We start from the raw sequence: 454,397 nt of genomic DNA on the forward strand, positions 1-454,397 counted from the left end.
GCTGCCGTACAACGTCGAAGAATTGGTGGGCAACCTGGATTTCGCCGTGCGAGCCAGCCTGATTGCCGAAAACCATGGTCGCCCACTGGTGGTCCACCTGGGCCTGAACTCCAGCGGCATGAGCCGCAACGGCGTGGAAATGACCACCGCCCAAGGCCGCCGTGATGCCGTCGCCATCACCAAAGTACCGAACCTCGAAGTGAAGGCAATCATGACCCACTTCGCTGTCGAAGACGCCGCCGATGTACGCACCGGCCTCAAGGCCTTCAACGAACAAGCCAACTGGCTGATCAACGTCGCCCAACTGGACCGCAGCAAAATCACCCTGCACGCCGCCAACTCCTTCGCCACCCTGGAAGTCCCCGAATCGCGCCTGGACATGGTTCGCCCCGGTGGCCTGCTGTTTGGCGACACTGTGCCCTCGTTTACCGAGTACCAGCGGGTGATGCAGTTCAAATCCCACGTGGCATCGGTTAATAGCTATCCGAAGGGCAATACCGTCGGTTACGACCGTACCTACACCCTGGGGCGTGATTCAAAGTTGGCGAACATCACCGTGGGTTATTCAGACGGCTATCGTCGGGCGTTTACCAACAAGGGCATCGTGCTGATCAATGGACATCGGGTGCCGGTGGTAGGCAAGGTGTCGATGAATACCTTGATGGTCGATGTCACAGACGTACCGACTGTGAAGAGCGGGGACGAAGTGGTGTTGTTTGGCCGCCAGGGCAATGCGCAGATTGCCCAGGCGGAAGTCGAGGATATCAACGGGGCGCTGTTGGCAGACCTGTATACGGTGTGGGGAAACTCAAATCCGAAAGTGCTGGTGGACAAATAGCGGGCCACTGAATTACAGCCACAAAAAAACCCGCATCACTGCGGGTTTTTTATAAACGCTTGAGGCTTAGTTAACCTTGGCGTTCAACTCACCTTTCAAATAACGCTGGTACATCGCTTCCAGGGAGATCGGCTTGATCTTCGAAGCGTTGCCCGCAGTACCGAAAGCTTCGTAGCGCGCAATGCACACGTCGCGCATGGCAGTCACGGTAGCGCCGAAGAATTTACGTGGGTCAAATTCGCTCGGGTTGGTGGCCATCAGGCGACGCATCGCACCGGTGGACGCCAGGCGCAGGTCGGTGTCGATGTTGACCTTACGTACGCCGTACTTGATGCCTTCGACGATTTCTTCAACCGGCACACCGTAGGTTTCTTTGATGTCGCCGCCGTACTGGTTGATGATCGCCAGCCACTCTTGCGGGACCGAGGAAGAACCGTGCATCACCAAGTGGGTGTTAGGGATGCGTTTGTGGATTTCCTTGATGCGGTCGATGGCCAGCACGTCACCGGTAGGTGGCTTGGTGAACTTGTAGGCGCCGTGGCTGGTGCCGATGGCAATGGCCAGGGCATCCACCTGAGTGCGCTTGACGAAGTCAGCCGCTTCTTCCGGATCGGTCAGCATCTGGCTGTGATCCAGCACGCCTTCAGCGCCGATACCGTCTTCTTCACCGGCCATGCCGGTTTCCAGGGAACCCAGGCAGCCCAGCTCGCCCTCTACCGATACGCCGCAGGCGTGAGCCATGGCCACGGTTTGTTGGGTAACACGCACGTTGTAGTCATAGTCCGTCGGGGTCTTGCCGTCTTCGCCCAGGGAACCGTCCATCATTACCGAGCTGAAGCCCAATTGGATGGAGCGCTGGCAGACGTCAGGGCTGGTGCCGTGGTCCTGGTGCATGCACACCGGGATGTGCGGAAATTCTTCGATTGCTGCAAGGATCAGGTGGCGCAGGAACGGGGCACCGGCGTATTTGCGGGCACCGGCCGAAGCCTGGACGATCACTGGAGAGTCAGTCTTGTCAGCGGCTTCCATGATGGCGCGCATCTGCTCAAGGTTGTTGACGTTAAAGGCTGGAACGCCGTAGCCGAACTCGGCTGCGTGGTCCAGCATTTGACGCATGCTGATAAGTGCCATTGTGTCTCTCTCCCGGTCGAGGGTCGTTAATCGTGCAAGCCTGCCGTAGCGGCGGCTGCTATTCAAGTTATTGCCGATCGGGTGTTGAAGTCCGATCAGCTGAATCGTTATTGCATTGAGACCTAAGGCGCTTTACAGCCCCGGCCAATCAAATCATCGGTGGCAACCCAGTAAATCAGGCCTTCCTCACCCTTTGTGTGAAACGCCAACTGGGCATTGCTGTACAGCACACCCGAAGCCGCTGGCTCCTGCTTGAGGCGATAGACCTGATCCGAGCCGCCAAGGCGTACATCCACCTGGCTGCGGCTGGTGTCGGCAAACCGCCAGACCACTTGAGCCTGGCTGTCACAGGTCCAGGTGGTCCATTTGTCCTGTGGTTCTGCCTTGCTGTCGAACATGTTCAAGTTGCTGCAACCGGCCAGTAGAGCCAGGGCTGCCAGGGCGATAACGCCTTTCATTGCCAATCCTCGAACGGCGACATGACGCCGCCATTGCTGTCGGTTAATGAGTCAGACCCGTCAAGGGCAACCCTGTTCCTTACCTTTGGGCGGGGAGTCGTACTTCTCCAACCCATCCGGCCCGATGCGCTTGCTGATCACCGGCATGGTTTCGGCTTGCCAGTCGGCCTGGTAGCAGCCCTTGTCCGGCGCAGCCTGTTCAGCCTCGGGCGTTGCCTTGGGCGCACTGCCGCAACCGGCCAACAGGCCCGCCGCGATTACCAGCACTAACGACTTGACCATGGGAATGCTCCTTTTCCTGCTCGTGAGCCTTAACCTTTGGCCCGGCTTTCCAATACTTCGACCGCTGGCAGCACTTTGCCCTCGACGAACTCGAGGAACGCGCCACCACCGGTAGAAATGTAGGAGATCTGGTCAGCCACGCCATATTTATCGATGGCCGCCAGGGTGTCGCCGCCGCCAGCGATGGAGAATGCCGAGCTTTCAGCGATGGCATGCGCCAGCACTTTGGTGCCGTTGCCGAACTGATCGAACTCGAACACGCCCACTGGACCGTTCCACAGGATGGTCTGGGACGACTTCAACAGTTCAGCGAAGTTAGCCGCGGTTTGTGGACCGATATCCAGGATCATGTCATCAGCAGCAACGTCAGCGATCAGTTTGACCGTAGCGGTGGCGCTTTCAGCGAATTCCTTGGCGACGACCACGTCCACCGGCAGCGGTACGCTGACTTTGGCGGCGATGGCGCGCGCGGTATCGAGCAGGTCTGGTTCGTACAGGGATTTTCCCACTGGGTGGCCGGCAGCTGCCAGGAAGGTGTTGGCAATACCGCCCCCGACGATCAACTGGTTGCAGATCTGGCTCAGGCTGTTGAGCACATCCAGCTTGGTCGACACCTTGGAGCCGGCAACAATGGCTGCCATCGGTTGGGCCGGAGCGCCCAGGGCCTTGCCCAGTGCGTCGAGTTCAGCCGCCAGCAATGGGCCCGCTGCGGCAACCTTGGCGAACTTGGCCACGCCATGGGTCGAACCCTCGGCGCGGTGAGCAGTACCGAAGGCGTCCATCACAAACACGTCGCACAGGGCCGCGTATTGTTGGGCCAGTTCGTCGCTGTTCTTTTTCTCGCCCTTGTTGAAGCGCACGTTTTCGAACAGCACGATGTCGCCAGCCTTCACGTCAACGCCACCCAGGTAATCAGCTACCAACGGCACTTCGCGGCCCAGGGCCTTGCTCAGGTAATCGGCGACAGGCTTGAGGCTGTTTTCCGCCGAAAACTCACCTTCGGTCGGACGACCCAGGTGGGAGCAGACCATCACGGCCGCGCCTTTTTCCAGGGCCAGCTTGATGGTCGGCAGCGAGGCCAGGATTCGCGCATCGCTGGTGACAACACCGTCCTTGACTGGGACGTTGAGGTCTTCGCGGATCAGTACGCGCTTACCTTGCAGATCGAGGTCGGTCATCTTCAACACGGTCATGGGTCGCAGTTCCTGTGTTACTGAATTAGAGAGCAGGTTTTGGTAGTGGATAAGCGGTTTGCAGATAGTGTTCCGCAACGTCCAGCATCCGGTTGGCAAAACCCCATTCGTTGTCGAACCAGGCCAGGATGTTCACCAGCCTCGGGCCAGAAACGCGGGTTTGGCTGGCATCGACGATGGCCGAATGTGGGTCATGGTTGAAATCACAACTGGCGTGGGGCAACTCGGTGTAGGCCAAAAGACCTTTGAGCGGGCCACTGGTGGCGGCGTCGCGCAGAATCCGGTTGACCTCGCCGGCGTCGGTGTCACTGACGGTCTGCATGGTGATATCCAGACAGGACACGTTCACCGTCGGCACCCGTACGGCTTTGGCCTGGATTCGCCCGGCAAGTTCCGGCAGCAATCGTTCGATACCCCGAGCCAGTCCGGTGGACACCGGAATCACTGACTGAAACGCCGAGCGCGTACGGCGCAGGTCTTCATGATGGTAGGCGTCAATCACTGGCTGATCGTTCATCGCCGAGTGAATGGTGGTAATCGACACGTATTCCAGACCAACGGCCTGGTCCAGCAGGCGCAACAACGGCACGCCGCAATTGGTGGTGCAAGAGGCGTTGGACACCAGCAGCTCGGCGCCGGTCAGGCAATCCTGATTGACGCCGTAGACGATGGTGGCGTCGACATCCGCCTCGCTGGCCATCGGTTGGGAAAACAGTACACGCGGTGCGCCGGCATCGAGGAAACGCTGGCCGTCGGCACGAGTGTGATAAGCACCGGAGCATTCCAACACCAGGTCGACGCCCAGCGCCGCCCAGTCGATGCCCTCGGGGGTGGCACTGCGCAAGACCTTCACGCAGTCGCCATTAATATGCAGACAATCGTCCTCGACCCGCACTTCGCCGGGAAACCGGCCATGGGTGGAGTCAAAGCGTGTCAGGTATTCGATGCTGGCCATGTCAGCCAGATCGTTGATCGCAACAATTTCAAACCCGGCAGCCGCCCCTCGCTCAAACAGAGCACGCAAGACGCAACGACCAATCCGGCCGTAGCCGTTGAGTGCAACTTTGTAGGGACGCGGTTGAGGCATGGGGTTCTCGATTACCTTGGGTAATGGGGTGGCAGTACTGGCCTCTTCGCGAGCAAGCCCGCTCCCACATTTAGACCGCGATCTAATGTGGGAGCGGGCTTGCTCGCGAAGAGGCCAGTACCGGCGCCCCAATCTACAGCCTTAGTCTTCCAGCAGCTCTTCAGCCTGACCCAGGATGTTTTCCAGGGTGAAGCCGAACTCTTCGAACAACGCTGGCGCCGGCGCCGACTCACCGTAGGTGGTCATGCCAATCACGCGGCCTTCCAGGCCCACGTACTTGTACCAGTAGTCAGCGTGAGCTGCTTCGATCGCGATACGCGCGCTGACCTGCAACGGCAGAACCGCTTGCTTGTAGTCGGCATCCTGGGCTTCGAAAATGCTGGTGCACGGCATGGAAACCACACGCACGTTGCGACCCTGCGCCGTCAGCTTGTCGTACGCCTGAACCGCCAGGCCCACTTCGGAACCGGTGGAGATCAGGATCAGCTCCGGCTCGCCGATGCAGTCCTTGAGCACGTAGCCACCGCGGCTGATGTTTTGGATCTGAGCGGCGTCGCGGGTTTGATGCTGCAGGTTCTGACGAGAGAAGATCAGCGCCGAAGGACCGTCCTTACGCTCGATGGCGTGCTTCCAGGCCACGGCCGATTCGACCGCGTCCGAGGGACGCCAGGTGTCCAGGTTCGGCGTGGTACGCAGGCTGGTCAGTTGCTCGATTGGCTGGTGAGTCGGGCCGTCTTCGCCCAGACCGATGGAGTCGTGGGTGTAGACGAAGATCACACGCTTCTTCATCAACGACGCCATGCGCACTGCGTTGCGGGCGTATTCCATGAACATCAGGAAAGTCGCGCCGTAAGGCACCAAGCCGCCGTGCAAGGCAACGCCGTTCATGATGGCGCTCATGCCGAATTCGCGAACGCCGTAGTACATGTAGTTGCCGCTGGCGTCTTCAGCCGAGACACCTTTGCAACCTTTCCACAGGGTCAGGTTGGAACCGGCCAGGTCAGCCGAACCGCCAAGGAACTCAGGCAGCAACGGGCCGAAAGCGTTCAGGGTGTTCTGGCTGGCTTTACGGCTGGCGATGGTTTCGCCTTTGGCGGCCACTTCGGCGATGTAAGCCGAGGACTTCTCGGCGAAGTCGGCAGGCAGGTCACCGGCCAGTCGACGTACCAGCTCATTGGCCAACTCAGGGAACTCGGCGGAGTAGGCAGCAAAACGCTGGTCCCACTCGGCTTCGGCAGCCTTGCCGGCTTCCTTGGCGTCCCACTCGGCGTAGATATCAGCCGGGATTTCGAACGGGCCGTGGTTCCACTTCAACGCTTCGCGCGTCAGGGCAATTTCCGCGTCACCCAGTGGGGCGCCGTGGCAATCTTCCTTGCCTTGCTTGTTGGGCGAGCCGAAACCGATGGTGGTCTTGCAGCAGATCAGGGTCGGCTGCTCGCTCTTGCGAGCGGTGTCGATGGCGGTCTTGATCTCTTCCGGATCGTGGCCGTCGACGTTGCGGATCACCTGCCAGTTGTAGGCTTCGAAACGCTTTGGCGTATCGTCGGTGAACCAGCCTTCGACTTCGCCGTCGATGGAGATGCCGTTGTCATCGTAGAAGGCGATCAGCTTGCCCAGGCCCAAGGTACCGGCCAGGGAACTGACTTCGTGGGAAATGCCTTCCATCATGCAGCCATCACCCAGGAACACGTAGGTGTGGTGGTCGACAACGTTGTGGCCAGGGCGGTTGAACTGCGCCGCCAGGACTTTTTCAGCCAGGGCGAAGCCCACGGCGTTGGCCAGGCCTTGGCCCAGGGGACCGGTGGTGGTCTCGACGCCAGCGGTGTAGCCGAACTCCGGGTGGCCCGGCGTGCGGCTGTGCAGTTGGCGGAAATTCTTCAGGTCGTCGATCGACAGGTCGTAGCCGGTCAGGTGCAGCAACGAGTAGATCAACATCGAGCCGTGGCCGTTGGACAGCACGAAGCGGTCACGGTCGGCGAACGATGGGTTGCTCGGGTTGTGTTTCAGGTAGTCACGCCAAAGTACCTCGGCGATATCCGCCATGCCCATCGGGGCACCGGGATGGCCGCTGTTGGCTTTTTGCACGGCATCCATGCTGAGGGCACGAATGGCGTTGGCACGCTCACGACGGCTGGGCATCGCTGATCTCCTGGAGGTTGAATAAAAGAAACGGAAAAAAGGACCGGCATTTTCCCTCAGCCACGACCCGTGGGCAATGACAGATAGTCACTTGAGGGTGTTTTTCCTGCGGATTGGCCTGCAATCACCTGGAGAAACCTTTCATCCCTTCGTCTAAAGGTTATAGCCGTTGCTTATAACTGCCGATTATCGACCAATATCAAAACTTTTTGATATTGGTCTTGCGAGGAACTGCCCCCGTCACTAGACTGCTGGCCTTATGAACTTACGCGCGCCTTCCCTTCGTCCTGACGACTGCGATGAGCTGGCAGCCTTATGCAAGGCTGGCGGCGATCCGTTACGGCTGAACGTCTTGCGTGCGCTGACCAATGACTCATTCGGCGTGCTGGAGCTGGCGCAGATCTTCGCCATCGGCCAGTCCGGCATGAGCCACCATCTGAAAGTGTTGGCCCAGGCCGACCTGGTAGCCACGCGCCGTGAAGGCAATGCAATTTTTTACCGTCGTGCCCTGCCCCACACCGAGCACTTGGGCGGCCAGTTGCACGCCGCCCTGCTTGATGAAGTAGACAACCTGACCCTGCCGGTCGACGTGCAGTCACGGATCAGTCAGGTCCACGGGCAGCGCGCAGCCGCCAGCCAGGACTTCTTCTCCCGGGTGGCGGAGAAGTTTCGCGCCCAGCAGGATTTGATCGCCGGATTGCCGCAATACCGCGAAAGCGTGCTGGCACTTTTGGACAAGCTGAGCTTCAGTGATGGGGCGACAGCACTGGAAGTTGGCCCTGGTGACGGTGGTTTCCTGCCGGAGCTGGCACGCCGCTTTCATCAGGTCACTGCGCTGGACAACAGCCCGGCGATGCTGGAGCTGGCGCGTCAGGTGTGCGAGCGCGAGGCGTTAGGCAATGTCAGCTTGCAACTGGCCGATGCCTTGAATGAGGCAAGCCTGCGGGCCGATTGCGTGGTGCTGAACATGGTTTTGCATCATTTCGCTGCACCGGCCGACGCCCTCAAGCAGATGGCCAGCTTGCTGCAACCAGGCGGAAGCCTGTTAGTCACAGATTTGTGTAGCCACAACCAGAGTTGGGCCAGGGAGGCCTGCGGTGATCTCTGGCTAGGTTTTGAACAGGACGATCTGGCCCGTTGGGCCACCGCTGCGGGACTCGTTCCCGGGGAAAGCCTCTATGTAGGTTTACGTAACGGTTTCCAGATTCAGGTCCGCCATTTTCAGCGACCGACTGGCGACACTCACCATCGGTAAATATCAGGAAAACATCGAGATGAGCGAATACTCCCTTTTCACCTCCGAGTCCGTGTCTGAAGGGCATCCGGACAAAATCGCCGACCAGATTTCTGATGCGGTGCTGGACGCCATCATTACCGAAGACAAGTTCGCCCGCGTGGCGTGCGAGACTCTGGTGAAAACCGGTGTAGCCATCATCGCCGGCGAAGTCACCACCTCGGCCTGGGTCGATCTGGAAGACATCGTTCGCAAGGTGATCCTGGATATCGGCTATAACAGCTCAGCCGTCGGCTTTGACGGCGCGACCTGCGCGGTGATGAACATCATCGGCAAACAGTCGGTGGACATCGCCCAAGGCGTTGACCGCAGCAAGCCTGAAGACCAAGGCGCCGGCGACCAGGGCCTGATGTTCGGCTACGCCAGCAACGAGACCGACGTGCTGATGCCAGCACCGATCACCTTCTCCCACCAGTTGGTCAAGCGTCAGGCCGAAGCCCGCAAGTCCGGACAGTTGCCGTGGCTGCGCCCGGATGCCAAATCCCAGGTCACTTGCCGTTATGAAAACGGCAAAGTAGTGGGCATCGACGCCATCGTGCTGTCGACCCAACACAATCCGGAAGTGTCCTACAACGACCTGCGCGAAGGCGTGATGGAACTGATCGTCAAGCACGTGCTGCCTGCCGAGTTGCTGACCAAAGACACCCAGTTCCACATCAACCCTACCGGCAACTTCATCATCGGTGGCCCGGTGGGCGACTGCGGCCTGACCGGTCGCAAGATCATCGTCGATAGCTACGGCGGCATGGCCCGTCACGGCGGCGGTGCGTTCTCCGGCAAGGACCCATCCAAGGTTGACCGTTCCGCCGCATACGCCGGTCGTTACGTAGCCAAGAACATCGTCGCCGCCGGCCTGGCAGAGCGTTGTGAGATTCAGGTGTCCTACGCCATTGGTGTAGCGCAGCCGACGTCGATCTCGCTGAATACCTTCGGCACCGGCAAGATCAGCGATGACAAGATCATCAAGCTGGTGCGTGAAATCTTCGACCTGCGTCCGTACGCGATCACCACCATGCTCGACCTGCTGCACCCGATGTACCAGGAAACCGCGGCCTACGGCCACTTCGGTCGTACCCCTGAACAGAAGACGGTCGGCGACGACACCTTCACCACGTTCACCTGGGAGAAAACCGACCGCGCCAACGACCTGCGCACTGCTGCCGGCCTGTAATCGCTGTTTATGGTACCCAAAGCCCCGTCGGTTCGCCCGGCGGGGCTTTTTGCTGCCTGGCGATTAGCGGGATGCTATTCACATTTGTTTAACACCAGCCTTGCAGGCCAAATGATGGCCCACTAGAATCCGCGCCCTCTCGAGCCCCACACCTTCTTTTGGATATTGCACTGCGCCTGCTCGGGATGCCTAAGTGCGCAGGCAATCGAACATTGAGGTTTTTTCATGCGCATCTCCACGCTCGCTCCTGCCGCACTTCTGCTCAGCCTGTTCGCCCTGCCGGTGCAAGCCGCCGACCTGAGCGCACTGGGTGGCGCCCTGACCTCGCAACTGGGTGGCGGCAACTCCGGCGACTGCCAGCAACAAGCCAAAGACTTGCAAACCAAGATCGACGCCGCCAATGCCAAGGGCGACACGCTGAAAGTAACGGCGTTTCAGGCCGCTCTGGAGCAAGTAAACAAAGGCTGTAACAAAATCGCCGAGTCCCAGGCCAAACTGGATGCCAAGCAGCAAAAGCAGCAGGCCAAGACCGAGAACAACGATACCGTGAAAGCCCTGGGTGGCCTGTTCAAGTAAACAGAAACACCCAGTAAAAAGCCCCGCGAATGCGGGGCTTTTTACTGGGTGGGCGGATGCCTTAGGCTGGGCGCCCTTTCAGAGCAAGGATGCTCATGATGAAGCCTCGTATGCGCTTACTCGCCTGCCTGCTGTTCACGTTGCTACCCTTTGCTGCCTGGGCCGGAGACTGTCCCGACTGGACAACCGCTCACGCCAGGACAGAGATCGCCACACTCCAACAGCAAATCAGCCTCTGGGATGACAGCTACCATCGCCTCGGCCAGTCGCTGATCAGCGATGAACTCTACGACCAGGCCCGACAGCAGCTTTCCCAATGGCGCCAATGCTTTGCCCTGCCCGCGCCGACTGCAGACAATCCGCTGGCCAGTTCACGGGGTACGCTGACCCACCCGATCCCTCACACCGGGCTGGAAAAACTGCTGAATGAACGTGCAGTCGACACCTGGATGAGCACTCGCCAAGATCTCTGGATTCAACCCAAGGTCGACGGCGTGGCCGTGACCCTGATCTATCGCCAAGGCCGCCTTACCCAAGTCATCAGTCGTGGGGATGGCAGCCTGGGCCAGGACTGGTCGGCATCTGGCCGCAAGATCCCCGGTATCGTCCAGCAACTGCCACAACCTATTGATCTGCAGCTGCAGGGCGAACTCTATTGGCGCCTGACCGATCACGTGCAAGCGGTGCAGGGCAGCATCAACGCCCGCAGTAAAATTGCCGGGTTGATGAACCGCCAGCAACTGAGCGATATCGATGCAGCCGGTATCGGCCTGTTTGTCTGGGCTTGGCCCCAAGGCCCCACAGACCTGAACGAGCAACTCAATACGCTCGCACAATGGGGCTTCACCGACAGCCAGCGCTACAGCCAGTCGATCAAGAACATCACTGAAGCAGAACACTGGCGCACCTACTGGTACAACCATCCACTGCCTTTCGCCAGCGACGGCGTGGTGCTGCACCAAAGCCAGCGTGCACCGGCTAATCGCTGGCAGGTCAGCACGCCTTACTGGGCAGTGGCCTGGAAATACCCGGTGATCAAGGCCTTGGCCCAAGTGCGCAAAGTACACTTCAAAGTTGGCCGAACCGGGCGTATCACACCGATTCTGGAACTGGAACCCGTGCTGCTGGATGACCGCCAGATCAGGCGTGTCAGCGCAGGCTCCCTGAAACGCTGGCAGGAACTGGATATCCGCCCCGGCGACCAAGTCTCCATCAGCCTCGCCGGCCAGGTCATCCCGCGGCTTGACCAGGTGATCCTGCGCAGCCAGCCACGGGCTCACGTCCAGGCACCACTGGCCAAGGACTTCCACCACCTGAGTTGCTGGCACTTGATCCCGGGCTGCGAGGAACAACTGCTCGCCCGACTGACATGGCTGAGTGGTAACCAAGGGCTGGCCCTGCCCCATATCGGCCGAGAAACCTGGAATACCCTGATTCAGGCGGGTCTAATCAGTAGCCTGCTCGATTGGTTAACCCTCGACGAGGCAGAGCTTGCTAACATTGACGGCTTCGGCGAGCGCAGCAGTGCACGCCTGTTCGACAGCTTGCGCAGTGCCCGACAACGGCCGTTCGCACAATGGCTGAGGGCCTTGGGCGTACCGCCCACGGCTCGCAACAACTTGCAAGGCGGCTGGCAAACCCTGGCCGCCAGAGACACCCAAGCCTGGCAAGCCGAAGCGGGAATCGGCCCAGGGCGCGCGGCGCAACTGAGCGCTTTTTTTCGCGACCCGCACGTCCAGGCCATGCGTGAAACACTACAGGCTGCCGGGATAGACGGTTTTTAATCCGTCCTGACAGCATTAACCGGTGCCGGCAGAATTCATCCTGCCCACCTGATTGCGACCTTATTCACTATGGAGCTTTTTATGAAATTTCTTGCACCTTTTGCCTTGCTGACCGTCGCAAGCTTCATGGCCACGCCATTGTTGGCGGCCGAAGAAATCCCGCAACTCACCGGCTGCGCTGCCAAACGCCAGGCCATCAGCACCCAGATCGAACAAGCCAAGGCCCACGGCAACAGCGACCAGCAAGCAGGCCTGGAAAAAGCCCTGAGTGAAGTCACCACTCATTGCACCGACGCCTCCCTGAAGAAGGAGCGGGAAAACAAGGTGCTCGACGCCAAGCACGAAGTCAGCCGGCGTCAGGCTGACCTCGACAAGGCGATGAAAAAAGGTGATTCCGATAAGATCAACAAACGCAAAGACAAGCTTGCCCAGTCACGTAAAGAGCTGCAGGAAGCCCTGGACGAACTGGACAAGTAAGACGGGGCCACGCGGTCAATGATCCCGAAACTGTTTGTGGCAGGCCGTGCAGGCGTCTTCGACTTTCTGCACCGCAGGCCCCAGGTTGCTGGCCTTGTACGGCTGGACCTGGCTGACAATCGCCAGTTCACCGGTAGCAGCCTCAAGGGTTCGGGCCATTTCCTGGAAACGGGCCTGTTTCTGCCAGACATCGTCCTTGGCACTGGTGTGGTCTTCTTCACGTACGCTCGGGAAATGCTTCCACGGCTCGTGGGACAAGGCGTCAAGTTTGACCGCGCCTTCGGCGAACTTTGCACCGTCGAACGGGATGCGCCCACGCAGCATGCCGCCCAGGTCCTCGCCGGTCTTGAGCATCTGCTTGAAAATGGCCTTGCGCTGGCCCAACGGCGAGTTTGGATCAACACCACCGCAGGCGGACAGTGTCAGGCAGGCCAGCAATACAACAGTCAGTTTTTTAAGAGTCATGGTGGCTTCGAGTCACGGGAAGAAACGGCGGCCAGTATCCTCGCCACGCCCGTAAAGACCAATAGCCCTATTAATAATACGGTTTGTTTGAGCCCTACCCGGTTCGGGCGATCGCCTCAGGAATGGTTTGCATGAATCTCCCGTTAAAACCCTGGAGCCGCCGCCTGGCGTGGGCTCTACCAATGATTGCGCTGCTGGCCGGTTGCGACACCGGCAAGCACGAGAAAGACAAACCGCACGCCATCGCCACTTATGTCAGCGCGACCTGGGAAGCCTTGCCAGCCGTCTCGGACAGTGATCTTCAAGCCGGTTTCGAATCCTGGCGCAGCGCCTGCCAACGCCTCAAGAGCGATGCGGTATGGGGCGCAACCTGTGCGGCATCGGCCAATGTGCCCGCAACGGCTGGCGACATTCGTGGCTTCCTAAAGGAACACATGGATGTCTACGGCCTACGCTCGGCAGACAATAGCCCCAATGGCCTGATCACCGGCTACTACGAGCCGGTCTACCCGGGCAGCCTCACCGAAACCACCACCGCCCACGTGCCGGTATTCGGCGTGCCGGATGACCTGATCATCGTCAACCTGGAGAGCATCTACCCGGAACTCAAGGGCAAGCGCCTGCGCGGACGCCTCGAAGGCCGCGTGCTCAAGCCCTATGACGATGCCAGCACCATCAATCAGCAAGGCTCCACCGCCCAGCCCATCGCCTGGCTGACCGACCCGATGGACCTGCAGTTCCTGCAAATCCAGGGTTCGGGCCGCATTCAATTGGCGGATGGTCGTCAATTGCGCATCGGTTATGGCGACCAGAACGGTTTCCCATACCGTCCCATCGGCCGCTGGCTGGTGGAGCAAGGCGAACTGAAGAAAGAAGACGTGACCATGGGCGCCATCAGCGCCTGGGCCAAGGCACACCCTCAGCGGATTCCTGAACTGCTGGCGAGTAACCCCAGTTATGTATTTTTCAGTGCCCGCCCCGACAGCAACGAAGGCCCTCGCGGCTCGCTGAACGTACCGCTGACCGCTGGCTACAGCGTTGCCGTGGACCGCAAGGTGATTCCACTGGGCAGTCTGCTTTGGCTGTCGACCACTCGACCCGATGGTGCACCGATCGCTCGTCCCGTAGCCGCGCAGGATACGGGTGGCGCGATTACTGGCGAAGTACGGGCCGACCTGTTCTGGGGGACCGGCGATGCTGCGGGTGAGCTGGCTGGCAATATGAAACAGCAAGGCCAGATCTGGATGCTGTGGCCTAAAGGTGCAGCGCTGCCGAAAGTACCGGATGCGCCAGTCGGCAGCTGACCACCCTGTAGCCGCTGCCGAGGCACGAGGCTGTGATGCGAGGGCCGCCGCCGGGGCCGTTGCGCACCCCATCACAGCCTCGTGCCTCGGCAGCGGCTACACTGGGATCGGCTACTTATATCGACACAAAAAAGAAGCTCGCAATCAACGCCAGCCCCACAAACCACACCAGTGACCGCAGTACTGCCCAGTCCGCCAGGTAGCAAATGATGTAGAGCAAACGGCTAGTGATAAACAGCACCGCCAGCACATTGATGGTCACCAGCGACGCATTGCCGGCCACATGGGCAATGATCACCGCCGCCGCGAAGGCCGGCGTCACTTCAAAGCTATTGAGCTGCGCACTGTGGGCCCGCTTGGCGAACCCTTCGAGGGTGGCCAGGAATGTCCGGGGATCGTGGTTATCCCGAAGCCCGAACTTGCCACCGCTGAACTTGGCCACACCGATGCACAGGTACGGCAGAAGAATAGCGATCAACACACACCAGAAAGCGACTGTCATAACCCATTCCTTTTTTAGTTTTATCCGACGGTTAGAGTTTCATCACGAACATGCCGATCAGCACCAACCCACAGGCTATGAGACGTGGCCGGCCGAAAGGTTCTTTCAGGTACCGCATGCCGAACAGCACCACTAGGATCACGCTGACTTCCCGCAACGCAGCGGCTTCGGCAATCGAGCCCAACTGCATGGCCCAGAGCACCAGAGCGTAGCTCAACAACACACACAACCCGACACTCAACCCCAGCCGCCACTGCGTGCGCCAGAACAGACTAAACGCCGCTCGCTTGCGCACCACCGCCAGTAACGGAAACGGCCAAGCGCTGATCAGCGTCAGCCACACCAGGTAGTCCAGCGGGTGCGACCAGCGCCGCAAGGCCTGGCCGTCGAGAAAGGTATAGCAACCGATGCACAGGCCTATCAGCGCCACGACCGGCAACATCGACCAGGGCAACCGATCCCCGCCACCGCCCTGCCACAACAGGCATAGCATGCCGAACGGGATCAGCAGGATGCCGAGAATCTGCTGGGTACTCAGCACTTCCCCGGCAAACACCAAGGTCAGCACCAGCACCACCAGCGGCGACAATCCGCGCATCAGCGGATACACCAACCCCAGATCTCCCACCCGATAGGCTTGGATCAGCAGGTAGCGGTACAACAATTCAAACAATGCCGAAGCGACAATCCATGGCCAGATTTCCAGCGGCGGCAACGACACGAACCCAACCGCCAGCAACACAAACAGCAGCGCAACACTGTCCATGCAGGCGATCACTAGTAGCCGCTCGCCACTGAATTTGATCAGGGTGTTCCACGTCGCATGCAACAGCGCCGCAACCAGTACCAGAGCCGTCGCAACCACTGGCCACTCCTTGTGAGAGTAAACGGAATTGATTCGCTATATATCACACGGGACAGGATATCAGAGGGATGGTTTGATCGGCCCGCACCGAAACAGCACGCTCTCGCTGGCGCGCAGGCGCTCCTCACAGTTGAACGCCTGCAAGGGCTCGATTCCGTACTCCAGATCACGCTCTCGGCGGGAAACATAGAACACCGTGTCGCCGGGAAGTCGGGTGAAGTCCTTCAGTTGTCGGGCTTGGCCTGCGGTGTAGAACTCCCCCGAATAGGACCTGCGCCCCCAATAATAAAGGGCTCCCGGCTCATACTTTTGCAGCTGCTGCCAGGCCTGGGCCAGCGCACGTTGATTGTTTGGACGCTCAAAGACACGGCCATCCACCGCAGCCACCCACAGTACAACCGGCAGGAACAGACCGAGCGCAAGGCCCACGGCAGCTCTCGCCTGGCCGACCGCGACAGGACGATTGAGCGCACCGGCCAGCAACAAGCTCCACGCAGGCAGGGCGGGCAAGACATAGGTCCACAGAATGTTGCCGGAGAGGGTAAAGAACGCCGGAGTCACCAAGGCCCACAAGACAACATAGCTGTAGTAGGGCCATGACTGAAGCAACCTGCGGTAGCCGAAGTACAGCGCGGGTAACAACAGCGTCCAGGGAAACAATGCCATCAGCAGATCCAGCCAGATCGCACCGGCCGGCCGGGCATGAGCGCTGCCGTACAAGTCACCGGCCCAGTCGCTGACCACATAGCGCTTCCAGTGCTCGCCAATCAGGAAGTAGTCCAGAAAGCCTGGCGTGCGCAGTTCAGCGATCACATACCAGGGCACGGCAATCAACAGCATCAGAAAAATGCCTGCGACCCAAGGCAGTCGCAGCAAGGCCCGCCACTGTTTGTGGTAGAGCACCCAGATCAGCGCCGCCCCACCCACCAACACGCACACCAGCGGCCCTTTGGACAAAAGGCCAAGTCCCAGGCCGGCAAACCCGGCCAGCGCCCAACGTCGGTCGTAGCGTGCCGCACCGCGCCAAAAACCGTAGCTGGCCAGCACGACTGAAAAACTCAGCGCCGGGTCGGTCAACACCACGCCTGCCGACAGCAGGCCAAGGGTGGAGCTGGAGAAAATAATCGCCGCCAGCAATCCGGTGCGTTCATCGGCCTCTTCGCGGGCAAAACGGATGATGATCAGGCAACTGGCAGCATGAAACAGCCACGCCGGAAAACGAATGGCGAACTCGTTGATACCCAGCAGTTTCATGCTCAGCGCCTGGGTCCAGAAGGACAACGGCGGCTTGCCCCAGAAAGGTACGCCAACGTCAAACAGCGGCGTTACCCAATCGCCCAGGACCAGCATCTTGCGCGCCATTTCGCCGTAGCGGGCCTCCGACGTATCCATTAACGGGTAAAGGCCCATGCTGGCCAGACGAATGCCGAGAATGGCGAGCAACACGATCCAGAGTGTGCGGCGAGTCATGATCATCAGGTGGTTTCTTGTTCGCGGGTGGGAGTTGTGCCGGGCTTCCCGGACTGTCGGGGCGTTTCGCCAAACTGGCTGTTGAGCAAATAGATGGGCCGTTGCCTGACCTCGCTCAACGTCGCGCCCAGGTATTCACCAATCATCGCCGTGCCCAAGGCGATAAACGCCGCGACTCCCAGGATAAAGTGGTGGGTACTGAGGGTTTCGACGCTGAACTGCTGGATGATGAAGGCCAAGGTGCTGATGAAAATCAACAAGCTGAGCAGGCTGAACCAGCGCAGGGGCTTGCGCGACAAGGCCAGCACCCCCTCAATGCCAAGATCAACCAGCGCCAAGGGACCCCATTTGGTCTGGCCGGCGTTTCGAGGTTCGCGGTCGTAGGGCACCTCGACGGTGTTGAACCCCAGCCAACTGATCAGGCCCTTCATAAACCGTGTCCGTTCTGGCATGGCGCGCAAGGCGGCCAAAGGCGCCGGACCGATCAAACGGAAATCGCTGACGTCTGGCGGGACATCGAACTTGTCGGCGAGAAAACTCATAAGCTTGTAATACAGATGGGCGCTGATGCGCTTACCGGACGTGTCCGACACTCGACTACGTCGCTGCATATTGACGATGTCACGGCCACCCAGCCAATGGTGAACCATTAACGGAATAAGTTCAGGTGGATCTTGCAAGTCAGCATCAATAAATAAAACCGCATCACCCCGTGCATAATCTATCCCGGCAACCATGGCGGCTTCTTTGCCAAAGTTACGACTTAAGTTCAGGCAACGAACACCGGGCACCAGACAAAAGCGACTCAGCAAGACCTGGCTTTCATCACGACTACCATCATTCACATACAGTAATTCATAACGAATACTTAATGTATTCAGCACGGCCATCAATCGCCGGTGAAAGACAGGCAACACCTTGGCCTCGTTATAACAACAGACAATCACGCTGAGCAGCGGGCGGGGGGCCCGCTCAGGTCTTGATAGATTCATGACGGAAGGTCCAATGCTGGTTGATTCGGAAGGTGATCAGCGTCAGGGCCACAGTGGTGATCATTTGCATCAGCCAGGGGGGCAGCGGCAAAAAGCCCAGCAGCAGCACCATCAGGGACAGATTGCCGAGGTTGTAAACCATGGCGATAATGCCGAAACGCAGCCATTGATGAGCGTCGGAGCGGCCCTTGCTTCTCACAAACGTCCACCGTTTGTTGCCTTGATAGCTCACCAGCGTTCCCACTAAAGCACCGATCAAAGTGGACATTAATATCGGTAGCACAAAGGATAATAACAAGAGTGTTATATAGTGAGCACCCGTAGCCAATAACCCGACCATTAAATAATAAGGCAGGCGCGACGAACGATCATCGGGAGGTAATTGCGTCATAATTGTTAGCACACTAGTTATCGGGCGAATACGACTGATCGGCATTGGCAGCGATTCTATCGAGCTAATAATTAAAGTGTGTGAAAAATTCGCCTAATAACCCGGGCATTACCAAAGTGTAATAACGCTGCCAGCTACTTGTTAATGACACCCATGAGTGGGGGCCATTAACCGACAAACAACTACCTGTTACAGAGCTTGCACAATGATCTGGTTTTTCAAGTCATTGCCCATGGCCTCGATCACCGGCTTCATCGCCTTGAACGTTTCAGGGCTGCAGATGGGCAAACTTCACGACGCGCTAAATCACCACCGTGTTGCCTTCCTAGGCATAACTGGCCCTGTAGTCAAAGTCGGTACCTTCCAGGGAGACTGCCTTGGGCACCCGCGACTTTGCCACCCATCTATGACGAATCGACTCAATGGTCCTTATTGACCGGCTGCGAATGTCTAGGGGCCGTGGACTTATCCGGTAGGCGCCAGGCCTTGGCCATTTCGATTGTCGTGGAGTTCAATGCCGTCACCCAGGGTTTATTACGTGCCGCGTAGTTTTCGATAATATTATCAAGCACTTGGTTGAACTCCGCAGGCGTAGTTGCCTTTGTCATGTCCTGCTCCGCTCGCCGCAACAAAGCGACGTTGACGTCTGGCTGCCCCACACGAAACAGCGACGGATAGATCACCTCGCGCGTGAAATTTTCGGCTATCACCGCAACGTCGTGCCTTTTCATTTCAGCAATGCCGCTGAGCAAGACTTTTGTCGGTTGTTGATGCGGTGTTTGCAACAACTGCTGAAAAGCAGGCTTGCCCGCATCATTGAGCCGAGCCCCCAGCCACTCGACATATTCGGGACGACTGGCCACTGCATCGAGGTTACGCAACGCGCTGGACAACTGAGGAGTCATTTCCAACCTGTCACCCGTATTGGCCGAGATGATGGCTTTATCGAGCGCCTCCAGCCCTTGCCGCGCCTCCATTCGGAAACGCAGCACATTAGCTGCGCTACCCTCCTTCACCAGCTCCCCTCTCACACTGGCCAGCATTTGCTCATCCATTGCTAGCACCGCACTGTCTATGGAGTCGAACTGATGGTGCTCACGCACCTCGGCGCGACGCTCCAGGTGGTTATCTACCTTTACGCGGGAAAGCTCCTGCAGATTGTCTTTAACCTCGTTCGGCATAGTGAAGTTAATCGTACCGGTGAGCATACCGCTGAAGTCTCCCGTCTTCGTCTTCAACGGAACGATCACAGTCTGATCCTTGAGTGCCTTGAGCTTCGACGACATCAACTCATTATTGGCAGTATTCGAGACACCCAGAAACTTATCCGCCAAGGCTCCACCAATACCACCGCGCACCGCTGCTGGCTGGTCCTCATCAAACTTCAAGATCAGTTGCTCGGTCGAGCTCAGCGCACAGGCGGGAAACCTGCGCTGATAAAAATCAGCCACCGGCGTATTGAGCATCAACCCACCGTCCTGGAACGATGTGCACTCACCGTGCTCCTGAAAACCATGCCCTTGCTCCTTCGGTGCCTTGAACACAACAGGCAGCGAACCTGAAATATGTGCGGCGCGGGCGATGTCCATGTCCGGGGTCAGACTGGCATTGAAAACCACTAACTGCGGCCTGCCATCGAACATCGCGGTACCGGTGATGTTGAGCTGCTTGATTACCGGGATGTGCCGACTCAACACATTCAGATCGGCAAACGTCGTCGCGCCCCCGGCACTGAGTTTGTCAGCAATAGCCATCACCTCGGCCGGCAGGGCATCTCTGGGCGTATCGGCAATGTGGGCCAGAATCGCCTTGCGCGACTCGTCACGCACCAACTGCTCAAGAGGCTCTGCTTTGGATTGGAGTCGCGGCAGCAGGGTGAACAGCAGTTGCGACAAGCTGCCCACCTGGCCAGGCAAGTGCCCGGCGACCTTACCCAGCGTCGAACTGGCATTCTGCAGCCACCCAAGCACGGCATTTCTGCTGTTCAAGAGATCAGGCAGATCAAGGTTATCCAAAAGGTAGTCGAATGCTTTGGCACTCATACCGCTGGCAAGCACTGCGGCAGAGATACCACCAGCGGAGGAGCCGGAAATGACCCGAACATCCTTCAACGCGTTTTTATCTTCAAGCGCCTGGAGCACGCCCGAATACGCAACACCTTTGGCCCCGCCGCCACTGAGAACCAGTTGGGTAATCGGTGGCGGTGATAACGCTACGTCCACAGCCCCGTTGCTATAGCGGCTAAGGGTCAGCTTGCGTTCGCCTGCACGCTCCACCAGAGGTATCGCCGCACCTTGCGGTAGGGCCGCGGAGCGCCCGATACCTTGGCAAACCGGCGCCAAGCCAACGCCCAGTGCCGTTGCCAGGCCGCTGCCGATGATGTCATTGGCATCACCTTGTGCCCCTTGTGCCCCTTGGGGCAACGAAGGTGGAATGAGTGGTGCAGGGTTAAGCAGTTTCATCCGTGGACTCTCTCTACAGGCTGTAGTCCTGAGTGACGAGAGAGCGTGGAAAAGATCCAGCCGGAATGATTTGGTTAACAATCACACCGGCACTGGCTTATTCGCTGATGCCGTCTTCCTGGAACTGATCCTTCACGTACTTGATCTCGGTCCGGCCATGCGGTGCCGGCAGGCCGTCTTCACCGAGGTTGACGAAAACCATTTTTTCCACGGTCAGGATGCTTTTGCGCGTGATTTTGTTGCGCACTTCGCAGGTCAGGGTAATAGAGGTGCGACCGAACTCGGTGGCGGTGATGCCCAGTTCGATGATGTCGCCCTGGCGTGAAGCACTGACGAAGTTGATTTCAGAGATGTACTTGGTCACCACCCGCTGGTTGCCCAGTTGAACGATGGCGTAAATCGCGGCTTCTTCGTCGATCCAGCGCAGCAGGCTGCCACCGAACAGGGTGCCGTTGGGGTTGAGGTCTTCGGGTTTTACCCATTTGCGGGTGTGGAAGTTCATGGTCACTCCAAAGCGTCTTGCCGAATGATGGGCAACATCATGGCAGAGGCCGGCCCCAAGCTCTATGAGCCATTGCCTATCGACCCCATGAGCGATCTTCATGCCGCCGACAGAAAGGCTTGGGAAGTCTGGCACACACAGCTATAATCCCCACCGCTTCAAGACGGTCATCTTCAGTTGATACCGTTCTCCCGCCACCTGTCCGAGGGGCGCTGCAGCAGGTTCGACCTGTCAGGCTCGGATGGGGCGTTGTTGGGCCTGGTTGTCCTGGCCTGATACTAAACGCACAACGGCGCCCATTCGCACACTACGAATGGAGGCTCTTCATGAGCGCTGTAATCACGCCTGCAGATTTTAACGACTACAAAGTCGCCGACATGTCCCTCGCTGCCTGGGGCCGTCGCGAAACCTTCATCGCCGAATCCGAAATGCCAGCCCTGATGGGTCTGCGCCGTAAGTACGCCGGCGAGCAACCGCTCAAAGGCGCCAAGATTCTCGGCTGCATCCACATGACCATCCAGACTGCCGTGCTGATCGAAACCCTGGTTGCCCTGGGTGCCGAAGTGCGTTGGTCGTCCTGCAACATTTTCTCGACTCAAGACCAGGCCGCTGCCGCTATCGCCGCCGCTGGTATCCCGGTATTCGCCTGGAAAGGCGAGACCGAAGAAGAGTACGAGTGGTGCCTGGAGCAAACCATCCTGAAAGATGGCGCGCCATGGGATGCCAACATGATCCTCGACGACGGCGGCGACCTGACCGAGCTGCTGCACAAGAAGTACCCGCAGATTCTGGACCGCGTCCACGGCGTGACCGAAGAAACCACCACTGGCGTCCACCGTCTGCTGGACATGCTGGCCAAGGGCGAGCTGAAAATCCCGGCCATCAACGTCAATGATTCGGTGACCAAGAGCAAGAACGACAACAAGTACGGCTGCCGTCATAGCCTGAACGATGCGATCAAGCGCGGTACCGACCACCTGCTGTCCGGCAAGCAAGCGCTGGTCATCGGCTACGGTGACGTGGGCAAAGGTTCGTCCCAGTCCCTGCGTCAGGAAGGCATGATCGTCAAGGTGTCCGAAGTCGACCCGATCTGCGCCATGCAAGCCTGCATGGACGGTTTCGAAGTGGTTTCGCCGTTCATCAACGGCCAGAACGACGGCACAGCTGCCAGCATCGACAAGGCCCTGCTGGGCAAGATCGACCTGATCGTGACCACCACCGGTAACGTCAACGTCTGCGACGCCAACATGCTCAAGGCTCTGAAAAAGCGCGCCGTGGTATGCAACATCGGTCACTTCGACAACGAAATCGACACCGCTTTCATGCGCAAGAACTGGGCATGGGAAGAAGTGAAGCCACAGGTGCACAAGGTTCACCGCACCGGTGCTGGTGATTTCGACCCACAGAACGACGACTACCTGATCCTGCTGGCCGAAGGCCGCCTGGTGAATCTGGGCAATGCCACGGGTCACCCGAGCCGCATCATGGACGGTTCGTTCGCCAACCAGGTACTGGCGCAGATCTTCCTGTTCGGCCAGAAGTACGCCGACCTGTCGCCTGCCCAGAAAGCCGAGCGCCTGACCGTGGAAGTACTGCCGAAGAAACTCGACGAAGAAGTGGCCCTGGAAATGGTCCGCGGCTTCGGCGGCGTCGTGACTCAACTGACCAAGACTCAGGCCGACTACATCGGTGTGACTGTCGAAGGTCCGTTCAAGCCGCACGCTTACCGCTACTGATCGACCTTGCAGGCGCCGGCTTCATGTGGGAGCTGGCTTGCCTGCGATAGCATCACCTCGGTATACCTGACACACCGAGGTGGCTGCATCGCGGGCAAGCCCGGCTCCACACAAGCCCGGTGCTCACAACGATTGTGTATGCCTTTCAGGCTTTCGAGTTTCCCAGGGTATGACCATGTCCCAAGACCGTCGCTACAGCTTCGAGTTCTTCCCGACCAAGACCGATGCTGGGCATGAAAAACTGCTCGCCACTGCCCGTCAGTTGGCCAGCTACAACCCCGATTTCTTCTCCTGCACCTACGGTGCCGGTGGTTCGACCCGTGACCGCACGATCAACACCGTGCTGCAGCTGGAAAGCGAAGTCAAAGTCCCGGCCGCTCCGCATTTGTCCTGCGTGGGCGACAGCAAGGCTGACCTGCGCAGCCTGCTGACCCAGTACAAAAGTGCTGGCATCCAGCGCATCGTCGCCCTGCGCGGCGACCTGCCATCCGGCATGGGCATGGCCAGCGGTGAGCTGCGCTACGCCAACGATCTGGTGAACTTCATTCGTGAAGAGACCGGCGATCACTTCCATATCGAAGTGGCCGCTTACCCGGAGATGCACCCCCAGGCGCGCAACTTCGAGGACGATCTGCAGAACTTCGTGCGCAAGGCCAACGCCGGTGCCAACAGTGCGATCACCCAGTACTTCTTCAACGCCGACAGCTACTTCTACTTCGTCGAGCGTGTACGGGCCATGGGTGTGAACATTCCGATCGTGCCGGGCATCATGCCTATCACCAACTACAGCAAGCTGGCACGATTCTCTGACGCCTGCGGCGCGGAAATTCCACGCTGGGTTCGCAAACAACTGGAAGCCTACGGCGACGACGTCAAGAGCATCCAGGCGTTCGGCGAACAGGTCATCACCGAAATGTGCGAACGCCTGCTGCAAGGTGGCGCTCCAGGGTTGCACTTCTACACCCTGAACCAGGCCGAACCGAGCCTGGCGGTGTGGAATAACCTCAAGCTGCCCCGCTGATACTTGCCTCCCTGCTCCACCAGCCCTGATTCACCCAAGGGCTGGCGGCGCAATAAAAGTTCAGTATTGATGCCCGAAGATCCCCGTTCCAGAGCTTCTCTTTAGCCTGAGACAGTCGTAACCTCAGGGTATGCCCGTCATTCTCCGGTTGTTGACAGCTGTTCTTTTCGCTTGCCTGAGCCTGACCGCCCAAGGCGAGAAACTGCGCATTGTCACCGAGCCCTGGGCACCTTACGTATATGAAGAACACGGCATCATGCGCGGGCTGGATTACGAAACCACCGTGATCGTCTTCCAGCGCCTGGGAATCGATGTGCAATGGCAGTTCCTGCCCTGGAAGCGTTGCCTGGCCATGCTCGAGCAAGGCCAGGCCGACGGAGCGCTGGATATTTTCCATAGCCATGCGCGAGATGCCATGCTGCTCTACCCCAGCGAACCGCTGTCCCAAGTCGAATTCGTGCTGTTCTATGCCAATGAACGCCCTCACACCTTCCAGACGCTTGATGACCTGCATGGCCTGACCATCGGCACCTCGCCAGGTTATCTCTATAGCCCGGAGTTCAGCGACTCCACCCTGTTCAACCACGAGCCGGCCCCCAGCCATGAGGCCAACTTCGGCAAATTGCTGCGCGGGCGCATCGATTTGCTGATTACTGATCGACGGGTTGGTCAGCATCTGGTCAAGCAGCTTGGGCTGGAACACAAGGTCAGCCAGGCCCCGACGGTGATCAGCCGCCAGCAGCAATTCCTCGCCGTGCGCCGTGGTGCGGGCATGGACCTTCTGGTGCAGCGCTTTGGCGCCGAACTCAAACGTTTCAAGCAAGAGCCCGCCTACGCGGCCTTGAGCGCTAAATATGCCGCTGTAAACGGTGAAACGACCTCATTGCCCGGGCTTGCGCAAACCGTTGAGCAGCAGGAAAGCAGCGCGCAGTGATTGCTCTGTTATACTCCGGCCTTTCCGCCAGGCTTACGCCCGGACGCTTGGGTCTGCAAAAGACACCCGAACCCGCTACTGCGCAGCTTTTCAGCCCCGCGCGAGCCATCGAGGTGCCTGCCAGCCCCAGCAGGACCGGACGGGATTGCGTTCATCTAAACGCCATTCGCGCCAGGCAAGACTATCCCTCTGGGCCAAGCCCTAACTAAAACAGGATTACTCATGTCCTTTGCTTCCCTCGGTCTCTCCGAGGCTTTAGTCCGCGCCATCGAGGCAGCGGGCTATACCGAGCCTACTCCGGTGCAACAGCGGGCTATCCCCGCCGTGTTGCAAGGTCGCGACCTGATGGTTGCGGCACAGACAGGTACTGGTAAAACCGGCGGCTTCGCCCTTCCGATCCTGGAGCGGTTATTCCCCAACGGTCACCCGGACAAATCCCAGCGTCACGGCCCGCGCCAACCGCGCGTACTGGTCCTGACCCCTACCCGCGAACTCGCCGCCCAGGTACATGACAGCTTCAAGCTGTATGCCCGCGACTTGAAGTTCGTCAGCGCCTGCATCTTCGGCGGCGTCGGCATGAACCCACAGGTTCAGGCCATGTCCCGTGGTGTCGACGTACTGGTGGCCTGCCCTGGCCGCTTGCTCGACCTGTGCGGCCAAGGCAGCGTCGACCTGTCCCACGTGGAAATCCTCGTGCTGGACGAAGCCGACCGCATGCTCGACATGGGCTTTGTCCATGACGTGAAGAAAGTGCTCGCCCGACTGCCGGCCAAGCGCCAGAACCTGCTGTTCTCGGCAACGTTCTCCAACGACATCACCGCTTTGGCGGGCAAGTTGTTGCACAACCCCGAGCGCATTGAAGTCACGCCACCGAACACCACGGTCGAGCGCATCGAGCAGCGCGTATTCCGCCTGCCGGCGAGCCACAAGCGTTCGCTGTTGGCCCACCTGATTACCGCCGGCGCCTGGGAACAGGTCCTGGTTTTCACCCGCACCAAGCATGGCGCCAACCGCCTGGCCGAGTACCTGGACAAGCACGGCCTCACCGCCGTCGCCATCCACGGCAACAAGAGCCAGAACGCGCGGACCAAAGCCCTCGCCGACTTCAAGGCCGGTAGCGTACGCATCCTGGTTGCCACCGATATCGCCGCTCGCGGCCTGGATATCGACCAACTGCCGCACGTGGTCAACTTCGAGCTGCCAAACGTCGACGAAGACTACGTGCACCGTATCGGCCGTACTGGCCGTGCCGGTCGTTCGGGCGAGGCCATTTCCCTGGTCGCTCCGGACGAAGAGAAGCTGCTGAAAAGCATCGAACGCATGACCAAGCAGAAAATCTCCGACGGCGACCTGATGGGCTTCGATTCCAGCGCCGTGGAAGCCGAGAAGCCGGAAGTGCGCGAGCGTCCGGACGTGCGTAACCCGCGCAACAATCCACGCGGTCCGAAGGGCGATGGCCCGAACGGCGGCGGTGGTGGTGGCGGTCGCAAAGACAAAGGCAAGGACAAAGGTGGCAAGGACAAACCTGCCGCTGCCCGTGGCGAACGCCCGGCCCGTGAGCAAAAGCCACGTGAAGGCACCCCGGCCCGCGAACAGCGCCAGCCGAGCCAACCTCCACGCGCTGCCGCTGACCGTGCACCGGACGAGTTCCTCGACGACGATGTGGATAACTTCGGTAACCGCGTTGACTACGTGCCCCAGGCCAAACCGGCCCAAGGCCGCGGCCGTCGTCCAGGTGCTCCGGCAACGGGCGCAGGCGCAGGTGCTCCACGCACCAGCCAGCCACAAGGTCGCCAGAACGGTCCGCGCAGCAGCAACGGCGCCACCACCGGCACTCCGCCGGCCAAGCGCAGCGGCCCACGCAACGGCGCACCTCGTGACGGTCAAGCCCGTCGCGAAGAGTCGCGCAACCGTCGCCCAGCCCGTGATGATCAACCACGCTTGTCAGAGCCCGCCGTGCAAAACCCGCGCGGTGGCCCTGCGCCGAAGATCATTCACAAAGAGTCGAAAAGCGACCGCACCCTGACACCTGAGCAGTTGGATCAACTGCCAGGCCGTCCGCGCGGTGAAAAACCAGCGCTGCTGACCCGCAACCGCTAAGTTTCAACGCTGCATAAAAATGCCCCGGATCGTGAGATCCGGGGCATTTTTGTGTGGCGGGCGAAAATTACTTCGCTTTCACACCTTCAAACGTCACGTACAGCTCAACAGTGTTGGACGCTGGGCCCAGGTCCATCTGCTTGCCGAAGTCCTGGCGATTGAAGGTGGTAGTACCTTCGAAGCCGGCACGGTAGCCACCCCATGGATCCTTGCCTTCACCCAGGAACGTGGCCTTGACTACGATTGGCTTGGTTACACCGTGAAAGGTCAGGTCGCCGGTCACGTCAGCAGTGACTTGGCCAGCCGCATTTTTGCCGGTGGTCTTGACGCTGGTGGAGACGAACTTGGCATCGGCAAACTTGCCAACGTCCAGGAAGTCTTTGCTGGAGATGTGCTTGTCACGTTCAGCGTGGTTGGTGAACACGCTGGCGGTGCGCACATTGAACTCGATTTTGCTGTCTTCAGGCTTGGCAGCATCAAAGCTGAACTTGCCGTCCAGGTCCTTGAAGGTACCGGTGATGAAGCTGTAGCCCAAGTGGCTGATCTTGAAATCAACGAAGGCGTGCTGGCCTTCCTTGTCGATCACATAATCAGCTGCCATCGCCTGACCGGCAGTCAGCAGAGCAGAACCGATGGCCAGAGCGGCGAGAGTCTTTTTCAACATGCTTTCTATTCCTTGTGAGTCGAGGTTGAACATCAGGCTTTGCGCCCCAGCATACGAACCAGGGTCGCATCACGATCAATAAAGTGGTGTTTCAACGCAGCCACGCCATGGAGACCGGCAAACACCACCAGCACCCAGGCCAGGTACAAATGCACCACGCCGGCTACGTCTGCCTGGTCCGGTAGACCGGAAACCAGCGCAGGAATTTCAAACAGGCCAAACACCGGGATCCCGACACCGTCTGCGGTGGAAATCAGATAACCGGCAATCATCACGGCGAACAGCCCGAGATAAAGGAATGCGTGGCCAAATGCAGCACCTATACGCGTCATGCGGCTGTAGCTGGCAAGCGGTGGTGGTGGCGGGCTGATCAAACGCCAGACGATCCGCACCAGCATGATGGCGAACAGCGTGATGCCAATGCTTTTGTGCAAGTCGGGAGCGTCTTTACGCCAAGCGCTGTAGTAGTCCAGACCGACCATCCACAAGCCCAAGGCGAACAAGCCGAACACCACCAGGGCGATGCCCCAATGCAAAACAATGCTGACCCAACCGTAGCGGGCCGATGAATTACGTAGTTGCATGTACCCAATCCCGTAAGAGCTGCGCCCAAGACTAGCGGTTTAACTATCGAATTAAAGCCGAAAATTTCGCTTTGAAATATCGAGAAATACGATCAAGAGCGTATGCACAGTAAGTTAACAAGAGATTAAGGACTATCCCCAAGAAACGTGACAGACCGTCCTGCATTTACAACGACTCGTCCTACAAAACATGCAATTGGGTTGTGACACAGCCCAGCATTGCATAGGCTTGCGCGATTGTTTCGCCCGCACAGGTTGCGAGCCGCTTCGAGGAGAATGACCATGGGTTTGAATAATCAGTGGATGCAGCGTGACCTTGCGGTGCTGTGGCATCCCTGCACCCAGATGAAAGACCACCAGCAACTGCCACTGATTCCCATCAAGCGCGGTGAAGGCGTGTGGCTGGAAGACTTCGAAGGCAAACGCTACCTCGATGCCGTCAGCTCCTGGTGGGTCAACGTGTTTGGCCACGCCAACCCGCGCATCAACCAGCGCATCAAGGACCAGGTAGACCAACTGGAACACGTGATCCTCGCCGGGTTCAGCCACCAGCCGGTGATCGAACTGTCCGAGCGCCTGGTGAAGATGACGCCTGAAGGCCTGACCCGCTGTTTCTACGCCGACAACGGTTCATCGTGCATCGAAGTCGCGCTGAAGATGAGCTTTCACTATTGGCTCAACCGTGGTCTGTCGAACAAGAAGCGCTTTGTCACCCTGACCAACAGCTACCACGGCGAAACCATCGCCGCGATGTCGGTAGGTGATGTCCCGCTGTTCACTGAAACCTACAAGGCCCTGTTGCTCGACACCATCAAGGTGCCGAGCCCCGACTGCTACCTGCGCCCCGAAGGCATGAGCTGGGAAGAGCATTCGCGCAACATGTTCCTGGCCATGGAGCAGACCCTGGCCGAAAACCATGACACCGTCGCCGCCGTGATCGTCGAGCCACTGATCCAGGGCGCCGGCGGCATGCGCATGTATCACCCGGTGTACCTCAAGCTGCTGCGCGAAGCCTGCGATCGGTATGGCGTGCACTTGATCCACGACGAAATCGCCGTGGGCTTCGGCCGCACCGGGACCATGTTCGCCTGTGAACAAGCCGGTATTCGCCCCGACTTCCTCTGCCTGTCCAAGGCGCTGACCGGCGGCTATTTGCCCCTGGCGGCCGTGGTTACTACCGAAGATGTCTACAGCGCCTTCTACGACGACTATCCGACCCTACGCGCGTTCCTGCACTCCCACAGCTACACCGGCAACCCGCTGGCGTGTGCGGCGGCCCTCGCGACTCTGGATATCTTCGAAGAAGACAACGTCATCGAAAACAACAAGGCCCTGGCTCAGCGCATGGCTACAGCTACTGCACACCTGGTGGATCATCCCCACGTGTCGGAAGTACGCCAGACCGGCATGGTGCTGGCCATCGAGATGGTCCAGGACAAGGCCACCAAGGCCGCCTACCCGTGGCAAGAACGCCGTGGCCTCAAGGTATTCGAGCACGCTCTGGAACGCGGCGCGCTGCTGCGACCGCTGGGCAGCGTGGTGTACTTCCTGCCGCCTTACGTGATCACGCCGGAACAGATCGACTTTCTGGCCGAAGTGGCCAGTGAAGGGATTGATATCGCGACCAACAGTAAAGTCAGCGTGGCGGTGCCCAAGGACTTCCATCCAGGGTTTCGTGACCCGGGCTGATTACCGACGCTCCTACATCATTTTTCCAGAGAACAGAAATGAGACTGTCCCGTTTTTTTGTCGACGCCCCACTGAGCATTGGCGACCACGAGTTGCCCGAAGCCCAGGCCCATTACATCAGCCGCGTATTGCGCATGGGCGAAGGCGATGCTGTGCAACTGTTCGACGGTTCCGGCCAAGAGTTTCGCGGCAGCCTGCTGGAAGTCGGTAAAAAGCGCGTGGTGGTGCAATTGACCGAAGCGTTCGATGGGCAAATCGAGTCCCCACTGCACATCCACCTCGGCCAAGGCTTATCCCGCGGCGAACGGATGGACTGGGCGATCCAGAAAGCCACCGAGCTTGGGGTCAACGAGATCACTCCGATCTTCACCGACCGCTGCGAGGTACGCCTCAAGGACGAACGCGCCGACAAACGCCTGCTGCACTGGCGTCAGGTGGCAATCAGCGCCTGTGAGCAATGCGGCCGCTCCAAGGTGCCGGTGATTCATCCACCGCTATTGCTCGCGGACTGGCTGAAGCAGACCGAGGCCCAGTTGAAGTTGGTGTTGCACCCGGTGGCTGAGCCGTTGGTGAACCATGCCAAGCCTGCCAGCCTGGCGTTCTTGATCGGGCCTGAAGGTGGGTTGACGGATGGAGAGGTTGAGACGGCCCAAGCAGCTGGCTTCCATTCCGCCCGGCTGGGCCCGCGCGTACTGCGGACCGAAACCGCGCCGGTTGTGGCGTTGGCAGTCGCCCAACAGCTGTGGGGCGACTTCTGATCCAGCCTTGTAAACCCACTCAAATGTGGGAGCGGGCTGGCTCTCGATCACTGTGCCTCGGCAGCGGCTACAGCGATTGTGAGCCCACCTCCTCCCACGTTTTGACCGGGTTATTACTCCACCGGATCACTCACCGGTTTGGCAATAATCGCCTTCAACTCACTGGTCATCGGAAACTCCAGGTTCAAGCCCTTCGGCGGAATCGGCTGTTCGAACCAGCGCTGGTACATCCCGTTGATCTCCCCCGAGCTGTACAACCCCGCCAGGGTCTCATTGACGACCGCGAGCAATTGCGGATCATCCTTGCGCACCATGCAGCTGTAGATTTCCCGCGACTGCTCCTCTCCCACCACGACCCAATTGTGGGGATCCTTGGCCTTTGCGCGCTCGCCGTAGAGCAAGGCGTCATCCATGTAGAACGCGACCGCTCGGCCCGACTCCAGCATCTTGAACGCTTCGCCGTGGTCCTTGGCGCTGATCACTGACATATTCAGCTTGTGATCGACGTTGTAGCTCTTGAGGAACCGCTCGTTGGTGGTACCGGCGGTGGTGACAACATTCTTGCCCTTCAAGTCGGCAAAGCTCTGGATGCCGCTGTTCTTGGCCGTCAGCAGTTGGCCTTTCACGTAGATGAAACCGTAGGAAAACGCGACCTGCTTCTGGCGTTCAGCGGTCACGCCGGTAGAGCCGCACTCCAAATCCACGGTACCGTTCTGCACCAGCGCAATACGGGTCTGGGACGTCACCAGGTTGTATTTCACGTTGAGTTTAGGCACGCCGGTTCTTTCCTGGATGCGCTCGACAATCTTGTTCGCCAGGTCCACCGAGTAACCCATGGGTTTACCCGTGTTATCTCCAACGTAGGAGAACGGCACCGACGCATCGCGGTAGCCCAACGTGATGCTCTTGGCGTTGGCGATCTTGGCCAACGTGCCGTCCAGTGGTGCTTCGGCAGCGTGAGCTTGGGCACTCAGCAACAGGCCAAAAGCGCAGAAAATCACCGGGCTGCTCCGCAGCCCAACGGGGGACAAGCCCCCTCGCCACAACTTTTTCATTGTTATTCTCCGTTGGTTTTATTGTTATTCAGACGCGGCGGGCAGCAATAACACTGATTTCCACCAGCACGTTCGGGCGTGCCAGCTCCGCTTGCAGGGTGGTACGGGTCGGTGCCTGGCCGGGCGAAAGCCAGGCTGACCAGACGTCATTCATCGGCGCAAAACCGTCCTGGATATTTTTCAGGTAGATGGTCGCGTTGAGCAGATGATCCTTGTCGCTGCCGGCCTCGGCCAGCAGTGCATCGATCTTGGCCAGGACTTCCTCTGTCTGGGTCGTCACATCCCGGCCCTCGCCCGGCACCTGGCCAGACAGAAACACCAGGCTCTGAAAGGTCACGGCACCGCAGAGCCGGCTATTGCTGTTGATTCGAGTGATGGTCATCGGTGCATCCTCAGGCGGCGCGGGGAGCGAGGCCCTGCATATCAATGGAAGTCGTGTTCTGGCCGATCAGCTCGGCCAGCAGTTGGCCGCTGCCACAGGCCAGGGTAAACCCAAGGGCGCCATGACCCAGGTTCAACCACAGGTTGCTATAGGCACTGGCACCAATCAGCGGCACGCCCGTCGGTGTAGCCGGGCGCATACCGGCCCACTCAATCGCCCGATCGTAGTCGCCGGCCAGAGGAAAAGTCTCACAGGCCTGGCGTTTCATCAGGGCCAGACGTTTGGGCTCCAGGCGAGCGTCAAAACCGACGATGTCCACCATCGCCGCCACCCGCAGTTGTTCACCAATGCGCGCATAGACAATCTTGCGATCGTAGTCGGTGATGCTGATATTCGGCGCCCGATGCTGCTCGCCAATCGGCACGCTCAAGCTGTAGCCCTTGAGGGGATACAGCGGCAGCGACACACCGGGCAGCGCCAACTCGGCGCTGCGGTGACCGGCCGCCAACACCAGATGCTCCACGGGCAGCACCTCGGTGCCCAACTCAATGGCCTGCACCGTGCCGCCGGCATGACGAATGGCAGTCACCTTGCGCCCCAGCAGGAACGTGCAGCGGCCCGAGGCTTGCAGCCTGAGAGCCAGTTGCTGGCAGAAGCTGTGACAGTCCGCCACTTCTTCGTTGGGTGTGTAGATGCCGCCGACAAACCCGCTGTCGCCCAAGGTCGGTTCCAACCGGGCACAGTCCGCCGCCGAGAGCACTTGCTGTTGCAGGCGGTCCGTCACCTTGTTGCGAGCGTGCTCAAAGGTGCCGTGGCTGCGAAAGGTCACCAGCTTGCCATTGCGTCGCCAATCAAAACCTTCCAGGACGTCCTCTTGGCGCCAGCGCTGCAGGATGTCCTGGCTCAAGCTGGCCAGCCGCAGCAGGTGCCCGGCGTTGCGCTGGTTGACCGACGCGCGGCAGGCTCCCAAGAAGGAGGCCATCCAGCGCCACTGTGCCGGGTCCATACGCGGGCGCAGCTTCAATGGCGAGTCGCCCCGCAGCATCCAACCGATGGCCTGCAGTGGTACGCCTTTATCGGCCAGGGGCGCGACGTAGCGATAGGACAGTTGGCCGCCGTTGGCGAAACTGGTTTCGCTGCCCAGGGTTTCCCGTGCTTCGACCACCGTCACCTCACAGCCTGCGCGCACCAGAGCGTAAGCGCTTGCCAAGCCGATAACCCCGCCCCCGATGATACAAACCCGCTGAGCCATATCTGTCCTTACGCCGTTTTTGATCAGGCTTGAACAGTAGGGCCAGGTGACAGGCGCCGGACAATGAATAAAGATGGGTCACCCATAAACAAAGGTTATGGACTCATCATGCGCTTGCGCCATATCGAAATCTTCCAGGCCATCCGCCAGACCGGCTCCGTCAGCGCTGCCGCACAATTGCTGCACGTCTCGCAACCAGCGGTGACCAAGGTATTGCAACATGCCGAGCTCCAGTTGGGCTTCCCGCTGTTTCTGCGGGTGCGCGGCAAGCTGCAGCCCACCCCGGAAGCCCTGGCCCTGGAGCGCGAAGTCGACAAGGTCACCGAGAGCCTGCAAGGGGTGCGGCGTCTGGCGCAAAACCTGCGTCGCGCCCCCGGCCAAAGCCTGCGCATCGGTGCCACACCAGCCCTGGCCTTGTCGCTGCTGCCACCGGCCATTCGTGAGTGGACCCAACGCTACCCGGACATCGCCTGTGAGCTGTCCAGCGCCCACAGCCGTGAGCTGGTGCAGAACCTGTTGATGCGTGAGATGGACGTGGCGTTGACCTTGCAGCCGCCCGATCACCCAGGCTTGAACGCCCAGGCCTTGGCCCACGGTGTGCTGGTGGCATTGGCGCCTCGGGATTATTGGCCTGAAGCCGAACAGGGCAAACCACTGCCATTGATGGCGCTGGCGGACGCGCCGCTGATTGGCCTGTCCAGCGCCGATCCGCTGGCGGCAAAACTCGACAGCTACCTGGAAGCTGTCGATCCACCGCCACGGATCAGCATTTCAGTGCAGACCTATTCGCTGGCCCGGGCGATGGTCGAGTCGGGTGCGGGATTGGCGGTGATCGATCCGTTCACCGCGCTGGGCGCATCCACGGCGATCACCTGTATTCGTCCACTGGCACCGCCATTGCCCATCACCTTGTATGCGCTGACCCGCGCCGATGAGCCACCGCCGCATATGCTGGCGAGTTTGCTGGAGATCTTCGGCAGTCGCGCCCAGGAGCAGCTCGATCGGCTATAGCACGTACACCATGATCGCCACAAAATGCAGCAGGCTCCCGCCGATCACAAACAGGTGCCAGATCCCGTGGGAGTGCCGCAGCCGGTCCTCCAGGGCAAAGAAGATAATGCCCACGGTGTACAAAATGCCGCCCGACGCCAGCCAGATAAAGCCTACCGTGCCCAGCGCGGCAATCAACGGCTTGACCGCCACCAGCACGATCCAACCCATCACCGCATAGATCACGATCGACAGGATGCGCGCCTCGGAGCGCGGCTTGATCTCCTGCAGGATGCCGATCACCGCCAACCCCCAGACAATCCCGAACAGCGTCCAGCCCCACGGCCCGCGCAACGTCACCAGGCAAAACGGTGTGTAGCTGCCGGCGATCAGCAAGTAGATCGAAAAGTGATCGACCTTCTGCATGATCTCTTTCTTGCGCCCGCGCACGCTGTGATAGACCGTCGATGCGCTGTACAGCACCAACAGCGTGAAACCATAAATCGCCACGCTGACAATCTTCCACGGGCTGCCATCGAGACTGGCAACCACCAACATCCACACCGCGCCGACAAAGGCTGCGACCGCCCCGAGCAAGTGGCTCCAAGCGTTGAATCGTTCCCCGTGATACATGTGTCACTCACCTCGAATAACCGCTACCACCTGGTTGTGCATCTGCACGCGAGACTATTCTGACGTCCGCTTCCCGATATCGGGTAACAACCTTTTCTTCATTTGCTCAAAGGGCACGCGCCGATAGATGATTTGCGCCCTCCCTCCGTTTGCGGAACGCCCCATGCCCGACCTTGAACCTGGCCAGCCTCACCCCAGTCTGTGGCAGTTGTTTTACAACTTCGCCATGGTCGGCTTGCTGGGCTTTGGCGGCGTCATGCCCTGGGCTCGGCAGATGATGGTCGACCGCCGGCAGTGGGTTAGTGAGCAGGCCTTCAATGAGCTGCTGACCACCGGGCAGTTTTTCCCCGGCCCCAATATCGCCAACGTCGGCATCATCTACGGCCGCCGCCTGCATGGTTTGCCCGGTGCAATTGTGACCGTCTGCGGGTTGTACCTGTTCCCCTCGCTGATCACCGTACTCGCCGGGTTTGCCTATGCCAAATGGTGGAGCCACGAAGTGGTGCAGCAGGTCTTCGGCGCGGTGATGCCGATTGCCACCGGCTTGATGCTCGGCACCACCTTGCGCCTGCTCAAGGCCATGCCCCGGACCCTGGCCAACTACAGCGCCTTTGTCCTGACCTTTGTGTTGATGGCGGTGCTGGTGTTGCCATTGTGGATGGTGCTGCTGATCTGTATCCCAAGCTCCCTGGCCTTGAGTTTCATTGGCGCACAGAAGGCGGCCCACTGATGCAGACCGCCCTCTTCCACCTGATGATCCAATGCGCGCTGTGGTCGTTGATGTCGATTGGCGGAAACATGGTGGCTGTGAGTGATATCCACCGCTACTCCGTGACAGACATGAACTGGCTCACCGACGCCCAGTTTGTCGCCTTCTTCGCCCTGTCCCAGGCGCTGCCCGGTCCCAACGGCATGCTGCTGGTGTTTATCGGTCAACAAGCCGCCGGCCTGCCCGGCGCAGCAGTCGCGCTACTGGCCAAGTTGGTGCCCTGCTCGGTGCTGACCTACCTGGGCGCCGGCTGGCTGGAGAAGCACACCAAAACGCCCTGGGTGCAGCGGGTCAAACGCAGCCTGTTGCCGATCTCCATCGGGCTGATCCTCTCCGCCAGCTACATCCTGATGAACAGCCTGGAAAACAACGCCACAAGCCTGGTGCTGACCCTGGCCAGCGCCGCCGTGGTGTATTACACCCGGCTCAATGCAATCTGGCTGATCATCCTCGGCGTGGTGTTGGGCCTGCTCAGTTCATGGCTGGGAGCGAACTGGTTTTAGGGGCACAATCGATGGCATTCGAACAAGAGTCACGCCCATGCTGATCGACGAAGAGTTCACCCTCAAGAAGCTGGAAATCTTCCTGGCGTTCATGCGCACCGGCAACCTGGCCCGTGCCGCCGCCGAGTTGCAGACCAGCAACGTCAGTGTGCACCGGGCCATCCACTCTCTGGAAAACGCCCTGCGCTGCCCGCTGTTCAAGCACGAAGGCCGCAACCTCACACCGCTGGAAAGCGCTTATGTGTTGGAAGAGCGCGCCCAGAAGCTGATCCAGGACGTAGTCGACAGCGTACGCCTGACCCGCGAAGCCGCCGGGTTCTCCGCTGAGCGCTTCAAGCTGGGCTCGCTGTATTCGCTGACGGTGAAGACCGTACCGCAACTGATCATGGGCCTGAAAATCCGCCGCAGCGAGCTGAACATCGACCTGATCCTCGGCTCCAATTTCGACCTGCTGTACAAGCTCAAGAACATGGAAGTCGACGCGATCCTGATCTCCCTGGACGAGCACGCCAACGACCCGGACTGTGCGCAGATTGCGCTGTTCTCCGACGATATTTTTCTCGCCACGCCAGCCGATTCACCCTTCGACCGTGAACAGGAAATCGACCTGGCAGACGTGCGCGACGCCACCTTCATCACCCTGACCCAAGGCTTCGCCACCCACCAGGATGGCAACCGCGTGTTCAAGCAGGCGGGTTTTGCGCCCAAGGTGGCGATGCAGGTCAACGACATCTTCACCCTGCTGAGCATGGTCAGCTCTGGAGTGGGTTATGCGCTGCTGCCGGGGCGGATCGCGGCGGTGTATGAGAACCGGGTGAAGCTGATTCCCCTACAGCCGCGCTATCGGTTGCAGCAGCACATTGGCGTGGTGTTCTTAAAGGCCAAGGAGCGCGATCCGAACTTGCTCGCGCTGTTGGCGGAGTGCCGGATGTATGCCAACCGGCAGGCCTGACACTCCCCATTCTTGTGGCAAATCAAGACCTGTGGCGAGGGGGCTTGCCCCCGTTGGGCTGCGCAGCAGCCCTTGAGGGCGGTCCTGCGGCCCGCATCGCAGCCTCGTGCCTCGGCAGCGGCTACAGGATAGAACCTAGCCCACCAACCCGCGCACGATGAAGTAGAGCAACGAAGGCCCCAACAAACACCCCAACCCGGTATGGAACGTCGCCGTCAACGCGCCATAGGGCACCAACCGCCGATCCGTCGCGGCCAAGCCCGCCGTCACACCGCTGACGGTGCCCGCCAAGCCGCCAAACACCATCGCCGAGCGAGGGTTGTCCAGGCCCATCCAGCGCGCCGCCATGGGGGTGCCGACCATCACCAGGATTGCCTTGATCAAGCCGGTCGCGATGGACAGCGCCACCACATCGGAACTCGCACCCAACGCAGCCCCCGTCACCGGACCGACGATGTAGGTTACCGCCCCCGCACCAATGGTGGTCATGCTCACTGCATCGCGATAACCAAAGGCCCAGGCAATACTCGCCCCGACAATAAACGGCAGCACCGTGCCCAGTAGCAACGCAATCGCGCCAATCAACCCAGCCTTGCGCGCCTCGGTGGCTTGCACTTCAAACGCGGTGGCCACAATCGCAAAGTCCCGCAGCATCGCCCCGCCCATCAACCCAATCCCGGAGAACAGCGCCACGTCCGCCAAGCCCTTCTGCCCACCTGTGATCGTACCGCCGACCCAAGCCAGCACCAGCCCGATCACAATGGCGATGGCCGAGCCGTGAATCCGGCCGAAGGTCAGGCGTTTGGACAGCACCACGGAAATCCACATCACCACACCGACGAAGGCAAAGGCGGTGACCAGGCCGTTATGTTCCAACCCTTTTTCGATGAGGTCCCACATATCAGCGACCTCCCGCGACAGGTGAAGCCGGTATCAGCGGATCTTCATCGGGCAGCGGCTCACCCTTGTGGGTGCGGCTGATCAGGGCAATGGTGCAACCGCAAATCACCACCGAACCGATGGCCGCCAGCACTGCTACCGGGCCGCCGTGCAACGCGGTAACCACGTTCTGTTGCGCCGCCATCGCCACCACCACCGGGATATACATCGCACCCCAGAAGCCGACGCCCATCTCGCAATCCTTGGTCATGCCGCCGTGCTTTTGCATCCACAGTCGCGCACAAATCAGCAGGATCATCGCGATCCCCACGCCGCCTACATTGGACTTCACTCCCAGTAGAACGCCGAGCAGGTCGCCCAAAATCACGCCAGCCAGCGTACAGATCGCCAGCAACGCCACACCGTAAATAATCATGATGGTTGTCCTCAAAGTGCTTCATCGAAATTGTTGTTTTTGTGCTTCGAAAGCCTTGGGTGGAGCGTTATCGGTGACGGTGTCCCTCCTCTCGCAGCAGCGCCTGCAAGGTGTCCAGGCGCGCGCCTTCGAAGGCGATCACCGTGCCTTGTTCAAACACCCGTCGCGCCAGGCCGCTGAGCACGGCGCCGGGGGGGAGTTCGATCTGCAGGCGTACGCCGCGCTCGTAGGCGCTTTGCACCGTGCCGCGCCAATCGACAATGCGGCACATGTTGAAGGCCAGGTCATCACGCAGTTGTTCAACCTCGCGAATGGGACGAGCGCGGGTGCTGCTCAGGTAAGTAATGGCCGGGATTTTCAGCGGGACCTGGGCGAATGCCTCGGCCAGTGCTTCGGCAGGTTTTTCCAAGAGCGCGCAGTGGGACGGTACGCTGACCGCCAGGCGCCTGGCGACACCGGCCCCTCGGACAAGAGTCGCCACCGCCTTCATCGCTTCGTTACTGCCGGCAATCACGGTCTGGTTATCGGCGTTGATATTGGCCAGGTAAACGGGAGTTTGCGGGGTGTGGACTTGAGCGATCAGGCCTTCGACAGCGCTCAATTCCAGGCCGATGATCGCGGTCATGCCATAGCCCTGGGGATAAGCTTTTTGCATCAACTCACCGCGCAAGCTGACCAGCTTGAGCGCATCGGCGAAGTCCAGAGAACCTGCGATCACCGCCGCCGGATAGGCACCGATGGAGAGGCCCGCGACGTAGTCCGGCGTGTGTTCCAGCAAACGCGCACTGGCGACGCCAGCGATCAACAGGCATAGCTGCACGGCGCGAGTTGAAGCCAGTGCTTCGGTTGAATCAAGCGCCAGCACGTCTTCACTGAGGGCTGCGCTTGCCTCGTCCAGGATCAGCCGAGGCAGCTGCTGGAGCATGCCTGCACGCTGAGCCCCCTGCCCCGGAAACACCAACAGACTGCTCATACCATGGCCTGCCAGGGATCGAGCACCAACTGCGCGCCGCTGGCGTTTTTCAGCAGAACCCGGCGTGATGGTCCGGCCCACTCACGCAAAGCGACGGCGCCAAACGGGGTTTGCAATTGCAGGTCCACGGCGCACACCGCCGTGTCCAGTATCGCCAGCAGATCCTCTGCGTCGCCTCGATCAAGCCGTGTGGGCGTGCGCAGAATCAAATCCAGATCACTCGTGGCATGCAGCGCTTCAATGCCGCTGGCCAACTCAAAACCGGCACTCCCGGTGACGCCCCAACGCTCCCGCGCCAGCACCGGCCGCAGTTGATTGAGCGCCTGCAACGCCGGCAAATCCCGTGGCGATATCACACCGCACAGCGCCTCCGGCACCACACGTCGCTGCACCGCTGCAATGGGCATCACAGCGGCGAAACGCTGCTCGCGCAAACGCCCACGCACGCCCACCGCCACATGGCCGACCTGCGCAATCGCCCGCCGCACCACCACCGGATGCCCGGCACTCAGCACCTCCAGCACCCAAGCGGGTGCATCAGCGGGCGCATGCGCCGGGGTCATGCCCCAGAGCAAATCGTGGGCGTTCACCATTGCTCCCGCAACAACTGACGCACGTGAGCGGACGCGGCACGGTTGGCGGCGCCCAGGCGACCGCTCAAATCAACACCGCCTGCTTGTACGTCCTTGATGGCCTGCACCAGGCAGTCGCTTACACGCGCCAGATCTTCCCTCGTCGGTTGTTCAATCTGGCTGACAGTCAACGTTTCCCAGAGCAAGCCCAGGCTGGCAAAACTGTCGATGTCATACGCCATGGGCGGCACGCTGGCAGCCAGGGCTTCGAGCTCTTCGACGCTACGCAAGGTCACCCGCGCCGCCGAAGCCTTGCCCATCGCATGGACCATCACCCCAGGATCGCGCAGGGCGATCAGGCGATTGGCCTGATAACCATGAGCCAGAAATGCACCGGACATGGCCTTGCCCACCAGTAACGCAATCACCGGATGACCGGCCAACCTTGCGCGGGCATAACTGTCAGCGGCAGCGGCCAAGGCCTGATGAATGCCCAAGGCTTCCTCACGACGACCATAGGCTTGGCTTGGGACATCGACGATGGCAATCAGCGGGCGCTTGTCACCGGCCTCGATCACTTCATCCACCGCCTTGGCCAATCCCCAACCTTCGAGCAAACCGACTTCGCCATTGCGCGCACGAGGGAAGCGATTGTGCGGATCGGTGACCACGGCGATGAAGCGCACGGGTTGCTCACCGAGCACGCCATCGGCAACCTTCAAGGAGTTCGGCAAATCACTCACAGGCGTTGCACCCGCACTCAATGCGTTGAACCACTGCAACCCTCTCATGATCCTTCTCCCTGATACAGATCGCGGACCGTCGCAGGTTCGATTTGTGGTTCGGCGTCGAGTGCAGCCAGTCGCTCGAGGTAGTGATCGACCTGACGGCTGCGTTGTTTCTCCGGCAAGCCTTGTTGCAGCAGTTCTGTGACTTGCTGCTGAATCTGCGCCACATCATCCGCCACATAACGATCGGCCAAACTGCTGGCAAAGCGCTGTTCGCCACCGGTCAGGCTCCAGATAAACGGCCGGTCGCGGGAGTCGTATTCTTCAAGGCCGGCTTCCTGTTCGATCACTTGCGGGCCATTCAGGCCAAGGCGAGCTTCGCGTGTCACCAAAAGGTAACTGCACAGGCCTGCTGCAATCGACATGCCCCCGAAACAGCCAACACTGCCCGCCACCACACCGATCACCGGCTGGTATTGGCGCAGGTCAACAATCGCTGCGTGGATATCGGCAATCGCGGCTAAACCAAGATTGGCTTCCTGCAGGCGCACACCGCCAGTTTCCAACAACAGTACAGCGCGGGTGGGAATGCCTTTTCGGTTGTCCACGGCGGCCAGCTCCAGGGCGCCGGCGATTTTCGCCCCGCCCACTTCACCGAGACTGCCGCCCTGGAAATTGCCTTCGATGGCCGCGATGACGACGGGCATGCCGGCAATGGCACCCTTGGCGATTACGACACCGTCATCCGCTTGAGGCACCACGCCCTGGCGACTCAGCCACGGCGACATCACGCGTTGAAACGGATCGATCAACTCGCGAAAGCTGCCTTTGTCGAGCAGGGCCTTGGCACGCTGCCGGGCACCGAGCTCGACGAAGCTGTGTTTATTGAGCAAGTCAGTCATGGCCGATCTCCTCGAAGCCTTGCTCCAGCCGCAAACGCACAACACCCGGCGTGGCACCGAAGTCGTGGATATCGATGTTCAACGCAGGCGGCGTCTGCTCCTGGAAGATCCGCTCAAACAGGTGCTGCCAACGTTGCTGTGCGCCATTGACCGAGGTCTGTACCTGGATGATCAGCGTCCCGGCTGTGCCCGGTTCCAGCAGCACTTCCAGGTCACCCGAGCCGACGCAACCCACCAACGCCCGGCCCTTCGCCGGCTGCCCGGCGGGGAATTCAAAGGATAAGGTTTCCATCAAGACGCTCCGTCGATGCGGTCGAGAAACAGGCAGGCGGCCAACAGATCGGCGGCACCACCGGGGGAGGCATTCAGGGCGAGCAGTTGCTGGTCCAGCTCATGCAGTTGGCGACGCCCGGCGAGGCTCGCGCTGCCGCCAGCGTCCAGCACCGCTTGGGCGCCCTGCTGCATAGCCTGCAACCCTTCCAAACCTGCGCGGTAGAGCACGCAGGTGTCGGCCAGGTCGGTCATGATCGCCAGCAAGGCGTCGAGGCGAGCGTTCTGTTCGCCGTGGTGTTGCAGGCGGCTTTTTTTCAGTTGTGGCAGGCCGCGTTGCAGCACTGAGGGGAAGCCCAGTTGCGCTTCTTCACGGGCACCGCGTGCGCCATAACGTTGGGCGACTTGGGCGCCGTGGCTGAGGGGTTGAGGGGCATGGCAATCGTTGAGCAAGGCCAACCGTGCGGCACGTAACGCTACCGCGCCAGCGCCAGTGGATTCAGGTTCCAACGCAGCAGCAGCCACCAATAATCCAAGCGCCCAGATCGCACCTCGATGAGTATTCACCCCACCTGTAGTGGTGAGCATTGCCTGCTCACCCTCACGGCCGATTCGCCCAAGCACCTCGCGCAGCGGCAAACCGATTTCACCCAGTTCGATGGCCGCTTCAGCCATCGCCTTGAACGCCGGCCACAACGACAGCGCCGAAGCGTGCATCAGGCCCAGGTGCAAATCACTGTGAGCACCGTTGCCACGGCGGTCCACCAGGGCGGGCTTGGGTGACAGGTCGGCCTCATCGATCAGCGCGTCTACCGCCAGGTCGGCCAGGTGCTCGGCCAATGTCAATTTGTGCAATTTGAGTGCGTGCATTACCAGCTCCTGAACTTGGCGGGCGGGTTGTACAAGCCACCGGACCACTCCACCAGATCGGCCACGCTCTTGGCCGCCAGCAACTCGCGGGTGGCGTCGGTGCGGCGGATGCCGAGGTCTTCGGGCAAGGCGATCAACCCTTCGCGGCGCATGCGCGCGGTGTCCTTGGGGTTGTGGCGCATACCGATGACTGTCACCCCGGCCACGGCGGCGATCATCGCCTGGCGTTCTTCCAGGGAGCGGGCCTTGTACAGGTAGGCGATGCCTTCTTCGGTGAGCAGGTGGGTGACGTCGTCGCCGTAGATCATGATCGGCGCCAGCGGCATGCCGCTTTTGCGCGCCACTTCCACCGCGTCGAGGGTTTCGACGAAGGTGGGTTTACCGCCCTCCTGGAAGGTCTCGACCATTTGCACCACCAGCTTCTTGCCGCGTTCGAGCAAGGCTTCGGGGGCGTCGTCGTGGCGCATGTCGAGCCAGGCCGGCGTGCCATGGCGGCGACCGCGCGGGTCGTGGCCCATGTTCGGCGCACCACCAAAACCGGCAAGGCGGCCACGGGTTACGGTGGAGGAATGGCCATCCCCGTCGACCTGCAGGGTAGCGCCGATAAACAGGTCCACCGCGTATTGGCCGGCCAATTGGCAGAACATCCGGTTGGAACGCAGGGACCCGTCGCGCCCTGTGAAGAACACATCAGGCCGTGCGGCGATGTAGTTTTCCATGCCCAGTTCAGTGCCGAAGCAATGCACGCTTTCGACCCAGCCGCTTTCAATAGCGGGGATCAGCGTGGGATGGGGATTGAGGGTCCAGTTGCGGCAGATCTTGCCCTTCAGGCCAAGGGATTCACCGTAGGTCGGCAGGATCAACTCGATGGCGGCGGTGTTGAAACCGATACCGTGGTTCAGGGACTGGACGTTGTGCTTTTCGTAAATCCCGCGGATCGCCATCATCGCCATCAACACATGCACCGGTTTGATGTGCCGTGGATCGCGGGTGAACAACGGTTCGATGTAGAAAGGCTTGTCGGCGACCACCACGAAGTCGACCCAGGAGGCCGGGATATCCACGCGAGGCAGATCGCTGACGTCATCCACCAACTGGTTAACCTGGACGATCACGATCCCATCACTGAAAGCCGCCGGCTCGATCAACGCGGGCGTGTCTTCGGTGCTCGGCCCGGTGTAGATATTGCCGGCACGGTCAGCCATGAAACCGGCGGACAGCACCACGTTGGGAATCAGGTCCACCACCAGCCGCGCATAGAGCTCGATGTAGGTGTGAATCGCACCGATTTCCAGCAGGCCATCTTCCAGCAACTGGCTGATGCGCAGGGATTGCGTACCGGCGAAGGAAAAATCCAGCTTGCGGGCGATGCCCTTTTCAAACAGGTCCAAGTGCTCGGAGCGGCCGACACTGGGCATGATCATGTGCAGGTCGTGGAGCTTGGCGGGGTCGGCCTTGGCCAGGGAGCGCGAGAGGAAATCGGCCTGCTTCTGGTTGTTGCCCTCCAGTACCACGCGGTCGCCCGGGAGGATCAAGGCTTCCAGGGCTTCGACGATTCGGTCGCTGGGGAGCACGGCGCCATCGGCGAAGGATCGCACCAACGCTAATCGGCGCTGCTTCTCGTCGCGCCGCCGCGTCCAGCGCGAGTCGGGGGAAGTTGTTGTCATGGTCGCTCCACGGGTTTGCTGTCGTGGGCTGTACCTTAGGAGGGTATTGGGGGGGCATCAATCAAGCTGGGCGGTGAACCGTTACGGCTGTAGTAATGGTTCATCAACAAATGCTGAGGCTCGGATTCAACGCACTTTAAGTGTCAGCCCTTTCAAGGTCTTTGAAAAAACAGTTTTTCGGCTAATACCGGTCAATTAGGAGCGAACACTGACCTTGTGGCGAGGGGGCTTGCCGGATCGCCACAAGGTCAGTGTTCGCTCTCCAAATACGGCTGACTTTTCAAAGACCTTAAAAGGGCTGACTTTAAGTGTGGGAGCGGCGGTGTTCGTGCAAACGTGCGCAGCAGTCCAACAATGGGAACGATCAGTCCCTATGTGGGACCGATCCATTTTTATGGAACAGACGATGGAGCCACCTGTTCCAGTGCCTGATCCACCAACAACTGCCCCAACTCACTCATCTGTTGAATTGCCAGCACTACTCCTCGCTGGGAGCCTTCCAATTCAAAGGCCAGATTGGAAGTCAGCGCGTTGAGTGAGGCAAAGGTTTCAGAGGCGTTGGCCAGCAGGGCTTCGGTGGATTGAGCAGGAGCAACTGTAAAGACGGATGCAGAAGACGGAAAATAGTGGCCTATGGCACGCTCGGCGGCGGCCTTGAGCTTGCGTCGCTCGAACGAGGTGTTTTGCGGAGGGTTGGGGGTAGGTTTGAACATGATGTGCAGCTCCGATATGTAGTAAGGGAAGCTGTCACCGTTCGCTTGCACGCGAAGAGGGTGGCAACTGTACGCAGGTGTGCAAGACCGGGCATATCGGACCCCGGCAGACCCCAAGGGATCTCCCACGCACAGCCGCCATAAGAAATACAGCAGGCATAAAGAACTCCCATTGAATAGCTATGGGCGTTGGTGCGCCGACATGTAACCGGACTTGCACGTCCGTGTCACCGTTTTTTGCGATGACGGGGGAAGACTAGGCGGGATAACCGCAAGCGACAAGTTCACGCATTGCGCGAAAACGTGCAGGAAAAATCCGAAGGCATCACCATCACCGAAACGGCTCGACGCCTTGACTGCGCCCGGAAAACTTTCTCAAGGACCCTTCATGGTCATGTCTGCCCTGAGCGGTGAGGCTAGAGCGCGCAGGCAGGCATCAGCAAAGCGCGACTATGGTTGTCGATGCAAAGCGCTTACGACCTGTGGCAGGCGGAGCATCGCGAGCAGCCGCAAATCAAGCGATTTGCCCGGATTGATTGAATGGACAACATGGATGAGATCAGCCAGACACACGAGATCAAATGGGCGGGTTCGACATCCCGACGAAGCGGCCCGCATCGCAGCCTCGTGCCTCGGCAGCGGCTACAGAAAGTCGGCCCCTGCACAATTGTGTAGATACCTCTGCTGCGATAGCGACAAGCCAGCTCCCACAGTTGATCACCATCACCTAAGCCAACCCCGCCTCCACCAACAATGCCTCCACCCCCATCAAATCCGGCACCTTCGCCACATGCTCTCCCACCTGCACCGCCGCCAGTTCCAACCGGCACAGTGGCACATCCACATAGCTCAACTGGCTATCGAGTTTGTAGGAGCGCGGGATCCCCTGAATCACCAACGCAATAAACTTCAACGTTGGCCGCCCGCCCAAAGTATTGAGCACCACGATCCGCGCCCGCTCTCCCACCACACTCGCCCCACCACACGCGGCCTCGAAGCTGATCAACGGCAATTGCTGATCGCGCCAGGTCACTTGCCGCAGATACCACGGCGGCGCATCGCTGGCCGGTTCGCCGCGCTGGAAGTCGATCAGCTCAGCGACGGCAACGTTGGGCAGCAGCAAGTGACGGTCGGCCAAGGGCAGTAATAACCCGGTGAGTTGGCTCGCGCGGTGGTCAAGCATGGGACTTGCTCCAGTAGGCGATGCTTTCCAGCAACACCGACTCTTGGTAGGGCTTGCCAAGGTAGTCGTTAACCCCGATGGCCATGGCACGGTCGCGGTGTTTCTGGCCGGTGCGGGAGGTGATCATGATGATCGGCAGGCCTTTGAGCCGTGGGTCGTTGCGTACCTGGATCGCGACTTCGAAGCCGTCCATACGCGGCATTTCGATGTCCAGCAGCATCAGGTCCGGGGTGTGCTCTTCCAGCACCGCGATGGCGTCGATGCCATCCTTGGCCGTCAGGACGTTCATGCCGTTACGTTCCAGCAGGCGGCTGGTGACCTTGCGTACAGTGACCGAGTCGTCCACCACCAGCACCAGCAGCGGGCGCTTTTGCAGCGGTTCGTTGACGGTGACCTGCGAGTTCGCCACGTTCTTCGGCACGGCCGGCTGCAGCGCCCGCAGGTGGGCCAATAAGTCGATGATCAGTACCACGCGGCCATCCCCGAGAATGGTCGCGCCGGACAACCCTTGAACCCCGGCGAACTGCGGACCTAGCCCCTTGACCACAATCTCGCGAGTGCCGGCCATGGCATCCACCTGCACGGCAATGCGCCGCTCATTGCAATGCACCAGCAACACCGGCAGTGGCAGGCTCTGGCCCAAAAGTCTCGGGCGGGAAACGGTGTGTAGCAGCTCGCCCAGGTAATACAGCTCGTAGCGCTGCCCTGCGTATTCATAGCAGGGCGGGTCCTGCCGATAGTGCCCTTCCAGCTCACCGGGCAGCACGCGCACCAGACCTTCGATGGTGTTCAGTGGAATCGCGTACTGATCGTCCGCGCACTGCACCATCAACGCCCGGTTGACCGAGACGGTGAACGGCAGGCGAATCCGAAAATGCACGCCCACACCGGCCTTGGAGTCGATGACCATCGAACCACCGAGCTGACGCACTTCTTCGTGCACCACGTCCATGCCCACACCACGGCCGGAAATCTGGGTGATTTTTTCGGCGGTGGAAAACCCCGGCTGCAGGATAAACTGCAGCACGTCGCGGTCGCTGATCTCGAGATTGGGATCAAGTAAGCCGCGCTTGATCGCCTTGCGCCGCACCGCATCCAGCGGCACGCCAGCACCGTCGTCGCGCATGTCGAAGACGATGTCGCCGCCTTCGTGGGTCAGCTCCAGGCTGATCCGCCCCCGGGCAGGTTTGCCCGCTGCCAGCCGCACTTCGCGAGATTCCAGGCCGTGGTCGACGGCGTTGCGCAGCATGTGTTCCAGAGGCGCAACCATCCGCTCCAGCACGTTGCGGTCCATCTCACCTTCGGCATTGCCGACCACAAACTCAACGTCCTTGCCCAGCTCCTCGGCCACTTGCCGCACGATGCGTTTGAGGCGCGGCAGCATGCGTTCGAACGGCACCATGCGCGTGCGCATCAGGCCTTCCTGCAATTCGGTGTTGATGCGCGCCTGCTGCTGCAACAGGGTGTGGGCATCCTGGTTGCGACGTTCGAGGGTTTCCTTGAGGTCCAGCAAGTCAGAGGCCGACTCGAACAGAGCCCGGGACAGTTGCTGCAACTGGGAATGGCGATCCATTTCCAGCGGGTCGAATTCTTCATAGCCCAAGCGCTCTGCCTCGGCTTGCTGGCGGCTGAGGATGCGGCCCTGGGTTTCGGTGTCGAGGCGGCGCAACTGGTCGCGCATCCGCTCGATGGTAGTTTCCACCTCGTTGAGCGCGATACGGGCATCGTTGACCTGCTGCTCGATACGCCCGCGAAAGATCGAGGTTTCACCGGCCAGGTTGACCAGATCATCCAGCAGGTCGGCGGAGATTTTCACCATATCAGCGGCAGGTTCGTTGGCCGAAACAGACTCGACTTTGACCCCTGGGAGCGCCACCGGAGCGACCTGATCTTCAATGGGGTGAACCAGACTCTTGATGCGTTCGATCAAACGCTCGACAGACCCCACCGGTAGACCTGCCGCCACCGCATCGACCATCTGCGCCAGGCGATCGTGGCACCCTTGCAGCAACGCAAACAATTCGGTGGACGGCGCCAGCAAACCCGCCGACAAGCCTTCGTAGAGAAATTCCAGCTCATGGGCCAAATCGCCAATGGGCCCGATCTCGACCATCCGCGCACCGCCCTTGAGGGTGTGCAGATCCCGCAGCAGAGTTTCCACTTCCTGACGGTTCCCCGGTTCCGCCTGCCAGCGCAGTAGCGCAGCACCGGAGCTGTCGAGGATGTCGGCAGCTTCTTCGAGGAAGATCTCCAACAACTCCGGATCAGTCCCCGTGACCTCGGGCGCCGCGGGCGGTGTTGCTTGCCCGGTACTCTGGCGCAGCTCACGCAGATGGCTGATCAGTGTGCTGGATTCACTCAGTGGCTGTTGGTGTTGCAGTTGCTCCAGCTGCAGCGCCAGTTGCTCGTGACTGGCCATCAAGACCTGCGCCAGCTCGTTGGAGTAACTGTAGCGCCGGTCCACCAGCCCTTCGTAAAGGCTTTCCAGCTCCAGGGCCAAGTCGCCTACGGGGCCGACTTCGGCCATGCGCGCGCCGCCCTTTAGGGTGTGCAGGTCCCGTTGCAGAGACGACAGCGGCGCTACGCTGTCGGGGTCCAGCAGCCAACGCTTGAGGGACTGCCCGGCGCTGTCGAGGATATCCACTGCTTCCTCAAGGAAGATCTCGACGATTTCGTCATCCACCGTCGCCTCTTGCCCCAACTGCGCGGTGGCCGCGCCCAGCTCGGAGATGCTCAATGTGCGGCTGCCGTCGCTCTTGATCAGCCCAGTGGCGGATGGATCCAAGCCTTCGTCCAGCAGCTCGCGCAGCGCCCTCACCCGCGTGGAGGCAGGGCTGATTTCCTGGCCAGCGGCCAGTTGGTCGAGCATGCTGATCAACGCTTCGTGAGCCTGTTCGGCCTCATGGAAAAACCGCTCGCTGACTGCCAGGCTGCTCTCTTCTACCGCGCCATAGAGGTCGAGCAAGGCTTCGCAGAGTTCGTCCATCGGGTGCAGATCGGCCAGGTGCGCGCCCTCACCCAAGGTAGTCAGTTCGTCCAGCAACGCACTGAGTTCCTGACGTTCGCCGGGGTGCTGCTGCCAAACGCGCAACAGGCTTTCCGCGTCCAGCAGGATGTCCATGCCCTGGGCCAGGAAGTTGGCGATCAGCTGGGGATCACGCTTGATCCGCAGCCCCGTATTGGGTGCGTTGAGCAGCGCTTCAAGTTGGCTGTTCAAACGCTGTTGCGTGCGTTCGATCAAGGCCGCTGCACCACTGATCGGCGCGTTGGGATCATTGTCCAACTGGCGTAAGCCACGTTGGAACAGCGCTTCGGCTTCCAGCAACAGCTCGACCTCATCCAGGTCCAGCGGCAGGCGGTGGGCCTTGTACTCGCGGGTCAAGTGGTCCAGCGGCCGCGCCAGCTCGGCAATAGGCAACACGCCGGCCATGTAGGCGCTGCCTTTGAGGGTATGCAGGGCCCGCTGCAGTTCGTCACTGACCTGCAAGGGTACGTACTCGGTGGCCTGGCGCAGAAAATGATTAAGGCTGTCGAGATGGCTCTGGGCTTCGTTGCGAAAGATCTCCAGCAGCAGCGGGTCCAGGGCCGACGGATCGTCGTCAGCCGTGGTCGGCAGTTCGACACCGCTGGCCAGGGCGTGGGCCCGAGCCGCCAAGTCGTCGACATCGTCTCGCTGGCGTTGGGTATCGGTGGCGAAATCGGCGATCAATGTCGGCAGCAGCGCCACCGCGTCATCCAGTACAGCCTGCACATCGGCCCCAGCGGCGACACTGCGCTCCAGTACACGATTGAGCAGGTTTTCCACGGCCCACGCCAACTCTGCCAGCACCAGAGCGCGGACCATGCGCCCACTGCCCTTGAGCGTGTGAAAGGCGCGGCGAATTTCGCTCAGGATGGCTTTGTCTTCCAGGCTGGCGATGCCGCCCGGCAGGTCACGATGCAGCGTCTCAAGGACTTCCCCGGTCTCCTCGAGGAAGACCTCCCGCAGTTCATCGTCCACCGGCTCTTCTCCCGCCGGCGGTGGCAGCAGGCTGCCAGGGCGTTGCAACGCCGGAGGATTGAGGCGCGAGGTGGGACTGGCCAACACCTGCGCCAGAGATTGAGTGGTCGAGGCCTGCGCCGGCACGTCATCCATCGATGCGGGCAATTCCTGGCGCCAGGGCTTTTCAGCCGGCAAATAACCCAGCGCCGTCAAACCTTCAGCGGCCACGTCCAGCACTCGCTCGCCGGGGGCGTCATGATCCTGAAGCATGCGTTCCAGGTAGTACTCGAGGCTGGTAATCACATCGGCAAAATGCGCGAGCTGCGTGTCGGTAGGCACCGTCGCACTGACCATCAGTTGCTCGTCGACGTACTGATTGCAGCCGCGCATCAAGCTCGCCGCACGGGGCAACGGGATCATCGCCAAGGCACCGCGAACCTGGGTCAGTAACTCGGGCAGAGACTCCAGGCGCTGTCGATCCCACTGGGCTTCAATGCAGTCGATGATCAGTTCTTTGGCCTGCTTGAGGCACTGACACGACTCCTTGAGAACCAACTGATGGATCTGGGTCAGGTCAGTGGTGGGCAGGCGACTTTCTTCGCGGCGTTCCGGCTCGACGGTGCCGACCATTCCGGCCAGTGTCGCTTCGACGTAAAGCAAGGCACCGGCGACGTCCATCAACACAGCGTCATTCGGTTCCCGCTGCCCTTGGGCCAGGCCCAGCACTACCGCCAGTTGGTCGATGATCACTTTGCGCGGCTGGCCAAACCCCAGCACCGCCAGGGTATCGGCAATTTGCCGCAGCGGCGCCAGCAGGCTCTCCAGGTCGCTGGTGTGTTGGCGGTCGCTGCGCACGAACAGGTCCAGGCGCTCCTTGACCCGCACCAACTCTTCACAGAGGGCACCGAGGACCGAGCCCATGGCACCACGATCAGGCCCGGCCATGCGCGCGCGTTCGGCATCCACCACGGCGCTGTCGGGCAGGGCTTCGTCGAGGCCATAACGTTCTTTCAGGCTTTGCATGCGCGGTGTCGGCCGGGTGACTTTGGCGATGTAAAACAGCAGGCTCTTGAGCAACTCATCGGGAGCCGGCTGGTTGATTCCGGCGATGCCTTGGGCCAACAGACGCTTGATTTCCTTGTCGCAGGCCTTGAGCAGACTGCGCAGCGCCGGGCTGTTGGCGATCACGCCGGTGAGCATGCCTTCCACCAGTGCCGAGGTGACTTGCCACAACGGCAGCAAGGGTGCGCCTTGGCACAGGGCTTCGAGCCGGGCAAAGACCCGCGCCATATCGTCCAGGTTGCTGGGGCCGTGGTCCTCGCGCAGCAACCCGGCCAGGGCCTGTTGCAGCATCTGCCGCCATTGGCGCAGCAACTCGGGGAAATCGTCCGGTGTTCGTTGGGCCAGGATGTCGTCGGGCAGCGCAGGGATCACCAGCAACTGCGGACTGAACAGGCTGGTTTCCGAGAGCAGGCTTTCACCCCGCACGCTGCGCAGGTCGTTAAGCAACGGCAAGACCACCAACGGCAGATCGCGGCGGGCGCTGTGCACCCGCTCCAGATACAACGGCAATTGCCCGAGGGCCTGTTGCAGCAGACGGATGCCTTCGTCGCGCTGACTGACACGCCCGGCCTGCAGGGCCAAGGCCAGGTGTTCGATTTCCTCGGCGAGCAGGGCCGCGCCGTAGAACTCGACCATCAGCAGGCTGCCATGGACCTGGTGAATGCACTCAAGGCACAGGGCGATCGCGCCACTGCTTGCGTCGTCGATGAAAGCGTCCAGCGCCGAACGGGCCTGCTTCAGGGTTTCGGCAATTTCATCCTTGACCCATTCGAGGGCCACATAATCGTGCCGATCAACCATAACTGCTCCCGCTTGAATTCATTAATTTCCTGGCTTGCACCCTGTAGCCGCTGGCGAAGCCTGCGAACGGCCCGAAGGGACGCTGGATCTCTAGACCGCTGAAGGCCTTTGGCCTTATCGCAGGCTTCGCCAGCGGCTACAGAATGGCAGGTCATTGCATCAGGGGTCATCCACCTTGCGCGCCGCCGGCAACGTGAACCCCGACACTGACCGGCGCAACTGACTGGCCATTTTCGCCAGATTACCAATGCTTTCAGCGGTAGCCGTAGAGCCCGACGACGTCTGGCTGGTGATCTGCTGGATCACGTTCATGGTCAACGAAATCTGCCCCGCCGACGAGGTCTGTTGCTGCGCCGCATTGGAGATGCTCTGGATCAGCGCCGCCAGGGTTTTCGACACGCCTTCGATCTCTTCCAGCGCTACGCCGGCATCCTGGGCCAGCCGCGCTCCACGCACCACTTCGGTGGTGGTCTGCTCCATGGAGATCACGGCTTCGTTGGTGTCAGTCTGAATAGCCCGCACCAGGGTTTCGATTTGCCGGGTGGCCGCCGAAGAGCGCTCAGCCAACCGCTGCACTTCATCGGCCACCACTGCAAACCCGCGCCCGGCATCGCCGGCCATGCTGGCCTGGATCGCGGCGTTGAGGGCGAGGATGTTGGTCTGGTCCGCGATGTCGTCGATCAGGCTGACGATGTCGCCAATTTCCTGGGATGACTCCCCCAAGCGCTTGATGCGCTTGGCGGTGTCTTGGATCTGTTCGCGAATGTTGTCCATGCCGTGGATGGTGTTGTGCACCACCTCGTTGCCCTTGTTGGCAATCTCCACCGAGCGCTCGGCCACCGCTGAGGATTCGGCGGCGTTGGCCGAAACCTGATCGATGGACTGGGCCATCTGGTTGATCGCAGTGGAGGCTTCGGCGATCTGTTGGGCCTGATGCTCCGAGGCCTGGGCCAGGTGCATCGCGGTGGCCTGGGTGTCCTGCACGGCACCGGCTACCTGGCCGGCGGTGAGGTTGATGGTGGCGACCAGGTCCCGCAGTTGGTCCACGGAATAGTTGATGGAGTCGGCGATGGTGCCGGTGAAGTCTTCGGTCACCGAGGCGGTGACGGTCAGGTCGCCGTCGGCCAAGTCTTCGATTTCATCCAGCAGGCGCATGATCGCGTTCTGATTACGCTCGTTCTTTTCAGCGGTTTCACGTAGCTGCCGGTTGGTCTCGCGGACCATCACCAGGCCGATCAGGATGATCGACGCCAGCGCCAGCAAACCCAGAACGTAGCCACCGATGGTGTCAAACGTGCGCCCACTCGCGAGGTTTTCAAAACCCGTGGCCAGGTGCGAGGCTTCATCGAGCAGGGTTTGCGACAGGCTGAAAATATTGCTCGCCGAGGCGCGCACCTGGAACAGTTGTGGCGAGGTTTCGAGGATTTCATCCACGGAGCCGGAGACGAATTCAAACAGCTCGGAGATGTCTGCCAAGCGGGCACGAGCGTCGTGATCCTCAACCTGGGTGATGCGCAGCCCCGCATTGCCCTGGAGCATGCCGTTGAGTACCTGGCCGAAGCGATTGGCGTCGCGACCAAAGGCATCAGCAGCCTGCACAGCCGTTTCATCACCGGCCAGTACCGTATTCACCGCACCAAGGATCCGTTCGGCCAGCAACGATTGGCGCTGGGCCAACGCCACCTGGCTGGCCGGTGCGCCCCGTTGCAGCAGGATATCGACGACCTTTTCCGACTCAACCTGCAGTTGCGGGACGGTTTCCGCCAATGTTGCAGCCACTTGATGCAGGGACAGTACCGTTTGCTCGCTGGCCAGAATCGCATCGGTGTTTTTCAGCAGCGCTTCCCAGTCGGTCTGTACGGCACGCATTTCCGCGCGTACCTCGCGGGGCGCCGCCGGCAGGCCGGTGGCCGGGTCACCTTTTTTCAGGTAACTCCAGCGCTGGGCAAAATCGTTTCGCGACTCACCCAGCAGCTTGAACGCGGCGGATTTGCCCGCTGCCGCTTCCGTGGCGTTCTTGGCAATACGCTGGGACAACACCCGCAACTCACCGGCATGGCCGATGTACTGCTTGTCATAGGTCGATTGGGTGTTGAGGTACGCGAAGTTGGCGAACAGCAACATGATGAACACGATCAGCGCGATAAACAGCACGATGATCTGCGACCGACTGCGGGAGGCTTCCTGTGGTTTGGGGGGCGTGACGGTGCTCATACGGCGACATCCATGAAGCGCGGGGCTTGGGCCAGGGCGAAGGGGCTGAAGACCTGCCACACCTGATCACCCTTGAACTGGCCTTGGATAAAGGGGGCACTGGAGGCTTCGTCAACAGTCAACGCAGCGCGTGCCAATAACTCTTGCGCAAAATGCTGCATCCCCACCACCTCATCCACCAACAGGCCGACAAACACGTCCTGATACTCCACGACCAATACGCGCCGTTGTTTGCGCAGGGTCGACAGTTCGTGGCCGAAAAACCCGCACAGATCGATGACCGGCAACAATCGCCCGCGCAGGTTGGCCACGCCCTTGACCCACGGTTTGACCCCGGGCATCAAGGTGCAGCGCGGCTCGTGCAGGACTTCGGCGACTTCGCCCATGGGTGCCACGTACCAGTGATCACCCAGCCGGAAGCCGATCCCGCTCCAGCTTTGCACCTGGGTTTCCTGGGAAGGCAAGTCGGCGGCCAACAGGCGGCAGCGACGGTCGATGTCCAGCAGCAGCTCGAAGGCGGTTTGCGACTCGGTCATGGGAACGTGCCGTCAGCCCGCCAACACCTTGTTCAGGGTGGCGATCAGGGTGTCTTCGTCCACCGGCTTGGTCAGGTAGTCTTTCGCGCCCTGACGCTCGCCCCAGATCTTGTCGGTTTCCTGATCCTTGGTGGTGATGATGATCACCGGGATGTGGCTGGTTTCGGAGTCCTTGGTCAACTGGCGCGTGGCCTGGAAACCGTTGAGGCCCGGCATGACGATGTCCATCAGCACCGCATCAGGCTTTTTATCACGGGCCAGAGCCACGCCGTCGGCACCGTTTTCGGCCTTGAGGACCTCGTGGCCATGCTTTTCCAGCATGCCGGTCAGTTTGTACATTTCAGTCGGCGAATCGTCGACGATCAGAACACGTGCCATGGTTTTCCCCACTACATTGGTAGACGCAAGCGCTCAAGGCTTGCCGTCAATGTGCTTGTTCTACTGCGGCGAAGCCCGGCACATACGCCTTGATCGCACTCAGCAGTTCTTCCTTGCTAAAAGGTTTGGTCAAAAACTGATCAGAGCCGACGATGCGCCCCTTGGCCTTGTCGAACAGGCCGTCCTTGGAGGACAGCATGATCACCGGTATCGACTTGAACGCCGGGTTGTTCTTGACCAAGGCGCAGGTCTGATAACCATCCAGGCGCGGCATCATGATGTCGACAAAGATAATGTGCGGGTGATGGTCAACGATCTTGGCCAGGGCATCGAAACCGTCGATGGCCGTGATGACTTCGCACCCTACGTTCTTCAACAGTGTCTCGGCGGTGCGGCGAATCGTTTTCGAATCGTCGATCACCATCACTTTCAAGGCGTTGGAATGCTGTTCCATATCTGCTCTACCATCGCCACAGCGAATCGGTTTTCGGTGTGTACAGCCGGATGTTGCACAGGACGGGCGCCAAACCCTTGCGATTCAAGGGCTGATACGCCATGGCAGCCTTTTTAGCACAGACTGGGAAGGCAATCTATCGGCCGACCGGCAAGGTGGTTTTTCCTTGACCCACAACAGCCGCAGCGCCACTCTGACGCCACTTTTATGCGCCCTTATTTGCTAGAGGAAATCCCCCATGAGCGTTCGCGTCGGCATTGTCATGGACCCTATCGCCAGCATTTCCTATAAAAAGGATAGCTCGCTGGCCATGTTGCTGGCCGCCCAGGCCCGCGGCTGGACACTGTTCTATATGGAGCAGCGCGATCTTTACCAGGGCGACGGCGAGGCGCGGGCCCGGATGCGTCCCTTGCAGGTGTTTGCCAACCCTGAGAAGTGGTTCGAACTGCAAGACGAGGTCGACAGCCCGTTGAGCGACCTGGACGTGATCCTGATGCGCAAGGATCCGCCATTCGACATGGAGTTTGTCTACTCCACCTACCTGTTAGAGCAGGCCGAGCGCGCTGGCGTACTGATCGTCAACAAGCCCCAAAGCCTGCGTGACTGCAATGAAAAGCTGTTCGCCACCCTGTTCCCGCAATGCACGCCGCCGACCTTGGTCAGCCGCCGCAGCGACGTGCTGCGCGAGTTCGCCGCCAAGCACGGTGACGTGATCCTCAAGCCGCTGGACGGCATGGGCGGCACCTCGATCTTCCGTCACCGGGTCGGCGACCCGAACCTGTCGGTGATCCTGGAAACCCTGACCGCCCTCGGTACCCAGCAGATCATGGGCCAGGCCTACCTGCCGGCAATCAAGGACGGCGACAAGCGCATCCTGATGATCGACGGCGAACCCGTGCCTTACTGCCTGGCGCGCATCCCCGCTGCCGGCGAAACCCGTGGCAACCTGGCGGCCGGTGGGCGTGGCGAAGCACGTCCATTGACCGACAAGGACCGCTGGATCGCCGCACAGGTCGGCCCGACGCTGCGGGAAAAAGGTCTGCTGTTTGTAGGCCTAGACGTAATTGGTGAGCATCTCACGGAAATCAACGTCACCAGCCCCACCTGCATTCGCGAAATAGACAACGCGTTCGGCACCAATATCGGCGAAATGCTGATGGCGGCGATTGCCGCGAAGCTACAAGCCAAGTGACATAGAACAGCCAGACACAAACCAACATTGCGTTATCATGCCGCACCTGTGAAACGCGCGATGTTGGTTTTCTTGTCATGACGCTCCCGTCCGATCTGCCCCCAGAACTCTCCCATAGCGGCGTGCGCCCGGCTGATCGGCTCGGATTTACCCTGTTTCTGGCAGCGTTGATTCACCTGGCTTTGATCCTCGGCCTGGGCTTCACCTTTGCCGAACCCAAGCAGATCAGCAAAACCCTGGAAATCACCCTCGCCACCTTCAAGAGCGAAAAGAAGCCGGAAAAGGCTGACTTTCTCGCCCAGGACAATCAGCAAGGCAGCGGCACCCTGGACAAGAAAGCGGTACCCAAGACCACCGAAGTGGCCCCATTCCAGGACAACAAGGTCAACAAGGTCAAGCCGCCTCCGACGCCCAAGCCCGAGGTCAAGCAGGCGGCACCCAAGGCTGCCGTCGCCACTATCGCACCCAAGCCGCAAAAAGCCGTGACCCAGCGCGAAAAGGTCAAGACCGAACCCGCACCCAAAACGTCCGCCCCCGCGTTTGACAGCGAGCAGCTCTCCAGCGAAATCTCCAGCCTGGAAGCGGAACTTGCCAACGAACAACAGCTTTATGCCAAGCGTCCACGGATTTATCGCCTGAACGCAGCCTCCACCATGCGTGACAAGGGTGCCTGGTATAAGGACGAATGGCGCAAGAAGGTCGAGCGCATCGGCAACCTCAACTACCCGGACGAAGCCCGCCGCCAGCAGATCTACGGCAACTTGCGGCTGCTGGTATCGATCAACCGCGACGGTTCGTTGTATGAAGTGTTGGTGCTGGAATCTTCCGGGCAGCCATTGCTGGACCAGGCTGCACAGCGGATTGTGCGTCTGGCGGCACCGTTTGCGCCGTTTACCGGAGACCTGGCGGACATCGACCGCCTGGAAATCATCCGCACCTGGAAGTTCGCCAAGGGTGATCGGCTGTCCAGCAATTGATCGCAGTGGCGATTTCCTGCGCATCCCCAGCTTGTCAGTTCGCCCCTCCAACGCCACACTAGCGGACATGAAAAATGTCAGCCCGACCTACCTCAAGCACCAATTCCTGATCGCCATGCCCCATATGGCCGACCCGAACTTTGCGCAGACCTTGACCTACATCGTCGAGCACACGGCCAATGGTGCCATGGGCCTGGTGGTCAACCGTCCGCAGGACCTGAACCTGGCCGATATCCTTGAACAATTGCGCCCGGACATCGATCCGCCGGCCGACTGCCAGGACGTACCGATCTACATCGGCGGGCCGGTGCAGACTGACCGGGGTTTTGTCTTGCACCCTACAGGCCCCACGTTCCAGGCTACGGTGGACCTCGACGGGCTGTCCCTGTCCACCTCCCAGGACATCTTGTTTGCGATTGCCGATGGCATCGGGCCGCAGCAGAGCCTGATCACCCTCGGTTACGCGGGCTGGGAAGCCGGGCAACTGGAGGCCGAACTGGCCAGTAATGCCTGGCTGACCTGCCCGTTTGATGCTGACATCCTGTTCAACACCCCCAGTGAACTGCGCCTGGAAGCGGCTGCGGCCAAGCTGCGGGTCAATCTCAGCCTGTTGACCAGCCAGGCGGGGCACGCCTGATGGCCTTGCGTCTGATCCTCGGCTTTGACTACGGCACCAAACAGATTGGCGTCGCCGTCGGGCAGGTCATCACTGGCCAGGCCCGCGAGCTGTGTACCCTGAAAGCCCAGAACGGCGTGCCGGACTGGAACCAAGTGGAAGCCCTGATCAAGGAGTGGAAGCCCGACGCCGTCGTCGTCGGCCTGCCCCTGAACATGGACGGCACCCCAAGCGACATGTGCCTGCGGGCCGAAAAATTCGCCCGTCGCCTCAATGGCCGCTACAACCTGCCCTTCTATACCCACGACGAACGCCTGACCACCTTTGAGGCCAAGGGTGAGCGCCGCGACCGGGGCGGGCAGAAAGGCAGCTACCGCGACAACCCGGTGGACGCGATTGCCGCCGCCTTGCTGTTGCAGGGTTGGCTGGACGAAAACACCGCTTTATTTGAATCCTGACTGACGCGGCTTGCCGCGTCTTCTTACGTTTGAGCCCGGACCTTGCCGTCGCCCCCGCCGCGCAAGGCCTTGAAGGAGCCACCATGAGCCTGCCCAATCCCGCCGAACTGATCAGCCAGATGGCGTTACGCCTCAAGGCCCACCTGGAACACCGCGCCATCAGCGAACCACGCTTTATTGGCATTCGCACCGGCGGCGTCTGGGTGGCCCAGGCGTTGCTGGAAGAACTGGGCAGCCATTCGCCCCTGGGCACCCTCGACGTATCCTTCTACCGCGATGACTTCAGCCAGAACGGGCTGCACCCACAAGTCCGTCCGTCGGCCCTGCCTTTCGAGATCGAAGGCCAGCACCTGGTGCTGATCGATGACGTCCTGATGAGCGGTCGCACCATCCGCGCCGCCATGAATGAATTGTTCGATTACGGACGCCCGGCCAGCATCACGCTGGTCTGCCTGCTCGACCTGGACGCTGGCGAACTGCCCATCAGCCCGGACGTGGTTGGCGCCACACTGTCGCTTGCGGCCAGCCAACGGGTAAAATTGTCCGGTCCCACGCCGCTCGAACTCGAACTGCAAGACCTTGCCCTTTAAACCGCCTTGTAAAGAGTCCCCGCGATGACGCCTCTAGATGCCAAGCGCCCGCTGCAGCTCAATGCTCAGGGCCAGCTGCGCCACTTCTTGTCCCTCGACGGTTTGCCCCGCGAACTGCTCACCGAAATCCTCGACACCGCTGACTCGTTCCTTGAAGTCGGCGGCCGGGCGGTGAAAAAAGTCCCGCTGCTGCGCGGCAAAACCATCTGCAACGTGTTCTTCGAGAACTCCACCCGTACCCGCACCACCTTTGAACTGGCAGCCCAGCGGCTGTCGGCGGATGTGATCACCCTGAACGTCTCGACGTCGTCGGCGAGCAAGGGCGAAACCCTGCTCGACACCCTGCGCAATCTGGAAGCCATGGCCGCCGATATGTTCGTGGTGCGTCACGGCGACTCCGGTGCCGCGCACTTCATCGCCGAACACGTGTGCCCGCAGGTGGCGATCATCAACGGCGGCGACGGGCGTCACGCCCACCCGACCCAAGGCATGCTCGACATGCTGACCATCCGTCGGCACAAGGGCGGCTTTGAAAACCTCTCGGTGGCCATCGTCGGCGACATCCTGCACTCGCGGGTGGCACGCTCGAACATGCTGGCCCTGAAAACCCTCGGCTGCCCGGACATCCGGGTGATCGCGCCGAAAACCCTGCTGCCCATCGGCATCGAGCAATACGGGGTGAAGGTCTACACCGACATGGCCGAAGGCCTGAAAGACGTCGACGTGGTGATCATGCTGCGCCTGCAACGCGAGCGTATGTCCGGCGGTCTGCTGCCGAGCGAAGGCGAGTTCTACCGCCTGTTCGGCCTGACTACCGCGCGACTGGCCGGCGCCAAGCCGGATGCCATCGTGATGCACCCAGGCCCAATCAACCGGGGCGTGGAGATTGAGTCGGCGGTGGCCGACGGACCGCAATCGGTGATTCTCAACCAAGTCACCTACGGCATCGCCGTGCGCATGGCCGTGTTGTCCATGGCCATGAGCGGGCAAACCGCACAACGTCAATTCGAGCAGGAGAACGCCCAGTGAAGCTCAGCATTCTCGGCGCCCGAGTCATTGATCCCGCCAGTGGCCTGGATCAAGTCACCGACCTTCATCTGGAAGCCGGCAAGATCATTGCCATCGGCGCCGCCCCAAGTGGTTTCAGCGCCAGCGAAACCATCGACGCCAAAGGCCTGGTAGCCGCGCCGGGGCTGGTGGACCTGAATGTCGCCCTGCGCGAACCGGGTTACAGCCGCAAAGGCACGATCGCCAGCGAAACCCGTGCGGCGGCGGCCGGTGGCGTCACCAGCCTGTGCTGCCCACCGCAGACCAAACCGGTGCTGGACACTTCGGCCGTGACCGAGCTGATCCTCGACCGCGCCCGCGAAGCCGGCAATTGCAAAGTGTTCCCCATCGGCGCCCTGAGCAAAGGTCTGGACGGCGAACAGCTGGCCGAACTGATCGCCCTGCGCGATGCTGGCTGCGTGGCCTTTGGCAATGGTCTGGAGAGTTTTCGCAGCACACGCACCCTGTGTCGTGCCCTGGAATATGCAGCCACCTTCGACCTGACGGTGATTTTCCACTCCCAAGACCGCGACCTCGCCGAAGGCGGCCTGGCCCACGAAGGCGCCACCGCCAGCTTCCTCGGCCTGCCGGGCATCCCGGAAACCGCCGAGACCGTAGCCCTGGCCCGGGACCTGCTGCTGGTAGAACAAAGCGGCGTACGGGCGCATTTCAGCCAGTTGACCAGTGCCCGGGGCGTGGCCTTGATCGCCCAGGCTCAGGCACGCCGCTTGCCGGTCACGGCAGATGTGGCGCTGTATCAACTGATTCTGACGGATGAGGCGCTGATCGACTTCTCCAGCCTGTACCACGTGCAACCGCCGCTTCGCACCCGCGCAGACCGCGATGGCTTGCGCGCGGCCGTGAAGTCCGGAGTGGTTTCGGCGATTTCCAGCCACCACCAGCCTCACGAACGCGATGCCAAGCTGGCACCGTTTGGTGCGACAGAGCCTGGGATCAGCAGTGTCGAACTGTTGCTGCCACTGGCAATGACGTTGGTGGAAGATGGTTTGCTGGACCTGCCGACACTACTGGCGCGTCTGAGTGCTGGCCCAGCAGAGGCGCTGCGCCTGCCGGCGGGTAAGCTGGCGGTGGGTTCGGCGGCGGATATCGTGGTGTTTGATCCGGCCAGTTCCACCGTTGCCGGTGAGCATTGGCTGTCCAAAGGTGAGAATTGCCCGTTCATCGGCCACAGTTTGCCGGCGAATGTGCGGTATACCTTGGTGGATGGGCGGATCAGCTACCAGGCCTGATCACTCACACATCCAATGAGGGCACGGTCCAATGTGGGAGCTGGCTTGCCTGCGATGCGGGCGCCTCGGTACATCTGATGTACCGAGGTGATGCAATCGCGGGCAAGCCCGGCTCCCACATTAACCGCGCCCACATGGGGTCCGTGTGAGGCTTAACGCCCGTTATTACGCTCGGCATTGCCAATCGAAATCTGCGTATTCAGCGTCCAGAAGTCGTACAGCACCCCAATCAGGAACAAACCACCGGTCAGCAAATAGATGATCCCGGTGATCCATTTGCCCTGATACATACGGTGCAAACCGAACACACCCAGGAACGCCAACAGGATCCAGGCCACGTTGTACTCAATCGGCCCAGCGGTAAAACGCAGGTCCGCCTCCCGGTCCATGGCGGGGATCAGGAACAGGTCGATCAGCCAGCCAATCCCCAACAATCCGAAGGTGAAAAACCAGATCGTCCCGGTCACCGGTTTGCCGTAATAAAAACGATGAGCACCGGTAAAACCGAAAATCCAGAGCAGGTAACCGATCACCTTGCTGTGGGTGTCTTGCTGCGAAACATCCTGTCGATAGGTGTTCATGGAGTACCTCTTTTGCCTCGATAGATAAATATTTCTGGTTTCTTTGTGACTTTTTTACGGGCGCCCGACATGCGGTAAATGGTATGGTCGCTTCCCTCAAAGCCTTGTACCACCTGACTTGTGTAGGACAATTGCGGCATTTAGTCGCGCTTTTCCTGAATTTGACCGCAGGGTTCAGTCGACAAACGGCCTGAGAAAGACACAAAAAGCTGTTATAAAGTTGCGCGCAAACCTATAAGAGCCTTGCCTAATGCGACCATTTTTCAAGACATGGCTAACCATTTGCCTATTAATGCCACTGGCCGCCCACGCCACCAACCGTGAGCAACGACTTCCGAACGTTAATGGTTTCACCCCTAAAGTTCATGCAACCACCAGCTCCGCCAAATCGGTAAAACTCACCGTCAAGCGCCCGACTCAATTGAGCAAGGCACACGGTAAAGCAAATCCCGCCCTGATGGCGGTCAACACCAAACAAAGCAGCAACGTCCTCAGCCGCGCCGTTAACGTGCTCGGCACTCCTTATCGTTGGGGCGGCAGCAGCCCAAGTAAAGGGTTCGACTGCAGTGGCTTGGTGAAATATGCGTTTAACGACGTTAAAGCCGTGGATTTGCCGCGCACTTCCAATGCCATGGCCGCTGGCCATGGGCAGAAAGTTGAGCGCAAGGACCTGAAGCCGGGCGATCTGCTGTTCTTCAAATTGAAGAGCCGTCAGGTCAACCACGTTGCCATCTACCTGGGTAACGACCGCTTTATCCACGCACCGCGTCGTGGCAAGTCGGTCAGCATCGACACGCTGAAAAAGCCGTTCTGGGACAAGAACTACGTGATTGCCAAGCGTGTTCTGCCTAAAGAGCAAAGCAATCTGCGGGTTGTGCAGCGCTGATTCAACGCTGCAATGCAATCCAATGTGGTAGCGGGCTTGTGTGGGAGCCAGGCTTGCCCGCGATAGCATCACCTCGGTGCAACTGACAGACCGAGGCGCCTGCATCGGGGGCAAGCCCGACTCCCACACAAGCAAGTTCCAACATTAGGTTTTCATTGCCTGTTCCACCTTAAAACTCCCCAGGCATCCTCGCCTTCTCCCGCGCATCCTCCCGGCTGATCAGCCCCTGGCTGACCAACGCCTTTAAACTCATATCCAACGTCTTCATCCCCAGCGCCCCTCCGGTCTGAATCGCCGAGTACATCTGTGCCACCTTGTCCTCGCGGATCAAGTTACGGATCGCCGGCGTGCCGAGCATGATTTCATGAGCGGCCACCCGCCCACCGCCCACTTTCTTCACCAGCACCTGGGACACCACCGCCTGCAACGACTCTGAAAGCATCGAGCGGACCATGGCCTTCTCCCCCGCCGGAAATACATCCACTACGCGATCCACGGTTTTCGCCGCCGACGTGGTGTGCAGGGTGCCAAACACCAAGTGCCCGGTTTCCGCAGCCGTCAGCGCCAGGCGGATGGTTTCCAGGTCGCGCATCTCGCCCACCAGGATCACATCCGGGTCTTCCCGCAGCGCAGAGCGCAAGGCCGCCGAGAAACTGTGGGTGTCACGATGTACCTGCCGCTGGTTGATCAGCGCGTTTTTTGGCTCATGAACAAACTCGATCGGGTCTTCAAGGGTCAGGATGTGCTGGTGGTGATGACCGTTGAGGTAATCAATCATCGCCGCCAGGGTCGTGGACTTGCCGGACCCTGTGGGCCCGGTGATCAGCACCAGCCCCCGAGGCAAGTCCGCGATCCGGCGAAATACTTCCCCGAGCCCCAAGCTTTCCAGGCTCTGAACCCGCGACGGGATCGTCCGAAACACTGCGCCGATTCCCCGATGCTGCTGAAACACATTCACCCGAAATCGCGCCACACCTGGCAGCTCGAAGGCAAAATCCGTTTCAAGAGATATTTCGAAATCCTTTTGCTGCTGTTCGGTGAGTATCGACTCAAGCAACTGCGCAACTTGCGTAGGACCCAGCGTCGGTTGATCAAGCGCACGAACCTCACCATCAATGCGCACCATCGGCGCCAATCCTGCCGACACATGCAGGTCGGACGCGCCCAGGCTGACGCTTGCGGCCAGCAATTCAGTGATATCCATAGGGCTTTCCATTTCCAGTAGAATGCCGCGGACTCCATTCCCGCGGGCGCACTTCGAATGTCGACGATAGCAGACAACATCGGCCTGGTTAGTGACCGGATCCGTGCGGCGGCCCAGGCCGTGCAGCGCGACGAAAACAGCATCCACTTGCTGGCCGTCAGCAAGACCAAACCCGCGCAAGCCGTGCGCGAAGCCTATGCCGCCGGGATGCGCGACTTTGGCGAGAACTACCTGCAGGAAGCCTTGGGCAAACAGCTGGAATTAACCGACCTGCCCTTGAGTTGGCACTTCATCGGCCCCATTCAATCGAACAAGACTCGCGCTATCGCTGAAAATTTCGCTTGGGTGCATTCCGTGGACCGCCTGAAAATCGCACAACGCCTGTCCGAACAACGCCCGGCTGACCTGCCACCACTGAACATCTGCATTCAGGTCAATGTCAGTGGCGAAGCCAGCAAGTCCGGCTGTACGCCCGCCGATTTGCCAGCCTTGGCCGAAGCCATCAGTGCCCTGCCTCGCGTGAAGCTGCGCGGCTTGATGGCAATTCCCGAGCCGACTGACGATCGTGCGGCTCAAGACGCTGCGTTCGCGACCGTACGCGACCTGCAATCGAGCCTGAACCTTGCGCTCGACACACTTTCCATGGGCATGAGCCACGACCTTGAGTCAGCCATCGCCCAAGGGGCCACCTGGGTGCGGATCGGTACCGCCCTGTTTGGTGCCCGCGACTACGGTCAGCCGTGAAATGGCTGACTTCCATCTGAGTAAGGACCTGTCATGAGCAACACGCGTATAGCCTTTATCGGCGCCGGCAACATGGCGGCCAGCCTGATCGGCGGCCTGCGGGCCAAAGGCCTGGAAGCGGACCGGATCCGCGCCAGCGACCCGGGTGAAGACTCCCGCACCCGCGTCAGCCGTGAACACGGCATCGAAGTCTTCGCCGACAACGCCGAGGCCATTCAAGGCGCTGACGTGATTGTACTGGCGGTCAAACCACAGACCATGAAAGCCGTGTGCGAAGCCCTTCGGCCAAGCCTCAAGCCTCATCAACTGGTGGTGTCCATCGCCGCCGGCATCACCTGCGCCAGCATGAAAAACTGGCTCGGTGCCCAGCCGATTGTGCGCTGCATGCCTAATACCCCGGCGCTGCTGCGCCAGGGCGTGAGCGGCTTGTACGCCACTGCCGAAGTCACCGCTGAGCAGCGGGATCAGGCGCAGGAACTGTTGTCGGCAGTCGGCATTGCCCTTTGGCTGGAAGAAGAGCAACAACTGGATGCGGTCACCGCCGTCTCCGGCAGCGGCCCGGCGTATTTCTTCCTGCTGATCGAGGCCATGACCGCTGCGGGCGTGAAACTGGGCCTGCCACGGGAAACCGCTGAGCAACTGACCGTGCAAACCGCCCTCGGCGCCGCGCACATGGCAGCAGGCAGTGATGTTGACGCCGCCGAGTTGCGCCGTCGCGTCACCTCGCCAGGCGGCACCACACAAGCCGCTATTGAATCGTTCCAGGCCGGGGGCTTTGAAGCCCTGGTGGAAAAAGCATTGGGCGCCGCCGCGCACCGCTCGGCCGAAATGGCCGAACAACTGGGTCAATAAGGAGCCAACATGATTGGTTTGAACACCGCAGCCGTCTACGTGCTGCAAACCCTCGGCAGTCTGTACCTGCTGATCGTGCTGTTGCGTTTTGTCCTGCAATTGGTACGTGCAAACTTTTACAACCCGCTCTGCCAGTTCGCCGTAAAGGCCACTCAGCCGCTGCTCAGGCCGTTGCGCCGGGTAATCCCGAGCCTGTTCGGCCTGGACATGTCGTCGCTGGTCCTGGCGATCCTGGTGCAGTTGGCGTTGATGGCCCTGACCCTACTGCTGACCTACGGCACCATCGGCAATTTCCTGCAATTGCTGATCTGGGCCATCATCGGCGTGACCGCGCTGTTCCTGAAGATCTTCTTCTTTGCCCTGATCATCAGCGTGATCCTGTCCTGGGTCGCCCCGGGCAGCCATAACCCGGGCGCTGAACTGGTCAACCAGATCTGCGAACCGGCCCTGGCGCCGTTCCGCAAGATCCTGCCGAACCTGGGCGGCCTGGATATTTCGCCGATCCTCGCGTTCATGGTGCTCAAGCTCCTGGATATGCTGGTGATCAACAACCTGGCCGCCATGACGATGATGCCGGACATCCTGCGCCTGCTGATCTGATGAGCTACTTCCGCTGGGACGGTGACGATCTGATTCTGGATTGTCACCTGCAACCCAAGGCCAGCAGCGATGAGTTCGCTGGCCTGCACGGCGACCGCCTGAAGATCCGCCTCACCGCTCCACCCGTGGAGGGGAAGGCCAATGCGCATTTGATGGCGTTTTTGGGTAAGGCGTTTGGCATTCCCAAAAGCCGGGTCAGCCTGATCAGTGGCGAGTTGAATCGGCAGAAACGGGTGCGGTTGATAGCGCCTGAAAAGCTTCCGGATTTACCGGGTTTGGTGCGGCCAGCCTGACCGCTTGCCGCTAGGGTCCCCGCTCTTTAGACTTACGCCTCATTTAAACGAGAGCAGGGTCGATGCCAACTGCCTTTCCCCCCGATTCTGTTGGACTGGTCGTGCCCCAAGTGGCGCACTTCAGCGAACCCCTGGCCCTGGCCTGCGGCCGTTCGCTGCCAGCCTACGACCTGATCTACGAAACCTATGGCCAACTGAACGCCACGGGCAGCAATGCCGTGCTGATCTGCCATGCCCTGTCCGGCCATCATCACGCCGCTGGCTTCCACAACGTCGACGAGCGCAAGCCCGGCTGGTGGGACAGTTGCATCGGTCCTGGCAAGCCCATCGATACCCACAAGTTCTTCGTGGTCAGCCTGAACAACCTCGGCGGCTGCAACGGTTCAACTGGGCCGAGCAGTATCAACCCGGAAACCGGCAAGCCATTTGGCGCCGACTTCCCGGTATTGACGGTCGAAGACTGGGTTCACAGCCAGGCGCGTCTCGCCGATGTGCTGGGCATCGCTCAGTGGGCGGCGGTGATTGGCGGCAGTCTCGGCGGCATGCAGGCCCTGCAATGGACCATCACCTACCCGGACCGCGTACGTCATTGCCTGGCCATCGCCTCGGCCCCCAAGTTGTCGGCGCAGAACATCGCCTTCAACGAAGTGGCGCGCCAGGCGATCCTGACCGACCCGGAGTTCCACGGCGGCTCCTTCCAGGAAGCGGGTGTGATCCCCAAGCGCGGGCTGATGCTGGCGCGGATGGTCGGGCACATTACCTACCTGTCGGATGACTCCATGGGCGAGAAATTCGGCCGTGGCCTGAAGAGCGAGAAGCTCAACTACGACTTCCACAGCGTCGAATTCCAAGTTGAGAGTTACCTGCGTTATCAGGGTGAAGAGTTTTCCGGGCGTTTCGACGCCAACACCTACCTGCTGATGACCAAGGCCCTGGACTATTTCGACCCGGCCGCCAACTTCGACGACGACCTGGCGAAAACCTTCGCCAATGCCACGGCCAGGTTCTGCGTGATGTCGTTCACCACCGACTGGCGCTTCTCCCCGGCCCGTTCGCGAGAGCTGGTAGACGCGCTGATGGCCGCCAGGAAAGATGTCTGCTACCTGGAAATCGACGCACCGCAAGGCCACGACGCCTTCCTGATCCCGATCCCGCGCTACCTGCAAGCGTTCACCCACTACATGAACCGCATAGAACTGTGAGAACGCCATGAGAGCCGACCTGGAAATCATCCAAGACTGGATCCCCGCCGGCAGCCGCGTGCTCGACCTCGGTTGCGGCGATGGCGAACTGCTGAGCTGGCTGCGGGACAACAAGCAAGTCACCGGCTATGGCCTGGAAAACGACCCGGACAACATCGCCCAGTGCGTGGCCAAGGGCATCAACGTGATCGAACAGGACCTGGACAAAGGCCTGGGTAACTTCGCCAGCAACAGTTTCGACATCGTGGTCATGACGCAGGCGCTGCAAGCCGTGCATTACCCCGACCGGATCCTCGACGAAATGTTGCGGGTGGGCCGTCAGTGCATCATCACCTTCCCCAACTTCGGTCACTGGCGCTGCCGCTGGTACCTGGCCACCAAAGGCCGTATGCCTGTGTCGGACTTCTTGCCGTACACCTGGTACAACACGCCGAACATCCACTTCTGCACCTTCGAGGACTTCGAAGCGCTGTGCGGTGAACGCGAAGCCAAGGTGATCAACCGCCTTGCGGTCGATCAACAGCACCGCCATGGGTGGGCGAGTAAGCTATGGCCTAATCTGTTAGGTGAGATCGGGATTTATCGGGTCAGCAGCCCGGGCCTGACCGACCATCAGATAGCCGTCTAACCACTTTCAAGGAGGACGATCATGAGTCGCCTGGCTGTTTTTCTACTCACCGCGTGCCTGGGCGTCAGCGCCATGGCCGCCGACGTTATCGACCCCAATCGCCAGAAAGATTTTGGCGACATCACCGTGCACTACAACACCTTCACCTCCAGCTTCCTGCAACCCGATATTGCCCAAGCCGTTGAGGTGGTGCGCAGCAAGAACAAGGGCATGATCAATATTTCCGTGATCAAGGGCACCGAGCCGGTAATGGCGCAGGTCACCGGCACCATCAAAGACCTGAGCGGCAAGACCGAGATGCTGACGTTCAAGCAGATCACCGAAAAAGGCGCGATTTATTACCTCGCCCAGTACTCGGTGCCACAACAGGAAGTCAGAATTTTCACGATCAACGTTGAAACCGGCGGCAAAGCCCACGGTTTCAGTTTCAACCAAGAACTGTTTCCGGCCGAATGATGAACCTCACACAACTCGTACTGGCCAGCCATAACGCCGGCAAACTCAAAGAACTCCAAGCCATGCTCGGCAACTCGGTGCAACTGCGCTCGATTGGCGAGTTCAGCAGCGTGGAGCCTGAAGAAACCGGCCTGTCGTTCGTCGAAAACGCCATCCTCAAGGCCCGCAACGCTTCGCGCATTTCTGGCCTGCCGGCATTGGCTGATGACTCGGGCCTGGCGGTGGACTTCCTCGGCGGCGCGCCAGGTATCTACTCGGCGCGCTATGCCGACGGCCAGGGCGATGCGGCGAACAACGCCAAACTGCTGGACGCACTCAAGGGGGTACCGGACGCCGAACGTGGTGCGCAGTTCGTTTGCGTGCTGGCCCTGGTGCGCCATGCCGATGACCCATTGCCTATCCTATGCGAAGGCCTGTGGCACGGGCGCATCCTGCATGCGGCCAGCGGCGAGCACGGTTTTGGTTATGACCCGCTGTTTTGGGTGCCGGAGCGCAGTGTCTCCAGCGCAGAGCTGAGCCCGACCGACAAGAACCAGATCAGCCACCGCGCCCGCGCAATGGTCTTATTGCGCCAGCGTCTGGGACTGAAATGACACAGAACACCTCTGCGCAGCCACTGATCCTCGGTGGCGCGCAAACACCTCGGGCGGCCCTGCCTCACTTGCCGCCCCTGGCGTTGTACATCCACATCCCGTGGTGCGTGCGCAAATGCCCTTATTGCGACTTCAACTCCCACACCGCCAGCAAAGTGCTGCCAGAAGAAGAGTATGTCGACGCGTTGCTGGCCGATCTCGATCAGGACCTGCAGGCAGTTTATGGCCGTGAACTGAGTTCGATCTTCTTCGGTGGCGGCACGCCGAGCCTGTTCAGTGCTGCTGCGTTGGGACGCCTACTCAAGGGTGTGGAACAACGCATACCGTTTGCCGGCGACATCGAGATCACCCTGGAAGCCAACCCAGGGACGTTCGAACAAGAGAAGTTTGTGGCCTACCGCAAGCTGGGGATCAATCGGCTGTCCATTGGCATCCAGAGCTTCCAGCAGGAAAAACTCGAGGCTTTGGGTCGGATCCACAATGGCGACGAGGCCGTACGTGCCGCTGGCATGGCGCGCCAGGCCGGGTTCGACAACTTCAACCTGGACCTGATGCACGGTTTGCCCGATCAATCCCTGGACGACGCTCTGGCTGATCTTCGCCAGGCTATTGCCCTCAAGCCAACGCACCTGTCCTGGTATCAGCTGACCCTGGAACCCAACACGGTGTTCTGGAACCAGCCGCCGATCCTGCCGGAAGACGATACCCTGTGGGATATCCAGGAAGCCGGCCAAGCGCTGCTCGCCGAACACGGTTACGCCCAGTACGAAGTCTCGGCCTACGCCCAACCGGGCCGGCCGGCGCGGCATAACCTCAACTACTGGAGCTTCGGTGACTTTATCGGCATTGGCGCCGGAGCCCACGGCAAGCTCAGCCACCCGGACGGGCGCATCGTGCGCACTTGGAAGACTCGGGCGCCAAAGGACTACCTCAACCCGGCAAAAAGCTTCCAGGCCGGAACGAAAGAACTCACCAATGAAGAGCTGCCCTTCGAGTTCCTGATGAACGCCCTGCGCCTCACCGACGGCGTCGAAGCCAGGCTGTACGCCGAACGCACCGGCCTCGACCTGGCCAGCCTCGACGAAGCCCGCACGGATGCAGAACAAAGTGGCTTAATGCAGGTCGAACCGTCACGCCTCGCGGCCACTGACCGCGGGCAACTCTTTCTCAATGACCTGCTGCAAAAGTTTTTGAGCTGATTGCTCTTAAGGAAATCGAATGGATCTGATACTCGACCTGCTCGCGACGGTATCCCGCTGGAGCCGCAGCAACCTGTCGGAAATCTCCCTGGCCCTTGTCGGCTGCCTGCTGGTGCTGTTCGGCGCCGATATCAAAGGTTGGGTCGAAGCGCGCCTGGGCAGCATCGCCGGCGCCTTGCGCGTGCCGTTGATGGCGCTGCTGTGCATGATCGGCAGCGGCGCCGCGCTGATCTACGCCACACCGTGGATTGTTCGAGGGTTGGGCCAGTTCAACAACTACAGCCTGGCGCCGGTGTTGTTGGTGGTGCTGGTGTTGATTGGCGTAGTGGCAGACCGCCGCTGACCTGAAACGCAACACAAAACAAAGGTGGGAGCGGGCTTGCCTGCGATGCAGACACCTCGGTGTATCAGTGATACTGAGGCGATGCTATCGCAGGCAAGCCAGCTCCCACATTTTTTACTGCATTCCAAGCTGAGGACTTATCAGTCCAGCTTCTCGAACTTCAAATCCCAAACCCCATGCCCCAGTCGCTCGCCGCGACGTTCGAACTTGGTGATCGGCCGCTCGGCCGGGCGCGGGACGCATTTGCCGTCTTCTGCCAGGTTGCGGTAGCCAGGGGCAACATCCATCACTTCCAGCATGTATTCAGCGTACGGTTCCCAGTCGGTGGCCATGTGCAGAATGCCGCCGACCTTGAGCTTGCTACGCACCAGTTCCGCGAAGGAAGCCTGGACGATGCGGCGCTTGTGGTGACGGCTCTTGTGCCATGGATCCGGGAAAAACAGCATCAGGCGGTCGAGGCTGTTGTCGGCGATGCAGCGGTTGAGTACTTCAATCGCGTCGCAATCATAGACCCGCAGGTTAGTCAGGCCCTGAGTGAGCACGCCATTGAGCAGCGCGCCGACACCCGGACGGTGCACTTCAACACCTATAAAGTCCTGCTCCGGCGAGGCCGCAGCCATTTCCAGCAGGGAGTGGCCCATGCCGAAACCGATTTCCAGGGAGCGTGGGGCCGAACGGCCGAACACCTGGTCATAATCCACTGGCGCGTCCGCCAATGGCAGGACGAACAACGGCGTGCCCTGCTCCAGGCCCTTTTGCTGGCCTTCGGTCATGCGACCGGCGCGCATCACAAAACTCTTGATGCGGCGGTGCTTGGACTCGTCGCCTTCTTCCACAGTGTTCGGCGTTTCGTTTGATTCAGTCATCAATGGCTCTTACTTGATCAGACCATCCAGCGGCGAGGAGGCGCTGGCGTAAAGTTTTTTCGGCATACGCCCAGCGAGGTACGCCAGGCGGCCCGCGACGATCGCGTGTTTCATGGCTTCAGCCATCATGATCGGTTGCTGCGCATGGGCGATGGCCGAGTTCATCAGCACCGCATCACAACCCAGCTCCATGGCAATGGTGGCATCGGACGCAGTGCCGACACCCGCATCCACCAGTACCGGGATCTTGGCTTCTTCGAGGATGATCTGCAGGTTGTACGGGTTGCAGATGCCCAGGCCGGAACCGATCAGACCGGCCAGCGGCATCACGGCGATACAGCCGATTTCAGCCAGTTGGCGCGCGATGATCGGGTCATCACTGGTGTAGACCATCACGTCGAAGCCTTCCTTGACCAGGGTTTCGGCGGCCTTGAGGGTTTCGATCACGTTGGGGAACAGGGTTTTCTGGTCGGCCAGCACTTCCAGCTTCACCAGGTTGTGGCCCTCGAGCAGCTCACGGGCCAGGCGGCAAGTGCGCACGGCTTCGATGGCGTCGTAGCAACCGGCCGTGTTCGGCAAGAAGGTGTAGCGCTCCGGAGACAGCACTTCGAGCAGGTTCGGCTCGCCTTCGATCTGGCCGAGGTTGGTGCGGCGCACGGCGAAGGTGACGATCTCGGCACCTGAGGCTTCGATGGCCTGACGGGTTTCTTCCATGTCACGGTACTTGCCGGTACCCACCAGCAAACGCGACTGGTAAGTACGACCGGCCAGAACGAAGGGCTTGTCGCTACGAACGATGCTCATGGGAAATCCTCGAAATGGGGTGAGGTTCTGCAGAATGCGGGTGGGCGCGCTTGAGCGCCGGACGGCTAGCCGCCGCCGATGGCGTGGACCACTTCGACCTGATCACCCTCGGTAAGCGCGGTCTCGGCGTGCTGGCTACGCGGGACGATATCCTGGTTGAGCTCCACTGCGACGCGACGTCCGGTCAAGTCCAGACGGGTCAGCAGGGCCGCAACGGTTTCACCGTCGGGCAGTTCAAAGGATTCGCCGTTCAACTGAATGCGCATGCCACGGGCCGCCATCGTTTTTAGGGGCCAGCATTCTAGCCCGATCGACGTTGTTGACCCAAGCCCCTTGGTCAGGCGACCTGCAAGCGCCAGGCGGTGAGGCCAAGGCAGAACCAGCCGACCAGAAACGCCAGGCCGCCAAACGGGGTAATGATGCCCAGCTTGCCGATACCGGTGGTGGTCAGCAGGTACAGACTGCCGGAGAACAGCAAGATGCCCACGGCAAACGATACACCTGCCCAGGTAACCAACCGGCCGGGAATGTGCGCTGCCAGCAACGCCACGCCAAACAGGGCTAGGGCGTGTACCAGTTGGTAAGTCACACCGGTGTGGAAAATCGCCAGGTAGTCGGCGCTCAAGCGACTTTTCAAGCCGTGGGCAGCAAACGCACCGAGCGCGACACCCGTAAAACCGAAAAAGGCAGCCAGCATCAGAAAGCCACGCAGCATGAGGAACTCCAGTCAGACTCATTAGACAGTGTCTGTATAATGGCCCGCTCAAACGCTCCGGCCAAGCCATCTCTATGCTGCGTCTCCTCTTCAGTCGTTTTCTCAAAGCCGTGAAATGGTTCGCCATCGCCAGCGTTTTGCTGGTGCTGCTGTTTCGTGTGGTGCCACCGCCGGGGACAGCGCTGATGGTCGAGCGCAAGGTTGAATCCTGGATCGACGGCGAGCCCATTGACCTGCAGCACACCTGGAAACCGTGGGATGAAATCTCCGACGACCTGAAAGTGGCGGTCATGGCCGGTGAAGACCAACGCTTTCCCGAGCATTGGGGCTTTGATTTCGGCGCGATCCAGGCGGCGTTGCTGCATAACGAACGCGGCGGATCGATTCGCGGTGCCAGCACCCTGAGCCAGCAGGTGTCGAAGAACCTGTTTCTGTGGGCTGGTCGCAGTTGGTTGCGCAAGGGACTGGAGGCCTGGTTTACCGGGCTGATCGAGGTGCTTTGGCCCAAGCAACGGATTCTCGAGGTGTATCTCAACAGCGTGGAGTGGGATGAAGGCGTGTTTGGTGCAGAAGCGGCGGCGCGGCATCACTTTGGAGTGAGCGCGAAGGCCCTGACCCGTCAGCAGGCCAGCTATCTGGCGGCGGTATTGCCTAACCCACGGGTGTGGAGTGCCAGCCATCCGACGTCTTATGTGTCGCAGCGCGCTGGTTGGATTCGGCGACAGATGAGCCAGTTGGGCGGAGATAGCTACCTGATCGGGCTCAATGATTCGCGCAAGGCGCCTTGGGCGGATTGACCTGTACTGGATATCCAACTGCAGAACCCGAATTAATTGTGGGAGCGGGCTTGCCTGCGATGGGGGCCTGCCAATCAACATATTTGCTGAATGACACACCGCTATCGCAGGCAAGCCAGCTCCCACGTTGGGCTGTGCTGGATTTGAAGCTTTCGAACACAAACAAAAATGCCCCGACCTTTCGATCGGGGCATTTTTTTGTACGTTCGCCGCGTTTTAGGCGGCGATCGATAGCTTCAGCTTGTTCATCGCACTTTTCTCGAGCTGACGAATCCGCTCGGCCGATACGTTGTACTTCTGCGCCAGGTCGTGCAGCGTGGCTTTTTCTTCTGCCAGCCAGCGCTGGTAGAGGATGTCACGGCTACGGTCGTCCAGCACTTCAAGTGCTTCGTGCAGGTTGTGGTTGGAGTTGTCACTCCAGTCGGCGTCTTCCAGTTGACGTGCCGGGTCGTACCGGTGGTCTTCCAGGTAGTTGGCCGGTGATTGGAAGGCACTGTCGTCGTCCGCTTCTGCGGCCGGGTCGAAGGCCATGTCATGGCCGGTCAGGCGACTTTCCATCTCGCGCACTTCACGAGGCTCTACACCGAGGCTTTCCGCCACGCGATGCACTTCTTCGTTGTTCAGCCACGCCAGACGCTTCTTCTGGCTGCGCAGGTTAAAGAACAGTTTGCGCTGGGCCTTGGTGGTCGCGACTTTCACAATGCGCCAGTTGCGCAGGATGAACTCGTGAATTTCCGCCTTGATCCAGTGCACAGCAAACGATACGAGGCGCACACCCATTTCCGGATTGAAGCGCTTCACGGCTTTCATCAGGCCAACGTTACCTTCCTGAATCAGGTCAGCCTGGGCCAGGCCGTAGCCGGAATAGCTACGGGCAATATGTACAACAAAACGCAGGTGGGCGAGCACCATCTGCCGAGCCGCCCCCAAATCCTGCTCATAGTAGAGACTCTCGGCCAGTTCACGCTCCTGCTCGGGCGTCAGCAAAGGAATGCTGTTGACCGTGTGCACATAGGCCTCCAGGTTTGCGCCTGGGACCAGTGCATATGCAGGTTGCAAAGAAGTGGTCATACGAAAAAACCTCCGACTCACATAACTCGTGCTTTTCAGCACTGCGAAAAATTGACCGAGAACCGTAGGACAAGTTCCCTAAACCACTAACACGGCCAATAGAAACGAAACCACATTAATCTGACATTAACTACTTCGGTGCCAGCTCACGTAAATGCCGTGCGACCGCAATCCAAGCACCGATATACCCCAACAACACCGCGCCAAGCAAGAGCGACAGACCGTCGGCAAACGGCACACCGGCCAAGGCAAAATCACTGCCATACAAACCAGCCAGCCCGACCACTGCGTCGTTCAGCCAATCCAGGCCGAATGCCAACACACCCCAGGACAAGATCCCGGCACCAAAGCCATACAACGCGCCCATATACAGAAACGGACGACGTACATAGCTGTCCGTACCGCCAACCAGTTTAATCACTTCTATCTCGGTGCGACGGTTTTCAATATGAAGACGAATGGTATTGCCTATCACCAAAAGTAATGCAGAAACCAGCAGCACCGTCAGACCGAAGACAAACCGGTCGCCCAGCTTGAGAATGGCCGCCAGACGCTCAACCCAGACTAGATCAAGTTGCGCCTGTTGTACCTTGGGCATCTCTGCGAGTTTTTGTCGCAGGGCTTCAAGGGTCGACTTGTCGACTTCATTGGGCGTCACCAGCACTACGCCGGGCAGCGGGTTTTGTGGCAACTCCTTGAGCGCCTCACCCAGGCCGGACTGCTGCTGGAACTCTTCCAACGCCTGATCACGACTGATGTATTCAGCAGCGGCTACACCAGGAAGGCCCTTGATCTCTTCAACCAGAGCCTCGCCTTCCTTGGAACTGGCATCCAGGTTCAAGTACAGGGAAATCTGCGCCGCCCGCTGCCAGGAACCGCCAAGGCGCTCCACATTATTAAGCAACAGCGACAAGCCCATCGGCAGGCTCAAGGCTACGGCCATCACCAGACAGGTGAAAAAGCTGCCTATCGGCTGCTTGCCCAGGCGACGCAGGCTGTCCAGCAAGCTGGCGCGGTGACTTTCGATCCAGGCTCGCACCAAGGTGCCGAAGTCCGGGCCGTCGTCTTCGTCGCGCTTTTTCTTTTGCGGTTGCGGGTCGGCCGGTTTAGGCGCAACGCGTTCTGAAACTTTTGGGCTGCGTGTCGCACTCATACCCCAGCCTCCCCGTCACCGATCAGACGACCGCGTTGCAGTGTCAGCATGCGATGACGCATACGGGCGATCAACGCCAGATCGTGACTGGCGATCAGCACACTGGTACCCAGGCGGTTGATGTCTTCGAACACACCCATGATTTCTGCCGCCAGGCGTGGATCAAGGTTACCGGTGGGCTCATCCGCCAGCAGCAGGGCCGGACGATGGACGATGGCGCGGGCGATGCCGACGCGCTGTTGCTGGCCGGTGGACAGATCGCCAGGGTACAGGTCGGTTTTGTCCGACAGCGCCACGCGCTCCAGGGCCGAATCCACGCGCTTGATGATTTCTGCCTTGGACAGCCCGAGAATCTGCAAAGGCAAGGCGATGTTATTGAACACCGTGCGATCAAACAGCAACTGGTGGTTCTGGAATACCACGCCAATCTGACGGCGCAAAAACGGGATTTGCGCATTACTGATGGTGGACAGATCTTGCCCAGCCAGCAGCAATTTGCCAGTGGAGGGTCGCTCCATGGCCAGCAGCAGGCGCAACAACGTACTTTTACCGGCACCCGAATGGCCGGTAACAAACAAGAATTCGCCACGACGCACCCGGAAACTCAGCTCATGCAAGCCGACATGCCCGTTGGCGTAGCGTTTACCGACCTGTTCGAAACGAATCATGAACGCTCCCGCTCGGCAAAGAGTGCCTGTACAAAGGGTTCTGCTTCAAAAGTGCGCAGATCATCGATGCCTTCACCGACGCCGATGTAACGAATCGGCAACCCGAACTGCTTGGCCAGGGCGAAGATCACACCGCCTTTGGCCGTGCCGTCGAGCTTAGTCAATGCCAGGCCGGTCAGTTGGACCGTCTGGTGGAATTGTTTGGCCTGGCTGATGGCGTTCTGGCCCGTACCGGCGTCCAACACCAGCAGAACCTCGTGCGGTGCGTCGGCGTCCAGCTTGCCGATGACCCGGCGCACCTTCTTCAACTCTTCCATCAAGTTGTCTTTGGTGTGCAGGCGACCGGCGGTATCGGCGATCAGTACGTCAATGTTACGAGCCTTGGCAGCCTGCACCGCATCAAAGATCACCGACGCGGAATCGGCGCCAGTGTGCTGGGCGATCACCGGGATCTTGTTGCGCTCGCCCCAGACCTGGAGCTGCTCTACGGCTGCAGCGCGGAAGGTGTCACCGGCGGCAAGCATGACTTTCTTGCCTTCCAGTTGCAGCTTCTTGGCCAGCTTGCCGATGGTGGTGGTCTTGCCGGCACCGTTGACGCCAACTACCAGGATCACAAAAGGCTTGTTCTGCGAAGCAATGACCAGCGGCGCTTCCACCGGCTTGAGCATGGCGGCCAGCTCGGCCTGCAGGGACTTGTAGAGCGCATCGGCGTCGGTCAGTTGCTTGCGCGCGACCTTCTGGGTCAGGCTCTGGATGATCACGGCGGTGGCCTCGACACCCACGTCTGCGGTCAGCAAGCGGGTTTCGATGTCTTCCAGCAGTTCGTCATCGATAATTTTTTTGCCCAGGAACAGGCTGGCCATGCCTTCGCCAATGCTGGCGCTGGTCTTGCTCAGGCCTTGCTTGAGGCGGGCGAAGAAACCGGTTTTGCTGATTTCGGTGGGAGCCATTGGCTCCTCAACGACAGCGGGGGCAGCGACAACAATTGGCGCGACGACAGGCTCGGCCACCACCGGAACAGGCGCTTCAATGACTGGCGGCTCTTCAACCACAACCTGGACTGGCTCCACGACGGCCGGAATCGGCGGCGTCACATGCTCGGCCTGCTCATCTTCGACCAGTGCCACCGGTTCTTCCGCCACCGGCAAGACCAGCCACGGCTTATGCTCAGGCTCAGGCGCGACTTCCGGCTCCGGCTCAATCACCGGCTGCAACACCGGCTCAGCCATCGGCAACACCACCGGGGCCGGCACTTCGGCAACCGGCTCGGCCTCTACTACCGGCTCAGGAATCGGTTCAGGTTGAACCTGTGGCTGTTCAACGACGGTTTCCTGCGGCTTTTTGCGCAGCCATCCGAACAGGCCTTTCTTCTCGCCAGCCGCAGCTGGGGTCTTCTTGTCGTCGTTGGAACCAAACATGGAGGACGGCTATCTCAAGGTAGCGATGCGCCAAGGGGGCGCCTCGGTAAATAAAATTCGATGCAGAACAGACTGTTTTTTAGCCAGCTTGTTCATGCGCAACATTGTGTGAGGCGAAAAATAAGGCCTCAACAAATCGATTCAATATAGGACTGAAGCGATAAAATCGGCGAAAAGTGGAAGATTGTCGGGGAAACCCACCGCTAACTCCATCATTCCTACGACTGGATCCGAAGCGATAAGGCAGCCCCAGGTCTCATAGCCGTGGCCGCCAGTAAATCGGATCAGTATCCTAGCACCTCCTCGCCCGCCGACGCTAAGACCAAGCGGGCAGCTCAACAGGTTTAAAAACGAATGAATGCTCTAGCCCGCCGCGCCGCAGGCCTGCTGCTCAGCACAGTTTGTCTGCCCCTTTCAGCCTTGGCTGCCGACCCACAACCCACCCACGAATTCACCCTGGACAACGGCCTCAAGGTCGTCGTGCGCGAAGACCATCGCGCCCCAGTAGTGGTTTCCCAGGTCTGGTACAAGGTCGGCTCCAGCTATGAAACCCCGGGCCAGACCGGTTTGTCCCACGCTCTTGAGCACATGATGTTCAAAGGCAGCGCAAAGGTCGGCCCTGGCCAGGCCTCGCTGATCCTGCGGGACCTGGGTGCCGAAGAAAACGCATTCACCAGCGACGACTACACCGCCTACTATCAGGTGCTGGCCCGTGATCGTCTGGGTGTCGCCTTTGAGCTGGAAGCCGACCGCATGGCCAGTCTGCGCCTGCCGGCCGACGAGTTCAGCCGCGAGATCGAGGTCATCAAGGAAGAGCGCCGCCTGCGCACCGACGACAACCCGATGTCCAAGGCCTACGAGCGCTTCAAGGCCATGGCTTACCCGGCCAGCGGCTACCACACGCCGACCATCGGCTGGATGGCCGACCTGGACCGCATGAAGGTCGAAGAGCTGCGCCACTGGTACCAATCCTGGTACGTGCCGAATAACGCCACGCTGGTGGTGGTCGGTGACGTGACCCCGGATGAAGTCAAAACCCTGGCCCAGCGCTACTTCGGCCCGATCCCCAAGCGTGACGTGCCTCCAGCCAAGATCCCCCTGGAACTGGCCGAGCCCGGCGAACGCCTGTTGACCATGCACGTGCAGACTCAACTGCCGAGCGTGATTCTCGGCTTTAACGTACCGAGCCTGGCTACCACCGAAGACAAACGCTCGGTCAACGCCCTGCGCTTGATTTCAGCACTGCTGGACGGCGGTTACAGCGCGCGAATCCCGACTCAACTGGAACGCGGTGAAGAATTGGTCTCCGGCGCTTCGTCCAGCTACGACGCCTACACCCGGGGTGATAGCCTGTTCACCCTGTCCGCCACACCGAACCAGCAGAAGAAGAAAACCGTTGCACAGGCCGAAGCTGGTCTGTGGCGCCTGCTGGATGAGTTGAAAGCCAAGCCACCGACCGCCGATGAGCTGGAGCGCATCCGTGCCCAAGTCATCGCCGGCGTGGTCTACGAGCGCGACTCTATTACCAGCCAAGCCACCGCCATCGGTTCTCTGGAGACGGTCGGCCTGTCCTGGAAGCTCATGGACACGGAACTGGCCGAGCTGCAAAGCGTGACCGCCGAAGATATCCAGAAAGCTGCACGCACCTATTTCACCCGCGAACGTCTCAGCGTCGCCCATGTTCTGCCTGAGGAGACCGCTCATGAGTGAACGTAAAAACAGCCGCCTGGTGCTGCCAGGCCTGATCGTTGTCACCCTGGCTGCCGCTTGCGCCGTGTACTTCCTGCGCCCGAGCGACTCCGTTGCCAGCCAGGCGCTGGACCAGGCCAAGTCAGCCAACACCCTGCAATCCCTGGCCGAGCTAGATGGCAAGGCCCCAACCAACCGCAAGCTCGACGTGCAGACTTGGAACACCGCTGAAGGCGCCAAGGTACTGTTCGTCGAAGCCCACGAACTGCCGATGTTCGACATGCGCATCCTGTTCGCCGCCGGCAGCAGCCAGGACGGCAACACTCCAGGCGTGGCACTGCTGACCAACGCGATGCTCAATGAAGGCGTGCCGGGCAAAGACGTCGGCCAGATTGCTGCCGGTTTCGAAGGCCTCGGTGCCGATTTTGGCAATGGTGCTTACCGCGACATGGCGCTGGTGTCCCTGCGCAGCCTGAGTGCCAGCGACAAGCGCGACGCAGCCCTGACGCTGTTTGACGAAGTCATCGGCAAGCCGACCTTCCCCGCCGACTCGCTGGCCCGGATCAAGAACCAACTGCTGGCGGGCTTCGAATACCAGAAACAAAACCCCGGAAAACTGGCGAGCATCGAGCTCTTCAAGCGCCTGTATGGCGATCACCCTTACGCTCATCCGAGTGAAGGCGCCGCCCAAAGCGTTCCCGGCATTACCCTCGCGCAATTGCGGGAGTTCCACGCCAAGGCCTACGCCGCGGGTAACGCGGTGATTGCGGTGGTGGGCGACTTGTCCCGCGCCGAAGCCGAAGCCATGGTGGCCAAGGTTTCCGCTTCATTGCCCAAAGGCCCGGCACTGGCGAAGATCGCTCAGCCAGTCGAGCCCCAGGCGGGTGTCAGCCATATCGAATTCCCATCCAAGCAAACACACTTGCTGCTGGCGCAATTGGGCATCGACCGTGCCGATCCGGACTACGCCGCGCTTTCCCTGGGCAACCAGATCCTCGGTGGCGGTGGTTTCGGCACACGCCTGATGAGCGAGGTCCGTGAAAAACGCGGCCTGACCTACGGCGTCTACTCCGGTTTCTCGCCAATGCAGGTGCGTGGCCCGTTCATGATCAACCTGCAAACCCGCGCCGAAATGAGCGGCGGCACGCTACGCTTGGTGGAGCAGGTGCTGGCCGATTACCTCAAGACCGGCCCGACGCAAAAGGAACTCGACGACGCCAAGCGTGAGCTGGCCGGCAGCTTTCCACTGTCTACCGCGAGCAACGCCGATATCGTCGGACAGTTGGGCGCCATGGGTTTCTATAACCTGCCGCTGAGCTATCTGGAAGATTTCATGAAACAATCCCAGGCCCTGACCGTTGATCAGGTCAAAGCTGCTTTGAACAAACATTTGAGTGCCGACAAAATGGTCATCGTGACCGCCGGCCCGACGATTGCGCAAAAGCCACTACCGCCCCCCACTGATAAACCCGCCGAGCAGCCGCTCGGGGTTCCGGAGCATTAATGGCCAGTCCATCCCGTCCCAAGAAACCCGTCCACAACGTCCATAACGGTGTGGGCCAACTGCGCATCATCGGTGGTGAATGGGGCAGCCGTAAGCTGAGCTTCCCCGATGTCGTGGGCCTGCGCCCAACGCCGGACCGGGTGCGTGAAACCCTGTTCAACTGGCTCGCGCCTTACATCGTCGGAGCCAAGGTGCTCGACCCGTTTGCCGGCAGCGGCGCACTGTTCCTCGAAGCCTTGTCCCGTGGCGCAGCCCTGGGCCAGGCGCTGGATGCCAGCAACGTCGCCGTCGCCAGCCTCAAGGAACACCTGGGCACCCTGCGGTGCACCAACGGCCAGGTACAAACCGCCGATGCCCTGCGCTACCTGGAAACCCAGGAAGCCCGTGAATTCGACGTGGTGTTCCTCGACCCGCCGTTCAACCAGAACTTGCTGCCGACCGTCTGCGCACTGCTGGAAGAGCGCCAGTGGCTGGCCGAAAACGCGTGGGTCTACACCGAAAGCGAAAGCGCGCCGTCGACATTGGGCCTGCCCGGCACCTGGCGCCTGCACCGGGAGCAAAAATCCGGGCGGGTGTATTACGCGTTGTGGCAACGTACAGCACAGAGCGCCGAGTAATCGACTGACCGCTATTCCTGTGGCGAGGGGGCTTGCCCCCGTTGGGTTGCGCAGCGGCCCCAAAACCAGTACTGGAGCTCTGACTGAAGAAATGCGGTGTTCTTGATGGGGCTGCTGCGCAGCCCAACGCGGGCAAGCCCGCTCGCCACAACACAACAAGCCCGCTCGCCACAGAGAATTTCATGAGTCCTTCTCCCGACCACTTCACGCCCGCCTTCGGCCTCGGCAACCCGCACCTGCAAACGCTGTGGGGACCGCTGTGGCGCAAAACCACGCACATCGAACGTCAGCGCGAACGGCTGTGGCTGGAAGATGGCGATTTCCTCGACCTCGATTGGCATGGCCCACATGACGCACAAACGCCACTGGTTCTGGTGCTGCATGGCCTGACCGGCTCGTCCAACTCGCCCTATGTTGCCGGCCTGCAAAAAGCCCTGGCAGCTCAAGGCTGGGCCAGCGCCGCGCTCAACTGGCGCGGCTGCTCCGGCGAACCTAACTTGCTGGCACGCAGTTACCATTCCGGCGCCAGTGAAGATTTGGCCGCCGCCATTGCTCACCTGCGCGCCAAACGTCCGTTAGCGCCACTGTACGCCGTGGGCTACTCACTGGGCGGCAATGTGCTGCTCAAGCATCTGGGTGAAACCGGCGAAGCGTCCGGACTGCAGGGCGCGGCAGCGGTGTCGGTGCCGTTCCGCCTGGATCAGTGCGCGGACCGTATCGGCTTGGGGATTTCGCGGATTTATCAGAAGCATTTCATGCGCGAGATGCTCGCTTACATTCGGGTGAAACAGCGCCAGTTTCTAAAAGATGGCCGTGAAGAGGGGCTCAAAACCCTGGAGGACCTGGGCTCGCTGGAGAAGATGCGTACCTTTTGGGACTTTGATGGCCGAGTCACCGCGCCGCTGCACGGCTACCTGAGTGCCGAAGACTATTACCGTCGGGCGTCGAGCCGTTATTTCCTAGGTGGTATTCGCACACCGACCCTGATTATTCAGGCCGCCGACGATCCATTCGTGTTTGCCCACAGCCTGCCGGACGCCAGCGAGTTATCGGCGTGCACCGAGTTCGAGCTGACGACCAAAGGCGGGCATGTAGGGTTTGTCGATGGCACGCTGAAACAGCCCAGCTACTACCTGGAGCGGCGGATTCCCCAGTGGTTGTTGGCACAGAGATCTAATGTGGGAGCTGTGGAGCTTTAGCGACGCTGCGATGCAGGCACCGCGCAGCACCAGACACACCGCAGCGATGCCATCGCAGCCTCGCCGGGGCTCGACAACTCCCACATGTTGATAGGGTTCACACAGAAACTGGCTCAGTCGCCTGTCGCAATCGCCCGCTGCGGATCGGTAATCCACTCACTCCACGACCCGGCATACAGCTTGCCCAACGGATAACCCGCCAGGCACAGGGCGAACAGGTTATGGCACGCCGTCACTCCGGAGCCGCAGTAGGCCACCAGCTCATCCGCCGAACGGTCTTGCAGCTTGGCAGCAAAACGTTGCTTAAGCTGCTCGGCAGGTAGGAAACGGCCGTCGCTGCCCAGATTTTCGTTGAACGCCGCGCATTGCGCACCGGGGATATGCCCGGCAATCGGGTCGATGGGCTCCACTTCACCGCGAAAGCGCGGCAAACCGCGGGCATCAATCAGGGTCAAGCCTGGCTGGCCGAGGCGTTTTTGCAGATGCTCGGCATCCAGTAGCAAACGGTTATCCGGCGTGCCTGTAAAAGTACCCGGCTCCATCACCGGCGCGTCCAGGCTCAGGGGAAAGCCTGCTGCGTGCCAGGCCTTCAGGCCACCATCGAGAATAAAGACCCCATCACGCTTGCCCAGCCAGGCCAGCAGCCACCACGCCCGCGCGGCATAAGCACCGGGGCCATCGTCATACAAAACGATCTCGCTGTCGGGAGTAATGCCCCAGGCACGCAATTGCCGGATCAACGTCTCCGGCACCGGCAGCGGGTGACGGCCGGTCACGCCCTTGGTGACTGGCCCACTGAGGTGACGCTCCAGGTCGGCATACTGCGCACCCTCGATATGCCCTTCGGCATAGCTGCAAAGGCCGTAATCCGGGTCTTCCAGGGCAAAGCGGCAATCAAGGATCACCAACCCGCCGCGCTTCTGGCGTTCGGCCAGTTGCTGGGGACTGATCAGTTGGGCAAGCGGCATAACGGACTCCTATGAAGGTATCAGGGGAAAATCCTACTTCACTTCTTCCAGCGCCTGATTCAACGGCACGTAAAACTCTTTGAACAGCGCATCCACGGCCTCTTTTGCCTGCGGGGTGATAAACCCGGCTTCCAGCACCAGCACCTGATACACCCCGCGCTTGATCGCTTCGGCGCTCAAATGAGTGGATTTTTCGTTGGTGGTGCACAAAAAGCGCACCCAGGACGTGAGGATGATCCAGGCATTGAGGGTCAAGGCTTCGGTTTGCACCGGGTCCATGTTCAGGATGCCGGCGTCGACAAATCCCTGGTAGATAGCGCCACCCTGGATCAGGCAACGCTGGGAGAAACGCCGATAGCCGGTGGCCAACTCCGGATCACTCTCCAGCAGGTGCTCAAGGTCGCGGTGCAAAAAGCGGTAGCGCCACATGCCGGCCAGGACCGCCTGCAGGTAAAAACGTTTGTCTTCCACAGTCACTGCACGGCCCTGGGGCGGACGCAGAAAGCTGTCCACCAAGGCTTCGTACTCACGAAACAGCACCGCGATAATCGCCTGCTTGTTGGGGAAGTGGTAGTACAGGTTGCCCGGGGAAATTTCCATATGGGCAGCGATATGGTTGGTGCTGACACTGCGCTCACCCTGCTGGTTAAACAGCTCCAGGCTGGTTTGCACAATGCGCTCGCTGGTCTTTACTCGTGGTGCCATGGGGGATCAGCTTCGATTACCAGTGGTGCAGGCATCTTACGGCCTATCCTTGCCTGGATAAATCCAAGTGTTGCTGCAATGTTATTTGACAATTTAGAGCAATGACTCTAAATACTGAGGCATTCCAATAACAATCGGGACCTGCGCCATGTCTGCCAATGTAGCCTACCTGCAAGATTCCCAGGCGCTGGACCAGCTCCAGGACCTGTTCGATGCTCAACGTCGCGCCTACGCGGCCAACCCAATGCCACAGGCTGCGCAGCGCCAGCAGTGGCTCAAGGCCCTGCGAGACTTGCTCAGCGATGAGCGCCAGGCGTTGATCGACGCCATCAGCAACGATTTCAGCCACCGCAGCGCTGACGAAACCCTATTCGCCGAGCTGATGCCCAGCCTGCACGGCATTCACTACGCCAGCAAACACCTCAAGGGCTGGATGAAACCTTCCCGCCGCGCCGTGGGCATCGCCTTCCAGCCTGCATCGGCCAAGGTCATCTACCAACCCCTGGGCGTTGTCGGGGTCATCGTGCCCTGGAACTACCCGCTGTATTTGGCCATTGGTCCGCTGGTAGGCGCTTTGGCGGCGGGTAATAGGGTGATGCTCAAGCTCAGCGAATCCACCCCGGCCACCGGGCAGTTGCTCAAGGCCCTGCTGGCGAAGATCTTCCCCGAGGACCTAGTGTGTGTGGTGCTCGGCGAGGCGGAAGTGGGCATGGCGTTTTCCAAATTGCGCTTCGATCACCTGCTGTTCACTGGCGCTACTAGTGTCGGCAAACATGTGATGCGCGCCGCAGCCGAAAACCTGACCCCTGTAACCCTGGAGCTGGGCGGCAAGTCGCCAGCCATTGTTTCCGCCGATGTACCGCTCAAAGATGCTGCCGAACGTATCGCCTTCGGCAAGGCACTGAACGCCGGGCAAACCTGTGTCGCCCCGGACTACGTGCTGGTGCCGGAAGACCGTGTCGATGATTTCGTCGAGGCCTACAGCAAAGCGGTTCGCGGCTTCTATCCGACCTTGACCGACAACCCAGACTACACCGCCATCATCAACGAACGGCAATTGACCCGGCTCAACGGCTACATCAAGGACGCCACCGACAAAGGCGCCACCCTGGTCCCGCTGTATGACCAAGGCCAGGCACGACGCATGGCCCACAGCCTGCTGTTGAATGTCAGCGACGAGATGACCGTGATGCAGGACGAGATCTTCGGCCCGGTATTGCCCATCGTGCCGTATCGCGGCCTCGACCAGGCCTTTGCCTACATCAACCAGCGCCCTCGCCCACTGGCCCTGTATTACTTCGGCTACAACAAGGCCGAACAGAACCGCGTGCTCCACGAAACCCACTCCGGCGGCGTGTGCCTGAACGACACCTTGCTACACGTAGCCCAGGACGACATGCCCTTCGGCGGCATCGGCCCGTCGGGCATGGGCCATTACCACGGTCACGAAGGCTTCCTGACGTTCAGCAAGGCCAAGGGTGTACTGGTCAAACAGCGCTTGAACGCGGCAAAGCTGATTTACCCGCCCTACGGTAAATCGATCCAGAAGTTGATCCAGAAGCTTTTTGTCCGCTAACAACCCACTGCGGGATAACAATAAGAATGAACCCTAGCCTGACTGAAACACCGGGACTGTCGCGGCGCGGCGTCCTGAAAATCGGCCTGTGTGCCAGTGCCTTCCTGGCCACTGCGAGCCTGGGCGCCAGCCTCAGCGGTTGCTCCAGCAGCACGCCGGCCAGTGGCTTTGCCATGTTGCGCAGCAGTGACCTGCCCTTCCTTCGAGCGGTGATCCCAGTACTGCTGGAAGGCGCCGCCACGGCCGAAGTGGTTGCAGCCAGTATTGATGACACCCTGAAAAAGCTCGACTACAGCCTGCAACATCTGTCGCCGGAGATGTTCAAGCTGACGCAGCAGTTGTTCGACGCGCTGGGCATGGCGGTCACCCGCGGGCCGTTGACGGGCGTGTGGGGCAGTTGGGAAAACGCCAGCAGCGAGCAGATCCGCAACTTCCTGCACCGCTGGGAGAACAGCTATCTGAACCTGCTGCGCATGGGCCAGGGGTCGTTGCTCAAGCTGGTGATCATGGCCTGGTACTTCCGACCCGAGTCGTGGGCCCATTGCGGCTATCCCGGCCCACCGAAAATCTGATCTGCACCTTCATAAAAACAAGAGACGATCCTGATGCCCGTACCCGATCTGTTCCGCGACGGCCTGGCCCGCGGCTGGAAAACCCACAATGGCGCCGCGCTTGACCAGGACCTGACCCTGGAAGCCGATGTCGCGATCATCGGCAGCGGCGCGGGCGGCGGCACCACCGCCGAAATCCTCAGCGCCGCCGGCTACAAGGTGTTGTTGATCGAAGAAGGCCCGCTCAAGACCAGCAGCGACTTCAAGCTGCTGGAGGACGAGGCCTACGCCAGCCTGTACCAGGAAGGCATCGGCCGCATGAGCAAGGACGGCGCCATCACCATCCTTCAGGGCCGCGCCGTGGGCGGCACCACGTTGATCAACTGGACCTCCAGCTTCCGCACACCAGACCCAACCCTCGCCCACTGGGCCAGCGAATACGCGGTCAAGGGCCACAGCAGTGCCGAGATGGCGCCCTGGTTCGAAAAAATGGAGCAGCGCCTGGGCATCGCACCCTGGGCAATGCCGCCCAATGCCAACAATGATGTGATCCGCAAAGGCTGCGAAAAGCTTTGCTACAGCTGGCACGTGATCCCGCGCAATGTGCGTGGCTGTTTCAACCTGGGGTATTGCGGCATGGGTTGCCCGGTCAACGCGAAGCAATCAATGCTGGTGACCACTATTCCATCGACCTTGGAAAAAGGCGGCGAGCTGCTCTACCTGGCCCGCGCCGAACACTTGAAATTCAGCGGCGACACCATCACCAGCCTGGAATGCGTGGCCATGGACCCGCGCTGCGTCTCGCCTACCGGCCGTAAGATTACGGTCAAAGCCAAGCATTACGTACTGGCGGGCGGCGGTATCAACAGCCCGGCGCTGCTGATGCGCTCGGACGCGCCCGATCCTCACTCACGGCTGGGTAAACGAACCTTCCTGCACTTAGTGAATTTCTCGGCGGCGTTGTTCGATGAGGTGATCAACCCGTTCTACGGTGCACCGCAGTCGATCTATTCCGACCACTTCCAATGGCAGGACGGCACCACCGGCAAAATGTCCTACAAGCTTGAGGTCCCGCCGCTGCACCCTGGGCTGGCCAGTACGCTGCTGGGTGGCTACGGCACGCAAAACGCCCTGGACATGGGCCAACTGCCCAAGACTCACGCCATGCTCGCGCTGCTGCGGGACGGTTTTCACCCGGACAGCCCAGGCGGCAGCGTCGAGTTGCGCGGCGACGGTACACCGGTGCTCGACTATCAGGTCTCACCCTACGCCTGGGACGGCCTGCGCCGCGCGTTCCACAGCATGGCCGAGATTCAGTTTGCCGGTGGCGCCAAGTCCGTCATGCCGCTGCACGGCGATGCGCGCTACGTGAACACCTTGGCCGAGGCGCGCAGCATGATTGACGGTTTGAACTTGGAGTTGCACCGCACACGCCTGGGCAGCGCCCATGTGATGGGCGGTTGTGCAATGGGTGAGGACCCGAAAAACGCCGTGGCGGACAGCCTTGGCCGCCATCACCAACTGCGCAATCTGTCGATCCACGACGGCTCGTTGTTCCCCACCAGCATTGGCGCCAACCCACAGCTTTCGGTGTACGGACTGACGGCGCAACTGGCGACGGCGCTGGCTGAACGTCTGAAAACAGCGTGAAAAAATAGGGAATTTGCCATGTCTATAGTGCTTTCTTCTGCATAAGTTGACTTGGCCGACCGGGAAGGCTGCGATACCATCCGGTTCCCCAACGGACTCCGCCAGGACGACGCGATGAACCGAGTGTTGTACCCAGGTACCTTCGACCCGATTACCAAGGGCCATGGCGATCTGGTCGAACGCGCCTCGCGCTTGTTCGACCACGTCATCATTGCGGTCGCAGCCAGCCCCAAGAAAAACCCGCTGTTTCCCCTGGAACAGCGCGTGGAGCTGGCCCGTGAGGTCACCAAGCATTTGCCCAACGTCGAAGTCGTTGGCTTCGCCACGCTGCTGGCGCATTTCGCCAAGGAACAGAACGCCAATGTGTTCCTGCGCGGCCTGCGAGCGGTGTCGGACTTCGAATACGAATTCCAGCTGGCCAACATGAACCGCCAACTGGCGCCGGACGTGGAAAGCCTGTTCCTCACGCCGTCGGAACGTTATTCGTTCATTTCCTCGACGCTGGTCCGGGAAATCGCCGCGCTGGGGGGTGATATCACCAAGTTCGTGCACCCGGCCGTGGCCGATGCGCTGACCCTTCGCTTCAAGAAGTAATTGTGCAGAGGGGGCTTGTTGTGGCGAGAGGGCTTGCCCGCGTTGGGCTTGCGAAGCAGCCCCAAAACCAGGCAACCGACTTCCAGCGCAAATAACACGACGCTTTCATTAGGGCTGCTACGCAGCCCAGCGCGGGCAAGCCCGCTCGCCACAGGTCATGTCCGCTCGCACTGCGGGCGCCAATGCGGCACAATTGTGCGCATTAGTTTTTCAGATGCCTTGGCTAAGTGCCCTGGCAGGAGTTTCCATGTCCCTGATCATCACCGACGATTGCATCAACTGCGACGTCTGCGAACCCGAGTGCCCGAACGCCGCCATTTCCCAGGGCGAAGAGATCTACGTGATCGACCCCAACCTGTGCACCCAGTGTGTCGGCCACTACGACGAACCCCAGTGCCAGCAGGTTTGCCCGGTGGATTGCATTCCGCTGGATGAGGCCCATCCGGAGACGGAAGAGCAGTTGATGGAGAAGTACCGGTTGATTACCGGGAAGGCTTGAGCCCTAAGTTTTGCTGAGCCTCAAAGGGCCTCATCGCAGGCAAGCCAGCTCCCACATTTGATCGGTGCTTATCCACACAACTCGGTCAATGTGGGAGCCGGGCTTGCCTGCGATGAGGCCAACAGCAACACCCCACACCTTCAGCTCTGACACCGCGGGCAAAACACACTCGCCCGCTGCCCTAGCGTCACGCTCCGCAACTCGGTCCCACAGACCTTGCACGCCTCGCTGCCTCGACCATAGACGAACAACTCCTGCTGGAAATACCCCGGCTGCCCGTCGCCGCCGATAAAGTCGCGCAACGTGGTGCCGCCGCGCTCAATGGCAGCCGCCAAGATACGTTTGATCTCGATGGCCAGCTTCAAATAGCGCCCACGGGAAATGCCCTTGGCTTCCCGGCGCGGATCAATACCCGCAGCAAACAAAGCCTCGGTCGCGTAGATATTGCCCACCCCCACCACCACCGCGTTGTCCATGATGAACGGCTTGACCGCCATCGAACGCCCACGGGACAGTTGGAACAACCGCTCACCATCGAACAGGTCGGTCAACGGCTCCGGCCCCAGGCGAATCAGCAGTTCATGGTTGTGCGGGTCGAGGCTCCAGAGCATCGCGCCAAAACGCCGAGGGTCGGTGTAACGCAGGGCCAGGCCCGACTCCAGCTCGATGTCCACATGCTCATGCTTGGCCGCCGGCATGCCGACTTCCACCAGCCGCAGGTTGCCGGACATCCCCAAATGGCTGATCAAGGTGCCCACTTCAGCATTGATCAGCAGGTACTTGGCCCGCCGCTCCACCAGCACGATGCGCTGCCCGGACAGGCGCACATCGAGGTCTTCCGGGATCGGCCAGCGCAGGCGCCGCTCACGCACCACCACACGGCTGACCCGCTGGCCTTCCAGATGCGGCGCAATACCGCGCCGGGTGGTTTCGACTTCGGGTAATTCAGGCATGTTGGCCTCGCTCGTGAAGGTTTAGTGCGCACCCAGCTCGCGAATCGACAACTTCAGATTCTCGAAGTCGTAATCCGACAGGCCGACGTGATCCAGCACCAGATGGCCGATGCTGTTCCATTCGTGATCATCCACCTGATTGCCCAACACCCGATACGACGCGCAAATGTGCTCGGCCATTTTCAGGATCGCCAGCAGGTTTTTCAGTTGCGGGTTGCGCGTCGATTCATCACTGAAAATCGCCAGGGCGTTGTGGTGGTTGGCGATGGCGTCGGTCACGTGCTCCGGCAAGCGCCAGGACTTGGCCGTGTAGTAGCCCACCACCGCGTGATTGGTGTTGAACACCCGGTTCTCGGTGTCGACCACCCGACATTCGGGGCCGGCACAAGCGTACGCCTCTTCCAGCACTGCCATGTAATCGGGGAAACGCTTGAGCATCAGCGGCACGCCGCAATCGTGAAACAACCCCAAAGCATAAGCTTCGTCCACGGCCTGAGAGCCGGTGCGCTTGGCCAGGGTCAGGCAGGTCATCGCTACATCCTGGGCGGTGTCCCAGAAACGGTTGAGGGTGACGATGGTGTCGTCGCTCATCTCGCCCTTGATCGACTGCGCGTTGATCAGGTTGATGATGGAACGGCTGCCCAACAGGTTAACCGCGCGCTGGATGGAGGCAATCTTGTTGCTCAAGCCGTAATACGGTGAGTTGACGATTTTCAGCAGCGAGCCGGACAGGCCCGGGTCCTGAGAGATCAACCGGGCGATCACTTCCAGGTCAGGGTCGGGCATGTACTGCTCCATCTGCAAATCCACCATGATTTGCGGTTGAGGCGGCACGCTGATTCCTTGCAAGGCCTGTTGGATCTGTTCGGGAGAAAGCTCTGGGGACATAAGGACACACTCTGGACTAGGCGGCGATTCTAACTCCTATCGCCGATTGGCCGACACCTCAAAACCCCGAACTGAAACCCGATCAAATGTGGGCTTGCTCACGAAAGCATTCGTTGTAGCCGCTGCCGAGGCACGAGGCTGCGATGCGTGTCCGCAGGACCGCCCAGAGGGCCGCTGCGTCGGAATGCCGCACCAAACCCATCGCAGCCTCGTGCCTCGGCAGCGGCTACAACAAGCGCGCCCACATGTCCGGCGGCGCCGCCAATTCCCACACAACACGGTATACTCCCGCTCTTTTTTCCGGAGCGACGTCATGTCCCTGCCAAGCCTGCGTCTCAAAGCCAACGCCGATCGTCGTTTGCGCAACGGCCACCTGTGGGTCTACAGCAACGAAATCGACGTGGCCGCCACCCCACTTCACGGCTTCCAGGCAGGCGACCAGGCTATCCTGGAAGCGGCCGGCGGCAAGACCCTGGGCATCGTGGCCATGAGCCCGAACAACCTGATCTGCGCACGCCTGCTGTCGCGCGACATCAAGTTGCCGCTGGACAAGTCGCTGCTGGTGCACCGCATCAATGTGGCCCTGTCTCTGCGTGATCGCCTGTTCGACAAGCCGTTCTACCGTCTGGTCTACGGCGATTCCGACCTGTTGCCAGGCCTGGTAGTCGACCGTTTCGGCGACATTCTGGTGGTGCAAATCGCCTCGGCGACCATGGAAGCCCATAAGGAAGACGTGATCGCCGCACTGACCCAAGTGCTCAAGCCAAGCGGCATCCTGTTCAAGAACGACTCCGCCGCCCGTGACGCCGAAGGCCTCAACCGCTACGTCGAAACCGTGTTCGGCCTGGTGCCGGAGTGGGTTGCCCTGGAAGAAAACGGCGTGAAGTTCGAAGCACCGGTCATCCAAGGCCAGAAAACCGGCTGGTTCTACGACCACCGCATGAACCGCGCGCGCCTGGCGCCTTACGCCAAAGGCAAGCGCGTCCTCGACCTGTACAGCTACATCGGCGGCTGGGGCGTGCAAGCGGCGGCCTTCGGCGCCAGTGAAGTGTTCTGCGTCGACGCCTCCACCTTCGCCCTCGACGGCGTCGAGCGCAACGCGGCGCTGAACGGCGTGGCCGAAAAAATGACCTGCATCGAAGGCGACGTGTTCGAAGCCCTCAAAGAGCTGAAAGCCAGCGAAGAGCGCTTTGACGTGATCGTGGCCGACCCGCCTGCCTTCATCAAGCGCAAGAAAGACATGAAGAACGGCGAAGGCGCCTACCGCCGCCTGAACGAGCAAGCCATGCGCCTGCTCAGCAAGGACGGCATCCTGGTCAGCGCGTCGTGCTCGATGCACTTGCCGGAAGATGACCTGCAAAACATCCTGCTGACCAGCGCCCGTCACCTGGACCGCAATATCCAGATGCTGGAACGCGGCGGCCAGGGCCCGGATCATCCGGTGCACCCGGCGATTGCCGAGACCCGGTATATCAAGAGCATTACTTGCCGGTTGTTGCCGAATAGCTAAGCCAGATTAACTGTAGGAGCGGGCTTGCTCGCTCCTACAGCGGCAACACACATCATCATGGGAAGCATCCCACAACACTTTGATTGAATTCCCCGTTTCGCAGACTAGTATCGGTTTCTGGTTTTACTCCGGAAAATAACAACAATGTCTGAGTTCTCTTATTCGCCGCCCAATGGTGACGTAAAACGCCAACAGCTCTCGCGCTTCATCCTCATCACCTGCATCTCCCTGATCAGCTTTTTCCCGCTCAATATCCTCCTGCCATCCTTCCCGGCCCTCGCCGCGAATTTCAACACCTCAACCGCCGAGGTTACGTTATCTATCAGCCTGTTCACCCTGGTATTTGCGATTTCTCAACTCATCTCCGGCCCGCTTTCAGACAAGTTTGGGCGCAAGGAAGTGCTTCTGGGATGCATCGTTGTTTCCACCCTCGGCTCGATCGGCTGCGCACTCGCAGCGAACTACCCAAGCTTCCTGCTGTTTCGCGCCGTGCAGGCCATCGGCTGTGGCTTTTTTGTGCTCGGCCATGCGCTGGTTGAAGACTTGTTCGAAGAACAGGATCGCGCCCGCATCCGCATCTATTACATGACCTTGAGCGGATCGTTTGTTGCGCTCTCTCCACTGCTGGGCTCCTGGCTGCAAACCACGTTTGATTGGCAGGGCAGTTTCTACGGGTTTGCGGTGATGGCGCTGGGCATGTTTATCCACGCCTACCGGATACTGCCGTCCAAGGCTGCCAGCCCTGAACGAGCGCCCGTCTCGATCATTGCCACGCTGAAATCCATCGCAGGGAACCGGGACTTCATCCGCTATTGGTGGATCGCCGCGTTGGTATTCGCCTGTTACTTCGCCTTGATCAGCGTGACGCCGCTGATTTTCATGGATGAGTTGAAGCTGTCCGAATACCAGTACGCGATGGTGCTGATGGTGTATGGCATCGCCTATCTGCTGGGTGGCGTCGCAGCGACCGCCCTGCAAAAACATATCTCCCTCACGCGGCAAATCAATATCGGGCTGATCCTGCTGGGCATCGCCGGCGTGCTGCTGGCGCTGATCATCCGCTATGAGGCTATGACTACCATCAGCCTGCTGATCCCGATGCTGATCAGCGCCCTGGCCGTCACCCTGGTTCGGCCGGCCGCGATTTCTGCGGCCATGCTGTTGTTCTCAAGCAGCGCCGGTACAGCCGCATCAGCGGGCAACAGCATCATGTTCTTCACCGCCGCCATCAGCAGCGCGGCGCTCGCGCAAGCCGGCAGTCATTTGCTGATGACTATTGCCATCAGCTTCATCCTCTTCAGCATTTGGGGCATGGTGACGAATGCCAGGGTCGGACGCTAATCACTGTAGGAGCGGGCTTGCTCGCGAAAGCGGTGTATCAACCACAGCAGATGTCGACTGACGTACCGTCTTCGCGAGCAAGCCCGCTCCCACACAAGCTCACTCCTTGGTAGACGGCCATTCCCTCCGGCCGCCAGCGGTGTAGAATCGGACCTATTCATCGCCAGTCATCCCCCGGCGGGTTTATGAGCTCGAGGCCCGAGCGTGCGGCGATCCCGCGACGCGAGTGGCAACTTCCGGACACACGGCCATTTCTGAGTGTTCCAGACGTCAATAGAAGCTCACTCCCCTTTGATACCTGATTAGCCGCCCGGAGTGCTCCATGCCAGATTACCGCTCGAAAACATCCACCCACGGCCGCAACATGGCCGGCGCCCGCGCACTGTGGCGCGCCACGGGGATGAAAGATGACGACTTCAAAAAGCCGATCATCGCGATTGCCAACTCGTTCACCCAGTTCGTACCCGGCCACGTCCACCTCAAGGACCTGGGCCAACTGGTCGCCCGCGAGATCGAACGCGCCGGCGGTGTAGCGAAAGAATTCAACACCATTGCCGTGGATGACGGCATCGCCATGGGCCATGACGGCATGCTGTATTCCCTGCCGAGCCGCGAGATCATCGCCGACTCCGTGGAATACATGGTCAACGCCCACTGCGCCGACGCCATCGTGTGCATCTCCAACTGCGACAAGATCACCCCGGGCATGCTGATGGCCTCCCTGCGCCTGAACATTCCAGTGATCTTCGTCTCCGGCGGCCCGATGGAAGCCGGCAAGACCAAGCTCGCCAGCCACGGCCTGGACCTGGTGGACGCCATGGTCATCGCCGCCGATTCCAGCGCTTCTGACGAGAAGGTCGCGGAATACGAGCGCAGCGCCTGCCCTACCTGCGGTTCGTGCTCCGGCATGTTCACCGCCAACTCGATGAACTGCCTGGTGGAAGCCCTGGGCCTGGCCTTGCCGGGTAATGGCTCGACACTGGCCACCCACAGCGACCGCGAGCAGCTGTTCCTGCAGGCCGGCCGCACCATCGTCGAACTGTGCAAGCGTTACTACCATGACAACGATGAGTCGGTGTTGCCGCGCAATATCGCCAACTTCAAGGCGTTCGAAAACGCCATGACCCTGGACATCGCCATGGGCGGTTCCACCAATACCATCCTGCACTTGCTGGCCGCTGCCCAGGAAGCCGAGATCGATTTCGACCTGCGCGACATCGACCGTCTGTCCCGTCACGTGCCACAACTATGCAAGGTTGCGCCGAACATCCAGAAGTACCACATGGAAGACGTGCACCGTGCCGGCGGGATCTTCTCGATCCTCGGCTCCCTGGCCCGTGGCGGCCTGCTGCACACCGACCTGCCGACTGTGCACAGCAAATCCCTGGCCGAAGGCATCGCCAAATGGGACATCACCCAGACTGACGACGAAGCCGTGCACACCTTCTTCAAGGCAGGCCCGGCCGGCATCCCGACGCAGACGGCGTTCAGCCAGTCGACCCGTTGGGAAACCCTGGACGACGACCGTGAAAACGGCTGCATCCGCAGTGTCGAGCACGCCTACTCCCAAGAAGGCGGCCTGGCCGTGCTGTACGGCAACATTGCCCTCGACGGCTGCGTAGTGAAAACCGCGGGCGTGGACGAGTCGATCCACGTCTTCGAAGGTCGCGCCAAGATCTACGAAAGCCAGGACAGCTCGGTGCGCGGCATCCTCGCCGATGAAGTCAAAGAAGGCGACATCGTGATCATCCGCTACGAAGGCCCGAAAGGCGGCCCGGGCATGCAGGAAATGCTCTACCCGACGTCGTACCTGAAATCCAAGGGCCTGGGCAAAGCCTGCGCCCTGCTGACCGATGGTCGCTTCTCCGGTGGCACTTCCGGCCTGTCCATCGGCCACGCTTCGCCAGAAGCCGCTGCCGGTGGCGCCATTGGCCTGGTGCAGGATGGCGACAAAGTGCTGATCGACATCCCGAACCGCTCGATCAACCTGTTGGTCAGCGATGAAGAATTGGCCGCACGCCGGGTCGAGCAAGACAAGAAAGGTTGGAAGCCGGTGGAGAAACGTCCGCGCAAAGTCACCACCGCGCTGAAGGCGTACGCGCTGTTGGCCACCAGTGCCGACAAAGGTGCGGTACGTAACAAGGCGATGCTGGACGGGCTGTAAGCCGTAGCGGCTCCCATAAAAATGCCCCGCCAAGTGCGGGGCATTTTTTGCCTGGATAAACCCCCCAGAACACCGAAGATCAAAACTGTGGGAGCGGGTTTACTCGCGAAGCAGGCGACTCGGTCTTACTGGATCTCATCCGGCTTGACGATCACCCAGTTTTTATCCGCCGTCACCGGCAACCCTTCCTTCGCCTGAGCCGCAGCGTGCTTGGCCATCATGCCATTTAGCTGGGTCATGTACTTGTCCTTGCGGTTGACCCACAAGTGAATACCGCCCTTGGCCACGTCGACATCGTGGAACAGCATGTAGCCGTCACTGGTCGGTGTGTCGCCACCAACGATTACCGGCTTTTTCCATTCGTCGATGTAGGTGAGGATTGCCGCGTGCTTGCCGGCCATCCAGGTCGCCGGGGTCCACAGGTAAGGAGTCAGCTCCAGGCCGAGGTTGGCTTTCTCGTCATACTTGCCGGCGGTAATTTGCTTGCGGGCAGTGGTCAGTTCGCCGGTCTTGCGGTCCTTGAGCAAGGTGCTCACGCCGATGACGTTCTCGGGTTTGACGTTGTAGCCGTACTTCGGATCGGCAGCGACCATACGCACCAGCTCCTCGGAGGCGGCGGTCATCACATAGACCTCGATGCCGTTCTCCATCAGCTTGTTGAATAGCTCAGCCTGGCCGGTGAAGACTTTCGGCGGCTGGACCTCCATGTTCTTCACCACGTCGCCTTCGTAGTAGGTGACAGGCACCGGCTTGCCAGATGCCATCAGCTCATCGACGTAGCCCTTGAGTTCCTTGAGGGTGAAGCCGGAAAAAATCTGCGCGACCCATGGGTAGCAGACCATGTCGTCGACTTCGCAGAGGCGGTAGTAGTAGCTGAACAGGCTTTCCTTGTGGTCGGCGGTGTCTTTGAACGGTATCAGCTTCAGGGAAGGGTCCATCGTGTCGCGGGTGATCAGGCCCTTGTTTTCCAGGTAAGGCAGCAAGGACTCTTCAAGGTCGTAGCGGTAACTGGTGTTGTCCATGTCGAACACCGCGAAGTTACCCTTGTTGGCGTTGGCGGCGATCATCGCATCCAGTTGCTTGGCGGCGGGCGCCGGCCAGTGTTTCAACTCGGTGGCGGCCAGGACCTGACCGGCAAGGCCCAGGCACAGCGCGGCGGCAAACAATCTCGGTGCGAGCTTCATGTGCGTTTTCTCCCTGAGTGAAAGATATCGACGCTAACAAATCTCTGTGACAGTTATCGTCCGAGCACGACCGCTTTCGTTCTGATTCCGCCAGTGCCGTATGCCTGCGCGCCATTCTCTTATTCCAAAAACGACAGTCGCCATTCCATAACGGTATTAAATCAATATATTTCAAGCTGTTAGGCTTTCCGGTTCACAATCGCAGGTTAAAGCGATTGGCAGCCATCCTTGGAGTTTCAATGAATCTGCCCCTGATTCTCAATTTGCTGGTGTTCGTGGCCCTATTGCTGGGCCTGGCACAGACCCGCCGTACTAACTGGAGCCTGGCCAAGAAGGTCTTGTTTGCTCTGGTACTCGGCGTGATTTTTGGTGTGGTCCTGCACGCCATCTACGGTGCCGGAAACCCGGTGCTCAAGGCCTCCATTGGTTGGTTCGACCTGGTGGGCAATGGTTATGTGCAGTTGCTGCAGATGATCGTGATCCCGCTGGTGTTCGCTTCGATCCTCAGCGCCGTGGCCCGCCTGCATAACGCCTCGTCCCTGGGCAAGATCAGCTTCCTGACCATCGGCACGCTGCTGTTCACCACGGCAATTGCGGCGCTGATCGGTATCGGCCTGACCAACCTGTTCGGCCTCACCGCCGAAGGTTTGGTGGCTGGCACCCAGGAAATGGCCCGCCTGCAAGTGATCCAGAATGATTACGCCGGCAAGGTCGCCGACCTGAATGTGCCGCAGTTGCTGCTGTCGTTCATCCCGCAAAACCCGTTCGCCGACCTGGCCCGCGCCAAACCGACATCGATCATCAGTGTGGTGATATTCGCCGCCTTCCTCGGGGTTGCCGCGCTGCAACTGCTCAAGGATGACGTGGAAAAAGGCCAGAAAGTGCTCAACGCCATCGACACCCTGCAAGCCTGGGTGATGCGCCTGGTGCGCCTGGTGATGAAGCTGACCCCGTACGGCGTGCTGGCATTGATGACCAAAGTGGTCGCCAGCTCCAACTTGCAAGACATCATCAAGCTCGGCAGTTTTGTGGTGGTGTCCTACCTGGCCCTGGGGCTGATGTTTGTAGTCCACGGCCTGTTGCTGTCCCTGGCCGGGATCAACCCGCTGCGGTTTTTCCGCAAAGTGTGGCCAGTGCTGACGTTTGCCTTCACCAGCCGCTCCAGCGCGGCAAGCATCCCGCTGAGCATTGAAGCGCAGACCCGTCGCCTGGGCATTCCGCAGTCCATCGCCGGCTTTGCCGCCTCGTTTGGCGCAACGATTGGCCAGAACGGTTGCGCAGGCCTGTACCCGGCGATGTTGGCGGTGATGGTCGCGCCGACCGTGGGCATCAACCCGCTGGATCCGCTGTGGATCGCGACACTGGTGGCGATTGTGACCCTGAGTTCGGCCGGTGTGGCCGGCGTAGGCGGCGGTGCGACGTTTGCCGCGCTGATCGTGCTGCCGGCCATGGGCTTGCCCGTGTCACTGGTGGCGCTGCTGATTTCGGTAGAGCCGCTGATCGACATGGGCCGCACAGCGTTGAACGTGAATGGTTCGATGACCGCCGGGGCGATTACCAGCCAGATCATGCAGCAGACGGACAAAGAGTTGCTGAATGCGGATGAGCATGCAGAGTTGGCGCAGGTTTAACTAAGCCTGCCCTGTGGCAGGGAGCTTGCTCCCTGCTAACTCAAGCGATCAGTAGCTTTACGATACACCTCGTCACGTTCACGCTTATTGACAGCCACAACAAACACCGTGACCTCCTGATCAATCACTTGATAGACCAACCGATAGCCACTGCTGTGAAGCTTGATTTTATAGCAATCAGGTAAGCCATGGAGACGGTTCGCCTCAATGCGTGGCTGGATCAGGATCTCAACCAGCTTCTTCTTGAACTGTTGACGAACAGTATCCCCAAGTTTGTGCCACTCCTTTAAGGACCGTGCATCAAACTCAAGGTTATAGGTCATCCAGTGAGACCTTCACCCGCTGAGGAGCCGCCAGCCGCTCCCGAACCGTGGCCAACAAAGCTTCGTCTTCCTCAGTCATCAGAACAGGTTTAAAAGGCAATTGGCCGCGTTCAGCCACGTACTGCAAGGCTTGGCGCATCAATTCAGAAGGGGTTACGCCTAGCTTTTCCAGCTCATGATAAGCGCGGGCTTTAAGATCGTCGTCGATACGAACATTGATAGAGGCCATTGGGTAGCCCTCACTGTAATGACATTAGTCATTACAGTGGCGCAGGAGGCCCTCTTTTGCAAGCCGGATTTGTCGGCGATGCTTCAGGCTTTTTCCCAAACCTCAAAGCTGTACGCCGGCTTATCCCCTTCCGCCGGGTTCTCGACGTTCGACACTAGCTTCCACTGGTTCAAATCAAACTCGGGAAACCACGCATCCCCCTCCGGGCTCAACGCTACCCGCGTCAAATACAGGCGATCCGCCTGCTCCAAGCCTTGCGCATACAACTGCGCGCCGCCGATCAGCATCAGCTCATCAGCGCCCTGGGCCTTTGCCCATTCCTCCGCACGCTCCACCGCCGTATCAAGGGACGGAAAAACTTCCGCACCTTCGAGCGTCAGATCGGTCTGACGGCTGACCACAATATTCAAGCGACCCGGCAACGGTCGACCGAGAGAATCCCAGGTCTTGCGCCCCATGATGATCGGCTTGCCCAGTGTGGTGGCCTTGAAATACTTGAAATCCCCCGGCAAGTGCCAGGGCATGCTGTTGTCGACGCCGATCACGCGGTTTTCACCGAGGGCTGCGATCAGGCTTAAAGGGAGAGTTTTTTTCATGGCGACGAGAATACCAGAGGCGCGGGCGGCATACCCCAACCGGCGCTCCAGCGGTTATGCTCCAACCTCACTTGCTCAACAGGACGGCGCGTGACTGCACTGAACCCCCTGCAAAAACTCTGGCTGACAGAAACCGTGCGCCTGCGCGAGGAACACGCAGGCCCGCTCGAAGACCAGGAAGCCAATCGCCAGGCCCGCAGCACTGGCGGCGACCTGCCAACGCGCATTCAAAACCGCGCCCTGTGGCTGGCCGAGCGTGATGGCCTGAGCGCCGCCCTCGGCCGCTGGCTGCAAGGCGCGCGGTTGGCGTTGATCCTGCTGGCGGTGGTCGCCATCGTCAGTGGTGCCGGCCTGGCTTTTGCGGCGTTGGGCAACGGCCTGACGCCGGTGAATGTGTTCTGGGCCCTGGGCAGTCTGCTGGGCTTGAACCTGATCCTGTTGTTGAGCTGGGCCTTGGGCCTGGTGTTTGCCGGCGAGCACAGCGCCAGCCTTGGCCGCCTGTGGTTGTGGCTCAGTGAAAAACTCGCCCGTGACGCCAAGGCTGCGCAACTGGCCCCGGCGCTGCTGCTATTGCTGCAACGTCAGAAACTCAATCGCTGGGCCGTCGGCATCCTGGTCAACAGCCTGTGGCTGCTGGCCTTGCTCAGCGCGATGGTGATCCTGCTGACACTGCTGGCCACCCGGCGCTACGGCTTTGTCTGGGAAACCACCATCCTGGGGGCCGACACCTTTGTCAGTGTGACCCAAACCCTCGGCACCCTGCCCGCGCTGTTGGGCTTTAACGTGCCCACCGTCGAAATGATCCGCGCCAGCGGCGACTCGGCCCTGAATATCGAAAGTGCCCGCCAGGCCTGGGCTGCCTGGCTCGTCGGTGTGCTGCTGGTCTACGGCATCCTGCCTCGGTTGATCCTCGCCCTGCTGTGCCTATGGCGCTGGAAACGCGGGCGCGCAGGTTTACACCTGGACCTTAACCTGCCCGGCTACAGCGCACTGCGTGAACGGTTGATGCCCAGCAGTGAACGGCTTGGCGTCAACGACGCTGCACCTGAGCAACTGCATCACGTCGAAGGTGGCGTCAGCGAGCTGGAAAGCGACGGTGCCTTACTGGTAGCCATCGAACTGGACGACCAACGTCCCTGGCCACCAAAGCTGCCGGCCTCCATCAAAGACGCCGGCATCCTCGATAGCCGCGAATCGCGCAACAAACTGCTGGAACAACTGACCCGCTTTCCACCCGCGCGGCTGGCCATTGCCTGCGACCCGCGTCGCTCGCCGGATCGCGGTAGCCTGGCGCTGATTGCCGAACTGGCCCGTAGCGCCACAGCCACGCGCGTCTGGTTGCTGCAAGCGCCCGCCGGCCAGGCCCTGGACGCTGAACGCCTCGGCGACTGGCACACCGCGTTGCAACAGCTTGAACTGCCGTTCGCCGATTGTGCGCCGCTGAACTGGTTGGAGACGGGCCATGACTAAACCGCTGAAACTCGCCGTAGTCGGCCACACCAACGTCGGCAAGACCTCGCTGCTACGCACCCTGACCCGGGACGTGGGCTTTGGCGAAGTCTCCCATCGTCCCAGCACCACCCGGCATGTCGAAGGTGCGCGCCTGTCGGTGGACGGCGAAGCCCTGTTGGAACTGTACGACACACCCGGCCTGGAAGACGCCATCGCCCTGCTCGACTACCTCGAGCGCCTGGATCGCCCCGGCGAGCGCCTCGATGGCCCGGCACGGCTGGCGCGGTTTCTGGAAGGCAGCGAAGCCCGGCAGCGTTTCGAGCAGGAAGCCAAAGTCCTGCGCCAACTGCTGGCTTGCGACGCTGGCCTCTATGTCATCGACGCCCGCGAACCGGTGCTGGCCAAGTACCGCGACGAGTTACAAGTGCTCGCCAGTTGCGGCAAGCCACTGCTGCCGGTGCTCAACTTTGTCAGCAGCAGCGACCACCGTGAACCGGACTGGCGCGAAGCCCTGGCCCGCCTTGGCCTGCATGCTTTGGTGCGTTTCGACAGCGTGGCACCGCCGGAAGACGGCGAGCGCCGACTCTATGAAAGCCTCGCGCTGCTGCTGGAAAACTCCCGTGGGCAACTGGAACGGTTGATCCTCGACCAGGAAGCCCAACGCCAGGCCCGCCAGCAAAGCGCCGCACGCCTGATTGCTGAGCTGCTGGTGGACTGCGCCGCCTGCCGACGCAGTGTGGTCAGCGAGGCAGAGGCCGAACAGCAAGCCATCAGTGAACTGCGCAAAGCCGTGCGTCAGCGGGAACAACGTTGTGTCGAAGCCTTGCTCAAGCTATTCGGCTTTCGCCCGCAAGACGCTGCCGCCAGCGATTTGCCGCTGCTGGACGGGCGCTGGGGCGATGACTTGTTCAACCCGGAAACCCTCAAGCAATTGGGCGTGCGGGTGGGTAGCGGGATTGCGGCGGGCGCAGCGGCGGGTGCCGGTGTCGACTTACTGGTGGGCGGCCTGACCTTGGGCGCGGCGGCCCTGGCCGGCGCGATCGCCGGTGGCGCCCTGCAAACCGCCCGTAGCTACGGCAGCCGTTTGCTGGGCAAGATCAAAGGCCAGCGCGAGCTGACCGTCGACGACAGCGTGCTACGCCTGTTGGCCTTGCGCCAACGGCAACTGCTCAAAGCCCTGAACCTGCGCGGCCACGCGGCCATGCACAGCATCAAGGTCGACACACCTCAGGACAAGACTTGGCGCGAGGGCAAGTTGCCGGAAGCGCTGAACAAGGCGCGGGCCCATCCGCAATGGTCGTCCCTTAATCCGCACCCGAAACTGAGCCAGGCCGAACGCCAGGAACAGATCGAAGCCCTGGCCCTGCGCCTGGACGAAACCTAAGCCGCCAATAACTGCCGGGCCTTGGCCTTCAAAACATCGAGGTCGAGCACCGGCACGTGCATTTCCTTGGCCTGCTCATCCCAATGGCGCATGCGCAAACTGACGGTGCACAGCGGATCCTGCTCGAACGCCCGCGCCTCGTCCGCGCTCATCACCCCGCCCTGATAACCCAGGGTGCGACGACTGGCCTCACTCAATCGGGCGTAGTAATCCGGCTGGCTGAAAGTCAGGTAGCGCTTGGCCTGGACGTGGTATTCCACCAGCTTTGCCATCCGCTCGCTGAAACCGGCCCGACGTAGATAGTCAGCCCCTAGCCGTTCATGGCTGACCACACCGTAGCCCCCCATGTTCTCGCCACCCTGGCCGCAGATATGCCCGATGTCGTGGAAGAACGCCGCCAGCACCACTTCATCATCGAAACCTTCCGCCATGGCCAACTGCGCAGCCTGGGACATGTGCTCGATCTGCGACACCGGTTCGCCAATGTAATCGGCGGCGCCATGTTGCTCGTACAAGCCAAACACCTCAGCGATCACCTGTTCAGTGCTCATTACTTCTCCCCCAACAGTTGCGCGATATTGTTCTCGGCCATCGCCGGCCCGACGCTCATGCCCACGCCCGTGTGCATCAGCGCGACACTCACACCCGGCGCCGCCCGCAGGAAGGAAAACGGCCCCGGCCCACGGGAACCATAGACGCCCTGCCAACGCTGCGTGACTTGTATCTTGCAACCCAACGTCTGCTCGGCCAACTCAATCATCCAGTCGTCCACTTGCTCTGCGTTGAACGGTGAGGGATCGCTGCCGTAATGGTGGGAATCGCCAATGATCAACTCGCCATACGGCGTGGGGCTGATCAGCAGGTGGATGCCATTTTCGTGCAGGTGCGGTGCGTCCCGCAGGATTTGCGCCTGCACCGGCGCCGCTTCCGGCAAGTCGGCAAAGGCGCCGTAATGCACGCAACTGAGGCCGGTCAACAGCGCGTGTTGCAGATTCAAATTTACCTGCGGCCTGGCGCGCAGCATTTGCAGCCGGCAGATCTGCGGACTGAGTTCGGCGATCTGCTCGGCCAGCAGCGTCTGGTAGTCGTGCCCGGAGCAGACAATGATCTGCTCGCCGCGAAAGCTGCCGGCGGTGCTGTGCAACTGGCCGGGTTCGATGTCACGCACCAGGGTGGAGAAGTGAAACTCCACTTTGAGCTCGCGACACAGGTAGTTGATCAGTGCGGGGATGGCCTCGCGGGAATACACCTGTTGATCGTCCAGGCCGTGGAGTGCGGCGCGGTGGTGGCAGAATTGGCCGCCGTACAGGTCGTTCATTGCCGTGCCCTGGAGCAGCTCGACGCGATAGTCGTGCTCCTGCGCACGTCCGGCACAAAAGGCTTCCAACAGGTGTTCTTCCGCTTCGTTGCGGGCGAACAGGTAGGACCCATTGCACTTGAGTTGCAGGCCCGAAAGCTGCGCCCACTGAGCCCAGATGTCGCGGCTTTCACGGGCCAGATTGAGCATGGTTCCAGGCGGCTGGCCGGTGACCAGCGCCTGGCCGAAGTTGCGCACCGAGGCGCCCAACGGCGTAGCGCTGCGTTCGAATACCTTGACCTTGAGGCCACGCTTGGCGGCGGCGTAGGCGTGGGACAGGCCGAGGATGCCGGCGCCGATGATCAGTAGGTCGCTGTGGTGTGTCATGGAGATGTTTCCTGAATTCGAGACCGCTATCGCGAGCAAGCCCGCTCCCACACTTGACCTCATTTCAAAGGTAGAACTCGGTCGAATGTGGGAGCCGGGCTTGCCCGCGATGAGGCCATCAGCCCAAACGAAAATCTTACTGACCGGCCACCTTCTCCGACTTGCCGTCATAGCGCTTGCGCCATTCCGTCAGGATGCTGTCGCGGTTTTTCGAGGCCCAGGCGAAGTCGTTCTTGATCAGCCGTTGCTCATAGTCCGCCGGCAATTCGGTCTGCGGCTTGGCAATGCCCGGCTGTGCCAGGACCGCAAAGTTTTCCTTGTAGAGCTCCATCGCGGCCGGGCTCGCGGAGAAGTCAGCCAGTTTTTTCGCCGCCTCCTCGTGGGCGGTGCCCTTGATGACAGCGGTGGCTTCGATTTCCCAGCCCAGGCCTTCTTTCGGCAACACGATGTCCAGCGGCGCGCCCTGGCGCTTCAGTTGTACCGCCGGGTACTCAAAGGAAATACCGATCGGGAATTCACCGGATGCCGCCAACTTGCACGGCTTGGAACCGGAGTGAACGTACTGGCCGATGTTCTGGTGCAGTGCGTCCATGTACTCCCAGCCCTGCTTCTCACCGAAGGTCTGCAACCAGGCGCTGACATCGAGGAAGCCGGTGCCGGACGACGCCGGGTTCGGCATGACGATCTTGCCTTTGTATTCAGGCTTGGTCAGGTCTTGCCAGCTCCCCGGTTTGGTCAGGCCCTGTTTTTCGGCCTCGATGGTGTTGAAGCAGATAGTCGCAGCCCACACGTCCATGCCGACCCAAGCTGGCGGATTGGCGACGTCACGGTAATTCGCGCCGATCTTGTCCAGGTCTTTCGGCGCATAGCTTTGCAGCATGCCTTGCTGGTCGAGGATCGCCAGGCTGGAAGCAGCCAGGCCCCAGACAGCATCCGCTTGCGGGCGGGCTTTCTCGGCCAGCAGCTTGGCGGTGATGATCCCGGTGGAATCGCGCACCCATTTGATTTCCACGTCCGGGTTAGCCTTTTCGAAGGCTTGCTTGTAAGTCTTCAACTGCTCGGCTTCGAGGGCCGTGTACACGGTCAACTCGGTTTTTGCGGCATAGGCATTCAGGCTGAACGCAGTGAGCACAGCAGCGGCTAACGCCAGGGGCTTGAACATGGTGCAGTTCCTTTATGGTTGTGGGGCAGATTTATTGGCCGGGGGCGGTGGTGCGCCAGGCTTGGGAGCGACGCAACAAACCGCGTGATGCCCAGGCCAGCACTAGGGACACACCCGCCGAGGTAAACAGAATCAGGGTCGACATGGCTGCCGCTCCGCCAACATTGCCGGCATCGTCCATGTTCAGCACGGCAACAGCAGCGAGGATGGTGTCGGGGCTGTAGAGGAAGATCGCCGCCGAAACGGTGGTCATCGCCGAGACGAACAGGTAGCGCACGATGTCCAGCAACGCTGGCAGGCAGATCGGCACGGTGACCCGCAGATAGTGGCGGTACAGCGGCGCCTTGAGGGACAGTGCGGCAGCTTCGAACTCAGCGTCCAGCTGGCGCAGGGCCGTGGTGGCGGTCATCTGTGCGGTGGTCAAATAGTGCGCAATGGTGCACACCACCAACAGCGTCATGGTCCCGTACAACACATGCAGCGGGTTGCCGTTGAGGTTGAAAAAGAACACGTAGCCCAGGCCCAGCACCAACCCCGGCACAGCCATCGGTACGAAGCTGAGCATGCGCAGCGCCAGGTTCAGGCCACGCTGGCCCTTGGTTTTTTCCATCAGGTAGGCGCCAGTGAAGATCAGCACACTGCCGATCAACGCCGTGCACAACGCCATGGTCAGGCTGTTGCGATAGGCCAGCCAGCCGCCGCCTGCCGTGTCGTTGAACTGATAGTGGTTCAGCGACAGCGACAGGTTGTAAGGCCAGAACTTCACCACCGACGAATAAACGGCCATGCCGAACACCAGCAACAGTACCGCGCAGATCAGCAGCACGATGGCCAGGTAGCACCCATCCCGCAGTCGCGATGGTGCGGGTTGGAAGACTTGGGCGCGGCCGCTCATGGAGTCGCCGTGACGACGGCGCAGCCAGGCATCCACAGCAAAGCTGAACAACGCCGGCAACAACAGGACCATGCCAATCAAGGCGCCTCGACCGAATTGTTGTTGGCCGACCACCGCTTTGTAGGCTTCCAGCGCCAACACTTGGTAATCGCCACCCACCACCACGGGCACACCGAAGTCGGTGATGGTCAGGGTGAACACCAAGCAAAACGCGGCGAATACTGCCTGGCGCGTCGCCGGCCAGGTGATGCTGCGAAACGCCCGGGCCGGGCTTGCGCCCATGCTCGACGCGGCATCAAACAGCCGTGCATCTGCCAGGGACAACGCCGACAGCAGGATCATCAGCGCATGGGGAAAGGTGTAGATCACTTCACCGAGGACGATGCCCCAGAAACCGTAGATGTTGTCTGACAGCAAGCCGCGCAGCATGCCCTGGTTGCCGAACAGATAGACCAGTGCGATCCCCGGCAGCATCGAAGGCGCCATCAACGGCAGCAACGACATGCCACGCCAGATGGCTTTTCCAGGAATCAGTGTGCGTTGCAGGGCGTAGGCAAACAGGTAGGCCAGCGGTACGACGATAGCGGCAACGCTGAGGGAAACCTTCAGGCTGTTGCCCAGCAACCAGTGGAAGTTGTCGCTGGTCACCAGTTCTTTTGCAGCGACCAGGCCACCGCCCTGCCCGTCTTCGCTGCTGAAGCCGCGCCAGAAGATCGCCAGCAGCGGCAGCAACACGGCGATGCCCAGCAGAAGCAACCACACCAGCTTGCCGCCCACTACGAAAATACGGTCGCCGAGTTCGGCACGGGAAACCTGGCGAGCCACGTTATCGGGTATCGGCAGCGTCATGTCGGCAGGCATCTCAGGCAAACACCTGCAAGCTGCGGGGCGGCAGCGCGACCCAGATGTCTTGGGCGCCCAGGCGTGGCATGGCTTCCGGTGCCAGCTCCGCCAACAGCGGATGGCCGGGCAATTGGTCCAACTCAAAACTCATGCGGCAGCGATTGCCGAGAAAGGTGATCTCACGGACCTTGGCTGGGAACAGGTTTTCTTCATGCACCGGCGGATTGACGCTGATGGCTTCCGGGCGGCAGAACAAGCGGCCTGAGGCAGCCTTGTTGGCGTTATCGGCCAAGCGCATGTTCATCCCGCCGACCTGGGCGTGGCTGTCACTGTTGCGGCTGAACGGCAGCCAGTTGCCCTGGCCCACAAACTCGGCCACGAACGGCGTGGCCGGGCGATCGTAGATTTCCTGGGGCGTAGCGTACTGCTCGACCTTGCCGTTGTTCATCACGGCAATGCGGTCGGCCATCAGCATAGCCTCGTCCTGGTTGTGGGTGACCATCAACGTGGTGATGCCCAGGCGGCGCTGCAGTTGACGCAGCTCGGTGCACAGGTGCTCGCGGACGCGGGCGTCGAGGGCAGACATCGGCTCGTCCAGCAGCAACAACGACGGTGCCGGTGCCAGCGCACGGGCCAGCGCGACTCGCTGCTGCTGACCGCCGGACAGTTGGCCGGGGTATTTCTTTTCGCTGCCGAGCAGGCCGACCAGCTCCAGCATTTGCCCGACGCGCTTGCGCACTTCATCGCGGCCGCTGCCGGTCAAACCGTAGCCGATGTTGGCTTCTACAGTGAGGTTGGGAAACAGGGCGTAGGACTGGAACAGAATGCCGTAGTCCCGAGCCTGAGGTGCCAGTAGGGAAACGTCGCGATCACCCAGGTATAACTCGCCGCTGTCCTGACGTTCCAGGCCGGCGATGCAACGCAGCAAGGTGGTCTTGCCGCAGCCGGACGGGCCCAGCAGGCACACCAGTTCGCCCGCAGCGACATCGAGGGATACGTTGTCCAGTGCGGTAAACGCGCCGAAGCGTTTCTGCACGCCGCGCACCTTCATCGGAGCGCCGGGATTGGTCAGGGCTGTGTTCATGGAGGCACCTCATCGAACTGATGAAGGCCATCCTAGGGAGTGAATGCGTCCCTTGTGTGGCAGGGAGGCAAAACTGGGCGATAGTGGTATTGGTGGATTTGGGTAGGACTGTAGGGGGATGGTGATAGGCCTACCGCTTTCGCGAGCAAGTCGAATCGTCGCACCGCCGCTCCCACATTTGACCGCATTCCAAAGGTCGAACTCGGTCAAGTGTGGGAGCGGCGGTGCGACGATTCGACTTGCTCGAGAATGGCCTTCAGAGCGGCGACATTTCCTGCGCCAACCCCAGAAACGCCGCCGGTAATCGCGCGCCTTTGCGCTCTTTGAGGCAGTACAAATACTCGGGAATCTGCGGTGCATTTTCGATGCTCAGCACCCGCAACTGCGGGTCATGGGGCACTTCCTGGCGGGCAATGATGCTGATGCCGATGTTGCGCAACACCGCCTCCCGGATCGACTCCCGACTGCCAATCTCCAGCAGCGGCCCGTAGCTCACGCCTGCGCCCTGCAACATTTCTTCGGTCAGCCGGCGTGTGGTGGAGCCCGGCTCGCGCATCAGCAAGGTGTGCCCGGCGAGGGCGTTCAACGACACATGGTCGAGCGACGCCAGCGGATGATTGCGATGCACCGCCAGTACCAGTGGGTCCATGCCCAACACACGACGAATCAGGCGTGGATCCTCCAGCAGTTGCGACGAAGCGGCGACATCGACCCGGTATTCGTCCAATGCTTCCAGCACCTGCTGGGAATTGCCGATTTCCACCGACACTTCGACATGGGGCAGCCGTTCGCGGAAGGTCTTGACCAAGTCGAGGATGTAATACGGCGCTGTCGCCGCAATTCTTAACGCGCCCTGGACCTGGCCACTGTTGCGCAGGAAAAACTCAATATCGCTTTCCTGCTGCAACAGCGCCTTGACCATCGGCAGCAACCGCGCGCCTTCGTCGCTGACGGTGAGGCGGCGGCCGCCTCGGTAGAACAGCTCAACCGAGTATTGGCTTTCCAAGTGACGAATCTGGGTGGTCACCGTGGGTTGGCTCAGGCCGAGCTTTTTCGCCGCCTGGGTAATGCTGCCCAGGCGGGCGACCATGTAAAACGCCTTCAGCTCGGCACTCAGCACACCACCCTCTCATCGACTATTTGCGCAATAGGCGCAGACCATTGAATACCACCAGCAGGCTCACGCCCATGTCGGCGAACACCGCCATCCACATGGTGGCCATGCCCAGGAAGGTGACGGCAAGGAAGATCGCCTTGATCACCAGCGCCAAGGCGATGTTCTGCTTGAGGATACTCGACGTTTGCCGCGACAACCGAATGAATGCCGGAATCTTGCGCAGGTCATCGTCCATCAACGCCACATCGGCGGTCTCGATGGCGGTGTCGGTACCGGCTGCCGCCATGGCAAAACCGATCTCGGCACGGGCCAGGGCTGGGGCGTCGTTGATGCCGTCGCCGACCATGCCGACACGGTAGCCCTTGCCGTAGAGGGTTTCGATGGCTTGCAGCTTGTCGGTAGGCAACAGGTCGCCCTGGGCCTGATCGATGCCGACCTGGGCCGCAATCGCCTGAGCGGTGTGGGTATTGTCACCCGTGAGCATCAGGGTCTTGATGCCCAGGTCATGCAACTGCTGGATGGCTTCGCGGCTGCTGTCTTTGACGGTGTCCGCTACGGCGAACAGTGCCATCGGGCCGGACTTGTCCAGCAGCAGGACCACGGACTTGCCTTGTTTTTCCAGGGCGAAGAGTTTTTCTTCCAGGGCTTGCGAGCACAGGTTCAGGTCTTCCACCAGACGGTGGTTGCCCAAATAGTAGGTTTCGCCGTTGATGTCGCCACGCACACCGCGACCGGTCAGGGCCTCGAAGTTATCCACAGCGTGCACCGGCAGCTTCTTATCCACAGCCGCATTAGCGATAGCCAGGGACACCGGGTGATCGGAACGCGCCGCCAGGCTCGCAGCCAGGGCCGGCGCCATGTCTGCAACGTTGGGGAACAGCGCCAGGTAATCGGTTTGCACCGGTTTGCCGTGGGTGATGGTGCCGGTCTTGTCCAAGGCCAGGTAGTCGAGCTTGTAACCGCCCTCCAGGTACACACCGCCTTTGATCAGGATGCCCTTGCGAGCGGCAGCAGCCAGGCCGCTGACGATGGTCACCGGAGTGGAAATCACCAGCGCACACGGGCAAGCAACCACCAGCAGCACCAGTGCACGGTAGATCCAGTCGAACCAGGCGCCCGCCATGAACAGCGGTGGGATCAGCGCCACGCCCAAGGCGAAGAGAAATACTGCCGGGGTGTAGATTTTGGAGAAGCTGTCGACAAACCGCTGGGTCGGTGCTCGCGAACCCTGAGCCTGCTCCACGGCGTGGATGATCCGCGCCAGGGTGGAGTTGTTGGCCGCCGCCGTGACTTTGTACTCCAGGGACCCGGCCTGGTTGATGGTGCCGGCGAAGACTTTATCGCCCACGGTCTTTTCGATCGGCAGGCTTTCACCGGTAATCGGCGCCTGGTCGATGGTGGACTGGCCGGAGGTGACTTCACCGTCCAGGCCAATGCGCTCGCCGGGACGAACCCGCACGATGGCACCCAGTTCGATGGTTTTGGCGTCCTGTTCAGCCCAGCTTCCATCGGCCTGGCGAACCGTGGCCTGTTCCGGCGTCATCTGCATCAGGCCACTGATGGCGTTGCGTGCACGGTCGAGGGACTTGGCCTCGATCAGCTCAGCCACAGTAAACAGGAACATCACCATCGCCGCTTCGGGCCACTGGCCGATAAGGATCGCGCCGGTCACGGCGATGCTCATCAGGGCATTGATGTTCAGGTTAAGGTTTTTCAGGGCAATCCAGCCCTTCTTGTACGTGGTGAGGCCGCCGCTGAAGATCGACACCAGCGCCACCAGGGCAATCACCCACGTAGGGGCGGCGTTGGTGAAGTGCAGCACTTCGGCACCCAGGGCGCCGATGCCGGACAGGGCGAGCGGCCACCAGTGCTTCTTCGCAGGCGGCGCGGCCGGTGCCACGCCCTCTTCGATTGGGTCGGCCTGCATGCCGATGGATTTGATGGCCTCGATGATCGGCGCAGTGCTCGGCAGATCATGGGTCACGCCGAGGATACGGTTGATCAGGTTGAATTCCAGTTGCTGCACACCGGCGAGCTTGCCCAGTTTGTTCTGGATCAGCGTTTGCTCGGTGGGGCAGTCCATGGCTTCGATACGGAAGGTGCTCAGCCGCGAGCCCGCAGTGGGGGCTTCGGTCAGCTTTACCAGCGCAGGCGCAGCATCGCTGGAGCAGCAGGAACCGCCATGGCTGGCATGGTCGTGCTTTTCCTTTTGCACAGGCTTGAGCTTTGCGCCGTGATCATGGCTATGACCATGGTCGTGACTATGGGCATGGCTGTGATCGTGATCGTGATCGTGATCGTGATCGTGATCGTGATCGTGATCGTGATCGTGGCCAGCATGGGCCTTGTTTGGGGTGTGAATGGAATCGCTCATTGGTCGCGTCCGTAAAGGTGCCTGTTGCCAAGTAAAGACCCTGTAGCCACTATAGGGTCAAGCACCCTTTTGGAGATTGCTGCGATGAAGATCGGCGAATTGGCAAAACTGACGGATTGCCAGGTAGAAACCATCCGTTATTACGAGAAAGAAGGCCTGCTGCCGCCGCCTGCGCGCAGTGACGGCAACTATCGCCTGTACACCCAGGCCCACACCGAGCGGCTGACCTTCATCCGCAACTGCCGCAGCCTGGACATGACCCTGGAAGAAATCCGCAGCCTGCTGGGTTTGCGCGACAGTCCTCAGGACCAGTGCGAAAGCGTCAATGCGTTGATCGACGAACACATCCACCACGTCAAGGCGCGGATTGATGGACTGATGGCGCTGCAGGAACAACTGCTCGTCCTGCGCCAACGCTGTGGCGCAGGGCCGGAGGCCGATCAATGCGGGATTTTGCAGCGGCTGGAAGTCAGCGGAGGGGTGACGGCGAGTGAAGCGGAGCATTCCCATGTGGGCAGAAGCCACGGGCATTAAAAACGCCTCTGTGGCGAGCGGGCTTGCCCGCGTTGGGCTGCGCAGCAGCCCATAAAGGCCACTGCGGATTTACTGACTGATCGCGGCGGCTGACTTAGGGCCGCTTCGCGCCCCAACGCGGGCAAGCCCGCTCGCCACAGAGATCGACTTGTTTGTTACACCGCCATTGGCGCCGTCATCGGCGCATGGTGCTCGTAACCTTCCAGCGAGAAATCGCTCGGTTCGATCAACTCCAGCCACTCAGGCTGGTACACACCGGTCTTGGCAAACTCCGGCACGCGATCACTGATCACCAGCTTCGGTGCGGCGAACGGCTCGCGCTTGAGCTGCTCATTGAGCATGTCCAGGTGGTTCTCGTAGACGTGGGCATCACCGATGAAATAGGTGAACCAGCGCGGCGTGTAGCCGGTCAGGCGCCCGATCAGGCTCAGCAACGCAGCGCCTTCGGTCAGGTTGAACGGCGTGCCCAGGCCCAGGTCGTTGGAGCGGATGTAGAGGGTCAGGGAGATTTCCCGGGTCTCGACATTCGGGTGGAACTGGTACAGCAGGTGGCACGGCGGCAGCGCCATCTCATCAAGCTGGGCGCAGTTCCAGCCGTGGAACAGAATACGGCGGCTGCCCGGGTCCTTGATGATGGTGTCGACGCACTGGCGAATCTGGTCGATGGCCTTGTACAGCACCACGTAGGCCTGACCGTTTTCTTCGCCTTCAGCGATTTGACGGTAACCCTGAGCCAGTGTTTGCTCGATCGCTGCCTGATTGCTCAGCGGGATCTGCTTGTACGCTGGCCATTTGCGCCATTGCACGCCGTAGATCTCGCCAAGGTCGTCGTCGCCCTGGCGGAACGGGTTGGCCAGCCACTGGGCGTTTTCGTTGGCGTTCTGGTCCCAGACCTTGCAGCCCAGGGCGCGGAATTCGGCGGCGTTGTTCACCCCACGCAGGAAGCCGCACATCTCGCCGATAGCCGACTTGAAGGCCATCTTGCGGGTGGTGATCGCCGGGAAACCTTCCTGCAGGTCAAAGCGCAACATCGCCCCGGGAAAGCTGATGGTGTTCACGCCAGTACGGTTGGCCTGTTTGGTGCCGTTCTTGATGACGTGGGAAACCAGGTCGAGATATTGCTTCATGACAGTACCTGTATCGTTGAAGCCGAGGCCCTTGAGCCTCGGCGTTCGAATTTAAAGCGCGGTGTTCTTGATCGGTTGTGGGCGATTGTAAGCCCACCACAGCATGCCCAGGCCGGCGAGGATCATCGGCAGGCTGAGAATCTGACCCATGGTCACCCAACCCCACGCCAGGTAGCCCAACTGCGCATCCGGCACCCGCACTAACTCGACGACAAAGCGGAAGATCCCGTAGAACAACGCGAACATGCCCGATACCGCCATGGTAGGGCGTGGTTTACGCGAAAAGATGTAGAGGATCAGGAACAGCGCCACACCTTCCAGCGCGAACTGGTACAGCTGCGACGGGTGGCGCGGCAGTTGTGCCGGGTCGCTGAACGGCGGGAACACCATGGCCCACGGCACGTCGGTCGGCTTGCCCCACAACTCGGCGTTGATGAAGTTACCAATGCGCCCGGCGCCCAGGCCGATCGGCACGAACGGTGCGACAAAGTCCATCAGTTGGAAGAACGACTTGCCATTGCGCCGGCCAAACCACCAAGCCGCGATCATCACGCCGATAAACCCACCGTGGAACGCCATGCCGCCCTTCCACACCTCGAAGATCAGGGTCGGGTTGGCGATGTAGGCACTCAGGTCGTAGAACAGCACATACCCCAGTCGTCCGCCGACGATGACCCCCATCGACATCCAGAACACCATATCGGAGAGCTTCTCCTTGGTCCAGGTCGGGTCGAAACGGTTCAGGCGCCGGGAAGCCAGCAGCCAGGCACCGCCGATACCGATCAGGTACATCAACCCGTACCAGTGGATTTTCAGCGGACCGATGGCCAGGGCCACCGGGTCGATCTGCGGGTAAGGCAGCATTGCGACTCCTCGTTAAAACATTTAGTCATGACGCGCCGGACCATGCCGGTGCGCGATTAAGCCTTCGTTACAGCCACTTTTTTTACAACAAGAAGTTCAAACCCACGCAAAACAGCAAGCCGGCGAACAATCGCTTGAGCAGACGCGGTGACAACCGATGCGCCAGCCGCGCGCCAAAGCGAGCTGCCACCATGCTGGTCAGGGCAATGCCCAGCAGCGCCGGCAGATACACAAAGCCGAGACTATGAGCGGGCAGCAACGGATCATGCCAGCCCAAAATCATGAAACTTAATGCACTGGCCAGGGCGATCGGCAAGCCGCAGGCCGACGAGGTGGCCACCGCCTGCTGCATCGGCACGCTACGCCAGGTCAAAAATGGCACGGTCAGCGAACCGCCGCCCGTGCCGAAAATCGCCGAAGACCAGCCGATCACACCGCCCGCCAGGGTCAGACCGAACTTGCCCGGCACCGTTCGACTGGCCTTGGGTTTAAGCTCCAAGGTCATTTGCAGAGCAATCACGAGGGCAAACACACCAATGATCTTCTGCAAGTGCGGCCCGGAAATCGCCTCCGCTGTCAGCGCCCCAAGGCCCGCTCCCAGCAGAATCCCCACCGCCATCCACACAAAAATCGGCCAACGCACCGCACCGCGTCGGTGATGCTCGCGTACCGCATTAATCGACGTGAAGATGATTGACGCCAGGGACGTGCCGACCGCCAGGTGAGTCAGCACCGAGGGATCGAACCCCTGCAAGGTGAAACTGAATACCAGCACCGGCACAATAATGATCCCGCCGCCCACGCCGAATAACCCGGCGAGCGTGCCGGCACAGGCGCCCAGCAGCAAATACAGCAGAAATTCCATGGATGCTCCCAAAATCAGACCGGCATGTTAACGGAAGGAAGGCATGCGGCCCAACTGGATACGATGGATAGCCGACGGTTCTGTGGGTAGAGTGGTGAAAAACACAAAGGGATCACCTTATGTGCCTGATTGTTTTTGCCTGGCGGCCTGGCCATGCCCAGCCGCTGATCGTCGCGGCCAACCGTGATGAATTCTATGCCCGGCCCAGCCTGCCGCTGGCCCAATGGCCGGATACACCGCACGTCTATGCCGGACGGGATCAGGAGGCGGGTGGCACCTGGCTGGGGGTTGGCGCGGACGGACGCTTTGCGGCGCTGACCAATATTCGTGACCCGCACCAGCCGCCAGCACGTAAATCCCGGGGCGAGCTGGTGGCTCGCTTTCTCAGTGGCTCGCTACCGATTGACGACTATTTGGCCGACGTTAACGGCAGATCGATTGAATATGCCGGGTTTAACCTGTTGGTCGGCACGCAGGATGAGTTGTGGCATTACAACGCCAATGACACTGACCCCACTCGGTTGAAGGCTGGAGTTTATGGATTATCCAATGCCGGGCTGGATACGCCGTGGCCGAAGCTGCTGAAAGCCAAGGCGGCGCTGGCTGAAGTGCTGGAAGATCCGCGACCTGAAGCGTTGCTGGGGATTCTGAGCGACCCGCAGACCGCGCCTTTTGCCGACCTGCCAGATACCGGCGTGGGCTTGGCGACTGAGAGTTTGCTGTCGAGTGTGTTTATTGCCAGCCCCAGTTACGGGACGCGGGCGAGTACGGCGTTGATTGTGAATGCCGATGGGACGCGGCATATCGTTGAGCGCAGCTTTGGACCGTATGGCGGGCAGCTGGGTGAGGTTGAACTCCGCGTTTAACTGGACGGCTTTTGTGGCGAGGGGGCTTGTCCCCTCGCCACAAAAGCCCCTCGCCATAGGGTTTAGAGGGTCTTCGCCGAAGCCGGATTGATCATCCGCGCCAACCCAAGGTTTTTCAGCGCCAATTGCAGCGAGCTGTGGATAACTTGCGGGTTGTCGATGGTCATCAACTCCGCCAGCAGCTCCTTGGCCCGGCTCAGGTTGATCTGGCGCAGCATCCATTTCACTTTCGGCAAGTTGGTGGCGTTCATTGACAGGCTGTCAAAGCCCATCGCCATCAACAGCACCGCCGCCGCCGGGTCACCGGCCATTTCACCGCAGATACTCACCGGCTTGCCTTCGGCATGGGCGTCACGCACCACGTTCTGCAAGGCTTGCAGCACCGCCGGGTGCAGGTAGTCGTAAAGGTCGGCCACCCGTGGGTTGTTACGGTCCACGGCCAGCAGGTACTGGGTCAGGTCGTTGGAGCCGACGGAAAGGAAGTCCACCTGCCGCGCCAGTTCCTTGGCCTGGTACACCGCCGCCGGGATTTCGATCATCACACCAATCGGCGGCATCGGCACGTCGGCGCCTTCGTCGCGCACTTCGCCCCAGGCCCGGTGGATCAGGTGCAGGGCTTCTTCCAGCTCGTGAGTGCCGGAGATCATGGGAAGCAGGATGCGCAGGTTGTTCAGGCCTTCGCTGGCCTTGAGCATGGCGCGGGTCTGGACGAGGAAAATTTCAGGGTGATCGAGGGTGACACGAATACCGCGCCAGCCAAGGAAGGGGTTGTCTTCCTTGATGGGGAAATATGACAGTGACTTGTCGCCGCCAATGTCCAGGCTGCGCATGGTCACCGGTAACGGATGGAAGGCGGACAGTTGCTCGCGATAAATCGCCAGCTGCTCCTTCTCACTCGGAAAACGCTGGTTGATCATGAACGGCACTTCAGTGCGGTACAGCCCCACCCCTTCCGCGCCGCGCTGTTGCGCTCGAGCCACATCCGCCAGCAGGCCGGTGTTGACCAGCAGCGGTACACGGTGACCATCAAGGGTCACGCACGGCAACTCGCGCAGGGCGTCGAGGCCCTGGGACAGCTGGCGTTCTTCTTCCACCACTTCGGCGTACTGCTTGCGCAGCACTTCGCTGGGGTTGGTGTAGACCTCACCGTGGTAGCCGTCGACGATCATTTCGATGCCGTCGACCTTGGAATACGGCAGGTCCACCAGGCCCATCACCGTCGGAATGCCCATGGCCCGGGCCAGGATCGCGACGTGGGAGTTGCCGGAGCCCAATACCGAGACCAGGCCCACCAGTTTGCCTTCCGGCACTTCGCCGAGCATGGTGGCGGTCAGTTCTTCACTGATCAGAATGGTGTTGTCGGGGTAGACCAGCGTGGTGGAGCGCTCTTCCTGCAGGTAGGCCAGCAGACGGCGACCGAGGTCCTTCACGTCCGAGGCGCGCTCGCGCAGGTAGGCGTCGTCCATCAATTCGAAACGGTTGACGTGATCGGTGACCACCTGGCGCAAGGCGCCCTGGGCCCACTGGCCGGTCTTGATCACGTCCTTGACTTCGCTGCCCAGAGACGCGTCGTCGAGCATCATCAGGTAGACGTCGAACAGCGCACGCTCTTCGGGCCGCAGCTGGGTGGCGAGCTTGGTCGACAACGTACGCATATCATTGCGCACGCCTTCGAGGGCGGTCTTGAACAGTTTGATTTCGGCGTCGATGTCGGTGATGGTCTTGTCCGGCACCACATCGAGATCGGCAGCCGGCAGCATGACCACCGCCGTACCGACAGCAGCCCCGGGTGAACCGGGTACGCCGACAAATTTGGCTTCCTGAATGCCCTTGCCCTGGCGACCCAGGCCGCGAATCGAGCCCGTTGCCTCGGCGTGGGCGATAACCCCGGCTAATTGCGCGCTCATCGTCACGAGGAAGGCTTCTTCACCTTCGTCGAACTGGCGGCGCTCTTTCTGCTGGATGACCAACACGCCGACAACGCGGCGGTGGTGAATGATCGGCGCACCGAGGAACGAGGCGTAACGCTCTTCGCCGGTTTCGGCAAAGTAGCGATAACGCGGGTGATCGGCGGCATTTTCGAGGTTCAGGGGTTCTTCACGCGTCCCCACCAGGCCCACCAGACCTTCATTGGGCGCCATGCTGACCTTGCCGATGGAGCGCTTGTTCAAGCCCTCCGTCGCCATCAGCACAAAACGGTTGGTCTCGGGGTCCAGCAGGTAAACCGAGCAGACCTGGCTGCCCATGGCTTCCTTGACGCGCAACACAATAATCCCCAACGCCGCCTTGAGATCCTTGGCGGAGTTAACTTCCTGGACGATCTTGCGCAGCGTATTGAGCATGGCTCGGGGTCGAACTCCGTCGTCAGTCGCGCGATAAAAGGCGCGGGGCAAGCTCTTTAAGAGCGCGACGATAAACTTCGCGCTTGAATGTCACCACCTGGCCCAACGGATACCAATAACTGACCCAACGCCAGCCATCGAATTCCGGTTTACCGGTCAAATCCATCCGCACCCGCTGCTCATTGGAGATCAGGCGCAGGAGAAACCATTTCTGTTTCTGGCCGATACACAGCGGTTGGCTGTGGGTACGCACCAGACGTTGCGGCAAACGATAGCGCAACCAGCCTCGGGTGCAGGCGAGAATTTGCACATCTTCGCGTTCAAGGCCTACTTCTTCGTTCAACTCGCGGTACAAGGCATCTTCAGGGGTTTCGTCGGGGTTGATTCCACCTTGAGGAAACTGCCAGGCATCTTGGTTGATACGGCGAGCCCATAGCACCTGTCCGGCATCATTCGTAAGAATAATCCCGACATTAGGACGGAAACCATCGGGGTCGATCACGGCAACAACCTCGCAAACGCATGTCGCCGCATTGTTCCACAAAGGTTGTTCCAGCGGCAACGAGGCTGCTTACCTTATGTGCACTCTTGTGAAAAGACCGTATTCTGGACGCCTTTTTACAGACTTTTCAGCGAGTAACTGCAATGCGCCTGGCTTTATTCGACTTGGACAACACACTCTTGGGCGGCGACAGCGACCACGCCTGGGGCGATTACCTGTGTGAACGCGGGATTCTCGACGCGGTGGCCTACAAGGCCCGTAACGACGAGTTCTACCAGGATTACCTGGCGGGCAAGCTGGATAACGCCGAGTACCTGAACTTTTGCCTGGAAATCCTCGGCCGTACCGAGATGGCTCAGTTGGGCGAGTGGCACCGTGACTACATGCGCGACTGCATCGAGCCGATCATGTTGCCTCAGGCCGTTGAGTTATTGGCCAAACACCGGGCTGCCGGTGACAAGCTGGTCATCATCACCGCCACCAATCGTTTCGTCACCGCGCCGATTGCCGAGCGTTTGGGGGTTGAAACCCTGATCGCTACGGAATGCGAAATGGCCGATGGCCGTTACACCGGACGCAGCACTGACATTCCGTGCTTTCGCGAGGGCAAGGTGACGCGGTTGAATCGGTGGTTGGAAGAGACCGGGTATAACCTGGAAGACAGCTATTTCTATAGCGACTCAATGAATGACCTGCCGTTGCTGGAGCAGGTGACGCATGCGGTGGCGGTAGATCCGGATCCGAATTTGCGGGCTGAGGCCCAGAAGCGTGGCTGGCCGGTGATTAGCCTGCGCGGCTGATAACCCTGTGGCGAGCGGGCTTGCCCGCGTTGGGCTGCGTAGCAGCCCCAATCAAGGACACTGAGCTCTCTCAGACAGAATGAGGCGGCTGGTTTTAGGGCTGCTTCGCAGCCCAACCCGGGCAAGCCCGCTCGCCACAAGATCTAAAACCTTAGACCGGCTTAGCGCCCATCAATCCGGCAATCGCGACAAACCCCACCAGGCTGACTACCGCCAGTGCCAAGGTGAAGTTCAGACTCCCCGAACCGCCCAACCGCAGGCGATTCAACCGCGCCACCAACCAGAACCAGCTCAGCGCTGCCACGGTGTAGATCACGCTGGAGCCCAGGATCCAGGTCTGCCCCAGCGGCCAGCCGATCAAATGCACCAGCCACCAGCCGGTGAACGGCATGCTCACCACGCAGATCCCCATCAACAGCCAGACAAACGCCCACGGGCGTTGCACGGTGTAGGCCGGGCCTGCGCTGCGTTTACGCCAGGCCAGCACGGCGAGCGCCAGGCCGCTGAGCAGCAGCAATACCGTGGCCGCAATGTGGATCACTTTGAGGGTTGTCAGCGTTTCCATGTTCTCGATTCCTTAAAGGCCGCCCAGTCAGCGTAGTCGCTCAACCGAGGAACAGTTGATAGGCCGGGTTATCACTTTCATCCCAATACGGGTAGCCGATTTCTGCCAGCGCCGCGGGTACCAGATGACGCTCGTCGGCCGGCACCTGCAGCCCGGCCACCACACGACCGTCGGCTGCGCCGTGGTTGCGGTAGTGAAACATCGAGATGTTCCAGCGTCCGCCCAACTTATTGAGAAAGTTGAACAACGCGCCGGGACGCTCCGGAAACTCGAAGCGAAACACTACTTCATCACTGACCCGCGCCGCATGGCCGCCGACCATATGACGGATGTGCAGCTTGGCCAGTTCATTTTCCGTCAAATCCAGCACCGGGAAACCTTGGCTGGTGAGGCTGGCGATCAATGCGCTGCGCGGATCGTTTTCCGGATGGGTCTGCACGCCGACGAAAATGTGCGCTTCGCTCCCCGAGTGATAGCGGTAGTTGAATTCGGTGATCTGGCGCTTGCCCACCGCCTCACAGAAGGCCTTGAAGCTGCCCGGCTGCTCAGGGATGGTCACGGCGATGATGGCTTCGCGGCCTTCACCCAGTTCGGCGCGCTCGGCCACATGGCGCAGGCGGTCGAAGTTGACGTTGGCACCGGAGTCGATGGCCACCAGGGTTTGCCCGGTGACGCCACGGGTTTCCACGTACTTCTTGATCCCGGCCACGCCGAGGGCACCGGCCGGCTCGGTGATAGAGCGTGTGTCGTCGTAGATGTCCTTGATCGCCGCGCAGATTTCATCGGTGCTGACGGTGATCACTTCATCCACATAGTCCTTGCAGATGTCGAAGGTGTGCTGGCCGATCTGCGCCACCGCCACACCGTCGGCGAAGATGCCCACGGTCGGCAATACCACGCGCTCACCGGCGGCCATGGCGGCTTGCAGGCAATTGGAGTCGTCCGGCTCGACGCCGATGATCTTGATCTCCGGGCGCAGGTACTTCACGTAGGCTGCAATGCCAGCGATCAAACCGCCGCCGCCCACCGGGACAAAAATCGCGTCCAGTGGACCCGGATGCTGGCGCAGAATCTCCATCGCCACGGTGCCCTGCCCGGCAATGGTGTGCGGATCATCGTAAGGGTGAATGTAGACGTAGCCTTTTTCATCGACCAGCTTCAGCGAATACGCCAAGGCTTCGGGGAAAGAGTCCCCGTGCAGCACCACTTTGCCGCCACGGGAACGCACGCCTTCAACCTTGATCTCCGGGGTGGTCTTGGGCATCACGATGGTGGCCTTGACCCCCAGCACCTTGGCCGCCAGGGCCAGGCCCTGGGCATGGTTGCCCGCCGAGGCGGTGACCACGCCACGCGCGCGTTCTTCGGCCGTCAGTTGGGTCAGCTTGTTATAAGCGCCACGGATCTTGAAGGAGAACACCGGCTGCAAGTCTTCGCGCTTGAGCCAGACCTTGTTGCCCAGACGCTCGGAGAGCTGGCGAGCGGTCTGCAATGGGGTTTCTACGGCAACGTCATAAACGCGCGAGGTGAGGATCTTTTTGACGTACTGTTCGAGCATCGGAAAGCATCACTGGGCGGGTTGGGCAGGGCCAAGGAGTCTAACCCAGCGTTTGGCCGGGCGACCACACGAAAACAGAGGTTTTGTTGGGTTATACTCGCGCCCCTCTTTACTCCCCGCCCGTTCCGGAGCCCGCATGACCCAGGATCAACTCAAACAGGCAGTGGCCCAGGCCGCCGTCGATTTAATCCTTCCTAAACTCGACGATAAAAGCATCGTCGGTGTCGGCACCGGCTCCACCGCCAACTGCTTTATCGATGCGCTGGCCCTGCACAAGGGCGCGTTCGACGGCGCGGTTGCCAGTTCCGAAGCCACTGCCGCACGGCTCAAGGGTCATGGCATTCCGGTGTATGAGCTCAACACCGTGAGCGACCTGGAGTTCTACATCGACGGCGCCGATGAAAGCGACGAGCACCTGAACCTGATCAAGGGCGGCGGTGCAGCCCTGACCCGCGAAAAGATCGTCGCGGCTGTGGCCAAGACCTTTATCTGCATTGCCGACGCCAGCAAGCTGGTGCCAGTGCTCGGCGCGTTCCCGCTGCCGGTGGAAGTGATCCCGATGGCCCGCAGCCACGTGGCCCGCGAGTTGGTGAAACTGGGCGGCGACCCGGTGTACCGCGAGGGCGTGCTGACCGATAACGGCAACATCATTATTGATGTGTTCAACATGCAGATCACCAACCCGGTGGAGTTGGAGCGTCAGATCAATGCCATAGTGGGCGTGGTCACCAATGGTTTGTTTGCGGCGCGTCCTGCGGATGTGTTGCTGCTGGGTACCGCTGACGGTGTGAAAACCCTCAAGGCTTAAATTGCACCCTGCTTTATGTAGGAGCCGGGCTTGCCCGCGAATGCAGCAGCTACAACCGCATTCGCAGGCAAGCCAGCTCCCACATTTGACCGAGTTCTACTCGATGCATATGTAACAAAAACGCTACTTTTCGCAGCACTCAGGCCCACGCTCGCCCGAAACTGCGCATTCCATCACGGCATCCCTCGCCGCCTTTAGTATCAAATTCGTTACAAATTACAGCCAAGCGACCCCAGCGTTTAACAATGCGCCAATTCGCGCTCGCCCAAGGAATGAGGCGCGCATTGTGCAGACGGTCTCGGCTTTCCAATCCCAATCACCTCAAGGACGACCTTGTGATCAAGCCTCTAGCGCTCGCTATCAGCGTGGCCAGTGCCCTGCTGTCGACTCAGATTTTGGCCTACGATTACGGCCAACACGCCAACACCACCCTGGAAAAGCTGATCAATGACTACCCCGGCCGTTATCGCGGCACGGCTAATTTCGCTGGCGCCGCCGATTGGATGCAGAGCCAGATGGGCAACGCCTACAGCATCAGCCGCCAGGATTTTTCCTGGACAGCCGGCGGCACCAATCGCGCCTCGCAAAACGTAGTCGCCTACGCCGCCGGCACCAAGGCGCAGTACGTGGTGATCGGCGCGCACTTTGATACCTTCTTTGGTCGCCCGACCCTGCAAGGCCTGGATGACAACGGCTCCGGCGCCAGCGTACTGACAGAAGTGGCAAAGAACCTGGGTGGACTGCAACTGGAAAACGGCCTGCAAATCGTCGGTTTTGGCGCCGAAGAAGAAGGCCTGCGCGGCTCCAAGGCCTTCGTCAATTCACTGAGTGCCAGCCAGCGGGCCAACATGCTGGCGATGATCAACCTCGACAGCCTGATCACCGGCGACATGATGTACGCCCACGCCGGCCAAAACAGCACCGCCAACCCGGCCCTGGCCTCATTGCGCGAGCACACGTTCCAGATTGCCAAGGAATTGAACATCAACCTGTTCACCAACCCCGGCCTCGACCCGAAGTACCCCAAGGGCACTGGCTGCTGCAGCGACGGCGAGCCCTTCGAGCCGCTCAACATCCCGATCCTCTATGTCGAAGCCACCAACTGGGAGCTGGGGGATCTGGACGGTTACACCCAGACCGACAACCCGAAAATCCCCGGTGGCTCGACCTGGCACGACCCCAAGGAAGACAACAAGGCCGTACTGACCGATGCCTTCGGCCAAGAACGCATCGACCAGCGCCTGCGGGACTATTCGCGCCTGCTCAGCCGCTTGGTACTGGAACTGACCAACGCCGACTTGATGGCGTCCACCGCATCGGGCGGTGCGGTTGCACGCAATATGCAGGACAACCTGCAGCGTCAGCATCAGTCCATGGTGCGCCTGCACGACCGGCGCTGGCTGACCCTGCAAGCGGCCAGCCGCGAGGTGGGCAGCTTTGATGGCGAGATTGGCGTGGACGGCGAATACAATCCGGACAGCGGCTTCGACACCGCCCTCAATCCCGAAGCCCGGCGCTTGGGCCTACATGCCTTGGGTGACTACCAGCTCAACCCAAGCCTGAATATCGGCGCCAGCCTCAGCTACCTCAACGGTCGCGACAAGTTGGAACACCGCGGCAAACTAGACAGCGACACTTGGCAGGCTGCGGTGTACGCCCTGTTGAACGATGGCGGCCCAAGCTGGCTGGCCGGTGACCTGAGCATCGGCCACAGCAGCTTCGACTCCAAGCGCAATCTGGTGATCCAGGCCAACGGCGGTCCAGTGTTGCTCAACCAGCGCCTGACCGGAGAAACCGACGCACTGTCCCTTGGCGCACGAGTGCTGGGCGGCTATGACTTCGACTTCGGCGCCATCAAGAGCGGACCGTTTGCCGGGCTGGATTACAGCCACTACCGCATCGATAAATTCCACGAGAAGCAAAACCTGCGCACCGCCCTGGAGTACGAAGAACAATCCTTCGACTCCCTGGAAGCCAGCCTCGGATGGCGTGTGCGCGGCGCCGTCGCCCTGCCTTATGGCCTGAGCCTGATGCCCTACGGCGACATTGCCTGGGTCAAGGAACTGGCGGATGGCCGCTTGGACGATCTCGACCTGACCGCCCGTGCCGATGGCCAGGCGCGTACTGCCAAACTGGGTTCAGTGGACAAGAGCTTTGGCCGCGCGCAAATCGGCAGCCAATTGGCGATCACCCCGCAATTGGGGCTGTATGCCGAAGTGAACAGCCGACTGGGGCATGCCGAGGGCAGCCAGACCGGCTATTCCTTGGGCGTGCAGTGGATGTTCTGATCGAACCTCTTTGTGGCGAGGAGGCATGCCCCCGTTGGGCTGCGCAGCAGCCCTAAAACCTGGCGCTGAACTCTCTGAAAGAATGCGGCGATCTTGATGGGGCTGCTACGCAGCCCAACGCGGGCAAGCCCGCTCGCCACAACAAGCCCGCTTGCCACAGGTTTCGGTGTTCGTCTTTAGATTGCGGGCTTTTTGAAGACATAGAACAGGTTCGGCTCACTGACCAGATACAGCGTGCCATCGTTGTCCATCGCAATCCCTTCGGCCTGAGGCACACGCTTGCTCAGGCCGTGGCGCCCCTTGAGCAGGGACAAACTGCTCAAGGGACGACCGTCGATATCCAGCTCCAACACCAGGAACGACTCATCGGACAACGCCAGTAAATGGCCGCTGCGCTCATCGTATTGCAGGCTGGACAGGTCACGGACAAACAACCCGGCATCACGCTTGGGGTTATTGACGACGTGCACCGAGTAAGTCTTTTCCGGTTTGAAATGCGGAAAGCCGTGCACTTCGTAGATCAACATTGGGTCCCGTTCCTTGGCGACAAACAGGCGCTTGCCCACCGAGTCATAGGCCAGGCCTTCAAAACCTTTGTTGCCGCTCAGGTGCACGCCGAGGGTCATTTGTTCGGCATCGGCGATATCGAGGAACTGCGTGTCCTTCTCCAGATGGATCTTGATCAGCCGCTGCTCACGCTCATCACTGATGACATAGGTGTCCTCGCTGATGAACTCCACCGCTTCGGCATCGCCAAACCCGATCAGCGGGATACGCCGCAGAAGCTTTCCATCCAGGGACAGCTCGATCAGCTCGGCATTCTTGTTCGTCACGGTAAACAGGCTGTTGCGTACCGGGTCATAGGTCAGGGCCGAGACATCATCGTTGAGGCCATCGATGACCTGCGCTTCCAGCACAACGCGATAATCCGCCAGGCCAATGGAGCGTTCATCGGCTGGGTGGCGCCAGACTTGCCAATTGAACCAGGCACGTTCGAACAGACGAAATTGCTGCGCAACCACCCCGGCGGTAACCAGGGCGATCAACAGAAGAATAAAAAAGGCAGGTTTGGGACGGGCAAGTCGACGCATCAAGGGAGGCTCAAGGTAAAAACTGGCGAATGAATATCACACCCGTCTGAATTTAAACTTAAACGCTCCTAGTGTCTGGTCGATGCCGCAGACAGAGAACAATCTGACGTAATCGGTCTACTGCTTCTGCTTCTCGAAGCGATAGAACAGGTTCGGCTCACTGACCATGTACAACGTACCGCTCTCGTCCATGGTCACGCCTTCCGCGCGTGGGATGGTGTTTTTCAGGCCGTTGAAGCCGCCCAGCAGAACCATGAAGCTGACCTGCTGGCCTTTTTCATCCAGCTCCAGCAGCAGATGGGAATCGGCCGACAACGCCAGCATATGGCCGGTGCGCGGGTCGATACTCAGTGCGGAGAGATTGCGCATGTCCAGTTCGTCACTGGGCTGCTTTTGCTTGTCGCCGGTCAGTGTCTGGCTGCCGTCGCTTTTCCAGGTGAACAAGGCCGGTGGACGCTCTTCGCCCAACACCAACTGCTGGTTGCGCTTGTCCCAGGTAACAGCTTCAAAGGCTTTGTTCTGGTTCTTCGAAGGGCCAAGGTCGTAGGTGGGGAAATCGGCGAAGGTCAGTTGCTGGGTACTGGCGTCGACCTTGATCAGAGTCAGGGTATGCATGCGCTCATCGACAATGGCCATGACGCCATTCTCCATCACTGTCACGCCTTCCGGGTTGTTCCAGCCCACCAGCGGCATCTTGCGCAGCACGTCGCCTTGCAGGGTCAATTCCACCAGGAATGGATTCTTGCCCATGACCGAGAACAGGGTCTTGGTCTGGGGGTTGTAGGTCAGGTCCGAGGCTTCGTCCTTCTCCATGCCGGGCAGCAACTTGGCATCAATCACGGCACGGTAATCCGGAAGCCAGACACTCTCTTGGCGCTCTGCCGGTGTTTCGAAATGCTCCTCCACCCACAACACGCCACGATCGTCCCAATGCATCAACCAGGAAACACCATAGGTAATCACCCCGACGAGCAACAACCAGGAGTACCAACGCATGAAGAAACGTGAACGGCGAGCGGGCTTTGAGGTGGGAACGGGCACGGCCATTGGGAGAGCTTTCCAGAAAGTCAGCTATAGGGGATAGCACAGGATCAACAAGCCCGCGCGCAGGAGGCCGATGATTATCCGGGTGGCGTGTGAAAAAAATGCAAAAAGACCTCTACGGGTACACGCAAAACAATGTGCGGGCTTGCTCGCGAAAGCGGGGTGCCAGTCAAACATGCATCAACTGATCCACCGCTTTCGCGAGCAAGCCCGCTCCCACAGTTTGACCTCATTCGGCCTTTAGCGAACGCTGCTTTCGAAGCGGCTCACGCCCGGCAATTCCAACACCAGCTCATCACCCACATTCAGCGGCCCCACACCCACGGGCGTGCCGGTGAGGATCACATCACCGGCCTGCAGCGAAAAGCAGCCGGCCATGTGCTGGATCATCGGGATGATCGGGTTGAGCATGATCGCGCTGTTACCGTCCTGGCGCACTTCACCATTGATGGTGAGGCGAATGCCGATGTCGGTCAGGTCCGGGAAGGTGCTGCCCACCACGAAGGGGGCAATCACTGCCGCACCGTCGAAGGACTTGGCGATCTCCCACGGCAGGCCCTTGGCCTTGAGCTCGGCCTGCTTGTCACGCAGGGTCAAATCCAGGGCCGGGGCGAAACCGGAGATAGCATCCAGCACTTCTTCGCGGCTTGGCTTGGTGGACAGCGGCTTGCCGATCAACACGGCGATTTCTGCTTCGTAATGCACCGAACCGCGTTCGACCGGAATGGTGAAGCCACCTTCCAGCGCCACCACACAGCTGCCCGGCTTGATGAACAGCAGGGGTTCGGTGGGCACCGGATTGTCCAGTTCCTTGGCGTGTTCGGCGTAGTTGCGCCCAATACACACCACTTTTCCCAGGGGAAAGTGGATGTTGGTCCCGTCGACATACTTGTGCTGATAGCTCATTGACCGGCTCCTCTGGCGTGACCGTTAAACAGCGAAGATCTTGCCCGGGTTCATGATCCCGTTCGGGTCAAACACCGCCTTCACTGCCTTCATGTATTCAATTTCAACCGGGGAACGGCTGTAAGTCAGGTAATCGCGTTTGGTCATGCCCACGCCGTGCTCGGCGGAGATCGAGCCGTTGTACTTCTCGACGGTTTCGAATACCCACTTGTTGACGGTGGCGCATTTGGCGAAGAACTCGTCCTTGGACAGGCTATCCGGTTTGAGGATGTTCAAGTGCAGGTTGCCGTCACCGATGTGGCCGAACCAGACGATTTCGAAGTCCGGGTAGTATTCGCCGACGATCGCATCGATTTCCTTCAGGAAAGCCGGCACTTTCGACACGGTGACCGAAATGTCGTTCTTGTACGGGGTCCAGTGGGAAATGGTCTCGGAGATGTACTCACGCAGCTTCCACAGATTATGCAGCTGGGTTTCGCTCTGACTCATTACACCGTCCAGCACCCAGCCTTGCTCGACGCAGTGCTCAAAGGTTTCAAGGGCGTGGTTGGCCACTTCTTCGGTGGTCGCTTCAAATTCCAGCAGCGCGTAGAACGGGCATTCGGATTCAAACGGCGCCGGGACGTCGCCACGGGCGAGGACCTTGGCCAGGGCCTTGTCGGAGAAGAACTCGAAGGCGGTCAGATCCAGCTTGCTCTGGAAGGCGTGCAGCACCGGCATGATCGAGTCAAAGTCGGCGGTACCGAGGACCATCGCGGTGAGGTTTTTCGGCGCACGGTCCAGGCGCATGGTCGCTTCGACCACAAAGCCCAAGGTGCCTTCGGCGCCGATAAACAGTTGGCGCAGGTCGTAGCCGGTGGCGTTCTTGATCAGGTCTTTGTTCAGTTCAAGCAAGTCGCCCTTGCCAGTGACCACTTTCATGCCAGCCACCCAGTTGCGGGTCATGCCGTAGCGAATCACCTTGATCCCGCCCGCATTGGTGCCGATGTTGCCGCCAATCTGGCTGGAGCCGGACGAGGCGAAGTCCACCGGGTAGTACAGGCCTTTTTCTTCGGCCACGTTCTGCAATTGCTTGGTGACCACGCCCGGCTGGCACACGGCGGTGCGGTCGGTGAGGTTCACATCGAGAATCTGGTTCATGTAGTCGAACGACACCACCACTTCGCCATTGGCAGCAACGGCAGCGGCTGACAGACCGGTACGACCACCGGACGGCACCAGCGCCACCTTGTGTTCATTGGCCCAACGGACGATGGCCTGCACCTGTTCGATGGTCTTGGGGAAGACGATGGCGACGGGGGCCGGGGCGAAATGCTTGGTCCAATCCTTGCCGTAAGCATTCAGGGAGTCGGCATCGGTCAGGACCTTGCCTGGCTCAACCAGGGTCTTTAGCTCATCAATCAGGGCAGGATGGGTCATCGACAGAACTCTCGAACAATTCATGGTCATCCTGAGAACGCTTCACGTCGCAGGAATGGGTGTTTAGCGGGGCACGTATGCTAGCATACCGCCCCCGCAGGACAGAGCCCAAGGGCGTTCTGCGATGACGGCTTTCCTGCCGTCCGGGTCAGCTCTTGTGCACTGATTCAGGGCACTAACTGCTCGATTCCCTGCCATTTTTCTCCGGGATACAGGTTTACGCAGATGAGCAAGACTTCTCTCGATAAGAGCAAGATCAAGTTCCTTCTTCTGGAAGGCGTCCACCCATCGGCCGTCGACGTCCTGAAGGCCGCCGGGTACACCAGCATTGAGTACATCACCAGTTCTCTGCCGGAAGCCCAGCTCAAGGAAAAGATCGCCGACGCGCACTTTATCGGCATTCGCTCCCGCACTCAGCTGACCGAAGAAATCTTCGATCACGCCAAGAAGCTTGTTGCTGTAGGTTGTTTCTGCATCGGCACCAACCAGGTCGACCTCAATGCAGCGCGCGAGCGCGGCATCGCGGTGTTCAACGCACCGTACTCCAACACCCGTTCCGTCGCGGAGCTGGTGCTGGCGGAAGCGATCCTGCTGCTGCGCGGCATCCCTGAGAAGAACGCTTCCTGCCACCGTGGCGGCTGGATCAAGAGCGCGGCCAATTCCTTCGAAATCCGCGGCAAGAAGCTGGGTATCGTCGGTTACGGCTCGATCGGCACGCAATTGTCGGTATTGGCCGAAGGCCTGGGCATGCAGGTGTTCTTCTATGACACCCTGACCAAGCTGCCATTGGGTAACGCCACTCAAGTGGCCAGCCTGACCGAACTGCTGGGCATGTCGGATATCGTCACCCTGCACGTTCCTGAAACCGCTGAAACCCAGTGGATGATCGGCGAGAAGGAAATCCGCGCTATCAAGAAAGGCGGGATCCTGATCAACGCCGCTCGCGGTACCGTGGTCGAACTGGATGCCCTGGCCAACGCGATCAAGGACAAGCACCTGATCGGCGCCGCCATCGACGTGTTCCCAGTAGAGCCTCGCTCCAATGACGACATCTTCGAAAGCCCGCTGCGTGGCCTGGACAACGTGATCCTGACCCCGCACATCGGCGGTTCTACCGCTGAAGCCCAAGCCAACATCGGCCTGGAAGTGTCTGAAAAGCTGGTCAAGTACAGCGACAACGGTACGTCGGTGTCCTCGGTCAACTTCCCGGAAGTGGCGCTGCCGGCTCACCCTGGCAAGCACCGTCTGCTGCACATCCACCAGAACATTCCGGGTGTGATGATGGAGATCAACAAGGTCTTCGCGGAAAATGGCATCAACATTTCCGGTCAGTTCCTGCAGACCAACGAGAAAGTCGGCTACGTGGTGATCGACGTAGACGCCGAGTACTCGGACCTGGCGCAAGAGAAGTTGCAGCACATCAACGGCACTATCCGTAGCCGCGTGTTGTTCTAAGGTTTCAAGCGTCCATGAAAAAGGGAGCCCCTCGGGGCTCCCTTTTTTACGTCTGAACAAATCTTACTTGACGTTAACCGTGATGACTTTCGACGCTACAGTCGGGTTGAACTGCATGTGCAGCTTGTCCCCGGCCACCAATTGCAAGGTGTGCTTGCCTGGGGTGAGGGTCAATTCGGTTTCGGTCTGGGCCTTGCCGTAATGAATCACGGTGTCGGTGGCCGGGATTGGCACGCTGGCGTCCGGCAGCGCTTTCTGGTCTACCAGTAGGTGGTGGTGACCGGTGCCAGGAGTCTGGTCGGTGGCTGGCGCCAGCTTCAGGCCTTCCATGCCGAACTTCACGGTGAAGGTTTTATCGACCGTCGCGCCGTCTTTCGGCGAGACGATAAATACTTTGGCACCTTCCGGCGGAGCGCTGCGGGGGATACCGTCAGCGGCGGTTGCCAGCATCGAAGCACCCAGCAGCAGGCTGGCCAGGGTGACATGAGACAAAAAGGCTTTCATTCGCTTCTCCAGTTTTTCGGTGAAATCTGTAGGGTTATGACAACTTCACGACAAATTGCTGTCCAACGGCACACAACACCATAGCAAAGCGAGCCTGAACGGCACCTCGCTCATTAGAATTCTTTAGGAGTGACCATGCGGTTTCTGCCTGGCCTGTTACTTTTGCTTCCCCTTATGAGCCCCTTGGCTCACGCCGAATTGATCGACGATGTGTTTGATCGCGGTGAGTTGCGTATCGCCCTGGAAGCCAACACGCCGCCGTTCAACTTCAAGGAGGGCGACAAACTCACAGGCTTTGAAGTGGAACTGGGTGAGTTGCTGGCCAACGAGATGGACGTCCGCGCCTCCTTCGTCACCATCGATGGCGCCGACTTGCTGCCCGGGGTGGAAAGCGGCAGGTACGACGTGGCGATCAACCATATCGCTATGACTCCTGAACTGCAGGATCGGTTCGATTTCAGTGAGCCCTACAGCTACTCCAACGCGCAGTTGATTGTGCGCAAGCAAGAGAAACGCCCGCTGAGCAGCTTCGAAGCGCTCAAGGGCAAGGCATTGGGCGTGGCGCAAGGCAGCCAGTTTGTCGAGCAGGCACGCACCGCTGAGGGCGTGGACCTGCGCAGTTACCCCGATGCCAAACAGCCAATCAAGGACGTCGCCGACCAGCAGATTGATGCGGCCATCAGTGATCGCTTGCTGATTCCCTATGCGATTCGTGACAGCCAGCTACCGGTGAAAGAAGGGGCAGCGGTCGGTCCGACGTTGAGCCTGGCGATTCCGTTCCAGAAGGGTAATCCAGCGTTCAAGGCCAGCCTGGACAAGGCATTGCAGCGAGTGAAGGCCGATGGTCGGCTGACAGCGTTGTCGGAAAAGTGGTTGGGGATGGATGCGAGCAAGCCGGTGGCGAAGGCCCAGTAAGCGATTCGGTCAATGTGGGAGCTGGCTTGCCGGCGATGCAGACACCTCGGTGCGTCAGTCACACCGCAGTGATGCTATCGCAGGCAAGCCAGCTCCCACATTTGATCTAGGTCGGGTTTGAGAGCTGTGCCAAGGCAGTTGCCGCCTCGGGCAACTCCAGCTCACTGAACACCAACACCCCGTGGCGCTTGAGCAGCGCCGCCGTCACCCCTTCTCCGCTCACCTTCACCCCAGTGAACGTGCCGTCATAGGTCAACAGGTTGCCACACGACGGACTATTGGCCTTGAGCACGGCAATGCGGATGTTATGGCGCCGCACCAATGCCAACGCCTGACGGGCGCCATCGAGGAAGGCTTCGCTGAAATCTTCACCTTCAGCCGTCAGCACCTGTGCGCGGCCTTCCCAGACATCGATCCCCTGCCCGCCCGGAATCTCGGCAGGCGGTCGTGGCGTCGGCAAGCCACCGGCCACTTCCGGGCACACCGCGACTACTCGACCTTCGGCCAGCCACGCCGCCAGTTGGTCGAACGGCCCGCTGGCCCCGCCGTCGTAGCGCACCCGGTGCCCGAGCAGGCAACGACTGATCAGGATTTTTTCCATGATTAAAACGGCTCGTTACCCCGCCGGCGAAACCAACCCGTCAAGGACAGGCGTTCGCGGGTAGCGGGCAGGACTTCGTGGGGCACTTCCCCCGACAGGAACACCATCAGGCAACCGCCAGTGGGTACCACATCGTATTCAACGTTGTCTTTGAGGTACATACGCAACTGACCGCCGTGCTCAGGCAACCAGGCATCGTTCAGATAGACCACCGCCGAGACCATGCGCCGGTCGTCATCGCGAAAGCGGTCAACGTGCTTGAGGTAAAACGCCCCCTGCGGGTACATCGCGAAGTGGCTTTCGAAATCCTCCAGGCCCAGGAACAAGCCACGGTTCATCGCCAGCCGCAGGCTGTCCATCAGGTTGAGATAAGTGTCACAAATCGCCGCCTGGCCGGGCTCCAGCCACTGAATATGATCGCCCCGAATCCCCTCGCGAATCTCCTGGAACGGCCCGCGTCCGACAGCCGCCGGTGCCAATTCCCCTTCGGCGGCGCGTTTATGGCACTCAGCAGCCAGTTCGAGGGTCAGAGCCTCGGGCAGGAAGATGTTCTGCTGCGACCAGCCTTTCACGGCCAGGTCGTCGACGATGCTTAGCAGCAGCGGGTGATCGTAGGGTATTTGCATGGCGCGCATAGTATCCATACGCCTTTGAATCCGACAGAGCCGCCGAGCGTCTGAATACACTTTAGTCAGGTGACTGATAGGACTTCTCGACAAATCCTACGCCCGACACGGACAATAGTGGCCGACTGACAGGAGTCCATATGCGTCGTTTGTTTTTTTCCTTGCTGATGTTCTGCGTTTTGCCCGCCTGGGCAGACAGCCATGACCAGTTGTACACGGTCGCCGGCTGGCCAGAACAACGCGCGCATTTCAATGACGCCTTGAGTGCTGCCCAGCAACGCTATCGCAACAGTTTGCCGCCCGCCGTGTACCAAGCGTTGGTGGATAACAGCAGTAAACGCTTCGCGCCCAAGGCCATGGATCAGCGGGCCGAAGCCCAGTTGCGCAAGAACCTGGCGGACCCTGCGCCCGCCCTGGCGTTTTTCCAGACGCCTCTGGGTCGCAAGATTGTCGCCGCCGAACTGCTGGCGACCCGTCGTGATCAGTTGGCGAAAAATGCCCAAGGCCTGCCGCAGATGAAAGCGGACGCTACCCGCAGCCTGATCATCGGCCACCTGGCCCAGGCCCTGCCCGCCCGTGAAGCCGGTGCGGAAGTCAGCCTGGCGATTGCCGGTGTGGCGGCCGACAGCTTGAGCCAGATGATCCCGGGCCTGCTCGGGGGTGGGCAGGCACAAGGCATGTTGAATGGTCAGCGCGAGCGGCTGATGCAGCAGATCGGCAATGACTTGAACAACACGCTGCTGTACGTCTACCGAGATTTGTCCGACCCGGAGTTGGAAGAGTTCGCGACATTCGCCGAGTCGCCTGAGGGCAAGGCGTATTACCAGGCGGCGCTGGCGGCGATCCGTGCTGGCCTGGCCGTCGGGCAAAGCACTTCAAGCCTGGCGCCTTGATCACCTGATCACCTGATCACCTGATCACCTGTAGCCGCGGCCGAGGAATGAGGCTGCGATGCGTGTCCGCAGGACCGCCCTCGGGGGTCGCTTCGCAACCCATCGCAGCCTCGTGCCTCGACAGCGGCTACAGGGGTCGATTAGTTCAAGTGCTCGGTGAGGTACTTGAAGTACTCCTGCCGAATCTCCGGAAGCTCATTGGCCAGATGATGCCTGCCCCGAGGCAGCATCAGGATCTCCGGCTGATCGAACTTCCCTCGCAGCACCTGCAAGTTGTGCTGCCAATCCACCGTCATGTCTTCCTCACCCTGCACAATCACCGGCCTGCGCGTGCTGCGGGGTGCGGCTTCGATGCGCTTGATCCAGCGGGCCAGCGCCCCTACCCAGGCGGTGGGCAGTTGGCGTGGCTGCAAGGGGTCGGCCTCCAGGAACGGCTTGAACTGCGGGTCGTTGGTGTTATCGCTGAAGCGTCGGGCGATGCCTTTGACGAAGGGCCTGAGCAGGTAATAGCTCAACTGTGACCAACCCCAGGCACGCGGGCGAACCAGAGGTGACAATAGGAACGTCTTGCCCTGTGCCGGACTGGCCGCGCCGTCACTGAGCAAGTGATCCACCACAATCGCCCCACCCGTGCTTTGTCCGAACAGGTGCCAGGGTTGCGGCAGTTGCAACGCCTTGGCTTGGTCAAACAGCGCCTGCACCACATGCTGATACACCGCGAAATCATCGATGCTGGCCCGTTCGCCACTGGACAAGCCATGGCCCGGCAGATCGCAGGCGATCACCACGAAGCCCTGGTCCAGCGCCCACTCCACCACATGCCGGTACAGCCCCATGTGATCGTAGAAGCCGTGGTACATAAACATCGTGGCTACCGGCGGTTGCTGCGGCCACCAGACCTGGGCGACCACCTCGAACCCATCCACGTCGAAACGCCCCAGGCGGCTGACCACCGGTACTTTGCGCCCCGGCAGGTCCAGGCCATAGAAGCGCTGGTAGACCCGGGCTTCGACCGAAAGCGGCTGCGCATCCACCAGGGGCCGCAAGCTTTCGCGTAGATGATCAGGGTCAAAAGTAACGGGCATAAGAGGTTCCAGACTGAGGCTCATTGCACTGAACAGGTTTTATCGACCTGCGATATTCATCTGTCAGGGCAAGCATGGCAAGCTACGCGTCCTGCGAGGATTGATCCGAATGCGACAGCCCTACCGTACAAGCTTGTTCGCCAGCCTGATCGCACTTGTCTGCGCCGGCGTGCTGTGGGCAGCGTATGACTGGTTCCAGGGGCGTTATCTGCGAGCCTTCAGCGAACACACGGCGGTGTTCTCCGGAGACCTGCTGAAGCTGCCCGCCGACCTCGCCGGTCCCGGCCCCATTCGCCTGGTGCACTTCTGGGACCCGGCTTGCCCGTGCAATGTCGGTAATCAACAGCATCTGAGCGAACTGATCGAACAGTACGCGCCCCAAGGTGTGGAGTTTTACTCCCTGCAAAAAAGCGGCACTCACGGCCAGTTGCCCGCCACCCTCGGCACAATGAAAGTCATCAACGCCCTGCCCGGCGCCGAACACGTCCCCGCCAGCCCTGCCGTGGGCATTTGGGATCACAGCGGCAAGCTGGCGTACTTCGGGCCCTACAGCGAAGGGCTGACCTGTAACTCCAGTAACAGCTTTATTGAACCGATCCTGCAAGCCCTGGAGAGCGGGCGCGAGGTCAATGCGACCCACACTCTGGCGGTGGGCTGCTATTGTTCGTGGCCGGAAGGTTTGTAGATCGCCGCCCCATTTTTAGTAAGGAATCTTGATGAAGCGCGTCTTGCAGGTACTCGCGGTTCTGGTAGTGCTGATCGCCCTCGGCGCCGGCTGGTATGTGTACAGCAAGCAACCGACCCGCCAGGGCACGGTGGAACTTGCCCACCTGCAAGGCTCCGTCACCGTGCGCTACGACGACCGTGGCGTACCGCATATTCGCGCCGAGAATGAGACTGACCTGTACCGCGCCCTGGGCTATGTACATGCCCAGGACCGCCTGTTCCAGATGGAAATCATGCGCCGCCTTTCCCGCGGCGAATTGGCCGAAGTGCTGGGGCCGAAGCTGCTGGAAACCGACAAGATGTTTCGCAGCCTGCGCATTCGTGAGCGTGCCTTGAGTTACGTGGAGCATATGGATCACGAGTCTGCGGCCTGGAAAGCCCTGCAAGCCTATCTGGACGGGATCAACCAATATCAGGACAGCCACGCCAAACCCATGGAGTTCGACGTACTGGGCATCCCCAAGCGCCCGTTTACCGCCGAGGACACCATCAGCGTCGCCGGCTATCTCGCCTACAGCTTTGCCGCCGCATTTCGTACCGAGCCGCTGCTGACCTACGTACGGGATCAGTTGGGCAGCGATTACCTGAAAATCTTCGACCTCGACTGGCAACCCAAGGGCGCGTTGAACCTGGCCGCCGGCGATTGGAAAGACTTGGGCGCCCTCGCCCAATTGAGCGAACAGGCCCTGGCCGACAACGGCCTGCCGCAATATGAAGGCAGCAACGCCTGGGCCATCAGCGGCTCGCGGACCAAAAGTGGCAAGCCGTTGCTGGCGGGTGATCCGCATATCCGTTTCTCTGTACCGTCGGTGTGGTACGAAGCACAGCTGTCAGCGCCGGGCTTTGAGCTCTACGGCTATCACAACGCCTTGGTGCCCGTGGCGTTCCTGGGGCACAACAAGGATTTCGGCTGGAGCCTGACCATGTTCCAGAACGATGACGTGGACCTGATCGCCGAGAAGGTCAACCCGGACAACCCCAATCAGGTCTGGTACCACGGCCAATGGGTCGACATGACCAGCAGCGAGCAACAGATTGCCGTCAAGGGCCAGGCCCCGGTGATTATCACCCTGCGCCGATCGCCCCACGGCCCGATCATCAATGACGTGCTCGGCGAGAATGCCGGCAAGACGCCGATCGCCATGTGGTGGGCCTTCCTGGAGACCGACGACCCAATCCTCGAAGGTTTCTACCAGCTCAATCGTGCCGACACCCTCGCCAAGGCCCGTAGCGCTGCGTCCAAGGTCCAGGCGCCAGGATTGAATATAGTCTGGGCCAATGCCAAGGGCGATATTGGCTGGTGGGCCGCCGCGCAATTGCCGATCCGCCCGGCCGGGGTCAATCCCGGGTTTATCCTCGATGGCAGCACGGCCCAGGCCGACAAGCTGGGCTTCTACCCGTTCAGCGCCAACCCCCAGGAAGAAAACCCGGCGCGGGGTTATATCATCTCGGCCAATGCCCAACCCGTATCGCCCACCGGCATGGAGATCCCCGGCTACTACAACCTGGCGGATCGTGGCCAGCAGTTGAACACGCAGTTAAGCGACAACAGCGTGAAATGGGACCTGGACAACAGCCAGGCCTTGCAACTGGGCACCACCAACGCCTACGGGCCACGGTTTATGGCGTCGCTGCTGCCGGTGTTGCGCGACGTGGTCAAGGATCCGGCCGAGTTGAAGCTGGTGGAGCAACTGGCGACGTGGAAAGGTGATTATCCGCTGGACTCCACCAGTGCCACGTTGTTCAACCAGTTCCTCTACGACCTGGCGTATGCGGCGATGCATGACAAGCTGGGCGACAACCTGTTTGAAACCCTGATCACCACCCGCGTCGTCGATGCCGCCCTGCCACGCCTGGCGGCGTCGCCGGATTCACCGTGGTGGAAGACAAGCCGCGCCGACACCGTCAAGCTCGCCTGGGACAACAGCCTCAAGCACCTCAAGGTCACCTTGGGCGATGACCCGACACAGTGGCAATGGGGCAAAGCGCACACCCTGACCCATGCTCACCCATTGGGCTCCCAGAAACCACTGGACCGGGTCTTTAACGTCGGCCCGTTCGCCGCCCCCGGCACCCACGAAGTACCCAACAACCTGTCCGCCAAGATCGGCCCGGCGCCGTGGCCGGTCAACTACGGCCCCTCCACCCGACGCCTGATCGACTTCGCCGACGCCGCCCACGCGCTGACTATCAACCCGGTGGGACAAAGCGGCGTGCCGTTCGACAAGCACTACTCCGACCAGGCAGAAACCTATATCGAGGGCGGGTATGAACAGGCGCATTTCAATGATGAGGAAGTGACCGCGAATACGCGCGGCACACTCAAGCTTTTGCCGGCCCGAACGCCGCAATAACTGAAGAAACAGGTCCAAATGTGGGAGCGGGCTTGCTCGCGAAAGCGGAGTGTCAGTCACCGGAGATATCGACTGTTACACCGCTTTCGCGAGCAAGCCCGCTCCCACATTTGGACCAGCGTTGGCTTCAGATCGGCGCCGCGAAATTCAGCCTGAATTGTTGCGGCGTCACCCCAAGCCGGCGGTTGAATACACTGCGCATGTGCTGGGCATCGCGGAATCCGCATTGATAGGCCACCGTTTTCAGCGGTGCGCTGCCGCTTTCCAGCATCACCCGCGCCGCATCCACCCGCGCCCGCTCGACAAACTCCGCCGGGGTGATCTGCGCTTCTCGGGCAAACACCCGGGAGAAATTGCGCGCGCTCATGTTCGCCGCCTTGGCCAGGTCGGCGATGGTCAAATCCCCCGTCAGGTTCGCCAACACATACAACTGCACCAGGGCCACCGCCGAGGTCGATTCAGCATGCGGTGTCAGGAAGGGGCTGAACTGCGACTGCCCACCCGAGCGCTGGGTGAATACCACCAGACGTTTGGCCACACTGAGCGCCACTTCCGGTCCGTGGTCCTGGGCCAGTAAATACAGCGACAGGTCGATGCCCGCCGTCACCCCGGCGGAGGTGTAGAGGTTGCCGTCTTGCACGTAGAGCCGGTCAGCTTCTACTTGGGTCAACGGGCACAAACTCGTCAGCGCGGCGGCATCACCCCAGTGGGTGGTGACAGTGCGGCCGTCCAGCAAACCGGCACGAGCGAGCATGAAGGCACCGTTGCATATCGAACCGAAACGCTTGGCCCTGGCGCTGGCTTCGCGCAACCAGTCATCGAACGTCCGACCAAAATCCAGGAATGGCAGTTGCGGACCGCCGGCCATCAACAGCAAGTCATACGGCTGCAGCGCTTCGCTGAAATGCCGATGGGCCTGCAAGGACAACCCGTTGGAACAGGCCATGCTGCCGTGATCCAGGCCAAGCACCTCCAGTTGGTAGTGATCCTCTGGCGGCAGAAAACGGTTGGCCTCGCAAAACACATCCATGGGACCGGTCACGTCCAGCGACTGGACGCCGGGGAAGATCAGGATGGCGACGGTTTTGCCCATGGGGAGAGACACCTTTTTCTAACTGAATAAATGCAAACCCCCTGTGGGAGCGGCGGTGCGACTTGCTCGCGAAGGCGGCTGTTCAGTCGACACATTCATTAACTGATATACCGCTTTCGCGAGCAAGTCGAATCGTCGCACCGCCGCTCCCACATTTGATCCTGGCAGGCTTCAAGAGACTATTCCGGCTGGCGCGATATCGCGGCACATTGGCCGGGATCGCATCCTCGCCGCGATGGCCTCCTCGCGGGTACGCGAGCAGACTGGACTCATCAGCGCCAACCCGGCGCTTTCTTGAGGATAACGACCATGAGCACCACCATTGCCGGCATCAAGATCCCGGATAGCGCCTTGGCCAAAGCCACCACCGAATACATCCGCGATATCGAATCCGACCTGTTGTACCACCACTCCCGCCGGGTATTTCTGTTCGGCGCCTTGAGCGGTGAGCGCCAACAGCTGGCCTACAACCCAGAACTTTTGTACGTCGGCGCGATGTTCCATGACCTCGGTCTGGTGGAAGGTCACCGCAGTGATGACGAACGCTTTGAAGTGGATGGCGCCAACGCCGCCGCCGACTTCCTCAAGCCTTACGGGCTGAGCGATGACGATATCGAGCAGGTCTGGTTGTCCATCGCCCTGCACACCACGCCGGGGGTGCCCAAACATCTACGCCCGACCGTGGCCTTGCTGACGGCTGGCGTGGAAATGGACGTGCTGGGCATGGAATACGCGGCTTTTACTCAGGTGCAGCGCGAAGCCGTGGTGCATGCGCATCCACGCGGTGAAGGGTTCAAGGAGTGCATCATCTGCGCCTTTGCCGACGGCTTGCGCCATCGCCCGCAAACCACGTTTGGCAACGTGAAGACTGATGTGTTGGTGGATCAGGTGCCGGGGTTCAAGCCGATGAACTTTGTCGAGGTGATTCGTAAGTCGCCTTGGGTAGGCTGACCTAATTGGAATGCAATCAAATGTGGGAGCGGGCTTGTGTGGGAGCGGGCTTGCTCGCGAAAGCGGTGGGTCAGTTGATGCATATTTGACTGACACTCCACATTCGCGAGCAAGCCCGCTCCCACATTTTGATCCGGTTTCTTCAGGTAGACCTGTTTAGACCGGGGCTTGCGCCCGACGCGCATCCGGCTGTTTCCAGCCATCAGCCGCCGCTTCTTCGATGGCCTGTTGGATCGCTTTCTTGCGCAGCTCTTCGGCACGACGGCTGAAGAACCATACGCAGAAGGTCACCAACGACACCGCCAGCAGAATCAGGCTGGCCACGGCGTTGATCTCCGGTTTAACCCCCAGGCGCACCGCCGAGAACACTTCCATCGGCAGAGTCGTGGAGCCCGGACCGGACACAAAGCTGGCCAATACCAGGTCATCCAGGGACAGCGCGAAGGACATCATCCCGCCCGCCGCCAACGACGGCGCGATCATCGGGATGGTGATCAGGAAGAACACCTTCCACGGCCGCGCGCCCAAATCCATCGCCGCTTCTTCAATCGACAGGTCCAGCTCACGCAAGCGCGCCGACACCACCACCGCCACATACGCCGCACAGAACGTCGTGTGGGCAATCCAGATGGTGACGATGCCACGCTCCTGGGGCCAACCGATCATCTGCGCCATGGCCACGAACAGCAGCAACAGCGACAGACCGGTGATCACTTCAGGCATTACCAGCGGCGCAGTCACCAGGCCGCCAAACAGCGTGCGGCCCTTGAAGTGGCTGATGCGCGTCAGCACGAAGGCCGCCAACGTACCCAACGCCACCGCCGCCACCGCCGTGTAGCAGGCGATTTCCAGGGAGCGGGCCACCGAGCCCATCAGTTGGGTGTTATCCAGCAGGCCCACATACCATTTGATCGACCAGCCGCCCCACACCGTTACCAGTTTGGATTCGTTGAACGAGTAGATCACCAGGATCAGCATCGGCAGGTAGATGAACAACAACCCCGCCACCAGCATGAAGCTTGAGAAACTGACGCGCTTCATATCTTGCCCTCCATCTCTTTGGCTTGGCTGCGGTTGAACAGGATGATCGGCACGATCAGGATCGCCAGCATCACCACCGCCAGGGCAGACGCCACCGGCCAGTCACGGTTGTTGAAGAATTCTTGCCACAACACTTTACCGATCATCAGGGTTTCCGGACCGCCCAGCAGTTCCGGGATCACGAACTCGCCCACCACCGGGATAAACACCAGCATGCAGCCGGCAATGATGCCGTTCTTGGACAGCGGCACGGTGATTTTCCAGAAGCTGTTGAAGGTGCTTGAACCCAGGTCCGATGCGGCTTCCAGCAAGCTCTGGTCGTGTTTGACCAGGTTGGCGTACAGCGGCAGGATCATGAACGGCAGGTAGGAATACACCACGCCGATATACACCGCGATATTGGTGTTGAGGATCTGCAACGGTTCGTTGATCAGCCCCATGGACATCAGGAAGCCGTTGAGCAAGCCGTTGTTGCTGAGGATGCCCATCCACGCATAGACGCGGATCAGGATCGCCGTCCAGGTCGGCATCATGATCAGCAGCACCAGCACGGTCTGCATTTCCTTGCGGGCACTGGCGATGGCATAGGCCATCGGGTAGCCGATCAGCAGGCACAACACCGTGCTGAAAAACGCCATCTTCAGCGAGCCCAGGTACGCGGCGATGTACAACTCGTCGTCGCCCAGCATCGCGTAGTTGGCCAGGTTCAGCACCAACTGCAGTTTCTGCTCAACGAAGGTGTAGATCTCGGTGTAAGGCGGGATCGCTACGTCGGCTTCGGCAAAGCTGATCTTCAAGACGATGAAGAACGGCAGCATGAAGAACAGGAACAACCAGAGGAAAGGAATCCCGATGACCACATGCCGGCCACCGGGGGTTATTCGTTGCAACTGGCGCTTGAGCTTCTTCATGTTCATGAGCGAAGTACCACGCCGCTGTCGTCTTCCCACCACACGTAGACCTGGTCACCCCAGGTCGGCCGCGCGCCACGACGTTCGGCGTTGGCGACAAAGGATTGCACCAGCTTGCCGCTCGGCAGTTCAACGTAGAACACCGAATGCCCGCCGAGGTAGGCGATATCGTGGACCTTGCCGCTGGACCAGTTGTGTTCGCAGGTCGGCATGTCGGCGGTCACCAGCAGTTTTTCCGGACGGATCGCGTAAGTCACCGATTTGTCCTGCACCGAGGTGCTGATGCCGTGGCCCACGTAGATGTTGCGATCCAGGTCCTTGCAGGTGATGGTCGCGTGGCCTTCGGCATCGTCGATCACTTCACCTTCGAAGATGTTGACGTTGCCGATGAACTCGCACACCAGGCGACTGGTAGGCGTTTCATAGATATCGATCGGGCTACCGATCTGGGCAATCCAGCCCAGGTGCATGATCGCAATGCGCTCGGCCATGGTCATGGCCTCTTCCTGATCGTGGGTCACCATCACGCAGGTCACGCCGACGCGCTCGATGATTTCGACCAGTTCAAGCTGCATCTGCGAACGCAGCTTCTTGTCCAGTGCGCCCATCGGCTCATCCAGCAGCAACAGCTTCGGACGCTTGGCCAGGGAACGCGCCAGTGCCACCCGCTGGCGTTGACCGCCAGACAGTTGATGCGGCTTGCGCTTGGCGTACTCGCTCATCCGCACCAGCTTGAGCATTTCGGCCACACGAGCGTCGACCTCGGCCTTGGGAATCTTGTCCTGTTGCAAGCCAAACGCGATGTTCTGGGCCACGGTCATGTGGGGAAACAAGGCGTAGGACTGGAACATCATGTTGATTGGCCGCTCGTAGGGCGGCATGTCGGTGATGTCCACACCGTCGAGGTAAATGCGTCCTTCCGTTGGGCGCTCGAAGCCTGCGAGCATGCGCAGCAAGGTGGATTTGCCCGAACCTGATCCGCCGAGCAAGGCGAATATCTCGCCTTTCTTGATTTCCAGGGACACATCGTCCACGGCGATCGTCTCGTCGAATTTTTTCGTGACCCGGTCGATTTTGACCAACACCTTTTTAGGTGTCTGGTCGCCCTCGAGGGCTTTCTTATAGGCGCCGGAGGCAACTGCCATTTACGAAACTCCCAGAAAAAAAAGAGTGCAGCTCACCCAATACGGGCGAGCCCAGGATAGTTTGAGCTTTAAGCCTTACTTGCCCGTCTTGACCTTGGTCCAGCTACGGGTCATCAAACGTTGCACTTTCGGGGGTAGCTCGAAGTTGACAAAAGTCCGGTCGAGAACCGCCTGCGGTGGGTAAACCGCTTCGTCAGTGCGTATCGATTGCTCCATCAGTTTGTCCGCCCCTGGGTTAGGGTTGGCGTAACCGACGTAATCACTGACCTGAGCGATCACTTCAGGTTGCAGTAAATAGTTGATGAAGGCGTGGGCCTCTTTGACGTTGCTGGCGTCCGCTGGGATGGCCAGCACGTCGAACCAAAGGTTGCCGCCTTCTTTCGGAATCGCGTAGGCGATGTTCACGCCTTTACCGGCCTCGGCTGCACGGGCCTTGGCCTGGAACACATCCCCGGAGAAACCGGCGGCCACGCAGATATTGCCGTTGGCCAGGTCGGAGATGTATTTGGAAGAATGGAAGTAGGTCACGTAAGGACGCACTTTCAGCAGTTTCTCTTCAGCCTTTTTGTAGTCGGCCGGGTTTTCGCTGTTGGGGTTCAGGCCCATGTAGTTGAGGACCGCCGGCAGCATTTCATCCGCCGAGTCCATGAAGGACACGCCACAGCTGGCCAACTTCTTCATGTTTTCCGGCTCGAACAGCACGGCCCAGGAGTCGATCTTGTCGACGCCCAGCACTTCTTTGACCTTATCGACGTTGTAACCAATGCCGTTGGTGCCCCACAGATAGGGAACGGCGTACTGATTGCCCGGGTCGTTCTTTTCCAGGCGCTTGAGCAACGCCGGATCAAGGTTGGAATAGTGAGTCAGCAACGACTTGTCGATCTTCTGAAACGCCCCGGCCTTGATCTGCTTGCCAAGGAAATGGTTGGACGGCACGACCACGTCATAACCGGTACGGCCGGCCAGAAGTTTGCCTTCCAGGGTTTCGTTGGAGTCGAACACGTCATAAACCGGCTTGATGCCGGTGACCTTTTCAAAGTTGGCCAAGGTGTCGGGGCCGATATAGTCCGACCAGTTATAAATATGCACGGTCGGCGCGGCCTGCACGCTGACAGCCAGCGTGATACCTGCACCCACCAGCAAGGCTTTGCGAAATAAAGAAATTGGCAAGTGGAGGTCCTCTTGAATAGTTGGGCCCAAGTTGCCCGGGTCGCACGGTAGTAAAGCCGCTCGACTTTTAAACCGGCGCGCAACTTACCCTCGATAAACCAATCCGGCAAAACTTTTATGTGATTCAAATTCCCTGTAGCCGCTGCCGAAGGCTGCGATCGGCGGCGAAGCCGACGTGCTCTTGCCATCGTGGGGACCTTCGGCCCCATCGCAGCCTGGCGGCAGCGGCTACAGGTGGGTGTTACTTACCGGACTTGATCTTGGTCCAGCTACGCGTCATTTCACGCTGAGTTGCAGCGGGCAAGTCAGCAATGGCGTACAGCTTGGCTTGCACATCAGCTGGCGGGTAGATGCCCGGGTCGCTGGTAATGCTCTTGTCCACCAGCGGGGTTGCCTTCTCGTTACCGTTCGGAAAACGCACGCTGTCGGTGATGGTGGCCATGACTTGCGGCTTGAGCAGGTAGTTCATGAATGCATAGGCGGCGTCGACGTTTTCGGCATCTTTAGGGATGGCGACCATGTCGTAGAAGCTGCCAGCACCTTCTTTCGGAATGTCGTAGGCAACCTTGACCTTGCCACCCGCTTCAGCAGCACGGGACTTGGCCTGCTGGATGTCACCCGAGTAACCGACGGCTACGCAGATGTTGCCATTGGCCAGGTCGGAGATGTATTTGGACGAGTGGAAGTATCCGATCGAAGGACGCAGTTTGAGGAACAGTGCCTCGGCTTGCTTGAGGTCTTCTTTCTTCTGGGTGTCGGTCGGCAGGCCCAGGTAATGCAGCGCCACCGGCAGCATTTCGGTTGGCGAATCGAGGAAGCTCACACCGCAGCTCTTAAGCTTGGCGATATTCTCTGGCTTGAGCAGCACATCCCAGGAGTCGATCTTGTCGACGCCCAGCGCAGCCTTGACCTTCTCCGGGTTGTAGCCGATGCCGATGGAACCCCACATGTAAGGGAAGGCGTGCTTGTTGTCCGGGTCGCTGATGGACACGGCTTTAAGCAGCGATTTGTTCAGGTTGTCGTAGTTAGGCAACTTGGACTTGTCCAGCTCCTGGTAAACGCCAGCCTTGATCTGCTTGGCCAGGAAGTTGTTCGACGGTACAACGATGTCATAACCGGATTTGCCGGCCAGCAACTTGGCTTCCAGGGTTTCGTTGCTGTCAAACACGTCGTAGACCACCTTGATCCCGGACTCTTTTTCAAAGTTCGCGATGGTGTCCGGAGCAATGTAGTCGGACCAGTTATAGATATGCAGCACTTTGTTGTCGGCCTGTGCCGCGCCCGCCATCGCCCCCATCAGGGACAAGGCCAGCAGGGTCTTGCCAGCGTTCTTCAAACCTAATGCCTTCATTCGGTCATGCTCCAATTTTTCTTTTTTGGGCCACGTTCTTTATCTATACAGCTGCTGTGTTCAGTGGCCCGTCGAAGGGCAACAAAACAGGGCGACAGTCTGGCAAGTTCCTGGGCTGGCTTTCAACCGAAGCACTCTCTTTATCAACGCGTTTCTTCATCAATGCGTTTTTATCAATGCCCAGACGGAGCGCCCAAAGGCGGCTCCGGTCTGAGCCTAGCACTTAGCCCTGCAATGCCGCCAAAGTCAGATCAAGGCAGTGGCGCGCCTTGGTCACCAACTCGTCAATCTCGGCCTTGGTGATCACCAGCGGTGGCGAAATGATCATGGTGTCGCCAACGGCGCGCATGATCAGGCCGTTGTCGAAGCAGAACGTACGGCAAATCATGCCAACGCCACGGCCTTCATAACGCTTGCGCGTGGCCTTGTCCTGCACCAGCTCAATCGCCCCCAGCATGCCAACACCACGCACTTCACCCACCAGCGGGTGATCGGCAAGCTCGCGTAGACGCTTCTGCAAATAGGGTGCCGTTTCGTCATGAACGCGGCTGACAATTTTTTCATCGCGCATGATGCGGATGTTTTCCAGGGCGACCGCAGCCGCCACCGGGTGGCCGGAATAGGTGAAGCCGTGGTTGAAATCACCGCCTTCATTCAGTACCGCAACCACTTCGTCACGCACGATCAGGCCACCCATCGGGATGTAGCCCGAGGTCAGGCCTTTGGCGATGGTCATCATGTCAGGCTTGAGGTCGTAGAAATCGCTACCGAACCACTCACCGGTACGGCCAAAGCCACAGATCACTTCATCGGCGACGAACAGGATGTCGTACTTCGCGAGGATTTCCTTGATGCGCGGCCAGTAGCTGTCTGGCGGCACGATCACGCCGCCGGCACCCTGGATCGGCTCGGCAATAAAGGCACCGACGTTATCCACACCCAGTTCCAGAATCTTCTCTTCCAGTTGGTTGGCCGCCCAGATCCCGAACTCTTCCGGGCTCATGTCGCCGCCTTCGCCGAACCAGTACGGCTGGGCAATGTGGACGATGCCCGGAATCGGCAAGTCGCCTTGTTCATGCATATAGGTCATGCCGCCCAGGCTGGCGCCGGCCACGGTGGACCCGTGGTAGCCGTTCTTGCGGCTGATGATGGTTTTCTTGTTCGGCTGGCCTTTGATCGCCCAATAGTGGCGGACCATACGCAGCATGGTGTCGTTGCCTTCGGAACCGGAACCGGTGAAAAACACGTGGTCCATGCCTGCCGGGGCGATGTCGGAAATGGCTTTGGCCAGTTCCAATACCGGCGGGTGGGCGGTCTGGAAGAACAGGTTGTAGTAAGGCAGTTCTTTCATCTGCTTGGCGGCGGCGTCAGCCAGTTCATCGCGACCGTAACCGATCGCCACGCACCACAGGCCGGCCATGCCGTCGAGGATCTTGTTGCCTTCGCTGTCCCACAGATAAACACCGTGGGCTTTGGTAATGATGCGCGGGCCTTTCTCTTTCAATTGCTTGAAGTCGCTGAACGGCGCCAGGTGGTGATCATTGCTCAAGGCTTGCCATTCACGGGTTTGCGGGTTGTTGCTAGTCATACCAATCTCCAAAAGTAGCAGGTGAAGGTGCGGCGTCTGACGGCCGCACCCGGCGCATCAGACGGCAAAGAGCAGGAATTCCCGCTCCCACGAACTGATCACGCGCTTGAAGTTTTCATGCTCGGCCCGCTTGACCGCGACGTAGCCTGTGATGAATTTTTGACCCAGGTATTTCTCGATGGTCTTGCTGTTTTCCATGCGTTCCAGGGCGTCTTCGATGGTCAACGGCAGGCGCAGGTTGCGTCGTTCGTAACCACGGCCGACTACCGGCGCACTTGGGTTAATGCATTCGACCATACCGATGTAACCGCACAACAGGCTGGCGGCAATCGCCAGGTACGGGTTGGCGTCAGCACCCGGCAGGCGGTTTTCCACCCGACGGTTCTGCGGGCCGGCATCCGGTACCCGCAGGCCGACGGTACGGTTTTCTTCGCCCCACTCCACGTTCACCGGTGCCGAAGTGTCCGGCAGGAAGCGGCGGAACGAGTTGACGTTGGGTGCGAACAGCGGCAACAGCTCGGGAATAAACTTCTGCAGGCCGCCGATGTGGTGCAGGAACAGTTCGCTCTTGGAACCGTCTTCATTAGAGAAGACGTTCTTGCCAGTGGCGATATCGATGATGCTCTGGTGCAAGTGCATCGCGCTGCCGGGCTCGCCGGTCATGGGCTTGGCCATGAAGGTAGCCGCCACGTCGTGCTTGAGCGCCGCTTCGCGCATGGTGCGCTTGAACACCAGGATCTGGTCGGCCAGGGACAGGGCATCGCCGTGACGGAAGTTGATTTCCATCTGCGCCGTGCCGTCCTCGTGGATCAGCGTGTCGAGATCCAGCTCCTGCAGTTCGCACCAGTCGTAGACGTCTTCGAACAATGGGTCGAATTCGTTGGCTGCTTCTATAGAGAAGGACTGGCGACCGGTTTCCGGGCGCCCGGAACGGCCAATCGGCGGTTGCAACGGGAAGTCCGGGTCTTCGCAACGCTTGGTCAGGTAGAACTCCATCTCCGGCGCCACGATGGGCTGCCAGCCTTTGTCGGCGTAGAGCTTGAGAACTTTTTTGAGCACGTTGCGCGGCGACAGCTCGATCGGGTTGCCTTGCTTGTCGTAGGTGTCGTGGATCACCTGGGCCGTAGGCTCGATGGCCCAGGGCACCAGGAATACCGCGTTCTCGTCCGGGCGGCAGATCATGTCGATGTCAGCCGGGTCGAGCAGTTCGTAATAGATGTCGTCTTCGACATAGTCGCCGGTCACGGTCTGCAACAGAACGCTCTCGGGCAGGCGCATGCCCTTTTCGGCGATGAACTTGTTGGTCGGCGAGATCTTGCCCCGGGTAATACCGGTGAGGTCGCCAATCATGCATTCGACTTCTGTGATCTTGTGGTCTTTCAACCAATCGGTGAGCTGGTCGAGGTTGTTACTCATAAATGCCTCTGGGCTGTGTTTCCTGACGTCCATTAAAGGTCAGGCGTTAGTTGACGCAGTATCCGCGTCGCGTTGCATCGCCCGCTTTCGACAGGCATTGCCAAATGCCTGGAAGATCGCGAGGTAGTGCGGGTTAGAGCTTACCTGCCATTCGGGGTGCCATTGCACTCCTAAAGCAAAAGCCTTGCCTTGAGTGACGGAAAACGCCTCGATCAACCCGTCAGGCGCCGTGGCTTCTACTTGCAAGCCTGGCGCCAGGCGATCAATGCCCTGCCCGTGAATCGAATTGACCTGGATCGTGTCCGGCAAACCGAGGCTTGCCAATACCCCATTCGGGGAGATTGTCACCGGGTGCGCCGGGCCGTACTGGATTTCCACCGGTTGGGTGTCGTCTTCACGGTGATCCATCATGCCCGGCACTTCGTGAACCTTCTGGTGCAGGCTGCCGCCGAAGGCCACGTTCATTTCCTGGAAACCACGGCAAATCCCCAACACCGGAACGCCTGCCAACAGGGCGGCGCGGATCAACGGCAAGGTGGTTTGGTCCCGTGCAGGATCATGAGCAGTCCCGGGCACACTGGCTGGACCGTCGTAGTGAAAGGGCTCGATATTGGAAGGTGAACCGGTAAAAAGAATGCCATCCAGGCCGTCAAGAATATTGGCCGGCGCGAACAAATCCGCCAAAGACGGAATAATCAATGGCAAGCCCTTGGCAGCGGTGGCCACTGCACGGACGTATTTGTCGCCACTGATGTGATAAGCATGCAGACCGACCTGTTTGGAGCAGGCGGTGACGCCGATTAACGGCAGGCGAGACATGAAGCACCCCGGTATTATTGCTGTTATGGGTTTGAATCGAGCTTAGCCTTGTTCATTTTTTTACACAACACCCCCGTAAAAAATACAACACGGCCCGCTCAAGCGTGCTGGGTCCAAGGCCCCCAAACACAAAAAATCGCCCCAAAAAGCCACAAAAATGCCCTCAAGGCGCTTTTTTAGGGCAAAAAAGGCCTCGCTTGACTTCGGCATGCCGTTCGGGTTGACTGAAACCCGAAGAGATCAATGATTGATATTTTTAACAACAAAGGTGTTGCATCATGTCGGTACCCCCGCGTGCCGTTCAGCTTAACGAAGCGAACGCGTTCCTTAAGGATCATCCTGAGGTTCTGTACGTAGACCTTCTAATTGCGGATATGAATGGTGTGGTGCGCGGTAAGCGCATCGAACGCACCAGCCTCCACAAGGTTTACGAGAAAGGCATCAACCTGCCTGCCTCTCTATTTGCCCTGGATATCAATGGCTCAACGGTGGAAAGCACCGGTCTGGGTCTGGATATCGGTGATGCTGACCGAATCTGCTATCCAATCCCTGACACCCTGTGCAATGAACCTTGGCAAAAGCGCCCAACCGCGCAATTGCTGATGACCATGCACGAACTCGAAGGTGAACCTTTCTTCGCCGATCCTCGCGAAGTGCTCCGCCAAGTTGTAAGCAAATTTGACGACCTCGGTCTGACCATCTGCGCCGCATTCGAGCTGGAGTTCTACCTGATTGACCAGGAGAACGTGAATGGCCGGCCACAACCGCCCCGCTCGCCGATCTCCGGCAAACGCCCGCACTCGACACAGGTCTACCTGATCGACGACCTCGACGAATACGTCGACTGCCTCCAGGACATTCTGGAAGGTGCAAAAGAGCAAGGCATCCCTGCCGACGCCATCGTCAAGGAAAGTGCCCCCGCGCAGTTCGAAGTGAACCTGCACCACGTTGCCGACCCTATAAAGGCCTGCGACTACGCGGTACTGCTCAAGCGTCTGATCAAGAACATCGCCTACGACCATGAGATGGACACCACCTTCATGGCCAAGCCTTACCCAGGCCAGGCAGGCAACGGTTTGCACGTACACATTTCGATCCTGGACAAGGACGGCAAGAACATCTTTGCCAGCGAGGATCCCGAGCAGAACGCCGCATTGCGTCACGCGATCGGCGGTGTGCTGGAGACCCTACCCGCCCAAATGGCGTTCCTGTGCCCTAACGTCAACTCCTACCGTCGTTTCGGCGCACAGTTCTACGTGCCGAACTCGCCGTGCTGGGGGCTGGATAACCGCACCGTGGCGATTCGCGTACCGACCGGCTCGTCCGACGCCGTACGTATCGAACACCGTGTGGCCGGCGCCGATGCCAACCCTTACCTGCTGATGGCTTCGGTCCTGGCAGGCGTGCACCACGGTCTGACCAACAAGATCGAACCGGGTGCTCCGGTGGAAGGCAACAGCTACGAGCAGAACGAGCAAAGCCTGCCGAACAACCTGCGTGATGCCCTGCGCGAGTTGGACGACAGTGAGGTGATGGCCAAGTACATCGATCCTAAATACATCGATATCTTCGTCGCCTGTAAGGAAAGTGAGCTGGAAGAGTTTGAACACTCCATCTCCGACCTTGAGTACAACTGGTACCTGCATACCGTGTAAGCGGTTGCGACAAAAAAAGAGCGCCGCGGATCTTAGGGTCCGCGGCGTTTTTTTATGGGTTTACTCCGGGAAACCGAGTTGGCCTCTTCGCGAGCAAGCCCGCTCCCACACTTGACCGCATTCTCCTGTTGGAACTCGGTCAAGTGTGGGAGCGGGCTTGCTCGCAAAGGCGGCTTTGAAGACAACACACCGCCCTGCTCATACAATGCCCTCTGCCTTGTAGGAGACATCCATGACAACCCGCTCCGCCACCCCTCGCAAACCCCGCGCCCGCAGCCAGGCCCGGATCGACGCGATCCTCGACGCCGCCCGCACCTTGCTGGCCGCCGAAGGCGTGGCCAGTCTGTCGATCTACAGCGTGGCCGAACGGGCGCAGATTCCACCGTCGTCGGTCTACCACTTCTTCGCCAGCGTGCCGGCGTTGCTGGAAGCGCTGACCGCTGACGTCCACGCCGCGTTCCGCGCCGCTCTGCAAGCGCCTATCGATCACGCAACACTCGACCACTGGCGCGATCTGTCCCGCGTTGTAGAGCAGCGCATGCTCGGTATCTACAGCAAGGATGCCGCCGCTCGCCAGTTAATCCTCGCCCAGCACGGTTTGACCGAAGTCACGCAGGCTGACCGCCAGCATGATCTGGAGTTGGGTGACTTGATGTTCGAAGTGTTCAACCACCACTTCGAAGTGCCGGCCTTGCCCACTGACGTCGCCGTCTTCGCCCTGGCCCTGGAGCTGAGCGACCGCGTGTATGCGCGCTCGGTGCAACAGCACGGGCAGATTACGCCGCGTATGGAGGAGGAAGGGATGCGGGTGTTTGATGCGTATGTGGGGCTTTATTTGCCGGCGTTTTTACCTAAGCGGGTGGCTGCGCTCTGAGTGATGTGCTGCCTGTTCCGGCCTCTTCGCGAGCAAGCCCGCTCCCACATTTGAATGTATTCGCAAATCAAAATGTGGGAGCGGGCTTGCTCGCGAAAGCGATCTCGAGAACAACAAAAGCCCCGACAGGCTTTCACCTTCGGGGCTTTGTGCAACACATCGATCACAACTTGGCGATCGACACCTCGGTGGATTTCACGAACGCAATCACTTCACTGCCGATCACCAGCTCCAACTCTTTCACCGAGCGCGTGGTGATAACCGACGTCACGATGCCAGACGCGGTCTGCACATCGATCTCCGACAGTACGTCGCCTTCGACGATTTCCTTGATGGTGCCTTTGAACTGGTTACGCACGTTGATGGCTTTAATAGTCATGGTCTTCTTCCTTCAGGGGACAAGTGAGTTATTGAGCCCAACGCAATTGCGTAGGCAGCGGTGAAACAGGTTCGGGTTCCGGCGGAGTGCCGGGCAACGACAACACACGGTTAAGCACTTCGGTTTCCAGGGCTGCCAGGCGGTGGGAGCCACGGACCCGCGGACGTGGCAGTTCCACGTGCAGGTCGAGGCCGACTTCACCGTCTTCGATCAGGATCACCCGGTCGGCAATGGCCACGGCTTCGCTGACGTCGTGGGTCACCAGCAATACGGTGAAGCCGTGCTTGCGCCAGAGGTTCTCGATCAGTTGCTGCATCTCGATCCGGGTCAGGGCGTCCAGCGCTCCCAGCGGCTCGTCCAACAGCAGCAAGCGCGGCTGGTGAATCAAGGCACGAGCCAGAGCAACGCGCTGTTTCTGGCCACCGGACAACGCCGCCGGCCACTCATTAGCGCGTTCGGCCAGGCCGACCGCTTCCAGCGCTTCCAATGCCTTCGCACGCCAGTTGCCCTTGAGCCCAAGACCTACGTTGTCGATGATCTTTTTCCACGGCAGCAGGCGCGCTTCCTGGAACATCAGCCGCGTGTCTTCAATGGCCTCGCTCAGCGGCGCAGAGCCGGCGAGCAACTCACCGCCACTGGCTTTATCCAGGCCGGCCAGCAGCCGCAGCAACGTGCTTTTGCCGCAACCGCTACGGCCGACGACCGCAACAAATTGGCCTGCTGGAATATGCAGATCAATGTCCTTCAACACTTCACGAGAGCCAAAAGACTTGCGCAACTTGCGCACCGCCAGCGGAATACCCTGCAGCAGGCGTGGAGGTTGTTGAGCGGTCATGCCGCACCTCCTTTATGCACTTGATAGGCCGGATGCCAACGCAGCCAGACCCGTTCCAGGCCGCGAGCCGCGAGGTCTGCCAGCTTGCCGAGTACGGCGTACAGCACAATCGCCAGCACTACGACGTCAGTTTGCAGGAACTCACGGGCATTCATCGCCAGGTAACCGATGCCAGAACTGGCCGAGATGGTTTCCGCAACGATCAACGTCAGCCACATGAAGCCCAAGGCAAAGCGCACACCCACCAGAATCGAAGGCAAGGCGCCCGGCAGGATCACTTGGCGGAACAGGCTGAAACCGGACAGGCCATAACTGCGGGCCATTTCCACCAGCGCCGGGTCGACGTTGCGGATGCCGTGATAGGTGTTGAGGTAAATCGGGAACAACGTGCCCAGGGCAACCAGGAAAATCTTCGCCGTTTCGTCGATGCCGAACCACAGGATCACCAACGGAATCAGCGCCAGGTGCGGCACGTTACGGATCATCTGCACCGAGCTGTCCAGCAGGCGCTCGCCCCAGGTCGACAGGCCGGTGATAAAACCCAGGGCCAGGCCGATACCGCCGCCGATCACAAAACCCAGGCCGGCACGCCAACCGCTGATCGCCAGATGGGTCCAGATCTCACCGCTGCGGACCAGGTTCACGCCCGCTTCGATTACCGCACTGGGAGCCGGCAGAATTCGCGTCGACAACCAGCCGGCCGACACCGACAACTGCCACACTGCCAGCAACAGGATCGGCAGCGCCCAAGGCGCCAGTCGATGGCTTAGCTTTTCAAGGTTCATGGCGGCGCCTCAGCTCTGGGACGCAGCTTTGGGAAGGATATCGTTGGCCACCATCTCGCCGAACGGGCTCACATAGCCGGCGCTTTTCGGCAATTCCGGGCGTTCGATGTCCAGGTGCGGAAACAGCAACTCGGCCACCCGATACGACTCTTCCAGGTGTGGATAACCGGAGAAGATAAAGGTGTCGATGCCCAGGTCCGCGTATTCCTTGACCCGTGCGGCCACGGTCGGGCCATCGCCCACCAGCGCCGTGCCGGCACCGCCACGTACCAGACCAACGCCTGCCCACAGGTTAGGACTGACTTCCAGGTTATCGCGGCTGCCGCCATGCAAGGCGGCCATGCGTTGCTGGCCTACAGAATCAAAACGCGCCAGGGAGGCCTGGGCGCGAGCGATGGTTTCATCGTCCACATGAGAGATCAGTTTGTCTGCGGCTTGCCAGGCTTCGGCGTTGGTCTCACGCACGATCACATGCAGGCGTATGCCGAAACGCACAGTGCGCCCGAGCTTGGCCGCCTTAGCCCGCACCTGTTCAATTTTTTCCGCCACGGCGGCAGGAGGCTCACCCCAAGTCAGGACCATTTCCACCTGTTCGGCTGCCAGGTCCTGGGCCGCTTCGGAAGACCCACCGAAATACAGCGGTGGGCGTGGTTGCTGGATCGGTGGGTAGAGCAATTTCGCGCCTTTGACGCTGATGTGCTGCCCGTCGTAGTCGACGGTTTCGCCCTCAAGCACCCGGCGCCAGATGCGGGTGAACTCCACCGACGCCTGATAACGCTCTTCATGGCTCAGGAACAGACCGTCGCCAGCCAATTCTTCCGGATCACCACCGGTCACCAGGTTGAAGAGTGCGCGGCCGCCCGACAGGCGATCCAACGTTGCCGCCTGACGCGCCGCCACCGTTGGGGAAATGATCCCGGGGCGCAGCGCGACAAGGAATTTCAGCCGCTGGGTCACTGGAATCAGTGAGGCTGCCACCAGCCACGAGTCTTCGCAAGAACGCCCGGTAGGGATCAGCACCCCACCGAAACCCAGGCGGTCTGCCGCCTGTGCGACTTGCTGCAAGTAACCATGGTCGACGGCGCGAGCGCCTTCGGCGGTGCCAAGGTAATGGCCGTCACCGTGAGTAGGCAGAAACCAGAAAATATTGAGGCTCATGGAGTTGTCTCCTGAAGAAGTCGGATTACGGCGCGTTGGCAACGGCGGCGGGCGGGGTCCAGATCACGTCCTTGATGCTCAAGGGTTTCGGGATCAATTTGAGTTGGTAGAAGCTGTCGGCGATTTTCTGTTGCGCGGCCACCACTTCCGGCGTCAGGAACAACGCGCCGTAGCCCTGGCGTTTCACCGACGTCAGGGTGATGTCAGTCGGCAGGCCGAGCAGCGGTGCGACTTGGGCGGTGACTTCTTCCGGGTTGGCCTTGGACCATTCGCCGACGGCGCGCACTTCTTCCACCAGGGCCTTGATCACTTGCGGGTGTTTTTCGGCGTAAGGCTTGGTGGCCAGGTAAAACTGATGGTTGTCGGCGATGCCGGTGCCGTCACGCAGGGTGCGGGCTTGCAGTTGTTTCTCGGCAGCAGCCTGGTACGGGTCCCAGATCACCCAGGCGTCGACACTGCCACGCTCGAACGCGGCGCGGGCATCGGCGGGCGGCAGGAATACGGTCTGCACGTCGGTGTATTTCAGGCCCGCGTCTTCCAGGGCGCGCACCAGCAAGTAGTGAACGTTGGAGCCTTTGTTGAGGACGATTTTCTTGCCCTTGAGGTCCTGCACCGTTTTGATCGGCGAATCCTTGGGCACCAGGATCGCTTCACTGGTAGGCGCGGGCGGTTCGTAGGCAACGTAGAGCAGGTCAGCACCAGCCGCCTGGGCGAAGACCGGCGGGGTTTCGCCGGTCACGCCGAAGTCGATGGAACCGACGTTCAGCCCTTCCAGCAACTGCGGGCCACCGGGAAATTCGGTCCACTGCACCTGTACGCCCTGCTCGGCCAGGCGCTTTTCCAGCGAGCCCTTGGCCTTGAGCAGCACCAGAGTGCCGTATTTCTGATAGCCGATCCGCAGGGTCTCGGCCGCTTGAGCTTGAACAATGGCGCCGAAGGACACAGCCGCAGCAAACAGTGCGACCAGACCACGACGCAAGATGACAGTGCGCATGGCGCTCTCCAAATATGCGATTAGGGCATTGGCTGCACCTGCTTGGCCGTTGGCGGCTGAGTAAGGTGAGTGTTTCTAAATCAGGGCGAAGCTCAGATGCTCCAGCGAGCACTCAACAAACGTTCATTCAGCACATGGGGATCAAGGGGTTTCGGCCGGCGGGCCATGGCGCTATAGAACTGCTCCAGGGCCTCACTCAGGCGTTGCTCGAGGATCGGCACCAGTTGCGCCTGGGCGCTGCCTTCGCCGTAAGCGATCTGGCTGTCTTCGGCGAAAATCCCGTGCAGCAATTCCTGGGCTTTCAGCGCCGAGAGCACCGGCTTCAAGGCGTAATCCACCGCAAGCATATGGGCGATGCTGCCGCCGGTGGCCATGGGCAATACCACTTTGTGGGCCAGGGCACGCTCGGGCAGCAAATCGAGCAGGGTTTTCAGGGCGCCGGAAAACGAAGCCTTGTACACCGGCGTGGCGATCACCAGGCCGTCGGCGTTGGCCACTTGTTGCAGCAGGTCGATGACTTTCGGGCTGTCGAAACGTGCATGTAGCAAGTCTTCGGCCGGGAAGTCCCGTATCTGATAACTCACCACCTCCACGCCCTGCTGCTGCAACCAGCGCCGGGAATGCTCCAGCAAGACCCCGGAGCGGGAGCGTTGGCTGGGACTGCCACCAAGTGTTACGACCAGCATGTAGGAAATTCCTTGAGCAAGTGTCGGCGGTTCGCTATGTGGCGATGGCGCCAAGATGGAACAGACCATATCAGCCAATTTATATATCTATAAATCTTATTTATTCATTTGTTTATTCTTTAAATGAATATACAAGAGCGTGATCGCCGGGCGAAAAAAAAGGCCGTCGAAACGGCCTGAAAACCCCTGCTTTGTGATTGGTTTGCAACCTAAGTCCGCTATCGCGGGCAAGCCCGGCTCCCACAGGGGAATGCGGTCAACTGTGGGAGCCGGGCTTGCCCGCGATGGCGATGGCGAAACTAACGATTAGGTTGAGGCGTCAGCCGCAGATACGGCTTCACCGCCCGATAGCCTTTCGGAAAGCGCTTCTTGATCTCTTCTTCATCCTTGAGCGACGGCACGATCACTACTTCATCACCGTCCTGCCAATTGGCCGGGGTGGCGACTTTGTAGTTGTCGGTCAGTTGCAACGAGTCGATGACCCGCAGGATTTCGTGGAAGTTGCGGCCAGTGCTGGCCGGATAGGTGATGGTCAGGCGCACCTTCTTGTTCGGGTCGATCACGAACAGGGAGCGCACGGTGAGGGTGTCGTTAGCATTCGGGTGGATCAGGTCGTACAGGTCGGAAACTTTGCGATCGGCATCGGCCAGGATCGGGAAGTTGACCACGGTATTCTGGGTTTCGTTGATGTCTTCGATCCATTTGTGGTGCGAATCCACCGGGTCTACCGACAGGGCGATGGCCTTGACGCCGCGCTTGGCGAATTCGTCCTTGAGCTTGGCGGTGAAGCCAAGCTCAGTGGTGCACACCGGGGTAAAGTCCGCCGGGTGGGAAAACAGCACACCCCAGCTATCGCCCAGCCATTCGTGGAAACGAATCTTGCCGGCGCTGGAATCCTGTTCAAAGTCGGGGGCGATGTCGCCCAGTCTTAGGCTCATGGGTGTGGCTCCTGATGAGTGCTTATGGAGCCCACTGTGCCTGCATCTTGAATTATTTAAAAAGAATAAATATCGATTTATTTAGACGATAAAGGAATATTAAAAATGTGTTCACTGGACCTGGGAACAGGCGAGGATCAACATTCGTTTCAAGGTTCGAGAAGGCCTTGAGACGCTGTAAAAAGAGGGGTTCAGGAAGGGCTCGCGGGGGTTGAGCCTGACTTGAAAGCAAGACACCTTGCCCGGCGTTGCGCCGGGCAAGGTTATACAGCAGGTCTTACAACAGCGGGATCGAGTAGCTGACGATCAGGCGGTTTTCGTCCTGGGAACGGGTGTTCGCCAGGTCGGTACGCCACATCGCGTTTTTCCAGGCTACGCCCAGGTTTTTCAACGGGCCTTCTGGAACAACGTAAGCCAGGGTCAAGTCACGTTCCCACTCGCTTTTGCTGCCGACGGAAGTGTCGATGTTGTTGCCTTTGAGGTAGATCACACCAGCGGTCAGGCCAGGCACGCCAATCTTGGCGAAGTCATAAGCGTAGCGAGCTTGCCAGGTACGTTCGCCAGCGCGGGCAAACTTCTGGATCTGCATGTCGGTGGTGGTGCTGTTGGACGAACCGTCACCCTGGTTCAGCCAAGGGAAATCGCTGTCGCCCTTGGTGTACTGATAGCCAGCGCCGAAGGTGTGGCCTTCAACCGAGTACAGAGCCAAGTAGCTGTACAGGTCGTTGTCGACCTTGCCCTTGGTGACTTTGTTACCGTAGTAACCGGTGGTGTAGTAACCAGCAGTGTCACCGTTGGCACCGTTGTCACGGCTGCGGTAGTAGCGCAGGTCACTTTTCAGGACGCCAGGACCGATAGCCCAGTTGTGGACCAGGCCCAGGAAGTTCTGCGAGTAGAAGTCCTTCAGCTCACCGAAGTAGTACGACGCGGTCAGGTCCTTGGTGACTTTGTAGTCAGCACCCGCGTAGTAGAACTTGTTGACGAAGTTACCAGCGTCGTAGTTGGAGCCGCCGTTGGCGCCCGCAATCGACAGGCCTTCGTTGTTGCTGGAGTTACGGCCTTTGGCGTGCTCGATCTGACCAACAACCAGAGACAGGTCCTTGATCTCGTTCGAGGTGATCTGGCCGCCCTGGAAGGTTTGTGGCAACAGACGACCGTCGTTGGTCTTGATGACCGGGTTGTTCGGTTGCAGGGTGCCGATTTTCAGCTCGGTCTGGGAAATCTTGACCTTACCGGTCAGGCCCAGGCTGGCGTAGTCTGGGACTGCGCCTTTATTGCCGTCGCTTGGGAAAATCGTGCCGCCGGATGCAGCACCGCTTGCGTTGCCGCTCTTGGCAGGGCTGGAATCCAGACGCACACCGTACAGGCCGATAGCATCAACGCCGAACTGAACAGTACCTTGGGTGTAACCCGAGATGAAACGCAGATCGAAGCCTTGGCCCCACTCTTCGTTCTTATTCGCACCAGTACCGTCACGGTTGTCAGTGTTGATGTAGAAGTTACGCATGCCCAGAGTGGCCTTGCTGTCTTCGATAAAACCAGCGGCGCCTGCCTGCTGGGCGATTGCCCCTACAGCCACAGCCAACGCCAATGTGGACTTCTTCATGTACCGCTCCTCTCATTTCTAATTTTTGTATTTCTTGGTCTCGGGTCTGACGCCCTTGATCCACAGATGCGCGATTAGCGCCAGATAGTGACTGACAAGTCAATCGTAACCTTGTGTGTCTACTACCTTCGTCTAATCGCAGTTATTTGGTCCCTGCAGGGTAATGAGTTTTTCATACACCCAAAAAGAATTATTTCATCCTTTTTCATACGATCCAGGAATATCACTTTCCATGGGGCGGGCGGTCCGAAAAGGAGGCGCCGCTCCATAAGCTAATTCCTAAAAGGTATTTATTGGCCTGTTTTTAGATCGTTTAGTGTTGACGTAACCGTTCATACGTCACTCACGATCAAAAAGGCGACGCCATCATGGCTAAACGCATATCCTCACGTCAATTTGTTACAGTTTTTGTATCGCTCGCGCTTTCTTTCAGCGTCCAGGCGGCCAACCTCACGATTGGCTATCAAACCGGCATCGACCCCAGCAAAGTGCCCCAGGCAGACGGCCTGTACGAAAAAACCATAGGCCAAAAGATCGACTGGCGCCGTTTCAACAGCGGCCCCGAAGTCGTGACCGCGATTGCCTCCGGCGACGTACAAATCGGCAACCTGGGCTCCAGCCCTCTCGCAGCGGCGGCCTCACGTCACTTACCGATCGTGGCGTTTATCGTATCGGCACAGATCAATGCTTCTGAAGCGTTGGTGGTGCGCAATGGCAGCGGCATCGACAAACCCGAAGACCTGATCGGCAAAACCATTGCCACGCCGTTTGTCTCGACCTCCCATTACAGCCTGCTCGGCGCCTTGAAGCATTGGGGCCTGGACACCTCGAAAGTCAAAGTGGTGAACCTGCAACCGGCAGAAATTGCAGCCGCCTGGAAACGTGGGGATATCGACGGCGCCTTTGTGTGGTCGCCCGCCTTGGGAGAGATCCGCAAGACCGGCAAGACCCTGACAGATGCAGCCCAAGTGGGTCAGTGGGGCGCGCCGACCTTTGAGGTGTGGGTCGCACGCAAGGACTTCGCCGAAAAACATCCTGACGTAGTGGCCAAGTTTGCCAAGGTCACCCTGGATTCCTTTGCCGACTATGCGGCCCATAAATCCGGCTGGACGGCAGATTCAGTCCCTGTGCAAAAAATCGCCAAACTGACAGGCGCTAATGCAGCTGACATTCCTGAGCTGCTGGCTGGCTCAAACTTTCCGGATGCCCAGGCGCAACAAACCGATGCCTTGCTCAACGGCGGCACGGCGAAGGCGATCGGAGAAACGGCGCAGTTCTTGAAGGAACAAGGGAAAGTGGAGACAGTGCTGCCGGACTATTCGGCGTATGTGACGGGGAAATTTGTCAGCGAGTAAACCTGGCGTACCGCGAACAAAACGGTGGGAGCGGCGGTGCGACGATTCGACTTGCTCGCGATAGAGGTGGATCAGCCACCCAATAAAGTGACTGACGCACCGCTATCGCTGGCAAGCCAGCTCCCACATTAGATCTACGGCGTATCGAAGATCAGGCTTACAACGCCTTCTCGAAGATCTTCGAATTACGCTGAAAGTTGTACAGCGAGGCCCGAGCTGACGGTAGCCGGTCTACGCTGCTGGGCACAAAGCCCCGCTCGCGGAACCAGTGGGCGGTACGGGTGGTGAGGACGAATAACGTCTTCAGGCCCTGCGCCCGGGCGCGGGTTTCGATGCGTTCCAGCAACTCATCACCCCGCCCCCCATGACGGTACTCCGGGTTGACCGCCAGGCAGGCCAGCTCACCGGCATCCGAATCGGCAATCTGATACAGCGCCGCGCAGGCGATGATCATCCCTTCACGCTCAACCACGCTGAACTGCTCGATTTCCCGCTCCAGCACTTCCCGGGAACGGCGCACCAGAATGCCCTGCTCTTCCAGCGGGCTGATCAAGTCCAGCAAACCCCCGACGTCTTCAATCGCCGCTTCACGCACCAGTTCAAACTGCTCTTGGGCCACCAGCGTACCGCCACCGTCACGGGTAAACAGCTCGGTGAGCAGTGCACCATCTTCGACATAGCTGACGATATGACTGCGCCCTACTCCGCCACGGCAAGCCTCAGCCGCTGCGTCGAGCAGTTCCGCCTGATAGTTGTTGCCCAAGCGCTGCAGGTGCGCCGGCACTTGTTGCGGACGCAGTTCACGTACCAGACGGCCGTTCTCGTCGATCAGGCCAAGATCCGCGCCAAACAAAAGCAGCTTGTCCGCGCCCAGGTCGATGGCGGCACGGGTGGCAACGTCTTCGCAGGCCAGGTTGAAGATTTCACCGGTGGGCGAGTAGCCCAGCGGCGACAACAGCACGATGGAGCGTTCGTCCAACAGGCGATTGATGCCCTTGCGGTCAACCCGACGCACTTCGCCGGTGTGGTGATAGTCGACGCCTTCCAGCACACCGATGGGACGCGCGGTCACCAGATTGCCGCTGGCCACCCGCAGGCGCGAGCCCTGCATCGGCGACGAGGCCATGTCCATGGACAGCCGCGCTTCGATAGCAATACGCAGATGGCCGACCGCGTCGATCACACACTCCAGGGTCGCGGCATCAGTGATGCGCAGGCCTTCGTGGTAATGCGGCGTCAGGCCGCGTGCGGCGAGGCGGGTTTCGATTTGCGGGCGTGAACCATGGACCAGCACCAGCCGCACGCCAAGGCTGTGGAGCAGCACCAGGTCATGGACGATGTTGCCGAAGTTCGGATGATCCACACCGTCGCCCGGCAGCATGACCACAAAGGTGCAGTCGCGGTGGGCATTGATGTAGGGCGAAGCGTGACGAAGCCAATTGACGTATTCGGGCATAAAACCTGGGCCTGTAATAAAAAGCAGCCGATAGAGGATGAATCGTGAAAACGCACAGCGGGCTGATGGTTATCGTCGGAACAGGCTTGGCGACACGCTCGCTCTCCTTTATGTACGGATGGGCCGTGGTTAATTTATGCAGGTTTCAGGCAGTAATGCTCAATCAGTTCCCGCAATAGACGCACTGTAGGCGTCAAGCGTGACATTTCGAGGTACTCGCCGGGCTGGTGGGCGCAGGCGATATCGCCAGGGCCGAGCACCAGGGTTTCGCAACCAAGGCGCTGAAGATAAGGCGCTTCGGTGCCAAACGCTACTGCTTCGGCACGATGGCCGGTGAGTCGTTCCGCAACCCGCACCAGTTCTGCATCTTCGGCCTGCTCAAAGGGCGGCACTTCCGGGAACAGCGGCGCGTAGTCGATCTTCACCTGATGGCGCTCGGCCAAGGGCTCAAGCTTCTGCCGGATGGCCGCGCGCAGCACCTGGGGATCCATACCGGGCAAGGGCCGCAGGTCGAATTCCAGGGAGCACTGGCCGCAGATGCGGTTGGGGTTATCGCCACCGTGGATACAACCGAAGTTCATGGTCGGCTGGGGGACGCTGAATTGCGGGTTGCGGTATTCCCGCTGCCAGGCCAGCCGCAGGCCTCGCAGTTCGCCGATGGCATCGTGCATGGCTTCCAGGGCGCTGTGGCCCAGGCTCGGGTCTGACGAATGGCCGCTGCGCCCGAGGATGTCGATGCGTTCCATCATCACGCCCTTGTGCAGGCGGATCGGCTTGAGGCCCGTGGGTTCGCCGATTACCGCCGCGCGGCCCAATGGACGACCAGCTTCAGCCAGCGCACGGGCACCGGCCATGGAGCTTTCTTCGTCGCAGGTGGCGAGAATCAACAAGGGTTGCTTGAACGGTTGGTCCAGCAGCGGCTGTACGGCTTCGATCACCAAGGCGAAAAAGCCCTTCATGTCACAGCTGCCCAAACCTACCCAGCGGCCGTCCACTTCCGTCAGTTTGAGCGGATCGGTCTGCCACAGCGCGCCGTCGTAAGGCACGGTGTCGCTATGCCCGGCGAGCACCAGGCCACCAGGGCCGGTGCCGAAGCTGGCGAGCAGGTTGAATTTGCCGGGGCTGACCTGCTGGATATCGCAGGCAAAGCCCAGATCCCCCAGCCATGTGGCGAGCAAATCAATCACCGGGCGGTTGGATTGATCGAGAGACGCTTGGGTGCAACTGACCGAAGGTGCGGCAATCAGCGCGGCAAACTGCTCTTTCATGGACGGTAATGGCATGCGCGGTCTCTCAACTTCCACAGATGAAACCCATCATAGAGCTATCTGCGCCGCACAATAAACCGTTGCGGCACGTTGCCCGGCTCAGTCCTGTACACTGCACGACCTTGGCAGCCACACATTTCCCCGGCTGCGCTCCCGATCCTGGATTTTCCGGCCATGCAGAAAGAAACCGAAATCAAGCTCCGCGTCAGCCGCGAAACCCTCGCCGCGCTCCGTGAGCACCCGTTACTGAAAAAACGCAACAAAAGTGGCTGGGAACGCCGTGAGTTGATGAACCAGTACTTCGACACCCCTGAACGCGACTTGGCCCAGGCCAAAGTGGCCCTGCGCCTGCGCAAAGACGGCGACGAAGTGATCCAGACCCTCAAGACCCGTGGCCACAGCGTCGCCGGCTTGTCGGAACGTAATGAATACGACTGGAAACTGCCCAAAGCCAAGCTCGACGTGAAGAAACTCGACGGCGAATGCTGGCCCGAGCAACTGGCCGAACTGGACAAGAAGACCCTCAAGCCGATCTTCACCACCGATTTCGTTCGCGAGCGCGCCGAAATTGCCTGGGGCCGCGGCAAGGCCAAAGTGGTGATCGAAGCCGCTCTGGACCTGGGCCACGTGATCGCCGGCAAGCAGAAAGAAGAAATCTGCGAGCTGGAACTGGAACTGCGCGAAGGCGACCCCGCCGCACTGCTGGAACTGGCCGCTGAACTGGCGGCAACCCTGGCGCTGATGCCCTGCGATATCAGCAAGGCTGAGCGCGGCTACCGCCTGTTCGACGCCAACAGCTATTCCCTGGGCCTGCCTGCTCCGGTGCTGCATGCCGAAATGCCGCTGGACGACGTCTTCGCCGCGCTGACCTGGCACTTGCTGGGCAGCAGCCAGCGCCTGGCCGAACAGTACCGTTTCAATGGCCACTGGCGCCTGTTGCAGGACTGGGTGGAAAACCTCGGTGAACTGCGCGCCTTGATCGGCAGCCTCGGCCAGGCCGCCCCGCGTCAATCCACCAGTGAACTGCGCGCCGCGCTGGATGCCCTGCTGGAAGACTGGCGCCCGCTGGTCCAGGCTGGTGACGAAGACGAAGACATACGCAAAGCCGCGCCGGAACAGTTCGTCGAAGAACTGGAAGACGTGCGCTGGGGCCTGTTCTCCCTGAACCTCTCGCGCTGGCTGCTGGCCCGCACCTGGACCGCCAACCGCAACGTGCGCGGCAACCGTCAGGGCGCGGCCCAAATCACCAACTGGTTGCCACGACTGCTGGCCGACGATGCTGTCGCGCTGCAACTGTCGCGTTACCAGCAACAGCCGGAAGACTTGGCTGAGCAACTGCCGCGCATTGAACGCATCCAGGCTTGGCTGCACCATGCGCGCCAGGTGGTGGACATTCCGGAACTGGATCGCCTGTATGGCGAGCTGAACAAATTGGCGCTATTGGCCAATCAGCCGATTACCGATGAATCGTTGGATGCACGTATGCATCAGGCGATTGCGGTGTATCAGAACCGGGCGTGGAAAACGTTGCTGCGTCTGTAATCAAAACTCTGTAGCCGCTGTCGAAGGCAGCGATAAGGCCGAAGGCCTTCAGCGATCTAAAGATCCTGCGACTCTGCGAGTCGATCGCAGCCTTCGGCAGCGGCTACAGGTCATTCAGCGGCTACATCGGCAAACTGGTCGTCGACTTGATCTCCGACAGCGCCACGATGGAGTTGACCTCCTGAATCCCCGGTACCATCGATAGCTTCTCGAAGAAAAACCGCTCGTACGCCTCAATGTCCGACGTGACAATCCGCAACAAGAAATCCACCGCGCCCATTAGCACATAACACTCCAGTACTTCCGGAAAGCCCCGAATCGCCTCGGTGAACTCGGTGAAGTTGGAGCGCCCGTGGGCATTGAGTTTGACCTCGGCAAAAATCTGCGTGTTCAGGCCAATCTTCTTGCGATCCAGCAACGTCACCTGGCCGCGAATCACCCCCTCTTCCTTGAGCCGCTGAATCCGTCGCCAGCACGGTGACTGCGACAGGCCAACCTGTTCAGCGATCTGCGCGCTGGAAAGGGAAGCGTCTTCCTGCAGCAACGCCAGGATGCGCCGGTCGTACACATCCAGCTCACTGTGCATAAAAACACCCTTAACTATAATATCTACGAATTGGTTAATTCGTTTATAGACTGTTTTCACCAATTTTAGATAAGAAATCTCCCTGCACGAATGTAAAAATTCCTCCAGTCGAATCCGGAGAATCTTCATGCACGCCGTCGAAGTCAGCAACCCCGCCCCTCGCGTCGACGCCTGGGCCGTCAATAGCGCTCATTGCCAGGCCCACTATCAGATCCTCGCAGAGGCAGAACCTGACGTGCTGTGCCGGGTGCTCAACTATTTCGCCCTGCAATTCCTCGTGCCTCGGGAGGTGAGCGTGCTGCGCGAGGATGACCTGCTGGCGATCGATATCGTGATAGACGGGTTGAGTTGGCACCGAGCCCAAGTGATTGGTGAAAAACTTCGTAACCTGATCAGCGTCTGCTCGCTGGAACTGCGACCGGCTGATTCGGCGCGGCCTCAGGCGATGCAAGCTGCTGGTCAGTAAAAGCCTGCAATAAACCCTTGGGGGACGAGGCTCAAGGCGTGACTAGGCTGGGGCTACGCCTAAACGTTGCCCGGGAAAACCTCCATGTCCGTTGCGCCAAACACTCATGATCACCCGCTGGAACTCGATCAGTTGTTACCGGCCCTGATCGATCAGGGCCTGGTACCTGCCGATGTGGCAAAACGCTTATCGAGCACGGCAGCGGACAGCGCGCTGCATCCCCTGGAACGTATCGCCTGCCACGGGCTATCCCTGGAAACCCTGACCGAATGGCTCGCCCGCCACGTTGGCCAGCCCTACCTGCGTATCGACCCATTGAAGATCGACGTGGCGGCGGTGGTACCGTTGATGTCTTATGCCTTTGCCCAGCGCCACGGGATTCTCGCTGTAGCGGTGGATGCCGATACCGTCACCGTCGCCAGCGCCCAGCCTCATGTGAATAGCTGGGAAGCGGGGTTGGCCCATGTATTGAGGCGCTCGGTCAGGCGAGTGGTGGCCAACCCCCAAGCCATTGCGCGCTGCACCGTGGAGTTTTACCGGCTGGCAAAGTCGGTAAGCGGCGCCTCCGGCGCGGACCAGCCAAATCCGTCTTCCACTATCGAACAGTTGCTCAACCTCGGCGCCAGCGACCAGGAGCCCGACGCCAACGACGCGCACATCGTCAATATCGTCGACTGGCTGCTGCAATATGCGTTCGACCAGCGCGCCAGTGATATTCATATCGAGCCGTGTCGCGATCAGGGCCGCGTGCGTTTTCGCATCGATGGCCTGCTCCACGACGTCTATCAATTCCCAGCCCAAGTGACGATGGCAGTGGTCAGTCGCCTGAAAAGTCTGGGGCGAATGAACGTGGCCGAAAAACGCAAACCCCAGGACGGCCGGGTGAAGACCAAAAACCCTGCGGGTGGTGAAGTAGAGCTGCGGCTCTCGACCCTGCCCACCGCGTTTGGCGAAAAACTGGTGATGCGGATTTTCGACCCTCAGGTGCTACACAAGGATTTTCAGCAACTGGGATTTTCCAGCAACGACGTGGAGCGCTGGCAAGCCATGACCCGCCAGGCCAACGGCATCATTCTGGTAACCGGTCCCACTGGCTCGGGCAAGACCAGCACCCTGTACACCACCTTGAAACAGCTGGCGACCCGAGAGATCAACCTGTGCACGGTAGAGGACCCGATCGAGATGGTAGAGCCGGCTTTCAACCAGATGCAGGTCCAGCACAACATTGACCTGACCTTCGCCAGTGGCATCCGCGCGCTGATGCGCCAGGACCCGGACATCATCATGATCGGCGAGATCCGTGATCAGGAGACAGCCGAGATGGCGATCCAGGCTGCGCTCACCGGGCATCTGGTGCTCTCGACCCTGCACACCAACGACGCGCCAAGCGCCATCAGCCGACTGCTGGAGCTGGGTGTTGCGCACTACTTGATCAAGGCTACGTTGTTAGGCGTCATGGCCCAGCGGCTGGTGCGCTTGCTGTGCCCTCATTGCAAAAACCACGTAGCGCTGGCGGATGAGGATTGGCAAGCCTTAACCCCGTCCTGGCCCCACTCACGACCTGAACAGACCTATCAGGCCAACGGCTGTCCGGAATGCCGGGAAAGCGGTTATCACGGACGCGCCGGGGTCTACGAAATCATGTTGATGGACGATGACACCAAGGCATTGATCAGCGCCGACGCCGATGTGCAGGCACTACGACGTGCAGCGCTGAAAGGAGGTATGTGCAGCCTGAGACTGTCGGGTGCACACAAGGTAGCGGCAGGACTGACGACGCTGGAAGAAGTACTGCGGGTGACGCCATCGAGTGATGCGCGATGACGAGGATTGTTCAAGGGCTCAGTACCGACCACTCAAGCACTCCGACCTCACTGTTGGCCTTGATCGCCAAAAACGTCCCGTCGCTTCGTTGCTGCTGGATCGAGCGCCCACTGGTAACCGTCTCGCCCGTGCGCTCGTTGCGTGCAACACCTGCGCCCGAAGGTGAAAAGAGCAATACACCCGACACGCTGCCACGCAGTTGGGTCCCTTCGGGGTAATGCCACTCACCGAAACTCACCGGTGCAGCCAGCAAACCGTCCCAACGCTTGGGGCTTCGTCGATCATCAAGGTCCAGGCTGAGATAAGACAGCCGGAACCCGTCCACCGCGAGCATCTCGTCATCCTCTGCATGCAAGGCCCAGCCTCTGCTGCTGCGCATGACGCGCGTACCGGCCGGCCAGTCGATACCCAATATCCGCACTGCTGTTGCCAGGTCACATTGGGCAAAGCGCCAGCGATCAGGCTGCAACATCGTCTCCTGTTCACGGTTGAACGACACCCACTGGCCTGCAGCACAGCGCCAACCGTCGAGCGTCTGCTCCTGGCTGAGCCGCAAACGCGAAGAGTAGTAACCCGGCATCAGGTCAATGGCCGTCACTTGCAGGCCACGGACTTCGATTGGCTGCGCAAACTCGGCCAGCTTCAGGCTTTGCAAGCCATGAGGCTGGGGTTGGCCCTGCCAGTCGAGCGGCTCCAGGGTTTGCAGTTGCACTTGGCTGCCTGCCGGAAAGTGCAAATCCCCCAATTGTAGGTCCTGCTCCAATCGCGGATTCAGGGCCTGGCGATCCTGCTCCATTTGCGCGCTGATACGCTGATCCTCCAGCAGCATCAACCCGCCAAAACCCACAAATACCAACGCCAGCAGCGTCAATATCCCATAGCGCCACGGATGCCCCAGAACATGCCTGCGCGAACGTGGGATAAGCACCGCTGCCAACAACGCTAACAAACCGACCAGCGCAAGCGCTGCCAGCAACATCAGCACACCTATTAGCAGGATGACCGAAGGATCAGGACCAAAGATCATGAACGCACGCCGTAGAGGGGGTAAGGATTGTTCTGAAGGCTTGCCAAACTACCACGAGTCACGCAATCCCTTATCTGTTCGCCGAGTAAACCATTCTTATCTCAGGCAAGCCCGTTACAATCGTCCTAACCTCGCTTTATCGCCATCATCAGATAGGGAATCGTTATGCAGATCGGAACCGTACTGCTTCTTTTCGTAGGTTTGGCCGCCGCCATCCTCTTCATGGGCTTCAAGGTCGTCCCACAGGGCTACCAGTGGACGGTGGAGCGCTTCGGTCGCTACACCAACACTCTCAAGCCGGGTTTGAACATCATTATTCCGGTCATGGACCGTATCGGTCGCAAGATCAACGTGATGGAAAGCGTGCTGGATATTCCACCCCAGGAAGTCATTACCGCCGACAACGCCACGGTGCAGATCGATGCCGTGTGCTTCTTCCAGGTGGTTAACACCGCCCAGGCCGCCTACGAGGTGAACAATCTCGAGCACGCCATCCGCAACCTGCTGCAAACCAACATCCGTACCGTGCTCGGTTCCATGGAGCTGGATGCGATGCTCAGCCAGCGCGATGGCATCAACGAAAAACTGTTGCGCACCGTCGATGAAGCAACCGCGCCGTGGGGCATCAAGATCACCCGGATCGAGATCAAGGACATCAGCCCTCCTGCCGACCTGATGGCCGCCATGTCCGGCCAGATGAAGGCCGAGCGGATCAAGCGCGCGCAGATCCTGGAAGCTGAAGGCCTGCGGGCATCGGCCATCCTGACCGCTGAAGGCAAGAAGCAGGCGCAGATTCTTGAAGCTGAGGGTGGTCGTCAGGCCGCTTTCCTGGAATCCGAAGCCCGTGAGCGTCAGGCTGAAGCAGAAGCGCGTGCCACCCAAGTGGTGTCGCAGGCTATTGCCACCGGTAACGTGCAGGCCATCAACTACTTCGTCGCACAGAAATACATCGACGCACTCGGCAAGCTGGCCTCGGCCAACAACAGCAAAGTTATCCTGATGCCGCTGGAAGCCAGCCAAGTGATCGGAGCTGTCGGCGGTATTGGTGAGATCGTCAAGGCAACCTTCGACAACAAGAAAGCCTGAGGCACGCGCCATGTGGGAATTCCTGCAGCACCTGTCGTTCTGGGACTGGCTGGCATTGGGCACGGTGCTGCTCATCCTTGAAATATTCGGCGCCGGTGGCTACCTGTTGTGGATGGGCATCGCGGCGGCGGCCGTGGGTGTGCTCAAGTTCCTGATTCCGGGGCTTGGGCTGGAGTGGCAATTGTTGCTGTTCGCCGTGCTGTCGATCCTGACCGCGGTGTACTGGTGGAAGCGCCAACGCAGCAGCGCCAAAGTCAGCGACCAGCCAGGATTGAACATGCGCGGTTCGGAGCTGATCGGCCGCACCTTTATGGTGCATCAGGCGATCATCGAAGGCCGAGGAAAGATCAAAGTCGGCGATGGCGTGTGGATAGTCACAGGTCCTGATGCACCTATAGGGGCACAAGTGCGGGTCACTGGTCAGAATGGCGTGATATTGCAAGTCGAAACTGTTTAGTCAGGCATGGAACTAGGCTGGGCTATCTATAATCAAACCGTTCAGATAACCCAGTCGGAGTCACCCATCATGCGTCTCAAATATGCTGTCGCCACGCTCGCCGTGCTATCCCTTCCTGTCGGTTCAGCCATGGCCGACAGCTTCTGGCGGAATGTCATCTCGTCGGGCGCCACCACCGGCTCGACCTACCTGACCTTCAAGGACCATAAATTGGTGGTCGCCGCCCAAGACGACGCCGGCAGCTTCGTTGCCAGCGACGGGGGCATTCGTGGCCCGTACCTGGAAGCCGCGATGCAGAAGGTTCGCGCCGATAACCCTGGCCTGAAAGCCACGGACATGGAGTTGGCCAACGCCATCCTGGCGAAAAACGCCATTGCTTCCGAGTAACACCGTCCGATGAAAAATGCCGCTTCCAGAAGCGGCATTTTTTTGCCCGCAAGGTGACGATTCGTTCACAGGCGACAGGCTATATTCAGTCGATTCGTGCAATTATGCCCAGCATTGATATGCTTTTTTACTCATCGTCTATCTGAAACGGATGCCCACATCGTCATGAGCCAACTGCCTTTTCTGCCGTTTTCCAAACCTACCATTGATGAAGCCACCATCTCGGCAGTCGGTGACGTGCTGCGCTCCGGCTGGATCACCAGCGGGCCGAAAGTGCAGGCGTTCGAAGCGCAGTTGTCGGAGTATTTTGGCGGCCGTCCGGTACGCACCTTCAACTCCGGCACCTGCACCATGGAGATTGCCTTGCGCATCGCCGGTGTAGGGCCGGGTGATGAAGTCATCACCACACCGATTTCCTGGGTTGCCACGGCTAATGTGATTCTCGAAGTAGGCGCCACGCCGGTGTTTGCCGATATCGATCCGGTGACCCGCAACATCGACCTGGCTCAGGTGGAAGCGGCCATCACTCCGCGTACCAAGGCGATCATTCCAGTGTTCCTGGCAGGCCTGCCCCTGGACATGCCGATGCTCTACGCATTGGCCAACAAACATGGCCTGCGTATCGTCGAAGATGCCGCTCAGGCGCTGGGCTCTACCTGGGATGGCGAGCGCATTGGTGCGACCGGCGATTTCGTGTCGTTCAGCTTCCAGGCCAACAAGAACGTCACATCCTCCGAAGGCGGCTGCCTGGTGTTGAACAACGCTGAAGAGGCGCGCCTGGCGGAAAAGTATCGCCTGCAAGGCGTCACCCGCACCGGCTTCGACGGCTTGGACGTGGACGTCTTGGGCGGCAAGTTCAACATGACGGACATTGCGGCCGCCATTGGGCTGGGCCAGTTTGCCCACATCAAGGAAATCACTGCCCACCGTCAGGAACTGGCCCAGCATTATTTCGAGTGCTTCGGCAGCGACTTTGAAGAGAAGTACGGCGCGCAACTGCCACCGGCTGACTTCGAAAACAGCAACTGGCACCTGTTCCAACTGGTGCTGCCTGAGCGCCAGGACGGCCTACCGGCCCGCGCTACCTTCATGGAGCAGATGCAGGCTCACGGTGTAGGCATTGGCTATCACTACCCACCGATCCATCTGCTGAGCCTTTATCGGGCACAGGGATTCAAGGAAGGCATGTTCCCGGTAGCGGAGAAAGTCGGACGTTTGATCGTGTCGTTGCCGATGTTTACGGCGATGACAAAAGCGGATGTAGAGCGTTCGGTAGCGGCGGTAAAAGCGGTATTGAAGCGCTGATCAAACTTTTGCGGGAGCCGGTTGCCGGCTCCCGCAGCAGGATCACTCGCCGATGGCAGCCTTGTAACCGGCAGCGTCCAGCAGTTTTTCCAGGTCAGCCGGGTTGCTTGGCTTGAGCTTGAAGATCCAGGCACCGTAAGGGTCGGAATTCAACAGCTCTGGCTCGCCGCCCAAGGCGTCGTTCACCGCGATCACTTCGCCAGCAATTGGCGAGTAGATATCCGAAGCGGCTTTCACTGACTCAACCACACCCGCCTGCTGAGTCGCCTCAAACACGTTGCCCACTTCAGCCAACTCAACAAACACCACATCACCCAAAGCCTCCTGAGCGTGGTCGGAGATCCCGACAGTCACGCTGCCATCGGCTTCCAAACGTGCCCATTCGTGGCTTTCGGCAAAACGCAGGTCGGCAGGGATATCGCTCATAATCTGTGTCCTCAAGAAGAAATGTCAGCGGCCATTGGCCCGCCGAAAAAGTTAGATCAAGGTTTTGCCATTGCGCACGAAGGTCGGCTTGACCACTCGAACCGGGTACCACTTGCCGCGGATTTCCACTTCGGCCCGATCGGCAGTCGCCATCGGTACACGCGCCAGGGCAATGGATTTGCTTAGCGTAGGAGAGAAACTACCACTGGTGATCTCTCCTTCGCCAACATTGGCGATACGAACCACCTGATGAGCGCGCAAAACCCCGCGCTCTTCCAGCACCAGCCCTACCAGCTTGAGCTTCACACCCCCAGCCCGCTCGGCTTCCAGGGCAGCACGGCCAATGAAGGTGCGGCTGACTGGCGCCCACGCAATGCTCCAGGCCATGTTGGCTGCCAGGGGCGATACATCCTGGTGAATATCCTGGCCATAGAGGTTCATGCCAGCCTCGAGGCGCAAGGTATCCCGAGCACCAAGGCCGATGGGTGATATTCCCGCCCCGACCAGGTCGTTGAAGAACGCCGGGGCTTGATCCGCAGGCAAAACTATTTCCAGGCCATCCTCGCCGGTGTAACCGGTACGGGCAATAAACCAGTCGCCGTCGGCCTGGCCTTCAAAGGGCTTGAGTTGGTGGATCAAGATGCCGCGGGACTGGGTCACCAGTTCGGCGATCTTTTGCCGGGCGTGAGGGCCTTGAATAGCGAGCATGGCCAATTCAGGCCGTTCATGGAGCTGCGCTTGATAACTGCCGAGTTGGGCCTGCATCCAGGCCATGTCCTGGTCGCGGGTAGCGGCGTTGACCACCAACCGATAACCGTCCTCGGTGCGATAGACAATCATGTCGTCCACCACGCCGCCCTGCTCGTTGAGCATGGCGCTGTACAACGCACGGCCACAGCCGTGCAGACGGTCAACATCATTGGCCAGCAAATGCTGGAGCCATTCCTTGGCCTGGGGGCCTGTGACATCGATCACGGTCATATGAGATACATCGAACACGCCGCAGTCACGTCGCACCTGATGGTGCTCTTCAACTTGCGAGCCGTAGTGCAGAGGCATATCCCAACCGCCAAAATCGACCATTTTCGCGCCAAGGGCGAGATGCAGGTCATACAGAGGCGTACGCTGTCCCATGGGTTTCTCCTTCCGGGCGTGGCGAAGGTGCGGACGGTTGCCGTTCGGACCGCACACCTTGAAATACAAGGCTTGTGGCCACGCCCAGTCACCGGATCTGAAAGATCGACCGCACCGAATGCCGCGCATTGTAGCCGCAAGCCGTAGGACTGGCACCTAACCGATGCGTCGAGCCGAGCGTCGGATCAACCCGATGACGGGTAACAACCCCACCAACACCAAGGTCAACGCCGGCAAGGAGGCCCGTGCCCACTCCCCTTCGCTGGTCATTTCAAAAATCCGAACCGCCAGCGTGTCCCAGCCGAACGGGCGCATTAGCAGGGTGGCAGGCATTTCCTTGAGCACATCGACAAATACCAGCAGCGCTGCACTCAAGGTCCCGGGCAGCAACAGCGGCAGATACACTTTGAAAAACAGTCGTGGACCACTCACCCCCAGACTACGGGCCGCTTCTGGCAAGGAGGGCCGGATGCGCGCCAGGCTGTTTTCCAGCGGACCATAGGCCACCGCCATAAACCGCACCAGATAAGCCAGCAACAGCGCCGACAGACTGCCCAGCAGCAACGGCTTACCCGCACCACCCAACCAGCCCGACAGCGGAATCACCAGCTCACGATCCAGGAAACTGAACGCCAGCATGATCGATACTGCCAACACTGAACCCGGCAAGGCATAGCCGACGTTGGCCAGACTGATCCCGGAACGAATCGCCCGGGTAGGCGACAGCCGATGGGCAAATGCCAGCAGCATGGCCACGCTGACGGTGATCAAGGCCGCCATGGCGCCCAGGTACAGGGTGTGAACGATCAAGCCAGCGTAACGCTCATCAAGGTCGAAACGCCCTCGCTGCCAGAACCAGGCAATCAATTGCAGCATCGGAATCACAAAGGCACAGGCAAAGACCAATCCGCACCAGCCACTGGCTGCGGCTGCCTTGAACCCGCGCAGGTGATACAACGCCTTACCACGCGGCCGCTCATTACCGGGCAGGCTCGCGCCCCGGGCACGACGCTCCCCGTAGAGCACCAGCATCACCACCAGCAGCAACAGGCTCGCCAGTTGCGCTGCGCTGGAGAGGCTGAAAAAGCCGTACCAGGTCTTGTAGATGGCCGTGGTGAAGGTGTCGAAATTGAACACTGAGACGGCACCAAAGTCCGCCAAAGTTTCCATCAGCGCCAGCGCCACACCGGCACCGATGGCCGGACGCGCCATGGGCAAGGCCACCCGCCAGAACGCTTGCCACGGCGATTGCCCCAACACCCGCGCCGCTTCCATCAAGCCCTTGCCCTGGGCCAGGAACGCCGTGCGCGCCAGCAGGTAGACGTAGGGATAGAACACCAGCACCAAAACGATGATCACGCCGCTGGTGGACCGCACACGGGGTAGACGCAACCCGCTGCCGAACCATTCGCGCATCAGGGTTTGCACCGGCCCGGAGAAGTCCAACAAGCCGACGAAGACGAACGCCAGAACATAGGCCGGAATGGCGAAGGGCAGCATCAATGCCCAGTCCAACCAGCGCCGGCCGGGGAACTCGCACAGGCTAGTCAGCCAGGCCAGGCTGACGCCCAGCAAGGTGACACCTACGCCCACGCCCAGCACCAGGGTCAGGGTGTTGCCCAGCAGGCGCGGCATCTGGGTGTCCCACAGATGGGACCAGATCTGCTGGTCGATGGTTTGCCAGGACAACAATAGGACGCTCAGCGGCAGCAGCACCAGGGCGGCGGCGGTGAAGACCGGCAGGTACCAGCGGCGTTGAGCGGGATGGGCCAAAGGCTAGTTCTCAGTGGATGAATATCTTGATGTCGCCGCTAACCAATGTGGGAGCGGGCTTGCTCGCGAAGGCGGTGGGTCAGTTGTACATATTTGACTGACACTCCGCATTCGCGAGCAAGCCCGCTCCCACATTTAGATCAGCAGCGTATTTAGTTCCAGCCAGCCCGATCCATCAGGCGAATAGCCTCGGCCTGACGCTTGCCCGCCACTTCCACCGGCAGGGTGTCCGCAACAAACTTGCCCCAGGTGGCCACTTCAGCCGACGGCGGTACAGCCGGGTTGGCCGGGAACTCCTGGTTCACGTCAGCAAAGATCTTCTGCGCCTCAGGTGTGGTCATCCACTCCACCAAAGCCTTGGCAGCTTCCGGATGCGGTGCATGTTTGGTCAGGCCGATACCCGACAGGTTGACGTGCACGCCACGATCGCCCTGGTTCGGCCAGAACAGTTTCACCGCCAGATCCGGCTTCTGCTTGTGCAGGCGGCCGTAGTAGTAGGTGTTGACGATGCCGACATCGCACTGCCCGGCATTGATTGCTTCCAGCACCGCGATGTCATCGGAGAACACGTCGGTGGACAGGTTGTTGACCCAACCCTTGACGATTTCTTCGGTTTTGGCCGCGCCGTGGGTTTCGATCAGGGTGGCGGTCAGCGACTGGTTGTAGACCTTCTTCGCCGTACGCAGGCACAGACGGCCTTCCCATTGCTTGCCAGCCAGGGCTTCGTAGGTGGTCAGGTCGCCCGGTTTTACACGGTCGGTGGAATAGGCGATGGTCCGCGCGCGCAGGCTCAAACCGGTCCAGGCATGGGCCGATGAGCGGTATTGCAGAGGAATGTTGGCGTCGATCACCTTGGAGGTGAACGGTTGCAGGATGCCCATTTGCTCGGCTTGCCAAAGGTTGCCGGCGTCGACGGTGAGCAGCAGGTCGGCGGTGGCGTTTTCACCTTCAGCCTTGATGCGCTGCATCAGCGGCGCTTCCTTGTCGGTGATGAACTTCACCTGCACGCCAGTCTTCTTGGTGTAAGCGTCGAACACCGGCTTGATCAGTTCGTCGATGCGCGAGGAGTAGACCACGACTTCGTCGGCCGCCTGTACGGTGGTGGTGCCGATGAGGGTGAGTGCCAGGGCAGTCAGGAGGCGCTTGGGTGCCAACATGGGTGCGGTCTCTCGTAGCGAAGTGAGCGCAAATGATAAGGACTCACATTTACCTTCTCAACCGAACACTTGGCGCAGAAGTTACGAGATGTTGCACCGCCGGCTCAGGCCTTGGCCAGCTCCGGCAAATCCCCGGTCAAGCCCAATGCCTGGCGTACAAACAGCGCCTTGGCTTCGGGCATTTGTTCCACCATCTTCAACCCGGCATTGCGCAACCAGCGCAAAGGCAGTTGATCCGCCTGGAACAACCGCTCGAACCCTTCCATCGCCGCCATCAACCCCAGGTTGTGAGGCATGCGCCGACGCTCATAGCGACTGAGCACCTTCACATCTGCCAGACGCTCACCCCGCTCTGAGGCCTGCAACAGCACCTCGGCCAATACCGCCGCATCGAGGAAGCCCAGGTTCACACCTTGCCCTGCCAGCGGGTGGATGACGTGGGCAGCGTCGCCGATCAACGCCAGGCCTTCGGCCACATAACGTTTGGCGTGACGTTGGCGCAAGGGCACGCACAGCCGTGGGTCGGCGCTTAGCACGCTGCCCAGGCGGCCTTCAAAGGCACGCTCCAGTTCACGGCAGAAGCCTTCATCGTCCAGCGCCATCAGGCGTTCGGACTCACTGGGCGTGGTCGACCAGACAATCGAACACCAGTCCTGCTGCCCGTCTCGTTCCAGTGGCAGGAATGCCAATGGCCCATGGTCGGTAAAGCGCTGCCAGGCGGTCTTTTGATGCGGCTGGCTGCAGTGCACACTGGTGACGATGGCGTTATGCAGATAATCCCACTCGCGGGTCACCGTGCCGGTCAGGCGGCGCACCGCCGAATTGGCGCCGTCGGCGGCGATCACCAATGGCGCGCGCAAGGTGCGGCCATCGGCCAGGGTCAGCAGCCAGTCATCGCCGGAGCGGCGCATCTGCTCCAGGCGCGCATTGGCCAACAACCCCAGGTCGCAGTCATGCAAGCGATCGAGCAAGGCGTCCTGAACCACGCGGTTCTCGACGATATGCCCCAATACCTCGGCATGCACGCTGGCTGCCGAGAAGTGAATCTGCCCGGTGCCGCTACCATCCCACACCTGCATTTCGCCATAAGGGCTGGCACGGCGACCGATGATGCCGTCCCACACGCCGAGGCGTTCGAGGATGCGCTGGCTGGCCGCCGACAAGGCGCTCACCCGCGGTTCGAACGGCGCGTCAGCGTCGAACGGCTTGACGCTCAACGGGCTGCCGTCGAGCAGCAACACCTGCAGGCCACTGCCCTGCAAGGCCAGCGCCAGTGCGCTTCCGACCATTCCGGCCCCGACAATCAGCAGATCTGCGCGCATGTCCATGCTTTAAGCCTTGTCTCGCGTGCGGCGTGTGCCGCAGGTAAAGGAATGAGTAAGTGTCACGGGCCGCTCAAACATCGGGACGCGTGCCCAAGCCCATGGCTTGACGGGCGAACCAACGCTTGGCCGGAGGCAGCAGGTCCAGGCCCAGCAAACCCATGTTGCGGCCCATGGCGACCAACGGCTGGCCGCTGCCAAACAGGCGCGTCACCTGATCGGAGAAGCCTACGGTCAGTTTCTGATCCAGACGCTGGCGCTCACGGTAGGCCTGCAAGGTCGCCAGGTCACCTGGCACCGCTGGCCCGGCCAAAAGAGATTCGGCCAAGGCATAGGCATCCCGCAGGGACAAGTTGAAACCCTGACCGGCAATCGGGTGCAGGCTGTGGGCCGCATTGCCCAATACCACCAGATGGGAACGTACCTGCTCCTCGGCTTCCACCAGGGTCAACGGATACAAGTGACGAGCGCCCACTTGCTTCAGGGTGCCGAGGCGATAGCCGAATACACCCTGCAACTCACTGAGAAAACTGCGTTCGTCCAGGCTCGCCAGACGCTGAGCATCCATGCCAACGCGAGTCCACACCAGCGCGCAACGGTTATCCGGCAGCGGCAACAGCGCCATCGGGCCTTCATCGGTGAAGCGCTCGAAGGCCTCACCGTTATGGGATTCGCTGGGGGTGATGTTGGCGATCAGCGCGCTCTGGTTATAGGGCCGCTGTTTGACACCGATACCCAACTGCTCGCGCAAACCGGAGCGGCCGCCATCGGCCAGTACCGCAAGATCACATTCGAGGACGGTTTCGTCATTGAGGGTCAGGCGATAGCCGTCTGCCAGCGGCTCCATGCGTGTCACTTCGGCCGGGCAGCGCCAACTGATCACGTCCTTGTCCAGACCTTGCCACAAGCATTGACCCAGCCAGGCGTTTTCCACCACATAGCCGAGGGCTGGAACACCTTCTTCCAAGGCCGACAGCCGCGCGGTGGAAAAGCGCCCACGGTCCGACACATGAATCTGCTTGATCGGCTCGGCACGACGGGAGATGTCCTGCCACACGCCCAGACGCTGATAAATCTGCCGGGCACCGAATGACAGCGCCGACGAGCGGGCATCGTAGCTCGGCTGATAAGTATCGCCAGGAGCAAAGGGCTCGATCAGCACGATCTTCCAGCCGCGAGCCTTGGCCCCAGCCTGCAATGCCAACGCCAAGCTGGCGCCCACCAGGCCACCACCGATAATCGCCAGATTGACCCGGCTCATCGGGCGCCCGCCATCAGGGCTTCGATCTCGGCAACGGTCTTGGGCACGCCACCGGTCAGAATTTCACAGCCTTGCTTGGTCACTACCACGTCGTCCTCGATGCGTACGCCAATGCCACGCCATTTCTTCGCCACGTTCTGGTTGTCCGGGGCGATGTAGATACCCGGCTCCACGGTCAGGGCCATGCCGACTTCCAGCACACGCCACTCGCCGCCCACCTTGTACTCGCCCACATCATGCACATCCATTCCCAGCCAGTGGCCGGCGCGGTGCATGTAGAAGGCTTTATAGGCTTCGCTGGCAATCAGTTCGTCCACGTCGCCCTTCAACAGCCCCAGCTTTACCAGCCCGGTGGTGATGACGCGCACCGTCGCTTCGTGGGCCTGATTCCAGTGTTTGTTCGGCGCGATCTCGGCAAAGGCGGCTTCCTGTGAAGCCAGCACTACCTCGTAGATCGCTTTCTGTTCAGGTGAAAACTTGCCATTGACCGGCCAGGTGCGGGTGATGTCACTGGCGTAGCAGTCGATCTCACAACCGGCGTCGATCAGCACCAGGTCGCCGTCCTTGAGCACCGCGTCATTCTGCTGGTAATGCAGGATGCAGCTGTTGCGCCCCGAAGCGACGATGGAGCCGTAGGCCGGCATTTTCGCCCCGCCCTTGCGAAACTCGTAATCAAGCTCCGCTTCCAGGCTGAACTCATGCAGCCCGGCACGACTGGTTTGCATCGCCCGCACATGGGCCGCGCAAGAAATCCGTGCCGCTTCGCGCATCACCTTCACTTCTGCTGCCGATTTATACAGGCGCATGTCGTGCAGCAGATGATCCAGGGCAACAAACTCGTTCGGTGGCTGGGCACCCAGGTGTGCTTTAGAGCGGATCACGTTGATCCACTCCATCACATGCCGATCGAATTCGGCATTGCTGCCCATGGCCGAATACACCCGGTCGCGACCTTCGATCAGGCCGGGAAGGATGTCGTCGATGTCGGTGATGGGGAATGCATCGTCGGCGCCGAAGTCACGAATGGCGCCTTCGGTGCCGGCGCGCAAACCGTCCCACAGTTCGCGTTCGGCATTACGTTCGCGGCAAAACAGCACGTATTCGCCATGCTGGCGACCAGGCATCAGCACGATCACCGCTTCGGGCTCCGGGAAACCACTCAGGTACTGAAAGTCGCTGTCCTGACGGTAAACGTGCTCGACATCACGGTTGCGGATCGCCACCGCGGCGGCCGGCAGGATGGCGATGCTGTTGGGTTCCATCTGCGCCATGAGCGCCTTGCGGCGACGGGTGTATTCCGCTTTCGGGATATGGATCATGGGCAGATGGGGGTCCTTTCTCAGTGCAGCGAAGGCTTGGGTGCAGCCGGCTCAGCGGACTTCTTGGTCTCGGTGAACAGCAACAGCGGCGCGACGCGCAGGTATTCCATGACTTCCATGTAGTCGCTTTCGCCATCTTCGGATTCTTCCAGGGCATCTTGCACTTGGGAGATGGCCGCGAGGTCTTGCAGCACTTCCTGAGCTTCAACGCTCAGTTCCAGGCCGCCGGAATTTACGCCAAAACCGTGGAGGAAGCCTTGGCACCATTGGCCCAGTGCCTCGGCACGCTCGGCGAGCGGTGCGTCATCGGTAGGCAGCAGCAGCACGACGGTTACGTCATCACCGGTCAGCTCGCCCTTGACCATCTCTTGCAGGCCGATCAACGCGTTGCGCACGTTCTCGGTGGGTTCGGTTTCCAGCAGCTCGGCCACGTCGGCCAGCCAGTTGTCGGCATCAAAGCCGACACCGGTGCAACTGCGGCCCAATAACACGCCGTGAAGCTCGGCAGGCGAGCAAGGATGACCGCTGGTGCTCAGCAGTTTGGAGAAAGCGTCGTACGGGGAATTCTGAATGGGCATGGTGAGCTAGGCGCCAGACGGCGCAATGTCTAGAATGGAGCGCTGTATCCTAGCACCGGCAGACGCACCAAGACTATCGAGGGCGTCAGATCGTTTATCCTGCAGTTGCCATTCATCAGACAAATCCAGTGGAACCCAATGGAAGACACCGACCTGCAAGCGCTGATGGCCAGACTCGAATTGCTAATTAACCGGGTCGAGCAACTTAAGAGCCAAAATGGACTCCTATTAGCTCAGGAAAAGACCTGGCGCGAGGAACGCGCGCACCTCATTGAAAAAAACGAAATCGCCCGGCGTAAGGTCGAATCGATGATTTCGCGCCTGAAGGCCCTGGAGCAAGACTCATGAGTTCAAGCAATAGCGTCACCGTGCAGATTCTCGACAAAGAATATTCGATCATCTGCCCCCAGGAAGAACGCAGCAATCTGGTGAGCGCCGCGCGCTACCTGGATGGCAAAATGCGCGAGATCCGTAGCAGCGGCAAAGTGATCGGTGCCGATCGCATCGCCGTGATGGCCGCCCTGAATATCACCCATGATTTATTGCATAAGCAGGAACGCCCTGACGTGCAGGCCAGCGGCTCGACACGTGAGCAGGTGCGTGACCTGCTGGAGCGGGTTGATCTGGTACTTTCTACCGATCCAGAGCCACCCAAGGGCTGATTGCGGCGTCGGTTTCGGGTATACTCGCCCCACTCCCTGGCGTGCTTGCCAGTCGGCGATGTCCCTGAGCCGATTCGCACTACCCTGGAAGTTGCACGTTGGGCTGGTGTGCATGTCCGCTAGACGGAAAGCCTTAAAGCCTACTGCTTCTTCCACCTTGAACTTTCGGGTTCAAGGGCTAAGTCGACAGCGGTTCTGTCGGGGAGCCTGATTCCCAAACTCAATGCCAGTCTTATGACTGGCATTGTTTTATGAGCCGAAACCATGACCGAACCTGCGCCGCTTTCTCGTCCGCAACTTCGACGCATGTTGCGCAAGGCCCGCTGCGCCCTGACGCCGAGCGAGCAGCGCCAGGCCGCCCAAGGCCTGTATCGGCAACTGGCACAGCACCCGCTGTTTCGCCGGGCCAAACATATCTCTTTGTATCTACCAACAGACGGTGAAATCGATCCGCGCCTGCTGCTGCGTGCCGCCCAGCGTCGGGGCAAGGCCACCTACCTGCCGGTGCTCAGCGCCTGGCCGCAAACCAAGATGGTGTTCCAACGGGTGCGCCCAGGCGAAAAGCTGTCGCCCAACCGTTTTCGTATTCTTGAGCCACAGGTCAACGTCAGCCGACAACGCAAAGTCTGGACACTGGATCTGGTGCTGTTACCGCTGGTGGGGTTCGATGATGTGGGCGGACGGTTGGGGATGGGCGGTGGTTTTTATGACCGCAGCCTGGCGTATCTGGCCCGTAGAAAGACCTGGCGCAAGCCGACGCTGCTGGGCCTGGCCCATGAGTGTCAGAAAGTTGAACGACTGGCGCAGGCAAGCTGGGATGTACCGCTTGAAGGCACGGTCACCGATAGGCATTGGTATGTTGCAGAGGGGACGCCGTCAGAATAGACGGCGCCGAAGTCGCTTCAACGCTTGAAGAGTTGTGGCTGTTGCTGTGCAAGTTCAACGGGAGCATCTGTCTTGTTCGACCACAAGCTTTGCGCATAGCCGGTAGTCACGACGCCCAGACCAAACAAAATAACCAATATCCATAGTAAATCCGGTTTGCGTTGCATCGATTGCCCCCCTTCAGGCATCTCACACACGATGACAGCAACGTTCCATAAGTAGCCCGTTGTAGCTGCGTCAAGCTTAAAATCCCGGCATTCTGCGGTAACGTGGACCAACACGCAAACCTTGACGTCAACCGACTGTCGGTTTGTCATGTAATTGCCGAACAACTTGCCCAATCCGCTTTCAGGAGCCCAAACATGGCCTATTGGCTGATGAAATCCGAGCCCGATGAATTGTCCATCACGGACCTGAAAAAGCTCGGCGAGGCGCGCTGGGATGGCGTGCGCAATTATCAGGCACGCAATTTCCTGAGGGCGATGGCGGTGGGTGACGAATTCTTCTTTTATCACTCCAGCTGTCCGGAGCCGGGGATTGCCGGGATCGGTAAAATTGTCGAGGCGGCCTATCCGGACCCGACGGCACTCGAGCCTGACAGCCATTATTTCGATGCCAAGGCCAACCCCGAGAAAAATCCCTGGACCGCAATCAATGTGGCCCACGTCGAGACCTTCCCCAAAGTGCTGGGGCTGGGCTATCTGAAACAACAGAGCGCTCTCGACGAAATGCCACTGGTGCAAAAAGGCAGCCGACTCTCGGTGATGCCCGTTACCGCTGAACAGTGGGCTGTCGTGAAGGCCTTGCGCTGATTCGGCAACGACTACGGGAACTTGTAGTGCCGGTTTACTGGATGATCAGGTTGTTGAACAACAAATCCTCAACCACCGGCTTGCCGGTCTCGTCGTTCATCACTTGCTGGGTCTGCTTCAAGGCTTCCTGACGCAGCTTTTCCTTGCCATCGACGCTGCTCATGGCCTCGGCGGTCTGCTGGGTAAACAGCGCCACCAGTTGATTGCGAATCAACGGCTCGTTGTCCTTGACCGCCTTGGCGGCTTCCGGCCCGGTCACCCGCAAAGCAACATCGGCCTTGTACACCCGTAGTTTCGCGCCGCCATCCAGACCGTAGTTACCAACAAACGGTGGGGTCAGGCTGAGATAGCTGACCTTCGGCGCTTCGCCTTCCTTGGCTTCTTCAGCCTGGGCGGCCATCGGCAATGTCAGGGCCAGCATCAACAGGATCCACGCTTTCACAATTCATTCCTCAATTCGGTTGCCAGGTAGCATAACGCTAGCAGGCCTGAGCACAAGCTTATGGCGACTTATCAGGCCGGGCCATGCTCGTTGACCCGCCGCCTCACCCACCTACACTTATCGGCCACTACGCCAAAAGGAATAGTCCGATGAAAGCTGTGCTGTGCAAAGCCTTCGGCCCCGCCGAAACCCTGGTGCTGGAAGACGTCGAAAGCCCGGCGATCAAGAAGAACGAAATCCTGCTGGACGTGCACGCCGCTGGGGTCAACTTCCCGGACACGCTGATCATCGAGGGCAAATATCAGTTCAAGCCACCCTTCCCGTTCTCGCCAGGCGGTGAAGCGGCCGGCGTGGTCAGCGAAGTCGGGGAAAAGGTCAGCCATCTCAAAGTCGGTGACCGGGTCATGGCGCTGACCGGCTGGGGCAGCTTTGCCGAGCAAGTGGCGGTGCCGGGCTATAACGTGCTGCCCATCCCGCCGAGCATGGATTTCAACACCGCCGCCGCGTTCAGCATGACCTATGGCACCTCGATGCACGCCCTGAAACAACGGGCCAACCTGCAGCCGGGCGAAACCCTGCTGGTACTGGGTGCCTCCGGTGGTGTGGGACTGGCCGCCGTGGAAATCGGCAAGGCCATGGGCGCCCGCGTCATTGCCGCCGCCAGCAGTGCCGAGAAACTCGCAGTGGCCAAAGCTGCCGGTGCCGATGAGCTGATCAACTACAGCGAGGCCAGTCTCAAGGACGAAATCAAACGCCTGACCGATGGCAATGGCGCCGACGTGATCTACGACCCGGTGGGCGGCGACCTGTTTGACCAGGCCATCCGCGCCATCGCCTGGAATGGCCGGTTGCTGGTGGTGGGCTTTGCCAGCGGGCGGATCCCGGAGCTGCCGGTAAACCTGGCGCTACTCAAGGGTGCGGCAGTGGTTGGGGTGTTCTGGGGCTCGTTTGCCCAGCGCCAGCCTCAGGACAATGCTGCGAACTTCCAACAACTGTTCGGCTGGTATGCCGAAGGCAAGTTGAAGCCGCTGGTATCGCAGGTGTACCCGCTCGACAACGCCGCTCAGGCGATCAATGACCTTGGTCAGCGCAAGGCCGTGGGCAAGGTGGTCGTTCAAGTCCGCAAATAACACGGACCTGAAATGCGGTCAGTGTGGGAGCGAGCTTGCTCGCGAAAGCTGTGCGTCAGTCGCCAAATGTATTTACTGAGGCTCCGCTTTCGCGAGCAAGCCCGCTCCCACATTTGATCTCTGGTGTTCTCAATGCCCAATCACGCCCCTAACTTGCCTATTAGCGACATGTTCGTAAAAGAACATGCAATTGCTCCTGTTTCCTGTACTTGCGGATAAGAGGCGGTGCTATTTTCGGTAACGAAACTGTAACATTCGCATCCGCAGTCAAAACAAGAAATTTGGAGCTCTTGAATGTTTGCTTTCTTCCGTCCTGCCGCACACCAGGCGCCCCTGCCTGAGGAAAAAATAGACAGTACCTATCGACGGCTGCGCTGGCAGATCTTCGCCGGTATTTTCTTCGGTTACGCCGGGTACTACCTGCTGCGTAAAAACTTCTCCCTGGCCATGCCGTACCTGATCGACGAGGGTTACACCCGTGGTCAGTTGGGCCTGGCCATGTCGGCGATTGCGATTGCCTACGGCTTGTCCAAGTTCCTCATGGGCCTGGTGTCCGACCGTTCCAACCCGCGCTATTTCTTGCCCTTCGGACTGCTGGTGTCGGCCGGGGTGATGTTCATTTTCGGTTTCGCACCTTGGGCAACTTCCAGCGTGACCATGATGTTCATTTTGCTGTTCATCAACGGCTGGGCCCAGGGCATGGGCTGGCCGCCGAGCGGACGGACCATGGTGCACTGGTGGTCGCAGAAAGAACGCGGCGGCGTGGTATCGGTATGGAACGTGGCGCACAACGTCGGCGGCGGCTTGATCGGTCCGTTGTTCCTGCTCGGCATGGCGTGGTTCAACGACTGGCATGCGGCGTTCTACGTTCCGGCTACCGTGGCCCTGATGGTCGCGGCATTCGCCTTCATCACCATGCGCGACACCCCGCAATCGGTGGGCCTGCCACCGATCGAGGAGTACAAGAACGACTATCCGGAAGGCTACGACTCGAGTCACGAAGACGAATTCAGCGCCAAAGAAATCTTCGTCAAGTACGTGCTGCGCAACAAAATGCTCTGGTACATCGCCTTCGCCAACGTCTTCGTTTACCTGCTGCGCTACGGCGTACTGGACTGGGCGCCGACCTACCTCAAGGAAGCCAAGCACTTCGACGTGGATAAAACGTCCTGGGCGTACTTCTTCTATGAGTGGGCAGGGATCCCAGGCACGCTGCTGTGCGGCTGGATGTCAGACAAGATCTTCCGTGGCAACCGTGGCCTGACGGGCATTGTGTTCATGGCCTTGGTAACGGTCGCGACCCTGGTTTACTGGCTCAACCCACCGGGCAACCCAACCATCGATATGATCGCGCTGTTCTCCATCGGCTTCCTGATCTATGGCCCAGTCATGCTGATCGGCCTGCAAGCCCTGGAGCTGGCACCGAAGAAAGCTGCAGGTACCGCTGCCGGCTTTACCGGTCTGTTCGGTTACCTGGGTGGTTCGGTGGCAGCCAGTGCGGCCATGGGCTACACCGTGGACCATTTCGGCTGGGACGGTGGTTTTGTCTTGCTGATCGGTGCGTGTGTGTTGGCAATTGCCTTCCTGATCCCCACCTTGTGGCACACCAATAGCGTCAGCGCCGCGCGTTAATCGCAGGCGCCTCCTTTGGAACACCGCTTGAGCCGCGCCTCCAGGTTTTTATCTGGCATGGCGTGGCTACGCAGGGCGTTGACGGTCTGCTCGACATAATCGCGAGTGGTGCCGTAACGCCCGCAAGCGCTTTCAAACACCTGATTCAGCACGCTGTCAGGCAAGTTGCCGGCGTAGCTGGGCAAGTGCCGCTCCAAGACAAATCCCAACGCCTGCACCTGACTGCCATCTTCCAGACGGCAGCTGAGCCAGTGCGGCCGATAAGACGGGTAAGGCATTTCGCGACGCCACAGGGCGTAAAGCGAGGCATCCAGTTGGTCTTCCGGCAAGCGGTAAGCAAACCCACTGCAAGAGCCACCGCGATCCAGGCCAAACACCAGGCCCGGTAATTCCGGCGTGCCGCGGTGCTCGTGGGACCACAGGTACAGGCCGCGATGATAGCCATGAACCCGCGCCCGCACCCGCTCCGCCGCCGAACACTCGGGGCGCCAGATCAGCGAACCGTAAGCGAATAGCCAGACCGGCCCACCCTTATGCCGGCCCATGGTGGACTGCATTGAGCTCATCAACTGTTCGTGAGTGAGTTGCGGCCCAAGATCGAGCCGCGGAGGGTAAGCCAATTGCAGAAGATCAGATTCAATGGCGGTCATGGCAAATAACGTTCGGCACCTGTGTTGTTACCAGTTGTAAGCGACTTTACCGTAATAGAACGCGCCGCTGTAACCGTACGGCGAAAAAGTGCTATAGGCCAAGTTACCACCGCTGCTGGCGTAGGCATTGAGTTTTTCCGGGTACTTGTCAGTGACGTTGTCGCCACCCACGGTGAAGGTCCAGTTTTTCAGCTTGTAGTCGGCGGACAAGTCCAGCAGCCATGCAGCCTTGAAGGTCTGGTCGTTGATCTTGTCAGCCTGGTAGCTGGTGAATTCGCCGTAGCGCACCAGGTTGCTGTGCAGCGCCCAGTTGCCGAAGCTCAAATCGTTGCCCAGGCTCAGTTTGTGCTGTGGCGTGGTATCGCCCAGCAGGCCGATGCGTTCACGCCGGTCGACGCGCACCAGATTGACGCCCAGCCCATCCAGTACCGCCGGGTTGGCTTTTACGTCGGTAACCTTGGTGTGGTTGTAGTTGTAGCCAACCGTGCTGTTCCAACGGATGCCGTTGTCGAACTGGTAGCGATAGTTGGCCACCAGGTCGACGCCGTCGGTGCTGGTGTCGGTGGCATTGGTGAAGTAGCGGGCGCTGGTGTAGTTGATGTTGCCCACGCCGTTGGCTTGCAGGTAGTTGATCGCGTTCTGGTTGAGCACCAAGTTGGACGACAGGCTGATGCGGTCACGGATGTCGATGCGGTAGACATCGGCCGTCACCGTCAAGTTATCCACAGGCTCAAGCACCAGGCCGAGGCTGTAGTTGCGCGACTTCTCGGCCTTGAGGTCGTCGGCGCCAAGCAAGCGCGCCACTTTGCTGTTGGCCGGGAAAGTGCCGGCTTCCTGGATCGTATTGCCGATCAATTGCGACGAGGTGTAGGCAAAGTTCTGCTGGGCCAGGGACGGTGCGCGGAAACCATTGGAGATGCTGCCACGCAAGGCCACTTGCGGGGTGAAGTCGTAGCGGGCCGAGAACGAGCCGCTGACGTTGGAGCCAAAATCGCTGTAGTCCTCATGACGCACGGCGGCTGAGGCGCTGAGCTTTTCGGTGAAGTTGGTTTCCAGGTCCAGGTACTGAGCCCAGTTGTGGCGCGAGGCACTGCCGGCGTCGGCGTCGCGGAAACCGCCGAGGCCGGAACTACCGGTCTGGTAGTAAGAGGCCGGATCGCCGGACTCGATTTCGTAACCTTGGTGCAGGTATTCACCGCCAAAGGCGACGGACACCGGATACGGCAGCCAGCCCACATCGAATTCACGGGACAAGTCCAGGCTCACTTGTTTCTGGTCGTTGCTCAGGGTGCCGTTGTCGAACTTGCGCGGCGTGGCGAGGCCCAGGGAGGTATTGATGGTTTCTGTACTCAGGTCGTACTGGTTCTTGCCGTAGTTGGCCGACAGATCGTAATGCCAGTCATACGCCAACAGCCCGCGCAAACCCACCACCAGGGACGTGTCTTCCAGACTGCCACGGATCAGCGGCAAATAGCCGTTGGGATAGATTGCCGGGATATTGTTGGAGGCATTGCTGGCCCGGTAGAACGCCGCTGTCTCACCGCGTCGCTTGCTGTAGCCGCCAAAGGTGTAGAACTCGGCTGCGTCGTTGAAGGCGTATTCGGAGTTGAATTGAAACTTGCCTTCGTTGGTCGACGGCTCACCCTGGCGGAATACCCGCTGACCGTAAGTGGTCGAGCCAACACTGCCCGGACGCAGGTCGTCACCAGCACGGTTGGTGTAATCGTTGTCGGCGCCCTCGGCCGATAGATTGATAAAGCCGTTATCCCCCAACGCCAGGCCGGTGTTGCCGCTGACGTTACGCTGGATACCATCGCCCTTCTTGTACTCACCGAACTTGGTGGAGATCGAGCCACCATGGTCAGCGTGCTTGAGGATCACGTTGATCACCCCGGCAATCGCATCGGAGCCGTAGCGGGCGGACGCGCCGTCACGCAGCACTTCGACATGGTCCACCGCTGACAACGGGATCGCATTCAAATCCGCCGGTGCCGAGCCTCGACCCACCGCACCGCCGAGGTTGACGAAGGCGCTGGTGTGGCGACGCTTACCGTTGACCAGCACCAGTACTTGATCCGGCGACAGGCCGCGCAGTTGCGCCGGGCGCACCAGTTCGGCGCCGTCTACCAGGCTGGGGCGCGGGAAGTTGATGGAAGGAATCAGACGCGCCAGCACCGCGCCAAGTTCGTCGGAGCCGGTGCTGCGCAGGGTGTCGCCGGAAATCACATCGATGGGTGACAGCGAAGCACTGGCGGTGCGTTCCTGGGCCCGGGTGCCGGTGACGATCACCGTGTCGAGTTTCGGTGCATCGGCACTGGCCGTTTCGGCGGCTGCGACTGAGCTGAAGCCCACAGCGGTCAGCAAATTGGCTGACAAAATCGCTGTGTATAACCGGTGTTGTGTGGTGCTCCCCATACCGCTCCCCTTGGAATCAAAAGTCAGAACATCAATGCTCTGAGTTCATACGATCGATCCGTGTGGCGAACGGTGGCGGTCATTTATTGGCTATTGGCACAAAATCGGTAGTCCGTTGTCATATAGCCTAATGATATTTATCAGACAAATTAAATACCATAAAAGAATAAGCAAAAGCATAAGCGCCGACGACACACTCATCAGGATTGCCCCCATTCAATCCCGGTACCTTCAGCGCCCGTTCAGCCTTTGTGGGGGTTGAGCCTTCAAAATAGGCACTTGTCACGACCCACTTAGCCGACAACTACCGACTATCGAGGTCGCATTATGAAATACCGACTTTTAGGCCTGCTGCTTCTGGCGCAGGCCACCACCGCCCTGGCCGTCGAAACATCGACCCAGGATGAAAAAGGCTTCTGGTACGTCCAGACCAGCGTCTACACCCGGCACTTCTCACCGGACCCGGATCACAACAACAACCAGGACCTGATCGGTCTGGAGCGTAATGAGGCTTCAGGGCTGGTATATGGCGGGGCGACATTTCGCAACTCGTTCAGCCAGCGCTCGTACTACGCCTATGCCGGCAAGCGCTATGACATGACGGATTACCCGGTGTACCTGAAACTGACCGGGGGGCTGATCCAGGGCTATACCGGCAAATACAAGGACAAGATCCCCCTCAATGGCCTGGGGGTGGCGCCCGTGATCATCCCGTCAGTGGGTGCTCATTACGGACCGGTGGCGGCCGAGTTGGTGCTGCTCGGCTTCAATGCGGCGATGGTCACCGCCGGTGTGCGGTTCTGACACTGTAGATACCGTCTTGCGCGTCACCAGGCAAGAGCCCTGCCAGGTCATACATTTGGCCCGTTGTAGCCGCTGCTGCAGGACCTTCAACGGTTTCAAGATCCTGACGACTGCTGCGCAGCCGATCGCAGCCGATCGCAGGCTGCGCCAGCGGCTACAGGTGATCGACACATTCCCTGTAGCCGCCCGAGGTACGAGGCTGCGATGCAGGCCGCAGGACCGCCCTTGGGGTCGCTACGCTACGGTCTTGGCGCGTAGGCGAATACGTCAGCGCGCATCTGATGCGCATCCATGCCGGCGTTGACCAGCGCATCCAGCGTTCCATAGATCATTGCCGGTGAACCGCTGGCGTAGACGTGCACACCCTTGAGGTCGCTGATGTCTTCGCACACGGCTTCATGCAACAGCCCACAACGCCCTTCCCAACCGCACAGGTCGCTGACCACTTTGTGCAGGAACAGATTGGGCAATTGCTGCCACTGGTCCCAATGCTCGATCTGGTAGAAATCCTCCGGACGGCGCACGCCCCAATACAGGTGTACCGGGTATTTGAAGCCGGAGGCCCGGCAATGCTCGATCAGGCTGTGCATCTGGGCCATGCCGGTCCCGGCAGCAATCAGCACCAGCGGCCCGTCCGGCAGTTCCGCCAGGTGGGTATCGCCAAATGGCAGTTCAACGCGAGCCATCTGGTTACGCTGCAACTGCTCGATCAGGCTCCGGGCGCTGTCTTCGCGCACCAGCACATGCAGTTCCAACTCGCGCCCGCCGTGGGGGGCAGAGGCCAGGGAGAACGCTGACTTTTCGCCGTTTTCCCGCTCAATCATCAAATACTGGCCGGCGTGGTAGCGCACCGCCTTGCCGGCCGGAGCCCGCAGGCGTACACGCCAGACATCACCACCGATGTCCACACACTCCGTCAGTTGGCAGGACAGTTTGCGCACTGGCAACTCCCCCGGCGCCAGCACGCCGTCCCACAAGACAATGCAGTCCTCCAGTGGCTCGGCAATGCAGGTATAGAACTCGCCATGGTCACGCACCTCACCCGCTTGCTGCACCCGGCCCTCCACCAGCAACGCCGCGCACACATGGCACACGCCGTTGCGGCAAGCCTGAGGGCATTCATAGCCCAGGCGCCGCGCACCTTCGAGTATCCGCTCGCCGGGCACAATCTCAAGCACCGCTCCGGAGGGCTGCAGGGTTACACGCATCAATCTATTCCTAATTCTTTCCAGAGCGCATCGACACGGGCAGTCACCGCGTCATCCTTGACGATCACCCGACCCCACTCGCGGGTGGTTTCACCCGGCCATTTGTGGGTGGCATCCAAGCCCATCTTCGAACCCAGGCCCGAAACAGGCGAGGCGAAGTCGAGGTAGTCGATCGGCGTGTTATCGATCATCACCGTATCGCGCTTGGGGTCCATGCGCGTGGTGATGGCCCAGATCACATCGTTCCAGTCCCGGGCGTTGATGTCGTCGTCAGTGACGATAACGAACTTGGTGTACATGAACTGTCGCAAAAACGACCAGACACCCAGCATTACCCGCTTGGCGTGGCCCGGATACGACTTCTTCATGGTCACAATGGCCATGCGGTACGAGCAGCCTTCGGGCGGTAGGTAGAAGTCCGTGATTTCCGGGAACTGCTTCTGCAGGATCGGCACGAACACTTCGTTCAACGCCACACCTAGGATCGCAGGCTCATCCGGCGGACGACCGGTGTAGGTGCTGTGGTAGATCGGCTTGATCCGGTGGGTGATGCGCTCGACGGTGAACACCGGGAAGCTGTCGACTTCGTTGTAATAGCCCGTGTGGTCGCCGTAGGGGCCTTCATCAGCCATCTCTCCCGGATGAATCACCCCTTCGAGGATGATTTCAGCGGTGGCAGGCACTTGCAGATCGTTGCCACGGCATTTCACCAATTCGGTACGGTTGCCACGCAACAGGCCAGCGAAGGCGTATTCGGAGAGGCTGTCGGGCACCGGGGTCACGGCGCCGAGGATGGTCGCCGGGTCCGCGCCGAGGGCCACGGATACGGGGAACGGTTTGCCGGGGTGTTTTTCGCACCACTCGCGGAAATCCAGCGCGCCACCACGGTGGCTCAACCAGCGCATGATCACTTTGTTGCGGCCGATCACTTGTTGGCGATAAATGCCGAGGTTCTGGCGGTCCTTGTTCGGACCTTTGGTGACGGTCAGGCCCCAGGTGATCAGCGGGCCGACGTCGCCGGGCCAGCAGGTCTGCACGGGCAGCATGCCGAGGTCGACGTCATCGCCTTCGATGATCACTTCCTGGCACACCGCGTCCTTGACCACTTTGGGGGCCATGGCAATGATCTTGCGAAAGATCGGCAGCTTCGACCAGGCATCCTTCAGGCCCTTTGGCGGCTCGGGCTCCTTGAGGAAAGCCAGCAGCTTGCCAATCTCGCGCAACTCGCTGACCGCCTCGGCACCCATGCCAAACGCCACGCGCTCGGGGGTACCGAACAGGTTGCCGAGCACCGGGATATCAAAGCCCACCGGGTTTTCGAACAGCAGCGCCGGGCCCTTGTTACGCAAGGTACGGTCGCAAATCTCAGTCATTTCCAAGACCGGGGAAATCGGCACCTGGATACGTTTCAACTCTCCGCGCTGCTCAAGTTGCTGCACGAAATCCCGAAGATCCTTGAATTTCATTAACCATGCCACCCGTAAAATAGGCGTACATCCTACCTGCTCTTACGGCCGCTGGCAGCTTATTGAGCAGCATTGCAGGCGACACATGACTAAAGAGACGACTCCTCGGTTTCAGGGCGCAGGCTAAGGAACAAAGGTTCAAGGAACGCCTCGACATACCGCGAGCCTACGTCCGAGAGATGATTGTCGTCGGTGTACAGGGTTCGCCCGCCAAACTCCACGCGGCACCAACCGGTTGCATTACACAGTCGCGGCGCAGGATCCAGCAGCCTCACCCCGGGGTCAGTTGCGGCGATTTGCTCGAACACGCTGCTGATATAGGCCTGACGCTTGAGATGATCCTCCAGCGGTAGGCCCTCTCGGTCGGTAGGTCGCCCCAGCATCGCCAAGCGACTGAGTCGATAGGGCACGCTGAAGTCTTGCAGCGGCACTTCCTTGACCAACCACACCCGACGACCGCTGGCACGCACTTGCTGCACCAAAGTGCGCAAGGCCTCGCTAAAACGCTGCTCGGCGATGGCACGATCATATTTCCCGGTCGTCGGGTCCAGCAGCGAGGCGCCGGTATCGCCAGAGCGCTCCCCATAGACATACAAGCTCCAACGCGCCACCAGCACCACATCGCTGAACGCTTCCTGACTCAACACTTGGGTGACTCGTTGGTTGAAATTCACGCATCCAGGCGTACTTTCTTGCCTGCTGAAAGGCACACAGCCGGAATAACCGGCCTCGGTGACGCTGACGCCATACTTGCTCACGCCATCTTCCAGAGCCGGGATCAAGGCTGAGGCATGACTGTCGCCCCAGACCAAAGCACGTGTCGCTCCCAACTGAGGACCAAAACGGCAAAGCTCACGGTGGTTGTTTTTCTTGTCGTCCGACAAGCAGGCCATCAACTCAGGGCTCCACGTACGCGCCTGGGCGAATTGCAATGCCTCGGGCGACAATCGCCAAGGCACCCCATCCGCCCACCCCAGGTTTTTTCCGACTAGCCCCAACGCAAGGATCGCGATGCCTGCCGCTGCCAGGATCTGCCGCCGTCCTGCCAACAACCGCCGTTCGCGAAACGGCGCCTCGATAAAACGCCAGGACCCGTACCCCAACAACAGGCTCAACAGAAACAGGCCGCCGAGTTGCCAAGGGCCCAGACCATCAACACTGGCATAGTTGCCGAATACGAATACCGGCCAATGCCACAGGTACCACGAGTAGGAAATCAGCCCCACACCCACCATCAAACGGCTGCCCAACAGCTTACCCGTCAGGGTCAATTGCTGGCCGTTGGCCCAGATCAAGCAGACCACGCCCACGACCGGCAATAAGGCGGCGGCTCCAGGAAAAGGAGTACTCGGGTCATAAGCAAATATCGCCAGCAGAATCAGGCCGAGGCCGGCCAGACTGACCGTCTGCGCCAACGCCGGGCTCGCGCGCCACTCCCGCGTGGGCACTACCGCCAGCATCGAACCGGCCAACAGCTCCCAGGCACGCATTGGCAACAGGTAAAAGGCCTTCTCGGGATAGTGAGCCACCGCCCACACACTCAGGACGAAAGACCCCAGCAACACCACGAACAGGGCCATGCGCCAGTGTTTCAAGCGGCTCGACAACAACGCCAGCAGCAGCGGAAAAATGATGTAGAACTGCTCTTCGACCGACAATGACCAAGTGTGCAGCAGGGGTTTAAGGTCGGAGGCCGCATCAAAATAGCCGTCCTGGCGCATAAACAGCAGGTTTGAGGTGAACACCACTTGATAGTGCACCGAGCGCCCCAGCTCGTCGTAGTCCTTGGGCGCAAGCAGAAACCATCCCGCCACCAGAGCGCCGAGCATCATCACGAACAATGCTGGCAGGATCCGCCGTGCGCGCCGGGCCCAGAAACCCACAAAACTGAAACGCTGAGCCTGGCGCTCCCGCCAGATGATCGACGTAATCAGGTAACCGGAAATCACAAAAAAAATGTCGACGCCAACAAAGCCGCCTGTGAAGCCTGGAACACCAAAGTGAAACAGCACAACAGCGATGACGGCGATTGCGCGTAGGCCGTCAATATCTCTTCGATAAGCAAGCGTGGTCATAAATCTTATTGTCTGCCAGTTACGGATGGAAGCGAGTGTAGTCGTGCTCGCCTTTTTTGTTTCATAACTGACACGCGCAGCGCTCAATCCTCCCTTTTTCAACACAAAAAAAATGGCGCCCCAAAGGGCGCCATTCTTTTTGACCTGAGAAGTCGCGTTATTTGCGCTTCATCGACAAGAAGAACTCGTCGTTGGTCTTGGTGGTTTTCAGCTTGTCGATCAGGAACTCGATGGCCGCTACTTCGTCCATCGGGTGCAGCAGCTTGCGTAGGATCCACATGCGCTGCAGTTCGTCGTCGGCCGTCAGCAACTCTTCGCGGCGGGTACCGGAACGGTTGATGTTGATGGCTGGGAACACACGTTTTTCCGCGATACGACGATCCAAAGGCAATTCCATGTTGCCGGTACCTTTGAATTCTTCGTAGATCACTTCGTCCATCTTCGAACCGGTTTCAACCAGCGCGGTAGCGATGATGGTCAGCGAACCGCCTTCTTCAATGTTCCGCGCGGCGCCGAAGAAACGTTTCGGTTTCTCCAGGGCGTGGGCATCGACACCACCGGTGAGGACCTTGCCGGAGCTCGGGATCACAGTGTTGTAGGCGCGAGCCAGACGGGTGATGGAGTCGAGCAGGATCACCACGTCTTTTTTGTGCTCGACCAGGCGCTTGGCCTTCTCGATCACCATCTCAGCAACCTGCACGTGGCGGGTTGGTGGCTCATCGAACGTCGAGGCAACGACTTCGCCGCGCACGGTGCGCTGCATTTCGGTTACTTCTTCCGGACGTTCGTCGATCAACAATACGATCAGATGAACTTCAGGATTGTTACGCGCGATGTTCGCTGCGATGTTCTGCAGCATGATGGTCTTACCGGCTTTCGGCGGTGCAACGATCAGGCCGCGCTGGCCTTTGCCGATCGGGGCGCACAGGTCGATGACACGACCGGTCAAGTCTTCGGTGGAACCATTACCGGCTTCCATCTTCATGCGCACGGTCGGGAACAGCGGCGTCAGGTTCTCGAAGAGAATCTTGTTTTTCGCGTTCTCGGGACGATCGAAGTTGATCGTGTCGACCTTGAGCAGGGCGAAATAACGCTCGCCTTCCTTCGGAGGACGGATCTTGCCAACGATGGTGTCACCGGTACGCAAGTTGAAGCGACGGATCTGGCTCGGCGAGACGTAGATATCGTCTGGGCCGGCAAGATAGGAGGCGTCTGCAGAGCGGAGAAAGCCGAAGCCGTCCTGGAGAATCTCCAGCACGCCATCACCGGAGATTTCCTCGCCGCTTTTCGCGTGCTTTTTCAGCAGGGAGAAAATCACGTCCTGCTTGCGCGAACGGGCCATATTTTCTATGCCCATCTGTTCGGCCAATTCGAGCAGTTCGGTAATCGGCTTTTGCTTGAGTTCAGTCAGATTCATATAGGAATGACGTAATCATTTATGGAGGGGGGGAAATTAAGCTTTTGGCTTAATGAGGCCGCGCCGCAGAGAAGGCGACAGGATCGCGTACTAATCGAAAAGGAATGCGTCGGCGACGGCTTGCAGGGGGCAGTGGAGAAACCAGTGCGGGGCCGAATGTACCACCTGAGTTTCAGAGCGTCTAGCCCTGTTTCACGAAAAAGCCCCGCGATTTGCGGGGCTTTTTTGACGACGCTTAGATGTTGGCGTCGAGGAAAGCTTGCAACTGGGACTTCGACAGTGCGCCGACCTTGGTGGCTTCGACGTTGCCGTTCTTGAACAGCATCAGCGTCGGGATACCACGCACGCCGTGCTTGGCCGGGGTTTCCTGGTTGTCGTCGATGTTCAGCTTGGCAATGGTCAACTTGCCTTCGTAGGCGGTAGCAATGTCGTCCAGAACCGGAGCGATCATTTTGCAAGGACCACACCACTCAGCCCAGTAGTCAACCAGCACCGGGCCTTGGGCCTTGAGTACTTCTGCCTCAAAGGTCGCGTCGGTGACGTGCTTGATAAGATCGTTGCTCATGGATGTCTCCGGGTTGTAAGCAAAAAAAACGTTGCCCATCATAGCCGCCCTTCCCGCGTTCAGGAAGCCGCAGCTGATTGACTCTTCCTATGATGGCGCATGAGTTTGGGTATAGCCCAACTCATGGGGTTACGGGAGTGATGAAGGCAATGCCGGTACGAAGCGCCGCATTGCGTACGTGCTCCTGCATGGTTTTCTGCGCTGCGGCACTGGCGCGCCGAGCCAGGGCACGGAGGATCTTGCGGTGTTCCTGCCAGGTCTCCATGGCTCGCTCCGGCCGGATGAACGGTAGCTTTTGACTCTCCAGAAACACCTCGGCGCTGGCACTGAGAATGCTGACCATCGCCTGATTGCCGCTGGCCAGCAGAATGCGCTGGTGGAATTCGAAGTCCAACCGCGCCGCCTCCTCAAAATCGCCGGCCTTGAGCTCCTTGCGCATGGCCTCGACATTATCGTCCAGAAGATCCAACTGATCGGTGGTCAACGTCACCGCTGCCAGCCCTGCTGCAAACCCTTCCAGGGCATAGCGCAGTTGAAAGATATCCAACGGCGTTGCCTGCGCAGCAAAAGGCCAGGCAAGACCCGGCAGTTCCTCAATCGCTTGCACGAACACACCTTTACCCGGCTGCACGCTGACCACGCCCAGCGCACTGAGAGAAGACAACGCTTCGCGTAACGAAGCGCGACTCACGCCCAATTGCAGCGCCAGGTCGCGTTGGGATGGCAACGCATCGCCCGGCCCAAAGCCCTCATCAGCGATCAGTTTGCGGATAGCTTGCAACGCTACTTCCGGTACGGCCTGCGCGATGAAATTCATAAAAAACTCAAGGTTCCAGTCAACTAAGCGGCTAGTTGTAAAGCTATTCGCGCAAGCCGGCAAGCCACGCCCCAAAGGGGCTCGCAGGGTTTTAGCGGCGCTCGAAAAGGGTGCAAAAACCAACGCAACTGTTCAGACCAGTAAGACCGCCGAAGCTCAATAGATTCGACCCTCTCAAGCGTTTCACAGAGTGATGGCATGGGCTGTGCACTGGCAGAAACCAGAAAGTTCCTTCGCCCGTTTCGGAGAGTTGCCATGACCAAGCGTTGCAGCGCCCTGCTCACCGCCCTGTTTGCCAGCCTGATGCTGAGCCAGGCGCCCGCCCAAGCCAACGGCCTGGACGATATCGTCGCCCGTGGCACCCTCAAGGTGGCCGTGCCCCAGGATTTCCCGCCGTTCGGTTCGGTCGGTCCGGATATGAAGCCCCGTGGCCTGGACATCGACACCGCAAAACTGCTGGCCGACCAACTCAAGGTCAAGCTTGAACTGACGCCGGTCAACAGCACCAATCGCATCCCATTCCTCACCACCGGCAAAGTCGACCTGGTGATTTCCAGCCTGGGCAAGAATGCCGAGCGGGAGAAAGTCATCGATTTCTCCAAGGCCTATGCGCCCTTCTACCTCGCCGTATTTGGCCCGCCGGATGCGCCTATCAGCACCGTCGATGACCTCAAGGGCAAAACCATCAGCGTGACCCGTGGCGCCATCGAAGACATCGAGCTGACCGCCGTCGCGCCCAAAGAGGCCACGATCAAGCGCTTCGAAGACAACAACTCGACCATCGCCGCCTACCTAGCCGGCCAGGTTGACCTGATCGCCAGCGGCAACGTGGTGATGGTCGCCATCAGCGAGCGCAGTCCCAAGCGTGTGCCGGCGCTGAAAGTGAAGCTCAAGGACTCACCCGTCTATGTAGGTGTGAACAAAAACGAGCCGGCGCTGCTGGACAAGATCAACCAGATCCTCGTCGCCGCCAAGGCCGACGGCAGCTTGGAAAAGAACGCGAAACTGTGGCTCAAAGAGCCGCTGCCGGCAGATCTCTGATCGGCGCAACGAGGGTTAGATATGGCCTATCAATTCGATTTTGTGCCGGTCCTGGCCAATACCGATCTGTTGCTGCGCGGTGCGCTGTTCACGCTTGAGCTGACCGCCATCGGTGCGGTGCTTGGAGTGGCCCTGGGGATCGTCGGCGCGGTGGCACGGGCGTGGAAAATCCAGCCGTTGTGCTGGATCTTCGGGGTGTATGTCGAGTTGATCCGCAACACGCCGTTTTTGGTGCAGTTGTTTTTCATCTTCTTCGGCCTGCCCTCCCTCGGCGTACAGATTTCCGAATGGCAGGCAGCGGTACTGGCGATGGTGATCAACCTGGGCGCCTACTCCACCGAGATTATTCGCGCCGGGATCCAGGCCATTCCGCGCGGGCAGCTGGAAGCTGCGGCGGCGCTGGCGATGACCCGGTTCGAAGCATTCCGCCATGTGGTGCTGCTGCCGGCGCTGGGCAAGGTCTGGCCGGCTTTGAGCAGTCAGATCATCATCGTGATGCTCGGCTCGGCGGTCTGTTCGCAGATTGCCACCGAGGAGCTGAGCTTTGCCGCCAACTTCATCCAGTCCCGCAACTTCCGAGCCTTCGAAACCTATGCCCTGACCACCCTGATTTACCTGTGCATGGCCTTGATGATCCGCCAGTTATTGAACTGGATCGGCCGACGGTACATTCAGAGGAGCAACCGATGAGTGACTTCTCCTTCTGGGACATCGTGAGCAACCTGCTGATTGGCCTGCAATGGACCTTGTTGCTCTCACTGGTGGCGTTTATCGGTGGAGGTCTGGTGGGATTACTGGTGATGACCCTGCGTATCAGCACCAAGGCCTTCCCACGCAATCTCGCCCGTACCTGGATCGAACTGTTCCAGGGCACGCCGCTGTTGATGCAGTTGTTCCTAGTGTTCTTCGGCGTGGCGTTGCTGGGGGTGGATATTTCGCCCTGGCTGGCGGCAGCGATCGCCTTGACCCTGTTTACCAGCGCCTACCTGGCGGAGATTTGGCGCGGCTGCGTCGAGTCCATCGCCCACGGGCAATGGGAAGCATCAGCGAGCCTGGCCCTCAGCCCTTATGAACAATTGCGCTATGTGATCCTGCCCCAAGCCCTGCGTATTGCCGTAGCGCCCACCGTGGGCTTCTCGGTGCAGGTGGTCAAAGGCACCGCCGTGACCTCGATCATCGGCTTCACCGAACTGACCAAGACTGGCGGGATGCTCGCCAACGCGACCTTCGAACCCTTCATGGTCTATGGCTTGGTGGCGCTCGGTTATTTCCTGCTCTGCTACCCCTTGTCCCTCAGCGCGCGCTACCTGGAAAGGAGACTGCATGCCTCTGCTTAGAATTTCCGCCCTGCACAAATATTACGGTGATCACCATGTACTCAAGGGCATTGACCTGAGTGTCGAAGAAGGCCAGGTGGTGGCGATCATCGGCCGCAGCGGTTCGGGCAAATCCACCTTGCTGCGCACGCTCAACGGCCTGGAGTCGATCAATGACGGGGTGATCGAAGTCGACGGTGAATACCTCGATGCCGCCCGCGCCGACCTGCGCAGCCTGCGGCAAAAAGTCGGCATGGTGTTCCAGCAGTTCAACCTGTTCCCGCACCTGACGGTAGGTGAGAACGTCATGCTGGCGCCCCAGGTGGTGCAAAAAGTGCCCAAGGCCAAGGCCGCGCAACTGGCACGGCAGATGCTGGAGCGGGTCGGGCTGGGAGAAAAGTTCGACGCGTTTCCTGATCGTTTGTCCGGCGGCCAGCAACAGCGGGTGGCCATCGCCCGGGCGCTCGCCATGTCGCCCAAGGTGCTGCTATGCGATGAAATCACCTCGGCCCTCGACCCGGAATTGGTCAATGAAGTGCTCGGCGTGGTCCGGCAACTGGCCAAGGATGGCATGACCCTGATCATGGTCACCCACGAGATGCGCTTTGCTCGGGAAGTGGGTGACAAACTGGTGTTCATGCACCAGGGCAAAGTCCACGAAGTGGGCGATCCGAAAACCCTGTTCGCCCAACCGCAGACAGCCGAACTGGCCAACTTCATCGGCTCGGTGGAACAGCCAGGCTGACCAGCTCAAACCCTCCCAGCCCCTCGAGCAATGTTTCGTTGCGCACGGCAAGCGCCGCAGACGGCAGGTCGACATCAATATCGACCTGTGCCGTCAACCGGCGGCCAGCCACCCTTGTTCCGGCGGCTCGTGCAACCAGCGTCTGGCCGGGCAAGAGACGTCCGCTTGCAGGCTCGCCCGGCAATTGCGCAACGACCCACTCGACATCGCGCCCATCGACCTGCGCCTGCTTGAGACTCAAGATGAAACGCCCCTGGCGCCCGAACTGGAACCCGTGCCCATCCGCCGGCATACCGTTAAAACGCAACGCCATTACCGAAGGATCAGTACAAACAACATTCAAGTGCAGGGTCCGCTTGCCTAAAGACTGCCGACCAGACGCCCCCTCCATCCGCTCAGTACGATGGATAACGCCATAATCAACTCGAGGCTGGCTCAAGGACAACCGACAGGTATCGGCCTGCGCTTCACTCGCCATCAAGACGGCAACGCATAGCAGCACTGGCCCCCACCGCTGACTTCCGGCTTCAAGGCTATTTACAGGCTCACGGCGCATGGCAGATCGCCGGAGCGGTTTCGTAGAGTTTGTCATGGTTGGGCTCTTGCTCAAGGTTCAGTTGCAGCAGGCAGGTGGTTGAGTCCGGTAGTGAAACCTTTAGGGTTTTCAGCTCACTCACATTACTGAGGAAGACCATCCCCTCGCCTGCGACGCTGGTCAGGAAGGTGTTGTCCTTGTCGAACACCGAGGCTCCCTGAGGCAGTGGCAGGCCTTGTTCGTCACGCACCTCAAGCAACAGGCGGCGAACTTTCACCACCTCAAAATCCACGTTATTGAAAGAGCCCCGCCCGGCGGCGAGCACTTTGGCGCCGTTCTTCAGGTCGATGCGCTTGGGTAGGGATTGGGTCTGCACTTCCACACGGCTACTGCTATAAGCCGGTAGCCCGGCAATCACCGCTTGGCCACTGTAATCCGTCCATACTGGGCCCAGCGGGGTCGCGACCTTGGCGGACCCGATATCGCCCACCGAGACGATGCCAAACGTGTCCTGAACAGCATAAGGTGAAAATGTCAGCCCACGCGCATGGGCCACAACGCCACCTTGAAGCTGACCTGTGTAACTGGTGCTCAATGGGTCACGGCTCACACCCAACCCGACACGCGTATAACGCGGCATCACGTCCACATGGCCCCGCATGGCTTGCTCACGATCGTTCAGGTCGCGCTCGATGCCCACCTCGTAGTTCACATATTCATTGACCCGTTCACTGAGCGATGTACCGGCGTCGAGCCTGTCGCCCCGACGACTGGCATAGGAAACAAGACGACGGTCTTCGCCCAAGGGAATGCTGACCTGCAGTCGAATGGAAACGCCCTCGTCCAACAGCTCATCGCGCGCCCTGCCAGCAGGTTTGTCGTGACTGCGGCGCCGTGAACCGCCCACTTGCGAATCTGCGATCAATGCCACGTCAGCGTGTCTGAATCCCTTGTTCCAGGAAGCAAATACGTGTTCTACGGAGCGTCCGTCAAATTGCGAACTGCGTGTGTAATTGAGAGAGAAGCCCCCCAGGAGGGGGTCGGCCCAGCTCAAGCCCGTCGTGTATTGATTCCTGAAACGTCCATCAAAAGCGTCCCCCCTCGACGACTGACCGGCTTCAAGTACCTCGCGATAACCACGGGTCTGGGAGGTTGCACTCAGGCTCATGTCAATATCGGCAAACAGCGGGCTGCTCAGGGAAAGCGTACTGCGTGCCCCGGACACCGAATCCCGACCATCGCGGGACAGGTTATGACGCACCCCGACGGCCACTCGCTGGAAAAAAATGCTGTTCAGGGTACCGCCCGCCGCCTGATACTCATCGGTACTCAACAGGCCGAACCCCAGGGACGACGCCTGCCCCAGCCCCCAAGTCCCACTGGCCATGGCCACCACCGGTTGCTCGTGTCCGTCGACCGATGACTCGCGCACCTTGCCCAGCGACATGTAATAACCAGGCGTTACCGGAGCCGCCCCGCGAAAGGAGGCGGCTGGCACAACAAAACTGCGCCTTGCACCACGAACGTCAATAACGCTCACTTCAAGGTCGCTCGTGCCATTGAGCAACGGCAACCCTGTCAGCTTGAACGGACCTTCCGGCACCAAGGTGCTGTAGATCAATGCCCCAGCCTGACGCACCTCAATACGTGATTGGCTTTGGGCCAGCCCCTCGACTACCACATCGTTGCTGCCCGCAGGCGTGCGTAACTGGCCGTCGGGGGAAAACTGGAATCCGGATAACTGCAACCCGCCGAACACCGGGTTATTGCTCGATATCTGGCCTACCTGAAAAGTCGACTGCAACGCGGCGATATCACGCTGGGCAAAGGCATGCACATGCTCGGTACTGGTCTTGCCATTGTCGGAAACATAGAATTGGCGACTGCGAACAATCCAGCTGCCAAGGTTGAAGCCCGCTTCGGTGTAAGCCGACATAAAGCGGCTGGAATCACCCCGTGACCGAGTATCAAAACCCAGCACGTCGTAATTGAACAGAGCCGCCGCCCCGTCCCGGGAAAAACTGCCGGCCTCCCATTCGGGCTCACGTAACGATTGGGTGGGCACCACCAGCGTGACCTCATCGCTGCTCGGACGCAGCCTCACCATCGTCGCAGGGAACTCACCGAGGAAGTCATGACAGGCCTGGTCAGGTGTAATGCCCTCACGAATGATTCCAGACGGCTTCAACAGGCCGGCTTTGTCCAGCAATCCAGGGGTGAAACACAGCTGTCCCTGATAGTCGAAGCGGGCATCTACCAACCCCAGAGGATTCCCGTTGACCCGCAGCCCCACCACATGGACACCCTCGCGAAAACGCGCCGCACTGCGAAAGTATTCGGAAACCTGCGGGTCAATCCCATGAGAGGTTAAGGCAGCAAGGTCAAAGCCCTCTCCCAGCTCAATGGCAGAGACATAGCCCGGTAACCCCCACAGTGTCGCAAGCCCCATGAAAATCTTTGAGCAGCAAGGCCTGAAGACTGAAGTGCCAGCGTTCGGTACATAGTAGGTACGGTTCGCCTTCTTTGGTTTTTTCATAATCCGATCAACGCGCATCGGCAATGACGGGCGCGCGGTAGCTGTCTACCGAAAACCCATAGACCGTGGCCGGTTGAATCTCCACCGAGGCCAGATCTTTCAATGGCCCATCCACGGCTGCCGTCAGGACTTCGCCAGGCAAAATGTAAGTACGCGGCAATGTGGCCAGGTGTTTTTGCGGAAGCAGTTGCACCTCCAGCGCCAGACGCACGACGTAGGCGCTATCGTTGTGAACGGTCAAGCGCTCACCGTCCCGTTTCCACGTCAACAACTCCCAAGGCGTCTGGTGCCTCGGTAAACCTTGGGGATGCAGGATCAACGGCAAGTTCTGCCGAAGGGTAATGCCGATGGTCGCCCCGCCCGGAACACGCGCCTGGGGAATGCCTTCGAACGAAACGCGCTTCAACCGTTGGGTCTTGAGTGGCACCTTCGAGGTGCTGATGAAACGGACAAGCTGTGTATCGCCACCCTCTACCCGAGTAATGGGTGGCGTAACGATCAATAAAGGCTCCAGATCCTCGGGTACATTCTCGACCACCGAGTGAAGCAATGCCGGGCCTGCGTCTGTATTCTTGATCGTGATTGTCGCCTCTGCGTCCTCTTCATAAAGAACAACAACGGTTGTTTCAGGCTGCATACCATCTGCCATGGCCATAGCGGACAAATAAAAATACAAACCTGCACACCCCAACAGCGTCATACTTATTCTTGAACGACTACTCACCAGGCTTTCCCCGCAACATTCAGAGTAAACAATTAGAAAAACAAATACGCGCACGAGGCCAGCCGATAAGAAACAGAAGTTTCCTGACGACTCCCGTATCAATATCGGCTGCTTTTTAGGTAGTTAGATGTAACTTAATACTAAAGTGGCGCGCCCATCCAAAGTAACATCCCGGGTGAGATCCAAATCTTGCGCCCTGTTGATCACGGCTTTTACAGCAATAACACCCGTCAGTTGAGCGATCGAAGCGGGAGTAACGGTCACTCCGTTGCGCCATGAATACTGGCTAGGTGTTTGGGCGACTTTGCCATCACTGTTCTGCCAGGCACCGTTGCTGACGCGCATGATCGGGTTCAGCACGACACCCGACGACCTCAGGTCCCTGAGGGTGACCGAGTAGCCGCCAGTACGGCGGGTACCCACAGCGCCCAGTCCGTAGTTCTGGGCCTCGGTAAAGCCGGTACCCAATATTCCGGGTACCTTGCTGCCAGCCTGCAGATCAGTCAGGGCCAGGCCGAACTTTGCGGGTGTCGCCCCACAGTTGACAACCAGCGAGGTCGTCCTCTCTTCACGGGGGTTGAAGGCCGTTTGGGACAGCTCCCCGGAACGGATCACGCCGTAGTCGATGATCCCGCCACCCGCCAGGCTCAGGTTACATGCCGCCGGCGTGATCGTACCCCTGACCACCAACTGCGCAACGGTCGTTGCTTGAGCACTGAGACTTGCTGCCAGGCAAATAACACCCATAGTCAAACCAAATATTTTTTTCATGTTCACCTGTCATTAGAAGACTTCAGGCGTTTTTTATTATGAGCCTGGCCATTCCTCGCCCGACAGCTGATCATCCTTGAAATACAAAACCATAAATAAATAACACCACGGCATGATTGCCGGATGACAGTCTCGCCCTTCAGCACACTTAAAAAGAATAAGACAACACTTCGGTCACTGTGGGACCTGTAAACAACAACTGCCCATTTAACCAAAACAAGTAGTAGTACCCGACAATAAATCGGCTAAAACAATTGAACATTCAATGTAGGCAAAATCGTGAAGGATGATGAGCGCTAACGATTTTTGAATTCACTCGACGCTCTAAGACCTAATCGCCAGGCGCTTGAGGAGTTCCCCTACATTTCCCGCAGAACTTGTTCACAGACAACGCTAGAAAAATTCCCCAAGCACTACGCGTTGGCGTCAGCGGTTGATCGTGGCACGATGGCAAGGTTATCGACCGAGATCCCTTACCCATGCCGCAATCCCAAGCCAAGAATCTGTCCCTGATCGCCGCCATCGACCTGGGCTCCAACAGTTTTCACATGGTCGTGGCCAAGGCCCAGAACGGCGAGATCCGCATCCTTGAGCGGCTCGGCGAGAAAGTACAATTGGCTGCCGGGATCGACGACGAGCGTCAGCTCAATGAAGAGTCCATGCAGCGCGGGCTCGATTGTCTCAAGCGCTTCGCCCAACTGATCAACGGCATGCCCCTGGGCGCTGTACGCATTGTCGGCACTAACGCCCTGCGTGAAGCCCGCAACCGTGGCGAGTTCATCCGCCGCGCCGAGGAAATCCTCGGGCACCCGGTGGAAGTCATCTCCGGCCGTGAAGAAGCGCGCCTGATCTACCTCGGCGTGTCCCACACCCTGGCCGACACCCCAGGCAAGCGCCTGGTGGCAGACATCGGCGGCGGCAGTACCGAGTTCATCATCGGCCAGCGTTTCGAGCCACTGCTGCGCGAAAGCCTGCAGATGGGTTGCGTCAGCTATACCCAGCGCTATTTCAAGGACGGCAAGATCACTCCGGCCCGTTACGCCCAGGCTTATACAGCTGCTCGGCTGGAGATCATGAGCATCGAGCACGCCCTGCACCGCCTGACCTGGGATGAAGCCATTGGCTCGTCCGGCACCATCCGCGCCATCGGCCTGGCCCTCAAGGCCGGCGGCCACGGTACCGGCGAGGTCAACGCCGAAGGGCTAGCCTGGCTCAAGCGCAAGCTGTTCAAGTTAGGGGACGCCGAGAAAATCGACTTCGACGGCATCAAGCCGGATCGCCGGGCAATCTTCCCCGCTGGCCTGGCGATTCTCGAAGCGATCTTCGACGCCCTCGAACTGCAACGCATGGACCACTGCGACGGCGCCCTGCGCGAAGGCGTGCTCTATGACCTGCTGGGCCGCCATCATCATGAAGACGTCCGTGAGCGCACTCTCAGTTCGTTGATGGAGCGCTACCATGTCGACCTGGAGCAGGCGGCACGAGTTGAGCGCAAGGCGCTGCATGCCTTTGATCAAGTGGCTGAAGACTGGGACTTGGAAGACGGCGTCTGGCGCGAACTGCTGGGTTGGGCGGCCAAGGTCCATGAAGTGGGTCTGGACATCGCCCACTACCATTACCACAAGCATGGCGCCTACCTGATCGAACACTCGGACCTGGCCGGGTTTTCCCGGGAAGACCAGCAAATGCTCGCGCTACTGGTGCGCGGTCATCGGCGCAATATCCCCAAGGATAAATTCGCCGAGTTCGGCGACGATGGCATCAAGCTGATCCGCCTGTGTGCGCTGCTGCGCTTCGCGATCCTGTTCCACCACATTCGCGGCACCCAGGAAATGCCCCAGGTGACCCTTCGCGCCCATGGTCACAGCCTGGACGTGGTGTTCCCGAAGAACTGGCTGGATGAAAACCAACTGACCCAGGCGGACTTCGCCCAGGAAGCCGAGTGGCTGACGCGGGTTGGGTTCAGCCTGAACGTGCGCTGATAGCCCTAAAGGCCACCGACAAACAGATGTGGGAGCCGGGCTTGCCCGCGATAGCGGTGGATCAGCCAATTAATGTGTTGGCTGACACTCCGTAATCGCGGGCAAGCCCGGCTCCCACATTTTTAGGATCGTGCCAGTGCTTAGTTCACCGTCAGAATCGGGCTACCCAACCGCTCCAGCAACGTCGCCTGGGCGCTGCGCGGGTTCTGGTTGCCGGTCGGCGTGTTGCGCACGTAGCGGCCGTCCGACTGCAGGCTCCAGCTGTGGGTGTTATCCGTGAGATAACTCTCCAATTCCTTCTTGACCCGCATGATCAGCTTCTTGCCCTCCACCGGGAAGCAAGTCTCCACACGCTTGTCGAGGTTGCGCTCCATCCAGTCAGCACTGGAGAGGAACATCTGCTCTTCACCGCCATTGAGGAAGTAGAACACCCGTGTGTGTTCCAGGAAGCGGCCGATGATCGAACGCACATGGATGTTGTGCGAGACGCCGGCAATCCCCGGACGCAAGCAGCACATGCCACGCACCACCAGGTCGATACGCACCCCAGACTGGCTGGCCTTGTACAGCGCGCGGATGATCTTCGGGTCGGTCAGCGAGTTGAACTTGGCGATGATGTGCGCTGGCTTGCCTTCGAGGGCGAACTGGGTTTCCCGGGCAATCATGTCGAGCATGCCCTTCTTCAGGGTGAACGGCGCATGCAGCAGCTTCTTCATGCGCAAGGTCTTGCCCATGCCGATCAACTGGCTGAACAGTTTGCCAACGTCTTCGCACAAAGCGTCGTCGGAGGTCAGCAAGCTGTAGTCGGTGTAAAGCTTGGCGTTGCCGGCGTGGTAGTTGCCGGTGCCCAAGTGGGCGTAACGCACGATCTCACCGGCTTCACGGCGCAGGATCAGCATCATCTTGGCGTGGGTCTTGAATCCAACCACACCGTAGATCACCACCGCACCAGCCGCTTGCAGGCGGCTGGCCAGTTGCAGGTTGGACTCTTCGTCGAAGCGCGCACGCAATTCGATGACGGCGGTCACTTCCTTGCCGTTACGCGCCGCGTCCACCAGTGCATCGACGATTTCCGAGTTGGCACCGCTGCGGTACAGGGTCTGGCGCACGGCCAGGACATGCGGGTCCTTGGCGGCCTGGCGCAGCAGGTCGACCACCGGGGTAAACGACTCAAACGGGTGCAGCAGCAAAATATCCTGCTTGCTGACCACGCTGAAGATGTTCTCGCTGTTTTGCAGCAGTTTCGGGATCTGCGGGGTGAAAGGCGTGTATTGCAGCTCCGGATGACTGTCCAGGCCGGTGATGCTGAACAGACGCGTCAGGTTCACCGGACCGTTGACCTGATACAGCTCGGTCTCGCCCAGGTTGAACTGCTTGAGCAGGTAGTCCGACAGGTGTTTAGGGCAGGTATCTGCCACTTCCAGGCGCACTGCATCACCGTAACGCCGGGAGAACAGCTCGCCGCGCAGGGCACGGGCCAAGTCTTCGACGTCTTCGGAGTCCAGTGCCAGGTCGGCGTTACGGGTCAGACGGAACTGGTAGCAGCCCTTGACCTTCATGCCCTGGAACAGGTCATCGGCGTGGGCGTGGATCATCGACGAGAGGAATACATAGTTATCGCCAGCGCCCCCCACTTCTTCCGGTACCTTGATGATCCGTGGCAGCAGACGCGGTGCCGGAATGATCGCCAAGCCCGAATCGCGACCGAAGGCGTCGATACCTTCCAGCTCGACGATGAAGTTCAAACTCTTGTTCACCAGCAACGGGAACGGGTGCGTCGGGTCCAGACCGATGGGGGTGATGATCGGAGCGATCTCATCGCGGAAAAAGCGGCGCACCCACGTCTTGATCTTGGTGGTCCAGTGTCGGCGACGGATGAAACGAACCTGATGTTTTTCCAACTCCGGCAACAGAATGTCGTTGAGGATCGCGTATTGGCGATCGACATGCCCGTGCACCAGCTCGCTGATGCGCGCCAGGGCTTGATGCGGTTGCAAGCCATCGGCACCCGCCTGTTCACGGGCGAAGGTGATCTGTTTCTTGAGGCCGGCGACACGAATCTCGAAGAACTCGTCCAGGTTGCTGGAGAAGATCAGCAGGAACTTCAGCCGCTCCAGCAGCGGGTAGGACTCATCCAGCGCCTGTTCCAGCACGCGGATGTTGAATTGCAGTTGTGACAGCTCACGATGGATGTACAGACTGCTGTCATCCAGGTTCGGAATCGCGATCGCCGGTGTCACGGCGTGCACCTCCGCCACTACGGCAGGCGGTGCGGGCTCCAGCTCCGGTGGCGTCTCGGTGACTTGTTCGACCACCGGGTGAGCGTCTTTTACTGCAACTTCTGAGAGTCCTTCGGTATTCATCGAGTGTTCCTGTGAGGGCTATTGTTGCTCTCTAAGCAATTGGGCGGCGCGGGCGGCAAAGTAAGTCAGGATGCCATCAGCCCCCGCACGTTTAAAGGCAGTCAGGGATTCGAGGATCACCCCTTCACTCAACCAACCATTCTGGATCGCGGCCATGTGCATGGCGTATTCACCGCTGACCTGATAGACAAAGGTCGGCACCTTGAATTCCTCTTTGACCCGATAAAGGATGTCCAGGTACGGCATCCCAGGCTTGACCATCACCATGTCGGCGCCTTCGGCCAGGTCGGCCGCCACTTCGTGCAGGGCTTCATGGCTGTTGGCAGGGTCCATCTGGTACGAGGCTTTATTAGCCTTGCCCAGGTTCAGCGCCGAACCTACCGCATCGCGGAACGGCCCGTAATAGGCACTGGCGTACTTGGCCGAATAGGCCATGATTCGCACATTGACGTGGTCAGCCAGCTCCAGGGCCTCGCGGATCGCCTGGATGCGACCGTCCATCATGTCCGACGGCGCAACCACCTGGGCGCCTGCGGCGGCGTGGGACAAGGCCTGCTTGACCAGCGCATCCACAGTGATGTCGTTCTGAACATAGCCTTCTTCGTCGAGAATGCCATCCTGCCCGTGGGTGGTGAACGGGTCCAGCGCCACATCGGTGATCACCCCCAGTTCCGGAAAGCGCTCACGCAGGGCACGGGTGGCGCGCTGGGCGATACCTTCCGGGTTCCAGGCTTCGGCGGCATCCAGGGATTTAAGCTCAGAAGGCGTGACCGGAAACAACGCCAAGGCTGGAATCCCCAACTCAACCCAGTTCGCCGCCTCGATCAGCAGCAGATCAATGGTCAAGCGCTCCACACCCGGCATCGAGGCCACCGCTTCCCGACGATTTTCACCGTCCAGCACAAAAACCGGCAGGATCAGATCATCTACCGTCAGAACGTTTTCACGAACCAGGCGGCGAGAGAAATCATCACGACGATTGCGGCGCAGGCGGGTGGCGGGAAACAGACGATTGGAAGGGGTAAAGCTCACGGCAGACTCCTGAGCCCGGCTTGACGGGCGAGCGTGACAGTTATAAGCGGCCATTATGACGAAGGAATTACAGTTGTGCTTACCCATGCGACCTGTAGTCGCATTCCTAGTTTTTGTAGGAATTGTTCACTTCGTGACACATCTCGATACTTTCATGAATGTTCACGAAGGCGTAGGCTGCGCGTTCATTTCGCCAGCACCCAGACAATGCTCCAACAATTTCTGCATGACTTTGGCTACTTTGCCCTCTTCCTAGGCACGTTCTTCGAAGGCGAAACCATTTTGGTCCTCGCAGGCTTCTTGGCGTTCCGCGGATACATGGATATCAACCTGGTGGTGGTCGTTGCCTTTTTCGGCAGCTACGCCGGCGACCAGTTGTGGTACTTCCTGGGGCGCAAGCATGGCCGCAAGCTGCTGGCCCGCAAACCGCGCTGGCAATTGATGGGCGATCGCGCCCTGGAACATATCCGCAAGCACCCGGATATCTGGGTGCTGAGCTTCCGTTTTGTCTACGGTTTGCGCACGGTGATGCCCGTAGCCATTGGTCTGTCAGGCTATCCGCCGGGACGCTATCTACTGCTCAATGGTATCGGTGCAGCTGTGTGGGCCGCAGCGTTGGGAGCGGCGGCCTACCATTTCGGCGCCGTACTCGAAGGCATGCTGGGTAGCGTCAAGAAGTACGAGCTATGGGTGCTCGGCGCCCTGCTGGTACTGGGCTTGGGCTTGTGGCTGCGGCGCCGCATCAAGAATGCCCGCTTGACGCGCCAGGCCTGTGCCGATGCAAAGGCTCGGCTGGCTGAACAACAGCTGGCCGAGCAAAAGAAAGAGCCTACGACGCCAGTCGAGTAAGCCGGTCTCTGCAGCAGTAGAGGCCGATGATGCTAAGCAGACTGTAGCTGAGCAGGCCCAGCCAGCCCAACGGGCTGGCCGGCCACAAACCGACCAGCGGCGCCAGCCACACCAGCGGCACATTCAGCGCCAGGCGCAATAATTCGGCCTTCAACGCCCACGGGCGATTCTCCAGCGCCACTCCCAGGGTAAACAACCCCAGCACCATCGCACTCCAGCCCAGCACCAGGGCGGCGGTTGGCAGCCCTTCGCCAAAATTCATCAAATAGCTGCCCAAGCCCACGTAAGCGGCGAATTGCAGGGCGATGTAAATCTGCTGGCGAGCGTCCAGCGGCACCTCGAATTTGCGGAACTGACTCAGGTCCGGCTTGGCCAGCGGGTACTTCGCCGCCACGTCCGCCGGCCGCCAGCCAGTGCGCATGAACCAGATACGCAACTTGTCCCACCTACTCTCGGTGCGCCGCGCGTCATTCCACAGCTGTGCATAAAACTGCAGGTTGGCCCACAACGGGTTCCAACTGGCCAGCGGCGTGGTCACGCCAAAGATTACCGGCTCGTTTTCGTCTTCTTCCTGGAAGGAGCCAAACAGCCGGTCCCAAATAATGAACACCCCGCCGTAGTTGCGATCCATGTAGAGAGCGTTCTGTGCGTGGTGAGCCCGATGATTGGAGGGTGTGACGAAAAACCACTCAAACCAGCCCAGCTTGGGCACATGGCGGGTATGGACCCAAAATTGATACAACAGGTTGAGGGACGCAACACTGATAAATACCAACAACGGCACGCCGAGCACTGCCAACGGCAGGTAGAAGATCCAGCTCAGAAGAAACCCGGTGCTGGTCTGGCGCAACGCGGTGGTGAGGTTGTAGTCCTCGCTCTGGTGATGCACCGAATGAGCGGCCCAGAGGATGTTGCGTTCGTGGCCACAGCGATGCAGCCAGTAGTAGCAGAAGTCGTAGAAAACAAAGGCGAACACCCAAGTCCAGACGTTCTGGGCCGATAATTCGATGATCGCCAGGTGCTTGAGGGCGAAGGCATAGGTCAGCAGCCCGACGCCTTTGGTCAGCAGCCCTGTGGTGGTGGACAGCACGCCAGTGCTGAGGCTATTGATGGCATCCGCCACCCGGTAATTGCGCTCACCGCGCCAACGGTCGGCCAGCAGCTCAACCACGATCAAGGCAATGAAAAACGGTACCGCATAAGGGACGAAGTCCATGGGCAAGTCCGGTCAATTATTGTTACATCAAGATTAGGTGTAGTGGCTGGATATCCCATTGGCAATGAGTGACAAATAAGTAGACATTTAACGCCATGAATCAGGAGAAATGCCCATGAGCAAAAAGATTGCAGTGATCCTTTCCGGCTGTGGCGTGTATGACGGCGCAGAAATCCATGAAAGTGTGATCACTCTGCTGCGCCTGGACCAACGTGGCGCTCAGGTTCAGTGTTTTGCACCCAATATTGCGCAGTTGCATGTAATCAATCACCTGACCGGTGAAGAAATGCCCGAATCGCGCAACGTGCTGGTGGAGTCGGCGCGCATCGCCCGGGGTGAGGTGAAGGACCTTCGTGAGGCCAATGCCGAGGATTTCGACGCGCTGATCGTACCTGGAGGTTTTGGAGCAGCGAAGAACCTGTCGAACTTCGCCGTCGAAGGCGCCGGGTGCAGCGTCAACCCGCAGGTGCTGGAACTGGCGGAAGCCTTTGCCGAAGCGGGCAAACCCGTAGGACTGATCTGCATCTCCCCGGCGCTGGCGGCAAAGATCTACGGCCCAGGCGTGACCTGCACCATTGGTAACGACGCCGACACGGCAGCGGCCATGGACAAGATGGGCGCGACCCACCGGGAATGCACAGTGGACGAGATTGTCGAGGACAAGGCTCGCAAGCTCGTGAGCACTCCGGCCTACATGCTGGGCAAAAACATCAGCGAAGTCGCGTCAGGGATCAACAAGCTGGTGGATCGGGTACTGGAGTTGACCCACGAGAACGACTGACTGTGGCAAGGGAGCTTGCTCCCGTTGGGCTGCGCAGCAGCCCCAAACCTGCAATCACGTTTTGACTGAATTAGGGCGGCTTCGCCACCCAACGGGAGCAAGCTCCCTCGCCACCAGCTGTCAGGCCTGACGCATCAACCGGGTGAGGATACGGTCGAGTGAGTTGGCAAACGCCTGTTTTTCCTTCTCGCCATGGGGCGGCGGCCCCCCGCCCATCTGGCCCTGTTCCCGCAGATCAGTGAACAGGTTACGCACCGCCAACCGCTCACTCATGTTTTGCGGGCTGAACTCCTTGCCGCGTGGATCGAGGGCTGTCACGCCGTTCTTCACCAGGCGATCGGCCAGCGGCACGTCGCTGCAAATCACCAACTCGCCAGGCACGGCGTGCTCAACGAGGTAGTCATCAGCGGCGTCCGGGCCACTGGGCACCACAATCAGCTTCACACACGAGAAGCTCGGTTTGATCTGGCTCTGCCCCGCCACCAGCACCACTTCGAATTGGCGCTTGAGGGCAAACTTCACCACCTGATCCTTGGCCGCCCGTGGGCAGGCATCGGCATCGATCCAGACGCGCATGGTTATGCCGTCACTCGGCGTTTTTCAGCCAGCCGACTGCGGCCATACAGCACCACGATTGCCAGAATCGCCACCGCCTGGGCACTCAGCGAATAGGCGTCAGCGTGGATGCCCAACCAATCGAAGTCGAAGAACGCTACCGGCCGGGTGCCGAAGATGCCGGCTTCCTGCAACGCCTTGACGCCATGCCCGGCGAACACCACCGACAGCGCGCACAGCAGCGCCGCGTTGATGCCAAAGAACAGTGCCAGCGGCAACTTCGCCGAACCCCGCAGAATCACCCAAGCCAGGCCCACCAGCAGCACCAGCGCCGTGGCGCCGCCTGCCAGGACCGCGTTGTGCCCGGCAGGACCTGCCTGCAGCCACAGGGTTTCGTAGAACAGGATCACTTCAAACAGCTCGCGGTAGACCGAGAAGAACGCCAATACTGCAAAGCCGAAACGTCCACCGCCGCCCACCAGGCTGCTCTTGATGTAGTCCTGCCAGGCCGCCGCATGGCGTCGGTCATGCATCCACACGCCGAGCCACAGCACCATGACGCTGGCAAACAGCGCCGTGCAGCCTTCCAGCAATTCACGCTGGGCGCCGCTGACGTCAATCACGTAGGCCGCCAAGGCCCAAGTCCCAAGACCGGCCAACAGCGCCAGGCCCCAACCGACGTTTACGCTGCGCACCGCCGATTGCTGGCCGGTGTTACGCAGGAAGGCGAGGATTGCCGCCAGTACCAGAATCGCTTCCAGGCCTTCTCGCAACAAGATCAGCAAGCCGGAGATATAACTCAAGGACCAACTCAAGCCATCGCTGCCCAGCAAGCCAGCGGACTGCTTGAGCTTGCCCTTGGCCACATCCAGGCGCTGCTCCACCTGCTCAATCGGCAAACCATCCTGCAGCGACTGCCGGTAAGCCATCAGGGCCTTCTCGGTGTCTTTGCGCACGTTGGCGTCGACGTTGTCCAGAGAGCTTTCAACCAGCTCGAAGCCTTCCAGATAAGCCGCTACCGACAGGTCGTACGCCTGTTCATGATCACCGTTGCGAAACGCGGCGAGACTTTTGTCCAGGGTGGTCGCGGTGTAGTCGAGCAACTGCGCCGGGCCACGCTTGACCTGCGGCGGCTGTGCGCGTTGTGCGCGGAAGGTGGCGGTGGCATCTGGGCCTTCAGCGGCCAGCACTTCGTTGGGGGTCTGACGTGCCAGATCAGCGAGGTTAAAGGACTTTTCGCTTTTTGCCGCAGCCGGGTTGGCAGTGAAGCCTGCGATATAGGTGGCGAGGTCCCAACGCTGACGATCGTCCAGTTGATCCGCGAAGGACGGCATGTCCGTGCCCTCGACGCCCAGCCCAAGGGTGTTGTAGATCGCGTAGAGGCTCAAGCGGTCAAGGCGCGCAGCATCCCGCAGGTTGGCCGGCGGCGGCGTCAGACCAACGCCTGCCGGGCCATCGCCGGCGCCTGCGTCACCGTGACAAACCGAACAGTGCTGGGCATACAACGGCGCACCACGCGCTGGGTCCGGGGTAATCGCCGGGGCCTGACTGACTTCATAGGCCACTGCCAACTTGGCACCTAGTTGCCGGGCCTGGTGAGCCACAGCTGCACCGTCCTCGTGGGCCTTGACGGCAACCAGCAGCTCATCGACACCTGTGACCAATTCCGCGCGCTCGGGTTTCTCTGGAAGCTCGGCCACCAGCCCCTGCAGAACACCGAGAAACTCGACCTGCTCACGGTATTCAGAATCATCAATGACCTTGCCCGCTTCCACCGTCGGCGGGTAGTCGGCGCCGATGTAATCCAGCAAATGCAGCGCCTGAGGTGCGCCTTCTGCGGTGGCTGCCAGCAGGTTGACGCTGCACGACATCAACGTCGGCAACAGCAGCCAAGCGAGGAAACGGGAGGGGCCAGTCATGAATGAATCTCAAATGGAAATACGAAGTAACACATTGTCAAACGTTAAGGAGTTTGACTCAAGGCGTGATCGCCAAAAGTACAGGCAACACAAACAAATGTGGGAGCGGGCTTGCTCGCGAAAGCGGAGTGTCAGTCAACAGATTCATCGACTGATCCACCACTTTCGCGAGCAAGCCCGCTCCCACATTTTGATCCGGTTTCTTCAGTTAGGCCAAAATCAGGCCGTTGCGCGGTGCAAACTGGCCAGGAAGCCTGCCGCGCCTACGAACAACCCGGCAAACGTGCGATTCATGCGCTTCTGCTGCTTGGGTGTGCGCAACAGCCGCAACACTTTCGACGCCAGGCCTGTGTAGCCGGCCATGACGATCATGTCCACACAGATCATCGTCGCGCCAAGGATCACGTACTGGATCAATAGCGGCGCCTGGGGATTCACAAACTGTGGCAGCACCGCCAGCATGAACACCAATGCCTTGGGGTTGCTGGCATTGACGAGGAAGCCGCGAAAGACCATCGCCAAAGGTTTGCCGATAGGCCGGACCGCCGCGTTATCGGTCAGATCAGCGGGCAGTGCACGCCATTGCTTGATGGCCAGGTAAACCAGGTACGCCACACCGAACCATTTGATCGCATAGAAGGCTGTGGAAGATGCCGCGAGAATCGCGCCCAGGCCACCCGCAACCACAACAATTTGCAGCGCCAGGCCCAATTGCAGACCCAGAGCATTCCAGTAACCGCGCAGGAAACCGTATTGCAAACCACTGGACATCGAGGCGATGGCGCCAGCGCCAGGAGAGAGACTGATGATCCAACTGGCCAGGAAAAAGGCCAGCCATGTATCGAGTGCCATTGCACACCTCGCAGAAGAATTCGCTGTTGTGCCTTAAGCTAACTCCGCCGAGCGAGGCATGGCTATAGATTTTTACAGGATGTGACGGCTACTTCTCGCCCGATCCGACAGGCAACACATCACTGCCCCGCCAACGTCGCACCGAGCGCTGGAAGAACAAGCTGTTGGGCACTTGCACCATCACGCTGCCAGTCCCCGCCTCTTCCACTTCAATCAACGTGGTGTACAGCAGGTTGATCGCCACTACACGACCTTTGACGCCAGGCTTGTCGACGGTGTCCACCAACTCGACCACATCACCCAGACGAAACGGCCCGACCGTGAAGATCAGAATCGCGCAGAGCAGGTTCGACAGCACCGACCACATGGCAAAGAACGCCACCGCCGCCACCGCGACAAACCCCGACAGCGCCGTCCACAACACCGTGGCGGAAACGCCCAGGCGCTCCAGCACAACGATCAGCGCACTGCCCATGATCAGCCAGCGCAGGCCACCACGCAGCGGCATCAGCAACTGCGGCGGAAACGGGTAACGTTCCCCCAGGCGCTTCAGGCATTTGGCAACGAAACGCTGGGCGAAGTAACCAGCCAGCAGGATCAGCAGGATTTGTACGCCGACCCATAGGGGCTCGATCCATTGGGCCGGCAGCGGCAGTTGCAGCGCTTCCATCAGGACAACGCCTCCAGCTCCGCTTGCAAGGACTCCAGCAACTCCAGGGCTTCCATCCAGGTTTCCTCCAGCTGTGCCTCGCGGACCTTGAGCTTAGCCTGCTCGGCCAACAAGTCCCGCAGTTCGTCCTTGCGCGCCGGTTCGTACACCGCGCTGTCACCCAGGCTGGTTTCGATCTTCGCCAGCTTTTCGTGAACCTTGCCCAGTTCAGCTTCCAGCTTGTCGGCTTCACGCTTGTGGGGAGCCAGTTGCTGGCGCAATGCGGCGGCGGCCTGGCGCTGGGCTTTCTTGTCGGTCTTGTCCGGATTGACCGGAGTGTTGCTGACCGGTGCGTTGCGCAGACGATAGTCCGACAGCCAGCGAGCGTAGTCTTCCAGGTCGCCGTCGAATTCCTCGACCTTGCCGTCAGCTACCAGCAGGAAGTTATCGGTGGTGCTCTTGAGCAAGTGTCGATCGTGGGACACCACCAACACCGCACCGCTGAATTCCTGCAGGGCCATGGTCAGCGCCAGGCGCATTTCCAGGTCCAGGTGGTTGGTCGGTTCGTCGAGCAGCAACAGGTTCGGCCGGTCCCAGGCGATCAACGCCAGGGCCAGGCGGGCCTTTTCACCACCGGAGAAATTCAGCACCGGCTCGTCGATGCGCGCGCCACGGAAGTCGAAACCGCCAAGGAAGTCGCGCAAGGTCTGTTCGCGCTCGGTAGGCGCCAGGCGTTGCAAGTGCAGCAGCGGGCTGGCCTTGGCGTCGAGGGAGTCCAACTGATGCTGGGCGAAGTAGCCCACTACCAGGTTCTCACCGCGTACCAGACGACCGGCCAAGGGTTGCAACTCGCCCGAGAGGTTTTTGATCAGGGTCGATTTGCCGGCGCCGTTGGGGCCGAGCAAACCGATCCGCGCGCCCGGCGTGAGCTGCAACTTGACCTTCTCGAGGATGGTCTTGTCGCCATAGCCCAGACGAGCGTCGGACAGATCGAGCAACGGGCTTGAGATCTTCACCGACTCGCGGAACACAAAGTCGAACGGCGAATCGACGTGGGCCGCCGACAGCTCTTCCATGCGCTCCAGGGCCTTGATCCGGCTCTGGGCCTGACGAGCCTTGGTGGCCTGGGCCTTGAACCGGGCGATGTAGCTCTCCATATGCGCCCGTTGCACCTGCTGCTTCTCGTAGGCCTGCTGCTGCTGGGCCAGACGTTCGGCGCGAGCGCGCTCGAAGGCGCTGTAGCCACCACGATAGAGAGTGATTTTTTTCTGTTCGACGTGGGCGATGTTATCGACCACGGCGTCGAGGAAGTCCCGGTCGTGGGAAATCAGCAGCAAAGTGCCCGGGTAGCTTTTCAGGAAATCTTCCAGCCACAGGATCGCATCGAGGTCCAAGTGGTTGGTCGGTTCATCGAGCAGCAACAGGTCCGAAGGGCACATCAGCGCCTGGGCCAGGTTCAGGCGCATGCGCCAGCCACCGGAAAAGTCGGCGACCGGACGGTCCATCTGCTCGTTGGTGAACCCCAGGCCCGCCAGCATTTTGCGAGCGCGGGCATCGGCGGTGTAGCCGTCGGCGCTGTCGAGTTCCGAGTGCAGGCGGGCTTGAGCGGCGCCGTCCTGAGTCTTCTCGGCCTCGGCCAGGTCGTGTTGCACCTGACGCAGGCGCAGGTCGCCATCGAGCACGTAGTCGATCGCAATGCGGTCCAGGGTGTCGATCTCCTGGCGCATGTGAGCGATTCGCCAGTCGGCCGGCATCAAGCAATCCCCGGAGTCGGGGGTCAGCTCACCCAGCAGCAAGGCGAACAACGTGGATTTGCCGGCGCCATTGGCACCGATCAGGCCGGCTTTGTGACCGGCGTGCAGGGTCAGCTCGGCGTCTTCAAGAAGACGCTGCGGGCCACGCTGTAATGTTAGGCTTTGAAGTCGGATCATAATGGCGGCGGAGTCTACCAGCTTCGTTGACCGCTGGCTTGGGTAGGAATATGTGCGCTGACCTGTGGAGCTTTGCCCTCTCGACTTATGCCCGTCCGGGTGTAGAGAACGCTTGCCTGCGCTTGCAGGAGCAGGGGGTCGATGTGTGCCTGTTGCTCTGCGGTTTATGGCTGGAGCAGCGAGGCGTGACGCTTGAGCCGACTCGTTTGCTGGCACTGCGGCAGATTGCAGAACCCTGGCAGGCCGAGGTGGTCGAGCCGCTACGACAAGTGCGTAAGCAATGGCGGGCCATGGCGCAGCAGGACACCGAGTTGGGGGCATTACGGGAGCGGATCAAAGCCCTGGAGCTGGAAGCCGAACAGCAGCTGTTATCACGCCTGGAAACCCGAGCACTGGAATGGCCGACGGGTGAAGCAACGTATCAGCGTACATGGCTTGAAGGACTGGCGGCCGAGGCCGCCAACCTTGACCACGACGCGCTGCATCAGCTGCGCGTCGCGGCCACCGGCACTTAGGAAGCGCTGGTTGGGGTGGTGCTTGCAGCCGGTGCAGGGGTGCTGCTGACCGTCGCGGTTGGCGCTGCAGCGCTGGCCGCAGGTGCTGCCGGGGCAGCCGGCTTGGCAGCAGGTGCCGCAGGTTTTGCAGCTGGCGCTTTAGCAACAACAGGCTTGGCCGCTGGTTTTGCGGCAGCTGGCTTAGCGGCTGGTTTTACAGCAGCAGGTTTAGCGGCCGGCTTCGCAGCAGGTTTTGCAGCAGCTGGCTTGGCGGCTGGTTTTGCAGCAGCAGTTTTAGCCGCTGGCTTTGCGGCAGGCTTCGCAGCAGGTTTCGCCGCAGCTGGCTTGGCGGCTGGTTTTGCAGCAGCAGTTTTAGCCGCTGGCTTTGCGGCAGGCTTCGCCGCAGTTGGCTTGACGGCTGGTTTTGCAGCAGCGGTTTTAGCCGCTGGCTTTGCGGCTGGCTTCGCAGCAGGTTTCGCCGCAGTTGGCTTGGCGGCTGGTTTTGCAGCAGCGGTTTTAGCCGCTGGCTTTGCGGCCGGCTTCGCAGCAGGTTTCGCCGCAGTTGGCTTGGCGGCTGGTTTTGCAGCAGCGGTTTTAGCCGCTGGCTTTGCGGCCGGCTTCGCAGCAGGTTTCGCCGCAGTTGGCTTGGCGGCTGGTTTCGCAGCAGCGGTTTTAGCCGCTGGCTTTGCGGCCGGCTTCGCAGCAGGTTTTGCCGTAGCTGGCTTGGCGGCTGGTTTCGCAGCAGCGGTTTTTGCAGCTGGTTTGGCGGCCGGCTTCACAGCAGGTTTAGCTGCTGGTTTGGCGGCGCTGGCAGCGGCTTTTTTCACTGCAGGCTTCGCAGCGGGTTTCGCCGGTGCTTTGGTCGCAGGCTTGGCTGCAGCTTTCGCAGGCGCTTTTGCTGCCACGGCTTTGCTGGCTGGTTTTTTCGCCGCGCTCGCAGCAGCGGCTTTAACCGGTGCACGAGTGCTCAGTACCTTGCCAACGGCTTCTTTCACACGACCAACGCCCTGAGCCAGTTTCAGACTCTCTTGAGCATCGCGCTTGAGTTGCAGAATGTAGGTGCGGGTTTCGGATTGACGATCCTTGAGGGCGTCGAGCAAGTCCTCAAGTTCTTTGACTGCACCCTTGGTCTTGGCTTGTGCCTTGGCTTTGCCGGCGCTTGCTGCGTCTTGCAGTTTGGAGCGGGATTTGTGCAGTTTTTCTTGAGCCTTGCCGCGTTGTTTTTCCAGCTTGGCGAGCAGCTTTTCAGCATCAGCCAAGGCTTGGGAACAAGCGCTTTCCAAATGTTCGAGCAGGCTGCTCGATAGCTGTTGGAGCAAGTGCAATGGGGTATTTACAGGCTTCTGTTTGGCCGACATGGTTTACCTCCTGGCTGACGTGGGTGCGGCTCATACTAGCCCTCTGCTCTTACCGCCGCTAGGGCATGTTGACAGTATCGAATGCGTTGCGTTGCACTGCATGGAAATTCTTATCGATATAACGAAAAGCCACTCCAGTTTTTGTGCATTCACACTGGCATAATCCACCGCACTTTCGGCTGGAGAACACCCATGTCGCGTTACCTTTTTTTAGCCTTGGGTTTGTCACTTTCCGTGGCCAACGCGGGCGAGCAATCCCCTGTCAAAGACCGCCACGACCTGGCCTACAGCCTGGGCGCGAGCCTGGGTGAACGCCTGCGCCAGGAAGTCCCCGACCTGCAAATCCAGGCACTGATCGACGGCCTCAAGCAAGCCTACCAAGGCAGGCCACTGGCGCTGGACGATGCGCGCATCGAACAGATCCTGGCCCAACACGAAGCACAGGCTGCAACCGTCGACCAAGTTCCACAAAGTGAAAAGGTCCTCGCCGCCGAGCAACAATTTTTATCCAGGGAGAAAGCCAAGAGCGGCGTACGCGAATTGGCAGACGGGATCTTGCTGATCGAGCTGGCTCCCGGTAATGGAAAAAAACCGACGGCCAATGATCGGGTTCAGGTGACGTATGTTGGACGGCTGCCCGATGGAACGATCTTTGACCAGAGCAAACAACCGCAATGGTTTCGCCTGGACAGTGTGATCAGTGGCTGGCGCAGCGCGTTGCAGCAGATGCCGGTCGGCGCGAAATGGCGCCTGGTGATTCCATCGGCCCAGGCTTATGGCGCAGACGGTGCAGGCGAGTTGATCCCGCCCTACACGCCTCTGGTATTCGAGATCGAACTGCTCGGCGCGAGCAGCTAGCCAAACGAAAAACGGTGCGCAATGCGCACCGTTTTTTTATCTTGCCGACAATCAAGCTTTCAGGCTTTGGCCGCCAACTCTTCCTTGTGGGCGTTGTGCAGCACTTCGATCAGACAGTCTTCCAACTCGAAACGCTCGTGGAGCAGACCGCCCAGCTCCTTGAATTTTTCTGCTACGCATTGGCCGGCATCACACAGATCATTGAAGGCCAGCAGCTTTTCGGTGATGACGTCGATACGCGGGTAGAGCGTCTCTGCCAGGTCCAGGCCCCGCTGATCATCGAAAGCCTCGGCTTCCTTGGTCAACTGCTCGTAGACACCGAAGTGCCCCGCAGACACATAATCCACCAGCGCACCACAGAACTCTTGCAGTGGCTTGCGGTTCTCACCCAACGCCTCAGGCTTGGCGCCGAGAGCATCAAAGGCCCGAACCAGTTCGTGACGTGCCTTCAACCAACCATCGATCAGTTTGTGCACACCACCCCAGCGCTCCTGAGCATTCTGACAAGTTTCCAGCATGATGATCTCTCTTCCCTATAGGGGCGGTGCCGCCCTCTGCCCGCGCAACACTTCAAGGATTAAAGCGGCCACCGGACAAAGCCGCATCGAACAAGCGGTTTCAATAACACGTGCGGGCCAGATTATGCCCGCATGACTATGGCTTCAAGGTACGCAGGAGAGAAAGTTCATACAAGTGTTTAATCCCGTCCTACATCCTGCGACCTTGAGTCAGTGCTTCGCCAGACGTAAACGCTGACTGAACAACAAGCGGGAAAACTGTGTAGCGCCCAGGATCAACATCGCGACAAAGAACAGCAGACTCCATTCGGGAAGGCTCAGATCAAACAACGTCCAGTTGATTTCGACGCAGTCGACATTTCCCTGAAATGCCCGCTTCAAGGCCTCCCAGAACGACAGGCTTTCGATCATGTGTTGCAGGCTGGGCCAGCAGCCGGGCAGCTGATCCAACGGGATGTTCTGCAACAACACCTGGCGCACTGCGGTGATGGCTCCGAGCAGTGCACACCCCATGCTCATCACCCCATACAAATAGACGCCATGGCGCTTAGGGCCATGAACCGCTGCCACCAGGTTGATCAACGTGAAGGCAGTCAACAGAATCCGCTGCACCATGCACAGGAAGCAAGGACGCAACAGGGCTCCGTATTCGAGGTACAAGGATGCGCCCAAAGTCAGCGCACCAGCCATAAACGCCAGGAGGAACAGGGAGCGTGAGTGGGCCAAAGACATTGTTTATCCGCAACGCAAGAGATAGGTGGTTACGGTAGAGGAAAGGCCTTACCCCTTTCAATACGCGCCGGCGCAGACGATTCTGCGAGAGCGTAGGGATATCCCGTCAGAACCGAGAGGATTGAATGCAAACCTGCGTAGGAGTTTACCGATCGGTCGTTTTAGTCGCCCCTATCAGGCGATGTTGAGGGGTTGGACCAGACAATTCTGAACCAACCTCTTCATGGTTTCCTACTTCAAACCCGCGTCGGTACGGGGAGCGGCGAAGCCAGTAAGCGCTTGTCCAAAAGCCCCAGGCCTTCCTGGAACAATTGGTTACTGCGCTCGGTATCTCCCAACTGCGCCAGCAAGCGTGCCAGTTCGGCACAGGCCTCGGGATTACGTTGAACCTGCAAACTGCTTTCCAGATAATCCCGCGCCTTGCCCCACAAACTATTTTGCAGGCAGAGACGACCCAACGTCAGCAACAGGCTGGCATCCCCCGGATGGTCCTTGAGCCAGCCTTCGGCAAACTTCAATTGCCGCGCTGGATCACTGCCCCGCAGCAAGCCGTACAGCCTGATCAAATGGCTGTCATACCCGCGCTTGATCGCACCACGCAATACTTCTTCGGCCGTGGTGTCCGCACCCAACTGGCGCAATTGCTCGGCGTAGGCCAATACCAGTGCAGGTTCCTGACGCTGAGCAGACGTCAATTGTTGCCACGCCCGCTCAAGGGATTGCTGGCCGGCCTCGCCTTGCTCTTCACGCTGAGCGGCCAGGGTCAAGTTCTCACCCCAGGCCCGACGCTCCAGATCCGCCAGTTCGGTAACGGGCAACACCTTGTCCTTGCGCAGCTCCGGCAACAACCGAATCACCGAGGACCAGTCTCCACGCTGTTGATGCAGCCGTTGCAACTGACGCAACACCTGAACGTTGTGTGGATGGCGCTCATGCATGGCTTGCAACGTGACCAGGGCCGCTTCGGTGTCGCCACGGTCCATCTGTAACTGGGCGTGGCTCAGAGCCACTGCCAGCTCGGCTTGAGGCTGGCGCTCGAGCGCACGCTCCAGCAAGCCGTCGGCCTCTTCATAACGCCCCTGCTCGTTGGCCGCTCGGGCCGCACCGAGGTAGTACAACAGCGGTTGACGCTCTGCTTCGGCGGCGCGCTGCAGATGGCGCTCGGCACTGGCCCAGCGGCCTTCGGCAAGGTCCATCTGGCCCTGTTCAATGGCAATCTGCACCCGACGACTACGGTTGCGCCGCGACCATGGATTGACCACGCCACCGGATGTCGTCACCAGACTCAGCAGCACTCTGATCAGATAGATCACCAGACCCACTACAAACAGCGCCACCAGGGTCGACCACAGCCCGGACTCGTAATGCAGCACATGGGGATAAGTAATCAGCACGTAGCCGGTGTGTTTTGAAATGCCCACGCCCAATGCCAAGGCAATCGCAATCGCCACCACCAGGATCACGTAGAAACGCTTCATCGGCTTTACTCCTGGGTCGCCGGCGCGCCAGCAGAAGCCTTGGCTTCATCGGCAGACAGATGACGACGTTCAAGGTAAGCCTGCACAGCAGCCAGGCTTGCAGCCAGGTCCGGGGTCACCACCGAGACGGCCTTGGGTTCCAGCTCGGCTATCCGGGCCAACATGGCCTGGCTTTGCGGGTTGTTCTGGTTGAAGTTGCCCTGCAAGACACTGCGGGCCTCGCCCAACGAACGGGTATACACCGCCGGCTCACCATTAAGGGCAGCCCATTGTGCCTGCTCCAACGCCAGGCTCAGGGCCAGGCGTACCTGGTTCAGGCCCTGGCCGGCCAGCAGCGGACGGATGTTGTCGTCCGGATTGAAGTCGATGCGGAAATAGCGGGAAATCTGCTCCCACCATTGGCTCCAGCGGTTTTCAGTATCGGTGGTTGGACGACCTGACTGCGGGGCATCCTGAAGCTGATACTCAGGCGAGATAGCTGCCAGTTGCACCACCTGATCGCGCAGGGCCGCCAGTTGCAGATACAACCCGGTACGATCCGGTTGCTCGACACTGCGCAACGCGGCGAGACTCTTGGCCAACTGCTCACGGGCAGCATAGGAACCCGGATCGCTCTGCTCACGAAGTATCTCGTCGGCACCCTGGACCAGCGCCTGAGCACTGTTGATGTCCTGCAAGGCAGACAAACGCAAACTGGCCAGGCGCAACAAATGTTCGGCTTCGGCCAGGCGCCAGTCCTTACGACTGGCACCCAGCACGGTTTCCAGACGCTGGTTCAAGCGCTGCTGATCACCCTGTAATTGCGCCACCAGACGGCGACGTTCTTCCAGCTCATCAGCGCCCGGCAACTGTGCCAGGCGTGCAGCCAACTGCTGCTGGCTCTGCTTGAGGCTCTGGGATTGATCGTCCAGGGTTTGCACCTGTCCCGACTGCTGCTGAGTGCTCGCTTGCAGGGCGCGGACCTGCCAGATCCCCCAGCCACCAGCCGCAACGCCCGCAGCACCGAGCAACAAGGCCACGATTGCCAGGCCATTGCCACGGCGTGGAGCAGTGACCGGTGTCTCAACAGGCGCATCAAGCGCGGGCTGGGCTTCATCTTTGGGCAAGGCTGTTTCGCTCACGTATCCATCCTTTGCGTATCAGAGAGTGGGCTCGGCAAAGCTGCGTAGCGCCACTAACAAAGCCGCAGCACTCGCGCCACGACAATCCACAACTTTACTTGCACCAGCAGCACGCGCCATCTTGGCGACTCGCGGGCTGGGCACGAACAGCGGTAACTGTGTTACCTGGGGCCAATCGGGGCCAGCCAAGGCTTGCAGATGTAAAAAACCCTGCCCACTGCTGACCACCAGGCCGTTCAAGCGTTCCACCTGAATGCGCTGCATCAACGTACCGGCGGTGTAGGCCGGCAGGAAACGGCGATACAACTCCAGATAGTCGACACTAGCACCTAGATCACGCAAGCGCTCAGCCAGCAACTCTCGCCCGCCTTCGCCGCGTAGGATCAATACCCGTGCATTGGGTCGTGCGATAGCGTCGCGCAACTGGGGTAAATCAAGCAAGGCCTCGCTGTCGTCGCCGTCCGGCGGGTAGCTGACATCAAGGCCGTGCTCGGCCAGCACCTGCGCCGTCGCCGCCCCAACGCTGAACCATGGTTGAGATGGCGCTTGATCAAGCCGCTGCAGAGCAAACCGCGCGGCCGGCTTGCTCACCGCGATCACAGCGCAGTATCGATCCAGATGACGGAAAACCGCTTGCTGCTCAGCGGTGGCAAGCAGCTCTTCGATTTCCAGTAACGGCAGGCTGCTGCTGAATATTGCGCTTTCGGACAGTGTCGCCGCCAAGGCTGCGGACTCTTCCGTCGGCCGGGTCAACAACACACGCCAGCCTGTCACTGCGGACCGGCCTCGCCGTAGACCGCTTGCAGGATGGCGCCGGCACCTTTCTCCAACAACTCCTCGGCCACCTTGATACCAAGGCTCGTGGCCTCACTTTGCGGGCCGCGTATCTCTGCCGTCAGCAGAAGCCCGCCGCTCGGATCCCCCACCAGGCCACGCAGCCAAAGGTTCTCGCCTTCAAGCACGGCGTAGCAGGCGATTGGCACCTGGCAACCACCGTTAAGGTGTTTGTTCAGCGCACGTTCGGCGGTGACGCGAATTTCAGTGTCGGCATGATCAAGGGGTTTGAGCAATGCATGGATTTCGCTGTCTGCCGTGCGGCACTCAATCCCGACGGCGCCCTGCCCGCCGGCGGGCAAGCTGTCTTCGACGCTGATGGCGGAAGTGATGCGGTCTTCGAAACCCAAACGGATCAAACCGGCTGCCGCCAGGATGATCGCGTCATATTCCCCGGCATCCAGCTTGGCCAGACGAGTATTGACGTTACCTCGCAGGAAGCGGATTTGCAGGTCTGGGCGGCGGGTCAGCAACTGGGCCTGACGACGCAAACTGGAGGTCCCAACGATGCTGCCCAAAGGCAATTCATCCAGGGAGGCATAGGTATTGGAAACGAACGCATCGCGCGGGTCTTCGCGCTCGCAGATGCAAAACAGGCCCAGGCCTTCGGGGAAGTCCATCGGCACGTCTTTCATCGAGTGCACGGCGATGTCGGCCTCGTTCTCCAACAGCGCGGTCTCCAGTTCCTTGACGAACAGGCCCTTGCCACCGATTTTCGACAGCGGCGAGTCCAGCAGCTTGTCGCCACGACTGACCATGGGCACCAGGGACACCTTGAGGCCTGGATGGGCCTGTTCAAGGCGTGCTTTGACGTATTCGGCCTGCCATAAGGCCAAGGCGCTTTTACGGGTGGCGATGCGGATTTCGCGAGAGGACATGGATCAATCCGTACTGAATAGATACGGCAGATAATAACAGCTCAGGCAAATACGCTTTGATTTGAATCAGCAAGTGCGGGGCCTCCCTGGCCGCATCGCACCGGGATATGGGATGCTGGAACCGGCGCAGCCCTTGGGTTAAAGCTGCTGCATCATCTTGCGTACACCGGCGACATGGCGCCGGCTGACGATCAAGGCGTCGCCATTGAGCCCTTTCAAAAACAACTGAAAGTGCCCAAGCGGCGTGCGCTGCAGGCGCTCGATACGCTCTCGGGCTACCAGCGCATTGCGATGGATGCGCACGAAGCGGTCGCCAAACTCGTCTTCCAGGGCCTTGAGCGGCTCATCGAGCAACACTTCACCGGCCTCGTGACGCAACGTCACGTACTTGTGATCGGCAATGAAGTAGACCACCTGGCTCAGGGGAATCAGCTCGATACCCTTGCGAGTCCGGGCACTGATATGGCTGCGCGGCCCGTTACCGCTTTGCGCCGCGGGCTGGGTCAGGGCGGCGAGTTGTATACGGTTGGGTCGCTCGGCCTTTTTCAGCGCCTTGAGCAGGGCGTCGGCACTGACTGGTTTGGCCAGGAAGCTGACACCGCTGGCCTGCAGGGCATCCGAGGAAAACTCATCCTCGGCGGCGCACAGCACCAATGCCGGCGGCGACTCGCGCTCACTCAAGCGCGCGGCAACCTGCAAGCCGTCAAGGCCTGGCATGCGGATATCGAGCAGCACGACATCCGGCTTCAGGCTGTCAATCAAGGCCAATGCCTCGTCGCCACTGGTGGCGCTCGGCTCCAGGACACTGTATCCCTCGAGTTCGCTGACCATACGGCTCAGTCGCTCGCGGGCTTGGGGTTCGTCATCAACGATCAGGACATTCATATTGCGCTGGATTCCTGCGTGAGTCTCGCACAAGGATAGCGTAGACAGGTGCGGTGACTTCCGTCACGGCGATCCACGCTAAGACTAGCGTGAGCGGCAAAAAGTGCCCCGAGAGTGGCACCAATATTTACCCGGACCTGTTCAATGCCGCCTGGAGCCCGATGCCGTAGGGCACCGTCGTAGGGTTTGCTGATACACAATACGAACACCCCCTCTCTTTATGGTTAGCCTGGAGTTCGACCTCACCGCCTGACATTGGTGCGCTGCACCACGGCCTTCACCTTCTGTCAGTACAACTACCTATCAGTGCAACTGTAGACGTTCGCGAAGACGATATTGCTCAATCGTCAAATATCGTTTCAATAAACACCTCTTGTTTACCCCAAGGACCGACCGCGTTAAACCCCCCGTTCAATCCTGGCTCCAGTCTCTTCCCGGACGAGGCCGACGGCAAGGCACTTAGCCACCCTTCAAACAAATAAAAATGCCGACACGCCGCAGCATCGCCTCCAAGGGCAACCCTGTTATTATCGGCGGCACACTTTCATGCCCTCTTTCAGCAGATCACGAGCGAATCCATGAGCACCGACAAGACCAACCAGTCCTGGGGCGGCCGCTTCAGTGAGCCCGTCGACGCCTTCGTCGCGCGTTTCACCGCCTCCGTCACCTTCGACCAGCGCCTCTATCGCCACGACATCATGGGCTCCATCGCCCACGCCACGATGCTGGCCAAGGTCGGCGTGCTGACCGAGGCCGAGCGCGACAGCATCGTCGACGGCCTGACCAACATCCGTGGTGAGATCGAAGCCGGTACCTTCGATTGGCGCGTCGACCTGGAAGACGTGCACATGAACATTGAGGCCCGCCTCACCGACCGCATCGGCGTGACCGGCAAAAAACTGCACACCGGTCGCAGCCGTAATGACCAGGTGGCCACCGATATTCGCCTGTGGCTGCGGGACGAGATCGACCTGATCCTCGCTGAAATCACCCGCCTGCAGAAAGGCCTGCTGGAGCAGGCCGAACGCGAGTCGGGCACCATCATGCCCGGCTTCACTCACTTGCAGACCGCACAGCCAGTGACCTTCGGCCACCATTTGCTGGCCTGGTTCGAAATGCTCAGCCGCGACTACGAGCGTCTGGTGGACTGCCGCAAGCGTGCCAACCGCATGCCTTTGGGCAGCGCCGCGCTGGCGGGCACCACCTACCCGATCGACCGCGAATACACCGCACAACTGCTGGGTTTCGACGCCGTTGGCGGCAACTCGCTGGATGGCGTGTCAGACCGTGACTTCGCCATCGAATTCTGCGCCGCAGCCAGCATTGCGATGATGCACTTGTCGCGGTTCTCCGAAGAACTGGTGTTGTGGACCAGCGCGCAATTCCAGTTCATCGACCTGCCGGACCGCTTCTGCACCGGCAGCTCGATCATGCCGCAAAAGAAAAACCCCGACGTGCCAGAGCTGGTACGCGGCAAAAGCGGCCGGGTGTTCGGCGCGCTGATGGGCCTGCTGACCCTGATGAAAGGCCAACCCCTGGCCTACAACAAGGACAACCAGGAAGACAAAGAACCGCTGTTCGACGCCGCCGATACCCTACGCGACTCGCTGCGGGCCTTTGCCGACATGATCCCCGCGATCAAACCCAAGCACGCCATCATGCGTGAAGCAGCCCTGCGCGGTTTCTCCACTGCCACCGACCTGGCCGATTACCTGGTACGCCGTGGCCTGCCGTTCCGTGACTGCCACGAAATCGTCGGCCACGCCGTGAAATACGGTGTGGACACTGGCAAGGACCTGGCGGAAATGAGCCTGGAAGAACTGCGTCGGTTCAGTGACCAGATCGAACAGGACGTGTTTGCGGTGCTGACCCTGGAAGGTTCGGTGAATGCCCGTAACCATATCGGCGGGACTGCGCCGGCGCAGGTGAAAGCCGCGGTTGTGCGCGGTCAGGAACTGCTCGCAAGCCGCTAAAAGCTTCGCGAGCAAGTCTAATCGTCGCACCGCCGCGCCCACATTTGGAATGCATTCCAAATGTGGGCGCTGGCTTGCTCACGAAGGCGCCATCACAGACACCCAAGCTCTACTTCTTAGCCGCAATCATCGCCATAAAAGCCGGCATCGCCGCTTCCCTGTCCGCTGCCACTCGCTGAGCATTGGGCAGTGCATGCAGACGCTCCAACAGTGCCTTGAGCGCTGGCAACTCAGCCAGGAAATCCAGACCAAACAGCTTCTCACCCACAGCGCGGGCCAGATTCACGCTGTACATGAAGTACAGGTCCGCAATTGTGAAGCTGTCTCCCGCCACATAAGGCGCGAACTTGCCATGGCGCCCCAACGAAGCAATCCCCAGCAGCAACTCAGCCTTGGACTTTTCCTTGATCGCCTCCGGTACCGGCATGCCGAAGAACGCTTCGGCGAAGCAAGCCCGGGCGGGCAGCTCGATATACAACTCGATCTCCCGGCACAACGCCAACACCTGCGCCCGCTGGAAGGGGTCGCCGGGTAATAGCGCAGGCCCCGACTGAGTCTGCTCGATGTACTCGAGGATCACGCTGGTTTCATTGATGAAGCCTTGCGCAACACCCAACACCGGCACCTTGCCACGGGGGCTTACGGCCAGGGCTTCAGGGGTTTGGCCTGCGTAGAAAGGCACCTCTTCAAAGGGTAGCCCTTTCTCCAGCAGCGCCAGCTTGACCATGTTGTAGTAGTTGCTGACCGAAAATCCATAAAGCTTGAGCATCACAAAGCCTCCAGGCCGTGTACGGGGTTGGCAGCGCTTGTTATAGAACGTCCGACCGTGCCTGACCAGCAGCATCACCCGACTGAATGGGGGTAGACTGGCGCCCTTTCCTTCAGGAGCCTGCCATGAGCGAGCCAACCGATATCGACAACGACGAAGAAGAGTTCGCCGAAACCACCTTGATTGAAGCGATCGAAAACCAGATCGAAAGCGACAACCCGCCTGCCGCCAAGGCGACGTTCAACAAACTGACCCTGGTGGGTTATGAGCGCGAAGACATCCTGCAGATGATGGCCCACGTGCTTGCCGTCGAGATTGATGCCCTGCTTGAAGAAGACCGCGCCTTCAATACCGAATGGTACGAAACCGCCTTGCGCGCACTGCCAGAATTGCCGCCAGAAAACTCGTAACACTCATAATTGCGGTCGAACATCGATCCATGTGGGAGCTGGCTTGCCTGCGATGTCGTCGGCACGGCCAATATTACAGTCGCCTGACACACTGCTATCGCAGGCAAGCCAGCTCCCACCCTGGATCCTCGTGACCGCACCATTTGCGTTCATCCTGCGTCATGTCAACACTCCACGACTTCCTGCTGGACAGCTCGCCCAAGTGCGTTCACCTTATGGCTGCTAACGCCTAAAAATTCCTAGAAAGTCTGGAGTCCTTATGTCGTATACCCCTGAGTTGGTTGCCGAACTGGAAATCCTTGCACTCTTCAACCTGGGCAGCTCCCAGGAAGGTCTGAAAGTTCATCAGACCGCCGCTCCGACTGCCATTGCCGCTGCCAAGAGCCTGTTTGATAAAAAATTGATCGACCAGCCAGACGGGGGCTACCTGACCAGCCTTGGCCGGGACGCTGCCGAGCACGCCCAAGTCCTGCTGACCATTCTTACCACCAGCAATACCAAAGAAGCCGCCTGACACCACGCATCGCCCACGGGATCCTCTTTTCACGGATTCCGCGGGCATTCCTGCGCCCGCGATAAAATCCTGACGTCAAAAACAAATTCCGCTTAAACGTCCTACGCTACTGACTGTAAACTCCCACACGGCTGCCCACGTCGGGCCCTGCGAGCCACCGAGTTCCACATGACCCGCACCCACGAGATCCGCCCCGACCTGGACGAAGGCATCGACCGCAAGGTGCTGGCCCAACTGCGCGCGCGGTTTCTAGCCCTGAATGAAGGGCGTATCGCCCGGGCCATCGAGGGGCTGACCCCACGTCAACAGAGCGTGCTGACCCTGCTGCCGTTGTTTTTCCACGTCAACCACCCGTTGTTGCCTGGCTATGTTTCAGGCAGCACACCGGCAGGGTTGTCGAACTTCGAACCCGACGCTTCGGTGCTAGCCGAAGCCCAGCGCCTGACTCGTTCGTTCTCCTACAAAGCCCGCCATGGCAACCCGCCACGACCGATTCATGGCCTGTTTCTGATGGGCAGCCTGGGCACCCTCGCCCAAGCGGATCAAAGTGATATGGACGTGTGGGTCTGTCATGCCCCCGACCTGAGCGAGAGCGAACTGGCCGAACTGCGCAAAAAATGCCAACTGCTAGAGGCCTGGGCCCTGACCATGGGTGCCGAGGCGCATTTTTTCCTGATCGAGCCGACCCGGTTTGTCCTGGGCGAGCGCGATACCCAACTCAGCTCCGACGACTGCGGTACCACCCAGCACTACCTGCTGCTGGACGAGTTCTATCGCACCGCCATCTGGCTGGCCGGGCGCACGCCGATCTGGTGGCTGGTGCCGGTCTATGAAGAAACCCGTTACGCCGAATTCACTCACGCGCTGATTTCCAAACGTTTTATCCCTGCCGATGAAACCCTCGATCTGGGCCACCTGGCTCATATCCCGCCCGGGGAATTTATCGGGGCCGGCCTGTGGCAGTTGTTCAAGGGTATCGAGTCCCCGTACAAGTCAGTGCTCAAACTGCTGCTGACCGAGGTCTACGCCAGCGAACACCCGAACGTGCAATGCCTGAGCCTGCGCTTCAAACGTGCGGTGTTCGCCAACCAAGTGGACCTGGATGAGCTGGACCCGTACATCGTGGTTTACCGACGTATCGAGGAGTACCTCAAGGCCCGCAATGAACCCGAGCGCCTGGAACTGGTACGGCGCAGCCTGTACCTGAAGGTGAACCGCAAACTCAGCGCTGGCCAACGCTCGTCAGGCTGGCAACGCCAACTGCTTGAACGCCTGGCCAACGAGTGGGGATGGGATCAACGACAACTGGCCCTGCTCGACAGCCGCAGCCAGTGGAAAGTCCGCCAGGTTGCTTCCGAACGCCGCGCCCTGGTCAACGAGCTCAACTACAGCTACCGCTTCCTGACCCAGTTTGCCCGTACCGAACAGACCGTCAGCCTGATCAACAAGCGCGACCTCAATGTGCTCGGTCGGCGCTTGTATGCCGCTTTCGAACGCAAGGCCGGCAAGGTCGAGTTCATCAACCCCGGGATTGCCCCGGACCTGGCCGAAGACACCCTGACGCTGGTCCACTCGCCCAATCGCAAAGAGCCGGGCCAACATCATTGGGGCCTGTACAACGGCAACCTGAACGCCCTGGAATGGGAGCACTTCGCGCCGATCAAACGCAGCCGGGACCTGCTGGAAATGCTCACCTGGTGCCATCGCAACGGTGTGATCGACAGCAGCACCCGCCTGGCCTTGCACCCAGGCGCCAGCGACATGACCGAATTTGAGCTGTTCAACCTGCTGGGCAGCCTGCAACAGACCATCTCCCTGCCCCTGGCGAGCGTCGACGAAGAGCACCTGCTGCGTACGGCGGTGCCCAACGAAGTGCTGTTGCTGATCAACGTCGGTGTCGACCCGCTCAAACATCACCGTGACCTGAATATCCTGATGACCACCGAGCGTACCGACTCCTTGAGTTACGCAGGCGTGCGGGAAAACCTGGTATTGACCCTGGACCAGGTCACGGTCAACAGCTGGAACGAGGTGATGGTCAGCCGCTATGACGGCCCCCATGCACTGCTCGATTGCCTGCGGGACTACTTGAACCAACTGCCGCCCAATCAATTGCCGAGACTCCGGGTGCGCTGCTTCTGTCATAACCGCGCGCAATTCATTGCCCTGCGAGTGGAAGAAGTTTTCGACACCGCGCAAAACCTGCTGCTCGGCCAGCTCAATCATCGCTACCTGCTTCAGGTGCAGCAGCACTATCACGTGATGGAGTTGGCGGCGGGGCACGTCAATCATGTGTCCTTGGCCAGCCAGCAGGCATTGATCGGCTACCTCAGTGAGGAGTTGGCCAGCTACAGCCCGCTGCACCTGGACGCCATGGCCCTGGAAGACCATGACTTGGCGTTGCTGCTGCCCATGGGCCGGCCCGACTGTGTGCAGGTGTTCTACCGGATCAACGAAGCCTTCGCCGAGCTGTACGTGCTCGACGAGTTCAATGCCCTCTGGCAACAGCGCCTGCCGTTTCACGACGAGCAAAGCCTGCTGGTACCGTTGCAGCGCTTCCTGCAGTCGATCATCTACCGCCGCGATGCGCTGTCCACTCTGGACCCGCAACAACCGCTGGGTGCGGTGCAAACGTTGTACTACCAGCTGTTGCCATCAGGTAGCGGCCGTGCGCGCCGGGCCGAACCGCGCTCCGCACCGCAGATCCCGGCCAATAAACCGTTTTATGACGTGCAGGCGATCATCGGCAAAGGCGCACCGGGTCAGGTGGGCATCACCTTGTACTGCAATCAGCGGGAGTTTTGCGAGTTGGAATTTGGCGACCAGCTATTTGCAGTGGTCGCTCAAGAGATCGTCGGGCAACGCCGGGAGACCGAACGTTACCGTTGCTACATCACCGACCTGGACCTGTCTGGCCTGCTCGGTGATGTTCAAAGCCCGAGCAATCTGTACCTGCGCTACAAGGCCGAGCTGGAGCAGGCGCTCAATCAGGCGCTGAACCAGATTTAGAGGCTGAAGGGGCCGCCGTCTTTGGGCTGGGCTTCGACACTGAGCAGTTCCAGCTTGAGGGTCTTGCCACCGGGCGCCGGCCAGTCGATGTGCTGGCCAACTTGCAGGCCCAGCAATGCGCTGCCGACCGGGGCCAGGATCGAGACCTTGCCTTGATCGGCATTCGCGTCCTTGGGGTAAACCAGGGTCAGGTGATAGTCCTTGCCACTGCCTTGCTCACGGCAATGCACACTGGAGTTCATGGTCACGACTGTTGCTGGCACCTCATCGTGGCCAACCACTGCTTCGGCACGGTCAAGTTCGTGTTGCAGGGCTTCAACGCCCGGCGAGTCCTCGCCTACACGGTCAATCAGTTGCTCAAGACGCTGCACGTCAAGACGGGTGAGGATGATGGAAGGTGCGGTCATGATTCAGGCAGACTCCTTTTTTCTGCACAAAAAAGCAAAACCCCGCCAGGAAAAGGCGGGGTTCTCACGGACCTCGATGAGTTGAGGTGTACCCGGACACTACCACAGCGCAATAAATAAACAAGCCAGGGTCAGGAGCACGCCTTGCGCTGCTCAGCTTGGGCGACGATCACCCGCCGCCGCTGATCATCGGCAGAACGCCATTCACGGATGTCTTCCACATGACGAAAGCAGCCGAGGCAGACTTTCTGCTCATCCAGCCGACATAAACTGATACAAGGTGACGGCACCGCCGGGCTGACATTACTGAACAGCGGCTTGGGCGGGCGTACAGAGACGGGCTGTATCACTATCAGATCTCGTCGAAGTCCAGCTCGACGCTGGCTTGCTCCAGCGTGAGGCGCGCGAGCATTTCGCTCAGCAGCTCATCACTCGTGTCGTGGGCCCAGCGATTTTCCTCTTCATCGTAGTCGAAGTGAAAACCACCGGAACGCGCCGCCAGCCATAGCTGACGCAGAGGCTCCTGGCGACTGAAAATCAGTTGGGTGCCATTTTCGAATTTGACGGTCAGCACGCCGGCCGAGTTCTCCAGATCCACATCCAGACCGCTCTCGTCGAAAATATCCTCCAGCGCTTGCTGGGTCGCATCCACCAGGTCGTGAAAGCGGGCTTCGGTCAAACTCATTGTGGGAACCTCGAAAAGTGTCTGGTCTCGCTCAAGCGCCGCACAATACGGACGCACCATCATGATTGCAAAGGATACCGATTTCATTACCCGCAGCCGTGTGAAATATCCTCAATTGAGGTAAGCACAATCTCGGCAATCTCGGCAAAGCCCCGCCGGACGGGTATCCCGGCGCATAGGCAAGCTGGCGGGTGGTCGGTATACTCGGGCGCAATTAATGCATATTCAAGGATTTCGCCATGAAGCGCCTGATCTCTTCCCTTGCTGCGCTCGTCGCGGTCGCTTGCCTCGTTAGTGCCTGTGGTCAAAAGGGCCCGTTGTACCTGCCAGATGACAGCAAAGATCCGAACGAGCAGGCGCAATCGTCGCAATCCAAAGCGCACAAGAACGACACCTTCTAAGGGAACACCATGGACGCTTTTAACTACCGGGACGGCGAGCTGTTCGCGGAAGGTGTCGCGCTGTCCGCCATTGCCGAGCGCTTTGGCACCCCGACCTACGTGTATTCCCGTGCCCACATCGAAGCGCAATACCGCTCCTTTGCCGATGCGCTGGAAGGCACGCCACACCTGGTGTGCTACGCAGTAAAAGCCAACTCCAACCTGGGCGTGCTCAATGTCCTGGCGCGTTTGGGCGCCGGTTTCGACATTGTCTCCCGAGGCGAGCTGGAACGTGTGCTGGCGGCTGGCGGTAAAGCGGACAAGATCGTGTTCTCCGGCGTCGGCAAGAGCCGTGAAGACATGCGCCGCGCGCTGGAAGTCGGCGTGCATTGCTTCAACGTCGAGTCCACCGACGAGCTGGAACGCCTGCAAGTGGTCGCCGCCGAGCTGGGTGTTCGCGCGCCGATCTCCCTGCGGGTCAACCCGGACGTCGATGCGGGCACTCACCCGTACATCTCCACCGGCCTCAAAGAAAACAAGTTCGGCATCGCCATTGCCGACGCCGAAGACGTCTACATCCGCGCCGCCCAGTTGCCGAACCTGGAAGTGCTGGGTGTCGACTGCCATATCGGCTCGCAACTGACCAGCCTGCCACCATTCCTCGATGCCCTCGACCGTCTGCTCGCACTGATCGACCGTCTTGGCGAGTGCGGCATCTACCTGCACCACATCGACCTCGGTGGTGGCGTGGGCGTGCGTTATCGCGATGAAGAGCCGCCACTGGTGGCCGACTACATCAAGGCCGTGCGCGAGCGTACCGAAGGCCGCGAACTGACGCTGATGTTCGAGCCGGGCCGCTATATCGTTGCCAATGCCGGCGTATTGCTGACCCAGGTCGAGTACCTCAAGCACACCGAGCACAAGGATTTCGCCATCGTCGACGCGGCGATGAACGACCTGATCCGCCCCGCGCTGTACCAGGCCTGGATGAACGTCACCGCCGTCAAACCGCGCGCAGGCGAAGGCCGCGACTACGACATCGTCGGGCCGATCTGCGAAACCGGCGACTTCCTGGCCAAGGAACGTCAGTTGGCCCTGGAAGAAGGCGATCTGCTGGCCGTGCATTCGGCCGGTGCCTACGGGTTTGTCATGAGTTCCAACTACAATACCCGCGGCCGTACCGCCGAGGTGCTGGTGGACGGTGATCAAGCGTTTGAAGTGCGTCGCCGCGAGACGGTAGCCGAGTTGTATGCTGGCGAAAGCCTGCTGCTGGAGTAAGACCATGCTGCTGCGTTTTACCAAGATGCACGGCCTGGGCAACGATTTCATGGTCCTCGACCTGGTCAGCCAGCACGCGCATATCCTGCCCAAGCACGCCAAGCTGTGGGGCGATCGACACACCGGTGTTGGCTTCGACCAATTGCTGCTGGTCGAAGCCCCAAGCAACCCGGAAGTGGATTTCCGTTACCGGATCTTCAACTCCGACGGTTCCGAAGTGGAACAGTGCGGCAACGGTGCCCGCTGTTTCGCCCGTTTTGTCCTGGACAAGCGCCTGACCGCCAAGCGGCAGATTCGCGTCGAGACCAAGAGCGGCATCATCGAGCTGGATATCCGCAGCGACGGCCAGATCAGCGTCAATATGGGCGCGCCTCGGCTGGTCCCGGCAGATATTCCGTTCCAGGCTGACGCACAAGCGCTGAGCTACCCGGTGGAGGTGGACGGCAAGACGGTCGAGCTGGCCGCCGTGTCCATGGGCAACCCCCATGCCGTGCTGCGGGTCAACGACATCAACAACGCGCCGGTCCATGAATTGGGGCCGAAGATCGAACACCACCCGCGCTTTCCGGCACGGGTCAACGTCGGGTTCCTACAGGTCATCGACCGTTCTCGTGCGCAACTGCGCGTCTGGGAGCGCGGTGCCGGGGAAACCCAAGCGTGCGGCACTGGTGCTTGCGCCGCTGCCGTGGCGGCGATCAGCCAGGGGTGGATGGATTCGCCGCTATTGATCGACCTGCCCGGCGGACGCCTGTCCATCGAGTGGGCAGGCCCTGGCCAACCGGTGATGATGACCGGCCCGGCCATGCGCGTATACGAAGGACAGGTCCGCCTATGAGAGAGCCAATCCAATGACCGATAAGCCTCAGGTACCCGCTCCAACGCCCGAAGAGTCCCCTTGCGAAAGCCTGGAGGCAGCGGCTGTCGCCGCTTACCTAGAGGCTAATCCGGATTTCTTCGTCGAGCATGAAGAACTGCTGCCGGCCATGCGCATCCCCCATCAGCGCGGTGACACCGTGTCGCTGGTGGAGCGGCAAATGAAGATCCTGCGCGAGCGCAATATCGAAATGCGCCATCGCCTCTCGCAGTTGATGGACGTGGCTCGCGACAACGATCGCCTGTTCGACAAGACCCGTCGCCTGGTCCTCAGCCTGATGGATGCCGTCACCCTGGAAGATGCGGTGATTGCCGTCGAAGATAGCCTGCGCCAGGACTTCCAGGTGCCCTTTGTCAGCCTGATCCTGTTCAGCGACAAGCCGATGCCGGTGGGTCGTTGGGTCAGCGGCAGCGACGCACAAACCGCCATTGGCGGCCTGTTGTCCGAAGGCAAGACCATCAGCGGGACCTTGCGTGAGCATGAGCTGGACTTCCTGTTTGGCGAAGAACAACGCAAACAGATCGGCTCCACGGCCGTGGTCGCCCTCAGCCATCAAGGCCTGCACGGTGTCCTGGCCATCGCCAGCCGTGACCCGCAGCACTACAAGAGTTCGGTGGGTACGCTGTTTTTGAGCTACATCGCCGAAGTCCTCGGCCGAGTCTTGCCACGCTTCACCACCGCCCTGCGCGCGGTGCGCTAGCCATGGAACGACAACTGGACGCCTACTGCGCTCACCTGCGCAGCGAGCGCCAGGTGTCTCCTCATACGCTGGACGCCTATCGACGGGACCTGAACAAGGTCCTGGCGTTTTGCGAAAAGCAACAGATCGGCAGCTGGAAAGCCCTGGATATTCAGGGCCTGCGTAGCCTGATCGCCCGCCTGCACCAGCAAGGCCAATCCTCCCGCAGCCTGGCACGCCTGCTGTCGGCGGTGCGCGGCCTCTATCACTACCTGAACCGCGAAGGCCTGTGCGACCACGACCCGGCCAACGGCCTGGCCCCGCCCAAGGGCGAACGACGCCTGCCCAAGACCCTCGACACCGATCGCGCCCTGCAACTGCTGGAAGGTGCGGTAGAGGACGATTTCCTGGCCCACCGCGACCAGGCGATCCTTGAACTGTTCTACTCCTCGGGGCTGCGCCTGTCGGAGCTGACCAGTCTCAATCTTGATCAGCTGGATCTGGCGGACGGCCTGGTACAAGTACTCGGTAAAGGCAGCAAAACCCGCGTATTGCCGGTCGGCAGAAAAGCCCGGGAGGCCCTGGAGGTGTGGTTACCGCTGCGGGCCCTGAGCAATCCGGCGGATGACGCAGTGTTTGTCAGCCAGCAAGGCCGGCGCCTGGGGCCGCGGGCCATCCAGCTACGGGTCAAGGCCGCCGGAGCGCGTGAGCTGGGGCAAAACCTGCATCCGCACATGCTCAGGCACTCCTTTGCCAGCCACTTGCTGGAATCCTCCCAGGACTTGCGAGCGGTGCAGGAATTGCTTGGCCACTCCGACATCAAGACCACCCAGATCTACACCCACCTGGATTTCCAGCATCTGGCGACGGTGTATGACAGCGCCCACCCACGGGCCAAACGCATCAAAGGCAGCGACTCATGAGTATCAAGCTGATCACCTTCGACCTGGACGATACGCTCTGGGATAACGTGCCTGTCATCATCAATGCCGAAGCGTCGATGCGTGAATGGCTGGCCACCCACGCCACCAAGGTGGGCGACCTGCCCCTGGAGCAGTTCGCCAGCCTTCGCCAGCAAGTGCTGCAACGCCATCCTGAACTCAAATACCGCATCAGCGTGTTGCGCCATCGGGTGCTGATGCACGCCTTTGAAGAGGCAGGCTACCCACAGCCAGAAGCCATGGAAATGGCCGATGTGTGCTTCGAAGCCTTTATCCACGCCCGGCACCAGCTCACGGTCTTTCCCGAAGCCGAACCCATGCTACAAGCGCTGCGCCACCACTACCTGCTGGGCGTCATCACCAACGGCAATGCCGACGTGCAGCGCGTAGGCCTGGCGGACTATTTCCACTTTGCCCTGCGCGCCGAAGACATCGGCATCGCCAAGCCGGATGCGCGGTTGTTTCAGGAAGCGCTGCAGCGCGGTGGAGTAGATGCCAGCGCGGCCGTGCACATTGGCGATCATCCAGGCGATGACATCGCCGGGGCCCAGCAGGCGGGGCTTCGGGCGGTGTGGTTCAACCCGACGGGCAAGGACTGGGAGGCTGAGCAGTTGCCGGATGCGCAGATTCGTAGCCTGACTGAACTGCCCGACTTGCTCGCCCGCTGGAACACATAACCTCTGTGACGAGGGGGCTTGTCCCCCGTTGGGCTGCGAAGCGGCCCTAATTAAGAATGACTACGTTTTTTCAGGCGGGACCGTGGCGTCTGGTTTTGGGGCCGCTTCGCAGCCCAACGGGGGACAAGCCCCCTCGCCACAGAGGCTCCCTATCCACACAGTTCAGGGGCGACCTCGTGGGCTTTTGTTTCAGGCATGAAAAAGCCCGCAGCGACGGCGGGCTTTTTCAGCAAGCAAGTAACCGACCTTAGATAGGACGGCTGCCGTACTTGTTATCCGGCTTCTTCGGTGGATCTGCCACCACGTTGGCCTCGACTTCCTGCACTTTGCCGCCTTTAGCGAGGAATTCTTCCATCGCGCGGGCCAGCGCATCGCGCTCTTTGTTCTTGGCTTCTACGCTCGGCAGTTCATCAACCGAAACAGCGGCCTTGGCCTTGCCCTTGGCAGCCGGGGCCGGTGCATCATCGCCACCGTCGTCGTCAGCCACGTCTTCGGCAGCCGCCTCAAGACCTTCTTCAGCTTCGTCTTCGTCGCCTACTTCGAGGTCGTCGTTTTCCAGATCATCGTCGCTCATGTTCTACCTCATGACTTGCGAAAAGCAGATTAGTTATAGCCCAGCTTCGCCGTCTGTCGAAGGCCGCTGAGAAAAAATCAACATCCACCGGATAACCAGTGGCTTATGCCTCATCACCGTGCAAGGTGGCGAGGACTTTACGAGCACCGCCATGATCACGGTGCTCGCCCAGATAAACACCTTGCCAGGTCCCCATCGCCAAGCGGCCGGCCTTGACCGGCAAACTCAGCTGGCAGCCCAGGAGACTGGCCTTGAAGTGCGCCGGCAGATCATCGGGACCTTCGTCGTTATGTTCATATCCCGCCGTGCCTTGCGGCACCAGCGCATTGAAAAAACGTTCGAAGTCACGGCGAACCGCCGGATCGGCATTCTCGTTGATGGTCAACGAGGCCGAGGTGTGCTGCAGCCACAAATGCAACAGGCCCACCCGACAAGCCTTCAACTCAGGCAAACCGGCGAGCAACTCGTCCGTCACCAGATGAAAGCCCCGGGGCTTGGCCCGCAGGGTAATCAGGGTCTGTTGCCACATACAGTTCTCCGCACATCGGCGCGCATTCTAGCGCGCTCAGGGAAAAAACAAAGTGCCGAATACGCCTACATGGCTGTAAGACATTCGCACACTGAAAAGTGCCTTGTGGATCCCATCACAAAGTCAGGAGAAAAACCCATACACCTTTAACCGCAGACAAACGCCAGACAAAAAAATGCCCGGCAAGCCGGGCATCTTTTTTTCGCGTACTTACAAGTTGTAGCCGCGCTCGTTGTGTTGTGCCAGGTCGAGGCCGACAGCCTCTTCCTCTTCGGTCACACGCAGGCCCATGACCATGTCCAGCACCTTGAGAATGACGAAGGTCACAATCGCGGTGTAGATCACTGTAAAGCCAACGCCTTTGGCCTGGATCCAGACCTGCGCCGCAACGTCAGTCACGGTGCCGAAGCCGCCCAGGGCCGGTGCTGCGAACACACCGGTGAGGATCGCGCCGACGATGCCACCGATACCGTGCACGCCGAAGGCGTCCAGGGAGTCGTCGTAGCCCAGCTTGCGCTTGAGGCTGGTGGCGCAGAAGAAGCAGAGCACACCGGCAACCAAGCCGATCACCAAAGCACCCATCGGGCCGACGGTGCCAGCGGCTGGCGTGATGGCCACGAGGCCGGCGACCACACCCGAGGCGATCCCCAAGGCACTAGGCTTACCGTGGGTGATCCACTCGGCGAACATCCAGCCCAACGCCGCAGCAGCAGTGGCAATCTGGGTGACCAGCATCGCCATGCCGGCGGTGCCGTTGGCGGCAGCAGCGGAGCCGGCGTTGAAGCCGAACCAGCCGACCCACAACATGGCCGCACCCACCAGGGTGTAGCCCAGGTTATGCGGGGCCATTGGCGTGGTCGGGAAGCCTTTACGCTTGCCGAGCACGATGCACGCTACCAAACCGGCAACACCGGCGTTGATGTGCACCACGGTGCCGCCTGCGAAGTCCAGCACGCCCCAGTCGCCCAGCAACGAACCCGGACCGCCCCACACCATGTGGGCAATCGGCGCGTAGACCAAGGTGAACCACACAGCCATGAAAATCAGCATCGCGGAGAACTTCATCCGCTCGGCGAAGGCACCGACGATCAGCGCCGGAGTGATGATGGCGAAGGTCATCTGGAAGGTGACGAACACCGCTTCAGGGAACAGCGCCGCCGGGCCGGTGATGCTGGCCGGGGTCACACCCGAGAGGAACAGCTTGGACAAGCCGCCGACAAAGGAGTTGAAGTTGACGACGCCTGCTTCCATACCAGTGGTATCGAACGCCATGCTGTAGCCGTAGACGAACCACAAGATGGTGATCAGGCCGGTGATGGCGAAGCACTGCATCATCACGGAAAGAATATTTTTCGAACGAACCATGCCGCCGTAGAACAGCGCCAGGCCCGGAATGGTCATGAACAGCACCAGTGCGGTGGATGTCAGCATCCACGCCGTGTCGCCGGAATTGAGGACTGGAGCCGCCACTTCGTCTGCCGCCATAGCCAGGCTGGGCATTACGATGGACAACAGGGCTCCTAGCCCTGCGAATTTACGCAGAGTCATATTGTTTTCTCCTGGGGCGTTGGGGGTTTGGCGGCTTAGATTGCGTCGGTATCGGTTTCGCCGGTACGGATGCGAATAGCCTGTTCCAGATTGACCACGAAGATCTTGCCGTCACCGATCTTGCCGGTGTTGGCGGCCTTGGTTATCGCTTCGATAACCCGGTCAAGATCCTTGTCGTCAATGGCGACATCAATCTTCACCTTTGGCAGGAAATCGACCACGTATTCCGCGCCGCGATACAGCTCGGTATGACCCTTCTGCCGACCGAAGCCTTTGACCTCAGTAACGGTAATGCCCTGCACGCCGATCTCGGACAGTGACTCGCGTACATCGTCCAACTTGAACGGCTTGATGATGGCAGTGACTAGCTTCATGAAAACTCTCTCCCGAATTGGTGGACTTGCCCCAGGAAAACAAACCCGTCTCAAGTCTAAGCGCAGTGCCTGGCTTTGTAACGCTTCGTCGCCCTGACAAATGCCATTGCGACGCGAGCTAACCACTGGTGACGCAAGCTGTACTCCGGACCAAAGGCGCACTGCATTCGTCACAGCGACTGCATCAGTGCATGGGTCATGATCGTCTAAGCAGAAACCTTGCCAGCTCCGTAAAAATCACTGAAATCAGTCCTTTGCCCATTCACGCCCACCTACGGGGCTCAACGGCTGCGGCGATACGCACGAAAACAGTGCGCAGGCGCCCGGCCTCATGCGCGAAAAGCGTGCGTCGCCCGCCCTGGAAAAGACTATAGACGCTGCGTGATACACTGCCGGCCAACCGTTATTCCGGACTATTTCCCATGCTCGCGCCCAAAGACCTCCTCGACGCCCTGAGTGGCCACGCTTCCCGCCTGTTCAGCGGCGACACCCCGCTACCCCGCAATGAAATCGAAAGCCAGTTCAAGGCGCTGCTGCAAAGTGGTTTCAGCAAACTGGACCTGGTGAGCCGGGAAGAATTTGATAGCCAGATGGTGGTGTTGGCGCGCACTCGTGCGCGGTTGGAGAGCCTTGAAGCCAAGGTGGCGGAGCTGGAAGCGCGGTTGACGCCCACAGGAGAATAACGGGCACATCTCGACCCGTGTTGGGTTTTCCCGCCATCGACCGGCGCCTGCTGAGAGTCCAATTCAGCTTTTTGCTGGTAGTACTCGGTGGCCGTTGCAACCAACTCGCGGTGGCCTGGTGGGCCTTGCAGGAAACCGGCTCTGCCCTCTACTTCGCCAACATGATTGCCTGCTCCATTGCGGCAGAAGTGTTGGCCAGACCTCTGTTGGGATGGCTTGGGGACAAGTACAACAAGATCCTTCTCCTCAAACTGACCTCACTGGGTGGCCTGCTGACGGCGCTGTTGATGGTGCTGCTGGCCGCCTCGCAATCGTTCAACCCTTGGGCTGTTGGTGCACTGATGATGGTCAGCAGCGCCATCGCAGGCGTACGTGACCCTCTTCAGTCGTCGATCATTCCTTTGTTCGCAGGTGACGATAAGGTCTCCCTGGCCTTTCGTACCAAAAGCATGATGTCGTCAGTTTCCAATCTGCTGGGGCCGGTGTTGGCCAGCGCGTTGATCTACGGGTTCGGAACCACACTCGCCTTTATCGCTGACCTTTTTGCGTTGCTGGCCGCAGGTCTGTTGATCACGACTATTCCGAGCCGCCTCGGCACCGCTACGACGAACGAAAACGTCCCGGCAACCAACGGCTTCAGGATGATCTACTCGGGGTTCAAGGCTGTTTACGGCGTGAAAGTCGAGTTTTACCTGGCCATCATTGCAATGCTGGTCAACTTTGCCCTGTTCCCGTTCTTCACCATTCTGCTGCCCCTGTACGTGAAGAATGTCCTCCAGTACCCGGTCACTTACCTCGGCCTTCTGGATTCAAGCTTCGGGTTGGGCATCCTGGCAGGCAGCTACACGATCATCGGCTGGTTAGCCGACAGAGTCCCCCGTGACCTCTGTGTGTCCGCAGGTTTTGCACTGCTGGGAGGCAACCTGCTGGTGGCCGGCACATTTTCATCAATGATCATCGTGCCCCTGGCCTTTTTTTGCGGTGGCATCGGCCTGATGCTGATCAACATTCCGACCTCCGCCGTGAGGTTGCTGGCGACACCCAAAAGCCACCGCAATCGGATCTTTGCCACGGTTTCCTTCCTGTCTGCGGCGGCCAGCCCGCTGGGCAGTTTCGCCATGAGCAGTCTGATCGCAGGCCTGGGGGTTGCACTGACCATTACTGGGCTGGGGGCCATGGTGTTGATGTTGTCGCTGCTGGTTTTCCTGATCCCCGATTTCCGAACGTTCATGCGGTCCAAGGATACGCAGCTCAACGACGCCTACCTGGATAAGTACCCCGGCGCATTTGCGCGGTGATACGTCCTGTAAAAGTCTGATAACTCGCACTCTCGATCACTCGACTACCTTTGAACAACCGCAGGAAGCGGCCCTTCACTCAAGGAACGAGCATGTCCCTCGCCATCGTCCACAGCCGCGCCCAGATTGGCGTTGAAGCGCCCGCCGTCACTGTCGAGGTGCATATGGCCAACGGCTTGCCGTCCCTGACGCTGGTGGGTTTGCCGGAAACAGCGGTCAAGGAAAGCAAAGACCGCGTGCGTAGCGCCATTCTCAACTGCGCGCTGCAATACCCCGCCCGCCGCATCACCCTCAACCTCGCGCCCGCCGACCTGCCCAAGGACGGCGGGCGTTTTGATTTGGCGATTGCCTTGGGGATTCTCGCGGCCAGTGTGCAGGTGCCGGCGCTGATGCTCGATGATGTGGAGTGCCTTGGCGAACTGGCGCTGTCTGGCGAAGTACGCGCAGTGAAAGGCGTGCTGCCCGCAGCGTTGGCCGCGCGCAAGGCCGGGCGCACCTTGATAGTGCCGAGAGCGAATGCCGAGGAAGCGTGCCTCGCGTCAGGCCTGAAGGTGATCGCGGTGGACCATCTGCTGCAAGTGGTTGCGCACCTGAACGGGCAGGTGCCGATTGAGCCGTTTGTTTCCAGTGGGTTGATGTACCTCAACAAACCCTACCCCGACTTGAGTGAAGTGCAGGGACAACAGGCGGCCAAGCGAGCGCTGCTGATTGCCGCTGCAGGCGCCCACAACCTGCTGCTCAGCGGGCCTCCAGGCACCGGTAAAACCTTGCTGGCCAGCCGTCTGCCGGGATTGCTGCCACCCTTGAGTGAACAGGAAGCGCTGGAGGTGGCAGCGATTCAGTCGGTGGTCAGCCTGGCGCCGCTGAGCCATTGGCCGCACCGGCCGTTTCGCCAGCCGCACCATTCGGCCTCAGGACCGGCGTTGGTGGGCGGCGGCTCAAAACCACAGCCGGGAGAGATCACCCTCGCCCATCACGGCGTATTGTTTCTCGACGAACTGCCCGAGTTTGATCGCAAGGTGCTGGAAGTGCTGCGTGAGCCGCTGGAGTCAGGCCATATCGTGATCGCCCGCGCCCGCGATCGGGTGAGTTTCCCGGCGCGCTTTCAACTGGTGGCGGCAATGAATCCTTGCCCTTGCGGCTACATGGGCGAGCCGAGCGGGCGCTGTCGTTGCACGTCGGAACAGATCCAGCGCTATCGCAACAAACTCTCGGGCCCCTTGCTGGACCGGATTGACCTGCACGTCACCGTTGCGCGGGAAAGCACCGCTCTGAACCCCGGCCCACAAACCGGCGACGACACTGCCAGCGCTTCCGCCCTCGTCGCCCAGGCCAGAGATCGCCAGCAACAGCGCCAGGGTTGCGCCAACGCCTTTCTCGACCTGCCGGGGCTACGCAAGCACTGCTCGCTGTCGAAGGTCGATGAAGGCTGGCTGGAAACCGCCTGCGAGCGGTTGACCTTGTCGCTGCGGGCGGCGCATCGGTTACTCAAGGTGGCGCGCACCCTGGCGGACCTGGAGCAAGTAGAAGGTATTGCACGCCACCATTTGGCGGAAGCGTTGCAGTACCGTCCAGCCGCGGCAGGCTAAAGGTCCCTGGGCAAATCCAGAAGCAGCGTTGCCACTTCCATCACCTCATCCAGCACCGCTTCTGCTGATTCAGTAGAAGGTTTAAGCAACAGGTCATCGGCATACCCCATCGTGACGGCAAACAGCTGGCGGGCGGCGCGTGTGGGCGAGTCGCAACGGAATACCCCGGCGGCAACACCGCGCTCGATCACCTCGGCAAGCATGGCTTGCCATTGGGCGTTGATCTCCAGATACGCCTGGGCCAATTCCGGGTCGTGCATCGCCTCGTCCCAGGCATCCAACCACAACGCCCAACCGGCGTCGGCAGTGCTAGGCAAGCAATCGTGCAAGAACCCCAGCAGTGCATCGAGAGGCGACGCGTCCGCCAAGGGCGCACGCACTTCATCCAATTGCTCATTGGCAAACCGCACAAACGCTTCGCGGCGCAATTCTTTCCAGTCGCTGAAGTAGTGGTAGACATGGCTGCGGGACAGCCCGGCGTGCTCTGCCAGGTCGCGGGTGGAAACATCAGCGAAACCCTTGCTGCGAAACAGCTCCAGGGCGGCGGCGATGATCTGGTCTTTACGGTCGATACGCGACATCAGGCTTTTCCTTCAGGCACCGGCAGATAAGCGGCGCTTGCTTTTTGAGCGATCGCTCAAGGATACTTGAGCAGTCGCTCAATACTAGCGCTTATCACTCCTTCGGTGAACCCCATGCCATCCGCAACACCGCAAATCCTGATCGAAGAAAGCAAGAAAATCGGCCAACAATCCGCCAGCCAGACGCTCAAGGCGATTGCCAAAGCCTATCCCGGCAAGCTGTTCTGCACCTTGTCACTGGTGGCGTTGGAGAACGCATTGCTGCTGGCCTACCCGCTGTTTGCCGGGTTCGCAGTGGATTCAATTATCCGGGGTGACGCCACCAGTGCACTGTTCTACGCCGCCGTGGTCATGGCGTTCTGGGTGGTCGGGGCCGCGCGGCGGGCGCTGGATACCCGCACCTTCACACGGATCTACGCCGACCTTGCGGTGCCGGTGATTCTCAACCAGCGCCTGCAAAACCACAGCACATCAAAGGCGGCGGCACGGGTGGTACTCGCGCGGGAGTTTGTCGACTTCTTTGAAAAACACGTGCCGATCATGGCCACGGCGCTGGTGTCGATTATTGGCGCGGCGGTGATGTTGATCGTGATTGAGCCGTGGGTCGGCCTCGCGTGCCTGGCTGCACTGGTGCTGTGCGTCGCGTTATTGCCACGCTTTGCCCAACGCAATCAGGAACTGCATGAGCGCCTGAATGACCGCCTGGAGAAAGAAATCGGCCTGGTGGAAAAGGTTGGGGCGCCGACCTTGCAGCGCCACTACCATGTGTTGTCACGCCTGCGGATCTGGTTGTCAGATCGCGAGGCTGCGGCGTACCTGTTTCTCGGCACGCTGGCGGCGCTGTTGTTTGTGGTTGCCATCAGCCAATTGGCGCTGTCGCCAGCGGTCAAGGCCGGCCACGTGTATGCGGTGATGACCTACCTGTGGACCTTCGTCACCAGCATGGACGAAGCGCCAGGAATGGTCGATCAACTGGCGCGCCTCAAGGACATTGGCAAGCGGGTAGATCCGGGGCTTGGCTCTCTGTAGCCGCTGCCGAGGTACGAGGCTGCGATGGGGGCCATCAGCGAAACCGATCCACTTCCTGCCGCAAACCTGCCGCCAAGGTCTCAAGTTCCTTGGCGGTAATCGCCAGGTTCGACACCACTTCCCGCTGCTCGCTGTTGGCCAGGGCAATACTCTGCAGGTTGCTGCTGAGCAAGGTGGCTGTGCTGCTTTGCTCCTGGGTCGCCGTGGTAATCGCCGCAAACTGCTGGCCCGCCGAGCGGCTTTGCTCGTCGATTCGCGCCAGCGCCGACGCCACGTCGGCGTTGCGTGACAGGCCTTCCTGCATCAGCAGGTTGCCCTGCTCCATGGTGCTGATGGCGTTGCCGGTCTCCTGCTGAATGCTATGGATCATCCCGGAAATTTCGTCGGTAGCCTGACGGGTCCGCGATGCCAAATTGCGTACTTCATCCGCCACCACCGCAAAGCCACGGCCCTGCTCACCCGCGCGGGCAGCCTCGATAGCCGCGTTGAGCGCCAACAGGTTGGTCTGGTCGGCAATCGAGGTGATCACCCCGACTATCCCGCCAATTTCCTGGGAGCGCTGCCCCAACGTATTGATCACCACCGCCGTACTGTTCAGCGCCGTAGCGATGTGTTCAAGGGACGACGACGCCTCTTGCATCGAGGTACGCCCAATGCGGGTTTGCTGGGCATTGTCCTGGGCCAGGCGTTCGGTATTGCCCATGTTGTCGGCGATATTCAACGAGGTGGCGCTGAACTCCTCCACCGCGCCAGCCATGCTGGTGATCTCGCCGGATTGTTGCTCCATGCCTTCATAAGCTCCGCCGGACAGACCCGACAATGCCTGGGCGCGGCTGTTAACCTCTTCGGCCGCCTTGCGAATGTGCGAGACCATGGTCGACAGCGCTTCGCCCATCTGGTTGAAACTGCGGGCCAACTGGCCGATCTCGTCATGGCTGGACACGTTCAGGCGTGCACTCAAGTCCCCGGCACCCAGGGCTTCAGCCTGGCGCACCAGATCCCCCAACGGCTGCAACTTGCTGCGCAGCAACCAGACGGCGGCGCCCACCGCCAGCAACATCGCCAGCACGCTGCCGATCACCAAACGAATACCCACCGCCCAGGTGACGGCACGGATTTCGGCCTTCGGCATACTGGCGACGACCGACCACGGGCCGCCTTCAAAGGGCACCGAAACGCTGTAGAAGTCTTCGTTCTTGTCGCTCCAGAAACGACCTTTACCCGGCGTCTTGGCCAAGTCGAGCATGACCGCAACCGATTGAGCCAGCGCTTGCACACCCGCCGGAGGCACCAGCCAATGTTGCTGCTCATCCAACAACGCCAGGGAGCCGGTCTGGCCAATACGGAAGCGCTTGAGGTTATCGAACTGGGCATTCTGCGCATCGGTGTAATCGAAGCCGATAAACAACACGGCAATCACCTTGCCACCGGCATCACGCACCGGGCTGTACTGGGTCATGTAGGAGCGTTCGAACAAGACCGCCCGGCCCACATAGCTCTGCCCGGCGAGCAGGCGCTGATAGGCCGGATGCTGATGGTCCAGAACCGTACCAATGGCACGGCTGCCATCCTGTTTAGTCAGGGAAGTACTGACACGGATAAAATCCTCGCCACTGCGCACAAACACCGTCGCCACGCCGCCGGACATTTGCTTGAAGTTGTCGACTTCATCGAAATTGTTGTTGAGGACTTCGCTGCCCAAGTACAGGCCCGGTGTCTGTACACCGGCGACGGTCACCGACTGGTCAGGTCGCACGCTCAACCCGGCGCCGAAGCGTTTTTCAAACAGCCCGCTCAGACGCTGGGTACTCTCGCGCAAGGTGCTGTGGAAGGTATTGAGTTGGTCAGCCAGCAACCGCGCCTCGCTGGCCAGGTGTTCTTCCCGGGTGTCGAGGTTGGCGGAATCCAGCGAACGCAAGGCAAAAACGGTACTGCCGCTGATCACGACAGCCAGTATCACCGCTAAGGCAAGGCCCAATTGGGAGGCGATCCGGGCGCGAGGTTGAGACATGACAGCTCCTGGCCGAGGGACCGGATCATCCTGATCTCGTAGCGCGGCTCGGCGAAATTTCTAATAGGGGACACACTGAGCCGCCCCTGCAGGGTGGCTCCGATACACCTACTTCGGCGGCCACCCTAAATACTTGAGCGATCCGCAGGGGTATCGCTCAAACGCATTGTTTGCGGGCGCTACATCGATTCAGTCGAGACGCTCGACCTGAGGCAGCTCCATGGCCTGGACCTCGCCCTGAAGAAAGTCAGCAAGCCGGCGCAAGCGTTCACCGCCAGGTCGGGTTTTCGGCCATACCAGGTAATAATTTTCCCCGCTGGCAACCGCAGTGGGCCAAGGCAGACTCAGCCGACCCTGCGCCACATCTTCGGCCACCATCAGCAGATCGCCCATGGACACGCCGTAACCCCGAGCGGCAGCGATCATGCCCAACTCCAGCGTATCGAACACCTGCCCGCCCTTGAGCGATACCTGCGACGACAGCCCCATGCGCTCCAGCCAGTTGCGCCAGTCACGGCGGTCCGGCGTCGGGTGCAGCAGCTCGGCGGACGCCAACCGCGCGGCATCCCAGGGCCCGTCATTCAGCAGGTTTGGCGCGCCTACCGGAATCAGCAGCTCCGGGAACAGATAGCTGGCCTCCCAATCCGGTGGAAAATGGCCGTTGCTCAGCAGCACCGCACAGTCGAAGGGCTCCTGATTGAAGTCCACTTCATCGATGCTCATCCAGGCGCTGGTCAATTGCACTTCATTGCCCGGCTGCAAATGCCGGAACCGGCTGAGCCGCGCCAGCAACCAGCGCATGGTCAGGGTGGACGGCGCCTTCATGCGCAGGATGTCATCTTCGGCGTTCAAGGTATGGCAGGCGCGTTCCAGCGCGGCGAAGCCTTCGCGCACGCCGGGCAGCAGCAACCGCGCCGCCTCCGTAAGCTGCAAGGTGCGGCCGTTGCGCTGGAACAGACGGCATGCGAAATGCTCTTCGAGGGTGCGAATGTGCCGGCTGACCGCACTTTGGGTGATCGACAACTCCTCCGCCGCCCGGGTGAAGGAGTTATGCCTGGAAGCCGCTTCAAACGCCCGCAAGGCGTAAAGCGGAGGAAGACGACGAGACATGAGGAAAGCTCCGACGGCGCAATATCGAAACCCTACCAGAATCACTGACGCATGAGTTTTAATCATGCAAACGATCGCTTTTATCCCTTTGTGTAATGCACTGAGAGCGCCGAGAATCGACCCTTCCCCCACTCCCTGACTTTTTTGAGCGTGATGATCATGCAGCATCCGGTACGTAGCGAACTCTGGGCCATTCTGCGGCTGGCAGGGCCGTTGATTGCCTCACAGTTGGCCCACATGCTGATGGTGCTGACTGACACCCTGATGATGGCCCGCCTGAGCCCCGAAGCCCTGGCCGGTGGGGGCCTGGGAGCGGCAAGCTATTCGTTCGTGTCGATTTTCTGTATCGGCGTGATTGCCGCCGTCGGTACGCTAGTCAGCATCCGCCAGGGTGCCGGCGACATTGAAGGTGCCACCCGGCTGACCCAAGCCGGGCTCTGGCTGGCCTGGCTGATGGCGCTGGCGGCCGGCTTGCTGCTGTGGAACCTCAAGCCGGTGCTGCTGATGTTCGGCCAGACCGAAACCAACGTGCATTCGGCCGGCCAGTTCCTGACGATCCTGCCGTTCGCGCTGCCCGGTTACCTGACGTTCATGGCCCTGCGCGGCTTCACCAGCGCCATCGGCAAGGCAACGCCCGTGATGGTCATCAGCCTGGGCGGCACCGTGCTTAATTACCTGCTCAACCACGCTTTGATCGAAGGCATGTTCGGCCTACCGAAACTGGGGCTGATGGGCATTGGCTTGGTGACCGCCATTGTCGCCAATGGCATGGCGCTAGCGCTGATGTGGTACATCCGCCACAACCGAGCGTATGACGCTTACCCACTGCGTAAGGGCCTGTCGCGCCCCAACCGCCAGTACCTGCGGGAACTGTGGCGTCTGGGCCTGCCGATTGGCGGCACCTACGCGGTGGAGGTCGGGTTGTTTGCCTTTGCCGCGCTGTGCATGGGCACCATGGGTAGCACGCAGTTGGCTGCGCACCAGATCGCCCTGCAAATCGTCTCGGTAGCGTTCATGGTGCCGGCAGGGTTGTCGTATGCGATCACGATGCGGATCGGCCAGCAGTACGGCGCCGGGCAATTGCTCGATGCGCGCATGGCCGGGCGGGTCGGGATCGTCTTTGGTGCGGTGATGATGCTGGGATTTGCCATGGTGTTCTGGTTGCTGTCGAACCAGTTGATCGGGTTGTTCCTGGATCATAACGACCCGGCCTTTCGCGACGTCATCAGCCTGGCAGTCAGCCTGTTGGCAGTGGCGGCCTGGTTTGAGCTGTTCGACGGTGTGCAAACCATCGCCATGGGCTGTATTCGTGGGCTCAAGGACGCCAAGACCACGTTCCTGGTGGGATTGGGATGCTACTGGTTGATCGGCGCGCCGTCAGCCTGGTTGATGGCTTTCACCCTGGGCTGGGGGCCGACCGGCGTGTGGTGGGGCCTGGCCCTGGGCCTTGCATGCGCCGCAGTGAGCCTGACCTGGGCGTTTGAAGTGAAGATGAAGCGGATGATTCGACGCGAAGGTGCGGAGCCTGACGCACAAGGCTCATTCCAAGCGGCACAGCCGGATTAACGAAAGTACTCGGTCAGTGTGGGAGCGGGCTTGCTCGCGAATACGTAGTGTCAGTCACCAGATACTTGGCTGACCCACCGCTTTCGCGAGCAAGCCCGCTCCCACATTTGATGGGGTTCACAAAGCTGAATCACTTAACCCAGTAACGCTTCCTGGCTGCCGCCAAACGTCAGGTACTCCACCAGTTCCGCCAACGGCAACGGCTTGCTGATCAGGTATCCCTGGGCCTGATCGCAGCCAAACAATCTCAGCAACGCCAACTGCTCCGGGGTTTCCACGCCTTCAGCTACCACTTCCAGGTTTAGGTTGTGGGCCAGGTTGATCATGGCGTGCACCAGCTTGCGGTTCTCTTCGCGCTCTTCCATGCCACCGACGAAGCTCTTGTCGATCTTCAGCAAGGCAATCGGCAGGCTGTTCAAGTGCACGAACGATGAGAAGCCGGTGCCGAAGTCATCCAGGGAGAAACGCACACCGAGGCGGCCGAGGGCATCCATGGTCTGCTTGACCAGGTCGCTGCGACGCATCACGGCGGTTTCCGTCAGTTCAAACTCCAGCCATTGCGCTTCTACGCCCCGCTCGGCAATCAGCCGGCTGAGGGTGGTGAGCAACTGGCTGTCCTGGAACTGGCGAAACGACAGGTTGACCGCCATGTGCAGCGGTGCCAGCCCTCGTTCGCGCAGGGCTTGCATGTCCCGCAGGGCCCGGGAGATCACCCAGTAGCCCAGCGGCACGATCAAGCCACTCTGCTCGGCCAACGGCACGAACTCACTGGGCGGCAGCAGCCCGCGCTCACCGTGACGCCAGCGCACCAGAGCCTCCAGGCCGACGATATGGCCGTCGTCCAGATCCAGCCGTGGCTGGTAATGCAGTTCCAGCTCGTCGCGGCGCAACGCCCGGCGCAGCTCGCTTTCCAGGTCAGCGAGGCTGCGGGCGTTGCGGTTGATGCGTTCGTTGAAGATGTGAAAGGTGCAGCCCTGAGTGCTTTTGGCTTGCTGCATGGCGATGTGGGCGTGCCACATCAGCGGGTCGGCGCCAGCCTTGGCCCGGGCGTGAGCCACACCGAGGCTGCAACCGATCAACAGGCTTTCACCGTCGACCCAATAAGGCTCGGCCATGGCCTCGGTGATGCGCTCGGCCATCCATTCGGCGCGTTGGGGCGCTCGGCGGGTGTCGATCAGCAAGGCGAATTCGTCACTGCCCAGGCGTGCCAGTTGGTCCCCTGCCTCAAGCTGGCTTTTTAGCCGCGAGACCACTTGCAGGATCAGCCGGTCGCCGGCCTGGTGGCCGAGGGCGTCGTTGGCATGGCGGAAGTTGTCCAGGTCCAGATGCCCGAGGGCCAGGCCTCGGCCTTCATTTTCAGCCAGGCGCGCGGCCAGCAGGGTCTGGAAACCCTGGCGATTGGCAATCCCGGTCAACGGGTCTTGTTCAGCCAGGCGCTGTAAAGTGTTTTCCAGCAACCCACGCTCGCGGACATGGCGCAGGCAGCGGCGCAATGTATCGATATCCAATGCATTACGGATCAACCAATCGCTGACGCCCAACGGCGTGACCAGTGGTTCCTGTTCCAACAGCAAGACGGTCGGCAGGCTGCAACGGCCGGGACCGGGTTGAAGGCTGGGAATGGTCAACAACACCGCGCTGTGATCGTCGTCGAACAGACTGCTCACAGACTCCCAGTTTGGCGCACTGATCAGGACAGCAGCATCCCCCATCGGCACCAGGCACTCGCGCAATAACGCTGCCCACGTAGGCGTATCGGCCAGTAGCAGCAAACGCAAGGGTTCGACAGGCGTAGACAAGCTAGCTCCCTAGACTCTGCAAAATTTCGTTGGCGGCGGGCATTATGACGTGCGGCCTGACAATGACCAATGATATTGATTATCAGGTACGTGCAGTGCGGCTCTAGATCGAACAATAGACCCAAATACTGCGTACATCCTGCGGCAAAGTAACAAAACCGGCAAATTTAGATCGAGTGGTACGTCACACTGTCGTTCAGAGGCAGCAGAATCTTTCCAGCCTGTTAAAATGCCCGCCCTTTTGATCAATGACTCCCGAAATTTCGTATGTCCCGACTCAATCCCCGGCAGCAAGAAGCCGTGAACTACGTCGGCGGCCCTCTATTGGTGCTCGCCGGTGCTGGCTCCGGCAAGACCAGCGTGATCACCCGCAAGATCGCGCACCTGATCCAGAGCTGTGGCATCCGCGCCCAGTACATCGTCGCCATGACCTTTACCAACAAGGCGGCGCGGGAAATGAAAGAGCGCGTCGGCACCCTGCTCAAAGGTGGCGAAGGCCGCGGCCTCACTGTGTGTACCTTCCACAACCTGGGCCTGAATATCATCCGCAAGGAGCATGTGCGGCTGGGCTACAAGCCGGGCTTCTCGATCTTCGACGAGACCGACGTCAAGGCCCTGATGACCGACATCATGCAGAAGGAATATGCGGGCGACGACGGCGTCGACGAGATCAAGAACATGATCGGCGCCTGGAAAAACGACCTGATCCTGCCGCCTGAAGCCCTGGAAAACGCGCGCAACCCCAAGGAGCAGACCGCCGCCATCGTCTACACCCATTATCAGCGCACGCTGAAAGCGTTCAACGCGGTGGACTTCGACGACCTGATCCTGCTGCCGGTAAAGCTGTTCCAGGAACACGCCGACATCCTCGAAAAGTGGCAGAACAAGGTCCGCTACCTGCTGGTGGACGAATATCAAGACACCAACGCCAGCCAGTATTTGCTGGTGAAGCTGCTGATCGGCACCCGTAACCAGTTCACCGTGGTAGGCGACGATGACCAGTCGATCTACGCCTGGCGCGGCGCCCGTCCGGAAAACCTGATGCTGCTCAAGGACGATTACCCGTCCCTGAAAGTGGTGATGCTGGAGCAGAACTACCGCTCTACCAGCCGTATCCTGCGTTGCGCCAACGTGCTGATCTCCAACAACCCCCACGAGTTTGAAAAACAACTGTGGAGCGAGATGGGCCATGGCGACGAGATCCGTGTGATCCGCTGTCGCAACGAAGACGCCGAAGCCGAGCGCGTGGCCGTGGAATTGCTGACGTTGCACCTGCGCACCGACCGGCCCTACAGCGACTTTGCGATCCTGTACCGCGGTAACTACCAGGCCAAGCTGATCGAGCTGAAGCTGCAACACCACCAGATTCCCTATCGTTTGTCGGGTGGCAACAGCTTTTTCGGACGCCAGGAAGTGAAAGACCTGATGGCCTACTTCCGGCTCATCGTGAACCCCGATGACGACAATGCCTTCCTGCGGGTGATCAACGTCCCACGCCGAGAAATCGGTTCGACGACCCTGGAAAAGCTCGGCAACTACGCCACCGAACGCAAAATCTCGATGTACGCCGCCACCGACGAAATCGGCCTGGGCGAGCACCTGGACACGCGCTTCACCGATCGCCTGTCACGCTTCAAGCGCTTCATGGACAAGGTGCGCGAGCAGTGTTCCGGCGAAGACCCGATCAGCGCCCTGCGCAGCATGGTCATGGACATCGACTACGAGAACTGGCTGCGCACCAACAGCTCCAGCGACAAGGCCGCCGATTACCGCATGGGCAACGTGTGGTTCCTGATCGAGGCGTTGAAAAACACCCTGGAGAAGGACGAAGAAGGCGAGATGACCGTCGAGGACGCCATCGGCAAGCTGGTCCTGCGGGACATGCTGGAACGTCAGCAGGAAGAGGAAGACGGCGCCGAAGGTGTGCAGATGATGACCTTGCATGCCTCCAAGGGCTTGGAATTTCCCTACGTGTTCATCATGGGCATGGAAGAGGAAATCCTCCCCCACCGTTCCAGCATCGAAGCCGACACCATCGAAGAAGAACGGCGCCTGGCCTACGTGGGCATTACCCGCGCGCGTCAGACCCTGGCCTTCACCTTTGCCGCCAAGCGCAAGCAGTACGGCGAGATCATCGATTGTGCCCCTAGCCGGTTCCTTGATGAGCTGCCGCCGGACGACCTGGCCTGGGAAGGCAACGACGACACACCGACCGAAGTCAAAGCCGTTCGCGGCAACACCGCCTTGGCGGATATACGCGCGATGTTAAAGCGCTAGAATCGACTACTTTTTAATCTACTTTCGGCGCCCGGGGCGCCAACAGAGGAAGCTTTCGTGGAAGCACTGCATAAGAAAATTCGCGAAGAAGGCATCGTGCTTTCCGATCACGTACTCAAGGTCGACGCCTTTCTGAACCATCAGATCGACCCGGCGCTGATGAAACTGATCGGCGACGAATTCGCCGCGTTGTTCAAGGATTCGGGCATCACCAAGATCGTCACCATCGAAGCCTCGGGCATTGCCCCGGCGATCATGACCGGTCTGAACCTAGGCGTGCCGGTGATCTTCGCCCGCAAGCACCAGTCCCTGACCCTGACCGAAAACCTGCTGTCGGCGACGGTATATTCCTTCACCAAGCAAACAGAAAGCACCGTGGCGATTTCCCCGCGCCACCTGACCAGCAGCGACCGCGTGCTGATCATCGATGACTTCCTGGCCAACGGTAAGGCGTCCCAGGCACTGATCTCGATCATCAAGCAAGCCGGCGCGACCGTGGCGGGCTTGGGGATCGTGATCGAGAAGTCGTTCCAGGGTGGGCGTGCGGAGTTGGACTCCCAGGGTTATCGGGTTGAATCCCTGGCTCGGGTGAAGTCCCTGGCGGGTGGGGTTGTGACCTTTATCGAGTAATCGATAACCCCAGCAATCTTGAGCGGGCACGGTTAAAAATGTGGGAGCGGGCTTGCTCGCGAAAGCGGCTACAACTGCATTCGCAGGCAAGCCAGCTCCCACATTTGATTTGTGTTGTCTGCTAATGCGCGGTCGCCTGTAAGCCGGCCAACAACAGCCGCTGATATAGGTCCTCTTTCAACCCATCCGGCTTCGCCAACCCCATCCGCTGCAAATGCTCGGGAAACGCCTCCGGCTCCGGTGCATCCAGTGCCGCCTTGCCCAGCTCGAAAATCTCCGTCAGCTTGAATTTGCTCTTGAGCCAGTTCAACGCTCGCAACAAATCCCGCTCTTCATCGGTGAAATCACAGCCCAACGGATACTCCGGGAACAACCGTGGATGCCGCGCCTGGATCGCCTGCAAACGCTCCGGCGTATTGTCGGCAAAACGCGGATTCAGCTGAAAATTCTTCGGCAGCTTGCCGGCCTTTTGCGCCTGTTCGATCAACGCTTCCTGGAACCGCGAGTCGGTGATGTTCAGCAGCGCCTCAATCACCTTGGCATCGGTCTGCCCACGCAAATCGGCAATGCCATATTCCGTGATGACGATGTCCCGCAGGTGCCGGGGAATGGTGCAGTGGCCGTACTCCCAGACGATATTGGAACTGACCTCCCCAGCCGACTCACGCCAACTGCGCAGAATCAGAATCGAACGCGCGCCCTCCAGGGCATGGCCCTGGGCAACAAAGTTGTATTGCCCACCCACACCACTCAACACCCGACCGTCTTCCAACTGGTCCGCCACCCCCGCGCCCAACAGAGTCACGGTAAAGGCACTGTTGATAAACCGTGCATCCAGACGCTGCAAACGCTTGAGCTCTTCCTGCCCGTACAGCTCGTTGATGTAGCTGATACGGGTCATGTTGAATTCAAGGCGCTTGCTCTGCGGTAGGTCCCGCAAGCGGTCATAAAAGCTGCGCGGCCCCAGGAAGAAGCCGCCATGTACCGAGATTCCGTCGGGCTGCGCAGCCTCGTCCAGAGTGCCGGCGTTGGCCCGTTCCTGGGTCGCGACATCCGGATAAACCTTGCGGCGGACAATCCCGGCATCCGCCAGCACCAGCAAGCCGTTGACGAACATTTCGCTGCAGCCGTAAAGACCACGAGCGAAGGGCTCGACCCCGCCCTCCCGGCTGATCAGCGGCGCCCACTGGTACACATCCAGATCGCTGAGCAACTGGCGATACGCTTCGTTGTCCGCCTGACGTGCCAGCAAGGCAGCCGTCAGCGCATCGCCCATGGAGCCGATACCAATCTGCAAGGTGCCACCATCACGCACCAGGGTGCTGGCGTGCAGGCCGATAAAGTGGTCCTGGCAGCCCACCGGCATGTTCGGCGTGGAGAACAGCGTGGTGCTGTCTTTCTCATCAATCAGGAAGTCGAACTCATCCATGCCCAGCTCGGCGTCACCGGGCATGTACGGCAAGTCGCCGTGGACCTGGCCGACCACCAAAATGGTCTCCCCCGTCTCGCGGCGCTTGGCGATCATCGGCAGCAGGTCGAGGGTGATGTCGGGGTTACAGCTAAGGCTCAAGCGATCCGGGTGTTCGCTGCTGCTGGCCACCAATTGCGCCACCAGGTTCAAACCGGCGGCATTGATGTCTCGGGCGGCATGGCTGTAGTTGCTGCTGACATAGTCCTGCTGCGCCGGGGCGCTGTTGAGCAGACTGCCAGGTTGCATGAAGAACTGTTCGACGTGGATATTCGCCGGCAGGCTGTCCTTGTGCAGGTCGGCAAGAAAATCCAGCTCCGGATAGTCGCCGAAAACCCGTTCGATAAAGGGGCCGAGGAAGCGTTTCTGCAAACCGTCGCCCATGGTCGGACGGCCCAGGCTCAAGGCCGTATAGATCGTCAGCGCCCGGTCCGGCAGTTTGGCGATGCGCCGGTACAGCGCATTGGCGAACAGGTTGGGCTTGCCCAGGCCCAGGGGCATGCCCATATGAATATGCGCCGGCAACCGCGCCAGTACGTCATCGACCGCTTGCTCGATTGAACACAACTGCACCATCCGACCCTCCCGAACATTCCATGAATTGGGGTTCGACCGAGCTTGCCGGGTCTTTGCTGCAAAGAACAGCCTCTAACGAAAAATCGCGGGCACAAAAAAGCCGCTGGTCAGCGGCTTTTTTAGCGAAGATCGGCTTATTTCAAGCCAGACATCTTCTCGATTGCGCCCTTGAGCTCGTCATCCGAGCAATCGGTACAGGTGCCTTTTGGCGGCATGGCGTTCAGGCCGGTGATGGCCTTGGCCAGCAGACCGTCGAGGCCACCTTGGTGGTCGGCACGGTCTTTCCAGGCGGCACTGTCACCAATTTTCGGTGCACCCAACAGGCCGGTACCGTGGCAAGCGTTGCAGTGTTTGGCAATCACATCATCCGGCGTTTTCGCGCCGCCACCGCCGCCTGCGGCTACAGCGACTTCCATCCCCTTGCACTCTTGCCCCTGGACGCAGACTTGGCCCACAGGCTCCAGGCGCTTGGCAATCTCATCATTGGTCGCAGCTTGAGCGCTGACAGCCCATAGGGCCAGTACGGTTGCTGGTGCAGCCAGCATTTTCATAATTAGGTTCACGCGTTCACCCTCAATGGTGGCTATTCACGCCTGCGGCCACGGTTTCGCAGGCGGCGAAAGTATAACGGTTAGCCCGCCCCGCTGAAACAACCCTATTATCCAAGGGGAGATTCATCACGACGGAATACTGCGTCGGGCACCTCTGCCATGCAAGCAGGACGCCTCTCTTCTTAAAAGTTCGCGGGTGTGGCTGCGCTGATTAGTCGCGCCGGCACATCGAACGGATTGCGAAAACGGTGCGGCTTGGTGCTTTCAAAGTAGTAGCTATCGCCGGCTTCGAGCACAAAAATTTCAAGACCGACCACCAACTCCAGGCGACCTTCCACCAGAATCCCGGTCTCCTCACCTTCGTGGGTGAGCATTTCTTCACCCGTGTCAGCGCCTGGCGGGTAGATCTCGTTGAGAAACGCAATCGCCCGGCTCGGATGCGCCCGGCCCACCAGTTTCATGGTGACGGCGCCGTCGGAGATGTCGATCAGCTCATTGGCTTTATAGACGATCTGGGTCGGTTTTTCCTGGAGGATCTCCTCGGAAAAGAACTCGACCATGGACATGGGAATGCCACCCAGCACCTTTCGCAAGGAACTGATGGAGGGGCTGACGCTGTTTTTCTCGATCATCGAGATGGTGCTGTTGGTGACACCCGCACGCTTGGCAAGCTCGCGCTGGGAAAGACCTTTCAGTTTACGGATGGATTGCAGTCGTTCGCCGACGTCCAATGCAGGAGCCTCCTAGGATTCAGGTCGTAAAGAAATTGAGCGTTATCATGGCGACAGCGTTCAGTATTTACAACACTTGGACCTAAATCCTGAGCTGCTCTGTTCGTAGCCGGCGGTTAAGTGCCGGAATAGAGCCGCGGCACTCGTCGCAGGTTGCAGAAAATCTGATAGGGGATGGTCTCGGCAGCGGTAGCAACGTCACTGGCGAGGATGTTTTTGCCCCACAGCTCGACGGTGGAGCCAAGCCCGGCCTGGGGGACGTCGGTCAGGTCGACACACAGCATGTCCATCGACACGCGACCGAGCAATTGGCTGCGCTGCCCCGCCACCAGCACTGGCGTACCGGTCGGCGCATGGCGTGGGTAGCCGTCGGCATAACCCATGGCCACCACCCCGATGCGCATCGGTTTGGGCGTGACGAACCTGGCGCCATAGCCCACCGGCTCACCCGCCGGCAGTTCACGTACGCAGATGACTTTCGACTCCAGGGTCATCACCGGCTGCAAACGTGCGGCGATCGCCTGGTCTTCACCAAAGGGCGTGGCACCGTAGAGCATGATGCCTGGGCGAACCCAATCACTGGAGACGTTCGGCCAGCCCATCACCGACGGCGAGTTGCGCAGGCTGACCTCGGCCGACAGGCCTTGGCGCGCCGCTTCAAATACCGCCACTTGTTCATTGCTGCGAACACAATCGAGCTCGTCAGCGCGAGCGAAGTGGCTCATCAAGACGATCTTGGCCACTTTGCCGCTGGCCAGCAGTCGCTGATAAGCCTCCTGGAAATCCTTGGGGTGCAGGCCGACCCGGTGCATGCCCGAATCCAGCTTGAGCCAGACGGTCAGCGGCTTGCTCAGGCGAGCCTGCTCGATCGCCTCCAATTGCCACAGCGAATGCACCACACACCAGAAGTCATGCTCGATGATCAGCGGCAGCTCGTCAGCCTCGAAAAAGCCTTCCAGCAACAGTACCGGCGCGCGAATCCCGGCGGCCCGCAATTCCAGTGCTTCCTCGATGCAGGCCACAGCAAACCCATTGGCCTCGGCTTCCAGCGCCTGGGCAACGCGCACGGCGCCATGGCCGTAGGCATCAGCCTTGATCACCGCGAGGGCCTTGGCCCCCGTGATTTCACGGGCCAGTTGGTAGTTGTGGCGCAGGGCTTGAAGGTCAATCAGGGCACGGGCAGGACGCATGGCGGCAGGCTTCTAGGCGGCAAGGGGAAGAAAAACCGGTACCGACCGACAGCGCCGGCACCGGGAGAGGGATTTTACTTAAGGCAGAGCGGCCACGACCGACAGCTCAACCAGGATTTCCGGTTCGCAGAGCTTTGCTTCAACTGTGGCACGGGCCGGGGCGACGCCTTTTGGCAGCCACTTGTCCCACACCGCGTTCATGCCGGCGAAATCGGCATCAATGTCTTTCAGGTAGATCGTCACCGACAGCAGCTTGCTCTTGTCGGTACCGGCCAGATCCAGCAAACGCTCGATATTGCCGAGGGTTTCACGGGTCTGCTGTTCAATCCCGGCGTTCATGTCGTCGCCGACCTGCCCCGCCAGATACACGGTACCGCTGTGGACAACAATCTGACTCATGCGCTCATTGGTGAGCTGGCGCTGGATTGACATGTTTTGCAGACTCCTGGTGGTTGCCGTAACGGGAAATATCGAGGCCTTCGGCACTGATCTGCGGCGTTTTTTTCGCCATCAAGTCCGCGAGCAAACGACCAGAGCCACAGGCCATGGTCCAGCCGAGGGTGCCGTGGCCGGTGTTCAAGAACAGGTTTTTGAATGGGGTGGCCCCCACAATCGGCGTGCCGTCTGGCGTGGTTGGGCGCAGGCCGGTCCAGAAACTGGCTTGGCTCAGGTCGCCGCCCTGAGGATAAAGGTCGTTGACGATCATCTCCAGGGTTTCACGCCGACGCGGGTTCAGCGACAGGTCAAAACCAGCTATTTCAGCCATGCCGCCAATGCGAATGCGATTGTCGAATCGGGTGATCGCCACCTTGTAGGTTTCGTCGAGAATGGTCGAGGTCGGAGCCATCGCCGGGTTGGTGATCGGCACAGTCATCGAGTAGCCCTTGAGCGGGTACACCGGCGCCTTGATCCCCAAAGGCTTGAGCAACTGCGGCGAGTAACTGCCCAGCGCCAACACGTAACGGTCGGCAGTTTCCAGCTTGCCGTCGACCCACACACCGTTGATGCGATCACCGGCGTAGTCCAGGCGCTGAATGTCTTGCTCGAAGCGGAATTCGACACCCAATTGCTTGCACATTTCGGCAAGACGGGTGGTGAACATCTGGCAGTCGCCGGTCTGATCGTTCGGCAGGCGCAAGGCACCGGCGAGGATATCGGTGACGTTGGCCAGGGCAGGCTCGACGCGGGCAATGCCGGCACGGTCCAACAGTTCGAACGGTACGCCGGACTCTTTCAGGACCGCAATGTCCTTGGCCGCGCCGTCGAGCTGGGCCTGGGTGCGAAACAGTTGAGTCGTCCCCAGGCTACGGCCTTCGTAGGCAATACCGGTTTCTGCGCGTAATTCGTCGAGGCAATCACGGCTGTACTCGGACAGGCGGACCATGCGCTCTTTGTTCACTGCATAGCGGTTGGCGGTGCAGTTACGCAGCATCTGCGCCATCCACAGGTATTGGTCGATATCGGCCGTAGCCTTGATCGCCAGCGGTGCGTGGCGCTGCAGCAGCCATTTGATGGCTTTGAGCGGAACGCCCGGGGCAGCCCATGGCGAGGCATAGCCTGGCGAGATTTGCCCGGCGTTGGCGAAGCTGGTCTCCATGGCAGCTGCCGGCTGACGGTCGACCACAACCACTTCAAAACCAGCCCGTGCCAAATAGTAGGCACTGGCCACGCCAATGACACCGCTACCCAAGACCAGAACGCGCATTTTATATCCTCATCACGGCTTGGCCGCTGACGTTTGTTGTTCAGTACACAGATACGCGCAGTATAAAAAGCAATCACCAGTGCATTTCACTATATAACTGCCTATATTTGGCGAGAATTCTCGGCAAAAACCCTTTTCACGGAGGCGCATCCCCTATGCGTACCAACACCCAGACCAAGCGGGAGCTGGACAAGATCGACCGCAACATCCTGCGCATCCTGCAAGCAGACGGGCGAATTTCCTTCACAGAGCTGGGGGAAAAGGTCGGGCTGTCGACCACGCCGTGTACCGAGCGGGTCCGGCGCCTGGAGCGCGAAGGGATCATCATGGGCTACAACGCCCGACTCAATCCGCAGCACTTGAAGGGCAGCCTGCTGGTGTTTGTCGAGATCAGCCTCGACTACAAGTCCGGCGACACCTTTGAAGAGTTCCGACGCGCCGTGCTGAAACTGCCCCATGTGCTGGAGTGTCATTTGGTATCGGGGGATTTCGACTACTTGGTTAAGGCGCGCATCTCGGAGATGGCTTCGTACCGCAAACTGCTGGGCGACATCCTGCTCAAGCTGCCCCATGTGCGGGAGTCCAAGAGCTATATCGTGATGGAAGAGGTGAAGGAGAGCTTGAACCTGCCCATCCCGGATTGAACCTGTAGCTGCGGGCACAAGCTGCTGTGGTCTTCTGTATCCGCTGCCGAGGCACGAGACTGCGATGCGTGTCCGCTCAAGGGTCGCTTCGCAACTCGTCGCAGCCTCGTGCCTTGGCAGCGGCTACAACCTGAGGATGATCTTCAGACCAGCACTTGGCGCGTGCTCGCCATGTACTCATGAATCTGTTTCTCGACCCGTGGGTGGATCAACTCCACCGGGCGGCGGCCGTTAGGGCACGGCAAGGTCGCCGTGGTCCCGAACAGCCGGCAAATCAGCGGCCGCTCGTCGTAGACGGTGCAGCCGTTAGGCCCCAGGTGTACGCAGTTGAGTTCGTCCATGGCCGCTTCCTGTTCGGCAGCGGTCTTACGGGGCAGGCGCGACATTTCTTCGGTTGAGGTGGTCACCGGCCCACAGCAGTCATGGCAGCCAGGGACACACTCAAACGAGGGAATCTGGCGGCGCATCGCGTTGACTTTCTGACTGTTGCAACTCATCGAAACACATACCAAACCACGAATAGGCGTGGATTCTGCCCTAAAAGCCCCCGCCGAGACAGCTCCGCCCGACCGCTGTATCCTGCGTCAAATTTTCCAAACACGGATGCTCTCCATGACCGCCAGCGCCCGGCACACCACCTCCTACTACGCCGCCAGCAGCCTGCCCCAGCCTGATTATCCGGTGCTGGCGGGAGAAGTGATGGCCGATGTGTGCGTGGTCGGCGGCGGTTTTTCCGGGCTCAACACGGCGCTGGAACTGGCCGAACGCGGCTTCAGCGTCGTGCTGCTGGAAGCACGCAAGGTCGGCTGGGGTGCCAGCGGACGTAACGGTGGGCAACTGATTCGCGGCGTCGGTCACGGCCTTGATCAGTTTACCAATGTCATCGGCACCGACGGCGTACGGCAGATGAAACTGATGGGGCTCGAAGCGGTGGAGATCGTGCGCCAGCGGGTCGACCGTTCACAGATCGCCTGCGACCTGACCTGGGGCTACTGCGACCTGGCGAACAAACCCCGTGACCTCGAAAGCCTCACCGCCGACGCCGAAGAACTGCGCAGCCTGGGCTATCGCCATGAGCTGCGTCTGCTGGAAGCCTCGGACATGCGCAGCGTGATCGGTTCCGACCGGTACGTGGGGGGCATGATCGACATGGGCTCGGGGCACCTGCACCCGCTGAACCTGGCCCTGGGTGAAGCCGCCGCCGCCCAACAGCTGGGCGTAAAACTGTTCGAGCAATCCGAAGTGCTGCGCATCGACTACGGACCGGAGGTCAAGGTCCACACCGCCCAGGGCAGCGTGCGCGCCAAAACCCTGGTGCTGGGATGCAACGCTTATTTGAACGGCCTCAACCCGCACCTGAGCGGTAAAGTGCTGCCCGCTGGCAGTTACATCATCGCCACCGAACCCTTGAGCGAAGCACAGGCCGCGGACCTGTTGCCGCAGAACATGGCGGTGTGCGATCAGCGGGTCACGGTGGATTACTTCCGGCTTTCAGCCGACCGGCGCTTGCTGTTCGGCGGTGCTTGTCATTATTCCGGACGGGATCCGAAGGACATCGGCGCGTACATGCGCCCGAAGATGCTGCAGGTATTCCCGCAATTGGCTGATGCGAAAATCGACTACCAATGGGGCGGGATGATCGGCATCGGTGCCAACCGCTTGCCCCAGATCGGCAGGTTGGCGGATCAACCGAATGTGTATTTCGCCCAGGCCTACGCTGGCCACGGCCTCAATGCGACCCACCTGGCCGGCAAGCTGCTGGCCGAAGCCATCAGCGGCCAGCAGGCTGGACGCTTCGATCTGTTTGCCAAGGTGCCCCACATCACCTTCCCTGGCGGCAAGCATTTGCGCTCGCCCCTGTTGGCGCTGGGGATGCTCTGGCACCGGTTGAAAGAACTGGTCTGAATCAACCGCGCCAGAAGGGTTTCAGGCCTTCTTGGCGCGCCTGTTCGGCACTCAGGCCGATATCCCGTAGTTGCTCCGGCGTCAGTTCCAACAAGGCTTGACGCGTGTGCCGGCGGAGCCAGAACAAGGCCCATCGGCTGAGTCCGGAGCGCGTATTGCGCGCCGACATCAATCGCTCCTGCCCTGCCTCCAGTTCCTGACTGTGTAACGCCAGCCGCACATCGCTCAAACCGCTCATTTTCCTGTCCCTCATTTGCTTGTTGCCATGAGTGAACAGGATGAGCCAACCGCAAAAACCATGACAGATTCAACAGACCTGTATTAATTCCATACAGATACTGCCTATCTGCCGCTGAATCCTGTATTTTCAGCCTATCTGTACTGGTCTCTCGGGAGCGACCACCATGACTCTTTATGTAAACCTCGCCGAACTGTTGGGCACCCGTATCGAACAAGGCTTCTATCGCCCCGGCGACCGACTGCCTTCGGTGCGGGCCTTGAGTGTTGAACATGGGGTCAGCCTGAGCACCGTGCAGCAAGCTTATCGGTTGCTGGAAGACAACGGCCTGGCGATGCCCAAACCCAAATCCGGCTATTTTGTACCGGTGGGGCGCGAGTTACCGGCGTTGCCAGCAGTAGGCCGTCCGGCCCAGCGGCCGGTGGAAATTTCCCAGTGGGACCAAGTGCTCGAACTGATTCGCGCGGTGCCACGCAAAGACGTCATACAGTTGGGCCGGGGCATGCCGGATGTATTGTCACCGACCATGAAACCCCTGCTCCGCAGCCTGGCCCGCATCAGTCGACGCCAGGACATGCCAGGCCTGTATTACGACACCATCCTCGGCAGCCTAGAGTTGCGTGAACAAATTGCCCGCTTGATGCTGGACTCAGGCTGCCAGCTGGGGCCCCAGGAACTGGTGATCACCACCGGCTGCCATGAGGCGCTGTCCGCCAGTGTCCGCGCCATTTGCGAACCCGGCGATATCGTTGCGGTGGACTCGCCGAGCTTCCACGGCGCCATGCAAACCCTCAAGGGCCTGGGCATGAAAGCCCTGGAAATTCCTACCGACCCATTGACCGGCATCAGCCTCGAAGCCCTTGAATTGGCCCTGGAGCAGTGGCCGATCAAGGTCATCCAGCTGACCCCCAACTGCAACAACCCCCTGGGCTACATCATGCCGGAGTCGCGCAAACGCGCACTGCTGACCTTGGCCCAGCGCTTTGACGTGGCGATCATCGAAGACGATGTGTATGGCGAATTGGCCTACAGCTACCCGCGACCGCGCACCATCAAATCCTTCGACGAAGACGGCCGCGTCCTGCTCTGCAGCTCGTTCTCGAAAACCCTGGCACCCGGCCTGCGGATCGGCTGGGTCGCGCCCGGTCGCTACCTGGAGCGGGTGCTGCACATGAAATACATCAGCACCGGCGCCACCGCCACCCAACCGCAGATCGCCATTGCCGAGTTTCTCAAGAGCGGCCATTTCGAGCCCCATTTGCGGCGCATGCGCACTCAATACCAGCGCAACCGCGACTTGATGCTGGATTGGGTCAGCCGCTACTTCCCCGCCGGCACCCGGGCCAGCCGTCCGCAAGGCAGTTTCATGCTGTGGGTAGAGCTGCCGGAAAGTTTCGACACACTGAAGCTCAATCGAGTACTGATCGACCAAGGCGTACAGATTGCCGTGGGCAGTATCTTCTCTGCCTCCGGGAAATACCGTAACTGCCTGCGGATGAACTACGCTGCCAAACCGACGCCCCAGGTTGAAGAGGCCGTGCGCAAGGTCGGTGTGGCCGCCATCAAGCTGCTGGCTGAAACCGAACAGGGCCAGGACTGACCTTTCGCGAGAAATACCCGTCATATGCCGACAACCGCCCTGCTTCGGAACCGACATCCTTGATGAGCCAACGGCTTTTACCGATTTTCCTGCTGGGGGTCCTGGGTCTGGGCGGCTGCGCGACTGTGGATGTGCCGCGCACCCCGAGCGATGCCATTCCCGCCAAGGATTCCTCCTTCGGCCGTTCTATCCAGGCACAGGCCGCGCCTTATCAGGGCCGCTCCGGTTTTCGCCTGCTGCCCAACAGCAGCGAAGCCTTCATGGCCCGCGCCGAACTGATCCGCAACGCCCAGATCAGCCTCGACTTGCAGTACTACATCGTCCATGACGGCATCAGCACGCGGATGCTGGTGGATGAACTACTTAAGGCCGCCGACCGTGGCGTGCGTGTACGTATCCTGCTGGACGACACTACCAGCGACGGCCTGGACCAGATCATCGCCACCCTCGCCGCCCACCCACAGATCCAGATTCGCCTGTTCAACCCACTGCACCTGGGCCGCAGCACCGGCGTGACGCGTGCCATGGGCCGGCTGTTCAACCTGTCGCTGCAACACCGGCGCATGCATAACAAATTGTGGCTGGCAGACAACAGCGCGGCCATCGTCGGTGGGCGCAACCTGGGGGATGAGTATTTCGATGCCGAACCCAACCTGAACTTCACCGATATCGACATGCTCAGCGTCGGTCCAGTGGCCGAGCAGTTGGGGCATAGCTTCGACCAGTACTGGAACAGCGCCTTGAGCAAGCCCATTGGCGACTTCATCTCCAGCGCGCCGTCGAAAGGAGACTTGGCCAACGCCCGCCTGCGCCTGGAAGACTCTCTTGCCGAATCCCGCCAGCAAAACCATGCCCTGTACAACCGCTTGAGGGCCTACAAGACCCAGCCGCGCATGAACATCTGGCGCCACGAGTTGATCTGGGCCTGGAACCAGGCGTTGTGGGACGCGCCGAGCAAAGTCCTGGCCAAGGCCGATCCCGATCCACAGTTGCTGCTGACCACCCAATTGGCGCCGGAACTGCAGGGCGTCAACCATGAGCTGATGATGATTTCGGCCTACTTCGTGCCTGGGCAGCCCGGCTTGGTGTACCTGACCGGCCGTGCCGACGCAGGGGTGTCGGTGAGCCTGCTGACCAACTCCCTGGAGGCCACTGATGTGCCGGCGGTCCATGGCGGTTACGCGCCCTATCGCAAGGCCTTGCTGGAGCATGGGGTGAAGCTCTATGAGTTGCGCCGCCAACCGGGGAATGGCGGCGGCAGTGGCCCTCATCTGTTTCGCAGCGGTTCGCTGCATGGCTCCGATTCCAGCCTGCACAGCAAGGCGATGATCTTTGATCGAGAGAAGTCGTTTATCGGCTCGTTCAACTTCGACCCGCGATCAGTGCTGTGGAACACCGAGGTCGGGGTGCTGGTGGACAGTCCGGAACTGGCCGAGCACGTGCGCAACCTGGCGCTGGAAGGCATGGCGCCAGAGTTGAGCTATCAGGCGAAACTGCAGGATGGCCAGGTGGTGTGGGTGACTGAAGACCACGGCCAGTTGCACACCCTGACCCGGGAACCGGGCACGTGGTGGCGCCGGTTCAATGCCTGGTTCGCCACCACCGTAGGCCTGGAGCGCATGCTTTAGGCCGGCTGGGTTGCGCCGAATGCACCCTGGCGCAGCAACAGCACCACCAACCCCAACGCGCCCGCCGCCATCAACAGCGGCAAGGCATGCCCACTGATCCACTGGCTACCCGCACCCGCTGCCAATGGCCCGATCAAGCAGCCGATACCCCACAGTTGCGCAATGTGGGCATTGGCGCGCACCAGCGCATCGTCACGATAGCGCTCACCAATCAGGATCAACGACAAGGTGAACAAACCACCGGCACTGGCGCCGAACAGCACCCACACCGGCCAGATCAGCAGCGTATCCATCAACACTGGAATTGCCAGGCTCGACGCCAGCAACAGCAGCGCACAGCCGAGAAACAGGGTACGCCGGGGCAGGTAATCCGCCAGTGCACCGATAGGCAGTTGCAACAGCGCATCACCGACCACCACGGTACTGACCATGGCCAGGGCAATCTCGGCGGTGAAGCCTTGCTGCAGGCAATACACCGGCAACAGCGTAAGAATCATCGCCTCAAAGGCCGCAAACAACGCGACAGCCCAAGCGATCGCCGGTAAGCCTCGACAAAAGTTCAGCAAGTCGCCAAAGGTCACGCTGAAGGATTCCGCCGTCGGCGCCCCCGAACGGCCCATCAGCAGGATCGGTGAAAAGGTCAACAATCCCACGCCGACCCAGATACCCGCATTGGTATCAGTCTCCAGGACGCCCAACAGCAACGGCCCCGACAGCTGGCTCAAGGCATAGCTGCTGCCATACAGCGCTACCAGCCGACCGCGCCATTGCTCGACGACCAGTTGATTGATCCAGCTCTCGCCGAGGATAAACACGATGGTGAGGACAACCCCAATCATCAGTCGCAGCAACAACCACACCGGGTAACTGGGCAACACCGCCAGCAGGCCGATGGAGATAGCACCGGCCCACAGGCACAGGCGCATCAGGTTCGCCGTGCCCAGGCGTGACGCCAGCCGACTGGAGACCTTGGCCCCCAGCAAAACGCCAAAGGCCGGCATCGCTGCCATTACGCCAATGGCAAAGCTGCCATAGCCCCAGCTTTCCAGGCGCAAGGACACCAGCGGCATGCTCACGCCCAAGGCCAGGCCCACGCTCAGTACCGAGGCCAGGACGGCGAAGTAAGTCGCCCAACGCATTTCCACGCTCCTGTGGATGATTATTTTGCAGACGCCAGAAAATACTGTGGGAGCCGGGCTTGCCCGCGATGCAGGCACCTCGGTGCGTCAGTCACACCGAGGTGATGCTATCGCGGGCAAGCCCGCTCCCACAGGGATCTCGAGTGTTGCTTACAACTTGATCCAGGTCGCCTTCAGCTCGGTGTACTTGTCGAACGCGTGCAGCGATTTGTCGCGGCCGTTACCCGACTGCTTGAAGCCGCCGAACGGTGCGGTCATGTCGCCGCCATCGTATTGGTTGACCCACACGCTACCGGCGCGCAGCGCCTTGGCGGTCAGGTGAGCCTTGGAGATGTTCGACGTCCACACCGCAGCGGCGAGGCCGTATTGGGTGTCGTTGGCAATCTCGATGGCTTCTTCCACGCTGTCGAAGGCAATCACCGACAGCACTGGGCCGAAGATTTCTTCCTGGGCGATCCGCATCGCGTTCGTCACACCATCGAAAATCGTTGGCTCGACGTAGGTACCGCCCGTTTCCTGCAATATGCGTTTGCCACCGGCCACCAGCTTGGCGCCATCGCCATGCCCGGCTTCGATGTACGACAGCACGGTGTTCATCTGCTGGGTATCCACCAAGGCACCGACGGTAGTGGCCGGGTCCAGCGGATTGCCCGGCTTCCAGCCCTTGAGGGCCTCGATCACCAACGGCAGGAATTTATCCTTGATCGAACGCTCCACCAGCAGGCGCGAGCCGGCGGTGCAGACTTCGCCCTGGTTGAAAGCAATGGCACCGGCGGCGGCTTCAGCAGCCGCTTGCAGGTCCGGCGCATCGGCAAACACGATGTTCGGGCTCTTGCCGCCAGCTTCCAGCCAGACGCGCTTCATGTTCGACTCGCCGGAGCGGATCAGCAACTGCTTGGCGATTTTGGTGGAGCCGGTGAACACCAGGGTATCGACGTCCATGTGCACCGCCAGGGCATTACCCACGGTGTGGCCGTAGCCCGGCAGCACGTTGAGTACGCCTTTCGGAATGCCAGCTTCAACAGCCAGCGCCGCGATGCGGATGGCAGTCAGTGGCGACTTTTCAGACGGCTTGAGGATCACCGAGTTACCGGTGGACAGCGCCGGCCCGAGTTTCCAGCAGGCCATCATCAGCGGGAAGTTCCACGGCACGATCGCACCGACCACGCCGACCGGCTCACGGGTCACCAGACCCAATTGGTCATGGGGAGTGGCGGCGACTTCGTCGTAGATCTTGTCGATGGCCTCGCCGCTCCAGCTCAGGGCTTGCGCCGCGCCGGGGACGTCGATGTTCAGGGAGTCGCTGATAGGTTTGCCCATGTCCAGGGTTTCCAGCAGCGCCAGCTCTTCGGCATTGGCCTTGAGCAGTGCCGCGAAACGGATCATGGTGGCTTTGCGTTTGCTCGGCGCCAGGCGCGACCAGACGCCGGAATTGAAGGTGGCGCGGGCATTTTCAACGGCGCGCTGGGCGTCAGCGACGTCACAGCTGGCAACGGTGGTCAGCAGTCGGCCGTCGACCGGGCTGATGCACTCGAACGTGTCACCGGAAACAGCTGCGGTGTATTCGCCATTGATGTAGGCGCGGCCTTCGATCTTCAGATCCTTGGCGCGTTGTTCCCAGTCGGCACGGGTCAGGGTGGTCATGCGAGTGTCCTCCTCTTATTGAATACAAAGGGCCTGGTGAGTACTCAGGTACCTTCAAAGAATTCTTGCCCGGCCAGCCATCTGTTTGGCTCAAGGCACCCGCCACCCTAAACCAGCGGCCAGGGATGTTTCAATATATTTGACATAACTGTCGTAAACACCCTTGCGATGTTCATTTTAATAAACATAGACTTTGGCCATTCCAACCGCAGGCCAGACGGGACACGCTCATGAACATTCAGAATATTGTCGACTTCAGCCAGGCCAAGACCGAGCCTGACCGCTACCGCCCGGCCGCGGAAAAAATCCTCAAGGGCGACCCCGAACAAACCATTTACAACCACTACAACAGTCCGTGCGGCCAGATGAGCGCCGGGGTCTGGGAAGGTGAGGTCGGGCAGTGGAAGGTCAACTACAGCGAACATGAGTACTGCGAGATCGTCCAGGGTGTTTCGGTACTGCGCGATACCGACGGCAATGCCAAGACCCTGCGAGCGGGTGATCGCTTCGTGATTCCAGCAGGCTTTACCGGCACCTGGGAGGTATTGGAGACGTGCCGCAAGATCTACGTGGTGTTCGAAGAAAAGGCCTGATTTATCTACCTCCCTGGCCCACCGAACCTGCGCGACTCTGTTGCGCCGCCTTGAACCCAAGGCAGCGCAACAGATCAACACAGCAGGAGGCAGCATGGACCGGCTTACCGATGAACAGGTAATCGACGATTTTCAGCACATCATCGGCCAAAAATACTCACAGGCCATTCTTCACGAGGTGCAGCAGGAAAGTGGTCGCCCTGTGCGGGCTGGCCATTACGGCACCACCGATTATTGCCCGGAGCGGATCAACCTGGAGATGGATGATCAGGACGCGATAACAGGCATCACCTTTGGCTGATTGCCTTTATCCAGACAAAAAAAAGCCCGCATCGTGAGATACGGGCTTTTTTCACAAGAAAGAAAACCAATTACTTGATTTTGCCTTCTTTATAGATCACGTGCTTGCGAACGCGCGGGTCGAACATTTTCTTTTCGAGCTTGTCCGGGGTAGTACGCTTGTTCTTGTCGGTAGTGTAGAAGTGACCAGTACCGGCGCTAGAGATCATTCGAATCAATTCACGCATGATATAGCTCCTTAGATTGTGCCGGCGCGGCGCATTTCAGCGAGCACGACAGTGATGCCACGCTTGTCGATGATGCGCATGCCTTTGGCAGATACGCGCAGACGGACAAAACGTTTCTCTTCTTCAACCCAAAAGCGATGATGCTGCAGGTTCGGCAGGAAACGACGACGGGTTTTGTTGTTTGCGTGGGAAATGTTATTCCCAGTCACCGGACCCTTACCGGTAACTTGACAGACTCTCGACATGCCTCAGCCCTCTAAAACCACATGCCCAACCCGGCATGGGTTGGCCGCTTAATCTCTCAGTCATTTGGCGCCAGGCGCCGCGTTTCTTTAGGGTCTTACCGGCTACACCTACAAGCGAAGGAACCGGGCCCCTAGAAAAGAGCGCTGCTTTATACCAGAAAGACCCCACTGCAACAACAGGCCGTGTGTTTTTACCCACGTAAATCTTACCCATGAACGCCTGAGCCGTTGCCAGGATGGGCTGCTGTAGAAGCTGACCGCTCGTCGCACAGAATGATTTACAGCGCCTGCGCGTACCGCAAGGTACCGGGCAAAACGACCTGAAGCGCCATCAAAACAGCATTTGAGCCAAAAGCACAGGCAAAAATGGGGTAGTCATTTATCAATCACCCTACTACGGTAGGCGTTTTCCAGACTGCACTCGCAGATGGGCCTTCGATCTGCAAAGGAAACCGAATATGCGCCTCGCTGCCCTACCGCTATTGCTAGCCCCTCTTTTTATCGCCTCCCAGGCCCTGGCAGCCACCACCCTGAGTGTCTGTACCGAGGCCAGCCCCGAGGGGTTCGATGTGGTGCAATACAACTCGCTGACCACCACCAACGCCTCAGCGGACGTGCTGATGAACCGCCTGGTGGACTTTGACGCCGCCAGCGGCAAAGTGGTCCCGAGCCTGGCAGACAGTTGGGAAGTATCGCCCGATGGCCTGACGTACACCTTCAAGCTGCACCCGGACGTGAAATTCCATCGCACCGAGTATTTCAGCCCGAGCCGCTCGCTGACCGCCGAAGACGTGCGCTTCAGCTTCGAGCGCATGCTGGACCCGGCCAACCCATGGCACCAGGTCGCCCAGAGCGGCTTCCCTCACGCACAATCCCTGCAGTTGCCTGCACTGATCAAGAAGATCGACGCATTGGACCCACTAACCGTGCGCTTCACCCTGGACCATGCCGACTCCACTTTCCTGGCGACGCTGAGTATGGGTTTTGCTTCGATCTATCCGGCGGAATACGCCGACAAACTGCTCAAGGCTGGCACTCCGGAAAAACTCAACAGCCAGCCCATCGGTACCGGGCCGTTCATCTTCGGGCGCTTCCAGAAAGATGCATCCATCCGCTACAAGGCCAACCCGGATTACTTCGCCGGCAAGCCTGCTGTGGATAACCTGATTTTTGCGATCACCCCAGACGCCAACGTGCGGCTGCAGAAGTTGCGCCGTGACGAATGCCAGATCGCCCTGTCGCCCAAGCCCCTGGACATCACAGCCGCCCAGCAGGACGCCACGCTCAAGGTGGAAAAAACACCCGCGTTCATGACCGCATTTGTTGCCATCAACAGCCAGCATCCGCCGCTGGACAAGCCACAGGTGCGCCAGGCGATCAACCTGGCCTTCGACAAGGCCAGCTATGTCAAAGCCGTATTCGAAGACACCGCTGAACCAGCCAACGGCCCTTTCCCCCCCAATACCTGGAGTTATGCCAAGGAGTTGCCGGGTTATCCCCACGACGTCGCCAAGGCCAAGGCGTTACTGGCGCAAGCCGGGTTCAAGGATGGTTTCAAGACCACCATCTGGACTCGCCCCTCGGGCAGCCTGCTGAACCCCAATCCCAGCTTGGGTGCACAGCTGTTGCAGGCAGACTTGGCGCAAGTCGGCATCCAGGCGGAAATCCGCGTGATCGAATGGGGCGAGCTGATTCGTCGCGCCAAGGCCGGCGAGCACGACCTGCTATTCATGGGCTGGGCCGGGGACAACGGCGACCCGGATAACTTCCTGACCCCGCAGTTCTCCTGCGCGGCGGTGAAATCAGGTACTAACTTCGCTCGCTACTGCGACCCGGGCCTGGACAAGTTGATCAGTGCCGGCAAGACCACCAGTGAACAGGGTGTGCGCAGCAAGCTGTATCAGCAGGCCCAGGCACAAATCCAGCAGCAGGCCCTGTGGCTGCCACTGGCACACCCGACGGCCTTTGCCCTGACTCGCAAGAATGTCGAGGGGTATCAGGTAAGTCCGTTTGGGCGCCAGGATTATTCAAAGGTCAGCGTCAAGCCGTGACAACCCTTTGGGGCCGGCCCGCCGGCCCCTATATCCATCCGTACTCGGCCATCGATAAGGGATCGCCGTCACCCACGATGATGTGATCCAGCACCCGCACATCCACCACTTCCAGGGCTTTTTGCAGCAGTTTGGTCAATTTTCGATCAGCCATGCTGGGCTCGGCGCTGCCGGAAGGATGGTTGTGGCACAGGATCAGCGCGGCTGCGTTATAAGCCAGTGCACGCTTGACCACTTGCCTGGGGTAGACCGTGGCATTGTCGATAGTCCCTTGAAACAACGCCTCGAAACCCAGCACCCGGTGCCTTGAGTCGAGGAACAGGCAACCGAAGATCTCGTGGGGCTCATGACGCAAAAGCGCCTTGAGGTAATCACGCACGGCGACCGGGTTTTCCAGCACCGAATCGTTACGCAGGCGCTCGGCCAAATGACGCCGGCCCATTTCCAGTACCGCCTGGAGCTGGGCGAACTTTGCCGGACCTAAACCCAGGTGCTGGCTGAAAACCACCTGCTTGGCCTCCAGCAACGAGCGCAGGCTGCCAAATTGCGCCAGCAGATGCCGCGCCAGGTCCACCGCACTTTTACCGGACACCCCGGTACGCAAGAAAATCGCCAACAGTTCGGCATCGGAAAGACTCGCCGCACCCAACTCCAAAAGCTTCTCCCGTGGACGCTCCGCCACAGGCCAATCGCGAATACTCATAGCACCTCCGTGTGCACGCGCGCCGCTGTTGCGGCGCGGACGCTGTGTTATCTTAGGCCATCTTTTTGCGTGCGATTTCACCTGGGGAGGGGGCATCGCAACGCCATCACTGAACTGGAAAGGCAAGCCAATGCAGCGTCTGTATCGGAAACGCATCGTTCTCGGCGTCGGCGGCGGTATTGCCGCCTACAAGAGCGCAGAGCTGGTTCGCCGGCTCCTGGACCAAGGCGCGGAAGTGCGCGTGGTCATGACCCGTGGCGGCAGCGAGTTCATTACCCCGCTGACCATGCAGGCGCTGTCCGGCCACCCGGTTCACCTGGACCTGCTGGACCCGGCGGCTGAAGCTGCCATGGGCCATATCGAACTGGCCAAATGGGCCGACCTCGTACTCATCGCCCCGGCTACCGCCGACCTGATCGCCCGCCTGGCACAGGGCATTGCCGACGACCTGCTGACCACCCTGGTGCTGGCCACCGACGCCACCGTCGCCATCGCCCCGGCCATGAACCAGGCCATGTGGCGCGACCCGGCCACCCAAGCCAACACTCAACTGCTGCAAAGCCGTGGCCTCAAGGTCTTCGGCCCGGCGTCCGGCAGCCAGGCCTGTGGCGACGTGGGCATGGGCCGCATGCTCGAGGCCACCGACCTTGCACTGTGTGCCGCCGAGTGCTTCCAGCACCTGGCCCTGACCGGCAAGCACGTATTGATCACCGCTGGCCCGACCCAGGAAAATATCGACCCGGTGCGCTACATCACCAACCATAGCTCAGGAAAAATGGGCTTTGCCCTGGCCGAAGCGGCGGTGGAGGCAGGCGCCCGTGTGACCCTGATCACCGGGCCGGTACACCTGCCGACACCGGATCGAGTCACCCGCATCGACGTAGTCAGCGCCCGGGACATGCTCGCGGCCTGCGAAGCAGCGATTCCCTGCGACCTGTTTATCGCCTCGGCAGCGGTAGCAGACTACCGCCCAGAAGTCGTTGCGCCGCAAAAGCTCAAGAAAGACCCTACAAGCGGCGACGGCCTGCTCCTGCAAATGGTCCGCAACCCGGACATTCTGGCAACGATTGCCACCCGTCCGGATCGTCCGTTCAGCGTCGGTTTCGCTGCAGAAACCGAGCACCTGCTGGACTATGCCGCACGCAAATTGAAAGACAAAAACCTCGACCTGATCGTTGCCAATGATGTCGCCAACCCGAGCATCGGCTTCAACAGCGAGGAAAACGCCTGCAGCGTGATCGACCGCGACCTGCACGCCACCCTTTTCGCCCAGACCAGCAAGGGCAAGATTGCCCGCCAACTGATCTCTTTTATCGCCCAACGGCTGAACCAGGTTTAATTTCCATGCACGCTTTGCAAGCCAAGATCCTCGACCCCCGCATCGGCAACGAATTCCCGCTGCCGGCCTACGCCACGACTGGTTCCGCCGGTCTCGACCTGCGGGCCATGCTCAAGCAGGACACCGTTCTCGAACCGGGCCAGACCTTGCTGATTCCTACTGGCCTGTCGATCTACATCGGCGACCCAGGCCTGGCAGCCATGATCCTCCCGCGTTCCGGCCTGGGTCATAAACACGGCATCGTCCTCGGCAACCTCGTTGGCCTGATCGACTCCGACTACCAGGGCGAGCTGATGGTCTCCTGCTGGAACCGTGGCCAGACCGCGTTCAACATCGCCGTCGGCGAGCGCATTGCTCAGTTGGTGCTGGTACCCGTGGTGCAGGCGCACTTCGAATTGGTCGAAGAGTTCGACGAAACCCAGCGCGGCGCTGGTGGTTTCGGGCATTCCGGCAGCCACTGACTAAGCTGAGTCAGGCTGGGCACCTTGTCCGGCCTGACACCGCCGCATGGCTTTTCAGGATGAAGAATACGCGGAACTGATCGTGAAGATTTCCCAAGCGAAATCAAGGTATTAAGCGGTTAGTCGCACAGAATTCAGGCGCCGATGGCACTTTTGCACTACGAACTCTATGCCAAAAACGCCGTCTTACCCTTCAGTTTGAGCCTGCCGGTCACCACTAAGGCCAGCCCCTTATCGATGGAGTTTCCCCCGCCATGAGCAACGCAGCCAAAGTCGCACCGACATTTCCCGACAGCATTTTCCGCGCCTATGACATCCGCGGTGTTGTCCCCAAGACCCTGACTGCCGAAACTGCCTACTGGATCGGCCGCGCCATTGGCTCCCAGAGCCTGGCCCAAGACGAACCCAATGTTTCCGTTGGCCGTGATGGCCGCCTGTCGGGCCCCGAGCTGGTTGAGCAACTGATCCAGGGCCTGGCCGACAGCGGCTGCCATGTCAGCGACGTCGGCCTGGTGCCAACGCCTGCGCTGTACTACGCGGCCAACGTGCTGGCCGGCAAGTCGGGCGTGATGCTCACCGGCAGCCATAACCCGTCGGACTACAACGGCTTCAAGATCGTCATCGCAGGCGACACCTTGGCCAACGAACAGATCCAGGCCTTGCACACTCGCCTGAAGACCAACGACCTGACCAGCGGCGCAGGCACCGTCACCAAAGTCGACATTCTTCAGCGCTACTCAGACAAAATTACCGGCGACGTCAAACTCGCCCGTCGCCTGAAAGTGGTGGTGGACTGCGGCAACGGCGCGGCCGGCGTGATCGCCCCGCAACTGCTCGAAGCCTTGAACTGCGAAGTGATCCCGCTGTTCTGCGACGTCGACGGCCACTTCCCGAACCACCACCCGGACCCGGGCAAGCCTGAGAACCTGGTGGACCTGATCGCCAAGGTCGAGGAAGTCGGTGCCGATCTCGGCCTGGCCTTCGACGGTGACGGCGACCGTGTCGGCGTGGTGACCAACACCGGCAATATCGTGTTCCCGGACCGCTTGCTGATGCTGTTCGCCCGTGACGTAGTCGCCCGCAACCCTGGCGCCGAGATCATTTTCGACGTCAAATGCACCCGCCGCCTGACACCGCTGATCAAGGAATACGGCGGTCGTCCGCTAATGTGGAAGACCGGTCATTCGTTGATCAAAAAGAAAATGAAGGAAACCGGCGCCCTGTTGGCTGGCGAAATGAGCGGTCACGTGTTCTTCAAGGAGCGCTGGTACGGTTTTGACGACGGCATTTACAGCGCCGCCCGCCTGCTGGAGATCCTCAGCAAGGAAAAATCCACCGCCGAAGAACTGTTTGCAACCTTCCCGGACGATATTTCTACGCCAGAGATCAATATCCATGTGACCGAGGAGAGCAAATTCAGCATCATTGACGCACTGCATGATGCGCAATGGGGCGAAGGCGCCAACCTGACCACCATTGATGGTGTGCGAGTCGATTACGCCAAAGGCTGGGGCCTGGTTCGCGCCTCCAACACCACACCGGTGCTGGTACTGCGTTTCGAGGCGGATACCGAGGCTGAGTTGCAGCGCATCAAGGACGTGTTCCACGCCCAGTTGAAACGTGTTGCCCCTGATCTCCAATTACCGTTCTGATTTTTTGCACCGGAGCCCTGAATGACCCTCGAACGCGAAGCCGCCGCCAATACCGCCAAGGTCCTTTCCGAAGCGTTGCCTTACATTCGACGCTACGTCGGCAAGACGCTGGTGATCAAGTACGGCGGCAATGCCATGGAAAGCGACGAGCTGAAAACCGGCTTTGCCCGCGACATCGTGTTGATGAAAGCTGTCGGGATCAACCCGGTGGTGGTGCACGGCGGCGGTCCGCAAATCGGTGACCTGCTCAAGCGCCTGTCCATCGAGAGTCATTTCATCGACGGTATGCGCGTTACCGACGCGCAGACCATGGACGTTGTGGAGATGGTCCTCGGCGGCCAGGTGAACAAAGACATCGTCAACCTGATCAACCGCCACGGCGGCAGCGCCATCGGCCTGACCGGCAAGGACGCCGAACTGATCCGGGCAAAGAAGCTCACCGTGACCCGCAAGACCCCGGAGATGACCCAGCCGGAAATCATCGACATCGGCCAAGTGGGCGAAGTGATCGGCATCAACACCGACTTGCTGAACCTGCTGGTCAAGGGTGATTTCATTCCGGTGATCGCGCCTATCGGTGTAGGCGCCAACGGTGAGTCCTATAACATCAACGCCGATCTGGTGGCCGGCAAGGTGGCCGAGGCGCTGAAGGCTGAGAAGCTGATGTTGCTGACCAACATCGCCGGCTTGATGGACAAGGAAGGCAAGGTATTGACCGGCCTGACCACCCAACAGGTGGACGACCTGATCGCCGACGGCACCATCTACGGCGGCATGCTGCCGAAGATCCGTTGCGCACTGGAAGCGGTGCAAGGCGGCGTCGGCAGTTCGCTGATCCTGGATGGCCGGGTTCCAAATGCGATCCTGCTGGAAATCTTCACTGACACCGGTGTGGGCACCCTGATCAGCAATCGCAAGCGCCCTTAAAACGCTGAAAACAAAAAGCCCCCGCTCAATCAGGTTGAGCGGGGGCTTTTTTGTGGGAGCTGGCTTGCCTGCGATGCAGGCACCTCGGTAAATCAGTTGTACCGAGGTGATGCTATCGCGGGCAAGCCCGGCTCCTACAGAAACATCAAACGCCGAATTGCTCGCGGTATGCACGAACAGCCGGCAAATGCTGCTTGAGCTGTGGATCATCTTCCAGAAACTGCAACACCTGGTTCAGCGACACGATGCTCACCACCGGAATCCCGAAGTCACGCTCCACTTCCTGGATCGCCGACAACTCACCGTTGCCGCGCTCCTGGCGGTTCAGCGCGATCAACACGCCGGCAGCCTTGGCGCCGTCCTGGGAAGCGATGATCTGCATCACCTCGCGAATCGCCGTACCGGCAGTGATCACGTCGTCGATGATCAGCACATCACCCTTGAGCGGCGCGCCCACCAGGCTACCGCCTTCGCCATGGGCCTTGGCTTCCTTGCGGTTGAAGCACCATGGCAGATCCAGCCCGTGATGCTCAGCCAGCGCTACGGCAGTCGCAGCGGCCAAGGGAATACCCTTGTAGGCCGGGCCAAACAGCACATCGAAGGAAATACCACTTTCAACGATGGCCGCTGCGTAGAAACGGCCCAGTTGCGCCAAGGCAGAACCCGAGTTGAACAGGCCCGCGTTGAAGAAGTACGGGCTGGTGCGCCCGGACTTGAGGGTGAACTCACCGAAGCGCAAAACCCCGCGATCGATGGCAAAACGAATGAAATCGCGTTGATACGCCTGCATGAAAAAAGCCTCAGATACCACGGATTTAGCTAATTAGGTAGACGGCGTGTATCATACACGCACGCGATTTTTGGGGCCATTTATGCGGATCATCAGTGTGAACGTCAATGGTATTCAGGCTGCAGTCGAGCGTGGTTTGCTCAGTTGGCTGCAAGCACAGAATGCCGACGTCATCTGCCTGCAGGACACCCGCGCCTCCGCCTTTGAACTGGACGACCCAGCCTTCCAACTGGATGGCTACTTCCTTTATGCCTGTGATGCCGAAGTCCCTGCCCAAGGTGGCGTGGCTTTGTATTCGCGGTTGCAACCCAAGGCGGTCATCAGCGGCCTCGGCTTCGAGACAGCCGACCGCTACGGGCGCTACCTGCAGGCCGATTTCGACAAGGTCAGTATCGCGACCTTGCTGCTTCCATCAGGGCAGAACGGCGATGAAGACTTGAACCAGAAGTTCAAGCTAATGGACGATTTCGCCCGTTATCTGGATAAACAGCGACGCAAACGTCGCGAGTACATTTATTGTGGCTCGCTGTACGTGGCGCAACAGAAGCTGGATATCAAGAACTGGCGCGACAGCCAGCAATCCCCGGGCTTCCTGGCGCCAGAACGCGCCTGGATGGACGAGATTGTCGGCAACATGGGTTATGTAGATGCCCTGCGCGAAGTCAGCCGCGAAGGCGATCAGTACAGCTGGTGGCCAGACAACGAACAGGCTGAGATGCTCAACCTGGGTTGGCGTTTCGACTACCAGTTGCTGACCCCTGGCTTGCGCCGGTTCGTGCGCAGTGCACGCCTGCCGCGTCAGCCTAGGTTTTCGCAACACGCGCCACTGATCGTGGACTACGACTGGACCCTGACCATCTAAGGTCGATTCCAGAATGCAAAAAAGCCGACATCGCTGTCGGCTTTTTTGTGGGTGCCTACTGGAGCTATTTGACCAGCCGCCAGGTAAACGGGTACCGGTAAGGTATGCCCTGATTGGCCTTGAGCCCACCGATAATGGTCAGCACCAACGCTGCGATCAACACAAACGCCAGCAGCGCAAAGCCGATCAATACGAACATCAGCAGATAACAAATCGCCGAAGCGATGGCCACGGTGATCTGGAAGTTCAGCGCTTCCTTACCCTGGTCGTCAATGAACGGGTCCATCTCACGCTTGACCTGCCACAGGATCAACGGCCCCAGCAGGTTGCCGAACGGAAACCACATCCCTAGAAACGCCGCGAAGTGACAAAGCATCGCCCACTGGCGAACTTCCTGGCTCGGCGTCGGCAGTGAAAGTTGACTGTCACTCATGGCGCTTCTCCTTGAGGCTGACTTAGTCAGCCAATGCAGCGGTTTGCAGTTCGAACAGTTCGGTCATGCCTTTCTGGGCCAAGGCCAGCATGGCGTTCAGCTCGTGCGGCTGGAACGGCGCACCTTCGGCGGTGCCCTGGACTTCGATGAAACCACCGGAACTGGTCATCACCACGTTCAGATCGGTCTCGGCAGCCGAGTCCTCAAGATAGTCCAGATCCAGCACTGGCTCACCCTGATACATGCCCACCGAAACAGCGGCGATCATCTGCTTGAGCGGATCACCGGCTTTCAGGCCGCCGCGCTTCTTGATGACTTTCAAGGCATCGGCCAGAGCAACCATGGCGCCGGTGATGGACGCGGTACGGGTACCACCGTCGGCCTGGATCACGTCGCAATCGACGTACAGGGTCACATCACCCAGCTTAGACATGTCCAGCGCTGCGCGCAGGGAACGGCCGATCAGGCGCTGGATTTCCAGGGTACGGCCGCCTTGCTTGCCACGGCTGGCTTCGCGCTGGTTACGCTCGCCGGTGGCACGCGGCAGCATGCCGTATTCGGCGGTCAACCAACCTTGGCCCTGCCCCTTGAGGAAACGTGGCACGCCATTTTCGACGCTGACGGTGCAGATAACCTTGGTATCGCCAAACTCGACCAGTACAGATCCCTCGGCGTGTTTGGTGTAGTTGCGGGTGATGCGGATCGAGCGGAGCTGATCGGCAGCGCGACCACTTGGACGTTTCATAGGGAACACCTGTACTGAGGACGAAAAACTGCCGAGCATTATAGAGCTGCCAGCCGCGCGTGGGCACTTCTAAAAAAATCCAGTTACGAAGCAGCGCGCTGAACCGCACCTGCCACCCTTTGTCACAGCCACTGTTTGGGGCCGTACGCCCCGTTGCGCTACAATCCTGCGCCTTCGCAGCCTGTCGGCTTCAATCTACCTATCAGCCCGCCCGTTTGCGGGACTGCATCGCGAGGTACCTCCATGGTGCACAGCATGACCGCCTTCGCCCGCGTCGAAAAAGCTGGCGTCCAAGGCACCCTGAGCTGGGAGCTGCGCTCGGTCAACAGCCGCTATCTGGAACCCCATTTGCGCCTGCCAGAGTCCTTCCGCGACCTCGAAGGCGCGGTCCGCGAAGCGCTGCGCCAGGGCCTGTCCCGTGGCAAGCTGGAATGCACCCTGCGCTTTACCGAAGAAACCACCGGCAAGCCGTTGCAGATTGACCGCGATCGTGCCGCTCAACTCGTGGCCGCTGCCGAAACCATCGCCAGCCTGATCAAGCAGCCCGCTGCGTTGAACCCCCTCGAGGTCCTGGCCTGGCCGGGCGTGCTGGTGGCCGACGCCACTGACCCGCAAGCCCTGAATGCCGAAGCCTTGGCGCTGTTCAATCAAGGCTTGAAGGAACTCAAGGCTGGCCGCGAGCGTGAAGGTGCCGAACTCGCCCGCCTGATCAACGAACGCCTGACGTCCATCGAAGAAGACGTGGTCACCTTGCGCGAGCTGGTACCGCAGATGTTGGCGACCCAGCGCCAGAAGGTCCTCGACCGCTTCGCCGACATGCAGGCCGAGCTGGATCCGGTCCGTCTGGAACAGGAAATGGTCCTACTGGCGCAAAAGAGCGACGTCGCCGAAGAACTCGACCGCCTGAGCACCCACATCCTGGAAGTGCGCCGCGTGCTCAAGTCCGCAGGTGCCGCCGGTCGGCGCCTGGACTTCCTGATGCAGGAACTCAACCGCGAAGCCAATACACTGGGCTCCAAGGCTTTCGATCCGCGCAGCACCACGGCTGCGGTCAACCTCAAAGTGTTGATCGAGCAGATGCGCGAACAAGTACAGAATATTGAGTAAGGCAACCCCCATGACCCACAGCACCGGCACCCTGTACATCATTTCCGCCCCATCGGGCGCGGGCAAGAGCAGCCTGGTCAAGGCCCTGACCGACGCCGATCAGGAGATCCGCGTCTCGGTCTCCCACACCACCCGCGCCATGCGCCCCGGTGAAGTGAACGGCGTGAACTACCATTTCGTCGAACGCAATGAGTTCGTGAAGATGATCGAGCACGGGGACTTCCTCGAGCGCGCCGAGGTGTTCGGTAACCTCTACGGCACCTCCCAAAGCCACCTGCAGCAGACCTTGGACGAAGGCCACGACCTGATCCTGGAAATCGACTGGCAGGGTGCCGAGCAAGTGCGTCAACTGATGCCCAAGGCTCGCTCGGTCTTCATTCTGCCGCCGTCCCTTGAGGCCCTGCGCCAGCGCCTGAACAACCGCGGCCAAGACAGCGACGAAGTCATCGAAGGCCGCATGCGTGAAGCAGTCAGTGAAATGAGCCATTATGTCGACTACGACTACCTGATCATCAACGACGATTTTGCCCAGGCCCTGGACGATCTGAAGGCGATTTTCCGTGCCAATCAGCTCCAGCAGAAACGTCAGCAACAGCGTTTTGGCAAATTACTGGCCGAATTGCTCGGCTGACAGGCTCTTCCCAAAACCGCTGCAAGGGCTTTACATTGGCACTTGTAGCGCGCTTGAGGCGGGTCCTTGAAAATCAGCGCTTCCCTAAACGCTGGTGATTTTTTAAACTGTTCAGTCCGCTCGCCCAACCGGGCAGCGCGCATATTGCATTCGCTCCGAGGAATATCATGGCCCGCGTAACTGTTGAAGACTGCCTAGACCACGTGGCAAACCGCTTTGAGCTGGTCATGCTCTCTACCAAGCGTGCCCGTCAACTGGCAACTGGTGGCAAAGAGCCCCTGGTCCAGTGGGAAAACGACAAGCCTACCGTTGTAGCCCTGCGTGAAATCGCCGAAGGCCTGATGAGCTACGAGTTCATCGCCAACGCTGAAATCGTTGAAGACGAACCGCTGTTTGCAGCGTTCGAGGACGAGTCCAACGAGGCCGTCTAAGCCTATGCCTGGTCGACGTAGCACGGCGCAGGGTCACGGCCAACGGCAGGAGTTAATACTTTGCCGAGCATAGACGCCCTCGCCGATCGCTTATCGACCTACCTCGGCCCAGACCAGGTCAACCTGGTCCGCCGAGCGTACTTCTACGCCGAACAAGCCCACGACGGCCAACGCCGCCGAAGCGGCGAGGCGTATGTCACGCACCCTCTTGCCGTGGCCAATATTCTTGCCGACATGCACATGGACCATCAGAGCCTGATGGCTGCGATGCTGCATGACGTGATCGAAGACACCGGTATTGCCAAGGAAGCGCTCAGTGCGCAATTTGGCGAAACCGTGGCCGAACTGGTCGACGGGGTCAGCAAACTGACCCAGATGAATTTCGAGACCAAGGCCGAAGCCCAGGCGGAAAACTTCCAGAAAATGGCCATGGCCATGGCCCGGGATATCCGGGTGATTCTGGTCAAGCTGGCCGACCGGCTGCACAACATGCGCACGCTGGAAGTGCTGTCCGGCGAAAAACGCCGGCGCATCGCCAAGGAAACACTGGAAATCTACGCGCCCATCGCCAATCGGCTGGGCATGCATGCCATTCGTATCGAATTCGAAGACCTCGGCTTCAAGGCCATGCACCCGATGCGTTCCGCGCGCATCTACCAGGCGGTCAAGCGCGCCCGGGGCAATCGCAAGGAAATCGTCAACAAGATCGAAGAATCCCTGAGCCATTGCCTGGCGATCGATGAGATCGAGGGCGAGGTCAGCGGCCGGCAGAAACACATCTACGGCATCTATAAAAAGATGCGCGGCAAGCGCCGCGCCTTCAACGAGATCATGGACGTCTACGCGTTCCGTATCATCGTCGACAAGGTTGATACCTGCTACCGCGTGCTGGGCGCTGTACATAATTTGTACAAACCCCTGCCGGGACGCTTCAAGGATTACATCGCCATTCCCAAGGCCAACGGCTATCAGTCGCTGCATACCACGCTGTTCGGTATGCATGGGGTCCCGATCGAGATCCAGATCCGTACCCGGGAAATGGAAGAGATGGCCAACAACGGCATTGCCGCCCATTGGCTGTACAAATCCAGCGGCGACGAGCAGCCAAAAGGCACCCATGCCCGCGCCCGCCAGTGGGTCAAGGGTGTGCTGGAAATGCAGCAACGTGCCGGCAACTCCCTGGAATTCATCGAAAGTGTGAAGATCGACCTGTTCCCGGACGAGGTCTATGTGTTCACACCCAAAGGCCGGATCATGGAGCTGCCCAAAGGCTCCACAGCGGTCGACTTTGCCTACGCCGTGCACACCGATGTCGGCAATAGCTGCATCGCATGCCGAATCAATCGCCGCCTGGCACCGCTGTCGGAACCGCTGCAAAGCGGTTCCACCGTGGAGATCGTCAGCGCACCGGGCGCTCGCCCGAATCCGGCCTGGCTCAACTTCGTGGTCACCGGCAAGGCCCGTACCCACATTCGTCACGCCCTGAAGCTGCAACGCCGCTCCGAGTCCATCAGCCTGGGCGAACGCCTACTGAACAAAGTACTCAACGGCTTCGACAGCGCCCTGGACAAGATCCCGGCCGAGCGCGTGCAGGCGATGCTCCACGAGTATCGCCAGGAAACCATCGAAGACTTGCTGGAAGACATAGGCCTGGGCAACCGCATGGCCTATGTCGTCGCCCGCCGCCTGCTGGGCGAAGGCGAACAACTGCCAAGTCCGGAAGGTCCTCTGGCGATTCGCGGCACCGAAGGCCTGGTGCTCAGCTACGCCAAGTGTTGCACGCCGATCCCAGGCGACCCGATTGTCGGCCACCTGTCCGCGGGCAAAGGCATGGTGGTGCACCTGGACAACTGCCGCAATATCAGCGAAATCCGCCACAACCCGGAAAAATGCATCCAACTGTCCTGGGCCAAGGATGTCACTGGCGAATTCAACGTCGAGCTGCGGGTTGAACTGGAACACCAGCGCGGCTTGATCGCCCTGCTGGCCAGCAGCGTCAACGCGGCCGACGGCAATATCGAGAAAATCAGCATGGACGAACGCGATGGTCGCATCAGCGTGGTCCAACTGGTGGTCAGCGTACACGACCGCGTGCACCTGGCCCGCGTGATCAAGAAACTGCGCGCATTGACCGGCGTCATCCGCATCACTCGCATGCGTGCGTAGCCCATCCATTACAAGGAGTCATTCATGACCAAGACAGTTATCACCAGCGACAAGGCACCTGCGGCAATCGGTACTTATTCCCAGGCGATCAAGGCAGGCAATACCGTCTACATGTCCGGCCAGATTCCACTGGACCCAAAAACCATGGAATTGGTTGAAGGTTTCGAAGCACAAACCGTACAGGTCTTCGAAAACCTCAAGTCCGTTGCCGAAGCCGCTGGCGGTTCGTTCAAGGACATCGTCAAGCTGAACATCTTCCTCACCGACCTGAGCCACTTCGCCAAGGTCAACGAGATCATGGGCAAGTACTTCGAACAGCCGTACCCTGCCCGCGCCGCCATCGGCGTTGCTGCCCTGCCAAAGGGCGCGCAGGTTGAGATGGACGCGATTCTGGTCATCGAGTAAAACACCCGGCGCGCCCTCTCTTCAAAAGGGTGCGCCGACATCGTTTTAAAAGGATTCCGTAATGCGCAAAGCGCTCGTTGCTTCTTCGCTGCTCGCCCTGTTGCTCAGCGGCTGTGCCAGCAACCCTGCCGACCGTGACGTCAGCGGTACCTGGATCAACCAGGTCGCCATCGATGCGGCATCCAAGGGTGGCCCTTTGCGTGAAGCCCTGCAGGCCAATGGCCCGAACCTCGAATGGGAGGTCAACACCAAGGCCAACCAGGCGCGCTACTTCAATGGTTTTGAACGTCCCGAAGGTACCTTGGTGGGCGAAAAATCCGGTACCTGGAGCGTTAATTTCTACGGCAGCTCGACTACCGAGCTCAAGCGTGATGGCAAACAACTGCTGCAAGCCGCCAACGACAACGAGCCGGAACAGCTTTTTGGCCGCCCCAAGGAGCCAGCCCCCGAAGGCGCGCCACTGGGTGCCAACTTTGAACTGGCCTTGTACTCAGCTTATATGGGCGGCAGCTGGAAAATCGTCAACGGCAACGGTGAAGGCGCTACCGTGCAATTCCAGGCCAACGGCCAGGTCTCCGGCCTGCCAGGCGCCGACCAGTACTCGCTGTGCCTCGCTGGCGACTGCGCGTCCATGAGCGGCGGCTACGACAGCATCTGGTTGCAGCAAGGCGGCCAGGGTAATCCGTGGATCTTTGCTCGCAAAGGCAAGCAACTGGAAATTTTCCAGGCGATCAATACTGCCCAAACTGACGAAGTGCCTCAGTTCACTCCCGGACCACGGCAGTGGCTGCTGGAAAAACAGTGATACAGAACAAAGGAGCCTGCAGGCTCCTTTTTCTTTAGTCTGCCCCATCGTTTTCCAACCTCGTGCAGAGTGCCCCCATGCGCCTATCACTTGTCCTTTGCCTGATCCTGCTGGGCGGCTGCACTCACACGCCGTCAATAACCGACATCAACGGGCTCTGGATCAACCAGGCAGCCATCGATTCCGCGGCCCAAGGCAGACCCTTGCTACGAGCACTTGATGCGCACGGCTTGAACCTGGAATGGAACATCGACACCCATAGCGGCAAGGCGCAATTTAGCAATGCGTTCGAACTGGGCGAAGGTCAATTGCTGCCAAAGGCGCCTGGCATATGGACCGTCGACTATAACGGCCACGGCACCGACGAACTTCAATCGGATGGCAAGCAACTGATCCAACACACCACGAAAAATACCGCAGGCCAGGTGTTCAGCCGCCCCACCCAGCCCGCCGCCGCAGACGCGAAGTGGGGCACGACCTTCAGACAGGCGCTGAATTCAGCCTATATGGGCGGCCACTGGAAAATCGTTGAGGGCCAAGGCGTCGGCAACTCCGTAGAATTCAGAGCAGATGGCAGCGTGTCAGGGCTGGCAAAAAATGACCGGTACGAGTTATGCCTGGGAGGAGATTGCGCCACTCAAGGCGCAGGCAATGACACCCTCTATTTGGGCACGGGTGATGTGGGAGACGGATGGATTTTCGTCCGCTACGGCAAACAACTGGAGATTCTCCAGGCGATCAACCTGTCCCAACCTGACGAAATACCCCAACTCACACCAGGCCCACGTCAGTGGTTGCTGGAAAAACAGTGACGTAAAAAAGGAGCCCGCAGGCTCCTTTTTTTCAACCCTCGAGAATCGCCGCATACCCTTCGCGATAGCTCGGATACCGCGGCACCCACCCCAGTGCCTTGGCCCGGGCATTGCTGCACCGCTTGCTGCCGGCCCGTCGTACGCTGGCGTCTGCGGCCCATTCAGTCACGCCAAGGTATTCACGTAACCAATCCACCACCTCGGCCAGTGGCACAGGCGCGTCGTCGACGCCGATGTAGCAGTTATCCAGCGCACCGCCCTGCTGCACATGCCTCAGCAAAAAGGCCAACAAGCCCGCAGCGTCATCCGCGTGAATCCGGTTGCCATATAAAGGCGGGTCAATCGCAACGCGATAGCCTTCACGCACCTGGGTCGACAAGCGCTCACGACCGGGGCCATAGATACCCGTGAGGCGCACTACGCTCGCCGGAATACCGCTCTTTAGCGCAACTTGCTCGGCTTCCAACATGACGTTGCCGGAGTAACCACTGGCCTGAGTCTCAGAGGTTTCATCAACCCACTCCCCGCTCTGCTGCCCATAGACGCTGCTGCTGGAAACGAACAGAAGATGCTCAGGCTCCTGACCATAGTCGTTCAACCAGCCGATCACATGCTGCAACCCTTGAACATAGGCCGCGCGGTAGCCTGCTTCGTCGTGATCGGTGGCAGTCGCGCAATACACCAGATAATCCACGCCGCCCACCGGCCAGGTGTCAGGACAGTCTTCGTTGAACAGATCGCCGGCAATCCCGATAACACCCTCGGGAAGGCGCGAGATATCACGCCGCAGGCCATGGACTTCCCAGCCCAGGGCCAGCAACTGGGTCGCCAGACGGCTACCGACATCGCCACAACCGGCAATCACAACAGATGGCGCAGACATCACAAAACTCCATTCTTAAAGGCCAAGGTTAGCCTTCACAGGTGACCGGCGGCCAGGAAATAGACAAATAAAGTAACTGTATTACTTTTGTTAACAAGAATTACTTGCAATAATAACCGCCCATTTGTCCTCGACCCAATGCGGTCTGGAAGGACAATCTCCTATTTTTCCTCTCAGGTCCGGCCAGCATGACACGCAATAAACTCCCCGCTTCGCCAACCAAGCCTCACAGCCCATCCCGCGCCTGGCGTGCGATTGCTGCGATGCTGTTCAGCGTTCTGCTGGCTCCGACCGCCGCGTTCGCCGATAGCACGGCTCCGGTTGCTCAACCGGCCGCCACCGCTCCAGCACCTGAGCAAAACGCTGCCGCGCCAGCCGCCGCACCTACTGCCACCGACCCGGCCCAGGCCGTAGACGCAACGCCCGCCGATGAAACCGGCGTGGTACTGGAAGAAGACAACACCCTGGGCATGGCCCACGACCTGTCGCCTTGGGGCATGTACCAGAACGCTGACATCATCGTGAAGATCGTGATGATCGGCCTGGCCATCGCTTCGGTCATCACCTGGACCATCTGGATCGCCAAAGGCTTCGAGCTGCTGGGCGCCAAACGCCGTCTGCGCACCGAAATCGTCAACCTGAAAAAAGCCACCACCCTTAAGGAAGCCAGCGAAAGCGCGGCGAAGAAGGGAACTCTGGCGCACCTGCTGGTCCACGACGCGCTGGAAGAAATGCGCCTGTCGGCCAACAGCCGTGAAAAAGAAGGCATCAAGGAGCGCGTCAGTTTCCGCCTTGAGCGTCTGGTCGCGGCCTGCGGTCGCAACATGAGCAATGGTACCGGCGTACTCGCCACCATCGGTTCCACCGCGCCCTTCGTCGGCCTGTTCGGTACCGTATGGGGCATCATGAACAGCTTCATCGGCATCGCCAAAACCCAGACCACCAACCTTGCTGTTGTCGCACCCGGCATTGCCGAAGCCCTGCTGGCAACCGCCCTGGGCCTGGTGGCCGCGATTCCTGCGGTGGTGATCTACAACGTCTTCGCCCGTTCGATCGCCGGCTACAAAGCTCAGGTGTCGGATGCCTCGGCTGAAGTCCTGTTGTTGGTCAGCCGTGACCTCGATCACCTGCCTACCGAGCGCAGCTCGCAACCGCACATGGTGAAAGTGGGGTAATCGGCCATGGGCCTGCATTTGAATCAAGGCGACGACGAACTCGTCGAGAACCACGAAATCAACGTCACACCGTTTATCGACGTGATGCTGGTGCTGTTGATCATCTTCATGGTGGCAGCACCGCTGGCCACCGTGGACATCAAGGTCGACCTGCCCGCCTCCAGCGCGAAACCTGCGCCACGGCCAGAGAAACCGGTATTCCTCAGCGTCAAGATGGACCAGCGCCTGTTCCTGGGCGAAGAAGAAGTCAAAGCCGAAACCCTGGGCGCGGTGCTCGACGCCAAGACCCAAGGCAAGAAAGACACGACGATCTTCTTCCAGGCCGACAAGGGCGTGGACTACGGCGACCTGATGAGCGTGATGGATGCCCTGCGGGCAGCCGGCTACCTCAAGGTAGGCCTGGTCGGACTTGAGACGGCAGCCAAGAAATGATCACGACGCGCCACAAACTGACGCGTTATGGCACCAGCCTCGCCGTCGTGCTGGGCGTCCACGCCGTCGCGATCATCATCGCGCTCCAATGGTCGGCACCTCACACGGTCCAACTGCCACCTGCGGCCATGGTCATCGACCTGGCACCGATGCCGGCACCGCCACCTCCGGCACCGCCGAAGGTGGTGACGCCGCCGCAACCACCTGCGCCGGTGGAAGAGCTGCCATTACCGAAACTGGCCGAAGCACCGAAACCGACAATCCAGGTGCCCAAGCCGGTCAAGCCCAAGCCAAAACCTGCGCCGCCCAAGCCTGTGGAGAAAAAGCCCGAGCCGCCCAAGGAGAAACCTTCCGAGGAGCCGCCGAGTGAAACCCCGCAGAACGCACCGGTGGAAAAATCCGCCCAGCCAACTCCTGGTCCGTCACCGGCGCAAGTAGCGGCCAAGGCGTCTTGGGAAGGTACGTTGCTGGCGCACCTGCAGAAGTACAAAAAGTACCCGCCGGGCGCCCAGGCGCGCGGCAAAGAAGGCCTGAACCGCTTGCGCTTCGTGGTCGACGCTGACGGCAACGTGCTGTCCTATGAGCTGGTGGGCCGCTCCGGCAACGCCGACCTGGACCGCGCGACCTTGGACATGATCCGTCGCGCCCAGCCTTTGCCCAAGCCGCCGGCCGAGATGTTGAAAGGCGGCAGCATCGAGATCGTGGCGCCGTTCGTCTACAACATCGAGAAGCGTCGCCGGTAAAGGCAATGTGGGAGGGGGCTTGCTCCCTCCCACATTTGACTGCGTACGGCTAAAAATCCTGTGCATTCCCCGCTCAATCCCCACCAAAGTTCTGATAACGTGCGTCTATCGATTGCAGCCGGTATGCTTGGCCCGCAACCTCATGGACGCCCGCTATGACTCTTACAGAATTACGCTACATCGTTACCCTCGCCCAAGAGCAGCACTTCGGCCACGCGGCCGAGCGTTGCCACGTCAGCCAGCCGACCTTGTCGGTGGGTGTGAAGAAGCTTGAAGACGAACTCGGTGTGCTGATTTTCGAGCGCAGCAAAAGCGCCGTGCGCCTGACGCCAGTCGGCGAAGGCATCGTCGCCCAGGCCCAGAAGGTGCTGGAGCAAGCCCAAAGCATTCGCGAGCTGGCCCAGGCCGGCAAGAACCAGCTGACCGCACCGCTGAAAGTCGGCGCGATCTACACCGTCGGTCCGTACCTGTTCCCGCACCTGATTCCGCAACTGCACCGCGTCGCACCGCAGATGCCGCTGTATATCGAAGAAAATTTCACCCACGTGCTGCGCGACAAACTGCGCAATGGCGAGCTGGACGCGATCATCATCGCCCTGCCATTCAACGAGGCAGATGTACTGACCCTGCCGCTCTACGATGAGCCGTTCTACGTGTTGATGCCAGCGTCCCACCCCTGGACGCAAAAAGACACCATCGACGCCGCCCTGCTCAACGACAAGAGTTTGCTGCTGCTCGGCGAAGGTCACTGCTTCCGCGACCAGGTGCTGGAAGCCTGTCCGACCCTGACCAAAGGCAACGACGGCGCCAAGCACACCACCGTGGAATCCAGCTCCCTGGAAACCATCCGCCATATGGTGGCGTCTGGCCTGGGTATTTCGATCCTGCCGTTGTCAGCCGTGGACAGCCATCACTATGCTCCCGGCGTGATCGCCGTGCGCCCACTGACGCCTCCGGTACCTTTCCGTACCGTGGCGATTGCCTGGCGTGCCAGCTTCCCGCGTCCGAAAGCCATTGAAATCCTCGCCGACTCGATCCGCCTGTGTTCGGTGGCCAAGCCGCCTGCCGCGAGCTGAGTAACTGTATGACCGAGTTGTCGCAGGTGTCGGTGACGGCACTCAAGGGTGTCGGTGAAGCCATGGCCGAGAAGTTGGCCAAGGTTGGCCTGGAAAATCTCCAGGACGTGCTGTTTCACCTGCCCCTGCGCTACCAGGATCGGACCCGCGTCGTGCCCATCGGCCAATTGCGCCCCGGGCAGGATGCGGTGATCGAAGGCACCGTCAGCGGCGCCGACGTGGTCATGGGCAAGCGCCGCAGTTTGCTGGTGCGCCTGCAGGATGGTACCGGTGGCCTAAGCCTGCGCTTCTACCATTTCAGCAACGCACAAAAGGAAGGCCTCAAACGCGGCACCCGCGTGCGCTGCTACGGCGAAGCCCGGCCCGGCGCGTCAGGACTTGAAATCTACCACCCGGAATACCGCGCCATCACCGGCGACGAACCTCCGCCGGTAGACACAACCCTCACGCCGATCTACCCACTCACCGAAGGCCTGACCCAACAGCGCCTACGCCAGCTGTGCATGCAGACCCTGACGATGCTCGGCCCGAAAAGCCTGCCCGACTGGCTGCCTCAGGAACTGGCCCGCGACTACCAATTGGCACCGCTGGATGATGCGATCCGCTACCTGCATCACCCTCCGGCCGATGCCGATGTGGATGAGTTAGCCCTCGGTCATCACTGGGCCCAGCATCGCCTGGCCTTCGAAGAATTGCTGACCCACCAACTGTCGCAACAGCGCCTGCGGGAAAGCATGCGCTCCCTGCGCGCACCGGCGATGCCCAAGGCCAAGCGTTTGCCTGCGCAATACCTGGCCAACCTGGGGTTTGCACCGACCGGTGCACAGCAACGGGTTGGCAATGAAATCGCCTACGACCTCAGCCAGAAAGAACCCATGCTGCGCCTGATTCAGGGTGACGTAGGCGCGGGTAAAACCGTGGTCGCCGCCCTCGCTGCGTTGCAAGCCCTGGAAGCCGGGTACCAAGTGGCGCTGATGGCGCCCACCGAGATTCTCGCCGAGCAGCACTTCATCACCTTCAAACGCTGGCTCGAACCGTTGGGCCTGGAAGTGGCGTGGCTGGCCGGCAAGCTCAAGGGCAAGAACCGCGCAGCCGCACTGGAACAGATTGCTGGAGGCGCACCGATGGTGGTCGGTACTCACGCCCTGTTCCAGGACGAAGTGCAGTTCAAGAACCTGGCCCTGGTGATCATCGACGAACAGCACCGCTTCGGTGTGCAGCAACGCCTGGCACTGCGCCAGAAGGGCGTGGGCGGACGCATGTGCCCGCACCAGTTGATCATGACCGCCACACCAATCCCGCGCACCCTGGCCATGAGTGCCTACGCCGACCTCGACACCTCGATCCTCGACGAACTGCCGCCCGGCCGGACTCCGGTCAACACGGTGCTGGTGACCGATACCCGCCGTGTCGAAGTGATCGAGCGGGTGCGCGGCGCCTGCGCCGAAGGGCGCCAGGCGTATTGGGTGTGCACGCTGATCGAAGAGTCGGAAGAGCTGACCTGCCAGGCCGCCGAAACCACCTATGAAGACCTCACCAGCGCCCTGGGCGAGCTCAAGGTCGGGTTGATCCACGGTCGTATGAAACCCGCCGAAAAAGCCGCGGTGATGGCCGAGTTCAAGGCTGGCAACCTGCAACTGTTGGTCGCCACCACCGTGATCGAAGTCGGCGTGGACGTACCCAACGCCAGCCTGATGATCATCGAAAACCCCGAACGTCTGGGCCTGGCGCAACTGCACCAGTTGCGCGGTCGCGTCGGCCGGGGCAGCGCGGCCAGCCATTGCGTGTTGCTGTACCACCCACCGCTGTCGCAGATCGGGCGCCAGCGACTGGGGATAATGCGCGAGACCAACGATGGTTTCGTGATTGCTGAAAAAGACCTCGAACTGCGCGGCCCCGGCGAAATGCTCGGCACCCGCCAGACCGGTCTACTGCAATTCAAGGTCGCTGACCTGATGCGCGACGCCGACTTGCTGCCGGCCGTGCGCGATGCCGCTCAAGCGTTGCTGGAGCGCTGGCCACAACACGTCAGCCCCTTGCTGGATCGCTGGTTACGGCATGGGCAGCAATACGGCCAAGTGTGACAAAGCAAACTGTAGCCGCTGCCGAAGAATGAGGCTGCAATGCGGGCCGCAGGACCGCACTTGAGGTCTGCTGCAGTCGAGCGCGACCTCGGTCCCATCGCAGCCTCGTACCTCGCCAGCGGCTACAACAGGACGGACGTCACAAACCCTACTTAGTCGACCCTCACCGGTATCAAGCTGGTTATACTCCAATGACTGTAGGAAATTGGATCCGGCCATGACAGAAGTTGCCCTCGCTACAGCGCCCCCGACCGCTCCCTCGGTCATTCGGACGCTGCTCGCAAAGCTCGCCATCAGCTACACGGAAGTCGCCGAACGGCCTGGCTTGAACCCTGCGCAAAAGGTCCAGGCGGTGCTGCTGGATGACGCCGTGGGCGCCCTCATGGTGCTGTTTCCCCAGAGCCAGTTGCTGGACCTCAATCGCCTCACCGAACTCACCGGTCGCCGCCTCACCGCCGTGTCGCCGGAACGCCTTGAGCGCATGCTCGGCAAGCACAGCCTGAGCCTGTTGCCCGGCCTGCCACCACTGACCAGTTCGCCCTGCCTGTACGAAGAAAGTCTGCTGCGCGAACCCACCGTGTTGGTCCACTCGGGTGAAGCCGGTGTACTGCTGGAGATTGCCAGCGAAGACTTCAAACGCATGCTGACCAAGGCCAGCGCTGCCAACTTTGGCGAACCGCTGAGCAGCATCCGGCCCAACTTCGACCGCCCGAATGACGACCGCGAGGAAATCACCCAGGCAGTGCAGGCGTTTACCGCCCGCCGCATCCAGCAACGCCTGGAAGCGACCATCGAGATTCCGCCCCTGGCCGACACCGCGCAGAAGATTATCAAACTACGGGTCGACCCCAACGCCACCATCGACGACATCACCGGCGTGGTGGAAACCGACCCGGCCCTGGCCGCGCAAGTGGTGAGCTGGGCAGCGTCGCCCTACTACGCCTCCCCCGGCAAGATCCGCTCGGTGGAAGACGCCATTGTTCGCGTATTGGGTTTTGATCTGGTGATCAACCTGGCATTGGGCCTGGCCCTGGGCAAGACCTTGAGCCTGCCCAAGGACCACCCACAACAAGCCACGCCGTACTGGCAACAGTCGATCTACACCGCTGCGGTGATCGAAGGCCTGACCCGCGCCATGCCGCGCGCCCAGCGCCCGGAAGCCGGCCTGACCTACCTGGCGGGCTTGCTGCATAACTTCGGCTACCTGTTGCTGGCCCACGTCTTCCCGCCGCATTTCTCACTGATCTGCCGGCACCTGGAGGTCAACCCGCACCTGTGCCACAGCTACGTTGAGCAACACCTGCTGGGCATCAGCCGCGAGCAGATTGGCGCCTGGTTGATGCGCTACTGGGACATGCCGGAAGAACTGTCCACCGCGTTGCGCTTCCAGCACGACCCGAGCTATGACGGCGACTATGCCGAGTACCCGAATCTGGTGTGCCTGGCCGTGCGCCTGTTGCGCAACCGTGGCATCGGCTCCGGACCTGATACCGAGATCCCCGACGAACTGCTGGAACGCCTGGGCCTGACCCGGGACAAGGCCGAGGATGCGGTGGGCAAGGTGTTGGACGCGGAAGTGTTGTTGCGCGAATTGGCGTCGCAGTTCAGCCAAGGCTGATCTGCCTGGCTCTTTTGTGGCGAGCGGGCTTGCCCGCGTTGGGCTGCGCAGCAGCCCTATAAGGCCATCGCATTCTTTCAGACCGAAATCAGTGACTGGCTTTGGGGTGGCTTCGCAACCCAACGGAGGCAAGCCCCCTCGCCACGGTGTTATCGGTCAGCCTTTCAAGCCTTCGGCTTTTTCTTCGGCTTCAAATACTTGGTCAACCCCTGGAACCAGATCACCAGCGCCGGGTTGCCCTTGATCTGGATCGACTTGTCCTGAATCCCCGTCATGAACGCCAGTTGCTTGTTCTTCGCCTGCATCGTGGCGAAGCCGTAGGCAGCATCTTTAAAGGCGATGGCGAACGCAGGCTCCGGGTGGACACCCGAGCGGCTGGTAATGCGCTGATCTTTGACAATGAAGTGACGGGCAACCTTGCCGTCGAGGGTCTGCAGCTGGAACGCCAGGTCCTTGTCACCCAACTGTTGCTGGAAGGCAGGATTGCTGCGGCTGGCTTTGCCCATCATCAGGCCCAGCACCCAGAGGAGAAGACGAAATTTCATGCACACGGCCTCGGTGTAATTATTGAGTGGCCGCAGCAGTTTAACGATTTGCAAACAGAACGCCACCGATCTTGCGCATTAGCAGAAGATCGGCTGGCGTTTACCGCTTATAGCAACAACTTACCCTTAGACGTTAGGGCAAGGAACCGGTGCCCAGTCGCCCAGGTCAGGGTTTTTGCACATGCTGTTGACCTGCGTGGTACCTGCGCTGGCAACCTGCTTGCTTTCAGCCTGCTTGGTCTTGGCGGTCTGGATGGTTTTCTCGGTAGTCACCGCTTCGCTAGGCACGGTTGGCAGCACAGGCTTCTTCGCCGGCTTGACCGCTTTCTTGCCTTTGGTTGGAGTGACTGCTGGCGTGGTGTCGGCAGTCGCCACGGTCACCACGTCTGCACGCTGCACGCCGACTTGTTGCAGATCTTTCTCGTAAGCCTGGGTGTAGTTGTTCAGGTCTTCACTGGCCTTGCCGTTGACGGCGACGATCAGGTCATTGGACTCTTTCAGGCCGGAGACGATTTCCGCCAGGCGCTTGCGGCCTTCGGTGTCGTTGACGGTCTTGGCCTTACGGTCAGCCACCAGCTTGGTGAACGCGCTCTGGTAGCACTGCTGGGATGCCTTGGCGTACGCAGTGCTGCGGTCGATGTCCGAAGAGCTTTTGTTGACGTCAGTGGCGTAGGAAGCAATACGCTGGTTGTCATCAGTGATCTGCTTCTGGCGCTCGGTGTAGTAACCTGCCGCACCACCGGCCAGGGCGCCGCCCGCGGCACCGATGGCGGCGTTACGGCCGCGATTGTCGGAGTTGCCGGTCAAAGCACCCAGCAGTGCGCCACCCGCAGCGCCAATGGCTGCACCGGTCACGACCGACTTGGTCATGTCCGAATCAGTGGCACGCAAGTGCTGCACCGGCTCGTAGCAGTTAGGGTAGTACTCGACCTTGGTGGTCGAGGCCACCTTGGAGGCGGGGGACGTGGCGCAACCGGTCAATACAGTACTGAAGCCGGCGGCGATCAGCAGCAGATGACGCTTGGAAACCGAAGCAGAAGCTTTACGGGAGAAAAGCATAGTTGTGTACTCTTTTAAGTTTGACCAGCCCAGCACGGCCCACCGCCGCCTGAGTCCCTTCCAAGCTCGCTGTACAACCAACGGTCAAGACCGCTGACCGCTCGCTGCGAGCAATTCCTTCAATATCGTCGCCGGGTCGGCTCGCTGTTGTTTGCGATAGTTACCGACATGACGAACGAATAACGTTGCGCGCGTCACCAGGCTCTTACCCAGCACTGGCTTGCGATCCAACTCTTCCTTGATCCTTTGAAACTGCGCCTGAATCACTGCATCGGTGTAGCGCGTGCCAGTCGCCAGGTTATCAATATAGATCGCTACCGCGCCGTCCAGCGCGCTGCGTCCATTGTCGATCGCCATAGTGAACAGTTTCGCGCTGGCCTCGTCCTTGGCGTCCACGGCCTGTTGACGACTTTTCTGCAGATTGGTCAGGCGGATGTTGTAGTTGTTGATGGTCTCGGCCACCAGGGCGGAGGATTGAATCAGGTTGCCGGCGGCTTCCTCGCGTTGCTGGGCGATCAGCGAGACGTTGCGCTTGAGCTCTTCGTTGACCAGCCCCAACTCGGCTTGCAGGCGCGGATCGACGCTGGCAGCGATGATGCTGTCCAGGCGCTTGGTCGGGTCCTGGGCGTCGTCGATGGCGTCGGTCAGCGAAGCCAGCCGGCCTTCTTTCTGCCACTGGGCGAACAGCTCCTTGTAGCGCGAACGGGGCGCCGACAACGCACCAATTGCCACGCGAAAACCGGTGGTCTCGTTGCTTTGTTCGGTGCCATCCGCCGCGAACAACGGATACTCGCGACGCATGCCGGTGAACAGCGTGCCCTCGCCTTCGAGGTAATTGCCGCCCTTGACCACAAAACCGCCATAGGTGCCTTGACGGCGTCCGGCGTGAACCAGTTGGAATGACTCCTGAACCATCTCGGCGGCGTTGCCGATCACATCGAACATACCAATCGGGTTCGGCAGCTTGGTGCCGATGGGCATCAGCCGGGCCGCCTGGCCGGTGCCACCGGCGACCTGGTTGAACACCGCCCAATCCGCCAGCGGGCCGTCGCTTTCGCTGCCTTCGATACGTCGCGGGAAGAGTCGACCTTCCAAATCCTGACGGCTCACAGCCTGGCCACCACGCGCGGCAAACTCCCACTCCACTTCGGTTGGCAGCCGTACAAAGCCTAGCCCGCCATCTTCCGCCGACGCACCACGACCGCTGACCGGCAACAGCTCACGGTGATATTTCATCAGCCAGGCGCTGTACACCGCCGAGAAGCGCTCGGCCTCAAACCGCGACAACTTGACCTTGGGCAAGCGCCCGGCCAGGCCGGTGGGCGCATCGCACGCCGGGGCCGGCTCGCCGCTGGCCAGGGATTGGGCCTGGGACATAACCTGGGCATATTGACGGGCGGTGACTTCATACTTGCCGATGAAGTACAGCATCGGCTTGAGCGGGGTCTTGGCGTCGGTCTTGGGCATCAGCGGCGCAATGACCTTGTTCCAATCCGTGGGCAGGTCCTTGAGGGTGAACTGGCCGTTGATGAAGTCGCGGCGATAGCCAGAGATAAACGACTGCTGATAGCCCGCCTCGCCCTCGCTGAACGGGTAGCCGAGGCTGATTTCGCGGTCATCCAGGGTGCCCTGGGCCAGGACATAGGCGTAGCGGAACACCATGTTGCCTTCGCAGGGCAGCGGCAGGCTGACGTCATCCGCCAACGGCTTGGGGTTGTCCAGCTTATCGCTTGCCTCATCGGCCCAGGCCATCGAAGCCAGGCTCAGCGCCACGGCGGCGCCCAGTAACTTATACATCTCTGATTCCTTCAGACGCCTGGATACGCGCCACTCGCCAACCGCCACACGCCGCTGCCACGGCGCTGATACCAAGGATAGCCACCAGGGCCACACCGTAATGCTGCACCAGCAAGTGACTGGCGTATTCACCCGGCACCTGCACGAATAATTGATTCAAGCCTGATTCGGCCAAGCCGTACAGCCCGGCGCTGATCAGGGCTGCAAAACTCGCGCTGTAAAGCGCCTGCAACACCACAAACAACAACAGCCCGGCGGTGGAAAACCCCAACAGCCGCAGCACCGACAACTCCCGACGCTTGCGCGCCACCGACGCCAACGCGCCGGCGAAGATCGCCGCGAAGGCCCCGGCCAGAGCCAACCCGGCAATGATCCAGAACACGATCGACAGGTTGCGGCTCAGCGACTGCACCTGGGCGATGGTTTGGGCCTGGGTCGACACCAACAGGGTCTGCCCGGCAAAAAACACCCGCAACGGTTCGACGTCCGTAAGACTTCTGGCATACAGACGAAACGCCGGGTACACCCGTTGCTCGCTCACGCCCACCGCATCGCCTTCCCAGCCCAACGCCGGTACTGCACGACCATCCCGGTAATCTTCCGCCGCCTCCAGCAACCCCAGGGACGCAAACAAACCGTCCCGGGCGAACGCTTCCAGCGGCAATACATTCAACACCTGAACCCGGGTGCGCTGCGCCTCGACACGACCTGCCACCTGACGACCAAAACTGGCTTGCAGCCAATCACCGGCCTTGGCCCCGAGCTTCTCGGCAGCGGTGCGGCTGAGCACCACCTGGTCCAGGCCTTGAGGTATCGGCAAACCGACCAATAGCGGATCCTTGGCGGCGGTCGGCAACATCTCCACCGTCACCAGCGCCGAGCTGCCGACGGACAGATCCGCAGTGGCCGCAATCTGCCGCGTACGCGGCAAGGCAAACGCCACATCGCCACGCTGACTGAGCTGCTCGACAAATGCGCCACTGAATCGACCACCGCCCAGGGGAATGATTTCACGAGTGGCCGGGTCATTCTCCAAACGTTCAGTCAAACTGCTAACCAGTCCAAACTTCAGCCCAAATAACACCAGCAACGGTGCGATCACCGCCACCAACGCCAGCACCGAACACGCCGATAGCCAGGCATCGTTACGGTAATCCTGCCAGGCCAGGGAAGCCACCAGCGCGCCGCGCATCAGCAGACCTCCCCAAGCGTGGCGGTGACACCGCCGTCGGTGTCACGCCGGCAACTGATGCGCCGCACTGACAAGCCGCTGGCCCGGGCCAACGGTTCGTCATGAGTGGCGATCACACAACACGTGGCGTTTCCCCGGGCCTGGGCCAACAACGCCTGCATCACCCGTTCGGCGTTCAATGGATCGAGGGCGGCAGTAGGTTCATCCGCCAACAACAATTGCGGGCCGTGGGCCAAGGCACGCGCGCAACTCACCCGTTGGCGTTGGCCAACGGACAAGGCGGCCGGCTTTTTGGCCAACTGATCCGCGATCTCCAGTTGTTCAGCCAAACGCGTCACGCTGCCGTCATCCCTCAAACCCAGCAGTTTGCGGGACAGCGCAATGTTGCTGCGCACATCCAGAAAGCCCAACAGCCCGCCGGTTTGCAGCACATAGCCCAAGTGCCGGCTGCGTAAATTCGCCAGGACACTTTGCTGGTCGGCACGCCAAAGCCCGGCGATGTCGACGTTGTTGAAAGCAAACTGGCCCACCTGATCCGGCGCCAACACCAGCGCCAGCAAATCGAGCAACGTGCTTTTGCCGCAGCCACTGGGGCCGACGATCGCCAATTGCTCACCAGCGTTGAGGCGCAGCGCCGGAATCACCAGGCTATAGCGCTGGCTACCGACACCCCGGCTCTTGTGCACCGCGCTCAGGTTCAGCATTACGGCAGCGTCGACAATGGCACGCGGTACAACGCATCGCCCGGTTCGGCATCGCCGAAACGAACCCAGTTGGCCACATCGTTGTGGAAGGTTTCGTAGAGGCGAATTTTCGAATCCAGCTCGTCGATAAAGTCTTCCTGCTCGGCCACGCTCAACGACAACCACAAGTCCTGGGTCATGTTCAGCGACTTGCTGCGGTACGGCAGGCCTTCCAGGTATTCGCCGAGAATGCCGCCGTCGGCCAGGTTGCCGCCCTTGCGCAAGGCCGACGGGTCGCGGCTCATGTAAGCGCTGGCGCTGGCGATTTCCTGGAAGAAGTCTTTCGGCGATGTTTGGGTTTTGCGCGCCGCATCGACGATCAGTTTCAGCGATTGCTGCAAGTCGTTGAGCTGCAACTTGGTCAGCATCACGCACACCTGGAACGCCGGCAGCGCCGGGTTGGTCAGGTCACGGTCGGCGGTCCAGGCGCTGACCAGTTGCGGCGCCTGGCTCGCGGTTTTGCGGCCGAGGAAGTCCATGTGCATGGCGTAGCCAACGGCGGCCGATTTGTCCGCCAGGCTAGGCGCAGTACCCAACTGCGGCACCGGCTGCGGTGTGTTGCTGCGTACCTGATGCACGAGGTTGGCGAACACGCTGCCGATTTCGTCGACGCGCTCACCCAGCTTGTGGACATCGCCACCCGGCACCGGCGTGTACAAGTCGCCAATCTGCGGGTTGGCATCGGCGGTCAGGGTACGGTATTGGGTTTCGGCGCCAGCGTGGGTTTTCTTGCCGACGTCAGTGCGCAGGTGCAGGGCGTAGATCTTGATTTGCTTGCCCAGGGCGGCCTGGCGCACTTCGGCTTCGTTCATTTGGGTGGTGGCGTACGGGTCGTTCTTGCGCAGCGCACCGGCGTCGGTGACCAGCAGGATCAGCCGCCCGCCATAACCCGACCAGTCCATGCCCTCTACCGCTTGCATCACCCCGGCAAACGCGTCTTCGTTGAACGAGTGGCTGGACACGGTCGACGCCTTGACCTGCCGCGCCATGTCGAGGAAACGTTGCGGGTCGCGGCCCTGGTCGAGGGTGATCAGGGTCTTGGCCACGTACTCCAGGCCCGGGGTTTTCTTGATGCTGTTGCGAAAGCCGACCATGCCGAAGCTCACGCTGTCCAGCTCGCCACGCTCGGCGATACGCGTTTGCAACTCGTGCACCACGTCACGAATCTGGTCGATGTAGGGCTGCATCGAAACGGTCGTGTCCACCACCAACACCACAGCGGTACGGAAGGAGTCGGCGTTGGCACTCAGCACCGGCGTCGCCGCCTTGGCCACGGTTTGCGGCGTGCTGCCAGGGTCGATGGAGGCGACGTTGAGCAACTGCACCGGCTGGCCGTTCTCATCGAGGCTCTCCTTGGAGTCGAAGATCGGCAGCAGGTAGAACTGGTTTTGCGGCACGGCGCTGGCAGCAGGCTCCAGGGCCAACACCTGCTGATTGTCCTCGCTGTTTTTCTGCGCCTTGAGCAGCAGGTTTTTCGCGGCGCCAGGGTCAGACAGGAGTTTTTCCACTTCGCTGGATTGGCGCAGGAACATCACCGGTGCCCGGCCCGAACGCTCGGTGAACTTGAGCACCAGGCTCTGCTTCCAGTCACTGACCTGCGAGGCCGGCAGCCAGCCGTCACTGCGCCCGTCGGTGGCGGCGCCAATGCGCAACCACGGGCTGCCGTTGACGTCCTTGCGCTGGTAAACGTAGAGCACGGAAAACGCCGGCAAAACCTTGCCCGCCGCACCGCCCGCATCATTGGACAGTTTTGCGCCAGGCTTGCTGAGCACCCGCTGGAACAAGGTTTTCTTGCCGGCCATCAGCAATGGACGCTGACCGCCATCCGCATCAACCACCACCGGCTGAGTCACGGCAGGCGGAGCCTTGACTGTCGGTGTATTGACCGCAGGCGTCTTGGGCACCGACACCGTTGGCGGCGCGGCAGGTTTATCGTCGCTCAACCACCAGTAACTCGCACCACCGATGGCAAGCGCCACCGCCACAGCCACTGCGGCCAGAGCCAGCACGGGCCCACGGTTTTGCGTGGAGACCGCCGAATGCTGCGTCGCAGTGACCACCGGTTTGCGCACCGGCTGAGGTTGCGACTGGGCTTGAGGCGTATGGGTAGGAATCTCGATGGACACCGGAGTCAGGCCCGCCAGGTCGCTGCTCACCGGAATGGGCATGACCGCCGGCCGAATCAGCGTCGCTTCTACCGCTTCCTTGGGCAATTGATCCAACGCCAGCAGCAGGGCTGCCGCATCCGGGAAACGCTCCGCCGGGTCCTTGGCCAACAGCTTGCGCAACACGCCTTGATAGCGGCCATGGTGCACCGGCAGTTCCGGCAGCGGCTCGGTGAGGTGCGCCAACGCGGTGGAAAGTGCGTCGGTCCCGGTATAGGGCAGCTTGCCCACCAGGATTTCGTAAAGCACCACGCCCAACGCGTACAGGTCGGCGCGGCCATCAATGTCCTGGCCCCGCGCCTGTTCCGGGCTCATGTAGCTTGGGGTGCCGACGGCAAATCCGGCCTGAGTGAACTGGGTGCGATCATCCAGGGACTTGGCAATACCGAAGTCCGACAGCACAGCGGTGCCATCGGCGCGAAAGAGGATGTTGGCCGGTTTGACGTCACGGTGCACCAAGCCTTGGGCATGGGCATAGCCCAGTGCCGAGGCGATCTGGCGGATATAGACCAACCCCTGTTCCGGCGTCAGGCCAGAGGCGATGCGCTCCTTGAGGGTGCCGTTGGGCAGGTACTCCATGGCCATGTAATACAGCTCACCGACGTTGCCGATGTCATGGATGGTCACGGTGTGCGGATGGGACAGCCGCGCCAGCGTCTTGCCCTCGCGCAGGAAGCGTTCGCAGAAACTCGGATCAGCGGCCAGCGCCGCCGCCATGATTTTCAGCGCTACCTTGCGTTCCAGGGAACGCTGGGTGGCCAGGTAGACGTTGGCCATGGCGCCTTCGCCAATCTCGCCCTCGATGTCGAAACCGGGAATGACGATGTTCATGACGACACCTTCACGACAATGGCCGTGATGTTATCCGGCGCCCCACGGTTAAGCCCCAGGTGCACCAGACTGCGCACGATCTCGTCCGGCTCGTCATGGCTCAGCACTTCGCGAATCTCATGGTCCTCGACAGTCTTGTTCAACCCATCGCTGCACAGCAGGTAACTGTCGCCGTGGGCAATCAATAGGTCGACCGACGACAACTCCAACTGCGCCTCCACACCAACCGCGCGGGTGACGATATTGGCCCGTGGATGCACGCGGGCATCGGCTTCGCTGAGCAGGCCGCTGTCTTGCAGGTCCTGCACATAGCTGTGGTCGCGGGAGATGCTTTCCAGTACGCCATCGCGCAGGCGATACAGGCGACTGTCACCCGCCCACAGGCACACACCGCGCAAGCCTCGGGTGGCGAGAAGCACCACGGTGCTGCCCATCATGGTCACACCGCGGTTGGCGGTTTCTTCGCGCACCGCGCCATTGACCCGGATCAGGTCCGTGCGCAACGTCGCCGCGTATTCATCCAGCGACCGTCCCGCCGTAATACCCCGCAAGCTGTCGACAATCAGGCTGCTGACGTAATCGCCCGCCGCGTGCCCGCCCATGCCGTCGGCGACTACCCACAAGCCGTTTTCCGGCAGGTCCAGGCAGGCGTCTTCGTTGACCTGGCGGACCATGCCAACGTGGCTCTTGCTCGCGGATTTAAAGGTGACGCCTTGGGTGGACCGCATCTACACAACACCTTCTTGTCCGAGCAAAAATTGCGCAAAGTCGCCGGCGGCAGGCAAGCCCTGACACCGCATTAAACCAGGAGAAATTCGTTCCGAACCACGGCCCCACCACAGGCTTGCACCTTCGCAAGCCTGCTCCGCCAACACCGTCATACGCGCTTGCGGGTCGGTGGCGATAAAGCGTTGCAAACCGGCGAAGCGACTGCCCAGGGTGCGCGTCTGACATGCCGGAGCGCCGAGGGCTTCGAGCCCGTCACTGAAACCTTCGAAACTCGCCTCGACATCCAGCGTGCCCAACAGCAACTCTTCCACCTGTTCAAACCAGGCATCCGGGCCACCGATGACTGACGCAGGGTCCGTGTCGTGATCCAACAGCGCAGCGACCGTCAGCGGAAAATAGCGCCCTACCCGGTCGATACTCGGCATCACCACACCCACGGCCGCGTCCGGCCCGCACACACCCGGCGCCAGCACAAAGCGCCACAACGGACTGACCAGGTACACGTTCAACCATTCGGCACCGAGGCTGGTCTGGCTGGCGAGCAAACCCGAGGCCAGCCAACTGTCCCACGGGCCGATAAAGCTTTGTGGCAAGGCGCGGCTGACAAAGTCCCCGCGACTGGCCAACTTGCCGTAGAAACCCACCGTCGTCATAGCCGCTCCGGCAGGCTGAAACCACTGAGCACGCGGCTTCTGAACGGGTTGAAGGCACTGTTGGCCCGCAACTCGTAGGAGATGCTCGCGCCATCGACCCGCAACCGCAGGTTGAAGCGGTCCGGCGAGTTGCCGGCGGTCAGGTCTGATTGCTCCAACAGGCGAAACCAGGCCCATGGACCGTCCAAGGTGATGCCGGAGCGGCCGGTGGCCGATGGCGGCATGATGGAAATCCGTACCACACCGATACTGCCGGGGTTGGGCCACTGCATCGCGACCGGCCGGGCCGGGCCGTGGTCGTAGCTCAGTTGCTGGCCATCCAGGTCCAGCAGGAACTGAGTGATGGTCGCGTCCATCGCCACCGGCTTGAGCTCGAAACGCACAATCGGTTGAGTGCCACCGGAGCGGAAAAACGCATCACGAATGGTCGCCGCACGCTGAAAGGTCTGCAATATCCCTGGCGAGATCCCCAGTTTCTGCGCGGCACCCGGCTGCCAGCGCCAGGTCTGCGCTGAGGTGTCGACGTAAGGCTGCAGGTATTTACGGAAGTAGTTATCCATCACCCCGCCCACGCCGAAGAACTGACCGAAGTCATCCAGCGTCGCGTCTCGGGCACTGCCGGGGGACATCGGGTAACGCCCAGCCAGAGACTGGCGATAGACGTTGACCACTTCACTGACCCAGGCCGCGTTCAGTTGATTGCGCACCCCGCCCATCATGCTGTTAGTGGTGGAGTTGACCACCGACTTGACCATGCCCTGTACCAGCGGCGGCTGGCGTTCGGCATTCAGGCTGACGCGGGTGGCGGCAGCAGAAGCCTGGTTCTTGGCTTCGCCGAGCAAGGCATCGCCACTGGCTCCGACCATGGCGCTGACCTGCACATACAGCGCATTCATGTCGGCCAGCAGCCCGTCGATGGCCGCTGGTTCACCTTCGTTCTTGGCGACGATGCTGTTGAGCTCGGCAAAGTGCGCGGTCACCGGATCATCGCTGGCAGCCGGTGCGTTGGTCGAGGGCAACTCATCCTGACCCAGCAGGTTGCCCAGGCGCGTCTTGAGTTTGTCGACGCCACCTTCCACTGGCGCACCCTTGGCGGCCAGCAAGCGTTCTTCCTGTTGCAGGTCGGTTTCCTTGGCCACCGCCACCAGCAGCTTTTTCAGAGGCGAGGTGGGACCGGAAATCACCCGCAGCACGTCAGCTGCCTGGGCCACGCTGGTGATCGGCACGAAGTCGATGTCCGCCAGCAAGGCATCCCACTGGCGCTGATAGTCCTGGAAGTACAGACGGCGCACGTCAGCGGCGAGGCTGACAACGTTCTGCTGATCGGCCTGCTCCTGGCCCAGCACCCATTGCTCTTCAGCCAGGGTACCGGTCTGGTTCAAGCTGCTGAGCAGGAACGCCTGGCGATAGCCCTTGGCGGTGAAGAAACCGCTCAAAGGCTCACCCAGCGGCTTGCCACTCTTGCGACTGAACACCAGCGCGGCATCGCGGCCAGCAGCTTCGTTGATGCGAAAGTCCGGGATACCGTCCGGCAGCTTCTGACGTTTGACCCGGTCGTACACGCGCTGGGCCACCGGCAGTTGTTGCAGTTGCCGACGCAAGTCGTCGATCAGGCGCGGGTCCAGGCGTGCGCTGGGCGGATGGCGTTCGAACAGCGACTGCAAGTGCCCGGTCAGTGCCTGGCGCTGATCGGCCGGCAGGTCACGCGGCAGGTTGCGGTCCCAGTCCAGGGCGATCCAGGCCTTGATGAAGTCTGGGTCGTAATGCTCGTTATCGGCGAGCATCAGGTAAGCCTTCAAGCCCTCGTAGAGGAAGTCGGAATTGCCGCCACCGTGCAGTTGCTCTTCGATACGCGTCACCAATCGTGGCGCGAACACCGCGATCAACAGCTTGCGGTAGACGCTTCCGGACTCGGCTTCGAGCATGTCGCCCTGATACAGACCCAGGCCTTCGGACCAACTCGGTGAATCACCGGCGAGGTTCTTCACGGCGTTAAGCAGCGGCAACACGGCGAGAACTTCCCGTTGCGCCGGGCTGAGGTTCTGCACGGTCTGGCCCAGGGGCGCGACCTTCTGGTCCACCTGGGCGATGTACGCCTGGTTGGCGCGATAACTCACCCACCACAACGTGCCCACCACCAACACCACGGCCACGGTGGCGGCCAAGACACCGCGGGCAATCCACTTGCGTCGACGCTCGACCTTGGGGTTGACCCCCACCAGGCCCCGCTCGGCAAACGCCACAGCGTTAAACAGTTTCTCGATGAAGTAACTGCGCCCGGTGCCGCTCTGGCGCGCCAGGTGTTGGCGGTCCAGGTTCATGCTCTGGGCCATGGCTCCGATCAAGCGGTCAATCGGGCTGCCTTCCTGGGTACCACTGGTGAAGTACACGCCACGCAACAACACACGCTCTTCAAAGGCATTGGGCTTGAACACGCCTTCGAGGAAGCTCTGCAGGCAGTCTTTCAAGGCACCGAACTGTTGCGGGAAGCCGTAGATCAGGTCGCGCCGCGCCGGGTCACGCTCCTGTTGCAGGCGTTCCACTAACCGCTCGTTCAAGCGCTGCTCCAGGCCGGCGAATTCGCTTTGCAGATTCGCCAGGGGGCTGTCGCTGTTTTTGCCGTCGTCCAGGGCGAAGGTCATGCCCCAGACCTGAGCACGCTCTTCCTTGCTCAGGTTGTCGAAAAACTCCATGAAGCCCGGCACCAGGTCGAGCTTGGTCAGCATCAGGTAGATCGGGAAACGCACACCCAATTGGGTGTACAGCTCCTGGATACGCAGACGGATTGCCGCCGCATGGGCAGCACGCTCGGCGTCGCTGCCCAGCAGCAAGTCAGAGAGGCTGATGGCGATGAACGCACCGTCAATCGGGCGCCGCGAACGCTGCTTTTTCAGCAGATCGAGAAAGCCCAGCCAGGCAGCTTTATCCACCGTGGAATTGCTGTCCTGGGTGGTGTAGCGGCCAGCGGTGTCGAGCAACACGGCCTGATCGGTGAACCACCAATCGCAGTTGCGGGTACCACCGACGCCACGCACGGCACCGGCGCCCAATTGCGCGGCCAGCGGGAAATGCAGGCCCGAGTTGACCAACGCGGTGGTCTTGCCCGAACCCGGCGGGCCGATGATCACGTACCACGGCAGCTCATAGAGATTGCGGCGTTCGTCACCGCCCAGCTTGGCCTTTTTCAACAGGACCAGTGCTTCGTCCATGCGCTGGCGCAAGGTTGCCAGCTCTTCGGCGGTGGCGACGCTGGCCGGATCCGGTGGGGTTTCCGCAGCCAGGCTGCGCATCACTTCAGCGGCCTGACGGCGCGCCTGGATAATGCGGAAAACTCGGTAGGCGATCCACACCGCGAACACCAGAATGATCAGCGCCCAGCGCCGCCCTTCCGGTACCAGAAACTCGAGCAATGGCCCGACAAACCAGATGATCAGGCTCAGGGCGATCAGGCCCAGCAACGGGATCACCCAGCGAATCACAAAACTGAAAAACGCCTTCACTCGACGCCCTCCGCCAATACGGTGATTTCAACCCGACGATTGCGGGCACGGCCTTCGGCTGTGGCGTTGGTCGCCACCGGCTCGGTGTCGCTGCGGCCCTCGGCACTGAAGCGATCCGGCTGGCCGGTCTTGGCTGCCAGAATCTGCAACACCGACTTGGCTCGCGCCTCGGACAGCGCCCAGTTGGACGGGAAACGCAGGGTGGCAATCGGGCGGTTATCGCTGTGGCCGGTGATCCGCACCTGGCCCTTGACCTTGCGGATAGCGTCAGCAATACGCAGCATCAGCGGCTGGAAATCGTCGACGATGCTGGAGCTGGCCGAGGCGAACAGTTCATCGCCACGGATGGTCACCACCGAACGGTCGACGGCATCTTCCACCGCCACGCGACCGGCCTTGATGTCTTCGACGAGGAAGCCCGCCAGACGTGGTCGCTCGACGATTTTCGGCTGCACCACCGGCCGGTCGATGGCCTGCACCGGAATCTCACCCAGGGCATGAATGTTCTTGAACACCGGTTCGGCATCCGACGCCAGCTTCATCCGCAAGCCGAACAGCAACGCCAACAACAACGCCACGCCGATGGCCACGGCGATCCATGGCGGCATGAATTGCGCCAGGCGGTCGCGCGCCACGGTGACGCCACGCCAATGGGGCGACAATTCGCGCTCATGTTCGCCACGGGCACTGCGGATCGCAGCCGCAGTACGTTCGCGCAGGGCTTCCAACTGGCTGCGACCGTCGTTCATCACCCGGTAGCGGCCTTCGAAACCCAGGCACATACACAAGTACAACAACTCCAGCAGATACAGACGCTCCCGTGGGCTTTGCAGGCAGTGATCCAGCAACTGGAAGACTTTCTCGCCGCCCCAGGCTTCGTTGTGCACGGTGATCAACAGGCTTTGCTTGCCCCAGTCACTGGCACTGCCCCACGGCGTGCTCAGTACCGCTTCATCGAGGGCAGTGCACAACGCGTAACGGGCCAGCAGCACTTCGTTGCGGGCTACGCCAGCGGCCTCGGCGCGCTCTTCGAACTGGCGCAAGTAGGCCAGCAACTGTGCCCGCAGGCTCGACGGCGCCGGATGGGAAATGGTGTTGCGCAGCCGCGTCAGCAAGGCCAGCAGCGGGCCGGCGGCGCTTTCCAGTGGGTTCAAGCCTTCTGCTTTGCCCGTCAGGACGGGTGCGGCGGGCATCGAAAGCGGCGCGGCAGCCGCCGGTTCTGCGCGGTTGGGCTCTGGCGCACGGCCACCCGGACGCGGCATAAACTGGGTGCGGTCATCATCATTGGGATGCATCGCGGATTATCCTCGGATGGCCCAGAACGCCAGGTTCAACCCCGGGAACTGACCGGCAATGTGGAAGGCAAAACCACCGGAGTTGCTCAACTGCTGCCAGTGCTCGCTGCCCCGATCCAGTTCGTAATAGGTGGAGCCGGCGTGGTACGGAATCTGCCGTGGCGCCACCGGCAGCGGCAGCAGGCCAATGCCTGGCAACTGCAGGTTGACCAGGTCGCGGATGTGCTCCACCGAACCGACCTTGCTCTGCTGCGCAAAGCGCCCACGCAGGGTTTCGCCGGGGACGTCGGCACGTACCACCAGGATGAAGCTGGCGGTATCGATCAGGGTCTTGTCGGCCAACATCGCCACGTGCACGCCGTAGGCTTTCTCGACAATCGGGATCGGCGTGGCCTTGCTGTCGATCAGCATCGACAACGCCTCACGCAGGGCCTGCATCACCGGGACGAAGCTCAGGGCCAGGTCGTCGTGCTGGTATTGCGGGTATTCCTGAGGACGGCGACCGGAGGTGGAGAACGTTGAGAACTCACCGGCCAGGCTCACCAGCTCACTGAAGAAACGCTCCGGGTGCAGCGGGCTCAACTGGCTCAAATGCTGGATCAGCGGCTGGGCACGGTTGACCAGTTGCAGCAGCATGAAGTCGGCAATCTCCGAAGCGCCACCGGCGCCCGACGCCACCACGCGCCCGGCGAGGGCTTCGCCACGCTGGTGCAGCAGGCCGAGCAGTTCGCTGCGAAACGCCGTCAGCGGTTTGCTGGCGACCACGTCCAAGACCGGCGGGATGTAACTGTCGTCGAGTACCAGGGCACGGTCGGCGCGCTTTTCCTTGACCCGCACCAGGCCGATGGCGGCGTAGTCACTGACGCCCTCCTGAGCGGTCAGCAAGCGCAAGGCACGGGAGCCGACGGCCACCGGCGCACGGTTTTCGAATGGGGCGTTGTCGTCCCGCACTTCCCGCACATGGCTGACGTAGCGAGCAGCGCCAAGGGTTTCGCCTTCATCAACGGTGTCGCGGGCGCCCGCGCGCTTGAGGGGCAAGGCCAGGTAGATCAGGCCGTCGCGCAGGTTGTCGTCGATATTCAACGGGCTGGGCGCCAGGTCATCCTGAGGGATATTGAACGGTGTGCCATCCGGCAACAGGCCCCGGGCCGAAACGATAGCCAGCTTGCCCTGGGCCAACAGGCCTTGATCGATCAGCAATTCGGAGAAGCCCCAGGCACCCGCCGACAACGGGCGGCTGCGAGCGTCAATCAGGTTTTCCAGGTAACGGTCATGCTGCTGAAAGTGCTGCGTTCCGATGAACATGCCTTCCGACCAGACCACGCGATTGTTCCAGGACATGGGGGCTCCGATTGCTTATTGGGCAGGGCTGGATGGGGAAACCACGACGTCGGCGCGCACGGCACGAACATCAAGGCTGATCTGGTATTCGGTGTACTGGCGCGCCGGGACAGTGAGCACCGTGCGCCACTGCGCGCGGTCCAGCTCGCGATAGCCCACCAGCAAGCCGATCTGACGGGTGGCCGGGTCCAGGTCACGCTTGATGCTCAGTTGCTGGTCGGGCTGGATCATGACTTCGTCCTGGTCGAGCAGGTCCAGGCCGAGGGTCGACTGGGCGCGGTCGGCCAGGGCGAAATAGTCGGAGCGGCTGAACGTCGCGGCGTTTTTCAGCTCGAAAATCCTCACCCGCACCGGTGCCGGCTGGCCGTTGGCACCGGGGTTGAGGCCGGCAATAGCATGGAAGTGCAGCTCGATGGCAGCGGTGTCCGCTTCAGCCTCGGCGGCTTCGGGTTTGGCGGCATCCTTGGCACACGCCGTCAGCAGCAGCGCGGTGGCGGCTACGAGTAAAAACCTGGGAATCATCCTGTGTCCTCAATGACTGCTTAGCTGTCCGTTGTTTCATTTTTTGTTATTCGACAACGCCACTCAGGGGCGACGCTGTCGTGCGCTGTGCTCTTCGTAGGCACGGCTGAATTCACGCCCGAACAAGTCCTGGAAATCCTCCTGGGCCTCACGGGAAATATTGCTGTAGAGCTCGGTGAACTGCTGCCAATACTGAGCCTGGCGCGAACCGTTGAAAATACTCGAGAGCCCGGCGGGCTTGCCCATGCGCTCTTCCAGTTGTGTGGGTTCAAAGCGCGTGAGCAGGTGCTTGATGGCCGCCTCGACGCCGGCCATTACCGCCAATTGATGAGCGCGCAGGTCATTGAAACTGTCACGCACCGCCAAATCCGGCGCCATAAACGCCTGGTTGCCGTGACGCAGCAACAGCAGTAATGCCTCATCGGCATTGGGCGCGAATTTCAACGGGTTGTTTTCCACCGGCTGAATCATCGTCTGCTGCATGCGGAACTCGCCCTTGAGGCTGCTGCGGGCACGCAACACGTCAATCAGGCCCTCGACCATCAGCCGGTAGCTGCGACCGATGCTTTCCATCTGCGCTTCAGCCTGGGCCTTGTCCAGGCGCAGTTGATCAATCCCTGCGCCACGCAAGAAGGCTTGCAGCAGGTCAGGCTGGTTGCTGTCGGCCACTGGTTGCGGGCGCTCGACGACGGGCGGCTCGATGACCGGCGGCGTTGATGGCGTTGGCGGCGGCGGTGTTGGTGGCGGCTCAGGCGTCGGGATCGATACCGGCGTGGGCGCACTGACCACGGGCGCAGGCGTGTCACCAAATAGATCCCAGTCGTCGGGAATCACCGAACCCGAGGCGACAGGCGGCGCAAGCGGTTCAACCACTGGCAACGGCGTGGGCGGGCGGAAGTCATGCTGCTGCGCCGGCACATGATCAGGCTGGGTGGCAGGCGGTACGGTGGTGGGCGTCAGGAAGTCGAACAGGTCCGGCAGGGTGTCCATCGAAGACGCACCCTGGAACTGCGGCGCGATCACCGGGGTTGGCATCGGCGTGTTCACGACGGCGCCCTGGCGCCCCATCAGGGCCTCGAAGCTGTTCGACGAATCGCCAGCAAAGGGTTGGCTTTCAGTGACTTGCAGTTTGAAATCGATGCGCGCCTGGATTTCGTAATCACCGATGCGGATCAGTTCGCCGTCTTCCAGCAGCTCACTACTGCCTCGGCGCAAACGAATGCCAGACTTGACCAACTCAACGCCATTGGTGCTGTTGTCGGTTAAGTAGTAACGGCCATCTTTGTATTGAATAACGCAATGTTGCGCGGAAACCAGACGCTCAGGGTCGGGCAATACCCAGTCATTTTCAGAACTGCGGCCAATTGCCATCGCTCCCTGGTCCATGGACTTTTCAGGGCATTGACCAGGGGTAATCTTGTGATAACTAGTGATAGTCAAACACAGCGACATCGTGCCTCCTTGCTGATACTTCGCGCACGGTCGACCCAAGGGAAGGTAACCCCTCGCGTTTCCCGACAGATGGTGCTAACAACCATCAAAAGCCTGTTTTATCAGCATGATCGCTGATCTTACTCGGCTCTTGTGACAAAAACCCCGTGTCAGGGCCTGCTTCGACCCAACGGTCGTGGGGGTTGCTAAGCACTGCACATCTGTCACACAGGGTGAATAGCTTACCTTGACAAGCCATAAGTACTACACCAAAAATGCACAACTTCTTGAATACCAATGATGGCACTTTAGAATCGAAGTGTTTATATACCAAGAAAGCATGCCAATTACGCGTGAGTATTACTTTCGCAACTAAGGCATGAACTGCCCGCACGCAAGCAGGCTGATAGGGAGATCGAACTCAGTGGATGTGCCTTTGCTGCTCGCCGCCGTTTCCGCGACTTCGCCATGTGGTGAAGACCTGGAATATGACGCGGCTTATTTGCAACTTGAGCGAGACGCTCAAGGCCAGCCTGAGCGCAGCATGGGCGACTCGATCCTGCCCGCTGAACCGCCAGAATGGCGCAGCATCCAGCAGCAGAGCCTGGACCTGCTGCAACGCAGCAAAGACCTGCGCATCACCCACTTCCTGCTGCAAAGCTCCCTGGCCCTGCAAGGTGTTACAGGACTGGCCACCGTCCTCACGCTGATCAACGAACTGCTGCGCCAGTACTGGACCGAGTTGCATCCGCGCCTGGATGCCGATGACGACAACGATCCCACCGTCCGCATCAACGCCCTCGCGGGTCTGACGTCCGATGACACCATCCGTCTGCTGCGCGAAAGCATGCTTACCCGCTCAAGGGCTTTCGGCCCCGTCAGCCTGCGCGCCGCCCTCAATGCCAGCGGCCTGCAAAGTTTCCCCGGTGAAAACCTCGGTGCCGAACAGTTGGCCGGCGCCTTCCTCGACAGCGATGTCGAGCAGTTGAACGCCACCCGTGCCGCCTTGAACGAAGCCCGCGCCGCCTGCGAATCCATCGAGCAGCAGGTCAGCGACCAAGTCGGTTCCGCCCAGGGCGTGGACCTCGGCCCGTTAAAGCACCCACTCAAACAAGCCTTGCAGGTCTTGGCGCAATACGCGCCGCACGGCGAAGGCAGCAGCGATCCCGAAGCCGTCAGTGACGACAGCGCCGCCCCGGTCGAACACGCCGCTGCCCCCGCTGCACCGCGCAACAACGGCGACATCGCCAACCGTGATGAAGTCCTGCGCAGCCTGGACCGCATCCTCGCGTACTACACCCGCCACGAGCCTTCCAGCCCGCTGCCGGTGCTGTTGAACCGGGCAAAAAATCTGGTGCACGCGGACTTCGCGGCCATCGTGCGCAACCTGATACCTGATGGCATGTCCCAATTTGAAAACCTGCGTGGACCGGACGGCGAATAAACGTCTGTACCGCGCAGTAACAACACCGTCGCTCAAGCGACCAGGAGCAGCAACGTGGCGAAGCAAAGTTCTCAGAAATTCATCGCGCGCAACCGTGCGCCTCGGGTGCAGATCGAGTACGACGTCGAGCTCTACGGCGCCGAGAAAAAGGTCCAGCTGCCCTTCGTCATGGGTGTCATGGCCGATCTCGCCGGCAAGCCGGCCGAGCCGCTGGCAGCCGTCGCCGACCGCAAGTTCCTTGAAGTGGACGTCGACAACTTCGACTCCCGCCTCAAGGCCATGCAGCCCCGCGTCGCGTTCCACGTGCCTAACGAGCTGACCGGCGAAGGCAACCTGAGCCTGGACATCACCTTTGAAAGCATGGACGACTTCAGCCCGGCCGCTGTGGCCCGCAAGGTCGACTCGCTGAACAAGCTGCTCGAAGCCCGCACTCAACTGGCCAACCTGCTGACCTACATGGACGGCAAGACCGGCGCCGAAGAAATCATCATGAAAGCGATCAAGGACCCGGCATTGCTCCAGGCACTTGCCAGTGCACCGAAGCCCGCCGAGCCCAAGGCTTAATCAGGACGAATGATCATGACCGATACAGCCCGCGAAGGCGCACAGAACCTGGGCGCCACCGAAGAAACCAGCGAGTTCGCTTCGCTGCTGCTGCAAGAATTCAAACCCAAGACCGAGCGCGCCCGTGAAGCGGTAGAAACCGCCGTGCGCACCTTGGCCGAGCAGGCCCTGGCGCAGACTGACCTGGTGTCCAACGACGCCATCAAGTCGATCGAATCGATTATTGCCGCCATCGACGCCAAGCTCACCGCCCAGGTCAATCAGGTCATTCACCACCCGGACTTCCAGCAACTGGAAAGCGCTTGGCGTGGCCTGCACTACTTGGTCAGCAACACCGAGAGCGATGAGCAGCTGAAGATTCGCGTGCTCAATATCTCCAAACCCGAACTGCACAAGACCCTGAAGAAATTCAAGGGCACCGCGTGGGACCAGAGCCCGATCTTCAAGAAGATGTACGAAGAAGAATACGGCCAGTTCGGCGGCGAACCTTACGGTTGCCTGGTGGGCGACTACTACTTCGACCAGTCGCCTCCCGACGTAGAGCTGTTGGGCGAACTGTCGAAAGTCTGCGCCGCCATGCACTCACCGTTCATTGCTGCCGCTTCGCCGACCGTGATGGGCATGGGCTCGTGGCAGGAACTGTCGAACCCGCGCGACCTGACCAAGATCTTCACCACTCCGGAATACGCCGGCTGGCGCTCGCTGCGTGAATCGGAAGACTCGCGCTACATCGGCCTGACCATGCCGCGCTTCCTGGCGCGTCTGCCATACGGCGCCAAGACCGACCCGGTGGAAGCCTTCGCCTTCGAAGAAAACACCGACGGCGCTGACAGCTCCAAATACACCTGGGCCAACGCCGCGTACGCAATGGCGGTGAACATCAACCGTTCGTTCAAACACTACGGCTGGTGCTCGCGCATCCGCGGTGTGGAGTCCGGCGGTGAAGTGGAAAACCTGCCCGCCCACACGTTCCCTACCGATGACGGTGGCGTGGACATGAAGTGCCCGACCGAAATCGCCATCAGTGACCGCCGTGAAGCGGAACTGGCGAAGAACGGTTTCATGCCACTGCTGCACAAGAAAAACACCGACTTCGCCGCGTTCATCGGCGCCCAGTCGTTGCAGAAACCGGCCGAATACGACGACCCGGACGCCACCGCCAACGCCAACCTGGCCGCACGCCTGCCGTACCTGTTCGCCACCTGCCGTTTCGCTCACTACTTGAAGTGCATCGTGCGCGACAAGATCGGTTCCTTCAAAGAGAAGGACGAAATGCAGCGTTGGTTGCAGGACTGGATCCTCAACTACGTTGACGGTGACCCGGCGCACTCCACCGAAACCACCAAGGCCCAGCACCCGTTGGCTGCCGCCGAAGTGATCGTGGAAGACGTCGAAGGCAACCCGGGGTATTACAACTCCAAGTTCTACCTGCGTCCGCACTATCAGCTCGAAGGGCTGACGGTGTCGCTGCGGTTGGTATCGAAGCTGCCTTCGGCCAAAAGCGCGTAAATAGCTGTTGATCTTGCTCTTCTGTGGGAGCCGGGCTTGCCCGCGGTGGCATCACTGCGCAGTCTGCTGACAGACCGCGTCGTGTGCATCGCGGGCAAGCCCGACTCCCACATAAAAACCAAATACAGTGGCTGAGACCACACAGGGAGTTAACATGGCTGTTGATATTTTCATCAAGATCGGTGACATCAAGGGCGAGTCCCAGGACAAGGCCCACAAGGACGAAATCGACGTTCTGAACTGGAGCTGGGGCATGTCCCAATCCGGCAACATGCACGTGGGCGGTGGCGGTGGCGCGGGCAAGGTGAATATCCAGGACCTGTCGCTGACCAAGTACGTCGACAAGGCCTCGCCTAACCTGATGATGCACTGCGCCAGCGGCAAGCACATCGACAAGGTGACCCTGACCGTGCGCAAGGCCGGCGGTGAAAGCCAGGTCGAGTACATGATCATCAACCTGGAAGAAGTGCTGGTCACTTCCCTGAGCACCGGTGGCTCGGGTAGCGATGATCGCCTGACCGAAAACGTCACGCTGAACTTCGCCCAGGTGATGGTGGATTACCAGCCGCAGAAAGCTGACGGCACCAAGGACGGCGGCGCGATCAAGTTTGGCTGGAACATCCGTTCCAACACCAAACGCTGATCTGCCCTGCCCTGTAACCCTTACTCCGTAGCAGCTGTCGAGTGAAACGAGGCTGCGTTCGACTGCGAAGCAGTCGTAAAACAAGCACCGAGATTTATCAAATAGATCCAGGTGTTCGGTTTGCGAGGACTTCGTCCTCGAACGCAGCCTCGCTCCGCTCGACAGCTGCTACGGGGTTGTTCCTCCTGCAACCCGTCCGTGGAGCTGCTTTAGTGGTAACTGAAATCGCTTCCCGCGACCGTCTGCAACCGTCCCTGCTGGACCGGTTGACCGACGACGACCCGACCAATCCCAAGGAAAGCGCCGATAAACGCGTGCTGTCCCTGACCCAATTAAAAGCCTCGGTGCTGCGTGACCTTGCGTGGCTGCTCAATACCACCTCATTGCTCGATGCCGATGCAACGCTACACACCCCCGCTGGGACCTCGGTGGTCAATTACGGCCTGCCGGCGCTGGCAGGTAACAGCGCCTCCAGCGTTGATGTCAGCGCCCTGGAAACCCTGATTTACCAGGCCATCGCCACCTTTGAGCCGCGCATCCTGCGCAACACGTTGCGGGTACGCGCACGGGTGGCTCACGGCGAGATGAACCACAATGCCTTGAGCTTCGAGATCGAAGGCGACCTGTGGGCCCAGCCGGTGCCGTTGCGCCTGTTGCTGCAAACCGACCTGGACCTGGAGTCCGGCCACGTGCGCGTGGTCAATGCCGACCAGCGGAGGCGCACATGAATCCGCGCCTGTTGGAGCTGTACAACCAGGAACTGCACCACGTGCGCGAAAGCGCTGCGGAGTTCGCCAAGGAATACCCGAAGATCGCCAGTCGGCTGACCCTGTCCGGCATGGACTGCGCCGACCCGTACGTCGAACGTTTGCTGGAAGGCTTCGCCTACCTCACTGCGCGGGTGCAGCTCAAACTCGACGCCGAGTACCCGACCTTCACCCATAACCTGTTGGAAATCGCCTACCCGCACTACCTGGCACCGACGCCGTCGATGACCGTGGTGCAGTTGCAGGCCGATCCCGACGAAGGCTCCCTGGCCAGCGGTTTTGCGCTGCCCCGGGACACCGTATTGCGCGCCGCCCTGGGCCGCGAAACCCAAACGTGCTGCGAGTACCGCACCGCGCATCCGGTGACGTTGTGGCCGCTGCAAGTCAGCCAGGCTGAGTACTTCGGCAACCCTTCGGCCGTGCTTGGGCGCCTGGCCGCCAGCGAGCCCAAGGCCAAAGCCGGTTTGCGCCTGACGTTGCGCACCGGCGCAGAGCTGCCGTTCAACAGCCTGGCCCTGGACAATCTGCCGCTGTATCTCAGCGGTGCCGACGAGCAGCCGTTCCGCCTCTACGAGCAATTGCTGGGCAACGCCTGTGCGGTGTTTGCCCGCAAGCCGGGCGGCGACTGGGTCGAACGCCTGCCGTCGGATGCCCTGCGCTCCCGGGGCTTCGACGACGTCGATGCGGCGATGCCGGTGGTTCCGCGGGCCTTTCAGGGCTATCGGTTGCTGCAGGAATACTTCGCCCTGCCGCATCGCTTCCTGTTCGTTGAGTTCGCTGAACTGAGCCGCGCCGTCAAGCGCTGTGACGGCCAGGAGCTGGAACTGATCGTGCTGTTCGACCGCCATGATCCGAGCCTGGAAGGCAGTGTTGGCGCCGCGCAATTCGTGCCGTTCTGCACGCCGGCGATCAACCTGTTTCCCAAGCGTGTGGATCGAATTCACCTGTCCGAACGGGTCAACGAACACCATGTGATCGCGGACCGCACGCGACCGATGGATTTCGAGATTCATTCCCTGAGCGCCATCACCGGCCACGGCACCGGGCCAGAACAGTCGTTCTTACCGTTCTACGCTGTGCGTGATCCGTCACGTTATGGTCGTGATCAGGCTTACTACACCGTACGCCGTGAGCCGCGCGTGCTGTCCAGCGACCAGCGTCGCAACGGCCCGCGCTCTACGTATGTGGGCAGCGAAACCTTTGTCAGCCTGGTGGACAGCCGGCAGGCACCGTATGGCCATGACCTGCGCCAACTGGGCGTCACGGCACTGTGCACCAACCGCGATCTGCCGCTGTTCATGAGCGTGGGCAACGGCAAGACCGACTTCACCCTGGCCGACAGCGCTCCGGTGCTGGCGGTGCGTTGCGTTGCCGGGCCCAGTCGCCCGCGCGCCAGCCACGCCCACGATGCCAAGGCCTGGCGACTGATCAGCCAGTTATCGCTCAACTACCTGTCCCTCAGCGAGCAAGGCCAGGGCGCCGCCGCGCTGCGCGAGTTGCTGCGCCTGTATGGCGACAGCAACGATGCCGCGCTGCAATTGCAGATCGAAGGCCTACGCGAGGTCAGCAGCAAAGCCGTGACCCGCCGCCTGCCGATGCCCGGGCCGATCGTGTTTGGGCGCGGGCTGGAAATCACGCTGGAATTTGATGAAAACGCGTTCCGCGGTACCGGCGTGTTTCTGCTCGGTGCGGTGTTTGAACGGTTCCTGGCACGCTACGTGTCGATCAACAGTTTTACCGAGACGGTGATCCGTACCACCGAACGCGGCGAGATCATGCGATGGAAAGCCAAGCCCGGACGCCGTCCGACCCTGTAAACACGCTGTCGGCGATGCATCAGGAGCCCTGGGAATATGACTTCTTCCAGGCGCTGCGTCGTATCGAGTGCGAATCGCCGAACCTGCCGCGCCTGGGCCATTCCCTGCGCCTGGCGGATGACCCATTGCGTCTCGGGCAGCAAGCCGATTGCACCTTCGCCCCAGCCACGTTGGCGTCGGTGGAGCCTGGTTTTGACGGCAAGCCGGCGCGCCTGGAACAGTTCTTTTTCGGCCTTGGCGGCCCCAACGGCCCGCTGCCGCTGCACATCACCGAATACGTGCGCGAACGCCAGCGCAACAATGCCGACGGTACCAGCAAGCGCTTCCTGGATGTATTCCACCACCGTCTGCTGAGCCTGTTTTACCGGGCGTGGGCCGAGGCCCGGCCAACGGTCAGCCATGATCGGCCGGACGACGATTATTGGTCGGCACGCCTGGCGGCGTTGAGCGGACGGGGTATGCCAGGCCTGCGGGAACAGGGCCTGATTCCCGACACCGCGAAGCTGCACTACAGCGGCCACCTGTCGGCGCAGACCCGCTACCCGGACGGCTTGAAAGCGATCCTCGGCGAATATTTTGGCCTGCCGGTGGAGATCGAAGAGTACGTCGGCCAATGGCTGGAACTGCCCGAACGCAGCCGCGTCGGTGTCAGCGCCAACCAGTTGGGCGTGGACTTTTGCCTGGGCAGCCACGTGTGGGATCGCCAGCATAAATTCCGCATCCGCCTGGGGCCGCTCAAGCTCGATGACTACATGGGCATGTTGCCCGGCAGCCCGCCATTCAACGAACTGGTGGCCTGGGTGGCCGAGTACCTGGGCCATGAATTGGACTGGGATTTGAACCTGATTCTTCAACAACCGGAAGTCCCGGCGTTGCAGCTCAACGGCCAGTTCCGCCTGGGTTTCAATACCTGGCTCGGCCAACCCGAGCACGACGCCAACGACCTAATCCTGGCACGGCATTATGCCGAGCTGGCCAACACCTCAAGGAATCCAGAGCATGGGTGAAATCAGTCGCGCCGCACTGTTCGGCAAACTCAACAGCGTGGCCTACAAGGCCATCGAAGCCGCCACCGTGTTTTGCAAACTGCGGGGTAACCCGTATGTGGAACTGGCTCACTGGCTTCACCAGTTGCTGCAACTGCAGGACTCGGACCTGCACCGCATCATCCGCCAGTTCAACATCGAGCCGGCGCGGCTGGCCCGTGACCTGACCGAAGTCCTGGACCGCTTGCCTCGCGGCTCAACGTCGATCACCGACCTGTCGTCCCATGTGGAAGAAGCCGTGGAGCGCGGCTGGGTCTACGGCAGCCTGATGTTTGGCGAAAGCCAGGTGCGCACGGGCTACCTGGTGCTGGGCCTTCTCAAGACCCCGAGCCTGCGCCATGCACTATTGGGCTTGTCGTCGGAATTCGACAAGATCAAGCCCGAAGCCTTGAGCGAGCGCTTTGACGAGTACGTCGGTGATTCGCCGGAAAACGCCCTCACCGCCAGCGACGGTTTTAATGCCGGCGCCGTACCGGGTGAAGCCAGTGGCGCGATGGCCCCGAGCGCGATGGGCAAGCAGGAAGCCCTCAAGCGCTTTACCGTCGACCTGACAGAGCAGGCCCGCAGCGGCAAGCTCGACCCTATCGTCGGCCGTGATGAAGAGATCCGCCAACTGGTGGACATCCTGATGCGTCGTCGCCAGAACAACCCGATCCTCACGGGTGAAGCCGGGGTGGGCAAAACCGCCGTGGTCGAAGGCTTCGCCCTGCGCATTGTCGCTGGTGACGTACCGCCCGCGTTGAAAGACGTGGAACTGCGCAGCCTCGATGTCGGCCTGCTGCAAGCCGGTGCGAGCATGAAAGGCGAGTTCGAACAGCGCCTGCGCCAAGTCATCGAAGACGTCCAGGCCTCGCCAAAACCGATCATTCTGTTTATCGATGAAGCCCACACGTTGGTGGGTGCCGGCGGTGCTGCCGGGACCGGCGATGCAGCCAACCTGCTCAAGCCTGCCCTGGCCCGTGGCACCTTGCGTACTGTGGCCGCTACCACCTGGGCCGAGTACAAGAAGCACATCGAGAAAGACCCGGCCCTGACTCGCCGTTTCCAGGTGGTACAAGTCGCCGAGCCGTCGGAAGACAAGGCGCTGCTGATGATGCGCGGCGTGGCCTCGACCATGGAAAAACACCACCAGGTGCAGATCCTCGACGAAGCCCTGGAAGCCTCGGTGAAGCTGTCCCACCGCTACATTCCTGCCCGCCAGTTGCCGGACAAATCCGTGAGCCTGCTGGACACCGCCTGCGCCCGCGTCGCCATCAGCCTGCACGCGGTGCCGGCGGAAGTGGACGACAGCCGCCGTCGTATCGAGGCGCTGGAAACCGAGCTGCAGATCATTGCCCGCGAACACGCCATCGGCATCGCCATCGGCGCGCGCCAAACCAACAGCGAAGCCTTGCTGACGGCCGAACGTGAGCGCCTGGCAACCCTGGAAAGCCGCTGGGCCGAAGAAAAAACCCTGGTGGACGAACTGCTCGCCACCCGCGCCACCCTGCGGGAAAAGGTCGGTGTAGTGGACAGCGATGCCGGCACCGACGACAGCCAGGCCTTGCGTGAAAAGCTGGTGGACCTGCAACAGCGCCTGACGACCTTGCAAGGTGAAACCCCGCTGATCTTGCCGACCGTGGATTACCAGGCCGTGGCCTCGGTGGTCGCCGACTGGACCGGCATTCCGGTGGGCCGTATGGCCCGCAACGAACTGGAAACGGTGCTCAACCTCGACCAGCACTTGAAGAAACGCATCATCGGCCAGGACCATGCCCTGCAGATGATCGCCAAGCGCATCCAGACCTCCCGCGCCGGCCTCGATAACCCGAGCAAGCCCATCGGCGTGTTCATGCTCGCCGGTACTTCCGGCGTGGGTAAGACCGAAACCGCCCTGGCCCTGGCCGAAGCCATGTACGGCGGCGAGCAGAACGTCATCACCATCAACATGAGCGAGTTCCAGGAAGCCCACACCGTGTCGACCCTCAAGGGTGCGCCTCCGGGCTACATCGGCTATGGCGAAGGCGGCGTGTTGACCGAAGCCGTGCGGCGTAAACCGTATAGCGTGGTGCTGCTGGACGAGGTGGAAAAAGCCCACCCGGACGTGCACGAGATCTTCTTCCAGGTGTTCGACAAGGGCGTGATGGAGGACGGCGAAGGCCGGGTGATTGACTTCAAGAATACCTTGATCCTGCTCACCACCAATGCCGGTACCGAGCTGATTTCCCGAGTCTGCAAAGACCCGGCGAACATCCCGGACCCCGAGGAGATCGCCAAGGCCCTGCGCCAGCCGCTGCTGGAAATTTTCCCACCAGCGTTGCTGGGGCGCCTGGTGACTATTCCGTACTACCCGCTGAACGACGAGATGCTCAAGGCGATCACTCGCCTGCAACTCAACCGCATCAAAAAGCGCGTGGAGAACACCCACAAAGTGGCCTTCGACTACGACGACGACGTGGTCGACCTGATCGTGTCCCGCTGCACCGAAACTGAAAGCGGCGGACGGATGATCGACACCATCCTCACCAACAGCCTGCTGCCGGACATGAGCCGCGAGTTCCTCACCCGCATGCTGGAAGGCAAGGCGTTGGCGGGGGTGCGGATCAGTACGCAGGATAACGAATTGCACTACCAGTTCAGCGACACCGAATAACTACTGTTGGAATGCGGTCAGTGTGGGAGCTGGCTTGCCTGCGATAGCGGTCTGACATTCAGCCTTGATGTTGACTGACACACCACTATCGCAGGCAAGCCCGCTCCCACATTTGGGCCGGTTTCTTCAGTGATTACGACACTTACGGGACACTCGATGTTATTCAACCAAGCCTCACGCCTGGCCAAGATCACCAGCCCCCTGGGGCCGGATGTGCTGATGCTCAATGAAATGGGCGGCGGCGAAGAGTTAGGCAGGCTGTTCAACTTCGAGTTGCAGCTGACTTCACTCGACGCCGCCATCGACCTCAACCGGTTGCTGGGCAAGCCCATGTGCCTGAGCCTGCAGCTGGCGGACGGTGGCGAGCGCTTTTTCCATGGCCTCGTTGCCCGTTGCAGCCAGAACATCGACCAGGGTCAGTTCGCCAGTTACCAGGTCACGTTGCGCCCGTGGTTGTGGCTGCTCAGCCGCACCTCCGATTGCCGGATTTTCCAGAATCTGACCATCCCGCAGATCATCAAGCAGGTGTTCCGTGATCTTGGCTTTTCCGACTTCGAAGACGCTCTGAGCCGTCCATACCGCGAGTGGGAATACTGCGTGCAGTACCGCGAAACCAGCTTCGAGTTCGTCAGCCGGTTGATGGAGCAGGAAGGTATCTACTACTTCTTCCGCCATGAACAGGACCGCCATGTGCTGGTGCTGGCCGATGCCTATGGCGCCCATACCGGCGTGGTCGGCTACGGTTCCGTGCCCTACTATCCCAAGGACGAGCAGCAGCGCGAACGGGACCATATGCACAACTGGCACCTGGCGCACGAAGTGCAGCCCGGCTCGCTGGAGCTCAACGACTACGACTTCCAGCGCCCCAGCGCCAGCATCGACGTGCGCTCGGCCATGCCACGCCCGCATACCGCCGGCGACTACCCGCTGTACGATTACCCCGGCGCTTATGTAAAGAGCGAAGACGGCGAACACTACGCCCGTACCCGTATCGAAGCCCTGCAAACCCTGCACGAACAAGTGGAGTTCAGCGGCAACGCCCGGGGCTTGGGTTCCGGCAACCTGTTCAGCCTCACCGGCTTCAGTCGCCAGGACCAGAACCGCGAATACCTGATCGTGGGCGCCCGTTATTACATCGCCCAGGAAAGCATGGAAAGCGGCGGTGGCGCGCCTTCGGCGCAGTTCGAAAGTAGCCTGACCTGCATTGATGCCCAGCAAAGCTTCCGGCCCCTGGCCAACACCCACCGCCCGATCGTCAAAGGCCCGCAAACCGCGTTGGTGGTGGGACCCAAGGGCGAGGAAATCTGGACCGATCAATACGGCCGGGTGAAGGTGCATTTCTATTGGGATCGTCACGACCAGTCCAACGAAAACAGCTCGTGCTGGATTCGTGTGTCGCAATCCTGGGCCGGGAAAAACTGGGGGAGTATTCAGATCCCACGCATTGGTCAGGAAGTGATCGTCAGTTTCCTTGAGGGTGATCCAGACCGGCCAATTATTACTGGCCGCGTTTATAACGCTGAGCAGACGGTGCCTTACACATTGCCCGCCAACGCGACCCAAAGCGGCACCAAAAGCCGCTCCAGCAAGGGTGGAACTCAGGCCAACTTCAATGAAATACGTATGGAGGACAAAAAAGGCGCCGAGCAACTGTATATCCATGCCGAGCGCAATCAGGATATTGCCGTAGAGAATGACGAGGGCCATTGGGTGGGCCACGACCGGCACAGCACAGTGGATCACGACGAGATTGTACGAATCGGCAACGATCGCCTACGGGCGGTGCAGTGCAACGATGCCTTACATGTAGGTGGGGCTAAGAGCGACAGCATCAGCACCCAATACCTCATCGAGGCGGGGTCGCAAATTCGGTTGGTGTGCGGGAAAAGCGTGCTTGAGTTCAATGCCAGTGGAGAGATCAACATCTCGGGCACGGCGTTCAATATCTACGCCAGTGGTAACGGCAACATCGATACCGGCGGCCGACTTGACCTCAACGCAGGAAATGCCTGTGCCGTGGATGACAAAGGGAAAGGCATCAAGGGCGCTATTGATGCAGCAGTGAAAGCCCTGTTTCCGAAAAAACCTAAACGCTGACAATACACATCGAGCCGGACAGAGAGCCTGTCCGGTTGATCAGATCGGCGCCAAAAGATACCGCAGCGCTTTGTGATACTTGGCAACCCTCTCCAGGTCCTTGGCCTCAAGTGTGGGCAACCGAGTGAGGTTGAGGTTGTCCCGGATGTCTTCGATTTTCACCTTTCGCGCCAACTCATCAGGCCGAATCCGTGCGATGAAGTCTTCGTAGTCTTCGCCGGGACGCTTTGAGAGGCAGTCGATGGCATGTACCACATGCTCGCAGAGGCCTAAATGCCTGAGTTCATCCAGAGTGACATTACCGTCTTCGACTACATCGTGCAGCACGCTGACGATCTGCTCATCCAATGTCTCAAACCTCAACATCAAGCGCAGCGGGTGCAGGATGTAAGGCTTGCCAGACTTGTCTACCTGCCCGGTATGAATACGACAAGCCAAGGTAATGGCGGCGTCGAGAATACTCATTGGCGTGGAAACCCTTTTTCGTATTGCTCGCGAGTGATTTCTCGGCCGGAGCACAGCGCCTCTCTATACAAACGATGGTCAGGAGTAACTGGCTCCGCACGCTCTTGTGCACCGTAAAATTTGACGTATATTTTTTTCTCACGGTGGTCCCAGCGATACGTGACCTCTTCAAAGTCGTAATCGATGAAAACATCTCGGGTTAAAAGCGCTTCGAAATTAATTGCCACTGCTCCCCCTTATTACGTCGTAATAAGCTCTGCTCCTCTCGGCAATGGCCTTTGCCTCGACACTGTTTGGGTCTAACACTCGCCACTCCTCATAGTACTTATGGCCCAGTCCGCCTTCGACGTTAGCTTTCGCCGCCACCGCATTGTAGGTGTCATCGCCCAACAGCACTCGACTAAGGGCCTCGGGCTCCTTGGCATAGATCATTTCAGGAGAGTTGACCTGAATTTCCCCTGGAATACCTGCACGCGTCGGCAAGGTGGAGTTCACACCGCTGTAGCCCATAGGGTCAGTCGCGCCATCGATGATCTTCACTTTAGCGCCCTGGTTGCCTAACTCAGTCGCTACCGCGCCTACCTGGTCTGACTTGACAATGATCGTGTTTCTCGCCAAATCCTTGATCCGGGTCGGGTCACCCTCATAGTCATTCATAATCTTCTCGACGGCCCTCGCCTGGGACTTAATGGGCGCCTTCGCAACCGTCCCGCCATATTTGGCGGCTAGCTGATCCGCCGTGGCATCGATTTCTGCCTTAGCACCTGGCGCCTTCGCATAAACCTCTTCAAAGCCTTTGGGCAGCGGATTCTCGAGCTCGGGTGTGGCTTTAGGCTTCGCAAGTTTGGCTCCCAGCCCCAACAGCGCCATTCCCGCTACACCTTGCAATAGATCCCGATAACCAGGTCCTAACCTATCACCCAGGTCTCCCAGAAGCGCCATACCGCCCAGAACCAGTCCACCCACAACAACGAACTCTGCCAGCACCGCAAGACCAGCCATACCTGCCAGGATCAGAGCGCCTCCCGCCGCCAGTAGCCCGAGGGTCTCCAAGCCCGTGTGCATCCAGCTTTCGATATCGAGGACGAACGCCACGGAGAGGGTTGGACCTCCGATAAACGTATTGGGGCTGCCACTCTTGATATGAGCACCACAGACCATTTTGCTATGAAGGCGTGCTGCTGGCTTACCGTTGATGAACACCGTGGCACTGCCTTCGGCAATCAATACCGGGAACGGCCACATCGGATGATTCAGCGGCAGACCGGTGCAGGACGAGGCAATGTCCTCCCCTGCCCTCATCGCATTGAGGTTATTGATATAGACATTCAAACTGCCCATCAACAACTTCCCCGTCGTGGGCTCCGGCAAGTTGAAGATCGTACTCAGGCCTTTGACGATCTGGAACATCGACAGTCCCCCCGCCGCAATCGCGCCGGCCATGATGACAACTGCCAACCCACCGGTGGCGACGGTGGCGGCGATCACAGCGGCACCAATCAAGGCACCTGCGACAGCGCCTGCGATCATCGCCGCCACCCCAAAACCGTGGGCTATTTCGTCACCTAAACGGGCTGCCGCTTGTGCGTCCATCGCGTCCCCTCTCTGCAGGTTAACTCTCGCTACACAGTCAGATCGCCGGTTCTCGGCTGGACAATCAAAAGTTCATCTAGCTCACGCTTGCGGCAGCGTATGACGAAGGGTGGTGCAGCATCCGCTTTGTCTGGAGAAGGCCTTCATTCACCGCATCAAATATTGGCGGGCACAAAGTCCGGTCCACCAAGCTTGTTCCGCACCACCAAGGCCGTACGCATCAACATATTGATGTCATTGCCGTGTGGGTATCGTCTTCCTGCTGGTTAACTCATGCTGCGCGATTACGAACCCATGGATCAAACACAATGATTCAAGCGTGATCAATACGATATTGACCAGGTGCCGTCCAGGCGACTCTCAAAAATCCACCACTAAGAAAACCTAGATCGTCCCGCAGGTATTCAAAAACCTCAGCAGGGCACCATTCCTTACCTGCAGAAAAGGCAACTTCCAGCGAACGCAGGGCATCAAATACTTGGGCCTTCTGCTTATCATCCAGAACATCCATAACATAAACATCACTTTCTGCCGTCTGCGAAAATCCAATAGCACGCAAAGCAGAGTCCAGCGTGTGATCAATCACTCGGACGCGAACTGAATCGCCGTCTGCTTTTTCCACATAAGCCTTTAGCGCTTCATTAATCACTGACGAACACCTCAGTTAACGTTTTAATACCGCTCGCATCTTTTGTAGGAATGGATTCAACGACCATTTCCGGAGCCCCTCCCGGCAAGTGTTTGCCAGGGCCTAAAAAGTACTGGTTACCTTCCAACGGGCTTCTGGGCATACGGTCAACAATATTATCGACCTGCCTGACTTTAAAGCCGCCTTGTAATGAACCGTCTTCCAACCCAAAGGCACGCTCCAACGCCGCTGCTTGTTTTGTACTGATGGTTACTTTGGGGCTTCCTGAGAAGTCACCGATGACATCCGTCACGCCTTTTTTATCAGAGATAAAGCTACCACCCCTGCCGATGGTCGGGTATTTATCCCACGAAGTAGGACTGACGTTAAAGCCGGTATTGTCTTTGAGCATTTGCTCTTGCCGCTGACGGGCCAATAGGGTCCGCTCGGTAGCGCTCATGGGCCTACGCGCTAATCTCGGGCTTACGCCCAGCAGGGCCAAACCCGCCACCCCTTGCAGCAAGTCTCGATAACCTGGTCCTAGCCTGTCGCCCAGGTCTCCAAGAAGCGCCATACCTCCCAAAACCAAACCACCGACAACAACAACTTCGGCAAGAACAGCGAGCCCTGCCATAGCAGCCATGACTAGACCTGCGCCCGCTGCCAGCAGCCCTACAAGCTCCAGCCCAGAATGCATCCAGCCTTCGATATCGAGGACGAATGCCACCGAAACCGTCGGCCCACCGATAAATGTATTGGGGCTACCACTCTTGATATGAGCACCGCAGACCATTTTGCTATGCAAGCGGGCGGCCGGCTTGCCGTTGATGAACACCGTGGAGCTGCCTTCGGCAATCAATACCGGGAACGGCCACATCGGGTGATTCAACGGCAGGCCGGTGCAGGACGAGGCAATGTCCTCCCCTGCCCTCATCGCATTGAGGCCATTGATATAGACATTGAAACTGCCCATCAACAGCTTTCCCGTCGTGGGCTCGGGCAGGTTGAAGATCGTACTCAGGCCCTTGACGATCTGGAACATCGACAAACCGCCCGCCGCGATCGAACCCGCCATGATGACCACCGCCAAGCCGCCAGTGGCGACGGTAGCCGCGATGACGGCCGCACCAATAAACGCGCCTGCCACTGCACCCGCAATCATCGCGGCGACACCAAAGCCGTGCGCTATTTCATCACCTAAGCGTGCTGCGGCCTGCGCATCCATCGCGTGCTTCTACCTTCTTGGTCAACTCACACTGCCTGAGCATGCATGGAGTGGGTCGCATGAATCAGATACTGGATACCAGTGGTTTGAGCGTACCCATGACCATCTTCCAAGCCGTCTCGTGATGTACAAGGTCGTTAGGGGTAGTGGTCAACGTGGTGATCAGGACGGCCGGCTTACGTTCAATAAACACCTGACGCAACATCAGTTCGCGCCCCTCACGCTGCCAGGTGTAATCCAGCAAAGTAGCGGCATGGTCATGCAGCACCATGTCCCAACGCTGAATCAGCTTAAAGTCAGGCAATTGCTGCTCAGCACTTTTCACTTGTCTATCGACGTACTCCACAAAGGTAGCTTCGCCCTGAGTAGCATCACGACTGATGACAAAGCTCGCTTCCTTGGCGCCGCCAACAGCCGGCAGCTTAAAGATGTTGATACTCTGGTCCTGCCAGGCATCAGGAATGTCGAAGTCTGCTTCTTGAATTCTGTATAGGGCCACAGTGATCGCGTTCCATGGATGTGAGTGACTCGAGGAAGGGCAAATACTCGGGTAATACAAGATAACAATCAAGCAAGCCGAAGGAGATACCTGATTCACACGCCACAAAAAATGGGCACCCGACCCAGTCGGCGTGCCCATTTTTTATTCTGCGACGCCTCCCTTCGAGACGGTACTGCCTGTTACGGGTTGACGCTGTCTTTGAGCGACTTGCCCGGCTTGAACGCAACGGTGTTGCTCGCCTTGATTTTTACCGGCTCGCCGGTTTGTGGGTTCTTGCCGGTGCGGGCGCCGCGGTGGCGTTGCAGGAAGGTGCCGAAGCCAACCAGGGTGACGCTGTCCTTGCGATGCAGGGCGCCAGTGATTTCTTCGAGAACGGCGTTGAGTACGCGGTTGGCCTGTTCTTTGGTCAGGTCTGCTTTTTCAGCAATAGCGGCTGCGAGTTCTGGTTTACGCATAAATGAAGCCTCTTTGACGGTTTTTTGTTGTTATGTCCGTGCTGCTCTCTGGTGGAGCAGCGCCCAAGGCGCCGCAGGCTCTACTCTGCGGCAGACGGGAGTGAGGATGGCATGCCATCGGACACTGCGCCAGTCTCGTGGCGACCTTTCTACGCTCAAAACAGGGGTTATTCCGACAGAACGACCGGCATTTACGCCAGCAACGGCGGAAGTTCTTTGTTCAGGGCCAGTTTTTCCATAACGGCTGTGCCGGTCAGCGCATAACCCAGCAGGCGACCGCTGGCGTCGCGGCACAATGCCTTGATGTCGGTACCCTGCCCTTCGACGCTCCAGACCCCTTCGGTGCCCCGTGGTGGTGGCGAGACCACCAACGGGCAGACCGGGGTTTTCACGGTGACGGGCATCGGCCCGTAATTGACTGCCGTGGCGTTGCCCGCCAGGGTCTGGGCCAGGGCGCGAGCACAGCTCATCAGTGGCATGACGTACAACAAATTCAGGCCATCGACCTCGGCGCAGTCGCCCAGGGCGTAGATATTGGCGTGGGAGGTCTTGAGGTGGCGGTCGACCATGATCCCGCGGTTGGTCTGCAAGCCGGCGGCGGCGGCCAGGTCTACGCGAGGACGCAAGCCGATGGCCGAGACCACCAGGTCACACTGAATCACTTCGCCATCAGACAAGTGCGCTTCCAGGCCGTCAGCGGTGCGTTGCAGGCGATTGAGCACCGGCCCCAGGTGGAAACGCGCACCGAGGCTTTCCAGCCCAGCCTGGACCGCTGCAGCCGCTGCCGGGTGCAGCAGGGTCGGCATGACTTGCTCGCACGGTGCGACTAGGTCGATTTCGTAGCCGCCGAGGATCAGGTCATTGGCAAATTCACAGCCAATCAGCCCGGCGCCCAGCAGCAGGACCCGGCGTTTGCCGGCCGCTGCCGCACGAAAGCGGGCGTAGTCTTCCAGGTCATTGATCGGGAAAATCAGCTCCGAGGCGTCGCCCTGCACCGGCACGCGCACGGTTTCCGCGCCCCACGCGAGAATCAGGTCGCGATAGGCCACGGCTTCTTCACCGATCCACAGGCGCTTGTGGCCCGGGTCGATGCCGCTGATGCGCGTGTGGGTGCGCACCTCGGCCTTGAGTTGCTCGGCCATGGCGCCAGGTTCAGCCATGCTCAGGCCATCGGCTTCCTTGTTCTTGCCAAAACCGGTGGAGAGCATGGGCTTGGAGTAGGAGCGGCCGTCATCTGCGGTGATCAGCAACAGCGGGGTTTCGCTATCGAGTTTGCGAAACTCCCGGGCCAGGTTGTAACCGGCCAATCCAGTGCCGACGATCACGACAGGTGCGTTCATTCCTTTCTCCTAGTAGTACGTTTCTTAAAATCGCTTCTTTAATTCAAAGAATTAACCGATCTCGATCATTTCGAAATCCATTTTGCCGACGCCGCAGTCCGGGCACAGCCAGTCTTCCGGGACGTCCTGCCACAGGGTACCCGGAGCGATTCCGTCATCCGGCCAGCCGTCCTTCTCGTCATAGATCAGGCCACAGACTACACATTGCCACTTCTTCATTACTTGCTTCCTCAAGATCCAGGCTTTACTGGCCGACAGTCGATAGATCCAGCGTTGCCGTACGGCTCAGGGCGTTTTGTACTGATCGGGGCTCGCAGATGCAAGCATGATCGACGCCTGGAGCAGGTATGCCCCGGCAAAAGTCCGGGTCACCATGGTAAGCTCGCCACCTCTTTTGCTGCCAATAATGACCCACTGTGCCGCACTCAAACGCCGCCTCCGTTGCTTGCCGATGGCTGACCCAGAGCCTTCTGGCCCCCTTGCCCGCGCCGTTGACCCTCGACTGGCTGTTCGATGACGGCTCGCTGACACGGCGCCTGACGCGCCTGTCCAATGACGGCTTCAGCGTGACGCCGCTGGTGGAAGGCTGGCAGCCGCTGCGAGACGATGAATGTGCCGCCCTGGACTTGCTGCCGGCCAGCATTGGCTGGGTTCGCGAGGTGTATTTGCGCGGTCATGGCCAGGCTTGGGTGTTTGCCCGCAGCGTGGCGGCTCGCAGTGCGTTGCAGGGCGACGGCTTGCATATGGACGAGTTGGGCAGCCGCTCGTTGGGAGAACTACTGTTCTGCGACCAGGCGTTTGCACGCCGGGCCATCGAGGTTTGCCGTTACCCACGGGAGTGGCTGCCAACGGCCGTGCAAGCCGATGAACTGTGGGCGCGCCGTTCGCGGTTTGATCGCGGGCCGCTGAGCGTGCTGGTGGCTGAAGTTTTCCTGCCGAGCCTGTGGCACGCCGTGCACGAACATCCGGAGAATGGTTGATGTATCAGCGTCTGCTCAAATCCCTGAATCATCTGAATCCTAGGGCCTGGGACTTCATCCAGTTGACCCGCATGGACAAACCCATCGGTATTTATCTGCTGCTGTGGCCGACTCTCTGGGCACTGTGGATTGCCGGCAAGGGGTCGCCGTCCCTGGCCAACATCGTGATTTTTGTCTTGGGCGTAACGCTGACCCGCGCTGCCGGTTGCGTCATTAATGACTGGGCTGACCGCAAGGTCGACGGCCATGTGAAACGCACCGCGCAGCGCCCGTTGGCCAGCGGCAAGATCAGTTCAAAAGAAGCCTTGGTGTTCTTTGCGGTACTGATGCTGATCAGCTTCCTGCTGGTACTGCTGACCAACTCCATGACCATCTGGCTGTCGCTGGGCGGCCTGGCACTGGCGGTCAGCTATCCGTTCATGAAGCGCTACACCTACTACCCGCAGGTGGTATTGGGCGCAGCGTTTTCCTGGGGAATGCCGATGGCGTTCACCGCCGAAACCAGTAGCCTGCCGGCCACCGCCTGGCTGCTATACATCGCCAACCTGCTGTGGACGGTGGCCTACGACACCTACTACGCGATGACCGATCGTGACGATGACTTGAAAATCGGCGTGAAATCCACCGCGATTCTGTTCGGTGACGCTGACCGGGTAATCATCCTGGCCTTGCAGGGCTTGGCGCTGGTTTGCCTGCTGCTGGCGGGCACGCGGTTCGAGCTGGGAGGCTGGTTCCACCTTGGGTTGCTCGCAGCAGCCGGGTGTTTCGCCTGGGAGTTCTGGTATACGCGGGACAGAGATCGGATGAAGTGCTTCAAGGCGTTCTTGCACAACCACTGGGCAGGGTTGGCGATTTTTGTCGGGATTGTGGCGGACTACGGGTTTCGGTAAGGGGCCAGGGCCCCTTACCGCTGCTCGATTGAATCAGGGTTTGGCGACCTTCCACGCCCCGTCCATTTTGCCTTCGCCAGTCATGTCACCAGCCTTTTTGTCCATGATGAAGGTGTAGAGCGGTTTGCCACCGTAGGCCCATTGACCCTTTTGGTCGTCACGAGTGATCACCGTCCACTTGCCCATGGGCTTGTCGGTAGATTCAGCCATCAGTGGTGGCCAGTTCGTAGCGCACTTGTCGTTGCACATGGACTTGCCGTCAGCATCCTTGGCAAAGGTGTAGAGCGTCATGCCCTTGTGATCCACCAGCATCCCGTCCTTGGTCATCGCAGGATCCGCGGCAAATGCCAGGGTCGGCAGCGTCAGTGCGGCCGTTACCAGCAGGGCTTTCCAGGAAAAAGTACTGTGAGTCATCGGAACCTTCCTTTTGTGGTTGTCAGGATTCGGACCCAAAGCGTAGCCCAGGAAGGCGCCGATTGCCCAAGCCACTAAAATACTGTCACACGACTGCAATAATTCCGTTATCTAATGCGGCGCAAGACAGTTAAATGACAAGGGGACTTAGCATGGTTGGCAGGAGCATTCTGATCGTTGACGACGAAGCGCCTATTCGCGAAATGATCGCCGTTGCGTTGGAAATGGCCGGCTATGACTGCCTGGAGGCGGAAAACTCCCAGCAGGCCCATGCCATTATCGTCGACCGCAAGCCGGACCTGATCCTGCTGGACTGGATGCTACCCGGCACCTCCGGCATCGAACTGGCCCGTCGTCTCAAGCGCGATGAACTGACCGGGGACATCCCGATCATCATGCTTACCGCCAAGGGCGAAGAGGACAACAAGATCCAGGGCCTGGAAGTTGGCGCCGATGACTACATCACCAAGCCATTCTCCCCACGGGAGCTGGTAGCCCGCCTGAAAGCCGTACTGCGCCGTGCCGGACCGACTGATGGCGAAGCGCCTATCGAAGTCGGTGGCCTGCTGCTGGACCCTATCAGCCACCGCGTGACCATCGACGGCAAGCCCGCCGAGATGGGCCCCACCGAATATCGCTTGCTGCAGTTCTTCATGACTCACCAGGAACGTGCCTACACCCGTGGCCAGTTGCTCGACCAGGTCTGGGGCGGCAACGTGTATGTCGAAGAGCGTACCGTTGACGTGCATATCCGCCGCCTGCGCAAAGCCTTGGGCGATGCCTACGAGAATCTGGTACAAACCGTGCGCGGCACCGGTTATCGGTTTTCCACCAAAGGCTGAGCCAGCCCCTCCCTGCCCGAACAGCTGACAAGGACGCGTGTTTAAGTGAATCAAAACTGGCATGGCACCCTGATCCGCCACATGCTTCTGCTGATCACCGGCTGCCTGCTGGTGGGCCTGATCAGCGGTTACTACGGCTGGAGCCTGGCCATTGGCCTTGGCGTCTACCTGGGCTGGACCCTCAAGCAACTGCTGCGTTTGCATGAATGGCTACGCAAGCACCAACCCGACGAAGCGCCACCCGACGGCTACGGCCTGTGGGGCGAGGTGTTCGACAGCATCTATCACCTGCAACGCCGCGACCAACGGGTACGCGGACGTCTGCAAGCGGTGATCGACCGGGTCCAGGAGTCGACTGCCGCACTGAAAGACGCGGTGATCATGCTCGACAGCGATGGCAACCTGGAATGGTGGAACCGCGCCGCCGAAACCCTGCTGGGCCTCAAGACACCTCAGGACAGCGGCCAGCCCGTGACGAACCTGGTGCGCCATCCGCGCTTTAAGGAGTACTTCGAGCAGGACAACTTCGAAGAAGCCCTGGAAATCCCGTCGCCGACCAATGATCGGGTGCGCATTCAGCTGTACCTGACGCGCTATGGCAACAACGAGCATTTGATGTTGGTGCGCGACGTCACCCGCATCCATCAGTTGGAACAGATGCGCAAAGACTTTGTGGCTAACGTCTCTCACGAGTTGCGCACGCCGCTGACGGTGATTTGCGGGTACCTGGAGACGCTGTTGGACAACGTCGAAGAGGTGAATCCACGCTGGACCCGTGCCCTGCAGCAGATGCAGCAACAAGGTGGCCGCATGCAAACCCTGCTCAACGATCTGCTGTTGCTGGCCAAGCTGGAAGCCACCGATTACCCCTCGGACAATCAGCCCGTACCGGTGCAAAGCCTATTGCAGACCATCAAGAACGACGCCCAGGCCTTGTCCGGGCAACGCGAGCAAAGCATTTCCCTGGAGGCCGACCCATCGATTCTGCTCAAAGGCAGCGAGGGCGAATTGCGCAGCGCGTTTTCCAATTTGGTGTTCAACGCGGTGAAGTACACCCAGGACAAAGGCACCATCCGCATCCGCTGGTGGGCTGACGACCAGGGGGCGCACCTGAGTGTTCAGGATTCCGGCATCGGTATCGACAGCAAACACCTGCCACGCCTGACCGAGCGTTTCTACCGAGTGGACTCCAGCCGCAACTCCAACACCGGCGGTACCGGCCTGGGCCTGGCGATCGTCAAGCATGTGCTGCTTCGTCATCGTGCTCGCCTGGAAATCAGCAGTGTGCTGGGACATGGCAGTACCTTCACCTGCCATTTTCCGCCGGCGCAGATGACGCGCTCACGGGCGCTTGGCAGCGATGAGTAACTGAAACTGGCAACGATCCAATGTGAGAGCTGGCTTGCCTGCGATAGCGTCTGCACATTCAACAGCGTCAGTGCCTGACACTACGCGATCAAAGGCAAGCCAGCTCCCACACTGGATTTACGTGGCTCCAGGCTGCAGTTTCCAGGCCCCGCCCGGCAGCCGCTACTAGGCAAGCGCCCCATCAGCCGCTACATTGGCTGACTTACGCCTGCCCTTCAGGCCTACCTGCTAACCCTTTTTGAATACACGGAACCCGCAAAACCCCATCATGGACCCTTCCCCTGGTATCACCCTCGCGACACTCTTCGCCGATTTCGGCATGATTCTTTTTGCACTGATCCTGGTACTGCTCAACGGCTTCTTCGTTGCGGCGGAATTTGCCATGGTCAAACTGCGCGCCACCCGGGTCGAGAGCATCGCCCACAAGAACGGCTGGCGCGGGCAGATCCTGCGCACCGTGCACAGCCAGCTCGACGCCTACCTGTCGGCCTGCCAACTGGGTATCACCCTCGCCTCCCTGGGCCTGGGCTGGGTCGGTGAACCGGCCTTTGCGCACATCCTGGAGCCGCTGCTGGGCGCCATCGGCGTGCAATCGCCCGAAGTGATCAAGGGCGTGTCGTTCTTTGCCGCCTTCTTCGTGATTTCCTACCTGCACATCGTGGTCGGTGAACTGGCACCCAAATCCTGGGCCATTCGCAAACCCGAGCTGCTGTCGCTGTGGACTGCGGTGCCGCTGTACCTGTTCTACTGGGCGATGTATCCGGCGATCTACCTGCTCAACGCCAGCGCCAACGCCATTTTGCGTATCGCCGGCCAAGGCGAGCCTGGCCCACACCACGAACACCATTACAGCCGTGAAGAACTGAAACTGATCCTGCACTCCAGCCGTGGCCAGGACCCGAGCGACCAGGGCATGCGCGTGCTCGCCTCCGCCGTGGAAATGGGCGAGCTGGAAGTGGTGGACTGGGCCAACTCCCGGGAAGACCTGGTGACCCTGGACTTCAACGCCCCGCTCAAGGAAATCCTCGCACTGTTCCGCCGCCACAAATTCAGCCGCTACCCAGTGTATGACGCGGTGCGCAATGAGTTTGTCGGCCTGCTGCACATCAAGGACCTGCTGCTGGAACTGGCAGCCCTGGACCACATCCCCGAGTCGTTCAACCTGGCCGAACTGACCCGCCCACTTGAGCGCGTATCCCGGCACATGCCGTTGTCGCAACTGCTGGAACAGTTCCGCAAAGGTGGCGCGCATTTCGCCCTGGTGGAGGAAGCCGACGGCAAGGTCATCGGCTACCTGACCATGGAGGATGTGCTGGAAGTGTTGGTGGGTGATATCCAGGACGAACACCGCAAGGCTGAGCGCGGCATCCTCGCCTACCAGCCCGGCAAGCTACTGGTGCGTGGCGACACGCCTCTGTTCAAAGTCGAACGCCTGCTGGGTATCGACCTGGACCACATCGAAGCCGAAACCCTCGCCGGCCTGATCTACGAAACCCTGAAACGGGTACCGGAAGAGGAAGAAGTGCTGGAAGTTGAAGGCCTGCGCATCATCATCAAGAAGATGAAGGGCCCGAAAATCGTGCTGGCCAAGGTGATGATGCTCGACTAGGGCGCGCCCTTGCTCGCGAAGAACCTGAGAGCCCCGCTGGGTGTCAGGTTCCCTGTGTCATCGTTAACGACCATCACGAGCAAGCTTGCTCCTACAGCCTCATGGCGTGCCCAACGCAAAGTTGGGCAACACCCCTACCGGTTGATTGAACTCGTAGGGAATCGACGCCAGCCCCAACTCCGTGGCGCGCTGCACCACAAAATGCAGATGTGGCCCGCTGCTGTTGCCGGTATTGCCCGACAACGCCAGCGGGCTGCCCACCGCCACACGTTGCCCTTGCCTGACGCTGACTGAACCTTGTTTCAGGTGCAGGTACACGCCCTGGGTGCCGTCATCGTGTTGCACCCGCACGAAGTTGCCCGACGGGTCGCTTCCGCGCCCCGCCTGGTTATTCTCGGTTTTCACCACCACCCCACCACGCGCCGCAATGATCGGTGTGCCTTCAGGCATCGCGATATCCATGGCGAAACGGCTTTTGAGGTCGGTGTGGCTGAAGGTGCCGTTCGGCCCCTGGGTCAGACGGAACGGTCCGCCGCGCCAGGGAAAGGGATAGCGATAGGTTTGGATGATGCCAACAGGGGCTTTGGGTTTCTGGATATCCAGCACCTGGCGCTTCAAGGGTTTGACGACCCGATCCTGAAACACGAACGCCTGCGCCCCCGGCGTGTGCCGGTCGCTGAAGACAACGACACCGTCGGCGTCGATGGATTTGTAGAGGGTCATGGCCGTTGCCGAGGAGGCGACCGTGAGTAATCCACAGAAAAGGAGTGAGCGCACGAACATAGGCTGGGCCTGCCAGGAACGACTGAATGGCAGGCTAGCAAGGGATCATGACAATGCTGTGTGGACTTAGGCCTGCAGCGGTGCGAAACAAATATCCACGTCCATATGGGCCGCCGCAGAAAGGTTGACCAGAGCATCCAGTGAGAACTTGTCGATCTTGCCGCTCAGCACATCATTAAGGCGCGGCTGACTGATATGAAGCCGCTGGGCGGCGTCTTTCTGGGAGAGCTCCCAACCGCGGATGGTTTTGCAGAGTTCCAAAAGCAGCTTGGAGCGCAAACGCATGTTCGCCGCTTGCTGGGGAGTGTCTTCCAAGGCATCCCAGACGCTACTGAAACGCTCGGTTTGAAACTTTTGATCTGTCATGGGCTTAACCTAACTCCTGCAGTCTGGCCCGAGCCAGTTCGATATCCCGCATTTCTGTTTTCTGTGTGGTTTTGCACAACGCATGCAGCACGTAAATGGCTTCAGGCCGGTTGACTACATAAAACACCCGAAACGCTCCTGACTCGTCGAAAATCCTGATCTCATTGACCCCCCGCCCGATGGTTCTCATCGGCTTGCAGTCAAAAGGCTGCTCGCCCTGCTGTAAGAGATCCAATTGAAAACCGGCAGCTCTTCGCGCATCGAGCGGGAACGACTTGAGATCCTTGAGCGAGCTTCCCACAAACACCACGTCCTTGTGCCTTGACATCCACTTCTCCTTTTCTGGAAAGGAAAAGCGTAATAGACGATTCAGCCAAAAGCGGTGGCGGTGTGTTTCAAGGCGTAGCGAACACTTAATAGCGCCAACGCGTTATCGAAAGACTATATCGAAACCGATATAAATCAAGCCAGATACCGAGAATCAGACAACTGGTTGATTTACGGCATTGGCGGAGAGTTCAGGCACCCGGCACAAAGTGTTTCTGCGCCGTCCCACGCGCAATCAGCCGCGAGATGTAATCCAGCTTCTGCGCATCCTGGTCGATAAAACGGAAGGTCAGTTGCAGCCAGTCGCTGTCAGGCTTGGGTTCGTAGGCGACGATGGCGTGCAAGTAGCCGTTGAGACGCGCAGTTTCGGCGTTCTCGCCTTGCTCAAGGTCGAGTACGGCGCTTTCCAACACCTGGGGCAGGACTTCACCGCGGCGCACCACCAGCAGCGCTTCCTTGATGCTCAGGGCCTTAATCACGCATTGCTGGGTGCCGCTGGACAAGCGCAGTTGGCCTTGCCCACGTCCGCTGGCCGGCGATGCTGCAGGTGCCTGCACCGGTGGGCTATTGAGCAGACCTTTGCTGGGAGCGGCGACGGGGGCCGGCTTGACCGCTTCGGGTTTTCCGCCGGTCAAGGCACTCAGGGAGTCGTTGCCGAAAGCCGAGTTCATCTTGGTCGGGACGCTGGCGATCAGCGCGTCCAGGCGGCCTATCTTGTGCAGGGCCTGCTTGACCTTGTTCAGCAACTGCTCGTTGGTGAAGGGTTTGCTGACGTAGCCCGAGACCCCGGCCTGGATCGCCTGAACTACGTTTTCCTTGTCGCCACGGCTGGTGACCATGACAAACGGCATGGCCTTGAGATGAGGTTGCTCACGGCACCAAGTCAACAGTTCCAGGCCGGACATTTCCGGCATTTCCCAGTCACACAGGACCATGTCGAAGGTTTCGCGCATCAGGATGGCCTGGGCCTTTTTGCCGTTCACCGCATCTTCGATCTTGATGCCAGGGAAGTAATTGCGCAGGCACTTCTTCACCAGATCGCGAATAAACGAGGCGTCATCCACCACCAATACACTGACTTTACTCATCGACCCTTCATCCTTTAAAAACCCCGGCAAGCATAACGCTTCGCTGATGGCATTTCGCCAAAACTCTTCAGTCACGCCGGGACTTTACTGGCGCCCGCAGCGCAAAATTCATACGCCACAAACAAAAACGCCCGACCAAAGGCCGGGCGTTTATTTCTCGGGCAATCTTACTTATCGTCAGATTCAGCCGGAACATTAGAGATTTGATCGACGGTGCCTTCCACTTCGGCCTTCATACGCTTGAGGCCCATGTGGCGTACATCGGTACCGCGCACCAGGTAGATCACCAACTCCGAGATGTTGCGGGCGTGGTCGCCGATACGCTCCAGGGAACGCAGGACCCAGATGATGTTCAACACCCGCGAGATCGAGCGCGGGTCTTCCATCATGTAGGTTGCCAGTTCACGCAGGGCGGTCTTGTATTCGCGGTCGATGATCTTGTCGTACTGGGCCACCGACAACGCCAGTTCGGCGTCGAAACGGGCAAATGCGTCCAGGGCATCGCGGACCATGTTGCGCACCTGGTCACCGATATGGCGCACTTCAACATACCCGCGCGGCGCTTCGCCTTCTTCGCACAGCAGGATGGCGCGACGGGCAATCTTGGTGGCTTCGTCGCCAATGCGCTCCAGGTCGATCACCGACTTGGAAATGCTGATGATCAAACGCAGGTCGGACGCGGCCGGTTGCCGACGAGCGAGGATGCGCAGGCATTCCTCGTCGATATTGCGTTCCATCTGATTAATCTGGTCATCGATCTCGCGCACCTGCTGGGCCAGGCCGGAGTCGGCCTCGATCAGCGCCGTGACGGCGTCGTTGACTTGCTTCTCCACCAGCCCGCCCATGGCCAGGAGGTGGCTGCGCACTTCCTCAAGCTCGGCGTTGAACTGCGCGGAGATGTGATGGGTAAGACCTTCTTTGCTAATCATGTTGGCGTCCTTGGAGCGTCCGGTAAAGTGCGGTCGACCGCAGCATCAGTTCAGTGAAACCACAGCGCCCTAGCCGTAACGACCGGTGATGTAGTCTTCGGTCTGTTTCTTCGCCGGATTGGTGAACAGGGTATCGGTATCGCCGAACTCCACCAGCTTGCCCATGTACATGAACGCGGTGTAGTCGGAGACTCGCGCGGCCTGTTGCATGTTGTGGGTCACGATGACGATGGTGAACTTGGATTTCAGCTCGTAGATCAGCTCTTCAACCTTCAGGGTAGAGATCGGGTCGAGTGCCGAGCACGGCTCATCGAGCAGCAGCACTTCCGGCTCCACGGCAATGGTGCGAGCAATCACCAGACGTTGCTGCTGACCACCGGACAGACCCAGTGCCGATTCGTGCAGGCGGTCCTTGACCTCATCCCACAACGCCGCGCCCTTGAGCGCCCATTCCACGGCCTCGTCGAGGATGCGTTTTTTGTTGATACCCTGGATGCGCAAGCCATAGACCACGTTTTCGTAGATGGTCTTGGGAAACGGGTTGGGCTTCTGGAACACCATGCCGACCCGGCGACGCAGCTCGGCCACGTCTTCACCCTTGCGGTAGATGTTGGTGCCGTAGAGATTGATCGCGCCTTCCACACGGCAGCCGTCCACCAGATCGTTCATCCGATTGAAGGTGCGCAGCAGCGTGGACTTGCCACAGCCCGACGGGCCGATGAAGGCGGTCACGCGCTGTTTGGGGATGTTCATGCTGACGTCGTACAGCGCCTGCTTGTCACCGTAGAACAGGCTCAAGCCCGGGACTTCGATGGCCACGGTTTCCTGGGCCAGGCTCAGGCTCTGCTTGTCGCGACCCAGGGCAGACATGTTGATGCCGTGGGTGTGGGTTTCGTGTTGCATGGGATGCTCCCTGTGCTACCAATTCGTTTCGTTGAACCGCCGGGGCGGCTTACTCAAAATCTGTGTCTAGCGCCAACCCCTGTGGGAGCTGGCTTGCCTGCGATGCGGGCGGCGCGGTGTTTCAGTAACAACGCGGTGATGCCATCGCAGGCAAGCCAGCTCCCACATTTGTCCGCGTCCACATAAAAATCAGCTATCCAGCGCCTTGTACTTCTCGCGCAGGTGGTTACGAATCCACACCGCCGACAAGTTGAGCGTGGCGATCACCAGCACCAGCAGCAACGCGGTGGCGTACACCAGCGGCCGCGCGGCTTCGACGTTAGGGCTCTGGAAGCCAACGTCATAAATATGGAAGCCCAAGTGCATGATCTTCTGGTCCAGGTGCAGGTATGGATAGTTGCCATCCACCGGCAGCGACGGCGCCAGTTTCACCACACCCACCAGCATCAGCGGTGCCACTTCACCAGCGGCGCGGGCCACGGCGAGGATCATGCCGGTCATCATCGCCGGGCTGGCCATTGGCAGGACGATTTTCCACAGCGTTTCGGCCTTGGTCGCGCCCAGTGCCAGGGAGCCTTCACGCACGGTACGAGGAATCCGTGCCAGGCCTTCTTCAGTGGCCACGATCACCACCGGTACTGCCAGCAGCGCCAGGGTCAGGGACGCCCAGAGTAGACCCGGAGTACCGAAGGTCGGTGCCGGCAAGGCTTCGGAGAAGAACAACCGGTCCACCGAACCACCCAGCACGTAGACGAAAAAGCCCAGGCCGAACACGCCATAGACGATGGCCGGGACACCCGCCAGGTTGTTCACGGCAATACGGATAATCCGGGTCAGGGTGTTCTGCTTGGCATACTCACGCAGATACACCGCCGCCAGCACGCCGAACGGGGTCACGATCATGGCCATGATCAGGGTCATCATCACGGTGCCGAAAATCGCCGGGAAGATCCCACCTTCGGTGTTGGCTTCCCGTGGGTCGTCGCTGAGGAATTCCCAGACCTTGCTGAAGTAGAAGCCAACCTTGGTCATGTAACCCATGGCGTTCGGTTGGTAGGCGTGTACCACCTTGCCGATGCTGATCTCCAGCTCTTTGCCGTTGGCATCACGAGCGGTCAGGCTGTCGCGATTGAACTGGGCATGCAAGTCGCTCAGGCGCGCTTCGATGTCCTTGTAACGATTGTTCAGCTCGGCGCGGCCACTGTCCATGTCGGCCTGCGCGGTGGCATCCAGCTTGCCTTCCAGCTCCAGTTTGCGACCGTGTAGGCGGATACGCTCCAACCCTGCGTTGATCGCGCCAATATCGGACTTCTCAAGGGTCTTGAGCTGGGCCGCGAGCTTGTTGACGCGATCCACACGGGCTTGCAGTTCCGGCCAGGCGGCAGCGCCTTCGGCGATCACCTTGCCGTCCTGTTTGACGTTGACCAACGTGCCGTAGAAATTACCCCACTCACGACGCTCGATGGTCATCAGTTCTGCGGGCTTGGTCTGGTTGGTCAGCCACTCACCGACGATCCAGGTGAAGTCATTGCCGTTCAAGTCGCGGTTGCCGACCTTGATCAGCTCGCGGGTCATGAATTCCGGACCTTGATCCGGCACCGGCAAGCCAGCGCTTTTCAGGCGCTCACGGGGCACTTCTTCTTTCTGTACCACTTCGCCGATGACGATATGGTTGGCTTGGCCCGGTACGTCGTAGCTGGCCTGGATCAGGTCAGCCGGCCAGAAGTGGCCCAGGCCACGCACAGCAATCACGGCCAGCAAACCAATGGTCATGATGACCGCGATGGACACCGCGCCACCGCTGATCCAGACGCCGGGGGCGCCGCTCTTGAACCATCCATTCAGGGAGTTCTGTTTCACAGACTTCTACCTTTCTTAAAGCGACGAGTATTTCTTGCGCAGACGCTGACGAATCAGCTCGGCGAGGGTGTTCATGATGAAGGTGAACAACAGCAGCACCAGCGCCGAGAGGAACAGCACGCGGTAGTGGCTACCGCCGACTTCCGACTCGGGCATTTCCACCGCGACGTTGGCTGCCAGGGTGCGCAGGCCTTCGAACAGGTTCATTTCCATCACGGGGGTGTTACCGGTGGCCATCAGTACGATCATGGTTTCGCCCACCGCACGGCCCATGCCGATCATCAGCGCCGAGAAAATCCCCGGGCTGGCGGTCAGGATCACCACGCGCGTCATGGTCTGCCATGGCGTGGCGCCGAGGGCCAGGGAACCCAGGGTCAGGCCGCGGGGCACACTGAACACGGCGTCTTCGGCGATGGAGTAGATGTTCGGGATCACCGCAAAACCCATGGCCAGGCCGACGACCAGAGCGTTGCGCTGGTCGTAGGTGATACCTAAGTCGTGGGAGATCCACATGCGCATGTCGCCGCCGAAGAACCAGGTTTCCAGGTACGGGCTCATGAACAGCGAGAGCCAGCCCACAAACAGAATGACCGGGATCAGGATCGCGCTTTCCCAGCCGTCCGGAACCCGCAGGCGGATGGACTCAGGCAGGCGGCTGAAGACGAAGCCGGCTACCAGGATGCCAATCGGCAACAGCATCAGCAGACTGAATATCCCCGGTAGATGCCCTTCGACATACGGCGCCAGGAACAGGCCGGCGAAGAAGCCAAGAATCACCGTCGGCATCGCTTCCATCAGTTCGATCACCGGCTTGACCTTGCGGCGCAGGCTCGGGGCCATGAAGTAGGCGGTGTAGATGGCTGCGGCGACGGCCAGCGGTGCGGCCAGCAGCATGGCGTAGAACGCAGCCTTGAGCGTACCGAAGGTCAGTGGCGCCAGGCTCATCTTGGGTTCAAAGTCGGTGTTGGCAGCGGTCGATTGCCAGACGTATTTAGGCTCGTCGTAGTTTTCGTACCAGACTTTGCTCCACAACGCGCTCCAGGACACTTCCGGGTGCGGGTTGTCGAGCAGCAATGGTTGCAGCTTGCCGCCGGCTTCGACGATCACACGGTTGGCCCGTGGTGACAGACCGAACACGCCTTGGCCATCGACTACCGGGTCTACCAGCAAGGTGCGGTGGGCGGTGCTGTGGAACACGCCGAGCTTGCCGGATGCGTCGAGGGCAACAAAGCCTTTGCGACGCTCTTCGGCGGTGATTTCGATGACAGGCGCGGTGCCCATCTGGAAGGTGCGGATCTGCTTCAGGCGTTGCTCACCATCCGGGTCACGGGCCATGAACCACTGGGCCAGGCCACCCTTGGAGTCGCCGATAATCAGCGAGATACCGCCCACCAGTTGGGTACTGGCAGTCACTTCGGCACCGGCGTCTTCCAGCAATTTGTAGCGGCCGTTGAGGCTGTTGTCGCGCAGGCTGAACACATCGGCCAAAGCACGGCCGTTGATCACGTACAGCCATTGCTGACGCGGGTCGACGAAAATGGCTTTGACCGGCTCAGTCATTTGCGGCAGCTCGATGCGCTTCTGCTCGCTGGTGACTTCACCGGTCATCATGTTTTCTTCGCGGCTCACCGACAGCACGTTCAAGTGCGACCCTGCGGAACCGGCCACCACCAGCGACGAATCCGTGGCGTTGAGGGCTACGTGCTCCAGCGGACGACCTTGCTCGTCGAGGACGATAGGCGTTTCGCCGTAAGGATATTCGACCGCAGGCGTGATGGTCTTCTTGCCGTCCGGGTAGGACACTTTGTAGGTGTGGCGGAACACCAAAGACTGGCCGTTGGACAGGCCCAGGATCACCAGCGGGCTGCCAGGCTGGTCTTCACCGATGGAAGCGACGCTGGTACCGGCCGGAAGTGGCAGATTGACGCGCTTGAGTTCAGCGCCGGTGTCGACATCAAAGAACAGCGCCTGGCCCTTGTCGGAAACCCGCATGGCCACCTGGTTCTGCTCTTCCAGGGAGATCATCAGCGGCTTGCCGGCGTCCTGTATCCAGGCTGGGGTCAGGGCCTCCTCCTTCGTCAGGCTGGCACCCTGGAACAGCGGCGCAACCACGTAGGCAAGGAAGAAGAAGATCAAGGTGATCGCGCCCAGGACGGCGAGGCCGCCAATCAGGACATACCAACGGGTCAGGCGATCCTTGAGCGCGCGAATGCGGCGCTTGCGTTGCAGCTCAGGCGTATTGAAATCAATGCGCTTGGGGGGAGAAGTCGTCGTCATGGTGGAATTGGCCAGATCATTCATGCGCACACCCTAGCGATCCTGTATGACAGAAAGATGACAATGCAGTGACGCAAAAAATCCGCCGCGTAGCAGAGCTGGCAGCGGACTGAAAAATTGAGGGTGAGGTCCAGGTCCTGCAGACCCCACCTGGGCCGTGAACCTGGACAACACCCAGGCTCAAGGCAGCTTTACCGAAGGCTTATTTGCCACCTTCTTTCAGACCCAGGTCAGCCAGTGCCTTGGCGGCAACTTTGGCTGGCAGTGGGATGTAGCCGTCTTTCACTACAACTTCCTGGCCCTGTTTGGACAGAACCAGCTTCACGAACTCAGCTTCCAACGGAGCCAGAGGCTTGTTCGGGGCTTTGTTGACGTAGACGTAGAGGAAACGCGACAGCGGGTATTTGCCGTTCAGGGCGTTTTCTTCGCTGTCTTCGATGAAGTCAGTGCTGCCTTTCTTGGCCAAGGCCACGGTCTTCACGCTAGCGGTCTTGTAGCCGATGCCCGAGTAACCGATGCCGTTCAGCGAGGAGCTGATGGACTGCACGACCGAAGCCGAGCCAGGTTGTTCGTTCACGTTAGGTTTGTAATCGCCTTTGCACAGGGCTTCTTCTTTGAAGTAGCCATAGGTGCCGGATACCGAGTTACGACCGAACAGTTGCACTGGCTTATTGGCCAGGTCGCCGGTCACGCCCAGATCACCCCAGGTTTTCACTTCAGCTTTGGCGCCGCACAGACGAGTCGAGGAGAAGATCGCGTCGACTTGTTCCATGGTCAGGTGCTGGATCGGGTTGTCCTTGTGCACGAACACGGCCAGGGCATCCACGGCAACCGGGATAGCGGTTGGCTTGTAGCCGTACTTCTGCTCGAAGGCAGCCAGTTCGGTGTCCTTCATCTTGCGGCTCATCGGGCCCAGGTTCGAGGTGCCTTCAGTCAGCGCAGGTGGCGCAGTGGCGGAGCCCGCGGCCTGAATCTGGATGTTGACGTTCGGGTACTCCTTTTTGTAACCCTCAGCCCACAAGGTCATCAGGTTTGCCAGGGTATCGGAACCAACGCTGGACAAGTTGCCCGACACACCCGTGGTCTTCACGTAAGCCGGAATTGCCGGGTCAACACCAGCGGCCACCGCGTGGGCAGTCGCAACGCCAGCAGCGACAAAAGTCATTGCCGCCATCAAACGCTTCAGTTTCATGCCTTACTCCTAGCAGATAGGGATAGTTGGATCGGGGCCAAGTATCGGTAGGCCGTGTGAACACTCTATGTCCGGAATGTGACAATTAGATGAAAGGCCAGTATTCGAGAAGAACACTGGCCTTTGGGGGGAATACCCGGAAATACGGGACTAGAGAGGAGATGAAGAGGTGGATGCAGGGGCTAGGAAATACTCTGTAATGGTTAACGGGCTGCGCCTGGCGACGCAGCCTTCAGGCAAATACCGTTAGCGTCCGCGCTTCCACAAATACCCACCCACCAGCATCCCCATCGTGCAGATAACAGCCACGTAGTACGCCGGCCCCATCGGGCTTTCCTTCATCAGCAGCGACACCGCCAATGGCGTCAGGCCGCCAAACACGGCGTAGGCGACGTTGTAGGAAAACGACAACCCGCTAAACCGTACTACCGGCGGGAAGGCCTTGACCATAACGTAAGGCACCACGCCAACCACACCGACAAACAGGCCCGTCAGGGTGTACAGCGGGAACAACCAGTCCGGATGATCGAGCAGGCTGTGGTAGAGCGTCCAGGAGGTCGCCAGCAGCAGCGCACAACCGGCGATCAGCACGCGGCCTGCACCGAAGCGGTCCGCCAGGGCGCCGGAAGCGATGCAACCGAGGCTCAGGGTGACGATCGCCAGGCTGTTGGCCTGCAGCGACACGGTGGGGCTGAAGTGGTAGACGGTCTGCAGCACGGTCGGGGTCATCAGGATGACCACCACGATACCGGCGGAGAGCAGCCAGGTCAGCAGCATCGACAGCACAATGGCGCTGCGGTGGTCACGTAGCACCGCACGCAGCGGCAACTCGGCGGCCAGTGTCTTGCGTTGCTGCATCTCGGCGAAGATCGGTGTTTCATGCAGCCAGCGACGCAGGTACACCGAGAACAGACCGAAAACGCCACCCAGCAGGAAAGGGATCCGCCAGGCGTAATCCGAGACCTGTTCCGGGCTGTAGAGCGTGTTGATGGCAGTCGCCACCAGCGAGCCCAACAGAATCCCGGCGGTCAGGCCGCTCGTCAACGTGCCGCAGGCGTAGCCGATGTGCCGTGGCGGCACGTGCTCGGAGACGAATACCCAAGCACCCGGCACCTCACCACCAATCGCCGCGCCTTGGATGACTCGCATCAACAGCAACAGGATCGGCGCCCACAGGCCGATCTGCGCGTAGGTCGGCAGCAAGCCCATGATCAGGGTGGGTACGGCCATCATGAAGATGCTCAGGGTGAACATCTTCTTGCGACCCAGCAGGTCGCCGAAGTGCGCCATGACGATGCCGCCCAGCGGACGCGCAAGATAACCGGCGGCGAAGATGCCAAAGGTCTGCATCAGGCGCAGCCATTCGGGCATGTCGGCGGGGAAAAACAGCTTTCCGACCACCGTGGCGAAAAATACGAAAATGATGAAGTCGTAGAACTCCAGCGCCCCGCCCAAGGCAGACAGCGACAGGGTTTTGTAGTCGTTGCGGGTCAGCGGGCGCGAAGGTTGCGCACTGCTTGCGGGCACAGAGGACATGGCAAGGCTTCTCTTATAGTAGTCAGAACGGCAAGCCCGGGGACGCTCGCAGCGCGTGCGACGGGTTCGGCAAGATAACAAATCGCCTGGAAAAGCACAGCGCCGACCTGTTAACAGTTCCCATGGGCGAAATATTCCCAAGATCTGCGTCCACTGGGTAGCGCAGAAGAACAGTTGCTGGAAAAATCCGCGATACAGCCGCTATTTACCGACCAAATGAGCGTCTGGTGGTCGTCGTGGCGCCGACGGCTCGATATACTCGGCCACTGCAAGCGCCAGACCCGCATCCTTGAGGGGCTGCTGTGCCAAAACGCCGTTGGGTGGTCCCAGCCGGTTTGGCAGAGTTTCCCTTTAGTACGCCTTACGAGAAACGTGTAAAACGGAGTATGTTTGTGCTGAAACGTTTTTCCAACAGTCGGCTATTCACTTGAAATACCCATGAAGCGTCACGGGTCAGAGGCACCCCCGGCATGATCGAACTCGAACAAGAAGATCCTATCCCGCAAGGCGATCTTGCCCTGCAAATCACCGCGCTTCCGCGTGAAACCAATGGTTTCGGCGATATCTTCGGCGGCTGGCTGGTGGCCCAGATGGACCTGGCGGGCACGGCAATGGCCAGCAAGGTTGCGGGGGGCCGCGTTGCGACCGTCGCGATTGACCGCATGGCATTCCTGGTTCCGGTGGCAGTAGGCGCGCAGCTGTCCTTCTACACCCAGGCGCTGGAAATCGGCCGCAGCTCGATCCAGATGATGGTCGAAGTATGGAGCGACGATCCGCTGTCCAGTGAATGGCGCAAGGTCACCGAGGCGGTGTTTGTGTTTGTCGCCATTGATGGCAGCGGCCGCACCCGATCGGTTCCGTCGCGAGCGCGTTAAACCTCGCTGCGGTTTGACGGTCCACTGCACCATTGTCTGTCATTAAGAGAACACCTATGTCTACGCCTGACGTTGAAATCGTGAAACTGGATGAGCTGACCTGCTGGCGCATCCGCCACGAAGGCGCCGAATTGGTGATCGCCCAACAAGGCGCCCACCTCGTCAGCTACCAGCGTGCCGGCGAAAAGCCGCTGATCTGGCCCAACGACAACGCGGTATTCAAGACAGGCAAAGGCATCCGCACGGGCGTGCCGATATGCTGGCCATGGTTTGGGGTTTTCGACCGTAACCCGCAAAGCGTCAAGGCCATGCGTCACAGTGACACGCCGGCCGGGGCCCACGGTTTCGTGCGCACCGCTGACTGGACGCTGGAGAAAACTACCCCGATTGCCAAGGCCTTGCAGTTGGATTTTGCACTGACGGTACCGCAGGGCGGCTTTCCGGAGTGGCCCCATCAGGTCGACCTGAAGATGACCGTGCTGCTGGATGATCAGTTGCATATCCGCTTGACCAGCCACAACCGCAGTACCGACACCGTGACCATCAGCCAGGCGCTGCACAGCTATTTCGCCGTCAGCGACGTGCGCAATGTGCAGGTCGAAGGGTTGGATGGGCTGGAGTACATCAATACCGCAGACAACTGGAAGACCGCCAAACAGTCAGGCCCTCTGCACTTTACCGGCGAAACCGACCGCATCTACCTCGACACGCCGGCGCAGTTGAGCATTGTCGATAGCGACTGGCAGCGCCGTATCCAGCTCACCAGCACTGGCTCACACTCGACGGTGATCTGGAACCCCTGGACCGAACGGGCCAAGGCCTTCAGCGACATGGCTGACGATGGTTGGCAGGGCATGCTGTGCATCGAGACGGCGAACGTGCTGGGCGATGTGGTGAGCTTGGCACCGGGTGAAAGCCATACCTTGGGTGTGAGCATCACCGGCATCGCCCTGTAAAAATCCGATCACCTGTGGGAGCTGGCTTGCCTGCGATGCAAGCGACTCGGTGTATCAGTGAAACCAAGTTGATGCTATCGCAGGCAAGCCAGCTCCCACACAAGCGCGCCGCGTGTTTTAGAGATCCGACTCTTTGACCGCCCGCACTTTCCCCGCATCCAGCGCATACGCCGCGTCAGCCAGGTCATTGTTGACCGTCTCCACCTTCAACGTTCCCGTCACCCACAGCGGTGTGTAGATGTCATCCAGCTTCAAGCCTTTGGGATAACGCACCAGCACCAACTGGTTAGGCGGCGGTGGCGGCACGTGGATGCAGGCACCTGGGTAAGGCACCAGGAAGAACAGCGTGCTGCGGCCCTTGGCGTCGGTTTCCAATGGCACCGGATAACCACCAATGCGGATGTTCTTGCCGTTCATGGCCGCCACAGTCTTGGTGGAATACATCACCGCAGGCAAACCCTTGCTCTGCTTCAAACCACCCTTTGCAGTAAAGGTGCCTTGGGCTTCCGGGGAGTTGTGGTCGATTTCCGGCATTTGCTCGAGGGCTTTCTGGTCCGACTTGGGCATCAATTCAAGCCAATCGGTTTCCGGCAGTTCGCCGGCATGGGCCAGGCCAGTGCCCAGCAGGAGGAGAGTCAACAAGAGACGGCGCATGGAGTAGCTCGGCAAGGAAACAATGCCGAGCATTCTAGCCCTCTGCGCCTGCGTAGCGCAGAGGGATCAACACTGAATTACTTCTTTTTCAGCAGACTGTAGATCACCAGCAGAATCACGGCACCCACCAGCGCACCGATAAAACCTGCACCCTGGCCTGCCTGGTAGATACCCAGTGCCTGACCGCCGTAGGTGGCGGCCAAAGAGCCGGCAATACCCAGCAGGATGGTCATGATCCAACCCATGCTGTCGTCACCTGGCTTCAGGAAACGCGCCAGCAGGCCGACGATCAAGCCGATAAAGATGGTTCCAATAATACCCATGGCATTTCCCTCTGAATGAATTTAGCTAGAGCCTAGTCAGACTTTGGCATCCTGCAATCAGAGGATGGCGGTTACCAATGGTTCCCGCCAGCGTTTGGGTTATTGTTCAGCGATCAGCGCTTCGACCTTGAGGATCTGTTGTTCCAACGTCGCGCGATCAGCACAGCGCAGGTTGGCATGGCCGACTTTGCGCCCGACCTTGAACGCCTTGCCGTAGTGGTGCAGGTGGCAGTCATCGATAGCGAGGACCTTTTCCACCGGAGGGACGACACCGATGAAGTTGAGCATCGCGCTCTCGCCGACCTTGGCCGTCGACCCCAACGGCAAGCCCGCTACCGCCCGCAGGTGGTTTTCGAACTGGCTGCACTCGGCGCCTTCGGTGGTCCAGTGCCCGGAGTTGTGCACGCGTGGGGCGATTTCGTTGGCCTTGAGGCCACCGTCGACTTCAAAGAATTCGAACGCCATCACGCCGACGTAATCCAGCTGCTTCAACACCCGGCTGGAATAATCTTCGGCCAGGGCTTGCAGCGGGTGGTCGGTGCTGGCTACGGATAGCTTGAGGATGCCGCTGTCGTGGGTGTTGTGCACCAACGGGTAGAAACGGGTTTCGCCATCACGAGCGCGTACGGCGATCAGCGAAACTTCACCGGTGAACGGCACGAAACCTTCCAGCAGGCAAGCGACGCTGCCCAGCTCGGCGAAAGTACCGACCACATCGGCGGCGGTACGCAGGACTTTCTGGCCCTTGCCGTCATAACCCAACGTGCGGGTCTTCAACACAGCCGGCAGGCCGATGGCCGCGACTGCAGCGTCCAGGTCCGTCTGGGACTGGATGTCGGCGAACGCGGGCGTTGGAATGCCCAGATCCTTGAACATGCTTTTTTCGAACCAGCGGTCGCGAGCAATACGCAGGGCTTCGGCGCTCGGGTACACCGGGACGAACTGCGACAGAAAGGCCACGGTTTCGGCCGGGACGCTTTCGAACTCGAACGTCACCAGGTCGACTTCATCGGCCAGTTGGCGCAGGTGATCCGGGTCGCTGTAGTCAGCTCGCAGGTGTTCACCCAGCGCCGCAGCACAGGCGTCCGGCGCCGGATCCAGGAAAGCGAAGTTCATCCCCAGCGGGGTGCCCGCCAGGGCCAGCATACGGCCCAACTGGCCGCCACCGATTACACCGATTTTCATCGTCAACAACCTCAGGCGATGCGTGGGTCTGGATTGTCCAGGACGCTGTCTGTCTGCTCGGCACGGAATTTTTTCAGCGCCGCGTGGAACTGCGGGTGCTTGGCGCCCAGGATGCTGGCAGACAACAAGGCTGCGTTGATCGCACCGGCCTTGCCAATCGCCAGGGTTGCCACCGGAATACCGGCGGGCATCTGCACGATGGACAACAGCGAATCCACGCCCGAGAGCATCGACGACTGCACCGGCACACCGAGTACCGGCAGGTGGGTCTTGGCCGCACACATGCCCGGCAGGTGCGCCGCACCACCGGCACCGGCGATGATCACCTCGATGCCACGGGATTCTGCTTCATCGGCATACTGGAACAGCAAATCCGGCGTGCGGTGGGCGGAGACCACTTTCACTTCATACGGAATGCCGAGCTTTTCCAGCATATCGGCGGTGTGGCTAAGGGTGGACCAATCGGACTTGGAGCCCATGATCACGCCAACCAATGCACTCATCGTCGTGCCTCTTCTCTCTGGGCGCCCGCAGGCGCGTCAAAAAACAACAAGCCACGCGGGAAATCCGGCGTGGCTTGTTGTACGAATTAAGGCCGGTTGGACCGGCCGAAGGCCGCGCAGTATACCGTAATACAGCGGATAAACAGCCCCTTGGGCGACCATCTGTCTTAGAGGGCAAACCGGCGGTTTTATTGACTTAAGAGTCAGCGAAAACACCACAAAACAATGTGGGAGCGGGCTTGCTCGCGAATGCGGTGTATCAGCCACAGATGGGTTGACTGACACTGCGCTTTCGCGAGCAAGCCCGCTCCCACATTTGATCTGTGTTGGCTCAGGTATTTTGCGCCGCACCGCCTTCCAACTTGCGCCATAACAACCGCACATTCGCCTTGCGCACCAACGCGCAGCGGTACAGTCGAATTTCCAACGGCACATGCCATTGCGGACCACCGCACACCACCAGCTCACCTCGGCCCAATTCGGCACGCACGCTCAACTGCGGCACCCAGGCAATCCCCAAGCCTTCCAGGGCCATGCTTTTCAGGCTGTCGGCCATCGCCGTTTCGTAAACCGTGGTGAACCGCAGCGCACGCTGACGCAACAGCAGGTTCACCGAACGCCCAAGGAAAGCCCCGGCGCTATAGGCCAATAGCGGCACGCTACCCTCGCCTTCCAGGTCGAACAACGGCTTGCCGTCCGCATCAGCGGCGCACACTGGGAGCATTTCGGTATTGCCCAGGTGCAGCGACGGGAAGATCTCCGGGTCCATCTGCATCGCGGCATCCGGGTCATAGAACGCCAACATCAGGTCACAACCGCCCTCACGCAGTGCATGCACGGCGTCACCGACGTTGGTGGCGACCAGCCGCGTGGCGATGTTCAGGCCTTCGTTACGCAACTGGGCGATCCAGCGCGGGAAAAACCCCAATGCCAGGGAGTGCGCGGCCGCCACTTGCATCACTTCGCCCTGCCCGCCTTCCAAGTGATGCAAGTGGCGCAGCACTTCACCGAGTTGCTCGACCACCGTGCGGGCGGTGACCAGAAACAGCTGCCCCGCCGCCGTCAGTTCAACCGGCGTACGCGAGCGGTTGACCAGCGTCAGCCCCAGTGCGGCCTCAAGGCTGCGGATCCTGCGGCTGAACGCTGGCTGGGTGACGAAGCGCCGCTCCGCCGCCTGGGAGAAGCTGCGGGTGGCAGCCAGGGCGCTAAAGTCTTCCAGCCATTTGCTTTCAAGGTTCATCAGGTCCTCCCAGGGTATGCACCATTTTGGCACACACGCCCGCCATGGTAATCGGGTCACACCAACATTATGCCGTTTCTGCATAGGGCAGTGCTTAACAGCATTGGCCCTAAAACTTCTGCAAGCCTAGCATTCACAGCGTTCCGGCCAGTTCCGGGTCCATATCGAGATGATTTCCGTCATGTCCTCCGCTGCATCATTCCGCACAGAAAAAGACCTGCTTGGCGTACTCGAAGTACCCGCTCAAGCGTATTACGGCATCCAGACCCTGCGAGCGGTGAATAACTTCCGCCTCTCGGGCGTTCCGATTTCGCATTACCCGAAATTGGTGGTCGGCCTGGCAATGGTCAAACAAGCCGCCGCTGACGCCAACCGCGAGTTGGGCCAGCTCAGCGAAGCCAAGCACGCTGCCATCAGCGAAGCCTGTGCCCGTCTGATCCGCGGCGATTTCCACGAAGAGTTCGTGGTGGACATGATTCAAGGCGGCGCTGGCACTTCAACCAACATGAATGCCAACGAAGTCATCGCCAACATCGCGTTGGAGGCCATGGGCCACAACAAGGGCGAATACCAGTACCTGCACCCGAACAACGACGTGAACATGGCGCAGTCGACCAACGATGCCTACCCGACTGCGATCCGCCTGGGTCTGCTGCTGGGCCACGACGCACTGTTGGCCAGCCTCGACAGCCTGATCCAGGCGTTCGCCGCCAAAGGCGTCGAGTTCAGCCACGTCCTGAAAATGGGCCGTACCCAGCTGCAAGACGCCGTGCCGATGACCCTCGGCCAGGAATTCCGCGCCTTCGCCACCACCCTGGGTGAAGACCTGGCTCGCCTGAAGACCCTGGCGCCGGAGCTGCTGACTGAAGTCAACCTGGGTGGCACCGCCATCGGTACCGGCATCAACGCCGACCCGCGTTACCAGGCCCTGGCCGTTTCGCGCCTGGCCACCATCAGCGGTCAGCCGCTGGTACCGGCAGCCGACCTGATCGAAGCCACCTCCGACATGGGCGCCTTCGTGCTGTTCTCCGGCATGCTCAAGCGTACCGCGGTGAAGCTGTCGAAGATCTGCAACGACCTGCGCCTGCTGTCCAGCGGCCCACGCACCGGCATCAACGAGATCAACCTGCCGGCTCGCCAGCCAGGCAGCTCGATCATGCCCGGCAAGGTCAACCCGGTGATCCCGGAAGCGGTTAACCAGGTCGCGTTCCAAATCATCGGTAACGATTTGGCACTGACCATTGCTGCCGAAGGCGGCCAATTGCAACTGAACGTGATGGAGCCGCTGATCGCCTACAAGATCTTCGACTCGATCCGCCTGCTGCAACGCGCCATGGACATGCTGCGCGAGCACTGCATCGTCGGCATTACCGCCAACGAAGCCCGCTGCCGCGAGTTGGTGGAGCATTCCATCGGCCTGGTCACCGCGCTGAACCCGTACATCGGCTATGAAAACGCCACCCGTATCGCCCGTATCGCCCTTGAAAGCGGCCGCGGCGTGCTGGAACTGGTGCGCGAAGAAGGCTTGCTCGACGACGCCATGCTCGACGACATCCTGCGCCCGGAAAACATGATTGCCCCGCGTCTGGTGCCTTTGAAGGCCTAAGCGCTGTTGCACCGCTCACCAGGTTGAGGGACTAGACACCTCTCACCTTTTGAGGGCCTGAAGGCTCGTTCTTCAGGCCCTTTTTTTTGCCTGGAATACGATCAAACGAACACCGCAATACCCTGTGGGAGCTGGGCTTACCCGCGATAGCGGCGTGCCAGGCAACCGTGATGTCGACTGACCGGGCCGCATCGCGGGCAAGCCCGGCTCCCACAGGGATACGTACCTCCCGAAGCATTTTGGTGAAACCTTTAATCGGTGCGGGAAGACGTAAGCCGCTCGCCTAGGTATAGTGCCGCCCCTCTTCGCGTCAGCGGTCGTCGGTAACGAGGCCCTGTGAAGCGCGAAACCGCATGAATAAAAACACCCGCAAAAGGATTGGGGTCGACCGTCGCGCACTGCCTGGTGCTATGCGAAGGATCGGACCGTCCTGCGTTTGCCATTAGAAAAATCAGCGAGGAACACTCCATGCTAGAAGTCATCAACGACTTCCTCTCAGGGAAAGTATTGATCGTGCTCATTGTCGGGCTCGGTGGTTACTTCACGATCCGCTCGCGTTTCGTTCAGCTGCGCCACTTTTTCCACATGTTTGCGGTGTTCCGCGACAGCCTGAAAAGCAGCGCCGGTCAGCTCAGTTCGTTCCAGGCGCTGATGCTCAGCCTCGCCGGGCGTGTGGGTGCCGGTAACATTGCCGGTGTCGGCATTGCCGTGACCTTGGGTGGCCCGGGCGCCGTGTTCTGGATGTGGGTGACCGCACTGGTGGGCATGTCCTCGAGCTTTATCGAGTGCTCCCTCGGCCAACTCTACAAACGCACCGACGCTGAAGGTACATACCGTGGCGGCCCGGCCTATTACATCCAGCACGGCCTGCACAAACGCTGGCTGGGTATGGTGATGGCGTTCCTGCTGCTGGTGACTTTCGGCTTCGCCTTCAACGGCCTGCAAGCCCATGCCGTGACCCACTCGCTGAATAACGCCTTTGGCCTGGACACCACCTACACCGGCCTGGCCCTGGCGGTATTGCTGGGCCTAGTGTTTATCGGCGGGATCAAGCGTATCGCTTCGATCGCCGACCTGCTGGTGCCGGTCAAGACCCTGGTCTACATCGCCGTGACCCTGTACGTGATCGTGCTGCAATTCGACCACGTACCGGCCATGCTGATGACCATCGTCAAGAGCGCCTTCGGCCTCGACCAAGCTTTCGGTGGCCTGGTGGGCAGCGCCATTATCATGGGTGTGAAACGCGGCGTATTCGCCAACGAAGCCGGCCTGGGCAGTGCGCCTAACGTGGCAGCCGTGGCTTCGGTGGAACACCCGATCGCCCAAGGTGTGGTGCAAGCGTTCAGCGTGTTCCTCGACACGTTCATCATCTGCACCTGCACCGCGTTGCTGATCCTGCTCTCGGGTTTCTACACTCCAGGCTTTGAGGGCGACGGTATCGCACTGACCCAGAACTCCCTGGCGGCAGTTGTCGGTGAGTGGGGGCGGATGTTCATCTCGGTCGCCCTGGCGTTGTTCGTGTTCACCTCGATCATGTACAACTACTACCTCGGCGAGAGCAACCTGCGCTTCATTGTGGGCGACAACCGCAAGGTGTTGATGGGCTACCGCGCGCTGGTGCTGGTGCTGATCTTCTGGGGTTCCATCGAGAACCTCGGCACCGTGTTCGCCTTCGCCGACATCACCATGACCATGCTCGCGTTCGTCAACCTGTTCGCCCTGGCGTTCCTGTTCAAGATCGCCATGCGCATCCTGAATGACTACGACAACCAGCGCGCTGCGGGCATCAAGACCCCAGTGTTCGATTCCAGCCAGTTCCCTGACCTGGACCTGGACCGTAACGCCTGGCCCGCCAATCCGGCGAAGCCAGAACCCGCTGCCAAGGCAACGGCTGAACTGAACGCTCAAGCGCAACGCTAAGAGCTATCCGGTCTCGCCAATACAGTTACGCTTTTGATGAGACCGGATACCCCGTGACACACCGCCTGGCCTTGGGCATGCTCTGGGCCACGCGGTGTTTTTCGTTCAGGAGAATTCTCGATGTCCCCAGCTAACAACGTCATGGTGCTCTACACCGGTGGCACCATCGGCATGCAGGCCAGCGCTAATGGCCTGGCGCCTGCTTCGGGTTTTGAAGCGCGCATGAGCGACTTCCTCGCCAGCCAACCCCACATCAAAGTCCCTGCCTGGCGCTTCCGGGAAATGTCCCCGCTGATCGACAGCGCCAACATGACCCCCACCTACTGGCAGCGTTTGCGCATTGCCGTGATCGAAGCGGTGGATGCCGGCTGCGACGCCGTACTGATCCTGCACGGCACCGATACCCTGGCCTACAGCGCGGCGGCTATGAGTTTCCAACTGCTGGGCCTGCCGGCGCCGGTGCTGTTCACCGGCTCCATGCTGCCGGCCGGCGTGCCCGATAGCGATGCCTGGGAAAACGTCAGTGGTGCACTCGTGGCGCTGGGCGAAGGCTTGGCGCCGGATGTGCAACTGTATTTCCATGGCGAGCTGATGGCGCCGACCCGCTGCGCGAAGATTCGCAGTTTTGGCCGCCATCCGTTTGCCGCGTTGCAGCGCAATGGCGGCGTGGCCAAGGCTGACTCGGTGCCTGCGGCGCTGAATTATCGTCATGACAAAGTGCTCGCCAACGTCGGCGTACTGCCGCTGGTACCGGGCATCACCGCCGCGCAACTCGACGGACTGATCAACAGCGGCATTCAGGCACTGGTGCTGGAATGCTTCGGCAGCGGTACCGGGCCGAGCGATAACCCGGCGTTTCTCGCCAGCCTCAAGCGGGCTCAAGAGCTGGGCATCGTGGTCGTGGCAATCACCCAATGCCATGAAGGCGGCGTGGAGCTGGACGTGTATGAAGCCGGCAGCCGCTTGCGGGGTGTTGGCGTGTTGTCGGGAGGCGGCATGACCCGCGAAGCAGCGTTCGGCAAACTCAATGCACTGATCGGTGCCGGGCTCGCGACTCAAGAGATTCGCCGACTGGTCGAGCTGGACCTGTGCGGCGAGCTCAACTGATCGACGGCATATAACTTGCTCGCTTCCAGCCAACCCCTGGCTGGAAGCCCCCATGCTTCACTCGCACCTCACCACCCTCAATGCGGTCTCCCTGATACTCGATACCTTCAAGACCGAAGGCGTCGCCAGCGAGGTGTTGCTGGCCGGTAGCGGCATCTGCGGTGCCGACCTGAGCCGTGCCGACACGTGCATCACCACCAATCAGGAAATGCGCGTCTGCACCAATGCCGTGGCCTTGCGCCGGGATATCGGCCTGGAACTGGGCCAACGCATGCATGTGTCGTCCTACGGCATGCTCGGCTATGCGCTGCTGACCAGTGCCACCTTCGGTGACGCTTTGCGCCTGGCCCTGCGCTACCCGGCGCTGTTGGGAACACTTTTTGAGCTGAGCCTGGAAGAAGACGGTCAGCTAATCTGGTTCACCGCCAGCGATTACCGGGAAAACCCGGCGCTGACCGAATTCAATGTCGAGTTCTGCCTGGTCTCGCTGAAAGTCATCTGTGACGATTTACTGGGCCATCCCCTGACATTGCTCGGTGCCCGTTTTGAGCACTCGGCCCCCGACTACCGCGCGCGTTATGCCGAACGTTTCGACTGCCCGCTGCAGTTTGAAGCCACCGCCAATGCCTTCGCCTTCGACCGGCGCTGGCTGGATCAACCCTTGCCGTTGGCCGACGCCATCACCCATCGCGCCATGGCCGAGCGCTGCCGCAAACAGAACACCGAATTCACCGGGCGCCAGGCCTGGCTGGGCCGTGTGCGCCTATTGCTGACGGCGCAATTGAGCGTCGCACCGGGCATCGATGGACTGGCCGAGCAGATGAACTGTTCACCCCGCACCTTGCGCCGGCATCTGCATGACCTGGGTTGCAGCTACCAGGAACTGCTGGACGAACTACGCTTCGAGCGGGCTAAGCAGTTGCTGGGAGAGAATGGACTGCCGATCTATCGTATTGCCGAGCAATTGGGTTTCAGCGAAACCGCGAGCTTCAGGCATGCCTTCGTGCGCTGGAGCGGCGTAGCACCCAGCCAGTTCAGGCCGTGATGCGCCACGACCGGGCACGGCTGCTTCATTGAGGGGCGAATAACGGACATAGACTTTGGCCATATTTATCCCCTTTTGGCCGCTCCTGCCGTTCTCCAAAACCCCGCGCACCGCAACACTGCAAGGCATCCCAATCAGCCTGCGGAGAACAACAATATGCTGACGATCTACTCGGACGATCATCATCTGCACCACGGCCGTTGCGAATTGATGGACGGGAAATTGATGCCCTGCTTCGAAATGCCCTCCCGCGCCGACCATGTATTGCAACGGGTCAAGGATCGCGAGCTGGGCCCCGTGCAAGCCCCTCAGGACTTTGGCCTGGCGCCGCTGCAACGCATCCACAGCCGCGACTACCTGGACTTCTTCAAAGGCGCCTGGCAACGCTGGACCGAGTTTGGCCAGGACGGTGACCTGCTGCCCTACACCTGGCCGGCTCGTACCTTGCGCCGCGTATTGCCCACCAGCCTGCATGGCCAACTGGGCTATTACAGCTTCGACGGCGGCGCACCGATCACCGCCGGCACCTGGCAAGCGGCCTACAGCGCGGCCCAAGTAGCACTGACCGCCCAACAAGCGATCCAGCAAGGCGCCCACAGCGCCTTTGCTTTGTGCCGGCCGCCGGGACACCACGCCGCCGGCGACTTGATGGGCGGTTATTGCTACCTCAACAACGCCGCCATCGCCGCCCAGGCCTTTCTCGATCAGGGCCACACAAAGGTCGCGATCCTCGATGTCGATTACCACCACGGCAACGGCACCCAGTCGATTTTTTATGAGCGTAGCGACGTGCTCTTCACCTCGATCCATGGACATCCGGAAGCGGAGTTTCCGTTTTTTCTGGGCTATGCCGATGAGCGGGGTGACGGCGCAGGTGAAGGCTTCAACTTCAACTATCCACTGCCGGCGGGTTCCGGCTGGGACAGCTGGAGCGCCGCGCTGGAAGAAGCCTGCACGGAAATCGAGCGCTACGGTGCCGACGTCATCGTTGTCTCCCTGGGAGTGGACACGTTCAAGGACGATCCGATCTCACAGTTCAAACTCGACAGCCCCGACTACCTGCGCATGGGCCAACGTATCGCCCGCCTGGGCAAGCCGACGCTGTTCGTGATGGAAGGCGGCTACGCCGTGGAAGAAATCGGCATCAACGCCGTCAACGTACTCGAAGGCTTTGAACACGAGGGGTCGCCACAATGAACATGCTCAAGTCTCTGGTCCTGTGCACGGCGCTCATCGGCGGCGTCGCCCACGCCGAAGAAAAAACCCTGCGGGTCTACAACTGGTTCGACTACATCACCCCCAAAGCCCTGGAAGACTTCAAGGCCCAGAACCCCGCGATCAAACTGGTTTACGACATCTTCGACACCAACGAAGCCCTAGAAGCCAAGCTGCTCACCGGCAACTCCGGGTATGACGTGGTGGTGCCGTCCAATGTGTTCCTGGCCAAGCAGATCGAGGCCGGTGTATTCCAGCCGCTGGACCGCAGCCAGTTGCCGAACTGGAACCACCTCGATCCCAAGCTGATGAAGTTGATCGAGGCCAACGACCCGGGCAATAAATTCGCCGTGCCTTACATGTACGGCACCATCCTCATCGGCTTCAATCCAGACAAGGTCAAGGCGGCGCTGGGCGCCAATGCACCCGTGGACAGCTGGGACCTGATCTTCAAGGAAGAGAACATCAGCAAGCTCAAGCAGTGCGGCGTCGCGTTGCTGGATTCGCCGTCGGAGATCCTGCCGCTGGCTTTACAGCACCTGGGCCTGGACCCCAACAGCAACAACCCCAAGGACTATGAAAAAGCCGAAGCGTTGCTGATGAAGATTCGCCCCTACATCACCTACTTCCATTCCTCCAAATACATGGCAGATATCGCCAACGGTGACATCTGCGTCGCCGTCGGTTACTCCGGTAGTTTCTCCCAGGCCGCCAACCGCGCCAAAGAAGCCAAGAACGGTGTGATCGTCGACATGCGCCTGCCCAAGGAAGGCGCACCGATCTGGTTCGACATGCTCGCCATTCCCAAAGGCGCGAAGAACCCGCAGGACGCCTACACCTTCATCAATTACCTGCTGCAACCCAAAGTGATTGCGCCCGTGAGCGATTTCGTCGGCTACCCCAACCCGAACAAGGACGCCACCGAGTTGGTCGACCCGGCGATCCGCAATAACCCCAACCTGTACCCCACCGAAGCGGCGATGGCCACGCTGTACACCTTGAAGCCATTGGACAGCAAAGCTGAACGCGCCCGGACTCGCGCCTGGACCAAGATCAAGTCCGGGACCTGAGCCACGCACTGGCCGGGGCAGACAGACCTGCCCCGGCCTATCTAACTACTACCTGCCACACCACACACCTCGTTAGCTTTTTGCCTCGCAACGGTACCGCTCACCGGTACCGATCACGGCAAGGAAAAGGCTATGAGCGCAACCCCTTCAACCCCACACGCCACTCCACTGACACACCCACTACTGGAAAAGGCCCTACTCACCCGCCTGAGCTACGAAGGGCCAACCCTCCACGAAGTCGCCTCGAATCTGCTGCGCGTAGAGCTGAAAACCCTCTACCCCGATCTGGACATCGACCCCGACGACACCATGATCGCTACCCCGGCGTGGGGCCTCATCGATAACGAGTTGGTCTGCAGTCACATCCGGTACGTCTCCTTGAGCCGAACCCTGATCGGCCAGTGCCTGGAAGAAACGGTCGCCAACTTCCTGGAAGGGGAACACTTTCTTACGCGCCAACCTTTGTCCGACAACCCGGTGCACCTGGAAGTCAGCATCGAAAAAATCGCACAACTGCTTAATGATTTAGCCTCCGTGTTTTTCTTCTCATTCAAGGAGCAGCAACTGGCCTTCTGGAACGCCACAGGCGCCAAGCTGCCTCGCTGGCAAGAGCTTTCCGATGGCCTTCGTAAAGCACTGAATGTGCAGAAAGTCGGGGGTTGGGATGCCGATCACTGCGCCATCGCCCAAGCGGTATCGACATTCCCCGACAAGCAGGAACGTGTAACCCGACGACCAGAGATGGCAGACATCCAAGCCTGCCTGGTCGACATCGACATCCCAAACGGGAAGGCCCTTAAACATCTATCACTGGCAGGTATCGCGGTTCTACAAGGCCGCTACAAACAACGCGACATCCTGCTGATGTACACCGTCGAATTCGGCTATGAAACATTCAGCTCGGTGAAAGCGCTGGGTGTCGCACTACGCCCACTATTCGAACCGCTGGAAGCTTCAGAGCCGTTTTCCTGGCGGCTGGTCGAGCCGGAAGGCAACTTCTTCGACCATATGGCCTGGGCCTTGATCAGCACTCAGCTCAAGAAAATCGAATCACTCAATATCATCGATCCGCCAACGCCCTCCACTCAGGAAAACGACGTTACGCCTCCTTCGACCGATGAATTCAGTGACCGGGAAACAACCCGACTGACGCAACTTGAAGAGGCGATACCCGACTGGCTGCTCCAGGCGTCGACACATGAACTGAGCGACTACAGCCAATACCTGATTGAACTGAGCACGCTGCGTAATCAGACACCGGATGACCTGTTCAGCATTCCCCCGATTAACGCCTTCGCCCAAAAGACAATGCGTGAAGCCATCATTGCCGACAAGACAAAGGAAGGCGCCGGCAAACTGCCGCTCGATGAACTGCAAATCATCCTGACGGAAAGCTTCACAGCAGGTGTATTTACCCTGCCCAATCCGTTCGAACGGCGTGTCCAGACCCTTGGCGAATATGGCCTCACCAACTCGCCACCCTACCTGGCCAGCGCAAGCTTCAAACATGGGCAAACCGTTCCTGACTGGCTCACCATCAGCTATCTGACGGACATTGCGGAACACGTCGACATCGGTAAGGTTTACCCCCACTTGATCAAAAGCAACCTGGTCGATGACCCGCACGAAGCACCCCGACAAAAGCAATTCCACAGCCGCCAACTACGTTCGATGCTCCCGCTGCTGGCGCTGGAATGCAAAGTCAAACAACAGGGCAATGTGGATGCCCAAGGCTATCGCTACATCGCCGAACTGGTTCAGCCGACGCCCGATAACCGACAGCCTATCGTGATCAGACCGCTATCGATTCGCCCACAGGGTCGGTTCAGCAGCACCAGCGATAACATTCTCAATATGTTTATTATTGGCCCGCGCGACCCGGATGACGGACCGTGCCTGCTCTATCGTCCCTTGCTGGACAACCCACTGCTGCAGTTCCAGTCACTCCAGAACATGCTCTATGCCATGCACCAACCGGGCGAACTGCGCGACTCGATACTTGCCTGGCTGCCTGACCGGGCGCTGAGCTTCAACTACTCCCAATATATCTTCCCCATTGGCCTGCCTTCGCCTTGGCTGACGATTCAGTCGTTGTCTGAGCCATTGAGCCTGCACGAGTGGACAGGGCCCGTCGTTTTCTCCAGCACTGAACTGACGGGCGATATTTTTGGTGCCCTCTTTGACGCCAACACGAAGGCCATGATCGAACTGGCAGACCGCCAATCGCTGTCCAACGCCGAGAGACAGTGGGCCTTGCTCGCAGACAGTGGCTGGGCGATTTTCAACGTGGCCTCGAACTTTCTGAACGGGTCCGCAGGTGTAGCGGTATGGGCCTGGCAAGTCATCAGCGATATCCAACAAACGGTGGATGCCCACAATCAAGGCGACGACCTGATCCAATGGACAAGCTTGGGCGATGTATTGATGGCGCTGGCGATCATGGTTGCCCATCAGGCCCATCATCATCGCCAAACAGGAACCAAACAGCACGCTCATTTCAGGCCAGTGTTCACAGAGGGTGAAACATCGACGGCGATGCAAAACCGCCCCACGACGGTCGCCCACGGCTCATTGCCCCACAGTGAATACGCAACCATCGCAATTGCAGGTTCGGTGCCGCGTCGAACACCTGAGCAACTGAATACCTACCTGGACAGTCTCAAGGTCGCGGCGCCAAACCTGCAGGACAACGCAATAACACTCACCGCCTCACCGGCTTCACCGGCTTCACCATTGCATCAGTTACAGGACACCCATTACGCACAGGTTGGCCAACGCTGGTTTGAGGTGGTGGCTGATGAAGATGAAAACATCCTGGTACTCGACCCCCAACACCCTTCCCGGGAAGGCCCTCGCCTGAGCCATGGGCCCACGGGCTCTTGGCGCATCGATACCAGCTTGCGCTTGCTCGGCAGCGGCGTAAGCCTGAAAAGCCAACTGAAAACCAAGCGATTGGCCAAGGCGCAGCGCCTAAAGGTGTTGGATGAGCAGTTGGAAGAACGCAAGGCAAGAGAAAAGCCGCTGAAGACTGAGCTGCAGGCGTTGTATCGAGACTTCATGCAGGAACAAGAATCATCGCAGTATCAGCTGAAACTGCAGCGCAGTCTGGCCAAGACCGAAGAACTCAGCACGCTTTACCAAGAAACGCTGGCGCTGTTCAAAAAGTGGCGAGAGGCAGGGGGCACTGAGGGGTACACACAGGAATTGCTCAGGCTGAGCATTGAACACCACAAGCACCTCAGCCTGTGGATATCAATCAAGCAAATTGGCTATTCAGGCGTCATGTCACGTATCGAGAGCGCCTTGAAGTCTGAGCCAGGTCCTTCTCGACAACCACTTCTGGACGATATCAACCTGGGCGTTCAACTCAGTCACGACATGCAAGCCAAGCTGGGACTCCTGAACCAAATGCAGGGTGAACTCGCTGGCCTCGGCGCTCCCGGCGTCATGGAGGTCGTACGGTTAAAAGCATTGGCCCCCAAGTTCACTAAATGGGACTTGAAAACCAATGAAATCGCCACCGCCTACGAACTGTGCATCCGTGAACAGGCCGCTCAGGACATGGAGGAAGCGCGAACGATGGTCGCCTACGTCGTACACCGCGCAGGATTGGCCAGCAAATCGCTGGTGCACATGATGCGAGGTATAGAGGACGGCCCGGCGGGGGAAGACCAGATCGAACACCTGCTCGGAATCGTGGATGACTACACCAGCGCCAGCCAGCGTATCGATGAGCTACCAGGGGACTACCCGGACCTGGTTGAGCCAACTCAATTGGCACGCCTGAAGGTACTGGTCGAGGAGTTTCAGCACCTGGCACAGGGCAAACTCAATAGCCTGCTTTCACAACAGACTGCTTCCGCCAGGAACACCGCCGGTCCTTCCAGGCCTCGCCCCAAAATAAAAATCACCAAAACCCGCCCCCAAGATCAACCCAAAAAATCAGCTGATACCCCCAAACAAGAGCCGCTGAAGCTTATCCAGCCCTGGGCCGTTCACTCTTCAACCAGCCACGGCGACTATGCCCAAACGATCAGCGACGCGATGGACCTCAACATAGACACCAACGCCTTTATCAAACGCACGCAAAAGGACGCCCTCAAACCCAATCGGGTACCTGCAGACATGCAGGATATTTTCGACCAACAAGCCCTCAAGCTGGAACTGGCTGCCACGACGGTCGAAACGCTCAATTCGGATGCATCCAACGCCGGAAAGCTCGCCCCGGTGGCCGGTCTGCCCGTAGAGTTGCGTGAGGCTGCCGCCCGGCTACGCCGTGAAGGCATCAATACCCGGGCGAAAATCCTCAAGACCCGCAAACCCCGCCAGGCCTATTTTCAGTGGCTGCTCGACAACGATCAGGTCCGGGTCACTCGCAACGCCGCCGGCAGAATCAAGACCCAGCAGCAGGATTACTTCCAGGAGTACGTGATTCTCGACACGGCCAACAAGGATCAACCCTTATGGCTGGCCCACTTCCACTACCCAAGTCTCAAGACCCCCGCCAACACGTTCACCGCAGCTCATCTCAAGATTGCCGACTCGCATTTGCAGCAATTCACCCCTGCCGTCCAGCACGAGCTGAACCACCGTACCCCCTTGGATAACCAAGTGCGCAAGCTCAGCGATCCACTGATGCAGGCAGTATTTCTGAAGCTAGAACGCCCTCTGCGTTGACCGCGCGATGCGCTACCGGGGCAGCCACGCCTTGTGCAACCGCGCCAGCGCATCAGTGATAGCGGCCTCGGGCACTGCGGCAAACCCCAGCACCAAGCCGGCACGCTGATCCGGTGGAGTGCTGGAGTCCGGTAGCCAATAGCTGCTCAAACCATTGACCTCGACATCAGCCTCGCGCGCCTGGCCCTGCAATTCATCTTCTCTGGCCAGGCTGTCCACCCTCACTGTCAGGTGCAGACCTGCCGCAACACTGGGCAGGTTGCCCATGCCTGGCACGTCGGCGGGCCAACCGGCCAGCAAGGCGTTGCGCCGACTCAAGGCCGCTCGGCGCATGCGGCGGATGTGCCGCTGGAAATGCCCTGCCGCCATGAACTCGGCCATTACCGCCTGAGTACTGACTTCCGAGTGCCGCACATCCACGGCACGGCGCTGGGAGAAGGCGTCCACCAGGCCTGGCGGCAATACCAGGTAACCCAGGCGCAACGCCGGAAAAGCGACTTTGCCGAAGGTGCCGACGTAGAGCACCCGCCCGCTGCGGTCCAACGCTGCCAACGGCGCCAGGGGAGCGCCGCTGTAGCGGTACTCGCCGTCATAGTCATCCTCGATGATCCAGCCGCCGCTGCGCTCGGCCCAGGCCAGTAATTCCAGGCGTCGGGCCAGGCTCATCACCACCCCCATTGGGTATTGGTGGGAGGGCGTGACGTAGGCCAGACGACAATCGTTAAGCATGTTCAGTGCGGTGCAGTCGATGCCTTCACCGTCCACCGCCACGCCGTGGAGTTTCGCACCCGCAATCGCGAACGCATGCCCGGCCGCCCGATAGCCCGGGTTTTCAATGGCTACCGTGTCCCCAGGCGCCACCAGCAACTGTGCACAAAGGCTAATTCCCTGCTGCGCGCCACTGGTGATCACTATTTGCTCAGCCGTGCACTGCATGCCTCGAGAACTGCGCAAATAGGCAGCGATCAGTCCACGCAGTCGCTCATCTCCCGCCGGGTCGCCATAACACAGTTGCTGCAGGTCGGGCTTGCGCCAGAAAGCCGCATTCAGCTTGGCCCAGACGTCAAACGGAAACAGGTCGAAGGCCGGTACGCCCACGCGAAAAGCTCGCGGCGGGCCAGCGGGAGGCTGAGGTAAATGGTTGTTTTCCAGCCGTGCCAAAGCGGGACTGTGGATAACTTTACTGGACGAAATCCCAGTGGAATTTAATGATTTTGTGGATAAGGTTGGGGATAAGCCTGTTGAAAACCCTGTGGATAGTTTTGTGGATAGTTTTTTTGCCGCCCCCTCGCTTGTCGGCAGTTGTGCCACATAGGTCCCATCACCAACCCGTCCTTCGATAAAGCCTTCGGCATAGAGCTGATCGTAGGCCCGCACCACGCTGTTACGGGAAATCGACAAGGCAGCCGCCAGATCCCGACTGGCTGGCAGCCGCGTGCCACCGACCAACCGCCCATCTAGGACTCGCTGGCGCAGGGCCTGGTACAGCTGACGCGTCAGCCCCTGTCGTCGATCCAGTTCGATTCCGGCAGGGTTGAACGACAGCGGTGGCTCTAACGAGGGCATGGCAAACGCTCCGCGAATTGGACCTATGAAATGGACCAAAGATGGCTCTTACAACGAACCATTAGCCTGCCTAGGATGTAGCCATTCGCCAAGGAAAATATTCATGTACACACCCCGCGCCTTTGCCCTCGATGATTTGCCCGAACTCCAGCAACTGATCCAGCACACACGCCTGGCGCAGGTGGTAACCTTTGGCGAACAAGGCCTGCAAGCCAGCCACCTGCCGCTGCTGCTCAACCCCGATGAAGGTCCCAATGGCACCCTCTACGGGCACATGGCCAAGGCCAATCCCCAGTGGCAAGACCTGCAAAACGGCAACGAGGCCCTGGTGATTTTTGCCGGTGCCGATGCGTACGTCAGTCCATCGTTTTACCCGGCCAAGGCTGAACACGGCAAAGTGGTGCCTACCTGGAATTACCTCGCAGTCCATGCTTACGGCCAGGCTGAGGTGTTCACCGATGCCGAGCGTCTACTCAAGCTGGTCAGCGCTCTGACCAATCGCCACGAATCCACTCGGACCCAGCCGTGGAAAGTCAGCGATGCCCCGGCGGACTACATTGACGGCATGCTCAAGGCCATTGTCGGCTTCGCCCTGCCGATCCAGCGCCTGGTGGGCAAACGCAAACTCAGCCAGAACCGCAGCGCAGCAGACATCGCCGGCGTGCGCGAAGGGCTGGCTGCAAGCTCGGACCTGCGCGACCAGACCCTCGCCCGATTCATCCCCAAGGAGCCAACATGAGCCAGATCGAAATCCGCCGGGTAGAAACCGCCGACCACGCTGCCTGGTTGCCCCTGTGGCAAGCGTACTTGCGCTTCTACAACACTGAACTGCCAGACGCAGTCAGTGCCAGCACCTGGCAACGCATGATCGACCCCAGCGAGCCGACTCACTCGGCCCTTGCCTGGCAGGACGGCAAGGCTGTGGGCATGGTCAACTTCATCTACCACCGCTCCAACTGGAGCATCGAGAACTCCTGCTACCTGCAGGACTTGCTGGTAGACCCGGCTCAACGGGGTACCGGTGTGGGCCGCAAACTGATTGAGTTCGTCTACACCACCGCCAAGGCGGATGGCTGCTGCAAGGTCCACTGGTTGACCCACGAGACCAACACCACCGCTATTCAACTCTATGAACGCATCGCCGAACGTCCTGGTTTCATCCAGTTTCGCAAAGGCCTTTAAGGAGCACCGTATGTCGACATCACTGGCAGACTGGAAAGGCGTTCCCGCACCGACGGTCCAACTGATCGAAGGGCGCTTTATCCGCCTGGAAAAACTTGACCCGGCCCGCCACAGCGATGGCCTGTGGCAAGCCCTCGCAGGCCCCGGCGCCGACCCCAAGTTGTGGGACTATTTGCCCTACGGCCCCTTCGAGCGCAGCGCGTTCGATGCCTGGCTGGACAACCACGCGGCCAACAGCGACCCGTACTTCTTCAGCGTCATCGATCGCGCTACCGGCGAGGTGCAAGGCATCCTCAGCCTGATGTCCATCGTCCCGGCCCAGGGCCGTATCGAAATCGGCCACGTCACCTTCGGCGCACCGATGCAGCGCTCGCCGAAAAGCACCGAGGCGGTGTACCTGCTGGCCAGGCATTCATTCGAACAGGGCTACCGCCGCCTGGAATGGAAGTGCAACAACGGTAACGCCCGCTCCAAATATGCGGCCGAGCGCCTGGGCTTCAGTTTTGAAGGAGTGTTCCGCCAGCACATGGTGGTCAAGGGGCAGAACCGGGATACGGCGTGGTTTTCGATTCTGGATTCGGAATGGCCGGCGATTGGGGCAGGGTTTGAGCACTGGCTTTCGGATGAAAACCAGGCCGGTGACGGGCAGGTGAAGACGCTGGCGGAGTGCCGGGCCTGAGCCATTGATCGTTCCCGCTGCATGGGAACGATCATCCTGAACAGATCAGGCGACAATTTTTCTTAGAACGTCACCATTTCCGGGTAGATCCGCCGTACCCTCATCACCCCCATTTGCAGTCCAAATGGGCGGAATACGGCATTCAACGACTTCAAAGTCGGATTCCCTTGTCCGTGTTCGATATGCACCAACGTACGAACTGAAATTTTGCACATTTTGGCGAATTGGCTTTGATGCAAACCGGTGGCCTCCACGCGCAAACGACGCACCGCTTCTCCTATCTCCAACGTTCCTTGGGCAAACCCTCGCTCGATGCTCTCTATCAACTGGGCACGGTCGTCGACTGAAAGTGTCATTTCAACCCCCAGCTATTCAAGTGTTGATCAAGGCCGCGCAACTTAATGCCGGGATGGTTCAAAGTAACGTCCGGCAATCCGTTGTCCGCCAGAACGTCCGGCAGTGCCCGCAAGTGCTCGGCGTCTTGTCGGAGCCGCTCAAAAGCTTGTTCGGGATCAATGAACGGTGAAAGAACATCACAGACGCCACGCCAGTCGATATCACCTGCCACCTCCAGAGAACGCGGCCATTTCGTCGTGCGGGTAATGCCCTCGTCATCCATGACCATAGGCGCCAGATCATAAATAGGCGCCAGACGTAGGCTGTCAGTACCTCGAATAATCGAAGTGTTACGCCCATGATTGTCTGAGTTGCCCAAGATTTTGTTCAGCAAGTCACGACGCAGATAGTCTGCAATCAAATCGGTCACTTGGTCGCCCTGGTTGGCCTGTTTCCATTTGCCGACCAGTGCACGCACCACGTCCAAGTGCGACATGGCACTGCCGGGCGCAGTGTTACCTGCCAATGAGTAAATTGACTCGACCGCAAAACGCTCGACCCCTTGAGTACTGACATTACGGTCAAAACGGTGCATCCATAAGCTGGGCTTTATCCCTTCGCCATCCTCCAGCACCAATCCCTCGGCCGCGACAGTATCGATGCCCAGTGCCTGTAGTGCCTTGTAGTAGTGGAATTCGCTCCTGAGAATGTCTTGGTCTCTCTGCAAACCTTTATTGCGAGCGAACTTGATAAACCAGTGCTGGCTGACGTGCTCATCGCTCAATACCGCGTCGGGGTACAGGAGCCCTTCATGGTTCTGAGCCAACAATAATTTCGGCGCCTCGCCACCCGCGCCAGTGGCACCACCAATCGCGGCACCTTCTTCGTAGGCGTACTCAAGAAAACGGGTGTCGCGCTCAACCACTTCCTTGCGTGCAAACCCTATGGCTGGCCGCCCCTCGTCTGCCTGCACAGACTCCTTGATACGCATATGGCCAATCGGCGCCTGCGTACTACGTGCCAGCAGAAACAGATCAGCGCCGATATGATCCGGTTTTTGCCGCCCAATGCGCTCCATAAGGAAACGCTTTGCAGCGCCCGCAGGTGCAATGTCATAGAGAAAGGCCGGAGCTTGCCCCGGTGTCTCCTGCGCCCAATTCAATGGCACCTGGGCACTGACCGCGTTGGCAAATATAGTTTCAACCCGCTCGTAATGACTGTTCAGGTAATCGGAGTCATAGGAAAACCGGCAAGGGCTGGCAAAACCATTTTGCGGCTCAGCAAATTCGAGAATCATCGCGTCCTGCCAATGGCATTTATCGAAAATCTGAAGCGTCAGCCTGAAAGAGGTATCCATCCGCAATTTAATGCACCTGAAAGGCAGTAGAGGGTAATTCATTTGCAATATAGTGCATAAACACAATCTGCGCAGACCTACAAGCGCAATAAAATGCGTACATGCTAAGCATCAGGTAAAATAAACGCAATAAAATGCACATCCCTCTTCGTCGCTTCCCTGACATATTCCTGTAAACACCCTCCGCTATACAGGTCGCCTCGTTTCCTAAAACAAGGTCGATCACCATGCCCTCCTCGCCTCACCGTCTTGCGCTCACCCTCGCCCTGCTGACCGGCGGCGGCTTCGTTGAACTGGCGCAGGCCAAGACAGTGCAGATCGACACACCAACCACTACCGCGCAAACCCTGGGCGGCAGTGACACGCTGACGACCTCGGCACCCGGCAGCATCACCACCGCCAAGGTGGCGGTCACCCTCAAGGACGGTACCAGCGGCAAGGGCGTGGTGATTGATAACGCGGGCACCCTCGTCTCCACTGGAGGCCGGGCCATCGACAGCAGTGGCGACCTCACCAAGGCGCGCAACTACAGCATTTACAACCGCGCAGGCGGAGTGATCCAGGGCGCCAACGACGCGCTGCGCATTGACAGCAACTTCGCCAGCGGCAGCCTGTTGATCGACAACAGCGGCACCATTCGCTCTGCCACCGGCCAAGGCCTGGACCTGGATGCAGTCCGCAGCAATAACGTGACCACCACCCTCATCAACCGCGCAGGCGGGTTGATCCGGGGCGATGCCAGTGACGGCATGAAGACCGGCGCCAACGCCACCCTCACCAACTACGGCGAGATTTCCACCGGCGACACCTTCTCCCGGGATGACAAGTTCGATGGCGTCGATATCGACTCGGCCACCGGCGTGACCGTGACCAACTACGGGACCATTTCCGGTGGGCGTCACGGCATTACCACTGACCTGGGCGCAACGTTGACCAACTACGGCACAGTGATCGGTCGCAACGGCTCCGGCTTTGGTTCTGATGGCGACGGCACGGTGATCAACCACGGCACCATCACCGGCGCGTATTCCGGGCTGCAACCTGATGGCGATGGTGACGGCGTGGACATCGACAAGATCGCCCATATCGAAAACTACGGCGTCATCCAAGGCACAGGCGCGGGCGGTGTCGACAAGAACGGCTTTGCCAACGGCAGCGAAGGCATCGCCCTCGGCGGCGGCTATGTATTCAACGGCGTTGGCGCACGCGTGAGCGGCGCCAACAACGCGATCCTGGTGGACGACGGCAGCGACGGATCCGGATTGGCCGCCACCACCCTGGAAAACCACGGCACCATCGAAGGTCTGAATGGCTTTGGCGTGAAGTTCGTCGGCGAGTTTGCCGACACGGTAATCAACGCCGGCTTGATCAGCGCCAGCAACGGCCTGGCCCTGGATCTGGGCGGTGGCGATGACAACCTGATCCTGCGCAACGGCAGCCGTTTTGTCGGCGTGGTGGACGGCGGCAGCGGTTACGACCGCCTGACCATGGACGACACCGCCGGCGGCAGTTTTGGTGACAGTCGTAACTTCGAATCGCTGAACGTCAAACAGGGCACCTGGACCCTGACCGGCAGCGGCGACTTCAGCGACGGTGGAGAGATCTACAGCGGTGCCAAGCTGATCAACCAGGGAGGGATCGTCGGCAACCTGACGGTCGACGAAGGGGGGATTTATGCAGGTGGCGGCAGTGTCGGCAGCCTGTTGGTCAAAGGTACGCTGCAGACCAACACGGCGCTGGGCACCGCCAGCATCACCCGCGACCTGACCATGACCAGCGGCTCGACCCTGGCCTATGGCGTCAACGCCGATGGCAGCAGCGCACCGATCAACGTCGGCGGCACCGCCTACCTCAATGGCGCAACCCTCGCCGTGAATCCCGGCAGCGGTGCTTATCCATGGCAGAGCCATTACACGGTGCTGCAGGCGGGCAGCATCAATGGCACCTTCAGCACGGTCACCAGCGACTATGCCTTCCTGACCCCTACCCTGGATTACAGCCCGACCCAGGTCGGCCTGACCTACGCCCGTAACGATGTAGCGTTCAATCAGTTCGCCAGCACCGGCAACGGCAGTAGCGCCGCCAACAGCCTGGCGACCCTGGGCAAAAACAACGCGCTGTATAACGCCCTGCTCAACACCACCACTGGCACCGCAGGCGCAGCCATCGAACAATTGGCGGGCAGCAGCACCGCCAACCTGACCAGCGCCACCCTCGGCGCCAGTGCCCAGGTCGGCACCAGCATGCTGACAGCCCTGCATCAACTGGGCGGCGGTGCAGGATTGCTGGTCGGGGTTGATCAGGGCGATACACCTGCTCTCGCGGCCACTGGCGTACCGGCCGAGGCGCGCAACCTCAATGACCCAAATGCCCGAGGCCGCCTATGGCTGCAAGGCATCGGCAGCTACGGCAAGCTCGACGGCGACCACGGCAGCAATGGCCTGACCCAGCGCACCAAGGGCAGCGTGCTCGGCGCCGATTGGGCGCTCAACCCTGAGTGGCGGGTGGGTGTGCTGGCCGGCTATTCGAAGACCGACCTGGACACCACCGGCGTCGACGGCAGCGTCGACAGCTGGCACGCCGGGGTCTACGCCATGCGCCAGAGCGGGCCGCTGGCCTTGCGCCTGGGGGCGGCTTACAGCGGGCATCAAGGAGACAGCAAACGCACCGTGACCTTCAATGGTTTCAACGACCGGCCCAAGGGTGACTACGACGCCAACAGCCAGCAAGCTTTCGCCGAAGTGGGTTATGCCATGGGCAGCGGGCGCCTGAGTGCCGAGCCGTTCGCCAACCTGGGTTATCAGCGCTACCACCGTGACAGCTATAGCGAAAAAGGTGGCGCTGCGGCGCTGCGGGTCGAGGGGCAAACCCAGGATAATTTCAGCAGTACTTTCGGTCTGCGCCTGGCGCATTTGAGCCAACTGGAAAGCGGCATCAGCCTCACGCCACGGATCAGCGCCGGCTGGAAACATACCTACGGCGACGTCGACAGCAGCACCCGCCAAGCCTTCCTGATGGGGGGCACCGCCTTCAATGTCGAAGGCAGCGCCCTGGATCGCGACAGCTTGCTACTGGAAGCAGGGCTGGATATCGGCCTGTCGGCACGCCATACCCTCGGTGTCGGCTACAGCGGTGAAATCGGCAGTAACAGTCGCAATCATGGCCTGATCGGGCAATGGCAGATGAGTTTTTAATCGCGCCAGACTAGAGACGCCTCCCGCAAACGAGGAGTAAAAGCCCTGACAGTTATTGCCGCTGCGCCTCGCTAAATTCCCCGACCTCATACATCAGAGGTTGGGACAGCATGCCTTTCACATCACAGCGACTCGTACTCGCCATTGCCCTCGCGCTGGGCGCTACCAGCATTCAATACGCTCAGGCACGGGGAGACATGGAGCCGGACAGCGAGTGGTTCACCCAAAGCTCCGTTGACGACACAAAGGAGCAACACCACCCCGCGCTACCCGAGCCCACCACCGACTTCTACTTCGCCGACCACGCGACCTCCCGCAACGGCCTGCGCGCGGCCCACGTACTGGACTCTGCCGTCGATGCCCTGTTGGATTCGGACGAGTTGACCGAGTGGGATCGATACGAGCTCGAGAATATCGGGCAGTACCTGAGCGGCCTGGAACCGGGCCGGGTCGGTGCCGTCCTGGAGCAACTGGCGGCCAGTCAGAATGCCAACCTGGGTACCGCCACCCAAAAAGGCATGGAACAAATAAACAGCGGCTTGCTGCTTGCCATGCGCCAATTGCCCGACAGCCCAGGCGAGTCTGGCGGTCGCGTCTGGGTCCAGGGCCTGAACAACGGTGGCCGCCTGGACGGGCAACATGGCAGTGCCGGCTTGCAGCAAGACACCAAAGGCATGGTGATCGGTGCCGACTGGGCCGTGACCCATGATTGGCGAGTGGGATTAATGGGCGGTAAATCCGCCAGCAACTTTGACGCCAAACGCTTTCACGCCGAACTGGATAGCTGGCACCTGGGCGCTTACGCCGTGCGCCAGGATGGCCCCCTGGCGCTTCGCCTCGGGGCGATGTACAGCAACCATGACGGTCAGAACAAACGGGATGTCGACATTGAGTTCTTCGACTACCGGGAGCAACTCAAGGGCAAGTACAACGCCCAAAGCCAAAACGCCTTCGCCGAGCTGGGTTACCAAATGGGCAACGGTGACTTCAGCGCCGAGCCGTTCGCCAACATCGGCTACCAGCGCTATCACCGTGACAGCTTCAAGGAAAAAGGTGGCTTGACGGCCCTGAACGTCGGCGGACAGACCCAGCAAAATCTCAGCAGTACCTTCGGTATCCACCTGGCCAGCCTTTACCGGCTGGATAACCAGATGAGCCTGAAGCCACATCTGAGCACCCGCTGGAAACACTTGTACGGCAACGTCGACAGCAAGGTTCGGCAGTCTTCCGCCCTGGCAGACAAAAAGGACTTCAACAGCGACTTCACTATCGAAGGCACTGCCCTGGACCGCGACAGCCTGGCCCTGCAAGCTGGCCTGGACCTTGGCTTGTCCGCCGACCAGACCGTAGGACTGGCCTACACCAGCGAGTTTGGCAGCCGCAGTCGTAACCAGGGCATCATTGGCCAATGGGCCATGGCCTTCTGACGTGGCTGAATTGCAGGCAAAAAAAGGGGGCACATGCCCCCCCGAGGATTAAACGGTAGTCTCGAAGGCTGTGTTTCAGCCTTCGATTTCGATCAGGATTTCGCCAGGGTTGACCCGGTCGCCCTTGGCCACATGAACAGCGCTAACCTTGCCGGCGATAGACGCCTGGACTTCGGTCTCCATCTTCATGGCTTCAGTGATCAGCACGGCCTGGCCGGCTTTCACCACGTCGCCTTCCTTGACCAACACGTCGACGATATTGCCCGGCATCGCGGTGCTGACATGGCCCGGCTCGCTGGCATGCTTGCGCTTGCTGCCGCCACTGCTGACAAACTCGTTGAGCGGCTCGAACACCACTTCTTCCGGCATGCCATCGATGGACAGGTAGAAGTGACGCTTGCCTTCGGCCTTGACGCCCACACCGGTGATGTCGACGCGGTAGCTTTCGCCATGGACGTCGATAACAAATTCAGTCGGCACGCCTTCGCCACCAGCACGCGCCACACCGCCGGCTTCCGGGATCGGCAACAGCACTTCCGGCGTCAGGGTGCCGGCGTCGCGCTCCTCAAGGAACTTGCGGCCGATATCCGGGAACATCGCGTAGGTCAGCACGTCTTCTTCGGACTTGGCCAACGTACCGATTTCGCCACGCAGCTTGGTCATTTCCGGCTTGAGCAAGTCGGCCGGACGGACGTCGATCACCTCTTCGCTACCGATGGCCTGGCGACGCAGTTTTTCATTCACCACGCCCGGCGCCTTGCCGTAGCCGCCTTGCAGGTACAGCTTCACTTCGTTGGTGATGGTCTTGTAGCGCTCACCAGCCAACACGTTGAAGAACGCCTGGGTGCCGACGATCTGCGAAGTCGGGGTTACCAGTGGCGGGAAGCCAAGGTCTTCACGCACACGCGGAATCTCTGCCAACACTTCGCTCATGCGGTTCAGCGCGCCCTGCTCTTTCAACTGGTTGGCCAGGTTGGAAATCATCCCGCCCGGTACCTGATTGACTTGCACGCGGGTGTCGACGGCAGTGAATTCGCTTTCAAACTGGTGGTACTTCTTGCGGACGGCATAGAAGTACAGGCCGATTTCCTGCAGCAGTTCCAGGTTCAGACCGGTGTCGAACTCACTGCCTTTAAGGGCTGCGACCATCGACTCGGTGCCCGGGTGGCTGGTGCCCCAGGCGAAGCTGGAGATGGCGGTGTCGATATGATCGGCGCCGTTTTCGATGGCCTTGAGTTGGCACATCGCGGCCAAACCAGCCGTGTCGTGGGAATGGATGAACACCGGCAGGGTCTGCTCGGCTTTCAGCGCCTTGACCAGTTCGCCGGTGGCGTACGGGGTCAACAGGCCGGCCATGTCCTTGATCGCCACCGAGTCGCAACCCATGGCTTCCATTTGCTTGGCCTGGGCCACAAAGGCTTCGATGGTGTGTACCGGGCTGGTGGTATAGGCGATGGTGCCTTGGGCGTGTTTGCCGGCGGCTTTCACCGCTTCGATGGCCACGCGCAGGTTACGCACGTCGTTCATCGCATCGAAGATACGGAACACGTCGATACCGTTAACGGCGGCCTTGGCGACGAAGGCTTTGACCACGTCGTCGCTGTAGTGGCGGTAGCCCAGCAGGTTCTGGCCGCGCAGGAGCATTTGCAGGCGGGTGTTAGGCAACGCCGCACGCAGTTTGCGCAGGCGCTCCCATGGGTCTTCTTTGAGGAAGCGCACGCAGGCGTCGAAAGTCGCGCCGCCCCAGACTTCCAGGGACCAGTAGCCGACTTTGTCGAGCTTGTCGCAGATCGGCAGCATGTCGTCGGTGCGCATGCGGGTCGCCAGCAACGATTGGTGGGCGTCGCGCAGGATAGTGTCGGTTACGAAGATCTTTTTAGTCATTGGAATATTCCTCACAGGCCTGCGTGGGCGGCGATGGCGGCGGCGATGGCCAGGGCCAGCTCTTCGGGTTTGCGCTTGATCGAGTAGTTGGTCAGCTCAGGATGGCTTTCCACGAAACTGGTGTTGAACTGGCCGCTACGGAATTCCGGATTACGCAGGATTTCCTGGTAATAGGCGGCGGTGGTCTTCACGCCTTGCAGGCGCATGTCGTCCAGCGCGCGCAGGCCACGGTCCATTGCTTCTTCCCAGGTCAACGCCCACACCACCAGCTTCAGGCACATGGAGTCGTAGTAAGGCGGAATGGTGTAGCCGGTGTAGATCGCCGTGTCGGTGCGCACGCCGGGGCCGCCGGGCGCGTAATAACGGGTGATCTTGCCGAAGCTCGGCAGGAAGTTGTTCTTCGGGTCTTCGGCGTTGATCCGGAACTGCAACGCGAAACCACGGTGCTGGATGTCTTCCTGCTTGACCGACAACGGCAAGCCCGACGCGATGCGGATCTGCTCGCGAACAATATCGATGCCGGTGATTTCTTCGGTGATGGTGTGTTCCACCTGCACCCGGGTGTTCATCTCCATGAAGTACACCTCGCCCTCGGCGAGCAGGAACTCCACGGTGCCGGCGTTCTCGTAGCCCACGGCCTTGGCGGCACGCACCGACAAGTCGCCAATGTAGGCGCGCTGTTCCGGCGTCAGTTGCGGGCTGGGAGCGATCTCGATGAGCTTCTGGTTGCGGCGCTGGATCGAGCAGTCGCGCTCGAACAGGTGCACCACGTTGCCAAAGCTGTCACCGAGGATCTGCGCTTCGATGTGCTTGGGATTAACGATGCACTTTTCCAGGAACACTTCCGCCGAACCGAAAGCTTTGGTGGCTTCGGAAATAACCCGAGGGAAGGCTTGTTCAAGTTCTTCACGGCTGTTGCAACGACGAATGCCGCGACCGCCACCACCCGAGGTGGCCTTGAGCATCACCGGGTAACCAATGCGGTCGCCTTCGGTCAGCGCTTCGGCGATATCCGCGACGTTGCCTTCGGTGCCGGGGGTGACCGGCACGCCAGCCTTGATCATGCTGCGGCGGGCTTCGGTCTTGTCGCCCATGCGGCGGATGACTTCCGCCGACGGACCAATGAATTTGATTCCACGTTCAACGCAAATATCTGCCAGCTCGGCGTTTTCCGAGAGGAAGCCGTAGCCAGGGTGCAACGCGTCGCAACCGGTTTCCACCGCCAGGTTCACCAGCTTGCGCGGGTTCAGGTAGCCGGCCAGAGGCTCGGCACCGATGCTGTGGGCCTCGTCGGCACGCTTGACGTGCAAGGCATGGCGGTCGGCATCGGAATAGACCGCGACCGAGCGAATGCCCATCTCGGCGCAGGCACGCACGATTCGTACGGCAATCTCACCACGGTTGGCGATCAGGATCTTTTTTATCACTTGGAAATTCCCTTGAGCCGATTGCTGCGTTCTTCGACCCACTGGACCCGGGTCGGCGCGTGACCAAATGTTTCAAGCCAGTCGCGTGACACACACTATGCCCCGGGAAGGATTAACAAAAATCAATAATAATTGGGTCGTGTATAAGTAAAGACTTATAGTTGGCGCAACGGCGGTGGTCAGGGGTGTTTAGATAATGCGTAAGTCATTGATGCGTATGACATTGCGTCAGTTGCAGATTTTCAATGAGGTCTGTGATTTACGTTCCTATAGCCGTGCGGCCGAGGAAATGTCCCTCACACAACCGGCTGTTAGCCTACAAATTCGCCAACTGGAAGAGCTGATTGGCCAGCCTCTGTTCGACTACGTCGGCAAAAAGCTCTACATGACGGAAGCGGCTGAAGCACTGCAAAAGGCCAGCCGGGACATTTTCGGGCGCCTGGAAAACCTCGATATGCAGCTCTCGGACATGCAGGGCTCATTGCAGGGGCAACTGAAGCTGGCGGTGGAGTCCAGCGCCAAGTATTTCGTGCCGCACCTGTTTGCCGCCTTCAAGCGCCAACACCCAGAGGTCAATCTGCACCTGACGGTGGTCAACCGCGCCCAGGTGATTCGCCGGCTTTCCGACAACCGCGACGACCTGGTGATCATGTCCATGGTGCCCCAGGACATGGGCCTGGAGTTCCTGCCGTTTCTCAACAATCCGATTGTCGCCGTAGCACCGCCCGACCACCCACTAAATCTTCAGGGGCCGTTGCGTCTGCAGGACCTTGAACCTTACACCCTGCTGTTGCGCGAACCAGGCTCCGGAACCCGGATGGCTTGCGAGGAGTACTTCAAGGAGAAACGCGTGCACTTCACCCAGACGGTGGAAGTGGCCTCCGCCGAAGCTCAGCGTGAATGCGTGGTCGCCGGGTTGGGTGTGGCCCTGTTGACGCGCCACGCCTTGAACCTGGAGCTGGCCACCGGCGGACTCAAAGAGCTGCCGGTGGAAGAGCTGCCGCTGTACCGCAGTTGGTGCCTGGTGCAGGCCAAGGCCAAGCGCCTGTCACCGGTGGCCCATGCATTCCTGGGCTTTATCCGCAGCGAGCGAGTGCAGATCAGCGCCCTGGCTGAGCGCTTCGCTGGGCGGCCACTGGTGCCTGCCAGTGTGTGACAAGCTGTAATTCCGGGTAGTCGGTGATGTCCTGGAGCAATTGACGCTGTTCACAGCGGTCTTCAATTGCACGACGGAACGCCATGCGGCGCTGGTCTTCCTGTTGGCGACGAGTCTTGACGGTGCTGGTGCTGTCTTCGTATTGCCGGGCCATTTCGAGTCTCCCAATGCGAGTACGGGGAGCTCAGGATGGGCGCAGGGGATGACGGTTTAGCGGCGCGGGGATGACAAGCTGATGAATCTTCTGGATATGACGCAATTCAAAATGTGGGAGCGGGCTTGCTCGCGAAAGCGGTCTATCAGTAAACACCTCAGTGCCTGACACTCCGCTTTCGCGAGCAAGCCCGCTCCCACATTTTTAGACCGCGCATGACCTCTAGTCGTCTAGGGCTTTGACTGACTTGGGCGACAGACGAAGGCTACGCAGGCTGCGCTTGACGCTCTTGAGGTGGTTGACCAGGCTCGGTCCACGGGCCATGGCCACGCCCATTGCCAGCACGTCGATCACCACCAGATGGGCGATACGCGAGGTCAGCGGGGTGTAGATTTCGGTGTCTTCGTGTACATCGATCGCCAGGTTGACCGTCGACAGCTCCGCCAAGGGCGTCTGGCTCGGGCACAGGGTAATCAGTGACGCGCCGCTTTCACGCACCAGGTTGGCAGTGATCAGCAGGTCCTTGGAACGACCGGACTGGGAAATACAGATCGCCACGTCGGTGGGTTTCAAGGTCACCGCCGACATCGCCTGCATATGCGGGTCGCTGTAGGCCGCCGCCGTCAGCAGCAAGCGGAAAAATTTGTGCTGGGCATCCGCCGCTACCGCACCCGAAGCGCCAAAGCCGTAAAACTCCACACGCTGGGCCTGGGACATCGCCGTCACCGCCTTCTGCAGCGCCACCGGGTCGAGTTTTTCCCGCACTTCCATGAGCGTGTGCAAGGTGGTGTCGAAAATTTTCAGGCTGTAGTCGGCGACGGAGTCGTCTTCGTGAATGGCGAACTGCCCGAAGCTCGCCCCGGCGGCCAGGCTCTGGGCCAGCTTGAGCTTCAAGTCCTGGAACCCGGAGCAACCGATGGCGCGGCAGAAGCGCACGATGGTGGGCTCACTGATACCCACGCTGTGGGCCAGGTCAGCCATGGAACTGTGCATCACAGCCGCAGGATCAAGCAGCACGTGATCGGCAACCTTGAGTTCCGATTTGCGTAACAGGTGGCGCGACTGGGCGATATGTTGCAACAGGTTCAAAGGGCTGGACTCTTGTTATTGGCTGACGCCAGGGATGTAGCAAGCTTGTAGTTATACTACAAGAATTGTCGGTTTGCCCGTTCGATGCATCACTTAATCGCCCTGCTGCCCCCTATTTTGGCGGACACGTTCCATGTAGCTGCTGGGGCAGCCTACGTTCAGCTACGGAAAATTCGCATTTTTTCGTAACAAATCCGCCAAGCCATCGGCCTCCATTGGCCGACTGATCAAATAGCCCTGCACCTCATCGCATTGCTCGGCCCGCAGGAAATCCAGCTGCTGCTGATCCTCTACACCCTCGGCCACCACCTTGAGCGCCAAGCCATGAGCCATGGCGATGATCGCTCGGGTAATCGCCGCGTCTTCACGGCCCTGACCCAGGCCACGGATGAAGGTTTGGTCGATCTTCACGTAGTCCACCGGGATGCGCTTGAGGTAACTGAGGGACGAGTAGCCGGTACCAAAGTCATCGATGGCCAGTTTCACCCCCAGATCCCGCAGTTGCTGGAAGGTGGAGATGATGTGCTCGACACTGTCGAGCAACTGGCTTTCCGTCAGTTCCAGCTCCAGGTACTGCGGCGCCAGGCCGGTTTCATCCAGTACTTGCCGCACCAGGCTGACCAGCTTGCCCTGGCGCAACTGGTGCACCGACAGGTTCACCGACACCCGAATCGGTGCCAGCCCCTGGCGTTGCCACTCGCACGCCTGCCAACACGCCTGGCGCAGGACAAACTCACCCAGCGGCACGATCAACCCGGTTTCTTCCGCCAGGCCGATAAAGTCACCGGGCGGCACCCTGCCCCATTGCGGATGATCCCAACGAACCAGCGCCTCGACAGCGTTCATCTTGCCCGTGGCCAGGCACAACTTGGGCTGGTAATAGACGTTGAGCTGGCGCTCCTCGATGGCCTTGCGCAACTGGTTCTCCAACTGCAAACGTTCCAGGGTGCTGGCCTGCAGGCTGTCGGTATAGAACTGGAAGTTGTTGCCGCCCAAGTGCTTGGCATGTTGCATGGCCATGTTCGACTGACTGACCAGCGCAGAAATTTCCCGCGCATTGTCCGGCAACAGACTGACGCCGATTGAGGCGCTAACCACCAGCTCATGCCCTTCCACCGTCACCGGCACCCGCAGCTTGGCCAGCAGACGGGTCGCCACCCGCGCCAGGCTCGACAAGCTGCCATAGGCATCAAACAGCACGGCGAACTCATCCCCCGAGAGACGGGCAATGGTGTCGGCTTCCGGCAAGGCATTAATCAGGCGCCGGGCCATTTTCTGCAACAGCTGGTCGGCCACTTCATGACCGAGGCTGTCATTGAGCAGCTTGAAGCGGTCCAGGTTGATGTGCAGCAAGGCCAGGCTGCGGCCGCCCTGGCGTACCCGCTGATGGGCTTCACGCAGCCGCTCATGGAACAGTGAGCGATTGGCCAGGCCGGTCAATTCGTCGTAATGAGTGAGGTAACGCATGCGCTCTTCAGATTCGCGTCGAGCGGAAAGATCGGCAAAAAACCCCACGATATGACTGACATTTCCCCGAACATCGCGCACGACATTCAGTTGCAGCCATTGCGGATAGAGCTCGCCGTTTTTGCGCGCCTCCACCAGCTCGCCTTGCCAGGTGCCATGGCTTTGCAGGGCTTGGTGGATCACCGGAAAGTGACGCCGGGCGTCGCGGCTGCTGGGCAGTTCCACGACGTTGCGCCCCAGCATGTCGTCAATATCAAAACCGGTCACACGGCTGAATGCCTGGTTCACCGCAAGCAGCGCATAGTCCGGATCAAGGATCACAATACCTTCACTGGCGGCCTCGAACACCGTGGACGCCAACCGTTGCTGCTCTTCTATGGCTTTGCCGGCGCTGATATCGCGTCGAGTACCCAGCATCCGCGTGACCCGGCCGTTAGCCGCATGTTCCACAGCACGACCCCGGTCCTGAATCCAGACCCAATGCCCGTCGCCATGGCGTATCCGGTATTCCACCTGATAATCCTCGCTACGACCTTTGAGATGCTCCACCAGGGCACGCTTGAGCAGAGGCAGATCATCCGGATGCAGGCGTGGCTTGAGATGGCTGAGAACCGCAGTGACGTATTCCGGCTCCAGGCCGAACAGCTCCTTGAGCTGGGTGTGGTGGACCTCGTCGGTTTGCAGGTTCCAATCCCACAAGCCCAATTCGCTGGCCTGTAACGCCATGGCCAGACGGGCTTCGCTTTTGCGCAGGGCCAGGCTGGTAGCGCCCAGTTCCTGGCTGCGCTGTTCGACGCGCTGTTGCAAACCGACCTGCGCCTCTCGTAACTCCTGTTCTACCTGACGCCGCTGCTCCACTTCGCGAACCAGCTCCTGATTCAATTGTTCGCTGCGCTGGCGGGCTTGCTGCAAGTGCTCGATCAATGCCTGGTTCTGGAAGCGCCGCAACAGTCCACGCTGAATCAGACGATTGACCTGCCACGCCACCACGCTCAGGGACGCCAGCAGAATCAGGCACAAGCAGCCCCAACCTTGCAGCTGCGGGTCACCACTCCAGAACAGATAAACAATGGCAGGCACCAAACAAGGCAAGGCAAACGACAGGAACGCCAACAGGCTCACGGCATAGGCGACACTGGCGGACAGCGTCGCCACACCGATCAAGCCGAACACCCAGGCCTGTTGAGCGAAACTGTCTACCGGCACCAGGGCAATGGCCGCACTGGCCAGCGTCAAGCCGCTCACCGCCGACCCCAACATGAACATGCGGCGCCAGATCGGCTGCGCCTGGCGGCTCGGCATCGCTGAGTCGAACGCAGCCACCTGAATCACCCGCAAGGCCACCAGCGCCAGCAGCCACACCAGCCAAACGCTGACCAGCAGATAGCGCTGCGGGCTCCAGAGCAACCAGGCGCAGACCAGACCGTTGAGCAACATCAATAAGGTAGGCAACAGCGAGCCTTGGTACAGCAGGCGCGTGCGCTCGACCGCCATCTCCATGGCGTAGTGTTTGCGAATAACCTGCGCCGGCGCCACAGCGGGCCCAGACAGGTCAGAGCTAAGGGTCATAGGCAGTGTTCTTATAATGGTGAGCCCGAAACGTGGACGGAGCATACACAAGCAAACGTGCAGACCAAACAGCTGCGGATCATAAAAATGGGTCGTCAAATGGGCGCAAACCTTGGAGCCAGAGGGGCTGAGCGAGACGGGGCGCGGGTTGTGGGGGATGACCAGCCGGTCATCATTGGGAGCAGATTGTTGGTTTTCCTTCGACCACCGGGCATTGGGATTTGCCCCCCTTCCCCCGGCACCCTAGAATGCGCCGATGCGCGATGATCTCTCTCTTTTGCTGAACTCCCTCAACGATGCCCAACGCCAGGCCGTAGCAGCCTCCGTCGGCCGTCAGTTGGTCCTGGCCGGTGCTGGCTCCGGTAAAACCCGAGTGCTGGTGCACCGTATCGCCTGGTTGATCCAGGTCGAAAACGCCTCACCTCATTCAATCCTGTCGGTGACCTTCACCAATAAGGCTGCTGCCGAGATGCGCCATCGCATCGAGCAGTTGATGGGCATCAGCCCAGCCGGCATGTGGGTCGGTACCTTCCACGGCCTGGCGCACCGCCTGTTGCGGGCCCATTGGCAGGAAGCCGGGCTGAGCCAGACGTTCCAGATTCTCGACAGCGACGACCAGCAACGCCTGGTCAAGCGGGTGATCCGCGAATTGGGCCTGGACGAACAACGTTGGCCGGCCCGTCAGGCCCAGTGGTTCATCAACGGCCAGAAAGACGAAGGCCTGCGCCCGCAACACATCCAGGCCAGCGGCGACCTGTTCCTGGCGACCATGCGCAGCATCTATGAAGCCTACGAAGTGGCCTGCCAGCGTGCGGGCGTCATCGACTTCTCCGAACTGCTGCTGCGCGCCCTCGACCTGTGGCGCGACAACCCGGGCTTGCTGGCGCATTACCAGAAGCGCTTCCGCCATATCCTCGTGGACGAGTTCCAGGACACCAACGCCGTGCAGTACGCCTGGTTGCGCCTGCTGGCCAAGGGCGGCGACAGCCTGATGGTGGTGGGCGACGACGATCAGTCAATCTACGGCTGGCGCGGTGCGAAAATAGAGAACATCTACCAGTACTCCGACGACTTCCCGGACGCCGAAACCATTCGCCTGGAGCAGAACTATCGCTCCACTGCCGGGATTCTCAAGGCCGCCAACGCCCTGATCGCCAACAACACCGGGCGCATGGGCAAAGAACTGTGGACTGACGGCGGCGAAGGCGAAGCGATCAACCTCTACGCGGCGTTCAACGAGCACGATGAAGCGCGCTACGTGGTGGAAACCATCGAAAGCGCCCTGAAAACCGGCCTGGCCCGCAGCGATATCGCCATTCTGTACCGCTCCAACGCCCAATCCCGAGTGCTGGAGGAGGCCTTGCTGCGCGAGCGCATTCCTTATCGCATCTATGGCGGCCAGCGCTTCTTCGAGCGGGCGGAAATCAAGAACGCCATGGCCTACCTGCGCTTGCTGGAAGGCCGTGGCAACGATGCGGCGCTGGAACGGGTGATCAATATCCCGGCCCGTGGCATCGGCGAGAAAACCGTCGAGGCCATCCGCGACCACGCCCGTCACAGTGACGTGTCGATGTGGGAAGCCATGCGCCTGCTGATCGCCAACAAGGGCCTGACCGGTCGTGCTGCCGGTGCCTTGGGGGTGTTTGTCGAGTTGATCGAGAACCTGGCCGCCAAGTGCATGGAAATGCCCCTGCACTTGATGACCCAGACCGTGATCGAACAATCCGGCCTGATCGCTTACCACGAAGCGGAAAAGGGTGAGAAAGGCCAGGCTCGGGTAGAAAACCTTGAGGAACTGGTCAGCGCCGCCCGTGCGTTTGAAAACAGCGAAGAAGATGCTGAGCTGTCGCCGCTGGCCGCCTTCCTGGGGCACGCGTCGCTGGAAGCCGGTGATACCCAGGCCGACGAGCACGAAGACAGCGTCCAACTGATGACCCTGCACAGCGCCAAGGGCCTGGAATTCCCCTACGTGTTCCTAGTGGGCATGGAAGAAGGCCTGTTCCCTCACAAGATGAGCCTGGAAGAACCGGGCCGCCTGGAAGAGGAGCGCCGCCTGGCCTATGTCGGCATCACCCGCGCCATGCACAACCTGGTGATGACCTACGCCGAAACCCGACGTCTGTACGGCAGCGAGACCTACAACAAGGTGTCGCGCTTCGTACGTGAAGTACCGAAGGGACTGATTCAGGAAGTGCGGTTGTCCAACAGCGTCAGCCGGCCCTTCGGCGGTGGCCAACAGCAGAACTCCAGCAGTATGTTTGCCGGTTCTGAAATTCCCGAGACACCGTTCAGCCTTGGCCAACAGGTCAAGCATGCGATCTTCGGCGAAGGCGTGATCCTCAACTTCGAAGGCGCTGGCGCCCAGGCCCGGGTACAGGTGAACTTCGCCGAGGGCAGCAAGTGGCTGATGATGGGTTATGCCAAGTTGGAAGCGATTTAAAGTCCCGCCGCACATGAAGGTATATGGCCCGCCCTTGTTTTTACGGGAGACGGGCCAATATCTGTAATACATCCTACAGACCATTCTGATTCGGTCTTACGCAAAAGCCCGAAACATTATGTCGCTAGCCACTGTCACGACACCTGTGCAACATGGCGCGCGTGCAATCCACAAATGGGAATTCCCTTTATGAAACGTTTTCTTAGCATCGCCATGGCGTTGTGCATCGGCCTGACGATGAGCCTCGACGCCAACGCCAAGCGCTTCGGTGGCGGCAAAAGCATGGGTTCGGCGCCGAGCCACCAGACCAGCCAAATGGCCCCATCCGCTGGTGGTATGGGCGGCGCCGCTGCTACCGCCGGTGCTGCCGGTGCCGCGGGCGCTGCTGCCAAGGCTGGCGGTGCTTCGCGCTGGTTGGGCCCTCTGGCCGGTATCGCTGCCGGCGGCCTGCTCGCTTCCATGTTCATGGGCGGCGGCTTCCAGGGCATGCAGATCTTCGACATCCTGATCATGGCGGTCATCGGCTTTGTGATCTTCCGCTTCATCGCCGCCCGTCGACGCAAGCAGCAGGAGCACATGGCTCCGGCTGGCGCGCCGATGCAGCGTGAAGTATTCGAGCAAAAGCCTGCCATGGGTTCGATCTTCGGTGGTTCGGCCGCACCTGCTGCCGCTCGTCCGGTCATCAATGCACCTGCCTGGTTCAACGAAGAGCGTTTCGTTGAAGCGGCACGCAACCACTTCCAGTCCCTGCAGCAACACTGGGACGCCAACGAAATGGACAAGATCGCCGAGTTCGTGACTCCACAGCTGCTCGAGTTCCTCAAGCGCGAACGCGCTGACCTGGGCGAAGGCTTCCAGTCGACCTACATCGACGACCTGCGCGTACAGCTGGAAGGTGTGGATGACCGTGCCGACAAGACCATCGCCACCCTGACTTTCAGCGGCGTGTCGAAAACCTCGCGTTTCGACCAGGGCGAAGTGTTCAGCGAAAGCTGGAACATGGAACGTCCGCAGGGCGAGAACCAGCCTTGGCTGGTGGCCGGTATCCGCCAGAACGGCTGATCCCCACGCGCTTTGAGCATGCAGTAACAAAAACCCCGGACTTGTCCGGGGTTTTCTATTTCACGGTTGCACTTATAGCGAGCTACTGTATAAAACGCCCCTATAAACCGCGCCATCTAGCAAGAGGATCCCGGCCGTGGAAGAAGTCATCGAACAATTGCGTGAAGCCAACGAACCGGTTCCGGTTCCTCTGGAGCTGCCTGATGAAGACCAGATTGTGGAAATCGAGGAACAACTGTTCATCGATATCCCGTTCGTCTTCCGGGAATTTCTGCTGACCGTCAGCGACGTGGTCTACGGCAGCCTGGAGCCGGTGACCGTCACCGACCCACAATCCCACACCTACCTGCCAGACGTTGCCGCCAACGCCTGGGATGCAGGTGTTGACCGCAGCATGATCCCGATCTGCCAGAACGGCGACGACTACTACTGCGTCGAAGAAGACGGCACTGTGGTGCTGTGGTCCGGCGAAGAAGAACTCGTCACCGAAGAGACCTGGGAATCCGTGTGGCACTGGGCGCGGGACGTCTGGCTGGAAAGCTGAGACCTGGGGCAAGACCGCTTGTCGTGGCGAGCGAGCTTGCTCGCGTTGGGCTGCGAAGCAGCCCCAACCGCCAGGACCAGTTAGTGCTCCGGCGTATCCTTGTGGTTATCCAGGGTTTCCAGCAAGGCCACCTGCATCCGCGTATGCACGCGGATGAACCAGCGCCAGAGTACGGCGGCCACCGCGGCCGCCACTACGGCGATCAGCACGAGCAACTTGTTGGTTGGCAAAATGCTGGCCGACAAGGCTGCCAATAGCAGGAAAATCACCAACAACGAGAGCAGCGGGATCACTTCAGCGATCACCCGACGCACGCGCTGGGTATGGCGCCCGGCCATTTCCGGCTTGACGCTCATCTCTGCCAGCAACATCGACAGCGCCTTGAGCTTGCGGTACGCCGCGATCAGAAACGGCAGCGAAAGCAGCAGCGCCCCACCCCAGATCAACGCCTTCTGCCAGCTCGGATCACTGATCCAGCCTTCCAGATAACTGCCAATGCGCACCGCGAAGAAGCTGCCAGCAAAGAAGATCGCGATCACCAGCGCCAGATTCACCCCGACCTGCAGAATGATCTTGCGGATCATCGACGCCAGCATCGCGCCCTCGCCTTGGGGCTGAATACTGCGTAGCCACTCGCCATACATGCCGAATACCCGGCTCATACGCTTGGGCATCACCGCCGCAATCTTCAACGACAGCGGGTCGGCGCCACGAATCAGGTAAGGCGTGAGCAGCGTGGTAATGGCCGACACGGCCACCGCCACCGGATACAGGAAGTCGCTGGTCACCTGCAACGTCATCCCCAGCGCGGCGATGATGAACGAAAATTCGCCAATCTGTGACAGCCCCATCCCCACCCGCAACGACGTACGGCCATCATTACCCGCAATAAACGCCCCCAGTCCGCAGGACAACATCTTGCCCAGCACCACCGCCACGGTAATCACCGCGATCGGCCAGGCGTATTGCAGCAGGATCTGCGGGTCGATCATCAAGCCGATGGCAACAAAGAAGATCGCGCTGAACATGTCGCGAACCGGCTCGATCAAGCGCTCAATCTTCAGCAGTTGCCGGGACTCGGCCATGATCGCGCCGATCAGGAATGCGCCGAGCACCATGCTGTATTCCAGCTTGACCACCAGCAGGCAGAAGCCAAAACACAGGCCCAACACCGTGATCAACAGCATCTCGTTGCTTTCAAATTTGGCGACGTATTCCAGTAGCCGTGGCACCAGCAAAATGCCGATGACCAACGCGACGATCATAAACAACGAGAGCTTGCCGACGGTGGAGAACACCTCGCCGGAGCTGACCGTGCCGCTGACGGCGATGCTCGACAGCAAGGCGATGATACCGATGCCGAGGATGTCTTCGACGATCAGCACGCCGAAGATCAACTGGGCAAAGCGCTGGTTCTTCATCTTCAGGTCATTGAGCGCCTTGACGATGATAGTGGTCGAGGAGATCGCCAGGATCGCGCCGAGGAACAGTGAGTCCATGGTGTTCCAGTCGAACCAGCGGCCGATTTCGTAGCCAATCCAGATCATCAGGATGATTTCCAGGAAGGCCGCGATAAACGCGGTGGCACCGACCTTGAACAGCTTGCGCAGGCTGAACTCCAGGCCCAGGCAGAACATCAGGAAGATCACCCCCAGTTCGGCCAGGGTCTTGATGGTCTCTTCATCGTGGATCAGGCCGAACGGCGGGGTGTGAGGGCCAATGATGAAGCCGGCGACGATGTACCCCAGGACCACCGGTTGCTTGAGGCGGTGAAACAGAATGGTGACCACCCCTGCCACTAACATGATCACGGCCAGGTCCTGGATAAAGCTGATGGCGTGCATGGCGAGGGGCTCCTTGAGGGTACTGGCGCTTTTGTTCGCTTCCGTGCAACGGTCGTAATAAGCGGAAGGAAAAATCTGCCTTGATCGTAAGAAAGGCCCTTGAACTGGGCTTTTGAAGGGTAACACCGCGACTTCCAGCAGAAAGCCGGTGCAATATATGGAAACAGATCGCTCCAGGCGTGACGGCAAGCCGCATGACGGCGTCCCGTTAGGAATGGCTCTGCAAAGATTTCAGCACCCGCAGAGGTGCCACCCCAACCAATGCCTATAACCGTGAGTGTGCTATGGAACCCGGAAACGCCCAGCTGTCGATGACGGTACTGATGACCCCTGACATGGCCAACTTCTCTGGCAATGTCCACGGCGGCACCCTGCTCAAGTACCTCGACGAAGTCGCCTACGCCTGCGCCAGCCGTTACGCCGGACGCTATGTAGTCACCCTGTCGGTGGACCAGGTGATTTTTCGCGAGCCGATCCATGTCGGTGAGCTGGTGACCTTCCTGGCCTCGGTCAACTACACCGGCAACACCTCGATGGAAGTGGGAATCAAGGTAGTCACCGAGAATATTCGCGAACGCTCGGTACGCCATACCAATAGCTGCTTCTTCACCATGGTGGCGGTGGACGACCAGCGCAAGCCGGCTGTCGTCCCGCCGTTGCAACCGCAGAACAGCGAGGACAAGCGTCGTTTTGTCCAGGCTCAGCAGCGCCGGCAGATTCGTCAAGAGCTGGAGAAGCGGTACCGCGAAATCAAAGCGGACGCGCCCTGATTCCAGGGTGTGAACCCTATCCAGTGTGAGAGCTGGCTTGCCTGCGATTGCGATGTGACTGCCGATATCTCTTCTGGATATGAGGCCCTCATCGCAGGCAAGCCAGCTCCCACATTCAAGTTGCGTTTCTACAGGCTGATCGGCGTGGCTTCAAAGCGGACTCGCGGGTGCGCGATCCGGTCCTGGGCACGCACCAGCTCCAATTCGTAGCTGGCACAGGCCTGGGTTTCCAGCAGCACTTCATGCACCGCCGCCGCAGTGAACTCGAACGCGGCCAGCAGGCTGTCGCCCAACAGCACCCGCGCCAGGAACAGGCCTGAAGTCAGGTCGCCCACCCCCACCGGCTGGCGAGGGAATGCCAGCAACGGCCGGCGCAGATGCCAGCTGCCATCGGCAGTCACCAGCAGCATCTCGAATCCGTCCGGCAGTTTGCCAGGGTAATCCAAGTGTTTGACCAGCACCGCCTTCGGCCCACGGGCCAGCAATGCGCGCGCCATGCCCAGGCAATCGAACAGTGACTGCGGCTTGCGCCCGGCGAAGCTTTCCAGTTCCAGTTGGTTGGGGCACAGGAAGTCCGCCATGGCGGCCGCTTCTTCCAGCAGAAAATCGCTGACTTCCTGGGGCACGATGCAGCCTTTTTCCGCATGGCCCATTACCGGGTCGCACAGGTACAAGGCCTTGGGGTTGATCGCCTTGATCCGCGCCACACCGGTAAGGATCGCCCGGCCCTGGGCCGCGCTGCCCAGATAGCCCGACAACACCGCATCACAGTTGCCCAACTCGCCAATGGCCGCGATGCCTTCCACCAGTGCAGGAATTTGCTGCGGCGCCAACACTTCTCCCGCCCACTGACCATACTGAGTGTGGTTAGAGAACTGCACCGTGTTGAGCGGCCAGACATTCACCCCGACCCGCTGCATGGGGAACACGGCGGCGCTGTTTCCGGCGTGGCCAAAGACCACATGGGACTGGATCGCAAGCAGATGAGGGGTACGTTTCATGCGGAAAATGTCCGTAAAGCCGTTGAAATTCTGGCCGCGCAGTATGCGACTAAACGCAGCCTGTACGACAGACCGAAGACACAGTTAAGCTGGCCGTACTTTGTTGGAGTTCATCGAATGCTGACCCTGGGAAATATCTTGGTGCTGATGCTACTGGCGACCGGCGCCGCCTGGCTGTGGCACAACCACGGCCTGCGGGAGCGGGCGCTGGAACGGGTCAAGCAGCATTGCGCCAAGCTCGACATCGAGCTGCTGGACGGTGCCGTGGCGCTCAAACGCATCGGTTTTGTGAAGGATGCCAGCGGTCGCAAGCGGCTGGCACGGATTTATAACTTCGAGTTTACCGTGACCGGCGAAGCGCGCCACCCAGGGACTATCACGCAGTTTGGCGCCCACAGTGCGCAAATCGAACTGGCACCCTACCCGTTCGAGATCAAGACGCCATTACCCAGTGCCGAGGTGATTGAGCTAAGCCAATGGCGCCAGGAGCACGGCAAAAGTCGTCACTGACGACAATCAGCCAAAGCTCGCTGCAGTTCGGCAACGTCCTGAGCATCACTGAAGATCAGTTCGATGCGTGAATCCCGACGCCACTCACTGGGCTGCCAAGTGAAGGTGGTGTTATCCACAGCGTTAGCCGAGCGCCAACCTTGCGGGCTGTGGATAACCAGCTTGGCCCGCCGCCAGCTCAGGGATTGCAGCCAGTGTTGCAGGCGTTGCGGGTCAAATTGCTGACTCGGGTGCCAGCGCCAGCCAATACTCCAGCCACCGTCCTGCGCCTGGCTCAAACAAATCGGCAACGCCAGATCACTCCAGATCGCCGGTATCTGCGCCAAGCCTTTGGGCACCTCAAACTTATCCACAACCCCGCCCGCCTGAGCGGCCACACCTGGTAACTGCGCCAAGGGCAGTTGTGCCTGGCGCGTCCAGTAGACCGGGCAGGCAGGCAGTCGCCCTTCAATTGCCAAGCGTTGCACTGCGTCCAGAGACTCATCCTTGTTCAACACCAGCAATCCAGCACTGGCCAGCGCTTCCCCTTGCGCATCCGGCAGTGGCTTACCAGCCGCCAGCGCCTGGGCGTCCAGTACCAGCACACAAGGTTGAACAGCCAGGACCTCTTGCCAGGGTGCTTCACGCAATTGCTTGAGCAACTGAGCCGGATGGCCCAGTCCGGAGGGTTCGATAAACAGCCGGTCTGGCTTGGCCTTACGCAACAAACGGCCCAGTCCTACCTGGAACGGCGCACCGTTGACACAGCACAGGCAGCCACCCGCCACTTCGCCCAAGGCGACGCCATCGTCATCATGCGTCAGCAGTGCGGCGTCCAGGCCAATCTGCCCGAACTCGTTGATCAACACCGCCCACCGCTCGTTGGCCGGGCGCTGGGCCAGCAGGTGCTTGATCAGGCTGGTCTTGCCGGCGCCCAATGGGCCCGCAATCACATGGGTGGGAATGTTCTGCAGCATGGAGGGCATCATTCAGACCGTGTAGAGAGATTTGATCCTACCCGGTTATGCCAACCAATCCAGCGTCAGAATCAACCGCCGTTCGTTGGCGTTCAGTTGCGGCGACCGGTGGATCAAGCCGAAACCTTCATTGCCGTGCCATTTTTCGCCCTTGAGCAGCGCCACTTCACCGCAGTGGATTTGCTCGAAACCGCTTTCGGGCTCTGCGTTGGCCTGGCTCAGGTGTCGACGCTCCATCACACCTTCCCGCAACCATTGGCTGCCGATACCGGCATAGGTGGTGATCAACCGTACCGGCACATGATCCACATGGAAACGTGGGCACATGGCCTTATCCAATAGGCGCAGACGCACGCCAATGCGCTTGGCGCCGAGCAAGCAAGCGAAAGCACTGACCAACCACGACACATCGGCGATAAAGCCTTCATAGCCTTCAAGATCGCTGCAACTGGAGGCCAATCCCTGTAAGTTCGGCTCCGCATCCTCGCCGCTCAACTCAATGACCAGCGACTCAGCCAAAGGCTCGTTCAACGAAATCAGCAGCTCACCAAACTCAGCAATGTGCAGGGGCAACTGGCGCTGCCACAAAGCCAGGTTCACGCCGTCTTCCAGGATATCAGCGAGTACCACCGGGGTTTCGCCGGCGGTCTGGCGGATCACCGGACGCAGTTTCAGGGTCGGTGCCAGCATCAGGCCGCAGCCTCCTCAAACCAGGGGCCAAAGGGGTCTGCCAGCAAGCGCCAACCTTCAACGCCCATGGCCATTTCGTCGTCAGTCAGCAGGCAATCGTCCAGCTCGGCAGTGAGCTTGGCGAAGTCGATGTTCTGCCCGATAAACACCAGTTCCTGGCGACAGTCGCCGGTGCTCGGCTGCCAGTTACCCATGATGGCTGCGACACTTTCCTCGTCCTGCGGCCACTGGCTCTTCGGTACAAAACGCCACCAGCGTCCGGCAAAACCATGACGCATCAGGCCGCCGGCCTGGGACCAACTGCCAGCGTCCTGGTGCTTGCTGGCCAGCCAGAAAAACCCTTTGGAGCGCAGCAACTTGCCGTTGACCCATGGCCGATCGATGAAGTCGAAGAAGCGCTGGGGATGGAACGGGCGGCGTGCGCGATAAGCGGTAGAAGCGATGCCGTACTCTTCGGTTTCCGGCACATGCTCGCCACGTAACTCCTGCAGCCAGCCCGGTGCCTGGGCTGCGCGCTCGAAGTCGAAACGGCCAGTGTTGAGGATCTTGGCCAGCGGCACTTCACCCATGACCATCGGGATGATTTCCGCCTGGGAATTGAGGCGTTCGAGAATCGCCATCAACTCCTGACGCTCATCACTGCTGATCAGGTCGATCTTGCTGATCAGTATCACGTCGGCGAATTCAATCTGCTCGATCAATAGGTCGGTGATGGAGCGTTCATCCTCTTCACCGAGGGTTTCGCCGCGCGACGCCAGGCTTTCCGCAGCCTGATAGTCGAGCAGGAAGTTCATACCATCAACCACCGTGACCATGGTGTCGAGGCGCGCGATGTCCGCCAGGCTTTGGTCGTTTTCATCGCGAAAGGTGAAGGTTTCAGCCACCGGCAGCGGCTCGGAAATACCGGTGGACTCAATCAGCAGGTAATCGAACCGACCTTCCTTGGCGAGTTTTCCGACTTCTTCGAGCAGGTCTTCGCGCAAGGTGCAGCAGATGCAACCATTGCTCATCTCCACCAGTTTTTCTTCGGAACGGTTGAGGGTGACGTCGCGCTGGACCTCGCTGCCATCAATATTGATTTCGCTCATGTCATTAACGATCACCGCCACCCGCAGGTTTTCGCGGTTGCGCAGAACATAGTTGAGCAGCGTGCTTTTACCGGCGCCGAGAAAACCGGACAGCACAGTAACGGGGAGACGATTGGGCATCAGGTAGTCCTCATCAAGGTTGGCCGGTCAAATCGCCCGTTGATGGCGTTCGCGCAGCTCTTCACGTTCTTTGGCTTCGATACACAGGGTGGCCGTAGGCCGTAGCAACAGGCGCTGTAGGCCAATCGCCTCGCCGGTTTCACGGCACCAGCCGTACTCACCGCGGGCCAGGTGCTCCAGGGCGTCATCGATCTTGTCCAGGAGCTTTTTCTCGCGCTCCAGCAGGCGCAATTGCCACTGGCGCTGTTCTTCGGCGCTGCCGACATCAGCAGGGTCGCTGTTGGGTTCTTGCTCGCGCAGCACCATGAATTCGGCATCGATACGTGCTTGCAGCTCATCGCGCTGGGCCAGCAACAGTCCGCGGAAGAAACCTTGCTGGGCTTCATTCATGTAATCGTTGGGTGATTGGGCGAGAAGGTCTTGTTCAGTCATGGGCGGGGTTCACGGATCAGGCTTTCTTTAATGTTATAGTATAACAATGCAAATAAGCCAATCCTCGCTTGCTCGCCGCGACGAAGGGCGCAATGCTTGAGCCCATCAATTCCCCGAGAAAGCCTATGAAATACCTGCTGTGCGGCCTGTTGCTGGTCGCTGCGACACACGCCAGCGCCCAGGCGCCAAGCCTGCTAGCCAGCTGCACTCGCAGCGCCAACCTGCTGTCGTGTGTGGATGCCGAAGGCAACGCCTATAGCGTCGCCACTGCCGGCAGCACCACGTATTTGCGGGGTTTCGAGGTGATCGGCAAACGCTATTGGGCCCAGACCAACAGCCGCTATGGGCAACTGACGTTCTTTACCGGGTTGGCGTCCGATGGTGAGGCGTGGGTCGGCTACACGCGGCGGGTGGGCTGGACCACCATCAACCGGTTTTCCAGTTCCGGAGGGGCCAGCGCCAAATTTACGTGTAGCCGAATTACCGGCTGCTAAACCTGACCTTTCTTCTGCTCCTGGGCCCAAGCCATATAGCTGTTCACCGGCGGATTCTTCTGGAAGTAACGCTGCAAACCTTCAAACAAACCGTCTGCCACCGCCTGCTGATAGCGCGCCGTGACCAGCCGCTGACTGTCACGGGCGTTGGAAATGAAGCCCGTTTCCACGAGGATCGACGGCACGTCCGGTGACTTGAGCACCGCGAATCCTGCCTGTTCCACACGTTTTTGATGCAGCGTGGTGATCCCCGCCAAACTGCCCAGCACCGTGCCACCCAGTTGCAGGCTGGCGGCGATGGTCGCGTTCATCGACATGTCGAGAATCACTCCGGCCAACATCGGGTCCTTGTCCTTGAGGTTGAGCAAGCTGGTCGCGCCCAACAGGTCGGCACCGTTTTCCCGTTGTGCCATGAAGCGTGCGGTGGCGGACGTCGCGCCGCCCTCAGACAAGGCGTAAACCGACGCACCAGAAGCCGTTAGCCGTGGCGCTGCATCTGCATGCACGGAGATAAACATGTCGGCCTTGTGCTTGCGAGCAATCTCTACCCGCTTGCGCAGCGGCACAAAGAAGTCGTCGTTGCGCACCAGTTTCACGTCAAAGCCCTTCTCGCGTTTCAAGCGTTTGGCCAGCAATTGGGCGATCGACAACACCACATCTTTTTCCCGCTCGCCCTTGGAGCCAATGGCGCCTGGATCCTTGCCACCGTGGCCGGGGTCGACCACCACGATGATGTCGCGCTTGGGGTGAGCCTTGTCTATCGGCCCAGCCAATGGCGCCGCAGCGGCGGCGATCTGCAGAGGCGCCTTCGTGGCGCTGGTCAAATCCAGTACCAGGCGATGACCCTGGCCGTCCTGTGGCGGCAACAGAAAGCTGTTGAGCTGCATCGGCGCGGCGAGATCCAGGACGATGCGCGTATCACCCTGGCCGAAATGCCCGGAGCGAATCGAGGTAATGCCGCTATTGGCCAACGCCAGTTGGCTGAAATCACCACTCAGCTTCGAGCCGGAGAGATCAATGATCAACCGCTCCGGCGCGGTCAGGGAAAAGGTCTTGTACTGCACCGGCCCGCTGAGATCGAACACCAACCGCAACTTGTCATCCGAACGCCATAGGCGGGCATTGCGAATCTGCGTGGCCGAAACGCCGAAGGGCAACGTGAATACTGCGCTGGCCAGCAGCAGGTTGAGGAGTTGACGTCTGTGCATGACATATACCGCGAATGGGGGAGCGTCCGTACTCGACATGACTGAATAAAAACAAGGGCAGAAAAACCATCGTCGACGTAATAGTTATAATATAACATGTCTTTTTATTTCCAACGATGGACCTGCTCATGAATGCGCTGACTCTGCCGGATATCGCCGCGCAGGCTTCACGGCAAGCCTTGCCGCTCGAATGGGTAGGCATGTGCGGCATTGCACTTCCCATCCTGATTGACAGCCAGCACCTGAGCGCCAAGGCCGATGCAGGTGTCAGCCTGGACGACGGCGAGGCACGCGGCATTCATATGTCGCGGCTGTACCTGGCGCTGGAAATGCTAGAGCAAGAAAGCCTGACACCTGCCCTGTTGCGCCAAGTGCTACAGCGCTTCCTCGACAGCCATGAAGGGTTATCCCACAACGCCTACCTGCGAATTCATGCGGACTTGCTGCTCAAACGACCAGCCCTGGTCAGTCCATTGGCCGGCTGGAAGTCCTATCCGGTGAGCATCGAAGCACGCCTTGAAAACCAGATGTTCCACGTGGAACTAAAAATTGACGTTACCTACTCCTCAACTTGCCCCTGCTCTGCCGCCCTGGCCAGGCAGTTGATTCAGCAGCAATTTATCGAGGACTTCGCCAACACCTCGTTGCAACATGAACACGTCCTGACCTGGCTCGGCAGCGCAAACGGCATCGTCGCCACGCCCCACAGCCAGCGCAGCAGTGCGCAGCTACAGATCCATTTGCAAGACAACCAACAGACGCTGCCACTGACAGAACTGATCAACAATGCCGAAGCAGCCCTCGGCACCGCCGTGCAAACCGCCGTGAAACGCGCGGATGAACAAGCCTTCGCCTTGGCCAACGGCCAGAACCTGATGTTCTGCGAAGACGCCGCCAGACGCCTTAACCTCGCCTTGAAACGCTCGGATGCAGTCAAAGCCTTCCACCTGAAAGTGATCCACGCCGAAAGCCTGCACGCGCACGATGCCGTGGCTGAAAGCCGCTGGACGAGACCCTCCAAATGATCACCTGCAAAGCACTGCGCTGGGGCGCTCCCGGTCAACCGCTGACGCCTGCCGTGGATTTCGAACTGGCCCAAGGCAGCCTCACCGGCGTGATCGGCGCCAACGGCTCTGGCAAAAGCAGCCTGTTGAAAGTCATCGCCGGCTTGCAAAAGCCTCTCGCCGGAAAAGTCATCCTGAATGTTCCACGACGCGGCAGCCTGTCGTTCCTGCCCCAGCAACAACACCTGGACCGCCAGTTCCCCATCAACCTGCAAGAACTCGTGGCCGCAGGCTTCTGGGGCAGCAAACACACACCGCAACAACGCAGCCAGCGCCTGCAAGCCGTGTTGGAAGACTGGTGCCTGAGTGGCTTGGAGCACCGACCGTTGATGGCCCTTTCCGGCGGCGAACTGCAACGTGCCCTGCTCGCCCGCATGAGCCTGGCCGAGGCGCCAGTGCTGCTGCTCGACGAACCCCACGCCGCCCTCGACGAACAAGGCCAAATCCTGCTGTGGAAACACATCCACGCCTGGCATGCCGAGGGCCGCACGTTGGTCGTGGTGTGCCATGACCTGGCTGCCGTGCGCCAACATATTCCTCAGGCACTGCTGATCAAAAGCAGCGGCTGCGTGCTGGCGCCCAGTAAAGAACTGATCCTCCAGCAACCGCAAACGCAGGTGGCGTGATGCACTTCACTGCCCACCTGTGGCTACCCTTCCACGACTTTGTGTTCATGCGCCGTGCCTTGCTTGGCGGCCTGGTCCTGGCCTGCAGCACGGCGCCACTCGGTGTGTTTCTGATCCTGCGCCGCATGAGCCTGATCGGTGACGCCGTGGCCCACGGCATCCTGCCCGGCGCCGCGCTGGGCTTCTGGTTTGCCGGCCTGAGTCTGCCCGCACTGACCATCGGTGGCCTCGGTGCCGGCCTGAGCATGGCCGGCCTCGCGGCGTGGATAACCCGTCGAACAGGACTGAAGGAAGACGCCAGCCTCGCCGCCATCTACCCGATTTCTCTGGCCAGCGGCGTGCTGATCCTCGGCATCGCCGGTAAACGTCTGGACCTGCTGCACCTGCTGTTCGGCTCGGCCCTGGCGGTAGATGGCCCGACCCTCACCGGCATGCTCTGGGTTTCTGGTTTCAGCCTGATCGCCATGGCGCTGATCTACAAACCACTCTTGTTGGACACCCTCGACCCACTGTTCCTGCAAACCGTCAGCCGTCTCGGCCCACTGGCCCATGGCGTGTTCCTGACCCTGGTGGTGCTGAACCTGGTGATCGGCTTCCAGGCCATCGGCGCCTTGATGGTGGTCGGTTTGATGATGTTGCCAGCCATTGCTTCACGCTTCTGGAGCCGGCGCCTACCGGTATTGATCGCGGTATCGGCCGCGCTGGGATGCCTGTCGGTGTGGCTTGGTTTGTTGCTGTCGTTCTACTACTCGCTGCCCAGCGGCCCGGCGATTGTGTTGGTGGCTGGCGGCTTGTACCTGCTGTCCGTGGTCTTCGGTCCGGTGCACGGCTTGCTGCGCCGCCCGCCTTTGCTTACATCCCAATGAGGTGTTTCCCGATGCGCGCTCTACTCGTGCTGTTCAGTGTATTGCTGCCGCTGTCGTTCGCGACTGCCCAGGCGGCCGACAAGCTTCAGGTGGTTACCAGCTTCAGCATCCTCAACGACATAACCCACCAGATCGGTGGCGATCATATTCAGATCAGTAACATGGTCGGCCCCGACGCCGACGCCCATACCTACGAACCAACACCCGACGACGCCAAGGCCTTGCTCAAGGCCCGACTGATCATCAAGAACGGCCTTGGTTTCGAACCGTGGCTGGATCGTCTGGTCACCAGCACCGAGACCAAGGCCACCGTGGTCGCCGCCAGCAAAGGCGTGATCGCTCGCACCATGGAGGAAGATGGCGACACCATTCCCGACCCTCACGCCTGGCACAACCTGGCCAACGCCGAAATTTATGTGAGCAACATCACCAAGGCGCTGATCGCGGCCGACCCGGCCAACAAGACCGACTACCAGCACAACAGCCAGGTGTACCTGAAAGAGATCTACCGACTGCTGGCCGAAGCCAAGACCAAGTTGGGTTCGCTGCCACCGGGTAACCGTCGCATCGTCACCTCCCATGACGCCTTCGGTTACCTGGGCCAGGCCTACGGCATCGACTTCATGGCACCTCAAGGCTTGTCCACCGAACGTGAGCCGTCGGCTGCCGAAGTCGCCGCGCTGATCACTCAGATCCGCAACGATCACGTCAAAGCCGTGTTCATGGAAAACATCAAGGACTCGCGCCTGCTCAAGCAGATTGCCGACGAAAGTGGCGCTCACATCGGCGGCACGCTGTACTCCGATGCCTTGGCGGCAGAAGGTCCGGCCAGCACCTTTACCGGATTGTTCGAATACAACCTAAACACCTTGTACACCGCCCTGAGCAAGCCATGACCCTGAGCATGCTCGATCTGGAAGAGGCTGCCTTGGGCAGCCGCTTTCCGCTCGACTCGGTGCTAGATGCCTTGCCGTGGAACAGCGATGGCCTGATTGCCGCCATCGCCCAGCAACGCGGCAGCGGCGAAGTATTGATGTTGGCCTGGATGAACCGTCAGGCCCTCAATGAAACCCTGGCCACCGGGCAAGTCTGCTACTGGTCGCGCTCGCGCCAGCAACTGTGGCGCAAGGGTGAAACCTCCGGTCACCGCCAGCAACTGGTGGAGGCGCGCCTGGACTGCGATGGCGATGCGGTGCTGCTGATCGTCAACCAGCAAGGCCCCGCCTGCCATACCGGCCGACCCTCCTGCTTCTACAACGCCATCGCTGGCGGCGAAGTACACATCCTCACCGCGCCTCTCAAGGAACCTGCCGCATGATCCGCAAGAACCCTTCCGGCGATCTGCCCGTCATTGCCGAATCGGCCTACGTCGATAAGACCGCCATCATCTGCGGCAAAGTCATCATCGGCGAGAACGTCTTCGTCGGCCCCTACGCCGTGATCCGCGCCGACGAGGTCGACGCAACCGGCGACATGGACCCGATCACCATTGGCGCCAACTCCAATATCCAGGACGGCGTGGTGATTCACTCCAAGTCCGGCGCCGCCGTCACCATTGGCGAGTTCACCTCCATCGCCCACCGTTCCATCGTCCACGGCCCCTGCACCGTCGGTGATCGGGTGTTTATCGGCTTCAACAGTGTGCTGTTCAACTGCGCGGTCGGCGATGGCTGCGTGGTGCGCCACAACTCGGTGGTCGACGGACGCGACTTGCCCGCCGCCTTCTACGTGCCCTCCACCACCCGCATCGGCCCCAACACCGACCTGTCGCAGTTCCCACCGGTAAGCGTCAGCGCCTCGGAGTTTTCCGAAGACGTGGCCCGCACCAACGTCGACCTGGTGCGTGGTTACAAAGCCCTGCAAAACGAGTTCTGACCATGAGCCGCCTGCTGATCCGCAACGCCCGCCTGGTGAATGAAGGCCAGGAATTCGACGCCGACCTGCTCGTCGCCAATGGCCGCATCGAAAAGATCGCCAGCAGCATCGAAGGCGAAAACGCCCCCGTGGAAATCGACGCCCAAGGCCAATGGCTGCTGCCGGGGATGATCGACGATCAGGTGCATTTTCGCGAACCCGGCACGCCGGACAAAGGTAGTTTCTACAGCGAGTCCCGAGCCGCCGTCGCCGGTGGTATCACCAGTTTCATGGACATGCCCAACACTCGGCCGGCAACCCTGACGCTGGAAGCCTTGGCCGATAAAAAGCGGCGTGCCGCCCTGCATTCGGTGGCCAACTATGGTTTTCACTTTGGTGTGAGCAACGACAACCTGGACACCGTCGCCGCACTCGATCCGCGTGAAGTGGCCGGGGTCAAAGTGTTCATGGGTGCTTCTACCGGCAATATGCTGGTGGATGATCCTCGGGTTCTGGAACGTCTGTTCGCCGAGGTGCCGACCATTCTCCTGGCGCACTGCGAACATACGCCAAGCATCCTGGCCAACGAGCAACGCCTAAGGAATCGGTTCGGCGACAGCATTCCTGCCGTCGCGCACCCACTGATTCGCGACGCCGAAGCGTGCTATCGCTCCTCTTCCCTCGCAGTGGAACTGGCCCGCCGCCACGGTACTCGCCTGCACGTGTTGCACATCACCAGCGCGCGGGAGTTGGCGCTGTTCGAAGACAAACCCCTGGCGGAAAAACGCATCACCGCCGAAGTCTGCCTGCACCATTTGCTGTTCGATGACCACGACTACGCGCGCCTCGGCCACCAGATCAAATGCAACCCGGCGATCAAGACTCGCGCCGACCGCAATGCCCTGCGCCTGGCCTTGTTGAGTGATCGCCTGGATGTGATTGGCAGTGATCATGCGCCGCATACCTGGGCGCAAAAACAGCTGCCATACCGCGAGGCGCCATCAGGCTTGCCGTTGGTGCAACATGCCCTGCCGGCACTGCTGGAACTGGTGGCCGACGGCCTGTTACCGCTGACCACGCTGGTGGCAAAAACCAGCCACCGCGTCGCCGACCTATTCGCAATCCCCGACCGTGGCTACCTGCGAGAAGGCTACTGGGCCGATCTGGTGCTGATCAAACCCGAGCCTCATGGCAAGCCTGTCAGCAGCCAGCCGATCCTCGCCCGCTGCGGTTGGACACCTTTCGCCGAACGCAGCTTCCGTCACAGCGTCAGCAGCACCCTGGTTTCCGGCCACCTGGCCTGGCACGACGCGCGGGTGCACGACAGTTGCCAGGGCTTGCCTCTGCATTTCCAGCGTTAAGCGCGAGGTTTGACGGTGCCGCAATTGCTGCCCAGCCACTGCGCACTCGTGTCCAGGCTGCCGTTTTGCTGAATGCCTGTGGCATTGAACGTACCGTTAACCGTGGTAGTGAATTCCTTCTGGCTCTGGAATGTCGCCACGCCAGTACCCTGGGCTTTCGGGCAGCTGAAACGGAACTTCCACTGGTTGCCGGTCTTGTCGGTCACTTCCTGCTTACAGCCTGATTGCGGGTCGGTCAGCGGGATTGAATCGGACGCCACCTGGGCGGGTGTCAGGCAGACCTGAACCCCTTTGCCGGCCATGGTGATGCCTTGCTTTTCCAGCATCGCGCGCTGTTCCGGGGTCATCTGTTGCTTCAGTTGACCGAGGATCAGTGAGAGATCCGGCAGGGCCTGGTTATCGACTTTCATGTTGCTGGTGGTCAATTCCCACAAGCCCGGCGCCAACATCTGCGCGTGTGCCGCCACCGGCAGCGATAAACCAATAACCATGGCCAAACCAAGCAGACGAGCCTTCATCGGGTAACTCCTGGACAATTGTCGGCGTTAGACGCCGCAAAGCCGCCAGTGTTGCACAGCAAATAAAATAGCGACATTCATGGCCGAACATGGTCTGTTACGCATTGGATTGTCAGGAGTAACGTTCTCCATGGATTTTTTTGGCCCGCACCTGCTCGGCTATTTCATTGCCACGCTGCACTTTTTGGGCACCCTCGCCGCCATCCACGCGGTGCTGACCGTCAGGACCGCCCAAGGCTCGATTGCCTGGGCCCTGTCCTTGATGTTCATCCCTTACCTCACGCTGATCCCCTACCTGATCTTCGGTCGAAGTACCTTCGACGCCTATATTCAGGCGCGCCGTCAGGCCAACCAGGAAATGCACAAGGCAATCACCGAGCTGAACTGGCGGCCTTGGGTCGAGGAAGCGCTGGCCGCCCGTAATTCCCGCGCCTATGCGTCCTTGCGAGCCATGCCCAAATTGGGCCGCATGCCTTGCCTGGCGAACAATCAGGTGCGCTTGCTGATCAATGGCGACGCCACCTTCGGCGCGATTTTCGAAGCAATTCGTTCGGCGAAAACTGCAGTATTGGTTCAGTTTTTCATCATTCACGACGATGAACTCGGCCGCCAACTGCACACCCTGCTCAAGGAAAAAGCCGCCGAAGGCGTCGCCATTTACGTGCTCTACGATCGCATTGGCAGCCATTCCCTGCCCCACAGATATGTGCAATCACTGCGGGACGCCGGGGTTCAGGTGAAGGCGTTCGCCACCCGCAGTGGCTGGCTCAATCGCTTCCAGGTCAACTTCCGTAACCACCGCAAGATCGTCGTGGTCGATGGCATCACCGGATTTGTCGGCGGCCACAACGTGGGTGATGAATACATGGGCAAGAGTCCGCCCCTGGCGCCCTGGCGTGATACTCACGTGCAGGTCAGCGGCCCGGTGGTGGCGTGCCTGCAGGAATCGTTTGCCGAAGACTGGTTCTGGGCGGCGCGGGAACTGCCGCCGCTGCTCCTTCCGGACACCTACCCGGATGACGGCGTGCTCTGCCAATTGCTGGCCAGCGGCCCGGCCGATCCCTATGAAACCTGCTCGCTGTTTTTCGTCGAGGCGATTCATGCGGCCACCGAGCGAGTGTGGATCACCAGCCCGTACTTTATCCCCGATGAAGCGGTATTTTCGGCGCTGAGGCTGGCGGTATTACGCGGGGTGGATGTGCGCTTGCTGCTGCCGTCGCGACCTGATCACCGCATCGTCTACGCCGCCTCCAGCCTGTACGCCATTGAAGCGGTGCGCGCCGGAGTGCGGGTGTTCCGCTACACGCCGGGCTTCCTGCACCAGAAAGTGGTGTTGGTGGACAGCGAGATCAGCGCCATTGGCAGTGCCAACCTGGACAACCGCTCGTTCCGGCTCAACTTCGAAGTGATGTTGCTGACGGTGGATGAAGCCTTTGCCAGCGAAGTGGAAAAAATGCTGCTGGACGACTTCGCCCTGGCCCATGAAATCAGCCAAGAAGAAAACCGCGAGACCCACCGCCTACAACAACTGGGCATGCGGGTCGCGCGGCTTATTTCACCGATTTTGTAGGCTCACCCCGAAACACATGTGGGAGCGGGCTTGCTCGCGAAGGCGGTGGGTCAGTCAGATATGTACCAACTGATCCACCGCCTTCGCGAGCAAGCCCGCTTGTATGCTAGGACTTGAAGGGAGGAGAAGGGACAAAGCCCGATTCTGACTGTTGGCGCAGTACAGACCGTGGGAGATTTCGCCCCTCCTCCTTTCACCCAAGCGCCGATAAAGAATGCATCTGGCTATGACCGACGATAGGAACAAGCCTGCGCCTCTGGGTGAGCCCTTCAAGTGCTCAAAACCTTAGCCCGGAGTAAGTCCCATGGCAATGCCAGTTCCCGTCTCAAAGCCGATCGTTGGCGTCGATGTCGCTAAAAATGAGCTGGTGATTTACCACGCCGAGCTCGATTTGCTGGAAGTGATCCCGAACAACAAAACCGCTATTAAAAAATGGCTGAAGGCCCTACCGGGCGCCGTGGCGGTCGCGATTGAAGCTACTAACATCTATCACTTGGAGTTCGCTGATCTGGCCTATGAGGCCGACTGCATGATCTACATGGTGGGTGATTATGAACTCAGCCACTATCGTAAAGGTGTGAATGTCCGGGCTAAAACCGATGCTCTGGATGCCAAGTTGCTCGCACGCTATCTGAAAAACGAAGCCGAGGAGCTTCGCCCCTGGACGCCGCCATCTCCTCTGTATCGCCAGCTTTTGAGCCTTTTCCGTCGCCGGGCGGCCCTGGTTCAAGCACGTGTCAGTCTGACTCAAAGCTGGGCGAATGAGCCGTTGCTGAAGGCCTCTTTTGCTGAGCAAGTGAAGTCGATGCAAAAGCTAGAGGGCCTGATCGAAAAGATGATCGGTGATCGCCTGAAAGAAGCTGGACTCTCGGATCAGCTAAAGCGTTGTTTGAAAGTTGAAGGTATCGGCTTTTTGACTGGAGCCCGCTTGGTTACTACCTTCCAACGAGGTGATTTTAGAAATGCGGATGCGTTTATCGCTTTCTTGGGCATGGATTTACGCGTTTCTAAGTCAGGACAAAAGATAATCGTCGCAGCTTGAGCAAGCGTGGCGACTCAGAGGCTCGGCGTCTGTTGCACAACGCCGCAATGGCAGCGAGTCGAACGGCTGCATGGAAGGAGTTTTATCAAGCGCAACGGGCGCGGGGTTATAGCACCACACAGGTACTGGTAATGCTGGCCCGTAAGCTTGCTCGAGTGGTATTCGCCTTGCTGAAAGGACAAAGCGAATACCAACCGAAGGTTGGTTGAGGGTTGCCCCTCAACCATAGAATCTCCCACACAAGCCCATTCCCACATTAGCCCTTCAGTGTTCCCATTCAGCGGTACAGATCATCCCGCGTCCACGGCAGCTCATGGCTACCATCGGCATGAGGTTTCACCGCCAGAATCTGATGCAGGTTGATCCAGCCCCGGGCAAACGCATACGCACAGCCCGCCAGGTATAGCCGCCAGATCCGCAACGCCTGCTCCGGCACCATCTTCGCCGCCGCTTCCAGGTTGTCTTCCAGGCGCTCGCTCCAATGATCCAGGGTGCGGGCGTAGTGCAGGCGCAGGCTTTCCACGTCGACCACTTCCAACCCCACCTCACTGATCTCGGCAGTCATCATCGACAAGTGCGGCAACTCGCCGTTGGGGAACACATAACGCTCGATAAAATCCCCGGCGCCACGGCCCACTGGCCGGCCATCGGTGTGCTTGGCGGTAATGCCATGGTTCATCACCAGGCCACCCTCGCGCACCGCGCCGAACAAGGTCTGGCAGTATTGCGCCAGGTTGGCATGGCCGACGTGTTCGAACATGCCCACGCTGACCACCTTGTCGAAACGACCGTCTTGCGGCAGGTCACGGTAATCCAGCAGTTGCAGCTCAACTTGATCTTCCAGGCCTTCGGCTTTCACCCGCTCCCTGGCGAGTTCCAACTGTTCCTTGCTCAGGGTGATACCAAACACCTTGACCCCGAACTCCCGCGCGGCATAACGCGCCAGCCCTCCCCAACCGCAACCCACGTCCAGCAAATACTCCCCCGGCTGCAGCCGCAATTTGCGGCACAGATGGCGGAATTTATCTTGCTGGGCTTGATCGAGGGATTCGCTGCCGGTCTCGAAATACCCGCAGGAATAGGCCATGTCGCGGTCCAACCAGAGCTGGTAGAACGCATTCGACAGGTCGTAGTGATAGGAAATAGCCGCTGCGTCAGTGGCCTTGTCGTGGATCGAGCGCACCGGACGACTCCCCTCGTCGTCGTCAATCAGGGCGTGACTCAACTCATCACATACCCGGATCACTTCGGCGATGGATCCTTCCAGATCCAATTTGCCCTCGACAAAAGCTTCGCCCAAGGAATCGAGCGTTGGATGAGTCAGCTTCGTGACCATCATGGGATCCTTGACCACAATGGTGACGCTGGGCTCTGGGCCCAAGTTGAATTCATGGCCGTCCCAGAGTCGCAGACGCAGCGGAAGCTGAAGATTCTGTAAGGCCGGTGGAAGTTGCGCGAGCATGAGTAGTCCCCCCTTGTTTCAGACGTCTGCTGAGAGGGTAGACCATCCAGAGAAAAAGTAGGAGGCTATCGAATTGATAGCCCTTTTCTATGGTGCCCGCAGTTGGAGCAAACCGTCCTGGACCCACTGTTTCAGCCAGGTCACCGCTTGCAATGGCGCGCCCTCTTGATAAGTGACTGCCAACTCGGCGCACAGTTCTGAAAAACTCCAGCCGGTGGTCACCATGCCCATCAAAGCCCAGGCTTCAGCCGGTTCCAGGGTGCGGTATTGGCACACATTCTGGTGGCGCCAGATCAGGCAAACCTGAGCCTCGCTCAACGCTTCACTGCCAGGAAAGTCTGCCTCGTTCTTGCTCGATCGCCAGATCGCCACACTGTTGAAATGACACAGCATCTGCTGCACCGAAGGCGCCAGTTGCACCTGCAACCCAGGCCAAGCCTCGGGAGGCAACTGCGCCATGTCCTGCAACATCAGCGGCTCGCCTTGTGGCGCATCAAAGGCCAGGGTAAACGCCCATTCAAGACGTGCCAGCTCGGCCAACGGCGCGCTTTGCTCGGCGATCAAATGTTCAAGGATGAACTCGGGAAACCGCTCACCAAACCAGCGCAAGCTGTAATGACGCGAGGGGTAGCGGCGAATATAGGCCGCGCTCAACTGCGCAAACTCATCGTCCCCCAGCCAATACCACACGGCGCTGAAATCATCGCGCAGCACGTCCTGCAATCGCGCGCGGTAGGCGTTGTGGTAGATCGCAAGGCCTGTGTCGACATCCAGCGTCGGGCCGCCGAGCAGCGTCGCGCTAAAACTGCTGTTGAGGGTCTCTGATAACACATGTTGTTCAAACGCCAACTGCCAGTCGGTCAGGCGCATAAAGCCCTCCTGCCCAAGGCCGTCGCCCCCAGCTCCCGGGCCTTGGCCAACTCGGTGAGCAACTCTTCAAAGGGTGGAAAGTGGTCATCACGCTCCAGCAGCGTCGAAACCGGCCCCAGGTGTTCCAGGGTCTGTTGATACAGCGCCCAGACCGGATCACACACCGGGTGATCGTGGGTATCGATTACGTAGTCGCCATAGTCCATGTGCCCGGCCAAGTGCAGTTGGCGGATGCTCTCGGGTGGAAGGTTGCGGATAAAGGTCCAGGCATCAAAGCCATGGTTGCGGGAGCTGACGTAGACGTTGTTGACGTCCAGCAATAGCTGGCAGCCGCTGAGGTGGGTCAGGGCGTTGAGGAATTCCCACTCGGTGAATTCATCCGCCTTGGATCGCACATAACTGGAGACGTTTTCCAGTACCAAGGGACGCTGCAACACATCCTGCACCTGCCGCACACGACCGGCGACGTGGTACAGACTTTCTTCGGTGTAAGGCAGTGGCAGCAGGTCATGCAACTGGTGCGCGCTACCGCGGCTCCAGCACAAGTGATCGGAAATCCACGCCGGCTGGACCCGCTCGGCCAGTTGTTTTATTTGCTTCAGGTAGTCGATATCGAGGGCATGAGGCCCACCGATAGACAGGGACACACCATGCATCACCAGGGGATAACGCTCGGCTATCGCATCCAGGTAGTACAGGGCTTTACCGCCCTGGACCAGATAATTTTCGGAGATCACCTCGAACCAATCCACGGCAGGGGATTGTTCAAGAATCTGCTGGTAGTACTCGCTGCGTAAACCCAGGCCGTAGCCCAAAGTCGGGAGGGAGGTGGACATCGCGAACTCCTGGGAGAAGTGTCCGCAGCGGCGGTGGCCCCGCTGCGGTTGCACTCTGTTGTCAGTTATTCGCCGACTTTGCCGCCAGCTGCATCACAAGCAGCCTTGGTCATTGCCTTGAAGCCGTGGCCCTTGCAAACAGCCTGGCCTTTACAGGCGTTTTCAGCGGTCTTGCAATCGTTCATGCCTTTGCAGGAAGTAACGCCGTAGCAATGAACCTGGGCATCTGCAGCCTGCACCTGGGTAGCGACACCGGCAAACATGCCAGCAGCAGCGATAGCGAAGGCGGCACCAGCAGCAGCGGATTTAATGTTCATTCTTGTGTTCCTCATGATCGGTAATGGAGTCGGCTAAACGGATTGTTCAGTCCCGACACAGCACTAGAGTGAGGTGCTCTGGTGCCGTTACATCGAGCCTGAACAATTTCTGAAATTTATTCCTCGAGCTTCATCAACGGTTCCTGAAACCGCAACAAACGCCCGGCGTTACCCAACACCAGCAGAGTACTGAGGTTGTGCAATACCGCCGCAATCATTGCCCCCGCTGCGCCCAGCCAGCCGAAGGCTGCGAACACCACAATCGCCAGGGTCCAGCCCAGGCCGATGATCACATTGACCTGCAACGTATGCCGGCACTGACGACTCAGCCGCACGCAGGTGCCCAGGCGCCGCAGGTCGCTGCCGATCAGCACCACGTCCGCCGAGGCCAGGGCGATATCCGCCCCGCCCGCGCCCATGGCCACGCCCACCACACCGGCCTTAAGGGCCAGGGAGTCGTTGATCCCGTCGCCCACCACCATCGGGCGGAACCCGCTGCCGATTTCCCCCAGCACGCGGTTGAGTTTGTCTTCGGGCAACGCCTGAGCTTCGACATCGCTGATGCCCACTTCCAGCGCCAGGCTGTCGGCCACGCTCTGGCGATCGCCGGTCAGCAGTAACTGACGGCCAAGACCCAGCTCTCGCAGTTCCTTCATGGCCTGGCGCGCCTCCGGCTTGACGCTGTCGGCAAGCAACAACCAAGCGAGGAATTGTCCATCAAGCGCCAGTCCGGCAATCGGGCCGTCATGGTTGGGCACGGTCGTGGTCGCAATACCCAGTTGCTCAAACAGCTCCGGCCGACCAAGGGCCGCTTCGCCCTGCTCGGTTTGCGCCACCACGCCCAAACCCTGACGTTCACGAATATCCGACAGCACCAGCATCTGCTCTTGCGTCGCGAGCCCAGCCAACGCCCGGCTGACCGGGTGGCTGCTGGCCGAGCCGAGGCTGGCCGCCAGGTTCAGCAGAACTTGGCGGTCCGGCGCCGTGGTCTCAATGGATTGCAGACGCAAGGTGCCAAACGTCAGGGTGCCGGTCTTGTCGACCACCAGGGAGGTCAGGTCCGCCAGCTCTTCGAGAAACGCCGAGCTGCGAATCAAAATCCCATGGCGAGCCGCCACGGCAATCCCGGCAATCGCCGTGGCCGGCGCCGACAACACCAACGCACACGGACACGCCGCCACCAGCACCGCCAGCATCGCCTGAGCATCATTGGTCACAAACCAGGTGACCGCCGCCAGCAACAATACCAACACCATATAACTGCCGGCATACCGCTCCAGCAGCCGAGTGATCGGCGGCTTGGAGCGCTCGGCGCTTTGCATCAGGGCGATGACTTTGCCCAAGGTCGATTCGTTGCCGGTGCGGGTCACTTCCAGACGCAGCAAGCCATCAAGGTTGATCGCGCCACCAAACACCTGTACCCCGACGCTGGCTTCCAGCGGCACCGATTCACCGGTAATAGGTGCGGTATCCAGGCTGGCCTGTCCCGACAGCACCACGCCATCGGCCGGTACCCGGTCGCCGGCGCGCACCTCAACAATATCGCCGGTCTTCAAGGTGCCGTTGTCCACTTCCACAATGGTCCCGTCGGCCTGCACCAGACGGGCATGGCTGCGGGTCAGCTTGCCCAGGGCATGGATGGCCTCTTGGGAACCGATCACGCTGCGCTCTTCCAGCACATGGCCGAAGATCATGATGATCGGCAGCAAGGCAGCGGTCAGCAGGTCACCGGTGGCCCAGGCACCCAACATCGCCAGTGCAATCAATTGATCAGTGATGCCATGCAGGCTCGGGTAACGCAGGCTGTACCAAGCCGAACGCATCACCGGTACAGCCACCAGTAACGAGGCGACGCCCAGCAACAATTGGCTGACGCCGGTTTGATCAGGGGACAACCAGCGCCAGACCAGACCCAATGCGAGCAAGCCGAGGGCCAGCATGGCCAAGGTCAATTGGCGGGCTGCGCTGCGTTGTTCGGCCGATGTCAGCATCGGCGCAGCGTGAGCGGTCATTGTTCAGCTCCCTGAATAATCAGGCGGGAATCGTCTTTAGGATCGACCGTGGTCACCGAGCCGGCTTGGCCCAGGATCTTCGGCAAGCGTTCGCGGTACAGGCGCAGCAACAGGCCAGGGTCTTTCACCTGGGCCAAGCTGGCCACGGTGGCGGTTTGTGCCTGAGCATTGGCCAGGCGCTCGCTGGCTTGGGCGTGAGCCACCTGCACCAGACGGTCGGCGTCTTGGGTCGCGCCCTGGGTCAGTTTCTCAGCGTCAGTGCGGGCGTTGGCCACAGCCTTGTCGGCTTGCTGGCTGGCAGTCAGTACTGCGTTGAACGCATTTACCGCCGGGCTCGGCAGGCTCGATTGCACATCAACCCGAGTGACTTCGATGCCCAAACCCAGGCCGGTAGACGCCAAGTCCACCAGGCGCTGATTGATGCCTTGCACCAGATCACCGCGCAGGCGTTCTCGACGCTCGGCGGCCTGGTTGTCGGCACCGATCAGCTCAGGGCGAGCGACCAGAATAGTGTCCAGGTCCCGCGCCGCCGTCAGGGCCACGGCGCTTCGCGTGACCAACCGATCCAGCGCCGGCAACACATGATCACCCTGCAGCACAAAGGCGTAAGGCTCGGTGACCTTGTAGAACACCCGCACATCCAGTTGCACCACGCCGGCATCACCAGTCAGCAGATAGCCGGAGCCCGCCAGCGCATCACTCAGGGGCGTGGCCAGGCTGGCAACGCGGTCGGCCTGGATTGCAGCGTCGGAACGCAGCAGGTTTTCCACCCGACGCTCGATCACACGGTCGGCCGCTGGCAGCAGCACGACTTGCTCGAACGGACGCGGCCAGGCCAGCAGCAGCCCGGCGTTCTGAATCCGGTCCAGCGCGCCGAAGTGCAACACCACGGCACGGTTCTGCGGGTCGATCTGCCGCACATTGGAAAACGCCCAGGCCAGCGCCGCCAGCACGGTCACCGCGTACAACGCGAGGAAGGTCAGGCGCCCGGCCTGAATCCACGGGCTGTCGAGGTTGTCCGGGTCTTTGGACGCCTCACTCATGGCTGAACGTCCTTGGGACCGTCCACCAATGCACGGAACGGCGCAGCGTCAGTGCGCAAGATGATTTTGGTACCCGGCGTCACCACGGTGCCTAGGGTGTCGAGGGAGCGCAGCAAGTTGTACAACTGCGGATTTCCTGCATAGGCCCGGCCGTAAATTTGCGCCGCTTCGACGCGGGATTGCGCTTCGATATCAGCCGCTTTCACCGTGGCATCGGCCTGGACGATTCGCGCATCCCGCTCGGCGGCGGAACGAATCTGCGCCGCTTCACGCTTGCCGACGGCGGTGCGCTCGGTGGCAATGGTTTCGCGCTCGGCACGCATGCGGTCGACGGTGGCCGCCAGCGTCACCGAAGGCAAGGTCAGCCGTTCAATCCCCACCTGCACCACGCGCACGCCGTAGGTGGTGAGCAATTGTTGATCAATCTGCTGGCGCAGTTGCGCCTCGAAATCGGCGATATGCACCTGGTTGGCATCGGTGTTCACCAGATTGGCCAGGTCAAAACTGCTGGCGGTGGTTTCCAGGGCCGAGCCGACAAAGGTGCGAATCTGCCGTGCCGCTTCGTCCGGCTGGTTTTGTACGGCGCGCATAAAGCGTTTCACGTTGTCAGCATCACCCTGGACCTGCCAGGCCACATAGGCCTGCACGATGATCCGCAAGCCATCCCGCGTACCCACGTCCTGCAAGCCGCTGGAGGTAGTGCGCAGGCGCAAGTCCACGGGGATCGCCGCTTCGAACGGCGCCGGCCAGCGCCAGCCAAGGCCCGGATCCAACAGGACCCGCGCAGGATTGCCAAAGCGGGTGATCACCGTGGCTTCGCCGGAGCGCACCTGCACCAGGCTCGCGGCGGCGACAGCAAACAGCACCAGCAACACAGCCCAGGCCATACGGCGCCAAGGGAACGGGCCGGCTTCCTGCTCTTCATCGTGATGGTGATGATGGTGGTGGCCGTGGTGGTGACCATGATCGTGAGAATGAGCGCTCAACAGACAGACTCCTTATTGAACGGCTTTACGCGGCACCAAAGGGTCGGCCGGCAAAGTAAAAGAACGCAGATCAATCGTCGGTGCACTGCTGCCCCCCAGACGATGATCAAGAATAAGCAACTTGGCATGGGCCAGGCCCTGGCTCAGTTGGCTGAGGTACTGCTCCAGCACAAACGCCTGACCGGCGCTGGCGTAGGCCTTTTGTTCGGCAGCAAAGCGCAGGTCCGCCGCTTGTGCGCCTGCGTTGACCTCATGGGCCGTGGCCTGGGCCTGGTCGCGCGCGGTACTGGCTTGCAACAGCGCCTGGTTGGTCTGTTCACTGGCCGCGCCTCGTTCCCGGGAGATCAGCGCCTGGGCCCCAATCTGCGCCGCCTGCACGCCGTGGTAGGCGTTGGCTGCACCGGCAGGCGGGTGAATGGCTTCCACCACCGTGGCGAGGATTTCCACACCGCTGTCGAGTTTCTGCAAATCGGCCTGTACGGCCTGGCCTATTTCATCGGCGAGGCCGGTGCGCTGTTCACCCAGCAATTCATCGAGGGTGCGCGAGGCAAAGTCATGCACGAGGATGCGGCTGGCCGTACTGCGGATCAGCGTGGGCACATCGGCACTGTTGTAAGTGGCAGCGAGCGCGGCCTGATCGGTCAGGCCGATGCGATAGACGAAGCGCACGTCCATGTTGACGATCTGGAAGCTCTGCTTGTCGCCGCTGCTGCTGGCGATCACCTGGGACTTGTCATTCACATGGCTGGCGTCCCACAGGCGGTTGGCAATCAACGGCGCCGGGCCCTCGGCGGGCGCCAACTCGGTGGTGGCTGTTTCACCGACGCTGGTGGCCAGCTCGTGGACCACGCCATTTTCCACACTCAGCACTCGGCCCAATGGCCAAGGCAAACCGACATGTAGGCCTGGCCCGAAGACCTCCACCGGTTTGCCAAAACGCTCATAAATCCCACGGCCTTGCAGGGCAACTTCATGCACACCAGTGAGCAACCAACCCACCGCCAGCACCACCACCAACACCGGCAGAAACGCCCGGCGCATGTAGGTAAACGCCCAGATCTGCCGCAGGTCGATGCCGAAACGGTTGTGCAATTCATTCTGCAAGGCAAGCAACGGTTGGGGCGGCCAGCGCAGCATGTCAGCAATAAAGCTTTGCGCCATGAGCCGGGGTTCCAGGCGCTCCTGGCGCGGGCTGAACAGCGACAGCACGCCCCGCAGCAGAAACTCCAGCGCTACCAGCACCGGCAACAAGCCGATCAACACCGCGAGGCGCAGTGGCCAGACGGACTCCTCACCTGCAAACAACAGACAGATCGCACTGATCACCAGGCAGATGATCGCCACCCGGCTCAACTGCGCCAGTTGCCCGGCTTCCGGCCACTGGGCGGTGCTTTCCTGGGCCAGGCGTCGCTCGAATACCAACAAGCCAAAGGCCAGCAGCAACGCGGCCGCCGCACCGACACTCGCGGCCTGGCCTACCGCAGCAGGCGGTAATGCCAGGTTCCAGAACTCGACGATGCTGACCAATGCCAGCAGGGACCAGCCGCACAGCCACAGGACCGGCGCACCGATCTGCGCCAGCAGGCCACCCCAACCATTGCTGATGCGGCCAAGCAGACGGTCGTACCAACCGGAATCTTCCACGGCCACCGGCGAGACAATCAGTGGCGCCGTCGCCCCTTCTAAGGCTTGGGCCCGCCAATCGGCCACCCACCAGGCTGACTGCAGCCCGGCCACCAGCACCAGCAATGCCGAGGAACAGTTGATAAGCATCACCGGCCAGATCGACAGCGGTGCAAACAACGCTACGAACAGCGCCAGCACCCAGCCGCTGATGGCCAGTGCCGTCAGGCCGATACCGGCCTGACGTAAACGCCGGGCATGAAACATCCCTTGCTGAAAACGCGGCAGCCCGTCGACGGCAGCGCCCTCAGCTTCTAGATCCACTCGCATCCACACACGCCCGCTTGTACACAATTCGTTACCATATAACACATAGCGTGAAATTTTTGTTCGATTGCACATGAAGAACGACAAAACCCCTATAAACACGAGCCATCACTAGTGTCCGCCGCGATAAATCGTCACACTCCGGAAAAAGTGTTTCGCGGGTTAACGGACAAGGAAGCGCCACCTTCATGATTTCGATCTATCAGCTCAAACCGCGTTTTCAAAACCTGCTGCGGCCGTTGGTCCAGCGCCTCTACGACAATGGCACCACTGCCAACCAGATCACCGTGCTGGCCGGGGTCATTTCCCTCCTCGTGGGTTTGCTGATTGCCAGCTTTGCCCAGCACCTGTGGCTCTTTGCGCTGATCCCCGTGTGGATGATCCTGCGTATGGCCCTCAACGCCATCGACGGCATGCTCGCCCGGGAATTCGGCCAGCAGTCGCGACTTGGCGCCTACCTCAACGAACTCTGTGATGTGATCGCCGACAGCGCGCTGATCCTGCCGTTTGCGCTGATCCCCGGCGTGAGCCTGGCGCCGGTGCTGCTGGTGACCTTGCTGGCGGTGTTCAGCGAGTACGCCGGCGTACTTGGGCCGATGGTGGGCGCTTCGCGGCGCTATGACGGCCCCATGGGCAAAAGTGACCGGGCGTTTGTCCTCGGCGTGCTGGCCACCGGCGTTGCGCTCGGCTGGCTCGGTGCCGTTTGGGTCGACGCTGTCATGTGGATCGTCGCTGCGTTGTTGGCCTATACCTTGGTCAACCGTGTACGCCAAGGCTTGAAAGAAGAATCGACCTCTCCTTCTGCATAAGGATTTTGCGATGCGCGAACAGCAAGAGCACACCTTCAGCACCCATGACGGCGTAGAGCTTTTCTACCGCCACTGGCCCGCGACTGCAGCGACAGACGGAACGCCGCGTAAGGCGATCCTGCTGTTCCATCGCGGCCACGAACATTCCGGGCGCATCGCCCACCTAGTGGATGAACTGGACCTGCCTGCGTTCGACTTTTTCGCCTGGGACGCCCGCGGCCATGGCCAATCCCCTGGTGAGCGTGGCGACAGCCCGAGCTTCGCCACCAGTGCCCGAGACGTGCAGACCTTCTGTGACCACATCGGCACCACCTACGCCATCGAAGAAGAAAACCTCGCCGTCATCGCCCAGAGCGTTGGCGCGGTGATCGCGGCAACGTGGGTCCACGATTACGCACCGAAAATCCGTTCCCTGGTGCTCGCCTCGCCGGCCTTCAAGGTCAAGCTCTACGTGCCTTTCGCCCGGTCCGGCCTGGCGCTGATGCGCAAGTTTCGCGGCAATTTTTTCGTCAACAGCTACGTCAAGGCCAAGTTCCTCAGCCATGACCCGGAGCGCGTGGCGTCGTACGACAGCGACCCGCTGATCACCAAGGCGATTTCGGTGAATGTGCTGTTGGGCCTGTATGAAGCCGCTGACCGGGTTGTAGCCGATGCCCAGGCGATTCAGGTACCAACTCAGTTACTGGTTTCCGGCTCGGACTTTGTGGTCCACCGCAAACCGCAGCAGCAGTTCTTCGAACGCCTCGGCAGCCTGAAAAAGGAGATGCACATCCTCCCCGGCTTCTTTCACGACACCTTGGGTGAGCGTGATCGCGCCGTGGCCTTGAGCAGCGCCAAGCGCTTTATTCTGCAGAACTTCGAACACCCGTTGGACCGCGCCTCACTGCTGGACGCCGACAAGTTCGGCCTGACCTGCGCCGAATCCGAATCCCTGGCCGCACCGCTACCCCACAACTCGCTGCGCGACCTGTACTGGCGCATGACGCGAGCCAGCATGGGCCTGGGCAGCAAGCTGTCGGACGGGGTGAAGCTGGGCTTCGACACCGGCTTCGACTCCGGCAGTACCCTGGACTATGTGTACCGCAACACGCCCACCGGCAAGGGCGCGCTGGGGCGGATGATCGACACCAACTACCTGAACTCCATCGGCTGGCGCGGCATTCGTCAGCGCAAGTTGAATGTCGAAGAGCTGCTGCGCCTGACCATGGCCAAACTGCGTGATGAAGGCCGCGAGGTGCGGATCGTCGATATCGCCGCCGGTCACGGCCGCTACATTCTGGAAGCTTTGCAGGGTGTCTCACCGCTGCCGGAATCGATCCTGCTGCGCGACTACAGCGATATCAACGTGCGCGACGGTGGCGCACTGATTCGTGAGAAAGGTCTCGGCGACATCGCCCAGTTTGTCAAAGGCGATGCCTTTGACCGCGCGGACCTGGCGGCGCTGGAACCCAAGCCGACCTTGGCGGTGGTGTCTGGCCTGTATGAATTGTTCGCGGATAACGCCATGGTCGGCGGCTCGCTGGCCGGGCTGGCCGAAGCGGTGGAGCCCGGTGGTTATCTGGTCTACACCGGCCAACCGTGGCACCCGCAGCTGGAATTGATCGCGCGCGCCCTCACCAGTCACCGTCAGGGCCAGGCTTGGGTGATGCGTCGGCGCACCCAGGCGGAAATGGATCAACTGGTGCAAGCCGCAGGTTTCCGCAAGATCACCCAGCGAGTGGATGAATGGGGCATTTTCAGCGTGTCCCTGGCACAGAAGATCTGACCATGCGCGAACCAGGCCTATTAAAGCCGGCGGTGTTGTGGCTGCTGCTGTTGGCGCCGCTGTTTTTCAGCACCTATGGGTTTGCCACGTGGGTCACTAGCCAACGCAGCGATGTCGGCACGATGGTGTTTGGCTGGGAAACCCATATCCCGTTCTGGGCCTGGACCATTGTCCCCTACTGGTCGATTGATCTGCTCTACGGCTTCTCCCTGCTGTTGCCCTCTACTCGCCATGAGCTGAAGCAACACGCCCTGCGCCTGCTGACGGCCCAGTTAGTTGCGGTCAGTTGCTTCCTGATCTGGCCGTTGCGTTTCACCTTTGAACGGCCGGAACTGGACGGCGTGTTCGGCTGGTTGTTTGCCGTGCTGGCGGGCTTCGACAAGCCGTTCAATCAGGCGCCTTCGCTGCATATCGCCCTGCTCGTGGTGCTGTGGATAATGTTCCAACGGCATACCCAAGGCCTGTGGCGCTGGCTGGTCCACGGCTGGTTTGCCCTCATCGGCATTTCGGTGCTGACCACTTATCAACACCACTTTATCGACTTACCCACAGGGGCTCTATTGGGCTGGTTGTGCGTGTGGTTATGGCCACTGGAACACCCGAGCCCACTGCTGAGTGCGCGGCTCACCCGAGACCCACAGCGTTGGCGGCTGGGCTTGCGCTATGGCTTTGGGTCTTTGGCGCTGGTGATCCTGGCGTTTGTCTTGGGTGGCGGCTGGCTGTGGCTGCTGTGGCCGGCGGTTTCCCTGGGGTTGGTGAAGGCGAGTTATCTGGTATTGGGTGCTTCGGGCTTTCAGAAACGCGCCGATGGCCAACTCAGCCCGGCGGCGCGCTGGCTGTTTGCACCTTATCTGGCGGCTGCCTGGGTCAACTCACGGCTGTGGACACGCAAACATCCACAGCCCGATCAGGTTGTGGATAACGTTTGGCTGGGCCGGATTCCCACAGGCAGCGAGCTGGATTCGTTCAAGACAATTGTCGATCTCTGCGCCGAGCTACCCCTTGATCCACAGGGTCGAGCCTATTACAGCGTGCCCGTATTGGACCTGACCGCCCCCACCACCGCGCAATGTCTGGATGCGGCGCAAGCCATCGAACGCCTGCGCCACCACGGGCCGCTCCTGGTGTGCTGCGCCCTGGGTTATTCCCGCAGCGCCACCGCCGTGGCCGCCTGGTTGTTGACCAGCGGCCGCGCAGCCAGTGTCGACGAGGCCGTGAGCATGATTCGTACAGCACGCGCCCAGGTGGTCCTGCATCCCGCCCATCGTGAAGCCTTGGAGGGCCTGTCTTATGCGCGCTGACATGGAATTACAGGTCGTCGCCAGCTTGCTGCGCCGGGGTCGTTCGCTGGATCAGTTATCCACAGGCTTGACATTACTGGGCGTATTGTTCGGCCTGGCTCAATTGTTGATGGCCACCGTCACGCCGATCTGTCTGATTCTCAGCCTGTGGATGATTATTCTCGGCCTGCTGCAAAAGTACTGGGCATTACGGGTGGCCTTCGATGCCGACCTGTTCGCGCTGCTGGCCCGTAATAAAGACCGCACACCCGACCTCGACCAGACCCTGCAAAGCCTCGGCCTACAACCGGCCAACCGCGCCGGCCGGCCCTGGACCGAGCGCCGTCGTGGCGCCCTCAAACTATTGCGCAAGCAAGCGTACCTGCTGGCCGCGCAAGTACTGCTGACATTGGCCGTCATCCTGGCCAGCCCTTGGCTGCCCTTCGCTGGATAAGGAATCCTTATGTTCGAACCCGTGGTCGCCACCCTGATTACCTCCATGGCCCGCACTGTCACCGGCGCCCGCAGCCTGTGGCTCGGTTGCGCGCCGGTCCCGGTGCAACGCATCTATTTTGCCAACCACAGCAGCCATGGCGACTTCGTGTTGCTGTGGGCATCGTTGCCGCAGAACCTGCGCAAATTTACGCGCCCGGTGGCCGGCAGCGACTACTGGAACAAGAGCGCCCTGCGCCGCTACATCATCAGCCGCGTGTTCAACGGCGTACTGATCGACCGAGAGCGCAAGGACCCTGTGGATAACCCTTTAGCGCCCATGCTCGCTGCACTGGAAGGCGGCGACTCGCTGATCATCTTCCCGGAAGGGACACGCAACCTGGAAGACGGCCTGCTGCCGTTCAAGAGCGGCCTGTATCACCTGGCGAAAAGTTACCCACAGGCTGAGTTGATCCCGGTGTGGATCGCCAACCTCAACCGCGTCATGCCCAAGGGCCGCGTCCTGCCGCTGCCGTTGCTGTGCACCACCAGCTTCGGCGCGCCGCTGCAACTGGAAGACGGCGAAGACAAAACCTTGTTCCTCGCCCGTACCCGCGACGCCTTGCTCGCCCTCGCCCCGGAGCATTCCTGACATGGATAGCCAAACCCTGATGTTGTTCGGCGGAATCGGCGCGATCCTGGTGCTGGCCTCGCTGATCGGCCTGATCCTCAAACTGCGCACACGCGGCACCCCGAATGCGGTGATCGACAACCTCAACGCCCGCATCAATGCCTGGTGGGTGATGGTGGTGCTAATCGGTATTGCCTTCTGGCTCGGCACCGGTGCGGTGATCCTGCTGTTCTACGCGGTGTCGTTCTACGCGCTGCGGGAATTTCTTACCCTCACGCCAACCCGGCGCAGCGATTACCCGGCGCTGGTGGCCGCGTTCTACCTGGCCTTGCCGTTGCAATACCTGCTGATCTACTTCGACTGGTACGGACTGTTCTCAATCTTCATTCCGGTCTACGTGTTCCTGCTGCTGCCGATCCTGGCCTCGTTGGGCGGCGACAGCACGCACTTCCTGGAACGCGCGTCGAAAGTGCAATGGGGCCTGATGATCGCGGTGTTCTGCGTGTCTTTCGTACCGGCGCTGCTGACCCTGGACATCGTCGGCTATGAAGGCCGCAACCTGCTGCTGATCGCCTACCTGGTGATCGTGGTGCAGCTGTCGGACGTGTTGCAGTACGTGTGCGGCAAGCTGTTCGGCAAACACAAAATCGCACCCAATTTGTCACCGTCGAAAACCGTGGAAGGCTTTGTCGGCGGGATCCTGCTGTCATCACTGATCGGCGCGGCGCTGTGGTGGACCACCCCGTTCAACCCATGGCAGTCGTTCTTGATTGCGCTGTTGATCAACCTGCTGGGGTTTGCCGGCGGGATTGTGATGTCGGCGATCAAGCGCGATCGTGGGGTCAAGGATTGGGGGCACATGATCGAAGGGCACGGCGGGATGCTCGATCGGCTGGATTCGGTGTGCTTTGCGGCGCCGATATTCTTTCACCTCGTGCGGTATTGGTGGACCTGATCTGCCTCACTGATCGCTCCCTTCCAGTGGGAACGATCAGTGCCTGTTGGGCCTCAATGGAAACGCCTGTGCAGATCCGGAAATATCAATTGCGCGAACCACACAGGCAGCCCGGGAAAGACAGAACGCGACTTCGCTGAAGGCGCTTCGACCACTCCCATCTCGATCAACGTTGTCAGTTGATCGCTCGCCACTCGGTTGTGAAGCCCAGAGAATGTTTTGAAATCCGCTCGGGAAACCTCGCCTTGGGTAAGCAAAATGTGGATCGCCTTGGCCATCTCCTGTTTTATCCCCGCGTCAACAAATCGCGGTTCCAGTCCTATGACTCTCTCCAGCCTCTTTCGCAGGCTTACCAAGTCCATCGATTGCTCTATGTAATCCATTTGGTCGATACATACTTGCAGCATGAACTCAACGAAGCCGCACAGCCCAGACTGGGTCAACTGACCGCGCCCATCAAGATCACCTCGACGAGGCTGATCCTCAGCCCTTAGCTGGCGATAGTATTCGTCCTGTTTGCGGGCCAACCCTCTGGACATAGACCACAACGGGGAGGCGAGCCCAAGTTGCATCAGTTGCAGGTGCGTCATCATGCGAACGACACGGCCATTACCGTCTTCAAATGGGTGAACAAATGCCAGACGATGGTGATAGGCGAGCGAGCCCAGAACTCGGGAGGTCAAATCCGGTTGCCGGCCGTAAACCTGCTGGAGCCGCGTCAACATGGGAGTAACGGACTCCCAGGCAGGGGCCGCATGATGCCCTACTAAAACATTGCGTTGGGCCGCGTCACGCAGCTGTCCTGGTACGAGCAAGCGTCCATCACCGAGCCTTAGATCATCGTCGCTGGCACCTGTGAAAAGTCGACGATGAACGTGCGAAACCAACCCTTTAGAGAAGAAGACATCCCAGGGAGCCCCCGTTTTCGATCGGGTCAATACACGCTCCAATAAGTCCTGCACACCGATATGGCTCTCAGCCAACTCACGTAATGCCTTAGGGTCACGCCTCGGGACTCGAGCAGATAAGGTTGCAGGCTCGGTAAATTGACCTTCGATCAAATTGCTGTAATAGCTGTTTGTGATCCGCATCAGGTCACCGATGCGAGCAGCAGTCTGTGCAGGAAGCAGTCCGGTAAGCCGACCCGCACGAAACGACAGCGATTCAGCGGTGCGCAAAATGGATGGCGGGAAACCAGGGGAAGGCCAAATCGGCTCTAACCAGTGATTACCGGAGATGAATGGTGACGTCATTCCTGTCGACCTTTTCCGATTTATTTTCCGTTTTTTCTCTAATCATTGATCAATGATAGCTGGGCAATACAGTGATTAAGAACATTTAATCAGATTTATATTTTCCGATTTATTTTCGCATATTATTTGAGCTTTCACCCTTACGAAAAGACATCGCTCATTGAATGCGCAAGACAAGTAAAAGGTGGCGGCAAGCTCTCACCGACTTAAACGCGATAACGTCTGAAACTACCCCGCTGAACGTCCCTTCCCTTTCCTTCGCAGGACATTTCCGAGAGAATCCCCAGCGCTTGTGCCCTGCCTTTTCGGCGTCTAGTCTGCGTCCGTCACTGTCAATTCAGTGACCGGGTTTAGCAGCTCGAACGTTCGACATTGGGTGCACAAGCGCCATCTCAAGCAAGGCGTTTTTTTACGCCAACGCTTTATGGTGGCTGTGCGCAGGGCACCTTCGGGTGCGCCGGGTTCCCAATGTTCCGGTCTGCTAACCTGCGTACAGCTGCCACCCATTGTTTAGCAGCGATGTCTGGCAGCTCCAATCGCCTACATTGGAGTTATCGCAATGGTCAAAGTAACGCCCAATCCACCTTTCGCCTTCTTTATCCCTCACCCTGAACTCAGCTTCGAAGATGCCCTCGCCCATGCCTCCGAGCTGCTCAACTGCGCAGTGGCTTGCGAATCCGCTGATCAATTGAGCGGCTCATCCCGAGCAGCGATGCACCTGGTAGAAATGGCCAAGGTGATGGTGGATAGATCGCTGGATTGCCTGCACCCCCAATAAAGAAAGCAACCTTCAGCCGGGGGACATACCCCGGCGTCTGCCCCCCCTGAATCGCAAAGCAGCCTATTGATCGGCTTTGCCCTCCGTTTGACCTTCGTCCAGCAAGCCTGAGTCGCATAACCGCAAAAAACACTGGCTGCGCGGTGTATCTACGTCATCTTTTGTATCAAAGACGCGTGTAAGATACGCGGCACATTGCCAGGGATGCTCACCATGTTTGACTCGTTCAAAACGACCAGTCGCCGGTTTTTCGGTGCATTAATTTCAGTGGTGAGTGTTCTGTTCGGCGCCGTCCGATGGTTGCTGCGCAGCCTGTTCGGCCAATGGCATCCGCCACGCTGGCTGAACGCCGTTGGCAACGGGTTGGCCAACGTCGGCCACAAGGCGCGCGCCTACCCACGTCAGGCTGCCGGCGGTGTGCTGGGCCTGGTGTTGCTGGCGGCCGCCGGGTTCTATGGCTGGCACTGGTACTCCAATCTGCCGCAGCCCCACACCGTGGGTTATTCGCTGCATAAGCCGAGCCTTACCGACTACACCCAACAACCACCGGTTGTGGATAACTTGCAAGTGCGCTTCGCCGAGTCGGTGGCGCCGTTGCAAGACATTGGCAAGACAGTCAGCCAGGGCATCGTGATCAAACCCGCCGTCCAAGGCACTTGGCGCTGGACCGATGACCGCACATTGTTGTTTGTCCCTGATAAAGACTGGCCCATTGATACCGGCTACAGCGTCGACCTGTCCAAGAAAGACCTGTTGGCGGGTGGCGTCTTGCTCGACCAATACAGCACCCAATTCTCCACCCAGCCGTTCCACGCCAAGCTGGCGCAAAACGAGCTGTATCAAGACCCGGCCAATCCGACCCTGAAACAGCTGGTGGCAACCTTCCACTTTTCCCACCCGGTGGATGAAGACAGCCTGCGCAAGCGCGTCTCGGTAACCCTCGGCAAAGGCCTGGCCTATCGCGACGCACAACTGCCGAACCTCCCGGAAATCACCTTCGACGACACCAAGCTCAATGCCTATGTGCGTTCCGCCGCGCTGGCGACGCCGTTGGAAAGCACCCCGGTCAGCGCCAAGATCGACGAAGGCATCAAGGCGCGTGACGGCGGCAACGCCAGTTCCGCACCACTGCTGGCGGAAGTCACCGTACCCGGGCGCTATCGCCTGACCTTTACCGGCGCCGAAGTCAGCTTTGTCGACAACGAGCGCGGCGAGCCCGAGCCAGTGCTGATGTTCAGCAGCTCCAGCGCGGTGGCCGATGAAACCATCTCCACCAAAGTCCAGGCCTGGTTGTTACCGGAAAAAGCCCAGGACGATACTCAGCCCTGGAATACCAAGGACATCGACGACAAACTGCTGGCCCGCAGCACGCCCGTCAAGCTGACCCACGTTCCCAGCGTCGAGCCCCTGAACACCCTACACGCCTTTAAATTCAAGGCCCCTGCCGGTCGTGCCCTGTATGTACGGGTACCGGCCAATCTGGAAGCCATCGGCGGCTACCTGGCGAAAAATCCGACAGCCTCCCTGCTGAGCATGCCGGCTTACCCGCGCACCTTGCAGTTCCTGTCTGATGGAGCCCTGCTCAGCCTCAACGGCGAAAAACGCCTGGGTTTCATGGCTCGTGGTGTTCCGGGCGCCCACGTGGAAATTGCCCGTGTGCTGCCTAACCAACTGCAGCACCTGGTGGACCAGAGCAGCGGCAGTTTTGCCCGACCGAAGTTCTCCAACGACTACTTCGACCGGATGGTGGAACGTCAGTCCCTGGATATTCCCCTGTCGGCCGCCGACCCATCGAAAACCCTCTACGACAACGTCGACCTGAGCAGCTACCTCACCGCCAACGGCGGTCGCCGAGGCATATTCGTCCTCAAGCTCAGCCCTCAAGACGAGCCGGCCGAATACACCTTCGACTATTACCGCAACAACACCAGCGACCTGCGTTTCATCGTGGTCACCGATTTGGGGATCATCGCCAAGCGCTCCAGCGACGGCAGCCATGACGTGTACGTGCAGTCCATTGGCAACGGCTCGCCCGTCGCCGATGCCCAGGTCGATATCATCGGCCGCAATGGTTTGCCGGTCGGCAGTGGTCGCACCGACGCCGAGGGCCACGCGCACTTCGCCAAGCTGGATGAACTGCGCCGTGAGAAAACGCCGCTGATGTATGTGGTCAGCCGCGGCAACGACCAATCCTTCCTGCCGATTGCTCGCCAGTCCCAGCAGTTGGACCTTTCTCGTTTTGATGTAGGCGGCCTGGAAGAAGACGGTGCGATTGATCGCCTCAGCGCCTACTTGTTTACCGATCGCGGCCTGTACCGACCGGGCGAAATCGCACACTTGGGCATGATCGTGCGCAGCGGCAATTGGAAAGGCACCTTGCAAGGCTTGCCGGTTGAACTGCAAATCACCGACCCACGCGGGCTGGAAGTGATTCGCCAACCCCTGAAACTCTCCACCAGCGGCTTTGAAACCTTTGATTTCCCCAGCAGTGAAGTCGCCCCTGCCGGCGATTACACGGCCACTCTGCAATTGATCGGCGAGAAACAGACTCGTACCGACTTGGGTAGCGTCAGCTTCAAAGTCCGCGACTTTGAACCAGACCGCATGAAAGTCAGCCTGAGCCTGCACGACACGCCTGTGCAAGGCTGGATCCCTCCGGACCAAGTGGTGGCCAAGGTTACCGCGATGCACCTGTTCGGCGCCCCGGCGTCCGGCCGGCGTGTCACCGCAAAAATGTCCCTGAGCCCGACGCTCGCGGCCTTTGATCGTTACCCGGATTACCGCTTCCGCCTCAATGATTCACTGGAAGAAGCCAACTCCGAAGACCTGGCCGAAACCACCGTCGACGACAACGGCCAGGCCGTACTCGACCTCAACCTGCAACGCTACGCCAACAGCACCTACCGCCTGCAAGTCATGACCCAGGTGTTCGAAGCCGAGGGCGGGCGCAACGTCGCCGCGCAAAGCGCGTTGTTGGTGTCATCGGCACCGTATCTGGTGGGTGTGAAGAGTCAGGACTCGCTGTCGTTCGTCGCCAAGGACGCGCCACGCCAGGTGCAATGGCTGGCCGTGGCTCCCGACCTCACGCCAATGGCGGTGGACGGACTGACCAGTGAAGTGGTCGAGCATCGTTATGTCTCGGTGCTGGTGAAACAATCCAACGGCACCTACAAGTACGAGTCGCGGATCAAGAACATCAGCCAGCCGGCCTCGCCTGTGGTGATGACCAAAGAAGGTGCCAAGCAGGCGCTGAACACGTCCACCCCCGGCGATTTCACCCTGCAACTCAAGGACGCCAACGGCAACCTGCTGAACCAGATCGACTACAGCATCGCTGGGCGTGGCAACACCTCGCGCTCCCTGGAACGCAACGCCGAGCTGCAACTGCGCTTGGATAAACGCAGCTACGCCACCGGCGATGAGATCGCCATCAGCATCCGTGCGCCGTACACAGGCGCCGGGTTGATCACCATCGAACGGGACAAGGTCTACACCCAGCAGTGGTTCAAAGCCGACAGTACCAACAGCGTGCAACACATTCGTGTGCCGGCGGGGCTTGAGGGCAATGCCTACGTCAACGTGCAGTTTGTGCGGGACATGGGTTCGTCCGAGGTCTATATGAGCCCGCTGTCCTACGGTGTGGTGCCATTCAGCATCAACCTGGATGCGCGGCGCATGGCCTTGAAAGTCGAAGGCCCGGCGAAGATCGAGCCGGGGCAGACTCTGGACATCAAGGTCAACACCGACCGTCCTTCCCGTGCGGTGATCTACGCGGTGGACGAAGGCATCCTGCAGGTGGCGCGCTACCAGACGCCGGACCCGCTGGGCTTCTTCTTCCAGAAGCGCGCACTGGAAGTCGGCACCAGTCAGATTCTTGACCTGATCCTGCCGGAATTCAGCCGCCTGCTCAGTGGTGCAGCGCCAGGGGGCGATACAGAAAACGCCTTGGCCTCACACCTGAATCCATTCAAACGTAAACACCAGCCGCCTGTGGCCTGGTGGTCAGGGTTGGTGGATCTACCCGCAGGTGAAACGGTGCTGCATTACCAAGTGCCGGACAGCTTCAACGGCAAGCTTCACCTGTTTGCGGTGGCGGTAGATGCCGACAGCGTGGGCGTCAGCGAAGCCAACACCGAAGTACGCGGACCGTTGGTGATCACGCCGAACGTGCCGGCTTTTGTCGCGCCTGGGGATGTGTTCAGCGTCAGTGCTGGGGTGTTCAGCAACCTGGAAGCGGCGGCAGATGTGAAGTTCGAATTGCAGACCAGTGACGGCCTGCAAGTCCAGGGCGACAAGGCCAGTACTCTGGCGCTGCAACCGCGCAAGGAAGGCGTCGCTGAGTTCAAGATCAAGGTCCTGGAAAACCTCGGTTCGGCGGACTTGCGTTTCGTCGCAGTGCTGCCCAATGGCAAGCGCATCCAGGTGGCGGAAACCACCTCGATCCGGCCATTAAGCGAGCATCGGGTCGCCCTCAGCCTGGGCCGCTTCGACAGCGCCAGCAAAGAGCTGAAACCCACCCGTCAACTGTTCACACAGCTGCGGGACGTGCAATTGGGCGTGGCCGCCTCGCCGCTGGTGTGGGCCAACGGTCTCAAGCATTACCTGGATGACTACGGCTATGCCTGCACCGAGCAACTGGTGTCCAAGGCTATGCCTGCGTTGATCTGGGGCGGTAACGCACCCGAGGCCGAGCAGGCCTTCAGCGGCGCGGTACGCATGCTTCGTCAGCGCCAGAACCAGGCCGGCGGCTTTGGTTTGTGGGCGGCCAACCCGGACGTGGCGCCTTACGTCAGCCTGTACGCCACCGACTTCCTGATCGAAGCCAAGGAGCGCGGCCTGCCGGTGCCGGAAGACGTGCTGGTACGTTCCAACGCCTACCTCACCGAGCTGGCCAACGGCCCAAGCGAAGGCCTGTCGGAATTGCGCAATCGCGCCTACGCCGGTTACCTGTTGAGTCGTCAGGGGATTCTGGTCAGTGGTGCCTTGAGCGATATCCGCGAGCGCTATGAAACCTACTTCAAAGACACCTGGCAGAACGACATTGGCGCCGCTTACCTGGCCGCCAGCTACAAGTTGCTCAAGCAGGATCGCCAGGCCGATGTGTTGTTCCGCAAGATCCCATGGCGTTCATTGACCGATAAGTGGGACAGCGACGGCCTGTATTATGACCCGCTGGTGCATGACGCCGAACACCTGCATCTGCTCGCTCGACACTTCCCTGAGTTGCTGGACGACGTGCCGGCGACCCTGCTGGATAAACTCGGCAAGCGCCTCAATGAACAGCGCTACAACTCGCTGTCGGCGGCGCTGTTGCTGCGGGCCTTGGACAACTATGGCCAGCGTGCGCAAAGCGACATGACCCTCAAGGCCACCGCCTGGCTGGCAGACAAACAGCAACAACTGTTGCAGATGGCTGGCCAACCGCCGCGCGCTGCCGTGCCTGCTACCACGCAAAAACTGCTGATGGAAAAATCCGACGGTCCACCGGCGTTCTACATGCTCAGCGAGGCCGGTTTTGATCGGGGCACCACCCTCAAGCCGATCAACAATGGCCTGGAAATCATCCACGAATACCTCGACCTGGAAGGCAAGCCGGTAAGCAAGGTCGAGGTGGGCGATGAGTTCCTGGTGCGTCTGCGCCTGCGGGCAACCGATCGGGATCAGGTGCAACAAGTGGCCGTGGTCGACTTGCTGCCCGGTGGCGTCGAGCCTGTGTATAACTTGCCGCCAGAACCTGAAGCCGCCAGTTCCGAAGAAAGCGAAGGCGACGATTCGGAGTCCGTGGAAAGCAGCGAAGACACCGAAGAAGCCGACGCCTGGCAAGCGCCCATCGGCGAAACCGACCTGAGCAACTGGCAGCCGGACTACGTCGATGTACGGGATGATCGAGTGGTGTTGTACGGCACCGCGCTGCGGGATGTGGGCACTTTCGTCTACCGCGTACGCGCCACCAACGCCGGGATCTTCAACACGCCACCGGCCTACGCCGAAGGTATGTACGAAACCACCCTGCAAGGGCGCGGCAAAGTAGGCCAGCTTGAAATCGTCAAACCTTAAGCGCCTCAAACCGCTGCTGGCCACCGGGCTGGCAGCGGTGGTGATACTCGCGGGGCTGCGTTTGTGGCCTCATGCGTCCCTGGAGCAAGCCGCCACTTCGTCACGGGTGGTGCTGGCCGATGACGGTTCGCTGCTGCGCATGACCCTGGCCGATGACGGCCAATATCGCCTGTGGCTGCCATTGGAGCGGATTTCGCCATCGCTGGTGGAGGCACTGCTGCTCAAGGAAGACCGCAACTTCTACTGGCACCCGGGAATTAATCCGCCCGCGTTGCTGCGGGCGGCGATGGCGACCTACAGCGGCGGCCAGCGTCAGGGCGGTTCGACCTTGAGCATGCAATTGGCGCGGCGATTGTGGGATCTCAATACACGCCAAGTGCCAGGCAAGCTGCAGCAAATGGTGTTGGCGCTGTGGCTGGAAGCCCGTTACAGCAAGCACGACATTCTTGAGGCCTACCTTAATCTCGCGCCCATGGGCGGCAATATCGAAGGCGCCGAGGCCGCCAGCCGGATTTATTTCGGTAAGGCAGCGGCGCAGTTGTCCTTGTCTGAAGCCCTGGCGCTGGCGGTGATTCCCCAGCAACCGGGCCGGCGTGCGCGCTTCGGTCCATCGCTGCAAAATGCCCGGCTGCGGTTGATGACCGACTGGCGCGAAACTTATCCACAAGACCCGCGTAACGACAGTTTGCTCGACCTGCCGCTGGAAGCACGCAACCGGCAGCAGATTCCGTTTCTGGCGCCGCACCTGAGCGAACAGTTGTTGGCCTCCCAGACTGGCAACGAGTTGAACAGCACCCTCAACTTACCGCTGCAGCAGTTGCTGGAACGCCTGATCACCGGCTTTATCGCCGAGCGGCGCAGCAATGGTGTAGAAAACGCCACGGCCATCCTGATCGACAGCCGCGACCAGAGCGTCAAGGCGCTGGTGGGTTCGGCGGATTACTTATCCACAGGCATCCACGGTCAGGTCAATGGGGTGCTGGCGCGAAGGTCACCGGGATCGACGCTCAAGCCGTTTTTGTATGGATTGGCGCTGGACCAAGGGGTGATTCACCCCATGAGCATCCTCAAGGACATGCCCAGTAACTTCGGCTACTTTCAGCCGGAAAACTTCGACGGCAGTTTTGTCGGGCCGCTGACGGCGCGCGATGCGTTGATCCGCAGCCGCAATATCCCGGCGGTGTGGCTGGCCAGCCAGGTCAAGTCACCATCGCTGTACGGTTTGTTGCAACGGGCCGGGATCAAGGGGCTGCGGGGCGAAAGCCATTACGGTTTGGCCCTGGCGCTGGGCGGTGGTGAGATGACACCTGAGGAGCTGGCAGGTCTGTATTTGATGCTGGCGGGTGACGGGCATTTGCGACCGTTGCGCTATCTGGTGGAGCAGACTCAGGTCACCGGGGCACAGTTACTCACACCCCAAGCGACCTTTATGGTGCGCGACATGCTGCGGCGCAATCCGCGCCCCGACGGCCTGCCTGCCAAGCGTTGGCGCACCGCCTGGAAAACCGGCACATCGTGGGGGTTTCACGACGCCTGGAGCGCTGGCCTGGTGGGCCCGTATGTGCTGGTGGTGTGGGTCGGCAATTTCGATGGTCGACCAAACCCTGTGTTTATCGGTGCCAAAACCGCGGCGCCGCTGTTCTTCCGTATCGCCGACGCCCTGCCCCTGGCCTTGCCCACTGTGGCCGACAAACCGGACAAGCCGCCCGCCGGTCTGATCCGCATCGACATCTGCGCCGCCTCCGGCGAACTGCCCAACCGCTGGTGCCCTCGCACCCGCAAGACCTGGTACATCCCCGGCGTGTCGCCCATCCGGGTCTCCAACCTGCATCGCCCGGTGCTGATCGACACCCGCACGGGCAAGGCCGCCTGCCCACCGTTTGATCCGCAGTACACGCGCGAAGAAGTCTTCGAGTTCTGGCCCAGCGATGTACAACGGCTGTTCCGCGCCGCTGGCCTGCCACGCCGCACGCCGCCCACGGTGATGAAAAGCTGCCAGCCCAATCGCCTCAGCGACCAGAGCGAAGCGCCGCAGATCCGCTCACCGCTCACGCAGGTCAGCTATCACCTGCGTCTGTCGCAACCCCAGGAAAGCATTCCCCTGAGCGCCAACGCCGCCAGCGATGCACAAACCCTGTATTGGTTTGCCGACCAGACCCTGATCGGCCAGGGCTCGCCCCAGGCCACTTTGAACTGGCGGCCAGGAAAGTCGGGGGCGTATCGGTTGCGGGTCAGTGATGACCAAGGCCGCAGCGCCAGCCGCGGATTGCGGGTGGAGTTTGTGCCTTAGGGTGATTTGGTCTTGAGGATACTCGCCACCAGCGCCTGCAAGGCTCGTTGCTGAGTGATGGAAAAGCCCAGGGCAACAACAATCACACTCAGCCAGATCAAAAAGATCTTGAACGGATCAAGCTCAAGCGCCACCAGTGCCCAGGTCACGCCTGCGCCGCCGATCACTCCAACCGCCCACCAGGCGATGAGTATGGGCTGCACTACCTTGTGGATATCTCGATAGAGGAGCAACCGGGCGATGCACATCAGCACAAAAACCATTCCCGTCCAACCGAAGGCTGCCATCAACGGTAACGACGAACCCTGGCGCTGATACAGCAAAGCCACCCATTCGTGGAATGGCCCCAATGCTGCCATCTGCTGGAACGTCTCGCGGCTGGGCAGCTCCCACTGCGTCCATTGCGCCGGACCAATGACCATCAGCGCAAGGCTGAACAGCGCCACCAAGGCACCACACAAACCGAGGGCGCGCCACGCCGGGACAGCAACACGGTGGTTCTTTACGTTACGCAGCCGTTCTACGCCAAACACTGCGCCGGCTTGCTCACTTTGGGCGATCACGGTTTTGCCGTTACGTTGGATCGCGGTGCCAATCACAACTACCTCCAGGCCTTCGCTGAGCAGGATCTCTCCTTGCTGGCGGCCAGGACCCGCGGTGTAGCGGTAGTCCCCCAGTTGCGGCACCTGGCCTGAGAACAGCTCAATGCCTTCGGCGAGGATATCCACAGTGCCGTGGGCATCCTTGAGGGCAAAGTCACTGCACTGTGCGTCGGTAAATACCGTCCGCCATACGTTCTCGCCGCTGTTGTCGCGATAGCTCTCCTGAATCCGCAGCGAATACCCCGCACAGGGCACGCCATCCACTGGAGAAAAACGAGACTCCTTGAGCACCACGGTGCCGCTGACTTTTACCAGGCCTGGATTCAACGAATACGAAGGACTGAGGGGCAGGCGCTTGTCCGCACGATAGAAGCCTCTGTTCATGATGACGGCATCCCTGGCTAGTTATCCACAGGCTCGCAGTCTAGCGCGAACGACTGCGTAGAGACCCGGTGAATAAGACTTCTGCGCAAAAGAAAAACCCCCGAATATCGGGGGTTTTTCTGTGTATCGATACGCTTTAAAGGCTTACTCCACCGTCACCGACTTCGCCAGGTTACGCGGCTGGTCAACGTCCGTGCCTTTGAGCACGGCAACGTAGTACGACAGCAGTTGCAGCGGGATGGTGTAGAGGATCGGGGACAGGGTGTCGTGGATGTGCGGCATGTTGATGACGTGAGTGCCTTCACCATTGGTCATGCCAGCCTTTTCGTCAGCGAAGACAATCAGTTGACCGCCACGGGCACGGACTTCCTGCAGGTTGGACTTGAGCTTCTCCAGCAGTTCGTTGTTCGGTGCGACGGTGACAACAGGCATGTCGTCATCAACCAGGGCCAACGGGCCGTGTTTCAGCTCACCGGCCGGGTAGGCTTCAGCGTGGATATAGGAAATTTCCTTGAGCTTCAGGGAGCCTTCCATCGCCACTGGGTACTGCGCGCCACGACCGAGGAACAGGGTGTGGTTCTTGTCGGCAAACAGTTCGGCGACTTTTTCCACAGTGCTGTCCATCGCCAGGGCTTCACCCAAGCGGGTCGGCAGACGACGCAGTTCTTCCACCAGAGTGGCTTCAACGCCTTCAGCGAGGGTACCGCGCACTTGGCCCAGGGACAGAGTCAGCAAGAGCAGGCCCACCAATTGGGTGGTGAAGGCTTTGGTCGAGGCAACGCCAATTTCACGGCCGGCCTGGGTCAGCAGGGTCAGGTCGGATTCGCGCACCAGGGAGCTGATGCTGACGTTGCAGATCGCCAGGCTACCCAGGAAACCCAGCTCCTTGGCGTTGCGCAGGGCAGCCAGGGTGTCGGCCGTTTCGCCGGATTGAGAGATGGTCACAAACAGCGTGTCCGGCTGAACCACCACCTTGCGGTAGCGAAACTCGCTGGCCACTTCGACTTGGCACGGGATGCCGGCCAGCTCTTCCAACCAGTAACGCGCAACCATACCAGCGTGGTAGCTGGTGCCACAGGCAACGATCTGCACGTTGCGCACTTTGGCGAACAGCTCGGCCGCTTGTGGGCCGAAGGCGTTGACCAGTACCTGGTTCTGGCTCAGTCGGCCTTCCAGGGTGCGTTGCACCACAGACGGTTGCTCATGGATTTCCTTGAGCATGAAGTGGCGGAATTCGCCTTTATCAGCGGCTTCTGCGCCGTCACGGTACTGCACGGCTTCGCGCTCGACGGTGCGGCCGTCGACGTCCCAGATTTGCACGCTTTCACGGCGGATCTCGGCGATGTCGCCTTCTTCCAGGTACATGAAGCGGTCGGTAACCTGACGCAGGGCCAATTGGTCGGAGGCGAGGAAGTTCTCACCCAGGCCAAGGCCGATCACCAACGGGCTGCCACTGCGGGCGGCGACCAGGCGGTCCGGCTGACTGGCGCTGATCACGGCCAAACCGTAGGCACCATGCAATTCCTTGACGGTGGCCTTGAGGGCTACGGTCAGGTCGCTGTGGTCCTTGAGCTTGTGATTCAACAGGTGGGCGATGACTTCGGTGTCGGTGTCCGAGGTGAAGACATAGCCAAGAGCCTTGAGCTGTTCACGCAGCGATTCGTGGTTTTCGATGATGCCATTGTGAACCACCGCCAGGTCACCGGAGAAATGCGGGTGGGCATTGCGTTCGCACGGCGCACCGTGGGTGGCCCAACGGGTGTGGGCGATGCCCAGACGGCCTACCAGCGGCTCACCAGCCAGAGCGTGCTCCAGCTCACTGACCTTGCCCGGACGACGCATGCGTTCCAGCTTGCCGGCGTTGGTGAAGAGCGCCACACCGGCGCTGTCGTAGCCGCGATATTCCAGGCGTTTGAGGCCTTCTAGCAAAATGGCAGTGACGTTGCGTTCAGCAACTGCGCCAACAATTCCACACATGGTTTCTCTCCTAGATGACTGCCGCGCAAATCAGCGTAATGCCGCGGGCTTGAATCTGGTCGCGGGCCTCAAGCGGCAGGCGATCATCGGTGATAAGGGTATGGACGCTGCTCCAGGGCAGTTCCAGGTTGGGAATCTTGCGGCCAATCTTGTCGGACTCGACCATGACCACCACTTCGCGGGCAACCTCGGCCATGACTCGGCTCAGGCCCAGTAACTCGTTGAAGGTGGTGGTGCCGCGCTCCAGGTCGATGCCGTCAGCACCGATAAACAATTGGTCGAAGTCGTAGGAACGCAGCACTTGCTCGGCGACCTGGCCCTGGAACGAGTCCGAATGAGGGTCCCAGGTGCCGCCGGTCATCAACAGCACCGGCTCGTGCTCCAGCTCACTCAGGGCACTGGCCACATGCAGCGAGTTGGTCATCACCACCAGGCCGGGCTGTTGGCCCAGCTCGGGGATCATGGCGGCGGTGGTGCTCCCACTGTCGATGATGATTCGTGCGTGCTCGCGCAGTCGCATCACGGCCGCACGCGCGATGGCGCGCTTGTAGACCGAAATGGGCTGGGCGGGATCACCCACCAACTCTTGAGGCATGGTGATCGCACCACCATAGCGACGCAGCAACAGACCGTTGCTTTCGAGGGCGGCCAGATCCTTGCGGATGGTCACCTCCGACGTCTCGAAATGCTTGGCCAATTCGTCCACGCTGACCTCACCTTGCTCGGTGAGCATGGCAAGGATGTTGTGGCGACGTTGGGGTGTATTTCGTTTCGACATGATGGCTTTAAGTTTCGTTTCGAAAGATAACGAAGGCAATCAAAACCTATTGGCTCAGAATCGTCAAGCGGCAGCCATAAATTTTTTGAAACCACACAGACCAAATGTGGGAGCGGGCTTGCTCGCGAATGCGGTGTATCCGTCAGCACAGGTATCAACTGACAGATGGCCTTCGCGAGCAAGCCCACACACATTAGGGATATGTTGTATTCGAGGTTGTGGATAACTCAGGTCTTTTTGATTTTTACCGGGCGCTTCCAACCGTCGATGTTGCGCTGACGTGCACGGGCCACCGCCAGCTGCGACTTATCCACATTCTGATTGATGGTTGAACCAGCGGCGGTATTTGAGCCATCACCGATGGTTACCGGCGCTACCAACGAGTTGTTGGAACCGATAAACACATCTTCACCAATGGTGGTCTGGTGCTTGTTAGCGCCATCGTAGTTGCAGGTGATCGTACCGGCACCAATGTTGGTGCGGGCGCCGATCACCGCATCACCCAGGTAAGTCAAATGGCCCACCTTGGCTTCTTCACCAAGCTTGGCGTTTTTCAGTTCGACGAAGTTACCCACATGAGCTTTCGCGCCCAACACACTACCCGGACGCAGGCGGGCGAACGGGCCGGCATCGCTGCCCTCGCCCATGACTGCACCATCAATGTGGCTGTTGGCTTTGATCACAACGCCTTGGCGCAGGGTACTGTCCTTGATCACGCAGTTAGGACCGATCACCACGTTGTCTTCGATAACCACCCGGCCTTCGAGGATCACGTTGATATCGATCAGCACATCGCGGCCCACGGTGACGTCGCCACGCACGTCAAAACGTGCCGGATCACGCAAGGTCACACCCAGGGCCATCAGTCGGCGAGCTTCGCGCAGTTGGTAGTGACGCTCCAGTTCCGCGAGTTGCTTGCGGTCGTTGGCGCCCTGGACTTCCATCGGATCGTGAGGCTGCTCGGTGGCAACCACCAGGCCGTCGTTGACGGCCATTTCAATCACGTCGGTCAGGTAGTACTCGCCCTGGGCGTTGTTGTTGGACAGGCGGCCCATCCAGTCAGCCAGGCGATCGGCGGGTACCGCGAGAATTCCGGTATTCCCTTCAGTGATGGCGCGCTGGGCTTCACTGGCGTCTTTGTGTTCAACGATGGCTGTAACCTTGCCGTCGGCGTTGCGCACGATGCGGCCGTAACCGGTAGGGTCATCCAACTCGACGGTTAGCAAACCCATCTGGCCCGGCACCACGTGCTTGAGCAGGCGCTGCAGGGTTTCCACTTCGATCAGCGGCACATCACCGTAGAGGATCAACACGGTATCGGCCTTGATGAAGGGCACCGCTTGCGCGGTGGCATGACCGGTACCCAATTGCTTGTCCTGCAATACGAAATTCAAGTCGTCCGCCGCCAGGCGCTCGCGCACCACATCGGCACCATGGCCAATCACCACATGGATGCGTTGCGGCTCCAATTGCCGGGCACTGTGGATAACATGTCCCAGCATGGAGTTTCCGGCAACCGGGTGCAGCACCTTAGGCAAGGCCGAGCGCATACGGGTGCCTTGGCCGGCGGCAAGAATTACGATTTCAAGAGACATGAATGGCTACCAATCCTGGGCGGTCCGGCTTCAGACCAAAGAAGTGTTTTGCAAAAAAAGAAAAAGGGTAGCCGAGGCTACCCTTTTTAATCAATCACACATGAGGCAAGACGGCGTGGCCACTTACTTCTTGCGGATCTGCTGGAGAGTACGCAACTGAGCTGCGGCCTCGGCCAGACGTACTGCAGCAGCGCTGTAGTCGAAGTCTGCGCCTTTTTCGTTCAGGGCCTTCTCGGCAGCCTGGACGGCTTCCTGAGCGGAGGCTTCATCCAGATCGGCAGCACGTTGCACGGTGTCGGCAAGTACCTTGACCATGTTCGGCTGAACCTCGAGGAAACCACCAGAGATGTAAAACACCTCCTTGTCCCCGCCCAGCTTGGTCAGAGTAATCGGACCAGGCTTCAGGGATGTAATCAATGGCGCGTGGCCAAAGTTAATACCCAGATCACCCAGCTCGCCGTGTGCAATCACACTTTCAATCTGACCGGAGAAAATTTCCCCTTCCGCGCTGACGATATCGCAATGGAATGTCATAGCCATCTGATTGCCTCAACCTGATTAGCGCCCGTTACCGGGCGCCGGGATTACAGTTTCTTGGCTTTCTCGATCGCTTCTTCGATGCCGCCGACCATGTAGAACGCTTGTTCTGGCAGGTGGTCGTAGTCACCGTTGAGGATGCCTTTGAAGCCAGCAATGGTGTCTTTCAGGGAAACGTATTTACCCGAAGCACCGGTGAAGACTTCAGCCACGAAGAACGGCTGCGACAAGAAGCGCTGGATCTTACGAGCGCGGGATACCAACTGCTTGTCGGTTTCCGACAGCTCGTCCATACCCAGGATCGCAATGATGTCCTTCAGTTCTTTGTAACGCTGCAGCACGTACTGAACGCCGCGAGCGGTGTCGTAGTGCTCCTGGCCGATCACGTTCGGATCCAGCTGGCGCGAAGTCGAGTCCAGTGGATCGACCGCTGGGTAGATACCCAGGGAGGCGATGTCACGGGACAGTACAACGGTGGCGTCCAAGTGGGCGAAGGTGGTCGCTGGCGACGGGTCGGTCAAGTCATCCGCAGGTACGTATACCGCTTGGATCGAAGTGATCGAACCTTCCTTGGTCGAAGTGATACGTTCTTGCAGAACGCCCATCTCTTCAGCCAGGGTCGGCTGGTAACCTACTGCCGAAGGCATACGGCCCAGCAGTGCGGATACTTCAGTACCGGCCAGGGTGTAACGGTAGATGTTGTCGACGAACAGCAGAACGTCGTTACCTTCGTCACGGAACTTCTCGGCCATGGTCAGGCCAGTCAGTGCTACGCGCAGACGGTTACCCGGCGGCTCGTTCATCTGACCGTAAACCAGTGCCACTTTGTCCAGAACGTTGGAATCCTTCATCTCGTGGTAGAAGTCGTTACCCTCACGAGTACGCTCACCCACACCAGCAAACACGGAATAACCGCTGTGCTCGATGGCGATGTTACGGATCAGTTCCATCATGTTTACGGTTTTGCCTACACCGGCACCACCGAACAGACCGACTTTACCGCCCTTGGCGAACGGGCAAACCAGATCGATAACCTTGATGCCGGTTTCCAGCAGGTCGTTGCCGCCTGCCTGCTCTGCGAACGACGGCGCAGGACGGTGAATGCCCCAACGCTCTTCGGTGTCGATCGGGCCAGCTTCGTCAATCGGGTTGCCCAGTACGTCCATGATCCGACCCAGGGTCGCTTTACCGACCGGTACGGAAATGGCTGCGCCAGTGTCAGTGACTTCCAGACCGCGCTTCAAGCCCTCGGTGGAACCCATTGCAATGGTACGAACCACGCCGTCGCCCAGCTGCTGCTGAACTTCCAGAGTGGTGCCGGCATCGCTTTGGACTTTCAAAGCGTTGTAGATGCTCGGTACGCTGTCGCGTGGGAATTCCACGTCGATAACGGCGCCGATGATTTGAACGATACGTCCGCTACTCATAGCTGGATCCTCTGAATATTTGAACCGTTAAACCGCGGCAGCGCCGCCGACGATTTCCGAGATCTCTTGGGTGATCGCAGCCTGACGCGCCTTGTTGTAGATCAGCTGCAAATCACTGATCAAATCACCGGCGTTGTCGGTAGCGTTCTTCATCGCGATCATCCGCGCAGCTTGTTCAGCCGCGTTGTTCTCGACCACCGCCTGGTACACCTGCGACTCCACGTAGCGCACCATCAAGCCGTCAAGCAGCTCTTTGGCGTCTGGTTCGTAGAGGTAGTCCCAGTGGTGCTTGAGTTCCTGATCCGGGGTCGCCACCAATGGAATCAACTGCTCCACGGTCGGCTGCTGGGTCATGGTGTTGATGAACTTGTTGGATACCACGGACAGGCGGTCAATCCGGCCTTCCAGGTACGCATCCAGCATCACCTTCACACTGCCGATCAAATCATTGATCGACGGCTCTTCACCCAGGTGGCTGATAGCTGCAACGACGTTACCGCCGAAGTTGCGGAAAAAGGCCGCACCCTTGCTACCAACAACACACAGATCGATCTCGACGCCTTTTTCGCGGTTTACCGCCATGTCCTTGACCAGGGCCTTGAACAGGTTGGTATTCAGACCACCGCACAAACCACGGTCACTGCTCACTACCACATAACCCACACGCTTAACTTCGCGGTCGATCATGAACGGGTGGCGGTACTCCGGGTTGGCGTTAGCCAAATGCCCAATTACCTGGCGGATACGCTCCGCATAAGGACGGCTAGCAGCCATGCGCATTTGTGCCCTGCGCATTTTGCTGACCGCCACTTTTTCCATGGCGCTGGTAATCTTTTGCGTGCTTTTGATGCTCGCAATCTTACTGCGAATCTCTTTTGCGCCTGCCATGTAACACCTATCAGGTTAGCAAGCGGGAGCCTCGCGGCTCCCGCTGCGGCTTACCAGGTTTGGGTGGCCTTGAACTTCTCGATACCGGCTTTCATGCCAGCGTCGATTTCGTCATTGAAGTCACCCTTCACGTTGATCTTCGCCATCAAATCGGCGTGATCTCGGTTGAAGTAAGCAATCAGCGCTTGTTCAAAGCTGCCGACCTTGGCGATTTCGACGTCAGTCAGGAACCCACGCTCAGCGGCATACAGCGACAACGCCATGTCAGCGATCGACATTGGGGCGTATTGCTTCTGCTTCATCAGCTCGGTAACGCGCTGACCATGCTCAAGTTGCTTACGGGTCGCTTCGTCCAGGTCAGAAGCGAACTGGGCGAATGCCGCCAGTTCACGGTACTGAGCCAGAGCGGTACGGATACCACCGGAGAGCTTCTTGATGATCTTGGTCTGAGCGGCACCACCCACACGGGATACCGAAACACCGGCGTTCACAGCAGGACGGATCCCGGAGTTGAACATGGCCGATTCCAGGAAGATCTGACCGTCGGTGATGGAAATCACGTTGGTCGGAACGAACGCGGAAACGTCGCCAGCCTGGGTTTCGATGATCGGCAGTGCGGTCAGGGAACCGGTTTTGCCGGTCACTGCGCCGTTGGTGAACTTCTCTACGTACTCTTCGGAAACGCGGGATGCGCGCTCCAGCAGACGGGAGTGGAGATAGAACACGTCGCCTGGGTAAGCTTCACGGCCTGGTGGACGGCGCAGCAGCAGGGAAATCTGGCGGTAAGCCACTGCTTGCTTGGACAGATCGTCATAAACGATCAGCGCGTCTTCACCGCGGTCGCGGAAGTATTCGCCCATGGTGCAACCGGAGTACGGTGCCAGGAACTGCAGCGCAGGAGATTCCGAAGCACTGGCAGCCACGATGATCGTGTTGGCCAGGGCGCCGTTTTCTTCCAGCTTGCGAACCACGTTGGCGATGGTCGATTGCTTCTGACCAATGGCTACGTAGACGCAGAAAATGCCGCTGTCTTTCTGGTTGATGATCGCGTCGATCGCCAGAGCGGTTTTACCGATCTGACGGTCACCGATGATCAGCTCACGCTGGCCACGGCCGACAGGAATCATGGCATCGACAGCCTTGTAGCCAGTCTGTACAGGCTGGTCTACCGACTTACGCCAGATCACGCCTGGAGCAACTTTCTCGACCGCATCGGTCTCGGTGTTGTTCAGCGGACCTTTGCCGTCAACTGGGTTACCCAGTGCGTCGACTACGCGACCCAGCAGTTCCTTACCAACCGGAACTTCGAGGATGCGGCCAGTGCACTTGGCGCTCATGCCTTCAGCCAAAGACTGGTAAGCGCCCAATACAACGGCACCTACAGAGTCTTGCTCAAGGTTGAGAGCCATACCGAAGACGCCGCCCGGAAACTCGATCATCTCGCCGTACATTACGTCGGCCAGACCGTGAATCCGCACGATGCCGTCAGATACGCTGACGACAGTGCCTTCGTTACGGGCTTGGGAGGTCACATCGAGCTTGTCGATGCGGCCCTTGATAATTTCACTTATTTCGGAAGGATTGAGTTGCTGCATTGCTCTGCTGCCCCTTCAAACTCAAGATTTCAATGCTTCGGCAAGGCTCGCGAGTTTGCCGCGAACCGAGCCATCGATAACCAGGTCGCCGGCGCGAATGACAACACCCCCAATGAGGGACCTGTCTTCCGCAACTTGCAGGCGCACTTCCCGGTCGAGTCGTGCACTGAGAACCTTGGCGAGTTTGTCTTGCTGTTCTTGGTTCAATGCAAAAGCACTGGTGACTTCAACGTCTACCGACTTCTCTTGCTCGGCCTTGTACAGGTCGAAAAGAGCGGCAATCTCCGGCAAAAGCGGGAGACGGTCGTTTTCGGCAACGACGTGAATGAAGTTCTGCACTTTTACATCAAACTTGTCGCCGCACACGTCAATAAACGTGGCGGCCTTATCTGCGCTCGTCAGTCGCGGGGCCTTGAGCACGCGCTGCATAGTGTCGTCTTGCGACACTGCTGCAGCCAGGCCGAGCATGGCTGACCAAGAGGCCAGCTGCTGGTGGGCCTGGGCGTGCTCGAAGGCTGCCTTAGCGTAAGGTCGGGCCAACGTGGTCAATTCTGCCATGATCGCCCTCGCTTAAATTTCAGCAGCCAGTTTGTTAACCAGCTCCGCGTGCGCGTTTTGATCGATTGTGGCACCGAGGATCTTCTCAGCACCGCCGACCGCCAGAGCACCCAGTCGGGTACGCAGCGCGTCTTTGACGCCGTTCAGTTCCTGTTCGATCTCGGCATGAGCCGAAGCCTTCACACGTTCAGCTTCGACGCGGGCTTTATCAACAGCCTCTTCGACGATCTGATTACCGCGTTTCTTGGCTTGCTCAATGATTTCAGCTGCCTGTGCTTTCGCATCGCGCAGTTGATGGCCCGCTTTCTCTTGGGCCAACTCCAGGTCGCGAGCTGCACGGCTGGCAGCGTCCAATCCATCAGCGATCTTCTTCTGACGTTCGTGCAAAGCCGCGATGACCGGAGGCCACACGAACTTCATGCAAAACACTACAAAAATGAAGAACGCAACGGATTGGCCAATCAGGGTTGCATTAATGTTCACGCCAACACCTCGCTCATTCGTTGTCCATCACCCCAATCAACTCGAAAAATTCGAGTGATTAGCCAGCGAGTTGACCAACGAAAGGGTTCGCGAAGGTGAAGAACAGAGCGATACCAACGCCGATCATGGTTACGGCGTCGAGCAGGCCGGCAACGATGAACATTTTAACTTGCAGCATTGGAACCATTTCTGGCTGACGCGCTGCGCCTTCCAGGAACTTGCCGCCCAGCAGGCCGAAACCAATGGCAGTACCCAGGGCGCCCAGGCCGATCAACAGTGCAACAGCGATAGCGGTTAGACCAACTACAGTTTCCATCTTTCCTCCCGACTTTTACGTCGTATGGTTTAGGTTTTTTAGATTTTAAAGCGGTAAAACAAATCGTTTCATAGCCCTTTCAGGCCACCCTCCCGTTTGACCGGGAGGGACATCAGACTAGTCGAGACTGGTCTTAATGGTTCTCTTCGTGCGCCATCGACAGATAGACGATGGTCAGCATCATGAAGATAAACGCCTGCAGGGTGATGATCAGGATGTGGAACACAGCCCACGCCCACTGCAGAACTACGCCCAGGCCGCTAAGCCAGAGCAGACCGCTGCCGAACATCACAGCGATCAGAATGAACACCAGCTCGCCGGCATACATGTTGCCGAACAGTCGCAGAGCCAGGGAGATCGGCTTGGCGATCAGGGTCACGAATTCCAGCAGGAAGTTCACCGGAATCAGCAACGCTTGCAGGAAAATATTCTTGCTGCCAAACGGGTGCAGGGTCAGTTCGCCGATGAAGCCGCCGATGCCCTTGACCTTGATGCTGTAGAAAATGATCAACGCAAACACCGACAGGGCCATGCCCAGGGTGGCGTTAGGGTCTGTGGTCGATACGGCACGGAATGGAATGTGTGCATCGCCGGTGATCAGGATGGCCAGTTGAGGAATCCAGTCGACCGGTATCAGGTCGACGGCGTTCATCAGGAACACCCAGACGAAGATAGTCAGTGCCAGTGGTGCAATCACCGGGCTACGGCCATGGAAGCTGTCTTTCACGCTGCCATCGACGAATTCGACCAATACTTCAACGAAGTTCTGCAAAGCACCTGGCTGACCGGAAGTCGCCTTCTTTGCCGCCATGCGGAAAATCAGGACGAAGATCAGACCCAATGCGACAGACCAGCCCAGAGTATCCAGGTGGAATGCCCAAAAGCCCATTTCTTTGGCTTCTGCTGCGGTGTGGGCAAAGCCCCAGCCGCCATTGGGTAGCTGACCGAAGGTCAGGTTCTGCAAGTGGTGCTGGATATAGCCCGAAGCGGTTGTTTCTGCCATGGTTGCCTCAAACGCCCTAAGGTCTCGAAAGTCTTGTTTTCATAAGCAGGGGAGCGAACCAGTTAACCAGTTGGGTCAACACGAAGACGCCGAATACAGCTAGCGGCGCCAATGGCTTCACACCTGCAAAGGTCAGTGCGAACAGCACTGCCGTCAAAATCAATTTCCCCGCCTCGCCAGCATAAAAAGACCGGACGATGGCTTGGGCTGCTCGGGCGCCGGAAAACCGAAAGGCCCTGTGAGCAAAATACATATTGGGCAGCAAGGCTATCAGGCCTCCGCAGAGTCCTGAATATCCGGCAACGACTCCATGCCAATACCAAAGCGCCAAAGCGGCAATCAGTAAAATGACAAATTGGGCCACTAAAACCGGGAAAACGGCCAAGCGATGGAACGGCAACGTGTTTGGCGTGCGGGTTTCCATCACTCTTGCTCCTCAATAGTCGGCTGCCGGAAATCAATAACTTGGCATAATTTGTGCCGACAAAATGCGCGCAGAGTATAGGGGCGGTTCTGCCCCTATTCAACTGCCGGGTAGTGATTTCCGACTGCGCGCTACAGAAGCAATTGTTTCAGCGGATGTGGGCAAGGACGCCCTGAAGCTCATCCAATGAGTTATATCCGATGACCAATTGCCCTTTGCCTTTCTTCCCATGACGAATTTGCACCGCAGAGCCTAGGCGTTCGGCCAGGCGCTGCTCCAGGCGTGCAATATCCGGATCAGGTTTGCTCGTTTCGACCGGTGCAGGTTTACCACTGAGCCATTGGCGAACCAGAGCCTCAGTCTGACGAACGGTGAGACCTCGTGCGACAACGTGTCGCGCCCCTTCAACCTGTTGATTTTCCGGCAACCCGAGCAATGCACGGGCATGACCCATTTCCAGGTCACCGTGGGAAAGCATGGTTTTGATCACTTCCGGCAAGGCAATCAGGCGCAGCAGGTTGGAAACCGTGACACGGGATTTACCCACGGCATCGGCAACTTCCTGCTGAGTCAGCTTGAATTCCTGCTGCAAGCGCTGCAGGGCAATCGCTTCCTCGATCGGATTGAGGTCTTCGCGCTGGATGTTTTCAATCAGCGCCATGGCGATGGCGGTTTCATCCGGCACATCGCGGACCATCGCCGGGATGGTTTCCTGGCCAGCCTGCTGGCTGGCGCGCCAGCGGCGCTCGCCGGCAATGATTTCAAAGCGACCACCACCAATCGGGCGAACCACGATTGGCTGCATCACGCCCTGGGCCTTGATCGACTGCGCCAGTTCTTCCAATGCCTGGGGATCCATGTCCCGGCGCGGCTGGTATTTGCCACGCTGGATCAGATCCAGCGGCAGGTGCTGCAGCTCACGCTGATCGGCCTGTACCGCCTGTTCTTCAAGCGAAGTGACAGTCGGACCACTCAGCAGTGCATCCAGTCCA

Annotated in this window: 421 protein-coding genes, 1 other RNA gene, 4 pseudogenes and 1 riboswitch (2 of these 427 running past the window's edge); of the genes and pseudogenes, 185 read left to right on the plus strand and 241 right to left on the minus strand. The window is 60.0% G+C overall.

Going from position 1 to position 454,397, the window contains the following annotated elements:
* Positions 1 to 838 carry the 3' portion of an alanine racemase gene (gene alr, locus HKK55_RS23350; protein ID WP_169356773.1) on the plus strand. It extends 392 nt beyond the left edge of the window, so 838 of the gene's 1,230 nt are visible here — the last part of the coding sequence; its start codon lies off the left edge, out of view; it ends in the stop codon at positions 836 to 838.
* Positions 839 to 904: 66 nt separating this feature from the next.
* On the opposite strand, the gene fba is transcribed toward alr (HKK55_RS23350), so the two are convergent.
* The 6 genes from fba to tkt all read right to left on the minus strand — a co-directional run bounded on the left by fba (position 905) and on the right by tkt (position 7,128).
* Entirely contained in the window at positions 905 to 1,969 is a 1,065-nt protein-coding gene (gene fba / locus HKK55_RS23355) for a class II fructose-bisphosphate aldolase (protein WP_007913760.1), read from the minus strand.
* A 122-nt stretch (positions 1,970 to 2,091) separates the two neighbouring features.
* The gene (locus tag HKK55_RS23360; protein ID WP_169356774.1) at positions 2,092 to 2,427 is read right to left on the minus strand and encodes an MliC family protein; all 336 of its coding nucleotides are present in this window, start codon (positions 2,425 to 2,427) and stop codon (positions 2,092 to 2,094) included.
* A 60-nt stretch (positions 2,428 to 2,487) separates the two neighbouring features.
* Positions 2,488 to 2,709 carry a hypothetical protein gene (locus tag HKK55_RS23365; protein ID WP_169356775.1) on the minus strand — a complete coding sequence of 74 codons (222 nt, stop codon included), beginning with the start codon at positions 2,707 to 2,709 and terminating at the stop codon, positions 2,488 to 2,490.
* Between the two features lie 29 nt (positions 2,710 to 2,738).
* Entirely contained in the window at positions 2,739 to 3,902 is a 1,164-nt protein-coding gene (locus HKK55_RS23370; RefSeq protein WP_169356776.1) for a phosphoglycerate kinase, read from the minus strand.
* A 25-nt stretch (positions 3,903 to 3,927) separates the two neighbouring features.
* Entirely contained in the window at positions 3,928 to 4,989 is a 1,062-nt protein-coding gene (gene epd / locus HKK55_RS23375; RefSeq protein WP_169356777.1) for an erythrose-4-phosphate dehydrogenase, read from the minus strand.
* Positions 4,990 to 5,130: 141 nt separating this feature from the next.
* The gene (gene tkt, locus HKK55_RS23380) at positions 5,131 to 7,128 is read right to left on the minus strand and encodes a transketolase (protein ID WP_169356778.1); all 1,998 of its coding nucleotides are present in this window, start codon (positions 7,126 to 7,128) and stop codon (positions 5,131 to 5,133) included.
* A gap of 259 nt (positions 7,129 to 7,387) precedes the next feature.
* Between tkt and HKK55_RS23385 the strand changes: the two genes are divergently transcribed.
* The 5 genes from HKK55_RS23385 to HKK55_RS23405 all read left to right on the plus strand — a co-directional run bounded on the left by HKK55_RS23385 (position 7,388) and on the right by HKK55_RS23405 (position 12,430).
* Positions 7,388 to 8,383 carry a metalloregulator ArsR/SmtB family transcription factor gene (locus HKK55_RS23385; RefSeq protein ID WP_169356779.1) on the plus strand — a complete coding sequence of 332 codons (996 nt, stop codon included), beginning with the start codon at positions 7,388 to 7,390 and terminating at the stop codon, positions 8,381 to 8,383.
* 19 nt (positions 8,384 to 8,402) lie between these two features.
* The gene (gene metK / locus HKK55_RS23390) at positions 8,403 to 9,593 is read left to right on the plus strand and encodes a methionine adenosyltransferase (RefSeq protein ID WP_169356780.1); all 1,191 of its coding nucleotides are present in this window, start codon (positions 8,403 to 8,405) and stop codon (positions 9,591 to 9,593) included.
* 225 nt (positions 9,594 to 9,818) lie between these two features.
* Positions 9,819 to 10,169 (plus strand): DUF1090 family protein, encoded by a 351-nt coding sequence (locus tag HKK55_RS23395; RefSeq protein ID WP_169356781.1) that lies wholly within the window; start codon positions 9,819 to 9,821, stop codon positions 10,167 to 10,169.
* Between the two features lie 98 nt (positions 10,170 to 10,267).
* On the plus strand, positions 10,268 to 11,953 hold the full coding sequence (gene ligB, locus HKK55_RS23400) for an NAD-dependent DNA ligase LigB (RefSeq protein ID WP_169357936.1): 1,686 nt from the start codon (positions 10,268 to 10,270) through the stop codon (positions 11,951 to 11,953).
* 81 nt (positions 11,954 to 12,034) lie between these two features.
* Entirely contained in the window at positions 12,035 to 12,430 is a 396-nt protein-coding gene (locus tag HKK55_RS23405) for a DUF1090 domain-containing protein (protein ID WP_169356782.1), read from the plus strand.
* 15 nt (positions 12,431 to 12,445) lie between these two features.
* Here the strand turns inward: HKK55_RS23405 and HKK55_RS23410 are convergent, their stop codons facing one another.
* Positions 12,446 to 12,895, minus strand: coding sequence for a cytochrome c (locus tag HKK55_RS23410; RefSeq protein ID WP_169356783.1), 450 nt, complete (start codon positions 12,893 to 12,895; stop codon positions 12,446 to 12,448).
* A gap of 131 nt (positions 12,896 to 13,026) precedes the next feature.
* Here HKK55_RS23410 and HKK55_RS23415 point away from each other — a divergent pair, with 131 nt between their 5' ends.
* Entirely contained in the window at positions 13,027 to 14,199 is a 1,173-nt protein-coding gene (locus HKK55_RS23415) for a murein transglycosylase A (RefSeq protein ID WP_169356784.1), read from the plus strand.
* A 115-nt stretch (positions 14,200 to 14,314) separates the two neighbouring features.
* Here the strand turns inward: HKK55_RS23415 and HKK55_RS23420 are convergent, their stop codons facing one another.
* The 7 genes from HKK55_RS23420 to HKK55_RS23450 form a co-directional block, all read right to left on the minus strand.
* Positions 14,315 to 14,701 carry an MAPEG family protein gene (locus HKK55_RS23420; RefSeq protein ID WP_169356785.1) on the minus strand — a complete coding sequence of 129 codons (387 nt, stop codon included), beginning with the start codon at positions 14,699 to 14,701 and terminating at the stop codon, positions 14,315 to 14,317.
* 31 nt (positions 14,702 to 14,732) lie between these two features.
* A complete protein-coding gene (locus HKK55_RS23425) occupies positions 14,733 to 15,566 on the minus strand; it encodes an EamA family transporter (protein WP_169356786.1) in 834 nt (277 codons plus the stop codon).
* A 60-nt stretch (positions 15,567 to 15,626) separates the two neighbouring features.
* The gene (locus tag HKK55_RS23430; RefSeq protein WP_237151287.1) at positions 15,627 to 17,042 is read right to left on the minus strand and encodes a glycosyltransferase family 39 protein; all 1,416 of its coding nucleotides are present in this window, start codon (positions 17,040 to 17,042) and stop codon (positions 15,627 to 15,629) included.
* Positions 17,042 to 18,028 carry a glycosyltransferase family 2 protein gene (locus HKK55_RS23435; RefSeq protein WP_272902574.1) on the minus strand — a complete coding sequence of 329 codons (987 nt, stop codon included), beginning with the start codon at positions 18,026 to 18,028 and terminating at the stop codon, positions 17,042 to 17,044. Before HKK55_RS23435 ends, HKK55_RS23430 begins: the two co-directional genes overlap by 1 nt.
* Positions 18,009 to 18,464 (minus strand): GtrA family protein, encoded by a 456-nt coding sequence (locus tag HKK55_RS23440; protein WP_169356787.1) that lies wholly within the window; start codon positions 18,462 to 18,464, stop codon positions 18,009 to 18,011. Before HKK55_RS23440 ends, HKK55_RS23435 begins: the two co-directional genes overlap by 20 nt.
* A gap of 374 nt (positions 18,465 to 18,838) precedes the next feature.
* A complete protein-coding gene (locus HKK55_RS23445; RefSeq protein ID WP_169356788.1) occupies positions 18,839 to 20,881 on the minus strand; it encodes a patatin-like phospholipase family protein in 2,043 nt (680 codons plus the stop codon).
* A gap of 97 nt (positions 20,882 to 20,978) precedes the next feature.
* A complete protein-coding gene (locus HKK55_RS23450; RefSeq protein WP_010167614.1) occupies positions 20,979 to 21,383 on the minus strand; it encodes an acyl-CoA thioesterase in 405 nt (134 codons plus the stop codon).
* 198 nt (positions 21,384 to 21,581) lie between these two features.
* A riboswitch (S-adenosyl-L-homocysteine riboswitch) is annotated at positions 21,582 to 21,688 on the plus strand.
* Positions 21,689 to 21,709: 21 nt separating this feature from the next.
* Between HKK55_RS23450 and ahcY the strand changes: the two genes are divergently transcribed.
* From ahcY to HKK55_RS23470, 4 genes are all read left to right on the plus strand, one after another.
* On the plus strand, positions 21,710 to 23,119 hold the full coding sequence (gene ahcY, locus HKK55_RS23455) for an adenosylhomocysteinase (protein WP_169356789.1): 1,410 nt from the start codon (positions 21,710 to 21,712) through the stop codon (positions 23,117 to 23,119).
* A 175-nt stretch (positions 23,120 to 23,294) separates the two neighbouring features.
* A complete protein-coding gene (metF, locus tag HKK55_RS23460; protein WP_169356790.1) occupies positions 23,295 to 24,140 on the plus strand; it encodes a methylenetetrahydrofolate reductase [NAD(P)H] in 846 nt (281 codons plus the stop codon).
* Positions 24,141 to 24,270: 130 nt separating this feature from the next.
* Positions 24,271 to 25,074, plus strand: coding sequence for an ABC transporter substrate-binding protein (locus HKK55_RS23465; protein ID WP_169356791.1), 804 nt, complete (start codon positions 24,271 to 24,273; stop codon positions 25,072 to 25,074).
* A gap of 222 nt (positions 25,075 to 25,296) precedes the next feature.
* Positions 25,297 to 27,174, plus strand: a complete 1,878-nt coding sequence (locus tag HKK55_RS23470; RefSeq protein WP_169356792.1) for a DEAD/DEAH box helicase — start codon at positions 25,297 to 25,299, stop codon at positions 27,172 to 27,174.
* A gap of 67 nt (positions 27,175 to 27,241) precedes the next feature.
* Here HKK55_RS23470 and HKK55_RS23475 read toward each other — a convergent pair whose 3' ends face one another.
* A complete protein-coding gene (locus HKK55_RS23475; protein WP_169356793.1) occupies positions 27,242 to 27,838 on the minus strand; it encodes a YceI family protein in 597 nt (198 codons plus the stop codon).
* Positions 27,839 to 27,870: 32 nt separating this feature from the next.
* The gene (locus HKK55_RS23480; protein ID WP_155583761.1) at positions 27,871 to 28,422 is read right to left on the minus strand and encodes a cytochrome b; all 552 of its coding nucleotides are present in this window, start codon (positions 28,420 to 28,422) and stop codon (positions 27,871 to 27,873) included.
* A gap of 282 nt (positions 28,423 to 28,704) precedes the next feature.
* On the opposite strand from HKK55_RS23480, the gene HKK55_RS23485 reads away from it, so the two are divergent.
* Positions 28,705 to 30,111 (plus strand): adenosylmethionine--8-amino-7-oxononanoate transaminase, encoded by a 1,407-nt coding sequence (locus HKK55_RS23485; protein WP_169356794.1) that lies wholly within the window; start codon positions 28,705 to 28,707, stop codon positions 30,109 to 30,111.
* Between the two features lie 38 nt (positions 30,112 to 30,149).
* Positions 30,150 to 30,869, plus strand: a complete 720-nt coding sequence (locus HKK55_RS23490; RefSeq protein ID WP_169356795.1) for a 16S rRNA (uracil(1498)-N(3))-methyltransferase — start codon at positions 30,150 to 30,152, stop codon at positions 30,867 to 30,869.
* Between the two features lie 113 nt (positions 30,870 to 30,982).
* On the opposite strand, the gene HKK55_RS23495 is transcribed toward HKK55_RS23490, so the two are convergent.
* From HKK55_RS23495 to HKK55_RS23505, 3 genes are all read right to left on the minus strand, one after another.
* Positions 30,983 to 31,885, minus strand: a complete 903-nt coding sequence (locus HKK55_RS23495; RefSeq protein ID WP_169357939.1) for a transporter substrate-binding domain-containing protein — start codon at positions 31,883 to 31,885, stop codon at positions 30,983 to 30,985.
* Positions 31,886 to 31,952: 67 nt separating this feature from the next.
* Positions 31,953 to 32,306 (minus strand): RidA family protein, encoded by a 354-nt coding sequence (locus tag HKK55_RS23500; protein WP_169356796.1) that lies wholly within the window; start codon positions 32,304 to 32,306, stop codon positions 31,953 to 31,955.
* Between the two features lie 10 nt (positions 32,307 to 32,316).
* Positions 32,317 to 33,558 (minus strand): D-amino acid dehydrogenase, encoded by a 1,242-nt coding sequence (locus HKK55_RS23505; RefSeq protein ID WP_169356797.1) that lies wholly within the window; start codon positions 33,556 to 33,558, stop codon positions 32,317 to 32,319.
* Positions 33,559 to 33,666: 108 nt separating this feature from the next.
* Between HKK55_RS23505 and HKK55_RS23510 the strand changes: the two genes are divergently transcribed.
* Positions 33,667 to 34,569: a LysR family transcriptional regulator gene (locus HKK55_RS23510; RefSeq protein ID WP_169356798.1), complete on the plus strand. Its 903-nt coding sequence runs from the start codon at positions 33,667 to 33,669 to the stop codon at positions 34,567 to 34,569.
* On the opposite strand, the gene HKK55_RS23515 is transcribed toward HKK55_RS23510, so the two are convergent.
* A complete protein-coding gene (locus HKK55_RS23515; RefSeq protein WP_155583754.1) occupies positions 34,564 to 35,181 on the minus strand; it encodes a hemolysin III family protein in 618 nt (205 codons plus the stop codon). The genes HKK55_RS23510 and HKK55_RS23515 overlap by 6 nt on opposite strands.
* A gap of 163 nt (positions 35,182 to 35,344) precedes the next feature.
* Between HKK55_RS23515 and HKK55_RS23520 the strand changes: the two genes are divergently transcribed.
* From HKK55_RS23520 to HKK55_RS23530, 3 genes are read left to right on the plus strand one after another with little or no spacing between them, the layout of a single operon-like run.
* Positions 35,345 to 35,911 carry a chromate transporter gene (locus HKK55_RS23520; protein ID WP_169356799.1) on the plus strand — a complete coding sequence of 189 codons (567 nt, stop codon included), beginning with the start codon at positions 35,345 to 35,347 and terminating at the stop codon, positions 35,909 to 35,911.
* Positions 35,911 to 36,453, plus strand: coding sequence for a chromate transporter (locus HKK55_RS23525; protein WP_169356800.1), 543 nt, complete (start codon positions 35,911 to 35,913; stop codon positions 36,451 to 36,453). The genes HKK55_RS23520 and HKK55_RS23525 overlap by 1 nt, the downstream gene beginning before the upstream one ends.
* A 37-nt stretch (positions 36,454 to 36,490) precedes the next feature.
* Positions 36,491 to 37,405, plus strand: coding sequence for a LysR substrate-binding domain-containing protein (locus HKK55_RS23530; RefSeq protein WP_169356801.1), 915 nt, complete (start codon positions 36,491 to 36,493; stop codon positions 37,403 to 37,405).
* A gap of 135 nt (positions 37,406 to 37,540) precedes the next feature.
* Here the strand turns inward: HKK55_RS23530 and madM are convergent, their stop codons facing one another.
* From madM to HKK55_RS23580, 10 genes are all read right to left on the minus strand, one after another.
* On the minus strand, positions 37,541 to 38,305 hold the full coding sequence (gene madM / locus HKK55_RS23535; RefSeq protein ID WP_169356802.1) for a malonate transporter subunit MadM: 765 nt from the start codon (positions 38,303 to 38,305) through the stop codon (positions 37,541 to 37,543).
* A gap of 1 nt (position 38,306) precedes the next feature.
* On the minus strand, positions 38,307 to 38,720 hold the full coding sequence (madL, locus tag HKK55_RS23540) for a malonate transporter subunit MadL (RefSeq protein WP_169356803.1): 414 nt from the start codon (positions 38,718 to 38,720) through the stop codon (positions 38,307 to 38,309).
* A gap of 67 nt (positions 38,721 to 38,787) precedes the next feature.
* Positions 38,788 to 39,693, minus strand: coding sequence for a malonate decarboxylase subunit epsilon (gene mdcH / locus HKK55_RS23545; protein WP_169356804.1), 906 nt, complete (start codon positions 39,691 to 39,693; stop codon positions 38,788 to 38,790).
* Positions 39,690 to 40,286: a malonate decarboxylase holo-ACP synthase gene (locus HKK55_RS23550; protein WP_169356805.1), complete on the minus strand. Its 597-nt coding sequence runs from the start codon at positions 40,284 to 40,286 to the stop codon at positions 39,690 to 39,692. Before HKK55_RS23550 ends, mdcH begins: the two co-directional genes overlap by 4 nt.
* On the minus strand, positions 40,280 to 41,056 hold the full coding sequence (mdcE, locus tag HKK55_RS23555) for a biotin-independent malonate decarboxylase subunit gamma (RefSeq protein ID WP_169356806.1): 777 nt from the start codon (positions 41,054 to 41,056) through the stop codon (positions 40,280 to 40,282). The genes HKK55_RS23550 and mdcE overlap by 7 nt, the downstream gene beginning before the upstream one ends.
* A complete protein-coding gene (locus tag HKK55_RS23560; RefSeq protein WP_169356807.1) occupies positions 41,053 to 41,895 on the minus strand; it encodes a biotin-independent malonate decarboxylase subunit beta in 843 nt (280 codons plus the stop codon). The genes mdcE and HKK55_RS23560 overlap by 4 nt, the downstream gene beginning before the upstream one ends.
* Positions 41,888 to 42,187 (minus strand): malonate decarboxylase subunit delta, encoded by a 300-nt coding sequence (locus HKK55_RS23565; protein ID WP_155583744.1) that lies wholly within the window; start codon positions 42,185 to 42,187, stop codon positions 41,888 to 41,890. The genes HKK55_RS23560 and HKK55_RS23565 overlap by 8 nt, the downstream gene beginning before the upstream one ends.
* On the minus strand, positions 42,187 to 43,035 hold the full coding sequence (locus tag HKK55_RS23570) for a triphosphoribosyl-dephospho-CoA synthase (RefSeq protein ID WP_169356808.1): 849 nt from the start codon (positions 43,033 to 43,035) through the stop codon (positions 42,187 to 42,189). The genes HKK55_RS23565 and HKK55_RS23570 overlap by 1 nt, the downstream gene beginning before the upstream one ends.
* The gene (gene mdcA, locus HKK55_RS23575) at positions 43,035 to 44,702 is read right to left on the minus strand and encodes a malonate decarboxylase subunit alpha (RefSeq protein WP_169356809.1); all 1,668 of its coding nucleotides are present in this window, start codon (positions 44,700 to 44,702) and stop codon (positions 43,035 to 43,037) included. Before mdcA ends, HKK55_RS23570 begins: the two co-directional genes overlap by 1 nt.
* A gap of 392 nt (positions 44,703 to 45,094) precedes the next feature.
* Positions 45,095 to 45,415 carry a DUF6124 family protein gene (locus tag HKK55_RS23580; RefSeq protein ID WP_169356810.1) on the minus strand — a complete coding sequence of 107 codons (321 nt, stop codon included), beginning with the start codon at positions 45,413 to 45,415 and terminating at the stop codon, positions 45,095 to 45,097.
* Positions 45,416 to 45,706: 291 nt separating this feature from the next.
* On the opposite strand from HKK55_RS23580, the pseudogene HKK55_RS29350 reads away from it, so the two are divergent.
* Positions 45,707 to 45,955, plus strand: a pseudogene (locus tag HKK55_RS29350) (addiction module antidote protein, HigA family).
* 187 nt (positions 45,956 to 46,142) lie between these two features.
* On the opposite strand, the gene HKK55_RS23590 reads toward HKK55_RS29350, so the two are convergent.
* The 6 genes from HKK55_RS23590 to pilG all read right to left on the minus strand — a co-directional run bounded on the left by HKK55_RS23590 (position 46,143) and on the right by pilG (position 56,025).
* The gene (locus tag HKK55_RS23590) at positions 46,143 to 46,598 is read right to left on the minus strand and encodes a chemotaxis protein CheW (RefSeq protein ID WP_155583735.1); all 456 of its coding nucleotides are present in this window, start codon (positions 46,596 to 46,598) and stop codon (positions 46,143 to 46,145) included.
* Positions 46,591 to 52,443: an Hpt domain-containing protein gene (locus HKK55_RS23595; RefSeq protein ID WP_169356811.1), complete on the minus strand. Its 5,853-nt coding sequence runs from the start codon at positions 52,441 to 52,443 to the stop codon at positions 46,591 to 46,593. Before HKK55_RS23595 ends, HKK55_RS23590 begins: the two co-directional genes overlap by 8 nt.
* Positions 52,444 to 52,602: 159 nt before the next feature.
* Entirely contained in the window at positions 52,603 to 54,657 is a 2,055-nt protein-coding gene (locus HKK55_RS23600; RefSeq protein ID WP_169356812.1) for a methyl-accepting chemotaxis protein, read from the minus strand.
* A complete protein-coding gene (locus HKK55_RS23605) occupies positions 54,654 to 55,193 on the minus strand; it encodes a chemotaxis protein CheW (RefSeq protein WP_169356813.1) in 540 nt (179 codons plus the stop codon). The genes HKK55_RS23600 and HKK55_RS23605 overlap by 4 nt, the downstream gene beginning before the upstream one ends.
* A gap of 12 nt (positions 55,194 to 55,205) precedes the next feature.
* On the minus strand, positions 55,206 to 55,571 hold the full coding sequence (gene pilH, locus HKK55_RS23610; protein WP_169356814.1) for a twitching motility response regulator PilH: 366 nt from the start codon (positions 55,569 to 55,571) through the stop codon (positions 55,206 to 55,208).
* Between the two features lie 46 nt (positions 55,572 to 55,617).
* On the minus strand, positions 55,618 to 56,025 hold the full coding sequence (pilG, locus tag HKK55_RS23615) for a twitching motility response regulator PilG (RefSeq protein WP_155583730.1): 408 nt from the start codon (positions 56,023 to 56,025) through the stop codon (positions 55,618 to 55,620).
* Between the two features lie 238 nt (positions 56,026 to 56,263).
* Between pilG and gshB the strand changes: the two genes are divergently transcribed.
* The 7 genes from gshB to HKK55_RS23650 all read left to right on the plus strand — a co-directional run bounded on the left by gshB (position 56,264) and on the right by HKK55_RS23650 (position 62,155).
* Positions 56,264 to 57,217 carry a glutathione synthase gene (gene gshB, locus HKK55_RS23620; protein ID WP_169356815.1) on the plus strand — a complete coding sequence of 318 codons (954 nt, stop codon included), beginning with the start codon at positions 56,264 to 56,266 and terminating at the stop codon, positions 57,215 to 57,217.
* Positions 57,218 to 57,294: 77 nt separating this feature from the next.
* Entirely contained in the window at positions 57,295 to 58,194 is a 900-nt protein-coding gene (locus tag HKK55_RS23625) for an energy transducer TonB (protein ID WP_169356816.1), read from the plus strand.
* Between the two features lie 67 nt (positions 58,195 to 58,261).
* Positions 58,262 to 58,831 (plus strand): YqgE/AlgH family protein, encoded by a 570-nt coding sequence (locus tag HKK55_RS23630; RefSeq protein WP_169356817.1) that lies wholly within the window; start codon positions 58,262 to 58,264, stop codon positions 58,829 to 58,831.
* Positions 58,831 to 59,268: a Holliday junction resolvase RuvX gene (gene ruvX, locus HKK55_RS23635; protein WP_003195067.1), complete on the plus strand. Its 438-nt coding sequence runs from the start codon at positions 58,831 to 58,833 to the stop codon at positions 59,266 to 59,268. The genes HKK55_RS23630 and ruvX overlap by 1 nt, the downstream gene beginning before the upstream one ends.
* 83 nt (positions 59,269 to 59,351) lie before the next feature.
* Positions 59,352 to 59,858 (plus strand): bifunctional pyr operon transcriptional regulator/uracil phosphoribosyltransferase PyrR, encoded by a 507-nt coding sequence (pyrR, locus tag HKK55_RS23640; RefSeq protein ID WP_169356818.1) that lies wholly within the window; start codon positions 59,352 to 59,354, stop codon positions 59,856 to 59,858.
* 24 nt (positions 59,859 to 59,882) lie between these two features.
* Positions 59,883 to 60,887 carry an aspartate carbamoyltransferase catalytic subunit gene (locus HKK55_RS23645; protein WP_169356819.1) on the plus strand — a complete coding sequence of 335 codons (1,005 nt, stop codon included), beginning with the start codon at positions 59,883 to 59,885 and terminating at the stop codon, positions 60,885 to 60,887.
* The gene (locus HKK55_RS23650) at positions 60,884 to 62,155 is read left to right on the plus strand and encodes a dihydroorotase (RefSeq protein WP_169356820.1); all 1,272 of its coding nucleotides are present in this window, start codon (positions 60,884 to 60,886) and stop codon (positions 62,153 to 62,155) included. Before HKK55_RS23645 ends, HKK55_RS23650 begins: the two co-directional genes overlap by 4 nt.
* 152 nt (positions 62,156 to 62,307) lie before the next feature.
* Here the strand turns inward: HKK55_RS23650 and HKK55_RS23655 are convergent, their stop codons facing one another.
* Entirely contained in the window at positions 62,308 to 62,736 is a 429-nt protein-coding gene (locus tag HKK55_RS23655) for a TM2 domain-containing protein (RefSeq protein WP_155583725.1), read from the minus strand.
* Positions 62,737 to 62,986: 250 nt separating this feature from the next.
* Between HKK55_RS23655 and HKK55_RS23660 the strand changes: the two genes are divergently transcribed.
* Complete coding sequence (locus tag HKK55_RS23660) at positions 62,987 to 63,622, plus strand: C40 family peptidase (RefSeq protein WP_169356821.1); 636 nt, start codon at positions 62,987 to 62,989, stop codon at positions 63,620 to 63,622.
* A gap of 169 nt (positions 63,623 to 63,791) precedes the next feature.
* On the opposite strand, the gene HKK55_RS23665 is transcribed toward HKK55_RS23660, so the two are convergent.
* Positions 63,792 to 64,826 (minus strand): type IV pilus twitching motility protein PilT, encoded by a 1,035-nt coding sequence (locus HKK55_RS23665; protein WP_169356822.1) that lies wholly within the window; start codon positions 64,824 to 64,826, stop codon positions 63,792 to 63,794.
* Positions 64,827 to 64,883: 57 nt separating this feature from the next.
* Here HKK55_RS23665 and HKK55_RS23670 point away from each other — a divergent pair, with 57 nt between their 5' ends.
* From HKK55_RS23670 to HKK55_RS23715, 10 genes are all read left to right on the plus strand, one after another.
* Positions 64,884 to 65,570: a YggS family pyridoxal phosphate-dependent enzyme gene (locus HKK55_RS23670; protein ID WP_169356823.1), complete on the plus strand. Its 687-nt coding sequence runs from the start codon at positions 64,884 to 64,886 to the stop codon at positions 65,568 to 65,570.
* A 33-nt stretch (positions 65,571 to 65,603) separates the two neighbouring features.
* Complete coding sequence (gene proC / locus HKK55_RS23675) at positions 65,604 to 66,422, plus strand: pyrroline-5-carboxylate reductase (RefSeq protein WP_169356824.1); 819 nt, start codon at positions 65,604 to 65,606, stop codon at positions 66,420 to 66,422.
* A gap of 9 nt (positions 66,423 to 66,431) precedes the next feature.
* Positions 66,432 to 67,022 (plus strand): YggT family protein, encoded by a 591-nt coding sequence (locus HKK55_RS23680; protein WP_169356825.1) that lies wholly within the window; start codon positions 66,432 to 66,434, stop codon positions 67,020 to 67,022.
* On the plus strand, positions 67,022 to 67,315 hold the full coding sequence (locus HKK55_RS23685) for a DUF167 domain-containing protein (protein ID WP_169356826.1): 294 nt from the start codon (positions 67,022 to 67,024) through the stop codon (positions 67,313 to 67,315). The genes HKK55_RS23680 and HKK55_RS23685 overlap by 1 nt, the downstream gene beginning before the upstream one ends.
* Before the next feature lie 62 nt (positions 67,316 to 67,377).
* Positions 67,378 to 68,517: a homoserine O-acetyltransferase gene (locus HKK55_RS23690; protein ID WP_169356827.1), complete on the plus strand. Its 1,140-nt coding sequence runs from the start codon at positions 67,378 to 67,380 to the stop codon at positions 68,515 to 68,517.
* 7 nt (positions 68,518 to 68,524) lie between these two features.
* Positions 68,525 to 69,145, plus strand: a complete 621-nt coding sequence (gene metW / locus HKK55_RS23695; RefSeq protein WP_003213768.1) for a methionine biosynthesis protein MetW — start codon at positions 68,525 to 68,527, stop codon at positions 69,143 to 69,145.
* A 21-nt stretch (positions 69,146 to 69,166) separates the two neighbouring features.
* Positions 69,167 to 69,601 (plus strand): DUF4426 domain-containing protein, encoded by a 435-nt coding sequence (locus HKK55_RS23700; protein ID WP_169356828.1) that lies wholly within the window; start codon positions 69,167 to 69,169, stop codon positions 69,599 to 69,601.
* Positions 69,598 to 70,194 carry an RdgB/HAM1 family non-canonical purine NTP pyrophosphatase gene (rdgB, locus tag HKK55_RS23705; RefSeq protein ID WP_169356829.1) on the plus strand — a complete coding sequence of 199 codons (597 nt, stop codon included), beginning with the start codon at positions 69,598 to 69,600 and terminating at the stop codon, positions 70,192 to 70,194. The genes HKK55_RS23700 and rdgB overlap by 4 nt, the downstream gene beginning before the upstream one ends.
* Positions 70,191 to 71,393: a radical SAM family heme chaperone HemW gene (hemW, locus tag HKK55_RS23710; RefSeq protein ID WP_237151289.1), complete on the plus strand. Its 1,203-nt coding sequence runs from the start codon at positions 70,191 to 70,193 to the stop codon at positions 71,391 to 71,393. Before rdgB ends, hemW begins: the two co-directional genes overlap by 4 nt.
* A gap of 19 nt (positions 71,394 to 71,412) precedes the next feature.
* Entirely contained in the window at positions 71,413 to 71,736 is a 324-nt protein-coding gene (locus tag HKK55_RS23715; RefSeq protein WP_169356830.1) for a DUF3392 domain-containing protein, read from the plus strand.
* Between the two features lie 140 nt (positions 71,737 to 71,876).
* Here the strand turns inward: HKK55_RS23715 and trmB are convergent, their stop codons facing one another.
* The 4 genes from trmB to HKK55_RS23735 all read right to left on the minus strand — a co-directional run bounded on the left by trmB (position 71,877) and on the right by HKK55_RS23735 (position 74,121).
* Complete coding sequence (trmB, locus tag HKK55_RS23720) at positions 71,877 to 72,602, minus strand: tRNA (guanosine(46)-N7)-methyltransferase TrmB (protein ID WP_169356831.1); 726 nt, start codon at positions 72,600 to 72,602, stop codon at positions 71,877 to 71,879.
* 9 nt (positions 72,603 to 72,611) lie between these two features.
* Entirely contained in the window at positions 72,612 to 73,406 is a 795-nt protein-coding gene (locus tag HKK55_RS23725) for a thiazole synthase (RefSeq protein WP_169356832.1), read from the minus strand.
* A 65-nt stretch (positions 73,407 to 73,471) separates the two neighbouring features.
* Positions 73,472 to 73,672, minus strand: a complete 201-nt coding sequence (thiS, locus tag HKK55_RS23730) for a sulfur carrier protein ThiS (protein ID WP_010167710.1) — start codon at positions 73,670 to 73,672, stop codon at positions 73,472 to 73,474.
* A gap of 71 nt (positions 73,673 to 73,743) precedes the next feature.
* A complete protein-coding gene (locus HKK55_RS23735) occupies positions 73,744 to 74,121 on the minus strand; it encodes a DUF423 domain-containing protein (RefSeq protein WP_169356833.1) in 378 nt (125 codons plus the stop codon).
* 74 nt (positions 74,122 to 74,195) lie between these two features.
* Between HKK55_RS23735 and mtgA the strand changes: the two genes are divergently transcribed.
* Complete coding sequence (mtgA, locus tag HKK55_RS23740; RefSeq protein WP_169356834.1) at positions 74,196 to 74,918, plus strand: monofunctional biosynthetic peptidoglycan transglycosylase; 723 nt, start codon at positions 74,196 to 74,198, stop codon at positions 74,916 to 74,918.
* 216 nt (positions 74,919 to 75,134) lie between these two features.
* Here the strand turns inward: mtgA and rpoH are convergent, their stop codons facing one another.
* The 4 genes from rpoH to ftsY all read right to left on the minus strand — a co-directional run bounded on the left by rpoH (position 75,135) and on the right by ftsY (position 79,228).
* Positions 75,135 to 75,989: an RNA polymerase sigma factor RpoH gene (rpoH, locus tag HKK55_RS23745; protein WP_003176698.1), complete on the minus strand. Its 855-nt coding sequence runs from the start codon at positions 75,987 to 75,989 to the stop codon at positions 75,135 to 75,137.
* 130 nt (positions 75,990 to 76,119) lie between these two features.
* On the minus strand, positions 76,120 to 77,142 hold the full coding sequence (gene ftsX / locus HKK55_RS23750; protein WP_169356835.1) for a permease-like cell division protein FtsX: 1,023 nt from the start codon (positions 77,140 to 77,142) through the stop codon (positions 76,120 to 76,122).
* Complete coding sequence (ftsE, locus tag HKK55_RS23755; RefSeq protein WP_155583708.1) at positions 77,139 to 77,810, minus strand: cell division ATP-binding protein FtsE; 672 nt, start codon at positions 77,808 to 77,810, stop codon at positions 77,139 to 77,141. The genes ftsX and ftsE overlap by 4 nt, the downstream gene beginning before the upstream one ends.
* Positions 77,807 to 79,228: a signal recognition particle-docking protein FtsY gene (gene ftsY, locus HKK55_RS23760; protein ID WP_169356836.1), complete on the minus strand. Its 1,422-nt coding sequence runs from the start codon at positions 79,226 to 79,228 to the stop codon at positions 77,807 to 77,809. The genes ftsE and ftsY overlap by 4 nt, the downstream gene beginning before the upstream one ends.
* 354 nt (positions 79,229 to 79,582) lie before the next feature.
* Between ftsY and HKK55_RS23765 the strand changes: the two genes are divergently transcribed.
* The 4 genes from HKK55_RS23765 (at position 79,583) to HKK55_RS23780 (ending at position 84,237) form a co-directional block, all read left to right on the plus strand.
* Positions 79,583 to 80,938, plus strand: a complete 1,356-nt coding sequence (locus HKK55_RS23765) for a pitrilysin family protein (protein WP_169356837.1) — start codon at positions 79,583 to 79,585, stop codon at positions 80,936 to 80,938.
* Positions 80,931 to 82,421 carry a pitrilysin family protein gene (locus HKK55_RS23770; protein ID WP_169356838.1) on the plus strand — a complete coding sequence of 497 codons (1,491 nt, stop codon included), beginning with the start codon at positions 80,931 to 80,933 and terminating at the stop codon, positions 82,419 to 82,421. Before HKK55_RS23765 ends, HKK55_RS23770 begins: the two co-directional genes overlap by 8 nt.
* Positions 82,421 to 83,038, plus strand: a complete 618-nt coding sequence (gene rsmD / locus HKK55_RS23775; RefSeq protein ID WP_169356839.1) for a 16S rRNA (guanine(966)-N(2))-methyltransferase RsmD — start codon at positions 82,421 to 82,423, stop codon at positions 83,036 to 83,038. Before HKK55_RS23770 ends, rsmD begins: the two co-directional genes overlap by 1 nt.
* A 182-nt stretch (positions 83,039 to 83,220) precedes the next feature.
* Positions 83,221 to 84,237 (plus strand): hydrolase, encoded by a 1,017-nt coding sequence (locus HKK55_RS23780; RefSeq protein ID WP_169356840.1) that lies wholly within the window; start codon positions 83,221 to 83,223, stop codon positions 84,235 to 84,237.
* Positions 84,238 to 84,350: 113 nt separating this feature from the next.
* Here HKK55_RS23780 and HKK55_RS23785 read toward each other — a convergent pair whose 3' ends face one another.
* On the minus strand, positions 84,351 to 85,205 hold the full coding sequence (locus tag HKK55_RS23785; RefSeq protein ID WP_169356841.1) for a sulfurtransferase: 855 nt from the start codon (positions 85,203 to 85,205) through the stop codon (positions 84,351 to 84,353).
* A 33-nt stretch (positions 85,206 to 85,238) separates the two neighbouring features.
* Complete coding sequence (locus HKK55_RS23790) at positions 85,239 to 85,910, minus strand: TetR/AcrR family transcriptional regulator (RefSeq protein WP_155583701.1); 672 nt, start codon at positions 85,908 to 85,910, stop codon at positions 85,239 to 85,241.
* 148 nt (positions 85,911 to 86,058) lie between these two features.
* Here HKK55_RS23790 and HKK55_RS23795 point away from each other — a divergent pair, with 148 nt between their 5' ends.
* The 5 genes from HKK55_RS23795 (at position 86,059) to HKK55_RS23815 (ending at position 90,780) form a co-directional block, all read left to right on the plus strand.
* Positions 86,059 to 87,486: a coniferyl aldehyde dehydrogenase gene (locus HKK55_RS23795; protein ID WP_169356842.1), complete on the plus strand. Its 1,428-nt coding sequence runs from the start codon at positions 86,059 to 86,061 to the stop codon at positions 87,484 to 87,486.
* 26 nt (positions 87,487 to 87,512) lie between these two features.
* The gene (locus tag HKK55_RS23800; protein ID WP_169356843.1) at positions 87,513 to 88,058 is read left to right on the plus strand and encodes a twin-arginine translocation pathway signal protein; all 546 of its coding nucleotides are present in this window, start codon (positions 87,513 to 87,515) and stop codon (positions 88,056 to 88,058) included.
* A 33-nt stretch (positions 88,059 to 88,091) separates the two neighbouring features.
* Positions 88,092 to 89,687, plus strand: coding sequence for a GMC family oxidoreductase (locus HKK55_RS23805; protein WP_169356844.1), 1,596 nt, complete (start codon positions 88,092 to 88,094; stop codon positions 89,685 to 89,687).
* A 114-nt stretch (positions 89,688 to 89,801) separates the two neighbouring features.
* A complete protein-coding gene (gene coaD / locus HKK55_RS23810; RefSeq protein ID WP_049711086.1) occupies positions 89,802 to 90,281 on the plus strand; it encodes a pantetheine-phosphate adenylyltransferase in 480 nt (159 codons plus the stop codon).
* Between the two features lie 247 nt (positions 90,282 to 90,528).
* A complete protein-coding gene (locus HKK55_RS23815) occupies positions 90,529 to 90,780 on the plus strand; it encodes a YfhL family 4Fe-4S dicluster ferredoxin (RefSeq protein ID WP_003213796.1) in 252 nt (83 codons plus the stop codon).
* A gap of 140 nt (positions 90,781 to 90,920) precedes the next feature.
* Here the strand turns inward: HKK55_RS23815 and mutM are convergent, their stop codons facing one another.
* Together mutM and HKK55_RS23825 are read right to left on the minus strand one after the other, a co-directional pair.
* A complete protein-coding gene (gene mutM, locus HKK55_RS23820; protein ID WP_169356845.1) occupies positions 90,921 to 91,733 on the minus strand; it encodes a bifunctional DNA-formamidopyrimidine glycosylase/DNA-(apurinic or apyrimidinic site) lyase in 813 nt (270 codons plus the stop codon).
* Positions 91,734 to 91,754: 21 nt separating this feature from the next.
* On the minus strand, positions 91,755 to 92,567 hold the full coding sequence (locus HKK55_RS23825; protein WP_169357941.1) for an HDOD domain-containing protein: 813 nt from the start codon (positions 92,565 to 92,567) through the stop codon (positions 91,755 to 91,757).
* 367 nt (positions 92,568 to 92,934) lie between these two features.
* Here HKK55_RS23825 and HKK55_RS23830 point away from each other — a divergent pair, with 367 nt between their 5' ends.
* From HKK55_RS23830 to ilvD, 3 genes are all read left to right on the plus strand, one after another.
* Positions 92,935 to 94,131: a class I SAM-dependent rRNA methyltransferase gene (locus HKK55_RS23830; protein WP_169356846.1), complete on the plus strand. Its 1,197-nt coding sequence runs from the start codon at positions 92,935 to 92,937 to the stop codon at positions 94,129 to 94,131.
* Positions 94,132 to 94,275: 144 nt separating this feature from the next.
* A complete protein-coding gene (locus tag HKK55_RS23835; protein ID WP_169356847.1) occupies positions 94,276 to 95,472 on the plus strand; it encodes an MFS transporter in 1,197 nt (398 codons plus the stop codon).
* A 322-nt stretch (positions 95,473 to 95,794) separates the two neighbouring features.
* Complete coding sequence (ilvD, locus tag HKK55_RS23840) at positions 95,795 to 97,636, plus strand: dihydroxy-acid dehydratase (RefSeq protein WP_169356848.1); 1,842 nt, start codon at positions 95,795 to 95,797, stop codon at positions 97,634 to 97,636.
* A gap of 125 nt (positions 97,637 to 97,761) precedes the next feature.
* Here the strand turns inward: ilvD and HKK55_RS23845 are convergent, their stop codons facing one another.
* Complete coding sequence (locus tag HKK55_RS23845; RefSeq protein WP_169356849.1) at positions 97,762 to 98,820, minus strand: haloacid dehalogenase-like hydrolase; 1,059 nt, start codon at positions 98,818 to 98,820, stop codon at positions 97,762 to 97,764.
* A gap of 239 nt (positions 98,821 to 99,059) precedes the next feature.
* On the opposite strand from HKK55_RS23845, the gene HKK55_RS23850 reads away from it, so the two are divergent.
* Entirely contained in the window at positions 99,060 to 100,451 is a 1,392-nt protein-coding gene (locus tag HKK55_RS23850; RefSeq protein ID WP_169356850.1) for an L-cystine transporter, read from the plus strand.
* A gap of 35 nt (positions 100,452 to 100,486) precedes the next feature.
* Here HKK55_RS23850 and HKK55_RS23855 read toward each other — a convergent pair whose 3' ends face one another.
* The 3 genes from HKK55_RS23855 to HKK55_RS23865 all read right to left on the minus strand — a co-directional run bounded on the left by HKK55_RS23855 (position 100,487) and on the right by HKK55_RS23865 (position 101,599).
* A complete protein-coding gene (locus HKK55_RS23855; RefSeq protein ID WP_169356851.1) occupies positions 100,487 to 100,774 on the minus strand; it encodes a type II toxin-antitoxin system RelE/ParE family toxin in 288 nt (95 codons plus the stop codon).
* Positions 100,764 to 101,003, minus strand: coding sequence for a type II toxin-antitoxin system RelB/DinJ family antitoxin (locus tag HKK55_RS23860; protein WP_169356852.1), 240 nt, complete (start codon positions 101,001 to 101,003; stop codon positions 100,764 to 100,766). Before HKK55_RS23860 ends, HKK55_RS23855 begins: the two co-directional genes overlap by 11 nt.
* A gap of 83 nt (positions 101,004 to 101,086) precedes the next feature.
* Positions 101,087 to 101,599: a dihydrofolate reductase gene (locus tag HKK55_RS23865; protein ID WP_169356853.1), complete on the minus strand. Its 513-nt coding sequence runs from the start codon at positions 101,597 to 101,599 to the stop codon at positions 101,087 to 101,089.
* Positions 101,600 to 101,689: 90 nt separating this feature from the next.
* Between HKK55_RS23865 and HKK55_RS23870 the strand changes: the two genes are divergently transcribed.
* Positions 101,690 to 103,069 carry a DUF2868 domain-containing protein gene (locus HKK55_RS23870; protein WP_169356854.1) on the plus strand — a complete coding sequence of 460 codons (1,380 nt, stop codon included), beginning with the start codon at positions 101,690 to 101,692 and terminating at the stop codon, positions 103,067 to 103,069.
* Complete coding sequence (locus HKK55_RS23875) at positions 103,062 to 104,435, plus strand: GTPase/DUF3482 domain-containing protein (protein WP_169356855.1); 1,374 nt, start codon at positions 103,062 to 103,064, stop codon at positions 104,433 to 104,435. Before HKK55_RS23870 ends, HKK55_RS23875 begins: the two co-directional genes overlap by 8 nt.
* Here the strand turns inward: HKK55_RS23875 and HKK55_RS23880 are convergent.
* From HKK55_RS23880 to HKK55_RS23910, 7 genes are all read right to left on the minus strand, one after another.
* The gene (locus tag HKK55_RS23880) at positions 104,432 to 104,986 is read right to left on the minus strand and encodes a phosphonate degradation HD-domain oxygenase (protein WP_169356856.1); all 555 of its coding nucleotides are present in this window, start codon (positions 104,984 to 104,986) and stop codon (positions 104,432 to 104,434) included. The genes HKK55_RS23875 and HKK55_RS23880 overlap by 4 nt on opposite strands.
* A complete protein-coding gene (locus HKK55_RS23885; protein WP_169356857.1) occupies positions 104,986 to 106,119 on the minus strand; it encodes a TIGR03364 family FAD-dependent oxidoreductase in 1,134 nt (377 codons plus the stop codon). The genes HKK55_RS23880 and HKK55_RS23885 overlap by 1 nt, the downstream gene beginning before the upstream one ends.
* A gap of 136 nt (positions 106,120 to 106,255) precedes the next feature.
* On the minus strand, positions 106,256 to 107,281 hold the full coding sequence (locus HKK55_RS23890; RefSeq protein ID WP_169356858.1) for a putative 2-aminoethylphosphonate ABC transporter substrate-binding protein: 1,026 nt from the start codon (positions 107,279 to 107,281) through the stop codon (positions 106,256 to 106,258).
* A 31-nt stretch (positions 107,282 to 107,312) separates the two neighbouring features.
* Positions 107,313 to 109,037: a putative 2-aminoethylphosphonate ABC transporter permease subunit gene (locus HKK55_RS23895; RefSeq protein WP_169356859.1), complete on the minus strand. Its 1,725-nt coding sequence runs from the start codon at positions 109,035 to 109,037 to the stop codon at positions 107,313 to 107,315.
* A gap of 1 nt (position 109,038) precedes the next feature.
* Positions 109,039 to 110,103, minus strand: a complete 1,065-nt coding sequence (locus HKK55_RS23900; RefSeq protein ID WP_169356860.1) for a putative 2-aminoethylphosphonate ABC transporter ATP-binding protein — start codon at positions 110,101 to 110,103, stop codon at positions 109,039 to 109,041.
* Between the two features lie 256 nt (positions 110,104 to 110,359).
* Positions 110,360 to 111,223 carry a LysR family transcriptional regulator gene (locus HKK55_RS23905; protein ID WP_169356861.1) on the minus strand — a complete coding sequence of 288 codons (864 nt, stop codon included), beginning with the start codon at positions 111,221 to 111,223 and terminating at the stop codon, positions 110,360 to 110,362.
* A 16-nt stretch (positions 111,224 to 111,239) separates the two neighbouring features.
* Complete coding sequence (locus tag HKK55_RS23910) at positions 111,240 to 113,594, minus strand: heavy metal translocating P-type ATPase (RefSeq protein ID WP_169356862.1); 2,355 nt, start codon at positions 113,592 to 113,594, stop codon at positions 111,240 to 111,242.
* 84 nt (positions 113,595 to 113,678) lie between these two features.
* Between HKK55_RS23910 and cadR the strand changes: the two genes are divergently transcribed.
* Entirely contained in the window at positions 113,679 to 114,128 is a 450-nt protein-coding gene (gene cadR, locus HKK55_RS23915; RefSeq protein ID WP_155583679.1) for a Cd(II)/Pb(II)-responsive transcriptional regulator, read from the plus strand.
* Between the two features lie 155 nt (positions 114,129 to 114,283).
* On the opposite strand, the gene HKK55_RS23920 is transcribed toward cadR, so the two are convergent.
* The 3 genes from HKK55_RS23920 to HKK55_RS23930 form a co-directional block, all read right to left on the minus strand.
* Entirely contained in the window at positions 114,284 to 115,255 is a 972-nt protein-coding gene (locus HKK55_RS23920; RefSeq protein ID WP_169356863.1) for a thymidylate synthase, read from the minus strand.
* A gap of 51 nt (positions 115,256 to 115,306) precedes the next feature.
* Positions 115,307 to 116,119: a prolipoprotein diacylglyceryl transferase gene (gene lgt / locus HKK55_RS23925; protein WP_169356864.1), complete on the minus strand. Its 813-nt coding sequence runs from the start codon at positions 116,117 to 116,119 to the stop codon at positions 115,307 to 115,309.
* A gap of 82 nt (positions 116,120 to 116,201) precedes the next feature.
* On the minus strand, positions 116,202 to 116,984 hold the full coding sequence (locus HKK55_RS23930; protein ID WP_169356865.1) for a sulfite exporter TauE/SafE family protein: 783 nt from the start codon (positions 116,982 to 116,984) through the stop codon (positions 116,202 to 116,204).
* Positions 116,985 to 117,103: 119 nt separating this feature from the next.
* Between HKK55_RS23930 and HKK55_RS23935 the strand changes: the two genes are divergently transcribed.
* Positions 117,104 to 117,850 (plus strand): NRDE family protein, encoded by a 747-nt coding sequence (locus tag HKK55_RS23935; RefSeq protein WP_169356866.1) that lies wholly within the window; start codon positions 117,104 to 117,106, stop codon positions 117,848 to 117,850.
* 62 nt (positions 117,851 to 117,912) lie between these two features.
* On the opposite strand, the gene ptsP is transcribed toward HKK55_RS23935, so the two are convergent.
* Entirely contained in the window at positions 117,913 to 120,192 is a 2,280-nt protein-coding gene (gene ptsP, locus HKK55_RS23940) for a phosphoenolpyruvate--protein phosphotransferase (RefSeq protein WP_169356867.1), read from the minus strand.
* A gap of 22 nt (positions 120,193 to 120,214) precedes the next feature.
* Entirely contained in the window at positions 120,215 to 120,694 is a 480-nt protein-coding gene (locus HKK55_RS23945) for an RNA pyrophosphohydrolase (protein ID WP_053128161.1), read from the minus strand.
* Positions 120,695 to 120,837: 143 nt separating this feature from the next.
* Between HKK55_RS23945 and HKK55_RS23950 the strand changes: the two genes are divergently transcribed.
* A complete protein-coding gene (locus HKK55_RS23950; RefSeq protein ID WP_169356868.1) occupies positions 120,838 to 121,494 on the plus strand; it encodes an HAD family phosphatase in 657 nt (218 codons plus the stop codon).
* Positions 121,495 to 121,645: 151 nt separating this feature from the next.
* On the opposite strand, the gene HKK55_RS23955 is transcribed toward HKK55_RS23950, so the two are convergent.
* On the minus strand, positions 121,646 to 122,059 hold the full coding sequence (locus HKK55_RS23955) for a DUF2269 family protein (protein ID WP_169356869.1): 414 nt from the start codon (positions 122,057 to 122,059) through the stop codon (positions 121,646 to 121,648).
* Between the two features lie 40 nt (positions 122,060 to 122,099).
* A complete protein-coding gene (gene ilvA / locus HKK55_RS23960) occupies positions 122,100 to 123,614 on the minus strand; it encodes a threonine ammonia-lyase, biosynthetic (protein WP_169356870.1) in 1,515 nt (504 codons plus the stop codon).
* Positions 123,615 to 123,750: 136 nt separating this feature from the next.
* On the opposite strand from ilvA, the gene rpiA reads away from it, so the two are divergent.
* Together rpiA and HKK55_RS23970 are read left to right on the plus strand one after the other, a co-directional pair.
* The gene (rpiA, locus tag HKK55_RS23965; RefSeq protein ID WP_169356871.1) at positions 123,751 to 124,422 is read left to right on the plus strand and encodes a ribose-5-phosphate isomerase RpiA; all 672 of its coding nucleotides are present in this window, start codon (positions 123,751 to 123,753) and stop codon (positions 124,420 to 124,422) included.
* Between the two features lie 335 nt (positions 124,423 to 124,757).
* Positions 124,758 to 126,710, plus strand: coding sequence for an autotransporter domain-containing protein (locus HKK55_RS23970; protein WP_169356872.1), 1,953 nt, complete (start codon positions 124,758 to 124,760; stop codon positions 126,708 to 126,710).
* Positions 126,711 to 126,886: 176 nt separating this feature from the next.
* On the opposite strand, the gene HKK55_RS23975 is transcribed toward HKK55_RS23970, so the two are convergent.
* The 4 genes from HKK55_RS23975 to HKK55_RS23990 form a co-directional block, all read right to left on the minus strand.
* Positions 126,887 to 127,801 carry an SdiA-regulated domain-containing protein gene (locus tag HKK55_RS23975; protein WP_169356873.1) on the minus strand — a complete coding sequence of 305 codons (915 nt, stop codon included), beginning with the start codon at positions 127,799 to 127,801 and terminating at the stop codon, positions 126,887 to 126,889.
* A gap of 117 nt (positions 127,802 to 127,918) precedes the next feature.
* Positions 127,919 to 128,848 carry an SdiA-regulated domain-containing protein gene (locus tag HKK55_RS23980; protein WP_169356874.1) on the minus strand — a complete coding sequence of 310 codons (930 nt, stop codon included), beginning with the start codon at positions 128,846 to 128,848 and terminating at the stop codon, positions 127,919 to 127,921.
* Positions 128,849 to 129,085: 237 nt separating this feature from the next.
* Positions 129,086 to 129,751, minus strand: a complete 666-nt coding sequence (locus HKK55_RS23985) for a fumarylacetoacetate hydrolase family protein (protein ID WP_169356875.1) — start codon at positions 129,749 to 129,751, stop codon at positions 129,086 to 129,088.
* Positions 129,752 to 129,775: 24 nt separating this feature from the next.
* Positions 129,776 to 131,170, minus strand: a complete 1,395-nt coding sequence (locus HKK55_RS23990) for an FAD-binding oxidoreductase (protein ID WP_169356876.1) — start codon at positions 131,168 to 131,170, stop codon at positions 129,776 to 129,778.
* A 225-nt stretch (positions 131,171 to 131,395) separates the two neighbouring features.
* On the opposite strand from HKK55_RS23990, the gene serA reads away from it, so the two are divergent.
* Positions 131,396 to 132,625, plus strand: coding sequence for a phosphoglycerate dehydrogenase (serA, locus tag HKK55_RS23995; RefSeq protein WP_155583663.1), 1,230 nt, complete (start codon positions 131,396 to 131,398; stop codon positions 132,623 to 132,625).
* Positions 132,626 to 132,688: 63 nt separating this feature from the next.
* On the opposite strand, the gene HKK55_RS24000 is transcribed toward serA, so the two are convergent.
* Positions 132,689 to 133,129, minus strand: a complete 441-nt coding sequence (locus HKK55_RS24000; protein ID WP_169356877.1) for a DUF4399 domain-containing protein — start codon at positions 133,127 to 133,129, stop codon at positions 132,689 to 132,691.
* 135 nt (positions 133,130 to 133,264) lie between these two features.
* On the opposite strand from HKK55_RS24000, the gene HKK55_RS24005 reads away from it, so the two are divergent.
* Positions 133,265 to 134,044, plus strand: coding sequence for a transporter substrate-binding domain-containing protein (locus HKK55_RS24005; protein ID WP_169356878.1), 780 nt, complete (start codon positions 133,265 to 133,267; stop codon positions 134,042 to 134,044).
* Between the two features lie 106 nt (positions 134,045 to 134,150).
* On the opposite strand, the gene HKK55_RS24010 is transcribed toward HKK55_RS24005, so the two are convergent.
* Both HKK55_RS24010 and HKK55_RS24015 read right to left on the minus strand, forming a co-directional pair.
* Positions 134,151 to 134,645, minus strand: a complete 495-nt coding sequence (locus HKK55_RS24010; protein ID WP_169356879.1) for a DUF523 domain-containing protein — start codon at positions 134,643 to 134,645, stop codon at positions 134,151 to 134,153.
* A gap of 2 nt (positions 134,646 to 134,647) precedes the next feature.
* Positions 134,648 to 135,280 (minus strand): 2OG-Fe(II) oxygenase, encoded by a 633-nt coding sequence (locus tag HKK55_RS24015; RefSeq protein WP_169357942.1) that lies wholly within the window; start codon positions 135,278 to 135,280, stop codon positions 134,648 to 134,650.
* Positions 135,281 to 135,411: 131 nt separating this feature from the next.
* On the opposite strand from HKK55_RS24015, the gene HKK55_RS24020 reads away from it, so the two are divergent.
* Complete coding sequence (locus tag HKK55_RS24020) at positions 135,412 to 136,164, plus strand: DUF2059 domain-containing protein (protein WP_169356880.1); 753 nt, start codon at positions 135,412 to 135,414, stop codon at positions 136,162 to 136,164.
* A 140-nt stretch (positions 136,165 to 136,304) separates the two neighbouring features.
* Here the strand turns inward: HKK55_RS24020 and HKK55_RS24025 are convergent, their stop codons facing one another.
* A complete protein-coding gene (locus HKK55_RS24025) occupies positions 136,305 to 137,249 on the minus strand; it encodes an alpha/beta hydrolase (RefSeq protein ID WP_169356881.1) in 945 nt (314 codons plus the stop codon).
* A gap of 109 nt (positions 137,250 to 137,358) precedes the next feature.
* On the opposite strand from HKK55_RS24025, the gene HKK55_RS24030 reads away from it, so the two are divergent.
* Both HKK55_RS24030 and HKK55_RS24035 read left to right on the plus strand, forming a co-directional pair.
* Positions 137,359 to 137,934 (plus strand): DUF6436 domain-containing protein, encoded by a 576-nt coding sequence (locus HKK55_RS24030; RefSeq protein WP_169356882.1) that lies wholly within the window; start codon positions 137,359 to 137,361, stop codon positions 137,932 to 137,934.
* A gap of 31 nt (positions 137,935 to 137,965) precedes the next feature.
* Positions 137,966 to 140,329 carry a penicillin acylase family protein gene (locus HKK55_RS24035; RefSeq protein WP_169356883.1) on the plus strand — a complete coding sequence of 788 codons (2,364 nt, stop codon included), beginning with the start codon at positions 137,966 to 137,968 and terminating at the stop codon, positions 140,327 to 140,329.
* A gap of 127 nt (positions 140,330 to 140,456) precedes the next feature.
* On the opposite strand, the gene HKK55_RS24040 is transcribed toward HKK55_RS24035, so the two are convergent.
* A complete protein-coding gene (locus HKK55_RS24040; RefSeq protein ID WP_169356884.1) occupies positions 140,457 to 141,422 on the minus strand; it encodes a GlxA family transcriptional regulator in 966 nt (321 codons plus the stop codon).
* A 309-nt stretch (positions 141,423 to 141,731) separates the two neighbouring features.
* On the opposite strand from HKK55_RS24040, the gene HKK55_RS24045 reads away from it, so the two are divergent.
* Positions 141,732 to 142,373, plus strand: coding sequence for an HD domain-containing protein (locus HKK55_RS24045; protein WP_169356885.1), 642 nt, complete (start codon positions 141,732 to 141,734; stop codon positions 142,371 to 142,373).
* A gap of 156 nt (positions 142,374 to 142,529) precedes the next feature.
* Here HKK55_RS24045 and HKK55_RS24050 read toward each other — a convergent pair whose 3' ends face one another.
* From HKK55_RS24050 to HKK55_RS24085, 8 genes are all read right to left on the minus strand, one after another.
* Positions 142,530 to 143,414 carry an ABC transporter permease subunit gene (locus tag HKK55_RS24050; protein WP_169356886.1) on the minus strand — a complete coding sequence of 295 codons (885 nt, stop codon included), beginning with the start codon at positions 143,412 to 143,414 and terminating at the stop codon, positions 142,530 to 142,532.
* Positions 143,411 to 144,331 (minus strand): ABC transporter permease subunit, encoded by a 921-nt coding sequence (locus HKK55_RS24055; RefSeq protein ID WP_169356887.1) that lies wholly within the window; start codon positions 144,329 to 144,331, stop codon positions 143,411 to 143,413. Before HKK55_RS24055 ends, HKK55_RS24050 begins: the two co-directional genes overlap by 4 nt.
* The gene (locus tag HKK55_RS24060; RefSeq protein ID WP_169356888.1) at positions 144,328 to 145,470 is read right to left on the minus strand and encodes an ABC transporter ATP-binding protein; all 1,143 of its coding nucleotides are present in this window, start codon (positions 145,468 to 145,470) and stop codon (positions 144,328 to 144,330) included. The genes HKK55_RS24055 and HKK55_RS24060 overlap by 4 nt, the downstream gene beginning before the upstream one ends.
* Before the next feature lie 75 nt (positions 145,471 to 145,545).
* Positions 145,546 to 146,640 (minus strand): polyamine ABC transporter substrate-binding protein, encoded by a 1,095-nt coding sequence (locus HKK55_RS24065; RefSeq protein ID WP_169356889.1) that lies wholly within the window; start codon positions 146,638 to 146,640, stop codon positions 145,546 to 145,548.
* A gap of 241 nt (positions 146,641 to 146,881) precedes the next feature.
* Positions 146,882 to 147,976 (minus strand): polyamine ABC transporter substrate-binding protein, encoded by a 1,095-nt coding sequence (locus HKK55_RS24070; RefSeq protein ID WP_169357943.1) that lies wholly within the window; start codon positions 147,974 to 147,976, stop codon positions 146,882 to 146,884.
* Between the two features lie 238 nt (positions 147,977 to 148,214).
* Positions 148,215 to 149,579, minus strand: a complete 1,365-nt coding sequence (locus HKK55_RS24075) for an aspartate aminotransferase family protein (protein ID WP_169356890.1) — start codon at positions 149,577 to 149,579, stop codon at positions 148,215 to 148,217.
* A gap of 57 nt (positions 149,580 to 149,636) precedes the next feature.
* The gene (locus tag HKK55_RS24080; protein ID WP_169356891.1) at positions 149,637 to 150,995 is read right to left on the minus strand and encodes a glutamine synthetase family protein; all 1,359 of its coding nucleotides are present in this window, start codon (positions 150,993 to 150,995) and stop codon (positions 149,637 to 149,639) included.
* A 39-nt stretch (positions 150,996 to 151,034) separates the two neighbouring features.
* Positions 151,035 to 151,814, minus strand: coding sequence for a gamma-glutamyl-gamma-aminobutyrate hydrolase family protein (locus tag HKK55_RS24085; RefSeq protein WP_169356892.1), 780 nt, complete (start codon positions 151,812 to 151,814; stop codon positions 151,035 to 151,037).
* A gap of 278 nt (positions 151,815 to 152,092) precedes the next feature.
* Between HKK55_RS24085 and HKK55_RS24090 the strand changes: the two genes are divergently transcribed.
* Together HKK55_RS24090 and HKK55_RS24095 are read left to right on the plus strand one after the other, a co-directional pair.
* On the plus strand, positions 152,093 to 153,469 hold the full coding sequence (locus HKK55_RS24090; protein WP_003213894.1) for a glutamine synthetase family protein: 1,377 nt from the start codon (positions 152,093 to 152,095) through the stop codon (positions 153,467 to 153,469).
* Between the two features lie 232 nt (positions 153,470 to 153,701).
* Positions 153,702 to 154,343 carry a TetR/AcrR family transcriptional regulator gene (locus HKK55_RS24095; protein ID WP_169356893.1) on the plus strand — a complete coding sequence of 214 codons (642 nt, stop codon included), beginning with the start codon at positions 153,702 to 153,704 and terminating at the stop codon, positions 154,341 to 154,343.
* 163 nt (positions 154,344 to 154,506) lie between these two features.
* On the opposite strand, the gene HKK55_RS24100 is transcribed toward HKK55_RS24095, so the two are convergent.
* The 8 genes from HKK55_RS24100 to HKK55_RS24135 all read right to left on the minus strand — a co-directional run bounded on the left by HKK55_RS24100 (position 154,507) and on the right by HKK55_RS24135 (position 161,724).
* Positions 154,507 to 154,722 carry a molybdopterin-binding protein gene (locus HKK55_RS24100; protein WP_003213899.1) on the minus strand — a complete coding sequence of 72 codons (216 nt, stop codon included), beginning with the start codon at positions 154,720 to 154,722 and terminating at the stop codon, positions 154,507 to 154,509.
* Positions 154,723 to 154,750: 28 nt separating this feature from the next.
* Positions 154,751 to 155,557 carry an aliphatic sulfonates ABC transporter ATP-binding protein gene (gene ssuB, locus HKK55_RS24105; protein WP_169356894.1) on the minus strand — a complete coding sequence of 269 codons (807 nt, stop codon included), beginning with the start codon at positions 155,555 to 155,557 and terminating at the stop codon, positions 154,751 to 154,753.
* Positions 155,554 to 156,342: an aliphatic sulfonate ABC transporter permease SsuC gene (ssuC, locus tag HKK55_RS24110; protein ID WP_169356895.1), complete on the minus strand. Its 789-nt coding sequence runs from the start codon at positions 156,340 to 156,342 to the stop codon at positions 155,554 to 155,556. Before ssuC ends, ssuB begins: the two co-directional genes overlap by 4 nt.
* 9 nt (positions 156,343 to 156,351) lie before the next feature.
* On the minus strand, positions 156,352 to 157,500 hold the full coding sequence (gene ssuD, locus HKK55_RS24115; RefSeq protein WP_155583643.1) for an FMNH2-dependent alkanesulfonate monooxygenase: 1,149 nt from the start codon (positions 157,498 to 157,500) through the stop codon (positions 156,352 to 156,354).
* 25 nt (positions 157,501 to 157,525) lie between these two features.
* Positions 157,526 to 158,494: a sulfonate ABC transporter substrate-binding protein gene (locus tag HKK55_RS24120; RefSeq protein WP_169356896.1), complete on the minus strand. Its 969-nt coding sequence runs from the start codon at positions 158,492 to 158,494 to the stop codon at positions 157,526 to 157,528.
* A gap of 92 nt (positions 158,495 to 158,586) precedes the next feature.
* Positions 158,587 to 159,180: an NADPH-dependent FMN reductase gene (gene ssuE, locus HKK55_RS24125; RefSeq protein WP_155583641.1), complete on the minus strand. Its 594-nt coding sequence runs from the start codon at positions 159,178 to 159,180 to the stop codon at positions 158,587 to 158,589.
* Between the two features lie 299 nt (positions 159,181 to 159,479).
* A complete protein-coding gene (locus tag HKK55_RS24130; RefSeq protein WP_155583640.1) occupies positions 159,480 to 160,118 on the minus strand; it encodes a peroxiredoxin in 639 nt (212 codons plus the stop codon).
* A 277-nt stretch (positions 160,119 to 160,395) separates the two neighbouring features.
* On the minus strand, positions 160,396 to 161,724 hold the full coding sequence (locus HKK55_RS24135; protein ID WP_169356897.1) for an OprD family porin: 1,329 nt from the start codon (positions 161,722 to 161,724) through the stop codon (positions 160,396 to 160,398).
* A 368-nt stretch (positions 161,725 to 162,092) separates the two neighbouring features.
* On the opposite strand from HKK55_RS24135, the gene tauA reads away from it, so the two are divergent.
* Positions 162,093 to 163,079, plus strand: a complete 987-nt coding sequence (gene tauA / locus HKK55_RS24140; protein WP_169356898.1) for a taurine ABC transporter substrate-binding protein — start codon at positions 162,093 to 162,095, stop codon at positions 163,077 to 163,079.
* A 157-nt stretch (positions 163,080 to 163,236) separates the two neighbouring features.
* Here the strand turns inward: tauA and argA are convergent, their stop codons facing one another.
* The gene (gene argA / locus HKK55_RS24145; protein ID WP_155583637.1) at positions 163,237 to 164,535 is read right to left on the minus strand and encodes an amino-acid N-acetyltransferase; all 1,299 of its coding nucleotides are present in this window, start codon (positions 164,533 to 164,535) and stop codon (positions 163,237 to 163,239) included.
* A 134-nt stretch (positions 164,536 to 164,669) separates the two neighbouring features.
* On the minus strand, positions 164,670 to 165,818 hold the full coding sequence (gene argE / locus HKK55_RS24150; protein ID WP_169356899.1) for an acetylornithine deacetylase: 1,149 nt from the start codon (positions 165,816 to 165,818) through the stop codon (positions 164,670 to 164,672).
* Between the two features lie 159 nt (positions 165,819 to 165,977).
* On the opposite strand from argE, the gene HKK55_RS24155 reads away from it, so the two are divergent.
* On the plus strand, positions 165,978 to 167,345 hold the full coding sequence (locus tag HKK55_RS24155; RefSeq protein WP_169356900.1) for an inorganic triphosphatase: 1,368 nt from the start codon (positions 165,978 to 165,980) through the stop codon (positions 167,343 to 167,345).
* Between the two features lie 121 nt (positions 167,346 to 167,466).
* Here the strand turns inward: HKK55_RS24155 and HKK55_RS24160 are convergent, their stop codons facing one another.
* Positions 167,467 to 167,931 carry an Lrp/AsnC family transcriptional regulator gene (locus HKK55_RS24160; RefSeq protein ID WP_169356901.1) on the minus strand — a complete coding sequence of 155 codons (465 nt, stop codon included), beginning with the start codon at positions 167,929 to 167,931 and terminating at the stop codon, positions 167,467 to 167,469.
* 127 nt (positions 167,932 to 168,058) lie between these two features.
* On the opposite strand from HKK55_RS24160, the gene HKK55_RS24165 reads away from it, so the two are divergent.
* On the plus strand, positions 168,059 to 168,397 hold the full coding sequence (locus tag HKK55_RS24165) for a hypothetical protein (protein WP_169356902.1): 339 nt from the start codon (positions 168,059 to 168,061) through the stop codon (positions 168,395 to 168,397).
* 84 nt (positions 168,398 to 168,481) lie between these two features.
* Complete coding sequence (locus HKK55_RS24170; RefSeq protein WP_169356903.1) at positions 168,482 to 170,221, plus strand: GspE/PulE family protein; 1,740 nt, start codon at positions 168,482 to 168,484, stop codon at positions 170,219 to 170,221.
* A 10-nt stretch (positions 170,222 to 170,231) separates the two neighbouring features.
* Here HKK55_RS24170 and HKK55_RS24175 read toward each other — a convergent pair whose 3' ends face one another.
* Positions 170,232 to 171,248, minus strand: a complete 1,017-nt coding sequence (locus HKK55_RS24175) for a hypothetical protein (protein ID WP_169356904.1) — start codon at positions 171,246 to 171,248, stop codon at positions 170,232 to 170,234.
* A gap of 165 nt (positions 171,249 to 171,413) precedes the next feature.
* Between HKK55_RS24175 and HKK55_RS24180 the strand changes: the two genes are divergently transcribed.
* The 4 genes from HKK55_RS24180 to HKK55_RS24195 all read left to right on the plus strand — a co-directional run bounded on the left by HKK55_RS24180 (position 171,414) and on the right by HKK55_RS24195 (position 174,483).
* Positions 171,414 to 172,334 carry an SPFH domain-containing protein gene (locus HKK55_RS24180; RefSeq protein WP_169356905.1) on the plus strand — a complete coding sequence of 307 codons (921 nt, stop codon included), beginning with the start codon at positions 171,414 to 171,416 and terminating at the stop codon, positions 172,332 to 172,334.
* A 10-nt stretch (positions 172,335 to 172,344) separates the two neighbouring features.
* Entirely contained in the window at positions 172,345 to 172,791 is a 447-nt protein-coding gene (locus tag HKK55_RS24185; protein ID WP_169356906.1) for an NfeD family protein, read from the plus strand.
* Between the two features lie 69 nt (positions 172,792 to 172,860).
* Entirely contained in the window at positions 172,861 to 173,178 is a 318-nt protein-coding gene (locus HKK55_RS24190) for a DUF2388 domain-containing protein (protein WP_041161049.1), read from the plus strand.
* Positions 173,179 to 173,343: 165 nt separating this feature from the next.
* The gene (locus HKK55_RS24195) at positions 173,344 to 174,483 is read left to right on the plus strand and encodes a DegT/DnrJ/EryC1/StrS aminotransferase family protein (protein ID WP_169356907.1); all 1,140 of its coding nucleotides are present in this window, start codon (positions 173,344 to 173,346) and stop codon (positions 174,481 to 174,483) included.
* A gap of 42 nt (positions 174,484 to 174,525) precedes the next feature.
* On the opposite strand, the gene gcvH is transcribed toward HKK55_RS24195, so the two are convergent.
* The 8 genes from gcvH to HKK55_RS24235 form a co-directional block, all read right to left on the minus strand.
* Positions 174,526 to 174,909, minus strand: a complete 384-nt coding sequence (gcvH, locus tag HKK55_RS24200; RefSeq protein ID WP_169356908.1) for a glycine cleavage system protein GcvH — start codon at positions 174,907 to 174,909, stop codon at positions 174,526 to 174,528.
* A gap of 51 nt (positions 174,910 to 174,960) precedes the next feature.
* Positions 174,961 to 176,043: a glycine cleavage system aminomethyltransferase GcvT gene (gene gcvT, locus HKK55_RS24205; RefSeq protein WP_169356909.1), complete on the minus strand. Its 1,083-nt coding sequence runs from the start codon at positions 176,041 to 176,043 to the stop codon at positions 174,961 to 174,963.
* 156 nt (positions 176,044 to 176,199) lie between these two features.
* Positions 176,200 to 177,816, minus strand: a complete 1,617-nt coding sequence (locus HKK55_RS24210) for an iron ABC transporter permease (RefSeq protein ID WP_169356910.1) — start codon at positions 177,814 to 177,816, stop codon at positions 176,200 to 176,202.
* Between the two features lie 152 nt (positions 177,817 to 177,968).
* Positions 177,969 to 178,973, minus strand: coding sequence for an extracellular solute-binding protein (locus HKK55_RS24215; RefSeq protein ID WP_169356911.1), 1,005 nt, complete (start codon positions 178,971 to 178,973; stop codon positions 177,969 to 177,971).
* A gap of 104 nt (positions 178,974 to 179,077) precedes the next feature.
* A complete protein-coding gene (locus tag HKK55_RS24220) occupies positions 179,078 to 180,295 on the minus strand; it encodes a 2-octaprenyl-3-methyl-6-methoxy-1,4-benzoquinol hydroxylase (protein ID WP_178128897.1) in 1,218 nt (405 codons plus the stop codon).
* Positions 180,296 to 180,368: 73 nt separating this feature from the next.
* On the minus strand, positions 180,369 to 181,556 hold the full coding sequence (gene ubiH, locus HKK55_RS24225; RefSeq protein WP_169356913.1) for a 2-octaprenyl-6-methoxyphenyl hydroxylase: 1,188 nt from the start codon (positions 181,554 to 181,556) through the stop codon (positions 180,369 to 180,371).
* The gene (gene pepP / locus HKK55_RS24230) at positions 181,553 to 182,875 is read right to left on the minus strand and encodes a Xaa-Pro aminopeptidase (RefSeq protein ID WP_169356914.1); all 1,323 of its coding nucleotides are present in this window, start codon (positions 182,873 to 182,875) and stop codon (positions 181,553 to 181,555) included. The genes ubiH and pepP overlap by 4 nt, the downstream gene beginning before the upstream one ends.
* Positions 182,876 to 182,895: 20 nt before the next feature.
* The gene (locus tag HKK55_RS24235; RefSeq protein WP_169356915.1) at positions 182,896 to 183,453 is read right to left on the minus strand and encodes a YecA family protein; all 558 of its coding nucleotides are present in this window, start codon (positions 183,451 to 183,453) and stop codon (positions 182,896 to 182,898) included.
* Between the two features lie 138 nt (positions 183,454 to 183,591).
* On the opposite strand from HKK55_RS24235, the gene HKK55_RS24240 reads away from it, so the two are divergent.
* From HKK55_RS24240 to HKK55_RS24255, 4 genes are all read left to right on the plus strand, one after another.
* Positions 183,592 to 183,801: a TIGR02449 family protein gene (locus HKK55_RS24240; protein WP_003213954.1), complete on the plus strand. Its 210-nt coding sequence runs from the start codon at positions 183,592 to 183,594 to the stop codon at positions 183,799 to 183,801.
* Positions 183,798 to 184,115 (plus strand): cell division protein ZapA, encoded by a 318-nt coding sequence (locus HKK55_RS24245; protein WP_003213956.1) that lies wholly within the window; start codon positions 183,798 to 183,800, stop codon positions 184,113 to 184,115. Before HKK55_RS24240 ends, HKK55_RS24245 begins: the two co-directional genes overlap by 4 nt.
* Before the next feature lie 30 nt (positions 184,116 to 184,145).
* Positions 184,146 to 184,324: non-coding RNA, 6S RNA (gene ssrS, locus HKK55_RS24250), on the plus strand.
* Positions 184,325 to 184,379: 55 nt separating this feature from the next.
* Positions 184,380 to 185,000 carry a 5-formyltetrahydrofolate cyclo-ligase gene (locus tag HKK55_RS24255; protein WP_169356916.1) on the plus strand — a complete coding sequence of 207 codons (621 nt, stop codon included), beginning with the start codon at positions 184,380 to 184,382 and terminating at the stop codon, positions 184,998 to 185,000.
* A gap of 17 nt (positions 185,001 to 185,017) precedes the next feature.
* Here HKK55_RS24255 and HKK55_RS24260 read toward each other — a convergent pair whose 3' ends face one another.
* Positions 185,018 to 185,341, minus strand: a complete 324-nt coding sequence (locus tag HKK55_RS24260) for a hypothetical protein (RefSeq protein WP_169352809.1) — start codon at positions 185,339 to 185,341, stop codon at positions 185,018 to 185,020.
* Positions 185,342 to 185,362: 21 nt separating this feature from the next.
* Here HKK55_RS24260 and HKK55_RS24265 point away from each other — a divergent pair, with 21 nt between their 5' ends.
* Entirely contained in the window at positions 185,363 to 185,812 is a 450-nt protein-coding gene (locus HKK55_RS24265; RefSeq protein WP_169356917.1) for an EVE domain-containing protein, read from the plus strand.
* A 34-nt stretch (positions 185,813 to 185,846) separates the two neighbouring features.
* Here the strand turns inward: HKK55_RS24265 and HKK55_RS24270 are convergent, their stop codons facing one another.
* Complete coding sequence (locus tag HKK55_RS24270; RefSeq protein ID WP_169356918.1) at positions 185,847 to 186,254, minus strand: flagellar basal body-associated protein FliL; 408 nt, start codon at positions 186,252 to 186,254, stop codon at positions 185,847 to 185,849.
* Positions 186,255 to 186,403: 149 nt separating this feature from the next.
* On the opposite strand from HKK55_RS24270, the gene HKK55_RS24275 reads away from it, so the two are divergent.
* A complete protein-coding gene (locus HKK55_RS24275; protein WP_169356919.1) occupies positions 186,404 to 187,384 on the plus strand; it encodes an NADPH:quinone oxidoreductase family protein in 981 nt (326 codons plus the stop codon).
* Positions 187,385 to 187,678: 294 nt separating this feature from the next.
* Positions 187,679 to 189,016, plus strand: coding sequence for a glycerol-3-phosphate transporter (glpT, locus tag HKK55_RS24280; RefSeq protein ID WP_169356920.1), 1,338 nt, complete (start codon positions 187,679 to 187,681; stop codon positions 189,014 to 189,016).
* On the opposite strand, the gene HKK55_RS24285 is transcribed toward glpT, so the two are convergent.
* Positions 189,013 to 189,666, minus strand: coding sequence for a gamma-glutamylcyclotransferase (locus tag HKK55_RS24285; protein ID WP_169356921.1), 654 nt, complete (start codon positions 189,664 to 189,666; stop codon positions 189,013 to 189,015). The two genes, glpT and HKK55_RS24285, sit on opposite strands and share 4 nt — an antisense overlap.
* Positions 189,667 to 189,693: 27 nt before the next feature.
* Entirely contained in the window at positions 189,694 to 192,081 is a 2,388-nt protein-coding gene (locus HKK55_RS24290; RefSeq protein ID WP_169356922.1) for a TonB-dependent siderophore receptor, read from the minus strand.
* 324 nt (positions 192,082 to 192,405) lie between these two features.
* On the opposite strand from HKK55_RS24290, the gene HKK55_RS24295 reads away from it, so the two are divergent.
* Positions 192,406 to 192,885, plus strand: coding sequence for a sn-glycerol-3-phosphate transporter (locus HKK55_RS24295; RefSeq protein ID WP_169357944.1), 480 nt, complete (start codon positions 192,406 to 192,408; stop codon positions 192,883 to 192,885).
* 239 nt (positions 192,886 to 193,124) lie between these two features.
* Here the strand turns inward: HKK55_RS24295 and HKK55_RS24300 are convergent, their stop codons facing one another.
* The 6 genes from HKK55_RS24300 to HKK55_RS24325 form a co-directional block, all read right to left on the minus strand.
* The gene (locus tag HKK55_RS24300; RefSeq protein WP_169356923.1) at positions 193,125 to 194,093 is read right to left on the minus strand and encodes a CDP-6-deoxy-delta-3,4-glucoseen reductase; all 969 of its coding nucleotides are present in this window, start codon (positions 194,091 to 194,093) and stop codon (positions 193,125 to 193,127) included.
* Positions 194,093 to 195,559 carry a 4-hydroxy-3-polyprenylbenzoate decarboxylase gene (gene ubiD, locus HKK55_RS24305; protein WP_169356924.1) on the minus strand — a complete coding sequence of 489 codons (1,467 nt, stop codon included), beginning with the start codon at positions 195,557 to 195,559 and terminating at the stop codon, positions 194,093 to 194,095. Before ubiD ends, HKK55_RS24300 begins: the two co-directional genes overlap by 1 nt.
* A gap of 89 nt (positions 195,560 to 195,648) precedes the next feature.
* Entirely contained in the window at positions 195,649 to 197,634 is a 1,986-nt protein-coding gene (locus tag HKK55_RS24310; RefSeq protein WP_169356925.1) for an acyltransferase family protein, read from the minus strand.
* A gap of 157 nt (positions 197,635 to 197,791) precedes the next feature.
* Positions 197,792 to 199,051 carry a transcription termination factor Rho gene (rho, locus tag HKK55_RS24315; RefSeq protein WP_017845130.1) on the minus strand — a complete coding sequence of 420 codons (1,260 nt, stop codon included), beginning with the start codon at positions 199,049 to 199,051 and terminating at the stop codon, positions 197,792 to 197,794.
* 235 nt (positions 199,052 to 199,286) lie between these two features.
* Entirely contained in the window at positions 199,287 to 199,616 is a 330-nt protein-coding gene (trxA, locus tag HKK55_RS24320; protein WP_169356926.1) for a thioredoxin TrxA, read from the minus strand.
* Positions 199,617 to 199,737: 121 nt separating this feature from the next.
* Positions 199,738 to 200,433: a FadR/GntR family transcriptional regulator gene (locus HKK55_RS24325; protein ID WP_169356927.1), complete on the minus strand. Its 696-nt coding sequence runs from the start codon at positions 200,431 to 200,433 to the stop codon at positions 199,738 to 199,740.
* 255 nt (positions 200,434 to 200,688) lie between these two features.
* Here HKK55_RS24325 and HKK55_RS24330 point away from each other — a divergent pair, with 255 nt between their 5' ends.
* Genes HKK55_RS24330 through HKK55_RS24345 form a run of 4 tightly spaced genes read left to right on the plus strand, consistent with a single transcriptional unit; the run spans position 200,689 to position 203,535 of the window.
* On the plus strand, positions 200,689 to 201,474 hold the full coding sequence (locus HKK55_RS24330; protein WP_169356928.1) for a transporter substrate-binding domain-containing protein: 786 nt from the start codon (positions 200,689 to 200,691) through the stop codon (positions 201,472 to 201,474).
* 21 nt (positions 201,475 to 201,495) lie between these two features.
* The gene (locus tag HKK55_RS24335) at positions 201,496 to 202,164 is read left to right on the plus strand and encodes an amino acid ABC transporter permease (protein ID WP_169356929.1); all 669 of its coding nucleotides are present in this window, start codon (positions 201,496 to 201,498) and stop codon (positions 202,162 to 202,164) included.
* Complete coding sequence (locus HKK55_RS24340; protein ID WP_169356930.1) at positions 202,161 to 202,811, plus strand: amino acid ABC transporter permease; 651 nt, start codon at positions 202,161 to 202,163, stop codon at positions 202,809 to 202,811. Before HKK55_RS24335 ends, HKK55_RS24340 begins: the two co-directional genes overlap by 4 nt.
* Positions 202,798 to 203,535, plus strand: coding sequence for an amino acid ABC transporter ATP-binding protein (locus HKK55_RS24345; protein ID WP_169356931.1), 738 nt, complete (start codon positions 202,798 to 202,800; stop codon positions 203,533 to 203,535). The genes HKK55_RS24340 and HKK55_RS24345 overlap by 14 nt, the downstream gene beginning before the upstream one ends.
* On the opposite strand, the gene HKK55_RS24350 is transcribed toward HKK55_RS24345, so the two are convergent.
* The 4 genes from HKK55_RS24350 to HKK55_RS24365 all read right to left on the minus strand — a co-directional run bounded on the left by HKK55_RS24350 (position 203,507) and on the right by HKK55_RS24365 (position 208,101).
* On the minus strand, positions 203,507 to 204,013 hold the full coding sequence (locus tag HKK55_RS24350; protein ID WP_169357945.1) for a hypothetical protein: 507 nt from the start codon (positions 204,011 to 204,013) through the stop codon (positions 203,507 to 203,509). The two genes, HKK55_RS24345 and HKK55_RS24350, sit on opposite strands and share 29 nt — an antisense overlap.
* Before the next feature lie 67 nt (positions 204,014 to 204,080).
* Positions 204,081 to 206,519, minus strand: a complete 2,439-nt coding sequence (locus HKK55_RS24355; protein ID WP_169356932.1) for a fimbria/pilus outer membrane usher protein — start codon at positions 206,517 to 206,519, stop codon at positions 204,081 to 204,083.
* Between the two features lie 94 nt (positions 206,520 to 206,613).
* A complete protein-coding gene (locus HKK55_RS24360; RefSeq protein WP_169356933.1) occupies positions 206,614 to 207,306 on the minus strand; it encodes a fimbria/pilus chaperone family protein in 693 nt (230 codons plus the stop codon).
* A 147-nt stretch (positions 207,307 to 207,453) separates the two neighbouring features.
* On the minus strand, positions 207,454 to 208,101 hold the full coding sequence (locus tag HKK55_RS24365) for a DUF1120 domain-containing protein (RefSeq protein ID WP_169356934.1): 648 nt from the start codon (positions 208,099 to 208,101) through the stop codon (positions 207,454 to 207,456).
* Positions 208,102 to 208,580: 479 nt separating this feature from the next.
* Here HKK55_RS24365 and ppx point away from each other — a divergent pair, with 479 nt between their 5' ends.
* Entirely contained in the window at positions 208,581 to 210,083 is a 1,503-nt protein-coding gene (gene ppx / locus HKK55_RS24370; RefSeq protein WP_169356935.1) for an exopolyphosphatase, read from the plus strand.
* Positions 210,084 to 210,223: 140 nt separating this feature from the next.
* On the opposite strand, the gene ppk1 is transcribed toward ppx, so the two are convergent.
* Together ppk1 and hemB are read right to left on the minus strand one after the other, a co-directional pair.
* Complete coding sequence (gene ppk1, locus HKK55_RS24375; protein ID WP_169356936.1) at positions 210,224 to 212,446, minus strand: polyphosphate kinase 1; 2,223 nt, start codon at positions 212,444 to 212,446, stop codon at positions 210,224 to 210,226.
* Positions 212,447 to 212,464: 18 nt separating this feature from the next.
* Complete coding sequence (gene hemB / locus HKK55_RS24380) at positions 212,465 to 213,478, minus strand: porphobilinogen synthase (protein ID WP_169356937.1); 1,014 nt, start codon at positions 213,476 to 213,478, stop codon at positions 212,465 to 212,467.
* Positions 213,479 to 213,685: 207 nt separating this feature from the next.
* On the opposite strand from hemB, the gene HKK55_RS24385 reads away from it, so the two are divergent.
* A complete protein-coding gene (locus tag HKK55_RS24385; protein WP_169356938.1) occupies positions 213,686 to 214,327 on the plus strand; it encodes a DedA family protein in 642 nt (213 codons plus the stop codon).
* Here HKK55_RS24385 and HKK55_RS24390 read toward each other — a convergent pair.
* Positions 214,308 to 215,543: a sterol desaturase family protein gene (locus HKK55_RS24390; protein WP_169356939.1), complete on the minus strand. Its 1,236-nt coding sequence runs from the start codon at positions 215,541 to 215,543 to the stop codon at positions 214,308 to 214,310. The two genes, HKK55_RS24385 and HKK55_RS24390, sit on opposite strands and share 20 nt — an antisense overlap.
* 115 nt (positions 215,544 to 215,658) lie before the next feature.
* On the opposite strand from HKK55_RS24390, the gene elbB reads away from it, so the two are divergent.
* Entirely contained in the window at positions 215,659 to 216,324 is a 666-nt protein-coding gene (gene elbB, locus HKK55_RS24395) for an isoprenoid biosynthesis glyoxalase ElbB (RefSeq protein ID WP_169356940.1), read from the plus strand.
* Between the two features lie 120 nt (positions 216,325 to 216,444).
* Here the strand turns inward: elbB and HKK55_RS24400 are convergent, their stop codons facing one another.
* The 5 genes from HKK55_RS24400 to abc-f all read right to left on the minus strand — a co-directional run bounded on the left by HKK55_RS24400 (position 216,445) and on the right by abc-f (position 222,230).
* Positions 216,445 to 216,900 (minus strand): YaiI/YqxD family protein, encoded by a 456-nt coding sequence (locus tag HKK55_RS24400; protein ID WP_155582505.1) that lies wholly within the window; start codon positions 216,898 to 216,900, stop codon positions 216,445 to 216,447.
* A 2-nt stretch (positions 216,901 to 216,902) separates the two neighbouring features.
* A complete protein-coding gene (locus HKK55_RS24405; protein ID WP_169356941.1) occupies positions 216,903 to 218,798 on the minus strand; it encodes a cytochrome c/FTR1 family iron permease in 1,896 nt (631 codons plus the stop codon).
* A 219-nt stretch (positions 218,799 to 219,017) separates the two neighbouring features.
* A complete protein-coding gene (locus HKK55_RS24410) occupies positions 219,018 to 219,650 on the minus strand; it encodes a LysE family transporter (RefSeq protein ID WP_169356942.1) in 633 nt (210 codons plus the stop codon).
* Positions 219,651 to 219,738: 88 nt separating this feature from the next.
* Positions 219,739 to 220,320: a mechanosensitive ion channel family protein gene (locus HKK55_RS24415; RefSeq protein WP_169356943.1), complete on the minus strand. Its 582-nt coding sequence runs from the start codon at positions 220,318 to 220,320 to the stop codon at positions 219,739 to 219,741.
* Positions 220,320 to 222,230 (minus strand): ribosomal protection-like ABC-F family protein, encoded by a 1,911-nt coding sequence (abc-f, locus tag HKK55_RS24420; RefSeq protein ID WP_169356944.1) that lies wholly within the window; start codon positions 222,228 to 222,230, stop codon positions 220,320 to 220,322. Before abc-f ends, HKK55_RS24415 begins: the two co-directional genes overlap by 1 nt.
* A 50-nt stretch (positions 222,231 to 222,280) precedes the next feature.
* Between abc-f and HKK55_RS24425 the strand changes: the two genes are divergently transcribed.
* Entirely contained in the window at positions 222,281 to 222,745 is a 465-nt protein-coding gene (locus HKK55_RS24425; protein WP_169356945.1) for a TIGR02444 family protein, read from the plus strand.
* A gap of 197 nt (positions 222,746 to 222,942) precedes the next feature.
* On the opposite strand, the pseudogene HKK55_RS24430 reads toward HKK55_RS24425, so the two are convergent.
* A pseudogene (locus tag HKK55_RS24430) lies at positions 222,943 to 224,082 on the minus strand (AlgP family protein); the annotation flags it as partial.
* A gap of 192 nt (positions 224,083 to 224,274) precedes the next feature.
* Here HKK55_RS24430 and HKK55_RS24435 point away from each other — a divergent pair.
* Entirely contained in the window at positions 224,275 to 224,940 is a 666-nt protein-coding gene (locus tag HKK55_RS24435) for an FKBP-type peptidyl-prolyl cis-trans isomerase (protein ID WP_169356947.1), read from the plus strand.
* 59 nt (positions 224,941 to 224,999) lie between these two features.
* On the opposite strand, the gene rsd is transcribed toward HKK55_RS24435, so the two are convergent.
* From rsd to HKK55_RS24465, 7 genes are all read right to left on the minus strand, one after another.
* On the minus strand, positions 225,000 to 225,458 hold the full coding sequence (gene rsd, locus HKK55_RS24440) for a sigma D regulator (protein WP_169356948.1): 459 nt from the start codon (positions 225,456 to 225,458) through the stop codon (positions 225,000 to 225,002).
* A gap of 210 nt (positions 225,459 to 225,668) precedes the next feature.
* Positions 225,669 to 226,190 (minus strand): disulfide bond formation protein B, encoded by a 522-nt coding sequence (locus HKK55_RS24445; RefSeq protein ID WP_169356949.1) that lies wholly within the window; start codon positions 226,188 to 226,190, stop codon positions 225,669 to 225,671.
* A 236-nt stretch (positions 226,191 to 226,426) separates the two neighbouring features.
* On the minus strand, positions 226,427 to 227,668 hold the full coding sequence (locus HKK55_RS24450) for a heme biosynthesis protein HemY (protein WP_169356950.1): 1,242 nt from the start codon (positions 227,666 to 227,668) through the stop codon (positions 226,427 to 226,429).
* Between the two features lie 5 nt (positions 227,669 to 227,673).
* Positions 227,674 to 228,789 (minus strand): uroporphyrinogen-III C-methyltransferase, encoded by a 1,116-nt coding sequence (locus tag HKK55_RS29355; protein ID WP_237151291.1) that lies wholly within the window; start codon positions 228,787 to 228,789, stop codon positions 227,674 to 227,676.
* Positions 228,790 to 228,807: 18 nt separating this feature from the next.
* Positions 228,808 to 229,563 carry a uroporphyrinogen-III synthase gene (locus HKK55_RS29360; protein WP_237151292.1) on the minus strand — a complete coding sequence of 252 codons (756 nt, stop codon included), beginning with the start codon at positions 229,561 to 229,563 and terminating at the stop codon, positions 228,808 to 228,810.
* Positions 229,560 to 230,501 carry a hydroxymethylbilane synthase gene (gene hemC, locus HKK55_RS24460; RefSeq protein WP_155582494.1) on the minus strand — a complete coding sequence of 314 codons (942 nt, stop codon included), beginning with the start codon at positions 230,499 to 230,501 and terminating at the stop codon, positions 229,560 to 229,562. Before hemC ends, HKK55_RS29360 begins: the two co-directional genes overlap by 4 nt.
* Positions 230,502 to 230,639: 138 nt before the next feature.
* Positions 230,640 to 231,386, minus strand: coding sequence for a LytTR family DNA-binding domain-containing protein (locus tag HKK55_RS24465; RefSeq protein WP_169356951.1), 747 nt, complete (start codon positions 231,384 to 231,386; stop codon positions 230,640 to 230,642).
* Positions 231,387 to 231,964: 578 nt separating this feature from the next.
* Here HKK55_RS24465 and argH point away from each other — a divergent pair.
* On the plus strand, positions 231,965 to 233,359 hold the full coding sequence (gene argH / locus HKK55_RS24470; protein WP_169356952.1) for an argininosuccinate lyase: 1,395 nt from the start codon (positions 231,965 to 231,967) through the stop codon (positions 233,357 to 233,359).
* A 109-nt stretch (positions 233,360 to 233,468) separates the two neighbouring features.
* Here argH and HKK55_RS24475 read toward each other — a convergent pair whose 3' ends face one another.
* On the minus strand, positions 233,469 to 234,128 hold the full coding sequence (locus HKK55_RS24475; protein WP_169356953.1) for a glutathione S-transferase family protein: 660 nt from the start codon (positions 234,126 to 234,128) through the stop codon (positions 233,469 to 233,471).
* A gap of 125 nt (positions 234,129 to 234,253) precedes the next feature.
* Here HKK55_RS24475 and HKK55_RS24480 point away from each other — a divergent pair, with 125 nt between their 5' ends.
* The 3 genes from HKK55_RS24480 to HKK55_RS24490 all read left to right on the plus strand — a co-directional run bounded on the left by HKK55_RS24480 (position 234,254) and on the right by HKK55_RS24490 (position 238,061).
* Positions 234,254 to 234,538, plus strand: a complete 285-nt coding sequence (locus HKK55_RS24480; RefSeq protein ID WP_169356954.1) for a hypothetical protein — start codon at positions 234,254 to 234,256, stop codon at positions 234,536 to 234,538.
* 259 nt (positions 234,539 to 234,797) lie between these two features.
* Positions 234,798 to 235,052, plus strand: coding sequence for a TIGR02647 family protein (locus tag HKK55_RS24485; protein ID WP_169356955.1), 255 nt, complete (start codon positions 234,798 to 234,800; stop codon positions 235,050 to 235,052).
* A 168-nt stretch (positions 235,053 to 235,220) separates the two neighbouring features.
* Positions 235,221 to 238,061, plus strand: coding sequence for a class I adenylate cyclase (locus HKK55_RS24490; RefSeq protein WP_169356956.1), 2,841 nt, complete (start codon positions 235,221 to 235,223; stop codon positions 238,059 to 238,061).
* Here the strand turns inward: HKK55_RS24490 and rnk are convergent.
* From rnk to cyaY, 3 genes are all read right to left on the minus strand, one after another.
* On the minus strand, positions 238,058 to 238,468 hold the full coding sequence (gene rnk, locus HKK55_RS24495; protein ID WP_169356957.1) for a nucleoside diphosphate kinase regulator: 411 nt from the start codon (positions 238,466 to 238,468) through the stop codon (positions 238,058 to 238,060). The two genes, HKK55_RS24490 and rnk, sit on opposite strands and share 4 nt — an antisense overlap.
* A 131-nt stretch (positions 238,469 to 238,599) precedes the next feature.
* Complete coding sequence (locus HKK55_RS24500) at positions 238,600 to 238,818, minus strand: DUF1289 domain-containing protein (RefSeq protein WP_169356958.1); 219 nt, start codon at positions 238,816 to 238,818, stop codon at positions 238,600 to 238,602.
* A gap of 2 nt (positions 238,819 to 238,820) precedes the next feature.
* Complete coding sequence (gene cyaY, locus HKK55_RS24505; protein ID WP_169356959.1) at positions 238,821 to 239,153, minus strand: iron donor protein CyaY; 333 nt, start codon at positions 239,151 to 239,153, stop codon at positions 238,821 to 238,823.
* A 239-nt stretch (positions 239,154 to 239,392) separates the two neighbouring features.
* On the opposite strand from cyaY, the gene HKK55_RS24510 reads away from it, so the two are divergent.
* Genes HKK55_RS24510 through HKK55_RS24535 form a run of 6 tightly spaced genes read left to right on the plus strand, consistent with a single transcriptional unit; the run spans position 239,393 to position 243,982 of the window.
* Positions 239,393 to 239,554: a lipoprotein gene (locus tag HKK55_RS24510; protein WP_169356960.1), complete on the plus strand. Its 162-nt coding sequence runs from the start codon at positions 239,393 to 239,395 to the stop codon at positions 239,552 to 239,554.
* Between the two features lie 9 nt (positions 239,555 to 239,563).
* Entirely contained in the window at positions 239,564 to 240,811 is a 1,248-nt protein-coding gene (lysA, locus tag HKK55_RS24515; protein WP_169356961.1) for a diaminopimelate decarboxylase, read from the plus strand.
* 4 nt (positions 240,812 to 240,815) lie between these two features.
* Complete coding sequence (gene dapF / locus HKK55_RS24520) at positions 240,816 to 241,646, plus strand: diaminopimelate epimerase (protein WP_169356962.1); 831 nt, start codon at positions 240,816 to 240,818, stop codon at positions 241,644 to 241,646.
* Between the two features lie 13 nt (positions 241,647 to 241,659).
* The gene (locus HKK55_RS24525; RefSeq protein ID WP_169356963.1) at positions 241,660 to 242,385 is read left to right on the plus strand and encodes a DUF484 family protein; all 726 of its coding nucleotides are present in this window, start codon (positions 241,660 to 241,662) and stop codon (positions 242,383 to 242,385) included.
* A 2-nt stretch (positions 242,386 to 242,387) separates the two neighbouring features.
* Positions 242,388 to 243,287, plus strand: coding sequence for a tyrosine recombinase XerC (gene xerC / locus HKK55_RS24530; protein ID WP_169356964.1), 900 nt, complete (start codon positions 242,388 to 242,390; stop codon positions 243,285 to 243,287).
* Entirely contained in the window at positions 243,284 to 243,982 is a 699-nt protein-coding gene (locus tag HKK55_RS24535) for an HAD family hydrolase (RefSeq protein ID WP_169356965.1), read from the plus strand. Before xerC ends, HKK55_RS24535 begins: the two co-directional genes overlap by 4 nt.
* A gap of 247 nt (positions 243,983 to 244,229) precedes the next feature.
* Here the strand turns inward: HKK55_RS24535 and sutA are convergent, their stop codons facing one another.
* The 4 genes from sutA to glnK form a co-directional block, all read right to left on the minus strand.
* Positions 244,230 to 244,556, minus strand: coding sequence for a transcriptional regulator SutA (gene sutA, locus HKK55_RS24540; RefSeq protein WP_155582478.1), 327 nt, complete (start codon positions 244,554 to 244,556; stop codon positions 244,230 to 244,232).
* 103 nt (positions 244,557 to 244,659) lie between these two features.
* A complete protein-coding gene (locus tag HKK55_RS24545; protein WP_155582477.1) occupies positions 244,660 to 245,085 on the minus strand; it encodes a secondary thiamine-phosphate synthase enzyme YjbQ in 426 nt (141 codons plus the stop codon).
* 210 nt (positions 245,086 to 245,295) lie between these two features.
* Positions 245,296 to 246,633 (minus strand): ammonium transporter, encoded by a 1,338-nt coding sequence (locus HKK55_RS24550; protein WP_155582476.1) that lies wholly within the window; start codon positions 246,631 to 246,633, stop codon positions 245,296 to 245,298.
* A gap of 35 nt (positions 246,634 to 246,668) precedes the next feature.
* A complete protein-coding gene (glnK, locus tag HKK55_RS24555; RefSeq protein WP_002555808.1) occupies positions 246,669 to 247,007 on the minus strand; it encodes a P-II family nitrogen regulator in 339 nt (112 codons plus the stop codon).
* A 422-nt stretch (positions 247,008 to 247,429) separates the two neighbouring features.
* On the opposite strand from glnK, the gene HKK55_RS24560 reads away from it, so the two are divergent.
* From HKK55_RS24560 to HKK55_RS24570, 3 genes are all read left to right on the plus strand, one after another.
* Entirely contained in the window at positions 247,430 to 247,690 is a 261-nt protein-coding gene (locus HKK55_RS24560) for an accessory factor UbiK family protein (protein ID WP_169356966.1), read from the plus strand.
* Between the two features lie 17 nt (positions 247,691 to 247,707).
* On the plus strand, positions 247,708 to 248,988 hold the full coding sequence (locus HKK55_RS24565) for an MFS transporter (protein ID WP_237151293.1): 1,281 nt from the start codon (positions 247,708 to 247,710) through the stop codon (positions 248,986 to 248,988).
* A gap of 92 nt (positions 248,989 to 249,080) precedes the next feature.
* Entirely contained in the window at positions 249,081 to 250,577 is a 1,497-nt protein-coding gene (locus tag HKK55_RS24570; RefSeq protein WP_169356967.1) for a YifB family Mg chelatase-like AAA ATPase, read from the plus strand.
* Here the strand turns inward: HKK55_RS24570 and HKK55_RS24575 are convergent.
* Positions 250,574 to 251,158 carry a TetR/AcrR family transcriptional regulator gene (locus HKK55_RS24575; RefSeq protein ID WP_169356968.1) on the minus strand — a complete coding sequence of 195 codons (585 nt, stop codon included), beginning with the start codon at positions 251,156 to 251,158 and terminating at the stop codon, positions 250,574 to 250,576. The two genes, HKK55_RS24570 and HKK55_RS24575, sit on opposite strands and share 4 nt — an antisense overlap.
* A 114-nt stretch (positions 251,159 to 251,272) precedes the next feature.
* Here HKK55_RS24575 and HKK55_RS24580 point away from each other — a divergent pair, with 114 nt between their 5' ends.
* Positions 251,273 to 252,187, plus strand: coding sequence for an ABC transporter six-transmembrane domain-containing protein (locus HKK55_RS24580; RefSeq protein WP_169356969.1), 915 nt, complete (start codon positions 251,273 to 251,275; stop codon positions 252,185 to 252,187).
* Between the two features lie 34 nt (positions 252,188 to 252,221).
* Here the strand turns inward: HKK55_RS24580 and HKK55_RS24585 are convergent, their stop codons facing one another.
* Positions 252,222 to 254,198, minus strand: coding sequence for a methyl-accepting chemotaxis protein (locus HKK55_RS24585; protein ID WP_169356970.1), 1,977 nt, complete (start codon positions 254,196 to 254,198; stop codon positions 252,222 to 252,224).
* Between the two features lie 189 nt (positions 254,199 to 254,387).
* Complete coding sequence (locus HKK55_RS24590; RefSeq protein ID WP_169356971.1) at positions 254,388 to 255,308, minus strand: LysR substrate-binding domain-containing protein; 921 nt, start codon at positions 255,306 to 255,308, stop codon at positions 254,388 to 254,390.
* Positions 255,309 to 255,461: 153 nt separating this feature from the next.
* Between HKK55_RS24590 and HKK55_RS24595 the strand changes: the two genes are divergently transcribed.
* Positions 255,462 to 256,874 carry a NorM family multidrug efflux MATE transporter gene (locus HKK55_RS24595; protein WP_169356972.1) on the plus strand — a complete coding sequence of 471 codons (1,413 nt, stop codon included), beginning with the start codon at positions 255,462 to 255,464 and terminating at the stop codon, positions 256,872 to 256,874.
* Positions 256,875 to 257,008: 134 nt separating this feature from the next.
* Here the strand turns inward: HKK55_RS24595 and HKK55_RS24600 are convergent, their stop codons facing one another.
* The gene (locus tag HKK55_RS24600) at positions 257,009 to 258,673 is read right to left on the minus strand and encodes a bifunctional diguanylate cyclase/phosphodiesterase (RefSeq protein WP_169356973.1); all 1,665 of its coding nucleotides are present in this window, start codon (positions 258,671 to 258,673) and stop codon (positions 257,009 to 257,011) included.
* Between the two features lie 267 nt (positions 258,674 to 258,940).
* Here HKK55_RS24600 and rep point away from each other — a divergent pair, with 267 nt between their 5' ends.
* Both rep and HKK55_RS24610 read left to right on the plus strand, forming a co-directional pair.
* Positions 258,941 to 260,950 (plus strand): DNA helicase Rep, encoded by a 2,010-nt coding sequence (gene rep, locus HKK55_RS24605; protein WP_169356974.1) that lies wholly within the window; start codon positions 258,941 to 258,943, stop codon positions 260,948 to 260,950.
* 57 nt (positions 260,951 to 261,007) lie between these two features.
* Positions 261,008 to 261,580, plus strand: a complete 573-nt coding sequence (locus HKK55_RS24610; protein WP_169356975.1) for a xanthine phosphoribosyltransferase — start codon at positions 261,008 to 261,010, stop codon at positions 261,578 to 261,580.
* Positions 261,581 to 261,701: 121 nt separating this feature from the next.
* Here HKK55_RS24610 and HKK55_RS24615 read toward each other — a convergent pair whose 3' ends face one another.
* The 6 genes from HKK55_RS24615 to dadA form a co-directional block, all read right to left on the minus strand.
* The gene (locus tag HKK55_RS24615; RefSeq protein WP_169356976.1) at positions 261,702 to 263,624 is read right to left on the minus strand and encodes an acetyl-CoA hydrolase/transferase family protein; all 1,923 of its coding nucleotides are present in this window, start codon (positions 263,622 to 263,624) and stop codon (positions 261,702 to 261,704) included.
* Between the two features lie 134 nt (positions 263,625 to 263,758).
* Entirely contained in the window at positions 263,759 to 264,175 is a 417-nt protein-coding gene (locus HKK55_RS24620; RefSeq protein ID WP_169357947.1) for a cytochrome c5 family protein, read from the minus strand.
* Between the two features lie 182 nt (positions 264,176 to 264,357).
* Positions 264,358 to 264,906 (minus strand): cupin domain-containing protein, encoded by a 549-nt coding sequence (locus HKK55_RS24625; protein WP_155582465.1) that lies wholly within the window; start codon positions 264,904 to 264,906, stop codon positions 264,358 to 264,360.
* A 116-nt stretch (positions 264,907 to 265,022) separates the two neighbouring features.
* Positions 265,023 to 266,096: an alanine racemase gene (gene alr, locus HKK55_RS24630; protein WP_169356977.1), complete on the minus strand. Its 1,074-nt coding sequence runs from the start codon at positions 266,094 to 266,096 to the stop codon at positions 265,023 to 265,025.
* A gap of 78 nt (positions 266,097 to 266,174) precedes the next feature.
* The gene (locus HKK55_RS24635) at positions 266,175 to 266,528 is read right to left on the minus strand and encodes a RidA family protein (RefSeq protein ID WP_169356978.1); all 354 of its coding nucleotides are present in this window, start codon (positions 266,526 to 266,528) and stop codon (positions 266,175 to 266,177) included.
* Positions 266,500 to 267,801, minus strand: coding sequence for a D-amino acid dehydrogenase (gene dadA, locus HKK55_RS24640; protein ID WP_169356979.1), 1,302 nt, complete (start codon positions 267,799 to 267,801; stop codon positions 266,500 to 266,502). The genes HKK55_RS24635 and dadA overlap by 29 nt, the downstream gene beginning before the upstream one ends.
* A 155-nt stretch (positions 267,802 to 267,956) precedes the next feature.
* Here dadA and HKK55_RS24645 point away from each other — a divergent pair, with 155 nt between their 5' ends.
* A complete protein-coding gene (locus HKK55_RS24645) occupies positions 267,957 to 268,445 on the plus strand; it encodes an Lrp/AsnC ligand binding domain-containing protein (protein ID WP_003206849.1) in 489 nt (162 codons plus the stop codon).
* Between the two features lie 143 nt (positions 268,446 to 268,588).
* Here HKK55_RS24645 and HKK55_RS24650 read toward each other — a convergent pair whose 3' ends face one another.
* Positions 268,589 to 268,942 (minus strand): YkgJ family cysteine cluster protein, encoded by a 354-nt coding sequence (locus HKK55_RS24650; RefSeq protein WP_169356980.1) that lies wholly within the window; start codon positions 268,940 to 268,942, stop codon positions 268,589 to 268,591.
* 115 nt (positions 268,943 to 269,057) lie between these two features.
* On the opposite strand from HKK55_RS24650, the gene HKK55_RS24655 reads away from it, so the two are divergent.
* Entirely contained in the window at positions 269,058 to 270,350 is a 1,293-nt protein-coding gene (locus HKK55_RS24655) for an FAD-binding oxidoreductase (protein ID WP_169356981.1), read from the plus strand.
* Between the two features lies 1 nt (position 270,351).
* On the opposite strand, the gene HKK55_RS24660 is transcribed toward HKK55_RS24655, so the two are convergent.
* Positions 270,352 to 270,588: a DUF1127 domain-containing protein gene (locus HKK55_RS24660; RefSeq protein WP_169356982.1), complete on the minus strand. Its 237-nt coding sequence runs from the start codon at positions 270,586 to 270,588 to the stop codon at positions 270,352 to 270,354.
* Positions 270,589 to 270,754: 166 nt separating this feature from the next.
* Here HKK55_RS24660 and HKK55_RS24665 point away from each other — a divergent pair, with 166 nt between their 5' ends.
* Together HKK55_RS24665 and HKK55_RS24670 are read left to right on the plus strand one after the other, a co-directional pair.
* Complete coding sequence (locus HKK55_RS24665) at positions 270,755 to 272,188, plus strand: PLP-dependent aminotransferase family protein (protein WP_169356983.1); 1,434 nt, start codon at positions 270,755 to 270,757, stop codon at positions 272,186 to 272,188.
* A gap of 62 nt (positions 272,189 to 272,250) precedes the next feature.
* Complete coding sequence (locus HKK55_RS24670) at positions 272,251 to 273,816, plus strand: phospholipase D family protein (RefSeq protein ID WP_169356984.1); 1,566 nt, start codon at positions 272,251 to 272,253, stop codon at positions 273,814 to 273,816.
* Here the strand turns inward: HKK55_RS24670 and HKK55_RS24675 are convergent.
* Together HKK55_RS24675 and HKK55_RS24680 are read right to left on the minus strand one after the other, a co-directional pair.
* Positions 273,813 to 274,955 carry an MFS transporter gene (locus tag HKK55_RS24675; RefSeq protein WP_169356985.1) on the minus strand — a complete coding sequence of 381 codons (1,143 nt, stop codon included), beginning with the start codon at positions 274,953 to 274,955 and terminating at the stop codon, positions 273,813 to 273,815. The two genes, HKK55_RS24670 and HKK55_RS24675, sit on opposite strands and share 4 nt — an antisense overlap.
* A gap of 150 nt (positions 274,956 to 275,105) precedes the next feature.
* Positions 275,106 to 276,599: an aldehyde dehydrogenase gene (locus HKK55_RS24680; protein WP_169356986.1), complete on the minus strand. Its 1,494-nt coding sequence runs from the start codon at positions 276,597 to 276,599 to the stop codon at positions 275,106 to 275,108.
* Positions 276,600 to 276,829: 230 nt separating this feature from the next.
* Here HKK55_RS24680 and HKK55_RS24685 point away from each other — a divergent pair, with 230 nt between their 5' ends.
* Together HKK55_RS24685 and HKK55_RS24690 are read left to right on the plus strand one after the other, a co-directional pair.
* A complete protein-coding gene (locus HKK55_RS24685) occupies positions 276,830 to 277,192 on the plus strand; it encodes a cupin domain-containing protein (RefSeq protein ID WP_169356987.1) in 363 nt (120 codons plus the stop codon).
* A 94-nt stretch (positions 277,193 to 277,286) separates the two neighbouring features.
* Complete coding sequence (locus tag HKK55_RS24690) at positions 277,287 to 277,493, plus strand: I78 family peptidase inhibitor (protein ID WP_169356988.1); 207 nt, start codon at positions 277,287 to 277,289, stop codon at positions 277,491 to 277,493.
* Between the two features lie 70 nt (positions 277,494 to 277,563).
* Here HKK55_RS24690 and rpmG read toward each other — a convergent pair whose 3' ends face one another.
* Together rpmG and rpmB are read right to left on the minus strand one after the other, a co-directional pair.
* Positions 277,564 to 277,719 carry a 50S ribosomal protein L33 gene (rpmG, locus tag HKK55_RS24695; RefSeq protein ID WP_003176906.1) on the minus strand — a complete coding sequence of 52 codons (156 nt, stop codon included), beginning with the start codon at positions 277,717 to 277,719 and terminating at the stop codon, positions 277,564 to 277,566.
* A gap of 11 nt (positions 277,720 to 277,730) precedes the next feature.
* Entirely contained in the window at positions 277,731 to 277,964 is a 234-nt protein-coding gene (gene rpmB / locus HKK55_RS24700) for a 50S ribosomal protein L28 (RefSeq protein WP_154741347.1), read from the minus strand.
* Positions 277,965 to 278,422: 458 nt separating this feature from the next.
* On the opposite strand from rpmB, the gene HKK55_RS24705 reads away from it, so the two are divergent.
* On the plus strand, positions 278,423 to 280,015 hold the full coding sequence (locus HKK55_RS24705; RefSeq protein ID WP_169356989.1) for an ABC transporter substrate-binding protein: 1,593 nt from the start codon (positions 278,423 to 278,425) through the stop codon (positions 280,013 to 280,015).
* A gap of 28 nt (positions 280,016 to 280,043) precedes the next feature.
* Here HKK55_RS24705 and radC read toward each other — a convergent pair whose 3' ends face one another.
* Complete coding sequence (gene radC, locus HKK55_RS24710) at positions 280,044 to 280,718, minus strand: DNA repair protein RadC (RefSeq protein WP_169356990.1); 675 nt, start codon at positions 280,716 to 280,718, stop codon at positions 280,044 to 280,046.
* A 130-nt stretch (positions 280,719 to 280,848) separates the two neighbouring features.
* Between radC and coaBC the strand changes: the two genes are divergently transcribed.
* The 4 genes and pseudogenes from coaBC (at position 280,849) to argB (ending at position 285,097) form a co-directional block, all read left to right on the plus strand.
* Positions 280,849 to 282,057, plus strand: coding sequence for a bifunctional phosphopantothenoylcysteine decarboxylase/phosphopantothenate--cysteine ligase CoaBC (gene coaBC / locus HKK55_RS24715; protein WP_016970585.1), 1,209 nt, complete (start codon positions 280,849 to 280,851; stop codon positions 282,055 to 282,057).
* 5 nt (positions 282,058 to 282,062) lie between these two features.
* Positions 282,063 to 282,518: a dUTP diphosphatase gene (gene dut / locus HKK55_RS24720; protein ID WP_169356991.1), complete on the plus strand. Its 456-nt coding sequence runs from the start codon at positions 282,063 to 282,065 to the stop codon at positions 282,516 to 282,518.
* A 245-nt stretch (positions 282,519 to 282,763) separates the two neighbouring features.
* Positions 282,764 to 284,170: pseudogene (locus tag HKK55_RS24725) on the plus strand (phosphomannomutase/phosphoglucomutase); the annotation flags it as partial.
* Positions 284,171 to 284,191: 21 nt separating this feature from the next.
* Positions 284,192 to 285,097, plus strand: a complete 906-nt coding sequence (gene argB, locus HKK55_RS24730) for an acetylglutamate kinase (RefSeq protein WP_003213275.1) — start codon at positions 284,192 to 284,194, stop codon at positions 285,095 to 285,097.
* 145 nt (positions 285,098 to 285,242) lie between these two features.
* On the opposite strand, the gene pyrE is transcribed toward argB, so the two are convergent.
* Positions 285,243 to 285,887: an orotate phosphoribosyltransferase gene (gene pyrE, locus HKK55_RS24735; RefSeq protein WP_106575858.1), complete on the minus strand. Its 645-nt coding sequence runs from the start codon at positions 285,885 to 285,887 to the stop codon at positions 285,243 to 285,245.
* Positions 285,888 to 285,969: 82 nt separating this feature from the next.
* Between pyrE and HKK55_RS24740 the strand changes: the two genes are divergently transcribed.
* Positions 285,970 to 286,749 (plus strand): exodeoxyribonuclease III, encoded by a 780-nt coding sequence (locus tag HKK55_RS24740; protein ID WP_003176915.1) that lies wholly within the window; start codon positions 285,970 to 285,972, stop codon positions 286,747 to 286,749.
* 64 nt (positions 286,750 to 286,813) lie between these two features.
* Here the strand turns inward: HKK55_RS24740 and HKK55_RS24745 are convergent, their stop codons facing one another.
* Positions 286,814 to 287,182 (minus strand): DUF4870 domain-containing protein, encoded by a 369-nt coding sequence (locus HKK55_RS24745; protein ID WP_169356993.1) that lies wholly within the window; start codon positions 287,180 to 287,182, stop codon positions 286,814 to 286,816.
* 22 nt (positions 287,183 to 287,204) lie between these two features.
* On the minus strand, positions 287,205 to 287,927 hold the full coding sequence (gene rph / locus HKK55_RS24750) for a ribonuclease PH (RefSeq protein ID WP_155582446.1): 723 nt from the start codon (positions 287,925 to 287,927) through the stop codon (positions 287,205 to 287,207).
* Positions 287,928 to 288,170: 243 nt separating this feature from the next.
* Here rph and HKK55_RS24755 point away from each other — a divergent pair, with 243 nt between their 5' ends.
* The 7 genes from HKK55_RS24755 (at position 288,171) to HKK55_RS24785 (ending at position 294,284) form a co-directional block, all read left to right on the plus strand.
* On the plus strand, positions 288,171 to 289,034 hold the full coding sequence (locus tag HKK55_RS24755; protein WP_169356994.1) for a YicC/YloC family endoribonuclease: 864 nt from the start codon (positions 288,171 to 288,173) through the stop codon (positions 289,032 to 289,034).
* 10 nt (positions 289,035 to 289,044) lie between these two features.
* A complete protein-coding gene (gmk, locus tag HKK55_RS24760; protein ID WP_169356995.1) occupies positions 289,045 to 289,665 on the plus strand; it encodes a guanylate kinase in 621 nt (206 codons plus the stop codon).
* Between the two features lie 167 nt (positions 289,666 to 289,832).
* Positions 289,833 to 290,096, plus strand: a complete 264-nt coding sequence (gene rpoZ / locus HKK55_RS24765; RefSeq protein ID WP_017735757.1) for a DNA-directed RNA polymerase subunit omega — start codon at positions 289,833 to 289,835, stop codon at positions 290,094 to 290,096.
* A gap of 60 nt (positions 290,097 to 290,156) precedes the next feature.
* The gene (gene spoT, locus HKK55_RS24770) at positions 290,157 to 292,262 is read left to right on the plus strand and encodes a bifunctional GTP diphosphokinase/guanosine-3',5'-bis pyrophosphate 3'-pyrophosphohydrolase (RefSeq protein WP_169356996.1); all 2,106 of its coding nucleotides are present in this window, start codon (positions 290,157 to 290,159) and stop codon (positions 292,260 to 292,262) included.
* Positions 292,263 to 292,286: 24 nt separating this feature from the next.
* Positions 292,287 to 292,667, plus strand: a complete 381-nt coding sequence (locus HKK55_RS24775) for a RidA family protein (protein WP_003176922.1) — start codon at positions 292,287 to 292,289, stop codon at positions 292,665 to 292,667.
* A gap of 61 nt (positions 292,668 to 292,728) precedes the next feature.
* A complete protein-coding gene (locus HKK55_RS24780) occupies positions 292,729 to 293,472 on the plus strand; it encodes a hypothetical protein (RefSeq protein WP_169356997.1) in 744 nt (247 codons plus the stop codon).
* Positions 293,473 to 293,549: 77 nt separating this feature from the next.
* Positions 293,550 to 294,284 carry a hypothetical protein gene (locus HKK55_RS24785; protein ID WP_169356998.1) on the plus strand — a complete coding sequence of 245 codons (735 nt, stop codon included), beginning with the start codon at positions 293,550 to 293,552 and terminating at the stop codon, positions 294,282 to 294,284.
* A 31-nt stretch (positions 294,285 to 294,315) separates the two neighbouring features.
* Here HKK55_RS24785 and HKK55_RS24790 read toward each other — a convergent pair whose 3' ends face one another.
* The gene (locus tag HKK55_RS24790) at positions 294,316 to 295,167 is read right to left on the minus strand and encodes an SDR family oxidoreductase (protein WP_169356999.1); all 852 of its coding nucleotides are present in this window, start codon (positions 295,165 to 295,167) and stop codon (positions 294,316 to 294,318) included.
* A gap of 188 nt (positions 295,168 to 295,355) precedes the next feature.
* Between HKK55_RS24790 and exbB the strand changes: the two genes are divergently transcribed.
* The 6 genes from exbB to HKK55_RS24820 all read left to right on the plus strand — a co-directional run bounded on the left by exbB (position 295,356) and on the right by HKK55_RS24820 (position 302,295).
* A complete protein-coding gene (exbB, locus tag HKK55_RS24795) occupies positions 295,356 to 296,342 on the plus strand; it encodes a tonB-system energizer ExbB (protein ID WP_169357000.1) in 987 nt (328 codons plus the stop codon).
* A 6-nt stretch (positions 296,343 to 296,348) separates the two neighbouring features.
* A complete protein-coding gene (exbD, locus tag HKK55_RS24800; protein WP_155582439.1) occupies positions 296,349 to 296,774 on the plus strand; it encodes a TonB system transport protein ExbD in 426 nt (141 codons plus the stop codon).
* Positions 296,771 to 297,517 carry an energy transducer TonB gene (locus HKK55_RS24805; protein WP_169357001.1) on the plus strand — a complete coding sequence of 249 codons (747 nt, stop codon included), beginning with the start codon at positions 296,771 to 296,773 and terminating at the stop codon, positions 297,515 to 297,517. Before exbD ends, HKK55_RS24805 begins: the two co-directional genes overlap by 4 nt.
* Before the next feature lie 155 nt (positions 297,518 to 297,672).
* Positions 297,673 to 298,593: a hydrogen peroxide-inducible genes activator gene (locus tag HKK55_RS24810; protein WP_155582434.1), complete on the plus strand. Its 921-nt coding sequence runs from the start codon at positions 297,673 to 297,675 to the stop codon at positions 298,591 to 298,593.
* A gap of 8 nt (positions 298,594 to 298,601) precedes the next feature.
* Complete coding sequence (gene recG, locus HKK55_RS24815; protein ID WP_155582433.1) at positions 298,602 to 300,677, plus strand: ATP-dependent DNA helicase RecG; 2,076 nt, start codon at positions 298,602 to 298,604, stop codon at positions 300,675 to 300,677.
* Positions 300,678 to 300,894: 217 nt separating this feature from the next.
* Complete coding sequence (locus tag HKK55_RS24820) at positions 300,895 to 302,295, plus strand: aminoacyl-tRNA deacylase and HDOD domain-containing protein (RefSeq protein WP_169357002.1); 1,401 nt, start codon at positions 300,895 to 300,897, stop codon at positions 302,293 to 302,295.
* Between the two features lie 164 nt (positions 302,296 to 302,459).
* Here HKK55_RS24820 and HKK55_RS24825 read toward each other — a convergent pair whose 3' ends face one another.
* The 13 genes from HKK55_RS24825 to tagH form a co-directional block, all read right to left on the minus strand.
* The gene (locus HKK55_RS24825; protein WP_169357003.1) at positions 302,460 to 302,840 is read right to left on the minus strand and encodes a helicase; all 381 of its coding nucleotides are present in this window, start codon (positions 302,838 to 302,840) and stop codon (positions 302,460 to 302,462) included.
* A gap of 126 nt (positions 302,841 to 302,966) precedes the next feature.
* Positions 302,967 to 303,899, minus strand: coding sequence for a type VI secretion system-associated lipoprotein TagQ (tagQ, locus tag HKK55_RS24830; RefSeq protein WP_169357004.1), 933 nt, complete (start codon positions 303,897 to 303,899; stop codon positions 302,967 to 302,969).
* An 84-nt stretch (positions 303,900 to 303,983) separates the two neighbouring features.
* Positions 303,984 to 305,696 carry an SUMF1/EgtB/PvdO family nonheme iron enzyme gene (locus tag HKK55_RS24835; RefSeq protein WP_169357005.1) on the minus strand — a complete coding sequence of 571 codons (1,713 nt, stop codon included), beginning with the start codon at positions 305,694 to 305,696 and terminating at the stop codon, positions 303,984 to 303,986.
* A complete protein-coding gene (locus tag HKK55_RS24840) occupies positions 305,689 to 306,888 on the minus strand; it encodes an ABC transporter permease (protein ID WP_169357006.1) in 1,200 nt (399 codons plus the stop codon). The genes HKK55_RS24835 and HKK55_RS24840 overlap by 8 nt, the downstream gene beginning before the upstream one ends.
* On the minus strand, positions 306,888 to 307,592 hold the full coding sequence (locus HKK55_RS24845) for an ABC transporter ATP-binding protein (RefSeq protein WP_169357007.1): 705 nt from the start codon (positions 307,590 to 307,592) through the stop codon (positions 306,888 to 306,890). Before HKK55_RS24845 ends, HKK55_RS24840 begins: the two co-directional genes overlap by 1 nt.
* Positions 307,592 to 310,627, minus strand: coding sequence for a serine/threonine-protein kinase (locus tag HKK55_RS24850; RefSeq protein ID WP_169357008.1), 3,036 nt, complete (start codon positions 310,625 to 310,627; stop codon positions 307,592 to 307,594). The genes HKK55_RS24845 and HKK55_RS24850 overlap by 1 nt, the downstream gene beginning before the upstream one ends.
* Positions 310,624 to 311,355, minus strand: coding sequence for a PP2C family serine/threonine-protein phosphatase (locus tag HKK55_RS24855; protein WP_169357009.1), 732 nt, complete (start codon positions 311,353 to 311,355; stop codon positions 310,624 to 310,626). Before HKK55_RS24855 ends, HKK55_RS24850 begins: the two co-directional genes overlap by 4 nt.
* Entirely contained in the window at positions 311,356 to 312,009 is a 654-nt protein-coding gene (gene tagF, locus HKK55_RS24860) for a type VI secretion system-associated protein TagF (RefSeq protein ID WP_169357010.1), read from the minus strand.
* Entirely contained in the window at positions 312,006 to 315,509 is a 3,504-nt protein-coding gene (gene tssM / locus HKK55_RS24865) for a type VI secretion system membrane subunit TssM (RefSeq protein ID WP_169357011.1), read from the minus strand. Before tssM ends, tagF begins: the two co-directional genes overlap by 4 nt.
* Positions 315,506 to 316,804 carry a DotU family type VI secretion system protein gene (locus HKK55_RS24870; protein WP_169357012.1) on the minus strand — a complete coding sequence of 433 codons (1,299 nt, stop codon included), beginning with the start codon at positions 316,802 to 316,804 and terminating at the stop codon, positions 315,506 to 315,508. Before HKK55_RS24870 ends, tssM begins: the two co-directional genes overlap by 4 nt.
* A gap of 6 nt (positions 316,805 to 316,810) precedes the next feature.
* Positions 316,811 to 318,145 carry a type VI secretion system baseplate subunit TssK gene (gene tssK, locus HKK55_RS24875; RefSeq protein WP_169357013.1) on the minus strand — a complete coding sequence of 445 codons (1,335 nt, stop codon included), beginning with the start codon at positions 318,143 to 318,145 and terminating at the stop codon, positions 316,811 to 316,813.
* 15 nt (positions 318,146 to 318,160) lie between these two features.
* Entirely contained in the window at positions 318,161 to 318,667 is a 507-nt protein-coding gene (tssJ, locus tag HKK55_RS24880) for a type VI secretion system lipoprotein TssJ (protein ID WP_169357014.1), read from the minus strand.
* A gap of 63 nt (positions 318,668 to 318,730) precedes the next feature.
* Positions 318,731 to 320,119: a type VI secretion system-associated FHA domain protein TagH gene (gene tagH, locus HKK55_RS24885; RefSeq protein ID WP_169357015.1), complete on the minus strand. Its 1,389-nt coding sequence runs from the start codon at positions 320,117 to 320,119 to the stop codon at positions 318,731 to 318,733.
* A 403-nt stretch (positions 320,120 to 320,522) separates the two neighbouring features.
* Here tagH and tssA point away from each other — a divergent pair, with 403 nt between their 5' ends.
* The 9 genes from tssA (at position 320,523) to HKK55_RS24930 (ending at position 332,617) form a co-directional block, all read left to right on the plus strand.
* Positions 320,523 to 321,542, plus strand: coding sequence for a type VI secretion system protein TssA (gene tssA / locus HKK55_RS24890; RefSeq protein WP_169357016.1), 1,020 nt, complete (start codon positions 320,523 to 320,525; stop codon positions 321,540 to 321,542).
* 54 nt (positions 321,543 to 321,596) lie between these two features.
* On the plus strand, positions 321,597 to 322,106 hold the full coding sequence (tssB, locus tag HKK55_RS24895; RefSeq protein WP_169357017.1) for a type VI secretion system contractile sheath small subunit: 510 nt from the start codon (positions 321,597 to 321,599) through the stop codon (positions 322,104 to 322,106).
* Positions 322,107 to 322,121: 15 nt separating this feature from the next.
* Positions 322,122 to 323,615: a type VI secretion system contractile sheath large subunit gene (tssC, locus tag HKK55_RS24900; protein ID WP_169357018.1), complete on the plus strand. Its 1,494-nt coding sequence runs from the start codon at positions 322,122 to 322,124 to the stop codon at positions 323,613 to 323,615.
* A gap of 154 nt (positions 323,616 to 323,769) precedes the next feature.
* A complete protein-coding gene (locus HKK55_RS24905) occupies positions 323,770 to 324,258 on the plus strand; it encodes a type VI secretion system tube protein Hcp (RefSeq protein WP_169357019.1) in 489 nt (162 codons plus the stop codon).
* Positions 324,259 to 324,470: 212 nt separating this feature from the next.
* The gene (gene tssE, locus HKK55_RS24910; protein ID WP_169357020.1) at positions 324,471 to 324,986 is read left to right on the plus strand and encodes a type VI secretion system baseplate subunit TssE; all 516 of its coding nucleotides are present in this window, start codon (positions 324,471 to 324,473) and stop codon (positions 324,984 to 324,986) included.
* Complete coding sequence (tssF, locus tag HKK55_RS24915) at positions 324,983 to 326,842, plus strand: type VI secretion system baseplate subunit TssF (RefSeq protein ID WP_169357021.1); 1,860 nt, start codon at positions 324,983 to 324,985, stop codon at positions 326,840 to 326,842. The genes tssE and tssF overlap by 4 nt, the downstream gene beginning before the upstream one ends.
* Complete coding sequence (tssG, locus tag HKK55_RS24920; protein WP_169357022.1) at positions 326,806 to 327,849, plus strand: type VI secretion system baseplate subunit TssG; 1,044 nt, start codon at positions 326,806 to 326,808, stop codon at positions 327,847 to 327,849. Before tssF ends, tssG begins: the two co-directional genes overlap by 37 nt.
* The gene (gene tssH, locus HKK55_RS24925; protein ID WP_169357023.1) at positions 327,842 to 330,520 is read left to right on the plus strand and encodes a type VI secretion system ATPase TssH; all 2,679 of its coding nucleotides are present in this window, start codon (positions 327,842 to 327,844) and stop codon (positions 330,518 to 330,520) included. Before tssG ends, tssH begins: the two co-directional genes overlap by 8 nt.
* A 156-nt stretch (positions 330,521 to 330,676) precedes the next feature.
* A complete protein-coding gene (locus tag HKK55_RS24930) occupies positions 330,677 to 332,617 on the plus strand; it encodes a type VI secretion system tip protein VgrG (protein ID WP_169357024.1) in 1,941 nt (646 codons plus the stop codon).
* A 39-nt stretch (positions 332,618 to 332,656) separates the two neighbouring features.
* Here HKK55_RS24930 and HKK55_RS24935 read toward each other — a convergent pair whose 3' ends face one another.
* From HKK55_RS24935 to HKK55_RS24975, 9 genes are all read right to left on the minus strand, one after another.
* Positions 332,657 to 333,082 (minus strand): GTP pyrophosphokinase, encoded by a 426-nt coding sequence (locus tag HKK55_RS24935; protein ID WP_169357025.1) that lies wholly within the window; start codon positions 333,080 to 333,082, stop codon positions 332,657 to 332,659.
* Complete coding sequence (locus tag HKK55_RS24940; protein WP_169357026.1) at positions 333,079 to 333,309, minus strand: hypothetical protein; 231 nt, start codon at positions 333,307 to 333,309, stop codon at positions 333,079 to 333,081. The genes HKK55_RS24935 and HKK55_RS24940 overlap by 4 nt, the downstream gene beginning before the upstream one ends.
* A complete protein-coding gene (locus HKK55_RS24945) occupies positions 333,299 to 334,675 on the minus strand; it encodes a PAAR domain-containing protein (protein WP_169357027.1) in 1,377 nt (458 codons plus the stop codon). The genes HKK55_RS24940 and HKK55_RS24945 overlap by 11 nt, the downstream gene beginning before the upstream one ends.
* 313 nt (positions 334,676 to 334,988) lie before the next feature.
* On the minus strand, positions 334,989 to 335,324 hold the full coding sequence (locus HKK55_RS24950; RefSeq protein ID WP_169357028.1) for a hypothetical protein: 336 nt from the start codon (positions 335,322 to 335,324) through the stop codon (positions 334,989 to 334,991).
* Positions 335,317 to 336,528 (minus strand): PAAR domain-containing protein, encoded by a 1,212-nt coding sequence (locus HKK55_RS29440; RefSeq protein WP_169357029.1) that lies wholly within the window; start codon positions 336,526 to 336,528, stop codon positions 335,317 to 335,319. Before HKK55_RS29440 ends, HKK55_RS24950 begins: the two co-directional genes overlap by 8 nt.
* 64 nt (positions 336,529 to 336,592) lie before the next feature.
* Entirely contained in the window at positions 336,593 to 337,027 is a 435-nt protein-coding gene (locus tag HKK55_RS24960; protein WP_169357030.1) for a DcrB-related protein, read from the minus strand.
* 182 nt (positions 337,028 to 337,209) lie between these two features.
* Positions 337,210 to 337,485, minus strand: coding sequence for an HU family DNA-binding protein (locus HKK55_RS24965; protein WP_003213368.1), 276 nt, complete (start codon positions 337,483 to 337,485; stop codon positions 337,210 to 337,212).
* Positions 337,486 to 337,676: 191 nt separating this feature from the next.
* Positions 337,677 to 338,825 (minus strand): NAD(P)/FAD-dependent oxidoreductase, encoded by a 1,149-nt coding sequence (locus tag HKK55_RS24970; protein ID WP_169357031.1) that lies wholly within the window; start codon positions 338,823 to 338,825, stop codon positions 337,677 to 337,679.
* Between the two features lie 51 nt (positions 338,826 to 338,876).
* A complete protein-coding gene (locus tag HKK55_RS24975) occupies positions 338,877 to 339,044 on the minus strand; it encodes a rubredoxin (RefSeq protein WP_003213373.1) in 168 nt (55 codons plus the stop codon).
* 197 nt (positions 339,045 to 339,241) lie between these two features.
* Here HKK55_RS24975 and HKK55_RS24980 point away from each other — a divergent pair, with 197 nt between their 5' ends.
* The gene (locus tag HKK55_RS24980) at positions 339,242 to 339,805 is read left to right on the plus strand and encodes a chorismate lyase (protein ID WP_169357032.1); all 564 of its coding nucleotides are present in this window, start codon (positions 339,242 to 339,244) and stop codon (positions 339,803 to 339,805) included.
* The gene (ubiA, locus tag HKK55_RS24985) at positions 339,805 to 340,695 is read left to right on the plus strand and encodes a 4-hydroxybenzoate octaprenyltransferase (protein ID WP_169357033.1); all 891 of its coding nucleotides are present in this window, start codon (positions 339,805 to 339,807) and stop codon (positions 340,693 to 340,695) included. The genes HKK55_RS24980 and ubiA overlap by 1 nt, the downstream gene beginning before the upstream one ends.
* A 33-nt stretch (positions 340,696 to 340,728) precedes the next feature.
* Here the strand turns inward: ubiA and HKK55_RS24990 are convergent, their stop codons facing one another.
* Positions 340,729 to 341,109 carry a hypothetical protein gene (locus HKK55_RS24990; protein WP_169357034.1) on the minus strand — a complete coding sequence of 127 codons (381 nt, stop codon included), beginning with the start codon at positions 341,107 to 341,109 and terminating at the stop codon, positions 340,729 to 340,731.
* 152 nt (positions 341,110 to 341,261) lie between these two features.
* Here HKK55_RS24990 and phoB point away from each other — a divergent pair, with 152 nt between their 5' ends.
* From phoB to HKK55_RS25005, 3 genes are all read left to right on the plus strand, one after another.
* Entirely contained in the window at positions 341,262 to 341,951 is a 690-nt protein-coding gene (phoB, locus tag HKK55_RS24995; protein WP_003176964.1) for a phosphate regulon transcriptional regulator PhoB, read from the plus strand.
* Positions 341,952 to 342,032: 81 nt separating this feature from the next.
* On the plus strand, positions 342,033 to 343,319 hold the full coding sequence (gene phoR / locus HKK55_RS25000) for a phosphate regulon sensor histidine kinase PhoR (protein WP_237151386.1): 1,287 nt from the start codon (positions 342,033 to 342,035) through the stop codon (positions 343,317 to 343,319).
* 268 nt (positions 343,320 to 343,587) lie between these two features.
* Positions 343,588 to 344,928: a hemolysin family protein gene (locus HKK55_RS25005; protein WP_169357036.1), complete on the plus strand. Its 1,341-nt coding sequence runs from the start codon at positions 343,588 to 343,590 to the stop codon at positions 344,926 to 344,928.
* A gap of 99 nt (positions 344,929 to 345,027) precedes the next feature.
* Here the strand turns inward: HKK55_RS25005 and HKK55_RS25010 are convergent, their stop codons facing one another.
* From HKK55_RS25010 to HKK55_RS25055, 10 genes are all read right to left on the minus strand, one after another.
* Positions 345,028 to 345,711: a M23 family metallopeptidase gene (locus HKK55_RS25010; protein ID WP_169357037.1), complete on the minus strand. Its 684-nt coding sequence runs from the start codon at positions 345,709 to 345,711 to the stop codon at positions 345,028 to 345,030.
* A gap of 66 nt (positions 345,712 to 345,777) precedes the next feature.
* Entirely contained in the window at positions 345,778 to 346,077 is a 300-nt protein-coding gene (locus HKK55_RS25015; RefSeq protein WP_169357038.1) for a helix-turn-helix domain-containing protein, read from the minus strand.
* 4 nt (positions 346,078 to 346,081) lie between these two features.
* Positions 346,082 to 346,405 carry a type II toxin-antitoxin system RelE/ParE family toxin gene (locus HKK55_RS25020; RefSeq protein ID WP_169357039.1) on the minus strand — a complete coding sequence of 108 codons (324 nt, stop codon included), beginning with the start codon at positions 346,403 to 346,405 and terminating at the stop codon, positions 346,082 to 346,084.
* Between the two features lie 190 nt (positions 346,406 to 346,595).
* Positions 346,596 to 347,492 (minus strand): response regulator, encoded by an 897-nt coding sequence (locus HKK55_RS25025; protein WP_169357040.1) that lies wholly within the window; start codon positions 347,490 to 347,492, stop codon positions 346,596 to 346,598.
* Between the two features lie 167 nt (positions 347,493 to 347,659).
* On the minus strand, positions 347,660 to 348,421 hold the full coding sequence (gene phoU / locus HKK55_RS25030) for a phosphate signaling complex protein PhoU (protein ID WP_169357041.1): 762 nt from the start codon (positions 348,419 to 348,421) through the stop codon (positions 347,660 to 347,662).
* A gap of 69 nt (positions 348,422 to 348,490) precedes the next feature.
* Positions 348,491 to 349,324 carry a phosphate ABC transporter ATP-binding protein PstB gene (gene pstB, locus HKK55_RS25035; protein WP_155582396.1) on the minus strand — a complete coding sequence of 278 codons (834 nt, stop codon included), beginning with the start codon at positions 349,322 to 349,324 and terminating at the stop codon, positions 348,491 to 348,493.
* A gap of 189 nt (positions 349,325 to 349,513) precedes the next feature.
* Positions 349,514 to 351,184 carry a phosphate ABC transporter permease PstA gene (gene pstA / locus HKK55_RS25040; protein ID WP_169357042.1) on the minus strand — a complete coding sequence of 557 codons (1,671 nt, stop codon included), beginning with the start codon at positions 351,182 to 351,184 and terminating at the stop codon, positions 349,514 to 349,516.
* Between the two features lie 15 nt (positions 351,185 to 351,199).
* Positions 351,200 to 353,233: an ABC transporter permease subunit gene (locus tag HKK55_RS25045; RefSeq protein ID WP_178128898.1), complete on the minus strand. Its 2,034-nt coding sequence runs from the start codon at positions 353,231 to 353,233 to the stop codon at positions 351,200 to 351,202.
* A gap of 430 nt (positions 353,234 to 353,663) precedes the next feature.
* Complete coding sequence (locus HKK55_RS25050) at positions 353,664 to 354,653, minus strand: phosphate ABC transporter substrate-binding protein PstS (RefSeq protein WP_155582394.1); 990 nt, start codon at positions 354,651 to 354,653, stop codon at positions 353,664 to 353,666.
* A 246-nt stretch (positions 354,654 to 354,899) separates the two neighbouring features.
* A complete protein-coding gene (locus tag HKK55_RS25055) occupies positions 354,900 to 356,189 on the minus strand; it encodes an MFS transporter (RefSeq protein ID WP_169357044.1) in 1,290 nt (429 codons plus the stop codon).
* A 470-nt stretch (positions 356,190 to 356,659) separates the two neighbouring features.
* On the opposite strand from HKK55_RS25055, the gene HKK55_RS25060 reads away from it, so the two are divergent.
* Entirely contained in the window at positions 356,660 to 357,064 is a 405-nt protein-coding gene (locus HKK55_RS25060) for an acyl-CoA thioesterase (protein ID WP_003176975.1), read from the plus strand.
* 56 nt (positions 357,065 to 357,120) lie between these two features.
* Entirely contained in the window at positions 357,121 to 358,020 is a 900-nt protein-coding gene (locus tag HKK55_RS25065) for a D-hexose-6-phosphate mutarotase (RefSeq protein WP_169357045.1), read from the plus strand.
* A gap of 117 nt (positions 358,021 to 358,137) precedes the next feature.
* On the opposite strand, the gene HKK55_RS25070 is transcribed toward HKK55_RS25065, so the two are convergent.
* The 5 genes from HKK55_RS25070 to HKK55_RS25090 form a co-directional block, all read right to left on the minus strand.
* The gene (locus tag HKK55_RS25070; protein WP_155582391.1) at positions 358,138 to 358,674 is read right to left on the minus strand and encodes a DUF3299 domain-containing protein; all 537 of its coding nucleotides are present in this window, start codon (positions 358,672 to 358,674) and stop codon (positions 358,138 to 358,140) included.
* 77 nt (positions 358,675 to 358,751) lie between these two features.
* Complete coding sequence (locus HKK55_RS25075) at positions 358,752 to 358,997, minus strand: GlsB/YeaQ/YmgE family stress response membrane protein (protein ID WP_169357047.1); 246 nt, start codon at positions 358,995 to 358,997, stop codon at positions 358,752 to 358,754.
* Between the two features lie 99 nt (positions 358,998 to 359,096).
* Positions 359,097 to 360,182, minus strand: coding sequence for a 5-(carboxyamino)imidazole ribonucleotide synthase (locus HKK55_RS25080; RefSeq protein ID WP_169357049.1), 1,086 nt, complete (start codon positions 360,180 to 360,182; stop codon positions 359,097 to 359,099).
* Positions 360,183 to 360,193: 11 nt separating this feature from the next.
* Complete coding sequence (gene purE, locus HKK55_RS25085; RefSeq protein ID WP_003213411.1) at positions 360,194 to 360,685, minus strand: 5-(carboxyamino)imidazole ribonucleotide mutase; 492 nt, start codon at positions 360,683 to 360,685, stop codon at positions 360,194 to 360,196.
* A 331-nt stretch (positions 360,686 to 361,016) separates the two neighbouring features.
* A complete protein-coding gene (locus HKK55_RS25090; RefSeq protein ID WP_169357051.1) occupies positions 361,017 to 361,925 on the minus strand; it encodes a LysR substrate-binding domain-containing protein in 909 nt (302 codons plus the stop codon).
* A 181-nt stretch (positions 361,926 to 362,106) separates the two neighbouring features.
* Here HKK55_RS25090 and aspA point away from each other — a divergent pair, with 181 nt between their 5' ends.
* From aspA to HKK55_RS25125, 7 genes are all read left to right on the plus strand, one after another.
* Positions 362,107 to 363,531: an aspartate ammonia-lyase gene (aspA, locus tag HKK55_RS25095; protein WP_169357052.1), complete on the plus strand. Its 1,425-nt coding sequence runs from the start codon at positions 362,107 to 362,109 to the stop codon at positions 363,529 to 363,531.
* Positions 363,532 to 363,999: 468 nt separating this feature from the next.
* The gene (locus tag HKK55_RS25100; RefSeq protein ID WP_169357054.1) at positions 364,000 to 365,451 is read left to right on the plus strand and encodes a sodium:alanine symporter family protein; all 1,452 of its coding nucleotides are present in this window, start codon (positions 364,000 to 364,002) and stop codon (positions 365,449 to 365,451) included.
* Positions 365,452 to 365,571: 120 nt separating this feature from the next.
* Positions 365,572 to 366,558: an asparaginase gene (locus HKK55_RS25105; RefSeq protein ID WP_169357056.1), complete on the plus strand. Its 987-nt coding sequence runs from the start codon at positions 365,572 to 365,574 to the stop codon at positions 366,556 to 366,558.
* Between the two features lie 52 nt (positions 366,559 to 366,610).
* Positions 366,611 to 367,603 carry an AraC family transcriptional regulator gene (locus HKK55_RS25110; RefSeq protein ID WP_169357058.1) on the plus strand — a complete coding sequence of 331 codons (993 nt, stop codon included), beginning with the start codon at positions 366,611 to 366,613 and terminating at the stop codon, positions 367,601 to 367,603.
* Between the two features lie 156 nt (positions 367,604 to 367,759).
* Complete coding sequence (locus tag HKK55_RS25115) at positions 367,760 to 368,800, plus strand: histone deacetylase family protein (RefSeq protein WP_169357059.1); 1,041 nt, start codon at positions 367,760 to 367,762, stop codon at positions 368,798 to 368,800.
* Positions 368,797 to 369,888 (plus strand): polyamine ABC transporter substrate-binding protein, encoded by a 1,092-nt coding sequence (locus HKK55_RS25120; RefSeq protein ID WP_169357061.1) that lies wholly within the window; start codon positions 368,797 to 368,799, stop codon positions 369,886 to 369,888. Before HKK55_RS25115 ends, HKK55_RS25120 begins: the two co-directional genes overlap by 4 nt.
* 132 nt (positions 369,889 to 370,020) lie before the next feature.
* Complete coding sequence (locus tag HKK55_RS25125; protein WP_169357063.1) at positions 370,021 to 374,565, plus strand: DUF6543 domain-containing protein; 4,545 nt, start codon at positions 370,021 to 370,023, stop codon at positions 374,563 to 374,565.
* Between the two features lie 12 nt (positions 374,566 to 374,577).
* On the opposite strand, the gene HKK55_RS25130 is transcribed toward HKK55_RS25125, so the two are convergent.
* Positions 374,578 to 376,131 carry a PLP-dependent aminotransferase family protein gene (locus HKK55_RS25130; protein WP_169357065.1) on the minus strand — a complete coding sequence of 518 codons (1,554 nt, stop codon included), beginning with the start codon at positions 376,129 to 376,131 and terminating at the stop codon, positions 374,578 to 374,580.
* Between the two features lie 103 nt (positions 376,132 to 376,234).
* On the opposite strand from HKK55_RS25130, the gene HKK55_RS25135 reads away from it, so the two are divergent.
* From HKK55_RS25135 to HKK55_RS25145, 3 genes are read left to right on the plus strand one after another with little or no spacing between them, the layout of a single operon-like run.
* Entirely contained in the window at positions 376,235 to 376,870 is a 636-nt protein-coding gene (locus HKK55_RS25135; protein WP_169357066.1) for an FMN-binding negative transcriptional regulator, read from the plus strand.
* On the plus strand, positions 376,867 to 377,313 hold the full coding sequence (locus tag HKK55_RS25140) for a GNAT family N-acetyltransferase (RefSeq protein WP_169357068.1): 447 nt from the start codon (positions 376,867 to 376,869) through the stop codon (positions 377,311 to 377,313). Before HKK55_RS25135 ends, HKK55_RS25140 begins: the two co-directional genes overlap by 4 nt.
* 10 nt (positions 377,314 to 377,323) lie before the next feature.
* On the plus strand, positions 377,324 to 377,992 hold the full coding sequence (locus HKK55_RS25145) for a GNAT family N-acetyltransferase (RefSeq protein WP_169357070.1): 669 nt from the start codon (positions 377,324 to 377,326) through the stop codon (positions 377,990 to 377,992).
* Between the two features lie 62 nt (positions 377,993 to 378,054).
* On the opposite strand, the gene HKK55_RS25150 is transcribed toward HKK55_RS25145, so the two are convergent.
* The gene (locus HKK55_RS25150; protein WP_169357071.1) at positions 378,055 to 378,348 is read right to left on the minus strand and encodes a helix-turn-helix domain-containing protein; all 294 of its coding nucleotides are present in this window, start codon (positions 378,346 to 378,348) and stop codon (positions 378,055 to 378,057) included.
* Positions 378,345 to 379,685 carry a type II toxin-antitoxin system HipA family toxin gene (locus tag HKK55_RS25155; protein WP_237151294.1) on the minus strand — a complete coding sequence of 447 codons (1,341 nt, stop codon included), beginning with the start codon at positions 379,683 to 379,685 and terminating at the stop codon, positions 378,345 to 378,347. Before HKK55_RS25155 ends, HKK55_RS25150 begins: the two co-directional genes overlap by 4 nt.
* A gap of 227 nt (positions 379,686 to 379,912) precedes the next feature.
* Between HKK55_RS25155 and HKK55_RS25160 the strand changes: the two genes are divergently transcribed.
* Entirely contained in the window at positions 379,913 to 382,879 is a 2,967-nt protein-coding gene (locus HKK55_RS25160; RefSeq protein ID WP_169357073.1) for an autotransporter domain-containing protein, read from the plus strand.
* Between the two features lie 110 nt (positions 382,880 to 382,989).
* Complete coding sequence (locus HKK55_RS25165) at positions 382,990 to 384,306, plus strand: autotransporter domain-containing protein (protein ID WP_169357075.1); 1,317 nt, start codon at positions 382,990 to 382,992, stop codon at positions 384,304 to 384,306.
* Between the two features lie 75 nt (positions 384,307 to 384,381).
* Here HKK55_RS25165 and oadA read toward each other — a convergent pair whose 3' ends face one another.
* Complete coding sequence (gene oadA / locus HKK55_RS25170; RefSeq protein ID WP_169357077.1) at positions 384,382 to 386,190, minus strand: sodium-extruding oxaloacetate decarboxylase subunit alpha; 1,809 nt, start codon at positions 386,188 to 386,190, stop codon at positions 384,382 to 384,384.
* 11 nt (positions 386,191 to 386,201) lie between these two features.
* Positions 386,202 to 387,617, minus strand: a complete 1,416-nt coding sequence (locus HKK55_RS25175) for an acetyl-CoA carboxylase biotin carboxylase subunit (protein WP_169357078.1) — start codon at positions 387,615 to 387,617, stop codon at positions 386,202 to 386,204.
* A gap of 196 nt (positions 387,618 to 387,813) precedes the next feature.
* Between HKK55_RS25175 and HKK55_RS25180 the strand changes: the two genes are divergently transcribed.
* Positions 387,814 to 388,773 (plus strand): LysR family transcriptional regulator, encoded by a 960-nt coding sequence (locus tag HKK55_RS25180; RefSeq protein ID WP_169357080.1) that lies wholly within the window; start codon positions 387,814 to 387,816, stop codon positions 388,771 to 388,773.
* On the opposite strand, the gene HKK55_RS25185 is transcribed toward HKK55_RS25180, so the two are convergent.
* From HKK55_RS25185 to HKK55_RS25195, 3 genes are all read right to left on the minus strand, one after another.
* Entirely contained in the window at positions 388,718 to 388,927 is a 210-nt protein-coding gene (locus HKK55_RS25185) for a PA3496 family putative envelope integrity protein (RefSeq protein WP_169357081.1), read from the minus strand. The genes HKK55_RS25180 and HKK55_RS25185 overlap by 56 nt on opposite strands.
* 222 nt (positions 388,928 to 389,149) lie before the next feature.
* A complete protein-coding gene (gene hexR / locus HKK55_RS25190) occupies positions 389,150 to 390,016 on the minus strand; it encodes a transcriptional regulator HexR (RefSeq protein ID WP_003187110.1) in 867 nt (288 codons plus the stop codon).
* Positions 390,017 to 390,178: 162 nt separating this feature from the next.
* Complete coding sequence (locus HKK55_RS25195; protein ID WP_169357083.1) at positions 390,179 to 393,052, minus strand: EAL domain-containing protein; 2,874 nt, start codon at positions 393,050 to 393,052, stop codon at positions 390,179 to 390,181.
* A gap of 256 nt (positions 393,053 to 393,308) precedes the next feature.
* Here HKK55_RS25195 and uvrD point away from each other — a divergent pair, with 256 nt between their 5' ends.
* From uvrD to HKK55_RS25210, 3 genes are all read left to right on the plus strand, one after another.
* On the plus strand, positions 393,309 to 395,492 hold the full coding sequence (uvrD, locus tag HKK55_RS25200; RefSeq protein ID WP_155582372.1) for a DNA helicase II: 2,184 nt from the start codon (positions 393,309 to 393,311) through the stop codon (positions 395,490 to 395,492).
* Positions 395,493 to 395,681: 189 nt separating this feature from the next.
* Positions 395,682 to 396,554, plus strand: a complete 873-nt coding sequence (locus tag HKK55_RS25205; RefSeq protein ID WP_155582371.1) for a Tim44 domain-containing protein — start codon at positions 395,682 to 395,684, stop codon at positions 396,552 to 396,554.
* A gap of 136 nt (positions 396,555 to 396,690) precedes the next feature.
* Positions 396,691 to 397,098 (plus strand): SMI1/KNR4 family protein, encoded by a 408-nt coding sequence (locus HKK55_RS25210; RefSeq protein WP_169357085.1) that lies wholly within the window; start codon positions 396,691 to 396,693, stop codon positions 397,096 to 397,098.
* Between the two features lie 80 nt (positions 397,099 to 397,178).
* On the opposite strand, the gene HKK55_RS25215 is transcribed toward HKK55_RS25210, so the two are convergent.
* Positions 397,179 to 398,942 carry a cation:proton antiporter gene (locus tag HKK55_RS25215; RefSeq protein WP_169357086.1) on the minus strand — a complete coding sequence of 588 codons (1,764 nt, stop codon included), beginning with the start codon at positions 398,940 to 398,942 and terminating at the stop codon, positions 397,179 to 397,181.
* A 284-nt stretch (positions 398,943 to 399,226) separates the two neighbouring features.
* Here HKK55_RS25215 and HKK55_RS25220 point away from each other — a divergent pair, with 284 nt between their 5' ends.
* Positions 399,227 to 399,712: an acyl-CoA thioesterase gene (locus HKK55_RS25220; protein ID WP_138762545.1), complete on the plus strand. Its 486-nt coding sequence runs from the start codon at positions 399,227 to 399,229 to the stop codon at positions 399,710 to 399,712.
* Positions 399,713 to 399,840: 128 nt separating this feature from the next.
* Here HKK55_RS25220 and pdxY read toward each other — a convergent pair whose 3' ends face one another.
* Entirely contained in the window at positions 399,841 to 400,713 is an 873-nt protein-coding gene (gene pdxY / locus HKK55_RS25225) for a pyridoxal kinase PdxY (protein WP_169357088.1), read from the minus strand.
* A gap of 117 nt (positions 400,714 to 400,830) precedes the next feature.
* Between pdxY and HKK55_RS25230 the strand changes: the two genes are divergently transcribed.
* Complete coding sequence (locus tag HKK55_RS25230) at positions 400,831 to 401,223, plus strand: DUF3301 domain-containing protein (protein WP_169357090.1); 393 nt, start codon at positions 400,831 to 400,833, stop codon at positions 401,221 to 401,223.
* Here the strand turns inward: HKK55_RS25230 and HKK55_RS25235 are convergent.
* From HKK55_RS25235 to dksA, 4 genes are read right to left on the minus strand one after another with little or no spacing between them, the layout of a single operon-like run.
* The gene (locus HKK55_RS25235; protein WP_169357091.1) at positions 401,217 to 402,179 is read right to left on the minus strand and encodes a GTP-binding protein; all 963 of its coding nucleotides are present in this window, start codon (positions 402,177 to 402,179) and stop codon (positions 401,217 to 401,219) included. The genes HKK55_RS25230 and HKK55_RS25235 overlap by 7 nt on opposite strands.
* Positions 402,180 to 402,224: 45 nt before the next feature.
* A complete protein-coding gene (locus HKK55_RS25240) occupies positions 402,225 to 402,869 on the minus strand; it encodes a DUF1826 domain-containing protein (RefSeq protein ID WP_169357093.1) in 645 nt (214 codons plus the stop codon).
* On the minus strand, positions 402,869 to 404,077 hold the full coding sequence (zigA, locus tag HKK55_RS25245) for a zinc metallochaperone GTPase ZigA (RefSeq protein ID WP_169357095.1): 1,209 nt from the start codon (positions 404,075 to 404,077) through the stop codon (positions 402,869 to 402,871). The genes HKK55_RS25240 and zigA overlap by 1 nt, the downstream gene beginning before the upstream one ends.
* 27 nt (positions 404,078 to 404,104) lie before the next feature.
* A complete protein-coding gene (gene dksA, locus HKK55_RS25250; protein ID WP_169357097.1) occupies positions 404,105 to 404,509 on the minus strand; it encodes an RNA polymerase-binding protein DksA in 405 nt (134 codons plus the stop codon).
* Between the two features lie 125 nt (positions 404,510 to 404,634).
* Between dksA and HKK55_RS25255 the strand changes: the two genes are divergently transcribed.
* Entirely contained in the window at positions 404,635 to 405,003 is a 369-nt protein-coding gene (locus HKK55_RS25255; RefSeq protein WP_169357099.1) for a glutamine synthetase, read from the plus strand.
* Here the strand turns inward: HKK55_RS25255 and HKK55_RS25260 are convergent.
* On the minus strand, positions 405,000 to 406,211 hold the full coding sequence (locus tag HKK55_RS25260; protein ID WP_169357101.1) for an N-acetylmuramoyl-L-alanine amidase: 1,212 nt from the start codon (positions 406,209 to 406,211) through the stop codon (positions 405,000 to 405,002). The genes HKK55_RS25255 and HKK55_RS25260 overlap by 4 nt on opposite strands.
* Positions 406,212 to 406,339: 128 nt before the next feature.
* Here HKK55_RS25260 and folE2 point away from each other — a divergent pair, with 128 nt between their 5' ends.
* From folE2 to HKK55_RS25295, 7 genes are read left to right on the plus strand one after another with little or no spacing between them, the layout of a single operon-like run.
* On the plus strand, positions 406,340 to 407,236 hold the full coding sequence (gene folE2 / locus HKK55_RS25265) for a GTP cyclohydrolase FolE2 (protein ID WP_169357102.1): 897 nt from the start codon (positions 406,340 to 406,342) through the stop codon (positions 407,234 to 407,236).
* The gene (locus tag HKK55_RS25270) at positions 407,233 to 407,901 is read left to right on the plus strand and encodes a metal ABC transporter ATP-binding protein (protein WP_169357104.1); all 669 of its coding nucleotides are present in this window, start codon (positions 407,233 to 407,235) and stop codon (positions 407,899 to 407,901) included. The genes folE2 and HKK55_RS25270 overlap by 4 nt, the downstream gene beginning before the upstream one ends.
* Positions 407,901 to 408,767, plus strand: coding sequence for a metal ABC transporter permease (locus HKK55_RS25275; RefSeq protein ID WP_169357105.1), 867 nt, complete (start codon positions 407,901 to 407,903; stop codon positions 408,765 to 408,767). Before HKK55_RS25270 ends, HKK55_RS25275 begins: the two co-directional genes overlap by 1 nt.
* Before the next feature lie 11 nt (positions 408,768 to 408,778).
* Positions 408,779 to 409,663, plus strand: coding sequence for a metal ABC transporter substrate-binding protein (locus tag HKK55_RS25280; protein WP_169357107.1), 885 nt, complete (start codon positions 408,779 to 408,781; stop codon positions 409,661 to 409,663).
* Positions 409,660 to 410,085 carry a phosphoribosyl-AMP cyclohydrolase gene (gene hisI, locus HKK55_RS25285; RefSeq protein WP_169357108.1) on the plus strand — a complete coding sequence of 142 codons (426 nt, stop codon included), beginning with the start codon at positions 409,660 to 409,662 and terminating at the stop codon, positions 410,083 to 410,085. The genes HKK55_RS25280 and hisI overlap by 4 nt, the downstream gene beginning before the upstream one ends.
* On the plus strand, positions 410,082 to 410,642 hold the full coding sequence (locus HKK55_RS25290; protein ID WP_017135756.1) for a DapH/DapD/GlmU-related protein: 561 nt from the start codon (positions 410,082 to 410,084) through the stop codon (positions 410,640 to 410,642). Before hisI ends, HKK55_RS25290 begins: the two co-directional genes overlap by 4 nt.
* Positions 410,643 to 410,644: 2 nt before the next feature.
* Positions 410,645 to 411,982: a dihydroorotase gene (locus HKK55_RS25295; RefSeq protein WP_169357110.1), complete on the plus strand. Its 1,338-nt coding sequence runs from the start codon at positions 410,645 to 410,647 to the stop codon at positions 411,980 to 411,982.
* On the opposite strand, the gene HKK55_RS25300 is transcribed toward HKK55_RS25295, so the two are convergent.
* Entirely contained in the window at positions 411,979 to 412,500 is a 522-nt protein-coding gene (locus HKK55_RS25300) for a DUF3617 domain-containing protein (RefSeq protein ID WP_169357112.1), read from the minus strand. The two genes, HKK55_RS25295 and HKK55_RS25300, sit on opposite strands and share 4 nt — an antisense overlap.
* Before the next feature lie 130 nt (positions 412,501 to 412,630).
* On the opposite strand from HKK55_RS25300, the gene cls reads away from it, so the two are divergent.
* Together cls and HKK55_RS25310 are read left to right on the plus strand one after the other, a co-directional pair.
* The gene (gene cls, locus HKK55_RS25305; protein WP_169357114.1) at positions 412,631 to 414,070 is read left to right on the plus strand and encodes a cardiolipin synthase; all 1,440 of its coding nucleotides are present in this window, start codon (positions 412,631 to 412,633) and stop codon (positions 414,068 to 414,070) included.
* Positions 414,071 to 414,374: 304 nt separating this feature from the next.
* Positions 414,375 to 415,321 (plus strand): annotated as a pseudogene (locus HKK55_RS25310) (IS110 family transposase).
* A 68-nt stretch (positions 415,322 to 415,389) separates the two neighbouring features.
* Here the strand turns inward: HKK55_RS25310 and cfaB are convergent.
* The 8 genes from cfaB to hflK (HKK55_RS25350) all read right to left on the minus strand — a co-directional run bounded on the left by cfaB (position 415,390) and on the right by hflK (HKK55_RS25350) (position 424,591).
* A complete protein-coding gene (cfaB, locus tag HKK55_RS25315; protein WP_169357116.1) occupies positions 415,390 to 416,574 on the minus strand; it encodes a C17 cyclopropane fatty acid synthase CfaB in 1,185 nt (394 codons plus the stop codon).
* Between the two features lie 87 nt (positions 416,575 to 416,661).
* Entirely contained in the window at positions 416,662 to 417,444 is a 783-nt protein-coding gene (locus HKK55_RS25320) for a DNA-binding domain-containing protein (RefSeq protein ID WP_169357118.1), read from the minus strand.
* Entirely contained in the window at positions 417,435 to 418,280 is an 846-nt protein-coding gene (locus HKK55_RS25325; protein ID WP_155582349.1) for a DUF692 domain-containing protein, read from the minus strand. Before HKK55_RS25325 ends, HKK55_RS25320 begins: the two co-directional genes overlap by 10 nt.
* 65 nt (positions 418,281 to 418,345) lie before the next feature.
* Positions 418,346 to 418,597 (minus strand): hypothetical protein, encoded by a 252-nt coding sequence (locus HKK55_RS25330; protein WP_155582348.1) that lies wholly within the window; start codon positions 418,595 to 418,597, stop codon positions 418,346 to 418,348.
* Positions 418,598 to 418,713: 116 nt separating this feature from the next.
* Entirely contained in the window at positions 418,714 to 420,609 is a 1,896-nt protein-coding gene (locus HKK55_RS25335; protein WP_169357120.1) for a cation-translocating P-type ATPase, read from the minus strand.
* Positions 420,606 to 421,652, minus strand: a complete 1,047-nt coding sequence (gene hflK, locus HKK55_RS25340) for a protease modulator HflK (protein WP_169357122.1) — start codon at positions 421,650 to 421,652, stop codon at positions 420,606 to 420,608. Before hflK (HKK55_RS25340) ends, HKK55_RS25335 begins: the two co-directional genes overlap by 4 nt.
* The gene (gene hflC / locus HKK55_RS25345) at positions 421,649 to 422,641 is read right to left on the minus strand and encodes a protease modulator HflC (RefSeq protein ID WP_169357949.1); all 993 of its coding nucleotides are present in this window, start codon (positions 422,639 to 422,641) and stop codon (positions 421,649 to 421,651) included. Before hflC ends, hflK (HKK55_RS25340) begins: the two co-directional genes overlap by 4 nt.
* Before the next feature lie 9 nt (positions 422,642 to 422,650).
* The gene (hflK, locus tag HKK55_RS25350; protein ID WP_169357124.1) at positions 422,651 to 424,591 is read right to left on the minus strand and encodes a protease modulator HflK; all 1,941 of its coding nucleotides are present in this window, start codon (positions 424,589 to 424,591) and stop codon (positions 422,651 to 422,653) included.
* A gap of 185 nt (positions 424,592 to 424,776) precedes the next feature.
* Here hflK (HKK55_RS25350) and HKK55_RS25355 point away from each other — a divergent pair, with 185 nt between their 5' ends.
* From HKK55_RS25355 to HKK55_RS25380, 6 genes are read left to right on the plus strand one after another with little or no spacing between them, the layout of a single operon-like run.
* Positions 424,777 to 425,397 (plus strand): CDP-alcohol phosphatidyltransferase family protein, encoded by a 621-nt coding sequence (locus tag HKK55_RS25355; RefSeq protein WP_169357126.1) that lies wholly within the window; start codon positions 424,777 to 424,779, stop codon positions 425,395 to 425,397.
* Between the two features lie 10 nt (positions 425,398 to 425,407).
* Entirely contained in the window at positions 425,408 to 427,162 is a 1,755-nt protein-coding gene (locus HKK55_RS25360) for a bifunctional alpha/beta hydrolase/class I SAM-dependent methyltransferase (protein ID WP_169357127.1), read from the plus strand.
* A gap of 2 nt (positions 427,163 to 427,164) precedes the next feature.
* Positions 427,165 to 428,463 carry a phosphatase PAP2/dual specificity phosphatase family protein gene (locus HKK55_RS25365; protein ID WP_169357129.1) on the plus strand — a complete coding sequence of 433 codons (1,299 nt, stop codon included), beginning with the start codon at positions 427,165 to 427,167 and terminating at the stop codon, positions 428,461 to 428,463.
* Positions 428,453 to 428,896, plus strand: a complete 444-nt coding sequence (locus HKK55_RS25370; RefSeq protein ID WP_169357131.1) for a hypothetical protein — start codon at positions 428,453 to 428,455, stop codon at positions 428,894 to 428,896. Before HKK55_RS25365 ends, HKK55_RS25370 begins: the two co-directional genes overlap by 11 nt.
* 9 nt (positions 428,897 to 428,905) lie before the next feature.
* Positions 428,906 to 429,526, plus strand: a complete 621-nt coding sequence (locus HKK55_RS25375) for a 1-acyl-sn-glycerol-3-phosphate acyltransferase (RefSeq protein WP_169357132.1) — start codon at positions 428,906 to 428,908, stop codon at positions 429,524 to 429,526.
* A 1-nt stretch (position 429,527) separates the two neighbouring features.
* Positions 429,528 to 430,460 (plus strand): phosphatidate cytidylyltransferase, encoded by a 933-nt coding sequence (locus tag HKK55_RS25380; protein WP_169357133.1) that lies wholly within the window; start codon positions 429,528 to 429,530, stop codon positions 430,458 to 430,460.
* A 53-nt stretch (positions 430,461 to 430,513) separates the two neighbouring features.
* Here HKK55_RS25380 and HKK55_RS25385 read toward each other — a convergent pair whose 3' ends face one another.
* The gene (locus HKK55_RS25385) at positions 430,514 to 431,713 is read right to left on the minus strand and encodes a Fic family protein (protein ID WP_169357134.1); all 1,200 of its coding nucleotides are present in this window, start codon (positions 431,711 to 431,713) and stop codon (positions 430,514 to 430,516) included.
* A 559-nt stretch (positions 431,714 to 432,272) separates the two neighbouring features.
* Between HKK55_RS25385 and HKK55_RS25390 the strand changes: the two genes are divergently transcribed.
* The 3 genes from HKK55_RS25390 (at position 432,273) to pbpC (ending at position 440,838) form a co-directional block, all read left to right on the plus strand.
* Complete coding sequence (locus tag HKK55_RS25390; RefSeq protein WP_169357135.1) at positions 432,273 to 432,491, plus strand: DUF3077 domain-containing protein; 219 nt, start codon at positions 432,273 to 432,275, stop codon at positions 432,489 to 432,491.
* A 213-nt stretch (positions 432,492 to 432,704) separates the two neighbouring features.
* On the plus strand, positions 432,705 to 438,548 hold the full coding sequence (locus HKK55_RS25395) for an alpha-2-macroglobulin (protein WP_169357136.1): 5,844 nt from the start codon (positions 432,705 to 432,707) through the stop codon (positions 438,546 to 438,548).
* The gene (gene pbpC, locus HKK55_RS25400; protein ID WP_169357137.1) at positions 438,529 to 440,838 is read left to right on the plus strand and encodes a penicillin-binding protein 1C; all 2,310 of its coding nucleotides are present in this window, start codon (positions 438,529 to 438,531) and stop codon (positions 440,836 to 440,838) included. The genes HKK55_RS25395 and pbpC overlap by 20 nt, the downstream gene beginning before the upstream one ends.
* Here pbpC and HKK55_RS25405 read toward each other — a convergent pair.
* From HKK55_RS25405 to HKK55_RS25470, 14 genes are all read right to left on the minus strand, one after another.
* Positions 440,835 to 441,824: a hypothetical protein gene (locus tag HKK55_RS25405; protein ID WP_169357138.1), complete on the minus strand. Its 990-nt coding sequence runs from the start codon at positions 441,822 to 441,824 to the stop codon at positions 440,835 to 440,837. The genes pbpC and HKK55_RS25405 overlap by 4 nt on opposite strands.
* A gap of 144 nt (positions 441,825 to 441,968) precedes the next feature.
* Entirely contained in the window at positions 441,969 to 443,801 is a 1,833-nt protein-coding gene (gene glmS, locus HKK55_RS25410; RefSeq protein WP_169357139.1) for a glutamine--fructose-6-phosphate transaminase (isomerizing), read from the minus strand.
* Between the two features lie 10 nt (positions 443,802 to 443,811).
* A complete protein-coding gene (locus tag HKK55_RS25415) occupies positions 443,812 to 444,582 on the minus strand; it encodes a DeoR/GlpR family DNA-binding transcription regulator (protein WP_178128899.1) in 771 nt (256 codons plus the stop codon).
* Positions 444,583 to 444,806: 224 nt separating this feature from the next.
* On the minus strand, positions 444,807 to 446,174 hold the full coding sequence (gene glmU / locus HKK55_RS25420) for a bifunctional UDP-N-acetylglucosamine diphosphorylase/glucosamine-1-phosphate N-acetyltransferase GlmU (RefSeq protein WP_169357141.1): 1,368 nt from the start codon (positions 446,172 to 446,174) through the stop codon (positions 444,807 to 444,809).
* Positions 446,175 to 446,297: 123 nt separating this feature from the next.
* Positions 446,298 to 446,714, minus strand: coding sequence for a F0F1 ATP synthase subunit epsilon (locus HKK55_RS25425; protein ID WP_169357142.1), 417 nt, complete (start codon positions 446,712 to 446,714; stop codon positions 446,298 to 446,300).
* Between the two features lie 44 nt (positions 446,715 to 446,758).
* Positions 446,759 to 448,138, minus strand: coding sequence for a F0F1 ATP synthase subunit beta (atpD, locus tag HKK55_RS25430; protein WP_155582325.1), 1,380 nt, complete (start codon positions 448,136 to 448,138; stop codon positions 446,759 to 446,761).
* A 27-nt stretch (positions 448,139 to 448,165) separates the two neighbouring features.
* Entirely contained in the window at positions 448,166 to 449,026 is an 861-nt protein-coding gene (gene atpG / locus HKK55_RS25435) for a F0F1 ATP synthase subunit gamma (RefSeq protein ID WP_169357143.1), read from the minus strand.
* Positions 449,027 to 449,076: 50 nt separating this feature from the next.
* Positions 449,077 to 450,621: a F0F1 ATP synthase subunit alpha gene (gene atpA / locus HKK55_RS25440; protein WP_169357144.1), complete on the minus strand. Its 1,545-nt coding sequence runs from the start codon at positions 450,619 to 450,621 to the stop codon at positions 449,077 to 449,079.
* A gap of 21 nt (positions 450,622 to 450,642) precedes the next feature.
* The gene (locus HKK55_RS25445) at positions 450,643 to 451,179 is read right to left on the minus strand and encodes a F0F1 ATP synthase subunit delta (protein WP_169357145.1); all 537 of its coding nucleotides are present in this window, start codon (positions 451,177 to 451,179) and stop codon (positions 450,643 to 450,645) included.
* Positions 451,180 to 451,191: 12 nt separating this feature from the next.
* Entirely contained in the window at positions 451,192 to 451,662 is a 471-nt protein-coding gene (locus HKK55_RS25450) for a F0F1 ATP synthase subunit B (RefSeq protein ID WP_169357146.1), read from the minus strand.
* A 58-nt stretch (positions 451,663 to 451,720) separates the two neighbouring features.
* Positions 451,721 to 451,978, minus strand: a complete 258-nt coding sequence (atpE, locus tag HKK55_RS25455; protein WP_002555987.1) for a F0F1 ATP synthase subunit C — start codon at positions 451,976 to 451,978, stop codon at positions 451,721 to 451,723.
* A 133-nt stretch (positions 451,979 to 452,111) separates the two neighbouring features.
* Entirely contained in the window at positions 452,112 to 452,981 is an 870-nt protein-coding gene (gene atpB, locus HKK55_RS25460; RefSeq protein ID WP_155582321.1) for a F0F1 ATP synthase subunit A, read from the minus strand.
* A 16-nt stretch (positions 452,982 to 452,997) separates the two neighbouring features.
* On the minus strand, positions 452,998 to 453,405 hold the full coding sequence (locus HKK55_RS25465) for a F0F1 ATP synthase subunit I (RefSeq protein ID WP_155582320.1): 408 nt from the start codon (positions 453,403 to 453,405) through the stop codon (positions 452,998 to 453,000).
* 148 nt (positions 453,406 to 453,553) lie between these two features.
* Positions 453,554 to 454,397: the 3' portion of a ParB/RepB/Spo0J family partition protein gene (locus HKK55_RS25470; protein WP_169357147.1), read on the minus strand. Its footprint extends 29 nt past the window's final position; the window shows 844 of its 873 coding nt (coding positions 30-873); its start codon lies off the right edge, out of view; its stop codon occupies positions 453,554 to 453,556.

It is taken from the genome of Pseudomonas sp. ADAK18 (assembly GCF_012935695.1).
Lineage (GTDB): Bacteria > Pseudomonadota > Gammaproteobacteria > Pseudomonadales > Pseudomonadaceae > Aquipseudomonas.

What these genes read in the sequence shown, in the direction of transcription:
- HKK55_RS23655 (WP_155583725.1), bottom strand. Translation starts at nt 62,736, where the DNA reads ATGAACACCTATCGACAGGATGTTTCGCAGCAAGACACCCACAGCAAG.
- HKK55_RS23670 (WP_169356823.1), top strand. Translation starts at nt 64,884, where the DNA reads ATGTCGACGATAGCAGACAACATCGGCCTGGTTAGTGACCGGATCCGT.
- rph (WP_155582446.1), bottom strand. Translation starts at nt 287,927, where the DNA reads ATGAAACGTCCAAGTGGTCGCGCTGCCGATCAGCTCCGCTCGATCCGC.
- glnK (WP_002555808.1), bottom strand. Translation starts at nt 247,007, where the DNA reads ATGAAGCTAGTCACTGCCATCATCAAGCCGTTCAAGTTGGACGATGTA.
- HKK55_RS24310 (WP_169356925.1), bottom strand. Translation starts at nt 197,634, where the DNA reads ATGACCACGCTTGCTTATCGAAGAGATATTGACGGCCTACGCGCAATC.
- HKK55_RS25370 (WP_169357131.1), top strand. Translation starts at nt 428,453, where the DNA reads ATGCGCGCTGACATGGAATTACAGGTCGTCGCCAGCTTGCTGCGCCGG.
- atpA (WP_169357144.1), bottom strand. Translation starts at nt 450,621, where the DNA reads ATGCAGCAACTCAATCCTTCCGAAATAAGTGAAATTATCAAGGGCCGC.
- uvrD (WP_155582372.1), top strand. Translation starts at nt 393,309, where the DNA reads ATGCGCGATGATCTCTCTCTTTTGCTGAACTCCCTCAACGATGCCCAA.
- HKK55_RS23890 (WP_169356858.1), bottom strand. Translation starts at nt 107,281, where the DNA reads ATGTTCAAGCCCCTGGCGTTAGCCGCTGCTGTGCTCACTGCGTTCAGC.
- HKK55_RS23605 (WP_169356813.1), bottom strand. Translation starts at nt 55,193, where the DNA reads ATGACCGAGTCGCAAACCGCCTTCGAGCTGCTGCTGGACATCGACCGT.
- folE2 (WP_169357102.1), top strand. Translation starts at nt 406,340, where the DNA reads ATGAATGCGCTGACTCTGCCGGATATCGCCGCGCAGGCTTCACGGCAA.
- HKK55_RS23930 (WP_169356865.1), bottom strand. Translation starts at nt 116,984, where the DNA reads ATGGAATTTCTGCTGTATTTGCTGCTGGGCGCCTGTGCCGGCACGCTC.
- cfaB (WP_169357116.1), bottom strand. Translation starts at nt 416,574, where the DNA reads ATGCTCGCGCAACTTCCACCGGCCTTACAGAATCTTCAGCTTCCGCTG.
- HKK55_RS25330 (WP_155582348.1), bottom strand. Translation starts at nt 418,597, where the DNA reads ATGAACATTAAATCCGCTGCTGCTGGTGCCGCCTTCGCTATCGCTGCT.
- mtgA (WP_169356834.1), top strand. Translation starts at nt 74,196, where the DNA reads ATGCTGCGTCTCCTCTTCAGTCGTTTTCTCAAAGCCGTGAAATGGTTC.
- argH (WP_169356952.1), top strand. Translation starts at nt 231,965, where the DNA reads ATGAGCACCGACAAGACCAACCAGTCCTGGGGCGGCCGCTTCAGTGAG.
- HKK55_RS23715 (WP_169356830.1), top strand. Translation starts at nt 71,413, where the DNA reads ATGGATCTGATACTCGACCTGCTCGCGACGGTATCCCGCTGGAGCCGC.
- HKK55_RS23415 (WP_169356784.1), top strand. Translation starts at nt 13,027, where the DNA reads ATGAATCTCCCGTTAAAACCCTGGAGCCGCCGCCTGGCGTGGGCTCTA.
- HKK55_RS24465 (WP_169356951.1), bottom strand. Translation starts at nt 231,386, where the DNA reads ATGAATGTCCTGATCGTTGATGACGAACCCCAAGCCCGCGAGCGACTG.
- HKK55_RS24160 (WP_169356901.1), bottom strand. Translation starts at nt 167,931, where the DNA reads ATGCACAGTGAGCTGGATGTGTACGACCGGCGCATCCTGGCGTTGCTG.
- phoU (WP_169357041.1), bottom strand. Translation starts at nt 348,421, where the DNA reads ATGATTAGCAAAGAAGGTCTTACCCATCACATCTCCGCGCAGTTCAAC.
- HKK55_RS24120 (WP_169356896.1), bottom strand. Translation starts at nt 158,494, where the DNA reads ATGCGCACTGTCATCTTGCGTCGTGGTCTGGTCGCACTGTTTGCTGCG.
- HKK55_RS23520 (WP_169356799.1), top strand. Translation starts at nt 35,345, where the DNA reads ATGCCCGACCTTGAACCTGGCCAGCCTCACCCCAGTCTGTGGCAGTTG.
- HKK55_RS24035 (WP_169356883.1), top strand. Translation starts at nt 137,966, where the DNA reads ATGAAGCGCGTCTTGCAGGTACTCGCGGTTCTGGTAGTGCTGATCGCC.
- mutM (WP_169356845.1), bottom strand. Translation starts at nt 91,733, where the DNA reads ATGCCTGAATTACCCGAAGTCGAAACCACCCGGCGCGGTATTGCGCCG.
- HKK55_RS25295 (WP_169357110.1), top strand. Translation starts at nt 410,645, where the DNA reads ATGAGCCGCCTGCTGATCCGCAACGCCCGCCTGGTGAATGAAGGCCAG.
- HKK55_RS23395 (WP_169356781.1), top strand. Translation starts at nt 9,819, where the DNA reads ATGCGCATCTCCACGCTCGCTCCTGCCGCACTTCTGCTCAGCCTGTTC.
- purE (WP_003213411.1), bottom strand. Translation starts at nt 360,685, where the DNA reads ATGAGTGCATTGGTTGGCGTGATCATGGGCTCCAAGTCCGATTGGTCC.
- HKK55_RS23450 (WP_010167614.1), bottom strand. Translation starts at nt 21,383, where the DNA reads ATGAACTTCCACACCCGCAAATGGGTAAAACCCGAAGACCTCAACCCC.
- cls (WP_169357114.1), top strand. Translation starts at nt 412,631, where the DNA reads ATGGATTTTTTTGGCCCGCACCTGCTCGGCTATTTCATTGCCACGCTG.
- HKK55_RS24740 (WP_003176915.1), top strand. Translation starts at nt 285,970, where the DNA reads ATGCGGATCATCAGTGTGAACGTCAATGGTATTCAGGCTGCAGTCGAG.
- HKK55_RS24215 (WP_169356911.1), bottom strand. Translation starts at nt 178,973, where the DNA reads ATGTTGGCACCCAAGCGCCTCCTGACTGCCCTGGCACTCACCCTCATC.
- HKK55_RS24845 (WP_169357007.1), bottom strand. Translation starts at nt 307,592, where the DNA reads ATGCTGAACCTGAGCGCGGTGCACAAGAGCCGGGGTGTCGGTAGCCAG.
- HKK55_RS23465 (WP_169356791.1), top strand. Translation starts at nt 24,271, where the DNA reads ATGCCCGTCATTCTCCGGTTGTTGACAGCTGTTCTTTTCGCTTGCCTG.
- HKK55_RS23935 (WP_169356866.1), top strand. Translation starts at nt 117,104, where the DNA reads ATGTGCCTGATTGTTTTTGCCTGGCGGCCTGGCCATGCCCAGCCGCTG.
- mdcA (WP_169356809.1), bottom strand. Translation starts at nt 44,702, where the DNA reads ATGACAACAACTTCCCCCGACTCGCGCTGGACGCGGCGGCGCGACGAG.
- HKK55_RS24905 (WP_169357019.1), top strand. Translation starts at nt 323,770, where the DNA reads ATGGCTGTTGATATTTTCATCAAGATCGGTGACATCAAGGGCGAGTCC.
- HKK55_RS24820 (WP_169357002.1), top strand. Translation starts at nt 300,895, where the DNA reads ATGACAGAAGTTGCCCTCGCTACAGCGCCCCCGACCGCTCCCTCGGTC.
- HKK55_RS25405 (WP_169357138.1), bottom strand. Translation starts at nt 441,824, where the DNA reads ATGAACAGAGGCTTCTATCGTGCGGACAAGCGCCTGCCCCTCAGTCCT.
- thiS (WP_010167710.1), bottom strand. Translation starts at nt 73,672, where the DNA reads ATGCGCATTCAGTTGAACGGCGAATCCTTTGAACTGCCCGACGGTGAA.
- HKK55_RS24545 (WP_155582477.1), bottom strand. Translation starts at nt 245,085, where the DNA reads ATGTGGCAACAGACCCTGATTACCCTGCGGGCCAAGCCCCGGGGCTTT.
- abc-f (WP_169356944.1), bottom strand. Translation starts at nt 222,230, where the DNA reads ATGATCCGACTTCAAAGCCTAACATTACAGCGTGGCCCGCAGCGTCTT.
- gcvH (WP_169356908.1), bottom strand. Translation starts at nt 174,909, where the DNA reads ATGAGCGATATCCCTGCCGACCTGCGTTTTGCCGAAAGCCACGAATGG.
- HKK55_RS25060 (WP_003176975.1), top strand. Translation starts at nt 356,660, where the DNA reads ATGATCGAACTCGAACAAGAAGATCCTATCCCGCAAGGCGATCTTGCC.
- HKK55_RS24235 (WP_169356915.1), bottom strand. Translation starts at nt 183,453, where the DNA reads ATGCCCATTCAGAATTCCCCGTACGACGCTTTCTCCAAACTGCTGAGC.
- HKK55_RS25380 (WP_169357133.1), top strand. Translation starts at nt 429,528, where the DNA reads ATGGATAGCCAAACCCTGATGTTGTTCGGCGGAATCGGCGCGATCCTG.
- HKK55_RS24490 (WP_169356956.1), top strand. Translation starts at nt 235,221, where the DNA reads ATGACCCGCACCCACGAGATCCGCCCCGACCTGGACGAAGGCATCGAC.
- HKK55_RS24015 (WP_169357942.1), bottom strand. Translation starts at nt 135,280, where the DNA reads ATGCGCGCCATGCAAATACCCTACGATCACCCGCTGCTGCTAAGCATC.
- HKK55_RS25205 (WP_155582371.1), top strand. Translation starts at nt 395,682, where the DNA reads ATGAAACGTTTTCTTAGCATCGCCATGGCGTTGTGCATCGGCCTGACG.
- ssuE (WP_155583641.1), bottom strand. Translation starts at nt 159,180, where the DNA reads ATGCTGGTCGTAACACTTGGTGGCAGTCCCAGCCAACGCTCCCGCTCC.
- gcvT (WP_169356909.1), bottom strand. Translation starts at nt 176,043, where the DNA reads ATGGGACAGCGTACGCCTCTGTATGACCTGCATCTCGCCCTTGGCGCG.
- HKK55_RS24290 (WP_169356922.1), bottom strand. Translation starts at nt 192,081, where the DNA reads ATGGGGAGCACCACACAACACCGGTTATACACAGCGATTTTGTCAGCC.
- HKK55_RS23435 (WP_272902574.1), bottom strand. Translation starts at nt 18,028, where the DNA reads ATGAATCTATCAAGACCTGAGCGGGCCCCCCGCCCGCTGCTCAGCGTG.
- HKK55_RS24405 (WP_169356941.1), bottom strand. Translation starts at nt 218,798, where the DNA reads ATGACTGGCCCCTCCCGTTTCCTCGCTTGGCTGCTGTTGCCGACGTTG.
- HKK55_RS25390 (WP_169357135.1), top strand. Translation starts at nt 432,273, where the DNA reads ATGGTCAAAGTAACGCCCAATCCACCTTTCGCCTTCTTTATCCCTCAC.
- hemW (WP_237151289.1), top strand. Translation starts at nt 70,191, where the DNA reads ATGACACAGAACACCTCTGCGCAGCCACTGATCCTCGGTGGCGCGCAA.
- HKK55_RS24415 (WP_169356943.1), bottom strand. Translation starts at nt 220,320, where the DNA reads ATGGAAGCGCTGCAACTGCCGCTGCCGGCCCAATGGATCGAGCCCCTA.
- HKK55_RS25125 (WP_169357063.1), top strand. Translation starts at nt 370,021, where the DNA reads ATGAGCGCAACCCCTTCAACCCCACACGCCACTCCACTGACACACCCA.
- HKK55_RS24620 (WP_169357947.1), bottom strand. Translation starts at nt 264,175, where the DNA reads ATGAAAATGCTGGCTGCACCAGCAACCGTACTGGCCCTATGGGCTGTC.
- HKK55_RS23725 (WP_169356832.1), bottom strand. Translation starts at nt 73,406, where the DNA reads ATGAGCATCGTTCGTAGCGACAAGCCCTTCGTTCTGGCCGGTCGTACT.
- hflK (WP_169357122.1), bottom strand. Translation starts at nt 421,652, where the DNA reads ATGAGTGAGGCGTCCAAAGACCCGGACAACCTCGACAGCCCGTGGATT.
- HKK55_RS24670 (WP_169356984.1), top strand. Translation starts at nt 272,251, where the DNA reads ATGAGCCAACGGCTTTTACCGATTTTCCTGCTGGGGGTCCTGGGTCTG.
- ppk1 (WP_169356936.1), bottom strand. Translation starts at nt 212,446, where the DNA reads ATGAATACCGAAGGACTCTCAGAAGTTGCAGTAAAAGACGCTCACCCG.
- ligB (WP_169357936.1), top strand. Translation starts at nt 10,268, where the DNA reads ATGAAGCCTCGTATGCGCTTACTCGCCTGCCTGCTGTTCACGTTGCTA.
- hflK (WP_169357124.1), bottom strand. Translation starts at nt 424,591, where the DNA reads ATGCGAGTGGATCTAGAAGCTGAGGGCGCTGCCGTCGACGGGCTGCCG.
- ilvD (WP_169356848.1), top strand. Translation starts at nt 95,795, where the DNA reads ATGCCAGATTACCGCTCGAAAACATCCACCCACGGCCGCAACATGGCC.
- HKK55_RS23445 (WP_169356788.1), bottom strand. Translation starts at nt 20,881, where the DNA reads ATGAAACTGCTTAACCCTGCACCACTCATTCCACCTTCGTTGCCCCAA.
- madM (WP_169356802.1), bottom strand. Translation starts at nt 38,305, where the DNA reads ATGTGGGACCTCATCGAAAAAGGGTTGGAACATAACGGCCTGGTCACC.
- HKK55_RS25105 (WP_169357056.1), top strand. Translation starts at nt 365,572, where the DNA reads ATGTCCCCAGCTAACAACGTCATGGTGCTCTACACCGGTGGCACCATC.
- HKK55_RS25075 (WP_169357047.1), bottom strand. Translation starts at nt 358,997, where the DNA reads ATGGGTATTATTGGAACCATCTTTATCGGCTTGATCGTCGGCCTGCTG.
- lgt (WP_169356864.1), bottom strand. Translation starts at nt 116,119, where the DNA reads ATGCTGCCTTACCCGCAGATCGACCCGGTGGCCCTGGCCATCGGTCCG.
- ssuB (WP_169356894.1), bottom strand. Translation starts at nt 155,557, where the DNA reads ATGACCGCTCAACAACCTCCACGCCTGCTGCAGGGTATTCCGCTGGCG.
- gshB (WP_169356815.1), top strand. Translation starts at nt 56,264, where the DNA reads ATGAGCGTTCGCGTCGGCATTGTCATGGACCCTATCGCCAGCATTTCC.
- HKK55_RS25325 (WP_155582349.1), bottom strand. Translation starts at nt 418,280, where the DNA reads ATGTCCACCTCCCTCCCGACTTTGGGCTACGGCCTGGGTTTACGCAGC.
- HKK55_RS25005 (WP_169357036.1), top strand. Translation starts at nt 343,588, where the DNA reads ATGGACCCTTCCCCTGGTATCACCCTCGCGACACTCTTCGCCGATTTC.
- HKK55_RS23420 (WP_169356785.1), bottom strand. Translation starts at nt 14,701, where the DNA reads ATGACAGTCGCTTTCTGGTGTGTGTTGATCGCTATTCTTCTGCCGTAC.
- ftsY (WP_169356836.1), bottom strand. Translation starts at nt 79,228, where the DNA reads ATGTTTGGTTCCAACGACGACAAGAAGACCCCAGCTGCGGCTGGCGAG.
- HKK55_RS23410 (WP_169356783.1), bottom strand. Translation starts at nt 12,895, where the DNA reads ATGACTCTTAAAAAACTGACTGTTGTATTGCTGGCCTGCCTGACACTG.
- HKK55_RS25150 (WP_169357071.1), bottom strand. Translation starts at nt 378,348, where the DNA reads ATGACACTTTCAGTCGACGACCGTGCCCAGTTGATAGAGAGCATCGAG.
- HKK55_RS24665 (WP_169356983.1), top strand. Translation starts at nt 270,755, where the DNA reads ATGACTCTTTATGTAAACCTCGCCGAACTGTTGGGCACCCGTATCGAA.
- HKK55_RS25145 (WP_169357070.1), top strand. Translation starts at nt 377,324, where the DNA reads ATGTCGACATCACTGGCAGACTGGAAAGGCGTTCCCGCACCGACGGTC.
- HKK55_RS25425 (WP_169357142.1), bottom strand. Translation starts at nt 446,714, where the DNA reads ATGGCTATGACATTCCATTGCGATATCGTCAGCGCGGAAGGGGAAATT.
- HKK55_RS24475 (WP_169356953.1), bottom strand. Translation starts at nt 234,128, where the DNA reads ATGCTCAAGCTTTATGGATTTTCGGTCAGCAACTACTACAACATGGTC.
- HKK55_RS24180 (WP_169356905.1), top strand. Translation starts at nt 171,414, where the DNA reads ATGCAGATCGGAACCGTACTGCTTCTTTTCGTAGGTTTGGCCGCCGCC.
- HKK55_RS23385 (WP_169356779.1), top strand. Translation starts at nt 7,388, where the DNA reads ATGAACTTACGCGCGCCTTCCCTTCGTCCTGACGACTGCGATGAGCTG.
- HKK55_RS23630 (WP_169356817.1), top strand. Translation starts at nt 58,262, where the DNA reads ATGAAAAATGTCAGCCCGACCTACCTCAAGCACCAATTCCTGATCGCC.
- HKK55_RS23880 (WP_169356856.1), bottom strand. Translation starts at nt 104,986, where the DNA reads ATGAGCACTGAACAGGTGATCGCTGAGGTGTTTGGCTTGTACGAGCAA.
- HKK55_RS25280 (WP_169357107.1), top strand. Translation starts at nt 408,779, where the DNA reads ATGCGCGCTCTACTCGTGCTGTTCAGTGTATTGCTGCCGCTGTCGTTC.
- HKK55_RS24030 (WP_169356882.1), top strand. Translation starts at nt 137,359, where the DNA reads ATGCGACAGCCCTACCGTACAAGCTTGTTCGCCAGCCTGATCGCACTT.
- HKK55_RS23430 (WP_237151287.1), bottom strand. Translation starts at nt 17,042, where the DNA reads ATGATCATGACTCGCCGCACACTCTGGATCGTGTTGCTCGCCATTCTC.
- HKK55_RS25260 (WP_169357101.1), bottom strand. Translation starts at nt 406,211, where the DNA reads ATGCACAGACGTCAACTCCTCAACCTGCTGCTGGCCAGCGCAGTATTC.
- HKK55_RS23990 (WP_169356876.1), bottom strand. Translation starts at nt 131,170, where the DNA reads ATGACCCATCCTGCCCTGATTGATGAGCTAAAGACCCTGGTTGAGCCA.
- HKK55_RS24135 (WP_169356897.1), bottom strand. Translation starts at nt 161,724, where the DNA reads ATGAAGAAGTCCACATTGGCGTTGGCTGTGGCTGTAGGGGCAATCGCC.
- coaBC (WP_016970585.1), top strand. Translation starts at nt 280,849, where the DNA reads ATGCAGCGTCTGTATCGGAAACGCATCGTTCTCGGCGTCGGCGGCGGT.
- tssG (WP_169357022.1), top strand. Translation starts at nt 326,806, where the DNA reads ATGGAAAGCCAAGCCCGGACGCCGTCCGACCCTGTAAACACGCTGTCG.
- epd (WP_169356777.1), bottom strand. Translation starts at nt 4,989, where the DNA reads ATGCCTCAACCGCGTCCCTACAAAGTTGCACTCAACGGCTACGGCCGG.
- tagQ (WP_169357004.1), bottom strand. Translation starts at nt 303,899, where the DNA reads ATGCTTTTCTCCCGTAAAGCTTCTGCTTCGGTTTCCAAGCGTCATCTG.
- HKK55_RS25055 (WP_169357044.1), bottom strand. Translation starts at nt 356,189, where the DNA reads ATGTCCTCTGTGCCCGCAAGCAGTGCGCAACCTTCGCGCCCGCTGACC.
- coaD (WP_049711086.1), top strand. Translation starts at nt 89,802, where the DNA reads ATGAACCGAGTGTTGTACCCAGGTACCTTCGACCCGATTACCAAGGGC.
- HKK55_RS25010 (WP_169357037.1), bottom strand. Translation starts at nt 345,711, where the DNA reads ATGTTCGTGCGCTCACTCCTTTTCTGTGGATTACTCACGGTCGCCTCC.
- HKK55_RS23690 (WP_169356827.1), top strand. Translation starts at nt 67,378, where the DNA reads ATGCCAACTGCCTTTCCCCCCGATTCTGTTGGACTGGTCGTGCCCCAA.
- HKK55_RS23480 (WP_155583761.1), bottom strand. Translation starts at nt 28,422, where the DNA reads ATGCAACTACGTAATTCATCGGCCCGCTACGGTTGGGTCAGCATTGTT.
- HKK55_RS29440 (WP_169357029.1), bottom strand. Translation starts at nt 336,528, where the DNA reads ATGGATGCGCAGGCCGCAGCACGCTTAGGTGATGAAATAGCGCACGGC.
- mdcE (WP_169356806.1), bottom strand. Translation starts at nt 41,056, where the DNA reads ATGAGAGGGTTGCAGTGGTTCAACGCATTGAGTGCGGGTGCAACGCCT.
- HKK55_RS24595 (WP_169356972.1), top strand. Translation starts at nt 255,462, where the DNA reads ATGATCATGCAGCATCCGGTACGTAGCGAACTCTGGGCCATTCTGCGG.
- HKK55_RS24435 (WP_169356947.1), top strand. Translation starts at nt 224,275, where the DNA reads ATGTCGCGTTACCTTTTTTTAGCCTTGGGTTTGTCACTTTCCGTGGCC.
- HKK55_RS24325 (WP_169356927.1), bottom strand. Translation starts at nt 200,433, where the DNA reads ATGAATTTCATCGCGCAGGCCGTACCGGAAGTAGCGTTGCAAGCTATC.
- HKK55_RS25065 (WP_169357045.1), top strand. Translation starts at nt 357,121, where the DNA reads ATGTCTACGCCTGACGTTGAAATCGTGAAACTGGATGAGCTGACCTGC.
- rpmB (WP_154741347.1), bottom strand. Translation starts at nt 277,964, where the DNA reads ATGTCGAGAGTCTGTCAAGTTACCGGTAAGGGTCCGGTGACTGGGAAT.
- HKK55_RS23475 (WP_169356793.1), bottom strand. Translation starts at nt 27,838, where the DNA reads ATGTTGAAAAAGACTCTCGCCGCTCTGGCCATCGGTTCTGCTCTGCTG.
- HKK55_RS25180 (WP_169357080.1), top strand. Translation starts at nt 387,814, where the DNA reads ATGCGTAAGTCATTGATGCGTATGACATTGCGTCAGTTGCAGATTTTC.
- sutA (WP_155582478.1), bottom strand. Translation starts at nt 244,556, where the DNA reads ATGAGCGACGATGATCTGGAAAACGACGACCTCGAAGTAGGCGACGAA.
- HKK55_RS24100 (WP_003213899.1), bottom strand. Translation starts at nt 154,722, where the DNA reads ATGACTATTAAAGCCATCAACGTGCGTAACCAGTTCAAAGGCACCATC.
- HKK55_RS24130 (WP_155583640.1), bottom strand. Translation starts at nt 160,118, where the DNA reads ATGAGCCTAAGACTGGGCGACATCGCCCCCGACTTTGAACAGGATTCC.
- HKK55_RS24190 (WP_041161049.1), top strand. Translation starts at nt 172,861, where the DNA reads ATGCGTCTCAAATATGCTGTCGCCACGCTCGCCGTGCTATCCCTTCCT.
- HKK55_RS24550 (WP_155582476.1), bottom strand. Translation starts at nt 246,633, where the DNA reads ATGACTCTGCGTAAATTCGCAGGGCTAGGAGCCCTGTTGTCCATCGTA.
- HKK55_RS24155 (WP_169356900.1), top strand. Translation starts at nt 165,978, where the DNA reads ATGCAGAAAGAAACCGAAATCAAGCTCCGCGTCAGCCGCGAAACCCTC.
- HKK55_RS24785 (WP_169356998.1), top strand. Translation starts at nt 293,550, where the DNA reads ATGCGCCTATCACTTGTCCTTTGCCTGATCCTGCTGGGCGGCTGCACT.
- HKK55_RS25300 (WP_169357112.1), bottom strand. Translation starts at nt 412,500, where the DNA reads ATGAAGGCTCGTCTGCTTGGTTTGGCCATGGTTATTGGTTTATCGCTG.
- HKK55_RS24645 (WP_003206849.1), top strand. Translation starts at nt 267,957, where the DNA reads ATGCGTACCAACACCCAGACCAAGCGGGAGCTGGACAAGATCGACCGC.
- metF (WP_169356790.1), top strand. Translation starts at nt 23,295, where the DNA reads ATGTCCCAAGACCGTCGCTACAGCTTCGAGTTCTTCCCGACCAAGACC.
- ftsX (WP_169356835.1), bottom strand. Translation starts at nt 77,142, where the DNA reads ATGAGTGCGACACGCAGCCCAAAAGTTTCAGAACGCGTTGCGCCTAAA.
- HKK55_RS24935 (WP_169357025.1), bottom strand. Translation starts at nt 333,082, where the DNA reads ATGAGTATTCTCGACGCCGCCATTACCTTGGCTTGTCGTATTCATACC.
- HKK55_RS25220 (WP_138762545.1), top strand. Translation starts at nt 399,227, where the DNA reads ATGGAACCCGGAAACGCCCAGCTGTCGATGACGGTACTGATGACCCCT.
- HKK55_RS24780 (WP_169356997.1), top strand. Translation starts at nt 292,729, where the DNA reads ATGCGCAAAGCGCTCGTTGCTTCTTCGCTGCTCGCCCTGTTGCTCAGC.
- pyrR (WP_169356818.1), top strand. Translation starts at nt 59,352, where the DNA reads ATGAGCCTGCCCAATCCCGCCGAACTGATCAGCCAGATGGCGTTACGC.
- HKK55_RS25155 (WP_237151294.1), bottom strand. Translation starts at nt 379,685, where the DNA reads ATGGATACCTCTTTCAGGCTGACGCTTCAGATTTTCGATAAATGCCAT.
- ubiD (WP_169356924.1), bottom strand. Translation starts at nt 195,559, where the DNA reads ATGAAATTCAAGGATCTTCGGGATTTCGTGCAGCAACTTGAGCAGCGC.
- HKK55_RS23500 (WP_169356796.1), bottom strand. Translation starts at nt 32,306, where the DNA reads ATGACCATCACTCGAATCAACAGCAATAGCCGGCTCTGCGGTGCCGTG.
- HKK55_RS24990 (WP_169357034.1), bottom strand. Translation starts at nt 341,109, where the DNA reads ATGACTCACAGTACTTTTTCCTGGAAAGCCCTGCTGGTAACGGCCGCA.
- HKK55_RS24930 (WP_169357024.1), top strand. Translation starts at nt 330,677, where the DNA reads ATGTTATTCAACCAAGCCTCACGCCTGGCCAAGATCACCAGCCCCCTG.
- rsd (WP_169356948.1), bottom strand. Translation starts at nt 225,458, where the DNA reads ATGCTGGAAACTTGTCAGAATGCTCAGGAGCGCTGGGGTGGTGTGCAC.
- HKK55_RS24350 (WP_169357945.1), bottom strand. Translation starts at nt 204,013, where the DNA reads ATGGCGAGTGAAGCGCAGGCCGATACCTGTCGGTTGTCCTTGAGCCAG.
- HKK55_RS24585 (WP_169356970.1), bottom strand. Translation starts at nt 254,198, where the DNA reads ATGTCTCAACCTCGCGCCCGGATCGCCTCCCAATTGGGCCTTGCCTTA.
- HKK55_RS24300 (WP_169356923.1), bottom strand. Translation starts at nt 194,093, where the DNA reads ATGCGTGTAACCCTGCAGCCCTCCGGAGCGGTGCTTGAGATTGTGCCC.
- HKK55_RS24485 (WP_169356955.1), top strand. Translation starts at nt 234,798, where the DNA reads ATGTCGTATACCCCTGAGTTGGTTGCCGAACTGGAAATCCTTGCACTC.
- HKK55_RS25115 (WP_169357059.1), top strand. Translation starts at nt 367,760, where the DNA reads ATGCTGACGATCTACTCGGACGATCATCATCTGCACCACGGCCGTTGC.
- xerC (WP_169356964.1), top strand. Translation starts at nt 242,388, where the DNA reads ATGGAACGACAACTGGACGCCTACTGCGCTCACCTGCGCAGCGAGCGC.
- HKK55_RS24025 (WP_169356881.1), bottom strand. Translation starts at nt 137,249, where the DNA reads ATGCCCGTTACTTTTGACCCTGATCATCTACGCGAAAGCTTGCGGCCC.
- HKK55_RS24245 (WP_003213956.1), top strand. Translation starts at nt 183,798, where the DNA reads ATGAGTTCAAGCAATAGCGTCACCGTGCAGATTCTCGACAAAGAATAT.
- rpmG (WP_003176906.1), bottom strand. Translation starts at nt 277,719, where the DNA reads ATGCGTGAATTGATTCGAATGATCTCTAGCGCCGGTACTGGTCACTTC.
- HKK55_RS24020 (WP_169356880.1), top strand. Translation starts at nt 135,412, where the DNA reads ATGCGTCGTTTGTTTTTTTCCTTGCTGATGTTCTGCGTTTTGCCCGCC.
- HKK55_RS24165 (WP_169356902.1), top strand. Translation starts at nt 168,059, where the DNA reads ATGCACGCCGTCGAAGTCAGCAACCCCGCCCCTCGCGTCGACGCCTGG.
- HKK55_RS23560 (WP_169356807.1), bottom strand. Translation starts at nt 41,895, where the DNA reads ATGACTGACTTGCTCAATAAACACAGCTTCGTCGAGCTCGGTGCCCGG.
- HKK55_RS24360 (WP_169356933.1), bottom strand. Translation starts at nt 207,306, where the DNA reads ATGACGCTGTTGGGGTGTGCAGGTTTGTATTTTTATTTGTCCGCTATG.
- HKK55_RS23590 (WP_155583735.1), bottom strand. Translation starts at nt 46,598, where the DNA reads ATGCTTGACCACCGCGCGAGCCAACTCACCGGGTTATTACTGCCCTTG.
- ptsP (WP_169356867.1), bottom strand. Translation starts at nt 120,192, where the DNA reads ATGCTCAATACGCTGCGCAAGATCGTCCAGGAAGTTAACTCCGCCAAG.
- HKK55_RS23800 (WP_169356843.1), top strand. Translation starts at nt 87,513, where the DNA reads ATGAACCCTAGCCTGACTGAAACACCGGGACTGTCGCGGCGCGGCGTC.
- HKK55_RS24010 (WP_169356879.1), bottom strand. Translation starts at nt 134,645, where the DNA reads ATGGAAAAAATCCTGATCAGTCGTTGCCTGCTCGGGCACCGGGTGCGC.
- HKK55_RS24060 (WP_169356888.1), bottom strand. Translation starts at nt 145,470, where the DNA reads ATGGCAGTTGCCTCCGGCGCCTATAAGAAAGCCCTCGAGGGCGACCAG.
- HKK55_RS23770 (WP_169356838.1), top strand. Translation starts at nt 80,931, where the DNA reads ATGAGTGAACGTAAAAACAGCCGCCTGGTGCTGCCAGGCCTGATCGTT.
- HKK55_RS24175 (WP_169356904.1), bottom strand. Translation starts at nt 171,248, where the DNA reads ATGATCTTTGGTCCTGATCCTTCGGTCATCCTGCTAATAGGTGTGCTG.
- rpiA (WP_169356871.1), top strand. Translation starts at nt 123,751, where the DNA reads ATGACCCAGGATCAACTCAAACAGGCAGTGGCCCAGGCCGCCGTCGAT.
- HKK55_RS25090 (WP_169357051.1), bottom strand. Translation starts at nt 361,925, where the DNA reads ATGAACCTTGAAAGCAAATGGCTGGAAGACTTTAGCGCCCTGGCTGCC.
- recG (WP_155582433.1), top strand. Translation starts at nt 298,602, where the DNA reads ATGACCGAGTTGTCGCAGGTGTCGGTGACGGCACTCAAGGGTGTCGGT.
- HKK55_RS24535 (WP_169356965.1), top strand. Translation starts at nt 243,284, where the DNA reads ATGAGTATCAAGCTGATCACCTTCGACCTGGACGATACGCTCTGGGAT.
- HKK55_RS25355 (WP_169357126.1), top strand. Translation starts at nt 424,777, where the DNA reads ATGATTTCGATCTATCAGCTCAAACCGCGTTTTCAAAACCTGCTGCGG.
- HKK55_RS24690 (WP_169356988.1), top strand. Translation starts at nt 277,287, where the DNA reads ATGGACCGGCTTACCGATGAACAGGTAATCGACGATTTTCAGCACATC.
- tagF (WP_169357010.1), bottom strand. Translation starts at nt 312,009, where the DNA reads ATGACGACGGTGGGTTTCTACGGCAAGTTGGCCAGTCGCGGGGACTTT.
- HKK55_RS25160 (WP_169357073.1), top strand. Translation starts at nt 379,913, where the DNA reads ATGCCCTCCTCGCCTCACCGTCTTGCGCTCACCCTCGCCCTGCTGACC.
- HKK55_RS24275 (WP_169356919.1), top strand. Translation starts at nt 186,404, where the DNA reads ATGAAAGCTGTGCTGTGCAAAGCCTTCGGCCCCGCCGAAACCCTGGTG.
- tssK (WP_169357013.1), bottom strand. Translation starts at nt 318,145, where the DNA reads ATGTCCTGGAACAATCGCGTGGTCTGGTCGGAAGGCATGTTCATCGGA.
- HKK55_RS25165 (WP_169357075.1), top strand. Translation starts at nt 382,990, where the DNA reads ATGCCTTTCACATCACAGCGACTCGTACTCGCCATTGCCCTCGCGCTG.
- HKK55_RS24050 (WP_169356886.1), bottom strand. Translation starts at nt 143,414, where the DNA reads ATGAAGCGCGTCAGTTTCTCAAGCTTCATGCTGGTGGCGGGGTTGTTG.
- HKK55_RS24650 (WP_169356980.1), bottom strand. Translation starts at nt 268,942, where the DNA reads ATGAGTTGCAACAGTCAGAAAGTCAACGCGATGCGCCGCCAGATTCCC.
- HKK55_RS24285 (WP_169356921.1), bottom strand. Translation starts at nt 189,666, where the DNA reads ATGACCGCCATTGAATCTGATCTTCTGCAATTGGCTTACCCTCCGCGG.
- HKK55_RS24580 (WP_169356969.1), top strand. Translation starts at nt 251,273, where the DNA reads ATGCCATCCGCAACACCGCAAATCCTGATCGAAGAAAGCAAGAAAATC.
- pdxY (WP_169357088.1), bottom strand. Translation starts at nt 400,713, where the DNA reads ATGAAACGTACCCCTCATCTGCTTGCGATCCAGTCCCATGTGGTCTTT.
- HKK55_RS23360 (WP_169356774.1), bottom strand. Translation starts at nt 2,427, where the DNA reads ATGAAAGGCGTTATCGCCCTGGCAGCCCTGGCTCTACTGGCCGGTTGC.
- HKK55_RS23580 (WP_169356810.1), bottom strand. Translation starts at nt 45,415, where the DNA reads ATGTTCAAACCTACCCCCAACCCTCCGCAAAACACCTCGTTCGAGCGA.
- HKK55_RS25320 (WP_169357118.1), bottom strand. Translation starts at nt 417,444, where the DNA reads ATGCGCCTGACCGACTGGCAGTTGGCGTTTGAACAACATGTGTTATCA.
- HKK55_RS24185 (WP_169356906.1), top strand. Translation starts at nt 172,345, where the DNA reads ATGTGGGAATTCCTGCAGCACCTGTCGTTCTGGGACTGGCTGGCATTG.
- tssC (WP_169357018.1), top strand. Translation starts at nt 322,122, where the DNA reads ATGACCGATACAGCCCGCGAAGGCGCACAGAACCTGGGCGCCACCGAA.
- HKK55_RS24660 (WP_169356982.1), bottom strand. Translation starts at nt 270,588, where the DNA reads ATGAGCGGTTTGAGCGATGTGCGGCTGGCGTTACACAGTCAGGAACTG.
- HKK55_RS23855 (WP_169356851.1), bottom strand. Translation starts at nt 100,774, where the DNA reads ATGACCTATAACCTTGAGTTTGATGCACGGTCCTTAAAGGAGTGGCAC.
- HKK55_RS24590 (WP_169356971.1), bottom strand. Translation starts at nt 255,308, where the DNA reads ATGTCTCGTCGTCTTCCTCCGCTTTACGCCTTGCGGGCGTTTGAAGCG.
- ssuD (WP_155583643.1), bottom strand. Translation starts at nt 157,500, where the DNA reads ATGAGCCTCAATATTTTCTGGTTTCTGCCTACTCACGGTGACGGCCAT.
- HKK55_RS25385 (WP_169357134.1), bottom strand. Translation starts at nt 431,713, where the DNA reads ATGACGTCACCATTCATCTCCGGTAATCACTGGTTAGAGCCGATTTGG.
- HKK55_RS23805 (WP_169356844.1), top strand. Translation starts at nt 88,092, where the DNA reads ATGCCCGTACCCGATCTGTTCCGCGACGGCCTGGCCCGCGGCTGGAAA.
- HKK55_RS23470 (WP_169356792.1), top strand. Translation starts at nt 25,297, where the DNA reads ATGTCCTTTGCTTCCCTCGGTCTCTCCGAGGCTTTAGTCCGCGCCATC.
- HKK55_RS23570 (WP_169356808.1), bottom strand. Translation starts at nt 43,035, where the DNA reads ATGCACGCACTCAAATTGCACAAATTGACATTGGCCGAGCACCTGGCC.
- HKK55_RS24335 (WP_169356929.1), top strand. Translation starts at nt 201,496, where the DNA reads ATGGCCTATCAATTCGATTTTGTGCCGGTCCTGGCCAATACCGATCTG.
- radC (WP_169356990.1), bottom strand. Translation starts at nt 280,718, where the DNA reads ATGAGTATTCGCGATTGGCCTGTGGCGGAGCGTCCACGGGAGAAGCTT.
- HKK55_RS24340 (WP_169356930.1), top strand. Translation starts at nt 202,161, where the DNA reads ATGAGTGACTTCTCCTTCTGGGACATCGTGAGCAACCTGCTGATTGGC.
- HKK55_RS23920 (WP_169356863.1), bottom strand. Translation starts at nt 115,255, where the DNA reads ATGAAGCAATATCTCGACCTGGTTTCCCACGTCATCAAGAACGGCACC.
- mdcH (WP_169356804.1), bottom strand. Translation starts at nt 39,693, where the DNA reads ATGAGCAGTCTGTTGGTGTTTCCGGGGCAGGGGGCTCAGCGTGCAGGC.
- HKK55_RS23785 (WP_169356841.1), bottom strand. Translation starts at nt 85,205, where the DNA reads ATGCCGCTTGCCCAACTGATCAGTCCCCAGCAACTGGCCGAACGCCAG.
- HKK55_RS24480 (WP_169356954.1), top strand. Translation starts at nt 234,254, where the DNA reads ATGAGCGAGCCAACCGATATCGACAACGACGAAGAAGAGTTCGCCGAA.
- lysA (WP_169356961.1), top strand. Translation starts at nt 239,564, where the DNA reads ATGGACGCTTTTAACTACCGGGACGGCGAGCTGTTCGCGGAAGGTGTC.
- HKK55_RS25290 (WP_017135756.1), top strand. Translation starts at nt 410,082, where the DNA reads ATGATCCGCAAGAACCCTTCCGGCGATCTGCCCGTCATTGCCGAATCG.
- HKK55_RS24075 (WP_169356890.1), bottom strand. Translation starts at nt 149,579, where the DNA reads ATGACTAGCAACAACCCGCAAACCCGTGAATGGCAAGCCTTGAGCAAT.
- HKK55_RS25120 (WP_169357061.1), top strand. Translation starts at nt 368,797, where the DNA reads ATGAACATGCTCAAGTCTCTGGTCCTGTGCACGGCGCTCATCGGCGGC.
- glmS (WP_169357139.1), bottom strand. Translation starts at nt 443,801, where the DNA reads ATGTGTGGAATTGTTGGCGCAGTTGCTGAACGCAACGTCACTGCCATT.
- proC (WP_169356824.1), top strand. Translation starts at nt 65,604, where the DNA reads ATGAGCAACACGCGTATAGCCTTTATCGGCGCCGGCAACATGGCGGCC.
- HKK55_RS24195 (WP_169356907.1), top strand. Translation starts at nt 173,344, where the DNA reads ATGAGCCAACTGCCTTTTCTGCCGTTTTCCAAACCTACCATTGATGAA.
- HKK55_RS25445 (WP_169357145.1), bottom strand. Translation starts at nt 451,179, where the DNA reads ATGGCAGAATTGACCACGTTGGCCCGACCTTACGCTAAGGCAGCCTTC.
- HKK55_RS23975 (WP_169356873.1), bottom strand. Translation starts at nt 127,801, where the DNA reads ATGCGTCGACTTGCCCGTCCCAAACCTGCCTTTTTTATTCTTCTGTTG.
- phoB (WP_003176964.1), top strand. Translation starts at nt 341,262, where the DNA reads ATGGTTGGCAGGAGCATTCTGATCGTTGACGACGAAGCGCCTATTCGC.
- HKK55_RS24805 (WP_169357001.1), top strand. Translation starts at nt 296,771, where the DNA reads ATGATCACGACGCGCCACAAACTGACGCGTTATGGCACCAGCCTCGCC.
- HKK55_RS23665 (WP_169356822.1), bottom strand. Translation starts at nt 64,826, where the DNA reads ATGGATATCACTGAATTGCTGGCCGCAAGCGTCAGCCTGGGCGCGTCC.
- rho (WP_017845130.1), bottom strand. Translation starts at nt 199,051, where the DNA reads ATGAATCTGACTGAACTCAAGCAAAAGCCGATTACCGAACTGCTCGAA.
- ahcY (WP_169356789.1), top strand. Translation starts at nt 21,710, where the DNA reads ATGAGCGCTGTAATCACGCCTGCAGATTTTAACGACTACAAAGTCGCC.
- HKK55_RS24080 (WP_169356891.1), bottom strand. Translation starts at nt 150,995, where the DNA reads ATGAGTAACAACCTCGACCAGCTCACCGATTGGTTGAAAGACCACAAG.
- HKK55_RS23815 (WP_003213796.1), top strand. Translation starts at nt 90,529, where the DNA reads ATGTCCCTGATCATCACCGACGATTGCATCAACTGCGACGTCTGCGAA.
- HKK55_RS23595 (WP_169356811.1), bottom strand. Translation starts at nt 52,443, where the DNA reads ATGGTTGATCGGCACGATTATGTGGCCCTCGAATGGGTCAAGGATGAA.
- tssF (WP_169357021.1), top strand. Translation starts at nt 324,983, where the DNA reads ATGAATCCGCGCCTGTTGGAGCTGTACAACCAGGAACTGCACCACGTG.
- HKK55_RS23875 (WP_169356855.1), top strand. Translation starts at nt 103,062, where the DNA reads ATGACTAAACCGCTGAAACTCGCCGTAGTCGGCCACACCAACGTCGGC.
- HKK55_RS25185 (WP_169357081.1), bottom strand. Translation starts at nt 388,927, where the DNA reads ATGGCCCGGCAATACGAAGACAGCACCAGCACCGTCAAGACTCGTCGC.
- alr (WP_169356977.1), bottom strand. Translation starts at nt 266,096, where the DNA reads ATGCGTCCTGCCCGTGCCCTGATTGACCTTCAAGCCCTGCGCCACAAC.
- rsmD (WP_169356839.1), top strand. Translation starts at nt 82,421, where the DNA reads ATGGCCAGTCCATCCCGTCCCAAGAAACCCGTCCACAACGTCCATAAC.
- HKK55_RS23830 (WP_169356846.1), top strand. Translation starts at nt 92,935, where the DNA reads ATGTCCCTGCCAAGCCTGCGTCTCAAAGCCAACGCCGATCGTCGTTTG.
- HKK55_RS24870 (WP_169357012.1), bottom strand. Translation starts at nt 316,804, where the DNA reads ATGCATCCCAATGATGATGACCGCACCCAGTTTATGCCGCGTCCGGGT.
- HKK55_RS24855 (WP_169357009.1), bottom strand. Translation starts at nt 311,355, where the DNA reads ATGCGGTCCACCCAAGGCGTCACCTTTAAATCCGCGAGCAAGAGCCAC.
- elbB (WP_169356940.1), top strand. Translation starts at nt 215,659, where the DNA reads ATGAGCAAAAAGATTGCAGTGATCCTTTCCGGCTGTGGCGTGTATGAC.
- HKK55_RS24675 (WP_169356985.1), bottom strand. Translation starts at nt 274,955, where the DNA reads ATGCGTTGGGCGACTTACTTCGCCGTCCTGGCCTCGGTACTGAGCGTG.
- HKK55_RS23405 (WP_169356782.1), top strand. Translation starts at nt 12,035, where the DNA reads ATGAAATTTCTTGCACCTTTTGCCTTGCTGACCGTCGCAAGCTTCATG.
- dut (WP_169356991.1), top strand. Translation starts at nt 282,063, where the DNA reads ATGCACGCTTTGCAAGCCAAGATCCTCGACCCCCGCATCGGCAACGAA.
- HKK55_RS23900 (WP_169356860.1), bottom strand. Translation starts at nt 110,103, where the DNA reads ATGAACACAGCCCTGACCAATCCCGGCGCTCCGATGAAGGTGCGCGGC.
- trmB (WP_169356831.1), bottom strand. Translation starts at nt 72,602, where the DNA reads ATGACTGAATCAAACGAAACGCCGAACACTGTGGAAGAAGGCGACGAG.
- HKK55_RS25020 (WP_169357039.1), bottom strand. Translation starts at nt 346,405, where the DNA reads ATGTCAAGGCACAAGGACGTGGTGTTTGTGGGAAGCTCGCTCAAGGAT.
- serA (WP_155583663.1), top strand. Translation starts at nt 131,396, where the DNA reads ATGAGCAAGACTTCTCTCGATAAGAGCAAGATCAAGTTCCTTCTTCTG.
- HKK55_RS23490 (WP_169356795.1), top strand. Translation starts at nt 30,150, where the DNA reads ATGAGACTGTCCCGTTTTTTTGTCGACGCCCCACTGAGCATTGGCGAC.
- oadA (WP_169357077.1), bottom strand. Translation starts at nt 386,190, where the DNA reads ATGACTAAAAAGATCTTCGTAACCGACACTATCCTGCGCGACGCCCAC.
- HKK55_RS23515 (WP_155583754.1), bottom strand. Translation starts at nt 35,181, where the DNA reads ATGTATCACGGGGAACGATTCAACGCTTGGAGCCACTTGCTCGGGGCG.
- argA (WP_155583637.1), bottom strand. Translation starts at nt 164,535, where the DNA reads ATGCCCGAATACGTCAATTGGCTTCGTCACGCTTCGCCCTACATCAAT.
- dadA (WP_169356979.1), bottom strand. Translation starts at nt 267,801, where the DNA reads ATGCGCGTTCTGGTCTTGGGTAGCGGTGTCATTGGCGTGGCCAGTGCC.
- HKK55_RS24835 (WP_169357005.1), bottom strand. Translation starts at nt 305,696, where the DNA reads ATGTATAAGTTACTGGGCGCCGCCGTGGCGCTGAGCCTGGCTTCGATG.
- HKK55_RS24965 (WP_003213368.1), bottom strand. Translation starts at nt 337,485, where the DNA reads ATGCGTAAACCAGAACTCGCAGCCGCTATTGCTGAAAAAGCAGACCTG.
- HKK55_RS24840 (WP_169357006.1), bottom strand. Translation starts at nt 306,888, where the DNA reads ATGCGCGGCGCGCTGGTGGCTTCCCTGGCCTGGCAGGATTACCGTAAC.
- HKK55_RS23550 (WP_169356805.1), bottom strand. Translation starts at nt 40,286, where the DNA reads ATGGTGAACGCCCACGATTTGCTCTGGGGCATGACCCCGGCGCATGCG.
- dapF (WP_169356962.1), top strand. Translation starts at nt 240,816, where the DNA reads ATGCTGCTGCGTTTTACCAAGATGCACGGCCTGGGCAACGATTTCATG.
- HKK55_RS23660 (WP_169356821.1), top strand. Translation starts at nt 62,987, where the DNA reads ATGCGACCATTTTTCAAGACATGGCTAACCATTTGCCTATTAATGCCA.
- cyaY (WP_169356959.1), bottom strand. Translation starts at nt 239,153, where the DNA reads ATGAGTTTGACCGAAGCCCGCTTTCACGACCTGGTGGATGCGACCCAG.
- ubiH (WP_169356913.1), bottom strand. Translation starts at nt 181,556, where the DNA reads ATGAGCCGGGTCAATCTGGCGATTATCGGTGGTGGCCTGGTGGGCGCC.
- HKK55_RS24850 (WP_169357008.1), bottom strand. Translation starts at nt 310,627, where the DNA reads ATGAACATCGTCATTCCCGGTTTCGACATCGAGGGCGAGATTGGCGAA.
- ubiA (WP_169357033.1), top strand. Translation starts at nt 339,805, where the DNA reads ATGTATCAGCGTCTGCTCAAATCCCTGAATCATCTGAATCCTAGGGCC.
- HKK55_RS25025 (WP_169357040.1), bottom strand. Translation starts at nt 347,492, where the DNA reads ATGAGTAAAGTCAGTGTATTGGTGGTGGATGACGCCTCGTTTATTCGC.
- HKK55_RS25275 (WP_169357105.1), top strand. Translation starts at nt 407,901, where the DNA reads ATGCACTTCACTGCCCACCTGTGGCTACCCTTCCACGACTTTGTGTTC.
- HKK55_RS23980 (WP_169356874.1), bottom strand. Translation starts at nt 128,848, where the DNA reads ATGGCCGTGCCCGTTCCCACCTCAAAGCCCGCTCGCCGTTCACGTTTC.
- HKK55_RS24825 (WP_169357003.1), bottom strand. Translation starts at nt 302,840, where the DNA reads ATGAAATTTCGTCTTCTCCTCTGGGTGCTGGGCCTGATGATGGGCAAA.
- cadR (WP_155583679.1), top strand. Translation starts at nt 113,679, where the DNA reads ATGAAGATCGGCGAATTGGCAAAACTGACGGATTGCCAGGTAGAAACC.
- hisI (WP_169357108.1), top strand. Translation starts at nt 409,660, where the DNA reads ATGACCCTGAGCATGCTCGATCTGGAAGAGGCTGCCTTGGGCAGCCGC.
- trxA (WP_169356926.1), bottom strand. Translation starts at nt 199,616, where the DNA reads ATGAGCAACGATCTTATCAAGCACGTCACCGACGCGACCTTTGAGGCA.
- HKK55_RS23685 (WP_169356826.1), top strand. Translation starts at nt 67,022, where the DNA reads ATGAGCTACTTCCGCTGGGACGGTGACGATCTGATTCTGGATTGTCAC.
- HKK55_RS25015 (WP_169357038.1), bottom strand. Translation starts at nt 346,077, where the DNA reads ATGACAGATCAAAAGTTTCAAACCGAGCGTTTCAGTAGCGTCTGGGAT.
- HKK55_RS24945 (WP_169357027.1), bottom strand. Translation starts at nt 334,675, where the DNA reads ATGGACGCACAAGCGGCAGCCCGTTTAGGTGACGAAATAGCCCACGGT.
- HKK55_RS25215 (WP_169357086.1), bottom strand. Translation starts at nt 398,942, where the DNA reads ATGCACGCCATCAGCTTTATCCAGGACCTGGCCGTGATCATGTTAGTG.
- atpE (WP_002555987.1), bottom strand. Translation starts at nt 451,978, where the DNA reads ATGGAAACTGTAGTTGGTCTAACCGCTATCGCTGTTGCACTGTTGATC.
- argE (WP_169356899.1), bottom strand. Translation starts at nt 165,818, where the DNA reads ATGCCATTACCGTCCATGAAAGAGCAGTTTGCCGCGCTGATTGCCGCA.
- HKK55_RS23845 (WP_169356849.1), bottom strand. Translation starts at nt 98,820, where the DNA reads ATGAAGCTCGCACCGAGATTGTTTGCCGCCGCGCTGTGCCTGGGCCTT.
- atpB (WP_155582321.1), bottom strand. Translation starts at nt 452,981, where the DNA reads ATGGCAGAAACAACCGCTTCGGGCTATATCCAGCACCACTTGCAGAAC.
- tkt (WP_169356778.1), bottom strand. Translation starts at nt 7,128, where the DNA reads ATGCCCAGCCGTCGTGAGCGTGCCAACGCCATTCGTGCCCTCAGCATG.
- gmk (WP_169356995.1), top strand. Translation starts at nt 289,045, where the DNA reads ATGACCCACAGCACCGGCACCCTGTACATCATTTCCGCCCCATCGGGC.
- HKK55_RS24400 (WP_155582505.1), bottom strand. Translation starts at nt 216,900, where the DNA reads ATGCGCGTCTGGATCGATGCCGATGCCTGCCCACGGGCGGCCAAGGAT.
- tauA (WP_169356898.1), top strand. Translation starts at nt 162,093, where the DNA reads ATGGCTAAACGCATATCCTCACGTCAATTTGTTACAGTTTTTGTATCG.
- HKK55_RS25050 (WP_155582394.1), bottom strand. Translation starts at nt 354,653, where the DNA reads ATGAAACTGAAGCGTTTGATGGCGGCAATGACTTTTGTCGCTGCTGGC.
- HKK55_RS23735 (WP_169356833.1), bottom strand. Translation starts at nt 74,121, where the DNA reads ATGCTGCGTGGCTTTCTGATGCTGGCTGCCTTTTTCGGTTTTACGGGT.
- HKK55_RS24635 (WP_169356978.1), bottom strand. Translation starts at nt 266,528, where the DNA reads ATGTCAATCCAGCGCCAGCTCACCAATGAGCGCATGAGTCAGATTGTT.
- hemC (WP_155582494.1), bottom strand. Translation starts at nt 230,501, where the DNA reads ATGTCCTCTCGCGAAATCCGCATCGCCACCCGTAAAAGCGCCTTGGCC.
- tssH (WP_169357023.1), top strand. Translation starts at nt 327,842, where the DNA reads ATGGGTGAAATCAGTCGCGCCGCACTGTTCGGCAAACTCAACAGCGTG.
- HKK55_RS25360 (WP_169357127.1), top strand. Translation starts at nt 425,408, where the DNA reads ATGCGCGAACAGCAAGAGCACACCTTCAGCACCCATGACGGCGTAGAG.
- HKK55_RS24810 (WP_155582434.1), top strand. Translation starts at nt 297,673, where the DNA reads ATGACTCTTACAGAATTACGCTACATCGTTACCCTCGCCCAAGAGCAG.
- HKK55_RS23765 (WP_169356837.1), top strand. Translation starts at nt 79,583, where the DNA reads ATGAATGCTCTAGCCCGCCGCGCCGCAGGCCTGCTGCTCAGCACAGTT.
- HKK55_RS23680 (WP_169356825.1), top strand. Translation starts at nt 66,432, where the DNA reads ATGATTGGTTTGAACACCGCAGCCGTCTACGTGCTGCAAACCCTCGGC.
- HKK55_RS24425 (WP_169356945.1), top strand. Translation starts at nt 222,281, where the DNA reads ATGTGCGCTGACCTGTGGAGCTTTGCCCTCTCGACTTATGCCCGTCCG.
- HKK55_RS23700 (WP_169356828.1), top strand. Translation starts at nt 69,167, where the DNA reads ATGAGTCGCCTGGCTGTTTTTCTACTCACCGCGTGCCTGGGCGTCAGC.
- pstB (WP_155582396.1), bottom strand. Translation starts at nt 349,324, where the DNA reads ATGCAACACGAAACCCACACCCACGGCATCAACATGTCTGCCCTGGGT.
- HKK55_RS24000 (WP_169356877.1), bottom strand. Translation starts at nt 133,129, where the DNA reads ATGAAAGCCTTTTTGTCTCATGTCACCCTGGCCAGCCTGCTGCTGGGT.
- HKK55_RS25130 (WP_169357065.1), bottom strand. Translation starts at nt 376,131, where the DNA reads ATGCCCTCGTTAGAGCCACCGCTGTCGTTCAACCCTGCCGGAATCGAA.
- tagH (WP_169357015.1), bottom strand. Translation starts at nt 320,119, where the DNA reads ATGTCGCTGTGTTTGACTATCACTAGTTATCACAAGATTACCCCTGGT.
- atpD (WP_155582325.1), bottom strand. Translation starts at nt 448,138, where the DNA reads ATGAGTAGCGGACGTATCGTTCAAATCATCGGCGCCGTTATCGACGTG.
- HKK55_RS23365 (WP_169356775.1), bottom strand. Translation starts at nt 2,709, where the DNA reads ATGGTCAAGTCGTTAGTGCTGGTAATCGCGGCGGGCCTGTTGGCCGGT.
- HKK55_RS24005 (WP_169356878.1), top strand. Translation starts at nt 133,265, where the DNA reads ATGCGGTTTCTGCCTGGCCTGTTACTTTTGCTTCCCCTTATGAGCCCC.
- rdgB (WP_169356829.1), top strand. Translation starts at nt 69,598, where the DNA reads ATGATGAACCTCACACAACTCGTACTGGCCAGCCATAACGCCGGCAAA.
- HKK55_RS24615 (WP_169356976.1), bottom strand. Translation starts at nt 263,624, where the DNA reads ATGGTGCAGTTGTGTTCAATCGAGCAAGCGGTCGATGACGTACTGGCG.
- HKK55_RS24510 (WP_169356960.1), top strand. Translation starts at nt 239,393, where the DNA reads ATGAAGCGCCTGATCTCTTCCCTTGCTGCGCTCGTCGCGGTCGCTTGC.
- HKK55_RS25240 (WP_169357093.1), bottom strand. Translation starts at nt 402,869, where the DNA reads ATGCTGGCACCGACCCTGAAACTGCGTCCGGTGATCCGCCAGACCGCC.
- rpoZ (WP_017735757.1), top strand. Translation starts at nt 289,833, where the DNA reads ATGGCCCGCGTAACTGTTGAAGACTGCCTAGACCACGTGGCAAACCGC.
- HKK55_RS23565 (WP_155583744.1), bottom strand. Translation starts at nt 42,187, where the DNA reads ATGGAAACCTTATCCTTTGAATTCCCCGCCGGGCAGCCGGCGAAGGGC.
- ftsE (WP_155583708.1), bottom strand. Translation starts at nt 77,810, where the DNA reads ATGATTCGTTTCGAACAGGTCGGTAAACGCTACGCCAACGGGCATGTC.
- HKK55_RS25465 (WP_155582320.1), bottom strand. Translation starts at nt 453,405, where the DNA reads ATGGAAACCCGCACGCCAAACACGTTGCCGTTCCATCGCTTGGCCGTT.
- HKK55_RS23865 (WP_169356853.1), bottom strand. Translation starts at nt 101,599, where the DNA reads ATGAAAAAAACTCTCCCTTTAAGCCTGATCGCAGCCCTCGGTGAAAAC.
- rnk (WP_169356957.1), bottom strand. Translation starts at nt 238,468, where the DNA reads ATGACCGCACCTTCCATCATCCTCACCCGTCTTGACGTGCAGCGTCTT.
- exbB (WP_169357000.1), top strand. Translation starts at nt 295,356, where the DNA reads ATGACACGCAATAAACTCCCCGCTTCGCCAACCAAGCCTCACAGCCCA.
- HKK55_RS25135 (WP_169357066.1), top strand. Translation starts at nt 376,235, where the DNA reads ATGTACACACCCCGCGCCTTTGCCCTCGATGATTTGCCCGAACTCCAG.
- HKK55_RS24240 (WP_003213954.1), top strand. Translation starts at nt 183,592, where the DNA reads ATGGAAGACACCGACCTGCAAGCGCTGATGGCCAGACTCGAATTGCTA.
- tssJ (WP_169357014.1), bottom strand. Translation starts at nt 318,667, where the DNA reads ATGATTCCCAGGTTTTTACTCGTAGCCGCCACCGCGCTGCTGCTGACG.
- HKK55_RS24355 (WP_169356932.1), bottom strand. Translation starts at nt 206,519, where the DNA reads ATGGGGCTTGCGACACTGTGGGGGTTACCGGGCTATGTCTCTGCCATT.
- HKK55_RS24450 (WP_169356950.1), bottom strand. Translation starts at nt 227,668, where the DNA reads ATGAAGCGTTTCTACGTGATCCTGGTGGTGGCGATTGCGATTGCCTTG.
- HKK55_RS24385 (WP_169356938.1), top strand. Translation starts at nt 213,686, where the DNA reads ATGCTCCAACAATTTCTGCATGACTTTGGCTACTTTGCCCTCTTCCTA.
- HKK55_RS24445 (WP_169356949.1), bottom strand. Translation starts at nt 226,190, where the DNA reads ATGTCTTTGGCCCACTCACGCTCCCTGTTCCTCCTGGCGTTTATGGCT.
- HKK55_RS23510 (WP_169356798.1), top strand. Translation starts at nt 33,667, where the DNA reads ATGCGCTTGCGCCATATCGAAATCTTCCAGGCCATCCGCCAGACCGGC.
- HKK55_RS24220 (WP_178128897.1), bottom strand. Translation starts at nt 180,295, where the DNA reads ATGCGCGCAGATCTGCTGATTGTCGGGGCCGGAATGGTCGGAAGCGCA.
- HKK55_RS23955 (WP_169356869.1), bottom strand. Translation starts at nt 122,059, where the DNA reads ATGGAAACGCTGACAACCCTCAAAGTGATCCACATTGCGGCCACGGTA.
- glpT (WP_169356920.1), top strand. Translation starts at nt 187,679, where the DNA reads ATGTTTGCTTTCTTCCGTCCTGCCGCACACCAGGCGCCCCTGCCTGAG.
- pilH (WP_169356814.1), bottom strand. Translation starts at nt 55,571, where the DNA reads ATGGCACGTGTTCTGATCGTCGACGATTCGCCGACTGAAATGTACAAA.
- metW (WP_003213768.1), top strand. Translation starts at nt 68,525, where the DNA reads ATGAGAGCCGACCTGGAAATCATCCAAGACTGGATCCCCGCCGGCAGC.
- HKK55_RS24970 (WP_169357031.1), bottom strand. Translation starts at nt 338,825, where the DNA reads ATGAACGCACCTGTCGTGATCGTCGGCACTGGATTGGCCGGTTACAAC.
- HKK55_RS24090 (WP_003213894.1), top strand. Translation starts at nt 152,093, where the DNA reads ATGTCGGTACCCCCGCGTGCCGTTCAGCTTAACGAAGCGAACGCGTTC.
- ilvA (WP_169356870.1), bottom strand. Translation starts at nt 123,614, where the DNA reads ATGCTCGAACAGTACGTCAAAAAGATCCTCACCTCGCGCGTTTATGAC.
- HKK55_RS23505 (WP_169356797.1), bottom strand. Translation starts at nt 33,558, where the DNA reads ATGGCTCAGCGGGTTTGTATCATCGGGGGCGGGGTTATCGGCTTGGCA.
- glmU (WP_169357141.1), bottom strand. Translation starts at nt 446,174, where the DNA reads ATGTCTCTTGAAATCGTAATTCTTGCCGCCGGCCAAGGCACCCGTATG.
- HKK55_RS24345 (WP_169356931.1), top strand. Translation starts at nt 202,798, where the DNA reads ATGCCTCTGCTTAGAATTTCCGCCCTGCACAAATATTACGGTGATCAC.
- pilG (WP_155583730.1), bottom strand. Translation starts at nt 56,025, where the DNA reads ATGGAACAGCATTCCAACGCCTTGAAAGTGATGGTGATCGACGATTCG.
- HKK55_RS25335 (WP_169357120.1), bottom strand. Translation starts at nt 420,609, where the DNA reads ATGACCGCTCACGCTGCGCCGATGCTGACATCGGCCGAACAACGCAGC.
- pyrE (WP_106575858.1), bottom strand. Translation starts at nt 285,887, where the DNA reads ATGCAGGCGTATCAACGCGATTTCATTCGTTTTGCCATCGATCGCGGG.
- HKK55_RS25255 (WP_169357099.1), top strand. Translation starts at nt 404,635, where the DNA reads ATGAAATACCTGCTGTGCGGCCTGTTGCTGGTCGCTGCGACACACGCC.
- HKK55_RS24525 (WP_169356963.1), top strand. Translation starts at nt 241,660, where the DNA reads ATGACCGATAAGCCTCAGGTACCCGCTCCAACGCCCGAAGAGTCCCCT.
- HKK55_RS23440 (WP_169356787.1), bottom strand. Translation starts at nt 18,464, where the DNA reads ATGCCGATCAGTCGTATTCGCCCGATAACTAGTGTGCTAACAATTATG.
- HKK55_RS24410 (WP_169356942.1), bottom strand. Translation starts at nt 219,650, where the DNA reads ATGGCACTCGATACATGGCTGGCCTTTTTCCTGGCCAGTTGGATCATC.
- HKK55_RS24095 (WP_169356893.1), top strand. Translation starts at nt 153,702, where the DNA reads ATGACAACCCGCTCCGCCACCCCTCGCAAACCCCGCGCCCGCAGCCAG.
- HKK55_RS25080 (WP_169357049.1), bottom strand. Translation starts at nt 360,182, where the DNA reads ATGAAAATCGGTGTAATCGGTGGCGGCCAGTTGGGCCGTATGCTGGCC.
- HKK55_RS25070 (WP_155582391.1), bottom strand. Translation starts at nt 358,674, where the DNA reads ATGCGCCGTCTCTTGTTGACTCTCCTCCTGCTGGGCACTGGCCTGGCC.
- HKK55_RS24575 (WP_169356968.1), bottom strand. Translation starts at nt 251,158, where the DNA reads ATGTCGCGTATCGACCGTAAAGACCAGATCATCGCCGCCGCCCTGGAG.
- HKK55_RS24055 (WP_169356887.1), bottom strand. Translation starts at nt 144,331, where the DNA reads ATGAACATGAAGAAGCTCAAGCGCCAGTTGCAACGAATAACCCCCGGT.
- HKK55_RS24040 (WP_169356884.1), bottom strand. Translation starts at nt 141,422, where the DNA reads ATGGGCAAAACCGTCGCCATCCTGATCTTCCCCGGCGTCCAGTCGCTG.
- HKK55_RS23835 (WP_169356847.1), top strand. Translation starts at nt 94,276, where the DNA reads ATGTCTGAGTTCTCTTATTCGCCGCCCAATGGTGACGTAAAACGCCAA.
- HKK55_RS24255 (WP_169356916.1), top strand. Translation starts at nt 184,380, where the DNA reads ATGACCGAACCTGCGCCGCTTTCTCGTCCGCAACTTCGACGCATGTTG.
- HKK55_RS23780 (WP_169356840.1), top strand. Translation starts at nt 83,221, where the DNA reads ATGAGTCCTTCTCCCGACCACTTCACGCCCGCCTTCGGCCTCGGCAAC.
- HKK55_RS24975 (WP_003213373.1), bottom strand. Translation starts at nt 339,044, where the DNA reads ATGAAGAAGTGGCAATGTGTAGTCTGTGGCCTGATCTATGACGAGAAG.
- HKK55_RS24685 (WP_169356987.1), top strand. Translation starts at nt 276,830, where the DNA reads ATGAACATTCAGAATATTGTCGACTTCAGCCAGGCCAAGACCGAGCCT.
- HKK55_RS24560 (WP_169356966.1), top strand. Translation starts at nt 247,430, where the DNA reads ATGCTCGCGCCCAAAGACCTCCTCGACGCCCTGAGTGGCCACGCTTCC.
- HKK55_RS23885 (WP_169356857.1), bottom strand. Translation starts at nt 106,119, where the DNA reads ATGACACACCACAGCGACCTACTGATCATCGGCGCCGGCATCCTCGGC.
- HKK55_RS23525 (WP_169356800.1), top strand. Translation starts at nt 35,911, where the DNA reads ATGCAGACCGCCCTCTTCCACCTGATGATCCAATGCGCGCTGTGGTCG.
- HKK55_RS24755 (WP_169356994.1), top strand. Translation starts at nt 288,171, where the DNA reads ATGGTGCACAGCATGACCGCCTTCGCCCGCGTCGAAAAAGCTGGCGTC.
- HKK55_RS25195 (WP_169357083.1), bottom strand. Translation starts at nt 393,052, where the DNA reads ATGACCCTTAGCTCTGACCTGTCTGGGCCCGCTGTGGCGCCGGCGCAG.
- dksA (WP_169357097.1), bottom strand. Translation starts at nt 404,509, where the DNA reads ATGACTGAACAAGACCTTCTCGCCCAATCACCCAACGATTACATGAAT.
- HKK55_RS24330 (WP_169356928.1), top strand. Translation starts at nt 200,689, where the DNA reads ATGACCAAGCGTTGCAGCGCCCTGCTCACCGCCCTGTTTGCCAGCCTG.
- HKK55_RS23910 (WP_169356862.1), bottom strand. Translation starts at nt 113,594, where the DNA reads ATGAGCGATTCCATTCACACCCCAAACAAGGCCCATGCTGGCCACGAT.
- HKK55_RS24655 (WP_169356981.1), top strand. Translation starts at nt 269,058, where the DNA reads ATGACCGCCAGCGCCCGGCACACCACCTCCTACTACGCCGCCAGCAGC.
- zigA (WP_169357095.1), bottom strand. Translation starts at nt 404,077, where the DNA reads ATGCCCAATCGTCTCCCCGTTACTGTGCTGTCCGGTTTTCTCGGCGCC.
- HKK55_RS25270 (WP_169357104.1), top strand. Translation starts at nt 407,233, where the DNA reads ATGATCACCTGCAAAGCACTGCGCTGGGGCGCTCCCGGTCAACCGCTG.
- madL (WP_169356803.1), bottom strand. Translation starts at nt 38,720, where the DNA reads ATGATTATTTACGGTGTGGCGTTGCTGGCGATCTGTACGCTGGCTGGC.
- HKK55_RS24265 (WP_169356917.1), top strand. Translation starts at nt 185,363, where the DNA reads ATGGCCTATTGGCTGATGAAATCCGAGCCCGATGAATTGTCCATCACG.
- HKK55_RS23860 (WP_169356852.1), bottom strand. Translation starts at nt 101,003, where the DNA reads ATGGCCTCTATCAATGTTCGTATCGACGACGATCTTAAAGCCCGCGCT.
- ssuC (WP_169356895.1), bottom strand. Translation starts at nt 156,342, where the DNA reads ATGAACCTTGAAAAGCTAAGCCATCGACTGGCGCCTTGGGCGCTGCCG.
- HKK55_RS24705 (WP_169356989.1), top strand. Translation starts at nt 278,423, where the DNA reads ATGCGCCTCGCTGCCCTACCGCTATTGCTAGCCCCTCTTTTTATCGCC.
- HKK55_RS25100 (WP_169357054.1), top strand. Translation starts at nt 364,000, where the DNA reads ATGCTAGAAGTCATCAACGACTTCCTCTCAGGGAAAGTATTGATCGTG.
- ruvX (WP_003195067.1), top strand. Translation starts at nt 58,831, where the DNA reads ATGGCCTTGCGTCTGATCCTCGGCTTTGACTACGGCACCAAACAGATT.
- HKK55_RS24085 (WP_169356892.1), bottom strand. Translation starts at nt 151,814, where the DNA reads ATGTCTCGCCTGCCGTTAATCGGCGTCACCGCCTGCTCCAAACAGGTC.
- HKK55_RS24680 (WP_169356986.1), bottom strand. Translation starts at nt 276,599, where the DNA reads ATGACCACCCTGACCCGTGCCGACTGGGAACAACGCGCCAAGGATCTG.
- HKK55_RS24775 (WP_003176922.1), top strand. Translation starts at nt 292,287, where the DNA reads ATGACCAAGACAGTTATCACCAGCGACAAGGCACCTGCGGCAATCGGT.
- ppx (WP_169356935.1), top strand. Translation starts at nt 208,581, where the DNA reads ATGCCGCAATCCCAAGCCAAGAATCTGTCCCTGATCGCCGCCATCGAC.
- HKK55_RS23850 (WP_169356850.1), top strand. Translation starts at nt 99,060, where the DNA reads ATGAATCTGCCCCTGATTCTCAATTTGCTGGTGTTCGTGGCCCTATTG.
- pepP (WP_169356914.1), bottom strand. Translation starts at nt 182,875, where the DNA reads ATGATCCATATCCCGAAAGCGGAATACACCCGTCGCCGCAAGGCGCTC.
- HKK55_RS23600 (WP_169356812.1), bottom strand. Translation starts at nt 54,657, where the DNA reads ATGAGCACCGTCACGCCCCCCAAACCACAGGAAGCCTCCCGCAGTCGG.
- HKK55_RS23645 (WP_169356819.1), top strand. Translation starts at nt 59,883, where the DNA reads ATGACGCCTCTAGATGCCAAGCGCCCGCTGCAGCTCAATGCTCAGGGC.
- HKK55_RS23895 (WP_169356859.1), bottom strand. Translation starts at nt 109,037, where the DNA reads ATGCCTGCCGACATGACGCTGCCGATACCCGATAACGTGGCTCGCCAG.
- HKK55_RS23795 (WP_169356842.1), top strand. Translation starts at nt 86,059, where the DNA reads ATGTCTGCCAATGTAGCCTACCTGCAAGATTCCCAGGCGCTGGACCAG.
- HKK55_RS25365 (WP_169357129.1), top strand. Translation starts at nt 427,165, where the DNA reads ATGCGCGAACCAGGCCTATTAAAGCCGGCGGTGTTGTGGCTGCTGCTG.
- HKK55_RS24170 (WP_169356903.1), top strand. Translation starts at nt 168,482, where the DNA reads ATGTCCGTTGCGCCAAACACTCATGATCACCCGCTGGAACTCGATCAG.
- metK (WP_169356780.1), top strand. Translation starts at nt 8,403, where the DNA reads ATGAGCGAATACTCCCTTTTCACCTCCGAGTCCGTGTCTGAAGGGCAT.
- rpoH (WP_003176698.1), bottom strand. Translation starts at nt 75,989, where the DNA reads ATGACCACTTCTTTGCAACCTGCATATGCACTGGTCCCAGGCGCAAAC.
- fba (WP_007913760.1), bottom strand. Translation starts at nt 1,969, where the DNA reads ATGGCACTTATCAGCATGCGTCAAATGCTGGACCACGCAGCCGAGTTC.
- HKK55_RS23625 (WP_169356816.1), top strand. Translation starts at nt 57,295, where the DNA reads ATGACGCTCCCGTCCGATCTGCCCCCAGAACTCTCCCATAGCGGCGTG.
- HKK55_RS23985 (WP_169356875.1), bottom strand. Translation starts at nt 129,751, where the DNA reads ATGAGCTATCAGCACAAGTATGTCGACGGGACCAACATCCACTTTCCC.
- HKK55_RS23530 (WP_169356801.1), top strand. Translation starts at nt 36,491, where the DNA reads ATGCTGATCGACGAAGAGTTCACCCTCAAGAAGCTGGAAATCTTCCTG.
- HKK55_RS25110 (WP_169357058.1), top strand. Translation starts at nt 366,611, where the DNA reads ATGCTTCACTCGCACCTCACCACCCTCAATGCGGTCTCCCTGATACTC.
- HKK55_RS25395 (WP_169357136.1), top strand. Translation starts at nt 432,705, where the DNA reads ATGTTTGACTCGTTCAAAACGACCAGTCGCCGGTTTTTCGGTGCATTA.
- phoR (WP_237151386.1), top strand. Translation starts at nt 342,033, where the DNA reads ATGCTTCTGCTGATCACCGGCTGCCTGCTGGTGGGCCTGATCAGCGGT.
- exbD (WP_155582439.1), top strand. Translation starts at nt 296,349, where the DNA reads ATGGGCCTGCATTTGAATCAAGGCGACGACGAACTCGTCGAGAACCAC.
- HKK55_RS24790 (WP_169356999.1), bottom strand. Translation starts at nt 295,167, where the DNA reads ATGTCTGCGCCATCTGTTGTGATTGCCGGTTGTGGCGATGTCGGTAGC.
- HKK55_RS24745 (WP_169356993.1), bottom strand. Translation starts at nt 287,182, where the DNA reads ATGAGTGACAGTCAACTTTCACTGCCGACGCCGAGCCAGGAAGTTCGC.
- HKK55_RS23950 (WP_169356868.1), top strand. Translation starts at nt 120,838, where the DNA reads ATGCGCCTGGCTTTATTCGACTTGGACAACACACTCTTGGGCGGCGAC.
- HKK55_RS25230 (WP_169357090.1), top strand. Translation starts at nt 400,831, where the DNA reads ATGCTGACCCTGGGAAATATCTTGGTGCTGATGCTACTGGCGACCGGC.
- HKK55_RS25375 (WP_169357132.1), top strand. Translation starts at nt 428,906, where the DNA reads ATGTTCGAACCCGTGGTCGCCACCCTGATTACCTCCATGGCCCGCACT.
- HKK55_RS25235 (WP_169357091.1), bottom strand. Translation starts at nt 402,179, where the DNA reads ATGCTGCAGAACATTCCCACCCATGTGATTGCGGGCCCATTGGGCGCC.
- argB (WP_003213275.1), top strand. Translation starts at nt 284,192, where the DNA reads ATGACCCTCGAACGCGAAGCCGCCGCCAATACCGCCAAGGTCCTTTCC.
- HKK55_RS25140 (WP_169357068.1), top strand. Translation starts at nt 376,867, where the DNA reads ATGAGCCAGATCGAAATCCGCCGGGTAGAAACCGCCGACCACGCTGCC.
- aspA (WP_169357052.1), top strand. Translation starts at nt 362,107, where the DNA reads ATGTCCTCCGCTGCATCATTCCGCACAGAAAAAGACCTGCTTGGCGTA.
- HKK55_RS23485 (WP_169356794.1), top strand. Translation starts at nt 28,705, where the DNA reads ATGGGTTTGAATAATCAGTGGATGCAGCGTGACCTTGCGGTGCTGTGG.
- HKK55_RS24045 (WP_169356885.1), top strand. Translation starts at nt 141,732, where the DNA reads ATGAGCACCACCATTGCCGGCATCAAGATCCCGGATAGCGCCTTGGCC.
- HKK55_RS23790 (WP_155583701.1), bottom strand. Translation starts at nt 85,910, where the DNA reads ATGGCACCACGAGTAAAGACCAGCGAGCGCATTGTGCAAACCAGCCTG.
- HKK55_RS24390 (WP_169356939.1), bottom strand. Translation starts at nt 215,543, where the DNA reads ATGGACTTCGTCCCTTATGCGGTACCGTTTTTCATTGCCTTGATCGTG.
- atpG (WP_169357143.1), bottom strand. Translation starts at nt 449,026, where the DNA reads ATGGCAGGCGCAAAAGAGATTCGCAGTAAGATTGCGAGCATCAAAAGC.
- HKK55_RS24365 (WP_169356934.1), bottom strand. Translation starts at nt 208,101, where the DNA reads ATGAAAAAAATATTTGGTTTGACTATGGGTGTTATTTGCCTGGCAGCA.
- HKK55_RS23370 (WP_169356776.1), bottom strand. Translation starts at nt 3,902, where the DNA reads ATGACCGTGTTGAAGATGACCGACCTCGATCTGCAAGGTAAGCGCGTA.
- rep (WP_169356974.1), top strand. Translation starts at nt 258,941, where the DNA reads ATGTCCCGACTCAATCCCCGGCAGCAAGAAGCCGTGAACTACGTCGGC.
- HKK55_RS24570 (WP_169356967.1), top strand. Translation starts at nt 249,081, where the DNA reads ATGTCCCTCGCCATCGTCCACAGCCGCGCCCAGATTGGCGTTGAAGCG.